Below are 455,892 nucleotides of genomic sequence, written 5' to 3'. Positions count from 1 at the left end.
CGATTTGGGCAGGTGCCCAGCAGAAATCCTGAATCGGATGAATCCTTTGGGCGTATCTGCTCACTCCACATCTGAGCTTTGCGGCAAGGCGCATTGACAGTGAGGGTGCCGCTTGATAGCGGCCTCTCTCCCGTCAACGCCGAGCCCAATTTCCCATGTCCCAGGCGCAAGAATCCTACTTCATCGGTGTCGATACCGGCGGTACCTATACCGATGCCGCCGTCATCGCCGCCGCCGACCATCGTGTCATCGCGTCGGCCAAGGCGATCACCACCAAGGGCGATCTTGCCATCGGTGTCACCGAGGCCATCACCCGGGCGGTGGCCAGCCTGCCGCAGGGCCTTAAACCGGAAGACATCTCGCTGGTCTCGGTCTCCACCACGCTCGCCACCAATGCGGTGGTCGAGGGGCATGGCAGCGCGGTCGGCGTCATCCTGGCGGGCTTCGATGCTCCGATGGTCGAGCGGACCGGCATCGCGAAAGCCTTTCCGGGCATGCCGGTGGAGATGATCGCCGGCGGCCATGACCACAATGGCGATGAGAAAATCGCCCTCGATGTCGCCGGGCTCGACGCGGTCCTGGCGCGGATCGGCAGCAAATGCGACGCGTTCGCCGTCGCCGCCGCCTTCGCGGTGCGCAATCCGGCGCATGAGCACAAGATCCGCGAGGTCATCACGGCCAGGACGGGCAAACCGGCGACGCTCTCGACCGAGCTCTCGTCCTCGCTCGACGCGCCGCGCCGGGCGCTCACCGCCGCGCTCAATGCCCGGCTCATTTCGCGCATCTCGCTCCTCATCGAGGCGGTGGGCCGCGCCATGGCCTCACTCAAGATCGTCTGCCCGCTGATGATCGTGAAGGGCGATGGCACGTTGGCGCTCGCCGAGACAGTGGCGATGCGGCCGATCGAGACGGTGCTGTCGGGGCCGGCGGCGAGCCTCGTCGGCGCCCGCTGGCTGTCGGGCTTGAGCGATTTCATCATGTCCGACATGGGCGGCACCACCACCGATCTCGGCGTTCTCAAGGACGGACGGCCCAGGGTCACCGAGGAGGGGGCGGAAGTCGGTGGCTGGCGCACCATGGTCAAGGCCATCGACGTGCGCACCATCGGGCTCGGTGGCGATTCCGAGGTCCATTTCGAGGCGAGCGGTGCGCTCACCATCGGACCGCAGCGCATCGTGCCGGTGTCGCTGATCGCGCATCGTTTCCCGGAAGTGCTGACCATGCTCGACAGCGATCTCGCCGATACGGAAGGCGGCTCGATGCATGGCCGGTTCGTGGTGCGGCCCTTCGGCGCCACGGGGCCGCTCGCGACGGCCGATCTGTCGGCGCGCGAGAAGGAGATCCTCGATCTCGTCACCGACCGGCCGAAGCCCGTCCGCAAGGTGGCGGTGTCGTCCGGCGCGCAACGCGCCTTGGCGGCGCTCAAGCGCAAGGGGCTCATCCAGATCTGCGGCTTCACGCCGTCGGATGCGGCGCATGTGCTCGATCTTCAGGACAACTGGTCGCGGCCCGCGGCGGAGAAGGCGGCGCGGCTCCTAGTGCGCTTCCGCGAGATGAAGATGCCGTCGCCCGAGCGGGTCAGGAGCTTCTGCGAGGAAGTGTGGTCGGATGTGGTGCGCCTCACCGGCCGCGTCATTCTCGACACGGCGCTCGGCCAGAAGACCGGCGGCGACGCCTTGCTCGACGCCGTCTGCTCGGGACGCGGCGGCATCGGCCTGGCCCGGATCGGATGCAGTCCGTCGGTGCCGGTGGTGGCGGTCGGCGGGCCGGTGAAGATCTATTACGGCGAGGTCGGCCGGCGTCTTTCGGCCGAGATCGTCTTCTCCGAATTCTGCGACGTCGCCAATGCGGTGGGCGCGGCGACCGGCGTGGTGTCGCGCGCCGTGACGGTTACGCTCGAAGGCGACGGCAGCGGGCTTTTCCGCCTGCATGGACCGGAGGGCACAAAGAGCCTCACCTCGGGCGCGCAAGCCCTGGCGCAAGGCGAAGCCCTGGCGCGCCAGGCGGCGCTCGCCGCCGTAGCACTGATGGGGGCGGGGCAGGCCGAGGTGAAAGTGAGCATCACCAAGAGCTATCTGCCGGACGCCGTCGACGACAACGGCCTGCTGAAGGCTGACATCACGGCGGAAGCCATCGGACGGCCGGACACGCGCTGAGCGCGTTTCCGGCTCGGAACTTTTCTATCGCCCGTCCGTTAGGCTCTGCAAGTAGGAGGCCCTCCTGGCCGCCGCCAGGGGGCATGCACCTTCTGGTGGAAATGGGGCGCGCATGCCGGAAGACGAAATCGAAGTCGAAACCGAACGGGTCCGCTCAGGGATAACGCTGCACCGGATGCGCTTCGTCCTGGGTTTCGGACTGCTTGGCGCCCTGGCTGCCCTGATGATCGCCTGGGCCGTTTTCTGAGCCCGTCGACCGCACCTCACTTTACAGAATCGCTTTTCTGATATCTCTGGCGTGCTCAAGGGGGCGCCAATAAGAATTTGGGGAAACACATGACGGGCGCGGCGCGCAAATTTTTCATCCTGGCACTGCTTTATGCCATTGGCGGCATGCTGCTGGGACTTTACATGGGCTTGTCCCAGGATCACAGCCAGATGCCGGTCCACGCCCATGCGATGGTGCTGGGCTGGCTGATGTCAGGCTTCTTCGCTTTCTTCTATCACTTCTTTCCGGAGATCGGCCGGTCGCGGCTGGCGAATGTGCATTTCTGGCTGACCACGGCAAGCGGCCTCATCCTGCTGGTATCGCTGTTCTTCGTCTTGTCGGGCAATATCGGGCTCGAACCGGTGACGGGTATCTCTTCCATGGCGTTCTTCGCCTGCTTCCTGCTCTTTGCGTGGATCGCCCGGCCGGTCTTCAGCCGCGCTGCCTGACGATCCACTCTTGCGCGCTCCCCGTTGGACTGGCAACTAAGTTCACCAGTTCAACAGGGGCACGCGATGGCCGAATTCTTCACGCTTGAGAATCTGATGACGCTTCTGGTGCTGACGGCGCTGGAAACGGTGTTGGGTTTTGACAACCTTCTGTACATATCGATCGAGGCCAAGAAGGTTCCGCCCGACAGACAGAAATATGTGCGCCGGGTCGGCATCGTGCTGGCCATCGCCTTGCGCATCGTGCTGCTCTTCGTCGTTCTCAAGCTCATCAGCGCCTTCCAGGACCCGCTGTTCAGCTTCGATCTCTCGCCCGTGGCGGCGGGCTCGGTCAACGGCCACAGTATCATCGTGCTGCTCGGCGGACTGTTCCTGCTCTATACGGCACTCAAGGAGATCTTTCACATGCTGGCCGCGCCACAATTCGGCCATGGCGAAGGGACCCGGCGCGCCATGCGCAGCGTCGCCTCTGCAATGGTGTGGATCCTGATCATGAACATCGTCTTCTCCTTCGACACGGTGCTGTCGGCGGTGGCGCTCACCGATAATTTCTGGGTGATGGCGCTGGCAATCGTCATTTCGGGCGTGCTGATGGTGGTGATGGCAGAGCAGGTGGCGACCTTCCTCGCCCGCAACCGCATGTATGAGGTGCTCGGCCTCTTCGTGCTGCTGCTGGTCGGGGTCATGCTGATGTCGGAAGGCGGCCATCTGGCGCATCTCGCCTTCTTCGGCTACCCGATCGAACCGATGGCCAAGAGCACCTTCTATTTCGTGGTGATCGCGCTCGTCATCGTCGACATCATCCAGGGCCGCTACCAGAAGAGGCTCCTGGCGGAGAAGGGGGATCATTAGCGCGCATCCCCGCGCTACGCGCCGCTCAGAGCCCTTTGTGCGAAATCGGCAAGCTCCCGGTTGAAGCGCGGAGAATCCTCCAGAAAGGGAGCATGTCCGGCATCGGCGTACCAGGAGGCAGCACAGTTTCCGCAGGTCTCGAGGATGTGCTCGCCCATGGCCGGGAGGATAATCGTATCGCGTTGGCCGTGGGTCATGAGGACAGGTTTGCTGAAGGCGCTCAGTACGTCGTCGGAATCGATCTCGCGCGTGACAAGAGCTCCCCTGACCTTCGGCGGCACCACGATGTTCCAGCATAAGGCGTTCTCAAATTCCTCGTGCGGCAGCGGGCGCGCCGTGCATTCACGGACGAAGGAGCGAATGGCCTCGATATTCGCGGGGAAGTCTTCGGCCGTCGCACCCGGGACGTGATCCAGGAAACCCGGCCCGATGAGGACACCGAAAGCGGCAGAATTGAGCGTCACGGCCGCGCTCACAAAGTTTATCCCGGCCACGCTGTCCTGGCCGTGGGCGCGGAGATAGTCGCAGATTATGAAGCCGGCATAGGACCAGCCGACAAGAAGCGGACGACCGAGATGAAGCTGGTCAATGATCGCCTGGATGTCGTCCGCCCATAAGCGGGCCTCGGTGTAGCTTTCGCGGCCTGGAGGCATTTCCGACATGCCGTGGCCGCGAAGGTCGAAACCCACCAGGCGAAACCTGTCGGCGAGCCCGCTCTCATATTGCCGGTGCCAGCACAGCTGGCTTTGCGACCATCCGTGTATGAACAATATCGCGGGGGCATCGGCCTTGCCCCATTCGCGCACATGCAATCTGACACCGTCGCCGCCGGTCACCGTGTGAGTTTTCATCGTGCTTCTCCCATCTTGAACCGCGCCGATGCTCTCTGACCCGCATTGGAAATGGTGTTTGAATGGGTGTTGGAAGTAAGCCGATGAGGCGTTGGAGTTTCGCCGTCAGATCCGGGGGCCGCTGCCGTTGATGAAGGACCTGACCTCACCGAGAAATTCGGCAAAGGCCGGCTCGTCGCCGAGGAGAATATGATTGGCGCTGTCGAGGTCGACAAAACGAGCGCCAGGTATGCCGGCCGCGAGCGCTTTGCCCTGTTCGAAGGGGACCGCCGCATCATGCCTGGCATGCAGGACAAGGGTCGGAACGCTCACCTTTGCGAGGATGGCCGATACATCCATGTCGCCAAAGGCATGGTGAATCCGACTGGCGTTGACAGGCGAGGCGGTCTCCTTCTGCAATTCATTGAACCAGGACATCTGATCGCGGTTCGCTCCCGGGATGAAGGTCTCGGTGAACAGCTGTCGAAAGGCGGGATTGTCCTTGCCCCAACCTTCGCGGATCAAGGTGGTCATGGCTTCATGGGTGTCTGTCTCATGGAGATCGCCGCGCTTGCGCCAGCCCCTGGCATAGCCGCCATAGAGGACGAGGCGGGATACCCTCTCGGGATGGCGGACGGCATAGGCCACCGAAACCGCGCAGCTTTGCGAGACACCAAGCAGCGGGAACACTTCGAGACCGCTGGCATCGGCGACACTCTCAAGATCGGAAACCATCGCGGCAAGGGACAGGTCATCGGCACTCCAATCGGACAAGCCATTGCCGCGCTCATCATAGCGGATCAGCGTGTTCCGCGCCGAAAGAGAATCGATCCAGTGCCGCCATACCGGGCTTTCCCATTCGTATTGCAGATGCGACATCCAATGCGCCGCGCGCAGAACAGGGGGACCGCTTCCGGACACCGCATAGGCAATCCGGACGCCGTCCGGGCTGCGGCAGTAGCGAATCTCCTGGGAGCGCTCGGCGCGTCCCGGCTCCTCGTCCAGGCTGGTCGCTTCCTGACGAGCGGCGGCGGCAAGGGAATGCGTCTGCGACGACAGCTGCCGATTGGTCGGGTCCATGGACTGCAGCAGGTGAGCATAGGGAAGAGCCCTTTCAGGCTCTCCCTGAAGCAGCTCGACCAGCACCTGCAGTATGAGGGATCTGGTGCGCTCCAGCGCATCGTCGTGAAATGTGCGCCAGGCCTCGAAGACGGGACAGCGCGGCAACTCGAGGCCTTCGAGGAAGCGGCCGCGGAAGCCGGCGGCCAGTTTTTCCAGATCGGGCGTGCCGAGAGAGCGCAGATCCTTCGCGGTCAAACGCGCAATATGTAGCAAATCGACGTCAATTCCGCCGGCATCCAGAAGCACGGTATCCCGGTCGGTCCGCAGAGGAGTTTCATCGGCGTCATCCTCGATGCAACGCCGCAGCTTCGAGAGGCTCCATCGCAGCGAAGCCCTGGGATCGTCGGGCGCCTGCCAGAACATCTGGCACAAATAATCGCGCCGTTGCCGACGGTTCACCACCGCCAGATAGGCAAACAAGGCACGTGTCTTCCTCGACGGCGGCAGCGCGATTTCCCGCCCATCCCGCAACACCACCAATTCTCCAAGCACCTTGACCTGCAATGGCGCCTTCATGTGAAACGACCGATCTGCTGAAAACAGTCTACCTCAGGCGAGGGCAGGCTGCCATCTTGAGGCCCGCTGTTCGGAGCGGGTTCACCCTGGTGCACGGCCTATTTGCATGCGCCGGTCGCATCGGCTAGAAGCCGCGTCGACAAATTCATTTCATCGGTAAACGGAACCCCTGATGGCGCGTCAGTTCATCTATCATATGCACGGCCTTTCCAAAGCCTATGCGGGCGGCAAGAAGGTCCTCGACAATGTGAACCTGTCCTTCTACCCGGACGCCAAGATCGGCGTGCTCGGGCCCAACGGCTCGGGCAAATCGACGCTTCTGCGCGTCATGGCGGGGCTCGACACCGAATTCACCGGCGAAGCCTGGGTCGCCGAAGGCGCCACCGTCGGCTATCTCCAGCAGGAGCCCGAGCTCGACCCGCAGCTCAATGTGCTCGGCAATGTCATGGAAGGCGTCGCCGCCAAGAAGGCGATCCTCGACGAATACAACGCGCTGATGGCGGATTACTCCGATGAGAACGCCGAGAAGGCCGCGGCACTGCAGGACAAGATCGACGCCCAGAATCTGTGGGACCTCGAAAGCCAGGTCGAGCAGGCGATGGACGCCATGCGCTGCCCGCCGGGCGATGTCATGATCGACAATCTGTCGGGCGGCGAACGCCGCCGCGTGGCGCTGACCAAGCTGCTTCTCGCCAAGCCCGATCTGTTGCTGCTCGACGAGCCGACCAACCATCTCGACGCCGAAAGCGTCAACTGGCTCGAGCATCATTTGCGCGACTATCCGGGCGCCATCCTGATCGTCACCCATGACCGCTACTTCCTCGACAATGTGACGGGCTGGATCCTCGAGCTCGACCGCGGCCGTGGCATTCCCTATGAAGGCAATTACTCGGCCTATCTCGGCCAGAAGGCCAAGCGCTTCGCGCAAGAAGCGCGCGAGGACGCGGCGCGCCAGAAGGTGCTCGAGCGCGAGCAGGCCTGGATCGCCTCCTCGCCCAAGGCGCGGCAGGCCAAGTCCAAGGCCCGATTCAAGGCCTATGACGAACTCGTCACCGCGAACGAGAACCGGCTCAAATCGACGACAGCGCAGATCATCATTCCGCCCGGCGAACGTCTCGGCAGCACGGTCATCGACATCCAGGGCCTGAACAAGGCCTATGGCGACCGGCTCCTCATCGACGATCTCAATTTCAAGCTGCCACCGGGCGGCATCGTCGGCGTGATCGGTCCAAACGGCGCCGGCAAGACCACCTTGTTCCGCATGCTGACCGGCCAGGAACAGCCCGATTCCGGCACGATCAAGATCGGCGAGAGCGTTCAGCTCGGCTATGTCGACCAGAGCCGCGACGCGCTTAATCCGAACAAGACCGTGTGGGAAGAGATCTCGGGCGGCAACGACATCATCTATCTCGGCAAGCGCGAGATGAATTCACGCGCCTATACCGGCGCCTTTAACTTCAAGGGCGGTGATCAGCAGCAGAAGGTCGGCACGCTTTCTGGCGGCCAGCGCAACCGCGTGCATCTGGCCAAGATGCTCAAATCGGGCGCCAATGTGCTGCTCCTCGACGAGCCGACCAACGATCTCGACACCGAAACGCTGGCCGCACTCGAAGAGGCGCTGGAGGATTTCGCCGGCTGCGCCGTCATCATCAGCCATGACCGCATGTTCCTCGACCGGCTCGCCACCCATATGCTGGCCTTCGAGGGCGACAGTCATGTCGAGTGGTTCGAGGGCAACTTCCAGGATTATGAGGAAGACAAGAAGCGCCGCCTCGGCGAGGATTCGGTGATGCCGAAGCGCATCAAATACAAGCAGTTCACGCGCTGAAATTTAAAGACCGCCCGTTCCGTTTCGGTGGAACGGGCGGCTCTAGATCAATACCTCCCGTGCCACGCCGCGGCAGTCCATCTCGAATTCGAGATCGACGACCGGCGGGCGCGTGTAGTGCCAGGTAAGCCCCGAGCCGGCCGCACCGCGGGCGACGATCTCATCGGCGAGGAAGGGATGGAGATCGTGGATGGTGTAGGCCTGGACCGCGCTGGTCTCCCGCCAGGAAGCGCCAAGGCGCGACAGCCGGCGCTCCATCTCGCCCAGAACGAAGCGCGCCTTCTCCCGCATCGCTTCGGGACTGATATCGCCCAGTCGAATGGTGTGATCGCGATAATTCGCCTTGCCTTCGACCGACTCGCCGCTGCCGGCGACGACGAAGCCCGGCCGCTCCGCGGGACGCTCGACGGTGAAAGTGAACGCATAAAATGACGGCGTGGCCGGCGGATCGATGATCGGGCAGACATTGGTGCGCGCGACCGGATTGGTCTCGCCGTCGGAAATCCCCCAACGCTGCAAGGTTTCGACATAGAGACGGTTGAAGGCGCGGAATCCCGCTTCGTCGAAGGGGGCCGGCGAGCGCAGCTCGCAGGCGCAGAAGGAGGTGAGGGGCCTTCCCTCCTTCCCGAGGAACGCCTCGATCCGCTCGAAGCCTTCGGCCAAGGGCAGAATTTCGCGAAGGCGCACGCGGACGAGGTCGAAGCCCGGGGCGGCGATCACGCCCGCCGAATACTGGAACACGCCTGGAATGTAACGATAGCCGCCGGGCGCAAAGAGCGTGGTGGCCTGTGGCTGGTCCGGCTTGTTCATCGGGCTCTCCTGAAAGCGGTGAGGAAGGCGGCGAGATTATCGCCGAGCATCGGGGTGAGATAGCCGCCTTCCTGAATGAGAACGGTCGGCAGGCCGAGCGCGGCGATCATCCGCGCCATCTGCATGAAGCCTTCCGTCGTGACGGCACCGCCGTTGAGCGGGTCGGCCTCATGGGCATCGAGGCCCAGGGCCAAAACGAGGGCGCCCGGCTTGAAGTCGGCGATGCGCTTCGCCGCCCGCTCAAGGGCTTCGATCCACACCTTGTCGCCGCTCTTCACCGGGACCGGCAGATTGAGATTGAAGCCTTCGCCGGCCGCGTCGCCCTGCTGCTCGGCATAGCCATAGAAGAAGGGGTAATAGGCGGCGGGATCGGCATGCACCGACAAGGTCAGCACATCGGCGCGGTCATAAAAGATCGACTGGGTGCCGTTGCCGTGATGGACGTCAATGTCGAGAATGGCCACCCGCTCATGCCCTCGGCGCAGATACTGGGCAGCGATCGCGGAATTGTTGAGATAGCAGAAGCCGCCGGAGCGCTCGCCATAGGCGTGATGGCCGGGAGGCCGGCAGAGCGCATAGGCGGCATCGGCGCCGGAAGAGACGAGCTCGGCCGCGGTGAGCGCGCTCATGGCGGACATGCTCACCGTCCGCCATGTCTGCGCCGTGACCGCCCCGGCGAAATCCATGATGTGCCAGCCGGCGCGGCCCAAAATATGCGAGGGATAGGCGGACGGCGCCTCGACCGGCCGGATGCTCGGCATGATCTCCGGAAAAGCGCCCGGAAGCTTCATCCATTCGGCATGGCCGTTTTCGAGGAAGTCGAGATAGCGGCGCGGGTGGACGCCCTCGAAATGGCTCGCCTCGAAGAGGTCCGGCGCCTTGGGCTCGAGTTCCGCCTTTAGGGCGCCCGCCATCAGGCGGCGCACCCTTTCGGGGCTCTCGGGATAGTCGACCAGCGCGCCATGACGCAGATAACGGGTGGGGGCATGCTCGTTCTGTATTTCGCTGAAGACGACTTTCATTCGGTCCTGTCCAATCGACTCATTCTTGCAAAGGCAAGACATCGCCTGATGACAGGCTTCCGCACAAGAGAACATCTTCCTGTCCGGGCGTCATCCGGGCGCGACTGGACTGTACGGATTTGTGTGAACTGGCAATTCCGGACGGTCCAGTTCGGCGTTAAACCCCGTCAAAATCGAGGAGCTCGCCATGTATATCCCGCCGGCCTTTCGCGCGGACGATCCACAGATGCTGCATGAGCTGATGCGCGCCGCGCGGCTCAGCAATCTGGTGACCGCGACGGCGCAGGGTCCGATCGCCACGCCCTTACCGTTGCTGCTCGTCGCGGATGAGGGCGAGCAGGGCGTTCTCTACGGGCATGTGGCCAGGGCCAATGCGCAATGGAAGACAACGGTCATCGGCGAGGCGCTGGCGATCTTCATGGGGCCGGATGCCTATGTGACACCTTCCTGGTACGCCTCCAAGACCGAGAACGGCAAGGTCGTGCCTACCTGGAACTATGCCGCGGTTCACGCCTATGGGCCGGTCGAATTCTTCGAGGACGAAACACGCCTGCTCGACGTGGTCAGGCGCATCACCAACTTGCACGAAGGGACGCGTGCCGAACCCTGGCAGGTCAGCGATGCGCCGGAAACCTATATCAGGTCGCAGCTGCGTGGCATTGTCGGGCTGCGCCTGCCGATTACCCGTATCGAGGGCAAACAGAAGATGAGCCAGAACCGCAACGCCGCGGATCGCGCCGGTGTCGCCAAGGGCCTCGCCGAAAGCGAAAGGCCGATGGACCGGCTGGTTGCCGGTCTGATCCCCACCGAAAGTCCCTGATTTAGGCGGCGCGCGCGTCGACCCGGCTCTTTTCCTTGGCGAAGGGGCTGAGACCCAGCCACTTCTGCATGGAGCGGGCGATCGCCGGATCGCCGGCGAGGTCGAGCGCACCGGCTTCCGCTTCCTTCTCGACTGTCGAAAGCCCCATCCAGATCGCCGTCATGGCATGCAGCGAGCCGGTGACCGCGAGATCGACTTCATGGCCCGGATCGATCAGGCAGAGATCGACGGTGCCTTGATCGATGACAAGCCACCAATGACGGCGAGCCGTTTCGAGCTCGGGATACTCGAAATGTATGGTGCAGCGCTTCTCCGGCAACGGGGTGGGATCGAGATGCCGGCGCATGTCCCACATCAGCAATGACGGATCCAGATTCTTGAGGGACAGGCTCGACTCCACCCAGCGCTGTCCCCATGCTCCAAGCGACATGACCAGTGGGCGCAGATCCTCGCCCGCACTGGTCAGCACATAATCGACGCCGCCCGACACCTTCGATGGGCGTGTGTAGATGATGCCCGCTTTCTTAAGTTCTTTCAGTCGCTTGGACAGAAGGGTAGGCGACATGCGCGGGACCCCGCGGCGGATATCGTTGAACCTTGTGCTGCCGCACAGCACCTCGCGCAGAACCAGTGCCGTCCACCTTGTGCAAAAAACTTCCGCCGCCATCGCGACCGGACAGAACTGTCCGTAACTGCCTTGCTCCACTTCAACTCTCCTGTGGCCAGGCCCTCGGCGGCGGAAGCTACGCCAAAGGCTCGGGGCGAGTCTAGTACAGTTTTGCAAGTGCCTGAGAGGCGAACGCCGGCATTTCGCGGCGATATCAGTACAGATCCGTGACTGGAACGACAGGCCCGAACGGTGGGATGATGGGACATGGGCGCACCCATCCAATGGAGGCCGACATGACCCTGTCGCACAATGTTCACCCCCTGAAACCCGCCGATCTCGCGCAGACCGCCGAAAGCCTTGGCCAGCGCTTCGCCGCGGCGGCGGACCAGGACGAGGACCGCTTCGTCGCGGAGAATTTCAAGGCACTCAAGGAGGCGGGGCTTGTCCAGGCCGGCGTGCCCCGTGAGCTGGGCGGCGGCGGCGCCACCGTCGCGGAGCTTGCCGAGATGCTGCGGGTGCTTGCGCATCACTGCGGGTCCACCGCGCTCGCCTTCTCCATGCACACGCATCAGGTCGCCATCCCGGCCTGGCGCTTCACGCATCAGAAGGTCGCCGCGGTCGAACCCTTGCTCAAGCGCGTCGCCAATGAACGCATTATCCTTCTGTCGAGCGGCGGATCGGACTGGATCGCGGGCTCGGGCAAGGCGGAGAAAGTCGAGGGCGGCTATCGCATCACCGCACGCAAGATCTTCACCTCGGCGGCACCTGTCGGTGATCTTCTGATGACCAGCGCCGTCGATCAAGAGCGGAACGAAGTCCTGCATTTCGGCGTTCCGATGAACTCGCCCAATGTGAAGGTGCTCGACACCTGGCGCACGCTCGGCATGCGCGGCACCGGCTCGCATGACGTGATGATCGACGGCCATGTCGTTCCCGACGCCGCCATCGCGGTGAAACGCAAGGCGGGCGAATGGCACCCGCTGTTCCAGATCATCGGCACCATCGCCTTTCCGCTGGTCTATTCCGTCTATCTCGGTGTCGCCGAAAGCGCCCGCGATATCGCGGTCGGTCTTGCCAAGAAGCGGCGGCCCGACGGTCATGTCCTGGCGCTTGTCGGGCAGATGGACACGGCCTTGCGGGCCGCACAGTTGGCCCGGCGCTCGATGCTGGAGGTGGTTGCGCGCAACGCTCCCTCGGCCGAGACGATCAATGACGTGATGATCGGGCGCCAGCTCGTCGGACAGAACGCAATCCGCGCGGTCGAGCTCGCGATGGAAGCGGCGGGGGGCGCCGGCTTCTATCGCGCGCATGGGCTCGAGCGGCGCTTCCGCGATATTCAAGCTGCGCGCTACCATCCTTTGCAAAGTGGTCCGCAGGCGGAATATGCCGGCGCCATGGCGCTCGGTCTGCCGACCGACAAGATATTCTGAAGCCGCCCGCCTGGAGAGGAGGTATCATCGCCGATATGTGGAGGCGCGGGCTTCCGCCCGCGCAGTTCTTTTCCTTTGTGTGACCTCGCGGCTTTTTCCGGGCGCTTTGGTCATGCCATAAGCGGTCATGGCTGACTGGTCCCCGACGCAATATCTCAAATTCGCCGATGAGCGCACGCGCGCGGCGCGCGATCTCCTGGCGCAGGTCCCGCTCGATCGCGCCGGTAAAGTCTTCGACCTCGGCTGCGGGCCGGGCAATTCGACGGCGCTGCTGATCGAGCGGTTCACCGATGCGGAAGTGACAGGTGTCGATTCATCACCCGACATGCTGGCCAAGGCGCGCGAGGCCCTTCCGCAGGCGCGCTTCATCGCCGGCGATCTCAGCGACTGGCAACCGGAGGAGGGGACTGATCTTCTCTTCGCCAATGCGCTCTTCCAATGGGTGCCGCACCATCTGAAAGTCGTGCAGCGTCTCCTCACCGCGCTGCCGAAGGGCGGCGTGCTCGCCATCCAGATGCCCGACAATCTCATGGAGCCCTCACATGTGGCGATGCGCGAGGTTGCCGCCTCTGGTCCCTGGGCCGCCAAGCTCAAGCATGACGGGCGTGAAGCGCTGCCTCAGGCTTCGACCTATTATGACGCGCTCAAGCCCCATGCGATACGCGTCGACATCTGGCACACGATCTACAATCACCCGATCGACGGCGCTAAAGGCATCGTCGAATGGGTGAAAGGCACGGGCCTGAGGCCCTTTATCGATCCCTTGGACGAGAATGAGCGCCGGGGCTATCTCGCCGCCTATGAGGCGCGCATCGCCAAGGCCTATCCGCTGATGCGCGACGGCAAGGCGCTGTTGCGCTTTCCGCGTCTGTTCATCCTGTGCGTGAAGTAATATCGCAGGCGCGGCAGTGACCGCCGTCGCTTGCAGCTAGAGCAAATCCCGCCAAGGGTGAAGACTTTGGCGACAAGTATTTGCTCCAAGATATTGATCTGGCGCGAATCCTTTTCGGCGAAGTGATTCCACTTCGCCGGGATGCGCGCTAATCCTCTTCCTTCGGCACCCAACGCTTGAAATCACGCAGATGATGATCGGGCTTGGCGCCCTTGATGTCGCCGGGCCTGGCGAGCGCGAAGGTGCGACGGCGCAGCTCCATCACCAGTTCGCGGCGGTCCTCGATATGAGCGATTTCGCCGAAGGGGGAGGGAGCGCCCACGCGCAAGGTGAGGCGGGTGCCGATGCGCCGCGCCGTCTCGCGGAAGACGAGCGAGGCCCGCAGCGTGTCGCTGACGTGGCTGGTGAGTTGGAACAGGCGGCTGTTCTGGCCGACGAAGAAGACGGGCACGATAGTGGCGCGCGAGGTGCGGATGAGCTTGGCGGTGAAGGGCGCCCAGGGCAGCTCGACCGCCGGCCCCTTATGCGGGCGCTCGCTGGTCGAAACACCACCGCCCGGAAATATTCCGATGGCATGGCCAGCACGCAGCCAGGACTGCGCCTCGAGCCTGGATCGCACATTGGTCTCGCGGGCTTCCCTCGTGCCGGCGAAATCGACGGGCAGGAGACTGTCGCGCGCTTCCGGGATCCGGCATAGCACCGAATTGGCGAGCACCTTGGTGTCGGGCCTGACCAGCAGCGAGGCCCAGGCGAGAGTGATGCCGTCCAGCACGCCGTAAGGATGATTGGCGATGAAGACAACCGGACCTTGCGCTGGGCAGAGATCAAGCGTGGCGCGGTCGATATCGATGGTGATCTTCAGGAGTCGCAAGGCGGCGCCGAAGAAGCTCTCGTCCGGCTGCCGCCCGACATTGCGGCCGTCATAGAGTTTCTTGAGCTTGGACTGCCCCCCGATCTTCTCGATCGCCTGGATGACGGTGCGCTGAAGGAGCGGCTGGTCGGCGGTCGAATAGGTGAACCTGACCGGCCCCTCACCACTGGACTGGTTCTTCTGCCTCTTGCCGCGCCTGTCTGTCATGTGCCGTAACCCCGCGCCAATTTCAAACGCCCATGCACCACAAGCAAGTGACATTTCCGGCGGGACAGTGGAAAATCCGGCCCGCGAAGACAGAACAGGGGAGTTCGCATGTATAGACTATATGGGCGCCCGGGCTCGGGCTCGGTGGTGGTCGAGGCGGTGCTTGAAGCGGCGGGGGGCGCCTTACGAGGTGGAGCTTGTCGAGCGCGCGAAAGAAGGACGCGTCCCGGAAGCTCTCGCTCACGTCAATCCACTCGGGCAGGTGCCGGCGCTGACGCTTCCCGACGGAACGATCATGACCGAGTCGGCGGCGATCGCGCTCTATCTGGCCGACAAGTATCCCCAGGCCGAACTGGCGCCGGCGCCGAACGCGCCCGAGCGCGCCGCCTATTTGCGGTGGCTCGTCTATCTCGCCGCCAATATCTACATGACGGATCTGCGCGCCTATTATCCCGACCGCTACACGTCCGACCAGAATGGCGGCAAGTACGTGAAAGCGGCGGCTCTCGCCCGTATGGCGCGTGAGTGGGAAGTCTATGCCGAGGCGCTTGACGACAAGCCCTTTATCCTCGGCGACAGAATGTGCGTCGCCGATGTCTATGCCGCCATGCTGGCGACCTGGAACCTGGACGTTCCGGCTTTCTTCAAGAAACATCCCAATGTGCGCGCCATGTATGACCGCGTGGTGGCACATCCCGCCATCGCCCGGGCCTGGGGACGCAATGAAATGGAAGACTGGAAGAACTAGGGCATCGGCCTATCCGAGAACCGCGGGCATGGTTGGGTCAAGCCCGACCACAAGCGTCTCGGGCCGATGCCCTTTTGATTCTGCGCATCGCTTATCCGAGAACCGCGCACACTTCTCGGGCCGATGCTCATGCCGCTTCGGCGTGCTCTCCGAGACCGACCACCCGGCAGATCGCATAAACGAGATCGGCCCGGTTCAGCGTGTAGAAGTGGAAGCTGTTGACGCCCTCGCGGCGCAGGAAATCGACCTGTTCGGCCGCCACCATGGCGGCCACCAGATTGCGCGTCTCGGGATCGGCATCGAGGCCATGGAAGCGCTGGCCCAAAGCGGGCGGCAGGAAGGCGCCGCATTTGGCGGCGAATTCCTTCACCCGGGCGAAGTTGGTGATCGGCAGGATGCCGGGCACCAGCTCGATATCGATGCCGCGGGCGAAGACGCGGTCGCGAAAGCGCAGGAAGGCGGCATTGTTGAAAAAGAACTGCGACAGCGCGCGGCGAGCGCCTTGCTCGGCCTTGTCGGCGAGGAAGGCAAGATCTTCCTCGATGGACACCGCTTCGGGGTGCTTCTCGGGATAGGCCGCGACCGAGATCTCGAAAGGCGCGATTTCGCGGATGCCGCGCACGAGATCGGCGGCGTTGCGATAGCCCTGTGGATGCGGCACGAAGCGGCCGCCGACACCACCCGGCGGATCGCCGCGCAAGGCGACGATGTGACGTATGCCGGCATCCCAATAGCCGCGCACGACCTTGTCGACGTCTTCACGAGGCGCGCCGACGCATGTCAGATGGGCGGCGGGAATGAGGGAGGTGCGCTCGCGGATCGCGTTCACCGTGCCGAGGGTGCGCTCCTGCGTCGTGCCACCGGCGCCATAGGTCACCGAGACGAAGAGCGGTTTCATCTCCTCGAGCTTGTTGATGACCTTCCAGAAGCTCTCGGAGGCCTCGGGCTTGGGCGGGAAGAATTCGAATGAGACTTTCAATTCAGGCTTACTCATCACGCCAGATTTCCTTCCACGCGGGTATTTACAGTCTGTTTTGTGTTGACGACATTGTCGGCGCGGCGTTCGGCGAGCCACAGCGAAACGGTGAGGCCGGCCGAGCCATTGCCCTTGGGCGGCGCCAGCGTCCGTTCCCTGACCAACTGCAGATCGGCGCGCCTCAGCCATGAAGCCATGACATCGGAGGCAATGCCGAGGCGGCGATGCGCATGCTGGTCGCGCAGATGCTCGAGATCATGCGGGGCGAAATCGACGATGAGCAGGCGTCCGCCCGGTTTGAGCACGCGTGCCGCTTCGGTGAGCGCGCGGCCAGGATCATCGAGATAATGCAGCACCTGGTGGATTGTCACGAAGTCGGCGGCGGCATTAGGAAACGGCAGGGCGTAGATGTCGCCCTGGCGCACCTGCGCTTGACGAAGGCTGGCAGCCTCCAGATTGGCGCGCGCCACACCCAGCATCTCGCGGCTCTGATCGATGCCGATGGCCTGGGCGGCGCGGTCGGCGAAGAGCGACAGAATGCGGCCGGTACCGGTGCCGAGATCGAGGAAGCTGCCAAGAGCACCCATCCCGGCTATGTCGAGCATGGCGGCTTCGACATCGGATTCGCTGACATGGAGCGAGCGCAGTCTCTCCCAGTTAGCGGCATTGGTGCGGAAATAGCTGGCGGCGGCCTCGGCGCGCTGGCGGCGGATCTCCTGGAGCCTGGCAATGTCGCTGATCAGGACAGGATCAGTGCCGGGCAGGAGGTCGACAATGGCGCGGGCGAGGGCGGCGCCGGGTGGCTCGTCGCTCAGGCGGAAGAGGACCCAACTGCCTTCCTTGTATCTGGACAAAAGTCCCGCTTCGGTCATCAGCTTGAGATGACGGCTGACGCGCGGCTGGCTCTGGCCGAGAATCTGGGTCAGTTCGCTGACATTGAACTCGCCATGCGATAGGACGAAAAGCAGCCTCAGCCGAGTCGTCTCGGCGATCGCCCGCATGCCAGCTAAGAGTTCGTCCATAGGTTGTTCCATTGATATGCTCACATAAACATATCTTTATGTCAAAATCAATGTTAGGGTGGCGTTAACCTAAAAAAGGCCTTAGTCACCCGTAAGGTGAAATAATCGGTCACGAATTTTCTAGACGTTGTTCGGGGAAAATGCGCTAAGGTGCATTTGTAGGGAGTCTTAATGAGCCGGGCGGAAGTCACTGGAATGAGCGTACATATGCGACGCATGATGGCATGCGTAGGCTGCGCCGCGCTATTCGCTTTGACCGCCGATACGGCCTTTGCTGAACGCCGGACGGACAAATCCGCATTCAAAGGGACTATCCTCTCAGTAAAGCCCGCCGACCCGCGCAAGAAAAAGCCGCACGCCTTCAAACCCAGGCTTGATGAGCGCGTGATCATCGAACCCGCAGCGGCCGTGCCGGGTGTCGATGTCGTCGATGGCGTGAAAGTTCCCAGCGATCTCAATGAAACCGGCGACCCGCAGGTCCCGGGCGATCTCGTCGCGGTGCAGCCCGATCCGTTCGAAGGCGTCAATCGCGTGGTGTTCGGCTTCAACCAGGTCGTCGACCGTCTGATTCTCGAGCCTACGGCGCGCATCTATCGCGCCGTCGTCCCGCCGCCGGTGCGGCGCGGGGTAAACAATGTGCTCACCAATCTGGCGAGCCCGATCACGCTCGCCAATGACGTGCTGCAAGGCAATCCGGAAGCGGCGGCGAACACCATGAAACGCTTCATGGTCAACAGTACGCTGGGGCTCGGCGGACTGTTCGATCATGCGACAGGGCTCGGCGAGCCGCTGCATCGCGAAGACTTCGGCCAGACGCTTGGAACCTGGGGCGTGGGTCCCGGGCCTTACATCGTGCTGCCGGTCCTCGGACCCGCCAATCCGCGCGATATCGGCGGCGTCGTGGTCGACACGGCGATCAATCCGATGACATGGATTCTCTACGATTCGCCTTGGTGGCAGCGATCGCTTCCCGTTGCGGCAGAGATCATAACCGGACGCGAGGCGCTTCTCGACGATTATGACAATCTGCGCAAAAATTCGCCCGATTTATACGCCAGCGTACGCGACCTCTATGCGCAGAAGCGGCAATCCGAGATCGCCAACGAAACCGCCGGATTTGGTTCGGCAAGCGGTGTTTCCAGTTTGCCACCGTCAACGGTTCCGCAAACCCTCAACCCCTATTGAGGATTCTCCACGATGAGTGACATTGTCCGGCCTCTTAGCCGTCGCCTTTTCATGTCTCTGGGCCTTTCCGCGGCCTTGGTTCCCTCGCTCACCTACGCGGCCTCGCCGGCAGAGAGCTATGTCTCATCAGTCGGCAATGGCGTGATCGCGGCGGCACGAGCGAATTCCGTCAGCCAGTTCCGCTCGCTGCTCAGATCAAACGCGGATATTGCGGCCATCGCGATCTACTCGCTGGGGCCCTATCGCAAGAGCCTCACCAACGACGTGAAGGCGGAGTATTACAGCCTGGTCGAGAATTACATCGCCAGAGTCTTTCAGCAGAACGCCAAGAAGCTCGCGGGTCAGAGCCTCGAGGTCAAGGGCGCCAAGGATGCCGGCGACAGCGTATTGGTGAGGAGCATTCTCAATATGGGAGGCGGCGGCGTCATGCCCGTAACCTGGCGCCTCGTGAAGCGCGGCGGCGGATTCCGGATCTTTGACGTGAATGTCGATGGCATCTGGCTGGCCTCGACCCAGAAGACGAATTTCGTTGCGGTCCTGAAGAAGAACAACGGCAACATGTCGGCGCTGCTCAACTATCTCAAGCAATAGCCGTCACAGGATCCTCATCAAGTCTCAGCTTGCGCACACCCCGTCATCTCTGGCAGGACTCCCGCTACGAGAGGGCTGGCATCAATTGATGGAACAAGGATGAGTTCGACACGATTCAGCCGACGCGGATTCCTGGGACTTTCGGCCCTGCTTCTCACGACCGCGCTCGCCGGGCGTCAGGCTTACGCCCTCACGCCGGTCGAGCAATATGTGACCAGCGTGGGCACCAGCGTCATCAAGCTTGCCAATAGCGGCGCCGGCAAAGCGGCTCTGCGGCAGCGTTTCTCGTCCCTCATCAACCAGCACACCAATGTGCGCTCGGTCGGGCTCGTGGCGCTTGGGCCTTACCGCAAGGACCTGCCGCCCACCATGGCGGGCGAATTCGTGAAGCTGGTCTCGTTCTATATGGCCGCTTTCTTCGTCTATTATATCGACGAGTTCCAGGGCTCCGATATCGAGATCGAGTCCTCCGCGAAACAGGGCAATAGCACGATCGTCCACTCCGTGGTGCGTTTCACGAATGGCTCGACGAGCCAGATCCGCTGGCGTATTCTTGGCGCCGGTCAGATCAGCGATATTAATGTGCGCGGGGTGTGGCTGTCACTGCAGCTGAAGAAGCGCTTCACCGACGTGCTGAAACGCTCAAAGGGCGATTTCAACGCATTGTTCGACGAGTTGAAGAGTGCCGAAGGCTGGTAAGGGCCACAGTTGACGACCCGCCGTCCGTTCCATTAGGTCTTGTGGTTCGAAGGCAAATCAGGACGAAACATGTTTAGAGTTCCGAAAGACGGGGCGTCGAGCCTGTCACGGCGCGCCTTCATCAAGGCCGGCGCCGCTCTGATGGCCGTTGGCTTGGGCGGCGAGGCGGCCCTCGCCGGAGACAAGGATCATCCTTCCGTCGCCTTCATGCGCAAGGTCGGCAAGGACCTGCTCGAGGCGCACCGGCAGGGAACCGTCCTCAGCTTCCTTAACGTCATTCAGCGTTATGCCGATGTGCCGCAGATCGCGCTCTATTCGCTGGGCCAATACAAGGCCAGCCTCGGCGCCGCGCAGCGGCCGCGCTACTTCCGCGGCGTGGCGGTGTTCATGTCGCGTTATTTCGCCGATCAGTCGCGCGAATATCCGGTCGCCAAATATGAGGTGGGCGACGCGACCACCGACGGCAAGGACGTGCTGGTGTCGAGCCGGATATTCCTGATGTCGGGTCAGGTCTACACCGTCACCTGGCGAGTGGTGTGGCGAGACAAGGGCTACAAGGTTGCCGACGCCAAGGTGCTCGGCTTCTCGATGGTCTACATGCAGCGCGGCATCTTCACCTCCTATCTCTCAAAGCGAAAGGGTGACCTGGTCCAGCTCATGGCGGCGCTCGAGGGTTAGCCCCTGCGCCGGGTTCCAGGATCTAAGGTTCCATTAATCTTAAAATTCTAACGTCCGGAGCGGGTCGGTGCGTTCCGGGAGTTGGCCATGCGTTTCCACAAGCTCGCCGGACTGGGCATCAGCACGGCCATACTCGCCACGCTCGCGGCCTGCGGCGACGCCTCTCAGCAATTCACCACCGTAGGCCTTGTCGCGCCGCCCATCCACTGCCTTACCGATCCGCGCATCCTCGGCGAGGCCGAGAAACTCGATCCGATCGATGAGGGAAATGGCTGCCAGGTGCCCAACCCCTGGCGGATGTATTCTGTCGCCGGCGTTCAATTCAGCCAGCCGGCCACACTCAATTGCAGCGTCACCCAGCCCTTGCACGACTGGATGAACGGCACGGTCCAGCCGGCGGCCCAGTCAGCCTTCGGCGCGCGAATAACGGGGATCACGGTGGTGGCGTCCTATTCCTGCCGGGCGCGCAACAACAAGCGGGGGGCGCGCATGAGCGAGCACGGCTTCGGCAATGCCATCGACATATCAGGCTTCACGCTTGCCGACGGGCGCAAGATCACGGTGAAACAGGGCTGGGGCGGCGCGGGCGGCGAACGTACGTTCCTGCGCCAGATCCGGCGGGATGCCTGCGGCGAGTTCATGACGGTACTGGGGCCGGGCTCAGACCGCTCTCACGGTGATCACTTCCATCTCGACCTCGCCAACCGGCGCAGTGGCCAGACATATTGTCATTAGATCGCCGAGAGGCCTCGTGGAATCACTTCGGCGCTCTATCTCTCTGATTTTGCGCGTCGGCCAATCCGAGAGCCGGGTCGGCCCGACTACGAGCTTCTCGGGCCGATGCTCCAGACGAAGGCAGGGCAGTCTATTCGACGACGCCGGGCTTCTCGGTGTTCACATAGCGGAAGCTCGCCGGGTCGAAGAACGGCGTGTCCTGGCCCAGCCATACATAGGCGAGCAGCGCCTTGTCGATGACGACGAAATACTGGATCGCGTCATTGGTCGTGCCGTAATCGCCGCAGGCGGAAAACACCTCCCCGGTGGCGAGCAGATCCTCCATATAGGCGACATTGGGCTCATAATTGTAGGTGCCGGAGGCGAAGTCGAGATGGACGACGCAACGGCCAATCTCCTTGTTGTCGATCGACGGCGCCGCGATCTTGTGGATCAGCACGGAGGGTCTCTCGGTGCCGACCGGCCAGAAGCGGGCGACCGGACCGCCATGGTCGCCGCCCCAAGACTGGATGAGTTCCTCACGCTCGTTGAGCGCGTAGATCACCTTGGGCAGTTCCTTGCCGGTGCAGGCCTGATAGCGGAAACTCAGTTGCTGATTGGGCTTGCCGCGAATGAAGACGGTCTGGTCCTTCCATTCACAGCCCGGCAGAAGGACCGCGCCTGAGTCGGTGCCGGTCTGCGCTGCGGCGGTGAGCGGCATCAGAAGGAGGGGGGCCGCGCAGAGCCATTTCACAAAAGACATCACGGCAACTCCTGAGTCATTTCATGGGCTTAGGGCGCCGGGCGTTCTGATAGAATCACTTTGGCGCTGTAACTTCTTGTTTGCGCATCCGAAAACCGCTTCGCATGGGCAAGCCCGAGCACAAGCTTTTCGGTCCGATGCGATGGCCTGGGTATTTCTGATATCGAATCAGCCCTATTTGAGAACCTTTGTATAGGCCTCGAGAAATTCGTCCGAATCACGGGGACAGCCGCCGCCTTCGTCCGGCGGATCAACATAGCGGTCGAGATTCTGTCCAAGCCAGCGCACCTGGCCCGGCACGATGCCGAGGTCGCCGGACTTAGAGAACAGGCACAAAGCGATAAGCCGGCCGGCGTCCGATATCGCCAGCGCCGCATTGTTGCCGGCGCAATTATGCGCCTCGCAGACCGCCGCGATGAGGGCATCTTCCTGCCGGGTGATGGGCGTGCCGACATCGAGATTATCGATCCATTCGGCGGTACCGGCGCCGGCGGCATTGTCCAGGGCCTCGATCACCTTGGGATGCTCGAAGAAGGAATAGCCGCCGACTACGTCAAAAGGGTACTTCCCGGCATAGGCTTTCAGATCCTCGGCTGATGCGGGAAGGTCGGCCGCATAGGCAACGCCGGCGGTCGAGATAAGGCAAAGAAGGCTGGCAAGCTTTGGGAGCTTCATGAAAATTGGCCGGTCATTTGGGTAGGAAAGCACTCTAACCGCCCGAATGTGGCATCGCCGCGGCTCTGCCGGCTTTTCACACAACTCCTTGTCATGACGCAACTGTTTGCTTGTTCCCGCATGGGAAGGGCGGCCATAATCATGATCACGAACATGTCAGGCCGGGTCAGCCTAAAGTGATCGTAATCGAAATCTCACGCCTAGCGCACGAACGGCAAGGAAAACCGGCACCTATCTTTGCCGATCACGCGCCAGCCCCGCCCGAACAGGAGAAAATGTCCAGCATGCCGCATGATACGCCGCTCATTGCCACGATCGTCATCGGCCTGGGCCTCGCCTTCGTCTTCGGCGCCATCGCCAACCGGTTCAAAGTCCCGCCGCTGGTGGGCTATCTCGTCGCCGGCGTCGTGGTGGGGCCGTTCACGCCGGGCTTCGTTGCCGACCAGTCGCTGGCGCCACAACTGGCCGAAATTGGCGTCATCCTGCTCATGTTCGGCGTCGGGCTGCATTTCTCGCTCAAGGATCTTCTGTCGGTGAGAGCGATCGCCGTGCCGGGGGCGGTCGTCCAGATCGCCATCGCCACCCTGATGGGCTACGGCATCGCCTGGTGGCTTGGCTGGACGCCGGCGGCGGGCCTCGTCTTCGGGCTCGCTCTGTCGGTCGCCAGCACGGTCGTACTGCTGCGCGCGCTGCAGGAGCGCCGCATCCTCGAGAGCGAGCGCGGCCGCATTGCCGTAGGCTGGCTGATCGTCGAGGATCTGGCGATGGTACTGGCGCTGGTGCTGCTGCCGGCGCTCGCGCAGTTCCTACAGGTCAAGGGCACCGATACGCCGCCGGTCGAGCCGCTCGCCGAATATGTCGGCCTCGGCCTCTCAGGCGTGCTCCTCGTTACCTTCATCAAGGTGGCCGTATTCGTGGCCCTGATGCTGATCGTCGGACGCAAGCTCATTCCCTGGCTCCTGCATTACGTCGCCCATACGGGCTCGCGGGAATTGTTCCGGCTCGCGGTCCTGGCGATCGCGCTGGGCGTGGCTTTCGGCGCCGCCAAGCTGTTCGGCGTGTCGCTCGCGCTCGGCGCCTTCTTCGCCGGCATGGTCTTGAGCGGATCACAGCTCAGCCACCGCGCGGCAGAGGAGTCTCTCCCCTTGCGCGATGCCTTCGCCGTGCTGTTCTTCGTCTCGGCCGGCATGCTGTTCGATCCGATGAGCCTCATCCGCGACCCGCTGCCCCTCATCGCCACCTTGTTCGTGATCCTGATCGGCAAGTCGCTCGCCGCCTTCCTGATCGTGCGCGCCTTCCGCCATCCGACATCGACAGCGCTCACCATCTCGGCGAGCCTCGCCCAGATCGGCGAGTTCTCCTTCATCCTGGCGGATGTCGGCCTGGGGCTGGGCCTCATTCCGAAAGAGGCGCGCGACCTGATCCTCGCCGGAGCGATCCTGTCGATCCTGCTCAATCCCCTGGCTTTCGCCGCCGTCGATCTGGTGAAAGCGAAGATCGAGCGGAAATCCCCCGGAGAGGCAGCGGCCAGCGCGGTGGTCGAGGACGACCTGCCCACGACCACGCTCAGCGATCATGTCGTGCTGGCGGGATATGGGCGGGTCGGCGGCCTCGTCGCCCAGGCGCTGGCGGAGGAGGGCAGGCCCTTTCTCGTCATCGAGGATGCGAGCGCGCGGGTCCAGGCGCTCAGGGAGCGTCACATAGAGGTCATCCCGGCGCATGCGGCGAAAGCCGAAACGCTCACCGCCGCCAACATCGCCGGCGCGCGCCTAGCCATCCTCGCCATTCCCAACGGTTTCGAGGCGGGCCGCGTGGTGGAACTCGCCCGCGCCGTCAATCCCGGACTGCGCATCATCGCGCGCGCCCATTCGGACGAGGAGGTGGATTACCTGACCAAGCTCGGGGCCGACACGGTGATCATGGGGGAGCGTGAAATCGCCCGCGGCATGATCGCGGCGCTGGGCGAGCCGGCCAAGCCGGAGGCGCCCAGTCCGATGATGCCGGACGCCGCCTGATTTGCATTTTGGAGCGAGGCGGACTATCTCTCAGTCCATGGAACAGGAAATCATCACCCCCAAGGCCCCGCCCGCCCCAATCTCCCATTCCATGGGCATTTTTCACAGCTTCCTATCGGCGGCAGGGGTGGTGCTTTTATCGATAACCAAGCTCGGGGCCGCCTTGGCCGCGGTGATCTGGGCGGTGTCGCAGCTCCTTGGCCTGCCGGATATGGTCATGTATGCGCTCATGGCGCTCGGCGTCATCCCGGTCATCTGGGCGACCCTCTGGGTCGCTGGCCGCGCCTGGCATGTCGAGCAACTGCTCGAGACCGGCCGCGATGTCGATCGTCCGGTATTCGAGGCCTTGTACTACTGGAAGAAGCACTGACATCTCCGTCGGTGACCGGTTTTACCCTTTCGCCCCGCCTCGCGGCCGACAGCGTCTTCATCGTCGACTGGCCGCTCTGCCAACTGCGTCTGATGGATGATCTGCGCTTCCCCTGGCTCATTCTGGTGCCGCGGCGCGACGGCCTCGAGGAGTGGACCGAACTCACGCCTGAAGAGGCGCATCAACTGTCGGATGAGATCGCGCGCGCCGGACAGGCGCTGAATCAGATGTTCAAACCGACCAAGATCAATGTCGGAGCGCTCGGCAATATCGTGCGCCAGATGCATGTGCATGTCATCGCGCGTTTCGAGACGGATGCAGCGTGGCCGGGGCCGGTCTGGGGCCAGGGGACGCGTCTACCCTATGAAGGTGCTCGGCGCGAGCAACTGCGCGGCGAACTTCTAACGCGACTGGGTAGATGATATCTCTAGTCTAGCGCCGGACGCTCTCACGGAATCGGTCCGGCGCTTCAGCTTGCACATCGGATTGTCCGAATACCGCTTGGCATGGTCGGGTCGAGCCCGACCACAGTTTTTCGGTCCGATGCTCTGGGCTGGGGCTCCGGCGCCATCGCTTCTCTTTTTGGCCCTCAGGTCTGGGGCGCCTCCTGCATGGCCAATGCGGCTGGTGGCTCCGGTTCCGCTTCATGTTTCGGTCCCACGAGAAAGAGCCCGGCGGCGGTCAACCCCAGCGCCGCCCAGATCCAGCCATTGAGGCTCTCGCCCAGGAGGACGACGCTCCAGCCGATCCCGGCCATGGTGGTGAAATAGGCAGACTGGCTGGTGAAGACCGAGCCGAGATTGGTGATGAGCTGGAGAAACAGGACATTGGCGGATAGCGAAGCCGCGGCGATCAGGACAATGGTCAGCTCCAATGCTCCGGGCGCGGCGGTTGGGTAGATCATCTGGCCGGTCGAGAGCGCAATTGGCAGGAGGATGGCGGCGGCTACGAGCTGCATGATGCCGACTATCGTGATTGTCGCGATATGTTCCGGCCGCTTCGCTGCCAGCATGATGCCTTCGGCGGCATAGCAGGCCGGTATCAAGAGGGCGACGACCGTCCACAGCAGCGCGCTGGCGCTGGCCCCTGTGAACTTGTCGTAGAGAATGACGAGCACGCCGAGAAGGCCCAGAAGCAGGCCGGCAAATCGCGACAGGCTTGGCTGCTCGATCCGCATGAAGGCGGCGAAGGCGAAGGCGAGGAAGCCTTCCAGCACGACGATGATGGAAATAATGCTGGCCTCGATCTTGCCGGCGACGAAGAACAGGAGCGATTCGCTGACTGCGGCACCCAGAAGCGCATAGGCAATGAAATAGCCCCAGGGTATCTCACGCGGCTTCGGCATGGTCCCCTTGGCGACCGACCACCCTACACAGCAAAGGCCGCTCAGCAGGCTGACCCAGAAGGCCATCCCAAAGGGATGGGCTTCCAGCCCCGAAGCCATGCGCGAAAGTGGCGCGACCAGGCCCCAGATGAGGCCGAGCAGGATCAGCCCGAAACCGCCGCGCAAGGTCTTGATGGACTGCCTGAGGCGCCGCTCGCGCTCATAGACTTTCTGTGCGGCGTCGGAGAATACGCGCGCAAGATCACCCAGCGCGTCGCGCCGCTCGGAAATCTCCCGGAGTCCGAGCTTGGAAGGATTGTAATTGCCAACTTTCAGGATCTGCGCCGCTCGCGCCAGCTTCTGCACCTGCTTCAGGTAGTCCACCTCCGCATCGCGCACATACTTCTTCTGAAGAAGCGTATTGACGCGCGCCCGGAAGATCACCGGATCGAAATTCTTGGGCAAGAAGTCTTCAGCCCCAAGCTCAATTGCCTTAACCGCGCTCTCCGTGTCGTCGAGCGAGGAAATCACGATCACCGGAATGTCCTTGAGCGCCGGATCTCCTTTCATGGCCTTGAGCACCTCGAAACCATCCATCTCCGGCATGACGATGTCGAGGAGCACGGCATCCACCGGGTGGCTTCGCATATGGTCGAGCGCCTCGGCGCCGCTTGCCACCGAATGACACTGATGACCGAGGGCGGTTGCCGCGCCAGCGAGCTTGAGCCTCAAGGTCCGCGTATCGTCGACAACCAGTATCCGCCCCGTCCTTCTCATGTGGTTTCCCCGTTCAATTCTCTGCCGATATAGGCGGCGAGCTCCTCCTTGAGCGTGAGGCAGCCGCGGGCGATCAGCTGCGAACTTTCCATCGCATCGACCAGCGCACCATGCTTGCTGCCAAACTCGATGGCCGCGCAAAGTTCCGCGAATTCCGCATCGCCGAAATCCCGCGCGCTGGATTTGATCGTATGGGCGGCGCGGCCGAGCAGGTCGAGCCGACCGTCACGCGCGGCGGCGAGGACCGCCTCCGCCAGTGGCTCGGCCTCGTCGATGAAACTCTGCAGAATCTCCGCCAGCACTGTCTCGTCACCGCCGATGAGTTCCTTCATGCGTTCGAGTGCCCGGGGCGAGATGCTCATAAGGTCCTCCCATTTCCCCGCCGCGCGACACGCGCCCGCCAGCTCGTGCGCAGAGCGCCGACGAGCTCGGCAAGCTCAATGGGCTTGCTCACATAATTGTCCATGCCCGCCTTGAGATAGGTCTCGCGATCACCCGCGATGGCGTTCGCGGTGAGGGCGACGAAATAGGGCTGCGCAACCTCCGAGTGGAGACTGCGGATGACCTTCATCGCCTCGATGCCGTCCATCTCCGGCATCTCGATATCCATGAGAATCGTGTCGAACGACGCCGTGGCGCTCATGTCGACGGCTTCCCGGCCGCTCACTGCAAGTTGCGGTGAATAACCCAGCTTCTTGAGCAGCGCCGAGCAGAATTTGCGGTTTGTCGGATGGTCGTCGACCACGAGGATGCTGAGGGGGCATTCTTTGGCGAGCTTGCCGTCGAGTTCGACCGCCGGCTTGGCGCCAGCTGGCGGAGCAACCTTCGGCACGGCATGGATTGAGGCGGTGATCGACTGCAGCAATGCCGACGGTTTGATCGGCTTGTTCAGTATATCGGCGAAGAGCTTGGCGCCCGCCATCTGCATGATCTGGGCACGGCTCATATGCAGCGAGCTGAACAGGATGAGTGGCAGCGACCGGCAACTGGCGAGATCACGGATCCGCTTTGCCACATCGATGCCAGTCAGATGCGGCATCTGCATATCGAGGATGATTACATCGGGCGGCTTAGCGCCGCGCAGGAAGGAGAGCGCTTGCTCTCCGTCGGCCACAAGAGTCGGCGTCATGCCGAACGACTTTGCATGGAGTTCGAGAACACGCCGATTGGTGGCGTTGTCGTCAACGATGAGAACGTGCTTTCCTCTCACGTTCTCGGTGTCGAAGGAGGCCGTACCTTCTTCAGCCCATTCCACCTTGATCGTGAACTCGAACACAGTTCCACGGCCGGCCTCGGAGGTGACGGAGATATCGCCGCCCAGCATCTCGACAAGCCGCTTGGAAATGGCGAGACCGAGGCCGGTTCCTCCATAGCGGCGCGAAGTCGAGTTATCGACCTGGCTGAATGACCGGAACAGCGTCCCGACGCGGTCTTGCGGGATGCCGATTCCGCTATCGGCGACGCTAAAGCGCACAAAATCGCTGTTCGCGCTTTGGCGCCTCACTTTCAGGAAAACCTCGCCCTTCTCCGTGAACTTGACGGCGTTGTTGAGAAGATTGAGCAGGACCTGGCGCAGCCTCGTCGGATCGGACACCACATGGCGCGGCAATTCCGGGTCCATCCAGTAGATGAGCTCGAGATTCTTCTCCGCGGCGCGCGATGAGACGAGGTCGAGAGATTCCTCCACGCATTGGTCGAGATGAAATGGGATCGCTTCAATATCGAGCCGCCCTGCCTCGATCTTCGAGAAGTCGAGAATGTCGTTGATGATCGAGAGCAGGCCCGCCGCGCTGCGCGCGATCGTATCGCAATATTCGGACTGTTCGGCATCGAGTTTCGTCGCGGAAAGCAGATGTGTCATGCCAATGATGCCGTTCATCGGTGTCCGGATCTCATGGCTCATGGTCGCCAGGAACGTGCTCTTCGTCGCATTCGCCGCTTCGGCGAACTCCTTCGCGGCAATGAGCGACTTTTCGAGATCGCGCAGCTTTTCCACGTCATTGGTGGTGATCTTGAGCAGTCTCTGTGTCTCGTCATACAGTCGAGACCTTTCCAGCGCCACGCTGGCGGCACTCGCGATGGTGGTCAGCAGCCCGATGTCGGATTCGACAAAGGCGTTTTCGCGATCGAGATTCTGCAGCGAGATCACGCCTCGGCACTTACCTTCAAAGACCAGTGGCACAAAAAGGCAGCACTTCGGGGGCTCGCCCTGGCGCACCGCGGGGTTCCCATATTTCTTTCGTGCGTTTTCCAGGTCGCCTGCAAGCAGCAACGGCTCGCCGGTTATCATCACATGCTTTCGATATCCGGCCAAAGGCATGGGGTCGTCGGGAAAGCGGATACCGCGCTCGATTGTGTAGGGGAAGTGCAGGACTTGTTCCTGCTCGTCGAACAGTCCGATATCGAGCACATGGGTATCGAAGACCTCATGGATCTTTTCGCCGATGACGGTATAGATTTCTTCAGCCTTCAATCCCGAGGCGAGCGCTTCCTGTAGTCCCTTGACATAAGCCAGCTCACCATTCCGCGCCTCGGTTTCCCGTAAGAGCTTTTTCGTCTCGTCGAAGAGCCGAGCATTCTCGAGACTCACACCTATGCTTGTGCTCAAGATCTGGAGAAGTCTCAGATGGTGCTCGTTGAACGCGTTCTTCTGATAGGACTGGACGCTGATCACACCGAGTGTCTTTTCATTCACGATGAGCGGGACGCCCATGTAGGATTCCGTATCGTCGGTTTCGTTCATGACGATTGAGCCGACCGAATCCTCGGACGACCCATAGAGAAGCGGCTGAGATGTCCGTATGATCTGGGATGTGAGTCCCTCGCCAAAGGGGAATGACTCGAAAGTCTGGTAGTCCTTGTAGAAGGAGTACGGGGTATGGATCATTCCCGATCGCTCGTCGTACAGCAGGATTTCCGTGACTTCCGCAGCGAATATTTCGCGCACTTTGTCTCCCGCGGTGCGGGTGAGTTCGGCGACGCTTAGCGATCCCGTCAACGCCTCGCTGAGGCTCACCAGGCTGGCAAGTTCCTGGGCGCGCTTATCCTTGGCTTTCAGCAGCTGGTCGGACTCTGCCAATGCTTCCCTCAGGCGCATTTCCTGGTCCCGCAGCGATATCTCGGCATTCTTCAGTTCAGAAATGTCCTTCACACCTGCAAAGATGCGAGACCAGTCAGCCGCGTAGCCACTGGTCACTCGGAAAGTCTCTATGAGGTGGAGCACTTTTCCCGATGGGGTGACATCGACATTCTCAATCTCGGCGTAGGACTCACCTGACATGAAGCGCTGGATGCAGAGCGGGTACATGTGAAAGTTGGCCTGGGGAGCCGATTTGAAATAGTCAATGAGTTCGAGCGTGGACGACAGACCGTAAACCCTGGCTGCCGCTTCGTTGATGTGAACCCATTCGATGAGCTGGGGGATCCTTGCAACTTCATCAGGATGAGTGGCGAAGTAGGAGACGATGTCCGTTACGCCTTCGGCTGCCAGCCTGTCGACATAGCGCTTGAGTTTCGACCAATCTTCAGCGAACAGAGGGTGGGGACTTGCCTCGAACAGTTCGCGAAAACACTGTTCCCGATCCTGCAGTTCGGGCGGTTGCAGTGGAGCAGGGTCGTGGGAGGGCGAGCCGTCTGTTCCCATCAGCTATGACCTTTGCCTTCGCTGCGCGCAGGAAAGCGCCCTGACGTGCAAGATCCCGCAAGTTTCCTGCATCTGCTCACATCGATTTCCTTCGCCTCGCCGGCCGGGGATTATTAGCCAGACACACGTTAAAGTTGCAGTATCAAGGGCTCGTGGCGTGTCGGGTGGATTGTAGGTGATCCCGCGTCAGAGCAGCGCTTGCCAAGCCGGGAGGGGCGTCTTGCCCAGCGTTAATTTTGAATTAGGATCGCGTTAGGGCGACAAAATTCGGATATGAAATGCCGCACGAAAATTCCCGGGCAAAATTCAAACTGCTTCTATTTGGGGGATTTCGCATCCAAGATGCCGAGGGCCGACCGCTCGAGCTGACGGGTCGGAAAGGCCCGGCGATCATAGCCTATCTGGCCCGATGCCCCGGAATGACCGCCACGCGGGAGAAGGTGGCCGATCTCCTATGGAGCGACAGCGACAGCGAACATTCTCGAAATAGCCTGCGGCAGACTTTGAGCGTTCTGCGCCAGGATCTGTCGTCTTTGGGCGCCGCCATCCTGCACAGCAACAAGGACACTATCGGCCTGAGCGCAATCGACACCGATGCGGCTATCCTGGAAATGTCGCCGTCGGTCCGTTCGGGAAGCCAGCTCGAGGAGGCGACCTCCGTCTATACCGGGCCCTTTCTGGATGGCTTCTTCGCGGGCAGCAGCACCTTCGAGGATTGGGCTGCCGTCGAGCGCGAGAAACTTCTCGTTATCGCCATAGGCTCTCTCGAAAAACTGGCCCGGTTGGTGGATGTGGAAAAGGGGCTGGCCATCGCCCTGCGCCTTCTGGCTCTGGATCCGACCCGCGAAGCATCATACCGGCTGAAAATGGAGCTTCTCGCTTTGAGCGGCCAGCGCGACCGGGCCGTCCGCACTTTCGAATCCTGCCGTGTCATGCTGCAAAAGGAGTTCGGGGTCGACGTAAGCCCTGAGACAAGAAGGCTGTGGCAGTCCTTGCTGGTTGGCCCGGACCCCCAACTTCTCTCATCGGCGCCAATGCAGATGAGCAGCGCGGCCGATGCCGCCAGCTGGAAGAAGCCATCCGTCGGGGTTCTGGGCTTCGTGAACCTCACCGCCGAGCGCGGCGAGACCTATTTTGCCAAAGGACTGGTCCAGGACATCGCGACTGCGCTTTCGCAGCAGCGCGATTACGCGATCGTGACCGAGCTTCCGACATTCACCACAGAGACGGGGAGCCTGGATGTCCGCCGCATCGCCACGACCTACAATGTGCAATATCTGTTGAATGGCAGCGTGCAGCGTGTCGCTGACGATCTCAGGGTCAATGTCCAGCTCATCGACACGGCGAACGGGCAAAATGTCTGGGCCGAGCGTTTCGACGGGCGAGTACAGGAAGGCCTTGAGTTCCAGGACCGGATCGCGCAGTCGGTCATGGTCGCCCTCGGTATAGAATTGCAGCTGACCAGCTGGAAAGTGCGCGACAAGAGCCCGCCCGGCAGCCCGGAGGTGCGGCGCCTGATCAATCAGGCGCTCACGAAATACTACGAGATGACCAAGGCATCCCTGCAAGCCGCCATGCGCCTGGCCGAACAGGCTCTGACTATCGATCCAGACAATCCCCGTGCCATGCGAACCTTGTCGATCGCTATCTCGGTCGGTCCGGCTTTCGGCGCGTTGCCCAACATGCGGGAGCATACCGACAGAGCCATTTCGCTTGCCGAGAGCGCCGCCAAGGCGGTGCCGGATGATGAGATTGCGCGTTGCTTCTTGGCTTACGCCCTTTCAAGCACGGGACGCATCGAGGAGGCCGTTGTGGAATTGCGCCATGCGATCGCCCTCAATCCCAATTATGCACATGCTCATGGCGACCTCGCCATTCTCTACGCTCTCCAGGGGCAGACCGAAGATGCCTTGCACCAAACGAACGAATCCATCAGGCTTGGCCCTCTCGGCTCGACCGAATTTTGGCGGCATCACAGCATTGTCGTCGCCAAATTCGGCAACGGAGACGATCGTGAGGCCCTGGAAGCCGCACGCAAGGTGGTGCGCACAAGACAAGGCTTCATCCCCGGGGCGCTTTACTGGGCGGCGGCGGCAATGGCGACGGGCAATGACGAGGAAGCCTCACGAGCCGTTCATCACTGTCTTTCCCAGATTCCGGAGCTCAGCCTCGCCAATGTGTCGCCGGGATATGTCCCGCGCTATGCCAGCGACAAGAATCATCAGAAATTCCTGACCATGCTGTCACGCGCCGGCCTTCCGGAATCATAGGAGATGAGATCAATCTGAAGTGATCGACATCCGGTTGCGTCACGAGGCGCTGTCGCAGGCCTTGGCGATCTGGCGCTCGACCGCCTTGCGGATCTTGTCTTCGAAATCGCCATTCTTGGCGATGAGCTTGCCGATCTCACCATGTGGCTCGACCTTGAAATCGGTCACGGCACAATCCTTGTTAGCGACCTCGACCATCACGTCAAAGCTCTCATCCACGCTGATCTGGACCTTCTCGTCCTCGTCAGTCTGGCAGGCGACATAGACGGTCGCCTCGATCTTGCGGCTGGAATCGGAGGTGCAATAGTCGAGCTTCTCGACACGCACCGTCTTGGTCTGGTCGATCTTGACCTTGACCTTGAACAGGCCGGCATCGACCTTCTGCTTAAGGCCCTTGCACAGCTTTGCCTTCTCGATCAGCGGTTTGACGACCTCGGAGACAGCGGCACTGTCGGGTCCGCCGCAGGCGAATTCACTGGCCGCCATGGCGGGCCAGGAAACCGTGTACAGACCCAAGGCCAAGGCGCCGGCGGCAATAACTGCAAGTTTCATGAGACCATCCCTGTCACAAGGCGAGACTCGCCGTCAATTGCGGGGAAATTCAGACCGCCTGTAACGAAGCGTTTCAGCTGGTCATGCGTCATATGCCCCCGCTGGCGCTTGCCGCCGAATCCACTATGCTGCGCCGCGATATGTCCATCTGGTCCCGCATCAGCCTCACAATTACGGCCATCGGCGATTCGATTTCGGCTTTCCTCGCGAAGATCACTGCGCCGCGTCCGAGCCCCGAAATGTCGATCGCCTTCACCATCGGCGTCATCGCGCTCGGGGCAAAGATGGCGAAGGCCGACGGTGTGGTCACGGGCGCTGAGATCGCCGCCTTCAAGCAGGTCTTCCGGGTGCCCGACCGCGAGCTCTCGGGTGTGGCGCGTGTGTTCAATCTCGCCAAGCAGGATGTCGCGGGATATGACGCCTATGCGCGGCAATTGGCGCGGCTCTTCGCCAACCGCCCGCAAGTTCTGGAAGACGTGATCGACAGCCTGTTCCATATCGCCAAGGCCGACGGCGCTGTGCATGAGCGCGAGCTCGCCTTTCTCGCCAGCGTGGCAGAGATATTCGGCTTCAGCGAGCGTGATTTCGCCCGCATCAAAGCGCGTCATCTCCCGCCCGCCAAAGACGACCCCTATGTCATACTGGGCATCGAGGCCTTCGCCAGCGACGACGAGCTGCGCAAGCACTATCGCAAGCTGGTGCGCGACAACCATCCCGACAAGCATATCGCCGCCGGCGTGCCGGCCGAGATGATCGAAGTCGCGACCGAGCGACTGGCGCGGATCAATGCCGCCTATGAATCGGTCGCCAGGGAGCGCGGCCTGTGAAGGGATCGGCGCTCCGCCACCGTGTCATGCCATCGCCCAATGTCGAGCCGCGTCAGGATGGCAAGACAGTCCGCATCCTGCTTCTGCACTATACCGGCATGGACGACGCGGAGCGGGCCTGCGCCTGGCTGTGCGATCCGATCTCAAAAGTATCCTGCCACTATCTCGTCGATGCAGAGGGCCGCATCACGCAAATGGTCGACGAGGACCTGCGTGCCTGGCACGCCGGCCAGTCGATCTGGAAGGGGGAACACGATATCAATTCCTGTTCGATCGGCATCGAGATCCACAATCCGGGGCATGACAACGGCTATCCGGATTTCCCGCCGGCGCAGCAGGCGGCGGTCGGCGCGCTCGGCCTCGACATCGTCCGCCGGCACCGGATCGCGCCCGAGCACGTGCTCGCCCATTCCGACGTGGCGCCGCGGCGCAAGATCGATCCGGGCGAGAAATTCGACTGGAGGGACCTGCACGAGCAGGGGCTCGGCCACTGGGTGGCGCCACATCCTCTCGGCGGCGGGCAGTTCTTTCAAATGGGCGACAGCGGCGATGCCGTCGAGGCGCTGCAGGCGATGCTGGCGCTCTATGGCTATGGGATCGACATCACCGGCGAATTCGATGCCGATACGAAGGCCGTGGTCGGCGCCTTCCAGCGGCATTTCCGCCCTGAGCGCGTCGACGGCATCGCCGACCGATCGACGATCGAGACCCTGCGCCGTCTCATCGACGCCTTGCCGGACAGCACCTGATCGCGTTCAGCTCTTGCCGCAGGCGCGGACCAGGCTTTCGAAATCGGCGCCCTCGAGCGGATATATGTTCTCTTCCGAATCGGTGCGGACCTGGAAACGATCGACCTTGCGCAGATCGGCGAAAAGCGGGTCATCGGCAAGAATCGCCGCCTCGGCGCTGATCGTGCCCGACATCTCGTTAGGCGCGGTGATGGCTTGATAGGGGAAATCCTTGCCGCCCACCGTGATGGTGAGCGTCACCTTCTGATCGGGCTCCAGATCATCGCCCGCCTCGGGAACGAAAATACGAATCTCGCCCGACCGCAAAGTGCAGCCGAAGCTCACCCCGGTATCCTCAGTTTCGGGAACGCCAAAGACGAGATAGGCATCCTCGTCTCCGGTGTCGAATAGCCATTCCCGTTCCTGAGCCCATGCCTGGCCGGCAGCGCAGATCATTAGCCCGGCCAGCAGATAACGCGTCAACATCTCGCCCTCTCCGGATGACAATCACCTGTGGGCCGGTCAAGCCCGAAGCGGCAGAGGTGATCGCAAATCTCCATTTCAGCACGTGATCGAACGGCACTCCCGTTTCTTGATCACGGCCAGTCCCGGCTGGAATCATAGCCGAGTTGCGAGGCAGCGATAAGCCCGTTCAGTTCTTGAAGGGAGGCTGAATTCCCGTTCCGGCGACGCCGGTCAGCTTGGTGATCACCCAGGCGACGGCGAGGATCGCCAGCGAAATGACGGCCCAGATGATGATGGCGGCGATCTCGCCGACATTCTGCAGGAGCAGCACAACCCAGTTGAGCAATTCGACGGTCTCGGCGGTGCCCCCGACCTTATCGGCATTGTTGGCGGCAAAGCCGGTGAGCGCGTTGATCAGCCAGTAACCGACTGCGGCGACCGCGCTCCACAGGCCGACGCAGAGCCAGGCGATGATCCACACGATATTCTTCACACTCTTCTCTCCCGTTCCAAATGCTCGAGCAGCAGTTTCAGGTTTCGCGTATTCGACTTAAAGAATAAGTCGAAAATATCCCCCGCCACCGGGATGGCGCCGAGGCCGGTATCGATGGCGACATTGCCGATCATGCGCGCAACGACACGCGGCGGCGCGCCGAAGCGCACGGCCTCCATGAGTGCGTAGGCCGAAATGCCAAGCGCCAGGACGTCGCCCGCGCCCGGAATGAAGCCGAGCACAGAATCGGCGCCGAAACGGATCCTTGTACCCGGAATCCGCAGAGCCGTATCCATGACGCGGGCGAGGCTCCTTAGCCGCGCCAGGCGGCGGGCATGATCGTCAAGGCCGAAGTCGGCGGCCGTGGCGGCAAAGGTCGTCATCTTTCTCCTGGTCCCCGTCCTGATCGCGCTCGGGAGACGGGCCATAGATGGTGAAGCCGCCCGCCGATTCAATCAGCTTTAAGCGTTGACGTGCGGGCCTTGGGCTTCTACCTCTCGCATCGCCAGCTGGCCGGATGGCCGCCGGGGAGGCCGCGAGGCCTTCCGGGAGGAAAGTCCGGGCTCCATGGAAATACGGTGCCGGGTAACGCCCGGCGGGGGTGACCCCAGGGATAGTGCCACAGAGAACAGACCGCTTCAGATCAGTCCGAAGCAAGGGTGAAACGGTGCGGCAAGAGCGCACCGCGCGGCCGGCAACGGGCGCGGCACGGTAAACCCCACCGGGAGCAAGACCGAATAGGGGCGGCATGGGCTTCGGCCCAGGGGCATTTTCAACCCGCCGCCCGGGTTGGTCGCGCGAAGCGCATGGCAACATGCGCTCCAGATGAATGGTCATCCAGCGTCCGCGAGGATGCGGACAGAACCCGGCTTATAGGCCAGCTGGCACTATTCCACTCAGCCTGCGGCAAATTGTATGGCTACGTTACGGCAGCCATACAAGCGCTCCTCATTTGCCGCCTTGTTGCTATTTTGGCCAAATGCTGGGTCCATAACGTCGCAGGCCGTGCCTGACGCCCGCGTGAAATCGTCACCTTGTCTGGATTCAGTGTCCGGGTATCTGTATGGGCAGTGTCCATACTTGATGGACCAATGTGTCTTTTTCTCAATTGGGTGCGGTAATGCATGGAACGGTCGGGCTCGAAAGCCGGGCGCAAGCCAGTCAGGGCTATGAAGCCATTCCGGGCTATAATGAACAGATCGTTCGCTGGTTCACGCTGGCGACCGTCGTGTGGGCGCTGGTCGGCCTCGCGGCCGGCCTCTTCATCGCTCTCCAGCTTACTTTTCCGTCGCTCAATTTCGGCGAATACGGCACCTTCGGCCGGCTGCGCCCCGTGCACATATCGGGCGTCGTCTTCGCCTTCGCCGGCAACGCGCTGTTCGCGACATCCCTTTATATCGTGCAGCGGACCTGCCAGGTTGGCCTGTGGGGCGGCCGCCAGGCCTCGATACTGGTGTTCTTCGGCTATCAGTTGTTCCTCGTCCTGGCGCTGACCGGTTATCCGCTCGGCATCACACAGAGCAAGGAATATGCGGAGCCGGAGTGGTACGCAGACCTGTTGCTGCTCGCCGTCTGGCTTGTCTATCTCGCGATCTTTACCGGAACGCTCGTGCGGCGGCGCGAACCGCATATCTATGTGGCCAACTGGTTCTTCCTCGCCTTCATCATCACCGTCGCCGTCCTTCATATCGTGAACAACCTGGCGATCCCGGTCTCGTTCGCCGGCACAAAGAGCTACTCCTATTTCGCCGGCGTGCAGGATGCGCTCATCCAGTGGTGGTACGGCCACAACATGATCGGCTTCTTCCTGACCGCCGGCTTCATCGGAATGATGTACTATTTCGTTCCCAAGCAGGCGGGGCGGCCGATTTATTCCTACCGTCTGTCGATCGTCCACTTCTGGGCGCTGATCTTCCTCTATATCTGGGCCGGGCCGCACCATCTCCATTACAGCGCCTTGCCGGACTGGGCGCAGACGCTCGGCATGGCCTTCTCGATCATGCTGTGGATGCCGTCCTGGGGCGGCATGATCAACGGCATCATGACGCTGTCGGGCGCCTGGGGGAAACTGCGCACCGATCCCATTCTGCGGTTCCTGGTCGTCGCGGTCGCCTTCTACGGCATGGCAACCTTCGAAGGACCGCTGATGTCGATTCGCTCGGTGAATGCGCTCAGCCATTACACGGACTGGACAGTCGGTCATGTCCATTCGGGCGCGCTCGGCTGGGTCGCCTTCATGGTCTTCGGCGCGGTCTACTATCTCGTTCCACGCCTGTGGCGCGCTCCCTTGTGGTCGCATCGCCTTGTCGAGTGGCATTTCTGGATCGCGACGGTGGCGATCGTCCTCTACATCAGCGCGTTGTGGGTGGCGGGCATCGCTCAAGGACTGATGTGGCGCGCCTATGACCAGTTCGGCTTCCTGCAGTATTCCTTCGCCGACAGCGTCGCGATGCTGCACCCCTATTATCTGGTCCGTGCGCTTGGCGGCCTCCTCTATCTAATCGGCGCGGTACTGATGGCGATCAACGTCTTCATGACGATCCGCCGGTCGAAGTCCAAGGAAAGCCAGACCCGAAACAGCGAGCGGCTGAGCCAGCCCGCGTTCCAAAACTAAAGATCACAGGTCAATCATGGCGACGAACAACGAAAAGAAACTCACGCACGGCACGATCGAACGGTCGACGACGCTGCTCTTCGTGCTTTGCTTTCTCGTCATCGCGATCGGCGGGCTCGTCGAGGTCGTACCGCTGTTTCGTCTCGAAGAGACGATCACGCCGGTTAAGGGAGTCAGGCCTTATTCGCCGCTCGAGCAACTCGGCCGCAACATCTATACGCGCGAAGGCTGCTACACCTGTCACAGCCAGCAGATCAGGCCGTTCCGGGACGAAGTGGAGCGCTACGGCCATTACTCGATCGCCGCGGAAAGCATGTATGACCATCCGTTCCTGTGGGGATCGAAGCGCACAGGCCCCGATCTGGCGCGCGTCGGCGGCAAATATTCGAATGCCTGGCATGTCGCCCATCTCGTCAATCCGCGCGACGTGGTGCCGGTGTCGATCATGCCGTCCTATGCGTTCCTTCTGGACCGCGAACTGAAGTTTGACGACATATCCGATAATCTGCGCGCGCTGCGCAATGCCGGCGTTCCTTATGACAGCAAGGCGGTCGTCGAAGCGGCCAATGACGTGCGCGCGCAGGCCACGGGCGAGAATGCCGATGCCGTGCTGGCGCGCTATCCCGGCGCCAAGATCGGCGACTTCGACGGCAAGCCCGATCGCATCACCGAGATGGATGCGCTCGTCGCCTACATGCAGATGCTGGGGACGCTGGTCGACTTCTCCGATGTCCGTCTGGACGAGCAGAAGGAGTAGGTCATGTCGCAATCCATCATCACAACTCTCCTCAATGGCTGGCTGGTGGCGGCATTCATCCTGTTCGTCGTCATCCTGTGGCGAACATTCCGACCGGCGGCCCGGTCGGAGATGGAACGCAATGCCCGCATCCCCTTCGAACGGGAAGGAGACGAGTCATGAGCGCCCCTGATCGCGATCCGCTGACCGGACAGGTGACGACCGGACATGAATGGGACGGCATCCAGGAGCTGAGGACACCTATTCCGAACTGGTGGATCGTCACCTTCGTCGTGACCTGGGTCATTTCGGTTGGCTATCTGGCGCTCTATCCCTCTTTCGCCACCAGCAAAAGCTATGCGCCCGGCCTGCTTGGCTGGTCGAGTTCCAAGGAGCTCAAGGAGGCGACGGATCAGGCGCTCGAGGCGCAATCGATCTGGCGCCAGAAGCTGCTGACGGTACCGCTCGATCAGATCGAGAGCGATGACGAGCTGCGCCGCTTCGCGGTCGCCGGTGGCCAGGCCGCGTTCAACGAAAACTGTGCCGCCTGTCACGGGGTCGGCGCCGGCGGACAGATCGGGGAATTCCCGGCGCTCGTCGACGACGACTGGCTGTGGGGCGGCAAGATCACCGACATCCACAAGACGATCACGCACGGCGTGCGCAGCGACAACCCGCAAGCGCATCAAGGCGACATGCCCGCTTTCGGCGACATGCTGACGAACGCGGAAATCGCCGCAGTCGCGGATCATGTGCTGAGCCTGGCGGATCGTTCGCAGAATGCGCTGCGCGCCAGCATGCCCGGGGCGGCGATCTTCGCGGAGAACTGCGCCTCCTGTCACGGCGCGCAGGGTGATGGAAATCGCGAGCTGGGCGCGCCCAGGCTCGACGACGCCATCTGGCTTTACGGGAACAGCCGCGAGGAAGTGATCCGCCAGATCACCAGCCCGAGGATGGGGCAGATGCCCGCCTGGGAAAACCGGCTCGACGAAGCCACGATCCGGATGCTCGCTGTCTATGTCCACACTCTGGGCGGAGGAGAACGCTGATGACCATGACGCTGGTCGACACCGTTTCGCGGCGCCGGCCGGCGCGCTTGCCGGTGCCTCAGAAGGTCAGCGGTAGATACCGGACGATAAAGACGGTTCTCGCCACTCTGTTGCTGACTTTGTTCTTCGTCACGCCGTGGCTGCGCTGGGACAGGGGACCGCTCCTGCCGGATCAGGCTGTCCTCTTCGACCTGCCGGGACGCCGGCTGTTTCTCCTCGGCCTCGAATTCTGGCCACAGGATCTGCCGATCGCGGTGGGTATCCTCATCTTCGCCGCCTTCGGCCTCTTCGGCACGACCTTGCTCGCCGGCCGGGTGTGGTGCGGCTTCGCCTGTCCACAGACAGTTTGGACCGATCTGTTCTTCGGCGTCAGCCGCCTATGCGAGCGGTTGCTCGGACGCGGCACGCTCATCTCGACCGTCGCGAAGACGGCGATATGGATCGTCATCGGCGTGCTGACCGGTTTCGGCTTCGCCGCCTACTTCAATGATGCGCCGACGCTGCCGGGCGCTTTCCTCAGCGGGACAGCTCCGATCGCGGCCTATGTCACCATGGGGCTGCTGACGATGACCACCTGGCTGCTCGCGGCGTATGCCAGGGAACGCGTCTGTCTCCATATGTGTCCCTGGCCGCGCTTCCAGGCAGCTCTTTTGGACAAGGACAGCCTGGTCGTCACGTATCAGCGCTGGCGGGGCGAGCCCCGGGGCAAGAAAAAGCTCCCGCTTCGCCCCGAGCTCAAGGACCTGTCCACGCTCATTCGCGAAGCGACATCCTTCGACAACGCGCGCGGCGACTGCATCGATTGCCAGCGCTGCGTGAATGTCTGCCCGACCGGCGTCGACATCCGCGACGGCCTGCAGATGGGATGCATCGGCTGCGGGCTGTGCATCGATGCCTGTGACGACGTGATGGCCAAGATCGAGCGCACGAGTGGCCTCATCCGCTTCGATGTGGAAGGCTCGGAAAGGGCGGGATCCGTCAAGGCAGGGGCGCTGCGGCTGCTGCGCGCCAAATCCGTTCTCTACGCCTCCTTGTGCCTCGCGGCGCTCGGCGGCATCGTCTTCGGCATCGTCTCGATGAGCGGTATCCAGCTCGACGTGGAGCCGCAGCGCAATCCGCCCTTCGTCCAGTTGTCGGACGGATCGGTGCGCAACGACTTCAGCCTCAGGCTGGCACATCGTCTGGGGAGGCTGGAGCGTGTGCAGATCTCGAGCGAGGGTTTGCCCGGCGCCAGCCTGCGGCTCGCCTCGGCGGAGACATCGGACAGAGTTCTCGTCGCCGATCTCGTTGGAACCCGGCAGCTCAGTGACCGGCTCTTCATCACGGCGCCGGCGGGACATGCGCCGCAAGGCCGCGCCGCGATCCGTGTCGTGTTCGCCGACCCCGACACAGGGGCGGAGCTCGGCGCGGTCGACACTTATTTCTGGGGTCCGGCGCAATGAGCGAGAAGCGGAAGGATCTGTGGATTCCAGCCTGCTTCGTTCTCTTTTTCGTGGGACTGGCCGGGCTCGAAGCGTGGTTCGTCCTGCTGGCCAACCGCACCTTCAGCGGCCTGGTAACCGACAATGCCTATGCGGTGGGGCTGAAATACGATGATGTCCTGGCGCAGCGCGAGGCCGAGCGCGAGCTCGGCTGGTCGACCAATCTGAACTTCGTTCAGCAAGGCGGGCTCGTGGGCCGGCTCACTCTCGCCGTGACCGACCGGGACGGCATTCCGCTGGACACCCCGAATGTGCGAGCCACCGCCGAGCGCATGACGCGCTTTCCGCAAATCCAAACCGTCAACTTCCTGCGCCAGAAGGCCGGCATCTATGTCGCGGACCTGAAGGTTCCACTCGCCGGGCGCTGGTTCGTGCGGCTCAGGGTGGAGCAGGCCGGGCGCTCGGTGCATGCGATCAAGGAGGTCGATGTCCTGCCATGAGCGCCGGGGTGAGCGTGGCCACGCCTTTCCCAGATATGTCGCCAACCGCGGGCATGCTGACGGCATTCGTCGAGTCTGACAGGCGGAAGCATCATCTCAGCCTGCTGGTCGAGGGCGTGCATTGCGCCAACTGCATCCGCAGGATCGAGACCCGCCTCAAGCAGGATCCGAAGGTCACGAGTGCGCGCGTCAATCTCTCCCTGCGCCGGCTCAGCGTCGACTGGACCGGCGATGCGGATCATGCCGAGAAGATCGGAGAGGCCGTCAGTTCGCTGGGTTATGGAATAGCGCCCTTCGAGCCCGGGATGCTCAGCGCCAGCGACACGCGGATGGGCAGGGAGCTGCTGCGCTGCCTGGCCATCGCCGGTTTCGCCTCGTCGAATGTGATGATGCTCGCCTGGGCGGTGTGGGCGGGACAGGTCGACGGGATGGCGACGAACACGCAGGCCCTGTTCAACTGGCTGTCGGCGCTCGTCGCCGTGCCGGCCCTTGCGATCGCGGGGCGGCCTTTCTTCCGTTCGGCCTTCGCCGCACTGAAAGCGCGCCGCACCAATATCGACGTCCCGATCGTGGCCGCCCTTCTCCTGGCAACGATCATGAGCCTGGTCGAATTGATCAGACAGGGGCCGGATGTCTATTTCGACAGCGTCGCCACGCTGCTCTTCGTTCTTCTGATCGGTCGCTATCTGGATCTCCGGGTCAGAGCACGGTCGCGAGAGGCGATCGAAAGACTGGTCATGCTGCAGGCGCGGCATGCCACGGTGGTCGATGCCGATGGCCGCGCCTCGGTGGTGCCGGCAGCGTCTGTCGAGCCCGGCATGTCGGTGCTCGTCGCGCCCGGCGAAACCGTGCCCGTGGACGGCCGCATCACGCAAGGAGAGGCGTCCGTCGATACGGTCGCGGTGACCGGAGAATCACTGCCGATCGAGCTGCGCGCCGGCGATGAAGTGCTCGCCGGCTCGATCGTGATGACGACGCCTCTTCATATCGTGGCAAGCCGGACAGCCGCGACGAGCCATCTGGCCGACATCCTGCGTCTCGTCGAGCAGGCGCAATTGCGAAAAGGGCAGGCCGGGAATCTCGCCGATAAAGTCGCCGCATTCTGGACTCCAGCTGTGCATGTCGTGGCGCTTGCCACCTTCTTCGGCTGGTGGCTGATCGCGGGCGCCGGTCCGGCCACGGCTCTGGTTTATGCGGTCTGCGTGCTCATCATCGCCTGTCCCTGCGCAATTGGCATAGCGGGTCCGGTGGTACAGGTCGCCGCCACCGGTGGATTGCTGAAACGCGGCGTGCTGATCAAGTCCGGCGACGCACTCGAGCGGCTGGCCGCTATCGACGGCGTTGCGTTCGACAAGACAGGGACGCTGACGATGGGCCGGCCCGAGCTCATCGAGGCGCCACTGGATGCCGAGACGAGGGCACTCGCGGCCTCGCTCGTGGCGCAGAGCAAACATCCCTTCGCGCGGGCGCTCGCGCGGCGACTGGGCGCGGCGCCGACGCTTGCGGGGACGATCGAGGTTCCGGGCGCTGGACTCAGCGCCGAGGTGGATGGGACGACCGTCCGGCTCGGCAGTGCCGCCTTCTGCGGCCTCGACATCGTGGCGCAGGACGCCGCCAGCGAAGTCTGGCTCGCGGTGCCTGGGCGCCCCCCGGCGCGCTTCGTGCTGGCGGATGCCGTCAGACCGGAGGCACGAGACACTGTCGCCTATTTCGAGAATGCCGGAATCGAGACCACTATACTCTCCGGCGACCGGGCGCCGGCGGTCGCGCACTGCGCGGCGGAAGTCGGCATCCGGGCGCATAGCGGCAAATTGAAACCGGCAGACAAGGCGACGGTTCTGGCCAGCTGGGTGGCTGAAGGCCGGAAGATCCTCATGGTCGGTGATGGTCTGAACGACGCGCCGGCGCTGGCGCAGGCGCATGTGTCGGCAAGCTTCGGCCACGGCGTTGCCGCCACGCAGGCGACGGCCGACATCGTGCTGCCGGCCAACCGCCTGTCAGCCATCATGCTGGCGCATCGGACCGCCCGCCGCGCCGTGATGATCATCCGGCAGAATCTTGGCTTTGCCGCGCTCTACAATGTCGTGCTGATCCCGGTGGCCGTCCTGGGATTTGCCACGCCGCTGATCGCGGCCGCCGCGATGTCGGCGAGCTCAATCGCGGTCACGCTCAATGCGCTGCGCGCCCGCCCGCCGGCGGAAGGAGGCGTCACATGAGTCCGCTGCTCTTCCTCATTCCCATCGCCCTGGCGCTCGGCGGTCTCGGCCTTGTCGCGTTTCTGTGGACGCTTCGCGACGGCCAATATGAGGACCTCGACGGCGCGGCTGAACGCATCTTTCTCGACGACGACGATCCACAACGATTTCACGAACGACAACAGGATGTATCTCATGACAATGAGAAGTAATACTTTCAGCCTGCTTCTGACCGCAGCGATGGCGCCGGTCTTCGGCTGGCTCTATGCGGGCGGATGGGGCGCGGTGCTGGCTCTTTTGGCCTGGCTCGTGTTCTATGTGCTGCCGCGTACGACCGGGGTACGGTTGCTGGGTTTCCTCTACAGCGAGTTCTTTACGGAGAAACAGTTGCCTCTGACGATGATCAACATCACTATGGCGATCATCCTCGGGACGTTGCTGTTCGGCATGGATGTGGCCCTTTACGCGGCCCTGGTCGGTGTGCCGGTCGTCGTGCTGACCTTGACTGTCGTGGCGCTCGAGCCCGATGAGGAGGCAAAGGGCGAAGCGATCCCGGTCACCACCGAAAGCAAGACGACCCGGCGAGACTAGAGCGCCGGCCGTTCTGATAGAAGCGCTCCGGCGCTCTATCTCGCTAATTGGAGCATCGGATTTACCCGAAAACCGCTTCGCACTTTTCGGTCCGATGCTTCTATGCTGTCACGCTGACGGCGTGCCGGTTCATCCAGCGCACGCCGTCGGCGATCCCGCCAAAGGGATAGAGGTGGTAGAGAATAGCGCCGACATCGCGCTTCTCCATCCCGTGCAAAAGCCGTTCGAAGAAGCGCTCCGGTCCGACGCGATGGACGAGCTGCGCGAGCGAGAAACCATAGCGACGCGCGATGCCGGCGGATGCCGCAACGCCGAACTGCCGGGCGAAGCGCAGGAGCTTGCCGACATCGGTGGGGCCCGGCACGCCGATCCTCACCGGAGTATCGAAGCCTTCGTGGCGCAATTGCTCGATCCATCTCAAGACGGTGTCGGCATCGAAACCGAATTGGGTTGTAATCTCGACCGAGCAGCCGGCGTCCGCGAGAAAGCTGAGCTTCCATTTGAGGGCTTCCCAGAGCGCGGCATCGGCGATCCTGGGATGGCCCTCGGGATAGGCGACGATGCCGACATGACGAATGCCATGACGCTCGATCACGCCGCTTCTCAGGAGCTCGAGGGAATCTGGATAAGGCCCGGCAGGACTCGCCGGATCGCCGCCGACGAGGAGAAATCGCTTCGGCCTGACCTCTATGATCAGCTCACTGACAAGAGTGTCGAGATCCTGCTGCGACAAGAGCCGCCGCGATGAAATGATCGGCACCGGCTCGAAGCCGCAAGCACGGATCACGCGAGCCGCCGTGATCCTCTGCGCATGCGTTTCATTTCCGAGAAAGGCAATATTGACCGGTGTCCCCGCAGGTATATCGGCCTGCGATGCCTCGAGCTGAGCGATGTCCTTGCCGGTCACCTCCAGCGCGTAGGGGGCCGCTGGGCCGCGATGCTGCTCTTCCATCGGCGGGCCATACATGGTAGCCTAATTGTATGTCAATAAACCATACATAAAAAATGAGGGAGTGAAATGTGGCGACCGCGACTGACTGACAGCGCCCGGATGAAATATCTGGGGATTGTCGAAGCGCTCGAGGCCGATGTCCGATCGGGCCGAATTGCGCGAGGGGAAAGGCTGCCGCCGCAGCGCGCCATCGCCGATGCGCTCGATGTGGATCTCACCACCGTGACGCGCGCTTTCAATGAAGCGCGCCGACGCGGCCTGGTCGAGGCGCAGGCCGGGCGCGGCACCTTCATTACCGAAAGGCTCGCGGGCAGCGCGCCCGTCGAGCATTTCCGGCCGCTGATCGATCTGAGCATGAATATTCCCCCCCAGCCTGCGGCTGCCAATCTGCGCAAAGCCTTCCCGCAGGGAATCGCCGAGCTCTTGGGGAGCAACCGCGGCATGCTGAGCCTGCATTATCACGAGAGCACCGGCACGGAGCCCGACCGCCATGCCGCGGCGAACTGGCTGGCGCAGCGGCTCGACGGCGTGGCCGCGGAGCGCGTTGTCGTCGCGGGGGGCGCGCAGAGCGCGCTCTTCGCCATCTGCGAGTTGCTGCTCGGCCGTGGCGATGTGGTGGTCGCGGGAGAAATGACTTATCCGGGGCTTAAGGCAATCGCCATTCAGAAGGGGCTCATGCTGGAGCCTCTCGCCATGGACGGGCAGGGCATACTGCCCGATGCCTTCGAAAAGGCCTGCCGGGAGAAATCGCCCAAGGCGCTCTATCTCATACCGAGCATCGACAACCCGACGACGGCGACCATGCCGGAGGATCGGCGGCGCAAGATCGCGGCGCTGGCGCAGCAGCATGGCGTGGCGATCATCGAGGACGATCCATATGCACCGCTGCGGCCGGAGCGGATCGTCACCATGGCGGCGCTTGCCGGCGCGATCACCTGGCATATCGCGACACTGTCGAAATGCGCTACCCCCGCCTTGCGCGTCGCTTATGTGGTGGCGCCCAACGCGACCAAGGCGCTGCGGCTCGCTGGGGTGCTCCGAGCGACAATCCTGATGGCGCCGCCTTTGATGTCGGCGCTGGCGAGCCGCTGGATCGCCGACGGCACGCTCGACGAGATCATCCGGGCGATCCGCGCCGAGAATGTCGAGCGCCAGAAACTCGCGGCCGCGATCCTCGGAGATGCGGCATACGCTGCCGATCCGTATGGGCACCACCTCTGGCTGCGCCTCGCCGGCCAATGGCATGCCGCGGACTTCGCCGAGCATGCCGACCGGGCCGGCGTCTCGATCGTGCCGAGCTCGGTGTTCTCGGTCGCGGCCCATCCCACCGAGGCGGTCAGGCTGTCGCTGGGAATCGCGCCGGACCGGGGAGCCCTCGAAGACGGCCTCAGCCAGCTTGCCAGCCTCCTGTCGCAGCCCTCGGTCGCGGCGCGCACGATGGTCTAGATCACGATGAGTTTGGATTGGATCAATCCAAACTCATAGACGTGATCGATTCAAATTTTCTAGCGCGGGATTCTCGCGAAAAACCGGTGCCCACTTTTTCGCACCCCGCGCTATGCTAGCGATCTCTCGCGCTTGCGCGCCTCGGCCGATTGAACGCCGCGTCACAGTGCCGGAGCGGATCCCTGCCAGCGTCGCCACGGAGGTCTATTCTCTGTGGCTAAGTCCGCTCAGCGAAACGATTTGTTAAGGCGCCACGGAGCATTGTCGGAATCTCATTAGTAATCTGTTCACCGTACCGAAAATGGCTTCGCCCTTGCCCAGCGCAGATGCCCGGCACAAGCCGGTGATGCTCGCGGAAGTGCTGTCGGCGCTCGCGCCGCGCGACGGCGGCATCTATGTCGACGGCACCTTCGGTGCCGGCGGCTATACGCGTGGGCTTCTCACCGCCGCCGACTGCAGGGTCCTCGCCATCGACCGAGACCCCGACGCGATCACCGGCGGGACGGCGCTGGTCGCCGCCTTCCCAGAACGGCTGACGCTGGTCGAAGGCCACTTCAGCGATATGGAAAACCTTGCGGAACGCTTCGGCATCACAATGATCGACGGCGCCACCCTCGATATCGGCGTCTCCTCGATGCAGATCGATCAGGCGGCGCGCGGCTTCTCCTTCGCCAAGGACGGTCCCCTCGACATGCGGATGAGCCAGTCCGGTCTCTCGGCGGCGGATATCGTGAATGCGGCCGAAGCGGGCCAGCTGACCCGTATCATCGGCGTGCTCGGCGAGGAGCGCAAAGCCCGCGCCATCGCCCATGCCATCGTCAAAGCGCGCAGCGAAGCGCCGATCCGCACTACCCAGGAGCTGGTGCGCGCCATCGAGCGCGCCACCGGGCGTCAGCGCCCGCAGGACCGCATTCATCCGGCCACGCGCACCTTCCAGGCCTTGCGCATCTATGTAAACAGGGAGCTCGAGGAGCTCGGCCTCGCGCTGGCGGCGGCCGAACGACTGCTCAAGCCCGGCGGGCGCCTGGCGGTCGTCACCTTCCATTCGCTGGAAGACCGGATCGTCAAGCGCTTCTTCGCCGAGCGCAGCGGCAAGACGCCTTCGTCCTCACGCCACATGCCGGGGCGTGAAGCGGGGGAAGAAGCGCGTTTCATTCCCGTCTTCCGGGGGCATCAGGAAGCGAGCGTGGCCGAGACGGCGGACAATCCGCGCGCCCGCTCGGCAAAGTTGCGCGCCGGCGAGCGCACCTCGGCGCCAGCACTGGCTCTCAATCTCGAAGATATCGCGGTTCCATCGGTCGAAGGGCGGCGCAACTGATGCTCAGAGCATTCAATGCATGTCTGGTCGTGGCGGTCCTCGTCTCCGCCTATGTGCTCTATTCACTGGAGCATTCCATTCGCGGCATCGAGCGGCAGATCGCGCGCTCGAACGCCGCCATCGCCAACGAGAAGGAGACGATCGGGCTTCTCAATGCCGAATGGTCGAGCCTGATCAGGCCGGATCGCCTGCAGCGGCTCGCCGAGCAATATCTCGAGCTGAAGCGCATATCGCCCGATCAATTCGTGAAGATCAACGAGCTCGCGACGCGCATTCCCGACGAACCTCCGGTCAAGCTGGAGGAGCAGGGCAAGGACGCGATCGGCGACATTCTAAAGGCGATGGAGTGAGGCGTGATGCTGTTTTCAATGCGCCAGGACGGAAGCCTCGCCGGACGCAATCGTCTGCGGCTGGTGAACTTCGGATTCGTCATGTTCTTCGTGGCGATCGCCTCGCAACTCGCCAATCTCACTTTGTGGCAGCAGCGCCCCGAGAAGCCGGTCATCGAATATAGCGAGCGGGTGCCGCGGCCCGACATCGTCGATCGCAATGGCGTGGTTCTGGCAACCGATGTTTCCGTATTCTCGCTCTATGCCGATCCGCGCAAGATCCTCGATGTCGACGAGGCGGTCGAACTCTTGACCGCCACCGTGCCGAGCTTCGATGCCAAGTCGCTGCGCCAGAAGCTGTCGCAGCCCAACCGTGCGTTCATGTGGCTCAAGCGCGAAGTGAGTCCGTCGGAGCGCGAGGCCATCCACAATCTCGGCATTCCCGGACTTGGCTTCCGGGCCGAAACCAAACGCGTCTATCCGATGGGCCGGCTGGCCAGCCATGTGCTGGGCTATGTCGATCTCGATTCCAAGGGCATCGCCGGCATCGAGAAATTCCTCGACGATCAGGGCGCGCTCTATACCGCCTCGCTCGGCGAGGACAATACGCGCGCCATGCCGGCGGTGCTCTCGATCGACATCCGCGTCCAGCACGCGTTGGCCGACGAGCTCGCCAAGGGCATCGCCAAGTTCCGCGCCCTGGCGGGCGGCGCCATCGTTCTCGATATGCGCAGCGGCGAAGTGCTGGGCCTGGTGTCACTGCCCGATTTCAATCCCAATCAGGAAAACAAGAATTTCACCTTCGACCAGGCCAACCGGATGACGAGCGGCGTCTTCGAGCTGGGTTCGGTCATCAAGGCGGTGTCCTTCGCCATGGCGCTGGACTATGGCACTGCTACCCTCGCGAGCCAGTTCGATGCCCGCGCGCCGCTGGTCATCGGGCGTGCCGCCATCCACGACTTCCAGCCGACAAGGCGGATTCTGACGCTGCCCGAGGTCTTCACCAACTCCTCCAATATCGGCACGGCTCGCATGGTGCTCGCCGTCGATCAGGAACGGCACCAGGCATTCCTGCGCCGGGTCGGACTGATGGATCGGCTCGTGACGGAGCTACCGGAAAACGCCAAGCCGATCCTGCCCAAGCGCTGGGGCAGACTGGTCCAGGCGACCGTCGCCTTTGGCCACGGTTTTGCCGTACAGCCCCTGCAAGGAGCCCAGGTGGTAGCGGGTTTGCTCAATGGCGGAAATATGCTTCCGGTGACGTTCCTCAAGCGCGACGCAGCTGATGCGCAGGCGCTGGCGAAGCGCGTGGTGAAGCCCGAAACCAGCGAGAAGCTGCGCTATCTGTTCAGGCTCAACGGGCTCGAAGGCAGTGCGCGCAGCGCCAACGCCAAAGCCCCCGGCTACCGTATCGGCGGCAAGACGGGCACGGCCGAGAAGGTCGTCAACGGACGCTACGACAAGACCAAGAACCTTACCGTTTTCACGGGCGCCTTTCCGATGGATAACCCGCAATATGTCGTCATGGTGATGATGGACGAGCCGCAGGCAACCCCCGAGACCTACGGCTTCTCGACCTCGGGCTGGAACGCGGTGCCCACCGCCGGCAACATCATCGCCCGCATCGCGCCGTTGCTCGGCGTCGAGCCGGAGCTCACCGATGCCGAGCGCAAGGAGATCGCCAAGCAGCAGGCGAAAGCGTTGAAGGAAGGCAGGACCTGAAATGAGCGTGCCTCTCTCGCGCCTCCTCGCCGACGATGCCGCGCTGCCGCAGGGCGCCAAGGACGCGGCGATCTCCGGTCTCACCGCCGACAGCCGGCAGGTGAAGCCGGGCTTCCTCTTCGCCGCCTTGCCAGGCACGAAGGTCGACGGCGCCCAGTTCATTCCGCAGGCCGTCGCGGCCGGCGCGGCAGCGGTGGTCGTTGGCCAGACGGTCACGGCGCCGGCGGCGAATTCGATCCTGATCAAGTCAGCCAACCCACATCAGCTCTTCGCGCGTATCGCGTCGCGCTTCGCCGGCAGCCAGCCCGATATCGTCGTCGCCGTCACTGGCACCAATGGCAAGACCTCGGTCGCGGCCTTCGTGCGACAGATCTGGCAGTCGATGGGATTTCGCGCCGCGAGCATCGGCACAGTCGGCATCGTCGGACCGGCGGGCGAGGAATATCTCGCCCATACGACGCCCGATCCGGTCAAGCTGCATCACACGCTGGCGGGTCTCGCCCAGGATCACGTCACCCATCTCGCCATGGAAGCGTCGAGCCACGGGCTTGCGCAGTTCCGGCTCGACGGAGTCCGGCTGGCGGCCGGCGGCTTCACCAATCTGACTCGCGACCATCTCGATTATCACGCGACCTACGAAGAATATTTCGCCGCAAAAATGCGACTGTTCTCGGAGTTGCTGCCTGAGGGCGCGCCCGCGGTGGTCAACGCCGATGTGGAGATCGCCCAGGATGTGCTGGGGCGCGCCAAGGCGCACGGCCTCACCGTCTTCACAGTTGGCGAGAAGGGGCATGATCTCAAGCTGGTCTCCTGCATGCTCGACGGCTTCGGCCAGCGCCTGGTACTGGCGACGGCGAGCGGGCAGCACGAAGTCTACCTGCCGCTGGTCGGCGATTTCCAGGTGTCCAACGCGCTCGTCGCCGCCGGCCTCGTCATCGCCACGGGGGGCGAGGAGGCCCTCGTCCTGCATGCCCTCGAATCGCTCAAGGGCGCCAAGGGCCGGCTCGATCTGGTGGCGCATTCCGCCAAGGGCGCCCCGATCTTCGTCGACTATGCCCATACGCCCGATGCGCTGGAGAAGGCGATACTGGCGCTGCGGCCCTATGTTAAGCGCAGGCTCGCCGTCGTATTCGGCGCCGGCGGCGACCGGGACAAGGGCAAACGCCCGCAAATGGGCGCCATCGCGGCGAAGTTCGCCGACATTGCCTATGTGACCGACGATAATCCGCGCTCGGAGGATCCGGCCATCATCCGCGCGGCGGTGATGGCGGCTTGCCCGGGCGGGATAGAAATCGGCGACCGGGCGCTTGCCCTCAGGACGGCGATCGAAGCGCTGGAAGAGGGGGACATCCTTCTCGTCGCCGGCAAGGGGCATGAACTCGGCCAGACGATCAGCGGCAAAGTGCTGCCTTTCAGCGACCATGATGCGGTGAAGGCGGCGGTAGGCGGGCAGGATTACCATGGCTGAACGGCCGCTGTGGACCATTGATGAGCTGATCGCCGCCGCGGGTGGGACCTTGCGCGGCACGGTCTCGATGCCGCTCACCGGCGTCTCGATCGACAGCCGGAGCGTGGCTCAGGGCGACATCTTCGCTGCGATCAAAGGCGACCGGGTCGATGGCCATGACTATGCCGAGAACGCGCTCAACTCGGGCGCCGGGCTCGCCATCGTGTCACGCCCGACAGAGGCCATGGCGGCGGCGGGTCCACTTCTCATCGTCGACGACGTGCTGAAGGCGCTCGAGAAGATCGGGCTCGCGGCCAGGGCCCGCTCGAAGGCGCAGATCATCGCCGTGACCGGCAGCGTCGGCAAGACCAGCACCAAGGAGATGCTCAGGCTTGCGCTCTCGGCTTCTGGCTATACGCATGCCTCGGTCGCGTCGTTCAACAATCATTGGGGCGTGCCGCTCACGCTGGCGCGCATGCCGGCCGACACCGCCTATGGCGTGTTCGAGATCGGCATGAACCATCCGGGCGAGATCACGCCGCTGGTCAAGATGGTGCGCCCGCATATCGCGGTCATCACCACCGTGGTCGCCGTTCACCTCGGCTATTTCTCGTCCGTCGCCGAGATCGCCGATGCCAAGGCGGAGATCTTTCTGGGTGTCGAGCCCGGCGGCCATGCGGTGCTCAATCGCGACAATGAATTCTTCGACCGCCTGAGCGCCGCGGCACGCTCGACCGGTGTCGCCAATATCGTGAGCTTCGGGCGGGATGCAGCCTCGGATGTCTATCTCGAAAGATCGGTGCTGCACGCCGACTGCTCGTGCATCACGGCGACAATCCAGGGCGAACCGGTGATTTACAAGCTCGGCATGCCGGGCGAGCATATGGTGCTCAACAGCCTTGCGGCGCTGGCCGCGGTCAAACTCGCCGGCGCCGATCTCGCGCGGGCGAGCCTGGCGCTCGCTGCGGCGCAACCCGCCAAGGGACGTGGCGTGCAGATGACACTCAGGGCACCCGGCGGCACCATCCTTCTCATCGACGAGAGCTACAACGCAAATCCGGTGTCGGTGCGCGCCGCGCTGACGCTGTTGAAGCGGGCGGAGCCGGGCAAGAACGGCCGCCGCGTCGCCGTGCTCGGCGACATGCTGGAGCTCGGCGAACGGGGGGCGGAACTCCATGGCGAGCTCGCCGATGCCGTAGACGAGGCCAAGGTCGATGTCCTATATGCCACCGGGCCCCTCATGGCCCACCTCTGGAACAAGACCCCGCCGCACCGGCGTGGGGCCTATGCCGACAAATCGGACGGTCTTGCGGCCACGCTGCTCGGAGGGCTGAAGGCCGGCGATGTCGTGATGATCAAGGGATCCCTTGGCATGCGCATGGGACCGCTGGTCGAGGCCATCAGAGGGCAGTTCCAAGCCGATCACGATGCCCTTGGATTGAAGGAATCCAAGGGCATAAACGTGATCGACCATCATAATAAGGAGCGGGGTTCTCGCGAAAAACCGGCATCCACTTTTTCGCACCCCGCTCCGCCCGACAAGGACGGCCGCTAATGCTCTATCATTTGCTCGTCAGCCTCACCGACGAAGTCTCTGTGCTGAACGTGTTTCGCTACCAGACGACGCGGACTGGCGCGGCCATCCTGACGGCGCTGCTGTTCATCTGGCTGTTCGGCCCGACGATCATCTCGCTGCTCAAGATCAAGCAGGGCAGGGGCCAGCCGATCCGCAGCGACGGTCCGCAGCGCCATATCATCGAGAAGCAGGGCACGCCGACGATGGGCGGCCTGATGATTCTGTCCGGTATCTTCGTGTCGACATTACTGTGGGCGGACCTCACCAATTTTTATGTCTGGGCGGTGCTGTTCGTCACTCTCGGCTTCGGCGCCATCGGCTTCTATGACGACTTCCTCAAAGTCACCAAGTCGTCGACGCATGGGTTCTCGGGCAAGATCCGCCTCCTTATCGAAGTCGTAATCGCCGCGGTGGCGGTCGGCATCTTCATGGGCATCGGCGACAAGACGATATCGAGCGCGCTCGCGGTGCCGTTTTTCAAGGACGTGCTCATCCAGTTCGGCGTCCTCTTCCTGGCCGTCGGCGTATTCATCATCGTCGGCGCCGGCAATGCGGTGAACATCACCGACGGGCTCGACGGTCTCGCCATCGTCCCGGTTATGATCGCCGCCGGCAGCTATGGCCTCATCGCCTATCTGGTCGGCAACGCCGTGTTCGCCGAATATCTGCAGCTCCACAATGTGAAGGGAACCGGCGAGCTGGCGGTGCTGTGCGGCGCCATCGTCGGCGCGGGGCTGGGCTTCCTGTGGTTCAACGCGCCGCCCGCCATGATCTTCATGGGCGATACGGGCTCGCTGTCGCTCGGCGGAGCGTTGGGCGCCACCGCCGTCGCGGTCAAGCACGAGATCGTGCTCGCCATCATCGGCGGCCTGTTCGTGCTCGAGACCGCTTCGGTCATCGTCCAGGTGGCGTCCTTCAAGCTCACCGGCAAGCGCGTCTTCGCCATGGCACCCCTGCATCATCATTTCGAGCAGAAGGGCTGGAAAGAGCCGACCATCGTCATCCGCTTCTGGATCATCGCCTTCGTGCTGGCGCTGATCGGGCTCTCGACCCTAAAGCTGCGGTAGGTCGCCGATGTTTCCCGCCAAGACATTCGCAGGCAGGAAGGTCGGGGTCTTCGGCCTCGCCCGATCCGGCACGGCCTGCGCCGAAGCCCTGCGGCTGGGCGGCGCTGAAGTCCATGCCTGGGACGACCAGGCGCAATCGGTCGAAAAGGCTAAGCTGGACGGGCTGCCGGTCGGCGATCTCAAGGCGATCGACTTCACCACGCTCGACTCCCTGGTGCTGAGCCCCGGCGTGCCGTTGACTCATCCGAAGCCGCACTGGACGGTGGAGAAGGCGAAGGCGGCCGGCATTGAGATCATCGGCGATACCGAAGTCTTCCAGCGCGAGCTTGCCGGTACTGGCGCCAAGCTCGTCGCGATCACCGGCACCAACGGCAAGTCGACGACGACGGCGCTCACCGGTCATCTTTTCCAATCGGCCGGCCGCGACGTCGATGTCGGCGGCAATATCGGCAAAGCGGTGTTCCTGCTGCGCCAGCCGGTCAGGGACCGCGTCTATGTGCTGGAGCTCTCGTCTTTTCAGATCGACCTGATGCCGAGCCTCAGGCCCGATGCCGGCATCCTCATCAACATCACGCCCGATCATCTCGACCGGCATGGCACGATCGAGAACTATGTCGAGGTCAAGGCGCGGATGTTCGCCCATCAGGGGGCAGGCGACACGGCCATCATCGGTGTCGATGAGAGCTGGGGCGCGGACATCGTGAAGACGATCAGCGCCGGCGCCCATATCGTCCCGGTTTCGGTCGAGCGCGCGCTCGCGGAAGGCCTGTCGGCACCCGACGGCATATTGTCGGAACGCCGCGACGGCAAGGAGACCGCCACGCTCGATCTGAGGCAATTGCCGGCACTCAAGGGTCGGCACAATTGGCAAAACGCCGCCATGGCCTTTGCGGCGGGGCGCGCTCTCGGACTCTCGCTCGATGAAATCCGCAAAGGCCTGATGAGCTTCTCGGGGCTTGCTCATCGCATGCAGGAGATCGGCCGCCTCGACGATATCGCCTTCATCAATGACTCGAAGGCGACCAATGCCGATGCGGCGGCCAAGGCGCTGGCTGCCTTCGACGACATCTACTGGATCGCCGGCGGCATCGCCAAGGCCGGAGGCATTGCGCCGCTCAGCCAGTTCTTTCCCAAGATCAAGCGCGCCTATCTGATCGGCGAGGCGGCTGACGAGTTCGCCCGCACGATCGGCGACAAGGCGCCCTTCATCAAGACCGGCACGCTCGACAAGGCGGTCGAGGCGGCGGCACGCGACGCGGCGAGGGACGGCAACGAAGGTGCGGTCGTGCTGCTGTCGCCGGCCTGCGCGTCCTTCGACCATTATCCGAATTTCGAAGTGAGGGGGGATGCCTTCAGCAAAGCGGTCGCCGCGCTGCCGGGCATCCGGATGACCGCAAAGGGGAACGGACATGCTGATAAGCCGCAGTGACCGGGGGCTCTTCGCTTCCTGGTGGTTTACCGTCGACCGGTTGCTCCTGAGCGCCGTGCTGCTGCTCATGGCGGCGGGCGTGCTGATCAGCATGGCGGCGAGCCCGCCGGTGGCTGCCCGACTCGGCCTCGACGCCTTCCACTTCTTCAAGAACCAGCTCTTTTATCTGGGCATCGCGGTCGTCATCCTGACCGCCACCAGCCTGCTCGAGCCCCTGCAGGCGCGCCGCGCCGCCTTCCTCGTCTTTTTCGGCTCACTGGCGCTGATGGTCGTGGCACTGTTCTACGGCCCAGAGATCAAGGGCGCCAATCGCTGGATCGATATCGGGCCCATCGGCCTGCAGCCCTCGGAGCTGGCGAAGCCCGGCTTCATCGTCATCGTGGCATGGTTCCTCGCCGAACAGACACGCAAGCCGAGCATGCCGGGCCTGCCGATCGCTCTCCTTCTGTGCGGCGCCTTTGTCGGGCTGCTCATCCTGCAGCCGGATTTCGGCCAATCGGCGCTGATCGTCATCACCTTCACCGCGCTCCTGCTCATCTACGGCATTCCCTGGGTTCTGGTCTTCGGCATCAGCGCCCTCGCCGTCGTGGGGGTGTTCCTCGCCTATGAAGCCATCCCGCATGTCGCCTCGCGCATCGACCGTTTCCTCGATCCGGAGAAGGGCGACACGTTCCAGGTCGACACGGCCACACAGGCCTTCCAGAATGGCGGCCTGTTCGGCGCCGGCCCCGGTGGCGGCGAGGCGAAGCAAATCCTGCCCGACGCCCATACCGACTTCACCTTCGCAGTGGTGGGCGAGGAATTCGGCTTCCTCGCCTGCATGGGCCTGATCTTCCTCTTCGCCTTCATCGTCATCCGCATACTGAGCCGCGCCAAGGCGGAGCCCGATCCGTTCGCGGCGCTGTCGATGAGCGGCCTCGCTATCATCTTCGGTCTGCAAGCCGTCATCAATATGGGCGTGAATGTCTCGCTCCTCCCGGCCAAGGGCATGACGTTGCCCTTCATCTCCTATGGCGGCTCCTCGCTGATCGGCATGTCCTTCGCCATGGGGCTGGTGCTGGCCTTCGCGCGTTCGCGCACCCTCGCCGTCCAGAGCGATCCAGCCTGGCGGGCGGTGACGGCTTGAGCGAGCGCATGAGTTCGCGGCTCGTCGTTCTCGCCGCCGGCGGCACGGGGGGCCATCTCTTTCCCGCCCAGGCGCTCGCCGAGGCGCTGGTACGGCGTGGCTATGCCATCCATCTGATGACGGATGAGCGGGTGCGCGACTACGGCCGCGCTTTCCCGGCGCTCGAGACGCATCTGGTGCCCGCGGCGACCATCTCGCCGGGCAAACCGCATCTGCTGCTGGGACAGGCGCTGCGGCTTTACAAAGGCTACCAGACGGCGCGCGGCATTCTCCAGCGCCTCAAGCCTGCGGCCGTCGCGGGCTTTGGCGGCTATCCGTCCTTTCCGCCGGTCATTGCCGCCTCGCGGCTCAAGATTCCGTCCTGTATTCACGACCAGAATGCGGTCATGGGCCGGGCCAACCGCGTACTGTCGCGCTTCGCCGATGCGGTGGCCTCGTCCTTTCCGGCACTCGGGCGGCTGCCGGAAGCCTGTAAAGACAAGCTGCGTTATACCGGCAATCCGGTGCGCGGAATCGTGCTCGAAAAGAAGGCGCAGCCTTATCGATCGGCGGCCGCCGACGAGCCCTTCAATCTCCTCGTCTTCGGCGGCAGCCAGGGGGCACGCTTCTTCGCCGACTTCATGCCCGAGGTGGCCAAGCGCCTGCCGAAGGCGGTGCTGCGTCATCTCAAGATCGTCCAGCAGTGCCGGCCCGAGGATATCGAGCGCGTGAAGGCCGCCTATGCGGAGCTTGACATCGCCTTCGAGCTCGCCTCCTTCTTCGCCGACATGCCGCAGCGCTTTGCCGACGCGCAGCTCATCATCTGCCGGTCGGGGGCCTCCACCATCGCCGAGCTCGGCGTCATCGGCAGGCCCGCGGTCATGGTGCCGCTGCCGCATGCCCTCGACAACGACCAGCTCCATAATGCGGAATTTTTCGCCGGAAAGGGTGGCGGCTGGGTGCGTCCGCAGGCCGAGCTGGAACCGCAAGAATTCGCTGCATTCCTGACGCGGCTCAGGTATCAAGACGCCGAACTGGCCGGGGCGGCCCACGCTGCCCTGGAGCAAGGCATGCCGGACGCCGCCGAGCGCCTCGCCGATCTGGTCGAGGATCTGGCCGCCCGCGCAACCATGGAGAATAAACTGAAATGAAACTTCCGCGCGAAGTCGGACCGATCCATTTCATCGGGATTGGCGGCATCGGCATGAGCGGCATCGCCGAAGTGATGGCGACGCTCGGCTACAAGGTGCAAGGCTCCGATCTCTCCGACAACTACAACACGGCCAGGCTGCGCAAGAACGGTATCGCGGTGTCGATCGGGCATGACGCCGCCAATTTGGGCGATGCGCAAGTGGTAGTGGTGTCCTCGGCGGTGAAGCCGGAGAATCCTGAGCTCGCCGAAGCGCGCCGCCGCTTCCTGCCGATCGTGCGGCGCGCCGAGATGTTGGCCGAGTTGATGCGCTTCAAATCCTGCGTCGCGGTCGGCGGAACGCATGGCAAGACAACGACGACCTCGCTCGTCGCGGCCTTGCTCGATTCCGGCGGCCTCGACCCGACCGTTATCAATGGCGGCATCATCAACGCCTACGGCACCAATGCGCGCCTCGGCAAGGGCGACTGGATGGTGGTCGAGTCGGACGAATCCGACGGCACCTTCGTAAAGCTGCCGGCCGACGTGGTGATCGTCACCAACATCGATCCCGAGCATCTCGATCACTATGGCTCCTTCGACAAGGCCAAGGAGGCGTTCCTCGCTTTCGTCGAGAACATCCCGTTCTACGGTTTCGCCGTGATGTGCATCGACCATCCGGAAGTCCAGGCGCTGATCGGGCGGGTGCGCGACCGGCGCATCGTCACCTACGGGCGCAGCCCTCAGGCCGATGTGCGCCTCCTCGACACGTTTTACAGCAATGGCGAGATGAAGTTCTCGGTCAGGGTGACGGACCGGCGCAATTCATCCACCCACGACGTCAACGAGCTCAGCCTCTCGATGCCGGGCGATCACAATGCGCTCAACGCCACGGCCGCTTTCGCGGTGGCGCGCGAGCTCGGCATCGCGGATGAGAAGATCCGCGCAGGTTTCAAGAGCTTCGCCGGCGTCAAGCGCCGCTTCACCCGCACCGGCGAGCACAATGGTGTGGCGGTGTTCGACGATTATGGCCATCACCCGGTCGAGATCGCCGCGGTGCTGCGCGCGGCGCGCGGCGTCACGCAAGGCAAAGTTGTCGCTGTAATGCAACCGCACCGCTATACGAGACTTTCCTCGCTATTCGCGGATTTCTGCTCTTCCTTCAACGACGCCGATACGGTCGTCGTGGCACCGGTCTATTCGGCGGGCGAGGCGCCGATCGAAGGGGCCTCGCATGACGCGCTGGCTGAGGGCCTGCGGTCGCGCGGCCATCGCAGCGTGCACAAGATCGACGCGCCGGAGGAACTGGCGGCTCTGATGAAGACGCTGGTGAAGCCCGGCGACATCATCGTCTGCCTTGGCGCCGGTACCATCACGCAATGGGCCTATGCTTTGCCGCAGCAACTCGCCAGCCTCGACGGCAAGACCGGAGCGGCATGATGGCATTGAATGGGGAAAAGCTGCTGGCCCGGCTGCCGAAGCCGCGCGGCAGGATCGAAGCCAATGCGCCGCTCGCCGATCTGACCTGGTTTCGCGTCGGCGGGCCGGCGGAGGTGCTGTTCACCCCGGCGGATGAAGCCGATCTCGCGGAGATGCTCAAGGGGACGCCGGAGGATATTCCGGTTTATGTGATCGGTGTCGGCTCCAACCTCCTGGTACGCGACGGCGGGGTGCCCGGCATGGTCATCCGACTCGGGAAGGGTTTTGGCGAGGTGACGGTCGAGCCCGGACACCGGATCAGAACCGGGACCGCGGTTCCTGACGTAAGGGTCGCCCGTTTCGCCCTCGATCATAGTATCGGAGGATTAACCTTTCTGAGAGGTATACCCGGCACGATTGGCGGCGCGCTTCGGATGAATGGTGGCGCCTATGGTCGCGAGACCAAGGACGTTCTTCTCGAGGCCAGAGCCGTAGACCGGAGGGGATCGCTTCACGTGCTGTCGAATACCGACATGCAGTATACGTACCGTCATTGCGGTGCGCCGGAGGACTTCATCTTCACGCAAGCCCTTCTTCAGGGCGAAGCGGGAGACAAGGAGGACATTGCGCGCGCCATGAACGATGTGACGGAGCGGCGCGAGGCGACGCAGCCGATCAAGAGCCGTACCGGCGGGTCGACCTTCAAGAACCCGCCCGGCCACAAATCGTGGCAGCTGATCGATCAGGCGGGTCTCAGGGGCTTCAGCATCGGGCCCGCCAAGGTCTCCGAGCTGCATTGCAATTTTCTCATCAACGAGGGCGGCGCCACGGCGGCGCAGATCGAAGAACTCGGCGAGACCATCAGGCAGCGCGTGAAGAAGACATCCGGCATCGAGCTCGATTGGGAAATCAAGCGCATCGGCATTCCGGCGGAGGGCGCCTGATGCCTATACGCGATCCGAAATACACCCATGTCGCGGTCCTGATGGGCGGCTGGTCGGCCGAGCGCGAAGTGAGCCTGTCGACCGGCGAAGGCTGCGCCGATGCGCTGCGCCGCTCGGGCTTCCAGGTGACGCCGATCGATGTGAAACGCAACATCGCGGAAGTCCTGGCCGATCTGCGCCCTGACGTCGCCTTCAATGCGCTGCATGGAAAGTGGGGCGAGGATGGCTGCATGTCGGCGATCCTCGAGACGATGGAAATCCCCTATACGCATTCGGGCGTGCGCGCCTCGGCCATCGCGATGGACAAGGTGAGGTCCAAGATCCTCTTCACCGCCGCCGGCATTCCGGTCGCGGAGGGCCGCATCGTCGATCTCGAAGTGGCCGCCACGCAGCATCCTCTGCCTTTGCCCTATGTGCTCAAACCGCAGGCGCAAGGTTCGAGCGTCGGGGTCCATATCGTCGATCACAGCTCCAACGGTCCGGCTGCGATTGTCCTCGAGGAGCGTGAGCTGTTCGGCGATCAGGTCCTGGCGGAACGATTCATTCCAGGCAAGGAGCTTACTTGTGCGGTGATGGGCGATGTCGCGCTCGGCGTCATCGACATCCTGCCGGCCGTCGGATTCTATGACTACAAGGCGAAATATGCGCCGGGAGGTTCGGTTCATGTGTTGCCGGCAGACATTCCACGCGAAGTCTATCGCAAAGTGCAGCAATATGCGCTGGCCGCCCATCAGGCCCTGGGATGCAGAGGCGTGAGCCGCGCGGATTTCCGCTACGACGACACGCCGGGCGGCGACGGCGAACTGATCCTCCTCGAAGTCAACACCCAGCCGGGAATGACGGGCACTTCTCTGGTGCCGGAACTCGCGGCGCACGCTGGACACTCCTACGAGGATCTGGTGACCTGGATGGTCAATGACGCCTCGGTGAACAGATGAAGCTCGCACAAGACATCCGCCGTCGCGCGTTCCAGTTCTTCCGTCGGCTGCCGCCCGCTGGACCGAGCCGCAGGACGCGCTTCGTCGCCAGGGCAGGGGCGTGCGCGCTGCTGTTCGGGTCGATCATCCATGGCCTCGTGATCGGCGGCCATCTCGATTATGATGGAAGCCCGTGGCGCAAGCTTCCTGGTCAGTTGGCGAGCTCGCTCGGCTTCGCCGCTGACGATATCCGGATAACCGGCCTCGTGCACCAGGAGCCGGAAACGCTGCTCTCCGCGCTCGGCGTGCAGCCAGGCGGCTCGCTCGTCGGCTTCGATGCGACGCGGGCGCGCTCCCTGCTTGAAAATCTCGACTGGGTCGCCTCGGCGCGGGTGATGCGCAAATATCCCAACCGGCTCGACATCGTCGTCACCGAGCGCCAGCCCTTCGTCATCTGGCAGCGCGATGGGGTGCATTACGTGATCGACCAGACCGGCACGGCGATGAGCACGCTCGATCCAAGGCGATTGTCCTCGCTGCTGCTCGTCACCGGCGAAGGCGCCCATCGCGCCGCCGCCGAACTGGTGGGCCAGCTCTCGGCTGTGCCGCAAGTAAAGGCGCGTGTCACCGCCGCCGCCCGCGTCGGGGAGAGGCGTTGGACACTCTATCTCGATAATGGAATGACCGTGGCTCTGCCTGAAAAGGATCCAGCGCTTGCGCTCGAGACGCTCGCCGCGCTCGACCGCAACCAGAAGCTGCTGAGCAAGGGTGTCAAGTCGATCGATCTCAGACTGGCGCATCAAGTGGTCGTCGAACTGCCGGATCCGGTCGAACCGGAAAAAGATATTAAGAAGTTCAAGGTAAGTCAGCAGCAGTAGCGTTGTCCGTGCTTTGGGAAGGGATTTTGCATGACCGTCATTGAGTTGCCCGTCAAAGGAGATGCAAAGCCCCCGATCGCGAGCAAGGGCAGCATCGTCGCCGCTCTCGATGTCGGCAGCACCAAGTTCAGCTGCCTGATCGGCGAAGTGGTCAGCCAGAACCGGCGCACCGCGGACGGCAAAGAAGCTTCGGCGCTGCGCGTGTTGGGCTTCGGCTGCCAGGCCTCGCGCGGCACCCGCAACGGCGCCATCGTCGATCTCGATCAGGCCGAGCGCGCCATAAGGCTCGCGGTCGATGCCGCCGAGAAGATGGCGAAGCGCACGATCACATCCGTTTACGTGAATGTGGCGGGCGGCAGGCCGCAATCCAATTCCTATTCCGCGTCGGTCGCGACCGAGACCGGTCAGGTCACCCCACGCGATATCGAAACGGCGACGCGCTCCGCCCTCGCGCAAGGCCACCAACCTGGCCGGCGCACGCTCCATACCGCGCCGGCGCAGTATAATCTCGATGACGCGCGCGGCATCACTGAGCCCGCCGGCATGTTCGGCACGACGCTCACCGCTGAAGTCAATGTCGTTTCGGCCGAGCCCGCCGCGCTGCGCAACCTGGCGTTGGTGATCGAGCGCTGCCATCTTTCTGTCGCCGACTATGTCGTCGCGCCCTATGCAGCGGCGCGCTCCGTCCTCGCCGAGGACGAAATCAAGCTCGGCGTAACACTTCTCGACATGGGTGGGGCGACCACCGGTGTCGCCTCCTTCCATGACGGGCACCTGGTCTTTGCCGATGTCATCCCCGTCGGCGGCATGCATATCACCCACGACATCGCCCGCGGGCTCTCGACCACGATCGCCCATGCCGAACGCATGAAGACCCTGTGGGGCAGCGCCATGTCGACGGTCGTGGATGACCGCGAGACCGTGGCGGTACCGCTGCTCGGCGAGCGCGGCGTCGACACGATCTATCATGCGCCGAAATCGATGCTGACCGGCATCATCCGGCCGCGCCTGGAAGAGATCCTCGAAATGGTGCGCGAGCGCCTCGACCGGGCGAGCTTCGCCAAACTCGCGGGGTCGCGCGTGGTGCTGACCGGGGGCGGGAGCGAGCTCACCGGGGTACGCGAGATCGCCGCCCAGTGGCTCAACCGGCAGATCCGGCTGGGAGCGCCGCTGCCTGTGGCCGGCATGCCGGAGGCGGCACGCTCGCCCGCTTTCGCCACCGTCTACGGTCTGCTCAATTACGCGCTCAGGCCCGATATCCACCATGCCGCGGGCGTCGCGCGCCAGGCGATGAAGGATGCCGAAGCGGGCTATCTGCGTCGCGTCGGCAAGTGGATCGCCGACAGTTTCTGAACGTAACTCCGAGCGTCCGAGCGAGCCGCGCGCCTGCGCTGGCTCGCTCGTGCATTTTTGGAGGCCATATCCAATATATTTCAAAGGCTTATGAGGCTTTCCTCATAAGGAGATTCAACTCCATCGGGCGGTTTCGCGGCGAATGGTCAAGGAAATACCTTCCCTGTGCCCCGATCTGAGTCAGTTTTGATTCAAATAAACATGCGCTGGTTAGCGTTTGTTAACCATTTGTTATTGAATGGGTAAGAAAGATTCCTATCGGGGAAAACTCACTTCCAGGTGCTTCAAATGACGATAAATCTCACTGTGCCGAGCTTGGCCGAACTTAAACCACGCATCACCGTATTCGGCGTGGGCGGCGCCGGCGGGAATGCCGTCAACAACATGATCGAGAGCCGCCTCGAAGGGGTCGAATTCGTCGTCGCCAATACCGACGCGCAGGCTCTCACACAGAATGTCGCGGAAAGACGCATCCAGATGGGCACCGCCCTGACGCAGGGCCTGGGTGCGGGCTCGCAGCCGCAGATCGGCGCGGCCGCCGCGGAAGAAGCGCTGCCGGAGATCCTGGACCATCTGGCCGGCGCTCATATGTGTTTCATCACCGCCGGCATGGGCGGCGGCACCGGCACCGGTGCGGCGCCGGTCATCGCGCGGGCGGCGAAAGAGCAGGGCATCCTCACCGTCGGCGTGGTGACGAAACCCTTCCATTTCGAAGGCGTACGCCGGATGCAGACGGCGGAGCGCGGCATCGAGCTCCTCGCCAAGAACGTCGATACGCTGATCGTCATCCCCAACCAGAACTTATTCCGCGTCGCCAATGAGAAGACCACCTTCGCGGCCGCCTTCGCCATGGCCGACCAGGTGCTCTATTCGGGCGTTGCCTCGATCACCGAACTGATGACCAAGGAAGGCCTCATCAATCTCGACTTCGCCGACGTCCGCGCCATCATGAGCGAAATGGGCAAGGCGATGATGGGCACCGGCGAAGCCTCCGGCGAGAAGCGCGCCATCGAGGCGGCCGAAGCGGCGATCTCCAATCCGCTGCTCGACGATGTGTCGATGCGCGGCGCCCGCGGCCTGCTGATCTCGATCACCGGCGGACCTGACCTGACCCTCTACGAAGTCGACGAGGCGGCCACCCGCATCCGTGAGGAAGTGGATTCGGAAGCCAACATCATCCTCGGCGCCACTTTCGACGACTCTCTCGAAGGCACGATGCGTGTCTCGGTCGTGGCGACCGGGCTTGCGATCGAACAGGCCGAGCATATGGGCGATGAGACGGTCCAGGAGCAGGAAGCCCCCGCCCGTCCTGTCTTCGGTTATACGGGCAAGCAGCCCATCCCGGTGAAGAAGCCGACGCCGATCCAGATGACGCCCGCCGCCCCGATGCCGCATGTCAAGCGCGCGGCTCCGGCGCCGCAGCCCCACGCGCAGCCGATGCAGCAGCATCCGGAAGCGGAAGAGGAGCATGAGCCTGCCGACGTCGAGACGATGCAGCACGCCGTGCATCAGGCGCGCGCCCAGCAGACTGCTCCCCGCATGCCGCTGGTCGAGGATTTCCCGCCCATCGCGCAGCGTCAGATTGCGGCGCAGCAGAACCGCATCGAGAACATTGCCGAGCATGCCGCCAAGAAGAAGCGCGGCCTGTTCGAGCGTCTGGCCGGCGTCGGCCTTTCGCGCAAGGGCGACATGCCGGTGAGCGAACCTGATCCGCGGTCGCGCCAGGAGCCGCGCATGCAGCCCGAGTCGCAACGGCCGCAGGTTGCGCAGATGCCGGTGACCAACGCCGCGCAACCCGCCTATGACGATGATCAGCTTGAGATTCCGGCCTTCCTGCGCCGCCAGGCGAACTAGTTGATAGGCTTAAGTTACTACAGCAGCTAGAAAAAAGCCCGGCGGTCACACTTCCGCCGGGTTTTTTGCATCTAACTGAGAGGGGCCGCTGGAATCCTGGATCGTGGAGGGGTACAAGGCGGCCTCATCTGACATCTCAAGCGGGAATTCAACGGTTGACTCTTCTGTCCAGGACTGGTGATCGGCTTGCCGCGGGGCTGCGCTTTGGTTCCGTGATTGCCGTCGCACTGGTGCTCAGCGCCTGTTCCAGCATGTCCAATCTGCTGGACAGCGGATCATCGTCCTCGACGCAGGCAGCTTCCTCCGGCTCGGGCGACGGCATTGCGCCCGACATGGCAGCCGCAGAGCAGACCGAGCCCGTCGGCCCTCTTTATAACAAGGGCCTCGAGCAGATGCAGTCGGGCGAATATCGCACCGCGGCCAAGACCTTCGCCGAGGTCGAACGCCAGCACCCCTATTCGGCCTGGGCCACCAAGGCGCAATTGATGCAGGCCTATGCGCAGTATCAGCGCAACGCCTATGACGAGGCGATCAACGCGGCGCAGCGCTTCCTCACCTTGCATCCCGGCCACAAGGATGCGGCCTATGCGTATTATCTGATCGCGCTCAGCAATTATGAGCAGATCATCGACGTCCGGCGCGACCAGACCAACACCCAGAAGGCGCTCGCCTCGCTCGAGGAAGTGGTCCAGCGCTATCCCGGCACCGCCTATGCGCAAGATGCCGCCGCCAAGGCGACGCTGGCGCGCGACCACCTGGCGGGCAAGGAAATGGAAGTCGGCCGCTATTACCTGAAGAAGGGCTCCTATCTCGCCGGCATCAACCGCTTCAAGCGCGTGATCACCGAATATCAAAACACTTCGCATACGCCGGAGGCGCTCTATCGGCTGACCGAAGGCTATCTGGCGCTCGGCATCCAGTCGGAAGCGCAGACCGCCGCGGCCGTGCTCGGCTATAACTATCCCAACAGCCAGTGGTATCAGGACGCTTATGCACTCCTGAAGAACGACGGCATCCTGCCGGCCGAGAACAAGGAATCCTGGATCAGCAAGGCGCTGAACACGGTCAACCCGTTCTAGTGTGCTGAACGCGAAGTTCCTGATATCAGCGGCTTGCACCGACAGGAACTTCGCGTTCAAAAGCACACTAGAATCATTAGGTTTTCTAGTGTCCTTCCGAATCCGAAATTCGCTCGGAAGGTCCCGCTGGCTGTGGCGAACTTCGGATTCGGGACACTAGAGTGCCGGAGTGAGGGCCCTATTCGTCCTCTCGCAGACTCAGCTATAAGGGCGCCATGCTGACGGCGCTCTCCATCCGCGATATCGTGCTCATCGAAAAGCTCGACCTCACGCTCGAGCGCGGGCTCACCGTACTCACCGGCGAGACGGGGGCCGGCAAATCCATCCTTCTCGACGCTCTGGGCCTGGCACTTGGTGCGCGCGGTGACAGCAGCCTGGTGCGCAATGGCGCCGAGAAGGGCGTCGTGACCGCGGCCTTCTCTCTGCCCAAGGCGCATGCCGCCTTCGGCCTCCTCGAAGCGCAGGATATCGAGGCCGATGGCGAGCTCGTCATCCGCCGCATCCAGAATGCCGACGGTCCGAGCCGCGCCAGCGTGAACGACCAGCCGATCAGCCTCAATCTCCTGCGCCAGATCGCCGGCACGCTGACCGAGATCCATGGCCAGCACGATGACCGGGCCCTGGTCAATTCCGCCAATCACCGGCGGCTGCTCGACGCCTTTGGCGGGCTCGAAGCCGAAGCCGAGAAAGTGCGCGATCTGTGGGAAACGTTGAGCGCCGCCGAGACAAAGCTCGCCGAACACAGGGCGCTGCTTGCGCGTTCCGAGGCCGAGCGGGACTATCTGACCCACGCCGCCGACGAGTTGCGCAAGCTCGATCCGCAGCCGGAAGAGGAAACCCTGCTCTCCGACAAGCGCCAGCTGATGATGAATGCCGAGCAGTTCGCGAGCGCGCTCAGCGACGCGGAAGACGCTCTGAATGGCGACGGCGCCGTCGAAGCGCGTCTCAACGCAGCCCTGCGCAAGCTCGAACGGCGCAAGGACCAGGCACAGGGTCGGCTCGACCGCATCTGCGAGGCGCTCGACCGGGTGCTTCAGGAAATGGGCGAGGCGCATCGCGCCTCGGCGGAGGCTCTGCGCTCCTTCGCCTTCGATCCGCGCGAACTTGAGCAGTCGGAAGAAAGGCTCTTCGCGCTCAGAGCCGCGGCGCGCAAATACAAATGCACCGTCGATGCCTTGGCGAGCGTGCGCGAGAAGATGGAAGGCGATCTGCAGGCGATCGCCGATGGCGGCGCCGAGCTGGCGCGGCTCGAAGCAGCGTTCAAGGCGCATGGCGATGCTTTCGACGAGGCGGCGGCCAAGCTGAGCGACAAGCGCAAGAAGATCGCGCGCAAGCTCGACGACGCGGTGGTGAAGGAACTGGCGCCCTTGAAGCTCGCCAAAGCGCGCTTCGAGACGCGCGTCGAGGCCGATCGCGGCCGCGGCGGCAGTCATGGCTTCGACAAGGTGGAATTCCTGGTTGCCGCCAATCCGGGCACGCCTCTGTCGCCTTTGATGAAGGTCGCATCGGGCGGCGAGCTTGCGCGCTTCATGCTGGCGCTCAAGGTGATCCTGGCGGCAAAGGGATCGGCGCCTACTCTGGTCTTCGACGAGATCGACACCGGTGTCGGCGGCGCCGTCGCCGATGCGATCGGGGTGAGGCTGGCGCGTCTCGCCAAGGGCCTGCAGGTCCTGGCGGTGACGCATTCGCCGCAAGTCGCCGCCCAGGCCGGCCAGCATATGCTGATCAGCAAGATGGAAGAGGTCGGCAAGAAGCGCATGGTCACGCGCGTCCAGGAACTCGGCGCCGCGAGCCGGCGTGAGGAGATTGCCCGTATGCTGTCCGGCGCCAAGGTGACAGAAGAGGCCCGCGCCCAGGCCGACCAGCTCCTGCGCGCCAGTTCCTGATCAAAACCGGGTGTTCGCGTCGCTATTAGAAAGTACTCGCTGAATCCATATCAGTAGTGCTTCCCAAATCTGCAGCATGATTGGTGGGGAGCGCTTTGGAACATTACGACATGCAGTCGCGATGTCTCGGACACAGGATAGCCACCATGATGTGCATTGATTCATCAAGGACAACCATCCTGGCTGTTCACAGTAGAGGAGATTCTTTGATGTGCGATTATAGTCTGCATCACGTCGCCTCTCGTCCCGCAAAGGTCGGCGACAAGCTGGTAACGTCCGCATTCGACAGCTCGGTCACGCATGGCTTCTGCGCCGTGGGCGAACCCGGCATTGCCGTATGTCTTCGTCCGGGTACGGAACTTGCTTTTGAAAATGACGTGGAGAGCAATCAGGGCACGCTCGGCGGGCTCGGCATGGAGATCGGAGAGCTCGGCGGCAGCGTCGCCCGGTTCACCCAGATCAATATGGACCAGCCTGCCGCCTATCACGACGCGCTGGAGTTTCCGAACGGCAAGATCGTGCTCGTGACCCGCCTCAGGAAGGGACAGGTCGGAACCGTGCTGCAATTGCCTCCGGTCGGCGAGGCAGTGAAGAAGGACGAGGCGGTCACCACACCCGAATTCATCGGCTGAGGACCGCGACTATCAATCCGAGAGGACACGCCTGTTGGCGTCCCCGGCGGGCGGGAACCGGTGCTTACAGATTCAACTGGTAGCTGACCGGGATCCAGCGAAAGGTGTCCTTCACGCGCTCGACAAAGCCAAGTCCGGGGAAGGGCATGTGATAGCCGGCGACGAGAAGTCGCTCGTCAGCCGCGAAAGCGAGCAGATGCCGGCGCGTGCCCGCGGCCTTTTCCTTGTCGTCATCGACAGTCGCCTGCCAGTCCGGCCGCTGCAGCGACACGATGTAGTGCAGACAGGTATCGGACCAGATCAGCAGTTGCTTTCCCTCACTTGCGATGCGCCAGGCGAGGAGGCCGGGTGAATGCCCGGCGGCATCGATCGCCGATATACCGGGAAGGATCTCATCACCCGGATTCACGAATGTTGCACTGTCCGCAAGGGGCGCGCAGCTGCGCATGAAGAGTTCGCGATCGGCGCGCCGCGCCTGCCGCACGTTTTCGCCGCGCACCCAGAAATCGAACTCGGCGGCACCGAACACATAGCGCGCACGGGGAAAGACAAGTGATGCACCGGCTCGCAGGCCACCAATATGATCGGGGTGGCCATGTGTGAGGACGACAATGTCGACAACTCCCGGAGCGACGCCGATCCTGGCGAGGCTCGGGAGAAGCGCGCTTTCCGGCGCGCCGAGGCCGGTGTCGAACAGGATCTTCGCCGCACCCGTATCGATGAAGATCGGGATGAAGGGATGCTCAAAACGGTCCGGATCGATGAAATTCGTCACCGCCAGCTCACGCACATGCGCGTCGGGTTCGCCCAAGGCGAAGCTCGCGGCAAGGCCGCCGCGGATATCCGTCGCATCCAGCAGGGCGGCGATCCGGAAGGCGCCGAAATCGAAGCTGTAGACGTCAGGGCGCAAAAGCATGGGCCGTACTATGTCGTGACGTTAAGGCAAAGCCAAGACAGCATCTTGTGCTCCGGGCGCGCGCATGTATGAACGCTCCGAATGCGAGGGGAGCACATGAAAGCGATTATCGATACGGATCCGGGCGTCGACGATGCGATGGCGATCTTCTTCGCCGCCGCCTGTCCCGAGATCGAGCTTATCGGGCTGACTTCCGTTTACGGCAATGTTCCGGTCGAGATGGGCACGCGCAACGCGCTGCACCTGGTCGAGATGATCGGCCGCCCCATTCCGGTCGCGCAAGGAATGGGCAGGCCCTTCCGCGGCGGACCGTGGGAGCCGGTCTTCTGGATACATGGCGAGCAGGGTTTCGGCGCGCTGCCGGCACCCCGTCCGAGGGGGACGCGCGATCGACAGCCACGCGGTCGATTTCCTCATCGATCAGGCGAAACGCCATAAGGGGGAACTGGTGGTGTTTCCGATCGGGCCACTCACCAATATCGCCGCGGCGATCGAGCGCGATCCCGAATTCGCGAAGAATGTAGCGAAGATCGTCGTCATGGGTGGCGTCGTTCATGCGCGCGGAAATGTGACGCCCTTCGCCGAAGCAAATATCTACAACGATCCGGATGCGGCGCAGATCGTGCTCAGTTCGGGTGCCGAGACCGTGCTGGTGGGCCTTGACGTCACCGACCGCACGTCGCTCACGAAAGACGATTTCGCCGCGCTCGCCGAGCGCTCGCCGAAATTCGGCGGCTTCCTGGCGGCGATCTCGGATCTCTATATCGACGTCTATCTGGGGCGTGGGGCGAGAGGCTGCAGCCTGCATGATCCGGCGACCGTCATCGCGGCGCTGCGGCCCGATCTCTTCCGCATGGAGGAGGGCGATGTCGAGGTCGTGCTCACCGGTGAGCGGCTCGGCCAGACACTGCTCGCGCCGCGCAACGGGCAGAAGACCCGCGTATGCGTCGAGGCCCAGTATGATCGCGTCGTGGACGTGTTCCTCGACGGGATCGCGCGTCTTGGTTGATCAGGACGTCTCGCCGATTTGCATCGACCCGGCGATGAGATGCGAGGGATTGCCTGACACCTTCCACCCGTCGAGCACCTCGAAGGCGCGCCGGGCGAGCTCGCGCAGCGGCAGAGCGTAGGTGGTGAGACGTGCGCTGCCGTTCAGCGCCTCGCGAATGCCGTCGAAGCCGACGATCGCCACATCCTCCGGTACCCGCAGGCGGCATTCGGCGGCGGCGCGCAGAGCGGCGAGCGCCTGCTCGTCGGTGGTGGCGAAGATCGCCCGCGGCCGTTGCGGGGCTGAGAGCAGAGGGCGCAATTCACTCTCCGCCCGCAATCTTTCGAAAGGCACGCGATGCAACCTGCCTTCGATGGCAAGGCCCGCCTCCGTCATCGCCTGCCGCCAGCCGCGCTCGCGCCGGCCGGAAGGACCGAAATCGTCCGGGCCTGCGACGCAGTGGATATTCTCGTAGCCTTGCGCGATCAGATGATGGGTCGCGGCGATGCCGCCACCCGCATCGTCGAAAAGAACGCTGGGATCGCTGACGCCCGATGGCGCGGAATGGACATAGATGCGCGGGCAGTCATCGAGGCTCTCGGCATGTCCGGTGATGCTGGTGACGAAGATGCCGCGCGGGCGCAGGTCGGCGAAGGCGTGCTCGTAGTCGAGCTCGACCGTCGGGTCATAGGCAGTGTTGCCGATCAAGGTGAGGAAGCCGCGCGACTTGCCTTCGCGCTCGAATTCGCGCGCCAGTTCGCTGAAGAAGGCGTTCGAGAAATCGGGCACGAGAAGGCCGACGAGATTGGAACGCCCCGCCATCAGCGCGCTCGCCAGCGGGTTGCGCCGATAGCCGAGCCGGGCGATGGCGTCCGCGACGCGCGCCTTGGTCTGGGGAGCGACGGCGCGCGGGCCGTCATTCAGCACATAGCTCACCACCGCCGTCGAGGTGCCGGCCAGCCGGGCGACGTCGGCGAGGGTGGGGCGGCGGGCGCCTTCTGCCATCGTCAGCCGCCTTTTGCTTGTTCACAGCACATCGGAAAACACCGGCGATACATTGACATTGCGATAAGCTAAGCGCTTAGATAAGGAATAACCCAGCCTTGCCGGCGGGGTCAATGGCGGGTTCGGGGATCAGGGGGCATGACGCAATTGGCGACGGGCAGCGATGTCGAGATCGGGCGAGCCCAGATCGAATGGGTGAGCCGGCATTCGCCGGTACTCAACGGGTTGGTCCGCGAAACCCTGGCCGACGGCGCCCTGAAAGGCGCACGGATCGCGGTCGTCGTGCATCTCGAAGCCAAGACGGCCTTCCTCGCCACCGTGCTCGCCGATGCCGGAGCCGAGGTCGTCGTCGCCGGCAGCAATCCGCGCACGACGAAAGGCCCGGTGGTCGAGGCGCTGAAAGCGCGCGGCCTCGCGGTCGTCTCGGCGCCAGATGGCGATCATGCGAGCTGGGAGCGCGAGCTTCTCGCCGCCGCCGACTGGGGACCGCATTATATCATCGATGACGGCGCCGAGCTCACCATGCGGATGGGCAGGTTCCGTCCTGAGCTCTATGCGCGTCTCAAGGGCGTCTCCGAGGAGACGACGACGGGCACGGCGAGACTGCATGCGCTCCGGGCGGCGGGGAAGCTGCCTTTCGCGGCGCTCACCGCCAATGACGCGCGCAGCAAGCATCTGTTCGACAACCGCTACGCGACGGGACAAACGACGCTGCAGGCAATCCTGCGGCTCACCAACCGGCAGATCGCCGGCGCCCGTGTCGCGGTGATCGGGTATGGCTATGTCGGTCGCGGCATCGCGCTTTATGCCAAGGCGATGGGCGCCCATACACGCGTCGTCGAGGCCGATCCGGTCCGCGCGCTCGAGGCTCATATGGACGGCCACAAGGTCGGCACGGCCGCCGATATGCTGCCGGGGGCGAGCATGGTGATCGCCGCGACGGGCGGCATGCGCGCCATCGGCGCCAGCGAATTCGCCCATCTCGACCATGATGTCATCCTCGCCAATGCCGGCCACCACGATCTCGAAATCGATGTCGAGGCGCTGGCGGGCCTGACGAATGACCGGCGCGAGACCCGGCCCCAGATCACGACATTCCGCGTGGCGTCGCGCGACCTGCATGTGCTGTCGGGTGGTGCCCTGGTCAACATCGCCGGCGGCAGTGGCCATCCGGTCGAGATCATGGACCTCACTTTCGCGGTGCAGGGGCTGGGCGCGCATCATCTGGTCACAGCCGGCCTGGCACCCGGCGTCCATATCATTCCGAAAGCGCTCGATGACGCGATTGCGGCGGCGAAGCTCAAGAGCATGGGCATCAGCCTGAGCGCGGCGCGCCGCGAGCAGGAAGACGACATCGCGCAGTGGATAGAGGGAATGCCGACGCCATGACAGTCAATCTCGCGCAAGAAGGCGCCGAGCGCATCGCCTGGGCCGGCCGCGGCATGCCGGTGCTCGCCGCGATCGCCCGCCGTCTCGTCGAGTCCGGCCGGGTCCGTGGCAAGCGGATCGGTGTTTCCCTGGTGCTCGAACCGAAGACGGCCAATCTCGCTTTGGCGTTCAAACGCGCCGGCGCCGAGGTGAGTGTCTATTGTGGCGGCAGCTCGACGGAGGCCCGCGTGGTGCAGGCGCTAGAAGCGCAAGGCATCGCGGTTTTCGCGGAGGCCGGCGCCACGGCGGCGCGCGATCTGGAACTCGCCCGCGCCTTTCTCAAGACCAGGCCCGATATTCTGATCGATGACGGCGCCAGTCTCATCCGGCTCGCGCATCGCGAATTCCCCGATCTCGTCTCATCGATGCTGGGGGCGGCCGAAGAAACCACCAGCGGCGTGCGTCCGCTGCGCGCGATGCATGAGGAGGGGGCGCTGCGCATTCCCGTCATCGCGGTCAATGATTCGCGGATGAAATATCTCTTCGACAATGTGTACGGGACAGGGCAATCCTGCGTGATGGCGTTTCTCGACATCACGAATCTCCAGCTTGCCGGGCGCGAGGTGCTGGTGATCGGCTATGGCTGGGTTGGCAAGGGTGTTGCGGCGCACGCGGCGGCGCTGGGTGCGCGCGTGACCGTCGCCGAGCTCGATCCGGTCAAGGCCCTGCAGGCGATCCATGATGGCCATGCGGTAAAGAGCGTCGAGCTCGCCGCGCCCGCGACCGAAGTGGTCTTCGCCTCGACCGGCATCGCCGGCGTGGTGACGGAAGCACATCTGCACAAGCTGCCGGACGGCGCTTTCCTGTGCACCGCGGGTGGCGGCGACTTCGAGCTGCCCATGGATTATCTGCGTTTCCTCGGGACGGCCAAGGACGTGCGCCAAGGGGTCACCGAATACACGCTGCCCGGCGGCGCCCGTATCCGCGTGATGGCGGACGGCCATTGCATCAACTGCTCGGGCGGCGAAGGCAATCCGATCGAGGTCATGGACCTGTCGCTGTCGCTGCAGGCGATCGCGGTCGAGGAACTGGCGGGCGATGCGTCGCGCAAGGCTCCCGGGCTCTATCCGATCTCGGAAGCGGCGGAGCGTGACGTGGCGCTGATCAGGCTCGGCCATGAAGGCGGCGTGATCGAACCGATGACGGAACAATTGGCAACGGCAATACGGAGCTGGTGATTATGACGATGGGTGGTGTTTCGACGTGGCTGCGCAAGGGCGTTTCGGGCGTGGCGCTCGCGACGGCATTGTTCGCGCTTTCCGCCTGTGGCGAGGAGCCGGCGGCGACCGACAAGCTGAAGACGGGGCCGATCCCCGAGTCAAAGACGGAGCTCACCGTCTGGTCGTTCCTGCCCGGCAACTACGAGAAGGGGGCGGAGGCCTATAACGCAATTGCCGCCGACTTCCAGAAGGCCCATCCGCAAGTCACGGTCACGGTCATCGACATGCCGTACGGCACCTATTTCGACCAGGTGCGCAATGCGGTCGTGGCGCAGAGCGGACCCGATGTCATCACCATGTACGGCTCGGCGCAGGCCTACAGCTACAAGAACGGGCTCTATCCGCTGCAGGACGCGATCGACGCGACTCTTCGCCCGCAGATCAAATATCTCGACGAGAATTACTCGGCCGACGGCAATCTCTATATCCTGCCGACCGGCTCCTATGGCTATGTCATGCTGGTCAACCGCGCCATGTTCGCGCAGGCCGGGATCGATCCGGCGGCGGGGCTCGCCAGCTGGAACGCGATGCTCGCCACCTGCAAGGCGCTGACCGAGAAGGGCATCCAGCCGATGGCCTCGGGCTGGAAGGACGGTTATCTGTTCGAGACCTATCTCTATATGATCACCAGCCAGATGATGGACAAGGCGGCGCTCGGCAAGTGGGTCAAGGGCGAGCTCAAGCTCGACGACAAGCTGTTCACCGATGCCGTCAACTACATCATGGACATGAAGAATGCCGGCTGCTTTGGCGACGACAAGGCGCTGGGCCGCAACATGTTCGACGACACGACGGTTCAATATGCCTCGGGTGGTGCCGCCATATTGGTCAACGGCACGATGAGCAGCGCCATGCGGCTGCTCGGCGACCAGCCGGAAACGATGGCGATGGCACTGCCGCAGGTACCGGCCTCCAAGCATAAGAATCTGGTCGATGCGGGCGCCGAAGCCGGCTGGAGCGTCACCAAGTGGACGAAGAGCCCGGAAGCCTCGGCCGCCTTCGTCAATTTCATCGCCAGCAAGGAAACGCAGGAGAAATTGTGGGGCATCATCGGTGTGCCGCCCAATATTACCGGCTTCCAGGCGCAGGCGCAGAACGACATGCAGGCCGCCTATATGGCACTGCTCGCCAATCCTGAGAACCACACGGGCTTCGCCGCCTTCCCGCTGCCGGTGCTGGCGGTGATGGAGCGCAATGCGGCGCCTCTTATGGGCGGCACGATGACCGTCCAGCAGTTCATGGAGAGCGCGCAGGCGGCCTTCGCGAAGACGAACTGAAATATGTCCTTTGCCTATCAACCGGCGGTTTCGCGCTTCGAGATTTTCCCTTCTCCCGCTTGCGGGAGAAGCTGGCGCGAAGCGCCGGATGAGGGTGTTCTCTCCGCAACACGAGTGATCGTTATGGAGTCGGATATCTTGAGACAGACACCCTCACCCACCCTGTCGGGCACCCTCTCCCGCAAGCGGGAGAGGGGGAAATTTCGGATAGGGCTCGCCGCCTCTTTGATTGAAGAAGATATGCGCGCGTGAAAGCTGAACCATGCAGGCGGTGAAGAGGAGAGGTTGGCGGCGCGCGCTGGATGGAGGGCTGGTGCTTCTCCTGCCGGCGATCGTGCTCGAAACGCTCGTCCTCTTCCTGCCTCTCGGCTATGTGGCCTTCCGCTCGCTCTATGACTGGCAGCCGGGCAGCGTCTCGACCTTCATCGGATTGAAGAATTACGACGTCCTGTTCGCCGATCCGGAGTTCTGGCAAGTGGCCGGCAACCAGCTTTTCTATCTGCTGGGCCTGCCGCTCTGGGTGGCAGCCCCGCTCGTCGTCGCCTTCGCGCTGCGCGAGGGCGTGTGGCGGCCGGGGCTCTTCCGCTCCATCTATTTCCTGCCCGCGGTGATGTCGCCGGCCATTGTCGGCCTCGTCTTTCGCACACTGCTTGCCACCGACGGGCCGGTGAATGCGACGCTTGAGACGTCGGGGCTCGGCTTCCTCGCCCATCCCTGGCTGACCAATGTCGACTATGTGAAGCCGGTCATCATCTTCGTCGTCCTGTGGGCGGGTTTCGGGGTCGGCGTGCTCATCTTCTCGGCGGCCTTCGCCGCCGTGCCGCAGAATATCTTCGAGGCGGCGCGGCTCGACGGCGCCCGTTTCTGGAGCGAGTTCTGGCATATTGCGGTGCCGAGCGTGCGCGGCACCGTGTTCCTGTGGGCGATGTTCCAGATCGTCTGCATCTTCCTGTTCATGTTCGGCTGGATCTATGTGCTGACCGGCGGCGGGCCCGGCCTCGCCAGCGCCACCATGGATTTTTCCATCTATCAGCAGTTCATGCGCTTCGGCTTCTATGGCACGGCGGCGGCGCAATCGATCGCGCTGGTCGGCGCGATCATCCTGTTTCCCGCCATCGGCTTCGCGGTACGCGCGCTCGTCGAAACCTTCTTCAAGAGGGCGCCGAAGTGAAAGCGGGAACCACGAGCAAATTTCGCACCGCGATCATGGCGGCGATCAGTCTCGCCTTCATCCTGCCTCTGCTGTTCCTCGTCGCCACCGCGATCCGTACCCGCCAGGACTACATCATGGCGCCCGGCGGACTGCCGCGATCCTTCACCCTCGACAATATCGTTACCGCCTGGACGCAGGCCAATCTCGGCCAGGCGCTGATCGTCTCGCTCATCGTTGCGGTGATCGCCTGCATCGTCTGCGCCTCGACGGCGCTGGCCGGCGCTTTCTGGTTCCGCATCCATCATGGCCGAGCGGCGCGCGGTCTCAATCTCCTGCTCATCGCCGGCTACGCCATTCCGATGGTGGCCTGGCTTATCCCGGTCTTCGTCATGCTGGCGAGCGCCCGGCTCGTCAATAATATCGTGGTGGCCGGCATCATCGCCGGCGTGGCGAGCCTGCCCTTCGCCATCTATCTCATCCACACCTTCTTCCGCCAGGCGCTGACGACGGAGCTGCTCGAGGCCGCCGCCCTCGACGGCGCCCGGGTGCTGAAGATCTTCTGGTATATCGCGGTGCCGATGTCGCGCCCGGCGCTGGCCTCGATCGTGGCGCTCGTCTTCGTGTGGACTTTCGGCGATCTTCTCATGGCCGCGACGCTGCTGCAGGGCAATCCGCAGGTCTACACGCTCACGCTGGCGGCGACGACACTGTCGACGCGTGAGGATGTCAATCTGCAAGGCCAGGCGGCGGCGGCACTCGTCTCGCTCATTCCGGTGCTGCTGGTGTTCATGGTGGCGCAGCGCTCGCTCGCCGCCGGATTCGGAGCCGGCAGTGGCAAATAGGATCTATGGCGCGGACTGGGTGGTGCCGGTCGCCTCAGAGCCGTTGCGCGACGCGGTGGTGGCAGTCGAGGGGAGCCGCATTGCCTGGCTCGGGCCTGAGGCGAAATTGCCGCCGCAGTTCCGCGCCGTCGATATCGATTGGACGGACGGTGTCATCACGCCCGGCCTCGTCAATGCTCATACGCATCTGCAATATAGCGGTTTTAATGCTCTGGGCCGTGGGCAATATCGCGGCTTCGAGGACTGGAGCGTCGCATTCGAAGCGCTCTATGACCGGGAAACTTGGGAATGGGGGCGGGCGGCGGCGCAGGGCGCCAAGCTCGGCCTCGCCACCGGCACGACAGTGTTTTCGGAAATCATCACCAGCGATGAAGCGCGCGGCGCCATTGCCGCCGCACAGGCGAGCGGTATCGAATATCTGGAAGTCATCGCCGAGACGACACGGTCATGGACGAATGGCGGGCGCGAAGAGCTGATCAAATGGCTCGGTGACAAGGCGACGATCACGACCGGGATCTCTCCGCACGCGCCCTATAATCTCGATCCCTGTGTCGTCTCAGACCTTGTCGAACTCGCCAGATCGCGCGGCATAAGGTTGCACACGCATCTGGGGGAATCGGCGCTCGAGGAGGCGTTCTATCTCACCGGTGATCCGGCGGTGCTGTTCATCTATGGCGATCTTCGCGATGAATATCATCTGGTGCGCCAGAAGGGCTCGGGTCTCAAGACCGCCGCCTATGCCGACAGCGTAGGCCTGCTGGGCGAATGCACGCACATTGCGCATGGCGTCTATTTCGACAAGTGCCAACGTGATCTGCTGCGCCAGCGGAAGACGCGGGTGGCCCTCTGTCCACGCTCCAATGCGGTGATCGGTCTCGCCGAGGCACCGGTCGCCGCCTATCTCAGCGAAGGCCACGATATCGCGGTAGGCACCGATTCACTGGCCTCGGCGCCGTCGCTCGATCTGATGGCGGATGTGAAAGCCTTGGCGGAGATCGCCCGCAAGCAAGGCTATCGTGAAGGCGATCTATGGACGCGGCTAGTGCAGGCGGCGACCTCGGGCGGCGCCCGGGCGCTCGGCATGGCGAAGCGGGGCTATGGCGCGCTGATTGAAGGTGGTCCGGCCGATCTGGCGATCTTCGCGATCGACGTCACGGGCGATGAGGTCGAGCGCGCACTGGTCGAGCAGGGAGAGGGGCGGTGCGTGCTCACCGTGGCGCAAGGCCGCGTGGTGCATGACGGTCGCGACAAAGCAAGTGAGATAGAGAGACATGTCCGATCTCAAGATCAGCAAGCTCCATAAACGCTTCGGCACCGTCGATGTCCTGAAGGACATCAATCTCGACATCAGATCGGGCGAATTCGTCGTGTTCGTCGGTCCGTCGGGCTGCGGCAAGTCGACCTTGCTGCGCTGCATATCAGGGCTCGAGGCGGCCACCGAAGGCACGATCGAGATCGACGGTGCGGTCATCGACGATGTCGAGCCGGCGCAGCGCGGCATCGCCATGGTATTCCAGAACTACGCGCTCTATCCGCATATGGATGTGTTCGGCAACATGGCCTTCTCGCTGAGGATGCAGCGCCTTGCCAAGGACGAGATCAGGCGCAAGGTCGAGGCGGCGGCGGAGAAGCTGCAGCTCACGCCCTATCTCGACCGCCTGCCGGCGCAGCTGTCGGGCGGCCAGCGCCAGCGTGTCGCCATAGGCCGCGCCATCGTGCGCGATCCCAAGGTATTCCTGTTCGACGAGCCGCTTTCCAATCTCGATGCGGCGCTCAGGGTGCGCATGCGCATGGAGATCGCCCAGCTCAAGATGCAGCTTCCCAACACGACGATGATCTATGTGACGCATGACCAAGTCGAGGCGATGACCATGGCCGAGCGCATCGTCGTGCTGAAGGACGGCCGCGTCGAGCAGGTGGGAACGCCCATGGAGCTCTATGAGCGTCCGCAATCGCAATTCGTGGCGGGTTTCATCGGCTCGCCGCGCATGAACTTCTTCACGGGCAAGCTCGCGCAGGCGTTCAAGGCGCACACCGTCGGGGTGAGGGCCGAGCATCTCGATATCGTTTCGGCGGACGGCATCTGGGCGGGCAAGGTGGTCTATGCGGAGAATCTCGGCGCCGATACTTTTATTTATGTGGATATCGGCGCGGAGGCGCCGATGGTGCTGCGCCAGCCCGGCAAGGCCGTCCATGACGCCGGTGCCGAGGTGAGGCTCGCGCCGAAGTCGAATGAATTCCATCTGTTCGACGCGGACGGCAAACCGCTTCCGAAATAGCAGGAATAACAATCAGATAGACTGAAAATGCATCAGGAAACTGCGATAGGCCTTGTCAGATTGACTCTTAAGATATATCTTAATATGCAATCTTAGTAACTATCGAAGGATATATCTCATGTTTGGACGTCATCATGAACATCAGGGCGGCCACGGCCGCCACCACGATTGCGCGCCCGTCGGGCGCTGGGGCAGGGGCAGGCCTGCCGGCGATGATGAAGGCTTCGGGCGCGGCGGCTTTTTCGGCGGCCGCGGTGCCCGCATGTTCGGCCACGGCGATCTGCGACTCGTCCTCCTGGCCTTGATCGCCGAGAAGCCGCGCCACGGCTATGAACTCATCCGCGCCATCGAGGAGAAATTCGGCGGCAACTACGCCCCGAGCCCAGGCGCGGTCTATCCGACACTGACGCTGCTCGAGGAGCAGGATTACATCGTGACGGAAAGCCAGAGCGGCACCAAGAAGCTCTATCAGGCGACCGAAGCGGGCCGACAGTTCCTGGAGGAGAACAGCGTCCCGCTCAAGGGCATCCAGGCACGCATGGATCTCGCCGCCCAGGCCTTCGCTATGCATTCGACGCCGGAATCGGTGCGCGAAGCGATGCGGACGCTGAAGCAGTCGCTCCATATGCGGCGCGGTCCGTGGACCACGGAGGAGGCGGAACGGGTGCGCAAGCTCATCGAGGCGACGGCGCGCCAGATCGTCGGCGGGCCGGAGAATTGATCCTGACAGGTTAAGGGGCTCGTCCGGCTATCCTGGAACAAGTCATTTCCGCCAAAGCCTTCAACTTTGGCGGGATTTGTTCTATTCGCCTTCGGAAGGAAACGAGCCGCCGAACCATGACCCCTGCCGCCAAGAAGACCGTCGACAAGCTCACCCAGAAGGAAGCCGCCAGCGAATTGCAGCGGCTTGCCGCCGAGATCGCGCATCACGATGAGCGCTATCACGGTGAGGACGCGCCGGAGATTTCCGACGCCGATTACGACGCGCTGCGCCTGCGCAATGAGGCGATCGAGGCGCGCTTTCCTGAACTCATACGCGACGACTCGCCTTCGCAGCGGGTAGGGGCGGCGCCACAGGCTAAATTCGGCAAGGTCCGGCACCGCGTGCCGATGCTCTCCCTCGGCAACGGTTTCTCGGATGAAGATGTGGTGGAGTTCCTCGGTCGCATCCGCCGCTTCCTCAATCTCGCCGAGGACGCGCCCATCGATGTGACGGCCGAGCCCAAGATCGACGGCCTGTCGCTGTCGCTGCGCTACGAGAAGGGCAAGCTCGTCCAGGGCGCCACACGCGGCGACGGTTCGGAAGGCGAGAATGTCACCCTCAATGTCCGCACCGTGAAGGACATCCCCAATCACATCACGGCCAAGGACGTCCCGGACGTGCTCGAGGTCAGGGGCGAAATCTATATGTCCCACAAGGACTTCGCCCGGATGAATGAGAAACAGATTCAAGCCGGCGAAAAGGTCTTCGCCAATCCGCGCAATGCCGCGGCAGGCTCGCTGCGCCAGCTCGATCCGGCTATTACCGCAAGCCGGCCCTTGCGCTTCTTCGCCTACACTTGGGGCGAGGTGTCGAAACTGCCGGGCGTTACGCAATGGGACGTCATCCAGGCCTTCAAGCGCTGGGGCTTCCCGGTCAATCCGCTGATGAAGCTCTGCCATTCGGCCAACGAGTTGCTGGCGCAGTATCACCAGATCGAGGCCGACCGGGCCAATCTCGGCTACGACATCGACGGCGTCGTCTACAAGGTGAACCGGCTCGACTGGCAGCAAAGGCTGGGCTTCGTCAGCCGGGCGCCGCGCTGGGGTCTCGCGCATAAATTCACCGCCGAAAAGGCGATGACGATCCTCGAAGGCATCGACATCCAGGTCGGCCGCACCGGCGCCATGACGCCGGTGGCGAGGCTCAAGCCCGTCACCGTCGGCGGCGTCGTCGTCGCCAATGCGACGCTTCACAATGAGGATGAGATCCAGCGCAAGGACATCCGCATCGGCGACACGGTGATCGTGCAGCGCGCCGGTGACGTCATTCCGCAGATCCTTGGCTTCGTCGAGGACAAGCGGCCCAAAAGCGCCAAGCCGTACGAATTCCCGACCACCTGTCCGGTCTGCGGCAGCCACGCGGTGCGCGAGGTCAATGAGAAGACCGGCAAGGTCGACGCGGTCCGGCGCTGCACCGGCGGCCTCATCTGTGCTGCCCAGCGCGCCGAGCGCCTGAAGCACTTCGTATCGCGCAACGCCTTCGATATCGAGGGCATGGGCGACAAGGTGATCGAGGAGTTCCTTTCGCTCGGCTTCATCGCGTCGCCGCCCGACATCTTCACGCTGGAAGAGCGCAAGGTGAAGGTCGCGGAGCTCGAAGGCTGGGGTGAAACGAGTGCGCGCAACCTCTTCGTCGCGATCAATGCGCGGCGCGAGATCGGGCTCGACCGCTTCATCTTCGCGCTCGGCATACCCCATATCGGCGAAACCAATGCGAGACTTCTGGCGCGCGCCTATGGAACGGCGGAGGCGCTGCGCGAAGCCATGCGCGCGGCCGCCAAGGGCAAGGAAGAGGAGGCCTATCAGGAGCTTCTGTCGCATGAAGGCATCGGCCCCATCGTCGCCGAAGCGGTCGTCGACTTCTTCGGTGAGCCGCATAATGTCGAGGTCTTCGACAGACTGCTGGCACAGGTGAGCGCGGCGCCGCTCGAAGCGGTGCGGCAGAGCCCGGTCTCCGGCAAGACCGTCGTCTTCACCGGCGCTCTCGAAAAGATGACGCGCGAGGAGGCCAAGGCCATGGCGGAACGGCTCGGCGCCAAGGTGGCGGGCTCGGTATCGAAGAAAACCGATCTTCTGGTCGCCGGTCCCGGCGCCGGTTCGAAGCTCAAGGACGCGCAGAAGCACGGCGTCGAGGTGATCGATGAGGACGAGTGGTTCCGCCGCGTCGGCGGTTAGCTCTTTTTCCCGGCCTGCCTTCGCAGCCATGTGGTGAAGGCCCGGATCGCGGGTGACGACAGCTCGCGTTGCGGGCGCACCAGCCAGTGTGCGAGCCTGTCGTCGACTCTCACGGTGAAAGGCTGGACCAAGCTTCCTTGTTCGAGATGCGCCTCGGCAAGCCGCGCCGGTACCAGGGCAATGCCCTCGCCGGCGACCGCCGCCTGTAACAGCAATAGGCTCGAGGCGAGCCGTGGTCCTCGCGTCGCCCAATCCGGTCTTGCGAGCCCAAGGGCTTCGGTGAAGTCGGCCCAGGAGATCGCCGTGACTTCATCGTGCAACAGCGTGGCCCGTTTGATGTCCGCCGGGGTTTGCAAGCGCGCCGCGATCCGCGGCGCTGCGACAACGATCACGGAGTCTTCCATCAGCTTCTCGGCCCTGACGCCCGGCCAGTTGCCCCGGCCCGTCCTGATCGCCATGTCGATGCCGGAATGGGCGCCGGGCTCGATGAGAGACTGGCTCTCCGACACCCAGATTTCGAAGGCAGGATGGCGGGCGCGGAAATTCGGCAGACGCGGAAGCAGCCATAACGACGCGAAGGAGGCGGTGGTGTTGATCCTGACCATGCGCAATCTGGCGCTGCCGCGGCCCGTAGTCTGAGCCGCGTGGGCGATAAGGATGAAAGCCCGGTTCGCCGCATCGGCAAAGTGTTTGCCTGCTTCGGTCGGCACAAGCCGTCCACCACGTCCGCGCGCGAGAAGCGAAGTGCCCAGATGATCCTCGAGCGAGCGCACGCGCCGGCTCACCGCGCCATGGGTGAGTCCCAGTTCCTTCGCTGCGGCGACGGTCGACCCGAGCCGGACAACCGCCTCGAACATCCGCACCGCTTCGAGCGGCGGCAGTTTTGGCACTGACAGGGTGTGACGTGCGCTCACAGGCCGGCACGATAATGCGCTGGCGCGGCCAAGGCAATCGACCCAACACTCCGATGGCCAAACAGGAGATCGAAATATGCCGACTGTCGCCGTCATCAACGGATCGCTGCGCCAGGCCTCGCTCAACGGCCGGTTGGCTCGGGCGCTGGCGCTGATCGCCAAGCCGGGGCTGGATCTGCTGACGGCCAGGATCGGCGATTTGCCCCTCTACAATCAGGATATGGAAACCGAACTGCCGGCCGCCGTCGTGCGGTTCAAGCAAGAGATCGCGGCAGCCGATGCGGTGCTCTTCGTCACCCCGGAACATAACCGCTCCATTCCCGCTGCCCTGAAGAATGCGATCGACTGGGGAACGCGGCCCTATGGCACCAGCGTGTGGCTCGACAAGCCGGGCGCCGTCATCGGCACGTCCGGCGGCGCGGTCGGAACCGCCGTGGCGCAGACGCATCTGCGCGGCGTGCTCACCTCGCTCGGCGTCGCCCTGATGGGTCGGCCCGAGGCCTATATTGTCTTCAAGGAGGGCCTGTTGGATGACGCCGACAATGTGACTGACGCTAGGGCGCATAAGGCACTCAGCACCTATGTCGAGGCCCTGACCAGATGGATCACACGTCTCACCTGAAATGGTTCAGAGCAATTTTCTTCAAGCGGCCATCGGCCGGAATGCTATATTTGAGCCATGCTGCAGATTTCGCCGCGCGACTCCGTCGGTCCCGAGAGCCTCTCTCCGGAAGACGAGACCTATTTCTGGCGGGTGTCGCGGCATGGCGATCTCGACTGCTTCACCGCCACCTTCCGCAAGCATGTCTTCCCGCCCCATACGCATGAGACCTATGTGATCGGCGTGACGCTCGATGGCGTGCATTCCTACATGCATAAGGGCGTCAAGGTTCGCTGCGAGGCGGGCACGATCTGCTTCATAAATCCGGACGAGGTGCATGACGGTTCGCCCGACACCTACGGCTATTCCTACCGAATGACCTATCCAAGCCCCGACTTCCTCGGCGCAATGCTGCGCGAGGCGACGGGGCGATCCGTCGGCACGCCGCGCTTCCGCATGCCGGGCGCGCGTGATCCGGAACTGGCCCAGATGTTCTGCGCCGCGCATCGCGCCCTTGAAAGCAACGACCAGCCGCTCTTCGCCGACGAGAAGCTCATCGCGTTCTACTTGGCGGCAGTCGAGCGCTATGGCGGCGGCCTGCCGTCGATCATCGCCGCGGGTGAGGAACCGGACGCCATCGTGCGCACCAAAGACTATCTGATGGCGCGTATTTCCGAAGCCACCGACTTCCAGGCACTCGCCGCCCATGTGGGTCTGAGCGCCTGGCATCTGATCCGCATTTTCCGCAAGGCGACCGGGCTGACACCGCATGCCTGGCTCATCGACCGGCGCGTGCACCTTGCGCGCGAATTGCTCAGGGCAGGCGAAAGTCCCAGCCATATCGCGCTCCAATGCGGCTTCGCCGACCAGGCGCATATGACGCGAAGCTTCAAGGCGAGGCTCGGCGTGACGCCCGGCCAGTATCGCGCTCTCCTCAACTGATCATCGCATTCGGCGCGCAAAATCCTTCAAGACGGCTATGGCCGCGATTGCTAGAGAGGCGCTCCCTCGGGAGTAGAATATGAGCAAGGCCGCCAGCGAATTCAGACAAGGCGTCATCGACATCCTGCCGGTAATCGCCGCCGCCAGCGTGATCGGCCTTCTCTGGGGGACGCTCGCCGCGAGCAAAGGCCTGTCGCCGCTCGAGACCGGCCTGATGAGCGTCAGCGTTTTCGCCGGCGCTTCACAATTCATCGCCATCGAATTGTGGCGCGACCCGGCGCCGTGGTTCTTCCTGAGCATGACGGTGTTCATCGTGAATATCCGGCATGTGCTGATGAGCGCCTCGCTGTCGCGCCATATGGGGCTTGTTCCACCCGGCTGGCAGGCCGCACTGCTCTATATGATGGCGGACGAGAACTGGGCCTTTTCGGAACGGCGCGCTCTCACCCAGCCTTTGACCATGGCCTACTATCTGGGCCTTGGGGTGCCGATGGTCGTGACCTGGACGGTGACGAGCGTCATCGGCGCGCTGGCCGGCGCCTGGCTCAAGGACCCGGCGGCTTACGGATTCGATTTCGCTTTCTCCGCCTTGTTCATCGGCATTCTGGCGGGCTTCTGGAAAGGGCCTAGGACCGGCGCCGTGCTCGCGGCAAGCGCCGTTGCCGCCGCCCTGGCCAAGCTCACCATTCCGGGCGCCTGGTATATCGTTCTGGGCGGCCTTGCCGGCGTTGCTGTCGCCGTGCTGCTGCATGCCGAGGAAGAGGAGGCCAGGGCTACGTCATGACCCTCCATCTTTCCACCCTCATCGCCATCATCGGCATGGCGCTCGCCACTTATGCGACGCGTGTCGCGGGCCTCTTCCTGATGCGCCATGTGACCGTCAAAGGCCGCACCAAGGCGGCATTCGACGCGCTGCCGCCAGCGATCCTGATGGCGGTCATCGCGCCCAACATCATCGCCACCGGCGTCGCCGAGACGATCGCGGCGGCGATCACGGCGGCGGCCGCCTTCCTCAGGCTGCCGATGATCGTGACCATCCTCGTCGGCATGGCGAGCGTCGTGCTGCTGCGGATGATCTTCTGATAAGTTAACGGCATTGCCGTTCCAGCGGGCGGGAACTTGTTCCCGTGCCCGGCGTTAAGGTGGCAATGGACAAACAGCAAATCCTGGCGCTTGGAACCATTGTCGCCATGATGGCGCTGTTCGCCTGGGGCAGGCTCCGCTATGACCTGGTCGCCATCGTCTCCCTCATCGCCGCCTTTTTCGTCGGCATCGTGCCGGCGGAGAAGGCTTTCACCGGATTCTCCAGCGACATCGTCGTCATCGTGGCGAGCGCGCTCATCCTGAGTGCGGCCGTCTCGCGCTCGGGCATTGTCGAGCTGGCGATGAGCCACGCCACTTTCGACTTGTCGAAGCCGCGCGCCCAGATCGTGACGCTGACATCGTGCATCGCGATCCTGTCGGCCTTCGTGAAGAATATCGGCACGCTGGCGATGTTCCTGCCGATCGCCTTCAAATTCGCCCGGCGCACCGGCACCTCGCCCTCAGTGCTGCTGATGCCGATGTCCTTCGCCTCTCTGCTCGGCGGACTGATCACGCTGGTTGGCACCTCGCCCAACATCATCGTCTCGCAGGCGCGTGAGAAGTTGCTCGGCGAACCCTTCCGCATGTTCGACTTCGCGCCTGTCGGCATCGGCCTGACGGCGGCCGGCATTGTGTTTCTGGCCTTCGGCTATCGCCTGCTGCCGAGCGGGCGGCGCGCCACCGCCTCGATCGAAGCCGCCTTCAATCTCGACGCCTATGCGACCGAGGCCACCGTACCGGAAGATTCGCCGCTGGTCGGCCAGCCGATCGCCGAGCTCGAGAAACAGGCTGAAGACGAGATCGATGTCGCGGTGCTGATCCGCGGCGGGCTCAATAAGTCCAAACCCGGCAAGGCGACCAAGATTCGCGCCGGCGACGCGCTCATCCTGCATGGCGAGCCGGCCGCTCTGGAAAGGGCGGTGGCGGTGGGCAAGCTCGTGCTGGTGCGCCAGGACAAGACGCCGGCCAAGGAAGCGGCCAGCGACGAGATCGGGGTGATGGAAGCGGTGGTCGGCGCGGAATCGCCGCTGGTCGGGCGCACCATATCGCAGAACCAGCTCTTCAACCGATACGAACTCAATCTTCTGGCGGTCAGTCGGCGCGGCAGCCGGATCACGCACCGGCTCAAATCCGTTCGCCTCAGAGCGGGCGATGCGATCGTGCTGCAAGGCAATATGCGCTTCATGCCGGAAACGCTGGGCGAGCTTGCTCTTCTGCCCCTGGCGGAGCGGCCGCTGGGGCTTGGACGGACGAGAAATACCTATCTGCCGATCGCTATCCTCGCCGCCGCGATGCTGGCGGTGGCGATCGGTCTGATGCCCGTGGCGATCGGCTTTTTCATCGCCGCCGCACTCGTCGTGCTCGCCGGCTGCATCACGCTGCGCGAGGCCTATAATGCCATCGACTGGCCGATCCTGGTGATGCTGGGCGCTCTCATCCCGGTGAGCGATGCGGCGCAGTCGACGGGCCTCACCGACACTATCGCCCATCTCGTGTCGCTGCTCGCCGATTTCCTTCCGCCATGGGGTTATGTGGCGATCATGCTTCTCATCGCCATGTGCGTGACGCCCTTCCTCAATAATGCGGCGACGGTGCTGATCCTGGCGCCGATCGCGGTGTCACTGGCGACGTCGCTCAAGATGAACCCCGATCCCCTGCTGATGGCAGTGGCGATCGGGGCGGGGTGCGATTTCCTGACCCCCATCGGCCATCAATGCAATACGCTGGTAATGGGGCCGGGCGGCTATCGCTTCGGCGATTACTGGCGCCTCGGCCTGCCACTCTCCTTCATCGTGCTTCTGGCCGGCGTGCCTCTGATCCTCATATTCTGGCCGCTGTAGCGGCGCGGGAGAGAGAACTCCCGCGCCGGCAGCGTCTCCGGCTCACGCATCCGGTGTTTCGGCCCAGCCTTTGCGGGTGCCGCGATGCAGGACGTCGTCGCCATCGACAATGTCACCGGCGGCGATCTCGGGCTGCTTCTGCAGCGCTTTGTAGAGTGGGGTGAAGTCAGGCGAGGTCGCCTTGAACAGCTCCTCGAAGCTCCTGATCACGAAATAGGTGTTCTGGAAGGTGTCGATCCGGTAGCGGGTACGCATCACCCGCATGAGGTCGAAGCGCACGCGGTTGGGGCTGTCGCTCTCGAGCGCGTAGATCGACTCAGCTTTCGACGACATGATGCCGGCACCGTAGATGCGCATGCCCTTCTTCGTTTCCATCAGGCCGAACTCGACCGTGTACCAATAGAGCCGCGCCAGATTGGGCAGCGCGCCGAGCTTCAGCGCCTTGACGCCACCCTTGCCATATTCGGCGACGAAATCGGCCATCACCGGATTCATCAGGAGAGGCACATGGCCATAGAGGTCGTGAAAGACATCGGGCACTTCGAGGTAATCCATCTGCTCGGGCTTCCTGATCCACCAGGTGGCGGGGAAGCGGCGATTGGCGAGATGGTCGAAGAACACATCGTCGGGCACGAGACCCGGTACGGCGACGACCGACCAGCCGGTCGCCTTGCCGAGAACCTCGCTGAGCTTCCTGAAATCGGGAATGCCGTCGGCGGCCACGCCGAGGCCGGAAAGGCCATCGAGATATTCATCGCAGGCGCGGCCTTTGAGGATCTCGGCCTGGCGGCGGAACAGTGTCCGCCATGTATCGTGGTCCTGATCGGTGTAGCTGGCGACGGGCTGGTCGATGGTAAAGTCAGCCCGCACATCCTCTTTCTTCAAGGCTGTCATGGCATGCACTCCTTCTAGCGCCGATACGGCGGAGCGCCATGATAGCGCGAATCGGGGGCGCCGGCACCGCGGCGCTTGACGGCGGCGGTCTTTTCGTCCAAAACCAAATCTTTATAAAACCATTTGGTTATAGAATGACGCCGTCCAGCCATCTCGATGCCGCGTTCTCGGCCTTGGCCGACCCGACCAGGCGGGCCATTCTCGCCCGGCTCGCCCTGGGCGAGGCCTCGGTCATGGAACTCGCGGAGCCGTTCTCCATGAGCCAGCCGGCGGTCTCCAAGCATCTCAAGGTGCTGGAGCAGGCGGGCCTCATCTCGCGCGGCCGCGATGCGCAGAGGCGGCCCTGCCGGATCGAAGGCAGGGCGTTCGCCGAAATGGAGGAGTGGCTCGAGAACTACCGCCGCTTCTGGGAAGGCCAGTTCCGGCAACTCGACGCCCTGCTGGACGAACTCAAGGCGGCGAAGAAAAAAGCAAGGGCGGCAACGCCCGGAGCCAAAGGAAAGCGTAAATGATGTCCAAGTCCGGAGGAATGCCGAAATGAATGCCGCTACACCCAGAACCACGGTCGGCCTTAAAGTGTCGGCCCCCGGCGCCCGCGAGATATTGCTCACACGATTGTTCGATGCGCCGCGCGATCTCGTCTTCGACGCCTTCACCAAGCCCGAGCTCATCAAGCGCTGGATGTTCGGGCCCGAAGGCTGGTCGCTGCCGGTCTGCGACCTCGAGCTTAAGGCCGGCGGCAAGATGCACTATGTTTGGAAACACAAGGACGGCAACAGCATGGGCATGCGCGGCGCGTTCCGCGAGATCAAGCGGCCCTCGCGCATCGTCCATACCGAGATCTTCGACGAGGACTGGACCGGCGGCGAGACGCTGGTCACTACGCTCTTCACCGAGAAGGACGGCAAAACTCTGGTCGAGCAGACGATCCTCTATTCTTCGCGCGCGGCACGCGACGCGGTGCTCAAGTCGCCGATGGAGGACGGCGCCGCGCAAGGCTACAACCGGCTGGACAAGTTTCTGGCCGGCCAGGCGGACAGGCGCGGCGCGGCCTGAGCGAACGACACACTTCTAGTGTGCTGAACGCGAAGTTCCTGATATCAGGCGGCTTGCACCGACAGGAACTTCGCGTTCAAAAGCACACTAGGATCATTAGGTTTTCTAGTGTCCTTCCGAATCCGAAGTTCGCTCGGAAGGTCCCGCTGGCTGTGGCGAACTTCGGATTCGGGACATTAGCGGAGATACGTCATGCAGAAAATCAGGCCGTTCCTGTGGTACGACAACCAGGCCGAGGAGGCGGCGAAGTTCTACGCCTCAATCTTCAGGAATTCGAAGATCGGCAAGTCCGTGCCGGGGCCGGAGGGGAGGGTTCTCACCATCGAATTCGAGCTCGAAGGCACGCAATTCGTTGCGCTCAATGGCGGGCCGCATTTCAAGTTCAGCGAGGCGATCTCACTCACCGTCGATTGCACGTCGCAAGGCGAGGTCGATGAATTATGGGAGAAGCTGTCGGAGGGCGGCTCCCAGGGGCAATGCGGCTGGCTCAAGGATAAATACGGCCTTTCCTGGCAGATCGTTCCGAGAGTGCTGGTCGAGCTTCTCACCCATCCAGATCCCGCGACATCGCAGCGCGTGATGCAGGCGATGATGCAAATGTCCAGGATCGACATCGCCACGCTCAGGGAAGCCGCGGCCGCGTAATCTGGCCGGCTTGATTGTGTGATACGGCAAATCTACCATGCTGCCGTTCTCGCCGGCCCTTCGGCCGCGGAACGGGGATGGCGAGATGAAACCGATGCTTGAGGCGGGTCTCAAGGCGACCTTCGAACGGCAAGGTTATGCCGGGCCGTATCGATTCTTGACCGATGCCGAATGCCGCCTGTTGCAACGCTATGTCCGCAGCGGCGAACTGGCCGCACCGGCCGTCTGGGGCAAAGGCCTCGCGGTGCGCGATCAACTCCTCTACGGCCTCGCGACGAAGCCCGAGCTTCTGGTGGCGCTGGCACAGCTTCTGGGCCAGCATGTCTATCTCTGGGGTGCCCAGGTCATCGCGAAAGAGCCGGGGGAGGTGCATCCCTGGCATACCGACATCGAGACCAGCCATCCCGGCGGCCGCTTCGTCTCAGTCTGGATCGGACTCGAAAACACCTCGGCACAGTCGGCGCTTCAGCATATCGGCGGCTCGCACCGGATCGGCAAGCCGCTGCAGCAGGTCGCGCATGAAAAACAAGTCGCCCGCCCGGACCGCACCGCCGAGCGGGCGCTCGCCTGGGCGCGCGAGACGATCGCGGATGCCGAGCTGTCGACGGCCGATGTGCGGGACGGAGACGCCGTACTGTTCGACGGACGCATCTGGCACGGCTCGCTCAATGCCGGGAGCAGACCCAGGCGCGCCTTGCTGCTGCAGTTTGCGGCGGGCCATCATCAGGTGCGCATCCCGGACCTCGCCAAAACGATGAATTGGCCGTTCGCCTACAGGCCGGAGCTGCCGCCGGCGATTACGGTTCTCGGCCGGGCACGCGGATATCGCAATCTCGTCGAGCCGCCGCGCGACAAGGCGCTCGACCAGCCGGTGATCGCCGGGCTCGATGCGCCGGCCGGTGACGGAGCATGGATAGCGCAGCCGCTCATGGCGGGCAGGACGGCCGCGGTGGGGCATCTCGGTGCGCATTACTCTCTGCTGCAGCCCGGGCACTCGCCGCATCCCCCGCATGCGCATGTCGAGGAGGAGATCCTGGTCGTCATCGACGGCGAGGCCGAGATCGTCCTGCCCGAAACCAGGATGATCCGACGCCTGCCGTCCACCGGCTGAAGCCCGGCGACTTCGCCTATTATCCGGCCTATCGCTGGCATACGATCCGCAATGCGAGCGACAAGCCGATCGTCTATCTCATGTATAAATGGCGGGGCGCCTCACTCGGGCTCCCGAAACATGCGGCGGCGGGCGTTTTCTCCGACACCGGCGAGTGCGCGGCCTCCGACAAGTCCTTTCAAACGCGGCTCGTCTTCGAGGGAGGAACGCATTTCCTCAAGAAGCTGCACGCCCATCGCAGCGTGCTCCAGCCGGGCGGCGGCTACGCGCCGCATGCAGATCCCTATGACGTGCTGATCGCGCTCTTCGAGGGGACGGTCCAGACGATGGGACGAACGGTGACGGCGCCGGCATTCCTCTATCATCCCGCCGGATCCCTGCATGGCATCCGCGCGCTCAGCGAATCGCCGGCGCGCTATCTGGTGGTCGAGATGCACGGTGCCGAGCCACGCGACGATCGCGGCCGCAGAAGGATCCAAGCGGAGTGGTCCATGGTGGGCGCCTCCACCGCGCGGATCAGTGCGGACTGGACGGTGCGGCGGTTCCCTTAAACCGGCGCGCAGGCCTGCTTCAGCCAGGCAAGCTCCGCGCCTTCGAGGAAGGCGCCGATCTCGCGCTCGACGCGGGCATGATAGGCGTTGAGCCAGTCACGCTCCTCAGGTGCCAGGACGCCTGGCTCGATCAAGCGGCGGTCGATCGGGCAGAGCGTCAAGGTCTCAAAGGACATCATCGGGCGCTCGCCGCCAGGGATCGCTTCCGGCTCGCGCACGAGAATGAGATTCTCGATGCGGATGCCATACTGGCCTTCCTTGTAATAGCCGGGCTCGTTGGAGAGGATCATGCCGGGCTCGAGCGGGGTGCGGTCGGATTTGTTGATGCGGGCAGGGCCCTCATGGACGGAGAGATAGCTGCCGACGCCATGGCCGGTGCCGTGATCGAAATCGAGGCCCGCCATCCATTGCGGCTGGCGCGCCAGCACGTCGAGCTGGCTGCCGCAGGTGCCTTTGGGAAAGCGGATGCGCGACAGAGCGATCATGCCCTTGAGCACGCGGGTGAAACGGTCCTTCATCTCGGCCGTCGGCGTGCCGACGATGACGGTGCGGGTGATGTCGGTCGTGCCGTCCTGGTATTGCGCACCGGAGTCGATGAGATAGATCTCGCCGTCTTTCAGCGGCAAGGCGGTTGCCCTTGAGACGCGGTAATGCGGGATGGCCGCATTGGGGCCGACGCCGGAGATCGAATCGAAGGAGAGGTCCTTGAGCATGCCGCCCTCGGCACGGAACTCGGCGAGCTTCTGGGCGACGGTGACTTCATCCTGGCCGCCCTTGGGTGCGGCCGCGTCGAGCCAACAGAGGAAACGCGTCACGGCGACTCCGTCGCGCTTCTGAGCGGCGCGCGCGCCTTCCTGCTCGATGGCGTTCTTGCGCGCCTTGGGCAACACGCAAGGGTCCTTACCGTGGACGATCTCGGCACCGGAAGCCGCCAGTACGGCGCGGATGCGCTCCGGTGTCCAGTCGGGATCGATCTGGACGCGGGCTTTCTCGCGGCCGAGGCTCGCCAGCGAGGCCTCGATGTCCTGGGGAGCCTTGAGACGCACGATGCTCTTCAGATGCGCCGTCACATCCTCCGGCAATTTGGCGGTGTCGATGAAGAGCTCAGCTTCGCCCTTGCGGTGCAGGATGGCATAGCTCAGAACCACTGGCGTGTAGGCGACATCGCCGCCGCGGATATTGAAGGCCCAGGCGACCGAGTCAGGCTGGGTCAGCACCACCGCATCAGCGCCGGCCTTCTCCAGACTCTTCGCCACATCGTCGAGTTTGTCCCTGGCGCTCTTGCCCGAGAACTGCGTCGGCTGGACGGAGACCGGCTTCATCGGACGCTTGGGCTGTTCGGCCCAGATCGCGTCGATGGGATTGCCGTCGACGGGCTGGAGCTTGGCACCGGCCTTGGCCGCCGCCTTCTCGAAGCGGGAGATCTGATCGGCGGTCAGCAACCATGGATCGTAACCCAGGATCTCACCAGGCTTCAGTTCCTTTTCCAGCCATTCCGCCGGCGGCTCCTCGACCAGATGGCGGGGCGTGAAAATCGCGGTATCGACCTGCTGGCGCACCTGTATCGTATAGCGGCCGTCGACGAAGATGGCGGCGCGATCAGACATCAGGATGGCGAGGCCCCAGGAGCCGGCAAAGCCGGTGAGCCAGCGCAGCCGCTCGGCATAGGGCGCCACATATTCACCCTGGAACTCGTCCTGGCGGGGGATGATGAAGCCGTCGAGCTGGCGGCGCTGGAGTTCCTCGCGCAAGCGCGTCACGCGCTCGCGCGAGAGGTGACCTTCGGAGACGTCGTCGAATGATTGGAACATGGCCCATATAGAGCATATCCTCCCGTAGTTGAGAAGTTGGCGATGCGATCGCTTCAGACATGACGCAACCTCGCCGTGAGACACCCAGAGGACTGCACCGCCTTAAAAGAGCTGCGAGGCCGTTTCCTTCCGCACGGCAATCCTGTAGAGCGAGGAGACGGGGCGTAAGTTCACGTTGGGACGGCGGCAGCCATGAAGACCAGACCACCGGTCGACCAGGACCTCTTGGCGGTCATCGGCCCTGATGCGATCATCGAGGCCAAGCGGCGGCTGGCGATGCTCGACGCCATCGCCTATGCGGCAACGCGCATGATGGCGGGCGATTGGCGTGACCATGTCCAGGACTTCCTGAAGCGGCTGGGGCACGCCACGCAGATGAGCCGGGTGACCATGTTCGAAGTCCATCCCGGACCCGATGGCCACAGGGTGCAGTCGTGCCGGCACGACTGGGCCGATAAGGGGCTTTCCCCGCTCAGCAGCGACCCCCGCTACAGCAACATGCCGCTCTCCGACGACGACGATCCCGAGCATTTGGGCGAGTGGGCCGAGAAGCGCGAGCGAGGCGAGATCGTCCAGGCGAAGTTCAGCGAGACGACCGGCTATACGCGCCAGGTCTTCATCGAGCATCACACCTTGTCCTTCATCTCCGTGCCGATCATGGTGGGACGAAAATGGTGGGGGTTCCTCGGCTTCGACGATTGCAAGGAGGAGCGCGGCTGGAGCTCGGAAGAGATCCATGTGCTGCGCACCGCGGCCGCACTCATCGCCGGCGCCGTCGAGCGCGAGCAGGCGGACGAGAAGATCAGACTCTCGGAAGAACGCTATGCGCTGGCGGCGCGCGGCGCCCATGACGGGCTGTTCGACTGGGACGTGAAATCGGGCAGCATCTTCCTCTCGCCGCGCCTGCACGAAGTGCTGGGGCTCGCACCCGCCAGCCTCTCCGGCAACATCGACGAATTGATCAGGCTGTTCGTGAAAGCCGACGGCGATTTCCTGCGCGCCACCTTCCGGCACAAATTCGAGCGCCGCGAGGAGACGTTCGACATCGAATGCCGCTATGAGCCGAAGCCAGACGCCACGCAATGGATCGTGATGCGCGGCCTCATCGTCTATGGCGCGGAAGGGCCCCGGCGGGTGGTCGGCGCGCTGCGCGACATCACGCGGCAAATGGAGGTACAAAAGCGCCTGAGCGATGCCGAGCGTAAGCGGGCCAATCTGGCGCGTTACTTCTCGCCCAACATGGTGGATGGGCTGATGCAGACAGGCGGCCGGCTCGACGAAGCGCGCACCCAGCGCGTGGCCGTGCTGTTCGCCGATATCTGGGGTTACACCACGATCAGCGCGGCGATGCCGCCGATGCAGGTCATGGCGCTGCTGCGCGAGCTGCTGCGCATGTTCGAGAAGGCGATCTTCGCGCATGGCGGAACGCTCGACAAGTTCCTGGGCGATGGCCTCATGGCGACCTTCGGCACGCCCAAGGCAGGACCCCGCGATGCCGCCAATGCGCTGGCCTGCGCCGCGGCGATGGCGGAAGCGATCGCGCGCTGGAATGCGAAACGGCGCGCCAACGGTCTGCAGCCGATGCATCTCGGCATCGGGCTCCATCACGGCGATGTGGTGCTCGGCGACATCGGCAGCGAGCGGCGCATGGAATTCGCCGTCATCGGCGACACCGTCAATGTGGCGAGCCGCATCCAGGAGATGACGCGGGCACTGAATATCGCGGTGCTGGCGAGCGACGCGGTGATCCGGGCGGCACGCCAGGAAGCCGGCGAGGACGCGGTGCGCGAATACGGCGACAGCGGCGAGCACGAACTGCGCGGCCGCACCGGCAAGATCAGGTTGTGGAGCCGGGCGGCCGAGAGGTAGGGACGCTCTCTCGACTTTCCCCTTCTCCCACGCTGCACGGGGGAGAAGGGAAAGTGTGAAACGCGCTCGCTACTTCTTCACGATGCGGCCTTCGACCGCCGGAGAAATCGTCTTGTGCGCGCTGACATAAACCATCACGTCATTGGCCATCAATTTCGCGTCGCGCACGGTGAGCAGGGGCTTCGCCTCGCGGAACACCGAATAGCCGTCGCCGCCATTGGCCATGAAATCATTGGTGGCGAGTGTGTATTTCGCATTGACGTCGAGCGGCTTGCCGGCGACCTCGACCGAGACGACGCGCTGGCCCTTGGGCTTCGCCGCGTCATAGACGACCTTCATCCCCGAAACCTGCGGGAAGCGACCGCCATTGTCCTCGATCTCGCTGAAGCCGTTCTCGAGCGCCGATAGGATCGTGGCGCCGGTGACCTGCAGTTTCATGGTGCGATTGCCGAAAGGCAGCTCGGTCAGGACGTCCTTGCGGGTGATGGCATGGCCGGCCGGATACTCCTTGTTGCCGCGCAGGCCGCCGCCATTGGTGATGGCGACATCGGCGTCGACCGCCTTGCGCAGCGAATCGGCGACGAGATTCCCCATCGCGGCTTCCGCGCTCCTGACCGTGGCGCGGCGGCTGTCGAGCGGCGTGGTCGTGGTGCCGATGGCGACATCGAGCTCCTTGGCCAGCATCGCGGCGAGTTCGTCGCTCTTGGCCTTGGTCTCGGGATCTGGTGTCACGTCCTTGGTGTCGATCACCCGGAAGCTCGGGTGCCATTTGACGACGCGTTTGCCGTCCTTCTCCGAAATGTCGAAGGTGATGTCGGCGATGCTGACGTAATCCGCCTGCTCATAGGATTCCATCGCGGCGACGCGACCGTCATAGTTGATGAGCAGGTCCTGGTCATGGCCGGTCATGATGAGGTCGATGAGGCGGCTCTCGACCATGGCGCGGTCCTCGCCGCGGCCCGAATGGGTGAGCGCCACGACGAAGTCGGCGCCCGCCTCGCGCAATTCCTTGGCCTTGGCGAGGCCGGTTTCCAGCGCGTCGGCGATCTTGAGATTGCCTGGACTCGAGGCATGGGCGCTTTCATCCGAGGTAAGCCCCACGATACCGATTTTAAGGGGGCCACGTTCGATCATCAGCGTGTCGGAGAAATTGGGGAGGAGCTTGCCATCGGGATCGCGGAGATTGGCGGCAAGGAGCGGAAACTTGGCCTCGGCCATGCGCTTCAGGAACACTTCCGGACCAAAGTCATATTCGTGATTGCCGGGAGTGAAGGCATCGGGCGGGGCGAGATTGGTGAGCATGATCGTGTGCTCGCCCTTGTCGAGGCCGGAAAGCAGGGAGGGGGAGATCATGTCGCCGGCATGGCCATAGACGACATGGCTGCCCTTGGCGCGTTCTGCCTTCACGACCGCATTGAGGCGGGCAAAACCGCCGCGCTCGCCTGAGCCTTCGAATTTGTCGATGTCATTGGTCTGAATGAAGGAGACGGTGACCTGCTCGGCGAAAGCCTGGGCCGAAAGAAAGAAGGCAAAGGCAGCGAAAACGGCAAGTCTGTGGAAGGCTCTCATAACGGAAGGCTCCAGACACACATGGTTGCGGGAGCGCCATTGGAAAGCATCTGTCCGCCTCACGCAAGGGTAAGGAAATAGTGCCGAAAGGTAATGGTGCGATGCAAAAAGACATCGCCTGAGTTTATGCGCTGTCAGCATGGCGTTTCTGCCCGTTCCTCGCGTTTTCTCTCCCATGCTGGCATTAAAGCGCTAATAGGGGCCGCTTTTCGATTGTGTCTGAACTGTGTTGGAATTGCGGTAAATATAGCAATTTCAATGTGATAAGATAAAGTCGACTAACTTGACGTGGTTGATTAATGATATGTGAACGATGATATGAGTTTATTGCATGTCTCGCATGCTGACCGGCCCTCTGGTGCAACGCAAGCGGGTCCTCATATAAGGTCCGTGCTTGTGCAATGCACAACAACATTAGTTAACACCACATCGGGTGCGATTGCCGAAGGGCCGTTGGTCCGGTGTGACGAAACAGGAGCTAGAAATGAACACGACGACTTTCAACCGCGAAACCAGCCGTAACGGCACTCGCATGATCCCCGATTTCCTGACCCGCGTTTCGAGCCGCGTCGTCAACTACGTGTCGCGCAGCCGCGCCGAGCGCCAGCTGCAGGCCCTGGACGACCGTCTCCTGGCCGATATCGGCATGCGCCGTTCGGAAATCCACCGGATGGTCTGGGGTAACTAAGGTTTCCGGCGCAGGTCCGAAGGACGTGCGCCAAGCCAGTTCCCGGCCGCTGCCTGCGGCACTGCCCAATTGACGCCCGCGACGGAAACGCCGCGGGCTTTTGCTTTTCAGGCGCCGATTTCTTTCCGAAAGGCTATTCGGGATCCGGTTTGTCTGAAAACCAGCGTCGCCCAATTGCCGAGCCTGATCGGGCTCTCGGGGATGAGGCCGCGATTGCGATAGGCGGCGCGCACCGCTTGTTCCTGATCGAGGGTGAGGCCGGACAGAATCAGGCTGCCGCCGGGCGCCAGGCTCGCGGCCAAGTCACCCGCCAGCGCTATCAGCGGCCGCGCCAGAATATTCGCGAAAATCAGATCATAGGGTGCTGAAGCGGCGATCCGCCGGTGCTTGAGGCCGGGCGCCGTGATCGCCGCAAGCAAGGGGCCGGCGCCGTTATTACGGGCATTGGCAAGGGTCACATCGACGGCGATGGGATCGATGTCGCTGGCGGTGACGGCGCGGCGCAAAGCCAGCGCGGCGGCAATCGCCAAAACCCCGGTGCCGCAGCCGACGTCGAGGATCCGCCTCGGGGCGCCGCGCTTCAACAGGTGGTCGAGCGCCAGGAGGCAGCCGGAGGTCGTGCCGTGATGGCCGGTGCCGAAGGCCGTACCGGCATCGATTTCGAGCGAGATGCCGCCCGCACGCCGGCGCTCGCGGTCATGCGAGCCATAGAGGAAGAATCGCCCGGCGACGACCGGCGCCAGGCCCTCGAGCGAGCGCCGCACCCAGTCGACATCGGGCAGGGCGTCGATGGAGAAGGCCTCCTCCAGCCCCAGATGGGGTTTCAGCATCGCGCCGGCGGCGCGGGCTTCCTTCTCTTCAGTGAAATAGGCTACGACATTCCAGAGCTTCGCCGCCTCGTCGGTCTCGTTGAGGGTGACGGCCGGCGGCGCCTCGTCCAGATTCTCGAGGAACGCCGCGAGCTCCACCGCGCGATCTTCCCGCAGATCGCCGATGGTGAGGGTGAACTCCATGCGACCCGCTATTCCGCCGCTTCGCGGGCGAGGAAGCCGCCTGACTGGCGGCGCCACAAATCGGCATAGAGGCCGCCTCTGCGCAGGAGCTCGTCATGCGAGCCTTCCTCAACGACGCGACCCTTGTCCATGACGACGAGCCGGTCCATGGCGGCGATGGTGGACAGCCGGTGGGCGACGGCAATGACGCTCTTGCCCTCCATGAGGCTGTAAAGGCTCTCCTGGATAGCCGCCTCGATTTCCGAGATCGAGCGCGCTCGTCGCCTCGTCGAGAATCAGGATCGGCGCGTTCTTGAGCAGAACGCGGGCAATAGCGACACGCTGGCGCTGGCCGCCCGACAGTTTCACGCCGCGTTCGCCGACATGGGCGTCATAGGAGCGCCGGCCCTTGGGATCGACGAGCTGCGGGATGAACTCATCGGCATGCGCCCGCTTGGCTGCTTCAACGATTTCCTCCATCGAGGCGTCGGGGCGGCCATAGGATATATTGTCCTTGACCGAGCGGTGCAGCAGCGAAGTGTCCTGGGTCACCATGCCGATCTGCTCACGCAGGCTCTCCTGGGTGACCCTGGCGATGTCCTGACCGTCGATGAGAATGCGGCCTTGGCGCAGGTCGTAGAAACGCAGCAGCAAGTTGACAAGCGTCGACTTACCGGCGCCGGAGCGGCCGACCAGTCCCACCTTTTCGCCGGGGGCTATGGTCAAAGTGAGGTTGTCGATGACCCCGCTCTTCTCGCGATCGGACGACTTGCCGTAGTTGAAGCCGATACTCTCGAACTTGATCTCACCCTTGGTCACGATGAGCGGCTGCGCATCCGGGACATCGACGAGGCTGCGTTCGCGCGCAATGGTCTCGATGCCGTCCTGGACGGTGCCGATATCCTCGAACAGACCCGCCACTTCCCACAGGATCCAATGCGCCATGCCCTGCATGCGCAGTACCAGGCCGACGGTGAAGGCGAGCGCGCCCGTCGTCACCGCGTTGAGCGACCACAGCCAGATGGTGAGTGCGCCCGTCGAGAAGAGGAGGAGGGCGTTCAATATATTGAGCGCCACTGTCATGCGCGTGGTGGTGCGCAGCGAACTATAGACGGTGTCGAGCATGTGGCGCAGGCCATCGCGAGCGTAGAGATCCTCGCGGTCGGCATGGGCGAAGAGCTTGACGGTCGAGATATTCGTGTAGCTGTCGACGATGCGGCCGGTGACCATGGAGCGCGCATCGGCCTGCGCTTTCGACAATTTGCCGAGCAGCGGCACGAAATGACGCATGACCAGGAGATAGCCGACGAACCAGAGGACGAGCGGCACCGCAAGGCGCCAGTCGCTCGCCGCGAACATGACGACGGCGCCGGTAAAATAGACGCCGACATAGACCAGCACCTCGGTGATCTTCATCACCGTGTCGCGGGTGCCCAGCGCCGCCTGCATGACCTTGGTGGCGATGCGGCCCGCGAAGTCGTTCTGGAAGAAGTCGACGCTCTGGCGCAACACATAGCGATGCGCCAGCCAGCGGATACGCATAGCGAAGTTGCCGATGAGCCCCTGATGGACGACCGCCTCATACCAGAATTTGAGGATCGGCAGGACGAGCAGCACCAGCACCGACATGATGATGAGGCGGGTGCCGTGCACGTCCCAGAAAGTCGCGCGATCGGCGTTGTTGAGCCAATCGACGAGATTGCCGAGGAAGGAGAACAGCGCCACCTCGATCAGGGCGACCGCAGAGGCTAGGCCCGAGCAAACGAGGATCATCGGCCAGAATGGCCGCGTATAATGCCAGATGAAGCCCCACAGGGTACTGCCGGGCTGGGTCGGTTTCACAGACGGAAACGTATCGGTCCGGCTTTCCAGCCAGCTGAAAATACGCTCGAACACGGTTTTTGCTCCAAAGATGGAACGCTTCGCCTTTTGGGCTCCAGAAGCGTTCGGGCGGAAAGAGCTGCGACTCTCCCGAAAATCTTGGCCGTCTTATAGCGGAGCAAATTTGAAGAGGGAAGCGGGGGCCGGCGTGATCAAGTGATCGTCACGTCAAGAAACTCCGCCGCGCGGTGCGGCGGAGTTCCTTGTGGTAAATCCAAACAGACGCGTTACGGGTTGGTCGTGCCCTGGCCGGTGGTGCCGCCTTGCGGCGCGGGTGTTGCCGGCGCGGCCGGCTGCTCAGGGGCCGGAGCCGGAGCCGGAGCCGGAGCCGGAGCGGTGCTCTGGGGCTGCGTCGTCGTGTTGCCCTCAGGCTGGCTTGGCGTCGCCGGTTGCTCAGGAGTCACGGGGGCCGCCGGCGGTGTCGCGGGCTGCTCCGTCGTGGTATTTGTCGTGGGCGCAGGCGTATTGGAGCTGCCTCCCCACATGAAGAAGGCTGCGATCAGCGCCAGAACGACCAAGCCGCCGATGATCCACCCCGTGCTGCTGCTCGAGCCGCGACGGATTTCCGTATTATAGGTGACAGTCGGATCGACTTTTGGATCTGTCTTCGCGCGATACTGAGGGTTGGTATCCATTCTTGTCTCCCATCAAATGGATGATGCCTGTCAACGTGCGGCAAGGACTAAAGTTCCCAAATAGGTGAATTTAAAAGATCATATACTTCAGATAGTTAGGATGATTTTATCGATGTGCCGACACTTCGGAATGGGGCTCCGCCGACAATTGCGTGTCTGGCCCCCTGGCACACATGCTAACGAGGGGCCGCCATGGCCTCCCTACCGCGCATCGTCCCGCTCGTCGTCGCCTCAGCGCTGTTCATGGAGAATACAGATTCGACGGTGATCGCAACCGCGCTGCCGGCCATCGCCGCTGATCTGCATGTAGATCCGGTCATCCTGAAGCTCGCTTTCACCACCTCCTCCTGGCGTTGACCGTCTTCATTCCGGTCAGCGGCTGGTGCGCCGACCGGTTCGGCGCCCGCAACGTGTTTCGCGCCGCCATGACCGTCTTCACCGTGGGATCGATCGCCTGCGGTCTCTCGACTTCGCTCGAAGGCCTCATCGCGGCCAGGGCTCTGCAGGGCCTTGGTGGCGCCATGATGGTTCCGGTCGGGCGGCTGATCATTCTGAGGACAGTATCGAAGAGCGAGATGGTGAATGCGCTGGCGTTGCTCACCATTCCGGCGCTGCTCGGGCCGATCCTCGGCCCGCCGATCGGCGGCTTCATCACCACTTATTTCCACTGGCGCTGGATCTTCTTCATCAATATTCCCTTCGGGCTTCTCGGGCTGGTGCTGGCAACACTCTATATGCCGGATATCCGCGAGGAGGGGGTGCCGCCGCTCGACGCCAAAGGCTTCCTCCTGTCGGGTTTCGGGCTGTCGGCCCTGGTCTTCGGCGCGACGGTGTTCGGCCGCGACGTGCTGCCGGCGCATGGCGCGGAGATACTGATGGTCGTCGGCGCCATATTGACGGCAATTTATGTGCGGCATGCCAGGCGCACCGCCAATCCTATCCTCGACCTCAAGCTTCTCAACGTCGCGACCTTCCGGTCGGGCGTCATGGGCGGCAGCCTGTTCCGGATCGGCATCGGCGCCATTCCGTTTCTCCTGCCCTTGATGCTGCAGCTCGGCTTCAAGCTGACGCCATTCCAGTCGGGCAGCCTGACTTGCGCGGCGGCACTCGGCGCGCTCACCATGAAGTTCACCGCGGCGCGCATATTGAAGCGCTTCGGCTTTCGCAGCGTCCTCATCTGCAACGCGCTGATCAGCACGGTCTTCCTCGCCGCGCAGGGCCTGTTTACGCCGCAAACCCCGCATCTCCTGATCCTGGCGGTGCTGCTGGCCGGCGGCTTCTTCCGTTCCCTGCAGTTCACCTCCCTCAACGCGCTCTCCTATTCGGATATCCCGCCGCGTGAGATGGGCAAGGCGACGAGCTTCTATAGCGTGGCACAGCAGCTCTCGCTCGCGACCGGCGTCGTCTGCGCCGCCTCGGTGCTGGAAATCGCGCAATATCTGAGAGGTGATCTGACATTGACCGTGGAGGACTTCTCCTTCGCCTTCTTCACCGTGGCGATGATCAGCGTGCTCTCGGTGTTCTCGCATCTGAAACTCGCCAAGGATGCCGGTGCCGAGGTGTCGGGCAAAGCCGTGCTGGTCGAGAAATGAAACCCAGGCTCTTCATCATCACTGGTGCGATGGCGGCCGGCAAGTCGACCGTTGCTCAGCTCCTGGCCGAGAGCCTGCCGAAGTCCGTGCATCTGCGCGGTGATGTGTTCCGTCGCATGATTGTCACAGGCCGCGCCGAAATGGGACCGGTGCTCTCGGAGGAAGCCCTGTCGCAGCTCGCTCTGCGCCATCGGCTCGCCGGCGATGTGGCGCGTGCCTATCACGATGCCGGCTTCACCGTCGTCTATCAGGACATCCTGATCGGTGCGGCGCTGAGCCAGGCGGCGGAACGGCTCGCCGATCTCGATCCGACGATCATCGTGCTCAATCCCGGCGCCGAAACGCTGGCGAGGCGCGGGGCGGGTCGCTCCAAGCCGGGCTACAGCGACGGCTTTCCGCCGAACATCCTGGCCAATGCGCTTGAGCGGGAGACGCCACGGCTCGGCCTGTGGCTCGATACATCTCAAATGACCGCCGAAGAGGTGGTGGAGCGGATCCTCCGGTCCTAATCGAGTCGCTTCCGCAAACAGGCGATGCGCTCGACCTCGCTGAAGCCGTAAGCCTGGTGGGCGCCGAGGCTCGCCTCGTTCTCGATCTGCGTGTCGCTGGCCATCTCGGTAAAGCCGTTGGTCCTGGCCCAGTCTTCCGCTGCGGCGATGAGCAGGCGGCCTACATTCCGCCGGCGGGCACCTTGCGCCACATAGAGTCCCTCGACATAGGGAACCGGCGACGAGACGCAGCCCTCGGCATAGTTGCGCAAGGAGAGTTCGACAAAACCTACGTGACTGCCGTCTTGGGCGATGAAGGCGGCGGCGATCATCGGATCGCCGGCGAAATAGCCCTCGACATCGGTGAGAAGGGAAGGATCCTCGCCATAAAGGGCCGCCCGCATATCGCGCCAGGCGGCCTTGTCCTCAGGACGCGCGGGCCTGACGATGATATCCGCCATCAGGCCAGCTCGATGAAGGAATCGAGAACGCGCTTCTCGCCCGCCTTGTCGAAATCGATGGTGAGCTTGTTGCCGTCGACATGGCTGACGCGGCCATAGCCGAACTTCTGATGGAAGACTCTGGCGCCGCGGGCGATGTTCTTGCCCTCGGTCTCGCGCGCCACCAGCTGGCCCTCGATGATATGTGGCGACGATCGCATGGCCTCGCCCTTGGCGTAGGCGCGCTGGGCGCGCTGCCAGCCCGGCGTGTCGTAAGTGTTGGAGAAGGGCGTGGTGCGCTCCTCGAAGCGGCTCGTCCCATAGGAGCCGATGCCATAGCCGCCATAGGAATTGGCCATCGGCGCCACTTCGACATGCGCTTCCGGCAATTCGTCGATGAAGCGCGAGGGCAGGCTCGACTGCCAGAGATTGTGGACGCGGCGGTTCTGGGCGAAGGAAATGGTGGCGCGGCGCTTGGCGCGGGTGATGCCGACATAGGCCAGTCGGCGTTCCTCCTCGAGGCCGGCGCGGCCATTCTCGTCTAGCGAGCGCTGATGCGGGAAGAGGCCTTCCTCCCAGCCGGGCAGGAAGACCGTGCCGAATTCGAGGCCCTTGGCGGAGTGCAAGGTCATGATGTTGACCTTGTCCTCGCTGTTGTTGGCATCGGTGTCCATCACCAGCGCGATATGCTCGAGGAAGCCTGCCATGGTTTCGAACTCGCCCATAGAGCGGACAAGCTCTTTCAGGTTCTCGAGGCGGCCTTGCGCTTCCGGGCTCTTGTCGTTCTGCCACATGGTCGTGTAGCCGGACTCATCGAGTATGATCTCGGCAAGCTCGGTATGAGGCAGGCCCTGCAGCGTCTGGCGCCAGCGCGCGAAGGACTCGAGCAGCGTGCGCAAAGAGGTGCGCGTCTTGGCCGGCAACTCGTCGGTCTGGCTCAGAACTTCAGCGGCGCGGTAGAGCGAGACGCCGTCCTTGCGGGCATGCTCGTGCATGCGCTTGACGGACGTGTCACCGATACCGCGCTTCGGCACGTTGATAATGCGCTCGAAGGCGAGATCGTTGTCGGGCGAGGCCGTGATCTTGAAATAAGCGAGTGCATCGCGCACTTCCTGGCGCTCATAGAAGCGCGGACCGCCGACGACGCGATAGGGGACGCCCAATGTGATGAAGCGGTCTTCGAAAGCGCGCATCTGGAATGAGGCGCGCACCAGGATCGCCATGTCGTTGAGCTTCTCGCCCTTGCGCTGCAATTGCTCGATATCTTCGCCGATGGCGCGGGCTTCCTCATCGCCGTCCCAGTGCGAGCGCAAAGCGATCTGGTCGCCGTCGTCGCGCTCGCTCCTGAGCGTCTTGCCGAGGCGGCTCTCATTCTTGGCGATGAGGCCCGACGCGGCGCCGAGAATCTGCGGTGTCGAGCGGTAATTGCGCTCGAGCCTGATCACCTTGGCGCCGGGGAAATCCTTCTCAAAGCGCAGAATATTGTCGACCTCGGCGCCCCGCCAGCCATAGATCGACTGGTCGTCGTCGCCGACGCAGCAGATATTCCTGTGGCCCTGGGCGAGCAGCCTCAGCCACAGATATTGGGCGACATTGGTGTCCTGATACTCGTCGACCAGCATGTATTTGAAGCGGCGCTGATACTCCTTCAGGACGTCCGGATGGTCTTGGAATATATGCAGAACTTCAAGAAGAAGGTCGCCGAAATCGACGGCGTTCACGACCCGGAGCCTGGCCTGGTATTCGGCATAGAGCTCGGCGCCACGGCCATTGCCATAGGCATGGGCCTCGCCGGCGGGCACCTTGGCCGGGAGCAGGCCGCGATTCTTCCAGTTGTCGATGAGCGAAGCCAGCTGGCGGGCGGGCCAGCGCTTCTCGTCGATGCCGGAGGCCTCGATGATCTGCTTCAGAAGGCGGATCTGGTCGTCCGTATCGAGGATCGAGAAGCCGGATTTGAGACCGGCGAGTTCGGCATGGGAGCGCAGGATCTTGACGCCTATGGCGTGGAAGGTGCCGAGCCAGGTCATGCCCTCGACCACGCCGCCGATCAGATGGCCAATGCGCTCGCGCATCTCGCGCGCGGCCTTGTTGGTGAAGGTCACGCACAGGATCTGGCCCGGCCAGGCCCGGCCGGTGGCCAGGATATGGGCGAGCCTGGTGGTCAGGACACGGGTCTTGCCCGTGCCGGCACCCGCCAGCACCAAAAGAGGCCCGTCGGTTGTCTCGACCGCCGCGCGCTGTTCCGGATTGAGGCCTTTGAGATAGGGGGGCTCGGCCCCCGCCAGGGCGCGCGCCGACAAACCGCCGGGCCTCTGGGGCGGCGGGACTTCCTCGAAATCACCTAGATCAATGGGACGCGACGTCATGTTTAAAGGGTGCGAATCCTGAAGTTTCGCACCCTTATATAGCAACTCCGCGCTGGATCACGATGCGTTTGGACTGGGCTTGAATCGGTTGATTTTAGCCGCATCGGCCGATGCGCGCTAATGCAGGCAATTCGCCTTCTTGTCCTTGATATCCGCGAGGGCGGTCTGGACGCTGCGCCAGGCCTCGGCGGTGCGCTCGGCGCCGTATTTCACGCAAATGCGCTCATGGACCCGGGCCTCTTCACTCGCCTTCACGCCATGAATGACGAGAAGCTGGCGGGCGAATTCGATAATCGTTGCGTCCTGCATTTGCCGACCTCCCTTGTTTTGCGGTTGACGAGCGACTTATGGCTGGAGAATGAGACGATATTATTGCAGTGGCGGGGCACAACTGGATTTTTTGTTTCCGGCCAAACCGGTTTCGAAATGCCAACGGCGCGCAACCTGACTGGCGCGCCGACGCGCTTCGTTGACGAGCCGATGATCAGCTCACATGTGGCGACTGAATAGTCGTCAATGCAGACTGGATGCGACGCCAATTGGCGGCCGCCTCACTGTCGCCTTTCGCTTCGCAGGCATTGGCGCGCTGAGCGGCTTCCAGCACGGCCCTTTCGCCGCGCACTTCGTGGAGCTGACGGGCATAATCCAGGATTTCGAGAGCTTGCATGTGGGTGCTTCTCCGTATGTTGCGCCGTCCCTGGACGATGCAAAGGATCATGCGGAAATGCGCGCATAATGTGGCAGGGCCACTATTTTCTCGGGATGCCGATGCGATGGCCTATCTGCGGCGGCAACGGCAGTGCAGCATGGGCCTCACGCATCGCCTTGATGTTGGCGAGCACGTCAGGCGGGAACGGAGCCGACCTGCGGGTCGTCATGTCGACATGGATGATGATGAGCTCGCTGGTCGCGGCGATGAAGCCTTCACCGGCATGACGCATCTGCTCGAAATAATGAATGCGCTTGGCGTCATAATCGAGGAACTGGACATCGACGGTGACAGAATCACCGGCATGCAACTCGCGCAGGTAGGTGACATGCGCCTCGAGCGTGAAGAAGGAGCAGCTGGCCCGCTTCACATAAGCGGCACCGAGGCCGATGGCGTCGAAAACCTCGTCGCCTGCCCGGTCAAACAGCACATTGTAATAGGCCATGTTGAAATGGCCGTTATAGTCGGTCCATTCCGGCTCGATCTTGTGGGCGGAGCTTACGAAAGGGGCAGGGAAGGCCATCGTCTTTTCCGTGAATCCTGACTAAATGTCCCAGGTGGGCGCGGAACCGATAGCAGACACCCAGGACGGATGACAGATGATTAGGCGGAACAGTTCAGCCCAGGCGGTGGCCGAGATCAAAGCGATACTGGGCGACCGGCTCTCGACCGCCCAGGCGGTGCGCGAGCAGCATGGCAAGGACCAGACCTGGACGCCGGGCGCGCCGCCCGACGCGGTCGCGTTCGTCAAATCCACCGAAGAGGTGCAGCGCATCGTCTCGATCTGCGGCAATTACGAGACGCCGGTCATAGCCTTCGGCACCGGCACCTCGCTCGAAGGTCATTTCACCGCCCCGTTTGGCGGTATCTCGGTCGACCTGTCGGCCATGAACAGGGTGCTTGAAGTCAATGTCGAGGACCTCGATGCCCGGGTCGAGGCAGGGGTGACGCGCAAGGCGCTCAATACGCATCTGCGCGACCAGGGGTTGTTCTTCCCGATCGATCCCGGGGCCGATGCCAGCATCGGCGGCATGGCGGCGACACGGGCCTCCGGCACCAATGCGGTGCGCTACGGCACGATGCGGGAGAATGTCCTCAATCTCACCGCCGTCATGGCCAATGGCGAACTTGTCAGGACCGCCAGGCGGGCCAAGAAGTCGTCGGCCGGCTATGATCTCACCCGCCTCCTGGTGGGCTCGGAGGGGACACTCGGCATCATCACGGAAGTAGGGGTGAAGCTCTATGGCATCCCCGAATCGATCGCCGCCGGCGTGTGTCCGTTCCCCTCGATCGACGCCGCCTGCCGGGCGGTGATCCAGACCATTCAGCTCGGCATACCGGTGGCGCGCATCGAGCTCGTCGACGAGGAGCATGTGAAGGCCTTCAACGCCTATTCCAAGATCGACCTCAAAGTGGCGCCGACTTTGTTCCTCGAATTCCACGGCACCGAAGCCGGTACTCAGGAACAATCGCTGCTGTTCGCAGGTATCGCCGAGGAAATGGGCGGCGGGCCGTTCTCCTGGGCTACGAAGGAAGAGGATCGCCAGCGTCTCTGGCAGGCGCGCCATGACGCCTTCTGGGCCACCAAGGCGCTCGTGCCGGGCAAGGAGGCCTTCGCCACCGATGTGTGCGTGCCGATCTCCAGGCTCGCCGAATGCGTGAACGAGACCCAGGCCGATCTCAAGGCCAACGGGCTCTATGGTCCTATCGTCGGCCATGTCGGTGACGGCAATTTCCATGTGGTGCTCTATTGCGACCGCGCCGACGCCGAGGAGGTGGCGCGGGTGAAGGGCTTCTATGAGCGGCTCATCAAACGGGCGATCGCCATGGAGGGCACATCGACCGGGGAGCACGGGGTGGGCCGCGGCAAGATGGCCTTTCTCGAATTGGAGCATGGGGCCGAGGGCGTGGCCCTGATGCGGCAGATCAAGCAGGCGCTCGATCCCAAGAATATCCTTAACCCGGGCAAGATAGTCGCCTTATGATCGCCGTGTCCGTCTGCCATCCATAGCGGCAGCGACAGGTTGGACCGATATCGGTATGAAGCTCTGGAAATCGCCCGTTCTCTATTTCGGGATCGCCCTCGTTCTGGCGGTGGCGGCGGCCTTTGTCGCGCCCTTCGTTATCGACTGGGGCAGCTACCGGGTGGCGATCGAGAACTACGGCGGCAAGGTGACTGGCCGCCAGGTGAGGGTGGCGGGCGATATTTCCGGCCGGCTGTTTCCCTGGCCCAAGCTCACCCTCCACGATGTCAAAGTGGCCAATCCGCCTGGCGCCTCCGTCCCTGATTTCATCACGGCCGAGGAAGTGGATGTCCGCATGACGCTGGCCGGCCTCATCGGCGGCGAGATCCGGGTCGAGACAATCGATGTCATACGTCCGGTCATCGCCTTCGAGCGCCTCGCCACGGGTGAGGGCAACTGGCACCTCAAATCGCAGGCGCCAGCGAGCGAACTGCGACTCCTCGACCGGATCAGGCTCGATCAAATCACCGTGAGCGACGGCGTCGTGCATGTGATCGACAACCGGCGGGCCGGTCGGGCGACCATCACCAGAGTCAATGCGACGCTGGCGGCCCAGAATTTCGCGGGGCCGTGGCGCCTGCGCGGGGTCGCCGCCTATCACGAACGGCCGATCGACATCGCAGTCAATACCGGCGCCTGGACGCCCGACACGCCATTCAAATTCGGGTTCCGCATTGGCTCCGGCGACGGCTCGGGCCTCGTCTATCAGTTCGACGGCGCCAATGACGGTAGTCATGTGACCGGTGGCCTGCGCGTCCAGCCGGCGGCAAGCGTCGATGGGCGCAGCGACGCCGAGGGCCAACTGAGGCCGATGGAGATGACGGCGCAGGTAACGTCCGATTTCGACACGGTGGCGCTCGACAAGATCGAAATCTCGCCGCGCGACGGCAACACCGAGAGCGCCAATCTCCTCACCGGCAGCGCCGAGATCGCGCTCGGCACTAATGTGGCGCTGAAAGCCGATCTCAGAGCGACCCGCTTCGATCTTGACCAGGTTGCCGGCGCCAAGGCGAAGAGTCTGGTCCGCGAGGGCGGTGGCCTGGCACTGCTCGAAAACGCACTCGGGCTGATGCCGGACAATGTCGAAGTCGACGCCACGCTCGGCGTGACCTCGCTCGTGGTCGGCGGCGAGGCACTGGACAATGCGAGGCTCGCTTTCACGGCGAACCAGGAGGCGATCAGGATCGAGGAGCTGTCCGCCGGCATGCCCGGTCAAGCACGTGGGCTCTTCACCGGAACTTTCGTGGTGACCGACACCGGCCCGCAGCTTGCCGGCGACCTCGCCGGCGAGGCGGGAAGTCTGCGCGATTTCATATCCTGGGTTTGGCCCGAAGGGCGTGGCGAGATCGCCGAATTCTGGACCGGCAGCCGCGGCCGCTTCAAGCTGCAGACGCGCTTCGATGCGACATATGGGCAGCTCAGGCTGCAGGACCTCAACTATCAGATCGATGAATCGCAAGGCAAAGGCGCGCTCACGATCGGATTCGGCGAGCGTGCCGTAGTCGACATCAGGCTGGATGCGAGCGCCCTGGACATCGACAGCTTCGTGCCCAATGGCCTGGCAAGCGGCGGCTGGCTCGGTACCGCCGGCCTCCTGACACAATGGGCGGCCAGCCATGACCTGCGCCTGACGCTGCAATCGGGTGCCACCGCGCTCAATGGCGTCGATGCCCGCGACGTCATCGTCGACATCGCGGCTATTGACGGAAAAATTGATCTCAAGACCGTCGAGATCGGCAATGTCGGGGAGGCGCGGCTCGATATCACCGGTCTCCTGACACCGACGGCGAACGGCTATCAAGGTTCGATCGCCGCGGGCGTCACGGCGGAAGATCCGCGCAGCCTGCTGCAGCTTCTCGGGCTGCATCCGAAGAATGAAAGTCCGATCTGGGCCGAGGCGCTGGGCAAGACCAATCTCAACATCACGACCGATCTCAAGCCCGACGAAGAGGGACAGTCCGCGAATGTCCGGGTCATCGGCAAGACCGGCGATCTCGATATCGAGGCAACGCTGGCGGCAGCCGGCGAGGGCAATCTGCTGGCGGGGGAGATCAGCGCCGATTTCACATTGCGCAGCGCCAGCGGCGCCGGGCTGCTCAAGCTCTCCGGCATGCGGCCGGTGACGGTTCCCGAAGGGGCGGCCAAGCTTTCGGGAACGCTGACGGGATCGCTCGCCAACGGGCTCGTCGCCGATATCAAGGCCGATGCCTTTGGCGCCAAGGGCCAGTTCCAAGGCAAGTTTCTGCGCAACAACAATGTGCTGACAGGCACCGGCCGCGCCGGGCTCTTCGCCGAGCGGCCGGCCTCCCTGTTCCAGGCGGCGGGCGTCGCCGACTATGTCGGCGGCGCGCTGTCGGTCGAATCGAATGTTGAAGTGGCCTTGCCGCGCGTCGTCCTGCCGGACGTGCGAGGCTTCGTCGCGGGCGCGCCGCTGTCCGGCTCGGTGACCTTCGACGGCGGCAACCGCCTCAAGGGCGAGTTCTCGACCGGCCCGGTTTCCTTCGCCCGGCTCTTCGGCCTCGTCTTCATGCCATGGGACGGCCGACCTCTCGATATCGAACTGCCTTTCGCGCCCGCGGCGCCGCGTGGCCTCATCGGCGAATTGTGGATCAAGCCGGAAGCACTCGAGATCGCCGACGGCCTGACGGTGAACGAGACCCAGATCGGTATCAGCGCCAGCGCCGATGAGGTGCGTCTCGCCGCTTTCGGCAAGGGCTATCTCGGCGGCGATGTGGCGATCGAGATCGGCGCCAAGCCGCAAGGCGGCGGAAAGGCCATCGACGGCCGCCTGGTGATCCCTGTCGATCTCGGCCGCAGTCTCAGTGATGCGTCCGGAAAGCCGGTGGCAGAGGGGCGTGCCAAATTATCGGTGCAAGTCGCGGGCAACGGCCGTACCCCGGGCGCGGTCCTGGCCAGCCTCTCAGGGTCCGGCAGCTACGACATCGAAGGGCTGAAAGTCATCAATATCGATCCCGGGCGTTTCGTCGAGATGGCGCGCGCGGCGACGACCGGGGAGGAGCTCAAGGCCGCCTTCACCGCGCTGTCGAGCGGCGGCGTGCTCGACTTCGGAAATGTCAGCGGCATTATCAAGATTGCCGACGGCGCAGTGACGATGCCGGCATTCGCGCGCAGTTCGGCGATCGAGGAGACGAGCCTGCAGCCCAGGATCGATCTCGCCGACGGGCGGCTCGATGCCGCCATGCAGGTCAAGCTCAGGACGCTCGAGGACGAGCCGCAATTCGCCGTCACCTTTAGCGGTAGGCCCGATGCGCTCGGGCGCTTCGTTGATGTTGCCGCGCTCGAATCCAAGCTCGGCTTCAAGGTGGTTGAGCGCACGCTGAAGGAGCTGGAGAAGCTGCAGGCCGAGCAGAAGAAGCTCCTCGAGGAGGAGGAAGCGCAGCGGCGCGAGGACGAGGCGAAGCTCGAAGCCTATTATGATCATCGCCGCGAGATGCAGCGCCGGCTGAAGGAACTGCGCGTCCATCGCGAGATTCAGGCGCGCCAGCCCATCGTCATCGAGGAGCAACCGGCACATGATCCGGATGCGGCCCAGGCAGCCGAGCCGCCGGCCAATGCCGCCGCGCCCGTACTGCCCGCCGAGCCGGCACCCCGGGTCGAGCCGGTACTGCCCGCGGAATCAGCGCCCCGCGTCGAGCAGTCGCCACCTGCCGGCGATGGTGCACAGGCCGCGAGCGATGCGACCGACATGCAGCCGCTGCAGCCCGAGACGGCGGATGGCAGCATATTCGGACCGCCGCCGCCCAAGCCGGAGGTGAAGAAACCGCAGCCGAAGAAGCCGAGGCCCGTGAAGGCGCAGGCGCGTGATCCCGGTGCGCCGCTCGTCCTGGTGCCGCCGCAGAAGCGGGCAGAGGAGCCGCCGAAGGAGGAGCCGTCCTTCTTCGATCGCCTGTTCGGGCGCAGACCCTAAGCAGCGCTGTTGCACTCCTGCAATATTCGCGCGGAAGCGGGCGGTGCCGTTTGGCACTTGACGATGCCGCGGTGCCAGTGTGATCATGCCTCGCCAACAAACATGTTAGGAAGCAACGGCCGCGAGCCAAGGCGGCACACTCGATTTCCAATTTAGTTCAAAAGATCGGCTCAATCAGGGAGGAAGTTCATGGAACGTCGCTTACTGCTTAAGGCTGCATCAGCGCTGGCGCTTGCCGGCACGCTCGGGCTCGCCGCAGGCGAGGTCCAGGCTCAGGATGGCAAGAAATACACCATCGCGCTCATACCGGGTCTCACCACCGACGCCTTCTACATCACGATGCGTAAGGGCGCCCAGGCCGCAGCCGACGCGCTGGGCGTCGAGCTCCTTTTCCAGGGCGGGCCTGAATTCAATCCGGTGGTACAGGTGCCGGTCCTCGATGCCGTCATCGCGCGCCAGCCTTCCGCCATCCTGATCGCGCCGACCGATACGACCCAGCTCGTGCAGCCTTTGCGCAAAGCGCATGATGCCGGCATTCCGGTCATCACGGTCGACACCTTCATCGGCAACGGCAAATACCAGACCGGTGCCGGCGATGCCGATTTCCCGCTCTCCTATATCGCCTCCGACAATGTGCTCGGCGGGCGCATGGCGGCCCGCGCGCTCGCAACGGCGATCGGTGGGGAGGGCAAGGTCTATGTGTCCAACGTCAAGCCCGGCATCTCGACGACAGATCAGCGCGAGGAGGGGTTCAAGGCCGAGATGGCCGAGAATTTCCCGAAAGTGACAGTGCTCGAGACGCAGTTCAACGAGAATGACGCCAACAAGGCAGCGAGCCAGCTACAGGCCGTCTTCGCCCGCAATAGCGACCTGAAGGGTGTGTTCGGCGCCAATCTGTTCTCGGCGCTGGGGGCGGGCAATGGCGTGCAGCAGGCGGGCCAGACCGGCGTCATCCGGGTGGTGGCCTTCGACGCGCCGACGTCGATCGTCGACAATATCTCGACTGGCCTCGTCGATGTGGCGATCGCCCAGCATCCGGCCGAGATCGGCTACTACGGCGTGGTGTCAGCCTATGCGCATTTGACCGGCCAATCCATTCCGGTCGCGATCGGCACCGGCTTCACGGTGATCGACAAGACCAATGTGAAGGATCCGAATGTCGCTAAATACATCTATTCCGACTGACGCCCGAACTCCCGGACATAGAGCCTTTCCCGTTTTTATCGAACCAGGGGATTCGATCAAAGCGGGGCAAAAAGGCTCGATTACATATATCTGGAGCGCTTCCTTATCACGAAAGTCGAGCAACTTTCGCGGGAAGCTCTCTAGTCCGGGAGCCTTTCCCTTTGCTCGGAATGGATGACGTGACACGATGACAACGACCGAAAGCAGCACTGCGCATGTGAAGCCGCCGGCCGATCATGCCGAGCGCGCGAAGAGCCTGCTGCAGCGCATTGCCGACCTGCGCGCCTGGCTGTTCCTCCTGGCGCTGATCGCCGCCTTCGAGACCTGGGCCCGCACCGATTTCGGCGGGACCTTCATCCTCAATCCGTTCAACCTGCAATCGATCGCGGTCTTCGCGGTGGCGCCGTTGCTGCTCGCCACGGGTCAGACCTTCGTGATCATCTCGGGCGGCATCGATCTGTCGCTGGGCTTCGTCATGGGCCTCGCCGCGGTGGTCGCCGCCCATGTCATCAACGCCACGACCGCCGCCATGGGCCTGCCGACCGCGGTGCTCCTCGGCTTCATCGCCGCCGTCCTCATCGCCTGCGTGCCCGGGCTCATCAACGGCCTCCTGGTGTCGCGACTCCGGGTGCCGCCCTTCATCGGCACGCTCGGCATGTTCGGCGTGGCGCGCGGCGTCGCCTTCCTGCTGGCCGGCGGCACCACCGTGCCGGTGAACAATTCCTTCTTCGCGCTCATCGGCAATGGCCGCTTCTTCGGCGTGCCCTATATCGTGATCATCACCGCAATCTTCGTACTGCTCATGCACTACGTGTTGAGCCAGACGAAATTCGGCCAGCATAATTACGCGATCGGCGCCAATGTGCAGGCGGCGCGGCGCGCCGGCATCGACATCAAGTCGCATCTCCTGCGCCTCTATATCCTGTCGGCCGCCTGTGCCGGGCTGGCGGGGGTGCTTTATTCGGCGCGCTTCAATGCCGGCGCCGCGCAAGCGGGCGAACCACTGCTGCTCGATTGCGTGGCGGCGGTGGTGATCGGCGGCGCCAGCCTGTTCGGTGGCTCGGGCACGATCTTCGGCACAGTGGCGGGCGCCCTGGTGATCGCGGTCATCCAGTACGGCCTCGTCTTCGTCAATGTCGAGCCGTTCTGGCAGTTCATCAGTGTTGGTGTCGTCATCATCATCTCGGTGCTCATCGACCAGGCGCAGCGCCGCTTCAGCGGAGGGCGCCAGGATGAGTGAGGTTTCCGCGCCCATCCTCGAAGTGAGGCATCTGTCCAAGCATTTCGGTGCGGTTCGGGCGCTCAGCGATTTCTCGATGGCGGTGCGCGCCGGCGAGGTGGTGGCGCTTGCCGGCGACAATGGCGCCGGCAAGTCGACGCTGATCAAGGCGCTGTCGGGCGTCTATCAGCCGTCGGCCGGAGAAATCTTCCTCAATGGCGCACCGATCCATTTCACGACACCGCAAGAGGCGCGCGACAAGGGCATAGAGACGATCTATCAGGATCTGGCGCTCGCCGATAACCTGTCGATCGGCGCCAATATCTTCCTGGGCCGCGAGCCGATGCGCAAAGCCTTCGGCTTCCTCCCCGTTCTCGATCGCCGCAGGATGGCGGAAGCGGCGCGCGAGACGATGGCGCTGCTCGACTTCCATGTGTCGCGCCTCGATGCGCCGGTCAGCAATTTCTCCGGCGGTCAGCGCCAGGCGGTGGCGATCGGGCGCGCGGTCTACTGGAATGCGCGCATCCTGATCATGGACGAGCCGACGGCGGCGCTAGGCGTGCCCGAACAGCGCAAGGTCCTTTCCCTCATCCATCAGCTCAAGGCGCAAGGGCGCGGCGTGATTTTCATCTCGCATAATCTGCAGGATATATTCGCCGTGTCCGACCGCATCATCGTGCTGCGCCGCGGCGTCACCGCCGGCGAAAGGCGGATCGCCGAGACCAGCCATGACGAAGTGGTGAAGCTGATGATCGGCGGTTAGGGCTGTTCTGGCCTTTGCATCAGGCGGTTCAGCACCCAGACACGCAACGCGCTCGACAAATTGCGATCGCCACGTGTGCGGTCGATTTCGCCGACCAAGGCGGCCAAGGATTTATGCTCAGCCTGGGCGGCGGCCTTGAGCACGGTCCAGAATTCAGGCTCGAGCGAGAGCGAGGTGCGATGTCCCGCGATGGTGAGCGAGCGCTTGAAGTCCCTGGGCATCAGCTCTCGCGCTTGTGACCGTCAATATGACGCTGAGCGCGATCGTCCTCGGCTTCTTCACGTTCGCGCTCCGCCTTGGTGCGGCTGAAGCGGCGGCGGTTCTCCGCCGCTTTCTGCTCCTCTTCGGCGCGCGCCAGACGCTTGCGGTGGCGCTTGAGATTGACGATCTCGCTCATGCCCGCCTCATTTGGGGCCGATCATATCCTCCGGCCGCACGATGCGGTCGAATTCCTGGGCCGTCACATATTTGAGGCGCAACGCTTCCTCGCGCAAGGTAGTGCCGCGCTTGTGGGCGGTCTTGGCGATCTCGGCGGCCTTGTCATAGCCGATCTTGGGGGCGAGCGCGGTCACCAGCATCAAGGAGCGGTCGAGCGCCGCCTTGATATTGTCTTCGCGGGCCTCGATCCCTGTGACGCAGTGATCGGTGAAGCTCACCGCCGCGTCGGCGAGGAGGCGGACCGATTGCAGGAAATTATAGGCCATGACGGGATTGAACACATTGAGCTCGAAATGGCCCTGGCTGCCCGCGAAGGTGATGGTGGCGTTGTTGCCGAAGACCTGGGTGCACACCATGGTCAGGGCCTCGCACTGGGTGGGGTTGACCTTGCCCGGCATGATCGAGGAACCGGGCTCGTTCTCGGGGAGAGACAATTCGCCGAGGCCGGAGCGCGGCCCTGAGCCCAGGAAACGGATGTCATTGGCAATCTTGAACAACGAGGCGGCTACAGTGTTGATGGCGCCGTGGCTCATCACCATCGCGTCGTGGGCGGCGAGCGCCTCGAACTTGTTGGGAGCGGTGGTGAAGGGCAGCCCGGTGATGGCGGCGATACGCTTGGCGACCTTCTTGTCGAAGCCCTTGGGCGCGTTGAGGCCGGTGCCGACCGCGGTGCCACCCTGGGCGAGCTCCATCAGCGCCGGCATGGTCTCGACGATACGGGTGAGGCCGTTCTGGACCTGCGTCGCGTAGCCGGAGAACTCCTGGCCCAGCGTGAGCGGGGTGGCGTCCTGCGTATGGGTGCGGCCGATCTTGATGATCTTGGCCCACTGCTTCGACTTCTTGGCGAGCGCTCGGTGCAGGTGATGCAGCGCGGGCAGGAGATCGTGGTGGATCTGCTCGGCGCAAGCGATATGCATGGCGGTCGGATAGGTGTCGTTGGACGACTGGCTCATATTGACATGGTCGTTCGGGTGCACTGGCGACTTCGAGCCCATGACGCCGCCCATCATCTCGATGGCCCGGTTGGAGATCACCTCATTGGCGTTCATGTTGGACTGGGTGCCGGAGCCGGTCTGCCAGACGGCGAGCGGGAAATGGTCGTCGAGCTTGCCGTCGATCACTTCCTGGGCGGCGGCGACGATGGCCTTGCCGACCTTGCGGTCGAGCTTGCCGAGCGACATGTTCACTTCCGCGGCGGCCATCTTGACGATGCCCAATGCCCGGATCACCGGTTTCGGTTGCTTTTCCCAGCCAATCTTGAAATTGCCGAGCGAGCGTTCCGCCTGCGCCCCCCAATAGCGGTCGGCCTCGACCTGGATGGGGCCAAAAGTATCGGTTTCAGTGCGGGTCTTGGTCATCTGGTCCTGCCTTGGTGGAATTTGGGTGCCTCTACGAGCGCCCCGATAAGGTAAGTCGGGCGCGGTCTAGCATGGCAGGGCGGTGGCTGCTAGATCGAAGGGCATGAGCCGTTCCGGTCATTCCAAAGATCCGGCGCAGAGCGGGAATCCAGACCTCGCGGGCGGCGCCAATGTCGATAGTCTGAACGAGGCCCGACGGAAATGGCAGCCTGGGCAAAGGCCCGCCGACGCCAGACGCTTCCGCTTCCTTGATGGATCTTAGCCAATCCGGTCTTGCGTATGATGAACGGCTTGAGGCCGCATCAGACGCAGATGGCGAGATTGCACTCCACCAGATTGGTGGAGTGATCAGTCCTTATTCTCGGCGACACGAGGTGCTTGACATCGTGGGCCAGACGGCAGGATTTTGGAAATATCAAGTTCAGGAGTTGCGTTCGGACGTCAACTCCTGAACTCCGATAAAAGGATCAACCGAATGGCTCTCGGCCTCCGAATAATTCGTGAAATCGTGCAAGCTTTGCTGCGCGTGTGGAACAAGAAGGATGAGGGTAATCTCCTCGAGAATGCCGCACAAACCAGCACGGCATCTGGCGATGGAAGTGCGCTTGCAGGCGATGGAGCAGCGAGTCAATCGCCTGGAACTCCATCACCGCTGGCGAATGTACAGACCATTCCTGGCCGGCCATTGAATGCGGCCGGATTGCGTGACGTTGAGCGCGCAACACAATTGGTCTTTGGCGGAACGGCGACGCATCAACGCCCCGAGAATACAAACAAGGGACTAAGTGATCCCGGAGTTCACATCGATATGGCCAAGAAAGCTCCGCACCCGGAGAAGCAGTTGCCGGAAATTCGCTGCAGAACGTCCGGCGAAGTCAATTGGCAAAGGCGGCCAGCAACAAGTCCGCCGGCGGGTGTCGCCACGTAAAATTACGCAAGGCGGGCAGGTTGTCCGGATTCGAAAAATGGTTCAACCCAAACTCATCGTGATTTAGCGAGGATAACGCCGCGCCAGCCAGGCCATTACGGCAAAGGAGGCAAGGCCGAAGAAAAGACCGACGAGAAGGCCGTTCTTCGGGCCTACCTGGTCGAGGACGATGGCGAAAAGCGTGGGTGCGATCGCGTTCAGGAATAGTTGCGGCATGGTGAGCGTGCCGATGACAAGGCCGTAACCCTGATGGCCGAAGAGGCTCAGTGGGATGATGCCCTTGATGATCGACATCAGCCCGTTGGACATGCCGTAGAGCAGGGCGAAGGCGAGCGCCGCCCACAGTACGAAGCCGCCGCCGGCGAACAGAGCGAGCGCCAGGGGCAGCAGGCCCACGGCGATGAGGCCCAGGGTCATGGTCTTCACATAGTGACCGGCGAGGATGTCGCCGATGCGGCTCGCGACCTGCGAGGGTCCGACGAGGGCGGCGAGCGTCACCGCGGTCGCGGCGCTGAAGCCCAGCCCCTCGAAAATCGGCAGCACATGCGCCGATATCGAGGAGAAGACGATGCTGTTCAAGGCGAGCACCAGTGCGAAGGCGATCATGGCCGTGCGCCGGTCATTGCCGGTGAGGATCGGGTGAGCGGGTAGGGGTGGCGGCGTCGTTTCGGCCGCGATCTCGCGCTCATTGCCGCGGCCCAGCACCCACAAGTGCAGCGGCAGGCAGATGAGGAGATGCAGGAGGGCATAGACCAGAAACGTGTTCCGCCAGCCGATCTCCTGCGACAGATAATGCGACACCGGCCAGAAGACGGTCGAGGCAAGGCCGCCGAACAAGGTGAGATAGGAGATGGCGCGGCGCGACTTTTGGCGCGCGACCTGGGCAAGGGAAGGAAACGCCGCGTCATAGAGGACGAGGCGCATGGCGGGGCCGAGGACCAGCCAGCCCAGCACATAGATCCAGGGCTCGGTAGCGAAGGAGAGGATGAGGCAGCCCAAGGCGGCGAAGCATGAGCCGATCGCCATCACACGCCTGCCGCCAAAATCGTCGATGGCGCGGCCGGCGGCGCGCGAGATGATGCCGCTGATCAGAAGTGCCGCCGAGAAGGCGCCGAAGATGAGAAGCTTGGACCAGCCGCGATCGGCGGCGATGTCGAGCGAAAGCGCGCCCAGGGCATAATAGGTGGTGCCCCAGCCGATGATCTGGGTGATGCCCAGAGCGGTGATGACGCGCCACAGAGGCATTGTGATTAAAGCCGATCCTTCCAGATCGGGTTGCTCCAGGCGCGTTTGCCGGCCTGATCGATGATGGCGACCCGGAACCATGGGCTCCCTTTGGTGAGAAGCCAGCCTTTCTCGAGCTTTTTCAGATCGAGCGTGGCCTCGGTGATGGATCGTCCCAGGCGCTGAACGGTTCGAGAATGACCGCAGACAACGGCGATGGTGTCGACGGGCGATGTGGCGACGTGAAGCTCCGAGCCTTCGAGGGAGATATCCTGGATGAGCGGCCCCTGGCTCGAATAGTAATGGCCGTGCTTCAGGGCGGCGAGCAGCAGATCGGGGTCGTTCGCCTCTGCCTTCACCTGCACCCAGCCGCCGAAATGATCGGGGTAGCGGAAATGCGCGTCATCCGTGGCGAAGGCGGTCAGCCGTTTGCCTTCGGTGAGGAGCTGATCGAGCAGGTAAAAGCCGTCGCCGCGGTCGCATTCGATGGCGCAGCCGTGATTGTAGATCTCGACCGCGTGGGCGACGTCGATAGCGCGGCCGTCCTCGATGGTGAGCTGCGACCAAGCGGGGTGCGCGATGCCGATGAAGGCGCCGGCCTCGGCGGCACGTCGCGCCACCTGGATACCGGTTTCTTCCGGTGCACAAGGAGCAAAATCGAGCGGCAGGCCCGCCGCCACGATATGCCAAAGCTCGCCCGCCGAGGTTTCGGGCGCGTGCAGTTCCGAACCAATGATGGTGGTGAAGTCGTTGGAGCGAAAGTTGCGCGTATCGGCGATCGGCCAGTCGAAATGACCGAGGAAGTGATCCGACAGCATCATGAAGTCGTAGCCGGCGTCCTTGTAGGCCTGGACGACCGCGGCGGGTTCGAGCACGCCGTCGGACAAGGTGGAATGGGTGTGGAGATTGCCCCGCCAGAACCGGCCGGGCAGAGAGAAGGGCGGGAGAGCGGTCATGAAGCGCCTCTGAAATGAGGCATTCTCGCTATCCCATTCGAAGGCCAGGCTCAATATGCATTGTCGGCGGGCTCCCCATGCGTGGGGCGATTGACGCGTTTCCCCTACAGGTTCGACAGGGCCGCGGCGGTCCGCAGCAGGACGGGGGCAAGCTCGCCCCTCATGCGCTCGACGGTCCAGTCGCGCGTCGTCATGGACATGTTGACGCCGCCGATGGAGCGGCCTTCGGCATTGAGGATCGGTGCCGCGATGGTCAGTTCGCCGGGCAGGCATTCCTCTTTGGCTATGGCGTAGCCGGTTTGCCGGGCCTCGGCGATACGCTCCAGGATCGTCGCGCGATCGCAGATGGTGTGCGCCGTGAAGGGCACGAGGATCGAACGGTCGAGCAGGTCGGCCACTTCTTCATCGGTGCGTCCGGACAGGATTGCGCGGCCACTCGCGGTGCAGAAAGCCGGCACGCGCTCGCCCACAATGGGGCTGAGCAGGCGGGCCCGCCGCGCCGGTATGCGTACGACATACATCACGTCGGTGGCGATCAGCCGGCTCAGATTGACTGCCTGGCGGGTCTCCTCGTGCAGGTTCACCAGATAGGGCCCGGCGGACTGGATGAGCCGATCCGACCGCATATAGGCGACCGACCAGTCGAGCACCCGGGCGGAAGGCGAGTAGCGCTTCGTGCGCTCATCCTTTTCGAGATAGCCGAGCTTCATCAGCGTGTGGGTAAAACGCTGCGCCGCGCTCTTGTCGAGCTGCGCCAGCCGGCAGATCTCGGTCAAGCTCAACGCCGTCTCGCCGCCAGTGAAACAGTCGAGGATTTTGAGGCCCTTTTCGAGTGAACCGACGAAGAGCGGATCGGCCTTGCGCGTCGAAGCGGAGACCAGAGCTGGCGCGGCCGGGGCCGGCGGCGATAGATCCTTCGGGCGCTGTCGGGCACTACCCATCCTGGCAACTCGTCGTTTTATATCCGGCAAACGGGGCTTGTCAGCCTCACATGCCTCAATTATTGTTTTATAATATAAGGTATTTTACTGCAATACACGTTGCACCCGCTGACGCGAAGTGTCCGGGAAAAAGGGGCGATGACATGTGGGAAGAGCGCGCTGCGGACGAGATCAAGGAAGTCGCGATCGGCAAGCACCGCATCGTGACCTATTCCTTCGGCAGCGGCGAGGAGGGGGTTCTTCTCCTCAATGGCGGGCCCGGCCTTCCCTGCGACTACCTGCGCGAAGCCCACTCGATCCTCGCCGACCGGGGCTTTCGCGTCGTCGCTTTCGATCAACTCGGTACCGGAAAATCGGACCGCCCCGATGATCCCTCCTTGTGGACGATCGCCCGCTATGTCGATGAGGTCGAAACCGTCCGCACCGCGCTCAAGCTCGGCAAGGTGCATCTCCTCGGCCATTCATGGGGCGGCTGGCTCGCCATTGAATATGCCCTGCATCACGGCGACAAGCTGAAGAGCCTGCTGCTCGAGGACACGGTCGCCGACATGCCGCATCTGGTCAGCGAGCTCGAGAGGCTGCGCGGCGCGCTGGGGCCCGAGACCGTCGCCATGATGCAGCGCCACGAAGCGCAGGGTACGATCAAGCATCCGGAATACGAGGCCGCGATCACGTTGCTCAACTACCGGCATGTCTGCCGGCTCGAGGAATGGCCGGCACCGGTGCAGCGCTCGCTCGGTGACTGGAATATGGGGCCCTATGTGACCATGCAGGGGCCGAACGAATTCCTCTATACCGGCAATCTGAAGGACTGGAATCGCGTCCCTGACCTCCATTCCATCTCCGTGCCGGTGCTGATCACGGTCGGCCAGCATGACGAGCTGACGCCCGCCTGCGCCTTGCGGATGAAGCAGCATCTGCCGCAGGCTGAGCTCAAGGTTTTTCCCAACTCGTCGCATATGCCATTCTACGAGGAACCGCAGGCCTATTATCCGGTTCTGTTCGAATTCCTCGATCGGCACCGTAATTGATCCCCGAGGAAAACGATGCACCGCTACCGCTTCGTGCTCTTCCGCCCGCTGCAGCTCATTCCGGTGCTGCTCGGCATCAGTCTGCTGAGCTTCGTCCTCGTCAAATCCATACCGGGCGATCCGGTCCGCTTCCTGCTCGGCACCAAGGCGACGCCAGAGGCGGTGGCGCGGATCAGGGCGCTCTACGGCCTCGATGAGCCGCTGCTGACCCAGTATATCTACTATCTCAAGAATCTCGCTTATGGCGAAATGGGCCAGTCCATCCTCTACAAGGTCCCGGTCCTGTCGCTGATCGGCGACCGCATGGTGCCAACCCTGCTTCTGATATTGGGCAGCGTGCTGCTGACCCTGCTCATCGCGGTGCCGCTCGCCAGCCTCGCGGCGCTCAAGCGTGACAGCGCCATCGATCATCTGATCCGCGGCTTCACCACGCTGGGTCTCGGATTTCCCGCCTTCTGGCTCGGCATCATGCTCATCATCCTGCTCAGCGTCGAGCTGAAGCTGTTCCCCGTATCGGGCTTCGGCGACACTTTCGGCGAGCGGCTTCATCACATGATCCTGCCTTGCCTGACCGTGGCGCTGGCGCTTTCCGCGGTGGCGACGCGCAACCTGCGCGCCAGCATGATCGCCGAGCTCGCCTCCGATCACGTGGTCGCCGCGCGCGCCAAGGGGTTGCCCGCGGACTGGGTATTCCGTCGCCATGTGGTGCCCAATTCGATCATCCCGACGGTCAACCTGCTCGCCATCAATATCGGCTGGCTGATCGGCGGCAGCGTCGTGGTCGAAACCGTGTTCTCGCTGCCCGGCATGGGCCAGCTTCTGGTGCGCGCGATCTTCAGCCGCGACTACATGGTGGTGCAGGGCGTCACGCTCGTCTTCGCCTGCGCGACCGTCGTGGTGAACTTCATCGCCGATCTGATTACGGTCAAGGTCGATCCGAGGGTGAAGCTGTGAGCCGGCTGGCGCTTTCCTTGCTCAAGCCGGGGCGCGGCCTGTCGCTCGCCGAAGCCACCGGATTCACGCTGACCTTCTGGGCCGGAGTCCTCGTCGTCGGCGGCTGGGTGGCCGTGGCGCTGCTCGCGCCCTGGATCGCGCCCTATGATCCGATCATGCATAATCTGCCGGAGAAGCTGCAGGGACCGAGCCTGGCCCATCTCCTTGGAACCGACAATTTCGGCCGCGATCTCCTGTCGCGGGTGATCTATGGCGCCCGCATCGATCTGCAAATGGGCGTCATCGGCGTGATCTTCCCATTCATGATCGGGACGGTCGTGGGCGCTATCGCCGGATATTCGGGGCGATGGGTGGATGCCGCCCTGATGCGGTTGATCGATATCGTGCTCGCCTTTCCCTTTCTCGTCCTGATGCTGGCGATTATCGCCTTCCTCAAGCCAGGTCTGGTCAGCTTCTATATCGCCATAACGCTGGTCGGCTGGGTTTCCTATGCGCGACTGGTGCGGGTTCAGGTGCTCGTGCTCAAGAACAGCGATTTCGTGGTGGCGGCGCGCTCGCTGGGCTTCGGGCCGCTGCGCATCCTGTTCCGGCATGTGCTGCCGAACTGCATTGCCGGATCGGTCGTCTTCGCCATGTCGGACGTGGTGCTGGTGGTGCTATCGGGTTCGGCCATTTCCTATCTCGGCCTTGGAATCCAACCGCCGACCGCGGAATGGGGCGTGATGATCGCCGAGGGACAGAACTTCATCTCAACCGCGTGGTGGATCACCACCTTCCCGGGGCTCGCGATCGTCACGATGGCCTTCGGCTTCAGCCTTCTGGCGGACGGTCTCGCCGCCCGCTTCGGATTGCGCCAGTCATGACCCTGCTTTCTGTCCGCAACCTTGCCATCGCGCTCGGCCAGACCCGGCTCGTCGAGGATGTCGATCTCGATCTGGAGCAGGGGCAGGTGCTCGGGCTCGTCGGCGAAAGCGGATCGGGCAAGAGCCTGACTTGTCAGGCCTTGATGAGGCTCCTGCCACCCGAGCTTCATGTCGCCTCGGGCGAGATCATTCTCAACGGGCGGGACCTCTCAAGGGCGAGCGAAGCCGACATGCGCCAGGTGCGCGGCACCGAGATCGGCATGATCTTCCAGAATCCGAGCTCACGCCTCGATCCGGTGATGACCATCGGCGAGCAGATCACCGAGAGCATACGCTATCACGAAGGCGCCAGCCGGAGCATCAGCCGGGCGCGTGCCATCGAGCTTCTGCGCCAAGTGGGCATTCCCGACGCCGGAAGCCGACTGGACAGTTACCCCCATGAATTCTCGGGCGGCATGCGCCAACGGGTCATGATCGCCATGGCGCTGGCCTGCCGCCCCAAGGTCCTGATCGCCGATGAGCCGACGACGGCGCTCGACGTCACCGTCCAGGCGCAGGTCCTGCGCCTGCTGCTCGACCTGCGCGACCGTCTCGGCCTCGCCATCCTGCTCGTCACCCATAATCTGGGCGTCGTCGCGCAGACCTGCGACTGGGTCTATGTCATGTATGCCGGCCGGGTGATGGAGCGCGGCCCCAAGCGCGCAGTGCTGCGCGAGCCCGCACATCCCTATACGGAGGCGCTCCTCAGATGCCAGCCGGGCGCCGCCCGGCCAGCCGGTCCGCTTCCGGCCATTCCGGGCCAGGCGCCGCCCGCCGGCGCCTTTCCAGCAGGCTGCCGGTTTCATCCGCGCTGTCCGCGCGCCGAGCCGGCGTGCCACGAAAGCCTGCCGGTGCTGCAGGCGGTGGCGCCGCAGCGCCTCACCGCCTGTCCTCTCGCGGAAGCCTGGAGGGCCGCATCATGAGCGCGGCCACGCCTTTGCTCGCTGTAAGCGATCTCAGGGTCAGCTATCGGGTCGCCGGTCTCGACCTGCCGGCGCTCGGCTTCAAAGCGCGCCATGTCCAGGCAGTCAACGGGGTGAGCCTCGCCATCGATGCGGGCGACACGTTGGGCATCGTGGGGGAGTCGGGATGCGGGAAGAGCACGCTCGCCCGCGCCATACTCGGATTGACCCAGGTCGAGAGCGGCGAGGTTCGCTATGACGGCGCGCTCATAACCCCGCGCGAGCGACTGTCGCTGGCGCGGCTGCGCGGCCAAGTGGCGATGATCTTCCAGGATCCCTATGCCTCGCTCAATCCCCGCATGCCCGTGGGCGAAGCGCTGGCGGAGGTGCTGCGGGTCCATCGCAAAGTCGAGCCTCAGGCTATCGAAGCGCGGGTCGCGGACCTGCTGCGCCTCGTCGGCCTGTCGCCCCAGATGGCGCAGCGGCGGCCTCATCAGCTGAGCGGGGGACAATGTCAGCGCGCCGGAATCGCCCGCGCACTCGCCATCGAGCCTCGTCTCATCATCGCCGATGAATGCGTCGCCGCACTCGACGTCTCGATCCAGGCGCAGATCCTCAATCTCCTGCTCGAACTGCAGCAGAGTATGAAGCTCGCCCTCATCTTCATCTCGCATGATCTGGGCGTGGTCCGCCATTTATGCCGGCGGATCGCCATCATGTATCTGGGGCAGGTGGTCGAGGAGGGTCTGACCGAGGAAGTCTTCGCTGCCCCGCGGCATCCATATACGCGGGCGCTGCTCGCGGCGGTGCCCGATACCAATCCCGACCACCAGTTGGCGCCGCAGACGCTGCGCGGCGATCCGCCCAGTCCGCTCGATCTGCCGACCGGATGTGCGTTCCATCCCCGCTGCCCGCATTGCGAGGACATCTGCGCCAGTGGCACCAGGCCGACGCTGCGGGCGGCGCGGATGGGCCAAGTAGCCTGCCATTTCGATTTTTGACTGCAACCAGGGAGAGAAACATGAAAGCAAAATTCAAGTATGGCGCAATCTTCGCCGGGGCGCTCAGCGTGTTCGCCGGGGATATCGCAACCGCCCATGCTGAAGGCGTGCTGACCATCGGGCGGCGCGAGGACGGCACCACGATGGATCCGATCAAGACCGCCCAGAACGTCGATTTCTGGGTGTTCTCCAACATGTATGACGTGCTGGTGCGGGTCGACAAGACCGGCACGAAGCTCGAGCCGGGCCTCGCCGAGAGCTGGACGATCTCCGACGACAAGCTCACCTACACGTTCAAGATGCGTGATGCCAAATTCTCGGACGGCTCACCGATTACCGCCGCCGATGCGGCCTTCACCATCAAGCGCATCCGCGATCACAAGGAATCGCTCTGGGGCGCCACTTATTCGGTGGTCAAGGATGCGGTCGCCACCGACGACAAAACGCTCGTCGTCACCTTGAACCAGCCTACGGCACCTTTCCTCGCCACCCTCGCGATGCCCGGCATCTCGATCCTTCCGGAGAAGGCGGTGAGCGCCGACGAGGCGGGCTTCGCCGAGCATCCGGTTTCCTCGGGCGCCTTCATCATGAAGGAGTGGCGGCGCGGCGAGAAGGTGGTGCTGGAGAAGAACCCGAATTTCTGGGAAGCCAACCGCGTCTCCCTCGACGGGGTCGAGTGGCTCTCCATTCCGGATGACAATACCCGCGTGCTGAAATTGCAGGCCGGCGAAATCGACTGCGCCATCTTCCTGCCGTTCTCGCGCATCTCCGAACTGAAGAAGGACACGACGCTGCAGGTGCTGCTCGATCCCTCGACGCGCGAGGATCATCTCCTGATCAATCACGAGCGCGGCGCGCTCGCCAAGAAGGAAGTGCGCGAGGCGCTCGATCTCGCCATCGACGAGCAGTCGATCGTCGACACGGTCACTTTCGGTGTGGGCACGGTGGCCAATTCCTACATTCCGGCCGGCACCTTGTATTACTATGCCGACAACCTTCGCCGCCCCCACGATCCCGAGAAGGCCAAGGCCATGCTCAAGGAAGCGGGCGCGGAAGGGCTGACGCTGCAATACAATGTCGAGGCCGGCAACGAGGTGGACGAGCAGATCGCCGTTCTCATCCAGCAGCAGGTGGCCGCCGCCGGCATCACCATGAACATCCAGAAGATCGATGCGAGCGCCGGCTGGAACGAGCTCGTCGCCGGCAACTACGATGTCGCCGTCAACTACTGGACCAACGACATCATCGATCCCGACCAGAAAACGACCTTCGTTCTGGGGCATGACTCCAATCTGAACTACATGACCCGCTACAAGAACGATAAGGTCAAGGAACTGGTGGAGAAAGCCAGAATCGAGTTCGACCCGGCGAAGCGGGAACAGATGTATATCGAGCTCCAGAAGATGGCGAAAGCCGACGTCAACTGGATCGATCTCTATTACAGCCCGTACCGCAATGCCTGCCGGGCGGGGATCGAAGCCTTCTATCAGAATCCGCTGGGACGTTTCTTCCTCGAGGATACGAAGAAGAAGTAGATTCGCGGTCCGGGAGCGTCAGCGCGGCGCTCCCGGCTTCAGAATTCCAGTCTTACACGCTCATCTGCATGCCGAGTTCGACGACGCGCTCGGGCGGTATGCGGAAGAACTCGATGGCGCGCGCCGACTGGTTGGCGAGCATGATGAAGAGCCGCTGCTGCCAGAAGGGCATTTTTGCGCGCGGCGAGGTTCGGATGGCGCGGCGGCCGAGGAAATAAGAGGCCTGGCGCGGATCGATCGAGAGGCCGTAGGGTTCGCACATGCGCAAGGCCGCCGGGACGTCCGGCTGCTCCATATAGCCGTAGCGTGCCTCGACCAGGAAGGCGCCGAGCGGCAATTTCTTCACCGCCACGCGATCGCCGAGCTGCACGCGCGGCACTTCCATTGTCTCTACTGATACAAAGACCAGAATGTCGTGCAGCACGCGATTGTGCTTGAGATTGTGCATGAGCGCGCTCGGCGCGTAGACGGGGTCGGTCTGCAGAAAGACGGCGGCGCCAGCCACACGGGTGGGCGGGCGGCGCTCCAAAGAGGCAAGAAGTCCCTCGAGCTCGACGCTGTCGCGCCGCAGCTTCTCGGCGAGGAGGGAGCGGCCGCGCAGCCAGGTCAGCATCGTCACGATGATGGTGAGGCCGATCAGCACCGGCACGTAGCCACCGGCAATGAGCTTGGTGCTGTTGGCGGCGAAGAAGACAAGTTCGATGCCAAGGATGACGCCCAGGACGGGTAGCACGATCGCCGGTGGGAAATGCCGGGCGTGCCAGAAAACGATGAGGGCAAGCGCCGTGTCGATGATCATCGAAATGTTGACGGCGATGCCATAGGCGGAAGCGAGACTGGCGGAGGAGCCGAAGAGCAGCACCAGAAGGACGACGCCGGCGAAGACCAGCCAGTTGATCTGGCCGATATAGATCTGACCCTGCTCGGTGTCGCTGGTATGGGTGATGTTCATGCGCGGCAGGAGGCCGAGCGAGATGGCCTGCTGAGCGATGGAGAAGGCGCCGGTGATGACGGCCTGGCTTGCGATGACGGTTACCAGTGTGGCGAGAACGACCAGCGGAATCAGGCCCCAGGACGGCGCCATCAGGAAGAAGGGATTGGACACGGCATCGGGATTGGCATGCACGAAGGCGCCCTGGCCCAGATAGTTCAGGATCAGCGCCGGGAGCACGATGAAGCCCCAGGCGAGGCGGATGGGGATGCGGCCGAAATGGCCGAGATCGGCATAGAGAGCCTCGCCGCCGGTCACCGCCAGGAAGACGCCGGCGAAAATGATGAGGCCCATGCCGGGATCGGAGATCACGAGCTTGGCGGCATGGATCGGGTTGAGGGCCATGAAGATGGCCGGATCGTCACCAATATGGAGGAGGCCCAGCACGGCGATGGTCACGAACCACAAGGTGGTGATCGGCGCGAAGAGCGAAGCGACATTGCCGGTGCCGCGAAACTGGAAGGCGAACAAGGTGGCGAGAATGACGAGGGTGATCGGCACCACGTAGCTGCCGAAGGCCGGGTTGACGACGGCCAGCCCTTCGACGGCCGACAAAACCGAAATCGCGGGCGTGATCATCGCATCGCCGAAGAAGAAGGCGGCGCCGACGACACCCAGGATCAGAACAAATCTGCGCCGCTGGCGCAGCGCCTGCTCGGCGAGAACGACAAGGGTAAGTATGCCGCCTTCGCCCTTGTTGTCGGCGCGCATCAGGATCAATACATATTTGACGGTGACGATGAGGATGAGCGCCCAGATGAGGAGCGACACGACCGCCACGACATCCGCATGCACATTACCGCCGGCGTTGGCGATATGGGCGAGCGATTCCCGCATGGCATAGAGCGGGCTGGTGCCGATATCGCCGAACACCACACCGATGCTGGCGAAAGCAAGCTTCAGCTTGCGGCGAAGTTCCGTCCGCGAGCCCTCGTCGCCGGCCGGCGCCGATTGAAGATCACTCATGCTCTGTTGTCACCGACTTGGTTACTCCGCCGTCACGACGGAGCGGCATTCAGCAGGAAGGCCCGTAATCGTCAAGGGCTTGGGCGGCTTGGGCGGCTTGGCATTGGGCTTGGCGGGCTTGGGCGGCTTCCAGGGAGCGTCGCTGTACCAATAGGCCAGTTCCTCGCCGCAACCGGTGCCGTCCTTGGGATTCGGTGCCCATTGGTCCTTGCAGCCGCCATTGGGGCAGTGGATGCGGATGTGGAAATGGTAGTTGTGGCCGTAATAGGGGCGCACCTTGGCGAGCCAGGACCGGTCGCCCGTGGCCCAGCGGCAGAGTTCGCGCTTGATCGGCGGATGCACGAAGATGCGTGCCACTTCCGGGTAGGAGGCGGCGCGCTTGATGAGGCGGGCATGCGCCTCGGTCCACACGCTGTAGTCCATCTCCTTGCGGTCCTTGACCACCAGCTTGGGGCTGATCTTCTCGCGCTCGTCGCGCGTCAAGGTGCGGTTGGGCATCTGCATCAGCCAGATATCGGCGTCGAGGCCGATCTGGTGGCTGGCATGACCGGTCAGCATGGGGCCGCCGCGCGGTTGCGAGATGTCGCCGACCAGGAGGCCGTTCCAGCCGTCCTTCTCGCGCGCATCATCAGCGAGCCGCTCGAGCAGGGCGATGAGCTTCGGATGCCCCCAATTGCGGTTGCGCGACAGGCGCATGACCTGCCAGGCCGGACCGTTCACCGGGAGGGCCTCGGCGCCGGCGAGACAGCCCTTGGCGTAGGTGCCGATGGCGCGCGGGGCCAGATTGGCGGGTGTCCTCTGGGCGCCGAAGAGCTTCTTGGCCGGGATCTCGTTGATGGCGTTGTTGGCGATGGCCGCAAGCGTCGCCGCATCTTTGCTCTGGGCCAAGGTAGGCATGGAGGGAGCGAGGATGAGGAGAAAAAGAGCGACCAGCCTCAGCACGATGTCACTTCTTTCTGAACGAATCGAGGGAAACGACACGGCCCGTCTCGGCGGGTTCCGCCGGTTCGGCGCCAGCGACGGCGTCGCCGGCCACGCCACCGGGCTCGGCGGCGGGGGCGGGCTGAGCCGGCATTTCGGTGTCCTTGAGCTGGGGTTCCATCTTCACGGTCTCGAATTGCAGGCCGAACTGGACATAGGGATCGAGGAAACCCTTGATGGCATTGAAGGGAACGACGAGCTTCTCCGGAATATTGTCGAAAGAAAGTTCGACCTCGAACTCGTCGTCGCGTACTTGCAGGCTCCAGTACTGGTGCTGCAGCACGATGGTCATCTCGCGCGGGTATTTCTTGTCGAGTCGCTCGGACAGGCGCACACCCGGATAACGGGTGTCGAAGGCGATGTAGAAATGATGTTCGCCCGGCAGCCCCGTCTTCATGATCTTGCGCAGCGATGCACGCACAACCCCCCTGAGCGCTTCCTGCGCCAGGAGGTCGTAGCGCATCAGATCTTCAGCCATAGTCCAGTCCCCGAGGCAAATCGATTCACTGCTATCATATACTCGGCTGGGCCGGATGAAGTCATTAAATTGAAGGGAAGTGCAGGCTTCTGTTGCCAGGTGCCTGCGAACCCCGCCTTAGCCGGCTAAGGCCAAGGACTTTGATTTCGGCTTACGCGCTGCATTAAGCAGCGAGAGCGGCCGGAGCATAGTTGTCATTGGCAACTATAAAGTGGCCCGTTACGTCGGAGCCATCTCGAGCAAAAGCTCACCCTTTACGCCCTCGTCGATCCTATTTCGCCCCCATCAGAGGCCGCGATCCGTCGCGGTCTCTGGTGGAGGCGCCGGGTACCGCCCCCGGGTCCGATGGGTTTATTACGATGGCCATTTATCGCCATAGCCGCCCTTGCGGGAGGCATGGTCAATATAGGCGAGCGGGCGGCGGATGAAAAGGGGAGGGCACGGGTATTACTTGGAGCTCAGGCCGCTTTGACCGCAATCCACCGCAAAAACGCCATGAATAGGAACCCAACTGGCGACGCCGCCCTATGCGGCCTTAACCCCGACCACAGTCAATTCAGGCCGGTACGGCCTGTTAATGACGAGGGTGGCCGGAATCCTGAACAGTGCGTGACGTTCTCTTGCCACGATCACGCGCCAGTCACGGGGGATAGACCATGAGTTCCGACTACTCTGCCGATATCCGCAAATATACCGCCCAGGTCGATGCCAAGGCGGTGGACGCGATTGTCAAGTTCTGCGGCATCGCGCTCAAGGGCGCCGATTCCAAGTGGGTCTCGATCAGCGACGATGCCGAGGTGCAGCGCGTGGTCAACGGATTCTGCGCCAAGAAGCTCGGCCTCGATGCCAGCACGGCAGAGGCGGCGATCAGGGCCGTCGGCGAAAAGATGAAGGCCGACCGGACCAAGCACCGCGTCACGGTCTATTATCTGGTAGCTGAACATACCGGCACGCTGGGTAAACTCGCCTAGTTCTACCTTATTGACTGTTCCCGTTGAGATCGGGGGGCGGAATCGGCTAGGTTCGGCTCATGCAGCAATATCTCGACCTCATGCGCCATGTGCGCGATCACGGCGCGCGCAAGGATGACCGCACCGGCACCGGCACCTTGTCGGTTCTGGGCTACCAGATGCGGTTCGATCTCGCTGCCGGCTTTCCCGTGCTCACGACGAAGAAGCTGCATCTGCGTTCGATCATCCATGAGCTGCTGTGGTTCCTGCGCGGCGACACCAACATCAAATACCTGCGCGACAACGGTGTCACCATCTGGGACGAATGGGCCGACAAGGACGGCAATCTCGGCCCCGTCTATGGGGCGCAATGGCGCTCCTGGCCGGCGCTCGACGGCACCACGATCGACCAGATCGCCGACGTCATCAACCGCATCCGCAAAAACCCGGATTCCCGGCGCCTCATCGTGACGGCGTGGAATCCCGCTGATGTCGACAGGATGGCGCTGCCGCCCTGCCACTGCCTGTTCCAGTTCTATGTCGCCAATGGCCGGCTGTCCTGCCAGCTCTATCAGCGTTCCGCCGATATCTTTATCGGCGTGCCGTTCAACATCGCCTCCTATGCGCTCCTCACCCACATGGTTGCGCATGTGACCGGCCTGAAAGCCGGCGAGTTCGTGCACACGCTGGGCGATGCCCATCTCTATCTCAATCATCTCGACCAGGCCAATGAGCAGCTTGCGCGCCTGCCGCTGCCGCTGCCGCGCCTCGTCATCAAGCGCGACGTGAGGTCCATCGACGATTTCCGCTTTGAGGATTTCGAGATCGTCGGCTACCAGTCGCACCCGCATATCGCGGCACCGGTCGCGGTGTAGACGCCCATGACGCTCATCGGTGACGATTTCCGCGCGAGCCTCAGCCACGCGCTCTACCGACCGTTCAATCCGCTTGGGCTGTTGCCGTCCATCGGCATCTTTATCGGGCTTCTGCTGGTCAACCAGGTCGTCCTTGTTCCGCTCTTCGGCGCGGGTATTCTCCTACTGACCTCGGGCCAGACAGGGGATAACGGAGACTGGCTGCGCGCGGTGTTGCTGGCGATCCTTCCGGCCGGCCTGGTGACCGCCGGAATCGCCTGGATTGCGGTGCGTCGGCAAGGTGCTGATCCGGGCCGGGTACTGGCGCTGCGTCTGCCCGATCTCGGCCTTCTCGGCTGGGCCGCGGCTGTTGGCGGCTTCTTCGTCAGCATCAACGCGCTGTTCCTGCTTCTTGCCACACTGTTCGGGTTCGATCTCAATTCGTCCGGCCTGGTGGAGAAGGGCACCATGCAGTTCGGCCATGACCCGCTCTTCTTCCTGATCGCCGGCGGCCTCGTCATCGGCGCGCCGCTCGCGGAAGAACTGATCTTCCGCGGGCAGATTTTCGCCGCCCTGGCGCTGACACCGCTCGGCACAAGCGGCGCTTCGCTCCTCACGTCCGCCTTGTGGGCGGTGACGCATGCGTTCACCCAGCCGCTCCATGTCGTCGGCCTCCTGTTCCTGATGGGCCTGCTTCTAAGCTGGCTTCTGGTGCGCTTCGGCAGCCTGTGGGTGACGATCGCCTGCCACGCGGTATGGAACGCGATGTCGGCGGTGGCGCTCTATTCCATGGCATCGCAATGACAATCGAAATCCGACCGATCAGACCCGGCGAAGGGCCGGCGCTTCTGGTGCTGACACGGGCACTGGCGGAAGCGCATGACTATCTCGACAAGTACACGGCGACCGCGGAGGACCTCGAGCGCGCGCTTTTCGCGCCTGATCCGATCGTCGGCTGCCTCATCGCCTTCTGCGAGGGCGAACCGGCGGGCTGCGCCTTCTGGCATCGGAGTTTCACCACCGCGCGCGGGCGCGAGATCATGTATCTCGAGGATCTTTCGGTGCTGCCCGCTTATCAGCGGCGCGGCATCGGGCGGGCCTTGCTGCAAAAGCTCGCGGTCGAGGCGCGGCAGCGCGGCTTTCCCAGCATCTACTGGCTCACCATGGGCTGGAACGCCAAGGCGCAGGGGCTCTATGACCAGACGGGCGCCGTTCACGACGAGGGGATGCGCTATTACCGCTTGGCGGACGAGGCGCTGATCCGGTTCGCCGAGGCAAGGCCGTGACGCGTCCACGCATCGCCTTCGTGGTGGCGGTTGCGCGCAACGGCGTCATTGGGCGCAAGGGCGTGCTGCCCTGGCGCATCTCCTCCGATCTCAAGCGCTTCAAGCAGATCACCATGGGCAAACCGGTGATCATGGGGCGAAAGACCTGGGAGAGCCTGCCCAAGCGACCCCTGACCGGGCGGCTCAATATCGTGATCACCCGGCATCGCGATTATTCGGCAGCCGGCGCCTTCGTCGTCGCGAGCGTCGATGCGGCGCTGGCTGAGGCGCGGCGAGCGCAACCCGAAGAGATCTGCGTCATTGGCGGCAGCGAGATATTCGGCGCCTTCCTGCCCATGGCGGACCGGCTTTATCTGACCGAGGTTGAACTCGAGCCCGAAGGTGACGCGATCTTTCCGCCGCTCGATTTCGCGCAATGGCAGGAGACGTCGCGTGAGACGCATGTGCGAGCCGAAGGCGATGATGCGGGCTTCGTCCTGCGCGTGCTTGACCGGAAGCGCTAAGCCCCGCATCATTGAATGATGGTTCAATATCCGACTAATCCCGACATCGTCGTCATCGGGGCGGGGGCTGCCGGCGTCGGCGCCGGACGTGCTCTGGCCAAGACCGGCATTCCTTTCCTCATCATCGAAGCCAAGGACCGCATCGGCGGGCGCGCCTTCAGCGAAGCGACGAGCCTCGGCCATCTGTGGGACCATGGCTGCCACTGGTTCCACTCGGCGGACAAGAATGTGTTGCGCCAACTCGCCGAGGAGATCGGCCACAAATACCTGAAGAAGCCGCGCGAAGGGGTCATGAAGGCTTTCATGAACGGCGAATGGAAGGCCGAGCAGCAACACGAGGAATATGTCTGGGGCATGTTGGGCGAGGTGGCCGCCACCGGGCGTGCCGGCAAAGATGTGCCGGCGGCGAGCCTGCTCGACCCGCAGCATCCCTGGTATCCGATGGCGCGGCACTGGCTCAGCCTCATGTATTCGGCTGAGCCCGAGGAGATATCTACGCGTGATGCAGGGAGCTATGAGGACACCGGCCTCAACCTCGCGGTCGAGGACGGATATGGCGCGCTGATCGCCAGGCTCGCCGAAGGATTACCCATTGCAACGAGGGTCGCGGCGCGCAAAGTGACGGCGCGGGGAGAGGGCGTCACGGTCGAGACGGATCAGGGCACGATCACCGCCAAGGCCGCCATCGTGGCGGTACCGGCGCGCATGCTGGAGACGGGTAAGCTCGTCCTTGCAGATATGCCCGCCGACATCGCCCAGGCACTGCAGGACGTGCCCATGGGGTACTATGAAAAAGTCGCCATCGCCTTTGACGGAAAAGTGTTCGAGGGCTTCGACATGCCGTATGTCGAAATCTTTGATCCGGTGGCGCCGACGACGCACCCCCTCAATTTCGAGCTGCATCCCTTCAGAAGGCCGATCGCCATTACCCATATCGGCGGACAGTTCGCCCGCGAAATGGAGCGCGAGGGGGAGGCCGGAATGGTCGATTTCGCGCTGGCGGCGCTTGTGCGCGCCTTCGGCTCGGACTTAAGAAAAAGAGTCAAGAAAGCCACCGCAACCCATTGGTCTTCCGACATTTTTATCAATGGGGCATATTCCTGCGCCAAGCCCGGCCGGGGCCTCTCGCGCCGCAATTTTGCAAATCCCATCGCCGAGCGTATCTTCCTCGCCGGCGAGCATGTGCATCCCTCGTTCCATGCGACCGCGCATGGCGCCTTCGAGACTGGCCTTCTTGCCGCGGCTAAAGCAACAGCGGCCGCCGCCAAGGGTGCTGCGGGCGGGAAACAGACCGCTTGCGCATGAATTTGCGCATTGGACTCCGTCGCTCCAAATTCCTATATGAGCGCGACGCATAACGACAAGGGTGAGATTCAATGCCGTGGAACAAGGATGGCGGTGGCGGGGGCAATAAAGGCCCTTGGGGACAAGGTCCCTGGGGACAGGGGCCTGGAGGCCCCTCCGGCGGTAATCGCGGCCCCACGCCACCTGACCTCGACGAGCTGATCCGCAAGGGTCAGGACAGTCTCAAGAACATCCTGCCCGGTGGCGCCGGTGGGCGCGGCACCTGGGTGATCTTCGTTCTCGCCCTTCTGGCGCTCGTCGCCTTCAACAGCGTCTATCAGGTACAGGCGGATGAACGCGGCGTTGTGCTCCGGCTCGGCAGCTATACCCGCACCGTCAATCCGGGCCTCCATTTCGCCATCTGGCCGGTCGAGACGCTCGAAACCGTACAGGTCGAATCCGAACGCCAGACCTCGATCGGCGCCGTCGCCAATGAAGGGCTGATGCTGGCCGGCGATCAGAACCTGGTCGATATCCGCTTCACGGTTCTGTGGAAGATCAAGAATCCGGAAGAATATCTCTTCAATGTGAGCGACCAGGAGAAGCTGGTGAGAGTCGTGGCCGAGAGCGCCATGCGCGAAATCGTCGGCCGCACGCCGGCCGAGGAAGTGCGCACCACCGGCCGTCTCGCCGCCCAGGACCAGGTCATGGGCATCAGCCAGACCACGCTCGACAGCTATGGCGCCGGCATTCTCATCACCGGCCTCAAGCTCGAAAAGGCCGACCCGCCGGCGGAAGTGCTCGACGCTTTTGAAGAAGTGCAGCGCGCCGAGCAGGATCTCGCCCGCTCTATCAACGAAGCTGACCAATACGCCAATCAGCGCCGTCGCCTCGTCGAAGGTGAAGCCGCCAAGCTGGTCGAGGACGCCAAGGGTTACAAGGCCCGTGTGACGCTCGAAGCCCAGGGTGAAGCGCAGCGCTTCCTCAGCGTTTATGAAGAGTATGCCAAGGCGCAGGACGTGACGCGCAAGCGCATGTTCCTCGAAACGATGGAGGGCATCCTCTCCAAATCGAACAAGGTGATCATCGAAGGCGACGGTCAGGGCGTGGTTCCCTATCTGCCGCTGCCGGAAATCCAGAAACGCCAAAACAGCACGACGACGCCGGCGCAAGGAGCGAGCCAATGAACTTCTTCAAATCCTTCGGCGTCGTCATCGTCGTCATCCTGGCGCTGGTCGTCTGGTCTTCCACGTTCATCGTCGATCAGCGCAAGAAAGCGCTGGTGCTGCGCTTCGGCGAGATCAACCGCATCGTCGAGAAGCCGGGGCTCTATTTCAAGGTCCCGTTCGCAGACGAAGTGGTGCCGATCGAAAACCGCATGATCCTGTGGACGAGCGACAATATGAGCGTCCAGGTGGTGGACGGCCGGCGCTATCTCGTCGACGCCGTCACCATGGCGCGCGTCGTCAATGCGCAGCGCTTCCGCGAGACCGTGGGCGCCGACCTGACGCGCGCCTGGGACCGCATCCGCACCCGTCTCGATGCCGCCCTGCGCCAGACCTACGGCAAGCGCACCTTCGATGCGGCACTGTCCAAGGACCGCGCCGTGATGATGCGCGAGATCCGCGATCAGGTACGCGCCGAAGCGCTCAATAACGGCATCGAGATCGTCGATGTCCGCATCGTGCGCACCGATCTCATGGACGAGGTGCTGAAGAACACCTATGAGCGGATGAGCTCGGAACGCATCGCCGAGGCCAAGGACCTGCGCGGCCGCGGTGAGGCGCGCAAGATCGAGATCATGGCTCAGGCCGACCGCGCCTATACGGAGAAGCTGGCCGACGCCCAGCGCCAGTCGGAGGTCATCCGCGGCGAGGGCGAAGGGGAACGCAACCGCATCTTCGCCGATGCCTTCCAGAAGGATCCGGAATTCTTCGACTTCTACCGGTCGATGCAGGCCTATACGAACAGCCTGTCGGACCCGGGCACCACCATGGTGCTGAAGCCGGATTCGGATTTCTTCAAATATCTCGGCATGGATAAGGCCAAGCCGGCAACGCCCTAGCTGCTGGACATCATGAGCGATTTCATCACGGCCCTCGGTCTCGTCTTCGTGATCGAGGGCCTTCTTTCTGCCTTTGTTCCGGGCCATCTGAAGGCGGTGATCGCGTTGATGCAGAACACTTCCGACGATAGCTTGAGACTGGGTGGGCTCATCGCTGCGGCCTTCGGCGTGGGCCTGGTCTGGCTGGCGAGGTCGGTACTTGGATCATGAAATCGTGATCCAGCCAGCGCTTGCAGGCACAAGGCAATGGACGCTTACTCACCTGACGATGTGATGACGGAGATCTAAGGTTATGAATGGAACGGTGAAACGGGTTCTGGCCGCGGCGGTGGCTGCGCCTCTGGCGTTCGCTGCCTTTGACGGTTTCGTGCCGCAGGTGCCGGCACAAGCCCAACAAATTCAACAGCTTCCGACCGTCGCAGATCTCGCTGAGAAGCTCTCGCCGGCGGTCGTCTCGATCGCCACGACACAGAAGGTGGCGGGCGGCGTGCAATTGCAGATCCCCGAGCTGCCTCCCGATGTTCCTTTCCGCGACATGTTCGAGGATTTCTTCAAGCGCCAGCGCCCGGGCGGGAAGCCGGAACCCCGTACCGTCAATTCGCAAGGCTCAGGCTTCGTGATCGACGCCTCGGGTCTCATCGTCACCAACAACCATGTGATCGAGCAGTCGGAAGATATCAGCATCATTCTCAATGACGGCACCAATCTCAAGGCGGAGCTGGTCGGGCGCGATGCCAAGACCGATATCGCAGTGCTCCGGGTCAAGCCTGACAAGCCGCTCACCGCGGTGAGCTTCGGCGATTCCGACAAGCTCCGGGTCGGCGACTGGGTGCTCGCCATCGGCAATCCCTTTGGACTCGGCGGCTCGGTGTCGCTCGGCATCGTCTCGGCGCGCAACCGTGACATCAATGCCGGCCCCTATGACGATTTCATCCAGACCGACGCCGCCATCAACAAGGGCAATTCCGGAGGACCGCTGTTCAACCTCAATGGCGACGTCGTGGGTGTGAACACCGCCATCTATTCGCCCTCCGGCGGCTCGGTCGGCATCGGCTTCTCGGTTCCTTCCGCCACCGTCAAGGGCGTCGTCGACCAGTTGGTCAAATATGGCGAGACGCGGCGCGGCTGGCTCGGCGTGCGCATCCAGTCGCTTACCGACGATCTCGCTGAAGGCCTCGATCTCGGCAAGACACAAGGCGCCCTGGTGGCGGAAGTGACGCCGACCGGGCCCGCCGAGAAGGCCGGCCTCAAACCGCGCGACGTGATCACCGAATTCGACGGCAAACCCATTCACGAGATGAAAGACCTGCCACGGGTCGTCGCTGACACGCCGATCGGGAAGAAGGTCGTGGTCAAGGTGATGCGCGGGGGCAAGCCGGTCGAGCTTTCGGCCGAGGTCGGTCGCCTCGAGGATGGCGAGAAGGTCATCGCCGCCGCCAATCCGGAAGCGGGTGCGTCGGCGGATACGGCCGACACGCTCGGCATGAAGCTCTCCATCATCACCGACGAGCAGCGCCAGCGCTTCAAGATCGATGAGGGCCTGGAGGGCGCCATCGTCACCGAGGTCGACCCCAACGGGCCGGCGGCAGAGAAGCGCATCGAGCCGGGCGACGTCATCACCGAAGCGGGTCAGAAGTCAGTCAAGACTCCGGGAGACGTGACGGCGCGCGTCAAGGACGCCGAGGGCGCTTCGAAGAAATCGGTGCTGCTGTTCATCGCCAAGGGCGGCAAGCAGAGCGAAATGCGCTTCATCGCGGTCCGGATCAAGAACGACTGAGGCGGCCCAGTTCATAACTCGAAACGAAGAGAGCGCCGAAGCGGCGCTCTCTTTGCTTATTGATTGTATTGTTCCGCAGCTTCAGCTCGTCCCACTCTTCAGGCGGGCGTTGCACAGGCTGTAATAGCCGCCGCCCTTCTGGATCCACTTCAGGCCACCCAACGCGTTGTTGTCCTTGTTGGCGTAGTATTGCTGGAGACAGGTATGCATGCGGGCCTTGCCTTCCGGCTCGCTTGAGTATTTGGAGGAGACGGCACGCGGGAATTTGACACCGCTTGGCGCAGCGATCGCCGGCGTTTCGGGTTCGTTGGTGTAGTTGGCCTCGCTCTCCGCCGGCACCGTCTCGTCATCAGCCGCCCCAGCACCGCATTTGGCCTTGCGGAAGTCGTTCCACTTGAGCCCGCCCAGCGAGCCCGACTCCTTGGCGGATTGATACTTGGCGCTGCAATCCTTCATCGACAGGCCGCCGCCTGAACTGGTGGAGGCCTTGGTGGCCTTGGGCGCCTCGAATGCCGCAGATGCGCCGGGCCCGCATTCGGCCTTGCGGTAGTCGTTCCACTTCATCCCATTGAGCGCATCGGCTGCCTTGGCGGCCTGATATTTCGCACTGCATTGCTGGGAGGTGAGGCCCTTGGCCGTCTCATCTTGCGAAGCCGCGGCCTTCTTGGTCTTTGCCGTGGTCGTCTCGATTCCGGCGGAAGCGCCCGGACCGCATTCGGCCTTGCGGAAGTCGTTCCACTTCATATCGCCGAGAGTGCCGGCCTCCTTGGCCGCCTGATATTTGGCGCCGCACTGCTTGGAGGTCAGGCCCTTGGCCGCATCGTCGCCCGCCGCCGCCTTCTTGGCCTTCGCCTTGGTGCTCTCGGTCCCGGCGGAAGCGCCCGGACCGCATTCGGCCTTGCGGAAGTCGTTCCATTTCATATCGCCGAGGGTTCCAGCCTCCTTGGCAGCTTGATATTTCGCGCCGCACTGCTTGGATGTCAGACCCTTGGCCGCATCGTCGGCCGGGGCAGCCGTGCTCTTCGTCTTGGCCGCCGCATCCTCTGCCGTCGCATCAGGGCCACATTGGGCCTTACGGAACTCGTTCCAGTTCAAGCCTTTGAGCGTGCCGGCCTCCTTGGCCGCCTGGTACTTCACGCCGCATTCCTTGGTGGTGAGGGCGCTTGCAGGCGCTACCGCGAAAACAATCGCGGCCAAGCCAATGCATGCCAGCGCAGGCAAACGGATCACGTTCATGGAGACCTCCATTCACGCCGTCCGCACCGATTATGCACTCTAGCAAAGCCGTGACGATGAAAAAAGCGCGTCCGTCGGGTCTACGAGGTAAATTCCGCCGAGATGTAGCCCTGAAGATACAAAAGGGCGGTGAGATCGCCGTAATTGACGCGCACCGGTACCTGCTCCTGGACCTTGGGTTTGGCATGGAGCGCCACGCCAAGGCCGGCCTTGCGCAGCATCGGGATGTCGTTGGCGCCGTCACCCACGGCAAGCGCGTCTTCGGGCGTAATTTCGAGCTTGGCGGTGATGTCGTCGAGGGCCGATACCTTGGCATCCTGGCCGAGGATCGGCTCACGCACGCCGCCGGTGAGGCGGCCATCGGCAATCAGCAGCTCATTGGCGCGGTGTTCATCGAATCCAAGCTCTCGCGCAACGTAATGCGTGAACTGGACGAAGCCGCCGGAGACGAGGGCGGCATAGGCGCCATTGGCCTTCATCGTGGCAAGGAGAGTCCTGCCGCCGGAGGTAAACGAGATGCGCTCCTTCAGGACCTTTGCGATGGCGGTTTCCGGCAGGTCTTTCATCAGTGCGAGGCGCGCCTTGAGCGCCGCCTCGAAATCGAGCTCGCCCCGCATGGCGCTGGCCGTGATGTCCTTGATGCGCGCGCCAACGCCGGCCAGTGCCCCCAGTTCGTCAATGCACTCCTGGCCGATCATGGTCGAATCCATGTCGGCGATCAGCAGCCGCTTGCGGCGGTTCTCCGCTGGAACCACGGCGACATCGACGGGAAGGTCCCGCACCAGCTGTTGGAGTTCGGCGTCAAGTCCCGGAGCCGTTGCGGTGCTCACGGTAGCTTGAAGCGCTTCCCCCGGCACAGCCACTGGGGTTGCATCGACGTCAGATCGCCGAGCGCCGTGGCGATCCTCGCGCTGATTGCGCTGGAGCCCGGGGCTGCTATGAGAATGACAACGGAGTCCATCCACCCATGTCCTTGGAAAAGCGAGCGGTGCTTATCGCAGGAGCGACTGCCAGCGGCAAGTCGGCACTAGCGATCGCGCTCGCCCACGAGCGCGGCGGCGTCGTAGTCAATGCCGACGCGATGCAGGTCTATCGCGAATTGCGCATCCTGACGGCCAGACCGAGCGCCGAGGACGAGGCGCAGGTGCCGCACCGGCTTTACGGGCATGTGTCCGGCCAGACGGCCTATTCGGTGGCGCGCTGGCTCGCCGATGCGACGGCCGAGCTCGAAGCGGTGTGGCGGTCGGGCCGTGTTCCCATCGTCACCGGCGGGACCGGGCTCTATTTCAAGGCCCTCGAGCAGGGCCTCGCCGATATCCCGCTGATCCCGCCCGACATCACGCAAAAATGGCGGGAGGCCAAGGGCGACCTGCATGCCGAACTCGCCAAGCGTGACGAGGGGGCGGCGGCCCGGCTCAACCCCAATGACCGGCAGCGCATCATCCGGGCGCTCGAGGTTTTCGAGGGCACGGGCAAGCCGCTCGACCACTGGCAGCGAGCGGCCCAGTCCGAGGCCCTGCTGGCCGGGGTGTCGGTCGAGCGGATATTGCTAAATCCCGACCGCAAGGCTCTTTATGCCAGAGCGGATGAACGCTTCGCCCGGATGGTTAAGGAGGGGGCTGTCGAGGAGGTGAAGGCACTGCTGGCCCTGGGGCTTGATCCGAAATTGCCGGTGATGAAAGCCATCGGGGTCAAGGAACTGGCAGCCTGGCTGTCGGGCTGGCGGGGGCTCGACGATGCCATCGCAGCCGGCCAGACCGCCACCAGGCAGTATATCAAGCGCCAGCTCACCTGGTGGCGCCACCAGATGCCCGGCTGGGAGGAGAGACGCGCTTGACGTTTGCCGCCAAGGCCACTACAAGGCTCGCCATGTACCAATCTCTCGTTCTTATCGTAGGAATGCGCGTCGCCGGGGCAGCCTAAGCTGCCACGATACTGGCTGACGCGCAAAAGGCTCCCTCGGGGGCCTTTTTTATTGCCCGCGATGGAACGACAGCGAGACGAGGACAAGGAAGGAAGTAAGACGATGGCTGGCCGAAGCGATGAGCAGATGACAGGCGCCGAGATCATTCTGAAGGCGTTGGCGGATCAGGGGGTCGAACATGTGTTCGGCTATCCGGGCGGGGCGGTTCTCCCGATCTATGACGAGATCTTCCAGCAGGACAAGGTGAAGCACATTCTGGTGCGCCACGAGCAGGGCGCCACCCATGCGGCGGAAGGCTATGCCCGCTCCACCGGCAAGCCCGGCGTCGTCCTCGTCACGTCCGGCCCCGGCGCCACCAACGCGGTCACCGGCCTCACCGACGCGCTCATGGACTCGATCCCGCTGGTCTGCATCACCGGCCAGGTGCCGACCCATCTCATCGGCAATGACGCCTTCCAGGAATGCGACACGGTCGGCATCACCAGGCCCTGCACCAAGCACAATTATCTCGTGAAGAACGTCAACGACCTGGCGCGCATCCTGCACGAGGCCTTCTACGTCGCGACCAACGGCCGGCCCGGCCCGGTCGTCGTCGACGTGCCGAAGGACGTCCAGTTCGCCAAGGGCACCTATGTCGGGCCGGGCAACATCCAGCATAAGACCTACCGTCCGCGCGTGAAACCGGACCAGAATGCGGTTCGGGCGGCGGTCGATCTGATCGCGAGCGCAAAGAGACCGATCTTCTATACCGGGGGCGGCGTCATCAATTCGGGGCCGACGGCTTCGAAGCTGTTGCGCGAATTCGTCAAGATGACGGGTTTTCCGGTTACCTCGACCTTGATGGGCCTCGGCGCCTTCCCGGCCTCCGACAAGCACTGGGTGGGCATGCTCGGCATGCACGGCACCTACGAAGCCAATATGGCGATGCATGGCTGCGACGTGATGATCAATATCGGCGCGCGCTTCGATGACCGCATCACCGGCCGTGTCGATGCCTTCTCGCCCCATTCGCGCAAGATCCATGTCGATATCGATCCCTCGTCGGTGAACAAGAATGTCCGCGTCGATCTGCCTGTCATCGGCGACTGCGCCCATGTGCTGGAAGACTTCATCAGGGTGTGGAAGGCCCGGCAGCACCAGGTCGACAAGCCGGCGGTCGCTCAATGGTGGAAGCAGATCGATCAGTGGCGTTCGCGCGACAGCCTCAAATACAAGCCGCGCAAGGACGTCATCATGCCGCAATATGCGATCGAGCGGCTCTATGCGCTGACCCGCGACAAGGATGTCTATATCACCACCGAGGTCGGCCAGCATCAGATGTGGGCGGCGCAGTTCTTCAAATTCGAGGAGCCGAACCGCTGGATGACCTCGGGCGGCCTCGGCACGATGGGCTACGGGCTGCCGGCGACGATCGGCGTGCAGATGGCGCATCCCAAGAGCCTCGTCGTCGACATTGCCGGCGACGCCTCGGTGCTGATGACGATGCAGGAGATATCGACGGCGGTGCAGTACCGCCTGCCGGTCAAGATCTTCATCCTCAACAATCAGTATATGGGCATGGTCAGGCAGTGGCAGCAGCTCCTCCACGGCAACCGCCTGTCGGAAAGCTATTCGGAAGCGCTGCCCGATTTCGTCAAGCTGGCCGAGGCCTATGGCGCGGTGGGCATCCGGGCCGAGAAGCCGGCTGAACTCGACGGTGCAATCAAGGCGATGATCGAGGTCGATCGGCCGGTGATCTTCGACTGCCGCGTCGCCAGCCTCGCCAATTGCTTCCCGATGATTCCCTCGGGCAAGGCGCATAACGAGATGCTGCTCGGCGAAGACGTGCCGGATGAGGAAATCGAGAAGGCGATTGGCGCCGAAGGCAAGGTCCTGGTTTAAGGAACGACGACAATGAACATGCAATCACAACCGGCCTCGGCCTATTTCCTCGACGATCGCAAGCGTGCGGTCGAGACGCATACGCTGTGCGTGGTGGTCGATAACGAACCTGGCGTATTGGCGCGGGTCATCGGCCTGTTTTCGGGGCGCGGCTACAATATCGACTCGCTCACTGTCTCAGAGACCGAGCATGACGCGCATGTGTCGCGCATCACCATCGTGACCTCGGGCACCAGCAATGTGATCGAACAGATCAAGGCGCAGCTCGAGCGCATGGTGCCGGTTCACTCGGTCGCCGACCTCACTGTGCAGGGCAATGCCATCGAGCGCGAGCTGGCGCTCATCAAGGTGGCGGGCAAGGGCGAGAAGCGCATGGAAGCGCTCCGGCTCGCCGACGCCTTCCGCGCCCATGTCATCGACGCGACGACGGAGAGTTTCGTCTTCGAGCTCACCGGCAAGACCAGCAAGGTCGATCAGTTCATCTCGCTGATGCAGCCGCTCGGCCTCGTGGAAGTGTCGCGCACCGGCATCGCCGCCATTTCGCGCGGCCCGGAGGCGATGAAGATCTGACGAAAGCGGCCGCAAGAGCGTTACCTCTTGCGGCCATGACGCCCGGTTTTACTTGAGGACGTTGGTCCAGACCTTGTCGATCAGCTTCTGGGATTGGGCGTCGCAGGCCCAGGAGAAGATGATCTTGGCGTCGGCCGGCGCGTTGATCTCGGGCGCCGTGCGCATCTCCTCGGTGAGCGAGGCTTCCATGCCCTTGATGCCCGCCGCATAGCCGGTGAAATTCGCCTGCAGGGCCATGTTCTCCGGCGCCATCATGAAATTGATGAATTTCTTGGCGTTCTCGACATTGCCGGCGGTCGTCGGGATCATCATGTTGTCCATCCAGCCGATGACGCCTTCCTTCGGATAGGCATAGGCGACGATCTTGCCGGACTTGGCTCCCTCTGTGCGGCCCTTCAGGGCATAGCCGTTCCAGTGTGCACTGATCACGCTGTCGCCGTTGATCAGGCGGTCATTCATCCCCTCCGAGCTGTAGGTGTTGACGGCCGGCTTCTGTTCGAGAAGCAGGTCCTGCACCTTCTGCATCTGGGCGGGATCGGGATTGCAGAATTTCTGGCCGAGATAGAGATGCGCCAGATTGACGATTTCTTCCGGCGTCTTGAACACGCTCACGCGGCCGGCCGCTTTCCCGGACGGCTTGAAATACTCGCCAAGGGACTCGAGTTTCTTGCCATAGAGGTCCTCGCGATAGGCGACCGAGGTGGTACCCCATTGGAAGGGTGCGGTGTATTCCTGGTTCTTGTCCCACTCGGGGCTCTTCCAGCGGTCCTCGACATTGGCGAAGTTGGGCAGCGATTTCACGTCGTATTTCTGGACCAGCTTCTCGTCGATGAAGATGGGCACGAAGTTGTTCGAGGGAATGATCACGTCATAGCCGGTGGCGCCGGCCTTCAGCTTGGCGAGCAAGGTCTCGTTCGAATCATAGGTGTCGATGGTGACCTTGATCCCGGTCTCCGCCTCGAATTTCTTGATGGCCTCGGGCGAGGTATAGTCCGTCCAGTTGTAGAGAAAGAGCTTCTCCTGTGACCAGGCAGCGCTCGGCGACAATGCCAGCACCGCCGCGATCGCGGATGCGACGAGCAGTCTCATTGGGTTTCCTCCTTTGATTTGTTGTCAGTTTTTAGTTGTCGGCCGCCTCGCGCCTGCGGGTGACGAGCCAGTAGAGCGTCACCAGCAGGACGGAAGCCAAGAGCAACAGGGATGAAACGGCATTGACCTCGGGCGTAACGCCCTGGCGGATCATGCTGTAGATATAGACGGGCAAGGTGGTTGAGCCGGCGCCGGCGACCATCATGGTGATGATGAAGTCGTCGATCGAGATGACGAAGCTCAGCATCGCGCCGGCGACGATGCCGGGCATCAGGATGGGCAAGGTGACATATCGGAAGGTGGCCCAGTCGGTGCCGTAGAGATCGGCGGAGGCCTGTTCGAGCGTCGTGTCCATGCCTTCGAGCCTGGCCCGGATGGGCATGAAGGCAAAGGGAATGCAAAAGGTGACATGGGCGATGATGACATTGCCGAGGCCCAGCGACAGGCCCGTGCCGGCGAAGACGATCAGCATGGCGACGGCGGTTACGATCTCGGGCACCATGAGCGGCAAGGAGATCAAGACGAGGCTGGCGCCGCGCCCGCGGAAGGGGCCACCACGCGTCATCACCAGTGCGGCGAGCGTGGCGATCACCGTCGCCAGGGCGGTCGCGACGGTCGCCACGACGAGGGAATTCAATGCGGCGCGCTGGATATCGGCATTGGCGAAGGCCTTGGTATACCAGTCGAGACTGAATCCCGACCAGACCATCACCAGCGAGCCGGCATTGAAGGAATAAAGAACGAGAATGGCGATCGGGAGATAGAGAAAGGCCATGAAGCCATAGGCGGCAGGTCTGAGACCGGGCACTTCGCCGGCGTTGCGGAATTGGGCAGGCGCGCGCGCTTCAGGCATGGGCGAGGGCTCCCGCATGCGATCCGGCCCGGCGCGCGGCTTGCGCATACCAGAGAAGACAGAGGATGACGAAAGCGAGCAGGATCATCGCCACCGCGGCGCCGAAAGGCCAGTTGCGCGCCGTGGCGAACTGGAACTGCACCAGGCTGCCGAGCATCAATTTCTTGCCGCCGCCCAGGAGGTCAGGCTGGATGAAGGCGCCCAGACAGGGAATGAAGACGAGGATCGAGCCCGCGACGATGCCGGGTCTCGCCAGCGGGATGATCACGCGCCGGAAGGTTTCGAAGGTCGAGGAGTAGAGGTCGGAGGAGGCTTCGACGAGCCGGAAGTCGAGCTTCTCCAGGCTGGCATAGATCGGCAGCACCATGATCGGGATGAAGGCATAGATGAGGCCGATGACGATCGCGAAATCTGTGTACATGAGACCCAGCGTGTCGTCTTCGCCCAGCAATCCCAGCCAGCGGAACGGCATTTCGACCGTGCCATTGCGGCCGAGAACGATGATCCAGGCGAAAGTGCGCACCAGCTGATTGGTCCAGAAGGGAATGGTGATCAGATAGATCCAGATGCTGCGGTGCTGGGCGGGCTGGCGGACGATGAAATAGGCGACCGGGAAGCCGACTATCAGGCAGAGTATGGTCGCCAGGATCGCGAGGCCGAGCGAGCGCAGGATGATGATCAGATAGCCCGGATTGAAGACGAGATTGTCGGCAAGGTCGCGCTCGAACAGGAACTGAAGATAGGCTTCCGGCGAGAAACGCCAGACGACGCCACCGAAAGGATTGGATTCGAGGAAGGAATAGAGCGCCATAACGGCGACCGGCACCAGCATGAAGAGGCCGATGACGAAAAGCGCCGGGGCGAGGCCGATCAACCTCCTCAGTGCCGCGGCTGTCGGCGTCACGGTCATCCGACCAGCATCCTTAGGGCATCAGTGCCGATGGCGAGAGAGACGCGGTCGCCGGCCATGTGGCGCACGCCGCCATCGTCGCGGCTGCGCCCGGCCACCATCAGAGGCGCGTCCTCACCGATATCGACCTGAAAGAAGGTCGATTGCCCGAGATATTCCGTGGTCATGATCCTGCCCGGAAGGCCTTCGCCCTCTGGTGAACCGATCCGCACCTTTTCAGGACGCAGGAACAAGGTCACCTTGTCGCCGGGCGTGCCTCCGGCTGCGACCGCAACCGTGAAGGGAAGGCCGCCGGCTGACCGGCAGGTAGCGACGCCGGCGGCGACGCCTGCGATCTCGGCGGCGATGAAGTTGGCGTCGCCGATGAAGGAGGCGACGAAGCGGTTGACGGGATATTCGTAGATTTCCGACGGCGTGCCGACCTGTTGGACCTCGCCGTCCGACATGACGGCGATGCGGTCGCTCATCGACAGCGCTTCCTCCTGGTCGTGGGTGACGAAGACGAAGGTGATGCCGGTGGCGCGCTGGAGCTGCTTGAGCTCGGCGCGCATGGCTTGTCTGAGCTTCAGGTCGAGAGCGGAAAGGGGCTCATCGAGGAGCAGGACCTTGGGATGCGGGGCCAAGGCGCGGGCGAGGGCGACACGCTGCTGCTGGCCGCCGGACAATTGCGTCGGCCGGCGCTCGGCGAATTTCTCCATCTTGACCAGTTGCAGCATGCGGGCGACCGTCTCGGATATCTCCTGGGGCGGCCGGCGCAGGCGCTGCGGCCCATACGCCACGTTCTCGGCGACCGTCATATGCGGGAACAGCGCATAGTGCTGAAACACCGTGTTGACCGAGCGCCGGTTCGCGGGAAGCCCGGCGATATTCTCGCCATAGAGCGCCACTGTGCCGTCGCTGACTGCCTCGAAGCCCGCGAGGATGCGGAGCAGCGTGGTCTTCCCGCAGCCCGAAGGGCCCAGCAAGGTGAAGAACTCATTGTCGCGAATGGAAAGCGAAACGTCTTTCAGCGCCAAAACGCTCGCCTGGCCCTGGCCGAAGCGCTTGACGACGCCCGAGACGTCGATCGCCGTCTTGCACTCAGTTGCCGATTTCGTGCTCATCGCCTCCGCAAAATCCCGCTGCCGGTGCAGCATCAAAGAAATCCATCCTTCTTGAGATCATCCATCGTGGCCTTGATGCTCTGGCGCAGGATGCCGCCGATCTCCTCGATCTGCGCGACCTCCAGTGTCAGCGGTGGTGACAGGATATTGAGATGGCCGAGCGGGCGGACGATCAAGCCGCGCTTCTGGCAGTTCTGCGCGATCCTCTTGCCGACATTCGCTTCTGCTGGAAGCAGCGCCTTGGTCGCCTTGTCGGCGACATTCTCGATGCACATCATGAAATGGCTGCCGCGCACCTCGCCGACGAGATCGAGATCCTCAAGCTTTCTGAGCGCTTTCTCGAAGACGGGGCCGGTCTTGCGCACGCGCTCGCAGATCTTCTCGCGCTCGATGATCTCGATGTTCTTGAGACCGGCGGCGCAGGCGGCGGGATGGCAGCTATAGGTGAAGCCATGGAAGAAAGCGGCACCCGGCCGGCTGATGACATCGAATATCTCGTCCGAAATGATGGTCGCGGAGAGCGGCTGATAGCCTGAGGATATGCCCTTGGCGGCGGAAATGATGTCCGGCTCGATTCCGAACTTGTCGAAGGATGCGAACATGTGGCCGAGGCGGCCGAAGGCGGTGACCACCTCGTCGGCGATATAGAAGATCCCATATTTGCGGCACAAATCGTAGGTGCGCTTGTGATAGCCCTCGGGCGGCACGATCACGCCGCCCGCGCCCATGATCGGCTCGGCGATGAAGGCCGCGACATTGTCGGGGCCGAGTTTCAGGATCGCGTCTTCCATTTCATTGACCAGGAAGTCGAGGAAGCCTTCCTCGCTGACGCCCTCGGGACGGCGATAGCTGTGCGGGGCTGAGAGATAGTGCACGAGATCGGTGGCTCCGTCCCAGCCCGCCTGATAGACGGGGCCGGTCAGCGCGATCGTGAGGTGGGTGCTGCCGTGATAGGCGTTCTGGCGCGACAGGATCTTCTTGCGGTAGGGCTTGCCGATCCGGTTGAAATAGTGATGGACGAGGCGCACGGCGGAATCGTTTGCCACCGATCCGCCAGTCCCGAAGAAGACGTGGTTCAGCTTGCCGGGCGCCAGCTGGGCGAGCTTGGCGGCGAGCGCCGAGGCCGGCTTGTTGGTCAGGTTGTTGAAGGCCGAATAGAAGGGCAGCTCGCGCAGCTGCTTGACGATGGCCTCAATGATCTCCTCGCGCCCATAGCCGACATTCACGCACCACAGGCCGCCGATCCCGTCGTAAAAGCGGTTGCCCTCGGCATCCATCACATGGACGCCGTCCGATCCCGCCATCACGGTGCAGCCTTCCTCCTTGTTGGCGGCAAGGCTCGAGAAGGGATGGATGAGATGGGCGCGATCCTGCTCCCAGGCTTCCTGTGCGGAGCTCTCGTAATTGGTGGTCAAGGTCATTTCCGGCTTCACCTGAACTGTTGCGGTCTTGAGAAGGTATATATGGGGGGAGACCAACGCGAGTCCGCCGTTGAACTTTGCGTTATTCACCCGTCCGCAGCCGCGCAAGCGGATGGACTGCGGGAAAGCTCTAGGGCATGCTCGGCGCCAGCTTGAATCCCCCTTTTGGGGTAACGCGGACGGGAGGAGGGCTCGTATGGGGAGGCTCGGGATAACCGACGCGGGAGCTGCGGCATCGGCGCTCGGCCAGATTGCCGGAGCGCTGGGCACGCCGAGGTTCCATCGCGGGCTCCTCGATGTCGTTCGTGATGTGTATCCGAGCGACTTTGCCCAGGTCTATCAGATCGAGCGCGACGGACGCGCCGTCTGCATCGACCCTTGCGACACGCCGCAAAAGCATTGTGAATCCTACGTGCACCAGTTCAGCCGGTATTGTCCGCTGTCGCGCCACTGGCAGAGAACCGGCAGGCCGGGCGTCGTGACCATGAACGAGGTGCGCAACCGCGACTGCGACTTCGGCAACTACTTCGCCGAATTCTACGATCCGATCGGCCTCGTCGACGAAATCGGCGTCCTCCTGCCGTCACCTGGGCGGCGCACGGTCGCGCTCTTCATGGAAAGATCGATGCGCTTCTCGGACGAGGCGCCGGATGTCCTGCGCCGGCTCTATTCCGGCTTCGCCCGGCTGCACCGGACCAACAATCAGCTCTTGTTCAGGGGGGCTGTGACACGCACGGCGCGCGGCCTCCAGACCAACGCCGTTTGCATCTTCGACCGAAGCGGCGAGATCGTGTTTGCCAATCGCGAATGGCGTCAGGCCTGCCGGCGTGACGGCGCTCTCGCCCGCCAAGCCGGATCCGACTTCAGCGAGGACAACCGGAGCGTCGACCTCGATGACGGAACGCTGCTCGCCAGTCGCCTGGATGAATGGTTCCCCATCGCTCCGGGCGGCCGGCTATGCGTACTCAGCTATTCCAGCCTGCGCGCCAGCCTGCCGGCGCTCAAGACCTCGTTCCTTGCCGGCTATGTCAGCAAGCGTGAGCATGAGATCATCTGCGCCATCCTCGAAGGGCATCCCACCAAGGCGATCGCCGACCGGCTCGGCTGCGCGCCGCAGACCGTAAAGGCGCACAAGAAGCGTATTTACCGCCGGCTCGACATCACAACCGAGCGCGAGATATTCCTCATGTTTCTCGATCATCTGCAGGGCCGCAGTCCCGTGCTGCATGCTGACAAGGAATGATCACCCAAAAGTGGTCTGAGAAAATCGCCGAAAAGCGGACATTTTTGCCCATCCACTCGATTGATAGGGTCAGGCTGTCTTCGACCAGCCGAGGTGTGCCTTGTCTACCAACCTGTCCGTCAATGTGAATGCCATCGCCTTTCTCCGCAACCGGCGCAATCTGCCCTGGCCGAGCGTCGAAGGCCTGGGACGGATCGCGCTGCAGGCCGGCGCCTATGGGCTGACCGTGCATCCAAGACCGGACGAGCGGCATATCCGAAGGAGCGATGTCGGGATCCTCAATGACATGATCCGTACGGAGTTTCCGGGCCGCGAATTCAATATCGAAGGCAATCCCGATGCGGATTTCGTGAAGCTGGTCAGGGCGGCGAAGCCCGACCAGGTGACCCTGGTGCCGGACGATATCGGCCAGGTGACCTCCGATCACGGCTGGGATATCGCCTCCCACCGGAGCTTTCTCACCGACGTCATCGGCACGCTTAAATCCCAAGGCATGCGGGTCTCGATCTTCATCGATGCCGAGCCGGAACTCGCTTTTCAGGCCAAGGAGGTGGGGGCCGATCGCGTCGAGATCTATACCGGTCCTTATGGCGGTGCTTTCGAGCCTCTCGCCATGGAGCGGGAGTTCCGCAAAGTGGTGGCGACCGGCAAGGCGGCGGATAAGGCCCGCGTCGGCCTCAATGCCGGCCATGACCTGACGCGGGAAAATCTGCCGCGGCTGGTGGCGGCGCTGCCCAATCTGCGGGAGGTTTCGATCGGCCATGCGATCACGGCGGATGCGCTGGTCTTCGGCATGGCGGAAACCGTGCGGCTGTTCCGTGTGGCCTGCGGAAATTTGAGGAGCGAAGCGGCGTGACGGCAAGCCTGATCACCTTGGTGACCATCGGACTGGTTCAGCTTCTGGCGGTCATCAGCCCAGGGCCGAGCTTCCTCATCACCGCGCAGACCGCCGTGGCGCGTTCGCGCCTCGACGGCATCAAGATCGCCTTCGGCCTCGGCGCCGGCACCGTCGTGTGGGCGAGTGCCGCGTTGCTTGGCCTCAATGCGCTGTTCCGGCTGCATCACTGGCTGTTCGTCGGCATGAAGGTGGCGGGCGCCTTGTTCCTCCTGTGGATCGCCTATCAGATCTTCCGGCATGCCGACGCGCCCATCGAAATGGGCGAGGGCAATGGCGAAGCCATGCGGCGAAATCCGTTCGTGAGAGGATTTCTCACCCAGATCTCGAACCCCAAGGTTGCCGTCTTCTTCGGCTCGATCTTCGTGGCGATGCTGCCGCAGGACGTGCCGACGTGGATGATGCCGGCGTTGCTCGCCATCGTAACGACCAATGAGATCGTCTGGTATGTGCTGGTCGCGCTGTGCTTCGGCTCGGCACCCGTGCGGCGCTTTTATATCGGCGCCAAGAAGTGGATCGACCGGGTGACCGGCCTGTTCCTGGGCGCTTTGAGCCTCAGGATCCTCTGGCAGGCGCGCGACGTCGCCTGATCTCCCCTGGCGCCGGCAAGCCGGGTTCCCGTGGTGGCGCGGGGACTTGCGCGGATCGTCTCGGGGACCTGGGCCGCCGGCAATAGCCGAGTCATTTGAATCGGTTGCGGATGCCGGTTAAGGCCGCTTCTCAGGCTGACCATAGGGTCGGAAGCCCCCTGCGGAGGCATGTGGCCAATGCATCGAACAGGCTTGCCTTTGGGGCACCGATCTCTATTGTGCGCCCCGGTTTTGCGAGCTTTCCGGCTCGTAGTCATTCACCAGCGAGGGAAGTCTCATGCGCGTTTATTATGACCGGGATGCCGACGTTAATCTGATCAAGGGCAAGAAGGTCGTCATTGTGGGCTATGGCAGCCAGGGCCGGGCCCATGCCCTCAATCTCAAGGATTCGGGCGCCAAAAACCTCGCGGTGGCGCTGCGCAAGGGCTCGGAGACCGCCAAGAAGGCGGAAGCCGACGGCATCCAGGTCATGACGGTGGCCGAGGCCGCCAAATGGGCCGATCTCATGATGATGGCGACGCCGGACGAGCTCCAGGCCGACATCTGGAAGGACGAGATCGCCCCCAATATCCGCGACGGCGCGGCGATCGCCTTCGCCCACGGCCTCAACATCCATTTCAACCTGATCGAGCCCAAGAAGACCATCGACGTTTTGATGATCGCACCGAAGGGCCCCGGCCACACGGTGCGCGGCGAATATCAGAAGGGCGGCGGCGTGCCCTGCCTCATCGCCATCCATCAGGACGCCTCGGGCAACGCTCATGACCTGTCGCTGTCCTATGCCTGCGCCATCGGTGGCGGCCGCTCGGGCATCATCGAGACGACCTTCAAGGAAGAATGCGAGACCGACCTCTTCGGCGAGCAGGTGGTTCTGTGCGGTGGCCTGGTCGAACTCATCCGGGCCGGCTTCGAGACGCTGGTGGAAGCCGGCTACGCGCCGGAAATGGCCTATTTCGAATGCCTGCACGAAGTGAAGCTGATCGTCGACCTCATCTATGAGGGCGGCATCGCCAACATGAACTACTCGATCTCCAACACCGCCGAATGGGGCGAGTACCAGACCGGTCCGCGCATCATCACGGACGAGACGAAGCAGGAAATGCGCCGCGTGCTGAAGGACATCCAGACCGGTCGCTTCACCTCGGAATGGATCCGCGAATGCAAGGCCGGCCAGCCGAGCTTCAAGGCCATCCGCCGCGTCAATGATGCGCATCCGATCGAGGAAGTTGGTGAAAAACTCCGCGCGATGATGCCGTGGATCGCCAAGAACAAGCTCGTCGACAAGACGCGGAACTGACTCATGACGAGCGCGCCGCTGTCCATAAGGCCGGCGGCGCGCCTCGACATCGATACCCTGACCGATCTCGCGATGCGCTCGAAGGCCTCGCATGGCTATGACGCGGCCTTCATGGAGGAGTGCCGCGCGGAACTCACCATCCATGAGCGGACGTTGAACGAGCGCGACATCTGGGTGGCGGAGGCGCAAGGCCGGATCCTTGGCTTCTTCGGCCTCGAATTCCCGCAGGACGGCGTCTCGGAGGTCAATCCGATCTTCGTCGAGCCCGATCTCCAGCAGGGCGGTGTGGGCCGGGCTCTCTGGGGCAAGCTCGAGGAGCGGGCGCGTTTCGCCGGCGCCCGCGCCATCGGCCTAGATTCCGATCCCAACGCCGTCGGCTTCTATGAAAAGATGGGGTGCCGCGTGATCGGCTCGTCGCCATCGAATTCGATCCCCGGCCGCATGCTGCCGCGCATGGAGAAGCCGCTGGATCCGGCTCCCGGGACACAAGCTGAAAGCGGAGGCACCGCGGATTAGGCCCGGGCGTCGCCATCGTCATTTCGGCGCCGGCGCGACCTTGCCCTTGGTCCGCTTTCATCACAAAGTGCACGAGGCCCGCCAATCCTTCAGCGCATGTCCCACGGGAGCTCCGCATGACCATCAGTGACGATCTCAAGCAGCTCGCTCTTCAAGAGGAAGTTCTGCGCTTCGCATCCTTCGACGAGAACGCCGCCTGGGAGCTCGGACTCAAATTCCGCGATCTGGCCGAAACACGCAACCTGCCCATCGTTGTGGATATCCGCCTCGGCACGCGGCAGCTCTTCCACACAGCACTCCCCGGAAGCACGCCCGACAATCCTGAATGGGTGCGGCGCAAGAGCAACGTGGTCCTGCGCTATTTCAAGAGCTCCTACCGGGTCGGGCGCGAACTGGCCGCCAAGGAGGACTCGCTCGATCTGCATCGCGGCGTCTCGCCCATGGATTTCGCTCCGCATGGCGGCAGCTTTCCCATCCATGTCGAGGACACCGGCGTCATCGGCGCCATCACCGTTTCGGGATTGCCGCAGCGCGACGATCACAATCTGGTGGTCGAGGTCCTGGCCACGTTCCTGCACAAGCCATTGGACGGGCTTGTACTCGGCGCCGAGTAGCTGCTGACAGGCGTTGTCAGCATCCGGGTCTAGTTTTTCCTTCTCAGGATCAGGGAGGAGCTGCGATGACCCGAGTAGGGTTTGAAACAAGATCGGTCCGCATGGAGCGGAAATGCCTGCTGACGGTGCAGGCGCCGGCCGATGACGTTGACAGGATCATGGCGGCGGTGACCCGGGTGACGCCGCTTAGCATGGGCAAATATGACAGCAACGCCTATCAATCGGGCGCCGGCATCGAGCGGTATCGCCCACTTAAGGGTGCTGCCGCCGGCCCCGAAAACGACGTTCGCAAGCGGCCCGGCGTCGTCGAAGTCTCCTTCGAGCTCGCCGATGAGCGGGACTTGGTGGAAGAGGTGATCGAAGCGATCTTCGAATGCCACTCCTATCAGGAGCCGGTGATCCGGATTTCTTCCATCCTTACGAGCCGCTCCAAGGGCCTCGACGACAGCGCCAATCCCCATCGCTGGTGGAATACGGGCGGGGATTGGAAGAAAAGCGCATGATCTTTTCGGAAAACCAATTCGCACTTTTCCGGGGCATGCTCTAACTCGACGACACAGGAGGTTTCTCCTTCGCCAGCTCGCTGGTGCGGGCGGCGAGATCGCGCATGTCGTCGCCCAATTGCTCGAGCGCGAAGCGCAACGTGAAGAGGCGCGCCGCTTCCTCGCGGGGAGGCCGCTGCGGGGCATCTGTCAACCTTTCCACCGCCTGCGCAAAAGCTCGGGTGCTCGCCTGATAGGTATCGAGAGCCGGGGCCTTCGTGCGGGCGATAAGGCTTGCGGATATGCCGCGCAGGAGCGCGCTGGCATCCTGGTGCGCCGCCGCCAGAGAGGGGCCCAGCTCGGCGAGGATCGCCGCGGGTAAGGGTTTCGCCGCGGCGCGGCCCACCATGACCAGGTCGTGGCGGACCCGATAGAGGGTGCGCACCACGGGCTCAGGATCGGGATCGTCGCTCACCCGCATCCGCCGTTCGCGCGCGGCTTCCTCGGCGGCGGTTTCGGTCTGCTTGAGCGCGGCACGGATCCTGGCATGGAGCGGCGGCACGCTCTGGCGGCCCTGGTCGCGGGTGAGGCCATCCATGAGCCTTTCCATGAGATCGGCATTGAGGGCCGCGACGCGCGCCGCCGCCTCGCGCAACTGGCCGTGGGCGCGGGGCGGCAGGAACACGAAGGTGACGGCCAACGCCACGATATTGCCAATGATGATCTCGAGGACGCGATCGGCCGCCGAGATCAATGGATCGGAAGCGGGCCCATAGATCGGCAGCATCACGATGAGGGCGGTGACCGGCGCCACCCGGAAGATCGCATTCACCGCGGCGAGGAAGGCGAGCGGCAGGATGGCGAGCGCGATGGCGACGGCGAGGCCAATATCGCTCGCATGGGGAATGGCGATGGCGACAAGCGCGCCATAGAAGGCGCCGGCCAGCGTTCCCCATAGCCGGTCAAGGGCGGCCTTGAGCGAGCCGCCGACGCTGGTCTGGACGACCAGCAGCGCGGTGATGACGGCCCACCAGCCCTGCGGCAGGCCGAAGAGCTTCACAACCGTGAAAGCCAGGACGACGGCGATGACCACCCGCAAGGCATGGCGCATCTCGGCGACATGCCGGCGGAAGAAGACGAGAGGGTTGCCGAGCTTCACCTCTTCAGCTCGATGATGTCGAATTTCGATTCATATTTGGGCAACGGGAATTCGAGCCGCACGCGCCTGTCGCCCGCACGAATCGCATAAGCGACCTCGTCCCGATCGGGATCGGTACCGTAATGGCGCGGCTTTTCATCGGCATAATGGAACGCGCCGATATAGGTCAGTCTCGTATCGCTCTCAGTATAGAAGGCGCCGGATGTTCGTTGCGAGCCGGTGAGCTTCTCCAGCCGCCAGCCCGAGCCGTCGTCCGTAACTCGGCATTTGAACCAGCCGTAGATGGTGAGCGCCGGCCTGCCACCGAGCTTCACGGTCCGGCATTGCCAGGTGCCCGTCATGTCGTACGACCCTGAGAATGACAGCGGCTTGCCAGCGAGGATCGCATCGAGCGTCGCGATGTCATTGGGCGTGCCGCCATTCTTCGCCTCCGCGATTGCCTCGGCGCGAGCCTTCTCAAAGGCAGCGAGACGAGTCTTGTCGCCTGCGGTCATGAGCTTGTCGATCTTCCCTTCGGCACCGGCCGCTGTGGCCGAGGCGAACAAGGCGAGGACAATCAAGCCGGTGCGGGTGACGGGATTAGACAATGTAATAAGCCTCCGAGTCGATGGGAGGCCGATGCTAGAGGCCGTGACCGACCGCAGCAAGGAAAACGCCTTTGCACCCGAGGACTAGTATTCGCTGCGCGGCTGCGGCTGGCCGGTGATGAAGCCAGTGCCATCCAGATGATAGATGTCGGGGCGGAAGTGGATACGGCCATCTTCGGTGGCCCAGGCGGTCAGATACATGATCCGGAGATCCGGTCCACTCTTCACCGGCTTGTCGAGGCGTTCGCCCGACTGGGCGATGTTTTCGATCATGCCGGGATCGAAGCCGTCCTGGCCGGAGAGGATCCAGTCGACCAGAACCTCGACGCGGTCGACGCGGATGCAGCCGGAGCTCAAATAGCGGGCGTTCTGGCCGAACAGCTCGCGCGTGGGCGTGTCATGCAGATAGACCGCGTATTTGTTGGGGAAGTTGATCTTGACCGTCGCCATGGCGTTCTGGTCGCCCGGATCCTGACGGAACAGGAAAAGGTTGCTCGGCGTCGTCTGCCAATCGACGGAGTTGGGATCAATCTCGCGGCCGCTCGCTTTTTCGATGACGCGGATCTGCATCTTGCGCAGCACGTCGGGGTCCTTGGCAAGTTTGGGCAGGAGATCGCGCCGCACGATGGAATCGGGCGCCGTCCAATAGGGATTGAAATTGATGTCGCTGATCCGGCTCATCAGCACGGGCGAGGGGCGGTCGATCTTGCCGGCGACGATGTTGTGGCGCGAATAGACGGCGCCGAAATTCACCGCCTCGAGCTGGGCCGAGGGAATGTTGACCAGGATGTAGCGAGGACCCAGCTTGGCCGAATAGGCGGCGACGCGCGGCTGGTTGATCTGCAATTGGCGCAGGCGGGCAGCGGCCGGAATGTTGAATTCGGCAAGGCTGCGGTCATCGACCTTTCCGGTCGGTGCGAGGCCGTGATTGGACTGGAAGGCCTTTACTGCATTGCGGACCTCGACCGAGAACTTCTCCGGCTCGTCGACCTCCAGGCTCCGGGGCGGGAGGTAGCCTTCCGCCACCAGCCTCTGCCGCAGCAGGGCCACCCCGGGGCTGTAATCGCCCTTTTCGAGATTGCGCTCGCGCAGCGTCGGCCAGCCACCAGTGCGCGTGATGTGGTCATACATGGCGATTGCCGCGTCCATCGCATGGGGCGACGTCGGCGTGATCAGAGCGGCCTGGGACTGTCCGTCCAGGATCTCCGTCTGGGTGGCGAGCTTGCCGGTCGGCGCCTGGCGCGTCAGCGAGCTGATGGAGCCGGTATAGTCGTTGGACTGGGCATAAGTGGGTGCCGCAAGGCCAGCGGAAAGCAATAGAGCGAAGGCGGTAGTCAGCCGTGTCATGGTCGCTATAGTCCCCGGAGTCTGTCCCCACGAGACTCGGATATCTTGGTAAACCGAGGCTTAATGGTTTCGGAAGCCGGCACGTGGCCAATCCGGACGCCGTCAGTGCCCCTGCAATTCCACCGGCTCCATCATGAATTTCCGCAGTCTGTTGCAGATAGTTACTAAAAAATCCCTTTATTTATAATATATTACAAAAAGTTGTAGCGGAAGTGACACAATTTTCCGTAGTATCTTCCCCCGGGGCAGCTTCCATTTCGAGAAGAGCGCAAAACGGCTCACGAAACGGAAGCTACAGGACGGGAGGATGTGTATGAATAAAATCACGTTGCTGAGCGCGACGGCTCTGGTCATGTCGGGTCCGGGCGCTCTTGTGGCCGAGACTGTTCCGCCGGCGCCAGTATCCAGCTGGACCGGCCTGCATATCGGCATCGGCGGCGGTGCCGGCTACAACACCTATGACGCTGAATCGCTTTTCGATGTCGATGCGTGGAACGCAGTCGTTCCCGACTTCATCGACATCGAATCCGATGAAGACAAGTTCTATGGCTTCGGAACCGTGGAGATCGGCGCCGATTATCAGTTCGACGGCACCGCCATCGTCGTCGGTATCCTCGCCAGCTATGACTTCAACGGAAAGTCGGAGGTCGACTCCTCGTTGAATTCGGCGGCCGAAGACGGGTACATTACAGCCGAAATTCAGTCCGAGCTGGAAGACAGTTGGTTCGTTGGCGGCCGCGCCGGCTTTGTCGTCAACGGCGCATCGCTCCTCTACGGTTTGGGCGGCTATAGCTGGACCAAGGCGAAGGCGAAATCACATCTCGGCTTTGACTTCAACGGAGCCGGAGACGATTTTGCCGAGATCGATGAGGATGAATCGGTCGATGGATGGACATTGGGGGTAGGGCTCGAGCAATTGCTGACCGACAGTATCTCGCTCAAGCTCGAATATCGTCATGACTTCCTCGATTCTATCAAATGGAACGGCGCGCCGTTCGACCCTGAATGGGGAGGCGTCGATCCGGATAACAACGCGTCGGGAAAAGTGGATTTTTCCCGCGATACATTGCGCGCTGTCGTGTCGTGGCGGTTCGGCATGTCAGGGCCGTGATGCTCAAGCACCTGACGCTTGTTCATAATCCTGAGCTGTTTTCCGTTGGCGACTACACGACAATCGCCGAGGAAATCAGAGCGAGATGCGACGACATCAAGGTCTTCATCTATCCCGATGCTCCCTTGGTCCGACCGCGAGCCAATCTTACAGCGCATCCGCTCATGACATTCTGCCCGTCCGTGCTGCAGCACTTCAAGGCGCCGCGCGGACGCGTCTTCTGCGGTCAAAGCATCGGTAAGGACGAGCAGCTCCGTCTCCTGGCCAAGGGCGGCGTGCGCGTGCCGCGCTGGGTCTATTCACGCCCCAATCTGCGGCTCTCCGAATATGACTGGGGGCCATATGTCATCGTCAAGCCCATCCGGTTTGGATATGCCACGAAGGGGCAGGGCATAGAGCTCGCCAGGACCGACCAATACAAGCATGTGTCGCCCGCCATGATGACCCTGCAAGGGCGGACGGCATCGAACATGATCGTTCAGCAGTTCATCGACAGCGGCGAATATGCCGAGGATTACCGGGTCGTGACGATTTTCGGCAGCGTGCTCTATGCCTTGCGGCGCAAGTCAATGATCAGGCTCAGGCGGCCGGACGGCGACGTCACGAGAACGACCGAAGGCGTCGTCTCCAACGCATCCGCCGGGGGCGGCAGAGACGTCACGTTCTGTCACGACAAGGACATTCTCGCCTTCGCGAGCGCCTGCTATCGCGCCATACCGCAAGTTCCCTTTCAGGCTGTCGATATAAGGCGGGAAGCCAAAGGCGGGCGCCTGTACTGCTTCGAGATCAATCCGGGCGGACATACGTGGAATTTCTCCTCGGCGCGCACACAAAGAGTTCCCACGATCGAGGGCATTCGACGTGAGGATCAGTTCGGTGCCTGGGCCATAGCGGCCGACACCCTCATCGAGAAGACGCGCCTGTTCGCGAGCTAGGGCACCGAGAGCGCGATCATTTCGCGCCGGAAGGGCGTTTCCAATATGTCGCGCGGCTTGCCGTCGAACTCTTCGGCGAAGCGCCGCCCGGCATAGACGGCATGAGCAATCGCCGCCGGCACCCAGGCATCGCCGATCGCCGTCGCGTGAGCGCCGCGCTCCTTCAGCTCACGGTAGAGCGCGTCATCGGCCTTGCGCGAGGTGACAAGGACAACCGATCCCGCCGTGTGCCGGCGCTCCTTGCCGGTATAGATGCAGGAGGTGATGAGGCCTTGCCCTGTGACCTCTGATAAGGCCTCGCCGGCGATGATCGTGACGCCCAACTCGAGCAGGCGGCGCTGAATGAGTTTCTGCTCCATGGTGTTGACGGTGTAGGCGGCGGCGATGGAGGCCGGGGTGACATAGGTCACCTTGATGCCCTCCTTCACGAGCAGTTCGGCGAGAACGCTGGCCATGTAATAGTGGTCGTCATCGAAAACGATCGCTTCCCTGGCTTTCGGGCGCCGGCCGGACAAAAGATCGTCCGGGGTCAGGACATCCGCAGCACCATCGACGGCGACCGGCAGATGCTGGTGATGGCCGGCGCCGTCGCGCCGCCACAGGGCGCCGGTGGCGCAGACGATAAAATCGGCGCCGAATTCGAGCGCCGTGTCGGGATTGAGGTCGCTGTCCAGGTAGAGATCGACATTGGCCATCTTGCCGATCTGCAGGAGGCGCCAGTCGCGCACGCGGCCCCAGGCGGCAAGGCCCGGCAACCGGCATTCGCGCGCCACGCGGCCGCCGGCCTCGTGGGCCCTGTCGGCGATGGTCACGTGATAGCCGCGCTGGCCGAGGGCGCGTCCCGCCTCGAGACCCGCAGGACCGGCTCCGATCACGAGCACCCGCGCTTCGCTCGCTTTGGCGCGGATACGCTCGGGATGCCAGCCCTTTCGCCATTCCTCGCCCATGGACGGGTTCTGGGTGCAGCGCAGAGGCGTCTTGGTGTAGTCGCCGGTGACGCAGATATTGCAGCCGATGCATTCGCGGATGTCGTCGACACGGCCTTCCTCGATCTTCTTCGGCAGATAGGGATCGGCGATCGAGGGTCTCGCTGCCCCGATCATGTCCATGATGCCCTGGCGGATGACACGCACCATTGCGTCGGGCGAGGTATAGCGGCCCACACCGACGACCGGCTTTGTGGTGAGCTTCTTGACCCCTTTGATATAGGGCTCCTGAAAACCTTCCTCGGAGAAGCGCGAGGTCTGCGAATCCTTGGGCCACGCCGAGAGCGACAGGTCCCAGAGATCGGGAAGCTCGGCCATCATGGCGATGGCGTCCTCGACCTCCTGAGGCTCGAGACCATCGCTTCCCAGGAACTCGCTCATGGCGATGCGGACTGGTACCGCGCAGCTGTCGCCGACGGCCTCCTTGGTGTCCTCGATCACTTCGCGCAGCAGGCGGGCGCGGTTGGCGAGCGAGCCGCCATATTCATCGACGCGATCATTGGTGGCGCGGGAGAGGAATTGCTGGAAGATTCCGAGGCCATGGCCGGCATAGACATAGATGAGATCGTAGCCGGCCTTCTTGCCGCGCAAGGCTGCGGCGCGATGGATGCGGCGCAGGTCCTTGATGTCCTGCTTGTCCATGGCGCGCGCATGGACGGGATCGAAATGATAGGTCGAGGTGTTCATCGCCATCGGCGCCATGGGCGCCTCGCGCGAATAGAGATTGGCGGCCGTGTATCCCGAATGGCACAACTCCAGGCCGGCGAGGGACTGGTGCTCGTGGATCTTCTCTGCAATGCGGGCGAGGGTAGGGATGTCCTGATCGTCCCAATTGCGCAGCTCGACATAGGGGGCCACATCGCTCATCGGATGGACCTCCACCATCTCGGTACAAACCACGGCCCAGCCGCCTTCGGCTTTCATGCCGCGCATGGCGGCAAGCGCCGAGGCATCGCGATAGCCCATGCCGTTACAATGCGGCACCTGATAGAAGCGGTTGCGCGCCGTGACGGGGCCGATGCGAATGGGCTCGAAGAGGATGTCGTAGCGGGGATCGCGGGTCATGTGGGTCCTGCCGATGCGGGGGCATCTGTGTACCAATCGTGAGCCAATTGCGCCAGTGGAGGGGCTATGCGAAGACTGGCCGCATGTCACTCACGCCTATCCCGATCACAGCGCTCGATCTTCACCTTCAGTCCGGATCATGGTCCTTCGCCGAAGCCGAGAAGGATCGCATCACCGAGCATTGGCGCAAGCTTGCCGATGCCAATCCCCGCATATGGAACGGCGACGTGCTGATCTGCGCCGAAGCGAAGATCGTCGACAAGACGCTTGCCGCCCGCTTCCTCAAGACCGACTATGCGAGCTTCATCGCCTGGCGCGACTGGGGATGGCCCGACAAGACGGTCAACAACTGCTTTGGCTCGGCGATCGTTCAGTCTGCCGATGGCGCCTTGCTCTATGGCCGCATGGCCGGACACACGCTCAATCGCGGAAAGATCTATCCGCCCGGTGGCTCGCTCGAGATGAAGGATGTCGGCGCCGACGGCCGTGTCGATGTGTTGGGATCGCTCGTCCGGGAACTCGACGAGGAAACCGGCCTCAAGGCTGCCGATGCCGAAAGGGGCGAGCTTCTCGCCGTGTTCGACGGGCCCCGTCTGTCGGTGGCGCAGGTCTTCCGTTTCGGAAGTTCCGCGCAAGCGCTGGCCGAGACGGTGAGGCACTATCTCCGCAACGGCCACGACGACGAGCTGAGCGACATCGAGATCATCAGCTCATCCTCACAAATCGATTCAACGATGCCGGGTTATGCTGTTGCAATTGCACAATATTTGATCACCCGCGAAAATGAGGCGAGTGCCCTGCGAAAGTAGGATTGCGCTTGACCGGCGAGCCCTGGGAGAACACTCTCAGAGATAATCACATCAGCGGGAGGAACCACCATGAATCGATTTTCACGCCGCGACCTGTTTGCCCTGATGGGCGGCGCCGCTATGGTGCCGTTGCTGGGCAGCGTCGAGGGCCGCGCGGCGACACGCTACATCGTCATCGGCACGGGCGGCACGGGCGGCGTGTTCTATCCCTATGGCGGCGGCCTCGCCAAGCTGCTTTCGGAGAAGCTGCCGGAAACGCAGGCCACGGCCGAAGTGACGGGCGGCTCGGTGGACAATGTGAAGCTCCTCGCCAAGGGCGATGCGGAAATCGGCTTTGCGACCGTCGATTCCGCATTCGACGGCTTCAAGGGGCAGGACGCCTATCAGGATGTCGGTCCGCAGAAGATTGCGACGCTTGCGGTGCTCTATCCGAGCGTGTTCCACACTGTCGCTTCGAAGGCGAGCGGCATCAAGACCGTCGCCGACATCAAAGGCAAGCGCGCCTCCGTGGGGTCGTCCGGTTCCTCGACCGAATCCATCGCCGATCGCGTGATGGCGGCGGCGGGGCTCGATCCTATGAAGGACGTCACGCGCGACAATCTCGGCGTGGCGGAGTCGGTCAATGCGCTGAAAGACGGCAAGATCGACGTTTTCTTCTGGATCGGCGGCGTGCCGACGCCGGCCGTCAAGGACCTCGTCTCGACCAATGCGGCGGATGTGACCTTCATCAACACCGGCGACCATGCCGGCCAGCTCAACGAGAAATATCCAGGCGTCTATCTGTCCTCGACGCTCAAGAAGGGCGTCTATGAAGGACTTGCCGAAGACCTTCCGGTGCTCGGCGTCGACAATGTGCTGCTGGTGCCGGAAGCGCTCGATGGCGGGATGGTCAAGGAGATCCTGGCCGCAATTTTCGACAATCTTGCCGATGTGGCCGAGATCCATCCGGTGGCCAAGCGCCTGAAGCTCGAGACGGCGGCGCCCAAGACGGCTGTCCCCTATCATCCGGCGGCGGTCGAATTCTACAAGAGCCGAGGTGTGACGGCCGGCTGAGGCGCGACGGGTGCCTGAGGCCGACGTCGACCAGGACAAGCTCGATCAGCTTGCGCTCGACAGCGAGTCGGGACGGACGCGTCGTTTGTCCGGCTGGCAGTCCTGGCTTGCCGCCGGCCTGTGTGCCGGGCTCTCGCTCTATGCGCTCTACTGGACGCAATTCGCGATCAACACCTCGATCTACCGCGCCACCTTCGTCGGCATCGTACTCGCCGCGGCGTTCCTCATCTATCCGCTGTTCCCGAAAGGCGAGGGACGCCATATCCGGATCGTCGACTGGCTCCTGATCGCGCTCACCTTTGCCTCGATCACCTATCTCGTCACGCATCTCGAGGCGACGAAGATGCGCGCCACGTCGCCGCTCGAGATCGAGGTCTGGCTGGGCGGCATCCTTATGCTGCTGGTGCTCGAAGCGACGCGGCGCGCCACCGGCTGGGCCTTGCCGCTGATCGCCATCGGCTTCCTCGTCTATGCCTATTTCGGGCGTTACATGCCCGAGCCCTTCAATCACCGCGGCTTCTCGATTTCGCGCATCGTCGGGCAGAACTATCTGACTCTCGAAGGCCTGTTCTCGACGCCGACCGACGTGGCGGCGACCTTCATCATCATCTTCTCGCTCTATGGCGCGGTGCTCGACCGTGGTGGGGCGGGCCGGTTCTTCATCGACTGGGCCTTCGCGCTGTTCGGCAAGAAGCCGGCGCCGGCGGCTCCCGGGCGCGCGGTCGTGGCGTCCGGCTTCCTGCTCGGCACCGTCTCCGGCTCGGGCGTGGCGACGACGGTGACGCTCGCCTCACTGTCCTGGCCGATGCTGAAGCGCTCGGGCTACAATCCGGCGACCGCCGGCGGGCTCACCGCCGCCGCCGGCATCGGCGCCACGCTGTCGCCGCCGACGCTGGGCGCGGCCGCCTTCATCATCGCCGAATATCTCGACATCAGCTATCTCGATGTACTGGTGATGGCGACCATCCCGACGGTGCTCTACTATCTCTGCTGCTGGCTGATGGTGGAGGCCGATGCGCGACGGCTCAATGTCAAGCCGGTGAAGACCAGCGATCAGTCGCTGTGGCGGCTCACCTCGAGCCAGGGCTATCACTTCCTCTCGCTCGCGGCGATCGCCGTGCTGCTCATCTATGGCCTGAGCGCCTTCATGGCGGTGTTCTGGTCGATCGTCGTCGCGGTGATCCTGAGCCTGATCCGCTCCGAACAGCGCCTCCTCACAATGCCCGGCGCCGCCGCCGCCGCTGTGCTGGCGCTTTTTCTCTATCTCGCGGGCATGCGCCTGTCGGTCGCGGCCTTCCTCGGCCTCATTGCGGGCGGCATCGTCAGCATCGCGCTCTACTACTGGGAAAAGCGGCAAGGCAGAGCGCCGGACGCGGCGACCGAGAGACTGATCGCGGCTTTGGTCGAGGGCGGCAAGGGCTGTGTCGGTATCGCCGCCACCTGCGCCACCGCCGGCATCATCGTTTCGATCATCAATCTCACCGGCCTCGGGCTGAAGCTGTCGGGGCAGATCGTCGAACTGGGCGGCGGCAGCCTGGCGGTCACCATCCTGCTCGCGGCCTTCGCCATGTGGATCCTGGGCACGGCAATTCCGGTCACCGCCTCCTATATCATCGCGGCCGTCATCCTGGTGCCGGGGCTCGTGTCGCTCGATGTGCCGGCGCCGGCGGCGCATATGTTCATGTTCTATTATGCGGTGCTGGCGGATGTCTCTCCACCCACCGCGCTGGCGCCCTTCGCCGCCTCCGCCATCTGCGGCGGCTCGCCCTTCCGCACCATGATGCAGGCCTGGAAATACACGCTGCCGGCATTCGTGGTGCCGGTGATGTTCTGTCTGTCGCCCGATGGCATGGGCCTGCTGCTGTCGGGAAGCGTCACGCAGATCGTCATGATCACGCTGACGTCGGCACTGGCGCTGGCCGGTTTCTCCATCGGCGCGGCGGGCTGGATCTCAGGCCCGGCGCATGTGATGGAGCGCCTGGGGGCGGTTGCCGGCGGCATCGCGCTGATGGTGCCGGACACGCGGTGGCAGATCGCCGGCGCCATCCTCGTTGCCGCCGTCGCGTCCGTTCACATATGGCGCTATCGGCGACTCGCGCCAGCGTAAGATTTTAGTCCGGCGCGTTCCTGCTCACGCGCCGATTTGTCCGGGTACAATACTCTTCTTGCGGCGTCGAAAAACACGGCTTACCAATTCGCGCCATGGACCTCAAATTCAACACGCTCGATGTCTTCACCAACCGGCGCTTCGGCGGCAATCCGCTGGCGGTCGTTCACGATGCCGATCATCTGACGACGGAGCAAATGCAGACGATCACCCGCGAGTTCAATCTCTCGGAGACAATCTTCGTGATGAAGCCCCGCGATCCCGGCAATACGGCGCGCGTGCGCATCTTTTTCCCTGGCGGCGAAATGCCCTTCGCCGGCCATCCGACGCTGGGCTGCGCCATTCTCCTCGCCGAGATGAAAAACAAGCCCGGCTGCTCCTTCGAGACCGAGATCAGGCTCGAAGAGGAGGCGGGACTGGTGCCGGTCAAGGTCACCCGCATCGGCGACGTGCCGCATGGCATGTTCAAGGCGCCGGTGGTGCCGATCAAAGTCGGCGACGGCCCGGACAAGAAAATCATCGCGGCGGCGCTCGGTCTCGCGCCTGAGGAGATCGGCTTCGAGAGCCATGCGCCCATTCTCCTCAAGGGCGGCCCGACCTTCTTCTTCGTGCCGGTGCCGACGCGCGACGCGGTCGTCAGAGCGCGGCCCTGCGAGCCGGCCTGGAGCGCCTTGATGAAAGCCTGCAACGCGCCCGAGGCCTTCGTCGATGCGGCCTATGTCTATACCAGGGGCGGGGATGGCAAGGACGCTTCCTTCCGCTCGCGCATGTTCGCGCCGGGAGGCGGCATTCCGGAAGATCCGGCGACCGGCTCCGCCACGGCGCTTCTCGCCCGGCAGATCCTAATCGCCGACAAGCTCAAGGACGGCACGCATCGTTTCGTCATCGAGCAGGGCTACGAGATGAAGCGCCCGAGCGACCTCGTGCTGGAAGCAGATGTGAAAGCCGGCGATCTGACCCAGGTGCGGGTCGGCGGGCAGGCAGTGCGCGTCTCGGCGGGCGTCATCACCCTCTGACGACCCGGGGGAGATACAGCGATTTGCAGGGATTTGCAGGGAATTTTCGCAAAATAATAATCTGAGCGCAGAGATATCAAGGGTTTAGCGCTCCGATCGCCACCGAAGCAGGGAATTTCTCTGAAATACTGAGTTTCCCTTTCTCTCGGCCACGAGCCGACGATCCTGATATTCACCAACTAAGCCCACATCTACAAGGGCAATGCGTGCCGCGCCCGCGACGGCGTTCCTTCGTGGAAACGCGTTTGACTGGTGAACGCGCAAGTCTCAGTCGATGTTCAGCATCGCCTTGGCCTCGGCCGAGATGTCGATGCTTTCCTGATCATTGCCGGCGGCGCAAAGCTGTGCCGCCTGTTTCGCCATATCCTTGATCTGGTCGCGCTCGTCGCTCGATATCTGCGCGGAGGACAGCGCCGTCTCGACCTTTTTGACCTCGTCATCGCAGGGCTTGGAAAAAGCCGGCACCGAGGTGGCCGCCAGCAAAGCAAGGGCGAGAAGAAACAGCTTCATGGCGAGCGATCCCCTGATCGATTGTTATGCGATGAGATTGGCGGAGAACTGTGACGGAACTTTGCACCGTCCAGTTCTAAAACAAAAGGCCCGGGCAAAAGGCGGCCCGGGCCCGCGCTCGGATATCGGTGCCGGCTTACTGGCCGAGAATCTTCAGCGCCGCGTTGAGGTCCGCTTCGGAGGTCGCATGGTCGCCCGCCTCATGGGCGGCCTTGCCCTTGTTATAGAGGTCCATCACCTGCGCCTTCTGGGCGTCATCGAGCTGGGCCGTCTTCATGGCCTCGTCGATTTTGTTCATGAGGGTGGGGCACTGGTTGGCGAAAGCCGGTGTCGCGAAGGCCAGGAATGAAGCAAAAATCAGGGCTTTTTTCATGGGATCCTCCTTTGCCCGGCCAATCCGGGCTACTCTCCCATAGTCGCTACGCTGGGAGGGGAACGGCTATTCCCGGGTTGCGGAGGAGTTGCGCTTGCGCTATCTACGGGCCCGACATGGCTTATGCATCGACCCAGACCCTTGCCCCGACCGGCTGCCTTCGCGCCGGATTGGCCGGTCTTGGCCTCCTCCTTAGATGCCCCTGAATTCCGGCAGCCCTGTCACGGGCGGGTCTTCAGGGGATGTCGATTTCCAAACTAGATCTTAAGGCCGCAGGCCGGATAATTCCGGCGCCATGACAGGACAAGTCCCATGAATTCCGACCAAGTCGTCATTTTCGACACCACCTTGCGCGACGGCGAACAATCGCCCGGCGCCACCATGACCCATGACGAGAAGCTGGAGGTCGCCGAGCTCCTCGACGAGATGGGCGTCGACATCATCGAGGCGGGCTTCCCGATCGCCTCCGAAGGCGATTTCGAGGCTGTGACCGCCATCTCCAAGCGCACCAAGAATGCGGTGATCGCCGGTCTGGCGCGGGCCATCAACAAGGATATCGACCGCTGCGGCGAAGCGGTGAAGCATGCCCGCCGCCCGCGCATCCACACCTTCGTGTCGACGTCGCCGATCCATCTCGCGCATCAGATGAAGAAGAGCCAGGAAGAGGTGCTGGACATCATCTCGGCGACTGTAACGAGAGCCCGCAATCTCGTCGACAATGTCGAATGGTCGGCGATGGATGCGACGCGCACGCCCATCGACTATCTCTGCCGCTGTGTCGAGACCGCGATCAAGGCCGGCGCCACGACGATCAATCTGCCGGATACGGTGGGCTATGCGACGCCCGACGAATATCAGAAGATGTTCGAGGAAGTCCGGGCGCGGGTGCCCAATGCCGGGAAGGCGGTGTTCTCCGTCCATTGCCATAACGATCTGGGCCTCGCGGTCGCCAATTCACTCGCCGGACTGCATGGCGGGGCGCGCCAGATCGAATGCACCATCAACGGCATCGGCGAGCGCGCCGGCAATGCGGCGCTCGAGGAAGTGGTGATGGCGATCAAGACGCGCGGCGACGTAATGCCCTATCGCACCCAGATCGAAAGCACGATGCTGAACCGCGTGTCGAAGCTCGTCGCGGCCGTGACGTCCTTCCCGGTGCAATACAACAAGGCGATCGTCGGGCGGAACGCCTTCGCACATGAATCGGGCATCCATCAGGACGGCATGCTGAAGAACGCCCAGACCTATGAGATCATGACGCCAGCCTCGGTCGGCGTGACCAAGACCTCGCTGGTGATGGGCAAGCATTCCGGCCGGCATGCCTTCAAGGAGAAGCTGAAGGAGCTAGGCTATGAACTGGGCGAGAACCAGCTCGAGGACGCCTTTGCGCGCTTCAAGGCGCTCGCCGACCGCAAGAAGCATGTCTATGACGAGGATATCGAGGCCCTGGTCGACGACGAGATCGCGCAGCAGCATGAGCGCATCAAGGTTCTGTCGCTGACCGTGATCGCCGGCACGATGGGCCCGCAGACGGCGACGCTGACCCTCGACATCGACGGCCATCACGTGACCAAGCAGGCGACCGGCAATGGTCCTGTGGATGCGATCTTCAACGCCATCAAGGCGCTGGTGCCGCATGAGGTGAAGCTGGCGCTCTACCAGGTGCATGCGGTGACCGAAGGCACCGACGCACAGGCGGAAGTGTCGATCAGGCTCGAGGACGAGACGGGCAAGCAGGTGACCGCCAAGGGTGCCGATCCCGACACGCTCGTCGCCTCGGCGAAGGCCTATGTGTCGGCCCTCAACAAGCTCAAGATCAAGCAGGCCAAGGGCCAGCTCGAGGGCGTCGATCTCCAGCGCGATGCGCGACGGGGGCCGTAAGGCGATAACCCGTCATGGCCGGGCTTGACCCGGCCATTCTGTTTTTACGTCGCCACGGGCTCCTCCCTTCGTCATGACCGGGCTTGACCCGGCCATCCAATCTCGCCGCCATGCAACTGTTTGACGGATAGGCTGGATGGCCGCCTCAAGGGCGGCCATGACGAGTTGGGGGAGTGGGCATGGCAGGGCTTGACCCGGCCATCCAGTCTCGCCGCCACGCAACTGTTTGACGGATAGGCTGGATGGCCGCCTCAAGGGCGGCCATGACGAGCGGAAACATTACCCTGATCCGTCATGGCCGGGCTTGACCCGGCCATCCAGTCGTGCCGCCACGCAACTGTTTGACGGATAGGCTGGATGGCCGCCTCAAGGGCGGCCATGACGAGTTGGGGGAGTGGACATGGCCCGGTTCGACCAGGCTATTCTGTTTATATATCGCCACGTGCCTCCCCCGTTCGTGGCGGCCGGGCTTGACCCCGGAATTCGGTTTTAAAGGCGCCACGGGTTCCCCCCTTCGTCATGGCCGGGCTTGACCCGGCCATCCAGTCGTGCCGAACATAGGCGCATGAGAGAAGGCCACGTCTACATCATGGCCAACAGGCGCAATGGCACGATTAATATCGGCGTCACGAGCAATCTCTCTGGCCGTGTCTATGAGCACAAGGAAGGCCGCGGCAGCGGCTTTACCCGCAAATACGGACTGAAGATGCTGGTCTGGTACGAGACATATCCTTCGATCGCCGATGCTATCCAGCGCGAGACATCGCTCAAGCGGTGGCCGCGCAAGTGGAAGCTTGATCTCATTGAGAAGATGAATCCCGAATGGGAAGATCTCTATTTGAGCTTCTGAGCAGCGGAGACACTGGATGGCCGGGTCAAGCCCGGCCATGACGAGGTGGGGAGGGTGCTGGATGGCCGGGTCAAGCCCGGCCATGACGAGGTGGGGGAGGCGGCGTGGCGACCTAGCAACTGGATGGTTGGGTCAGGCCCGACCATGACGAGGTGAGGGCAGATGGCCGGCTCATGCCCGGCCATCACGAGGTGGGGGAGGGTGCTGGATGGCCGGGTCGAGCCCGGCCATGACGGGTCGGGAGGAGCGGACGTGGCCGGGTCAAGCCCGGCCATGACGAGTTGTGAAGGGAGCGCTCGTCACATCGGCAGATTTAGCTTGCCGAGGCCAATGAACTGCGTCTCGCCGGAATGATCGTCGACGCCGTCATTGTCGGTGATGATGTAAGCATCGCCCGCCGCATCGACGGCGAAGCTCTCCACCTTGTCGAGCACGAAGCCCTTGGGCGCATCGAGATCGGGCAGGAGGTCGCGCAGTTCCTTCTTGGCGACGACCGACAGCGCGCCGCCGAGCGGGGCAGGGGTGACGCCCTCAAGGCTTACGAAAACGAGTTTCTTGATCCTGGCGTCGCGGCCGACCTGGTTGTCGCGCTCGATCACCACGAGGCCGCCCGGCACCGCGGTAATCTCGGAGAGGCCGACCCAGCCCTTCTCCGTCTTGTCGAGGGGATAATGAACCGCTCCCCAGCTCTTGTCGGCCGGCTTGTACGCCAGAAGCTTGGTGAAACCCTTGGGATCGTCCTGCCATTCGCGCTGCACGGCGAGCCAGATCGTCTCATCGGCACCTGAGCCGGTGACTGCCACGCCCTCGAAGCCGAAGCGGGTGGCCCCTTGGGCGAGAGCGTCGGGGATGGCGATCTCATCGACGATTGCGCCCTTGGCATCGGTCTTGATCAGCATGGACTGGGTCTTGTCCTTTTCGCGTTCGGGATTGCCCTCGGACGCGAGCCAGAAGCCGCCATCGGCGGAAAGGGCGATGCCTTCGAGATCGAGCAGCTTCGCCGGCTCGCCGCCCTTGCTGACGGTGAGGGCGCCCGTGATCACCGCCGGCTTCGTCGACGCGTCGATGGTGAGGATGCGGCCCTGCTTGAAGGCGCTGTCGGTGACCGCATGGAGCTTGCCCGGCTCCCTGGCATCGGCGATCGTGCCGGATATCGCCGCCCAGGGCAGCGGCAGGCCGTTGGCGTCATCGGCTGAGACGAGCGTCGGATAGCTGGCTTCGCCCTCGCGCCGCTCATAGATCGTCACGACGGAGCCGATGAGTCCGTCCTCGCGCAGATCGGTCTCGGACGCCGTGACGAAGAGCTTTCGCTCCGGTAGGGCAAGAAGGCCTTCCGGGCCGATGCCGCCGGGCAGTGCCTGCAGCCAGGTCGGGGCCGAGCCTGTGCCTTCGTCCTTATAGACGCCCACCAGCGAGCCGCGCTCCGAGCCGATGAAGATCAGGCGGTCGTTGCCGAAGGTCGCCACTTCGGCGCCTTCCGGCTCGACACCCTTCTTGTTGCGTTTCTCGGGGTAATGGCCGAGCCGCACCAGCTGATGCTCGAAAGCGACGCCGCTTTCATAATCGACGGTGCCGTCCTTCTTGAAGATGGTGAAGCCGCGGCTGCCGCTATCGAGATCGCCTTCATTGGCGGTGACGAAGCGCTCATCGTCGATCCAATGCACTGCGTCGGGCTCGCGCGGAACGGCCTCCTTCCTGCCATCGAGCGAAATGACGCCGTCCTTCTCGGTGTCTATATTGCTCAGATCAACCGTGCCGGCGCTGAAATGAGCAGTGACCTTGCCGCTAACCAGATCGGCGATGACGATGTGGTTGTTCTCCTGGAGGCTCAGCACCACTTCGTTCCTGCCGTTGATGTCGACGAATTCGGGCTCGGGATCTTGCGGAGCGATCTTGGCGAGCCCCGAGACATCGATCACTGTCTTGGCGGCGCAGTCGACGGAGCCGTCTTCATTTACGGCGAAGCTGATGAGCGTACCGCCGGGAAGCTGGGGAATGGCACCCTCATTCACTTCTTCGTCGCGCTCATTCTCGATGGCGATGGCAAGGACCTTGCCGTCGGCGCTTTTGGCGAGCGAATCGGGCTGGCCACCGAGATCGCAGGTCAACGCGACTTCCTTCCTGGCGAGGTCGACGATGGCGAGATGGCCGGAGGGTTCGGCCTTGGACTTCGAGGTGACGACACCGACCAGCGCGGTGTTGCCGACAATGACGGTCGAGGTCGGCTCACCCTTGAGCGCAACGGTGCCGGCGGGCTTGGGGGTGGAAGCGTCGGCGATGTCGATAATGCCGATGCGCTCGCCCGGGCTGTCGGTATAGACAAGGGTCTTGCCGTCAGCCGTCGCGGTGATGATCTCGGCGACGGTCGATTTGGCCGGATCGGCGCCCTGAGGCAGGTTGTCGACCACATGGAAGGTGGCGATGCGGTTGAAGACCTCGGTGGCATTGGACGCGAGGGCCGTGCCTGACAGCAGGGCGGCGGCCAGCGTGGTCTTGATGATCGGTCGAAGCATATTGGTCCCCGTAGGATGATGTGCCGTTGGAATCGTCGGTGAGATTTAGAGGCGGGCTGAATGACGTTCAGATGACGATCGGGAAGGGCGGTCCCCATGGGACAAAAATCTTCGCCGGCCTTCCGTCATATTAGCTGGACACTGCGGAATCGCTTTGCTAGTTAGGCGCCCGCGGGACGGCCTCAGCGCCGCTCCGGCACTTCCTTGATGGGACGGGCGCATAGCTCAGGTGGTAGAGCAGCTGACTCTTAATCAGCGGGTCGTAGGTTCGAGTCCTACTGCGCCCACCAAGGATTTCAAGATGTTACCTAAAACTCAATTTTAGCTTCGGCTTCCGGGGTTACAAATGGGTGACAAAACACTCTCCGGGCCAGCTGAGTAACAAGAAAGCCGAAACGAAACAGAAGACGGAACGCCCGCTGGGGCGGCGCAGCGTGTCGCGAGCCTTGTCTCGCAATCTGGACAAGCTGAAGCTCGAAAAATTTACCCCCCACGATCTGCGCCGTACCGTACTGCTGCGTCTCAGATGGCGGCGCTCGGCATCGACAGAGTTGTTACCGGTAAGGTGCTCAATCATGCCAGCCTGGACCGGGATACAATAACCGGTTCGGTCTATGACCGGCATGGGTATGACGATGAAAAGCGCCGGGCGCTTGAGCGTTGGGCTGAACATCTTGCCGAAATCGTTGAAGCTGGCACGAAAGCACAAAAAGGTGATTAGCCTGCGCTGAAGACAATGCCGCCACGCACTTGACACTTCATCGCCTGAGCACCCACCCCCGGGGGACCCCCCTCTATTGGATTTGGTACCATCCGGAACTGTGATCAATAATCGCCGCGTTCGGTCTGCATTTTTATCGGCCATCCCTCATAGGTTTCACGACAGATGCTATGGCCGAAACAGTTGGCGCAAATTGCGAACCGAAATCGGGCCAATATCGGTAGCAGCGGGCGGGTTGCCGGAGACGTTCGGCGTCAGCCCCAAGACTATTCGCATAGACCACAAGATGGACAACTTCAGAGACGCCTTCGCGAGGTATGGCCCCAATAGGTCCGTCACACCGTCACAAGTCAATGAAATCAAGGGGATTCAGTTTGTTGGCGCCGTCACACCCGGGAGCGTTGTGTCGGATCAAACGGGGCCGAAAGTCAACGATTATCGGTCTTGCGACGGTGTGACGGCACGCAACGGCCAAGACGAGCAGCAGACCGATGATTGGCTGGAGATGCCGTATTTTCTTCGCCGGCCATCCATCAGAACGGTGGCCATCTAAAGGGCTGGGCCGTTGGACCATTTTCTGGCATTCGTTTCTGCTGGAGCGGCGGCCAGGACTAACTTCATCATTAATCTCACAGAGCGAGCGCATAGCCGATAGTCTCGCCAATCCCAAATGCTAGCCTCCGATCTTTTTCTGCCGATCGATTGAGGTGCACTCGAGAAAATTTGCCTAACAATCGACCCGCACAACCACGATCGTCGGTTCCTGTCTTCGCATTTGGAGAAACTGAATGACATCCGCATGGCGGGCTTCCTTCTGACACGGCAGGCGTCCGCGGGTAGATGAAGCACAGCCACCTGTCGCTCGTGAAGACGGAAGAGGAGCAGGGGAATAGGGACCGTAGGGTCCCTATGCTGATTGGGAGGGCGCGTCGACCGGGCACGAAATCTGCGCTCATAAATCTGGAAGATCGGACGAATATCGATATTGCCGGTCCTCAATGAGCACGCCGGCATTCTTCACGCCGATTTGTGCTCCGAGGTGGCACAATCTCCGAAGATGGCCGGGGCGGCGGGATGAGTTTCCGGCGGTCCACCCGGTAGCCGTATGGAACTACCCCTCCCATCCACAGCCCTTTCTTCTTGGATGCTGCAATCTTGTCCCGGATCCTCTCTCCCGTGACCTCCCGCTCGAACTGGGCAAAGGAGAGAAGGATATTGAGTGTGAGCCTTCCCATCGAACTGGTAGTGTTGAAGCTCTGGGTCACAGAGACGAAGGACACATCGTTCGCATCGAATTCGACTAATTTCGCAAAATCGGCCAGTGACCGGGTCAGCCGGTCCACCTTGTAGACCACGATGACATCGAGCTTCTTCTGCCGGACATCCTCCAGAAGGCTGTGAAGGGCGGGACGATCCATGGAGCGAAGCCTCCGTCGTCATATTGGTCCTTAAGGCAGGTCCAGCCCTCATGGGCTTGACTCTTGATGTAGGCCTCGGAGGCTTCCCTCTGAGCATCGAGCGAGTTGAACTCTTGCTCCAGCCCCTGATCCGTCGAGACGCGAGTGTAGATGGCACAGCGAACAGTTTTTGAAGGCTTCATGGGACCGCCCTCTCATCCTTGCGGTCAAGCCCGAAAAACCTCTGACCATTCCAGTGGGTGCCAGTGATTGCCTTTGCCACCGCTGACAGGCTGGCGAATATCTTGCCGTTCCAGGCATAGCCCTCCTCCAGCACCATCACCCGTTGCTGGACACCCTCATATTCCCTGATCAGTACACTCCCTGGTTTGAGGCGCCGCTCATCCGGATAAGGAATCTTTGGCTGCCGCCCCTGATCCAGATCGACGGCAACCCGGTCGAGGAGCCCGACGGCCTTTTTCGGCAGATCACCGAACTGCTGGACCTGCAGCCGGTAGGCCAGAAGTCGTGCCAACAGGAACTTGGGCAGTCCCTCCACTGGCGAGCCGCCCAGATGGTTCCTCCATACCGCCTGCAACTCAGTTATCGACATCTCCGGCAAGCGCGCGAAATCAACGCTCACCACTTTCGCCGCACTCACTGGTCACCTCCCGCAATGACGTAGCGCCGAGGCTTCCCCTCCTTCTGGCTGCTCTTGATCTGGAGTCCCCGCTTCTTCTTCAGGGTGCCAGACATAAAAGCCGCGGACGCTATGTGCCTGCCAACCGGTCGCCTTCGACAGCTCTGCGATAGTTGCACCTGTGTTGCGTTGCAACAGATTGATGATCTTCCCTGCCTTGGTGGATGCTACGGCGTTCTTCGAACTTTTCGGGATCTTTGTCACGGGCGGTTCTCCTCTTCCGAGAGCCACCTGGCCCCTCACCACCCAGAGCCCGCAATCATGGCGGGCCGTTCACTTGTCCCACGAAATCTAGAACCGAAGCTTCAACAAGCAACGCTCGATTTCCGAGCGAAGTCCAGTCCTTTGCCACGCATGTAAGCGATCCGCGTGTCGATCGTCCCCGACGGGCTCTCGGCTCCGAAAGGCGCATTAACCTTACCAGGCGCGTTACTCGCCGCGGCCCGACCTGCTGGACGGTGGGTGGGCGCCGCCGCCGGTTAAGAAGGCCATGTGAAATTACAACAAGCAAATTTCCGTCCGAACTGGAGGCTCACATGACCTCACCGACCAGCACACTATCATACAAAGGGGTTATTCCACGTTCGAGTATTGGTCGCGCCTAAGCCTTTCGGGTGATGCCGCCTTACCGAAAAGCCAGGCTGCAGTCGCCCACTCATTGCACTTCAATAGCACTGCCGGGCTCTCTGATAAGGCCGATTCTATCGCAGTTCGACAGGGCATTAGGGAGTTCGGCACCAGCGAGGAATCGATCGAGCGCGCCGGTGAGCCGAACTAGTAAAAATGGATTGATTGTTAAGAGCTTGCTTGGTTCAGACTCTTGCGCGAACAGGCCAATGCCGCAGCCCAAATTTCAAAGAACGGAGTTATTTCCGACCAAACACACTTTTCGTGGAGATAGTGTGTGACAAAGCAAGGACAAAAAGCCCGGTGGGTTGCGGTTTCTGGGGGGTTTGACCCAGTTCACGTTGGTCACATCCGGCTTTTTAGGCGTGCACGTAATCTTGGCGATAAATTGCTCGTTATTCTCAACAACGATAATTGGCTTCGCGGAAAAAAAGGCTACGTGTTTATGCCAGAAAAGGAGCGCAAGGAACTTTTGCTTGCACTCTCATGTGTTGATCGCGTCGTGATGACTTCACATCATGAAAATGACCCGGATCGAAGTGTCGTTCGAGAACTGAAAAAACTAAGGCCTGCGCTGTTTGTAAATGGTGGCGACCGGAAGAAGGATAACACGCCCGAGCGGGAGATCTGTCGAAAGCTCAGCATAGAGACCGTGTTTGGCGTTGGCGGCGGGAAGGTGCAGTCGAGTTCATGGCTCGTCAAGAAGGTCAAAGAGCGATCAAAGGTGTAATATGCAAGAGCGTCAGCACGTGTTCTTTGACCTCGATGGAACTCTTACTGAGAGCCGAACGCCAATAACCGCACGAATGACGGAGCTCCTTCATTCATTAATTGAGATCGCCGATGTTGGTGTTATTTCGGGCGCAGTGCGGCGGCAAATGCTCGCCCAGATTCCGTGGCTGAGCAAGTATCCAGTTTACGTCATGCCCCAGAGTGGCAATGAGACATATTTTAATGACACGCTGATGTGGCGAAATGAACTTGATGAGGAGGCGCTTACACTCATTCTGGCGCATATTGCGAGGATACGCTCCGGCGCGTCATACAAACGAACAGTTTCCGGTTATGCACTTGACGAGAATGATATTGTCGAACTCCGCGGAGGACAGGTATCGTTTAGCATGATTGGACATAATGCGCTGCTTTCCCGGAAGATTTCGTTTGATCCCGCTGCATCGATCCGGAGAGCTTTGCTAAAGGAATTTCCATTTGAGAGCGAGCTTGCGGAAGTGAACATTGGAGGCACAACGAATCTTGATTACACAAGAAAGGGATGGAACAAAGCGGGCAACGTCACGCGACTGACGACAGAGCTTGGCTGGTGTCTCAATCGGTGCATGTACATAGGTGATCGACTGCATGAAGGCGGAAATGATTACGTTATGGTTCCGATAATGGAATGCCAAAATGTGAGCGGACCGACTGAGACTGCCCATACCATTGAACGAATTCTAGGTAATGAGTTTCCTATATATTGTCTCTGAAACCGCCAACGCGGCCATTTGGTGGGGCAAGATAACTTCGCGGCGTGCATGCGTGAAGATAAGGCGGTTTCGCTGGTCACCGACACTGATCTGAAACAATGGGATACCAAGCTCACCAACTAGCGGGCCGAAGGTGGTTTAAAAGATCGCCAAGTCGTCCGTGATCTATCCGCAGCTGATTGACAACATTGAGTGATCGGGCTTTGGAGATTTGGGTTGTGCTGGAAAAAAGAAATGGCCCTCTATTTGCATTAGAGAAAAGCAAAAAAGGAGGGGCAGTATTGGGTGACTTACCTCCATCACCAACGCCCCTAATTGGGCAAATAGAGATCGAGACCTGCGAGATACCGGAGGTAAGGTTCATTCGGCCGATGCAGCACCGGGACTCGCGAGGCTACTTTTCTGAGGCCTACAATAAACGGGCTTTCGCTGCCGCTGGTATAAAGGACGAGTTCGTCCAGGATAATCAGTCCTTCTCGGACCAAGCCGGCACCATTCGCGGCTTTCATTTTCAAAAGCTGCCTCATGCACAGGCAAAGCTCGTGCGGGTCATAGCGGGCCGTATCATGGATTACGCTCTTGATTTGCGCCGATACTCGCCAAGTTACGGGCACTGCGTTGTTCGGGAACTTTCGGCAGAAGATCTTTCGCAGATGTATATCCCGGTTGGCTTTGCTCACGCGTTCTGCACGCTCGAGCCTAAGACGCAAGTTATCTACAAGGTAACGTCATTCTACGCGCCCCATGCGGAAGCGGGAGTCATCTGGTCCGATCCTGATCTTCATATTCATTGGCCGGTGCCGCGGTCCCGCATCATCTGCTCTGGGAAGGACGCGCAGCTCCCAAAATTGCGGGATCTCGATAGTGCGTTCTAATGGCGCCCATGAAACATCCTCGGGGAGGGGCATTGCGAACGAGGAGGCCCCGATGCGCGTCATCGTAACCGGCGGCGCAGGCTTCATCGGTTCGGCTCTGTGCCGATATCTGATTGGCGATCGGAAATTCGAGGTCACCAACGTCGACAAACTGACTTATGCTGCCAACCTTAACTCCTTGGCTTCGATCGCCGGGAATCGTAACTATCGCTTCATCAGAGGGGATATTTGTGACCGGACCCTCATGGATGCGGTGATTTACGAGACCAAGCCCGACGCGATTCTCCATCTGGCCGCCGAGAGCCACGTGGATCGCTCGATCACTGGCTCTGCGGATTTCATAAAGACCAATATCGTAGGGACCCATACACTCTTGGAGGCAGCGCGATGCTATTGGGAAAGGCTCGCCGGTGAAGTGAGGGATCGGTTCCGTTTCCTCCATGTCTCGACTGACGAAGTCTATGGCACACTTTCGCCGGGAGCATATTTCCTCGAGACCACTCCACGAGATCCCAGGTCACCCTATTCTGCGAGCAAAGCTGCCTCCGATCATTTGGTTCGAGCTTGGCATGAGACCTACGGACTTCCTGTCCTTATCACAAATTCCTCGAATAACTATGGGCCATATCACTTTCCGGAAAAGCTCATCCCGCTTGTGCTTTTAAACGCGCTTGAGGAGAAGCCGATTCCCGTCTATGGCGACGGCCAACAGGTCCGCGACTGGCTATATGTTGATGATCATGTGAGAGCGTTGATGCTTGTGCTGGAGCGCGGCAATCCCGGCCAAACTTATAATATTGGTGGGCGTGCACCCCTATGCAATCTCGACGTCGTGCACCGCATTTGCGATCTCCTTGATGCCCGTCGACCGACTGGTGTTTCACGACGGCAGTTGATTACATATGTTGCGGATCGGCCAGGACATGATCGGCGTTATGCCGTCGACCCAACGAAACTTGAGACAGAACTCGGGTGGTGCGCAATAGAGACTTTCGATAGGGGCCTTGCAAAGACAATTGATTGGTATCTTGCCAATGGAGCCTGGTGGCGACCGCTTCGTGAAAAGGTTTATTCGGGTCAGCGCCTTGGCCTTCTTACTAAGCAAAACGAGAAAGTGAATGCGCGCGGAGAAGAGAGGGTTGGTTGACGGCGGCCTGATACTTGTTGCCGGCCGCAATGGGCAGGTCGCACTTGAACTTGCGCGCGCCCTCCGAGCTACCGGCCATCAATATCTAGCTTTCGGGCGTGAGAAGCTTGATATCGCGGATACCGATGCCGTTAACCGCGCAGTGCAGTCTCTCAAGCCAGTCCTTGTGATAAATGCCGCTGCCTATACCGCCGTCGACAAGGCTGAGAATGATAAGCATGCAGCACGCGCCATTAATGCATTGGGCGCAGAGCGCCTTGCGGCGGCAGCGCACCGTGTTAGCGCGCCGATTATCCATCTGTCGACCGATTATGTGTTCGATGGCAATCAATCAACATCATACGTTGAAAGTGATCCGCCAAATCCGCTCAGCGTCTATGGATCTACAAAACTCGAAGGCGAACGGTTGGTGGCGAATGCCAATCCGCGCCATATCATCCTACGAACTGCATGGATCTTTAGCCCCCATGGTCAAAACTTCGTCAAAACCATGCTTAGGCTCGGTGCCGAGCGCGAGGAGATCAGAATCGTTGCCGATCAGAGAGGCGCGCCGACATCTGCCGCCGACCTTGCGGATGCCATCGTCTACCTTTCTAATGCAGTCTTGGAAGACAAGAAAGTGCCCGAACAGTTTGGAACGTTTCACATCACCAACGATGGCAATACAACGTGGCATGGGTTTGCATGCGCCATTATGGATGGTGCGCGCTTGCGCGGAGCTAGGGCTGCACGCGTCGAGCCGATAGCTACCGCGGATTTTCCAATCCGTGCGCGTCGCCCTCCAAATTCAACTCTCAACACGACTAAGATCTCTCGCACCTATGGGATTGAGCTCCAGAGTTGGCGGAGTGCGCTCGAGATTTGCCTCGATACGCTAGTGGGATTGCCAGACTTTAGTGACCGGATGAAGGTTGTAGGAGTATGAAGGGCATCATACTGGCTGGTGGCAGCGGAACGCGTCTCTATCCACTCACCTTCGCTGTGTCGAAGCAATTGCTGCCGCTTTATGACAAGCCTATGATTTACTACCCGCTTTCGGTGCTCATGTTGGCGGGTATTCGCGATATTCTCGTCATCACGACACCGCATGATCAGCCGCTATTCCAAGCGCTGCTCGGGACTGGCAGTCACCTGGGTCTTTCAATCTCATACGCCGTGCAGCCCAAACCGGACGGATTAGCGCAGGCATTCATCATCGGGGCCAGCTTTATCGGACGGGACCGTTGCGCAATGGTACTCGGTGACAACATTTTCTACGGCCATGGTCTACCAGAGCTGATGCAGCAAGCATTGGCAAAGGAAGATGGCGCCAGTATCTTCGCCTATGAAGTATCAGATCCTGAACGCTATGGTATTGTGCAGTTCGATGCATCAGGCCGCGCTTCCTCGATCGAAGAGAAACCGTCAACGCCAAAGTCAAATTATGCGGTAACGGGGCTTTACTTTTATGACAACGAGATCGTCCAGATCGCGCGTGGTATCAGACCTTCGGCTCGCGGTGAGCTCGAAATCACGAGTATTAATCAACACTATCTCGAACTCGGCAAGTTGAATGTGATACGCATGGGTCGTGGCTTCGCATGGCTCGACACTGGCACCTTCGACTCGCTCCTCGCGGCTGGCGAATTCGTCGCCACTTTGGAGCGTCGACAAAATCTCAAAGTCTCCTGTCCAGAGGAAATCGCCTTGCGAATGGGCTTTACGACCTATGTTGAGATGGAGCCGTGGCTGAGCCGCTTGGGTAACTCAAGTTATGCGGCATATGTCAGAAAGGTCGCGAGCAATCTGGTCGGCGACAATCCTCAAACATTGTGAGCGGGAAGTGGCTCAAGTGACGTGGGAGTTGACTGCTAATACCTGCACATTGCCGAGCGTTAACTGAAGGCTACGAGACGCTAAACGAAATAAGCTAGGCCGCTCCAAAATCCCATCAAACTCAAGCAGACGGCGATTCAAAGGTGCAGGCGAAAGTCGAAATTGCTCACGGTGCTATGTCTCCAGCGGCATAATAGTCGCTCTCGATAAGACTATTAGACCTTCGTAGCACTTGAAATCCTACATTGTTGTGACAGTAATCTGCCACGCGTCCAAGCTAGGAATAGGTGCGGGAATGTCTGGGGACAAGAACGTGGTGTGGAATTTGATGATGCGGAAATGGGCTTCTGCTTGCGAAGAATATGCGTCTGCGGACTCTGTCCAAGGCTCCAAACGACCAATCGGTTTGAAGAGAGCCTTTTCCAATTTAATGGATGTGAGAGACGAGTTGAATATCGTCACGCTGAACGGGAAGAATATTCGTGATGCGGGCGAACCGTTCGTTGTTGGCGTAATTGATAGAACTCGTCGCCGCTAAAGAGTATAGTGAAGTTAGGCTTCTTCGCTTTCCTGAATTTCGTGTGCTATGTACGCAACCTCAGTTCGATTTTTCGCTCGTAGCTTCTTCATGATGTTGCGTACGTGAATTTTTACTGTGCTTTCATGTAGATTGAGTTCGTACGCTATTGTCTTGTTGGCCTTCCCCTTGCGCAGAGCTTCAAGCACATCGGCTTGTCTGTCAGTGAACAGTTTGTCTCCGGACCTGTTTAATCCCATGCGCCTAGTTTTGTCGCCGATCAGGCTTCCTGCGGGAGCATAGGTGCCTCCAGCTCTAACCAATCGTAACGCCTCAATGGCGATTGCCAAAGAGACACTTGTGGGAATATAGCCACGAACGCCTCGCTGAAGTGCGTCGACGATCTGACTGGGCTCCTCTGCATCCGCCAGCACGATGATAGGCAAGTGGTTGGCGAAACGTCGAAGAATGGCGAGTTCGCGCTCAATAGAATCCGGATCTCTTGACTTACCGCCAATTGAGAGGACAACGACACCGCCTGGCGCATCTCCCATCACCTCCGTCCAGCGCTTTGCACTTGGAAAAGACACGACCGAAGGCCCCAACGCAGATACAAGACATCGCGTCAGGCAATCGCGCAGCAACTCCCGCTTTTCAATGACGATTATGTTAGAATTAATAGCGACGCTTGGTTCAGCGCCGCCCTGCGTTTCATTCAAAGTGATTGTCCCCGAAGGGATATTCGCTTTGAGGGTTGAATTGGCGATAGATTCCAAAATGATGCCCTCCCATTGACGACAGCCAATCGGAGGTCATTTTCGGCAAGAGGATCCCTCTAAGCCGAGAGAGCTCTCTGGCCATCAATCTGAGGAATTGTCGTCAAACCGCCCGTTCGGGTTAATTCTTTTTCGGTCTTACTGGATGCTATTTTTGGATCGAGTCTCACCCATTTTGATGTACGCAAGGTCCTCTTTAAGGTACGCTAGGTAATCTTTAATCTACGTTAGGTAATCTTTAATGTACGCTAGGTCATCGTTGGAACCTCTGCTGTGACGACCGTCACAATTTAGTACATTAAATTAAAAATCAATTAAATGAACTCGCGAAGTGGTGCATAAGCTCGGATCGACGTCGGTTGCAGAAGCGCCGGTAATCAGGAAAGTGATTCCTGGCGTATCCGGTATATTGCCCCTCTTGCCGCAAGACGTCTCAGCGCAACTGTTCGCGAACGCAGCTTCCCGCTATCTCAAAGCCGATGAGGCGCTGTTTCGTGCCGGAGACGCCGGCAACGGTTGCTACGTGCTCAACCAGGGCCTGCTCAAAGTCGTCATAAGCTCGCCGCAGGGAGCGGAACGGATCCTGGCCATCCTCGGCCCAGGCACGGTCGCCGGTGAGCTCAGCGTGATCGACGGGAGACCCCGATCGGCGTCGGTGTTCGCGATCAAGGACTGCGACTTAAGTTTCATCAGCAAGGCGGCCTTCGAGAAATGCGCGCAACAGCATCCTGAAATCTACCGGTATCTGGTAGTGGTACTCGCGGGGCGCCTGCGGGAGACCAGCGACGCCGTGGCTGCCGACAGTTTTCTGACGGTCAAATCCCGCCTGGCGCGCGCGCTGCTCGAGCTCGCGAAGTTTGTCGGCGATGAGGAGGCGCATGGACGCATCGTGATCCGCCACAAGATTAGCCAGAGTGATCTCGCGGCGATGGTCGGGATCGCGCGTGAAAATTTGAGTCGGGCTCTGAGCGATTTGAGAGGGTGCAAGCTGGTTACGCGGTCGATGGGCTACTATTGTCTCAACGATATCGCGGCGCTCAAACGCGCCGCGCTCTACACATTGGCGCTTTTGAGCCTCATCAGAATCGACACGTGGGGTGGATTCCTGAATTTGATCCAGTAGCGGGTAACGGTCCGTTGGGCCCTGCGCCCATGGCAGTCAGTGTTGCGCGTCAGTTTCCGTTGATTCAGGAAGCTCCCGCCGAGCGAGCTCGAAATCACGAGTATTAATGAACAAGTGCCAAGTAGCACAGAAATGATAAGCGCCAATACGGATACTCAACTGCTCCTGTTTCTTAACTCCTTCCTTGGAAGTAATGACTTATACAATAGACTTCTGTGGGATGCTATTGGTGGTAATGCGCTAGTCAGGGGATTTCCGATATTCTTTCCTCTAATTGCGCTGTGGTTTTCCGGCGATTGCAAAAAACGACGCGGTCGGATGCTGGCCGGGCTGCTTGCAACCTCTATAGCGACCTTGGTGACGGTTTGGTTGCAGCATCACTTTACGCCCCACATACGCCCGCTTTTGGACCCGGCGCTGCATTTGCATATTGCCGATCCACAATGGGCCGGGGTTTTTGACCGTCAAGGGTCGTTTCCCAGCGACTCTTGCACCCTGTATTTTTCACTGGCCGCAATAATCTTCTCAGAAAATCGGTTGGTCGGATGCTTTTGCTTTATTTGGGTGCTGGTGATGGTCGGAGTTCCTCGCGTTGTTTTTGGATGGCACTATCCAAGCGACATCGCTGGATCATTGGTTTTAGGGCCGGGATGTGTCTATTTGTGTACCAAAATTCTAAATTTTGGGACGCTATTTGACCGCGTGCTAAAGTTATTTGAGGGACGCATGTATATTGTGCATGCGCTCTTATTCGTTTTTTTGGCAGACGCCTACAATCTGTTCTTGGGATTGCAACTATTCAGTAAATTACTTTTGCGGTTATGACCTGCCGCTAAATAGTATGGTGAAGCTAGGCTTCTTCGCTTTCCTGAATTTCGTTTGCTATGTACGCAACCTCAGTTCGATTTTTCGCTCGTAGCTTCTTCATGATGTTGCGTACGTGAATTTTTACTGTGCTTTCATGTAGATTGAGTTCGTACGCTATTGTCTTGTTGGCCTTCCCCTTGCGCAGAGCTTCAAGCACATCGGCTTGTCTGTCAGTGAACGGGTTGTCTCCGGACCTGTTTAATCCCATGCGCCTAGTTTTGTCGCCGATTAGACTTCCTGCGGGAGCATAGGTGCCTCCAGCTCTAACCAATCGTAACGCCTCAATGGCGATTGCCAAAGAGACACTTGTGGGAATATAGCCACGAACGCCTCGCTGAAGTGCATCGACGATCTGACTGGGCTCCTCCGCATCCGCCAGCACGATGATAGGCAAGTGGTTGGCGAAACGTCGAAGAATGGCGAGTTCGCGCTCGATAGAATCCGGAGCTCTTGACTTACCGCCAATTGAGAGGACAACGACACCGCCTGGCGTATCTCCCATCACCTCCGTCCAGTGCTTTACACTTGGAAAAGACACGACCGAAGGCCCCAACGCAGATACAAGACATCGCGTCAGGCAATCGCGCAGCAACTCCCGCTTTTCAATGACGATTATGTTAGAATTAATAGCGACGCTTGGTTCAGCGCCGCCCTGCGTTTCATTCAAAGTGAATATCCCCGAAGGGATCACTCCTTGAGACAATACACTCATAACCACTAACCCACCCGCCGTAGGAGAATTAGTTGAAACGCTTAGCACCTAAAAAGGTGGATCACAATTAAGCTTACTTCGCGTCATATATACTTCCTAAGTATTAGGGTTGTCATAAAAGGATAATGGCTGGAAGACCTAGGAAGGCGCGAATACACCGCATTCCGGGGTGGACAAGTATCAAGAAAACCTGAATTTTGGACTAATGTCGGCACAGCCTGCCAGTCGCAATCCGTCGTGTTTTGAGTTTACGGCTTTCACGTGCGCCATTCATCATCGGTGGCACATGGCGGGATGGGCGGAAGCATGAATATAACATCCCACAGGAACGAACCGTGAGTAGCTCCGACCTTCGTTTCTATTGGTCGTTGATGTGGCGCCGGGTTCACTACGTGATGGGCATTACCTTGCTCGTCTCAATCGTTGGCATTGTATTCGCATGGTCCTTGCCGCCAGTTTACCGCGCCACTAGCAGGTTGATCATCGAGACAGCTCAGATGCCGGAGCAATTGGCTCGTTCCACGGTCTCCGTCTCCGGAATCGAGCAGATGCAAATCATCGAACAAAAGATAATGACGAATGAAAACCTGCTCAATCTCGCGAGAAAATTCAATGTGTATGAGTCTAAAAACGGGCATTTGGAGTCAGACATCGTAGAGGACATGGCTGCGCGGGTGATATTTGCTCAGATACGTTTGGAAGTTCCGCCAAACAGCGCATTGGCAGGTTTTTCCATATCTTTTGAAGCGGAAGAACCTGGTGTTGCAGCGGACGTTGCTCAAGCAATCACGACCCAGATTCTCGACGAAAATACAAAGCGCCGAGTAGACAGTGCCGACGATACTCTTCGGTTCTTTGAAGGAAGTGTCAAGAACCTCGATGGCGAGCTTAATCTATTGGAAGGTGAGCTCCTGACCTTCAAGAAGGCGAACAAAGATGCTCTGCCCGATAGCCTGGCATACCGCCGCAACGAACAAGCACGCCAGCAGGAGCGGCTCGCGCAATTAGAGCGTGAAGAGGCGAGCCTACGTGACCGACGTTCTGGCCTCGTCAGGATATACGATGGCACCGAAGCGGTCGTCGGCATCAATCAGTCGCTTACGCCGGAAGGAGAGATGTTGCAGCAGTTGCGTCGGACGCTAGCCGAGAAGCAGGGGATTTATGCTGACGAGAACCCAAATATGTCAGCGCTGCGATCTCAGATCGAGCACCTTGAAGAAACGGTCGCATCTCAGCGAGCAGGGAGAAAAAACGCGGTCGGAAACAAACGCTATTCGGAACTCGACATACAATTGGCCGAAATCGATGCGCGCCTTACTTCTATCAAGCAGGAAAGGTCCGATATCGCGGCAGTTCTTAAAGATCTGAAGCAAACGATTCTTGCGACACCCGAAAATGAAATTGTCCTGACCTCGCTGGAGCGACGTCACAAAAATATCCAAACACAGTATGATTCAGCAATTGCGAGATTGGCGGAAGCGACAACAGGAAAGCAAATCGAGCAACGTTTCAAGGGAGAGCGAATATCAATAATTGAAATGGCAACACCGCCCGACAAACCCGTTCCCTCTAAACGATTGAAGATTGCGGCCGGTGCTGTTGCTGTAGGAATCATCCTCGGTTTCGGCTTTGTGTTGCTCTTGGAACTCCTCAATAGGACAATTCGGCGACCTACGGATTTGGTCAACTACCTGGAAATAAGGCCCTTCGCTACTATCCAGTATATCGCGTCTAGGAGCGAGGTAATCGCGCGCAGGCTGGCAGTCGGCACGATTCTATTTGCCGCGCTCATGGTTCCCCTCAGTGCTTTCGTTATTTACTACCAATTCGAGCCGATCGGTTCGTTCGTCGAAGGGATCTTCAGCCGTATGGCCCAAGCTAGTCATGAGCAAAATGGTTGAACGAATGCAGGTCATTGTGGGCAAACAGGATTTCGTATCGTCGATTTCAAACACTGTCGACGCAACCGACGCGACTCGGGATTGCCCCGGAGCTTGGTCAGATATGACTTGGCTAAAAATAGACCCTAAGCGCATGCAAAAGCACAGAATCATCAGCTTCAGTCGCTCGCATTCCGCAAGTGCGAGCATTGATATGCTTCGAACGAATATTTGGCATGCTTTTCAGTGTCATAAATGGACTACGATCGCAGTATGCTCACCAGCCCCCAATTGTGGAAAATCGACGCTTTGCGTCAACCTGGCGTTCAGCTTCTCACGCTTGAGTGAGTGTCGGACAGTGCTGATCGATCTGGATCTCCGCCGTCCTCAAATTGGGCGTATACTCGGACTAAAAGAATTGGATCCAATCGAAAAGTTTCTTAAGGGGGAGAGCTGCATAGAGCGTTCCTTTGCGCGATGTGAACCAAGCTCCGCCGAAGGGAAGCTGGCAGTCGCGACTGCAAACGGTGAGATCAACACCTGTGCTGAGCTATTGCAAAGCGAGTCGGCAAAGCGCGCAATTGGCCGCCTAAAACAAGAGCTCCAGCCACACGTGGTCCTGGTTGATCTGCCGCCTATGCTGTCTAACGACGACGCACTTTCGTTTCTATCCAACGTTGATTGTGCGCTCCTGATTGTCGCTGCTGAGGAAACACAGATTGCGCAAATAGACGTGTGTGAGAGGGAATTGGCGGGCAAGACAAACTTCTTGGGAGTCGTTCTTAATAAGTGTCGATATTCACCGGAAGCATATGGGTATTACTAGTCGAGCAAAGAGTTTCAACATCCGCTTGAGAATGGCCATGGTTGCGACTTTATATCTAAAGTGTTTACTAGTGCTTGCGTTAGTGTGCGGAAGCTCGGCATCAGCGAGCGCTGATAGCTATCAACTCGCGCCGTACACCAAGCTCCGGTTAACCGTCTTGCAGTGGAATCCCATCAAAGGTGAGTACTTTCGCTGGGATGCTATTGACGGCGAGTATACGGTCTCGCAGGACGGTGCTATTTCCGTTCCGCTTGTCGGGTCCGTCCATACCGCGAATCTCGATGGAGAAAAGTTGCAACGGGAGCTAGCAACGCGCGTTCGTACAAACCTTGCACTGTTAACCCCCCCCAATGTCACAGTTGAAATCGTTGAATATCCGCCCGTTTACATTGTTGGGTCGGTTGCCGCCCCGGGAGAATATAGATTTCGGCCCGGCTTAACAGTGTTACAGGCTCTAGCATTGGCAGGCGGAAAGTTCCGACCTCGCCAATTGGAGGTAAACGATGGCAACGTGACATTGCTCGGTGAAATGCAGGGAATCCAGTTTGACGTCGCGCGCGCGAAGGCTCGAATAGCCCGTTTGCAAGCAGAACTCTCGGGTGCCAAGGATATAGTCTTTCCGGATGAATTGACGCCAAGCGAAGAGGATAGGAGAATAACCGAGATCGTCGCGACCGAGCGCGCGATCTTCTCGGCGCGCGAAAACGCAAAAAGGCGACAGCTGGCTACGCTGACCGAACTTAAAGAATTCCTGAGCGCGGAAATCGAAATGTTAGAAGAAAGAGCGAAGGGCGAGGATCGGGGTATTAAACTTGTTGAGGAGCAATTAGACCGCGTTAGTGGTCTTGTCGAAAAGGGGTTTTCGACAACTGCCCGCGAGTCCGACCTGGAATTGATTTTGACGAGCATGCGCTCTAGCCGCTTAGATCGCCAGACTGCAATCTTGCGCGCCCGCCAAGGCCTATCAGAAGCGGCGCGGAGCGCCGACGGAGTGCGGGATGAACGACTCACCGCAGTCGCCACGGAACTTCAGGAAGCTAAAGCCAACCTTGAACATCTCAAATCTCGCGAACTCGTCTTGCGAAGTACTTTTGGCGGCGATCGCGAGGCTAATTCTGCAGATGAGCCGCGGATGACCTACACCATTGTTAGAAAATCCGGGGGACATTCAACAGAGCTCGATGTTTCTGAATCCACTCAGGTCGATCCAAATGATGTGGTGAAAGTGGAGCAGGATGTAGGAACACGAGAAGGCGGCAAGAGTCCTAATCAACAAATTCCCAGTGACTAGGTTGAGCCCATGGTGGAATTGCCCCGCCTTACCATCGTAATTCCGCATTTGAATGAGCCGGAAGATCTGGGCCGCTGTCTTCAGTCGCTCGATGTACAGAGGCGCGATCTCATACCGTTTGAGGTTGTCGTTGTTGACAATGGCTCGAGTCAATCTCCTTGCACGGTTTGTTCGAGCTTTCAGAATATTCGCCTGGAACACGAAAGCACTCCGGGACCTGGTCCTGCGAGAAGTAGAGGAGCAATTCTCGCTCGCGCAGGCATCGTTGCGTTTATAGATGCGGACTGCATCGCCGATACCGGTTGGGTTCGCGGAATTGTGGAGTATTTTGATCGAAATATGGATGTCGATATTATTGCCGGCGACATTGCCATATTGCGCAATGGTGGGTGCGGAGTGTCGGCAGTCGAAGTTTATGAGAGTGTCTTTAGCTACCGCGTGCATCTATTTGTTGAGCGCGATCACTATGCCGCTACTGGCAACATGGCGGTTAGAACCGAAGTATTTCGAAAAGTCGGCCCCTTTGGCGGTATCACAATTGCGGAAGATAGAGATTGGGGGCGTAGAGCGACTGCCATGGGGTTTCGGCTTTCATATGTTCCTGAGATCCGAATATTTACACCGCCCTGTAAAACCTTCGATGAGCTTACGAGAAGGTGGGACAGAGCAATTGCTCACGATTTTCAGGACTTTCACCTCAAGGGCGGCGGAACTCTTCGATGGGCTTTGCGCAGCGCGTTTGTTGCTGTTTCCCCGGTGATTTCAATCCAAGAGATTATTCAATCCAACGTGATTTCAGGACTTCAAGAACGGTTCCTAGCTTTTTCATGCTTAGTTCGTATCAGGCTCTATCGAGCCAGGAGGATGCTCGCACTGCCATTTCGGCGGAATCCTCAGGCATTGGCCACAAGCTGGAACCGTCAACAGCTCGGAGACGACCTCAAATGACCGCTCCGTGCAAGCGGGCTCCAATGCCGCAACCTTCTATTTCTATTGTCATTGTAACCTATAACAGCGAAGCAGTGCTGCCCGGCCTCCTCGAGTCGCTCCCTGCCGCCTTAGACGGGCTGGCTAAGGTCTCAATCTACATCGTGGACAACAATTCGAGAGACGGGAGCGCCGAGGTCGCTTCAAAGCATGCCCTGGATCCAATTCTTGTGCAGATGGGGCGGAATGCGGGTTATGCGGCTGGCATCAACGCGGCAATCGAGAAGCTGGATGCAGACGCCCATCTCCTCGTCCTCAATCCTGACATCCGCCTGCAAAAGGGTTCAGTTAAAGTATTGCTTTCCCGATTGAATGATCCAGGCGTTGGAGTCGTTGTGCCGCGCATCCTGTCCGAGGACGGTACGACGGCCTGGTCACTGCGGCGTGAGCCTTCAATCCTCACCGCGTGGCTGGACGGACTATTGGGGGGGACACTCGCCGCCTGGGCGGGCATCGGAGAGATGATCGGCAAGAAGCCACGTTACGACCGCGGCGGAGCAATTGAGTGGGCGACGGGCGCGATTTTGATGATCTCGGCGAAGGCACTCCATGAGACTGGAAAGTGGGACGAGTCGTTCTTTCTTTACAGTGAGGAAGTGGATTACATGCGGCGTATACGTGATCGTGGACTTGCAATCCAATATGTTCCGGAGGCATGCGCTTTACATATCGGCAGGGACTACACTCAGAATCCCCGACTATCTGCCCTGATGAGCGCCAATCGTATTCGCTATTATCGACGCTACCACGGCGTGTTCGCAGCGGCCATGTTCCAGCTAGGCGTAATTGTCGCTGAGCTCATACGCTCAACAATGAGCGCTAGTCATCGTGCGGCATTAGCTGCTGCTCTGATGCCCGAAACAACTGCGAGAAGGATGATTGAACAGCAAAGGGCTACATAAATAAGGGCTCTCCCTCCATGTTTACAGCCCGACGCCTGGTTCCGTGGCGCTTTACAATTTCGTCCAGGAATTTTCGGACGAGGCGCTCTCGCCACATTCGCTCGAGTTTGTTCAGGAGCAACTGACATGCAGAATCTTCGATTTCTAGTGACTGGCGCGGCGGGTTTCCTGGGAACCCGCCTGTGCGAGCGTTTGTTGAGCGAGGGTATCGAAGTGCACGCCACCTCACGCGCACGCCAGACGAGCCGCAATCACTTGCTTCGCTGGTGGCAGACCGACCTCCTCGAATACAGCAGTGTCCAGCGGCTCTTCGACGAGATTCGTCCCGACATTGTCATCCATCTGGCGGGGCAGGTCACCGCTGCGCCGGATTTGTCGCTCGTATTGCCGATGTTTCACAGCCAGTTGGGCGGAACGCTGAATGTTCTGGTTGCATCCACGAAGAGCGGCTGCCGGCGGGTGATAGCCACGGGCTCGTCGACCGAGCCTGCCCTGGATGACGCAGCGCCGACCCCAGGCTCGCCATACGCCGCCGCTAAATGGGCGGCCACCGGCTATGCGGGAATGTTTCATGCGCTCTACCAGACGCCGGTCGTCGTCGTGCGGCCGTTCATGACCTATGGTCCCGGTCAGCACGGAACGAAGGTCGTTCCCTACGTGATCAATTCGCTGCTGCAGGGAAATACGCCTTTGTTGTCGAGTTGCGTTTGGGAGGTCGATTGGGTGTTCGTCGACGATATTGTCGCTGCGTTCCTGTTGGCGGCGACGCGCGCGGGCATTGACGGCTGCTCCATTGATCTGGGTTCGGGGACGTTGACCTCCATACGCGACGTTGTGAGGTCGATCGTTCAACTGACGAACGCCCAAATCGATCCCCAATTCGGCGCTTTGCCGGATCGGCCGGGCCAGCGAACGCGCATCGCGGATACCGAATACGCGCGAGCGACACTCGGCTGGAGCGCCGTCACTTCGTTGGACGATGGCCTGGCGGCAACAGTCCAATGGTATCGGAGCCAACTCGAAGAGAACCGAGAAGTTGAAGCCCCTGGCCATTCCTATGCCACCGAACGTGTGGCTGGTACACAAGAAGTGCGATTGCTCGGTAGGGGCGCGTGTTCCTGAGACTGAAGTGCGGGGGACCAAAATTTTACTCGACTTATCGAGAGAAGGCACGAGAGGAAGCGCATGAGATTTATTGCGACTAAATTCCTCGATGCGCACCTAATTCAGCTAGAGCCCCAACGGGATGTGCGCGGCTACTTTGCAAGGACGTTCTGCGCTGAAGAGTTCGCCAACCATGGTCTTGAATCGAATTTCGTTCAACACAGTACGTCATTCTCTGCAAGCAAGGGTACGCTGCGGGGGATGCACTATCAGGAGGCGCCATACAGCGAAGTCAAACTGGTTCGCTGCCTAAGAGGCGCGATCTGGGATGTTATCGTCGATATCAGATCCGCCTCACCTACCTATGGCTGTTGGCAAGGATTTGAACTTTCGGCGTCAAGCGGAAGCGCGCTCTATATTCCAAAGGGATTCGCGCATGGCTTCCAGGCTCTCAGCGATGACGTCGAAGTAGGGTACCTCATATCCGCGCCATACTCGCCCTCGGCTGCCCGCGGCATTCGCTATGATGATCCGACGGTGGGCATTCAATGGCCCATTGCCGTGTCGGTTATCTCAGAAAAGGATCGGACATGGCCCGGGCTTGTCCATCGCCCGCCGGAGCAGCGCCAGCAATCACACTGAATGAAGGGCTTGCTTGCCCGAAGGTCGAACTATAGCTCGGCCTTGAAAGCTCCACCCGATGGCATCTCCGATAGAAGCCCGTGCTCATGAAGGGCACTGGCCGCACGGCTTATGCTCGAAAATGGAAGGCCTGCGTGTTCGGCAATGTCAAGCAGCGAGTGTTTGCCGTCCGATAGATTGAGCACCCAGAGCATCGCCATGCGATCGGGAGGGGCCTCGTCACCGCCAATCTTGGTGTAGAGGCCACGTTTCCCCAATTGTGGCTCACCGTATGGCGATGTGTTCTGGAAAAACGCGTTAGCCTCGATCAATTCAATTATCTCGCTGATCATCTCATAGGATGTGCCGAGATGGCTTGCACCGATAGAGCTCAGATTGTCATTGGATGTGTGATACTCCGGAATGGAAGCATAGGCGCTTCGCTGGAAGAGCCCAACGGGGAGATTGAAGCCCGGCGAACAAAATTGACGCTCATCGTAACCGTATGGCGAAAAACTGATGATTTTCGGGTCCAGACCAGAATGGCAAAGGACATGCGCGACCGCGCGATCGATCTCGGTATCGCCGCGACGGCTCTTCTTGTAGGTAGGACCGCCGCCGTCACCAACCATCGCCAAGACCAGCCCGTACTTGATGCGATCCACATGCTCCCGATTATTTGCGAGCCAGGCGATTGCGCCGATGGCTCCTGGAGCCAACAGGAAGCGGTAAGTGAACCGGGTTTTTCGATCCATCAACTGCTTGGCCAATTGCGTTGTGAGGGCCACGCCGGAACAATTGTCATTCGCAAGGGATGGATGACATATGTGCGAAGAGATCAGAAATTCATCGGCCAATTCGCCCTTGTGGACATACTCTCCGTAAGTGAGAAAGCCCTCTTTGTGGTCCGAGTCGATATGAACGTCGTAAGTATCGTCTTGCAGGCTCAGCATGCGATTGTGAGAGAGACAGAAGCCCCAGTCGTCATGATAGTAGGATGTCCGGTATGGGATGGCATCCGGCTGATCTGGGAGTGTGTGAAGGTGGCTCCTCAGCTCGCTGAGGGTCATTCGCCGGCGTACCGGAACGCTATAGTTCACGATATGCAGATTGGATTCGGCGAAGTCGACTACCTTGTTACCTGAAGAATCCTTGATATAGGCATCGCGAATGGTCCATTCGCGCGGAACCACCCAATCGAAAACACGCGTGCCCGTCGCAAGTTCATGCACCTCAAACGGCACATTCTCGCGTAACAGTCGCAGGGTCTCTCGAACTCCATCCCCGGTAATGCTGCGGCAGATAGGAAAAATTCGCGCGGCAAGGTCGTAAATCTGAGATCCGACTTGACCCCGGTTCAATGTGTGTGGCTGAGGCATGAAAAGTTAACTGTCCGCCATCACAAACCGCCTATTCCACTAAATAAATCGAGCACCTTTAGGATGTTGCCAGTAAACAACAGACGGTTGTACACTAGATGGGTCCATTCCCAAGGCGCTCGGCAACCATGGTGCCGACGGCAATGAGCATGCAGGCAAGCCAGAGCACGACCATGCAGAAGGCGAAGCGTTCCAACATGAGGCCCTCCTTATGACCAAGGCGACCGGAGAAGCCGAGAACCGCGAAATAAATGGACTTCCTCCGATCCATCCTGGCTATGCCCGGCGTCCCCGTCACAGTTGAACGTTGAATTGCGTGATCGATGACTTGTCGTTAAGCCCCCTCGTGAAGCCTCACGCCGGCGCAATCCAGTTCCTGACGATCCCCACTTTCCGTCTCGCCTGAACTTTGCATTCGTGTCGAATCCGGCCCGCGCCCAGTATGACGTAGTTGGGGATCAAGGACGCCGTCACTAATTAGCCTTCTAATATGGGCTATCCGCTGGTACCGCTCACCTTCAAACTCAGCGAGAGTTAGCCCAGAGGACTTGTAGGTTTGGTAGAGTTGTTCTGCACCTTTCCGGGCATCCCACCTCGGCTGAAATTTGGGCATGTCACGCCGGATCTTCTCAAAACTAACCCGATAGGAACGTTTATCGGGTCCGGCACCGGGTGCGAACTCAATATCGCAATGGGGAACGACCTTGGAAACGATCTCGGCAAGCTCGGAAATTCGATAATTATGAGCGGTTTGTCCTACATTGTAGGCCTGGTTGCATACAATATCCTCGGGAGCCGAAAGTGCTGCGATGAAGGCGCGCGATATGTCTTCGATGTGAACTATCGGCCTCCACGGCGTGCCGTCAGATTTGAGATGTATTTTCCCGGTCGTAAACGCCCATGCGACGAGATTGTTGAGAACGATGTCGAAGCGCAGGCGCGGCGAAACGCCATAAGCCGTCGCCGGGCGCAAATAGACAGGGCAGAAGCCATTCCCGGCCAAGGCGGAAATGTCCCGCTCGGATGCGACCTTCGACATGCCATAGGGTGTCAGAGGATTGAGTGGTGCGTCCTCGTCAATAAGAGCGTCGGACGAGCATCCATAATTGCTACAGGACGAGGCATAGAGGAAGCGAGGAACCCGCGCTGACCTGGAAGCCTCCGCCAGCCGCACGCTGGCAAGGTGATTTATGTCGTCTGTCAGCTCGGGGTCGAGATCTCCCAACGGATCATTTGACAGCGCCGCCAAATGGATCACCGCGTCAAAACCCGAGAGGTCGGCCTTCCGTACCTCACGAATGTCTTTGAAAATGCGTGGGATTGGAGTGATCGCGCCACCGGGAGTATAAGTGCAACGACTAAACAAATCGCTGTCAAAGCCGACAACTTCATGCCCTTCGTTCAGCAACATCGGAGTCAGTACGGTTCCGATATAACCCAAATGTCCTGTCATCAAAACACGCACGGCCGTCCTCCAATCGCTCGATCAGGTGATCAAATTTTATAGCAAGAGAGGTAACATTGGAACTAGTCAATGAGAGGCAAGGCAGTTCTGCGTCATATAGACCAAAAGGCGTAGTTCAATCCTCCCAATGCACCGGTTATCAAACCGCCCTCAAGGTAATATTGTTCCATCATGGAGACCGGCGAGGTGCTTCGATGAAGTATGCAATAATCGCGCTGTTGTCTGTTTTACTCTTCGCATCCGGCTCGGCTGAGGCATCCTCAGCTACGGTATCTACGGTATCCAAGCCAACCAGGATAAGCCGGGGCGCGCCAGCTCCGATTGCTGGTGTCGGGTTACCGTACATAGCCTTAGCTGGGGTATATTGGGTATTTCGACGTCGCAGACGATTGGCAGCTGAGGCAGAGGAGAACGCCCGCGAAAAGGCGTAGGAAGACTTGTCAGTCCTTATATGCGCAGGCGTATCAACCACACCTTAAGAGGCGACGCGACGTCGTTATCGCGGGTTACGCTGAATCGTAACCGATTTTTTGTCGGTTTGTGGCTCGTCGGCTTCATCAATGGAAGCCTGGTTTATCTTGTTACGGGTCTTCGCGAGAATTCAGCCCTCTACAACGTCCTTAACACGTTTGAAATCAGTGCAATAGTTTGGGTTAGTATTGCTGTTGGCTGCGCTTACTTGTTCAAGCAGTCGGAATCCAAAAATTCGCGACGAGATGTAGGTCTTGCAATTGCGATTAGTTTCGCATTTCTCATTCCGATCACAGCGCTCAGCTGGGTCGCCGTCTCCGTGCTGTCGGCTTACCTGATAGTTACGTCCCCCGGAGATTCATACGCCAAACGCGGAGCATGGATACTGTTTACTGTGACTGTACCAATGTTCTGGAGCCGCGTTATCTTCTCAGTTCTTAGCGAGCATATTCTGCAGTTTGATGCAATCCTAGTTTCCAACCTACTGGATACTGAACGAGCTGGAAATGCCGTCGCATTTGCTGATGGCTCGGGCTATTTGTGGATAGCACCGGGCTGTTCCTCGCTGATGAATGTGTCGCTTGCCGTTCTTTGTGGAACAGTGTTTAGCCAAATGTGGCCACGGAAGAGGCCTTTACAGAGTATTTCGTTGGTTGCTTTCGCTGCCGCAGCCGTCGTCATGATCAACGCGGTGCGACTTGCCCTCATAGGAACTTATCCTCAGTATTTCGAGACTTTACACGGCTCGGTCGGAGCAACGGTAACAGACTTGCTAACACTGATTGCACTTGTCAGCATTTGTTCGTTCGGAGTGCGAAATGAGCTCAAGGCAAAGTAGTGGCACTCTTTTCGCAATGCTGTTGCTGTTGCTATCGAGCCTTATGATGAAGATTCCAATCATCGCGAGCAACTCCCAGTGGGATATCAATGAAGTTACGCGCCGTATAGAGATATTCCTACAAGGGAACGGCTTTCGAACGGTGCACGCGGCGTCCGACGAAGATATGTTTATAATTTCAGCGGCTGCTGGCGACTGTGAACTCTCTATCGCATCGCTCTCACTACAAGGGTGGCATCGCCATGTCATACGCAATTTGACTCCGATTGATTATAGCCTTCGCTTTCTGTTCGATGGAAAGCTCTACCTGGAACAACCTCTGCTACTCACTCGAAGCTACGACTACTGGAGCCGGCTTTCAGGTTTCATAAGTGAAGGTAACCGTTCACACCGTCTTTATGGCATTGTCGCTTCATCAGAATGTTCGCTGGACAAGATCAACTGGCATGATCTCAGCAATCGATATGCGGCTGGGCTTTTACCAATTTCCTAGCCGGCACTGAGAACTGGTGATGTGCTGCCACAATACATTACGGTGAATGACAGCGCCGGAACTTCATGTGATCCAAGTCTATGTTGAGGAGAGATAGAATGAAACTCCAGAGACAAATTCCGCAAAGCCCCTTGCGTAACGGCGATATTGTCGAAGTGCGATCCGCATCTGAGATTGTCGGCACGCTTGACGTGCTTGGGACAGTCGATGGTATGCCGTTTATGCCCGAAATGGCATCTTATGTGGGACAACGCTTCAGAGTAAGTCGCCGTGTCGAGAAGATTTGCGATACCATCGCCGCGACTGGCAGTCGTCGTATGCGCGACACTCTCTATCTCGAAGATCTTCGATGCAACGGATCGCAGCACGGCGGCTGTCAAGCCGGCTGTCGAATATACTGGAAGGAAGAATGGCTTCGGAGGGTTGACGGCTTTGATAAACCCAGTGGCACCCGGGGAAACCCGGAAAAGCTGCAGACAATCGCAGAGAGGGGCACGCGGCCAGGGGAGAAACAGGGCGATACTCAAATCTGGCGCTGCCAGGCCACGGAGGCGTTCAGGGCTTCGGAACCCTTGAAGACCTCCGACTTACGTCAGTATTGGCGAGAGATGACAAATGGCAATTTTAATCCAGTTCGTCTGACGGGCATTTTGATCAGAGGCCTGTTTATGGAGCTTGCCAGCCGTTTCGGATGGCTCAGGCCGACGCCCTTTCGAGGACCGGGGAAACAACAAGGAAGTTCCTGCGACCTTGAACAAGTAAGACCTGGCGACTTGGTGCGAGTTCGCACTCCCGCGGAAATCGCGGCTACATTGGATGGAGAGGGACTCAACCGCGGGCTTTCCTTCGATCGGGAGATGTTGCCTTTTTGCGGCAGGGTTTTGCGTGTGAAAGACAAGGTTCGCCGGATCATCGACGACAAAACGGGCCGAATGCTGACAATTCCGAAGGATTGCGTCATTCTTGAAGGTGCTGTTTGCTCGGGAGAGCGAAGCGTCGGCCGCTGGCTTTGTCCGCGTGAGATACACGCATACTGGCGTGAATCCTGGCTTCAGAAGGCAGAGAAAGCCGATTGAGCTTTGTGAACGATCTGATGCTTAGCGGTTGAAAGAGAACTGCGCCCCGTTCGGATGACTTCCTTTATGAGAAATCGTCTCAGTGCGGACCTGAACCGTCGCAATTGGGGCGCCGGTGGATCAGTTTCCGCAACCAGGCTAGACAGATCACGGTAAAGTCCCAAAGGTGTCGATCTAAGTCGCTCGCCATGAATGGGGTTCAATCGGCGACGGATCGCCTTTGGATCCAATATAGGTTTGTAGGATCGCGTGCGATTTGCGAGGGGAGCCGCAAGATGAATGATGGGAGCCAGAAGTGCCAGTTCAGCGCAGAGCAGCCAATCGGATCTCTCACAAGGACCGTGCCGGCGCGTATGTAACAAAATGTCCCGGCGGTAGGTTCCATAAACCGGGTCATATTTTCCATCACCAGCGTGGAAAAACCAAAGCATACGCTCGAACCGACATGCAGCATCCCTTGATGTGGGAAACTCTCCTTGATAGTTTTCCCGCCGTTTCGATCCTTCGGATGTGTGAATGGTGAATCCCGTGGTGACGCCGACGGCGTCGGAGCGAGCTCGAAGCGCTCCGATGCATGCTGTGATGCAACCCGGTTCCATCCAATCGTCGTGGCTGATCCAGCGAAAGAATTGCCCCCGGGCCAGGAGCAGTACGCGATTCATGTTTTCCAGAATTCCAATGTCGGCGTCATTGAAATGCAGTTTGAGGCGTGAATCGTCTTGTGCCAATCGCTTCAGAATATCGCGTGTCGCATCCGAGGATGCATTGTCGCTAACGATAATTTCGTAGTCGGCAAAGTCCTGGGACAGGATGGAGTGTATGCACCGCTCGATCGAGTCCTGACCATTCCGAACTGGCAGTCCGATTGACAGTACTGGCGCGTCCTTGCGCTCCGAGGGGTCGTCGCATTGAATGCAATTGCCAAATGCCGGCATCATCTCTTAGGCCCTCGAGGTTGCTTTCAATGACCTGAAAATGTCGAGATAAGTCGCCTTCTGATCCAATATGATCAAGAGCACAAAGGCGTAAATGAACGCCATTGCGCCGCCGCAAGCCGCCAGTCGTAGAAACACCGAGTGAAAGGGCGCAATGTATGGGACGGCCAAATACACCAGCATAGCCGAAGAAAGGCTTGCGAGCCCTGGCCGGCACAATGCAGCGAACAGGTCGGCCGGCGGAATGAAAGTTTTGTGACAACACCACAGGATATGGGGCACGACCCACAGAGCCATCGCGGTCGAGAATGCAAACGCGACACCCGCAGGACCATATGGAAGACCCATGAGACAAGCGACAAGAACGAGAGGAGCTATCGCGAGGGCGAGCTTTAGACTGCGGACCTGTAAACCAATCGATTGCAGGAACCAGCCGGTAGGATTGATGATCCCGAATACCAGAATCGTGGGGGCCAGAAGACGGAACAGCAGCACCGCATCATTCCACTTTGCTCCGAGCACGAAAAGGATAATATCGTTCGCGAACAAGAGGCAGAATATGGTAATCGGCATCGTCAGCGCATTTATCAATGAATACCCTTTGAGAAAGTACGCTCGAAACCGGGCGGGATCGGTCTGAAGGCGAGATAATGCGGCGAACGCAACGCCGCCAAGCGCCGAGTTGATTGACGATGTTGGGATGTCGATGAGCTGAAATGCTCTGCCATACAGTCCTAAGGCATCGGCCCCCCAAAAGCGACCTAGAAGAGCCTTATCGAGATTGTAGCCGAGATAGATGATTAGGTTGTTCATCGTAATCGTACCACCAAATCGCAACAGCCTGCCAGTCTCGACCGAAGTTCTTGGCTTGAATGGTGTCCATCCGGCGGTTGCCCATAGGCATGCGGTCGTGGTGACACGAACGGCCAGTGTCGCACCTACCAACGCCCAATAGCCGAGACCAGCAAGCGCCATGCCTATTCCAATCGCGACGGCCCCCACCTGCGCGATCGTTTCAATTACGGCCAATGAAACATAACGAAGGTCACGTTGGAGGAGCGCAAGATGCTGAACGCCCGCACTGCTGATGATAAATCCACTAGCCAAGGCCGCCGTAATCCAGAGCAATCGTGGCTCCTCATAGAATGCCGCAAGACAGGGCGCACTCGCCAGGCACAGTAAGCTTAGCAGCGCTCCCACGACAAGATTGATCCAGAACAATGTGGAGACCTCTTCTGCGCTAATCGAGGCTTGTTGAACGGTCGCAGCGGACAATCCAGCGGTCGAAAACAGTTCAAATATGCCGGTTACAACCGTAACCATGGCGACCAGGCCAAAGTCCTGAGGGGCAAGCAGGCGCGCCATGATCGCCAGAAAGACAAGGCGAATGAGGAGGGCAATTGACTGTCCAAGCAGCTTTGCGATGCTGCCGCGGATCACCTTTGTCTTTAATTCGTCCAGCGCAGCCTCCTGAAAGCGTCGCATCCTCCAGCTTCTTCGGTCGCTTGCCGGTCAGCTTCCACAAGTGTCGATGCTTGATGCAGTGAAGGAAAGTGCTCAGCAATGGATGAATGCCTACGCAATTATGCGGCGGGCTAAGCCTTTTGGAGGATACCGCCCTCCCAACGAACGATGGAATCGAACCGCAAAGTTACGCGACATCAACTCCCTCAGATCCTAGTCTTTGGATCTGGCTGTTGTCGGAGATGATGGATCAACTGCCGCCGGCTATGCAGGCGACGTCTTGGAGGGTATGCCGATGAGGGCGGAGACACTACCCGGTTCAACAGCTGTATCGGAGAATCCGCGCTCTGCGCGCTGCCGCATCTGTGGCGCAAGTCTTCAAACAACCGTCGTCAATCTGGGAATGTCGCCGCTCTGCGAGAGCTTCCTAAAGGCTGACCAATTGAACCAAATGGAGCCGTATTTTCCGCTGCACGTTCTCGTATGCGACAGGTGTTTCCTCGTACAACTTCAAGAGTACGTCAGTCCGGAGTCAATATTCAGCGAGTATGCCTATTTCTCATCATACTCGACCTCTTGGGTAGAGCACGCACGGGCATACTGTTGCATGATCCAGGAGCGACTGGGCCTCAACTCGAAGAGTCAGGTCGTCGAGCTTGCAAGCAACGATGGTTATCTGCTTCAGCACTTCCTGCCTCTCAATATTCCAGTCCTTGGCATCGAACCCGCCGCCAACGTTGCTAAAGTGGCTTCCGCCAAGGGAATTTCAACAATAGTGGATTTCTTTGGCCTGACGCTCGCAAGACGTCTCGTTGACGAAGGGCGGTCTGCAGACCTCGTGGTTGCCAATAATGTGCTGGCTCAAGTGCCCGACCTCAACGACTTCATAGCGGGCGTTGCTCATCTGCTTGCACCCGACGGTGCTGTGACAATCGAAGTCCCGCATCTTGCACGGCTCCTTGAGGAAACCCAGTTCGATACGATCTATCATGAACATTTTTCGTACTTCTCGTTAATCACGCTCGTCCACTTGGCGAAACAGCATGGATTGCGCGTGTTTGATGTTGAGCGACTGTCTACGCATGGCGGATCGATCCGTGTCTATTTGACGCGTGTCAGTTCGCGACACGAGACGAGTCCTTCGGTGGACGCGCTGCTTTCGTACGAAAGACGTATGGAATTGGGCAAGGTCGCAACGTATTCCGCTTTCGCGCCGCGAGTCCAGCAGCTCAAGCGTGATCTCCTGTCGCTGCTGATCGGGTGCAAAAATGAAGGAGCTAGAATCTGCGGGTACGGCGCGCCAGGCAAAGGAAACACGCTGCTAAACTACTGCGGTATCGGAACGGAGTTCATTGAATTCACGGTCGACCGAAATCCCTACAAACATGGGCGCTATACACCGGGTATGCACATTCCCATTCGGCCGATCGCAGCTATCGATACGGCGCGCCCGGACTATCTCATTATTTTGCCATGGAACTTGCGGGCTGAGATCATTAGGCAAATGCGACATGTGGGAAGTTGGGGCTGCAAATTCATATTGCCGATACCCCGTCCGCGCATTGTGGACCCAGGAGCGCTGTCATGAAGGTGGTGTTGTTCTGTGGTGGACTTGGAACCCGAATTCGCGACTATTCAGAAAACGTACCCAAACCGCTGGTGCCGATCGGCCATCATCCGATCCTTTGGCATGTGATGCAGTACTACAGTCATCACGGGCACCGCGACTTTGTCCTCTGTCTTGGATACAAGGCGAATGCGATTAAGGGATACTTTCGAAACGCCCAGCATTCCATGTACAGCGACTGTCTTATCTCGGATTTTGGAAGGAGCGTTAAGGTCATCGGGGAGACGCCGCCAGACTGGCAAATATCGCTCATCGATACCGGGGTTTGGCGAAATATCGGTGAACGCCTCGTTGCCGTGAAGGATCATGTGAAGAACGAGGAGTACTTTTTGGCGAATTACAGCGATGGACTAACTGATGTTCCTTTGGACGAAATGTTCCATGCTTTCAGAAAGAGCGGAAAAGTCGGCTGCTTCCTGGCGGTGCGCCCGCCGTTCAATTTTCATCTTGCGGAGTTTGATGAGCAGGGCGCGGTTTCGCGGTTTCGCACCAGCCAACAATGTGACATCTGGATCAATGGCGGATTCTTCATTCTGCGAAACGATATCTTCGACTACATTCAGGAAGGCGAGGAGCTTGTCGTCGAGCCATTCAATCGGCTGATAAAAAGCAATCAGCTCATGGCGTATCGCTATGAGGGATTTTGGCGAGCGATGGACAACCTGAAGGATAGGCAGATACTCGAGGAGCTTGTGGAACGCGGGGAGATGCCGTGGCAGCCGGCGGCCCGGAAGTTGATGATAGCGGAGTAGGTCGTGCTCCAGCTGCATCTTCCAGCTCCTGGGACCCAGCTTTCCTTGCTTTGTCTTGGCGCTCACTCGGACGATATTGAGATCGGGATTGGCGCCACCGTTCTTGGCCTTATTGCACAAGGGATAAATCTCAAGGTCTATTGGTGCGTTTTGAGCGGATCTGAGCGCCGTGCCGTCGAGGCCGAAGCGTCGGCAAAGGAGTTGTTGCTGCCGCTAGATGGCGCGACCGTAGAGATACTCCAGTTTCGCGATGGCCATTTCCCGGAGTCCGGAATCGAGCTGAAGGCCTGGTTCGAGTCAATCAAGGTGAAGGTGAACCCTGATCTGATCTTCACGCACCGCCGCGACGATGCTCACCAGGATCATCGAGAAGTTTGCAGGTTAACTTGGAATACCTTCCGCGATCACTGCATACTTGAATACGAGATTCCCAAATGGGATGGAGATATAGGTCAGCCAAACTTGTACGTCCCAGCGACTCGTCAAACCCTTGAGCAGAAAATCGATCTGCTGCTCAAACATTTTGGCAGCCAAAGATCGAAGCACTGGTTTGATGCGGAAACCTTCCGAGCATTGGCGCGGCTTCGCGGGTTAGAGTGCCGGGCGCCTGAAGGTTACGCGGAAGCATTTTTCGCGCGCAAACTTGTCTTGGCCTGAATGATGAAAAGAATCAGCACAAACTTCAAGTGGAGGCGCCGCGCGCTTCTCTCGGCGTTGACTGGGATGGGCGTCGTGTTGCTCGGTGTCGGCCCGCGGTCGGGATTGACGAATGACGCCAGTACGCCACCGTGGGGAAAATTGACTCAAGTCGACGGCGGCGTTGACTATTACCAGAGGTTTGCCAATCCGCTACCCGTGGGCCCGACGTTTTTCCCGATCGGAGTTTGGTTTGAGAGTGTTGTTGATTCCCTATCGGCGGTAAACAAGGATGTGGGTGTCAATATTTTTGTGGTCGTCACGGCGGATAGCCGTTTAGAGATAATCAAGAATAGCGGCATGTTCGCCATTCTTCAGCAGTCGGAGTTCGCTGGCAATGAATCCGCGCTTGCCAACTCGAGCGTAGTGGGATGGGAACTCCATGACGAGATCGACATGCAAGTTGACATATCGGAGGTTGATGCCCGACTGCAGAACATTCGTGGCCGTCTGCCTGAGGATGGCCGATTGAGATATAATAATTATGGGAAAGGGGTCGTATTCTGGCTGAACGATGATGATGCCGCTCGCCTGGTCAACAGTTATCAGGACATCGTGTCTGCGGATACCTATTGGTTCACAGATCCGGATATAGCGGGAGCTTGGCAGGGGGGAAAGCTGCTTAATAATGGTCGACCGCTGACAGAAAGCCAAACACGCCGAGCGGCGAATTACGGGTACACAGTCGATCGGCTGCGAGGGCTTGATGACATGGATGGAACGCGACGTCCGGTCTGGTCATTTGTTGAACTGGGGTGGCCGTCCGACGTCGAGCCGGAGAAGGGCGGTCGGGCTATTAAACCCGCGGAGATGAACGCCGCCGTCTGGCACAGTATAATCGCCGGCGCGCGCGGGATTATATATTTCAACCATAGCTTTGGCGGGCCATATCTTTCGCAGCACCTATTGCGTGATCCGAACTACCTGGACATCAGAGCTGCGGTAAGAGACACGAATGCCCGGATTGCTCAACTAGCGCCCGTTCTAAACGCGCCATTTGTACTCGACTATGCGAAATGCGATGCTGGCATTCGATCGATGGCGAAGTACTATGACGGTCGGTACTACATCTTTAGCGGGAATACCGAGAATGAGACTCGTGAAGCATCATGCACAGTCGCAGGCCCGGCAAACGGCGTCGCGAAGCTCATAGGTGAAGATCGCTCGGTGCAGATCGTCAATGGAACTTTCACAGACAAATTTGAAGACGGCAATACTATTCATATTTACCAAATCGAGCCATAAATCCGTCGTTTGGTTTGAGCCTGTCATCCTTTGGCAATATGTAGTCCACGCCGTGGAGCGTGAATATTTGCTTCAGTTGCGCCGATACTCCGGTGAAACTGATCGTACCATTGCGCGCCGCGAGGCTCTTGCGCACCATTAACAAGAAGCCCAGAAATCGGGCATCAATTTGCTGTGTATCCCGCAAGTCGACGATCAAGTGACGACTCTTGGAAATGGCTTCGCGGAAATGAACCTTGGCTCTTGCTACGCTTTCAGCGGTTGCATCGCCTGAAAGATGAACAACCGCTGATGTGTCTGGTATCATAAAACTCGTTTGCAAGTCGAAAGGAGCCACCCGCGTGCGGATAGTTTGTAGCAGCGCGAGAGGGATCACTTTAGTCAGGAACAGCCTGAGCAGCATCAAACCGTCATAGAGGTACCGTCGCCAAAGATGCGGTTCTTCTTTGATGCGCCATAGCCACTCAAGACCCAAACGACGGAATAGTACAGGTGCGCGTCTGACGGCACATGCTTGAAAGTTTAGCGTGGCTCCAAAATGGGAGCGAACAGGTATGCTTATGCGCATGTGATTACGATATAGCCATTCTTGCCCCTTTTTGGCACCAAGCGACACAAGGAGTAAGTCGGCCTGGCTTGCGTTGATCTGCAATATAGTAGCTTCACAACTCATCGCTTCTACGGAGATGAAGCCCGGATTTATATGCCCTACACACTTAAGCCGCGTCGACTCGAGGTTGAGTCTTATCGCAGCCTGCGCGGCAATATCCTCACCGCCACCAAAGAAGAACACCTTAAGTGGCCGAGTCTTTGGCTTGAATTTTTTAATCGCCTCAAAAATATCCGACCCGGATACCCTGAAACGGATTGGAAGCTTCAACAGACGGGCGATCCAGATAATTGGAGCACCATCAGCGGTGCATAAATCACTCGAAAGCAAGGTCTCTCTGAATTCTGGACTTTTGCGGCTGGTAGCAATGAAATTAACATTTGGCGTCGAGAGAAAATAAGGACGTCTGAGGCGTGCGGCGCTATCTAGTGCATTCAGGACCTCATCCATGCCGATGGCGTCGATGGGAATACCAAGGATGGCATAGACTTCTCTATCTAGATCATCTCGCGGCGATTGGCTTAAGATCCGGACGTGGTCGTAAAGTGGTAGCTGGCGGATCATACGTCGCCTGGCGCGAACCACAGCAAATGGATATCCACAGCAATCGGCCTACCAACCTGTTCCATGGATAACAACTCCGATCGTCTTGATTAAGATCGATGTATCAACGATCAACGACATCGTGCTCGCGTATTTGGTGTCGAAATAGGCTCTGCTGACAAATGAGCTTTCATTGCGCGCACTGATCTGCCAAAGCCCCGTAAGTCCGGGGCGCAAAGCGAAATATGCGCTCCCAGGGTATATTGACTGCTGCTCAGGCAACATGGGACGCGGACCCACTAGGCTCATATCGCCAATGAGGACGTTCCATAATTGCGGCAACTCGTCAGCTGAGGTGCGGCGGAGAATTCGACCCAAGCGAGTAATGCGGGGGTCTGATTTAAGTTTCTGGGTCGTATTCCACTCGTCTCGAGCGGCGGGACTCGCTGCCAAAATTTCTTCAAGCCGCTGATCTGCGCCGGAGACCATTGTTCGCAGCTTCCAGAACGTGAAGAGCCGTCCGTTGCGGCCCACGCGTTCTTGGTGGAAGAAGGGCTCTTCGCCGTCAAATCGAATTAGAATTGCGAGCAACGCGACGAGCGGTAGCGTTATCGGTGCGCTCACAAGGACGATAAAAATATCTATCACGCGCTTGAGGATCAAATAGGATCGTCGAATCTGCCGAGATCCTGCATCACTCTCACTTGATGAGAACTCTGAAAAAAAATGTAGTGAGGTATCCTTGGGGGGTGAGGTATCCGTGGGGAGAGAAGCCATGATGAGGCACCGCCCAGTAAGTTGCCTTTGGAAGATTGAACGGCAAATGCCCGAAAGTTGCAGCCTAGCCATTTGGGAAAACGGTTCACCCGAAAGGAGTAGAATAGTGAACGTTTGGAGGGGCTGACTCCCAATGTATGAAGTAGGTGTGAAAGTCCGCCTCTGGCGCTGAGGTGGCTCGCCCTACATTGCGCGTCCGAGGGTTGCTCGCGGGCTGAGCCGATCCTCATGACGGGAGGACGAACTGTGGTGGATAGTAGGGATCGGGAAGGATTTTCGGAATCTGTCGCGAAGCTGAGGGACGCCATTGCGATTTGCGATGCGGGTCGAGACGGAGAGGTTCACACCTCCGGTGATGTCATTGCCGCGGCTATTGGCATGCGCCGGTTTATCCAACGGATCGCCATGCCGCCGAGATCACCTGCATCGAGTGTGACGGAACCGGGATCTAGACCTATCTTCCGCCGGAGAACAAGCAGACCAGGTGTGTGACGTGCAAGGGCACAGGGAAGGCGCTGATCTCGATTTGATCCAAAGCGGACAGGAAAAAAGATGGGGTCCTCCCTCCAGCCCTAACCGCGCAGACCAGCCTAAGAAGATAGGCACGGCTGACAAAGTGGTACAATACCCTGATGTAATATTCCATGCGGCGTGCTTGTTCGCCTTCGGACGCGGAATGACGCCGTGGCTGATCAGGTATCGTTCGGCCTGGTGGAAATAAAGCGCTCGCTCATCGAGCTCATCGAACCGCGATAATCGATTTGGGAAGGCCGAAAACAAGTTCTCTTAGGATTTGCGAAGAAGGGAAATAGTCCCCTGTGAACTATCTCCAACTTATTGATTGATTTGATTGATCATTGAGGCTGTGGATTTCGATTTTGCAGGGAACTGGCGGCTTGGCGCCCCAGGATACGCGCCGGGTGATCGTCGACACGACGGTCGAGCCGAAGAACGTGATGTTCCCGACCGATGCCAAGCTGCTGCAGCGGGCGCGCGAGAAGTTGGTGCGGCTGGCCCGGAAGGTGGGCCTCGAGCTGCGCCAGAGCTATACAAGAGTGGGCAAGCTGGCGCTGATCAAGCATCAGCGCTACGCCCACGCCAAGCAGTTCAAGCGGGCCGGCAAGGCGCTGCGCAAGCTCAAGACCTATCTGGGGCGCACCATTCGCGACATTGGCCGGCAGATTGCTGGCGAGGACGAGCTCCAGAACATCTTCCGCAGGCCGCTTCACCTGGCCAACCGGGTTATCGAGCAGCGGCAGAACCAGCGCGGGAAGAAGGTCTACAGCCTGCATGCCCCTGAAGTGGAATGCATCGGCAAGGGCAAGGCGCATCAGCCCTACGAGTTCGGCGTCAAGGTGTCGGTCGCCACCACGCTCAAGCGATCGAGGGGCGGCCAGTTCGCTCTGCATGCCAAGGCGCTGCCCGGCAATCCCTATGACGGCCACACCCTGGCCGAGATCATTCCTGAAATGGAGAAGAGCATCGGCAATGGCATCGAGCGCCTTCTCGCCGATGCCGGATACCGGGGCCACAATGCGCCGCTCTCCCACAGGTTCAGAGTCTTCACGTCAGGCCAGAAGCGCCGGATGACGCCCTCAATCAAGCGCGAGATGAAGCGGCGTGCCGCCGTCGAACCGGTCATCGGCCACATCAAGAACGAACATCGCATGGGCCGTAACTATCTCGCCGGAACACGAGGCGACGCCATCAGCGCCATCCTCGCCGCCGCCGGCTACAACTTCAGCCTCCTGCTCAACTGGCTGAGGATGATTGTGCGCCTGTTCGTGATCTTGCTTATCGGCACAAACAGGCCGCTCCCAACCTAAAAAGCAGGTTGTTAACGGTCGACTATCTCGCAATCGGAGTAAGCTAAGCTGTCCGCTCGGCAGCGGACATCTCCCACAGGTCCTGGGAGGGAAGCCCCGTCGATAAGATACCGACCCGGGCGGGGCTTTGTCATTGGCGAATTGGTCCCACAGCGTTGTGATCTGTTTACGCCGCCTACGGACTCCCGCTAGGCTGGTGGTGTCCGCCCCGCCAAACCCCCCAGAGGGGCCGACACCCGAACCTGACCCCGCCCTTGGCCCTCACGCTAAGGCGGGGTTTTCCATCCACCAAGGTCGCATATTCGTCCGCCGCGATTCGAGAGTACGCTGAGCCGTCCGCCTCGCAAGGCGACGCAAGGCGGACTACTCTCCCCCTGCGAGGGAAGCCCCACTCCGCCGGGCGGGGCTTTTTCATTAGTGCGAGCTGGCGTTGTGATCTTCTTAAACAATCAAATTGCGCGCACTTTATGCTGCGTGCGGATTCCCGCTAGGGTGATGGTGTCTGCCTCGCCATGCCCCCGGAGGGGCCGACAACCCCGCCCTGGCCGCCCTAGCCTTGGCGGGGTTATTTAGCACCCGACGGCCCGCACCCTCACCGTCACGCCGCCAATTGCGGACCGATATTGCCCACCCTCGACGAGCTTACACCCGGGGACAGCAAAGGTTGACTATGCGCCTAGCCTGACGAGGCCGGTTAAGTGAACAATGGGGTGTGATAATTCCGCCCGGCGCGCCCGCCAGAACTGTTTTCAGGAGCCCTCTATGCTCTACACCCCCTCGCGGGCGTTTCGCGTTTCTGGCGACCGCTCCGCGTCGAACCTATCGGAGTATTGGCATCCGCCTTGATGCGACCGGCCAGGAGCTCGTTGTATTCATCCTGGCTCGGGCGGGCGAAAGCTTTATGGGTCATTTCGCGGTTCTCCGATTGGCGTGGGGGTAGTTCACAGCCATCCAAGTGTCAGCGGCGTCAAGGCTGTGGAATTCTACCTCCGCGAGGCACTGGGTGCCTCTCCAGAGCGAAAGGCAAACTATTGTGTTGCCTTCGTGCTCGCGGATGGTGTCAACCTTGTAGGCTAGGCCGGTGGCGTAGATGGTCATTTTCGCAGCTCCAGCACCTCAAGCTAGTGCGTCCGCTCTGCGGCGTGACAGCGGCATTCGACCACCAAACTAACTATAGGGCAATATATCGTCCGATATCGAGAGCGCCTCGAAACTAGCAAACAGCATCAACTATTCCGGCCAGCGCCTCGTCACATTCCCTGCCTACCATCAGTGGTATGTCGCATCCTCCTGCGCTTGCTTCCAAAGCTGGGAGGCGCGATCGCGCAGGGCGACCGCGAGTTCCGCGAGCAGCTCAACCCGTTTCACTCTAGCGCCCGGCGCGCCCGCCAGATCATCACCGCAACGCGGTACGCCGCTAGCACCCCTCGGACCCCGGCTCGGCGTCTTTTCAGAAGGCCGCAAAAATAGCGCCTATGACGATGAGAAGACACAGGGTGAACATGAAGATGTCCTTTATCTTCAGGTTCGCGAGCCAGCCCTGGCCGTCCTCGGACTCGCCAAGCTAGCCTAAGCCCGTCCAGAAGCGCACAGGGGGAGGAAGGAACCGACAGTGAAGCCAGTGAGTGCCGCGGGACGCGACCTCTTGCTGCTTCTCAACAGGGGACGAGCGCCGCGCGACTATCCGTGCCCCCTATCAGTCCGTCCCGAGGTGGGCGGGGCACGGCCACTTTCTCTTGAGAGCCCTCAAAGCAACGGAAGCAGCTGAGCTTGCTTCTGGTTGTACCCTCAACTCCTTCAAGACAACTTTTCGGAGCTTCTCCACCTTAGCTTTTGGAGGGAGGCAGATCGCCATTTTTTGCGTGGCAATCATCGAAGCCTCATTTGCTGTATCAACAACTGCGGCAAGATAGGACGCACAGCGAGGGCTTGACCGACTGCACTCGGTATAAAGCTTGTCGCCATTCCACATGCTCTTCGCTGCAGCGGCTGGTGCCAGCGTCAGACACACGGGCACCCCAAAAGCGGCGACTGTCCTAACCCACGACATTGAGATGCCCCCGTGCGACAGAGTTCCACCGAAGGAGCATCGACGCAAACGCATAGCCTTTTGGCGCAAACGCACAGAGAGTCCGTGGCCCTCAATTTTTTCTACCGCCGAAGGTCCCTATTTCGGCATATAGCATTGCGAACTGAGCGAGGAGTTTGCTGTAAGCAACCTCCCGTATCGGCAGATGGAGTTCTGATCCATCCTCTAAGACAAAACGGATTTGCGTTGGTCGTCCGCCCGATGAAAGCGCCAAGCCTAAATAGCCTACAACAGCAGGCATCACGAGCGGACCATCGCCAGATTGTTGAACGCGCATTGCCATCGTTCTCTCATACTGGTGGCGACATTCGACCAGCAAAAAACCTACGCGGCAATATATCTTTCGATATCGAGCATTGAGCTGGCGCCCGTCTTGTCCAAGAACTCGGAGAAAGCCCCGAACGGCTTCAGCGCCTCTCGAATCCGCGCATTCATTTTGGGTCATCGGCATCCTGCTCTCCTTTGTTTGGGCCAGGGGAATTTGCGTTTCAATCCGTCGTTCTTCTTCGCGATATTGTCGGCCTTCTGCATGCGGAGCCGGTCCTCGGTGTGGGTCTTAATCCTGTAGCAGGATGGACACAGCACGGCGCAATTCTCGAGAGTGGGTTCGCCGCCGAGCCCGTCCGGCAGAATGTGATCGTATTCAGGACGCCGCCCGGCGAAGGGAAGGCCGCACTGCTCGCAGTTGTCGCCTGCGCGCGCCTTCGCGGCCTTCTTCACCGATAGCGAAAAACTCTCGCCTCACTTGACCAGCCTGGGGCCTGGTCTCTTGTAGGCGGCGAGCGACTCTTCGTATTTGTCCTCGGCAGCCTCAAGATCGCGGATCACCGAGTTGTAGGCGATGTCCAGATCGACCCGCTGCTCGACGGTGTAGCCGGACGAGTCCACAAGGCGCAGATCGTTGTAACGGGTGGCCAGCTCCTCGAAGCGCTGGCGCAGTCCGATCAATTGTTCCCTCGTCGTCAAGCTGCCTTCCTTTCCTTCATGAAGCCCAGCGGGTCGAAGCCGAACTGCTCGGCCAGGGCCTGCTGCGCCCGCTCGAAGTAGAGCTTGAACGTCGCCGCATCCATCGCGGTTAAGGCGGTGCTGTCGACCTTCGACTTGAAGCCGTAGGACAGCCCGTTTTTGTTCAGGATGAGGTCGATGACCTCGGCGACTTCCGCCAGATCCTCATAGGCATATGCGGTGCGATCGCCGGTGCGCCGGCTGTCGAACGCCGCCATACGGCCCTTCACGATCGGCTTGATCTCGGACTTGGCGCGGGCGATGGCCTCGTTGTATTCGCGCCTCGCCTCGGACGCCTCCCAGCGCTCCTGCAGCGCCATCAGGCGCTCGAGCGTCTCGATGCCGGCGCCGCGCTCGATGGCGCGGCTTATCATCGCCATGGGCGCCAGGACGGTGGCGGCCGCGACAGCGCGGGGCGCGGCGTCGATCGGCTGCAGCATACTCACTTCGGACATGAGGTCTCTCCCTGTTGAATGGTTGATTTCGGAAGGGCTGCGCGGAACACCGCCGTTCCCTTGTCATAAGCTTCGGCGTAGGACGCCCCCTCACACAACGCCGCACGGAAGGCTTGCAGGGTCGCTTCATCAGCCGCGCGAAGTGCGTCGGCTTTGGCGCGCCAGTCAGGATCCGGCTTGTGCAGGAGGTCGAGGGCCTTATGGCCTTCACAGGTGAAGGGCATCACGCGTCCTCCCACGCGGCGTCACGGTGTGCTGCCCCATAAATCAGCGCGGCGCATGCAGGCTGTAGCCGCAGGAGTGGAACGGAGAATGGCCTGTCGATCTTTCACCGCAACCGGCTGATATGCGTCTCGACGACGCTTGTCTTAGGATCGAAATGGAAGTCCCAGACGCGCTCAAGAAGCATGGTCCGCGTAAGCACACGGCCCTCATTCCGCATCAGCAGTTCCAGTAGCGAAAACTCGCGCGGCTGCAGGTCGATGGGCACTCCGCCACGGGTCACGGTACGCTTAACGATGTCAAATTCCAGGTCGGCAGTCTTGAGTATCGTTTTCTGTTCTTGCAACGGTGGGCGCCTGCCGAGCGCGTTAGCGCGTGCCAGCAGCTCGGTGAAGGCGAATGGCTTCACCAACTAATCATCTCCGCCTCCTTCGAGCCCGTCCCCCCGATCGTCAACCCCCCAATCGCCGTCAGAACGAGTACCGGAACCTTCACACCCGCGGCACGCACCGCCTTGACGAGCGATAATCCGTCCAAGTCCGTCAGCATGCGGTCGACGACGAAAACGTCGTAATCCTCGTGAGTTGCCTGCACCAAGGCGTGCTTGCCGCTGACGATAACATCGCACACATGGCCTGCCCCTACAAAGCCCTTCGCGACGTAGGCGGGCGGTCTTCTTGTCGTCCTCGATAGGTAGAATGCGCATGCGCACATCGAATGCACGAACACGCTGTTCGAGATCGACCGCGACCGCCTCACCTGCTCCTGCGGGACGGCTACGATGGATATTATGCTCAATCTCATTGCCCCGCGGCATGGTCGCAAAATGGCGATGCGTGCGGCGACACAGTATCAGCATGACCGCATTCGTGATGCCAGCGAACAGCAGCGCGGTGACCGGATCGAGGTTCTGGCACACCTTCCGAGCAAGCTTCGCCTGCGATCCAATTATGGAATCTCATATCGAAGATCCCTTGCCCATTGCCGATGTCGCTCTGTCCAAAAACATTGGTCACAGGCAGCTCGAAAGGTTATTTGCAAAGCAAACGCAAACAACGCCTCTTAGTTACTATATGGGGAGTTTCGCGATCGATGGCCCAACGGCTTCTTCGAAGAGGAACTCTTCTGATGTTCTACGGGTATGCGGTAGATCCTGCGGCTGTCTCTGCGGACTGGCAAACGTGCCGGTATCTCGCGGAGAAGCTCGGCTTCGACCGCGGGAGGCTTCGTTCGCTATTTCGCAAGGCGTGGCTTCCGCTGGCGATTGAGGCGGCCGATAACCTGCCCGATATGCAAAAGAAGAGAGTCATCGAAATGCTTAAGACGCTCAAGGACGAAGCGTCAATGCGCAGCGGCCAAAGCTACGATCCCGCGCTTTGGTGATTGGCTTACCAATGCCATGGCACAGAATGGCATCGAGCCCTTTAGGCCAACCATTATCGCGCCACAGTCGAGCATTGCCGCATCTACCGTCCATGGGGCCATTACCAGGACGTGGACATTTCCGAACGCTACCGAGTCAAGCGAATCGTGGTGAAGCAGGGTAGCAAGCTTCCACTGCAGAAGCACTTCCACCGTTCCGAACATTGGGTCGTGATCGAGACGGATGGGAACAAATGAGTGCTTGTGAGCCTGATCTTTTAGGGTTACCGTCCGGTCGGCGACAGAGGAACCACTTAAGATTGGAAAATCTGGAGGGTACCATGGCGCTTCGTGAGATTGACGGCGGGCCGAATTATTTTGCTCAATTCTCCAACTCGCTTCCGACCGATCCGAGCTTTTTCCCGATCAGTGCGTGGCTTGAGGGCGTCCAGACTCAGAACGACGTAGCTCTCGATAAGGCCGCGGGGCTCAACCTCTACACTGGCATTACCGCTAACAGCAATTTTTCGCTGGTTCAGAGCAACGGCATGTATGTCATTGCCCAGCAGGACGAATTGGGAACGAATCAGACCGTCATCAACAGTCCTGCAACCGCCGGCTGGCTGCTGTACGATGAGATCGACATGCAGCTGGGGCCGGGGCAGGGCTACACGATGCTGGATAACATCATTGCCTCGCTGCCGAACGACGGACGCTTCACTTACAACAACTTCGGCAAGGGCGTCCTATTCTGGGAAACGGATGCCGAAGCCGCACGGTTCGTCAACAGCGTAGATGTCGTGTCAGCGGACGCCTACTGGTTTACCGATCCGAATATTGACGCTGGATCAGAAGGCGGAAGTTTGCTCAATAACGGTCAGTCGCTAACGGTCGCGCAGACCCAGCTTGCGGCAAACTACGGCTATACCATCGACCGCTTGCGCGAATTGGATGCTACCGACGGCGTGATTCATCCTGTCTGGGGTTTCGTGGAGGTGGGTTGGCCGTGGACCGAGACGGCGGCGCAGGGGGCCCGGCAAATCCTGCCGGGCGAAATCAAGGCAGCGGTGTGGCACGAGATCATCGCCGGGGCGCGCGGCATCATCTATTTCAACCACAGCTTCGGCGGCCCGGAGCAAACCCAAAATGTCCTGCGCGATCCGTACTATGCCGCGCAACTTGCCGCCGTTACGCAAACCGATGCGTTGATCAAGCAGTTGGCGCCCGTTCTGAACTCGCCGTTCGATGACGGTTTTGTCACGGTCAACTCATCCGTGCGGGCAATGGCAAAATACTACGGTGGCGAGCATTATGTATTTGCTGGCAGCACGGTCAATGGTGCCGATACGGGTACGGACACCTTCACGCTAGCTGGCGTTACCAGCGGCACTGCCGTGGTTATCGGAGAAAACCGCACTATAGCTATTACGAACGGGCAGTTCTCCGACAACTTTGCCGACGGCAACGCGATCCACATTTATCAGATTAGCACGTCCGTCGGGGGAGTGCTTGCGGGCTCAATTTCGATCAACGACGTCACGATAAGCGAGGGCAACAGCGGGACGAAGGTGGCGACCTTCACGGTCACCCGCAGCGGCGGCACGGCGGCATTCGATGTGAACTACGCTACCTCCAACGGAAGCGCCACTGTTGCTGACGGCGACTATGTCGCGGCCTCCAACGTACTGCATTTCGGGGCCAACCAGAACACGCAGACGATTTCAGTCACGATCAACGGCGACACCAAGGTGGAGGGGGACGAAACCTTCAACGTCGGTCTGACTAATGCAACCAACGGCGCGACCATCAGTGACAATCAAGGTGTCGGCACCATCACCAATGATGATAGCACGTCAACCCCGAACGACGCGCCGACCGACATTCGGTGGAATGGCGTTGCACCGGGCATCTCGGCGCTACCGGCCGCGGGGGCCGTGATTGCCAATCTGGCTACGGCAGACCCCGACAGCTCATCCTGGACATACTCGCTGCAGCAAGGAAGCAGCGTGGGTTTTGCGGTGACCGCGGCGGGTGTCGTTACGCGCACGGGCTCAGCGATGGCCACGAACACGACCTATACGCTCATTGTGAGGTCGACGGATTCGTCGGGCGCCTTCCGAGACGAGACTTTCAATATCAGAACGAACGGGGATACCAGCACGAACCTCGCTGCTTTCGCCACCGCCAATGACGACATTGTCTATGGCGACGATGGTAATGACACACTGGCCGGCAGCGCCGGCAATGACACGCTGTTCGGTCAGGATGAGAACGATATGCTCGACGGCGGCGCCGGCGATGACCTGCTGAACGGCGGTGTCGGCGACTCGGACACGGCGAGCTACGCCAGTGCAAGTGGCGGGGTTACGGTATCCCTGGCTCTAGCCGGGCAGCAGAACACCATCGGCGCCGGCCTCGACACTCTCGTCAGCATGGAAAATCTCACGGGCAGCGGATTCGCCGATACGCTGACGGGTGACGGCAACGCCAACGTGCTGATCGGCGGGGGTGGCAACGACGCCGTGAATGGTGGCGGCGGGACCGACACGGCGGCCTTTGCCGGGGGTTTTGCGAATTACAGCTTCTCGCTGAATGGAAGTGGGAATGTCATCGTTATCGACACGAGGGCCGGCAGCCCGGATGGGGCTGACACGCTGAACAGCATTGAGCAGGTCCAGTTCAACGGCCAGACTCTCGCCTTGAGAGCTGGAACCAATACCGGGTCCACTATGACGTTCAATTCGGGCGCCGATCTGATGCTCGGCTTCCGCGGCAACGACACTCTGAACTCAGGCGACGGCGACGACGTGCTCATTGGCGGTGCCGGCAAAGACGCGCTGAACGGTGGCAACGGCAATGACACCGCTGCCTTCTCAGGTCCGATTGCGAACTACCGCTTCTCGTTGAATGGAGCCGGGAACCTAGTCGTTACCGACAACCGCTCCCGCAGCCCGGATGGGGCGGATACACTGACCGGCATTGAGATGGTGCAATTCGGCGCTCAGGGGCTGAATTTGCAGATCGGAAACAACAGTGGCAGTACCCACACCGGAGGAACTGGCGCTGATCTGCTGCTCGGCTTCGGCGGCAACGACACGCTCGACGGCGACGGCGGAGCCGACATTCTGTTTGGCGGTCTCGGCAACGATGTTTTCGACTTCAACGCTATCGGCGACTCGGGGGTCGGGGCAGCTTCGCGCGACGTCATTCTTGACTTTGTCAGTGGAGCGGATGACCTGAATTTCAACGCGATCGATGCGAATACCGCAGTTACTGGCAATCAGGACTTCACTCTGACCGCTGGTGGCGGGACAGGAGCCTTCACCGGCGCCGGGCAAATACGCCATGTCCAGATCGATACCGACGGGGACAGCGTACTGGACTCCACCTTGATCCAGGGCAACGTGAATTCCGGCCTAATCGCCGACTTCGAGATCCTGTTGCAGAACTACACCGGCCCTATCGCAGGAGGAGATTTCTTTTTCTAGTTGAAGGTGGAAAAGAACATGCGGTTCAAGGGTTGCCGCCTTTGTGCATGTTTTGGCTTTACCGGATATGCACGCCTTTCCGAGAGTTGCGGCTAGTGCATCGGGCGGTCAATTGGGCCCGTAGCCTGATGCTGCGAAGTAGTTAGAGCATTCTTCCGACGGTCGACTGATGCATTGAACGTCAGCCGGTGAGGAGGGAGCCGACGCCTTTACGACAAGCGGCAAACGCATTCCGGCGGACGTCCAAGGGCGTTCGAGATTTTGCTGAAATCATTGCGGCGACGTCGTCTGGCCTGACCGCGCGTGCAAATGCAGCGATGCCAGCGCCTGATAGTGGGGTGTCATCCCAATAGGACAAACACAGTGTCTCGCTCGAGACAAAGCGCTTGGCTACGTCGCCCGCCAGTTCATCCACATACACTCCATATAGTGTCGACTCGGAAAAATGCAGCTGTCGCGCTATGGCACTCGCCCAATGGCTCCCCGTGATCGACGACACTCGATCAAGCATCTGTCTGACAATTGCCGGGTTCCAGGCAACCAGAGAGGATATATAGTCGGCAAACGGCAGTGGTTTCTGATCCAACCCCAATAGATCGCGGGCTACTCTATGCCACGTTCCATGGCGCGGAAGCCGCGCGTCGATCGCTTCCGGAAGACGATAGAAACGAACGGTGCCGTCGCGCACGAACGCCTCGACCCCTGTGGGGCGCAGGAACTCGACGTCGGAATCTGCAAGAATGATGACGTCATCCTTCGACTCTGTTGCTACTGCAAGTTTGATCAGTTGCTGCATAATCCATCCCCGTATTGGCGGGAATGGGCGTGTCAAATTGACAGTGTAGTTACCGAATGGCATACGCACAAATGATGCTGGCAAACATTCGGCTCTGCAGCGAATATGCGTGCGCTGGTTGGAGAGCGCTCGAAAGATCTGAATATCACTCGGACGAACCACGATGTGATGTTCAACCGTGCTGGGGAAGAAATCCAAGATTGATCGGTTGAGATTGGCGCACAGGTCAAAGTCTGGCGCGAAACTGGGAGTCAGAATGGTCACTTGCGACACGGGCTTCCCCCCAGAAACTTGTTCAGGGAATAATACTCTACTCGAGTTGGAGACGGCATAGGAAGGTCAAACGGTCAGTTCGCGAGCAAAAAAGGAGTAAGAACATCGCTGAAACGCATCTGGTCGCCGTCCCATTTTATCTGGCATAATATCTTTAACCGCGCTGAATTCAATTTTGAGAATTGTCAGATGTAGCGGAAGAATATGAAGTTCACTGCGACCAGATTTCCCGATGTACACATAATTCGTCCCCTGTGAATTATCTCCAACTTATTGATTGATTTGATTGATCATTGAGGCTGTGGATTTCGATTTTGCAGGGAACTGGCGGCTTGGCGCCCCAGGATACGCGCCGGGTGATCGTCGACACGACGGTCGAGCCGAAGAACGTGACGTTCCCAACCGATGCCAAGTTCCTTCAGCGGGCGCGCGAGAGGTTGGTGCGGCTGGCCCGGAAGGTGGGTCTCGAGCTGCGCCAAAGCTACACGAGGGTGGGCAAGCTGGCGCTGATCAAGCATCAGCGCTACGCCCACGCCAAGCAGTTCAAGCGGGCCGGCAAGGCACTGCGCACGCTCAAGACCTATCTGGGGCGCACCATTCGCGACATTAGCCGGCAGATTGCTGGCGAAGACGAGCTCCAGAACATCTTCTGCAGGCGGCTTCACCTGGCCAACCGGATTATCGAGCAGCGGCAGAACCAGAACGCTGGTGATGTATGTTACGCACGTTCTAGAGCGGGTCTCTAGATTTCTTGGACCTCACAACTGAAGTCAACGCGATGTCACATCGAAGTCTGCCGAGATGTAAGTAAGTAGATCAACGAGAAAGTGCAAAGTCAAGAAGACCAAATCCTATGTTCTCGCGCTGTTCATACTACTTATTTGTTGGGTTCACGCGAAAAAGGTAAGTCAGATCAACTTCCCAAGTAACTGCTGGCAAGACTAGTCTACCTCATAAGGGCATACTCGCCTACACGATGGTCGGCCGCGTCGGTACACAGTCACGCAATGCGTATTGGAAGACTAAGGACGTCCAATGGAGGCGGAGCGTCTAAGAGTTCGAAAAGACAACTCGCTTTTGAGAAAACGTGAACCGATTCCGTTCACGCGAGAGTCCAACTATTCGACCCCTGTGCGACCGCCAGACAACGACGAACTGCCCGGAGAGAAAAAGGGACTTCCGTGGCCTGTCTTATTGTTTCTTGTAACATTGGTGGTTCCCTGGATCCTGCCTATCGGACCGCTACGGCTATCGGCATACCGGATCGTCCTGGTGGTGATGGTCTTGCCATGCCTCTTCATGTGGCTAACAGGAAAGGTGGGACGAATTAGGTTAACCGACATTGTAGTGTTGTCTTTTTGTGTATGGGTTTTTCTCAGCCTCATCATGGTCAATGGCCTTTCGAGTTCCATCGAGCCATCAGGAATAATGTTCATTGAAACGTTCGGCAGCTACCTGTTGGCGCGGTGTTACATTCGCGGGCCAGACGATTTCTACAATACGGTTCGAGCGTTGTTTTTGACTAATTTATTCCTTTTCCCGTTCTCGCTGATTGAGTTTGTCTTGGGCTACAACATTCTGCACGACATGTTTTCCGCGATCTTGCCTACATTCAACTATCCTCCCATGGCCGCCCGATTGGGTTTGAGCAGAGTGCAATCCGTCTTTGACCATCCGATTCTGTTTGGAATCTTCACCGGAAGCACGCTTGCCCTGGTCCATTTGGTTCTTGGTCATGGAGACAACATCGCGCGAAGGTTCACTAGAACTGCGATAGTTGGGACTTTAGCAATGATGTCATTGTCTGGCGGACCGATCCAGGCGCTGGCCGCTCAAGTATTTATAATAGCGTGGGACAGCGCGTTGAAGTTTCTCAAGAGCAGGTGGCAAATATTTCTCAGCCTATTGGCACTGGCAACAATAGCAACCGAAATTCTAGCTAAGAGATCGTTGCTCGAAATTATGATCGCGACCTTCACATTCGATCCCCTCTCATATTGGTTTCGCAGGCTGATATGGTCATATGGATGGGCGTCGGTCTTGAACCACCCATTCTTTGGCGTTGGGTTGGAAAGGTGGGAGCGTCCTGACTGGATGCCTCCGAGCATAGATAATATATGGCTCTACTACGCGGTCCACCACGGCTTGCCGGCTGCCGGCCTATTATTGCTCGCAGTTGCTTTTGCCATCTGGGCAGCTTGCTCGGCAAAAGCACTCGATTCTCGACTCTGCGCCTATCGAATGGGGTTCATCGCGACGTTAATGGCCTTCTTTCTTACCGGCTGGACAGTTCATTATTGGGGGGCTGCGCATTGCCTCTTTCTATTCCTGATGGGGAGTGGCGCGTGGATGCTTGAACGGAAGGCTAATACTGGAATTGAACTGAAGACTGATACCATCAAGAGAATTCCGAGCAGCCATCAGCGACCCTCACCGCATAGAAATGCGTTCACTCGGCGAATCTTGTCCGAGACCAAACTGCAGATATCGAGAAAGGAACTGCCAGTACTCAATCCGAAGGGGAAAGTAGCTGACCTGCTCCCCTGAAATGTCCCTGGTTTGAGGTTAGTCTGTTCTCTGGAAAGGAGGCGGACGATGAAGAAGAGCAGGTTCACCGACGAACGGATCATTTCGATCCTGAAAGAACATCCTGCAGGCGCGTCGCTGACGTTGGATCCTCTTCAGCGCAATCGATCCAGTCACACAGGTCGGTGGGCAGCTGAAGTACCGAGCATCGGAATTGTTTGACAGTGACTTTGAAGAACATTACGGCATGCTCTCGTCGAGTAACTAAAATGCGCATGCTCAACTCGCGGGACGTTCCGTCCACCATTGCGGCAATTTTACCTTGTGGGGTAATCGTTTGGCGCAGAACAATCCGTTGCTCTTCAGATGTAAATGGCGCTCGCCAAGTCGTGCCAAGGCGGCTTCGACAAGCCGCGGCTCGAGCAGGATGCGAGCCGTATCGCGATAGCGATCAAGCAGCTTTGCCATGCGCAAGAGCTCAAGCGCCGAATTCACGCTGCCGGGAGCGACAAACCGCAATTTAACCGTCAACTTACCAGGCTGGCCGACAATGCGCTTGTCCTTCACTTCGTCAAGCGCCCGCATGGTTGCGCGGGCAGCAGCGCTGCCACCCTCGAGCCCACGCTTGGTGATCTGTAAAAGGAAAGCTTCCGCTGCGGTGACGCACCGCTCGGCTCCGGCCTCGCGGACGGTTACCATTTGACCAAGAATCGCCTCATAGGGGGCTTGCCGATGACGGCCCTTTGGCCGACCGCGAGGATTGCCGCTCTGACCTTTCCGAAAACCCGTCGACCGTGGGGGATTGCGATAGCCGATCGTGGTGTCGTCAGGAAGGTCGTCCCGATCCTGCTCGGTCATCAATCCACACCCTCTGGCAGCTTAAGTGTTCCGTCATCATGCGTACAGCGACGGATCTCCTCGATATCTTTCTTTTTCAACGCCGTCGCACCGCGTCGGCGCCGGAGGGCGGCCTTGACCGCCCAGCTTTCCAGCCGAAGCGGCGGACGATTGTCTGCGTTGTGTGGGTGCAGCTCCGGCACCTCGCGGGCGATACCAAGCAGCACAAGGCCTGATCGGCTTCAACACTGCTATATCGTTTGGCTCCCAACCGACCGGGGAATGTCCCGAGGCTGTCCAGACATATTCGTTGCTCATTAAAGTCTTTTCAGCGAGTTCTAAAACACCTCTGGCGCATGTAACGCGATCAGCATCGTCTCAGACCAAGGCCACGACTATCGGGATCGAGACGACCGGTGGGCCAGCCACAACCTTGATCTGCCTAAGTGCACTGACGTTAACCATTATATCGATGTGCATATATCGTGCGATATATTGACGCGAATCAAAAACTGGACAAGCCTAAAGTTAGCGAAGTGGAAAGCATGATGACTACTTCTGGTAGGGATGATAATCGCGCGACCCCGCTGCAAGAGTCCGACGAGGGCTACGAAGTGGCACGCCGCGCGGTGCTGCAGAAGATCGCGCGCTTCGCTTACGCTGCGCCGGCGTTAGCCTTGCTGGCCCAGCCAAAGCGGGCGCAGGCGGAGTATGGCGGCGGCGGCCGCAATGACGGCGGCGGCGGCAATGACCGCGGCGGCGGATCTGGCGGCTAAGGTTTCGATACTTAAGGAGCAGTCCGCCCGGTTAGAGACGCGGAGCGGTCTTGCAAGATATGCACGGCTTTGTCGAGCAGTCTGACGGCATGCCTCAATCCTCTTTGCTCGTCCCCCGCGTCACGATCTTGATCATGTCGGCCGGCGCCGGCCGCTGGAGCTTTTAAGGCGCCCGCCGGACCGGTAGGCAATCCGTAGCCCGACGGGCTAGATGGCCATGTCGCACTTCATGGCCATCTTCATAATGCGGGTGCTTGTAAATGGTTCCGGGCGTCGAGTTGAGCGCGAAGCCAGTCGGTGCTTAGGGTTTGGGGGTAAGCTTGCCGACGGGCCCCGTGGTGGGAGCGCTGCAGGATTCAGGCCCGGCAACCTAGAATTTTGCACATCGCTCGCCGCGCGCCAATGTCATAATTAAACGCGCCTCTGAATAATCGGATGCTATGGAACCCATGCTCGCCCTCATCATGATTTGCGGAAACTTAATCTCCCCGCACTGCCAAGTCACGGTGGTTGAGACCACCCAATCCGCCTGTGCGCAGTGGCTGCTTGTTCTGGAGGAGAAAGAAGCCCGACCAGCTAGTGACATAAGGGTATACTGCTTTCCATTGCTCCCAGAAAAACACTAGTCATATCGTCCTCGCCGCGAAAGCGAACACTCGATTCTCCCGCTAATCCTCCTTGCTAGTCCCGTGCGCCACGATCTTGATCATGTCCGCCGGCGCCGGCCGCTGGAGCTCGAGCGTTTCTTCGACTGATCCATTCAGCCAGATGTACCAGGACTGTTCATCCGCCAAAATCACTGGAACTGCCTTGGGGTGGATCGGCTCGACGACCTCTGTCATCAGAAACGAATAGAGCAGGTGCTCTCCCTCGATCGGCGCTTTCTTTGTGCCTCGCGTGCCGGTCCACGGCCGCCAGATGCCGGCGAAAGCCATGGGCGGCCGATTGTCGTTCTTCGCAACCCACACCATGTCCTTTTTCTTCGGGATCGGATCGGGCTCCGGGGCATATTTGGAAAAACTGGTGAAGGGCACTAGCTATTAGGTTTTTCCTATTATCTGCTTGCCCCCCGAGCGTGACCTCAAGAGGGACGCACCCTCACACTAATCTCCGCAAGGGTGCCCAGCACGACAGCAAAGGTTATTTTGCAGGATGCCAAATGCCATTTGCCTACCCATTGTGAGTATGCAGCCTAGTACCTGTGACTTATTGATGCGATCAATCATCAGACAATATAATTATCAGACAATAAAGCCTAGAGATAGCGAAGGCAAAAGCAAGATGACTACCTCCGGCAGGGATGAAGATCGCACGACGCCGCAGCAAGAGTCCGGCGATGACCACGAAGCGTCACGCCGCGCGGTGCTGAAGAAGATCGGGCGCTTCGCTTACGCGGCGCCGGCGCTAGCCTTGCTAGCCCAGCCAAAGCGGGCGCAGGCGGAGTATGGCGGCGGCGGCGGCGGCAGTGACGGCCGCGGCGGATCTGGCGGCTAAGGTTTCGATACTTAAGGAGCGGTCGCCGTAGTTACCACGGCAACCTTTATTCTTGCACCGGGCATCCGCGGCGATCTGCTTCATGGTCGTCTCGAGCGGCCATTTCTTGAGCAACTCATCCACATCCATCAGCCGCTTATGGCCGCAGCCTAAGCACTCCAGCACCATGTTGAAATTAAAAAGCTTGACCTGCGCGAGCGTGACCTCATCCTGTGCGCATCTGATCTCGCGAGGGCGGCGTACTGCGGAAATCGCTTTCTGCGTGCAACCAGGATCACGCAGATGGCGATGACCGCCTCGCTTTCGGTCATGGGCTCCAGATGGGCCAGGGGATCGTCTAGCGGAGCATCATTCACGGCGGGAAAGCCGGACCAGCACACCGTCATCCTAAGTCGGTCTCCGTTCAAACAGGTGTATTCACCAGCCCTCCATGCCCAACGTGGCCTTTCTAATCATGTCGCGAAATTTCCACATCTCCCTGACGAACCAATTCGCTCTTTCCTCACTTGTAAGCGTTGCGGGAGACGATGGCGTTGCCTTCAGCTGTCCGAGGGCCGTCGATCCTTTTGGTTTTCCTCTGTGTGCGTAGTAAGGCACGGCGCACCCATTTCGTTTAGCACGTCGAGGCGATATGCTACCTTAGATACTTGAATCGTAAAAAGCTGGTTATCCCCATGAAACGGATGGCAAGCCTTATCGTCCTGTAGCCGGGCTTATGCTCCTGTTGCCGTCCTTAGTGGGCGTGGCAGCTTCATGTGGGCCTGCTCCCGACGCAAGCAGTGAGTTCCGGACCGCCTCGCTCGAGGAAGCTGGGCTGGACCCAACTATTCTATGCTCGCTCGACGAACGGCTGAATGCGCGTCCAGAAGCCAACGTACACGCGGTGGTCGTGTTGTGGAACGGTCGGCTTGTGTTTGAGACTTATCGGAAGGGGGACGGCTGGAAGTGGGGCACCCAGCTTCGCGAGGTCAGTTACTCGCCATCGAGGATCCACGACACGCGGTCAGTCAGCAAAAGCGTCGTCTCCTTGTTGCTAGGGGTCGCGCTGGACCGCAAGCTGATTGCATACGTCGATGAGCACGTCTTCACCTACTTTCCTGAATACGGAGATATCAAGACGCCCGAAAAGGATGTGATGACGCTCCGAGACTTATTGACCATGTCGGCCGGTCTCCGCGCGAACGAAGATGTGGATTGGTACAGTCCCATCGCGTGACGCACGTCGCCAATGTCGTCGCCGCCGGCGATTGGGTGGTTGCCATTTTTCCCCGCTTCTTTGAGCAGATTGCCGACTGGGCCATTCGCAGAACACAGCATTATACCATCCCGTCGACGATCAGCACACTCAGCCATGTGGCTCGTCGACCAAGTGCTCGATGGTGGTTCTTGAGGGCCGCCGTATCAGTTCAAATCGCGCCAATCACTCTTCCGATATGAGCATTGCTTTCACTCGCCGCTAAGGTCATGTGAACTGGGCGCGGCAAAGAAGGCGTTCGAGGCGGGCGGCGAAAAAGGCTCGCGTCTGGCTGCCGTATTGAGGGCCGTAAGTGTTCCTTTAGCCAGCAGGATACTTCACTGCTGGCGATCGGCAGCCTCAGCACGCCAACACCGTCGCCGGAGAACCGTGAGCCTGTTTTGATTCGCGATCTGGGCGATGTAGCGTTCGTCGCCAACGTCCCATGGTGACGCCCGCCATGATCGCGTGAGGCGGCGGAACCGCCGGCCAGGCCGCGCAGATGTGCGAGATCACCCTGAATGGGGCGTGATCGATGTCCGCTAAAGCCTCGATAGCGGTCATATTCCGCAGCGCAACAAAACGACGTGGTAGGCCAGAAGACCTGAGTACACCCTGCCACCGGCGGCGGTTTTGACGTTCGTCATTGCATCTGACTAACATAGCGGCCAGCATCGCTATTTAGGAGGCATAGTTCACTTCAAATAGGGATGGCGAAAATGGTGAATACCTGTCTGACCATCAATTTGTCAGTGGCTTTCGACGAGGCCGAGTTAAATGCCCTGGAATATCTGCGCTTAAGGAGACGCCTCGCCAGTCAAGCAGAAACCGTTAAGGAGCTCATACGGTGCGGCTTGCGAGAAGAGGCATTTGAGGCGTTTGATATTGTTGGTCCTCGATAAGGCAAAAACCTTGTGCAGCGCCGGCGCTTACCCCCCTTGAAATTTCGGCGTCGGCGCCTCAACACAAGAACCTTCCTTACGCTCCCTGCGACTTGAGCGACGGCACCTTGCTCCAGTGAATTGCCCGCTAATGGGATGGTCGGCCGTGCTCCTGCCCTGCCAGCGAGTGAAGCTGGCGAAGGGGCGCGAAATACGAGGAGCACGCCATGCCCGAGATAGCTCCTAGTGCGGTCGCCGTAGTCGGCATCGATATTGGTAAGGACCCCTTCCATATTGTCGGCCTCGATCGGCAGGGCGCAATTGTGCTGCGCCAGTGGTGGTCGCGTGGTCAGATGGAAGCCCGCCCAGGCCGTGCGCGCAATCTTGTTGGCGAGCGCGATCGCGGCCGTCTTTGGAAGCTTGAGTGTTGCGTTAGTTCCGACGGCTCACCGAACCAGCCACGGATGCACCTCCAGCGAGACTAACCAGCGGTATCACCGACAAGCCAAGCAATGGTAAATTGGAGGACGTGGCCGGTAGAAGAACCAGTCCGGCGGCAAAGCTGACCGCAAGGCAGAGCAGTGCCCCAGTGGACGGCCAGAGGCCGATGCACGCGACGGCTACGAGGACACCCACTATTGCAGCAGCGGCTGGAATCCGTGCATCCTCCTGATCGGACAATATTCGACACGGAACCTCCTGGTAACCCGCATCGGCAGCACGCTGGACGGATGAGCCGTCTACTCTTCCACGCATGTCCGCCGCGATCTCGGCCTTGGTCAGCGCAAACGAGTAAATACGGACGTCGTCTATGGAGCCCACGAACTCGAAGCCTGGATCGCCCCCACGCCCGACGTAGACTGCCGACCGGGAACTGTGTTGCTCACCTGTCACCGAGCCGAGCAAGAATCCGTTATCCAGTTTCCCGTTCAAATACACGTCGAGTGTACGCGCATCTGCGTCGTAGACGCCGGCCACGTGGTACCAGGTACCGAGAACCAGAGGAGTAGCTCCGTAACGAGCCATAAGGTCTCCGCAGGCACTCGTGAGTTTGAAGCCGATCGTGCGCGGGCCTCTATCAATAGTCGTATCCAACTGGTAGCCGAAGCCGCGGTGACGTTGTGACACAATCGCGGCGTCGTCATGGGGGAAGGCAGTTGAGTTTATCCACGCGCTGATTGTCATACTTCTGACGAGCCGAAGCGCGGAGGACTGACCGAAGTCGAGATAATCATTCTTGCCGTCGAGGCTGACGGCACCGCCTAGCACACCGCCCATTCGCCCCGGTTCGTTCTTGAACGTGCCGTGCAGGCCATGCCCAGAGGAATCCATCGCGATCCGGCCACTACCCTCGTCCAACTTCCAGTAGGCTTCGAGCGTCCCCGGAAGCCTCACGCCTCTAGCACTGGGGGCCTCGCCTGAGGTCGCCCATACACCGCCAGCCACGGCAAAAGCCAGCACGGCCGCAGCCAGCCCTCTCGGTCTGTTGACCTTCACCACAGGCGACCGAACCTCCCAGCGCTTACTGATTGCCACCCCGAGAATGGCTCCGATCACATTCGAAACAACATCGATAGCCGATGGGTCGCGGTGCACCATCATGAACTGGCTGGCTTCGGCAAATGTCGAGAGCAAGAATGCCGCTCCGACTGCCCGTAAGAAACCCAGTTCGGCGAGCACAATGCCGACGGGAAGGAACCCCGCAATGTTCTCTAGGACGTCATCGACCTCAACGCTGGAGCCCAGCGGTGCGATGCCCCACGGCCGCAACTCGATTGGAATCGCAGTTGCCGCCAAAACCAGTACAATGACCGGCCATTTCAGGGTGATTCCCTCTGCGGGGCGAGAACCGTTCCAATTCATGGGGATCCTAAATTCGCTACACGCACGTATCAGATTATAAGGTTCTACCGACCTGATCCAAGTCGCCGGCGACCTCATCGGCCCTGACGGAATGAAGGCCATCATCTACATTCTTGATCGAGCTCGTTTCGATCATATGGTGCCCACCGCATCCTTGGCGGCTTCTCGGGATAACAATCATCCATCAGATCGCCCACCGAGCCTGCAGGAAAGCTTGCTGGAGCGCCGGCTGATCACGGTGTCCATGTCATACCGGGAACGCTCAAGCGTCCCGGCGAATTTCGGATCAGTCTGACCGGCAGTAGCGAGACGATCGAAGCCATTCTGCCCGCCTTCGAGGCATTGGCCATGTCCTAGCGCCGATCTCGCTCAGGCACTGCGGCTTCTCGCCGCTGGGGTGCACTCGCTAACGCCGCCCGGACACCCCGAATGTCCGAGTCGGGTCATTTGCGACCGGATCGGGCCTTCACTAATACTGGCCATGTCCACTATCCCTCGAAAGCGGAATAATTCCTAACGGCTCCTCCGGCCCCTATGCTTCGCCATGGAGGGAAACCGCAACCATGGTGCGCACCGCCAATCATACGCCAGAATGACTCGAGGATTCGCAGCGCGAGTCAATGGCGGCGATATTGCGGTTCCACCACAGGGGAAGGGATCGGAGCTAATGCCCGCCAGCGCCAATCCTAGAGCCTTATGGCCTATCCCGTCACCGCAATTTGGGTTCTCGCCAGCCACGAGGACCTTCCTCTCAGTTGGATAGAACACCTCAACCCTGACGCCGGTTTCGCCAGTCTCGTGTCGGTTGTCGCCGCGAAGGTTGCCAATCCCGAAACCAAGGCCGCGCTTTTGACGACGGCGAAAGTGATCGACCAACACATCGAAAAGGGCATCGACAACACTGAGGCCGACCTCGTGGAGTTGTCCAACTTCCCCGACTTCGATGTAACGACTAGCGCCCGAACGCCATGACCCTCACCGTCACGCGGCCGACCGTGATCGTCTTGCCCGGCGCGCGCCAGACCCGCTGCGCAAACTCCTGCACGTTGAGTACCTTCTGGGCCCTCGGGATAGATGACCACTACTTGCGCGGCGCGGTGCCCATTCCAGTGGCGGATCATGATCGTATCGTGGAAATCTAGGCACGGGCCGAATTTACTTCTTAGGCATGGTAGGCGGGTCAATTGTAATGTACGGCGTTTTCGGTTCCTCATGAGAGGCTAGGGGAACCGGCTTACCAGCATCGCCAAGAGAGATGAGATATCGATAGAGAGAGCGAAGGTCGTCTTCCTTGATCGCACGCACGTTGTACCAAGGCATTGGAGGTAGAGTTTCGTGAAGATCGGCCATGTCTTGAACGAAACCATCTTCATCCCGGATAAATGCAAATAATCTGAGGTTGGGGGCATAGGCCACACCCAAACGACTCTGCCAACCAATCGACGCATCACCCTTCATTGCTTTGGTTGGATCAATCTTGCCTCCCGCCTCGCGATACCCTTGGGTATGGCAATCGTGGCAACCGCCAATGACGGAAATATAAAGTCCTTGCTCCACCGACACTTTTTCTTGCCCAGAGGCGGCGCCAGAAAGCGCTATCGCGGCTAAAACACTAAGCGTGTTACGCGCGGCTCTCGCAGCCATTGTCCTCGACCTTTACCTTGGTCAAAACCCGCTCTTTGCGGATCGCTTCTAGCGCCGGCTCAAGCTCGGCCTCGCGGTCCCCGTCTTTCTTGCCTGTCGCCATGGCCGCACTGTGCTCAAATCGACGCCGTCTGCCAAGCGGGTTATGCGCCCCAGGGTCCAATAGTCGCCGCCTGCTGATTGCCTATGCTGAAGTGTCCGCTCGACAAGCCCCAGGGCGGACGCCCGAACCTGACCCCGCTCTTGGCCCTCCCGCCAAGACGGGGTTTTCTGGTGGTAGCCCCAAGTCCAATATCCAGACGCCGCAATCGGAGATACGTTATGCCGTCCGCTCGGCAGGCGCGCATTACGACACACCTCAAGCTCATTCGTGACTTAAATCGTCGTTGACCGGGCCTCGTTCAGTTTTATGAAAGGGAAGCCTGTCATCTATACTTCTTCGCTCGGTGTTGAACGTGGGCGCTGCGGTTCCCCGATTTCGTGTGAAAACAAGAGCGAGCTCGCCGTGTATGCGTGTACTCTTGATGATCTGACGAAGGTGGTTCCGACCATGCATGTCAGGGCAGACGAACAATTACCGTGGATTGAAAATATGGGCCGTTTGCCGTGCTACGATGGCAAACGCGACATACCTGTGAGTATAGTCCCAAGGTGAAAAGCTGAACATGTAACCTTGCATCAAGATTGGGCACGGAATTGCCGGATCGGTCCTCATGAGCGACGTTGTCACGGATGCCTCGGCGGGCGGGCGGAGACGGGGTCTGATTGCCGTTATCACTAGCGTAACAATTGTCGGGATCATGATCAGCGCCGTGGCGCCACTGCTGTCGCTCAATCTTGAGCAACGCGGCGTTAGCGCAGGGTGGAACGGCCTATTGGCGGCCATGCCGCCTCTCGCCACTCTGATATTCGGCGTTTTCATGCCGATGGTTATCCGGCGCATTGGCGCGGCACCCTCCATCTATTTGGGCGCGGGCATCAGCGCAACGGCGTTGCTGCTGTTCCCTATGTTCCAGCAGCTCCCAGCCTGGTTCGCTCTCCGTTTTGTAATGGGAGTTGGAATGGGGATCGTCTGGGTGGTGAGCGAGGCGTGGGTCAACGCGCTTGCTCCAGAAAACAATCGCGGCGCAGTAATGGGCATCTACGTAACGGTGCTTTGTGTGGGGCTGGCCAGCGGGCCTCTTATTTTGGGGTTGATTGGAAGTGAGGGCGCTCTTCCCTTCGTTGCTACTGCGATCATCCTCGCCATAGCCTTGTTGCCGATCCCTCTCGCCAGCGGCAGCGGTGGTGCGCCTTCATTTCACGATCCGGAAATCATCCCGTTGACGAGCGCAATACGCCATGCGCCCGTGATCATGATTGCGGGTCTGTTGAATGGCGCGATCTGGACGACTCAGCTAGCGTTGCTGCCGGTTTACGGTGTTCGGGCCGGCTTGCCGGAAAGCCGAGCTTTGATCCTGCTCACCGCCTTCATATTCGGGAGTGCTGTATTTCAATTGCCAATCGGAAGGCTACTGGACAGATGGAGCGGACGCAGTGTGCTGGTTCTGTGCGGCGCGATTCAGTGCCTTGGAGCGATTGTACTGCCACTAGTTGTCCACGACAGCGTGCTCGTTTGGCTTTGGCTATTGATTTGGGGTGGATTTCTTGCAGGCCTCTACACGACGGAACTCACGATGATTGGCCGCAGCTTCGCGACAAAGGAGCTGCCGGGAGCAACCACCGTCTTCAACATGGCCTTCAATTTCGGCGCGCTTTCTGGTCCCGCACTTGCTGGAGTCGCAATGCAAATCTGGGATCCGCACGGGATGCTTGTGGTGATCGGGGCAGCAGGGGCTGGAGTCGCGATCATGTCTATGAGCTTCGCCGACGCCAAGCAGCCTGTTCGGTTGGATTGAGTGGCCGCAGTAGTTCGCGAGGAGCTGACACTCCTCAGGCGTCAGTATGGTATCACTCTGGAAGGCCCGCGCCGCGAAAACCTTCGGTATATCGTGCCCCATCGTCCGGCCGACGAAATGGCGGCATCGTGTTTCCAAGATTGGAGAGCCGAAGGCTTGGAAACAATTGCTGGAGGCGCACCCTGGCTTTCTGGGCCTCCGCAGTCCGCCCGGCCAACGCATTACTCGCTGCCGCCGTGCGTATAGCAGCCGCGAAAGTTGGTTGATCTCGTAAGGACCTATCCTCCCAAACGCCGGCATCATCATATCGGCCGGCGCAGAAATGACCAAGGGCTGTATAGTCTACCGGGATGACATGCGGCTCGGCGGCAATTCATAGTCTAATTCAGTTTCTAACACCTTCCTGCAAGGCGGGATCCACAACGCCTGAGTACTTCTCGATCCTTCTGTCAGCCAAATGAACCAAGCGTACCCAGTGGCGGTCGACGCTCTCTGATCAAGCCTGCCTTTGACCATAGGTACCCGTTCAACAAACTGAGCGAAAATTGCCGGAGGGGTCGGTTTGAATAGACGTTCGTATCGTCCGCGGCTTTCCATAAAAACGGTTCTGGCGAGGATTGCCACACCACGTCGAGCGACAGGTAAAGCGCGGGCCACGAATTCTTCTGCCAAATTGAACGGGGGATTGGTAATGACCCAGTCAAAGGAGCCGACTTCAAGCGGCATCTTCAAAAAGTCCGCGACGGTTCCGTAACCGTATGGATAGATATCCGATGCGGCTGTTTCCTTGAAGAACTCGCTCAACACCTTATCCATGTGACCAGCGCCACATGCCGGCTCGAGGCAGGTCATGGCACCCGTCGCCAAGGGAGCTTTCAGAACGTGCGTAAGCAACGCTCGGGTAGCCCAGGGAGGCGTCGGAAAGTCGTCGCGGCTATCCCTTGCCTCGGAACGCTGAGCCATAACCGCATGTGATGTATTTTGCATCTCGAGTCCCTACGAATGCCGTGCCGCCACCTCGGTCTCAGCAGTGGCCTTGTTGGGGTTCCGGCCTTGCGGATTTTACCATGTGGTTCATCTGTTGGCTCGGTCCTTCGGGTCAAATGTCGCGCCGGCACATCGCTGCGAGAATTCGGATTTGCCGCTTGGTCTCGGCATTTCGCTTTCGCTCCGCAATCGCCGCCTTGCTCCGCCGGCCGTGCTTCGTGCTCGCGCACCAGATGCGCTCGATACCTTGCGCTGTCCTTGGGCCGCTGGATTTGTCGCCGTGGATGCCAGTGGCCGCTCCGTATCGCTGACTGACGGCATAATTCTGGCCGCTTACGTCTCTTGGCGCCACAGCGCTTAATAGGCCACTGCATTTCGTGCCTGGAATCCATCTCAGGCGGCCAATCACAACTACATCGCTGCACGGACTCATGAAAGGCTACCCGTGCGTGGTTGCTGTCCAATCGTCTTCTAACAGGAGCCAGGTTGGCGCAATTTTCTCAAGGTGATCGATAAGCGCGTGCATGACCGGGCGGATGCATTCGCGGTAATAGTGTCTCGCTTCCTTGTGCATCCGGCCCAACATCGCCCGCGCCCCAGCCACTTTAGAACCCCCTGCAGAATAAATGGCACCGTATTCTCAGTCGACTTTGATGCTTTTGTGTCTCAGCCGGAGATATATTAACATAGGGTGCCCCGAGATTTCCATTAGCGAGTACCCACAAAACACTGTTGGGCGGGCCTCTGGCTGAGGCATTAGCTTGATGAACAAGCCCATGAAAGCGGACGGACGCGCAAATATTGAGCGATGGAAATTCGGTCCTGATTGGCCGGGACGCCGCTGTAGCGCGCGGACCCGATCTGGCAAACAATGTCAAAAACCGGCACTAAAGGGTAAAAAGCGATGCCAGCTCCACGGTGGTAAGAGCACCGGAGCGCCAACAGGCGCAAATAACGGCAACTGGAAGCATGGCCAATTCACGAAGGAAGTGCTGCAACGTCAGCATCGGGACAGAGCTGTTCTTCAGTTGCTGAGGACGATGTGGCCGCTGATAGCGAAACTGCAAGGCGGCACAGCGACGACTGCGGACGTTAGGAATTTGAGGCGCCTGGAGGCTATCTTCGACAACTATGAGTAACGAATAGCGACTATCGCGAATTCTTGCGTATTGTGACGCAGTTTTGATACCGCCGCGGGAGCCCTTCCTCACTTCCAGAAATGATTACCTGGCTTCAGGAAGGCTAGAGAACCGGACGCTCACTTTTGAGTCCATATCCAGCGGCGGTGGCCTCCGGGTGAGCCTCTGGCTTGTTGGGCAATGGGAATATATCATGCCGCTAGCCAATGGCGGCGACGACACAATCGAGAACGTTGTGTGTTTATGTCCACCACATCATCGGTAAATCCACTTAGGGCTCAAAGCTGCGGAACTGACTGTTCAACTACAGGCCATCAGGCGACTTTGAGAGCGCTTTAAGCGCCCCCGTTTGATTGCAGTAATGCTACCGTCGCTGAAGCTGGATGCCCATTCCACCATACGGGAGTGGAAGAACACCAATGATAAACAACGAAGACTTGCATTTCACCCTACCGCGTAATTCCCGGGTTAACTGCTGAATTGTGATCTCGGACATCTAATCCGTGGCAACCTGAGCACCTGAACCTGGGTGGATGGACTGAGGGAGACCCGCTTTGCCGCAGTTGTAGTCGGGTTATAGGCAAAGCTTCGCCTGTTTCGACGAAGCTTCGAGACTTCGTCGAAACAGGCGAAGCTTGGTCATCAGGCTACTGCCTGAACCTCGGAGCCATGTCTTCGGTCGACCTTTCACCTTAGCAAAACCCTATCACGGGGAGGCCGGGGTCAGGCTGTCGGCCTTTCTTTGCTGCTTCATGCCTTGCGGCATCTGACGCGGGACCATCAGGACGCAAAAGTGGCTACACCCTGACTGCCCGAAGGTTGGCGCGAGCCAGAGCCCTCTCCTGCCTCTCTTCGCCGCCTTCGAGGCTTAAGTGAATAAAGGCTTCTCTCTTCGCTGGTGCCCTCCAGCTTGTTTCCGGTAGTCCTCAATTATCCGCTGATCAAAGTCGGATGAGGGCCGGCACCCATAGGGGGCGGGCTATGAAATACGCACGCTTGCTGAAGGTGATTGAGCCATATCACGGCTCCTTACCCATTCAGTGATTTCAGATTGATGCCAGCCCACAATATTGGGGCCCAGCTTCCGACGCCGTGGGAAGAGACCGGACTGCTCCCATCGCCATAGTGTCGAGGCTGACACGCCAATGGCCTTCAGAACTTGGGGCAGACGGAGAAAAGCGTGATCGCCTGCCGACATCATTCCCGTTTGAATGTTCATGGCAACAATCTAAGTTCATCAGTCATGCATTGCAAGCCGTTGCCAAAGGGCACCCTGCCACGAATAAGTGTCGAACATGACGCTCTTTTACCTTAAACGACGCTTGATTGCGCTTTGTCTACAAAAGCAACTTTATTGCTTTTTTCAGGGCATCGTGATCGAGAAAGGATGTCAGACTTTCGCGTGGCTGAATTTATCCGGTGGCCGACTTTGCCAGCTCGATGATGTTGCCATTCTGCTCACCGCCAAGCCGTTCGACGAGACTACCATACGCAGTCATTGCAGACTTCCGATCGGCTAGATATTCGCCTCGCTGATAGACCGCCGCCACCCCCCGGACCGCACCGGACACGTGATTGAGGATGCGATCCACCACAACCGGGCTCACAGACAGGCTTTCGGTCAAGATAGTGGCAAAGGTTCTCCGCAGGTCATGCAGGGTCCATCCGCTCAATCCACTGGCTGTATCCAAGCGGCGCTTCATCTTGCTGAATCCGCTGACAGGCGTTTCTCCCGTCGTGCTGAACAAGAACGGACAGTCGTTTAAACGTGGCAGCGCAGCAAGCACCTCAAGCGCCGACGAGGATAAATGCACCACATGCGGCCTTCCGTTCTTTGTTCGGTTCGCGGGAAGATTCCATATGGCACCGTCCCGATCGATCTCCCTCCATTCGGCACCAGCAACCTCTTCGAGACGTTGACCCGTCACGATGAGCAACTGCAGCATCGGGCCGAAAGGATAGGCCATGCCCTGAGCTACCTTCCACACTGATTGCAGCTCCTCAAGCTTGAGGACCCGATCCCGGCTCTTTTCCCTTGTGGGCGCTTTGATGCCTGCTGTTGGCGACATCGCGATCAAGTCTCGCGATACACACCAGTTGAACATCCGCCGGAGATAGGCGAGGACGCGATTGGCTTGGACGGCGGCACCGCTTCCGACAATCCTGTCGAGCACACGGCTGACATCTCCACGCCTTATCTCCGTTATGTCGCGGTTGCGCCAATATGGCAGAACATGCAGTTTTAAAGCCCTCTCCACGTCCTGCCGAGACCTGTTCTTCGCTTGATCTCCCGCCAGCCAGCTCTTCATGACCTCAACAAAGCAGAGGCTGTCCGCCTTCACCGGCACATTACCCTGGGAGAGGCTGGCAAGCACCGGTGCTGCCAGCTGGCGAGCCTTTGCCAGTGGCACCTCGGGGTATCTGCCGAGTGAGACGCGGATCATCCGCCCTTTCGCCCGCCGCATGGCAAACCAAGTCTTGAGACCGGAAGGAGCAACGCGGAGCCCCAGCCCTCGCATGCCAGCATCGAACACATCATACCGCTCCGCAGCCGGTTTCAGGCTACGGAGACGAGCGTCATTTAGGGCCTTTTCATTCAGTCTCGGCATATTTGCCACCGTCCACGGGTTACAAATGGGTTACATAATAAGATTGCAGCGCGTGAAATGCAATGACTGTGGATGGAGCCCGATATCACCGTTTAAACAGCATCCTATAGCGCTGCAGCCACAATCCTGAGACGAAGGGAAATCCGCCGAGAAGCTAGACCGTCCGACTCTTAATCAGCGGGTCCAAGGTTCGAATCCTTGTGCGCCCACCAAGGAAATCAAAGGCTTAAGGCCTTTATCGATAAGAACGTGAAGAGAGCATGCGCGGCGGTGTCCGCGCTCGCGTTCTTGCGCGAGACGTCTTCCGAAATCAGCAGGCACGTGACCGGCCATGAGGTGTACTTGCCGCTTGGCCAGGCCCATGGGACAACTCTCTCAATGAGAGGGGCGCGCACGATATGTCGAAACTTCTGTCAGCTGGTGTCCTCGGTGTCTTGGCCTTATCCGGCTCGCCGAACCTTTCCGCTCAAACACCCGACCAGGATCGAGAGAGAGAACGATCCTATCTTAAGGCGCTGGCAATTGAGGTGCGCGAGCTCGAGGAATGTCAGTTCGTTTTACTGGTCAAAGACAGTTCGGCACAACGTGATCAGATTATGGAACGGCTTTCGGCCAGCTATGACCAAAAGTCTGAAGCGCTTACAAATGCGATAGAGGGATTCATAACGAAGTACGCTACCGTACAGGGAAGCACTGCGCCCCGCAGGCACGACGAATCGCTCGCTTCGTTTCGCTACCGCATTTGGAGCTTTTCCCTTCGTGCAGGAAACGCGAAATATCGCAAGACCCTTACCGTTGCCGCGTGCAGCGCAATGGTTTCATTGTTATAGTCGATCCTGTTGCGTGCGATGATCAGGCGGCATCCGCCTGGTTGATCATCGCCTCGATGTTGTTGCCGTCCGGATCGAGAACGAAACAGGCAAAATAATTGGGCGTGTATTGCGGGCGCGGACCCGGTGCGCCGTTGTCGCGGGCGCCGGCGGCGAGCGCCGCCGCATGGAAATCCCGGACATGGGCCTTGCTCCCGAGACGGAAGGCGACATGGATATGGGGCAGAGGGGCCGACGTCTCGGCCTGCATGATCTCGAACAGTCCATCCCCGATATCGAAGGCCCAGAAGCGGCCTTCATCGCCAAAGGCGATCTTGTAGCCCAAGGGAGCGAAAGCCTGCTCGTAGAATTGCTTGCTCCTGGCAATATTGCTGACAGCAAATGTCACGTGGTCGATCACGCCCGAATCTCCAAATTTGCGCTCACTCCTGTAGCGCTCAAATCGAATCCCTACACGGATTCGGAACCGGGCTCGGGCTCAAAAGTCGCGTTCATTCGACGGAAGCCGGGTGGTCTGATAGGCTCGGCTGGCATGGCGATGGCGCGCCCCATCATTGCTCTGAGCCTCATGGCCGTCGCTTTCCGTATCGCGACAGCAGCGGAGGATCTTGCCCTGCCACCCTTCGCCTGGCCGGTCGTGGGGGTGGTGGTCGATGACGATGATGGCCGGCCCAGTCCGTCCCGCGCCGTCGGCATCGACATATTGGTGCCGAAGGGAACCGAGGTGCGGGCCAGCCTCGCAGGCACGATCATCTATGCGGGCAGGACGCTCAATACTTATGGCAATCTCGTCCTCATCCGTCATGAGGGCGGCTGGGTCACAGCCTATGGCCATAATGCCGAGCTCTTCGTCAATCGCGGCGATGAGGTACAGACGGGAGATGTCATCGCCAAGAGCGGCAATACCGGCTTCACTGCCGTTCCGGAACTCTATTTCGAAATCAGGAAGGGGCCCAATCCCGTGAATCCGTCGCGGTATCTGTCGCTCCTGAAGCCCCAACCCGTGGAGGACCCGTGAAAGTCAGCTCAATCCTGTTTACCGACGATGGGGATGTGCCCAACCATCCGCGCTGGCCGATGATCATCTATCAGGGTGTGATTGACGCCAGGGAGATGGACGTGGCCTCGGCCTTCGAAACACTGTTCGCGCGTCATGGCTGGGGAAATGGTTGGCGCAACGGCATCTTCGCCTTTCCGCACTACCATTCCAATGCGCATGAGGTGCTGGGCATAGCCGCGGGCGAAGCTGTTGTCCGCTTTGGCGGTGTTTCGGGACGGGAACTCAAAGTAGCGAAGGGCGATGCGGTGCTGCTGCCCGCCGGCACCGGCCATCAGCGCCTGTCAGCGAGCGCCGACCTCCTGGTGATCGGCGCCTATCCGCCAGGTCCCCGATGTGATCTCAAGCGTGCGGGCGAAAGTGAGAAGGCCCTGATCCGCGAGCGGATCCGCCACGTGGAGAAGCCCGGAAGTGATCCTCTTGCGGGAAACGCCGGACCTCTCATCTCCCTGTGGGAGGCTTAAAACGGGAGAAACGCCGTAACGGCACTCTGTATGAGGCCAGCGCCACAGTCTTCTTGGGGCCACGTCAAGAAAAGAGCTCTGTGTTCATAAACTGTTTTCGCAAAAGCCCACTTCTGTTCAAGACGCCGGAACATTCGTTCCGGGTCTATTTCGCATGAAGTCTGGCGATCTCACGGGCGGCAATCTCTTCGATCTGGCGACGGTCGACCCCGATATCGCGGAGCTGACGATCGGTCAGGCTCTCAAGCTCGCGGACGGCGGTGAAATGCATGATGCGATCATGGATATGGCCGTAAAGGCGGCCGAGAAGGACAGCGACGGAAACTCCCGAGCTTTGACGGATCGGATGGCTGGAACTGTTCGACATGACTAAACCTTTCGAGAGTAATTCAAGGAATATTTGATATTCGAAAAATAGGATGTTGTAGTTACTTAAACAAACGAGTAGTTTTCATCTTATCTATTAGAGAATTTTGAAGATGGTGCGCTTCATTCCCGGAACCGGATCGCTCAGGGCCTTCGAGGCTGCCGGACGGCATCTCAGCTTCACCCGTGCGGCGGAGGAGCTGCATGTGACGCCGGCCGCGATCAGTCATCAGATCAAGGAATTCGAGGACCAACTCGAACTGCGTCTCCTCGAGCGGACGAGCCGCAGAATGCGCCTCACGCCGGCGGGAGAGGTCCTCCACGCCGCCGTGACGGAAGCGCTGGCGGGCCTCACCCGCGCGGTGGGGCAAGCGCAACGAAACAAAGATGGCGCCGCCCTCAGGGTCACCGCCTCGACATCGATCGCCGCCAGGTGGATGGTGCCGCGTCTCGACGACTTCATGAAATCGATGCCGGGCGTTGACGTCCGGCTGGATGTGTCCGACCGGGTGCGCGACTTCGGCCGCGACGGCGTCGATGTGGCCATCCGCTTCGGCAATGGCAGCTATCCCGGGCACCGGGCCGACCGGCTGTTCGACAACACGATCTTCCCGGTCTGCAGCCCGGCGCTGCTCAAGACGAAAAAGCCGCTGCAGCACCCGCGCGACCTGCTGCAGCACCGCCTCATCCATGTCGAATGGAGCGCGCCCGGCGTGATGTGGCCCAATTGGCGGATGTGGATGCTGGCGGCCGGGGTCAGCGACTATCAGGAAACGCCCGGGCTGCGGCTCGACAGTTCGGCGCTCGCGCTGCAGGCAGCGATCGAAGGGCAGGGCGTCGCCCTGGGTGATTCCTCGCTGGTTTCCGATGACCTGGCGGCCGGGCGGCTGGTGCAGCCTTTCGCGCTGACGATCAAGGGTCCGCCGCAATTCGCCTATTATATCATCTCGCCGGTTGAGACGCAGAACGATCCGCTGGTGCGCGCCTTCCGCGAGTGGATCCTGAAGGAAGCGGCGCGCACCCCTCTTGTGCAATGAGGTGGCGCGGAGTAGCCACGCCCGCCGGGGTGTCAGACTGAGTTGTACAATCCGCCGTCAACGAGAATGCTCTGGCCGGTGATGTAGCCGGCCTGCGCCGAGCACAGGAAGGCGCAGACCTCGCCGATCTCATGGGCCTCGCCGAAGCGCCGTGCCGGCACGGTGGCCTTGCGCTGGGCGGCCATGTCGTCCTCGCTCCTGCCCTGCATCCTGGCCATGCGGCCGGTCGAGTTGCGCAGGCGGTCAGTGTTGAACATGCCGGGCAGCACGTGGTTTACGGTGATGTTGTGCGCCGCTAATTCGCGTGCCGGTCCCGCCATGAAGGCGGTGAGACCGGCGCGGGCGCCGGAAGAAAGGTCGAGGCCCAGTATTGGCATTTTGACCGAGACGGAGGTGATGTTGACGATGCGCCCGAACCCTTTGCGGGTCATCGCCGGCACGACGCGCTGGATGAGCTCGATGGGCGTCACCATGTTCTGGACGACGCCGGCGAGGAGGGCGTCGCGGTCGAGCTCGCGGAAGTCCTTGAGCGGCGGACCGCCATTGTTGTTGATGAGGATATCGGGCTCGGGACAGGCCGCAAGAAGCGCGTCCTGCCCAGCCTTGGTTCCGACATCGGCAGCGATTGCCGTGACCTTGACGCCCGTCGCCTTGGCGATCTCGTCACGGGTCGCCGCCAGCGCCGCTTCGTCGCGGCCGTTGATGATAAGGGCGACGCCTTCGCGCGCCAGTGACATTGCGCAGGCTTTGCCGAGGCCGCGGCTCGACGCGCAGACAATGGCCGTGCGGCCCTTCAGTCCAAGATCCATCCCGTGCTCCCAATAAAAAACCCGGCTTGATAGAGCCGGGTTCTCGCATGGTGCTGTCTCTGGTTCAATCAGGATTGCGTTTTACGCTCACTCATGAAGCGCTCGAACTCCTCACGGTCGCGCGCCTCGCGCAGGCGCTTGAGGTAATCGGCGAATTCGGCCTGCTCGGCTTCCAGGCGCTGCAGCGTCTCGGCCTTGTAGGCGTCGAAGGCGGCGTTGCCCGACCCTTTGTGGAAGGTCGGTCCGCGCCGTCCAAAGGCTTCACGCAGCTTCTGCGCGCCTTCATCGGCAAGCCGGTCAACCGGACCGGCCCAGAGTGTGTAACCCAAAGCGGCCAGGCCCAAAGGCCACCACACGATGAAACCCGCGACGACGGCAAGGATGCTCAAAGGCGTCCAGCGGCCGCAGCGCGATTGTGACGAAGTCATAGGCTGTCCTCCAATCCAATTGCGTCAGCTGATATGGGAATGGCGGCGCCGCGTTCAAGGACGAGCTAGTGTCCCGAATCCGAAGTTCGCCACAGCCAGCCGGACCTTCCGAGCGAACTTTGGATTCGGAAGGACACTAGAAACCCAATGATTCTAGTGCGCTTTTGAACGCGAAGTTCCTGTCGGTGCTAGCCGCCTGATATCAGGAACTTCGCGTTCAGCGCACTAGTGGCGCGATGGAGCGGAATCCGGTAATTGGGTCCCACCATGCAGCAAATTCCTACCATCGATAACGTCACGGAGGCGCGCGAGCGGCTCAAGGGCTACGCTTTCGTCACCCCCTTGCTTGAATCACCCGCCCTCAACGCGCGCGTCAAGGGCAGGGTGCTGATCAAGGCGGAATGCCTGCAGCGCACCGGCTCGTTCAAGTTCCGTGGTGCCTGGAACTGCATATCGCGGTTGACGCAAGGCACCGCCAAGGGCGGCGTGGTCGCCTATTCCTCCGGCAATCACGCGCAAGGTGTCGCCGCCGCGGCGGCCCTCATGAAGCTTCCGGCTCTGATCGTGATGCCCGCCGATACGCCCGACATCAAGAAGGCCAATACGCGCGCCTATGGCGCCGAGGTCGTGACCTATGACCGCGAGCGCGAGAGCCGCGAGGAGATCGCCAGCCGCATCGCCGAGGAACGCGGCGCCGTCATCGTGCCGCCCTTCGAGCATCCGCAGATCATCGCCGGACAGGGCACCGCCGGGCTCGAGCTCGTGGAGCAGGCCCAGGAGCGCGGCGCCACCCTCGATGCCGTGCTCGTTCCGGCAAGCGGCGGCGGGCTCGCCGCCGGCATCGCGCTCGCCGTCAAGGCGAAGTCGCCCGCGACGACTATCCACTGCGTCGAGCCTGAAGGCTTCGACGATCATGCCCGCTCCCTGATCAGCGGCAGGCGCGAGCGCAACGACAGGGCGTCGGGATCCATATGCGATGCGCTGCTGTCGCCGATGCCCGGCGAGCTCACTTTCTCGATCAACAAGAGCCATCTGACCTCGGGCCTCGTCGTGAGCGAGGCTGAGGTGAAACGCGCCATGGCCTTCGCGTTCCAGCATCTCAAGATCGTCATCGAGCCGGGCGGGGCGGTGGGGTTGGCCGCGCTGCTCGCCGGCAGAATCGCCGCAGAAGGGCGCAGCATCGCCGTCATCGCCTCAGGCGGCAATGTCGATCCGGCCTTCTATGCGGATGTTCTCACAGGGCGATGATTGCAGCCTAGAGCACCGGGCGTTCTCATGGAATCGGCCCGGCGCTCTATCTATTTGATTTTGCGCATCGGCTTTTCCGAAAACCGCACGCACTTTTCGGGCCGATGCTCTAAGCCGGGATCAGGCCTTTCCCGCGGCTTTGCGCCTTTTGCCGTTCTCCATCATCGAGCGTAGCGCCGTGACGTGATTGGGATTCTCGCTCGAGCAGACGCCGAGAACCAAGGCATCGGCCTCACCGACCTTGGTGTAGGCATGTCCCATGGTGCTGTCGATATAGATGCCCTCTCCCTTGCGCAGGCGGACTGGCTCATAGAATTCGGTGTGGACCCTGATCTCGCCCTCAAGGACGAAGATGAACTCTTCGCCCGAATGCGAGAATAACGGACCGAATTCCTCCAGCGTCTGCATCTTGATCCGGGTCAGGATCGGAATCATGCGCTTGTTGGAGAGCTCGCTGCACAGATAATCGTAGTCGTAGTTGGCCGTGCGCAGCATCAGGCCATCATTGCGCCGGGCGACGGCGCGCCGTGCCGTGGGCTTGGCGTCCTGCTGCGGCGCGATGAGCTCCGCGAGCGTCATTTTCAAGCCTTCCGCCACTTGCAGCATTTTATCGTAAGTGAGGGAGAGCTTGTTGCGCTCGACTTTCGACAGGGTCGCGACCGAAACGCCGGTCATCCGGCTGACATCCTGCAATGTCCAGTCATGCCGGCGGCGCAATTCGGCGAGGCGAAGGCCAATGACCGATTTGCTGTCGATCTCGGAAGATACGTCAGTAATACTGTCTATTTTTCTCATACGAAATGAACCTTGACCAACGAAAACTTTTTAGATCAGATGCGCCTCTCCGGCAATGCGGAGAGGAGCACCAGGGATGAATTTCGACGTGGCGGTCATCGGCGCGGGTATCGCCGGCGTCTCGGCGGCCGCGCAGATCGGCCAAAGCCGATCGGTGATCCTGCTTGAACGTGAATCCCAACCCGGCTACCACACGTCGGGCCGCTCGGCCGCTATGTTCTCGGAAACCTACGGCAACGCGACGGTGCGGGCTTTGTCCATCGCCAGTCGGTCTTTCCTGGAGAACCCGCGGGCCGGTTTCGCGGCCAGCCCGATCCTTACGCCACGCGGCGCCATGCATGTCGGCACCCGTGCCGATATCGAGCTCCTCGACCGCTTTCATGAGACTGCGCATGGAATGGTGCGGTCAGTGCGGCGCCTCACAAGCGCGCAAGTGCTGCAGCTGGTGCCGGTTCTGAAGGCGGATCAGGTCGCTGGCGGCGTATTCGAGCCGGAGGCCAGGGATATCGATACAAATGAGCTGTTGCAGGGCTATCTGCGCCAGTTCCGTGCCGGGGGCGGGCAGGTACTGCTCAATGCCGAGGTGCGCGGTCTCAGCAAGATAAGCCGGGGATGGTCCATCGATACGCCGCTGGGGACGATCGACGCTGAGATCATCGTCAATGCCGCCGGCTCCTGGGCGGATGAAATCGCGCGGCTGGCGGGGGCCCGGCCGGTAGGGCTCGTGCCGAAGCGGCGCACCGCCTTTACCTTCCGGCCCGACACGGAGATGCCGTTCTCCTCATGGCCGCTGGTGATAGGCGCGCGCGAGGATCTTTATTTCAAGCCCGACGCGGGCAATCTGCTCGTCTCTCCGGCCGATGAGACGCCGAGCAGCGCCACCGATGCGCAGCCTGAGGAAATCGACGTGGCCATCGCCGCTGACAGACTTATGACAGCCACGACGCTGGAGGTTCGCCATATCGCCCATCGCTGGGCGGGCCTGCGCACCTTCAGTGTGGACAAAACGCCCGTATCGGGCTTCGATCCCAAGGTGGCCAACTTCATGTGGCTCGCGGGGCAGGGCGGCTATGGCTTCCAGACGGCACCGGCCATGGCGGCACTGGCGGCGGCTATCGTGACGGGACAACCGGTACCGCCACGGCTCCACGAATTGGGGATCAGCGAAAAGACGCTGAGCCCAGCCCGCTTTCCCGACGAAGAAGTTTGAAATTGGCAGAATAGCTGAATGACGAAAAGAAACAGGGAGGATGACAATGCCAAAATACCGGACAATCTTGATGATGGGCGCCGCTTTCGGCCTGTCCTTGGGGATTCTCGCAGCCGACGTTCAAGCTGCTGAAATCAAGCGCGGCGGAACGATCACCGTCGCACGCTCGGATGAGGCGCTTACGCTCGACCCGTTCGTTCCGTCCGACAACGGATCGATCTACAATATCACCCAGATCTGCGAGTCGCTCATTTCCGCGGACGCCACCGGCGCCGGTCTCGAGCCCGGTCTCGCCGAATCCTGGACAAGCGCGCCGGACGGGCTGTCGATCGAGCTGAAGCTGCGCGACGGTGTCAAATTCAGCAACGGCAATCCGCTCACGGTCGAGGATGTCATATTCTCATTGAACAAGGTGGCCGATCCCAAAGGATCGTTCGGCTTCATCTTCGATCCCGTCAAATCGATAGAAAAGGCCGGCGACAATGTCGTTCGGCTGACGTTCAAGCAGCCTTATGCGGCGCTCGATTCCGCCCTGTCGCTTTTCGCGGCCTCGATCGTCTCAAAAGCGGATTACGAGAAGGATCCGACGGCTTTCGGCAGCAAGCCGGTCTGCACCGGCCCATTCACGGTGGAAAGCTATGAGCGTGGCACGCAAGCGGTGTTGGCGGCCAACCCGCACTATTGGCGCATGGGCGTCGACGGGAAACCGCTGCCCTATGTGGACAAGGCCATCCTCAAATATGTACCGGAAAGCAATTCCCGCGTGCTCGGTCTGCAGAATGGCGATTTCGACGTCGCCCTCGCCGTACCGCTCAATCAAGCGGAAGCGGTCAAGGCGATGGAGGGCGTAGTCCTCGAGGTCATACCCTCCTTCCGGCTCGACTATGTCTATCTCAACCACGCCAAGAAACCTCTCGATGACAAGCGGATCCGGCTGGCCCTCAATTATGCAGCCAACCGCGATGCGATCATGAAGGCGGTGTATTTCGGCTATGGCGAGATCCCGAATTCCTACATGCCCAAAGTGACGTTCTGGTCGGACAAGGTCGCGAAGATTCCCTTCGATATCGAAAAGGCCAAGCAACTGGTCCAGGAGGCGGGCTATGACGGCACGCCGATCCAGGTGATGGTCGATACCGGTGACGCCCCCTTCCGCGCCATCGCCACGATCCTGCAGCAGGGATGGAAACAGGCCGGCCTCAATGTCGACATCGTCGAGTTCGATGTCGGTACGGCCTTCTCGATGACCCAGAAGGGCGATTACCAGGCCTATGTCAGCTACATCACGTCCGATATCAACGACGATGACGAACTGGCGAGCATCCAGGCCGACGGCACCGGTGCCACCGCATCGTTCTTCTCCAACTACAAGAACGACGAAGTCACCAAGCTTCTGGCGGAGGCACGTCAGACCTCTGATAAAGCCAAGCGCGCGGAGCTCTATGGCAAAGTGCAGGAGATCGTCTACAACGACGGATACAGTGTTCCGGTCAATTTCCGTCCCTATGTGAACGGTCATCGCGACTATGTCCAGAACTGGCGGAACCTGTCGACGGGCTGGTGGTGGCTGCGCGACGTGTGGCTGAACAAGTAAGCACTGTGCGCCGGCGCTCGCGCGTTTAGCGGGAGCGCCCGTCACCGGATATGAGCATTCTCACCTATATCGTCTCCCGCTTCCTGCATGCCGTTCCGGTCATGCTGGGTGTGACGATCTGCGTCTTCCTGACGATACATCTGGTACCTGGCGATCCCATCCGGATCATGATGCACGGACGCATCAGCGACGCCGAGGTTGCGGCGATCTATCAGGAACTCGGCATGGATCGTCCGCTGCTGATCCAATATGCCGACTTTCTCCGCCACGCGGTGGCCGGCGATCTGGGTATGAGCCTGATCCAGAAGGCACCGGTGACGACGTTGGTCATCGAGAAGTTGTGGCCGACCTTGGCGCTGCTCAGCTTCAGCGCCGTGCTGTCGATCCTGATCGCCGTTCCTCTGGGGCTAGTCGCCGCCTTCTACCGCAACCGCTGGCCCGACCAGCTGATCCGGCTCGGCAGCATTGTCGGATTTGCCCTGCCTTCCTACTGGCTTGGTCTGCTCCTCATCCTCTGTTTCGGGCTTTGGCTCGGCTGGTTCCCGATCTCCGGCATCGGCAAGGGGCCGCTTCAGATGCTGTACCATCTGTTCCTGCCGTCATTGACGATTGCCCTGTTTCTCGGGCCCGTATTGGTGCAGTCCCTGCGTGCCGCCATGCTCGACGTGCTGACCTCGGAATTCATCGAAGTCGCCCGCGCCAAAGGTCTCTCGGAATGGCGGATACTGACGAAGCATGTGCTCCGCAACGCTCTCATTCCCGTCATCACGGTGCTCGCCGCCAATATCAGCTGGCTCCTGAGCGGCGCGGTGATCGTCGAATATGTCTTCGGCCTCCCCGGACTTGGTTCTCTCCTGGTCCGCTCGGTAGGGTATCGCGATTATCCGCTGATCCAGGGATTGTCGCTGATCTTCGCCGTGCTGGTCGTCATCGTCAACCTGATCGCCGATCTGAGCTACATGCTCGTCGATCGCCGCGTATTGAAGGCCTGAACGATGAGAGATGCCGAGCTTCATTCCTCTCCGTCGGTTCTGCCGGTCATCGGCCGTGAAATCCGCTCCTGGAGTCCGTCTCTGAAGGTCGGCGCCGCGCTCATGCTGGTAATCACGCTGGCCGCCGTGTTCGCCCCTCTGATCGCGCCTTTCGATCCGACAGAGCAGGACTACAACGCCATCCTGTTGCCGCCAAATCTCACCCATTTCTTCGGCACCGACAATCTCGGCCGGGATATCTTCTCGCGTGTGATCTACGGCGCGCGCATTGATCTTGTGATCGGCTTCATCACGACCTACGTCCCGATGACCTACGGCGTCGTCATCGGCGCTTATGCCGGTTACATGGGAGGCCGCATCGACAGCGTGCTTATGCGCATCATCGATGTGGCCATGGCTTTTCCGTTCCTTGTCCTGATCATCGTCATTCTCGCGATCCTCGGGCCGGGCGTGCAGAATATCTATATCGCCATCTTCATCGTGGCCTGGACGATGTATGCGCGGCTGGCACGGGCCGAGATGATGGTGGAGCGCACCAAGGACTATATGATCGCCGCGCGCGTTCTCGGATTTCCGCGCAGCCGCGTCATATTCCGCCATGGGTTGCCCAATGTGATCAATTCCTCGATCGTTTTCTCGGCCTCGGATTTCGTGCTCAATATCGTTCTCGTTTCGGGATTGAGCTTCATCGGTCTGGGCATCCAGCCGCCGGAGCCGGAATGGGGGGCATTGATCGCCGAAGGACGCGATTTCATCCGCCAAGCCTGGTGGATCGCGACATTTCCCGGACTTGCCATTGTCGTGACCGGAACGGCGCTGGCGCTCATCGGTGACGGACTGGCGCGTCGGCTGGGTGCGCGCCACCATACGACGGTATAAACATGGGAGCGCCGGATCTTCTTTCAGTCAGCAATCTGGACGTCGTCTTCGCGTCGTCACACGGACGCGTGGTCGCCAATAATCGGGTTTCCCTGAGGCTCGCGGCTGGAGAGACTCTGGGCGTCGTGGGTGAATCCGGCAGCGGCAAGTCGGTTCTCTGCCGCGCCCTTCTGGGGCTTCTTCCTTCACCGCCCGCGGCGGTCAGCGCCGAACACCTCGAGTTCGACGGCCGCGATCTCATGAGCCTCGACCCGACGCAACTGCGGGCTATTCGCGGGCAGGAGATCGCCATGATCTTCCAGAACCCGATGAGCAGCCTCAACCCGGTCTGGCCGATCGGCGACCAGATAACGGAAGGCCTGCGCGTCCATCGCGAGTTCGGGCGCAACGAAGCGCGGCAAGCGGCGATCGCGGCCTTGCGGCGCGTCGGAATCCCCAGCCCGGAGATCCGTGTCGACGACTATCCCTATCAATGGTCCGGCGGCATGGCGCAACGCGCCGTCATCGCCATGGCGATGATCGGTGGTCCAAAGCTGCTGCTCGCCGACGAGCCGACCACCGCGCTGGACGTTACCATCCAGGATCAAATTCTCTCACTGCTCATGCAGCTGCAGCGCGAGACGGGTATGGCGATCATCCTTGTCTCGCATGACATGAGCGTCATCTCCGAAACCTGCGACCGTGTTGCCGTCATGTATGCGGGCAGCATCGTCGAAACGGGACGTACCGCCGATATCTTCAGAAGCCCGGCGCATCCTTACACGGTCGGCCTGTTGAATTCGATTCCGCATGTCAGGGGCAAGACGGAAAAACTGGCCACGATCCCAGGCCAGCCGCCGGACCTTGCGCGGCTGGGGGCGGGATGTCCGTTCGTCGAGCGCTGCGCGGTCGCAAGCGCCGAATGCCGGACACGCAGCATCGCCCTTGCTGCCATCGGCCCCGATCACCACACGGCGTGCCATTTTCCCGAGCGTGCAGCTGAACTCATCCGGGAGCCGGTACCTTGACGCGTCCTCCTCTTCTGCGGATCGACGACTTGATGGTGGAGTTCACCAAGCCCAAATCCATCGCGGCTATGCTGACCGGCCGACCGGCGCGGGCGGTCCGAGCCGTCGACGGCGTGTCGCTGGACGTCATGCCGGGTGAGACGCTCGGGCTCGTTGGAGAAAGCGGGAGCGGAAAATCAACGGTTGGGCGGGCCATTCTGGGACTCAACAAGCCGGTCAGGGGAAAGATCGAATTCGAAGGTGCCTCCGTCGCGAGCCGGCCGGACATCCATCGCCACCTGCAAATGGTCTTCCAGGATCCTTATTCGTCGCTCAATCCGCGCATCAGGATAGGTGCCGCCATTGCTGAGGTCTTGCACTTTCACCGGATTGTGCCGGCACAGGACATTGACGGCGAAGTGCGGCGGCTCCTGTCGGTGGTCGGGTTGTCGGCGAGCATGGCCGACCGGCGGCCACGCGAACTGAGCGGCGGCCAACGCCAGCGTGCGGGCCTGGCGCGGGCCCTCGCGATGCGTCCGGTCTTTCTCATCCTGGATGAACCGGTGGCGGCTCTCGACGTATCAATTCAGGCGCAGATCCTCAATCTACTCACCGAGCTTCGCCACGAGCTTGGCTTGACCATGCTGTTCATTGCCCATGAGCTCGGTGTGGTGCGTCATATGTCCGACCGCATCGCCGTCATGTATCTGGGCAAGATCATGGAGATCGGGCCCGCCGATGCGATATTCGAGACCCCTCGGCATCCCTATACCCGCGCGCTTCTGAGCGCGGTTCCCAAGATGGAGCTGGTGAAGCGCCAGCGTCCGCCGGTGACACAGGGGGACATTCCAAGCCCCTTGAATATTCCTTCCGGCTGCCGGTTCAGGACGCGCTGCCTCATGGCACGGGACATCTGCGGGACCGAACCGCCGGAAGTCACCATCGCACCCGGACATGTCTCGCGTTGCCATTTCGCGGCAAGCCTGACCGAAGCAGGCATAACTCTCCCACAAACCACACCGTCTCCCATCAACACGAAAGGATAAGACAATGAGCGCGCTCGAAGCCCGCATCCAGAAGATCCTCGATGACCATGTTGCGCGCGGCGTGGTCGGTATGTCGCTGGCGCTTGGCCTGCCGGGCAAGGAGATCGCGCTCTATCAGAGCGGCGTGGCGGACAAATTCAAGCGCACGCCCATGCGGGGCGATCATCTGTTCCGGATCGCCAGCTGCACCAAGACGTTCATCGCGACCGGACTGCATCTGCTTGTCGAGGACGGCAAGGTCTCTCTCGACGAACCGATCACGCGCTGGTTTCCCGATATGCCCAAGGCGGCGCAGATGCCGGTGCGGATTCTGTTGAACCACCGCAGCGGCCTGCCCGATTTCGAGACATCCATGCCGATGATCTCCGATAAGATCTGGACCGCCGAGGAGATTGTGGAATTCTCCTTCAAGCACGGCACGCAGAAGGAGCCGTGGCACGGCATGGAGTACTCCAATACGGGCTATGTTCTGGCCGGCATGATCATCGCGCATGAGACGGGCAAGCCCTATTCAGAGCATCTTAGAAGCAGGATATTCACGCCGTTGGGGATGAAGGACACCTGGGTGGGAACGCATGAGCAGTTCCCGATTGCGCGTGAGGCGCGCGGCTACATGCACAGCGACGACGACGAGAAGCCGCAATGGGATGTCAGCGGCGCCGGCGACCCGGTCGACGGCGTGTGGGACGCCACCGAATGGTTCCCGCTATCGGGCGCCAATGGCGCCGGCGACATGGTTTCGACGCCGCGCGATATCGTCACTTTCCTGAACGCTCTGTTCGACGGGCGCGTCTTGAAGGCGAAGCAATTGGCCGAAATGGTGGACAACATCAAGCCGGCGTCATTCCCCGGTTCAAATGTCGTCGCCAACGGGCACGGTGTGCTGATCATGCGCTACGGCGATATCGACGTCACAGGCCATCTCGGCCAGATTCCGGGTCATACCAGCATCATGGGGCGCGACCGGAAGAATGGCGCGACCATCATGCTGATCCAGAATTCGGGGGCAGGGGATTTTGAATCCTTCTACCTGAAAGGGATCAATGAGCCGGCCGGTAAAATATTCGCCGCCATACGGGAGGCGACCGGCGCTAACCCGTAAGCGGAATGTCCAGCGGATCGTCCTTGCCGCGGCGGATCACCACGATGCGCGGTCTTTCCCTCGACACGGGCGGTTCGGCCTGCGCCGCCGGAGCGGCTTCAGCAGCCGGTTCGATCGTCACGGGCGACACTGGCGGTGTCGGCGCGAACAGATCCTCATCGCGCGAGAAATAGGGCATCTGACTTGACGCGACCGTCTCGCCTGGGGTTTCGGCGCCGGTCAGGGTCTCGTCTATCTGGCTCAGGAGCCCCATGGCCTTGGCGATACGTTCGCTCAAGACCTCCTGCGACCAGGAAAGGGTTTCGAGCGAGCGGGCATTGGCTTCCACCGCCTCGACATGTTCCTCGTCGGTGGTCGAAGCCTTCAATCCTCCGGCAATGACGCGCAGGCTCATCGAGCGCTTGGCGATCTCGTTGCTCGCTGACCTGGCATCGGCGGCAATGCGATCATACAAGGCGCCGTCGGCCGGCAGATAGCCGCCATCGGGAAGGAGGTCGTTGTGGCTGGAGGCGATCTCGGAGCGGGCAGCCTTGATGGTGGAGGCGAGCCGGTCGATGTCCGGCAAGGGACGCTCGGGCTTGACGGCGTTCTCCGACGCAACGTTTTCCAGCTTCCTGAGGGCGTCGAGCAGCATCATCGTATCGGCGGCGCGGTTGCGCCTGGCATATTCCGCCAGGAACCACCGGCCGCGCGCCGATTCCATCACCGCGCTTTCGAGAGCCTCATACTGCTCATGCGGAAAAACAACCGCGCCAGATCCCTGACCGGGCGAACTCATTCCGTACTCCCGCTACTCACACACACACCGAGCCCAGAGCCAATTATTCTGGAAACTGGTTAGCGTTTGGTTTAGAGGCTGGATTTCCTTTCTCCCACGGCGCCATGCAGCCTCAGGCCCTCAATTTCCGCCTCTGCTTCTTTATGTCCTTCCTGTTCCTGGGATTGGGCGTGCAGCTGCCGTTCCTGCCCCTTTGGCTCGCCGATCGCGGCCTCACCACCGCCGAAATCGCCGCCGTGCTTTCCGGCCAGATCGTCATCCGCATGTTCGGGGCGCCGCTCGGCACCTTCCTCGCCGACCGCTATGACCGGCCGATCGTGCTCGTGCGGATAGGCGCGCTTCTCTGCGCGGCGAGCTATCTGCTGATGAGCTTCATGACCGATTTCGCGACGATCTTCCCGGTGGCGGTGCTGGCCTCCGTCTTCCTGTCGCCGGTCGGCCCGATCGCCGAGAATTTCGCCATCGTCGAAAGCGCCAAGGCCGGTCTCGATTACGGGCGGCAAAGGCTCTGGGCCTCGGTGAGCTTCTTTATCGGCACGATAGTCGCTGGGTTCGCGCTCGAATGGATGGCGACCGGCCAGGCGGTGCTGCTCATCGCGGTCAGCTATGCGGCACTCGCCGCCGCGGGTTTAGTCCTGCCCGATCGTCGACCGCAGAAGGCTGCCGCGTCCGAAACACCCGCCGCCATGGTCAAGCCCGCCGACATATTGCAGCTGTTCCGCCGGCGGGGCTTCGTCATTTTCCTCCTCGCCGTCAGCATCGCGCAAGCGAGCCATGCGCTCCTCTATGGCTTCGGCTCGCTCCATTGGGAACAGCTCGGCCACTCCAAGGCGGTGATCGGCATCTTGTGGGGCATCGGGGTAGCGGCGGAAGTGGTGTTCTTCTTCTTCTCGGGCCGCCTGGTGCCGCGTTTCGCCCCGACCGTGCTCATCCTTCTCGGCTGCCTTGCCGGGATTCTGCGCTGGACGATCACCGCCTTCGACCCGGCGCTCTGGCTGCTCCTGCCGCTGCAGGCGCTGCACGCCTTGAGCTTCGCGCTCACCCATTTCGGGACGATGCGCTTTCTTCTGCTTTATATGCCGGGGCACTTACGCAATTCGGCGCAAGGGCTTTACGCCGCCTGTTCGGGCGGCCTCTTCATGGTGCTGGCGACAGTGGCGGCGGGGCCGCTCTTCGAGGCCTTTGCCGGCCGTGCCTATCTGGCGATGGCGGCGATGTCGGTGGCGGCCTCGGCGCTGGCTTTCGCGCTTCTGCGCATCACCCCCACAGAGACGGCGGCGGCGGGCTCATCAGGCTCCCCGCGAAATTGATGCCGGGCGTACGGTCGCTCTTCAACAACAGCGGCCCATCCAGATCGACGAAATCCGCGAACTGCGCGAGCAGCATCGCCGGCGCCATGGCGAGCGAGGTCGCCAGCATGCAGCCGACCATGATCTTGAGATCGCTATCACGGGCGGCGCGCGCCAGCTCGAGAGCACCGGTCAGGCCGCCGGTCTTGTCGAGCTTGATATTGAGGGCGTCATACTTGCCAATCAGCTTGTGGACGCCGGCGGCGTCATGGGCGGATTCATCGGCGCAGATCACCACCTTGCGGTCGATGCCGCGCAACGCGTCGTCGGCCGCGGCGGGCAAGGGCTGCTCGACGAGCTCGATGCCGGCCCTGGCGCAGGCCTCCAGCAAACGCGGCAGCACCGCTTCGTTCCAGCCTTCATTGGCGTCAACGATCAGGCGCGCCTTGGGCGCGGCCTGGCGGATGGCGTCGATACGCTCCTCATCGCCCTCGCGGCCAAGCTTGAGCTTGAGAAGAGGGCGGTCGGCGGCATTGGCCGCCGCTCTCGCCATCGCCTCCGGCGTGTCGAGGCTCAGCGTATAGGCGGTGATGACGGGCAGAGGCTCGGAAATCCCGGCGAGCCGCCAGACGGGCGTGCCGGCGCGTTTGGCTTCCAGATCCCACAAGGCGCAGTCGAGCGCATTGCGCGCCGCCTTAGGCGCGACGTGACGGGCGATATCCCGGCGCTCGAGACCGCCTTCGATGGCGGCGCGCGCCGCTTCGAGGGCGGCCAGCACCTGCGGGACGGTCTCCTCGTAGCGCGGATAGGGAACGCATTCGCCGTGCCCGGTGATGCCGTCTTCGCTGATGGCGACGGTGACGACATCAGCGGCGGTCTTCGAACCGCGCGAGATGGTGAAGGAGCCGGCGATCGGCCAGCTCTCATGAGCGATCTTGACCTGGCGGGCCATCAGGCGTGGTAGCGCTTCTGGAGGAGATCGACGATCGGGCCGGTGCCGGTGCGGATCGGGTCGACGCAGGGAAGCCCATGCTCCTTGGCCGTGCGCTCGAGGAGGGTCAGCGCGTCCGCCTCGGACAGATTCTCGGTATTGATGGCGATGCCGGCGCAGGCGATTCTGGGATTGGTCAGGCGACCGTCGAGAAGGGTGCGCTCGATGACATCGGCGATCGAGGGCAGGGGATGGTCGACGCCGCGCATCCTGGTGCGGGTCGGCTCGTGGCAGACGACGAAGGCGTCGGGCTGGGCGCCGTGGAGAAGGCCCAAAGTCACGCCGGCGAAGGAGGGGTGGAACAGCGAGCCCTGGCCTTCGACGACATCCCAATGGTCGGGGTCGTTGGCCGGGCTCAGCCATTCGGCGGCGCCAGCGATGAAGTCGGCGATCACGGCGTCGATGGCGACGCCGCGCCCGGAGATCAGCACGCCGGTCTGGCCGGTGGCGCGGAAATCGGATTTCATGCCGCGGGCGCGCATTTCCTTGTCGATGGCGAGGGTGGTGTATTTCTTGCCGACCGAGCAGTCGGTGCCGACCGCGAGCAGGCGCAGGCCCGGCCGCTTGGTGCCCTTGCCGGTGGCGAAGGTCATGTCGGTGTAGCGGACATCGTGGAGCTTCCGGCCATTGCGCCGGGCGGCCTCCGCGATTTCCGGTATCGAACCCAGGCGCTTGTGGAGGCCGGTCGCGACATCGAGCCCCTGATCGAGCGCCTCGACGATACGGCTCACCCAGTGTTCGGGCAGCACACCGCCGGCATTGGCGACGCCGACGACCATCGTCCTGGCGCCCTTTGCCGCGGCTTCGGCGATCGTCATGTCGGCGAGGCCGCAATCGGCCTTGCAGCCGTCGAGGCGCATCTGACCGACGCACCAATCGGGGCGCCAGTCGACAACGCCTTGCGCGGTCTTGGCCGCAAGCTGGTCCTTCACATCTCCCAGGAACAGGAGATAGGGCTTGGCAATATCCATATTCGCTACCTGTTATTGCGGGCTGATGCGCCCTGAGGCTTGTGCCAGCAGCAGGTAGAGCTTTCCCGATTCCGATGCAAGACAGGCGTCGACCAACTGGTCGCCCTGCGGCGTTTCCGCCAGGGCATCGAGCAGGCGCTCGAACAACCGCACATAAGCATCGACCCGGCCGCGCACCAGCTTTTCGCTCTTGTAGCCCTTCTCGACAAGTTTGGAGAGGCGCCCGCCGCGATCGGCCAGCAAATTCTGGGTGAAGATGTCGTCTTCACCCGAGGCATAGCGCTTCTCAAGGTCGCGCGGCAGGTTGCCCTCGACCGCCTCGGCGATATCTCTGGAGGCCGCGTGGAGCTTGCGCACCAGAGTCTCGGCCTCGCGGGTCACCGCGCGCGAGAGCGGTGGCGCCTTGGCTTTACGCTCGGTGCCATTGGCCGGACGGGGTTCGTCCTCGACCCGGCCCCGCAGGGGGGCCTGGGGCTGGTCTGTGCTCCGCGCTATCTCTTTCTTCTGGGCGCCAGGAGTCCGCGGGGGAGCGTCGGACTTGGCGCCTTCTATTTTCCCGCGCCAGACCCCCTGCCGGACGGCTTGTAGATTCCCGGCCCCGAGAGATCGAGCGCGCTCGACTGCCGCTTCACCACATCGGCGAGGGCATTGAGGGCCTGGATCTGGTCGGCCACCACCTGCCGCATGGCGTCGGCATTGGCGCGCGTCTCGTCGGGCAGATCGAAGATGGCGCGCTTCAGCTCGTTGCGGGCATATTCGATATCCTTGACCACCTGCTGTGCAGTGACGCGCATTTCCTGCGCGGTGTGCTGGAAGCCGGAAGCGGTCTCGGCCATCATCTGGTTCATGGAGCCGATGGCGCGCTCATGCTGCTCGCGCATGACGCGGGCGGCATTGGCGACCTGCATGTCGGAGGAGGCCTCGAGCTTGCGGATCTCCTTCTCCAGATTGCCGGCGACCACCGTCGTGTTCTCGGAGATGAGCTTGCCGACCTCAGCGGAGCGGCGCTCGGCGGCTCCCAAGGACTGCTCGATGAGGCCCATATAGTTCCGCATCATCGCGTCGACATCCTGAGCGCGCTTGCTCAGCGTATCGATGAGGCTGCCCAGCGAGTTTTCGCGGCTGCTGAGCATGCGCTCCATGTCGATATTGAACTTGTCGACCGATTGCTGCACCACGCCCGAGACGTCCTCGAGGCGCTCGGAGATGCGGCTGCCGGCTGTTTCGAGCTTGCCGGTAAGCTGCATGCTGATGCCTTCGAGGCGTTCGTCGATGGCGGTCGCCGTGGTGGCGAGCTGGTTGGCGAGGAAGGCGTTCGCCGTCTCCAGGTGCTTGGAGAACTTGCCGCCGGCCTCCTCGAGCTTCTTGGTCGAGCCTCCGGAGCTGCGTTCGAAGTCGCGGGCGGCCCGGTCAATGTGATCGACGAGAAGGCCGGTCTGCTGTTCGAACTGGCCGGACATCTGCATCGTCGTCTGGCCGAGGCTTTCCGAGAAGGCGTCAGACGCCTTGCCGAGATTGGTGATGATGCTGGTGCTGGCGCTGTCGAGCGTCTGGGCGAAGGAGAGGCTGGCGCCCTCCATGCGGCCCGACACGTCGGTGGTGATCTTGTCGAGAAGATCGGTGGCCACGTCGAAGCGCTCGCCCAGATCGCGCACGGTGTTGTCGATGCGCGAGAACATCGTGTTGCCGGCGCGGTCGAGACGGCCAGCCACATCGGATGCCGTCACCTCCAGGCGCTCGGTCATCGACGAGCGCGTCGTGTCGAGCTGCTCGAAGATGCGGGACGCGGTGTCCTCGAGCTGCCTGGTCATCACCGTCGAGGTTGAACTCAACTGGCTGCCAATGCGCCCGGAAGCGTTGTCGAGCTGCGAGAAGAGCTGCGAGGAGGTGCTTTCGAGCTGCGTCGTCAGGCGCTCGGAGGTGTCCGAGAGCTGTGATCCCAACTCGTCCGAGGTGCGGTTCAATTGCGAGAACAATTGCGCCGCGGTGCTTTCGAGCTGCGTCGTCAGGCGGCCCGAGGTTTCGTCGAGCTGCGAGGTGAGCAGCGTCGAGGTGTCGCGCAGGTCCTTGGCGAGATCGCCGGCCACACGGCCGACGCTCGAGGTTACGAGGGTAGCCGTACCGCTGATGTGATCGGTGATGCGGCTCGTCGTCTCTTCGAGCTGGGCGGTGAGCTGGCCCGAGGTATTCTCGAGACGGCCGAAGAGCTGCTGGGTCGTGCGCTCGAGCTGCGAGGTGAGGTCGCCTGAGGAGCGCTCCAGCCGGCCGAACAGGGACTGAGTGGTCTGTTCGAGCCTGCCGGTCATCTGCGTGGAAGCGTTCTCGAGAAGGTTGAAGACGTCGTCGCGGGCGCGCGCGACGTTTTCCACGAAGTCGCCGGAGACGCCGATGAGCTTCTCGGTGACGATGCCGCCCACGCCCTCGATGTTCTGCGAAACGGCTATCCCTGAATCCTGCATCTGCCGGGTGACGATCTCGGAGGTCTCGCGGATGTGCGACGTGATCGCCTGGCCGGTCGAGGCCACGAGCTCGGTGACCGCCGAGCCGGTGGACTGGAGATCGGAGGTGATGCTGGTGGCGGTATCGCGCAAACGCGCATAGACGCCGTTGGTGGTCTCGTCGATCTTGCCGGTGATGACCGTCGCGGTGGCGCCCATATGGCCGAAGAGCCGCTCGGCCGCCTCCTCGATGCGATTCTCCATCGCCTGTGACGAGTCGCCGATGACGCCGGCGAGCCGGGTGGCGGATTCGTCGAGCTTCGAAGTGACGAGGCTGGTCTGGTCGCCCAGCACATTGAAGAAGCGGGTGGTGGTGTCCTCGACCTTGGCGGTGATCTCAGTGCCCGCCATATTGAGCTGGTCGAGGATTCCGGCCGCCGCCTGATCCATGCTGGAGACGAGCTGCGAGCTCGACATGTTGAGATGGCCGACGACGCGGCCCGATGTCTCGTCGACGCGGCCGATCAGCTGGTTGCCGGCCGTTGCGATCGTCGATGCGGCGAGATTGGTCGAAGCGCTGAGGCGCTCGACCATGGCGTTGCTGTTCTCCTCGATGCCGACATGGATCGCCTGCGCGGTCTCGTCGAGCTTGGCGAAGAGGCGACCCGTCGTTTCGTCGAGCCGGCCGGTGATGTGCATGCCGGCATCGTCGACATAGGCCGCCAGGCCGTTCCTCGTGCGGTCGACGTGATCGACATAGTTCTTGAGAGCGGTTTCGAGGCCCTCGGCCAGTCCGGTGCGGCCCGTCTCGATCGCACCGATCAGCTTGGAGCTGGACGTGGCGATGGTCGAGGCAGCATGCGCGGTGGACGCGGCGAGGCGTTCCGCCAGGGTGTTGCTGTTGTCCTCGATGCCGACCTGGATGGCGCGGGCGGCCTCGTCGAGCTTGGTGAACAGGCGACCGGTCGAATCGTCCACCCGAGTGGCGATCTCGCTGCCAGCCTCGTCGACATAGGCGGTGAGGCCGGTGCGGGCGCGCTCAACCTGGTCGACATAGTTCTTGATGACGCTTTCGAGCCCGTCGGTCATGCCGGCGCGGCTGGTCTCGACCAGCCTGACCAACTGGGCGCTGGACAGGCTGATGGCTTCGGCGGCGGCGCTGGTCGAAGCATTGAGGCGCTCCACCATGGTGGAGCCGTTTTCCTCGATGCCGACATGGATGGCGCGCGCGGCCTCGTCGAGCTTGGTGAAGAGGCGGCCGGTGGAATCGTCTACCCGGTTGGCGATCTCGCCGCCGGCCTCGTCGACATAGGAGGCGAGGTCGGTGCGCGCGCGTTCCACCTGCTCGATATAGTTCTTGATGGTGCTTTCGAGGCCGTCGGTCATGCCCGTGCGGCTCGTCTCGACCAGGTTGACGAGCTTGGCGCTCGCCGCGCTGATGGCCTCGGCGGCGGCGCTGGTCGAAGCGTTGAGGCGCTCGACCATGACGTTGCTGTTGTCCTCGATGCCGACATGGATGGCGCGGGCGGTCTCGTCGAGCTTGGTGAAGAGGCGGCCGGTGGAATCATCCACGCGGGTGGCGATATCGCCGCCGGCCTCATCGACATAGGCGGCGAGGTCGGCGCGCGCGCGTTCGACCTGATCGACGTAGTTCTTGATGATGTTTTCGAGCCCGTCGGTCATGCCGGCGCGGCTGCTCTCGACCAGCTTGACCAACTGGGCGCTGGACAGGCCGATGGCTTCGGCGGCGGCGCTGGTCGAGGAGGTAAGCTGTGTGACCATTGCGTTGCCGCTGTCTTCGATGCCCATGTGGATGGCACGGGCGGCCTCGTCGAGCTTGGTGAAGAGGCGGCCGGTGGAATCGTCCACGCGGTTGGCGATATCGCCGCCGGCCTCGTCGACATAGGAGGCGAGGTCCATGCGGGCCCGTTCGACCTGACCGATATAGTTCTTGATGATGCTTTCGAGCCCGTCGGTCATGCCGGTCCGACTGGTCTCGACCAGGCTGACGAGCTTGGCGCTCGCCGCGCTGATGGCCTCGGCGGCAGAGCTGGTCGAGGTGCTGAGGCGCTCGACCATGACGTTGCTGTTGTCCTCGATGCCGACATTGATGGCGCGCGAAGCGTCATCGAGCTTGGCGAAGAGGCGGCCGGTGGAGTCGTCGACCCGGTTGGCGATCTCGCTGCCGGCCTGCTCGACATAGGCGGCCAGTCCGGTACGGGCGTTTTCGACCTGATCGATATAGTTCTTGATGATGCCCTCGAAGCCGTCGGTCATGCCGGCGCGGCTGCTCTCGACTAGGCTGACGAGCTTGGCGCTCGCCGCGCTGATGGATTGGGCGGCGGCATTGGTGGAGGCGTTGAGGCGTTCCACCATGACGTTGCTGTTATCCTCGATGCCGACATGAATGGCGCGTGTGGCGTCATCGAGCTTGCTGAACAGGCGGCCGGTCGAATCGTCGACGCGAGCGGCGATCTCGCCGCCGGCCTGCTCGACATAAGCAGCCAGGCTGGCGCGGGCGCTCTCCACCTGCTCGACATAATTCTTGATGATGCCTTCGAGGCCATCCGTCATGCCGGTGCGGCTGGTCTCGACCAGGTTGACGAGCTTGGCGCTCGACTGGGTTATGGCGCTGGAGGCGGCATCGGTCGACTGCGTCAAGCGGTCGACCAGCGTGTTGCCGTTCTCCTCGAGGCCGTCATGGATGGCGCGGGCGGTTTCATCGAGCTTGGTGAAGAGGCGGCTGGTCGATTCCTCGACACGGCCGGCGACCTGGTCGCCGGCCTGTTCGACGAAGGTGGCGAGGCCGGTGCGCGCCTGGTCGATCTGCTCGACATAGTTCTTGATAACGCCTTCCAACCCATCGGTCATGCCGGCGCGGCTCGACTCGATCTGCTGCGAGACGTTGACCCCGGACTTCTCGATCTGGTCGGCAACTTCCTGCGACGTTGCCTTGAGGTGATATACGATGTTGCCGCTGGCCGACTGGAGCAGTTCGGTGAGCTGGGTGCCGGCGGTGCGGATCTGGTCGCTCGACGTGGCGGTCGCCTGGTCGATCGTGTGCGAGAGCTGGGTGTTGATGCTGGTGAGTTCGCCGATGCTGGAGCGCAGAAGATCGACGACATTCGACTCCATGCCCTGGATGCGCATGCCGAAATTGCTCGATTCGGCATTGAGCGAACCCGTCGCATTGGCGAGGATGCCGATCTGCTCGGTCAGGTGCTCGGAGAATTTACGCAGCTCGGTGACGAAGATGCTGGAGGAACGCTCCATATGGGCGGCTTGCCCCGAGATCTCCGATCCGGCGACCGAAGCGCGCGAGGCGACTTCATCGATGGTGCGGGCAAGTTCCACCGTCGTCGATTTCAGCCCATGTTCCAGATGGGAGAGGGTGGATTGGGCGTTGGAGATGATCGTGTCCAGATTCTGGGTATTGGATTCAAGCCGCGCCAGAACCGGATTGGTCTCGGTGCCGATGACCACGCCCGCCTGCTGAAGGGCGGCGCGCTGGTTCTCGAGGCCGGCGACGAGGGTGCGGATACGCTCCTCATTGCCGCCGAAAGCGCGCTCGATGGCGGCGATCTCCTTGTGGACGATGCCTTCGAGCTCGGAAGCACGCTGCACGGCATGCTCGACGCCGCCGACCAGGATGTCGACTTCCGAGCGTACGGCCTGGGCGATGGAAGCAAGCCCGTCGGCGGCAATGTCCTGCGGCCGGACGAGGCGCATGGCCGTATGAACCAGTACTTCAGATACCTGTCGCAACTGCTGGGCCCGCCGGACCAGCCAGCAGGTCGTCCAGACCAGCGCCAAGGGCAGAATCCCGGCGGCGATGGCGATCATCGACTGGGGCATGTTCGCCGTCGAGAAGGGGTTCGGCTTCTCGAAGACCGCCGGGCTGAAGCTCCAGAACCACAGGAATATCCAGGGCAGCGACAGCGCGAAGGCCACGTAGAAGGGGGCCCATGAGGGGCGGCGGCGGAGACTGGCGATCATCGCCGCTGAAGCCGGCTCATTTTCATTGGCGGGGCGGCCGCGCAACGGTGCTTCACGGCTGGCGCCCTGATCGGCCTCGCGCCGACCATTGTCACCACCACGCTCGCGACCTTGCTGACGCCGCTGCGAACGGCGCGTATCATTCGGATTGTTTACCATAACTGTACCCGCACAACTTCCCTGTTATGTCGACGGAACTTGCGTTTCCGCCCGACCCCAGTCCCACCCGGTTGGCCGTCCCATCCGCGCGCCGAATGCCCATCCGCGCGCAGTGGATCACGAACATCGCCCGGTTCTCCGGACGGGCCCGTCTAGACCTCTCATATTAGCTCATCGGGAGTCCCGCTTGAACCATCTTAACCTTGTCAAAGCGGCTAAATAAAGTTTTGGTTAAAATTGTGGTTCGCTTTGAATCAAAATAGAAAATCCGAATTTAAGTGGACATCTTTACTGCCGGGTGGCCTAAAGTAATCTCCATACTCCTAACGGTGAGGGTAAGAAATTGTTAACCACTGGACGAGCCCGGATGAGCGATGGCACCGAAGCCGGGGCGCCCGACCCGGCTATCTTCGACCGGGACCATCTGCGCCAGTATACGAGCGGCGAGGAGGCCCTGGAACGTGAGCTGATCGGCCTGTTTCTGGGGCAGCTGGCGCCGATGCGGACGCAGCTCGACGCCACGGCCTCGGCGCAGGACTGGAAATTCGCCTCCCATAGCCTCAAAGGCGCAGCCCGCTCGATCGGGGCGCCGCAGATCGCCGCCCTGGCGGAAAAGCTCGAGAGCTTCGGCCCGGGCGAGGCGGCGCAGGGCAGGGGTGAGGTGCTCGCGGAGCTTGACGAAGCCATGGCGGTCTTCGCGGCAGAGGTGGAAAAGCTCCTCATAGATCACGATCACTCAGGCCGATCGGCCTGAGTGATAAACGTGATCGGAATCTTATATTTAGCGCGTGATCGGACGGAAAACCGGTTGCCACTTTTCCTGATCACGCGCGACGCATGGGGCCCTTCCTTGTGTTCGACGCCCCGATCCCTTAAAGAGGCCGCGCACTGATATTCGCGTAAAGGCCTCGAATGGCGAAGATCACTTTCATCCAGCATAATGGCACCGAACAGACCGTCGACGGGCAGACCGGCATGACCGTCATGGAGACGGCAGTCAAGAACATGGTGCCGGGAATCGATGCCGATTGCGGCGGTGCCTGCGCCTGCGCGACGTGCCATGTCTATGTCGAGCCGGACTGGCTCGAAAAGACGGGCCCGCGCAATCCGATGGAAGAGGACATGCTCGATTTCGCCTTCGATGTCCGCGATGAAAGCCGGCTGTCCTGTCAGATCAAGGTGTCGGATGCGCTGGACGGTCTCAGGGTCAAGGTGCCTGAGAAGCAATTCTAGATAAAATTTGGAGTCTGGTTATGAGCGAAGGGGTGATTTCCACCGATGCTGTGATTGTGGGGGGAGGCCCTTGCGGTCTGTTCGCGATATTCGAGCTCGGACTCCTCGATATAAAATGCCATGTGGTGGACATCCTCGACCGGCCGGGCGGCCAGTGCGCCGAGCTCTATCCGGAGAAGCCGATCTATGACATTCCGGCGCTGCCGATCGTCACCGGATCGGAGCTGACGCATCGGCTGCTTGAGCAGGCCAAGCCCTTCAAGCCGGAATATCACTTCAACCAGATGGTCACCGAGCTCACGAAGCTCGATGACGGCAGGTTCGAGCTCAAGACCGATGGTGGCATTATTTTTCACGCCAAGGTGGTAGTGATCGCGGCAGGCGGCGGCTCGTTCCAGCCGAAAAAGCCGCCGATTCCCGGCATCGACGCCTATGAGGGCCAGTCGGTGTTCTATTCCGTCAAGAAGATGGAAGCCTTGCGCGGGCGCGACATCCTCATCGTCGGCGGCGGCGATTCCGCACTCGACTGGACGCTCAACCTGCAGCCCATCGCCAATAGCCTGACGTTGCTGCACCGGCGCGACGATTTCCGCGCCGCGCCCGACAGCGTGAAGAAGATGCGCGAGCTGGTGGCGGCCGGCAAAATGCAGTTCAAACTTGGCCAGGTGACCGGACTCACCGGCGAAAATGGCGTGCTCGCCTCGGCGCAGGTGAAAGGCGCGGATGGCAATTTCGACATCGTCACCAATGCGATGCTGCCGTTCTTCGGCCTCACCATGAAGCTGGGCCCTGTCGCCGACTGGGGAATCAATCTTCATGAAAACCTGATCCCCGTCGACACGGCGAAGTTCGAGACCTCGACGCCCGGCATCTTCGCCATCGGCGACATCAATAGCTATCCGGGCAAGCTCAAGCTGATCCTGTCGGGCTTCCACGAGGCGGCGCTGATGGCGCAGGAAGCGTTCCACCATATCCATCCGGGCGAGCGCCTGCTGTTCCAGTACACGACCTCGAGCTCGAGCCTGCAGAAGAAGCTGGGCGTGGCGTAGCCGGCCCCGCCGGAAAGCTCACTTATCCTGAGGGACGCCTTGAGGCTCTTCGGGAGCGGCTGCGCGCCACGTCTCCTCGCTCGCGCGGCTGATACCGCGGGTCTTGCGGCGGCGCAGCAGGGCCAATTCTTCCTTGCGGTTTGGACGGCCGAGCATCTTGCGGAAGACATCGCGCTGCTCATGCACCGAGGCGATGGCGAGGCCCATGGCGACGCCGGCTTCGACCAGCACGGATTCACCCAGCTGCAGTGAGGCCTCGATGGTCTCAGGGACCGCCTCCGTCACGCCATAGCCATAGAGCTTTACCGCATGGCGGTCGTCGCGGGCGCGGGCGATGATCTTGACGTCGGCGCGCTCGGCACGGGCGGCGATGGTGACGTCCTCCACCTTTTTCGGCTGATCCATGGTGACCGCGATGACCTGGATATCCGCGATGTTGCAGCGTCTCAGGAATTCCGGGCGCGCCGCGTCGCCGTAATAAATGGGCTTGCCCAGCTTGCGCTCGCCCGCCACGACGGCTGGATCGCTGTCGACGGCGATATAAGGAATCTTGTGCTCCTCGAGCATCGCGCCGATGAGGCGGCCGACGCGGCCGAATCCGGCAATGATGACGCGCGCCTCGGTGCCTTCGGGCGGCGCCTCCATGGGTATCTTCGGGGCTGCCTCCAGTATCCTCTTCGCCAGAGGACGGCTCAGGTAATTGAGGAGGGGGATCGATGCCATTGAAAGCGACACGATGATAAGCAGCGCGTCGCTGACGATCTGGGTGACGACGCCGCCCGCCAGCGCGACCGCCATGACGACGAACGCGAACTCACCCCCGGGTCCCATGAGCAAGGCGGTCTCAAGGCGCGCGTGACGCTCGATCGAGAACAGGCCGGCGATGATCCAGACAATGACGGCCTTTATGACGATAAGCGCCACCGCCGACAGAATGAAGACGAGAGGATAGCCGTAGATCTGGGTGAGGTCGATATTCATGCCGACCAGCAGAAAGAAGACGCCGAGGAGGAGACCCTTGAAAGGCTCGATGATCGCCTCGATCTCGCGGCGGAATTCGGTCTCGGCGAGGAGGAGGCCGGCCAGGAAGGCGCCGAGCGCCATCGAGAGGCCGGCGAGGCTCGCCGCATAGCCCGCTCCCACCGCGATCAGCAATGTCGTCGCCATGAACAGATCACCGCTGTGGGTAGCTGCCACCAGCCGCAGCAGCGGACGCATCAGGAAGCGCCCGATCACGATGATGATGGTGATGGCGATCAGCGCCTGGGCAATGGCGGTGAGGATGTCGGCGAAAGTAAAGCTGGTCTGGTCGGCGCCCAGCACATTGACGAGCAGAAGAATCGGAATAACAGCCAGGTCCTGGAAGAGCAGGACGGAGAAGCTGGCCCGCCCGGTATGGGTGGCGAACCTCTTTTCGTCGGAGAGGAGCTGCATGACCATGGCGGTGGAGGAGAGCGACAGAACCGAGCCCACGATCAGAGCCCCGGCGGGCTCGAGGCCGAGCCACAGGCCGATGAAGGTGAGCACGATCGTGGTCACCAGCATTTGCAGGCCGCCAAGGCCGAAAACCAGCCGGCGCATGGTGAGGAGGCGCTCGAAGGACAGCTCGATGCCGATGAGGAACAGGAGGAAGACCACACCGAGCTCTGCCAGCTGGGCGAATTGCTCCGATTCGGTGAAGACGAAATTGGCGAGCCAGGGATAGGTATGAGCGAGCTCGCCCAGCATATGGGGGCCGATCAGGGTGCCGACGATCAGGAAGCCGAGGATCGAGCTCATGCCGAGCTTGCGGAAGATCGGGATGACGACGCCCGCGGTGCCGAGGAAAATCAGGGCTTCCTTATATGCGCTCGGATCGAGGGGTGTTGCCATTCTGCTCCCAGATCATGATGAGTTTGCATTGAGTCAATCCAAACTCATTAACGTGATCGATTCTTACATATTAGCGCCGGATTCTCGCGAAAAACCGGTGCCCACTTTTCCGCATCCCGCGCTAAAGCGTGATGGCTTTAGGATGAGTCGCCATCACGCTTTATCTTCTTGTTTGCGCATGATCTTACCGGAAAACCGCTTCGCACTTTTCCGGATCATGCTCTAGGACTTGCTCATATCCGCCACTGTGTGCGAAGCCTCGCGCCGTGCAAAGAAGAATCGAGGAGCCCGATGACGTCCCATCATGCGACCCCTTCCGGCAAAACCCGTGCCCGCGCCCTCAAGCTTCCCTTTCCGGGGGAGCCCGGCGAGAACAACGCCATCACCGACGTGGCGGGTGTCGAGGTGGGCGTGACGACGCTCATCACCGGGGAGGGCAAGCTCGTGGTCGGCCAGGGGCCGGTGCGCACCGGCGTCACCGCGATCCTGCCGCGCGGCCATCACGGCGTGCAGATCCCATGCGCCGCCGCCTCCTATTCGCTCAACGGCAATGGCGAGATGACCGGCACGATCTGGATCGAGGAGTCGGGCGAATTGCAGACGCCGATCACCATCACCAACACGAATTCCTGCGGCATCGCGCGTGACGCGACCAGCCAATGGCTGTTCCGCAAAGCCGGCTATGTGCAGGATTGGGGACTGCCTGTCGCGGCCGAGACCTTTGATGGCGACCTCAATGATATCAATGGCTTCCATGTGAAGGCTGAGCATGTGATTCAAGCGCTGGACAGCGCAAGGGGCGGCCCCGTCGAGCAGGGCAGCGTCGGCGGCGGCACCGGCATGATCTGCTACGACTTCAAGGGCGGCAACGGCACGGCGTCGCGGGTGGTGAAGGTGGCGGGCCGCTCCTACACGGTCGGCGCGCTGGTGCAGTCGAATTTCGGGACGCGTCGCGAATGCACAATCCTCGGCGTGCCGGTCGGCCAACATCTGTCGGGCCGAGAATTGCGCGGCAAGCCGGCCGGCTCCATCATCGTGATCATCGCGACCGATGCGCCGCTCGAGGCGCATCAGCTCAAGAGACTGGCGCGGCGCATGCCGATCGGTCTGGCCCGCACCGGCGGCATCGGCCATAACAGTTCGGGCGATATCTTCCTCGCTTTCTCGACCGCGAATGAAGAGGCCTTCGCCGCACCGAGCGGCCAGCTGCGTCGCATGGAAGCGGTCGCGACCGGCGATATCGATCCGCTCTTCGAGGCGACGATCGAGGCGACCGAAGAGGCCATCATCGACAGCATGATCGCCAATCAGACGATGGTCGGGCGCGACGGCAACACGTCCGTCGCGTTGCCGCATGACCGGTTGATCGACATCATGAAGAAATTCGGCAGGATGTAACTACCCTCGGGCGACATCTTTATTTGCGCATCGGCTGGTCCGAAAACTACTGGATGGCCGGGTCAAGCCCGGCCACAAGCTTTCGGGCCGATGCTCTTGTTCGCGCATCGGCTTGTCCGAAAGGTCTGCAACCTTTCGGGCCGATGCGTCTACTTCTTCTGCTCGACATGGCCGCCGAATTCGTAGCGCATGGCGGAGAGGAGCTTCTCCGCAAAGGTGTGGTCGCGGCGCGAGCGGAAGCGCGCATAGAGCGCGGTCGAGAGTACATCGGCGGGCACAGCTTCCTCAATCGCCGCCTCGACTGTCCAGCGGCCTTCGCCTGAATCGGCGACCGAGCCGGTGAAGCTTTTGAGATCGCTGTCCTTGGCGAGAGCGATGGCGGACAGGTCGAGCAGCCAGGACGAGATCACGCTGCCGCGCCGCCAGACCTCGGCGAGGTCGGCCAGATCGAGTGTGAAGCGCTGGTCGGGCGGCAGCGCGTCGCTCGATTTGTTGCGCAGGATGTCGAAACCCTCGGCATAGGCCTGCATGAGCCCGTATTCGATGCCGTTGTGGATCATCTTGGCGAAATGGCCGGAGCCGGCAGGACCGCAATGGACATAGCCATGCTCGGCGCGCGGATCGCGGCCCTCGCGCCCAGGCGTGCGCTCGATCGTGCCGATCCCCGGCGCCAGGCAGGCGAAAATCGGGTCGAGATGGGTGACGACCTTCGCGTCACCGCCGATCATCAGGCAATAGCCACGCTCGAGACCCCAGACACCACCCGAGGTGCCGACATCGACATAATTGATGCCGTTCTGGCCCAGCGTCTTCGCCCGCCGGATATCGTCCTTGTAGAAGCTGTTGCCGCCATCGATGAGGATATCGCCTTTCTGCATCTCGGCGGCGACCTCGGTCAGCATCTTCTCGGTGATCTCACCCGCCGGCAGCATGAGCCACACGGCTCGCGGGCTGGAGAGCTTTGACAACATGTCGGCCGAATCCCTGGCCGTCACGGCGCCGGCCGCCGCGACATCCTTGACGGCATCGGGGTTGCGGTCGAGCACCACGCATTTGTGTCCGCCCTTCATCAGGCGGCGCGCGATATTGCCGCCCATCCGTCCAAGACCGATTATTCCGATATCCATGTCTGCTTCCTCAAAAAAATCGTGAAGGAGGTATCACGCCACAGCATCCAACGTGAGAATGGCGCGAGCGTTGGTGATCTGGTCCTCATTTATGATGTGATCGCTTCCAGGGTAAAGCCGTGTGGTCACCGCGGCGCCGTATTTGTCCAGGTGTTCGGCTGTATCGAGGACGCGCTTGGCGGGTATGAAGGGATCCTTCTCGCTGCAGCCAAGGAAGACGCGGGTTCCTTCGAAGGAGCCGCGATCGTCGCGCAGCATCGGATCGGGACCGATGAGTCCGCCGCTGAAGCCGAGAATGCCGCCATAGTACCGTGGATGGCGCGCCGCATATTCGAGGCTGAGGCAGGCGCCCTGCGAAAAGCCGGCGAGCACGATCTTCTCCGGGCCGAAGCCCAGTTTCCCGACCGATCGGTAGATGGAGCCCAGGCGATCGAGTGAGCGCGTGAGATAGGGCTCGTTGGTGATAAGGGGGGGCCAGGAACGCGCCCGGATACCAGCTACCAGTATCGGCGTCGGGAGCGAGGAAACACACTCCGTCCATGGCAAGACGCTCGGCAAGCGGCAGGATGGCCGGTCCATTGGCATGGCGGCCATGAATGAGAAGGACGACCTTGACGGCATCCGCAAGGGGAGTGCCAGCGACATGCAGGCGGTGCGCTCTTATGAGAGGGGCCGCTTCGGATCGATTGATGGTCATTGCAGTGGCTTCAATCGGGACTCGATCGAAGCGCGGCGCGCTTCAAGGAAAGGCGGCAGCGACAGGCGCTCACCCAGACTTTCCAGGGGCTCGTCGACGGCGAAGCCAGGACCATCGGTGGCGATCTCGAACAGAATGCCATTGGGCTCGCGGAAATAGAGCGAGCGGAAATAATAGCGTTCGACCTCGCCGCTTGACGGCAGCTTGAAACTCGCCAGCCGCTCCGTCCATCGATGCAGCATCTCGACGGTAGGCGTGCGGAAGGCGACGTGATGAACGCCGCCGGCACCCTGTCCGGCGGCCGGCAGATGCGGTTCGACCGCGACATGGAGCTCGGCGGCAGGACCGCCGGGACCCATGGCGAAGACATAGGTCGCGCTGTCGCCCTTGCCCGATGGATGGCTGCGCAGTTCCTTCATATTGAGGACCTGAGTGAGGATAGCTGCGGTCGGCTTGAGATCCGGCACCGACAAGGTGATTGGCCCGAGGCCGCGGATCTGATGCTCCTGCGGAATGGAACTGCCGGTCCAGGGATTGCTGTCGCCCGATCCCTCGTCATTGACGAGGCGCAGGCGCTGACCCTCCGGGTCCTCGAAATCGAATGAAGTGTGGCCGGTCATCTCGGCGACCTCGCCGGGCTTGACGCCGGCGGCGCGCAAGTGATCACGCCACCAGGAGAGGCTCGCCTCGCTTCCGACCCGCAACGCGGTACGCGCGATGCTGTGTGTTCCCCGCCTTTCCCGTCCGACCGGCCAGTCAAAAAAGGTGACGTCGCTGCCGGGACTGGCTTTGCCATCGGCATAGAAGAGATGATAGGCGCTGGTATCGTCCTGGTTGACCGTCTTCTTCACCAGACGCAGTCCCAGGACCTTGGTGTAAAAGTGCAGATTGCCGGAGGCATCGGCGGTGATGGCGGTCAGATGATGGATGCCGCCCAGTTGATCGGCCATGAGATCCTCCTAGATGCGATTCAGCGGTACTTTCAGGTAGACATTGCCGTCCGGATCGGGGGGCGGGGAAGTGGCCGGCATTCATATTCACCTGGATCGAGGGAATGATGAGGCGAGGCGCGCCCAGCTTCTTGTCGCGCGCGGTGCGCATGGCGACGAATTCATCCTCGCTCACGCCGTCGCGGATATGGACATTGCCGGCGCGCTCGGCGGCGACGGTGGTTTCCCAGGCGAAGAAATCCCGCCCTGGCGCCTTGTAGTCATGGCAAAGGAACAAACGCGTCTCCGGCGGGAGCGACAGCACTTTCTGAATAGATCGGTAGAGCTCGCGCGCATCGCCGCCCGGGAAGTCGGCGCGCGCCGTGCCGAAGTCCGGCATGAACAGCGTATCGCCGATGAAGGCGGCGTCGCCGATCACGTAGGTCATGCAGGCCGGCGTGTGGCCGGGCGTGTGCATCGCATAGGCTTCGATCGATCCGATCCGGAAACGGTCGCCGCTCTGGAAAAGATGGTCGAACTGGCTGCCGTCGCGCTGGAACTCGGTGCCGGCATTGAAGATCTTGCCGAAGGTGTCCTGGACGATCCTGATCTTCTCGCCGATACCGAGCCGGCCGCCGAGCCTTTCCTGGATATAGGGGGCGGCGGAGAGGTGATCCGCATGGACATGGGTCTCGAGGATCCAGTCGAGAGTGAGGCCATGCTGGCGCACATGATCGATGACCTTGTCGGCGGATTCGAAGGAAGTGCGGCCCGCCGAGAGATCATAATCGAGCACCGAATCGATGATCGCGCATATGCGGGTAGCGGGATCGCTCACGACATAGCTCACCGTATTGGTGGCCTCGTCGAAGAAAGCTTGAACATCCGGATGGCTCGCCATAGTCACCTCCTGTCCCTTCAGCAACGACAACATTGTGACGAAGCTGCGACCGGATTCCAGAGCGCCGGGCGTTCTGATGGAATCGCCTTGGCGCTCTATCTCCTTGTCTTGCGCATCGGATTATCCGAAAGCCGCTTCACACCTTTCGGTCCGATGCTCCAGGACATGATAAACCGGAAATCCGTCAGGCGCGACGGGGGCGGAGCATGGCGAGAAGGCGTCCGTCGATCAAGGCGAGGCCAAAGGCGATGGTGATCATGCCGATCACATGATGCAGATCCAGGCTTTCGCCCAGAAACATGATGCCGAGCAGGATGGCGCTCGCCGGAACGAGGAAAGTAACCAGCACTATATTGGTGGCGCCGGCGCGCTTCAGGATGGTGAAATAGAGAATATAGGCGAGAGACGTGCACAAAATCGCCAAGCCGGCAATCGCGAGCCAGGCCTGCAGCGGCGGAAATCCGAGCCGCCAGGGCGCATCGATGACCAGCATCAACGGCAGGAGAATCAGGGACGAGCCGGCGGTTTGGCCGGCCGCGGTGATGAGGGGCGGGGTCTGCGCGAACCGGCGGCCGTAGACGCTCGCGAAGCCATAGGAGACGGCGGCGCCGACGATGGCGAGCTGCGAGAGGAGGGAGCCTCCTTGCGCCGCCAGAATATCCGTCCCCATCATGGCGCCGACGCCGGAAAGCCCGATCAGCGCGCCGAGCAGGCGGTTCCAGGACAGTTTCTCATCAGTGGTGAGCCGGTTGGCGGTGAGGACGGTGAAGAACGGCGTTGTAGCGTTCAGAATTGCGGCGAGGCCCGAAGCGACCTCATGCTGCCCCCAGACGATGAGACTGAAGGGAATGGCGTTGTTGATCAATCCCATGATAAGGAAGGAACGCCACAATCCGGCGTGCTGGCGCGACAGGAGGCCCATGGCCCAGGCACACAGCCAGAGACCCAGGCTGCCGAGACTCACCCTAAGGAAGACAATTGTGAAGACCGGCAGATCCTCGAGCGCCACGGCATAGAAAAAGAACGATCCTCCCCAGACGATGCTGAGGAGGATGAGCATGGCCCATTCGGCGGGGCCCATCGTGCGATTGATCATGGGAGTGGCCTAACCGGAGTTCCCCAGTCAGGCCACCCGATTCAAGCCATGACGGCGGGTTTATTTGGAAAGGAACATATTGCGGGCCAGGCTGTCCCGGATGATGCCGAAGGCGGTGGCCAGTTGCTCGTTCGTGTCGACATCAAAGTAGTATTTTTCACGCGGTTGGCCCTCCGCAACTTCCTTGTCCATATTCTCGGACGCGCAGCCCTTCAGGCGATTCTCGGTCTGCTGATCCGACAGGTCGAAGGAAACGGTGACGACCCGGATGCCGGCTGCCTTCATCCGCCTGCACTGTTCCTCGAGATTAGTCTCCGCCTGGGCGACGGAAAGAACATTGTTGGGGCCGTTGCCGGGGCTCGTCTGCTGACCGTCGGTCAAGAGCACCACCGCCTTCAGGGTCTCTTCGGCGTTCTGGGGGGCGGCATAGGGAGCATTCGGCGTCAGCAGATGCCAGGCGGTTTCCATGCCGAGCGCGATATGCGTGTTCCCGTAAGGGGTCATCGACTTGATCTGAGCGACAGTTCCCGCATGGTTGAGCGACAGGGGCCGGACATTCAGGTTCTTCGAGGAGAAATAGCTGCAGCTGGTGGTGAAGAACTTGGTGGAATTCTCCTTCGTACTGGTGTTCGGCGTGTCAGCGCTCAGATTATAGGGATAGTTGCGATCGTCGATGCAATAGGTCGACGCCGTCGTGCCGGTCTTGCCGTAATAGAAGTTGTTCGGCATGGTGACGCGCACGGCGTGCGAGAAAGGAACGAGGCCGAACTCGACGTCCTTGTTGGTCTGGTTCTGCGACAGGTTGTCGACCAGCTTGGCCGCCTCGTCGCGCATCGTCACATATTTGCGCTTGCCGCCGATATACTCGTCCATCGAGCTCGAATAATCCATAACAAGGACAATCTGGCCCTTATGGTGATCGGAGAAAACCGGCAGCGATACCGTGCTGGAAATGACGGCGTCTCCGGGCGTACTGGCAGCCATGGTCTGAGCTGAAGCACCGCCATCGCCACCACCACCGCCACCGCCGACGGGAGCGTTGCTGAGGGTGCCGATCGGCATCTCCTCGTATCCGGCGATGCGCGTCAGCGTCGTCGGCATGTTCCCGCTCACCGTCATGGTCAGGGTGTTGTTGGCGGTGTCGACCGACACGTCCGTGGCCAGATTCAGATGAGCGAGGTATGGTGTCTGCGTCATGCTCTTGTCGAAATAGGCATTGGCAACCGCCGCGTAATTGTTGTTGCCGGTCGCATAGGCGGCCGCTCCCGCGAGAGCCGCGGCATCGGTGGCCGCCTGCACCTCGACCTGTGCAGTGGACTGCCTGCTGCTGTCGATAGCGATGCCGGCGATGAAGACGAGCGGAATGGCCGACAAGGCGACGATGGGCGCAACGCTGCCTTTGTCGCCGGCGCGGAACCGGCGCAGGGCAGCGCCTGTCTTAAGCCATGTGCTGAAGCTTGCCTTATGCATGTTCGTGCGATCCATGGTTCACAGGGATTGAAGGATGGCCATGGCCGTGTCGCTGTAAGCGGCACAGAAGGCCGGCGTGTCGGTGCCGATATCCCGGGCGATCTCGTCGAAGATGCTGTTGATCGTGTCGGTGGACGTGTCGGTGTCGGTGACCCGAACTTCGATCATGTCCTGGAGGCGCGCCAGCTGCGTTTCCTCAACGGAAAGCTCGCATTTGCGCACGGCGATCAACACTTTGTAGTAGGTCGACAGTGTTTCGGCCTGTGCCGGCGCGGCGGCGCCCATAAAGGCAAATACCGTGGCGGCCTGAGCCGTGGTGACAATGCTACTCAATATCCTGCGTGACATTTCGAAGCCGTCCCTTTGGATAAAACCTAACATCGAGTGACTGGGCAACCTAGAGATGGGGTCTGATCCAGGGCTTAATGGAATTGCTCAAATTGTTTCCATCTCCCGACCTGATTTTTCAGCGTGGATTTATCCTTAACCAATTCTTCATGGCGCACACCGAGTCGCAACGCGCAGCTTAGAGATTGGTTAATGATGCCGCCGCATTTCAGAGGATAACGCAGAGACGCAACGCATCGTAGATTGCCGCATGGATGTTGCGCGACGCCACCGCGTCACCAATTCGGAAGAGCTGAAAGCGGCCGTCGGGATTGGCGCGCTTTGTCTGTGGGCCGCCTGATACGAGCGCTTCGTAGTCCATCTCGCCGCGATTGACCGAATCCTCCTTCAGGTCAAAGTAGAGATCGGCCAGCGGAGACGTGGCATTCTCCACCACCACCTGATCGACGAGGCGGCTGGCGCAATCGGCTTCCGTATAGGGGCTCCACAGCACAGCGGCGATCTTATTGCCCTGGCGCTTCAAGGAACGCAGCCGCGTCATGGTGGTGATGCGAACCTGCTTCGCAGTGAACGACTTCATATATGGAACGAGATTGAGGCCGCCCATCTCGGGCGCGAAGAAGCGCTCCGGGCTTAAGATCTCGAGCGCCGAGCCCGATTCCGCGATGAACTCGGCGGCGGCCATGCCGGGATGAGCACCGTTGTCGTCGAAGAGCAGCACGTCCTCTGCCGGTTTCACGTCGCCCGACAATATGTCCCAGCTCGAGACAGCAAGGTCCGCTCCTTCCTCAATGGAGGTGTTCTGCGGCAGGCCGCCGGTCGCCACGATCACCACATCGGCTCCGAGCGCGCGCAGATCGGAAGCTTCGACGAGATGGTTCAACTTGAGCGTGACGCCGAGGCGCTCGCATTGCTCGGCCCGCCAGTCGGCGATGCCGATCAATTCGCGCCGGCGCTTGGCCTGGGCGGCAAGCCTGATCTGACCGCCGGGATTGCCGGAAGCCTCGAACAGGATCACCTCGTGGCCGCGTTCGGCCGAGACGCGCGCCGCCTCGAGCCCAGCTGGGCCGGCACCGACGATGACGATCTTGCGGCGCGGGCCCTGGCTCCTGGCGATGACATGCGGCATCCGGTCTTCGCGCCCGGTCGCCGGATTGTGGATGCACAGCGCCTCGTGGCCTTCATAGATGCGGTCGAGACAATAGGTGGCGCCGACGCAGGGCCGGATATCGCCCTCGCGGCCTTCGGCGATCTTGCGCGCGATATGCGGATCGGCGATATGGGCGCGCGTCATGCCGACCATGTCGAGCTTACCTTCGGCGACGGCATGGCGGGCGGTCGCGACGTCGTTGATGCGGGCGGCATGGAAGACCGGGAATCTAGTCGCCGAGCGCACCTCGCCGGCGAAATCGAGATGTGGCGACGCCTGCATGCCGGCGACCGGGATCACCTTGGCCAAGGGCGCGTCATGCTCGATATGGCCGCGGATGATATTGAGGAAGTCGACAAGGCCGGACTCCCTGAGCTTGTGGCAGATGGCGAGGCCGTCCTGCTTGGAAAGCCCCTTGTCCCAATCCTCATCGGCGACGAGCCGACAGCCGACGATGAAATCGGAGCCCACCGCTTTGCGCATCGCCTCGAGGACGCGCATGGTGAAGCGCAGGCGGTTGTCGAGCGAGCCATTATACTCGTCATCGCGCTGGTTCGTCGCCGGCGACCAGAAGCTGTCCATGAGATGGCCGTAGCATTCGAATTCGAAACCATCGAGGCCCGCCGCCTGCATGCGCTGGGCCGCCGAGGCATAGTCGGCGACGATGCGCTCGATATCCCAGTCCTCCATTTCCTTCGGGAATGCGCGATGGGCGGGCTCGCGCACCGGGGAGGCGGACAGGACGGGAAGCCAGTCGGCCTTGTTCCAGTTGGTGCGACGTCCGAGATGGGTGAGCTGGATCATGACGGCCGCGCCATGCTCGTGACACTCATCGGCGAGCTTGGCGAGCCACGGCACGATCTCGTCCTTGTAAGCGAGAAGATTGCCGAAGGCGGGCGGTGAATCGCGCGAGACGACGGCCGAGCCCGCCGTCATGGTCAGTGCGATGCCGCCTCTCGCCTTCTCCACGTGATAAAGCCGGTAGCGATCCTTCGGCATGCCGTCTTCATGGTAGTTCGGCTCATGCGCGGTCGACATAATCCGGTTGCGGAGCGTCAGATGCTTGATCGTGTAAGGCTGGAGGAGGGGGTCGTTGGCGCGCAGAAGGGTGGCTGGCATGTCGCGTCGGCTCGGCTTGACTGGTTGACTAAGTCAAGTCTGTCACGTGCCGCGTGGCGGTTCCAGTCTATTGCGATCAGGCGGAGAACAGGCGGGTAAATCGAGCTCGGATCGCGGCGGGGGCGTTGAAATAGAGACGCCGAATGAGCGGCCGGAGCAGCGATAGATAGCCATGGCCGTAAATCGCCCCGGCGAGCGAGAGTGGCGTGTGGAAGTCATAGACCTCGACGCGGCCGTTGCTCCAGGATTGCTTGTGGGGGTCGCCCGGAACCATCAGGTCGAAACAACGCATGCCGTCGCGAATGGCCTGGCGCTGCGACAGATCCATATGAAGACGCGCCGGGGACGCGTCGGTCAGGGAAGTATCATGCGCGGTGATGAAACCATAATGCGTCGTGCCGCAGCGAAGGCCTATCTCCCAGGAGATCGGGCGGTTGCCGGCCTTGAGACAGGAGGTGACGAGCGAGATGGCGCCGCCGGTCATGCCGGATAGTTCGCGCAGGAAAGGTTCGAGCAAAGCGCACATCAAGGGCTGGCTGTAGAGACCGCGCTCCGCCAGCCAGCGTCGCTTATGGGTGATAGCCTCCGCGATGGCGCGATCCATCAGGCTCCCGGGCGGCAGTGTCCCGAATTCGACCGGTCCCATGGCCTCGAGGGATTTCCGGATCTTGCCGCGCCGCTTGCGCTGCTCGCGGCTGTAGCGCCTGTCATAGTCGGCCTCGGTCGGATAGGCGGCGAGGTCAAGAAATGGCGCCTCACCGGTTTCGCCGGCGCGGTGGAAATGGTCGCGCAGAAACGGGAGGACCGCGGCGTCGGCGCGCACGTGGCGCAGGCGCAGGCTGTCGATGCCGTTGACCCTGCGCAGCAGCTCAACGGCCCCCCGACACCAGGGCCCGGCGTCGATTCCGGGCGCAACCACGATGTCGCCATATTGAGCGAAGGGGTCGGACAGCCAGCGCAGGAGCGTGAAGGGTCCTTTGCGCACTTTCATGAGGGGCCACAGGAAGACGAGGGCGCCATCCTGATAGCCAGTGACGACGCAGGGCTCGATGCCATGTTCCGGCTTGGCATAGTGGCGTGACCAGGCCAGACACCAATCCGCGCTCTGGAACACGTTGTGGGAGAGGGCTGCTTTCGCATGCAGGCGACGCCAGTCCTCGGCAAGCCCTTCGATCGCGGGCATATCCGCCGCAAGCGAGATTTGACCCTTCAGCGGAATAACCGGGGCCAACGGGGACGGGCGGTCGATGGCCACATCCTGGGCGAAGGCCGTAAGCCCAGTTTCCCTCTGAGGTTGCATGCGAATCCTGACCTGTTGTGCGAGACGCGCACAGTCGCAGCAAATCACTGCAACTTGATTGCCAGGATGCCATCGAACATTAAAAAAAGTTTAGACAGGAACTCCTTTGGGTAAAAAAGGCGGTCCGGGCACCGGAATGTGCCGAAACGGACCGCCCTGTCGCCGTCACTTATTGCTGTTTTGAGCTATCGTCATCATCCTTGCGGTCTTTCCGGTCCCCGTCACGGCGCTTGAGTTCCATGCCTTTGCGGCGGTCGTCCTTGCTGATCACCCCGTCGCCATTGCGATCCCGATTTGCGACAAAACGGGATAGCGGCTCCTTGTATTCCTCAAGGGTCACTACGGCGTCACCGTTGGGATCGAGCTTCTGGAACGCGCGGACCATTTCGACCCGGTGGGCTTCCATCCACAGCGCCTCGAATTCCTGGAGGCTCAGCGTGCCATTTTTGTCGACGTCGAACTTGGCAAACCACTCAGCCCGGTTGGTATCGATCTCCTCCTGACTCACCTTACCGTCCTTATTGGCGTCGTAGCGTTCCATGAAGTTCCTCATCATACCGCCATTGCCATGGCGGCCACGCCACCCGTCGCCGCCTTCATCGGCCGAAGCGATATTGGAAAGGGCGCCGGCGCCAATAGCGGTTATCGCGAGGGCGGCGAGAGCGAGCATCGCTTTGCTGGGCATTCTGATTGATCTCCTGAGTTGCGGGATGGACTCAAGACGAATGGACATCGGCCGTTCCGTCGCCGAATACTCCGATCACAAACAGTTCATTCAATCGGTCTGACGATCGTGATCCAAAGCGTGATGGCTTCGGGACGAGCAGCCCTCGCGCTTTATCTTTTTGTTTGCGCATGGTCTTTTTCGGAAAACCGCTTCGCATGGTCGGGTCAAGCCCGACCACAAGCTTTCCGGATCATGCTCGCGCGGGATGCGAAAAAGTGGGCACCGGTTTTTCGCTAGAATCCCGCGCTAACATATAAGAAGCGATCACGTTTATGAGTTTGGATTGATTCAATCCAAACTCATCGTGATCTAGTGCGTAAGTTCCCGCATGGCCTTGTCGAGTCCATCGAGCGTCAACGGAAACATGCGGCCCGTGAAGAGGCGGCGGATGAGATCGGTCGAAGCCGAATAGCCCCAGTGCTTCTCCGGCGAGGGATTGAGCCAGATCACCTTGGGATAGATGTGGGCTACCCGCTGCAGCCACGTCATGCCGGGCTCATCATTGTAATGTTCGACCGAGCCGCCGGGATGAGTGAGCTCGTAAGGCGACATGGCGGCATCGCCAATGAAGATTACTTTGTAATCCGACGGGTAAGTATGCAGCACCTGCCAGGTATCCAGCGGATCGTCATGGCGGCGGCGGTTGCTGCGCCATACCCGCTCGTAGAGGCAGTTGTGGAAGTAGAAATACTCCATGTGCTTGAACTCGGCGCGCGCCGCCGAGAACAGCTCCTCGCACAGGCGGATGAACGGGTCCATCGAGCCGCCGACATCGAAGAACAGAAGCACCTTCACCGTATTGCGGCGCTCCGGCACGAGTTTGAGATCGAGATAGCCTTTATTGGCGGTCGAGCGAATCGTGCCGTCGAGATCGAGCTCCTCGGGCGCACCCTCGCGCGCGAATTTGCGCAGGCGTCGGAGCGCCATCTTGATGTTGCGCGTGCCGAGCTCGACCGTGTCGTCGAGATCCTTGTATTCGCGGCGGTCCCACACCTTGACGGCGCGGTTGTTGCGATTTGTGTCCTGGCCGATGCGCACGCCTTCGGGATTGTAGCCGTAGGCGCCGAAAGGCGACGTACCGGCGGTGCCGATCCACTTATTGCCGCCCTGATGGCGGCCTTTCTGCTCGGCGAGGCGCTTCTTCAGTTCCTCCATGATCCGGTCCCAGCCGCCCAGGGCCTCGATGAGTTTCTTCTCCTCTTCGGTCAGGAACTTCTCAGTCAACTTGCGCAGCCATTCCTCCGGGATCTCGGCGAGGAGCGCATCGGCCGAAGCTTCGAGGCCCTTGAAGACGTGGCCGAAGACGCGGTCGAACTTGTCCAGATTGCGCTCGTCCTTCACCAGAGCGGCGCGCGACAAATAATAAAAGTCCTCGACCGCAAAGCGGGCAAGCCCCGCATCCATTGCTTCCATGAGAGTGAGATATTCCTTGAGCGTGACGGGCACGCCGGAAGCTTTGAGCTCATGGAAGAAAGTCAAAAACATGGTTCGTGGCTAATACAGGGTCTCTAATTCGATATGCTTGCCTCGAATGCTCAGAGAAGGACTTCGTGGAGCCGGCTTCACAGTCTGGTCGAGGCCCACCGATTTTACCAGGCGCGTGAAGACAGGATCGAATTTCAACGATACGCCGTCTACGAAGAGAGGGCCGTCCATCAATTTCGCCTTTTCCTGCACTTCAATCAAAGCCGGAAAGCCGGGTCTTGCGAGATAGGCAGTGCGGCTATCCTCCATGGATTTCAGGCTGTTGAGATGCAGGAGCCAGCCCGATCGGGATATCGAGCCCAGAAACCCGTTGAGGTCCAAGACGTCGATAGCCAGATGGTGTAGCCCGGGCCCCCGTTTTTGCAAGGCTCTCCGGTAGGAACCAGTATCTCTCGCCTCCATCAGGAGGAGCGCGTTTCGTTCATTGCCTTGAACGTAGATTTCCCGAGTTTCCGGGAAGACCTCTTCTTCTCCGATCTCAAACCCGATCTGCCGAAAATGATCGGCAGCCTTGAGAATGGAAGGAACAAGAACGGCGACGTGGCTGGGCGAGCAAATCATAGACAATCCCTAGTACCATATCCCCATGCGGTGCCAGTGAATGCGCGGATTGCGGATCGGCGGGACGAGTGACGGGCCGGGCACGGGCCGGGTGGCGGTGAGTGCTATCTGCGTGTCGGGCTCGCCGGCGAGTGCCAGAAGCCGCGCCACTCTGTCCGCAGTCACAGGATGGGTGCGGAGCAGCGACGGATTAGGCACGCGCCCGGCCGGGAACAAGCCTTCCCAGACGCGACCCTGCCGGCGCTCCAGAGTCTCGAGCGCGGAAGCAAGGCCGGCCGGATCGCCGGTCAAGGCGGCGCCGTCCAGATCGGCGTCATATTCGCGGGTGCGCGACAGACCGAGCTGAAGGAGGCCGCCCAATGTGGGCGCGAAGATCAGGAGCAGGAGTCCGATCCAGGGGATATCGATCCCGGCACCGAAGAGCGCCGGTATGCCGATCAGGCCAAGGATGGACATCGAGCTGGTGATGCGCGTCAATACATCCGCAAGCGCCATCACCCGGAGATCGCCCGATTTGATATGCGAGGTCTCATGGGCGAGGATGCCGGCGAGCTGGCGCATGGTCATCGCGCGGATCAGGCCGTCGGTGACGGCGATCGCCGAATCCTGCGGCGTGCCGACGGCGAAGGCGTTGAGCATCTTGCTCGGCACGTAATAGAGCTGCGGGATTGACGGCAGGTCGGCGCGCCGCGCCAGCTCGCGCACCACATGATGGATGTCGGGCAGTTCGTCCGGCGACAGAGCGCGCGCCTTGTAGAGACCTAGCACCATCTTCGGCGACACGCGTCCCATCGTCCACAGACCGAAAGCGCCGAGGATCGCTGCCCAGACAAGGCCGGTCGGGCCGAGCACCGTCCAGGCGATGGCGGCGACCAGGAGAGCCGATCCGCCGACCAGAATGACCGTGTGCAACGCGTTGCGTAGATCGTGGCTGCGCTGCATCGCAAGGTTAAGACGTGGGCGTGGCATTGTCTTTGTCTTTGGGCTCACCGCCAAAGTTCAACAGTTCGCGGGCCAGGCTCGTCAGCGTCTCCTTGGCCTCGGCCTCCTGCGGAATGGGGCGGCAGACATCGCGGGCGGCGAGGCCGATACGCGCGGTGAGGATACCATTGACCGCGCCTTCGCCAAAACGCGCCGACAGGCGGCCGATCAGGCCCTTGCCGACGACATGCTGAATGAGGTTGTCGGACAGTGCAAGGCCGCCGGTGACCGCCAGATGACCGATGACCATGCGGGCGAGCTTGAGGGTGGCGAGTGTCGAGGGGCGACCGCCATAAAGCGTGGCGATCTCGCGCAGCATGCGCAAATTCTGGGCGGCGACGAAGAGAATATCGAAGGCCGCGGCCGGCGTCACCGCCGTGAGCAGGGTCACGCGGCGGCTGCGGCGGGCGATGATGCGATGCGTCTCGGCGTCGAACCCGCTCACCAGATCGCGATCGGCGAGCCGGATGCGGTCCTTGGCGTCCATGACGTCGCTCTCATGCTCGGCGAGAACCTTCAGACCCCAGGAAGCATCGTGCCGGCCGCGATAGACGGATCTGAGCGCCGCGATCACGCGCTTCGCCGCTTCGTCATCGTCGTGATTGAGGGCGCGCGCCGCATCGGCCTGGACATGCTCGATGCGGTTGAGGCGCAGCAGGCCCCAGATCTCACGGATGATGATGGCGAGCACAGCGAGCGCGGCCACGCCGGCAAGGCCGGCGCCGAGCCAGCCCAGATAGACGGAGCGTTGGAAGAGCTGCTCGATGAGGTTGGAGGCCGAAAGCCCGGCCCAGAGCACGAACAGTCCGAACAGCGCCGAGATGAGGAGCGAGCCCCATTTCAGGCCGCGCGAGGAGGGCAGCGGCGCGGGCGGCACCACGACCAGTTCCTGGCCGCCTGGGTCCTCATCGAACTTGATCTTGCCATGAATGGCGCGCGGCGCCCGGCGCACCTTTTCGGGGCGCGGAGCGGGATCGATGCGGAAGGCCTGCGGCCTGCGGTGATCGTCACTCATCTAAAGCGATCTCCCAACAGGAATTCGAGCGTGCGATCGAGGCGAATATGAGGAAAGCTCTTGCCTACTGTCAAAGGCGGGCGGAATTTTACGAAACGCAGCGCGCCTTCGAGACCACCGCGCAAGGCCTCCTCGGGATTGGCCGGCAGATCGCCGGGGAAGATCGCCACTTCGGTCTCGCCCTCGAATGTTTCCTTGCCGATCGTCTCACCTTTTTGCGGGATGCCGACGATGCAGGCGAGGTCCTCGCCCTTCTGGCGCAGCGTCGCCTCACGCGTGGCGCGTATGGCGGCGAGCGCCGCGATGTCGATACCGGCTCCCGAATACTCGGCGCGCGCTGCGGCGTCCTTCACGATGAGCTCCAGGATCGCCTCGAGGCGGTCGTGGCTCGAATGATGAATGAGATCGGCCTTGGCGGCAGCGAAAACGATGCGGTCGATGCGGCGACCGACGAGCGCCGATGTCCAGCTGTTGGCGCCCTGGCGAAATGCCGCGAGCACATCGATGAGGGCTTTCTGCAGATCGCGCATGGCATCGGCGCCGGCATTGAGCGCGGTCAAGGCGTCGACGAGGATGATCTGGCGATCGAGGCGGGCGAAATGGCCGAAGAAGAACGGCTTCACCACCTTTGCCACATAGGAGTCGTAGCGCCGTGCCATCAATGCGCCGAGCGAGCCGCGCGGGAAGGCGGCGTCGGGCGTCACATCGAGCGGCGAGAAAGTGAGAAGGGGCGAGCCCGCGAGATCGCCCGGCATCAGGAAACGGCCCGGCGGCAGTGACGACAGGGAGACGTCGCTGCCGCGACCGCGGGCAAGATAGGAGGTGAAGAGCTCCGCCGCCTTCTGGGCCTGCCGCTCCTCGGCGGGCTTCGAAGGATCGAGCGCCGACAGCAGGCCATGCCAATCATGCGCCAATGCGAGCCGCGGCGGCAGCCGGCTCGAAGCCACGGTATGTGCCGACCATTCCTGATAGGTGAGACCGAGCAAAGGCAGATCGAGCAGCCATTCGCCGGGATAATCGACGATGTCGATATGGAGACGGTCGCGGCCGAGATTGCGGGCCACGAAGCCTTGCGGCGTGTAATCGAGAGTGAGGCGCAGCTGGCTGATGCGGCGGGTGCTTTCCGGCCAGCGCCGCTCATCGGCGGTCAAGGCCGCGAGATGGTCTTCATAGGCGAAGCGCGGCAGGTCGTCGTCGGGCTGCGGCTCGAGATAGGCGCGGGTGATGCGGCCCTGCGCCTGCGCATCGAAAAGGGGAAGCCGTGTCTGGTTGAGGAGCGCGTGGACGAACGCGGTGATGAAGACAGTCTTGCCGGCGCGCGCGAGGCCGGTGACGCCGAGGCGCAAAGTGGGCGTGGCGAGACCCGACGCAAAGTCCTTGAGGCCGCCCGCCGCGATGCGCGCGCTGTCGATGAGGGAAGTCCGTTTCAATGCGTCATGGTCCAGATTTGCCCCATAGTTGGGGGCATGAGCCGCCGGACGCAAGGGCTAAGTTGTTGCTTCCTTTACGAGATCGCGCGGCCGGACGAAGGCGGAAAGCGTGCCCTTACCGTCCTCGATATCCTTCCATTCCTTTGCGTCGAAGCTGATTTCGACCAAAGCGCCGGTCGGATATTTCTCGGCAAGGCGTTTGCGCAATTTGGCGTCGCCCTTGCCGACGAGGCGCTGGGCGAGGCGCTCGATCGAAGGATTGTGGCCGACAACGAGGACCGTCTTGGCGCTGTCGGCCTTGGCGCGCACGGTGTCGAGAATGCGCCCGCCATTGCCGAAGTCATAGAGCCCGTCCTCCATCAGAAGACGGGGCGCGCTGCGCAGCTGGGCGGAAGCCAGCTTCCATGTCTCGCGGGCCCGGCGTGCCGGCGAGCAGAGGACCAGATCGGGATTGAGTTTATGCTCGCGCATGAAGCGGCCGATCAACGGCGCGGATTTCTGACCGCGTGTATTGAGCGGGCGGTCGTGATCGTCGAGGCCGGGATCGGTCCAGCTCGATTTGGCGTGCCTAAGCAGAAGGAGGCGAAGCATGGCGGGACGAAGTATAGCGCCTTTGTGACAGGTGAGCGACAGCGATCAGGATAGCGCGGGATGCGAAAAAGTGGACACCGGTTTTTCGCGACAATCCCGCGCTTACTAAAGGAGTCGATCTAGGGCGCCGATGACGCGCAGCACCTCGTAGCAGGCCCCGAAAGAATGATAGTCGGTCTTGCCGGCGGGGCTCTTGATGTCGCTCAGCTTGCGGCCGTCCGGCGCCAGGATGCGATACCAGCAGCCAAAATCGTGATCGACGAAGTGACGCCAGCTATAGGCCCATAGCCGGTCGTAATCCTGCCAATAGCGTTCCTTCCCGGTCCTGACCGCCAGGGCCGCGGCGGCGGCCAAGGTCTCGCACTGCACCCAGTGATATTTGTCGAGATCATAGAGACGATCATCCGGACCGTAGCTGTAATGCATTCCGCCATGCGCGATGTCGGTGCTCTTTGCCAAGGCCGTTTCATAGAGATGCATCGCCGTCGGCAGCATCCAGTCCTGTGCGCGATGGCGTTCCAACACCATCAAGAGCTTCGTCCATTCGGTCATGTGGCCCGGTTGATAGCCGTAGGGGCGGAAGAGATGGCGCGGATTGTCCTTGTTGTATTCCCAGTCGACCGACCACGTCTTGTCATAATGCTCCCACACGACGCCCTGCGCCTGGCGTGGAAGCTCGGCGCAGATGCGTCTGGCCAGCGTCTCGGCCCGGTCGAGATATTTGACATCACCCGTCGCTTCATAGGCGGCAAGCATGGCCTCGGTCATATGCATATTGGCGTTCTGGCCGCGATAGGGAGAGACCGTCTTCCAATCGCGGCTGATCTCGTCCTTGTAGAGCTGGTGTTCCTCTTCCCAGAAGCGCTGCTCGATAAGGGCAAAGGTCTCCTCGACCTTGTCGCGCTTGCCTGCGATCCCTGCCTTCAGTCCCATCGCATAAGCGAGAAGTACGAAGGCGTGGCCATAGCAATGCTTGGTCGCGTCATTGGGGCTGCGGCGCGTCATGGTCCAGAAATAGCCGCCATGATCGGGGTCGCGATGCGCCTCGCTCAGATAGTCGAGGCCATGCGCGGCGGCCGCCTTGAAATCGGCGCGGCCGAAAAGTCCGGCGGCGAGCGAGAAGTTGAAGATGAAGCGGGTGGTCGAGACGATATGCTGGTTCACCCGGTCGGTGATGAAGCCGTCATCGCGGTATTCGTTGTAGTAACCGCCATCCACCTGGTTGAGGCAGATCGGATAATAGAAATCCATGATCTCGCGCATATGGGCGAGCAGGAAGTCAGGTGAGCGGAAATCGGGGAGGGGCGTCATCGCGCGGTCTCCCCGATGCTCACTTGCCGATATCGGCGAGCGAGAAAGGCGTTGTCTGATAGACCTCGTTGATCCAGTTGCCGAACAGGAGGTGAGCGTGGCTGCGCCAGCGGTTCTCCGGCACGGCATGGGGATCGTTGCCCGGATAATAGTTCTTCGGCAGCTCGATCGGCTTGTTGGCCTTCACGTCGCGCCAATATTCCTCGCCGAGCGAGGCCGAGTCATATTCGACATGGTTGAACATGTAGAGCGAGCGACAGGCCTTGTCCTCGATCATGCAGAGGCCGGCCTCGTCCGACTCCATCAGTATTTCGAGGCCGCTGTCCTTCGGGATGTCGGCGCGGCGGTTCTCGGTCCAGCGCGAGACCGGAATCGAGAAATCATCGGAGAAACCGCGCAAATAGGGCGACGCCGGTTTCAGGTTCTTATGGCGGTAGACGCCGAAGCGCTTCTGCCCCAAAGCGTGCTTGGGCACGCCGTGGAAATGATAGAGGCCGGCCTGGGCACCCCAGCAGATATGGAAGCTCGAATGGACATTGGTCTGCGTCCAGTCGAAGATGCGCCGCAGCTCGTCCCAATAGGTGACGTCGGTGAATTCGAGAAGCTCGATGGGCGCGCCGGTAATGATGAAGCCGTCGAACTTCTCCGTCTTCACATCCTCCCAGTCGCGGTAGAAAGCGAGGATATGGTCGTTGGGCGTGTTCTTCGGCACGTGATGCGTCATCTTGATGAGCGTCATCTCGACCTGCAGCGGCGTGGCGCCGACCAGACGGGCGAATTGCGTCTCGGTCTTGATCTTGTTCGGCATGAGATTGAGCAGGCCGATGCGCAAGGCGCGGATGTCCTGGCGGGCGGCGGTCTCCTCGCTCATCACCATGACACCCTCTTGCTCGAGGGTGGCGCGGGCCGGCAGGTCGTTCGGGATCTTGATGGGCATGGTCAGTGCTTGTCGATCGCGTGCGACACGAGATCGAGGAAGTCCTCTTCTGTCTTCACTTTGGGTACGTCTTCCATCTTCACCGTGTAGCCGAAATTGCGGGCGATGGCCTGGTAGAGCGGAATGCGGTGATGGAGCAGCTGCTCGAAGCCCCAGACGGCGAAACCGTCGGGATCGACCTCGCAATCCTCGCCTATCGAATTGATATTCTTGTACTCGGCCCACTTCTCGTCGAGGAAACGCGGCTGGTAATACATGGGCTTGGGCGCCTTGCGGAAACGCTCGACCAGCATGCGGGCATGCGCCGGGGTGCCTTCGATATAGAGAAGGAGTGTATTGTCGGCGAGGCACTGCAGGACCGGATCGCTGAAATCCTCAGGGTCCACCACCTCGCACAGGCTGCCGCCCGAGTCGCAGACGAAGTGGCTGTATCCATAGATCTCGCGCGAGCGCTCGATGAAGGAAGGCACGTCCTTGAGCGCGTGGATCTCGCCTTCGCGGTGCTGGGCCTGGCGCTTCTTGTATTCGGCGAAGTCGATGCCGCCCCTTTCGGGGTTGCCGGGCTTGCCGAGATAGGTCGAGAGCGGCTCCAGATTCTGGAAGGTGATGTTGGAGGATATGTAGATCGAATCCGATCGCAGGAGGTCGCGCAGGAAGGGGACCTTCATCGCCTCGCGCTTGAAATTGTCGACGATATGCTCTCCCATGTAGCGGGTGCCGATCCGGTAATCGACCGAATAATGGAACCAGTCGCGGTCCTGCAGGAGATCGGCAAGCGTCGTCTTGCCGACGCCGGACATGCCGAAGACGGTCACGGCCTTGTTCGGCCAACTCCGGAACTCCCTGCTGGTCTTGAAACGCATCGGTCACCCTCTAGAGCCATTCCCGACGGGAAGGACTCGAATACATATGGTCTGGAGCGCTTCCTTATCGCCAAAGTCGAGCAACTCTGGCGGGAAGCGCTCTAGCGCGTGATCAGGAAAAGTGGCTACCGGTTTTCCGTCCGATCACGCGCCAAAACTAAAGATTGCGATCACGTACATCACTTCAGGCCGACCCGGCCTGAAGTGATCGTGATCCAAGTGGAAGCGGTCTCAATAGCTTAAGGGAGGGGGCGGGAGCAACGGCTCTCGCAACAGGGCGGAATTGCGTAATATGACGGGGAAGCCGAAGATTCGGGGGGGACCATGACGCAGAGATCCGCCGAGACCTGGTATGAGGCGACAGCGCCTGGCCGCGAGGCTCAGGCCGCGCCGCGCGGCGTCATTGCCGCCGATGTCTGCGTCATCGGGGGCGGGCTGGCCGGCCTCACCACCGCCATGGAGGTGCAGCGGCGCGGCCGGATCGCCGTCCTGCTCGAGGCCAAGCGCATCGCCTGGGGCGCTTCCGGGCGCAATGGCGGCTTCGTCGGCAACGGCTTCGCGCTCGGCGTCGAGGAGATCATCGAGCGGGTGGGTCTGCGGAACGCCCAGGCGCTCTACCGGCTTTCGGCGCATGGCACCGAATATGTCCGGCGCGAAGTGGCGCGCCTCGACCAGACCATCCGTATGGGCGACGGGATCATGGTGGCGCAGCGCACCGATGATCCCTTGGGCGCGCGCCGCCGTCTCGACATGATGCTGCGCGATTTCAGTGAGGGACTCGAGCTCCTGTCGACCGAGCAGACCCGCATGCTGCTCCAGTCGGAGCGCTACTTCCAGAGCCTCAAGAACCCACACAGCTTTCTCATCCATCCGATACGCTATGCGCGGGCTTTCGCCGACGATGCGCAACATAGCGGCGTCATGATCCATGAGAACTCACCGGCGCTCGAGGTGCGCAAGGCGAAGGGCGGTTTCGTCGTGCGGACCGCCCATGCCGAGATCCATGCTCCCCATGTCGTCCATTGCGTGTCCTCCCTCGATAGGCGGATCAACCGGACCATTGGCCGCGCTGTCCTGCCGATCGCCACCTATGTGGCGGTGACCGAGCCCTTGGAGCAGGACGCGATCCGCACGCGCTGCGGTGTCGGCGACATGCGCCGCGCCGGCGACTATTACCGGCTCATTTCCGACAAACGGCTTCTGTGGGGCGGGCGCATCACCACCCGGGTCAGCGAGCCGGCGCGTCTGGCGGAAATGCTGAAACGCGACATGCTGTCGGTCTTCCCGCAGCTCGGCGATCCCAGGATCGATTATGCCTGGTCCGGCCTCATGGGCTATGCGTTGCACAAGATGCCGCTGATCGGACGCGCCGTCGACGGGCAATGGTTCGCCACCGCCTTCGGCGGTCATGGTCTGAACACCACCGCCATGGCGGGGATCCTGATGGCACGCGCCATCGCCGATCGCGACGACGAATATCGCCGGTTCGCGCCTTTCGCGCCCAAATGGGCGGGCGGACCATTCGGGCGCATCGGCGTCCAGGCGAGCTATTGGCATATGCAATTGCGCGACGCGCTCGACGAGCGGGCCGACCGCAAGAAGCGCGCGATGCGCGAGTGAGGAGGCGAACATGGCCGCGAGCGAGGAGTGGATTGACATTGGTTCGGCGAGCGAGCTTGGACAACAGACGCTTAAGCCCATCGAGGCGGGCGCGGTCAAGATCGCGCTCTCCTGCGTCAATGGCGCCTTCGGCGCCGTGCACAATGCCTGCAACCATGTCGGCGGGCCGCTGGGCGAAGGTGCGCTCGACGGCGACTATATCGTCTGCCCGTGGCATCAATGGAAATTCCACCGGGTGAGCGGGCTGGGCGAGCCCGGTTTCGAGGAAGACCGCGTGCCGGCCTTTCCGGTGAAGGTCGAGAATGGCCGCGTGCTTCTGCAGCTCAAGCCGACGAAGCGCCAGAAGAAGCCGCATGAGCCGCATCCCCTGGCGCGGCCGATCCGGCGCGCCGATGGGCCGATCCGTGTCGCCGGCATCTCGACCACGGCCATGGACAAGGGAGCACCGCGCTATTCGGGCTCGGACGATCTTCTCGGGATTGCGCTCAAGGGGGCCGAGGCGCAGGGCTGCGAGACGCAGCTCATCAAGCTCAACGATCTCAAATTCCGCGCCTGCGAGGGCTATTATTCGAAAGCGGCGCATGCCTGCACCTGGCCGTGCTCAATCACCCAGATGCGCCCCAAGGATGAGCTCACGCCCGTCTACGAGGCGCTGGTCCATTGGGCCGATGCGGTGATCATCGCGACCCCGATCCGCTGGGGGCAGGCGAGCTCGCTCTATTTCCGCATGGCGGAGCGTATGAACTGCATCCAGAACCAGGTCACCACGCATAATCGCGTGCTGATCCGCAACAAGGTGGCGTCCTTCATCATCGTCGGCGGCCAGGACAATGTACAGGGCGTCGCCGGCCAGATGCTCGGCTTCTTCGCCGAGCTCGGCTTCCACTTTCCACAATTTCCCTATATCGCGCATTCGCGCGGCTGGGCGGCGGAGGACATGGAGCGCAATGTCGCTGAAGTCCGCACGTCGGAGGAACTGCACAAGGGGGCGGCCGATCTCGCGGAGCGCACCGTGGCCCTGGCGCGCAGGCTGCTCGACACCGAACCCGCCGAACGGATCGTGCGGGGCGGGCGCAAGGCGCATGCTTTGGATTAGAACCGCAATTTCCCTGCTCGGTCGAGCAGGGAAATTGCGCGTTTCGCGTCAGGTGGCGAATTTCAAGCCGATGATGCCGGCTACGATGACAGCGATGCTGATCAGTCTCGCTAGAGCATTTTCATAGTTGATGGCGATAGCCAGCGGCGCGGATATAGTTTTCGCACTCTTTCGGTGTGAAGGTGTTGAGAGTGCGGGCGATAGCCTGGATGAGGGTTTCGAGAGTACGGGCAGCTTCCTTTCGCAGGTGTGATTTGAACTTGGCGATTGCCTGCTCGATGGGGTTGAGATCGGGTGAGTAAGGGGGCAGGTAACGCAGAGCAGCACCGGCGGCTTCGATCGCATCCTTGATGCCGGGAACCTTGTGGCTGGCGAGATTGTCCATGATGACGATGTCGCCGGTTGAGAGTGTGGGCGCAAGGATCTGTTCGACATAGGCGCGGAAGCACTCGCCATCCATCGGACCATCGAAGACGGCAGGTGCGGTGATACCGTCGCATCTGAGAGCGGCGACGAAGGTTATCGTTTTCCAATGTCCCCACGGGACTTTGCACAGCAGGCGCTGTCCGCGGGGAGCGCGGCCATAGCGGCGTGCCATGTTAGTTTGAGCGCCGGTCTCATCGATGAAGACAAGGCGCGCCGCGTTTAGATCGCTCTGAGCCTCGTGCCAGGCTCGGCGCGCTTCGGCGATGTCTTCGCGCTCCTGCTCGGTGGCGCGTTGTGTCTTTTTTTGAGCGGCAGCTTCAACTGCTTGAGAGCATTCCAAAGGCAACCAACACTGACCTCGATACCATGCTCAGCCAGTAAGAAGGTCCGGATCTCCGCTAGCGTGGCATCACAGTTCTCACTCACATGCTGGCGTAGAACTTCATGATGGCCCTTGAGCTTGGGCTGGGGACCACCAGCCCACGGCAGCGCTGTCGTCATTCCGCTGGTCCGACGCCGGATCAGAATCTTATAGACGTAGGACACATCGACATGAAACAGCTCAGCCACCGCGCCGGGCTTCAGCCCGCCGTCAACCGCCGCCAACACGCGATCACGTAAATCCTGGGAATAGGGCTTGCCCATGGGGTCCTCGTGCCGAATCAACCACAAGAACAAGGAATCAGAAAACCCTCCCCCTGAGAATCCCCCAGATTCCATCAATCACGAAAACGCTCTAGGTTGGCTGAATCGCCAAACAGATAAATGCCCAGCACGGCGGTACCGACGGCCCCGACGCCGGTCCATATCGCATAGGCGGTGCCGACGGGCAGTGTCTTGAGTGCCAGCCCCAGGAACGCGAAGCTGACGATGATGCACGAGACAGTCAGCACAGTTGGAATAGGCTTGGTGAAGCCTTCCGTGTATTTGAGCCCGATCGCCCAGCCGATCTCGAGCACACCGGCAATGAAAAGATAAATCCAGGCCATGTGAAACCTCTGCTTCTCTGCAGGGGTCGTCCCATGCACATAATTTTGGAAAGGCGAGGCCGTCCTCGCGCCGGCTATATAGGTAAACAGCGCTGCCAGATCAAGCGCGCCAGAACGGTTTCTTGATCTCGTTCAAGGCTTCCTCGAGACTGAGACCGATATCCTTGACGAGGTAGTCGCCAAGCTCGATCTGCCGCCCGAGATCACGACGGTAGCGGCGGCGGGCGATCCATGCGCCCATCGTGTTCTGCATCTTACCCTCCTGTTTCCGCGAGTCTTTCACCACCTCCAGATAGTTCCGCTTTAAAGTGAATTCAAAGCAAGCTATCTGGGGGTAAGGCCCAGGAAAACTAAGGCTTACCATCATGCGCCTGCCATCCCTCAATGCCTTGCGCGCCTTCGAGGCGGCGGCGCGTCACCAGAGCTTCGCGCGCGCCGCCGCTGAGCTCCACGTCACCGAGGGCGCGGTCAGCCGCCATGTCAAGCTGCTCGAGGAGGAGCTCGGCCTGCCGCTCTTCATCCGCCGGCCGCGCCAGGTCGAGCTCACCGAGCATGGCCGCAAATTGCTCCCGACCCTGACGCGTGCCTTCAAGTCAATCGCCCAGGGCTTCGCCGATGTCGCGGCCGAGGCCCCGAAGCTCAGGCTCCTGAGCCAGCCGAGCTTCTCCATCCGCTGGCTGATCCCGAGACTCGATCGCTTCCGGGCCAGCCATCCCGGAATCACGGTCAATATCACGACCGGCCTCTATGAATGGCCGGAGGCGATCGGCGGCGGCTATGATCTCGTCTTCGGCTGCGGCCCGGATTGTCCCGAGGGCTTCGAGGCGATGTTCGTCGTACCCGCCACGATGACGCCGGTGTGTTCGCCGCGCCTGCTCAAGGGCCGCAGCATCGGCGCACCCGGCGATCTCGCAGGCTTCAATCTGCTCCACACCACGCCTGACCGCCGCGACTGGAAGATCTGGCTGGAGGAGTTTTCGGTGGGCGATGTCGATGCGATGAGCGGCGAGACCTTCCCGGTCCTCGATATGGCGATCCAGGCTGCGGTAATGGGGCAGGGCGTCGCCATGGGCGAGCTCACCTTGCTCGGCCATGAGATGGCGAGCGGCGAGCTCGTCTGTCCGCTTCCCGATATGGCGCTGCGCCGCGCCTCCGAGGACTATTACGTCTATGGTCCTGCAGTGCGCTGGAACAAGCCGCGGGTGCAAGCGTTCCGGAAATGGCTCGAAGCGACAGCGAAGGATTAGAGCGTGATGCGTTTAGTTCGGCCTATCACCCTCACCCTGAGGTGGCCGCGAAGCGGCCCTCGAAGGGTCGCTTCATCCTGATGGATGCTTCGAGGCTCTCCCGGCAAAGCCGGGAGCGCACCTCAGCATGAGGGTGCTTTGAGAAAGGCGATTCCTTCTAAGCTCACCACGCGCTAACTCTTCGCACCCGCGGCCGCGAGGAGCTTTGCGATGTCGCGATAACCCATCTTCTCGGCATGCTTGAGCGGCGTGACGCCGTCCTTGTCGGCGAGATTCACATCGGCGCCGGCCTCGATGAGGAGCTTGACGATCTCGACATGCGTAGGTCCCCCATCCGAGAGGATGATGGCCTCGAGCAGCGCCGTCCAGCCGAGGCGGTTGACATGATCGATGGCGACACCCGCCTTGATCAGCTCACGGATGACCTCGATGTGGCCGCGTTCGGCGGCGGGGATGAGGCCGGTGCCGCCGAAGCGGTTGACGCTCTTGAGGTCGGCGCCCGCCTTGAGGGTCATGCGCAGGATCTCGATTTGGCCGGCGGCCGAGGCATAGAGATAGGGCGAATCCTGGATATTGTCCTTGGCGTTCACATCGGCGCCGGCGGCGATGAGCGCGCGCGTGGCATCGATCGCATTGGCATGGGTGGCGGCGAGAAGGGCGGTGCGCTCGGCCTGGTCGCGGGCATCGACGCGCGCCCCCGCTTTGAGAAGGGCCTCGATGCGCGCCACGTCGTTTTTGGCGGCGGCCTGGTGGAGTTCGGGTTCGGATGCCATTGATATAGCCGTCATTGTTGTTGCGAATATCAGCAGGGTAAAAAGCCGCGTGACGGCTCGGAATACGCGCATGGGATCTTGCTCCTTCGCGCCGGCACTGTGAGCAAGATTGTGGCGATAAACGATATCTGCGTAGGCCCGGTCAAGTGATTGTGATCTGATAGTCAGTTTCCGAGTTCATCTTCCCTCGCGTCTCGCCATGAAGGCCAGCTTCTCGAACAGCGACACGTCCTGCTCGTTCTTCAGAAGCGCGCCATGGAGAGGCGGGATCAACTTGCGCGGGTCGCGCTCGCGCAGGGTCTCAGGCGTCACATCCTCATTGAGGAGAAGCTTGATCCAGTCGAGCAGCTCGGAGGTCGACGGCTTCTTCTTGAGGCCGGGTACGTCGCGGATGTCGTAGAAGATGTTGAGCGCCTCATGGACGAGCTTGCCCTTGAGGCCGGGGAAATGCACATCGACAATGGCCTGCATCGTCTCGCGCTCGGGGAATTTGATGTAGTGAAAGAAGCAGCGACGCAGGAAGGCGTCAGGCAATTCCTTCTCGTTGTTCGATGTGATGATGACGATAGGGCGTTGCTGGGCGAGAATAGTCTCGCCCGTCTCGTAGACGAAGAATTCCATGCGATCGAGCTCCTGGAGGAGATCGTTGGGGAATTCGATATCGGCCTTGTCGATCTCGTCGATGAGAAGCACCGGTCGCGGCTGGTGGGTGAAGGCATCCCAGAGTTTCCCGCGCTTGATGTAGTTGTGGATGTCATGGACGCGCTCGTCGCCCAGCTGCGAATCGCGCAGGCGACCCACCGCGTCATATTCATAGAGCCCCTGCTGCGCCTTGGTCGTCGACTTGATGTGCCATTCGATGAGGGGGATCTGCAGCGCTTTGGCGACTTCCCGGGCCAGCACCGTCTTGCCGGTGCCGGGCTCGCCCTTGACGAGGAGGGGGCGCTCCAGGACGATCGCCGCGTTCACCGCCATGGTCAGATCGCCGGTCGCGACATAGTCCTTGGTGCCTTCGAAGCGCATGGAACTCCCTTTATCCGCCGCGGAAGGTCATAGATCACGATGAGTTTGGATTGAGTCAATCCAAACTCATAAACGTGATCGATTTTTATATGTTAGCGCGGGATTCTCGCGAAAAACCGGTGCCCACTTTTTCGCATCCCGCGCTGACGCCTCGCTCCCGCATCTGCAAAGGCACGGTCTTTGCAAGGGTGTCACAATATTCGGGCAAATGGCCCGAATTGGGAAAAAGCGTTCCGAATCATGGTGATGGAACGGTGGGAATTGGCGTGTGATCAGCCCCTCTTTGGCTATTGTCGAAGCAGGCCCGGATCGCTATAAGCCCGCCGCACCAAGCAATGCAGTCGATCTTGTGAGGCCGGAGATGGCGGTTGAAGTCGAAGAAGACTACAAACCAAGAGAAGACGAACCGTTCATGAACGAACGGCAGCGGGAATACTTTCGGGTCAAGCTGCTCAACTGGAAAGAGGATATCCTGAAGGAAAGCCGCGAGACGCTGGCGCATCTGCAGGATGACAATAATATCCTCCCGGATCTGGCCGACCGGGCCTCGACCGAGACCGATCGCTCCCTGGAACTCAGGACCCGCGACCGTCAGCGCAAGCTCATCTCCAAGATCGACGCGGCGCTGAAGCGCATCGAAGACGGCACCTATGGATATTGCGAGGAAACCGGCGAACCGATCAGCCTGCGCCGGCTCGACGCCCGCCCTATCGCCACCTTGTCGATCGAGGCGCAAGAACGCCATGAGCGGCGCGAGCGGGTCTATCGCGATGATTGATTGCGGGCGGCGATCCGCGTAGTTTGCCCGGTATGAGCTGCAGGCAATTCGCCCGACACGGCTATCATCACGGAAACCTCAAGGAGGCGCTGATCGCGGCGGCACGCCGGCTCATCGCCGAACATGGGCCGCAGGGCTTCACCCTCAACGAGGCCTCGCGCACCGCAGGCGTCAGCCCCAGCGCCCCCTACCGCCATTTTCGGGACCGCCATGCCCTCATCGAGGCGACCGCCGAGGAGGGCTTCAAGCTGTTCCGCGAGAGGCTGCTCGCCGCCACCGAGGGCGTCTCATCGCCCTATGAGGCGCTCGCGCGCATGGGGTCGGCCTATTATACTTTCGCGCTGGAGGAGCCTGGTTTCTATCAGGCGATGTTCTCTTCCGGCCTGCCGGCGGTCGGCGCTTCGGTGACGGAAGCGGGTGAGCGGGCCTTCGCCGTGCTCGAGGACGCGGTGCGCCGCCTGGGTGCCAGGGAACATCAGGTGCGCGAGCTCACCATCAAGATCTGGGCGCTCACTCACGGCATGACCGGCCTCATCACGTCATCGGCCATTTCGTCCGAGGAGGCGGGCCGGCTCGCCTGCAGCGCCGTCGAGGCGCTGCTCAAGGATGGCGGCATCGCCGTGCCGGCGCGGACGGTTGATCCGGCGCCCGCGCGCGCCGATAGCTCACCCGTTTCATGAGCAGAGGGCGGCAAGTGCCGCCATAGGCTCAATAATCCCAGACCCTTATTTTTCTTGCCTCACTTCGTAACGTCAGTCCAGATCGCCGTATAAAGCTTCTGGATCTCGGGCGGGCAGGTGTGCATGAAAGTGCCGCCGCTCGCGAATTTGGCCGGTATGTCGACTTCCGGGGCGCCGATCATGTCGGCCGGCATATAGGCTTCCGATCCCTTGATGCCATTGCCATAGCGCGCGAAGGCCGAAATCATCGCGGCATTCTCGGGCGCCATGATGAAATTCTGGAAGAGCTTGGCGTTTTCGGGATTCTTCGCGTCCTTGAGCACCGAGACATTGTCCATCCAGATCGGATAGCCTTCCTTCGGATAGCCATAGACCAGCTTGTCATTCTGCAGGCGCGCGCGGAATGACCAGCCGTTCCAGTTGACGCCGGCCGCTATGTCTTCCTTCGCGTATTTCTCGGCATTGGCATAATCCATCGAAATCCAATAGGGCTTGGCCGCGATCAGCTTGTCGCGGACCTTCTTGAGGATCTCCTTGTCGCTGGTGCAGGGCTCGCCGCCGACATAACCACCGCCAGATGCATGACATCCATCATCTCGGGCACGACATTGACCTTGCCCCGGAGTTCCTCGGGCGGATCCATGAATATCGCCGAGGTATTGGGATCGCCCTTGTAATACTTGGTGTTGACGAGGACGCCGGTCGTCCCCCATTGCCACGGCACGGTGTAGTGGCGACCGGGATCGAAATAGACATCGACCCAGCGCGGGTCCATGTTCTTGAAATTCGGCATCTGGTCGGGGCGGGTTTCAAGCAGCAGCCCCTCCTTGATCCAGATCGGAATGAACTGCGCAGAGGGCACCACAATGTCAAAGCCGTGCCCGCCGACGCGAATCTTGGCGAGCGCGGTATCGTTCGAATCATAGTCGGTGACCGTGACCTTGACGTTGTAGGTCTGTTCGAACTTCTTGATGAGTTCGGGATTGGTGTAGTCGCCCCAATTGTAGATATTGAGCTCGCCATCGGCCAAGGCCGAACTCCACGACGCCATCAGCCCGAGGCCGAAGACGCAGGCCCTCGAAATCCACTTCATGATGCTTCCTCCATGTCAGCCCTTACGGGCTCTTGTTTTGAAACTTACCCCCATTCACTCATAAATAATAAGGCCGTCGGGCCTCTTGCGCCCGACAGCCGCTGCACGCGTATCTTGGCCCGACGGGTTAGACCCGGTCGTCGGGGCCGTAGTCACGGTCCGGATTGCGCAATTGCGGGTCACCGCGCTCGACGGTGCGCAGCACCGGACGCTTTTCGCCGAAGACCGGCGGACGCGGCGCGGCACGCATTGTGACCGGGTCCTCGACCGGGGCCCGCGGCGCGCTGCGACCGGCATCGGCGCGCAGCGGCGGGCGGGCGAAGCCCTCGTCGTAGTCGCGGTCGAAGGCCAGGGGAATCCCGGACTCGATCACCACTTCCTGGGCGCCGCCAATGAGCACGAGATGCTCAACATCGTCGCGGCGCACAAGAACGAGGCGACGGTCCTTATCGATCTCATAATACTCGCTGATGCCAAGTCTGGCGCCTTTGCCGCCGCGCACGCGACCGCCCAAAGCGCGGATGACGACGAACAGCAGCACGAGTACCGCAAGCACGATCAGAGCCCCCACGATATAGCTCCAATATGCCGTCCAGAATTCCATTTACGCCTCCTGCTAGAAACGCCGTGGCGGTATCCTATCATGAATGATGGGGGCAGGGGCCAGCGAATATTCGCCCTGTACTTAAGGCCTGCGGCTTCGGATTCCCGAATGATTCAAATCGCCTATACTGAGACGATTCGCGGGATGGGGAAGTTGCGGCGACGATGACTGACGCCGGAAGCAAGCAGACGGAGGTCAAGGCCGGGCCAATGGGCGCCACCCGCAAGGGCTGGCCGCTTTTGTCGTTGTTCCTGGCCATCCTCCTGGCCGTGGCCTGCGCCGCTATCGCCTGGAAACTGAGGGCAAGCGTGCCGGCCTGGCTGCTGGTCGCGGGCGCCGTCTTGGCCTTTCTCGGGCTCGTGGTGCTCTTCGGCTATCTCGCCGGCATCGTCCATATCGGCCCCTCCGACCGCAACCAGGCCTTTTTCAATGGCTTGGTAGACGCGCTGGGCGATGCGTGCGTCGTTACCGATCAACGTGGCCGCGCCGTTTATGGCAATGCCGCCTATCTGAAGTTCGTCTCGGCGGCGGGCCTTACCCGCCTCGTCGGCATCGAGAATCTCTATGCCGGCTATCCCGACCTTGCCCAGAATATCTACCGCCTGTCGCAATCGGTACGGGAAAAGCGGGCGGCCAGCGAGGAGATCCGCCTGAATGCCGGTTCCTCCGCCCCAGGCGCCAAGCCCGACCGGCCGGTCTGGATCAGGATCAGCGTCGCGCCCATCGAGGCGCCGGGCAGCCCCGGCCACGCGCTGTGGCGTCATCAGGATATCAGCGCCGACCGCGCCAAGCAGGAAGCGGCTTTCACGCATCTCCAGTATATCATCAACTATCTCGATCAGGCGCCGGCCGGCTTCTTCTCGGCCGATGCGGAAGGCCGCATAGCCTATATCAACGCCACGCTGGCCGAGTGGCTTGGGCTCGATCTCGAAGCGACGACCGGCGGTGCCTTGACCCTCAAGGATGTCGTGTCGGAAGCCGGCGAGAAGCTCCTGACCCGCATCGCGCCCTCGGGCCAGGCGACGCTCACGGAAGCCTTTGACATTGACCTTATCGCGCGCGACGGGAGGAGCGTCCCGGCGCGTATCATCCACCGCACCGGTCATGACCAGGACGGAAGGCTGCAGCCGTCGCGCAGCCTGGTCCTGCCGCAGCCGCCCAAGGGAGCGGAAGCGGGCGCCAGCCAGCTGTCCGACGCGCGGCTGTCACGCTTCTTCAATACTGCTCCCATCGGCATCGCCGAGCTCGACAGCCGCGGCATCATCCGCAACGCCAATCTCGCCTTTCTGGCGCTCTCGCCCGAGGCCAAGCGCGGTGCCGCGCTCGAGAGCCTGGTGGCGCCGGCGCAAATCGGCCTGGTGAAGGAGGCGCTCTCGGCCGTCGGCGGGGTGGGGCCCAAATCCACCCATGTGGACGTATCGGTGATCAGCGATCCGCCGCGCTCCGTGCAGTTCATGATCGCGAGCCACAGCGAGGCGGAGGCGAGCTTCCTCGTCTTCGCGCTCGATATGACGGAGAACAAGTCGCTCGAAGTGCAGGTGGCGCAGGGCCAGAAGATGCAGGCGATCGGCCAGCTCGCCGGCGGCGTCGCGCACGACTTCAACAACGTGCTCACCGCCATCATCGGCTTCTCGGATCTGCTGCTCGCCAAGCACCGGCCGACCGATCCGGCCTTCGCGGACATCATGAACATCAAGCAGAATGCCAACCGCGCCGCCAATCTGGTGCGCCAGCTGCTGGCCTTCTCGCGGCGCCAGACCTTGCGTCCTGATGTACTCTCCCTCACCGACGTGATCGCCGATCTCGGCAATCTGCTCGGCCGGCTATTGGGCGAGAAGGTCGAGCTCAAGGTGGTGCACGGGCGCGATCTCGGCATGGTCAAGGTCGACGTGAACCAGTTCGAGCAGGTGATCATCAATCTCGCCGTCAATGCGCGCGATGCGATGCCCAATGGCGGCACGCTGACGGTGCGCACGTCGAATGCGGCGGTCAGCGCGCTGCAAACAGGCGGTCTGGCGCTGCCGCCGGGCGACTATGTGGTATGCGAGGTTCAAGACACCGGCACCGGGATCCCCAAGGAAATCGTCGACAAGATCTGGGAGCCGTTCTTCTCCACCAAGGATGTCGGCAAGGGCACCGGGCTTGGGCTCTCGACCGTCTATGGCATCATCAAGCAGACGGGCGGTTTCATCTTCTGCGACAGCGTGGTGGGCAAGGGCACCGTCTTCCGCATCTATCTGCCGCGCCATTATCCGCTGGCCGCCGCCGTCGAAGAGACGCGCGAGGAGAAGCCCGAGGCCAAGCGGGCCGACCATACCGGCAAGGGCACGGTGCTCCTGGTCGAGGACGAGGATGCGGTGCGCGCCTTCGCCTCGCGGGCACTCGCCTCACGCGGCTATACGGTGCTCGAGGCCGCATCGGGCGAGGAGGCGCTGGCCATCGTCGCCGAGAAGGGCGGTGAGATCAGTCTCGTCATCTCCGACGTGGTGATGCCTGAGATGGACGGGCCGACGCTGCTCAAGGAATTGCGCAAGCGCGGCGTCATGATCAAGATCATCTTCATATCGGGCTATGCCGAGGATGCCTTCGAGAAGAACCTCGAAGGCGAGGAAGATTTCGCTTTCCTGCCCAAGCCTTTCTCGCTTAAGCAGCTTGCCGAAGCGGTCAAGACGGTGATGGGGAGCTAGGGTTTTTCACATGTTCAAGCCATTGCGCGCTTTGGCGCAGGATCTCGACATCGGAGCCGTAACGGCGCAGGCGCTGGTCGAAACCGCGCTGGCGCGCATTCAGGATCCTTCCGGCGAAGGCGCCCGGGCCTTTCTCAGCGTCGATGGCGCCGCGGCGCTCGAGCAGGCGCAATTCTATGACCGGCAGCGCAAGGCAGGCCGGCCGGTGCCGCCCTTCGCCGGCATTCCGATCGGCGTCAAGGACCTGTTCGACCTCAAAGGACAGGTGACGCGGGCGGGCTCGGCGGTGCTCAACAATGCCCCGCAGGCGAAGGCGGACGCTCCCGCGATCTCCCGCCTCAAGGCGCAGGGCTTCATCGCCGTCGGGCGCAACAACATGACAGAGTTCGCCTATTCGGGCGTCGGCCTCAACCCGCATTACGGCACGCCGCGCTCACCCTATGACCGCAAGACCGGGCGCATTCCGGGCGGCTCGTCCTCGGGGGCGGGCGTCGCCGTCGCCGACGGCATGGTGCCGCTCGCCATCGGCACGGATACCGGTGGGTCGTGCCGCATTCCCGCTTCCTATAACGGCGTCGTCGGCTACAAGCCCTCGACCGGGCGTATCCCGACAGACGGCGCCTATCCCTTGTCTAAGACGCTCGACAGCATCGGGCCCTTGGCGCGCACGGTCGACTGCTGTGCGCTCGCCGATGCGGCCCTTGCCGGTGATTGGGACGGTCATATCGCGACGCCCAGGCATGAATTGCGTTTCGCTTTGCCGCGCAGCTATTTCGCCGACACGATCGACGAGACGGTCACGGCCGACTTCGCGCGCGCGGTGGCCGATCTGCGCAGGGCCGGCATCCTGATCGAGGAAGTGACGCTGGATGAACTGGCGCAACTGCCGGCGCTCAACGCCAAGGGCGGCATATCCGCCGTCGAGGCCATCCTGCATCACCGCGCCCAGATCGCCGAAGTGGGGGCGGGCTACGATCAGCGGGTGCGCCGGCGCATCGAATCGGGCGCGCAGATCTCGGCGCCCGATTATGTCGAGATCCTCACCATGCGGCGGCAGCTCATCGGCCGGTTCAACCGGGCGATGACCGGCTTCGACGCGCTGGTGATGCCGACCACCTGCAATGTGGCGCCGCCGATCTCGGCGCTCGAGCGCGACGAGGAGTATCTGCGCCTCAATTTCCTGTCCTTGCGCAACACCTTCACCGGCAACTTCCTCGACTGCTGCGGCATCTCTCTGCCGATGCACCGGGAGGGCGAGGCGCCGACCGGCTTCATGCTGATGGCGCCGCATGGTCAGGACCAGCAGATCTTCGCCGCGGCGCGCGCGGTGGAGAAGGTGCTGGCGGGGCGGGGATAGCACCAGGCCGCCGTTACTCCCGCGGTCTCGGCAACTCGACGCGCACGACGAAGCCTTGGGCGTCGTTGATCAGCCTGATATCGCCGCCATGGCCGAGGATCACATCGCGCGCGATGGTCAGCCCCAGGCCCGTACCGCCGGTCTGGCGATTGCGCGAGGCTTCGAGCCGTTGGAAGGGGGCGAAAGCGCGCTCGGCCTGGTCGGCCGGTATGCCGGGCCCGTTGTCGCGGACGTCGATGATGAGGGAGGCCGTCGTGTCGGTGAGCGACAGCTTGACTTCTCCGCCATATTTGCAGCCATTGTCGATGAGGTTGGTGAATGCCCGTTTCAGTGCCACCGGGCGACAGGATAGTTGCGCGTGATCGGGCCCCTCATAGGCCACCTTGTGTCCGTCATCGCTGAAATTATCGGATATGCTGATGAGAAGGCTCGCGACATCGACGACGCTGTGGGGCTCGCGGTGGATGTCGTCGCTCATGAAGGCGAGCGAGGTTGAAACCATCGTCTCCATGTCGGAAATGTCGGAGAGGATCTGGGTGCGCTGGGCCTTGTCCTTCACGCATTCGGCATAAAGCCTGAGCCTGGTCAGGGGCGTGCGCAGGTCGTGCGAGATGGCGGCAAGCATCTGCATGCGCTCGTCGACGAATTTCTTGAGGCGCGCCTGCATCTCGTTGAAGGTGCCGGCGATCGCCGCATATTCCGGCAGCTTCATGCCGCTGATCGGAGTCATCTCGCGCTCGCGGCCGAGCCGCTCCGCCGCGGCGGCGAGCTGGGTGACAGGCTTGACGATACTGCGCGCCATCCAGATCGAAAAGGCGGCGACGAAGAAGAGCGTGCCGACGAGACCCAATATGTTGCGCAAATAATGCAGGGACGAAACGCCGGTTTCGTTCGGGCCGATCAGGAGCCAGCTGCCGTCGCGAAGACGCAGTCCGATGCGCAGATCCGCGACGACGAGGCTGTCGCGCGAGATGAGAGTCTCGGTGTCCATGGCGGTCGGGATTTCGGTGATGACCGCGACATTGGTTTTGACCGCCTGCTCCTTGAAGTCCTCGGTCTTGACGAGGATGTCAGCGGCTGGAAGGCCGAGCTTGCCCACCAGCGCGCTCTTCACCTCGCGCTCGAGCCGCGTCGGGTCGTCCTGCGCATAATCGGGCGCAACGCCCGTCAGGTCGAATGTCAGCCACCGGGTCAGTCCCGAGCCGGTGAGGGCGGCGAAGCGGTCGCCCGCGGGCACCGCCTCGGCGATATTCCTGGCATCCCGGCTGGCCTCAGCCAGCCAGGCCTGGTCGACAATCAGATAGCCGGGCGGCGGAAACACATAGAAGAGCAGGGTCTCGAGGCTCTGCACCGCGACCGTCGTGGCGACGATGAGGATCGCAAGCCTGGGCGCCAGCCTGAGCCTGGACCAGAGGGGCAGCTTCATGGCGTCACGGGGGCGCCGGCGGCGGTGACGGCCGCGGTGAAGAAATAGCCGCCATTGCGCACCGTCTTGATGAGGGTCGGTGCATTCGGATCGCCCTCGATCTTGCGGCGCAGCCGGCTCACCTGGACATCGATGCTGCGGTCGAAGGCGAGGCTGACGCGGCCGCGCGCCAGATCGAGCAACTGGTCGCGGTTGAGGACGCGCTGCGGGTGTTCGACAAAGGCGACCAGGAGATCGAACTCGCCGGTGGTCAGCTCGGTAAGCGCGCCCTGCGGCGAGAGAAGCGAGCGGCGGCTGGTGTCGAGCGTCCAGCCGGCAAACTGATAGACGGCGCTGGCGAGACGCTGCGTGGCCAGTGGCTGGCCGTTGGCGCGGCGCAGCAAAGCGCGGATGCGGGCCAAGAGCTCGCGCGGATTGAACGGCTTCGTCACATAGTCGTCGGCGCCGAGCTCGAGGCCGACGATGCGGTCGGTCTCGCTGTTGCGCGCGGTCAGCAGGATGAGGGGCATGGCGCTGGTGTTGCGAAGTTTTCGGCACAAAGTGAAGCCGTCCTCGCCCGGCATCATCACATCGAGCACGATGACGTCGAAGCGGCCGGCTTCCATGGTCCTGAACATGTGTTCGCCGTCCGACGCCTGGGTCACCCGCATGCCGTGTTCGCCGAGGAAGCGCGCCAGCATGGTGCGAATCTGCTGATCGTCATCGACAATCAGAATGTGAGGCTTGGTCTGCTTTATCATGGCGCGCACCAGCTCATGAGAGCGCGGCGCGACGCCCGCTTGGTAATGTTCTGCAACATAACGAAACCCGCTCGAAACTCTCTCGTCAGGATTGCCCGCTAGACAGGCGCTACCGTTGTTCACAAGGAGCGTCCATGCCTTCCCGCATCGCCTGCAAGAAATCCCTGGCTCCAGCTGTTACCATAAATTGGCTCATAATCATGGCAAGCGCGGCGGGAATTGTAACGGGCGCCACAAATGTTCGGGCCGCGGAGGGGGCTGACACCGCGTCAAATCCGAGCAAATGGAGCGTCGTGATCGGCGGAGGCGCCGGCTATGGGCCCGATTACGAAGGCTCGGACGATTATGAATTTCAGCCTTTTCCCTTCGCCTCCATCGTGTATGACAATTTCGTCTTCATCGAAGGCACATCTGTTGGCCTGAATCTGTTGAACTATGACGGACTGGCAGCTGGGCCGCTCGCGCGCTATGGCGGCGGACGCGATGAGGACGACAACAACGCGCTGGACGGGCTGGGCGATATCGATGGCGCGATCGAGCTTGGCGGCTTCCTCAAATACGAGCTCGGCATCTGGTCGGCGGCGCTGACCGTGACCCAGGATGTCGGCGGTGGCCATGAGGGCATGGTGGCCGAGATGGCGACCGGGGTGGCGGTACCGCTTTCGGAAACGCTGAGTTCGAGCGTCGAGGCCTCGGCCAGTTGGGCGGACAGCACCTATATGGACAGTTATTTCGGCGTTTCGCGCACGCAATCGGCGAAGAGCGGGCATAGTCGTTACGCGGCCGACTCCGGTTTCAAGGATGTCGGCATCGCGCTCGGGCTCAATTACATGATCAGCGAGGCGGTCGGCGTTTCCGGGCTCGTCCAGTATACGCGTCTGGTGGGTGATGCCGCCGACAGCCCGATCGTCGAGGACAAGGGCTCGGCCGACCAGTTCTTCACCGGAATGTTCCTCACCTACCGCTTCCGGTAAGGCCATTTCAGACTAGCGTGCTGAAACGCGAAGTTCGTGATATCAGGCGGCTGCACCGACAGGAACTTCGCGTTCAAAAGCACACTAGAATCATTAGGTTTTCTAGTGTCCTTCCGAATCCGAAGTTCGCTCGGAAGGTCCTGCTGGCTGTGGCGAACTTCGGATTCGGGACACTAGCTTGCGCCAACCTGTCTAAATTTTAACTTGACCCTTGCGAATCATATTTGTTTGGGGCAGTGTTTCAATCTGCGCACAGGTGGGATCCGGGGGCGACACTACAGCGGCGACAGGTGATGACCTGCGCCGGGGAGCGGTACTACTCGTGACGCAAGAGCGGCAATCGCAGGATTGCCGCTTTTTGCGTTCTTGGGTGAAACAACCCGGGATGAAACATCCCGTGGTGAATCATCCCGTGTTCTATTGCTGTCCTGGCAAGGCGGGGTGGTATAAAGCGAAAGCAACTGCCGCCTGAAGCGAAGAAAATTCCTATTTGCCGTGCGACGCGAAAGCGTGTCGAAAGAAATCTTACCTCGCCAGCACAGGAGGAAGAGATGTTCCTGAAGACCATCGCGGAAGAGGAGGCGACCGGCCAGGTCGCCGAGATCTATGAAAAGCAGAAGGCGCAGAACGGCTTCGTGATGGAAGCCTCGAAGTGCTTCACGGCACGGCCGGACCTGCTGCCGATCTATACCGCCTTCATCGACAAGGTGCGGGGCGGCTTCTCGCTCGGCATGCGGGAATGGCGGCTCATCACGCTCATCGCCGCCAAGGAAGTGCCGTCCACCTACTGCTCCTATGTCTACAGCAAGCTCCTGATCGACGATTTGGGTTCGAAGGAGAATGTGCTGGCGGCGCAGCGCGACTTCCGCTCCGCCGGCCTCTCGCCCAAGGACGTCGAGATGCTGGCCTATGCCCGCAAGGTCGCGCGCAACGCTTCCGACATCGGCCAGGCCGACATCGACCGGTTGCGCCAGACGGGCTTCAGCGACCAGCAGATCTGCGACATCGCGCTGTGCGCGGCGTTCCGCTGCTTCGTGGCGCGTTTCTTCGATGCGACGGGGGCGGGGCCCGAAGCGGTGTTCTTCGACAGCGACGAGGAATTCCCGCGCCGCGATGACGGTGGGGCGGCGGTATTGACGAGGGATTACGGTGATGGGGTGGACTGGACTACACGCCTTGAGCGAGACATGCTAATCTCGATTGCAGTGGCGCGCGTTGGCGATGCCTCTTGAGGCGGCGCTAGAAGCGATCCGCAAAGAGATTTGGAAACCCGGGCAGACATTGCCCAAGCTGCGCCATGCAATCGCGCTGATCCTGCGAGGGTTGAAACGCTAAGGTGCGCCAATGAAGAGCGCTTTCATCATCGCCGGACTGATTGGCGCAACATTGATTTTGGTGGTCCACCCTGCAAGTGCCAGGATTTGTGGCTGCACCTCCCACCTTGGTGTGTGGAGCTGCTATTCTTCAGTGATGTGGTGCTCAGATCAATGCCGAGATACATACAAGTTTTATTCTGATCGAGCGTCATGCGTCAAAGGCCGCCCCCAGTCCAAGAAGCCCGCTCAAAAAGCGACCCGGACCAAGAAAAAACCTGAGTAAGTTGAACGCGCGGTCGAGGCGGTCGTCGACGCGCCGGATGGCACGAGCGTCACGAACTTGCAGGAACTGGCCGAGAAGGCCTGGCGGTAGGTGAACAAGACGGGTCACCCTCGGCGGGGTGACGGTGCGGGTGCGAAGCTTTGGTCGCCGCTGAGCCGTCAGGAACGGCGCATCTTGTTTGAGTAAAGTGGAAGGTTGAAGCTAGCACGACTGTAGGCGAGGATCTTCATCACGCGAAGGAGACAGTCTAGCGGCGCGGGGACCGGATCATCTCCTGGGGGATTTCGGTGACAGTGCATTCAATTGGAGATTTCGGTGACAGTGCATTCAATTGCCAATTACGCCGTATCGGCGCGGCCGAGACCGAAACTCCGGACATCTATTAAGTGCACTGTCACCGAAACCGTGACCAATGTCCGCGACATGTGGCGGACTTTACGCCTTTCTATGCGTCCCCCGGCCAACGTTTGAAAGCCAGGATCCACAGAAAGAGGAGTGCTACAAAGGGGATGAGCACGAGAATGGCAAACGGCGCCGGGATGCCAGCGCGAGGGAGGATCTTCCAGAATGGAACAACTATGACTGCGACGACTATAAAAACAAGAAGCCAATGCCAAATGCTTAGTTGTTCCACTGCTCTCTCCCTAATTACCGATGGTTGTGTTGATTGTGCAATAATGCCTACCGTCGCGGCATTTCCCGCTGCTGTCAAGTTAGTCGACGAATGAGAAAGAGGGGCATTGTTTCGCTAAATGGCGATTGGTATTTCGGTATTTCGTATTTCGGTGACAGTGCATTCAACTACGCCGTTTCGGCTCGCCGAACTATTGAATGCACTGTCACCGAAACCTGTCACCGAAACTCCGAAACTCCCGAACTATTGAATGCACTGTCACCGAAACTCCCTGTCACCGAAACTCCATATTGAATGCATTGTCATTGAAACTCCACGACGAATGAGAAAGAGGGGCTTTGTATTTCGGTGACAGTGCATTTAATTGGCGTGTTGTAGTTTTGATGCAGTACGCTTCAATTGACCGTATTTCGGTGACAGTGCATTTAATTGATGTGTTGTAGTTTTCGTATTTCGGTGACAGTGCATTTAATTGGCGTGTTGTAGTTTTGATGCAGTACGCTTCAATTGACCGGTGTGCATTACCGAGTTTAGTCTGCGATCCATGGCCCGCCTCGCCCGTGTCGTCGTCCCCGGTTTGCCGCACCATGTGACTCAGCGCGGCAATGGCCGCCAGCAAACCTTCTTCGGCGATGCGGATTACGCGCTCTATCGCGATTTCCTGGCCGAAAGCCTGAAAGCCGCTTGCGTCGCCTGCTGGGCATGGGTGCTGATGCCCAACCATGTTCATCTGATCCTGGCGCCCTCCGATGAGGACGGCTTGCGGCGTGCGCTGGCGCCTGTTCATCGGCGCCACGCCGGAGTCATCCACTCCAGACGCAAACGCAGCGGCCATTTCTGGCAGGGCCGCTTCGGCTGCGCCGTGATGGACGAGGACCATCTTGCGGCGGCGCTCGTCTATGTGATGCTCAATCCGGTCAGGGCGCGGCTTGCGGGGCGGGCGCAAGACTGGCGGTGGTCGAGTGCGCGCGCCTATTTAAGATGCGCCGCGGACGGACTCACGCAGACGCGGCCGGTGCTGGAGCGATTTCCCGATATGGGTGAAATGCTGAAGCGGGAAGCGGATGCGGACGCCATGATCAGGCTTAGGACCGCTGAGACAATCGGGCGGCCCCTGGGCGATCCAGCCTTCCTCCGGCGGATCGAGCGTAGGACAGGGCGAGATCTCATGCCTGGCAAACGTGGGCCAAAGTCGAAGCAGCGCACTGGCGATTAAGTGCACTGTCACCGAAATCCCATGTCACCGAAATCCAGGCGATTAAGTGCACTGTCACCGAAATCCTTTGTTTCGCTAAATGGCGATTGGTGTTTCGGTATTTCGTATTTCGGTGACAGTGCATTCAACTACGCCGTTTCGCGTATTTCGGTGACAGTGCATTCAACTACGCCGTTTCGGCTCGCCGAACTATTGAATGCACTGTCACCGAAACCTCCAAGAGGAAGAATCTCTTTGGTCAGACTTCGTTTCTACGATGAAGACGTGCCTTTGTTCGCGGTACTGAAAGCCGACTCTGCGGAAATGGAGAAAGCGGTGCTGATAACGACCGCTTGGCCAGCTTAGATACTCGGTGCAGATTTACAATAGCGGCGGTCACCTGACAGTTGCTGCTTATTGAGCGTGGGCTGGTCAGCATGAGAGCGCGGGCCTTCTAACCTCTGCCCACAAGGGGCAATTCGGTGGCAATTCGGTGACAGTGCATTCAACTACGCCGGTTCGGTGCGCCGAACTATTGAATGCACTGTCACCGAAACTCACGTTCTGTGATGGGCCGCACGTCTTTGAATTGGCTTTGAGCGGCAAGCGCCCATTACTCGATAAACATGCTCAAAGGGCGATCATAGTTCCGTTTCCAACTGCAACAACAATGGAATTGGAAGTCAGTACTATCGGCACTTCTCATGTATTGAACAGAACTTTCGACAAAAACTCGATATTTGTTGAGTTCGTTCCCGGCACAAGAGGAAGAATCTCTTTGGTCAGACTTCGTTTCTACGATGAAGACGTGCCTTTGTTCGCGGTACTGAAAGCCGACTCTGCGGAAATGGAGAAAGCGGTGCTGATAACGACCGCTTGGCCAGCTTAGATACTCGGTGCAGATTTACAATAGCGGTGGTCACCTGACAGTTGCTGCTTATTGAGCGTGGGCTGGTCAGCATGAGAGCGCGGGCCTTCTAACCTCTGCCCACAAGGGGCAATTCGGTGGCAATTCGGTGACAGTGCATTCAACTACGCCGGTTCGGTGCGCCGAACTATTGAATGCACTGTCACCGAAACTCGAACTATTGAATGCACTGTCACCGAAACTCCTGTCACCGAAACTCACGAAGCCATGGCGCGGCACGCGGGTCTGCGGCACTTGAAGGCAAGCAGGTTGCCGCCCCCCACCGTAAGCGCGGTCTATGGCTCGACCCAGGAGCCGCGGCGCAGATGTCTCAGGACTCTCGAGATGGATCAGATTTGTGCGGCGCGTCGCTCCGGGGGCGGCAAGCCCTTCGATAGTTCAACCCAGCGCAGGTGGAACCCGATATACGAAGGATCGACATGTCGTCACGTAAATTAGCGCTGAATGGCCGCCTCACGGGCGGCCATAACGAATGGGCAAGCGGCCACTCTCAACACGAGAATGGCTACTTCCCCGCCTTGACCGCTTCCTCGCGGATCTGGCTCAGCGTGCGGGCAGGGGTGATCGCCTCGGGATCGACGATGCAGTGCAGGATCGCAGGCTTGCCCGACTGGACGGCACGCTCGAAGGCCGGCGCGAAGTCTTCCGTCGTCTCGACCCGCTCGCCATGGCCGCCGAAGGCCTTGGCATAAGCGGCGAAGTCGGGGTTCTTCAACACGGTGGCCGAGACGCGGCCCGGATATTCGCGTTCCTGATGCATGCGGATGGTGCCGTACATCGAGTTGTCGAGCACGATCACGATGAGCGGAATGCCATATTGCACGGCGGTGGCGAATTCCTGGCCGTTCATCATGAAGCAGCCGTCGCCGGCGAAAGCGACGACGGGGCTGTCGGGGCACTGGCGCTTCGCCATCACGGCGGCGGGCACGCCATAACCCATCGAGCCCGAGGTCGGCGCCACTTGCGTGCCGAGCTTGCGGAAGCGGTAGTAGCGATGCACCCAGATGGCGTAATTGCCGGCGCCGTTGGTGATGATCGCCTCAGCGGGCAGGCGCTCGCGCAGCCACTTCATCGCCTCGCCATACTGGAATTTGCCGGGAAGCTTCGCCGGCTTGTCGGTCCAGTCGAGGAAGTCCTGGTGGGCCTGACGCGTGGCTTCCGCCCATGGGCGGTCATTGGGTTGCGCCAGATCGGCCAGCGCCGCGCAGAACGCGTTGGGCGAGGCCTGGATGGCGAGGGCGGGCTGATAGACGCGGCCCAGCTCCTCCGCCCCCGGATGAATATGGACGAGGGTCTGGCGCGGATTGGGGATGTCGATGAGCGAGTAGGAGGAGGACGGCATTTCCGACATGCGGGCGCCCAGGAGCACCAGGAGATCGGCCTCCTTGACGCGCGCCGCCAGCCTGGGGTTCGGCCCGATGCCGACATCGCCGACATAATTGGGATGATCGGACGGGAAAAGATGGGCGCGGCGGAAGGAGGTGGTGATGCCGACGCCGAACTTCTCTGCAAAGCCGATGAGCGATTTCTGCGCCTCGGCACTCCAGCGCGAGCCGCCGAGGATGAAGAGCGGCTTCTTCGCGTCGCGCAGCAAGTTGGCAAAGCGGCTCATGTCCTGCGGCGCCGGCGCGGATTCTGCCGGTATCACCTTGGGGGCGTCGGCGACGTCCGCCATCTCGACCAGCACGTCTTCCGGAAGGGCGATGACGACCGGGCCCGGGCGGCCCTGGCAGGCGACGCGGAAGGCGCGCGCCACCAGCTCCGGCAGGCGGGCGGCGCTGTCCACTTCCACCACCCATTTCGCCATCGAGCCGAAGAAAGCCTTGTAGTCGACTTCCTGGAAGGCCTCGCGCTCGCGCATGGCGCGCTCGACCTGGCCGATGAACAGGATCATCGGGGTCGAATCCTGGGCGGCGATATGGATGCCGTGACTGGCATTGGTGGCGCCGGGGCCGCGGGTGACGAAGCAGATGCCGGGCCTGCCGGTGAGCTTGCCATAGGCTTCCGCCATCATCGCGGCACCACCCTCGTTGCGGCAGACCAGCACGTCGATGCTCGCGTCGTGCAAGGCATCGAGCACGGCCAGATAGCTTTCGCCCGGCACGCAGGCGAGCCGTTCGACGCCCTGAACCAGCAACTGGTCGACCAGGATCTGGCCGCCGCTTCTCTTCGTCATGTCAGTTTCCCCGGCAATCTCTTTGATTTGCGCATCGGATTTATCCGAAAACCGCTGCGCACTTTTCGGTCCGATGCTTTAGATATCAAACTTCACGCCCTGCGCCAGAGGCAGCGCATGGCCGAAATTGATGGCGCTGGTGACGCGCCGCATATAGGCCTTCCAGGCGTCGGAGCCGGATTCGCGGCCGCCGCCGGTTTCCTTCTCGCCGCCAAAGGCGCCGCCGATTTCGGCGCCGGAGGAGCCCATATTCACATTCGCCAGGCCGCAATCGGAGCCCGACGCCGAGAGGAAGCGCTCGGATTCACGCAGATCCGTGGTGAAGATCGCCGAGGACAGGCCCTGCGGCACGCCATTATGGAGAGCCAGCGCCTCGTCGAAATTCTCATAGCGCATCACATAGAGAATGGGCGCGAAGGTCTCGGCGAGGACAGGGCCGGTCTGGGCCGGCATCTCGACCAGTGCGGGGGCGACATAATAGGCATCGTCGCCGCCCGGGCCTTTCACGCGCTTGCCGCCATGCACTTTGCCGCCGGCGGCGGCAGCCGCCGCGAGCGCTTTCTGCATCGCATCGTAGCTGCGCCTGTCGATGAGCGGGCCGACGAGGGTGGAGGCCTGCATCGGATTGCCGATCGCCACCGTTTCATAGACCTTCTTCAGGCGCGGCACGAAACTGTCATAGACGCTCGCCTGCACGATGATGCGGCGCAGCGACGTGCAGCGCTGGCCGGCGGTGCCGATGGCGGCGAAAGCCGTGGCGCGCAGAGCGAGATCGAGATCGGCCGACGGACAGAGGATGGCGGCGTTGTTGCCGCCGAGCTCCAGAATGGCGCGGCCGAAGCGGCGGGCGAGGCGCTCGCCGACGATGCGGCCCATGCCGGTAGAGCCGGTGGCCGAAACCAGGGGCACGCGCGGGTCATCGACCAGCGCTTCGCCGACATCGCGCCCGCCAATGAGCAGGGTAACGAGATCGGCCGGGACATTGTCCATCCGCGCGGCGGCGCGGCGGAACAGGGCCACCGTGGCCATGGCGGTCAGCGGCGTCTTCTCGGACGGCTTCCAGATCACCGGATTGCCACAGACCAAAGCGAGAGCCGCGTTCCAGGACCAGACCGCGACGGGGAAATTGAAGGCAGTGATGACGCCGGTGGGGCCAAGCGGATGCCACTGCTCCATGAGGCGGTGATCGGCGCGCTCACTCACCATGGTGAGGCCGTAGAGCTGGCGCGACAGGCCGACGGCGAAATCGCAGATGTCGATCATCTCCTGCACTTCGCCCAAGCCCTCGGACAGGATCTTGCCGGTCTCGATGGTGACGAGGCGGCCCAGGCCTTCCTTGGCGGCGCGCAGCTCATTGCCGAGCTGGCGGATCAACTCGCCGCGCACCGGGGCAGGGACGAGGCGCCATGTGCGGAAGGCTTCCGCCGAACGGCCGATCGCCGCCTTGGCTTCCGCCGCATCGGCGAAGCGGACGCGGGCGATGACTTCGCCCGTAATCGGCGAGTGGATTTCGGTATTGCCGGCGGTGAGGCTATCGGCAGGCAGACCCAGTTCGGCAAAGAAGGCCGCGACATCGCGGCTGAGGGAAGTCGGGGCTTCAGGCTTGTTCATCATGCGCTCCAAGTGACCGGCGCTTCTTCTAGAGCAAGAGCGGTGGAGCGGAAAGTGCGCTGCGGTCTCAGGATGCTCTCATGCGCAAAAGTCATAAGGTGGGGCGGCGCCCGCGAGGGTTGTTCGGTTCCGAATCGGGACTGCACGTAAAAGTGCACGGCGAGGCGGGTACCACCTGTTTGGCTCCCTGTCTCTCTGTTCGCTTTATGTTTCTTACTGCGATGGCGAGGCTCCACCGGCGTTCGCCAGATGTTTTTTGGGCGCGTGCCGGGAGTATTTCTGGAACTAAATTCGTCAGGAAGCACTGTTTTGTTCCCTTCTGTTCTTTTTCAGTTCCGGTCCCCCCCCAACGCTGCTCTATAAAAATCAATGATTTAATGTCGTGGGCGGTTCAACTTACCGCTTGCCATGAGAACAAAAAAAGTACATAGTGAAGACATCGCCGCTGACCGAGACTCATTTGCACCGGCGTAACCCTTGTGAAATAAGGAGCGCGACGATGGGGCAGGCAAATCTTAAGGTAGTCGAGAATACAGGTATGGATAAGAGCAAGGCTCTGGATGCGGCGTTGAGCCAGATCGAACGCGCTTTCGGCAAGGGTTCGATCATGAAGCTGGGCGCCACCCAGTCGCTCGATATCGCGGCGATCTCGACGGGCTCGCTTGGCCTCGATATCGCGCTTGGCATCGGCGGCCTGCCCAAGGGCCGCGTCATCGAAATCTACGGGCCTGAATCATCGGGCAAGACCACGCTCGCGCTGCAGACGGTGGCCGAGGCCCAGAAGAAGGGCGGCATCTGCGCCTTCGTCGACGCCGAACATGCGCTCGATCCGGTCTATGCTCGCAAGCTCGGCGTCAATGTCGACGATCTCCTGATTTCGCAGCCCGATACTGGCGAGCAGGCGCTCGAAATCGCCGACACGCTGGTGCGTTCCGGCGCCATCGACGTGCTGGTCGTCGATTCGGTCGCGGCCCTGACGCCGCGCGCCGAACTCGAGGGCGAAATGGGCGATTCTCTGCCGGGCCTTCAGGCCCGCCTGATGAGCCAGGCGCTGCGCAAGCTCACCGCCTCGATCTCGAAATCGAACTGCATGGTCGTCTTCATCAACCAGATCCGCATGAAGATCGGCGTCATGTTCGGCTCGCCGGAAACCACCACCGGCGGCAATGCGCTCAAATTCTACGCTTCCGTGCGCCTCGATATCCGCCGCATCGGCGCCATCAAGGAGCGTGAGGAAGTGGTCGGCAACCAGACCCGCGTCAAGGTGGTCAAGAACAAGGTGGCGCCGCCCTTCAAACAGGTCGAATTCGACATCATGTATGGCGAAGGCATCTCCAAGGTCGGCGAACTCGTCGATCTCGGCGTCACCGCCGGCATCGTCGAGAAGTCCGGCTCCTGGTACTCCTATAATGGCGAGCGCATCGGGCAGGGGCGTGAGAATGCCAAGACCTTCCTCAAGCAGAATCCCGACGTGGCCAATGCCATCGAGCAGGCGATCCGGGCCAATGCCGGCCTGATCGCGGCCAAGATCACCAACACCTCGGCTGAGGACGCCGACTGAGCTCACGGCGCCTTCAAATCAAGATTTCCGGCCTCCCCTCACATCCCCCAGGCCGGCTACTGGTGTGAGCCTCACACCGATGGCGTCCTCCTTGCCCCGGGAGGGCGCCTTTTCGGCGTGATCGGCCCGTCAAAATGCGGCCCGAGAGGCCATGTCTTTATAGACATCACCACGCGCAATCCTTAAAACAGCGCACCCCGATTTCAACTTTGGACCCATCTCATGACCGGCCTCGCGCAGATCCGCTCCACCTTCCTCGACTTCTTCCGGAAGCAGGGTCATGAGGTCGTGGCCTCCTCTCCACTCGTGCCGCGCAACGATCCGACATTGATGTTCGCCAATTCGGGCATGGTGCAGTTCAAGAACGTGTTCACCGGGGCGGAGAAACGCCCCTACAGACGCGCCACCACCGCGCAGAAATGCGTGCGTGCCGGCGGCAAGCACAACGACCTCGACAATGTCGGCTATACCGCGCGCCATCACACCTTCTTCGAGATGCTCGGCAATTTCTCCTTCGGCGATTACTTCAAGCCGGAGGCCATCGAATGGGCCTGGACGCTCGTCACCAAGGATTATGCCCTACCCAAGGACAGGTTGACCGTCACCGTTTATTCGGAGGACGACGACGCCTTCGATCTCTGGAAGAAGATCGCCGGCCTTCCCGAAAGCCGCATCATCCGCATCCCGACCTCGGACAATTTCTGGGCCATGGGCGACACCGGCCCGTGCGGACCGTGCTCGGAAATCTTCTTCGACCATGGCGACAAGATCGCGGGCGGCCCTCCGGGCTCGGCAGATGCCGATGGTGACCGCTTCATCGAGATATGGAATCTCGTCTTCATGCAGTTCGAGCAGGTGACGAAGGATGAGCGCATCACGCTGCCGAGACCCTCGATCGACACCGGCATGGGGCTCGAGCGTATCTCGGCGGTGCTGCAGGGTACGCATGACAATTACGAGACCGACCTGTTCCGCTCGCTGATCGCGACGATCGTGGAAGAAACGAATGTGCCGGCGGACGACAAATACAAGGCGTCGAACCGGGTGATCGCCGATCATTTGCGCGCGTCGTCCTTTCTCATCGCCGACGGCGTGCTGCCCTCCAATGAGGGCCGCGGCTACGTGCTGCGCCGCATCATGCGCCGCGCCATGCGCCATGCCGAGCTTCTGGGCGTCAAGGAACCGCTGATGTGGAAGCTCGTGCCCGCATTGGTGCGCGAGATGGGCGGCGCCTATCCCGAACTCGGGCGCGCCGAGGCGCTGATCGAGGAGACGCTCAAGCTCGAGGAGACGCGCTTCCGCAAGACGCTGGAACGGGGCCTGCGCATCCTCGATGACGAGTCGGCGTCTCTCGGCAAGGGCCACGTCTTTTCTGGCGAAACGGCCTTCAAGCTCTATGACACCTACGGCTTCCCGCTCGATCTCACGCAGGATGCGCTCAAGCCACGCGGCATCGCTGTCGATGTCGAGGCTTTCGACAAGGCGATGCAGAAGCAGCGCGAGGATGCGCGCCAGGCCTGGAAGGGCTCGGGCGAGGCCAAGACCGACACGATCTGGTTCGATATCCGCGAGCGCGTCGGGGCGAGCGAATTCCTCGGCTATGACACCGAGCAGGCGGAAGGCGTCGTTCAGACCGTCGTCACCGAGGGCAAGGAAGTGCCGGAGCTCAAGGCGGGAGCCAAGGGCGCGATCGTCCTCAATCAGACTCCGTTCTATGGTGAATCGGGCGGCCAGACCGGCGATCACGGTGTGATCCGCTCAGGCAGCGGCGCGCTGTTCCGCGTCACCGACACGCAGAAGCGCGTCGGCGATCTCCTGGTCCATCAGGGCGTGGTCGAGAAGGGCGCCTTCAAGCCCGGCGATGCGGTCGAGCTCGATGTCGATCATGTGCGCCGCTCCGGCAACCGCCAGCATCATTCGGCGACACATCTCCTGCATGAGGCGCTGCGCGAGACGCTCGGCTCGCATGTGGCGCAGAAGGGCTCGCTCGTCGAGCCCGATCGCCTGCGCTTCGACTTCTCGCACAACAAGGCGTTGAGCGCCGAAGAAATCGCCGCCGTCGAGGCGATGGCGAATGCGATCGTGCTGCAGAACGATCCGGTGACGACGCGGCTGATGAGCGTCGATGAGGCGATTGCCGAAGGCGCCATGGCGCTGTTCGGCGAGAAATATGGCGATGAGGTGCGTGTCGTGTCGATGGGTGTGCGGCCCGAAGGCAACCGGCGCATCTATTCGCTCGAACTGTGCGGCGGCACGCATGCGGTGCGCACCGGCGATATCGGCCTCATCAAGGTCGTCTCGGAAAGCGCCTCTGCGGCGGGCGTGCGCCGTGTCGAGGCGCTCGCCGGCGAAGCGGCCAAACGCTATCTCGACACCCAGGATAAGCGCGTCCACGCGGCGGCCTCGGTGCTGCGCGTGACGCCCGCCGATGTCGTGCCGCGCATCGAGGCGCTGCTCGATGAGCGCAAGCGGCTCGAGCGCGAGCTCGCCGAGGCCAAGAAACAGCTGGCGCTCGGCGGCGGATCGGCCAAGGGCGATGACGGCATCACCGAAGCGGGCGGCGTCAAGCTGATGGCGCGGGTGATCAAGGGTATTAACCCGAAGGACATGAAGGGCCTCGTCGATGACGGCAAGGCCAAGCTCGGGTCGGGCGTCGTGGCTCTGGTCGGTCTCAACGACGAGGGCAGAGCGGGCATCATCGTGGGCGTCACCGAGGATCTGATCAAGCGCTTCAACGCGGTCGACCTCGTGCGCATCGGCTCGGAAGTGCTGGGCGGCAAGGGCGGCGGCGGACGGCCGGACATGGCGCAGGCCGGCGGTCCCGATGCGTCCAAGGCCGAAGCGGCATTGCAGGCCATCAAGGACGCCGTCGCGGCCTGATCCATTTGAATGTATAGTCCTTTCCGCCGCGCTCCCGAGATCGCGGCCGAAAGGAAGCGTCGGATGGCGTCGGTCTCCGCCCGCCGCAGGGCGTATGAGATCATCGAGCCTGGGATCAAGCGCGACAGGCCGGCGCTATGGTTCGAACGCGCCTCGATCCTGATCATCCTGGCAAGTGTCGCGGTGGCTGTCGCCTCGACCGTCGAGGGGCTCGATCTTGGAATTCTCCGCGACCTGTATGCCGGCGAGTTCGCTTTCGGCCTGTTCTTTCTCGGCGAGTATGCGGCGCGCCTGTGGACGGCGCCCGAGCATCCGGTCTTCGGCGGCGAGAATGGTCGCGGTGTTGCGGCCTTCATGCTCAGCCCGCTGATGCTGCTGGATGCCGCCGGTCTCGTTCCGCTGTTCCTGCTGGTGGTCAGGCCGCATGCCCTGGCGCCGATCCTGATCTTCCAGGTGCTGCGCTTCTTCCGCCTGGCCCGCTATTCGCCGGCGCTCGCCACCGTCGGCAGGGTGCTTTCGAGCGAGTGGCGGCCGCTGATGGCGGCGGGCCTTATCGGGCTCGGCCTCCTGCTCGTCGCCGCGACCGGCATGTATCTGATCGAGCATGACGTGCAGCCCGTGAATTTCGGCAGCATTCCGGCCGCCATGTACTGGGCAGTCGTCACCGTCGTCACGGTAGGCTATGGCGATGTGGTTCCAATAACTCCGCTCGGCAAGCTGTTCACCGGCTTCGTTATGCTGGGCGGGCTCGTCTTCTTCGCGCTGCCGGTCGCCATCATCGCCACCGGCTTCCTGGCCGAGATCCGCCGGCGCGATTTCATCGTCAATTACGGCATGGTGGCGCGCGTTCCGGCCTTTGCCGGGCTCGACGGCGCGGCGCTGGCCGAACTCGTCAGCCTGCTCAGGGCGCGCAAGTTTCCACCCAATACGATCATCATCCGCAAGGGCGAAGAGGGCGACAGCATGTATTTCATCGCCACCGGCGAGGTCGAGGTCGTGCTGCCGCATCAAACCGTGATACTGGAGGAGGGCGACTTCTTTGGAGAAGTCGCCGTGCTCGGGCGGGTCAAGCGGACGGCGACCGTGATCGCGCGCCGGACTTGCGAGCTTCTCGTTCTCGACGCCGCCGACGTGATCAAGTTCATGGAGCAGAATCCGCGCGTCGAGACCGCACTGCGCGCGGCGATGAACGCGCGGCAACCCGCTCAGCAAAGCACACCGGCTTAGAGCGCCGAACGCTCTCATAGAATCGGGCCGGCGCTCTAACTCTTTGATATGCGCATCGGACTATCCGAAAACCGCTACTCATGGTCAGGTCAAGCCCGACCACAAGCTTTTCGGTCCGATGCTCTAATCCAGCGGCAGCGCCGTCGTCTCCTTGATCTTCTCCATCACGAAACTCGCCGAGACATCGGTGAGCGCGATGCGGGCTATGAGGCGCTTGTAAAGCTGGTCATAGCCGGCGATGTCGCTGACCACCGCCTGGAGCAGATAGTCGGTCTCGCCGGTGGTACGGTAGACGCCGATGATTTCCGGGAAATCGCGCACCGCACGGGAGAATTTCTCGAGCCATTTTTCCTCATGCTGGGCGGTGCGGATGGCGATGAAGGCGGTCAGGCCGAGGCCGAGCTTTCCCGCATCGAGCAGCGCCACGCGGCCCTTGATGACACCCGTCTCCTCGAGCTGCTTCACCCTGCGCCAGCAGGCATTGCGCGACAGATGGATGCGCTCGGCCAGCGCATCGACGGTGAGGGTAGCATCATTCTGCAGCTCGGCGAGGATGGCGCGATCGGTTTTGTCCAGCATTGTGGGATACTATCCCAAATTTTGCCTCTTCGGCAATCATAATTGGGACGAATTCCCGCAGATCTCGTGTGAATATTGGGCAATTCACCTATTCGCCCAAAGGGTCATCCATGATCATCCAGCGCTTCTTTCTCAGCCATCCGCACAAGGTCGGTGAAAGCTATTTCGAGCATATGCTGTTCGCGCTGAAATTCAGCGGCCGGCTGTTCAGGGCCTCAGCGGCGGCCTTCCTGCATGCCTTCGTGCCGTCTCTATGCGAGACGACGGCTTCGCGCTCGATCATGGACATGCATGCGGAGATCGCGGCCCGGCGCGCCCAGATGGCGAAGGCGGACAGCCATCCGATCAGCGCTCCGGCGGCCAGAGCAAATCCCGCCAAAGTCGAAGACTTTGGCGAAAAGGATTTGCTCCAACATACTTAATTGGCGCGCTTCCTTTTCGGCGCAGTGGTCTGACTTCGCCGGGAAGCGCGCTCAGTATCATGGTCAGGGTGCTGTAAGCTCCTGAGCTTCGCCATATCCTGAGGACTGCGGTAGTCCTCGGTCGCCTGGCGCGGCAGCGCGCTCAGGGATTTGAACCACGACAGTTCCGCCTCGACGCCCGACTGTTCGGTCGGGGGTGCCAGTTCCGGGGCGTCGAGTGATCCGATGGCGATTTCGTAAACGGGATCGCCGTCTTCCTTCATGTGGAGCGGCGTACCGCATTGGGCGCAGAAGCCGCGCGCCACGATGGCCGAGGAGCGGAATTCCGACGGCTGGCCGCGGCTCCAGGTGAGTTGTGCCACAGGCACGGACACCAAAGCTGCGCCCCAGCTTCCGAAGGCCTTCTGGCACATGCGGCAATGGCAGATGCCGGCCCGGCCCAAGGGACCTTCTATGCGGTAGCGCACCGCGCCGCATTGGCAGCCACCTGTGAAGACCGGTCGAGCCATGTTCGTCTCCCTTGCCGGATTACTCACTTATCAAAATGGCCTGCCAACTTTCGTCAGCAGGCCCTCGATCTTATGGCGCATAGCCTCTTCCGAAAAGTCTGCAACTTTTCGGGGCTATGATTTCCTTACGCATCGGCCGATCCGAAAAGTCTGCAACTTTTCGGGCCGATACTTAGTCAGGCCATCGCCTTCTGCAGCGCCTTGTCGACGGCGTCGATGAAGCCCTCGGTCGAGAGCCATGCCTGATCGGGGCCGACCAGAACCGCGAGGTCCTTGGTCATCTTGCCTTCCTCGATGGTCGCCACCGTCACCTTTTCCAGCGTGTCGGCGAATTTTCTGAGCGCCTCGTTGTTGTCGAGCTTGGCGCGATGGGCGAGGCCACGGCTCCAGGCGAATATCGAGGCCGTCGAATTGGTCGAGGTCTGCTTGCCCTGCTGGTGCAGGCGATAATGACGCGTCACCGTGCCGTGGGCGGCTTCAGCCTCAACCGTCTTGCCGTCCGGCGTCATCAGCACCGAGGTCATCAGGCCAAGCGAGCCGAAGCCTTGCGCCACGGTGTCGGACTGCACGTCGCCGTCATAGTTCTTGCACGCCCAGACATAGCCGCCGGTCCACTTCAGCGCCGAGGCCACCATGTCGTCGATCAGGCGGTGCTCGTAGAAGATCTTGCGCTTCTCGAACTCGGCTTTGAACTCGCTGTCATAGACTTCCTGGAAGATGTCCTTGAAGCGGCCGTCATAGACCTTGAGGATGGTGTTCTTGGTCGAGAGATAGACCGGATAGTTGCGGTTGAGGCCGTAATTCAAGGACGCGCGGGCGAATTCCTTGATCGACTCGTCGAGATTGTACATCGCCATAGCGACGCCGGATCCCGGCGCCGAGAAGACCTCATGCTCGATGGTCTTGCCATCCTCGCCGACGAATTTGATCGTGAGCTTGCCCTTGCCCGGAAACTTGAAATCGGTGGCGCGGTACTGATCGCCGAAGGCATGACGGCCGACGATGATCGGCTGGGTCCAGCCCGGCACCAGGCGCGGCACGTTGGAGCAGATGATCGGCTCGCGGAAGATGACGCCGCCCAGGATGTTGCGGATCGTGCCGTTGGGCGACTTCCACATCTGCTGCAGATTGAATTCCTTCACGCGCCCTTCGTCCGGCGTGATGGTGGCGCATTTGACGCCGACGCCATGCTTCTTGATGGCGTGGGCGGCGTCGATGGTGACCTGGTCCTTGGTCTTGTCGCGATTCTCGACGGAGAGATCGTAATATTCGAGCGGAACATCGAGATAGGGGTGGATCAGCTTCGTCTTGATGAGATCCCAGATGATGCGCGTCATTTCATCGCCATCCAGCTCGACCACCGGATTTGCGACCTTTATCTTTGCCATGGAGCCAGCCTCACACTGCGTTTCTGAAGAAGCGTGCCTATAGCAAGCAGGTGGCGCTTGAGCAAACCCCGCAGATCACACAAGCGGGGTGGCCGTTTCCTGCGCGGCGGCGCGGGTCAGCGCGGCCAGGAAGGCGGCCTGGGCCGGGCTCAGGGGACGTCCGGCGGCATGGGTCAGGAAATGGCCGGCGGCAGATTGCAGTTCGAAGTCCGACAGCCGCACCAAGGTTTTTCGGCGGAGAGCCGCATCGATCAGCGGGCGGGAGCCCAGGAGAATGCCGGCGCCGGCCTCGGCGGCACTCATGGCGGCAATGAAACTGTCGAAGCGGTAGCGCGCCACGCCGCGCGGCGGCTCGCCGGCCAGCGCGAACCAGTCGGGCCACATTTCGCGCGCGCCGCGCACTGTCAGCAGAGGCAGGCGCCGCCAGATGTCGGCCGCCTGTTTCGCGCGAGCCTTCAGCGCGCCGGGTGCCGCCACCGGTGTCAGCCTCTCGCTGGTGAGGCGATAGGCGGTGCGCCCAGGCCAGTCGCTGAGGCCGAAGCGGATATCGAAAGCCGCGTCGGTCGCCTCATAGGCGTCGGGCAGGTGCATGGTGGTGATGTCAATGCCCAGCCCATCCGTTTCGCGCTCGAGCAAAGGCAGGCGGGGGGCGAGCCATAAAGCAGCGAAGGAAATGGGCGAGAGGATCGTCATCGTCTGCCGGCTGCGCCGGCCGAACAGCTCCTGGGTGCTGCGGCCAAGGCTGGCAAAGGCCTGCTGGATATGGGGAAGATAGGCAGCGCCCTCCGCCGTCAGGGCGACGCCGCGCTGGCGGCGATGGAACAGCCTGGCGCCGAGGCGGCCTTCCAGCGCCTTGATCTGCTGGCTGACGGCGGCCTGGGTGAGGCCGAGTTCCTGGGAGGCGAGCGTGAAGCTCGCATGGCGGGCGGCGGCCTCGAAGGCTTTCAGCCAGATCAGCGGCGGGGAAAGCTCACCTTGCTCTGTCATAATTTTTCTTTAGCCAAAGCCGGAAATTCCATTGTTTGAATATTGGCAAAGGCGGGCTCAGGATGCAAGCAGGCCCATCCTTCCAGGACTTCGATATGCCGCTCAAAAACGCAACCCTCATCGACGGCGGCAAGGCCGTCGGGCTCGACTGGACATCCGGCGAATATGCCCGCTTTCATGCATTATGGCTGCGCGACAATGCGCCGGACGGTGCCACGCGCAGCGCTACCAACGGGCAGCGCCTGATCACCTTGCTCGATATTCCGGTGGAGACGAAGATCACCGCGGCCGAAATTTCCGCCGGAGGCGATCTGACGCTCACCTTCGCACCCGAAGGCAAGGCCGTCACTTATTCGGCGACGTGGCTCGCTGCTCATATCTATGACCGCAGGCCGGAGCAGAAAGCGGGCTGGCTTGCGCCTGAGATCGAGACCTGGGACGGGCGCTTGCAAGCCCGCATGCCGGTCGTCGGACATGAGGAGAGCCAGGCGGATCGCGCCGCCTTCGGCCAGTGGCTCGCAGGTGTTCGGCGCTACGGCTTCGGCCTGATGACCGGCGTGCCGCGGGCGAGCGGCGCGCTGATCGATGTCGCAAGGATGTTCGGCTATGTGCGCGAGACGAATTATGGCCAATGGTTCGAGGTGCGCGCCGAGGTCAATCCTAACAATCTCGCTTACACAAATCTTGGCCTGCAAGCCCATACCGACAATCCCTATCGCGATCCCGTACCGACGCTGCAGTTGCTCGCCTGCCTCGAGAACACGGTCGACGGCGGCGACTCGGTGGTGGTGGACGGATTCCGCGCGGCGCTGCGGCTCAGCGATGAGGATCCGAAAGGCTTCGCGCTCCTCACCCGTCATAGCGCGCGTTTCGAATATGCGGGATCGGCCGGCGTCAGGCTAAGGGCCAAGCGGCCGATGATCGAGCTCGGCCCCGACGGCGAATTGATCGCCATCCGCTTCAACAACCGTTCGGCCGCGGCCTTCACCGACATTCCCTATGACGACATGGCGGGCTTCTACGCCGCCTATCGCCGCTTCGCCGAGATCATCGAGGATCCGGCGATGGAAGTGACCTTCAAGCTCAAGCCCGGCGAGCTCTTCATCGTCGACAACACCCGCGTGCTGCATGCGCGCAAATCCTTCTCGAGTTCCGGCACGCGCTGGCTCCAGGGCTGCTATGCCGACAAGGACGGTTTGCTGTCGACGCTCGCCGCGATCGAGCATGAGCAGAAGGAGGCGGCATGAAAAGCGATCTCGCCGTCGACCGATCCACCATCGTCGCCTTCATCGCCGACATCTTCGAAAGGCGCGGTGCCGAGTCCTATCTGGGCGAGCCCGTCACCATGTCGCAGCATATGCTGCAGGGGGCGGTGCTGGCCGAGCGGGAAGGGGCTGGCGACGAGCTCGTCGCGGCCGCACTCCTGCATGACATCGGCCACTATACCAGCGAGTTCGGGCCTTACTCGCCAGACGATACCGAGGACAATCATCATGATGAGGCGGGGGCCAAGGTGCTCGAGCATTTCTTCCCGCCGGTGATCACCGAATGCGTGCGCCTGCATGTGGCGGCCAAGCGCTATCTCTGCGCCACCGATGAGACCTATTACGGCAAGCTCAGCCCGGCCTCGCGCCATACGCTCGAACTGCAGGGCGGTGCGATGAGCGCAGCGGAGGTGGCGGAATTCCGGCGCAATCCGTTTTACCAGGAAGCCGTGCGCGTCCGGCTGTGGGACGAGGGCGGCAAGGATCCCGATATGGCGACGCCGCCCTTCCGGCATTATGTGCCGGTGCTGCAGCGCGTGGTGGACAGGTATGCGGCGGGGCACGAGGCTTAAACCAATTTTCCCCCTCTCCCGCGCTTGAGCGGGAGAGGGTGGCCGAAGGCCGGGTGAGGGCACTTCAAGTCAGAGCGTCAACCTCCGGTTTCGTGGAAAGAACACCCTCATCCGCCCTTCGGGCACCTTCTCCCGCAAGCGGGAGAAGGGAAATGACGGCATCTGCTGGCGCCGAAGCCTACAGCCAATTCCCCATCAGGATGAAGGCCGACCAGAAATAGGGATGCTGGAAGCCGGGCTCGTCGGCGAGGGTATCGGCGATCGGCGTCTCGATCGTCTCGCTGGCGGAGCGCGAGGCGGTGACCTGCGTCGTGGGTTTGAGCTCGCCCTTCAGCATGGCGATCTGCGCCTTGCGCAAGGAGGTCGCCTTGTCGGCGCCCAGCGCCAGGAAGTTCTTGTAGAAGTCCGCCATCAGCAGCGAGGTCGAGCTGTCGGCGATCGGCCACAGGGTCGCCAATACCGAGGAGGCGCCGCGCTTCTGCACGACGGAGGCGAAGCTTTCGATCTCGGCTCCCGTCTGGTCGACCCCGCCCGCCGTCTCGCAGGCGGACAAGGTGAGCAAATCGAGATCGGTCAGCCGGAAGCGCTCGTCCTTGCGGAACTCGTCGAGGGAAAGGCGGCGTCCGTCGCCCAAAAGCAACACCGAATTGCTGGCATCGCCCGGCACCAGGCGGAAATGGCTCGCGACATGCAGATAGAGCGGCTTGGCTTTAAGTGCTTCGCCCATCGACTCGCTGTTGAAGCCCTCATCCATCAAGGGCTTGCCGGCGAGATAACCTTTGGTGTCGGCGCCGTCGAATACCGTCTCGAGCTCCTCGGCCACGCCGGGCAAGGCGGAGAAACCTTCATGCGGCTTGGTCACGCCAAATCCCGCCGCCTTGCCGCGCTCGCGCGGCAGTGCCTCATAGCGCGTATTGGCGGCGGTGGTGGACAGGGCGACGGCATAGTCCTCGACCAGATAGCGCTCGCCCGAATGGAGCGCCGCCAAGGGCACGTAGCGCAGCACGCCGCTCAGGTTGAACATCAGCACCTCGGCGCGCGCCGCTTTGAGTTCGGGTGCTACGGGCTTCACCAGGATATCGTAGAGACGCTGCAGATGCTGGCGCGCCTCAGGATCGCGGCCGGCGGTAGCGCTCCGGGCCTTGAAGACGAGGAAGGCCATTTCCTTGCGCCCGACCGGCACTTCCTTGTGGATGCCGGTGCGCTCGGTGGTGAGAAAGATATGGAGCGCGTCATCGAGGCTCGCGATCTGAAGCTCGACGGCGCGACCCTTCATACCCTTGAGACGCTCCTGCGTGGCGTCGACAAGGTCGAGATCGAGTCGGTTGACCTCGCGCTCGATGTCGCGATTGGCGTTCTCGACTTCGGCGAGAAGATCATCGATCACCGTCTGCTGCCGGCGGAATTGATCGGCGAGCGACTGCTCGAGTGTCGAGACGAGATGCTCTTCGTCCTTGCTCAAGCCCAGCTCGGCCTGCTTTTTCTTCAACGCCTCGATCTCCTCGGCAGCGCTGATCGGCGCTTCCACCAGCTCCATGATCTTGGCCGACAGATCGGCCTCGGTCGGGGTGAGGGCGGCACGGCCGTCGAGATTCGCGTCCTTGCTGTCGCGGCGGACGAAGTCGAACAGTTCCTGCTGTTTGATGAGGTCGAGAACCTGCTGGGCCTCCTGCAGACGGCCGGCGCCGATCAGCATGTTGGCGAGATATTCATAGAGCTCGCGGTACCGGCCGGCGAGCGCCCGGGTCAGTTCCTCCGGCAGGTTGCGGTTCTGCGAGCGGATCTCCTGATTGATGTTCACCGCCATTTTGGCGAAGGCGATGGCCGCGGTCATATCGCCCTGCTGCTTGAGCACAATGGACAGAGACCAGTAGCTCTGGCGCAGATCTTCGGGATCGGCCTGCTTGTTGACATTGCGGATGCGCAACGCCCGGAAGCCGTATCTCAAGGCTTCGGAATTGAGGTCGATGCGGGCGCTGGCACTGGCGAGGTCGGCATAGACATCGGCGATGCGCCGGTGATTGGGGCCGAAGATGTTCTCATAGATAGAGGCCGCCTTGAACAAGGGCGCCCGCGCCTCGGCGAACTTTCCGCTCTCGCGATAAAGCCCGCCGAGGCGGTGATAGGCGGAGGCCACGCGGTTGTGGTTCTCGCCATAGAGCGCGGCATAATGGGCGATCGATAGCGTCTGGACCTCGACCGCCTGGTCGAGACAGTCGGCGCGCACGAGAGCGACGCTGACATCGTCGAGCACTTCGGGAATGCGGCGCCGCGTCTTCGCCTCGTTGCCGAGATAGATGCGCAGCGCCGCGCCCAGATCGGTCAACGCATCGGCGCTGCGGCCCATGCCGCGATTGATGGTGCCGGCGAAATGCAGCGCCAGCGCATTGCTGCGATGGTCGGGACCCAGCTTCTCGCGGGCGAGCGCCACGGCCTCTTTGGCGAAGGCCAGCGCCGTCTCGCGATTGCCGATGCGCGCATGAACACTCGAGGTGTCGATCAGGAGCTCGACCAGCCGGCTGGTCTCGGCCGGCAGATTCGCCTCATAGACCTTACGCGCGGTGGCGAAGGCGGCAAGGGCCGGCTCGAACTGCGTCATGTTGAGGTCGATCTTGCCGATATTGTGCAAGGCGAGCGCGACCTTGGGATGGTCGGAGCCGAGGGCCTCCTCGAAGGTATTGCGGGCGGCGTTGTACATGGCGAGCGCGCTGAGACGATCGCCCTTGTTGGTGTAGGTTTGGGCGAGCTCCATCTGGATGTCGGCGAGCTCGGCGCGCTTCTTGCCCACCGCGGCGTCGGCTATGCGCATCGCCGCCTCGAGCGCCGTGACGGAGTCCTCGTATTTCGCGGCGTCGCGATAATCGCGCGCCAGGAGGCGATAGGCCTGAGCAGTGCGGGGGGCCTTTTCGCCAAATTTCGTGATCGTGTCGGCCAGCCGCTTCCTGGACGCCGCGATCTTGTCCTCCTTGCGCGAGGCAGCGGCGGCGCGATCCGGCGTACCGGACACCGTCGCCTGGGGTGCCGGCGGCAAGGCTTTGTCCGAGTCGCCGGCCGCCTCACTATAGATACGCATGGCGTCGGGGCAGGCGAGCTTCGCGGCGTCAGCCTCGGGCGCCGGCGGGGCTGTCGTCTCGGCGGACGGCGCTGTCTCCGCTGCTTCCAGACTTTGCGCCCGCGCCGGCGCGCCCGCAGCGAGCAGCGCCGCGACGAAAATGATCACTACTGGAAGGTGCATAAAGTCCCGCTAACAGCCCGAGATGTTAATATTCAAAGCCTATTTGACCCAACATCTTGACGCAAGGTCTTGTTGGTATTTTGACAGGCCCGTGGGCAAGGCGCATCGTCGCCGACAATGACCGCCGCCGAATCTCCCGAATCCCCGTCCTCTCCACCTTCGCAAGCCTCCGTATTCCGCCATCGCGGATTTCTCTATTACTGGCTGGCGCGTCTGCTGGTGAGCTTCGCCACGCAGATCATCTCCGTCGCCGTCGGCTGGCAGGTCTATGACCTGACCCGCAACCCCCTCGATCTGGGGCTCGTCGGTTTGGTGCAGTTCCTGCCATCGCTGCTGCTCGTGCTGGTGACCGGCGCCGTGGCGGACCGCCATAATCGTCGCGCCATCATGGCCATCTGCCTGGCGCTCGAAGCGGCGATTTGCGCCGGGCTCATCGTCTTCACCTGGAGCCGGAGTGCTGAGGTGTGGCCGGTCTTCGCGCTGCTTGCCGTCTTCGGCGTGGCGCGCGCCTTCATGGGACCGGCCTCGCAATCGCTCGTGCCAAATCTTGTCCCGCAAAAGGAGCTCTCGACAGCCATCGCCTGGAATTCCTCCTCATGGCAGATCGCCACCATCACCGGGCCGGTGGCGGGCGGGCTGCTCTACGGGCTTTCGGAATATGCCGCCTATGGCGCGGCGCTCACTCTGCTCGCGACGGGAGCCGTCCTCGTCGGGCTGATGCCCAAGCCGGTCCAGCTCCGGTCGGAGCAGGCCAGGAGTCTCGCCACGCTGTTCGCCGGCTTCCGCTATGTGTGGTCGGAGAAGGTGGTGCTGGGCGCCATCTCGCTCGATCTCTTCGCGGTTCTTCTCGGCGGGGCCATGGCGCTCCTGCCGGTCTATGCCCGCGACATTCTCGATGCCGGGCCCTGGGGGCTCGGCCTGCTGCGCGCCGCTCCCGGCTTCGGCGCGCTCATCGTCGCCGCCTGGCTCACGCGCAACACCATCCGCGATCATGCCGGGCTCATCATGTTCATCTTCGTCGCGGGCTTCGGCTTCTTCACCATGGTCTTCGGCGCTTCGACGACCGTCTGGCTGTCGGTGCTGGCCTTGGCGCTGGCGGGCGCCTGCGACATGATCAGCGTGTATGTGCGTGAGACACTCATCCAGCTGTGGACACCCGACGACGTGCGCGGACGCGTCAATGCGGTGAACATGGTTTTCATCGGCGCCTCGAACGAGCTCGGCGAGTTTCGTGCCGGCATCTCGGCGTTCCTGTTCGGCGCTGTGCCGGCCGTCGTCTTCGGCGGGGCAGGAACGATTGCCGTGGCGTTGCTCTGGGCGATGTGGTTTCCACAATTGCGACAGGTGCGCAGACTCGACAGAGGAAGGTAACACAAAGCCACAGTGACAAAGGCACGCGCGACAGTTATGGTGTTGTCACGGAGCGGCGATTGCATCAGCTTGTTCGGAAATGAATTAAAGTCTGAGAGCTTGCGCAATGGATAGTTTCGATCCGGTCTTGCTGGCGCGCTGGCAGTTCGCCTTCACGGTCAGCTTCCACATCGTGTTCCCTTCCTTCTCGATCGGGCTCGCAAGCTACCTCGCGGTTCTCGAGGGCCTGTGGCTGGCGACGGGACGCACCACCTATCTGACGCTGTTCAATTACTGGAAGAAGATCTTCGCCGTCGCCTTCGGCATGGGGGTCGTCTCGGGGTTGGTGATGGCCTACCAATTTGGCACGAATTGGAGCGTCTTCTCGGACAAGGCCGGCCCGATCATCGGTCCCCTGATGGGTTATGAGGTGCTGACCGCCTTCTTCCTCGAAGCGGGATTCCTCGGTGTCATGCTGTTCGGCCTGAACAAGGTGGGACGCAGCCTGCATTATATCGCGACCCTCATGGTCGCGATCGGCACTTTCATTTCGGCCTTTTGGATTCTCTCGGCGAACAGCTGGATGCAGACGCCTGTGGGCTACACGATCAATGCCGTCGGCCAGTTCGCGCCCACCGACTGGTGGGCCATCGTCTTCAATCCGTCCTTTCCCTATCGTCTCGTCCACATGGTGATCGCGGCCTATCTCACCACGGCGCTCGTCGTCGGCGGGGTCGGCGCCTGGCATCTCCTGCGCGACAGGCTCAATGACGGCTCGCGCGTGATGTTCTCGATGGCGATGTGGATGCTGGCGATCGTCGCGCCGATCCAGATCCTCGCCGGCGACCTGCACGGCCTCAACACGCTCGAGCATCAGCCGGCTAAGATCGCCGCGATGGAGGGGCATTTCGAGACGCGCGCCGGAGCGCCGCTCATCCTGTTCGGCTGGCCCGACATGGAGGCCGAGAAGACGCTCTACGAAATCGCCATCCCGAAGCTCGGCAGCCTTATTCTCAAACACGAATGGGACGGCGTGGTGAAGGGGCTCAAGGATTGGCCCAAGGAGGACCGGCCCAATGCGACGATCGTCTTCTGGTCGTTTCGCATCATGGTGGGATTGGGCTTCCTTATGCTCGGCCTCGGCCTATGGTCGTTGTGGGGACGCTACCGCAAGCGGCTCTATGAGATGAAGGGTCTTCATGTCGCCTCGGTGCTGATGGGGCCGCTGGGCTTCGTCGCCGTGCTCGCCGGATGGGTGACGACGGAAGTGGGGCGGCAGCCCTACACTGTCTACGGTGTGCTGCGCACCGCCGATTCGGCAGCACCCATCGCCGCCCAAGCCGTGGCCGCTTCGCTCATCGCCTTCGTCGTCGTCTATTTCTTCGTCTTCGGGGCAGGGGTGTTCTATTTGCTGCGCCTGATGAGCAAGCCGCCCCATGAGAACGAGCCGGACAGCCCGAGCGACGCGCATCTGCGCGCCGCGGGCATCGTGCCGGCGCCGGCGCTTGAAACCGTCGGCGAACTTGCCACGTATCCGGAGGACCGCCGATGATGCTCGACCTCGCTTTCATCTGGGCCGCCATCATCGCCTTCGCCGTCCTCGCTTATGTGATGATGGACGGATTCGACCTCGGTATCGGCATATTGTTCCCCTTCTACAAATCGGAAGCCGACCGCGACCGCATGATGAATTCGGTGGCACCCGTCTGGGACGGAAACGAGACCTGGCTGGTGTTGGGCGGCGGCGGCCTGTTCGCGGTGTTTCCGCTCGCCTATGCCGCCATCATGCCGGCGCTTTACGCGCCGATCATCATCATGCTACTGGCGCTCGTCTTTCGCGGCGTCGCCTTCGAGTATCGCTGGCGCACGCGGCGCGGCAAGTTCCTCTGGGACTGGGCCTTCGCTCTCGGTTCGCTCGCCGCCACCTTCACGCAAGGCATAGCGCTCGGCACCATCGTGCAGGGCATTCCCATCGTCGACCGCGCCTATGCCGGCGGCTGGTGGACATGGCTCACTCCCTTCAGCTTCTTCACCGGCCTCGCTCTGGTGGTGGGCTATGCGCTGCTCGGCGCCACCTGGCTCATCCTCAAGACCGACGAGCAGCTGCAGGAGCGCAGTTATCGGTTCGCAATGATCCTCGGGCCGGCCACACTCATCCTCATCGGGCTGGTCAGCCTGTGGACGCCCTTCCTCGAGCCGCTCTACATGGAGCGCTGGTTCTCGTGGCCGCGCATGCTCTACACCATCCCGGTGCCGCTGCTGGTGGCGCTCGCCGCCTATCTTCTGATCAGAGGATTGGTCAGGCGTGAGGAGTATACGCCGTTCCTCGCTTCGCTGGCGCTCTTCCTCCTGTCCTTCATCGGGCTCGGCGTCAGCTTCTACCCCTATATGGTGCCGCCGACGCTCACCATCTGGGACGCGGCCGGGCCGGAGGAAAGCTTGTCATTCCTGCTGGTGGGAGCGGTGGTGCTGGTGCCTATCATCCTGGCCTATACCGCCTATTCCTACTGGGTATTCCGCGGCAAGGTCGGCAGCGAGGGCTATCATTGAAAGCAGACCAGCCCGAGCCTCCGTGGCGCTACCGGCTCCTCTGGTTCGTCCTGCTCTGGGTCGCCGGCATCCTGGCGGTCGGCGCGGCCGCCATGATCATCCGGCTCTTCTTGGGGCTATGATTAGAGCGCCAGGGCGCTCTAATCCTTTGATTCACGCATCGGATCAGCCGAAAACCGCTTTGCACTTTTCGGTCCGATGCGGTAGCCGCTTTCTTGCCATCGGGCGCCGTTCCCGCCATAAGGACGGCCGCGTTACAAAATACTCGATTGGTCATCATGGCGAATTCTCTGAAACTGGGTGTGGCAGGCCTCGGAACGGTCGGAACGGGGCTACTGGACCTCCTGGCGAAACATGGCCCGCTTGTCGCGCGCCGGGCCGGACGTCCGATCGAGATCACCGCGGTCTCGGCCCGCGACAAGGCCAAGGATCGCGGCCATGACCTGAGTCGGCTTGCCTGGTTCGATGATCCCGTGGCGCTCGCCCGTTCCGAAAAGATCGATGTATTCGTCGAGTTGATGGGCGGCGAAGGCGACCCGGCTAAGGCCGCGGTCACCGCGGCACTTCAGGCTGGCAAGCCGGTGGTCACCGCCAACAAGGCGCTGCTCGCCCATCATGGCGCCGGCCTGGCGAAGATCGCCGACGAAAAGGCGATCGCCCTCAATTTCGAGGCGTCGGTCGCGGGCGGCATCCCGATCGTCAAGACGATGCGCGAGGCGCTGGCCGGCAACCAGGCCGCCAAGGTGTTCGGCATCCTCAACGGTACCTGCAACTACATCCTGACCAAGATGGCCCAGGAGGGCCGCAGCTTCGCCGATGTTCTGAAGGAGGCGCAGGAGCTCGGCTATGCCGAGGCCGATCCGACCTTCGATATCGGCGGCTTCGACACGGCGCACAAGCTCGCCATCCTGACGTCGCTCGCATTCGGCACGGAAGTGAATGTCGCCGCGATCGAGATCGAGGGCATCGAGGCGCTGACGCTTGCCGATATCCGCAACGCCGACGAGATGGGCTTCAAGATCAAGCTTCTGGGCGTTGCGGTGGCCAGCGCCGAGGGTCTGGAGCAGCGTGTGCATCCCACACTCGTGCCCAAGGGATCGCCCGTCGCCGACACCGACGGTGTCTTCAACGCCGTCGTGGTGCACAATGATTTTGCCGGCGATCTCATGCTCGAGGGCCGTGGTGCTGGCTCGCATCCTACCGCTTCCGCCGTGCTCGCCGACATTGTCGACATTGCGCGCGGCAACCTGCGTCCGGCATTCGGCGTGCCGGCCAAGGAGTTGCGCAAATACAAGGCGGCGCCCAAGCGCGCCCATGAGGGCGGCTATTACGTAGCGCTCGAGCTCTATGACAAGCCAGGCGCCGTGGCGGCGATCGCCAAGGTTCTGGCGGACGAGAAGATCTCGATCGAGAGCATCGTGCAACGCGCCCCCGCCAAGGAGGGGGCCATCGCATCATTCATGCTCGTCACACATAAGACACTCGATTCGTCCATGCGACAGGCCTTGAGCCGGATCGAAAGAGATGGCCATGTCGCCTCGAAGCCCCGCACCATCCGTATCGAACGGCTCTGAACACCTGGAGGAACACTGATGCTCAACCGCATGCTCACCATCGAGATCGCCCGTGTCACCGAAGCGGCGGCCATTGCCGCGGCGCATTGGCGGGGGAGGGGCGATGAGAAGCTGGCGGACCAGGCGGCGGTCGATGCCATGCGCAAGGCGCTCAACGCGATCGTCGAGATGGACGGTCTCGTGGTGATCGGCGAAGGCGAGCGCGACGAAGCGCCAATGCTCTATATCGGTGAGCATGTCGGCGGCGGCAAAAGCTGGCGCATCGACATCGCCCTCGATCCGCTCGAAGGCACGACGCTGTGCGCCAAGGCGATGCCGAATTCGATCGCCTGCGTCGCCATGGCAGAGGGTGGCAGCCTCCTGCACGCGCCCGACACCTATATGGACAAGATCGCCATCGGCGGCGGCTATGCGGAAGACACCGTCGATCTCGACCTTACGCCGCAGGAGAATATCGCCCGCCTCGCCAAGGCGAAGGGCGTGCCGGCGGCCCAGATCACCGCCTGCATCCTCGACCGGCCGCGGCATGAGAAGATCATCGCCGGTGTGCGCGAGACCGGCGCCTCGGTGCGTCTCATCAGCGACGGCGACGTCGCGGGCGTCATCCACACGGCCGATCCCGAGGAAACCGGCATCGACATCTATATGGGTATCGGCGGGGCGCCGGAGGGCGTTCTGGCGGCAGCGGCCTTGCGTTGCATCGGCGGCCAGATGCAGGGCCGGCTCGTGACCTCGAGCGCCGAGCAGAAGGAACGCGCCCGCAAGATGGGCATCACCGACTTCAACAAGAAGTTCTCGCTCAACGAGATGGCGTCGGGCGACGTCATGTTCGCGGCGACCGGCGTCACCGACGGATCGCTCCTGCGCGGCGTGCGCTTCGAGCGCGAGCATGTGACGACCGAGACGGTGGTGATGCGCTCGGCGACCGGCACGGTGCGCTGGATCAAGAACCGCCGCCGCGCCGACGCGGGGGAGTGAGCGCTTTTCTATTTAGTCATCCCGGCGAAAGCCGGGACCCATAAAATTCCAACATGCGGGCAGCGCTGCCCCGCATGAGTCTATTCAATGGATCCCGGCTTTCGCCGGGATGACGATGTAAATCACACCGGCAGATCCAGCACCTCATTGGTGCTGAAACCCATGGCGGCGTAGGCGGCGAGGCTTTCGCTGCCGCGCCCGCGCGCCGAGGTGAGGAAAACGGTGCCGTGGGCGGCGCCGTTCATCCGGGCGCCATTGGACTTCGCGCCGCGCAGGAGATCGCTGACGCGCCTGGCTATGGCCGGAGCGGGGTCGATATAGGTCACGGGCCAGGGGGCTACGGCGCGAATTTCTTCCAGCAAGAGCGGGTAATGCGTGCAGCCCAGCACGACGACATCGGTCACCTTGTGGTCGCGCCTCCTGAAGACCGGCGCGATCTCGTGTTTCAGTTCCTCCGGATCGAAGCTCTGGCCTTTCAGCTTCGCCTCGGCGATCTCGGCCAGCCGCCTGGCGCCATGCAGGAACACCTTGCAGTGAAAGGCATAGGTGTGGATCAGCGACTTCGTATATTCGCGGTTGACGGTGCCGGGGGTCGCCAGGACGCCGATAAGTCCGGACTTCGTCTGCTCGGCGGCCGGCTTGATGGCGGGAACCGTGCCGACGAAGGGGACCGTGTAGCGTTCGCGCAAGGCGGCGAGCGCAAGAGTGCTGGCGGTGTTGCAGGCGATGACGACGAGATCGGGTCGCGTCTCGTCGATCAACTTGCCGATGACCGCGACGATGCGCTTGACGAGTTGCGGCTCGTCCCAGGCGCCATAGGGGAAGGCGGCATTGTCGGCGGCGTAGATCAGGGTCGCGCCGGGCTCGGCCTGACGCACCGCCGAGGCGACGGTGAGCCCGCCCATGCCGCTGTCGAAGAGGAGGATGCAAGGCGCCGTCATTCTTCCGTCTTGCCTTTCCGTTTCACATGCGCGCGGGTGAGCGATGCCACCATGCCGCGCAACGAGCGCACTTCCTGCTCGGTGAGCTCGGCGCGGGCGAACAGATTGCGCATGTTGCGGATCATTCCTGGCTTTTTCTCGGCGGTCTTGAAAAAGCCCGCCGCATCCAATTCACTCTCAATATGGTGAAAGAATCCATAAAGCTCGTCCTTGGTGGCGGGACGGGTGTCGGGCGTCACGAGCCCGGGGCCTTCCAGAGCGGGAAGCTCGGGCGTCGCCTGGCCGAGCGAGGTGGCTTCGTGCTTGTACCATTCATAGCCGACGAGGAGCACCGCCTGGGCGATATTGAGGGAGGCGAAGGCCGGATTGACGGGGGCGGTGATGATCATATCGGCGAGCGAGACCTCGTCATTGTTGAGACCCCAGCGCTCGCGCCCGAAGAGCAGCGCCAGCTTCTCGTCGCGGCCGATTCTCTGGCGCATGTCGCTTCCCGCCTGTTCCGGCGTCATCACCTCCTTGATCATGCCGCGCGGCCGGGCCGTCGTGGCATAGACATAGGTCAGGTCCTTGAGCGCGTCTTCGAGCGTCGCGTGGATCGTCGCCTTTTCGATGATCCAGTCGGCGCCGGAGGCGGCTTTGAGCGCCCGCTCATTGGGCCAGCCGTCGCGCGGGTCGACGATCCGCAGCTCATGGAGCCCGAAATTAGCCATGGCGCGGGCGGCTGTGCCTATGTTTTCACCAAGCTGGGGATTGACCAGAACGACCGCCGGTGCCGCTCCCAGGGGTGAAATACGCGTCTTGTGGGTGCCTGCCATGGGCTTCGCTTAACCTATCTGAGTTAGAAAAATGCCAGCTTCTTCCGGTGCCGATCTGTGATTGCGTGATTTGGATTTTGCGTCAATATTGGATTCCGTGTCCCCGAGGTATGCATGAACGACGGTAAGAGCACGCAGACCGATTTCCGCCTCGCCGATCCGGCGCAATTCGCCCGGAACATGGCGAAAGTGTTCGAGCAGGCGGCGCAGATCGCCCGCCATCTGGCGGAGACGCCGCCCAATCCGCAAGCGGCTTTCGAGGCCCAGGTCACGCCAGCCGAGCAGGTCATGAAGACGCTGGGCGCCGTCGCCCAATCCTATGCGTCCGATCCGCAGAAGCTGATGGAGGCCCAGATGAAGCTCTGGGCGAGTTACGGCGAGCTGTGGCAGTCCGCCTGGCGCAAGGTGCTGGGTGAGGAGGTGGGGCCGGTCGCCAGCCCGGAGCGCGGCGACAAGCGCTTCACCGACAAGGACTGGCAGCAGAACACGATCTTCGATTTCCTCAAGCAGTTTTATCTGCTCTCGGCGCGCTGGGCCGGCGACCTGGTCAAAGACGCCGAAGGGATCGACGATCATACGCGGCACAAGGCGCGCTTCTATGTCGACCAGATCGCCAATGCGGTCTCGCCGTCCAATTTCGCGTTCACCAACCCGGAAGTGCTGCGCACGACGCTGGCGCGCAACGGCGCCAATCTGATCGAGGGGCTCAAGAATCTCGAAGCCGATCTCAAGGCCGGCAATGGGCGTCTGCGCATCAAGCAGACCGACATGTCCGCCTTCGAGCTCGGCAAGAACGTGGCGACGACGCCGGGCAAAGTCGTTTTCCAGAACGACACGTTCCAGCTCATCCAATACTCGCCGGCGACCGAGCGCGTGTTCGATATCCCGCTGCTCATCGTGCCGCCCTGGATCAACAAATATTACATCCTCGATCTCAACCCGAAGAAGTCCTTCGTGCGCTGGGCGAGCGAGCAGGGGCTGACCGTCTTCGTCGTGTCCTGGGTCAATCCGGACGAGAAGCACGGCCACAAGACCTTTGCCGACTATATGCGCGATGGCTTCCTCACGGCGCTCGACAAGGTGCTCGAGGCGACGGCGGCGCCCAAGGCGAATGTCATCGGCTATTGCGTCGGTGGCTCCCTGGTCGCGGCCTCGCTCGGCTATCTGGCGGCCAAGCGCGATGACCGTGTCAATTCGGTCACCTTCCTCACCACGCAGGTCGATTTCGAGAAGGCGGGCGACCTGCGCGTCTTCGTCGACCAGGAGCAGATCGAGTGGGCGGAAGGGCGGATGAAGGACAGGGGCTATCTTGCCGGCCGCCATGTCGCCGACGCCTTCAACATGCTGCGGTCGAACGATCTGATCTGGTCCTATGTCGTCAACAACTACATGCTCGGCAAGGAGCCGATGCCGTTCGACCTTCTGTACTGGAACAGCGATTCGACCCGCATGCCGGCCGGCGTGCACAGCCAGTATCTGCGCGAATGCTATCTGAACAACCGCATGGCGAAGGCGCAGATGACGCTCGACGGTGTTCGCATCGATCTCAAGAAGATCAAGCTGCCGACCTATAATCTGGCGGCGCGCGAGGATCATATCGCGCCACTGCCCTCGGTGTTCCGCCTTGCTGAGAATTTCGGCGGCGAGACCCGCCTCGTGGTGGCGGGCTCCGGCCATATCGCCGGCGTCGTCAATCCGCCCGATGCGCAGAAATATCAGTACTGGACCAACGAAAAGGGTGCGGCGACCCTGGAGGAGTGGCTGAAGGGCGCCACCGAGCATCCGGGCTCCTGGTGGCCCGACTGGCTCGCCTGGATCACACCCCGATCCGGCAAGAAGGTGAAGGCCCGGCTTCCGGGTACCGGGAAGCTCAAGGCGATCGAGGATGCTCCCGGTAGCTATGTGCTTGTAAAGGCTGAGTAGTTCCGGGCCTTCTGGACATTTGACAAGCTCGTGCCGTTGGATTACACGCTGCCCCAGCGCGGGGCCGCATATGGCCTCGCGTTCTTGCTTGCCTGCGGACCTGGTTTTCCACGCGGAACGAGGGTCCTGTCGGCCGGGTGACCGGCAGAAGGAGGGCTCGCTCAATAACCCGGCGGCTTTCGGTCGCCACCATATTATTTCGAGACTTTGGAGCTACGAAATGACTAAACGCGTGCAAGCCAAGCACAAACTCGATCGCCGCATGGGGCAGAACATCTGGGGCCGCCCCAAGAGCCCGATCAACAAGCGTGAATACGGCCCCGGCCAGCACGGCCAGCGCCGCAAGGGCAAGATCTCCGACTTCGGCATGCAGCTGCGCGCCAAGCAGAAGCTCAAGGGCTACTACGCGAATATCTCCGAGCGCCAGTTCTTCGGCATCTATTCGGAAGCCGCGCGCATGACCGGCGACACCTCGCAGAATCTCATCGGCCTGCTCGAGCGTCGCCTCGACGCCATCGTCTATCGCGCCAAGTTCGTGCCCACCATGTTTGCCGCCCGCCAGTTCGTGAGCCACGGCCATGTCAAGGTGAACGGCCGCCGCGTCACCATCCCCAGCATGCGCATCAAGGCGGGCGACGTGATCGAAGTGCGCCAGAAGTCGAAGGAACTGCCGATCCTCCTCGAAGCGGTCCAGCTCGCCGAGCGCGACGTGCCGGATTATGTCGAGACCGATCACAAGGGCATGACCGCCAAGCTGACGCGCGTCCCGAGCCTCTCCGATGTTCCTTATCCGGTGCAGATGGAGCCGAACCTGGTCGTCGAATATTATTCGCGCTGACCGGTTCTCATATCGAATTTCAGAACGGCGGGAATTTTCCCGCCGTTTTTGTTTTGGGCAGTGGCACTCTCACCACAGTTTCCCTTCTCCCGCAGGCGGGAGAAGGGGAATGGCGCGCCGCTCCTCAGATCTGCTTCACCAGAAGCAGCGCCGTGTCGCCGTCGATGATGAGGCCCTTGCCGGCGCCGCTCTTCAGAAACGCGTGCGCGGCGCGCAGCTTGCTTTGTCCGGCGATGAGGCCCACCGCGTTGGCCTTGCGCAATTCGCCGAGGCCCAGCGCCAAGGTGCGCTGATTGAGCGGGTGATCGACGGCGTGGCCGTCATCATCAAAGAAGATGCCGTTGGTGTCGCCAACCGCGCCGGCGGCGCGTAATTCCACGACTTCCTCGGCGGTCAGCATCTTCTGGCGCCTGAGCAGCGAGTCCTCGGTCAGCTCGCCGATCGAAATGTAAGCGACGCTCGCCGAGCGCCCGAGCTGGAGCGCCTGCTGCACCGAGCGCTGTGCCAGCAGCACTTTGCGGTCCTCGACGCTGTCGGCGATGAACGGCACCGGCAGGACGAAGCCTTCGCCACCGGTGGCGCGCGCGAAAGCATGCACCACCTCGAAGGGGTTGTAGGCGGAATTGGCGGTGAGCGAGCCCATCACGCTGATGAAGCGGGCACGCGGCGCGCGGACTCCTGCCAGCTGCAAGGTCATCTGCTGCAAGGTGCGGCCCCAGCCGGTGCCAATGACGGCGTCCTCACGCTCGGCGAGATGGCTGCGCAGATGCGCCGCGGCGGCCGCACCCACGGCGCGGAAGGCGAAGTCCTTGAGGATGTCGCGCGCTTCCCCGCCGTTGCGGTCGAAACCCAGAGCCGGGGTGCAGATGCAGAAGTCGAGTCCGAATTTGTCGCGGATCGCGTCCTCGACCGGCAGGAGGCCGACATTGGTGGGGTTGATGGTGATGCTGACGACACCGGTTTCGCGCGCATCCTGCAACAGCTTGTTCACGCGGGCGCGGGTTATGCCTAAACGCTTTGCCGCCGCCTCCTGATTGAGGCCGCCGACATAATAGAGCCAGGCGGCGCGCGCGATCAGCATCTCGTCTTCCAGGGCGTCGTCTCGGTGCTGCGGCACGTCGGTTCCTCGCGTTTTTACTGTTTGGACCGAATTGGGGCGATTCGATCCAGTCCAACCTTCCGTGAAGGTCGGCCAAGTGCGTCGAAATTACAAATGTATTTTGAGTTGACATTTGTATTTCACTTCTTAACCTCAACAATGCGGAACGGAAATTTCCCGGCCGCATGCAGTAGCCATTTCCCGATGGGAGGAAATTTTGGACATGAAGATCCGGTTTGCCGGAATGATCACGGCTGCCCTCATGGCGGCCGCCACAGCAGTGCCTGCCAACGCTTTGGACGTCGCCTGGGTGCACTCCAATGCCGCGGCGCAGTCGGAGCAGCGTGTGAAGGCCGGTTTTGACGCCTGGCTGGCGGAGACCAAGAAGAGCGACTGGAAGGTCAATGTGCTCGACAGCGGCGGCTCGGGTGAGCAGACCGCCACCAATATCCAGGACGCGGCCAGCCGCGGCGTCAGCGCGATCATCATCACCATGGCGGACCTGCGCGCCTCACGCGCCGCGCTCGACGCGGCCCGTGCCGCCAAGATCCCGGTCTTCGCGGTCGATTCGGGCTATGTGGACGGGGTCCTTGTCGACGTCACGACCAATAACTGGGCCATGTCGGCCGACGTTTCGCCCTATCTGCTCGACCAGCTCGGCGGCAAGGGCAACATCATCTTCCTGCGCATGGCAGAGCATCATGGGACGCGTAAGCGCGGCGACGTGATGGCCGATGTGCTCAAGGAATATCCGGATGTGAAGGTGCTCGCCGAACACAATATCGACTACACCGCCTTCTTCGAGGACACCTCGAAGTCGATGGAAGACTATTCCGCCCGCTTCGGCAAGGACATCAACGCCGTCTGGGCGCCGTGGGACGAGCCGGCGCAGGCCGCGATCAACTCCCTCAAGGCGGCGGGCCTCACCGACGTCAAGGTCATCGGCATCGACGGTCATCCCAATGCGATCGCCGAAGTCTGCAAGCCGGACAGCATGATGATCGCCACCGTCGCTCAGCCCTTCGAAGGCATGGGCAAGACGCTCGGTGAATGGATCGAAGCCATCGTCGTCAACGGCAAGTCTTCGGACGAGGTCATCCCGGCTAAGACCGTCTATATGGACGCGCCGCTGGTGACCAAGCGCAACTGCCAGGAATTCCTCAAGTAAGCAGCTGATCGAGGGCGGCGCTGTCGTAACGGCGCCGCTCCTTCTCCTTTTTCAATCAAGGCCCGCCATGGATACGTGCCTCACCGACATCACCATGCAATTCCCCGGCACGCGGGCGCTCGACAGCGTCAGCGTCACTTTCCGGAACGATGAAGTGCATGGGCTCATCGGCGAAAACGGGGCAGGGAAATCCACCCTGGTCAATGTCCTTGGCGGCAGCCTGCAGCCGACATCGGGCCGCATCGCGATCGCCGACACACAGGTGAAGCTTAGGAGCCCGCGCGACGCGCTGCTGCGCGGCATCGCCCATGTCAGCCAGGAAGGCAGCCTGGTCCATGGCCTGAGCGGGGCCGAGAATATCCTGCTGGGCGCCGAGCCTCGCACCGCCGGCGTCATCGCCGCGGGACGCCTCAAGGCGGAAGCCGAGACCCTCGTGCGGCGCTGGTTTCCGCAAGTTTCCATCGATCTCGGCGCACCCGTCGGCGACCTGCCGATGGCCGACCGCAAGGTGATCGAGATCGTGCGCGCTTTGCGCGGCGACGTCCGGCTTCTCATTCTCGACGAACCCACCGCCACATTGCCGGCACGCGAGAAGGAACAACTGTGGACCATCATCCGCAGCCTTCCCAAGCAGGGCGTCGGCGTGATCCTGATCAGTCACTTCCTCTCCGAGATCAAGGCGCTTTCAGACTGCATCACCGTGCTGCGTGACGGCCGCCATGTGGTGACGGAGAAGGCCGAGCGCCTGAGCGAGAGCCAGCTCGTCGATCTGATGCTGCGCCGCTCGGGCAACGACAAGCCCAAGGACCAGGCGGCCGACAGTCGGGCGCTGGGGGACGTGGCCATGCAAATCGCGGGCTGGCGGGCGGGCCGCATCCTGGCGCCGCAATTCCAGATCCGCGCCGGCGAGATCGTCGGCCTGATCGGCCTCACGGGGTCGGGACATTTCGGTTTCGCGCGTTCCCTCTACAATCCCGCCGGCGTCAAGTTCGAACGCTGCGAAGTCGGCGGCAAGGCCGTCGATATCCATAAGACCCTCACCATGCGCGATGCCGGCGTGGCGCTCGTGCCCGATCATCGCATGGAGAATGCCCTGATCGGCGAATGGGATCTGCGCGAGAACCTGGCGATGGTACATCCCCAGCATGCGGTTGTTGCGGCAGGCGTCCTGTCGCGCCGGCGCGAAGAGGCCGAGTCCCAACGCATCATGCGCCTGATGAATGTGAAGGCGCATTCCTCAGCGCAACTCCTCCAGACGCTGTCGGGGGGCAACAAGCAGAAGATCTCCATCGGCAAGTGGCTCTATGGCGCCGAGGATCGTTACAAGGTCATGATCTTCATCGAGCCGACCGAAGGCGTCGATATCGGCGCCAAGGCCGAGATCTATGCCGAGATGCGCCGCCTGGCCGGGCGGGGCGTCGCCATCATCATCGCGTCCTCCGATCTCATCGAGATCGAGACCATGGCCGACCGCGTCATACCGTTCGTCGATCAGACGGCGCGCGCCGAGCTGGGCCGCCCGCAATTTTCAGAAAGTGCTTTCATCACCGCTATGTCAGGAGTTGCCGCATGACCACCGCAAGCACCGGAACCGCACCTTCCCGGGACCTTGTGTTCGGTTTCCTGCGCAAGGATCACATCCTGCGCTACAGCACGCTCGTCGTTCTGGCACTCATGTTCATCATTTTTTCGGCGACCGTGGACCGATTTCTGCAGCCGCAGAACCTGCTCAATATCGCGCAGCAGATCTCCATCCTGACGATCGTCGGCGTCGGCCTGACCTTCGGCTTCGCGGCGCGCGAGATAGATCTGTCGGTGGGCTTCGCGGTCGGACTCGCCGGCATATTGGTGCCCTTGCTGCTGACGAACGACGTGGCGCTGCCGCTGGCGCTGCTCGCCGGTATAGGGGCGGGCCTCGTGATCGGCCTCGTCAATGCCGGGCTCGTCACCCTCATAGGTATTCCGTCTCTCATCGCGACCTTGGCCACGGCCTCGATTCTTTTCGGCATCAGCTTCCTGCTCACCGGCGGGCGGGCCATTTATGGCGGGTTGCCCGATGCCTATCTATGGCTGGGCCAGGGCCGCATCGGCGGCTTCCCGGTGCTGGCGCTTCTCATGTTGCTCGCGGTCGCGGTGGCCTGGTTCGTGATGGAGCGCACCGTGTTCGGCCGCTACATCTACGCGGTCGGCGGTAACCGCAAAGCGGCGGAGCTCTCGGGCATCAATGTCCGGCTCTACCGCATTGCGGCACTCGTCGTCTGCTCGGTGTTCGCCGCCGTTGCCGGCATGCTGCTCGCTTCGCGTCTCGGCTCCGGCCAGCCCAATGCCGGCGAGCGTTATCTTCTCGACGGATTGGCCACCGTATTCATCGGCATGACGATGCTGCGCCCCGGTACGGCGACGGTGGTCGGCACCTTCTTCGGCGCCTTGTTCATCGGCATCATCAACAACGGTCTCAATCTCCTCGGCATGGACACGTATATCCAGTCCATCGTCAAGGGCGTCATCATCCTGACTGCGGTGGCGATCGTGTCGCGCACGACAAAACTCAATCTTCTCTAATTTCCGGAGCATTTCATGAGCAAGCCAAATGCGGCTGGCACTCCCGGCACGAAGTCGAATTCCGACCTCCTGGGCTTCTACCGCACCATGCGCCGCGTGCGCATATTCGAGGAGCGCGTCGGCGAATTGTTCGTACGCGGACAGACGGCGGGTTCGATGCTGCATCTCTCGATCGGAGAGGAAAGTGCCGCAGTCGGTATCACCGCCGCGATGAAGCCGCAGGACACCTTCACCACCCATCATCGTGGTCACGGCATCTTCCTGGCGCGCGGTGCGGATCCCAAGCGGATGATGGCGGAGATCGGCGGCAAGGAAGCCGGCTATTGCCACGGCAAGGGCGGCTCGATGCATATCGCCGATATGAGCCTCGGGCATCTGGGCGCCAATGCCATTGTCGGCGGCGGCATTCCGGCCGTCGTCGGCGCCGGCCTTTCGGCGCGCCACAAGCGCAACAACGCGGTGTCGATCGCCTTCTTCGGCGACGGCGCCACCGGGCAGGGCGTCCTCTATGAAAGCATGAACATGGCGGCGCTGTGGGGGCTGCCGGTCGTCTTCGCCTGCATCAACAACCAGTATGGCATGGGCACGCGCATCGACCAGGCGACCGCCAACACCAAGCTGCACGAGCGCGCCATCGCCTTTGGCCTCAATGGCGAAAGCGTGGACGGGCTCGATGTGGAGGAGGTGGCGGAGGCGGCGCGCCGGCTCGTCGATGCGGCGCGCGCCGGCAAGCCCGGCTTCCTGGCGGTGTCCTGCTATCGTTTCTACGGCCATGCGCGCAAGGACAAGTCGCCTTATCGCGATGCCGCCGAGGAGGAAGCGGGAAGGCAGCGCGATCCGGTCGCCTTCACGCGTGCCCGCCTCATCGAGCGCGGACTTGCGCGTGAAGCGGAGCTCGATGTTCTCGATGCCGAGATCGGCGCCGAAATGGACGCCACCATCGATTTCACCATCGCCCAGAAGGAGCCGCAGCTCGCTTCGATGTTCCGCGATGTCTTCGATCCTTCTGAGCCGGAGCCTGAACCGGTCCGCACCCGCCTCAACCGCGTGCTCGCAACGGAGTAGAAAATGCCTGAATTGACTTACCGCGACGCGTTGCGCAAGGCGCTGGCCGATGCCATGACGGACAATCCCGATGTTGTCCTCATCGGAGAAGAAGTGGGCCGCTATGGTGGCGCCTATGGCGTGACCAAGGACCTGATCAAGGAATTCGGCCCCGAGCGCGTAATCGACACCCCGATCTCCGAGCCGTCGATCGTCGGCGCGGCGGTCGGCGCGGCGATGACTGGTCTTCGGCCGGTGGCCGAGCTCATGTATGTCGACTTCCTCGGCATGACGATGGACCAGCTGGCCAACCAGGCCGCCAAGATCCGCTATATGTTCGGTGGCCAGATCGGCGTGCCGATGGTGCTGAGGACGCAAGGCGGCACCGGCCGCTCGGCGGGCGCCCAGCATTCGCAGAGCCTCGAAGCCTATGTGATGCACACGCCGGGTCTGCGCCTGGCCATGCCGGCGACGGTGGCCGATGCCTATCATCTGCTGCGCCAGGCGCTGACCAAGCCCGATCCCGTGGTCTTCATCGAGCACAAGGCGCTCTACACGATGAAGGAGGAAGTGGATCTCAGTGCCGAGCCGTTGCCCTGGGGCAAGGCGGCGGTCAGGCGCGAAGGCAAGGACCTGGTGATCGTCACCTATTCGCGTCAACTCCACTATGCGCTGGAAGCCGCCAAGACCTTGTCGGCGAAGGGCATCGAGGCGACGGTCATCGACCTCAGGACGCTCAATCCGCTGGATTTCGACACGATCCGTGAGCATGTCGAGCGCGTCGGCCGCGCCATGGTGGTTTCGGAAGGCGTCATGACCGCCGGTGTGGCGGCCGAACTCGCGGCGCGCATCTCGGAAGAGTGCTTCGACTTCCTGGAGGATCCGGTCGTCCGGGTGGCGGGCGAGGATATCCCGATCTCGGTCTCGCCCGGCCTCGAGAGCGGTTCCGTTCCCGGACCGCGGCTCATCGCCGAAACAGCGGAACGGTTGCTGGCATGACGAAGCGCACACTGACCATGCCGCGCCTCGGCGAGACGATGGACGAGGGGACCATCGTCGGCTGGCTGGTGGCGCCGGGACAGAAATTTCAACGTGGCGCCGCGATCCTCGAGATCGAGACCGACAAGACAGTGGTCGAATTTCCGGCCCTTGGCGACGGCACGATGGAAAAGACCCTGGTTTCATCCGGTGATCGCGTGACTGTCGGCGCGCCGATCGCCGAGGTCACCGTGACGGCGTCCGAAGATTGGGAGAGCGAGGTGGCCGGGGGGCCAGCTCCCGCCAATGCGGACGCCGGCACGGCGATCCTCGCCATGCCGCGCCTGGGCGAAACGATGACGGAAGGCGTCATCATCCGCTGGCTGGTGGCGGAAGGCGCCGACTACGCGCGCGGCGACGCCATTCTCGAGATCGAGACCGACAAGACGGCGGCGGAAGTCCCGGCGCTGTCCGACGGCAAGCTGGTGAAGATCCTCGCGGCGGAAGGCACACGCCAGCCTGTCGGCGCGCCGATCGCCGAGGTGATCGGCGAGGTCGAGGCGCCCGTAAGCGCTGCCGCCGCGCCTGTGGAAACCGCGTCCGCACCGCTGCCCAAGGCACACGCCGCCGTGTCGTCCGATGGCCGCCGGCGCGCCACGCCGCTTGCCCGGCGCCTGGCGCGCAGCGCAGGTATTTCTCTCGACCATATTTCGGGAAGCGGTCGGCGCGGGCGCATTGAGCGGCGCGACGTCGAAAGCGCCATCCAGGCGACAGCCAGCCCGTCATCGGCGCGCATCGCCTTCGACAAGCTCGGCGATAGGGGCGAGACCTTCCTGCTGATCCACGGCTTCGCCGGCGACCGCAGCAGCTGGGTCGCGACCGCGAGCGGCATTGCGCGGGCCGGCCACACGGCGATCGTGCCGGATCTGCCGGCGCATGGTGTGAGCAAAGCCGAAGCGGCGAGCCTCGATGATCTCGTCGCGGCGATGAGCGATTTCGCGGCAAGCCTGCCGGGAGCGCTGCATCTCGTCGGCCATTCGCTGGGCGGCGCCGTCGCGACGGGCCTCGCCTCGCGCCTCGGCGCCAAGGTGAAGAGTCTGACCTTGATCGCACCGGCCGGCACGGGCCGCGAGATCGACAGCGGTTTCATCCTCGGCATGGCGGCGGCGACGACGGCTGGTGAGGTCGCGCATCTCCTGCGCCTCTTGGGCCCCAAGGCCGATGGCCTGTCGGATGCAGCGGTCACCGTGATGGCGGCGCAACTGGCGCAGGGCCGGCTCAAGGCCCTGGCGCAGGCGCTGGTCGGGCCCGCGGGCCAGAAGATCGACATCCTTCGCGCCCTCGCCAAGCTCGCCGACGAGCTGCCGGTGCGTGCGCTGATCGGCACCGAGGACCGCACCATCCCGGCCGCGCAGGCCCTCAATCTGCCGCCTTCGGTCGCGGTGCATTTCCTTGCCGCAGGCCATATGCCGCATTGGGATCTGCCGCGCGAAACCCTTTCGCTCATCACAGGAGTTGTCCATGGCTGATTCCAAGCAGGCGCTCACCGCCGTCAAATCCCGTCTCGGCGCATTCGCCAAGGCCAGCCCCGGCGTGATGAAAGGCGTTGCCGAGATCAACCGCGCCGCCACGGCGCCCGGCCAGTTCGATGCCGCGCAAAAGGAATTGATGGCGGTGGCGATATCTGTGGCGAAAGGCTGCGAGGACTGCATCCTCTATCACCTGGATGCCGCAAGCGGCATGGCGCCGGCGAGGCGGCTCTTATCGAGGCGCTCGAGGTCGCGGTCGAGATGGGCGGCGGTCCGGCGGTGATGTATGCCGGCAAGGCGCTGGAGGCGTTCCGCAGCCCGGCGTGATATCCGGCAGGAGCGTTTGGGAAAGGGAGGATCGAATGGCCTATTATCTGACCGCCGATGGCGGGACCGAAAGCCTCAGGGCCCGGATATATGACCTGAAAGGCACCTGTCTCGGCTCGAAAGCGGTACCCTACGAGACGCATTTCTCTCCCGGCGCCCGCGCCGAGCAGAATCCGGAAGACTGGTGGCGGGCGCTGATCGCGGCGACGCGCGGCGCCATCGCCGAAGCCCGGATCGATGCCGGCCAGATCGAGGCCATGGCCTTCGCCACCACCTCCTGTACCGTCGTGGCGCTGGACAAGCACGGACGAGCGCTGAGGCCCGCTCTCCTGTGGATGGATGTGCGCGCCAACGCGGAAGCCGATGCGGTGCTCGCCACCGGCGATGCGCGCCTCGCCCTCAATGGCGCCGGCAAGGGGCCGGTCTCCGCCGAATGGATGATCCCCAAGGCGTTGTGGCTCAAGCGCAACGAGCCGGCCGCCTTCGCCGCCGCCGAAACCATCTGCGAATATCAGGACTTCCTCAATCTCAGGCTGACGGGCGAGCGCTGCGCCTCGCTCGACAATGCCGGATTGCGCTGGCACTATTCGAGCCGCGACGGCGGCTTCGCGCGTGGCATATTGAGCAAGCTCGGCCTGTCGGAACTCGAAGCAAAATGGCCGCAGCGGGTCATCGCGCCTGGGCAAGTTGTGGGCACGCTGACACTGGCGGCGGCGGCCGAACTGGGCCTCAGCTCCAAGGTGAAAGTGGTGCAGGGCGGCGCCGATGCGCTGATCGGCATGATCGGCCTGGGTGTCGCCAAGCCGGGCCAGCTGGCCTTGATCACCGGCTCGTCGCATCTGCAATTCGGCGTCACCGAAGCACCGATCCATGCGCCGGGCGTGTGGGGCGCCTATCCCGACATCGTCTATCCAGGACGCTGGATCGTCGAAGGCGGCCAGACCTCGACCGGGTCGATCATCAACTGGCTCAAGCGCCTCACCGGCGGCACGCTAGACCTCGCCGAGATGAACCGCAAGGCGGCGACGCTCGAGCCGGGCTCCGAAGGTCTCATCGTGCAGGACCATTTCCAGGGCAACCGCACGCCCTATACCGATCCCTTGTCGCGCGGCGCCATTGTCGGCCTGACGCTGGCGCATGAGCCGCATCACATCTTCCGTGCCATCATGGAAGGCATCGGCTTCGGCACCCGCGCCATCCTCGATGCCTTCAAGGCCGGGGGCTATAGCAGCACCGAGATCACCGCCGGCGGCGGCGCTACGGCCTCGCCCCTGTGGATTCAGATTCATGCCGACACGGCCGGCCTGCCGGTGCGCATCCCGGCCTCGCCGGACGCGCCCTCGACGGGCTCGGCCGTGCTCGCGGCGCATGGCGCGGGGCGCTTCGCCACGATCGATGAAGGCATCGCCGCGATGGTGCGGCCCGGCACGACGGTCGAGCCCAGGGCCCGCGAAGCGAAGCTCTATGACGAGATCTACCAGCGGTACAAGGCGCTCTATCCGGCGCTCAAATCCGTGCTTGGCTAACTCAGGGGAGACATAGAATGGCTGGTGAGAAGGGGCGCGTCGCGCTGGTGACGGGAGCGAGCCGGGGTATCGGGCGCGCCATCGCGCTGGGCCTGGCCAAGCGGGGTTATGATCTCGCGCTCAACGACATTGCGCGCCAGGCCAAGGAGCTCGATGATGTTGCCGCATCGGCGCGCGCGTCCGGCCGCCGGGCCGTCGCCCTCAACGCGGATGTGTCGGTGAAGGCCGAAGTGCAGGCCATGGTGGACATGGCGGTGGCGGAACTGGGCGCCATCCACGCCGTCGTCAACAATGCCGGCATCCTCATCGCATCACCGGTCGAAACATTGGCCGAGGCGCATTGGGACAGCGTCATGGATGTGAATGCCAAGGGCACGTTCCTGGTCATCCAGGCGGTCCTGCCGGTGATGAAAAAGCAGGGCTATGGGCGCATCTGCAACATCGCTTCCATCGGCGGCAAGCATGGCGCGCCGGAGCAGGCGCATTATTCGGCGTCGAAAGCGGCGGTGATGGGCTTCACCCGGGTGCTGGCGCAGGAGCTGGGGCCCATCGGCATCACCGCCAATTGCGTGTGCCCTGGCATCATCCTGACCGATATGGGCAGGGTCAATCTCGACGATCCGAATATCCGCGGCGCCTGGGCGGCCAAGACGGCGATGGCACGCATCGGCGATCCGGAAGACGTCGTGGGGCCGGTCGCCTTCTTCTGCTCGGACGACAGCGCCTTCGTGACCGGCCAGACGCTCAATGTCGATGGCGGGATCGTTTTTTCCTGAGGTTCTCCGGTCGTCATGGCCGGGCATCGACCCGGCCATCCAGACAGGACTTCACACAGCTGTCGGATGGATGGGCTGGATAGCCGCCTCAAGGGCGGCCATGAGGAGTTGGGGGGAAGCGATGGAGACGGCCGTCATGCGGATCGGCGGTCCCAAGGATATCATGGGGTCGGCCGCCTTCATCTGCTCTCTCCACTCGTCATAGCCGGGCTTTGACCCGGCCATCCAGACTAGCCGGCGTACGGCTGTTGCATGGATGGACTGGATGGCCGCCTCCATGGCCGGGTTAAACCCGGCCATCCGGGCGGCCATGACGAGTTAGGGGGAAGCGATGGAGACCGCCGTCATGCCGATCGGCGGTCCCAAGGATATCGTGAGGTCGGCCGCCTTCATCTGCTCTCTCCACTCGTCATGGCCGGGCTTTTGACCCGGCCATCCAGACCCGACGTCGTAGCGCTGTCGCATGGATGGACTGGATGGCCGCCTCCATGGCCGGGTTAAACCCGGCCATCCGGGCGGCCATGACGAGTTAGGGGGAGGCGATGGAGACCGCCGTCATCCTGATCGGCGGTCCCAAGCATATCGTGGAGTCGGCCGCCTTCATCTGCTCTCTCCGCTCGTCATGGCCGGGCTTTGACCCGGCCATCCAGACTCTACGTTGTAGCGCTGTTGCATGGATGGGCTGGATGGCCGCCTCGAGGGCGGCCACGACGAATTGGGTAGTCAGGCGGCGCAGCCTTTGCGGCTTGAAGACGCGCTCGGTACTGGCCGGATATTTCTTGAGCATCGCCACCGGGCGAACCGGGCGCTTGACCAGTTCGCCACCGCAATTGGGGCAGATGCCGTGGAGCTTATCGTCCGCGCAAGTCGCACAGAAAGTGCATTCGAAGGTGCAGATGCGCGCATCTTCCGCCTCAGGCGGCAGATCCTTGTCACAACATTCGCAATTGGGCCTGAGAGCCAGCATGAGTTATCTCCGCGTTTCGACGCGACCAGTTTGCACCCTTTTAACTGGAAGTCACGAGGGTGACTGAGGCTCCGCCGGAGGACGGGGTCAGTTCGTAGCGAAACAGTAGAACAGGCCATCACCGCCGGTGCTCTTGAAGGCCTCCATACTGCAGCCACCCCGCGTCGGGTGCGACATGTTCCATGACTTTGCTTGCGCGGAGTCGTTCAAACCCATGCGGTCCGAGTGGCCGACGATCGCAGCCCCCTCGGCCCCGCCCATCGTCCAGTTGCCGCATGTCTCGGGCGCCGCCGTGCCGTCTGCCTTGGAGCCGGTCAGCATGTCGTGACGGTTCGGGTTGTCGCCGCGTCCATTGATGACATTGCCTTTCTCATCCAACGCTGTCTGCTTGGTCAGATTGTTCTTGTCGCTGTGGAGAGAGGCGACGTCGTCGGCGATCTTCACGCCTTTGGCGTTGAACCATGGGCCGCTGCCGATGCGATCTCTGGCATTCACGGTATCAGTGGACAGATAGGCTTTCCAGGTCTTCCCCGCCGGGGCGCCCGCCGCCGCCGCGAGGCTCGCGCAATAGGCGTCGGCACCAGCCAGTCCGCCAAGATCGCCGCCCTTGCCAGGGTTGACGCTTGTCACGAAGAAACTCATCGAATTGTCCTGCGCGGCGACACCCGTTGCCGCGTAGACGATCAGCAATCCGGCAAGTCCAGCAATCCTTGTCATGAGCATTCTCCCGGTTGCGCGTCCCGAGATCACGTTAGCGCGGTGGGCGCGCCGGCAAAATCAAACTCATGTGAGAATGCGATGGGGCTTAATGCAGCCGCCATTCGCTGCCGATGTAACGCAACTCCGCCGGGCCGACGATTGATGAATGCGCGATCCGGACCTCGCAGAGGGGGCCGTCGAGATTATGAGCCCAGAAATCGAGGAATTTGATGAGACGCGGGAAACGCGGCGCCTGGTCGTAGTCCTGCCAGAGGAAGAGCTGCAGGATCTCGCGGTGATCGGGGAGGCGGTACATGATTTCCGCGGTCGTCAGCGACCAGCCACGCAACTGACCTTCGAAGGCTCTGTCGATCATCGCCAATCCTCCTGGATTCGCAGTGCCGAACTAAATTCTGTTGCGACGGTGATCCTAGGTCAAGATGGTGAAGATTAATTTAATTTTCGGATTTCAATAAGTTAGCAGCCGAACTTGAAGAGTGCTGCTAGAGCGCTTCCCGCGAAAGTTGCTCGACTTTCGCGATAAGGAAGCAGTGTGAATACCTCCTGTCAGACCTTTCGGACACGGTGCCCGAACTGGGCGACGGCGACGCCGCCGAGAATGAGAAGGCCGCCCAGGACGGTCGTGAGCATCACCGGCTCACCGAGCAGGAGAGCGCCGGCGAAGACTGCGATGACCGGGATCAGATAGAGGAAGGCGCCCGAGGTGGCGGCGCTGACCCGGGCCGTCCCATAAGTCCAGGTGAACATGGCGATGAAGGTCGAGAAGCCGGCAAGGTAGGCGAGCTCCAGCCAGTGCCGCGTCGTCATGGCGCGCACCGTGTCGAGCGTGCCCGGCGTGGCGAAAGCGAGCATCGGCAGCGTCGCGATGAGAAGGCTCATGGCCGTCATCGACAAGGTGCCATAGCGCTGAAACAACACCTTGCCCGGAACCGAATAGAAAGCCCAGGCGGCGCAGGCGGTGACCAGCAGCAGCGCGCCGATGGCATAGGATTGGGTTTCGGGGCCGGCGGCGAGATCCTTCCACAGCAGCAGCACGGTGCCGGCAATAGCGAGGAGGAATCCGAAGATGATATGGATGGTCAGTCTCTCGCCCAACAGCACCGCCGCAAGAAGGGCAATGAACAGAGGCTGTGTCGCATAAAGAAGGCCGCCAATGCCGGCGGGCACGCTGGCGAAGCCATAGACCGACGCCACGCTGTAGATGAAGATCCCGATGCAGGAGATGACGAGCAGGCGCGGCCAGTCGGCGCGCGCGATCCGCCATCCGCCGGTCGCGACCAGGATGAGGATGCAGGTCAGCGCGATTGGCGTGTAGCGGATCACCAGAGCATCGGCGGGGCCGAGGCCCACCGAAAGCGAGCGCAGGAAGACCGGTGTAATCCCCCAGACGAGGACGGTAAAAAGCAACGCGGCGATCGGCTTGAACTGCGCCATCGTCAGGCCGCCGTCGCCTTGCGGCAGACCCAGATGCCGGCAAGGATCGCGGCACCGCTCGCCAGCATCGGCAGGGTCAAGGGCTCGGAGAAAAGCATCCAGGCGACGACCGCGGCGACCGCCGTCTGCATCAGCCCCATCATCGAGGAGAAGGAGGTCGGCAGATGGGCGAGCGCGAAGGTCATGAGCCCCTGGCCGCCGGCATGGCTGATGACGGCGAGACCCAGGAGTACGAGCCAGCCATTGAGGGAGCCGGACAGCATGGTCGGGCTCATGGCCAAGGCGAAGGGCGCCATCGCCAAGGCCGAGATCAGCGTCGTGTAGAACATGATCGTGCCGGTCGAGCTGTTCTGGCGGACGCTGGCGATCAGAAGGAGATAGATGGCGAAGAACGAGGCGGCGAGCAGAGCGAAGATGCCGCCCAGGAGCCGGTTGGGCGGCGCCACCTGGGCGCCCGTCTTCTGCAGCGCGAGGAAGGTGACGCCGGCCAGTGCCACCGCGAGGCCCAACACGAAGAGGGGCTTGAGCCTTTCGCCGAAAAGGAACACCGAGGCGACGGAGACAATGATCGGCACGGTGCTGGAGAGCAACGTCGCTTCCAGGATGGTGGTCTGGGCGATGGCCAGATGCCAGAAGGCGATATCGGCGGCGAAAGCGAGACCGGCGAGCAAGAGGCGCCAGCGGTGCCTGGGCGCCATGCGGGAAAGGGGCTCGAGCCTGCCACCCGTCAGGAGGACCGCGAGCCAGATGGCGGGGACGGCAAAGGCCAGGCGATAGAAGCCGGAAGCCAGTGGCGCCAGGTCAGACAGACGGGCGAAATTGGGCGAAAAGCCGACCGCCACGCCGGCGCCGAGCAGGGCCAGGAAAGCAAGTGTCGAGGCCGACGAAGTGGTGGTCGAAGATGTGATGGACATGGGCCGGGCAATGAGTTGCCCGAAGCCTCAAGTCACGTCAATTGGCGGCGAGCGCGGGATGCGAAAAAGTGGGCACCGGTTTTTCGCAATAATCCCGCGCCAATATAGTAAAATCGATCACGTTTATGGGGTTGGATCGATGCAATCCAAGCTCATCGTGATCTACGGGCCAGCCATGCGTCAGGCGGCGGTCTTCTCGGCGAGAAGCGTCTTGAGCTCGCCCGACTGGAACATCTCGGTGACGATATCGCAGCCGCCGATGAATTCGCCCTTCACATAAAGCTGCGGGATGGTCGGCCAGTTGGAATAGTCCTTGATGCCCTGGCGCAACTCGCCCGATTCGAGAACATTGATGCCTTTATAGTCGGCGCCCAGATGGTCGAGGATCTGCACGACGCGGCCCGAAAAGCCGCACATCGGCGCGTCCGGTGTGCCCTTCATGAACAGCACCACGCCGTTCGATTTCAGTTCGCTATCAATCCAGGTCTTGATGTCGGTCATTTTTCGCTCGCTCTCTGAGATATTCTCTACGTTCTTCGTGCCGGTCCTCGTCGGACTTTTCAGTCAACCAGACGCCGGCATGCTGTAGTCCGTTGTGCGGGTCGAAACGGGATTCATGCAGGTGATGACCCAGATCGGGTTGCCACCTGTAAGCTGTGTTCTGTTCACCCGTCTTACCCGCCCTTTGGACATTCCGTTTGACCAGCCGATCGGTCAGCGTCTTGACGACATAGAGCGCCGCAATGACCAGGACCGCACCGATCAAAATGGTAGTCGGCATCCCTTGCTTCAATCCTCCGGTGCGCTGGTCTGCAGCGCCAAAGCATGCAGCTCGCCGCCCATTCTACCCTTGAGCGCGGCATAAATCATCTGATGCTGCTGGACGCGCGACTTGCCCTTGAAGGAGGAGGAGACGACATTGGCGGCATAGTGGTCGCCGTCACCGGCAAGGTCGCGGATCTCCACCTGCGCATCCGGAAGAGCTTCCTTGATGAGCCGCTCGATCTCGGACGCGTTCATGGCCATGCTTCAGGTCTCCAGTTTCTCTTTTTCGCATCCGCTTATCCGAAAAGTCTGCAACTTTTTGGGCGGATGCTTTTAGGCTGCCTTGGCGCTCATGTAGGCAGGGAACCAGCCTTCATGCGCTTTGCTCAGGTCGTCCAAGGATATAGAAGCAGCCCCCTCGACAATCAATCCAGCGGCGTCCGTCACCATGCCGATGCGGATGACATCGACGCCTTTCACATGGGCCTGGGTAATGATCTTGGCCGCTTCCTTGGCCGGGCAGGTCACCACATAGCGCGCCTGGTCCTCGGCGAAGAGGGCGACGTGATCGAGCCGGCTGACCGAAGCCCCCAAGGTCTTGGACGCGAGCGCCATCTCGATCAAAGCGGAAGCGAGACCACCGTCGGAAATGTCATGTACGGCAGTGACTTGGCCCGATCTGATGAGAGATCGAATCAAGTCACCATGACGTTTCTCGCGGTCGAGATCGACGGGCGGCGGACTGCCTTCCTCGCGGCCCAGCACCTCACGCAGGAAGATCGACTGGCCGAGATGATCGCCATGGCCGCCGACGAGCAGGATAGCGTCCCCATCCGCCTTGAACGCGAGCGTCGCCATCTTGGTGAGATCGGGCAGGAGGCCGACGCCGCCTATGGTGGGAGTGGGCAGGATCGCCTGGCCGTTGGTCTCGTTGTAGAGAGACACGTTGCCGGAGACTACGGGGAAGTCGAGCGCCCGGCAGGCGTCACCGATGCCCTCGATGGCCTTCACGAAGGTGCCCATGATCTCGGGCCGCTCCGGATTGCCAAAATTGAGATTGTCAGTCACCGCGATCGGGTCGGCGCCGACCGCCGTCAGGTTGCGCCAGCATTCCGCCACGGCCTGCTTGCCGCCCTCATAAGGATCGGCCTCGACATAGCGTGGCGTCACATCGGTCGAGACGGCGAGGCCTTTGGGCGTGCCGTCCAGGCGGATGACGCCGGCATCGCCGCCTGGGATCTGCGCCGAATTCGACTGGATCAGATGGTCATACTGCTCCCACACCCAGCGGCGCGACGACATGTCGGGCGAGGAGAGGATCTTCAGGATCGCTGCCTTGAGGTCGTTCGGTGCCGGTACGTCCTCGGCCTTGAGGAAGGGCCTGAGCTTGGGCGCCACCCAGGGGCGGTCATATTCGGGCGCCTCATCGCCGAGCTCCTTGATCGGCAGGTCGGCCTTCACTTCGCCCTGGTGCTTGATGACGAAGCGCAGCGTGTCGGTGGTCTTGCCAACAATGGCGAAGTCGAGACCCCATTTGCGGAAGATCGCCTCGGCCTCTTGTTCCTTCTCGGGGCGCAGCACCATCAGCATGCGCTCCTGCGATTCCGACAGCATCATCTCATAGGCGGTCATGCCATCCTCGCGGCAGGGCACCTTGTCGAGATCGAGCTCGATGCCGAGATCGCCTTTGGCCCCCATCTCGACCGCCGAGCAGGTGAGGCCGGCGGCACCCATGTCCTGAATGGCGATGACGGCGCCCGAGGCCATGAGCTCGAGGCAAGCCTCGAGCAGGCATTTCTCCGTGAACGGATCACCGACCTGGACGGTGGGGCGCTTCTCTTCCGCCTTGTCGTCGAATTCGGCCGACGCCATGGTGGCGCCATGGATGCCGTCACGCCCGGTCTTGGCGCCGAGATAGACGACGGGAAGGCCGACGCCCTCGGCTTTGGAATAGAATATCTTGCCGGCATCGGCCAGGCCGACCGCCATCGCGTTGACCAGGATGTTGCCGTTGTAGCGCGGGTGGAAATTCACCTCGCCGCCCAGCGTCGGCACGCCGAAGGAATTGCCATAGCCGCCAATGCCCGCGACGACGCCGGAGACGAGATGGCGGGTCTTGGGATGATCGGGACTGCCGAAGCGCAGCGCGTTGAGGGCGGCGACGGGACGTGCCCCCATGGTGAAGACGTCGCGCAGGATGCCGCCCACACCGGTGGCCGCACCCTGATAGGGTTCGATGAAGGAGGGGTGGTTGTGGCTCTCCATCTTGAAGACGACGGCCTGGCCGTCGCCGATATCGACCACGCCGGCATTCTCGCCCGGGCCCTGGATGACCTTCGGGCCCTTGGTCGGCAGCGTCTTCAGCCACTTCTTCGAGGACTTGTAGGAGCAGTGCTCGTTCCACATGGCGGAAACGATGCCAAGCTCGGTGATGGTCGGATCGCGGCCGATGAGCTTGCGGAAGCGCTCATATTCGTCGGGCTTGAGCCCATGCTGGGCAACGAGTTCAGGGGTGATCTTGATATCGTTGGGAATCATGGTTTTCGCTGGAACCGATGCGGAGAAAAAGGTGCTTTAGCGGGCTTGGGCGGGGATAACAACACGCGAAAAAGCACAAATGAATCGGGCGGGTTTACGTTGCGAATCCGGCCTGGGCCGCCTGGGCGAGAAGTGTGGCCGGGCCGGACAGCAAGCCAGGAAGCGTCAAAAACCGTCGAACGTCCGCCTCATGGACTATGATCCGACGGCACGCTTGAAGGCCTCTGTCGCCGAGATACGCTGCCACCATTGCTGGACGCGCGGAAACTCCTTCACAACCTCCCTGCCTTCCGGCGCCTCCAGAAAATAACCGAAAACCGGGGCGGCGTGGAAATCGGCGAGCGTCGGTGCCTCGCCGGCAAGAAAGGCCTGACACCCCATGAGATAATGCAGCGCCTTGAAATAGATGCGCGCCTTGGGCAGGGCCGCCGCGATCAGCGCCTCGTCGGTGGGCTTGCCGTCCTTCGGATTAGAGATACGCTCGACATAGACGTCCCAGACGAGCGGCTGATAGGCGTAGGAATCCGTCATCGACATGATCTGGGTCATGCGGGCGCGGTTCTCGGCCTGAGCCGGCTGCAAGGGAGGTCCCAGAAAGGCCTCGTCGACATAGCGGTTGATGGCCGCCGTCTCATAAAGAATGAAGTCGCCGTGGCGGAGTGCCGGTATGCGGCCGAAGGGATGGATCTCACGATAGGCGTCGAGATCCTCGGATTTCGAGAATATATCGACGGGGACAAGGTCGTAGGAAACGCCCTTGCTCTCAAGCGCCATCAGGACGGCGCGCACATAGACGCTGTAGCGGGCGCCGTAGACGGTGACGTCGACGCTCACGCCGCGAGCAGGCTCTCGAAGAGGGGGCGGCAATCGCTGTTGCCGTGCAGCGGCTCGATCATATTCTCCGGATGCGGCATCATGCCGATGACATTGCCTTGCTCGTTGGTGATGCCGGCGATGTCGTTCATGGCGCCATTGGGGTTGGTGCCCTCGGCATAACGGAAGACTATGCGGTTCTCGCCCTCGAGCGCCTTCAGGGTCTCGTCATCGCAGATGTAATTGCCTTCGCCATGGGCGATGGGGCAGCGCACCACGTCACCCTTCTTCATGCGGTTGGTGAAGAAGGTGTCGGTATTCTCCACTTTAAGCTTCACTTCGCGGCAGACGAATTTGAGACCGGAATTGCGCAACAACGCGCCGGGCAGGAGGCCCGCCTCGGTGATGATCTGAAAACCGTTGCACACACCCAGAACCTTCAGGCCCTTGGCGGCCTTGGCGCGGACATCGTTCATGATCGGCGAGCGCGCCGCGATGGCGCCGCAGCGCAGATAGTCGCCATAAGAGAAGCCGCCCGGCACGGCGACGAGGTCGACCTTGGGCAAGGTCGTCTCGGTGTGCCAGACGATGACCGGCTTGTGGCCGGTGACAGCTTCCAGCGCGCGCGCCATATCGCGTTCGCGGTTGATTCCGGGAAAAAGGACGACGGCGGATTTCATGGCGGTTTCGGATCCTGAACTGCAAGGGCGCTCAATAGCGAGATTCCAGTCGATACAAAAGTCCCTCGGTGCGTTTGCTTCTATTTACATATGATGGTATGTAAGTGTAATGACGCATATCAACATTCGCGATCTGCAGAAGATGTCCGGCGAGAAAATTCAAGCCCTGGCGGGACCGACCGCGGTGAAGTCGGGTGCCCGGACTGTGGGCCTGTTGATCCCTCTTAAGGCGGCCGATCCTGATCGGCTGGCTGCTATCCTGGCGCGTGCCGAGGAACTGGCCAAGGGACGCGATCCTGCCGCCGACGATCTGGCGCTGGCGCAGTTCGGTAACGTCGATCCCACGAACTGGTCCGTCGAGGCCGTGCGCGCTCTCCAAGCGGAGTGGCTGAAGAAGCCATGAGAGCGCCTTCAGCGACGCTTGTTCTGGACGCAACCATATTGATTTCGGCCGCATATGGGAGAAGCTCCGGCGCGATCATCGCGGCGCAGCGCGCCGCCATCCTCATCACGACAGACCGGGTCGTTCATGAAGCGCGCCGGCGAATCGAGCTCGGAATGAAGCGGCCGGACCTGTTGGCCATCATCGATGCCCTTGCAGAGCAGATTACAATCGTGCCGGTGGCGGCGCTAAACTCGTTCATTGAGCGGAGCGAGACCGCCCTGCGCGACGCCGCCCCGAGCCGAAATGGATCGACGAGAGACGCGCATGTGCTGGCCCTGGCCTGGCATGCCGATGCCGATATCTGGACGACGGATCGCGATTTCGCCGGCGCCGGGGTCGCCACCTGGTCGACGCCCAATCTGATGCGCGGGCTGGCCGAGGTCACCAAAGATGGCTGACCCGCCGGCGGGCCGCATAGAAAATCTGTTGAAATAGGCCCGTTGATCGTTTTCGCGCCGGCCGCTCATGGCACAATTGATCCAGGAAGATCACGTCGAATGGCGAAGCGAAAAGCGTGCCGGACTCTGGAGGTGACCCTGTCCGCGGAAGAGAAGGCGACCGTCGCGGCCGCGTGCGAATACATAATCACCGAACTTTTCAAGCCGCGCTATCTGCGTGAAATCCGACCTACTGAATTTAACTACCCCGTCGATATCTTCGGAAGATGGCGGGGCGACAAATACAGCTTCATCACCCGCTACCGATCCGGCTTTCCCCACAATACCGGGGAGGAATTCGATGCCGCCTTCACGCGTCTTGACTACGCCGGAGGAGGCGCGGGAGAGCGTAGGTTCGACATAATGTGGCATAGGCATACAGGAACATGGTGGCGACTGCACAGCGCGGTCACCCTCGAGAAGGCTTTGCACCTGATTAAGACAGAAGGACTACTGCACCCGCTATGAAAGCTCGCAAGATCGTTGGCTTCGATATCGATGCCTTGCGCAGGCATGTGGGGGAGAAAACTTTCGCGCGCGGTGAAGCCTATCATCGCGACGGCAGGGTCGTACTTCTCAGCCTCGAGCCGGAACACGTCCTGGCGCAGGTCGAGGGCAGCGAGGACTATCAGGTTGAACACCATGGGCGCGGCAAGACATTCGGCGGCGAGTGCTCATGTCCCTTTTTTGAGGATTCTGGAACGTGCAAGCACATGGTCGCGGTGATCCTGGCGGTCAATGAGACCGGCGGCGACGGGAAGGCCGACAGTGTCGGCGCCCTTTCGCGAATTCGCGATAATCTGAGGAAAAAGAATGTCGATGTTCTGGCCGAGATGATCGTCAAGATGGCGGCGCAGAATCCCATGCTTTTCCGGGAACTCGATCTTGCGGCGGCGGCCGCCTTGCCAGGCGACGGCAAGGAGCTCGAAGGGCGTCTTAAGAAGGTGATCGACAATGCGACACGCACTCGCGATTACGTCGACTACCGCGCGGCCCAGGGGTGGGCGGCCGGCGTGAGCACGGCTCTGGATTCCGTCGCGTCTCTGTTGCAGGGTGGCCAAGCCGACGTCGCCCTCAAATTGGCCGAGCATGCGATCGATCGTATCGAGGGGGCCATCGGCGGTATCGATGATTCCGACGGCCACTGCGGGGCGCTGATGGAGCAGGCGCGCGATATTCATCTGGAAGCTGCGCGCGTGGCAAAGCCAGATCCGTTGAAGCTTGCCCGCAATCTTTTTGCCCGCGAAACGGAATCTGAATACGAGACGTTCTATCGCGCCGCCGATCTATACGCAGACATATTGGGTAAAACGGGGCGCGCCGAATATCGTCGCCTGGCCAACGCCGCGTGGGAAAAGCTCCCGCCGCGTTCGGGGCGGAGCCGGCAGCGAGGCGAGCCTCAACCCGACTACAATACGCTTATGGGCATCCTGGATGCCTTCGCCGAAGGTGACGGCGACACGCAAGCCCGCATCGCCCTGCGCGAAAAGGATCTGTCCTCGCAGTGGGACTACCTCAACCTGGCCGAATTTTGTCTCGCGCATGGGCGAAAGGAAGAGGCTCTTCGCAGGGCCGAGGAGGGGCTGTGGATCTTCGAGGACGAAGAACCGGATGAACGTCTCGTCATCTTCACCCGAAAGCTGTTGGAAAAGGCAGGACGCAAGGACGACATGCAAGCGCTTCTGCAGCGGGCCTTCGAGAAGGCGCCCAGCCTTGAACTCTATAAGCAATTGGTCAAAGTCGGGGGCGCCGCCACGCAGCAGAGCGCCGTGATGTTCTTGGAGACCCGCGCAACCAGCGGCCGGCGGGGCTTCTGGCATCCAGCGAGCCTTCTCATCGACATTCTGATGCATGAGAAGTCATTCGACGCAGCCTGGGCGGCTGTGCGCAAGTATGGCGCATCTGCCTATGCGGAAGATGATCTCGCACGGAAGAGCGAGAAGTCGCACCCCCGCGAGGCGCTGGCGGTCTATGCCAAGCGTGTCGAAGAACTCGTCAATGCAGGCGGCAATCCTGCCTATGAGCAAGCGGCCAAACTCATCGCCCGCATGACTTCCTTGCAGGGCGCCAGCGAGCAAGCGGCGTATGTCGCAGGCCTCAGGCAGCGCTTCGAGCGTAAACGCAATTTCATGAAGCTGCTCGGCTGAAAATCAGGGAATTTTGATCCCGTGATGGTGGTTTCGCCGCGGACCATTGCTGTTGTAAGCTGCGATGGAGGTGCAGAAGCGGCCAGGCTCGTTGCCGACGGCTGCAAGCTTGGACTCGAAAAGGAAGCGCTCGTCAAGGCACTCTATGAAACAGAACCCGGGAGGAACACCCACGCAACTCTCAGGCCTTGGTGGAAAAGCGTGACTACCCTCAGCCCAGGCAGCGTGATTCAAATCTGCTACTCTCGCGCCTCGCCCAACGAGGCCGAATTGGTCACCGGGGCGGAAAAGGTGGCCGTCGTTATCCTGGGCTTCCTTCTTGGCGCCCTGGTCCTCGCATGCCTTATCGCCGTCATCACGTATGAGGGAGATGAGCAGGCGACATCCGGCTAGGCCGCCGAGCGCAACGGATCGTGGCGAGTTACGCCAGCTCGATCTCGTAGTTCTCGATTACGGTGTTGGCGAGAAGCTTGCGGCAGATGTCGTCGAGCTCGGCCTTGGCTTTCGCCTTGTCGGTGTTCTTGAGGTCGATCTCGAAATACTTGCCTTGGCGCACATGCTCGATGCCGGAGAAGCCGAGGGAGCCGAGCGCCCCCTCGATGGCCTTGCCCTGCGGATCGAGCACGCCGTTCTTCAGTGTAACCTTGATCTTGGCTTTCATTGTTCCTCGCGGAAATAGTCTGCTGCCTCGCCCCATCCGGCGCACCGCGTCACCTTCCCCGTGAACGGGGAAGGAGAAGGGTGTTCAGTCGCTCTTCACGAGCTGCGGACGGGAGCGTTCGGGCTCGGCGAGCTCCGGCATGATGCCGAGGCGCTTGGCCACTTCCTGATAGGCTTCGACGAGGCCGCCCATGTCACGGCGGAAACGGTCCTTGTCGAGCTTGTCCTGGGTCTTGATGTCCCACAGACGGCAGGAATCGGGGCTGATCTCGTCGGCGAGCACGACGCGCATCATGTCGTTCTCATAGAGACGGCCGAATTCGACCTTGAAGTCGACGAGCTTGATGCCGATGCCGAGGAAGAGGCCGGACATGAAGTCGTTGATGCGGATGGCGAGATGCATCATGTCGTCGATCTCCTGGGGCGTCGCCCAGTTGAACGCGGTGATGTGCTCCTCGGAAACCATCGGATCGTTGAGCTCGTCCTTCTTGTAGTAGAACTCGATGATCGAGCGGGGAAGGGCGGTGCCTTCCTCGATGCCGAGGCGCTTGGAGAGGGAACCGGCGGCGACATTGCGCACCACGACCTCGAGCGGGATGATCTCGACCTCGCGGACAAGCTGCTCGCGCATATTGAGGCGCTTGAGGAAATGAGTGGGCAGGCCCAGTTCGTTGAGCCGCGTGAAGATCATCTCGGAAATGCGATTGTTGAGCACACCCTTGCCGTCGATGACGGCTTTCTTTTGGGCATTGAAGGCGGTCGCGTCGTCCTTGTAGTGAACGATAAGGGTTCCGGGCTCAGGCCCTTCATACAGGATCTTCGCCTTGCCCTCATAAATGCGGGTGCGCCTGGTGTTCATATTCACAATCCTCATCCAGAAAACCCTTGATACCCTCGCAAATTACGTCCGCAAGGGGTCCTTACGCCACCAATATCGAGAAGTTATGCGACTCATAAGCTTGCCGCCATGGCCCAAACATAATGCCTGGGGGTGCGCTGCACAATGGACCTAGCCCGGGAGGGCCGGATAATCAAGCGCGGTTGATTTGGGGCCGGCCAGCCGCTATCTCATCTCCCTGAGCGTAGATTTGCACATAATCCTAGTGGAGAGCTGGAATGACGATATTCGACAAGCGCGAGGAAGGTTTCGAGCGGAAGTTCGCCCTTGACGAGGAAATGAGGTTCCGGGCCGTGGCGCGGCGCAACAGGATGCTTGGCGTGTGGGCGGCAGAAAAATTGGGCCTTTCGGGCAGCGAAGCCGACGCCTATGTCAAAGCGGTGGTCGCTTCCGATTTCGAGGAAGCGGGCGATCACGACGTCTTCCGCAAGGTCCGCAAGGATTTCGACGATAAGGGCGTGGACCAGTCCGATCACCAGATCCGCCGCACCATGGACGAGCTGCTCGGCAAGGCTGTCCAACAGCTTCAGTCGGAAGGCTGAGGATTCGCGATGGGCACCGACCTCAGGAGCAGGCTCGCCAAACCGGAACCCTTCTATTTTTCATGGATGACGTTCCCGGGCGCAATTGTCGCAGGGCAGATGGCGCGGCTACCCTATGAGGCGGTGTGCATCGACATGCAGCACGGCCTCGCCGGCTTCACTGACGTGGCCTCCATGTCGCCGGCGATCACGGCCAGCGGCAAGCCGCTGATCCTGCGCATTCTGTGGAACGATCCGGGCCTTGTCGGGCAGGCGCTCGACGCCGGCGCCACGGTCGTGATCGCGCCGATGGTCAACACCAGAGCCCAGGCCGAGGCTCTGGTGAAGGCGGCGAAATATGCGCCCGCCGGCATGCGGAGCTGGGGCGGCTATGCCGCGGTTCAGGCGGCGGGCACGGTGCCGGCCGAATATCTGAAGGAAGCCAACAGCCGCACCATGATCTTCGCCATGATCGAGACCGAGGAAGCGCTCGGCAATCTCGACGCGATCGCGGCGACGCCCGGCCTCGACGGGCTGTTCGTCGGGCCCAATGACCTGTCGATCTCGCTCGGCTTCGGCCTCGGCAAGGATCTCAAGGTCCCCAAGCTCGAAGCCGCGATCAAGGCTATCGCGGCGGCCGCCAAGAAGAACAAGCTTGTTCCGGGCGCCTTCGGCGGTTCGCCGGAGGCTTGCGCCTTCTTCGCCGGCCATGGCTTCAGATTCATTGCCGCCGCCACCGATGTCGGCCTCCTGACGGCGGGCGCCAAGGCCATGCAGGACCAGCTGGCGAAAGTTTGACGCTTCGCCCAACATTGCCCAAAATCCGGTCTGGAGAAACAGGCTATGGACCAGAGAGCTTCCCTTTCAGCGCAGCGCGATGAGGTCCTCGACCGCATCGTCGACATCTGCCTGAGCGCCGGCCCGATCGACGCGCAGACCGACAAGTATTTCACCAATACCTCGCGCATCGTGAATGCGAATGGCGATGCGGAAGTGACCTTCGCGGTGTTCATGCGCCGGCGCGTGGTGGCCGCCCTCGAGCCGACCATCCGCCTCATCAACCGCCTGGCGCCCGGCACCAAGGTGAAACGCTTCTTCAACGAAGGCGATCTCGTGCCTTCGGAGATGAAGATGATGGAAATCACGGGCTCCATGGCGAAGCTCTCGGAAATCGAGACGCTGCTCTTGCAGAAGACCGGCTTTCCCTGCGTGTCGGCGAACAACGCGTATGAGATGTGCCGCGCCATTCCGACGGCCGGCTTCATGGACATGCATGCGCGCCATGCGAGCGGCGCCGAGATGAATATCCTCGCCGCCTATGGCGCGGCGGTGGGCAGCGAAGCGGCGAAGCGCGCCGACCCGAAGGTGAAGGGATTCATCGGCTCCTCGCAGGATTTGACGGCACCGCTGTTCGGCGCCGATCAGGGCATGGGCACCATGCCGCATGCGCTGGTCGGCTATACCGGCGGCGATGTGCTCGAAGCGATGAAGCTCTTCAACGCCACGATACCGGGCGCCAAGACGCTCACCGCCCTCGTCGATTATACGGGCGAGGAGATCACCGACGCACTGCGCTGCGCCAAGTGGTTCTATCGGGAAGCGAAGCTCGATAAGCAGGGCAAGACTTTCGGTGTCAGAATTGACACGCATGGCGGGCGCTTCGCCGAAGGGCTCGATTACGAGAAATCGGTCGAGCGGGTCGGACAGTGGCTCGGCGTGTCGGGCGAATATAATATCGTCGAGCAGATTCTGGGCGGACGCGCCTTTCAGCTCGACCCTGGGAATATCCTGGTCGACAAGGTGCGCCGCATTTTGTTCGGCAAAGGGGTGTCGGTCGCCTCGATCATCCATGCGCGCCTGGCGCTGGATGAGGCCGGCTATCGCGACGCCCAGATCGTCGGCTCCTCCGGCTTCGACCCGCAGAAATGCCAGGTCATGGGGGCGGCCAAGGCGCCGCTCGATATCGTCGGCACGGGAAGCTTCCTGCCGGCGACCCTGTCGGAGACCTATGCCACCGCCGACATCATCGCCTATGACGGGGTGCGGCGGGTCAAAGTGGGGCGCGAATTCCTGTTCGATTGAGCCGCCCCGCCTCGCTTTTAAACATATTTCCGCAAATTCAATGCGTTCCAGCTGGAAAACAGCTAGGAATAATCACGCCGAATTGAAGGGCGGGCCCATTGCCGGGCCGAAGTGAGTCATGCTTTTCTGACAGTGGCTGAGTTTGTTGAGGGCTTGATCATGCGTATGCGTAACGGAGTACTCCGGGCGGCCGCATCCGTCGCCGCTGCCGGCCTGCTGAGCCTCCTGGTCATGACGTCGTCCGCTGCGGCGAATGTCGCTGTACGGATCGATATTTCCAGCCAGACGATGTCCGTCACCGTCAATGGCTGGCCCTATGCGAGCTGGCGGGTGTCCACCGCCCGTTCAGGCTACTGGACACCGCGCGGATCGTTCCGTCCGTATCTCCTGAAACGCATGCATTATTCGCGCAAATACGACAATTCACCCATGCCGCATTCGGTCTTCTTCCGCGGCGGCTATGCCATCCACGGCACCGGCTATGTGCGCTCGCTGGGGCGGCCCGCCTCGCATGGCTGCATAAGGTTGGCGCCCGGAAACGCCGCCAGACTCTACAGCCTGATACGCCAGTATGGCATGGACGACACGCGGATCGTCATCACCAATTGATCAGGTCAGGCGCACTCTCAGTCCTTGAAGAGAACGTCGCGGTCGTTGGAGTATTTCACCAATAACGGGATGCTGGCGCCGCCGATGGCGGGGCCGAGGTGGCCGAAGGCGCCTTCGAGCACCGAGAAGGGCTGCGGCCGGCCGGCAAGGCTTCGGGCCAGCTTGCGCCGCGTCGCTTTGGCGATCTCCTTGCGCACCTCTTTTGGCATGGCGCCGTCGATGACGACATTGTCGATATCGAGCAAGGCGACGGCATTCATCACGACATGAGCAAGGCCGCCGGAGGCGGCTTCGATCCAGTCCTGCAAGGGGGGGCCCAGATCACCCCAATCGTCGGGCGACGACCAGATGCGTCCGTCATCGGCGCCGTTCAGCCGGTCGGCGAGAGCTCGCAAGGAGGCGAGGCGCGACAAGGGCACTGTGGGTTCGTTGCCATGACCCGCAGCGGGGACGGGCATGTCGCCGAGCGCGCCCGCGAGCTTGTTGCGGCCGGGATGCAGATGATGGTCGAGCGCCAGGCCGCCGCCGACGCAATGGCCGATATAGGCATGGAGGAAATCGGCCAAGAAAGCACCGGCGCCGAACATCAGTTCGGCGGCGACCGCCATGGTGCCGTCATTGTGCAGAAAGACCGGCCAGTCGAAGACGCGGTCGAGTTCGGCCCGAATGTCGATCTTCCGCCACGCCTGGATACGGGGCTGAGGCAGGACGGCGTCCTCGCCAAGGCTGCCGGGATGAAAGGGCGAGGCGATGCCGAGGCCCGCAATGCGCTCCTCCAAGACGGAGGGATGCGCCGCCCGCAGGCGCTCGATGGCACTCCGAGCGAAGGCCATCACGTCTTCCGGACCAGGGTGGACGAACTCGGCGCGCTCGAAGGCCACCACTTCGCCGGTGAAATTGATGAGGGCGACATCGGCGCTGTGGTGGTCGATCTTGAGGCCGAATGAGAAGGCCGCGTCGGGATTAAGGGCGTAGGGGACGGAGGGCTGGCCGAGCTTGCCGCGCATGGGCTCCAGCCGGCGCAGCAGGCCCGCTTCGGCGGCGCGGTTCACGATGGTGGTGATGGTCTGGGGGGCGAGACCGGTAAGGCGCGTCAGGTCGGTCTTGGCGAGCTGGCCATGCCGGCGCACCAGCGTAACCACGAGGCGCTCGTTGTAGATCCGGCTTTCGGCCTGGGTGGTCCCGCCGCTACGGCCTGAGCCGATCTTCTCGACGCTGAAGAAACTGGTGCCTGTCACCGATAAAACCTCTGGGTGGGGTGTAGCAATGCTGATCCATTGCGGCAATTCAATTAATACTTCCAGTGGAAGAAATTAGTTGACGGATGTAGGGCGGATGGCGTTCAAATAGGTGGTCAGGGAAGGGAGAGGCGCCGTGACGCAAGCCAGGACCGTGATGTGTTTCGGGGATTCGAACACCTATGGCGCCATCCCGACGCTGGCGCGCACCGGCCGGCACCGTTTTGCCCCCGACCGGCGCTGGCCCGGCGTGATGCGCAAAGCCCTGGGAAATGGCTGGGAGATCATCGAAGAAGGCCATCCCGGACGCACCACCGTACATGAGGACCCGATCGAGGGCCTGCACAAGAGCGGCATCAAGGCGCTGCCGGTCCTGCTCGAGACCCATATGCCGCTCGACGTGATTGTGCTGGCGCTCGGCACCAATGACCTTAAGCACAGATTCTCTTTGACGCCCAATGATGTAGCCGATTCAATTGAGGTTCTGGTTCGCCTCATTCAGCGTAGCGAGGCGGGTGATGGCGGAGTTGCACCCAAGGTGCTCGTCGTGGCCCCGCCGCCATTGCTCGAGGTCGACTGGTTCGGCCAGATGTTTCTGGGGGGCGCCGAGAAATCGAGGCAGCTGGGCCGGCTCTTCCGCGAGACCGCCAAACGTTCGGGCGCCGCCTTCTTCGATGCCGGCACGGTCATCGAATCGAGCGCTGTCGACGGCATCCACTTCGACAGCGATGCGCATCGCATCCTCGGCACCGAGATCGCCAAGGCCGTTCAAGCGCTGGCGCTCTGAAGTTTTTCATTAGACGCGAAGCAATACCCAAGGGAGGACTGATCATGCTGAGAAGAAAAGTGCTTCTGACGACGCTCGGCGCAACGGCCTTGCTGGCGCTCGGTCTGCCGGTTGCATCGGCGCAAGAGGGGCCGGCAGGCATCACCATCCAGACCGTCTTCAAGCCCTTTGATCCTAAGGCGCCCGCCTGCAGTGCGCCGCCGGGCCTCGCTAAGGTGCTCGCCTTCGCCCAGGACAATGAGCGCGAATTCATGCAGGGCGTCGATCAGGGCCTCGCCAAGGCGGCCAAGGACCGTGGCCTCGAATATCGCCGCGCGCTCGCCAACAACGATGCCGCCAAGGGCGTGGAGCAGGTGCAGCTCTTCCTCGCCTCCAAGATCGGCGGACTTATCGCGGCACCCGTCGATCCCGCCTCGATGAGCCACAGCCTGCAGGAACTCATCTGGTCGGGCGCCTATGTCGGCACCATCGTGCCGCCGCCCGCCACCTCGCTCCTCAACGCTCCGCAATATGAGACCGGCAAGGTGCTGGCGGAAGCGGCCGCCGCCTATATCAAGGACAAGCTCGGCGGCAAGGCCAATGTCGTCATCCTCTCGCATGACAGCATGGAGTTCCTGGCGCCGCGCTTCGCCGCGATGCGCGACGTGATGAAGACCTTGCCGGATGTGAAGATCGTCGCCGACATCTCGCCGAGCCCGGTCAACAAGGAAGGCGGCTTCGCGACGATGAGCACCATCCTGCAGGCGCATCCCGATGTCGATGTGGTGCTGGGCGCCGACACGGTGGTGCTGGGGGCGCTCGCCGCGCTCGAAGCCGCCGGCAAGGCGCGGCCCGACCAGTTCCTGGGGGGAATCGACGGTGAGCCCGAGGCGGTGGCGGAAATCAAGAAAGGCGACGGCCCCTACAAGGCGAGCATCAGTCTTGCCTCGCCGGTCTTCGCCTATGCGATGGGCCAGCACGCCGCCGACTGGCTCGAGGGCAAGAGCATCCCGCAGGCGATGGACATCCTGCCGGTGGCGCTGACCGCCGACTTCCTGCCGCAGTACCAAGCCGACGTTGCCGACCCGGCTTCGGTCTACAACGATGCGAAAAAGCGCGACATCTATCTCAGGATGTATGGCAATATCTGCTATGACACGCGCGACCAGTATGTGAATTTCCCCTGGTCGTCGGAAGCCAAGTAGCTTCATGACCACGGAGAATGCCGAAACGGCCTGGACCGGGACGCAGGAGGGAGGGACCTCCTTCCTGCGGCTCGGCATCAAGGCGCCGGGCGAGGCCTCAGGCCGCATCGGGCTGGCGCTGGTGGCGCTCGGTCTGATCGTCCTTTTCTCGGCTCTCAACGCGGCCTTCTTCAGTGTGGACAATTTCGTCGTCATCGGGGTCAATTCCACCTCGATCCTGATCGCCGTGCTCGGCACCTCGGCACTCCTCATCGCCGGCTATGTCGATCTCTCGATCGGCAGCATGGTGGCGCTCATCGGCATCATCGTCGCCAAGGTGGCGGTGCTGACGGGAAGCGCAACACTCGCGATCATCGTGGGACTTGGCCTCGGCTTCCTGCTTGGGCTCGTCAATGGCGTCCTGGTGCGCAAGCTCAGCATCTCGCCGCTCATCGTGACGCTGGCGATGCTGGCGCTTTATGGCGGGCTCGCTTTCGTGGTCAGCAGCACCGCCGTCTACGGCTTTCCGTCAGCGCTGCTCGAACTGGGGCGCGGCAAGATCCTCGGCGTCCAGTTCACGGTGCTCATCGCGCTCTGCGTCTTCATCATCGGCGCTTTCATCCTGACCAGCACGGTGATCGGCTTGCGCATCTATGCGATCGGCGGCGATCCGCGCGCCGCCGAGCTGTGCGGCATTCCGGTCGGCAAGACCGTGGTCGGCCTCTATGCCGTCAACGGCCTCCTCATCGGCCTCGTCGCGGTGCTGATCGCCGGCCGGCTCGGCAGCATCACGCCGACCATCGGCGTGCGCTTCGAGCTCGATGTGCTGACCGCCGCGATCCTCGGCGGCGTCGCCTTCTCGGGCGGCGCCGGACGGCCGCTCGGAATCGCCATCGGCGTCGCGACGATCGGCATCCTCAATGCCGGGCTGATCTTCGTCGGCCTGCAATCCTGGTGGCAGTCGATCGCGGTGGGATCCATGCTGCTCCTGGCGCTGACCGCCGACCAGCTGGCGATTGGCATGCGGCGCAAGCGGGCAAGCGCCGCCCCCCATTCCTTCAGCGTGGCCGACACCGGCGCCGCGCCGGCACCGGCCACGACCCGACAAGCAAAGACGATGGATGACGGCGGCCCGATCTTCGCGATCGATGGCGCGCGCAAATCATTCGGCGCCGTGACCGCGCTCGAGGAAGCAAGCTTCACGGTCCACAAGGGGGAGATCGTCTGCCTGCTCGGCGACAATGGGGCCGGCAAATCAACAGTCGTGAAGATTATCTCGGGCGCGCTTCAACCTGATGCCGGCGCGATGCGGCTCCAAGGGCGGCCGGCCGCCTTCCGCAGCCCGCAAGATGCGCGCGCCGCGGGGCTCGAGACGGTCTATCAGGACCTGGCGCTTTGTCCCAATCTCAGCGTCGCCCACAACATGATCCTCGGGCGCGAGGAGACGCGGCGCTGGCTCGGCTTGCTGCCGGTGCGCGACGACCGCAAGGCGGCCGAGCAATGCCGCGAGCGGCTGGCGGCGCTGGGTGTGACGCTTCGGGATGAGGATGTTCTGGTGCGCTCGCTCTCGGGCGGGCAGCGGCAGTCGATCGCCATCGCGCGCTCGCTCGGCGCGCATGTGAAGCTCATCTGTCTCGACGAACCGACGGCAGCGCTCGGCGTCAAGCAGACGGCGCAGGTGATCAATCTGATCCGCTCGATCGCGGCGCAGGGCACCGGCGTCATCCTGGTCACACATGATCTGGCGACGGTGAGGGCGCTCGCCGATCGCATCGTGGTCTTGAGCCTCGGGCGCGTCGCCTATGACGGCCCGGTCAGGGACCTCAGCGCCGACCAGCTGTGGAGCCTGATGGCGCGCGGCACGCTGAGCTAGCTAGCGCCGCTCACGCGTCAGCCGAACACCCGCTTGAAGATCGTGTCGACATGCTTGGTGTGATAGCCGAGGTCGAAGAGCTCGGCGAGCTCGGACGTGGAGAGCTTGGCGGTCACGTCCTTGTCAGCCTGCAGAAGAGTGAGAAAATCGCCGTCGCCGCGCCAGACCGGCATGGCGTTGCGCTGAACGGCGGCATAAGCTTCCTCGCGCGCCATGCCTCTTTGCGTGAGCGCCAGCATCACACGCTGCGAATGGATGAGACCGCCGAGCCGGTCGAGGTTCTTGCGCATGTTTTCCGGGTAGACGACCAGCTTGTCGATGAGGCCGGTGAGGCGGCGCAAGGCGAAATCGAGATGAACGGTGGCGTCGGGCGCGATGCCACGCTCGACCGAGGAATGCGAGATATCGCGCTCATGCCAGAGCGCCACATTCTCGAGCGCCGGGATGGCGGCCGAACGCACGAGGCGGGCGAGCCCGGTGAGATTTTCCGAGAGGACCGGGTTGCGCTTATGCGGCATGGCGGAGGATCCCTTCTGGCCGGGCGAGAAGAACTCCTCGGCTTCCAGGACTTCGGTGCGCTGCAGATGGCGTACTTCGGTGGCGAGCCTCTCGACCGAACTTGCGATCACCGCCAGCACGGAGAAAAACATCGCATGGCGGTCGCGCGGGATGACCTGGGTCGAAACCGGCTCGGGCGTCAGCCCCATCTTCCTGGCGACATGCTCCTCGACGCGCGGATCGATATTGGCGAAGGTGCCGACGGCGCCTGAGATGGCGCAGGTCGCCACTTCCATGCGGGCGAAGGCCAGGCGCTCCTTGGCGCGCATGAATTCGGCATAGGCGAAAGCGAGCTTAACGCCGAAGGTGGTGGGCTCGGCATGGATGCCGTGGCTGCGCCCGATTGTGACGGTGTTCTTATGCTCTTTGGCGCGACGCTCGAGCGCCGTGAGAAGGTCATCGAGATCGGCGAGCAGAATGTCGGCGGCGCGGCAGAGCTGGACATTGAGGCAGGTGTCGAGAACGTCGGAAGAGGTCATGCCCTGGTGCACGAAACGGGCGTCAGGCCCGACGATCTCGGACAGATGGGTCAGGAAGGCGATGACATCGTGCTTGGTCTCGCGCTCGATCTCATCGATCCGGGCGACGTCGAAGACGGCGTCCTTGGCCTTGGCCCAGATGGTGGCGGCCGCCTCTTTGGGAATGATGCCGAGCTCGGCCATGGCGTCCGCCGCATGGGCCTCGATCTCGAACCAGATGCGGAAGCGGGTCTGGGGCTCCCAGATGGCAGCCATTTCGGGACGGGTATAACGCGGAATCATGGGCGGGCTCGTTTCGATTTGAGACCCGCGCGGTCTATCAAATCGAGGGGGCGAGGGCGAGGAAAAATCCGGCCCGGGGTGAAAGCCTCCCAAGACGGCCGAAATCCCATGGTGCTGGGTGATTTCACCCGGGAAACGGCCGGACGCGAAGTCAGCGTATAGAATTTCCGTATTCCTTCCAAGGTTTCGCCATCGGCATCCGTCAAAGCTTCAGACACATGCGTGCGAGCGACCTCGATCTTGTCCGGCTTGCCCAGGACGGCGACCGCGCCGCGTTCCGGCATTTGCTGGAGCGGCATTACGATCTGCTGTTCCGGGTGGCTTATCGATTCCTTGGCAGCCGGGCCGAGGCCGAGGACGCCGCCCAGGAGATGGCCATGGCGCTGGCGCGCAAGATCGGCAGTTTCGGCGGCCGGAGCCGGTTTACGACCTGGCTCTATCAACTCGCCCTCAATCACTGCCGCGATCATATAAGGCGGCGGCAGACGCTCGGGCGCATGGAGGCCGCCTTTGTCGAGGTCGACGCGCAGCGGGGCGCCGACTGGGCCGACAGCGACCGGCGCCTCCAATGGCTCTATCAGGCGATCGACCGGCTGCCGCCCGATCTCAAGGAAACGGCTTTGCTGGTGCTGGCCGAGGATATGACACATGCCCAGGCAGGGGAGGTGCTCGGGATCAAGGAAACCACCGTGTCCTGGCGCATGCATGAAGTGCGCAAGCGCCTCGCGGTGCTGGCGAGGACGGAAGAATGACCGACGACTTCGACCATCTCAAAGCCCCATTCCGCGCCGAGGCGCCGAGGTCCGATCCGACCGCCAAGTCAGTGGGCATCGATGCGGCGATGGCCGCCTATGATGAAATTTTCTCGAAGGCCTCCCAAGGAAAGGCCGCTCAGCCCCGTCTCATCATGCGGGTGAGGGGTTTCCTCTTCGGGAGCACAAAGATGCATGGATTGAGATTGAGCCATGGCCTGATGGCCGGTGCGAGCCTCGCGGTGATCACGCTGGTCGCGGTGAATAGCGGCCTGCTGCGCGAGCGGCCTGAACTGACGTTCACCCCGGCGCTGGAACAGAATGCCGGCCAGATGCCTGAACCCGCGACAGCAGAGCCAAGGCAGAGGACGGACGCGCTGGCGCGAAAGGAATTGAAGGCCGCGGCGAAACCCGTGCCGGCGCCCACAAGCGGGCTGGCCTTCACCATGTCGGAGTCCGAGGGTGTCGCCGACATGGCCGCGCCCTATCTGCAGAGTGCGCCGACGACCCTCGCCAAGAGCGATGACCGGCTCCAGAGCCATTACCAGGACCACGGCCGCGACAAGTTCAGCGACATCAAGACCAATCCGGTCAAGATCACCAAGGACGAGCCGGTCTCGACATTTTCGATCGATGTCGACACCTCGTCCTATAGTTTCGTGCGTGCCGAGTTGAACCAGAATGTGCTGCCGCAGAAGGATGCGGTGCGCGTCGAGGAGATGATCAATTACTTCCCCTATGACTATGCGGGGCCGGTCGACAAGGCTGTGCCGTTCAAGGCGAATGTCTCGCTCTTCCCGACGCCGTGGAACCCGGATACAAGGCTCATGCATATCGGCATCAAGGGCTTCGCGCTCAACGGCCAGGAGAAGCCGAAATCCAACCTGGTCCTCCTGGTCGACACGTCGGGCTCGATGGAAGAGCCCAACAAGCTGCCGCTCCTGCAGAATGCGCTCAAGATGCTGGTCGACACGCTGGGGCCTGAGGACACGGTCTCGATCGTCACCTATGCCGGCAGCGCCGGCACGGTGCTCGAGCCCACCAAGGCGAAGGACAAGGCGAAGATCATCGGTGCGCTCGACCGGCTGATGGCGGGAGGTTCGACCGCGGGCGCCGAAGGCATCCGCCAGGCCTATCAGCTCGCCGAGCAGAGCTTCGACCAGACCGGCATCAACCGCGTGATCCTTGCCACCGACGGTGATTTCAATGTCGGCATCACCGACCCCGAGGAACTCAAGAGTTTCGTCGAGCGCAAGCGCGAGACAGGGGTCACTTTGTCGGTGCTGGGCTTCGGGCGCGGCAACTACAATGACGAGATGATGCAGACGCTGGCGCAGAACGGCAATGGCAACGCCGCCTATATCGACACGCTCAACGAGGCGCGCAAGGTGCTGGTCGATGAAGTGAGTTCCACGCTCTTCACCATCGCGCAGGACGTCAAGATCCAGGTCGAGTTCAATCCCGACACCGTCTCGGAATACAGGCTCATCGGTTATGAGACGCGTATGCTGCAGCGCGAGGACTTCAACAACGACAAGGTCGATGCCGGTGATATCGGCTCCGGCCACACGGTGACAGCGATCTACGAGATCACGCCTAAGGACTCGAAGGCCAAACTCAATGACGAATTGCGCTATGGCGCGAGTGAGAACGCGGCCAAGGCAGGCTCGGACGAGTATGGTTTCGTCAAGATCCGCTACAAGCTGCCCGGTGAAAAAGACTCGAAACTCATCACCGAGCCGGTGAAGATCGATGCCGCGGCTACGAGCGTCGAGGCGGCGCCGCAGGAGGCGCGTTTCGCGGCCGCCATTGCCGCCTTCGGGCAACTGCTGCGTGGCGGGCAATATACAAAGTCATTCAGCTATGACGATGTGATCGCGCTGGCTCAAGGCGCCAAGGGCAAGGACGAGTTCGGCTATCGCGCCGAATTCATCAATCTCGTGCGCCTCGCCAAGACGGCGCAGGGCCTGGAGCCGCTGAAACAGTAATGGCCCGATGGGCTCTCCTGCGCTAAACGGTCTTCTCTAGCGCGGGAGAGCCTTCATGATTCATCACATGTGCCGGCAATGCGGGGTCCAGTATGCGGCGAGCGCCGCGCCGCCGGCCTCATGCCCCATTTGCGAAGACGGGCGGCAGTATGTGCGCTGGACGGGGCAGGACTGGACGACGATGGAAGAGCTCGCCCGCGAGCGCAAGGTCGTGATCAAGGACGAGGATGGCGTGCTGAGTATCGGTGTCGAGCCGAGTTTCGCCATCGGACAGCGCGCGCTTCTCGCCGAAACGCCGGACGGCAATGTGCTGTGGGATTGCATCAGTCTCGTCACCGACGAGGCGGTAGCGGCGCTCAGCGAGCGCGGCCCCATCAAGGCGATCGGGATATCGCATCCGCATTATTATTCGGTGATCGTCGAATGGAGCAGGGCGCTCGGAAATATCCCCATCTATATTCATGAAGGTGACCGGCAATGGGTGATGCGGCCCGATCCGGCGATCGTCTTCTGGTCAGGCGAGACCCGACAGATCCTGCCCGATGTGACGCTGATCCGCTGCGGCGGGCATTTCGAAGGCGGATCGGTCTGTCATTGGAAGCGCCGGGACAAGCCCAATGTGCTGCTCGCCGGAGACATCCTGCAGGTCGTGATGGATCGCAAGCATGTGAGCTTCATGTACTCCTATCCCAATCTCTGGCCGCTCAATGCGCGCGCCGTGAAGCACATCGCCGCGGCGCTCGAGCCTTTCGACTATGGGCAGGTCTACAGCGCCTTTTGGAATATGCGCATCCTGGATGACGGCAAGGGGGCGGTGGCCCGCTCGGTCGAGCGCTATATCAAGGCCATCGCGGATTAGGGCAGCGCGAAAGGCACCGCGATGTGGCGCCGGTTCACACCCTCGAAGCCCGGCGTGTAGACGCCGATCAAGGCAACTTGACGCGCAATGCCTGAAACGGGCCGATAGGTGACGACGTCCGAGATGTCGTAATCGCGCGGGCAATAGCGGGAGGAGGGGATGGACATGTCCTTGTGGACCTCCTTTTCCGCGCCCGACTCGTTGTCCTTGATCGTGAGCTTGAATCCCATCTGCTTGCCGTCTTCCGCGTAGCAGCTTTCGGGTGCCGCGAACGGCACCAGATCGAGCTTCAGCGTGTAGCGGTCGCCCTTCTGGTTCGTCCGGCTCTGATAGAAGGGATCGAATTCGATGCGGTGGCGATCGGCGACAGCTTGCGTCGGCAGTTGCGCCGCGAGCATTTCGCCGGGCTCGGTGGTCTTGAGCTTGCCCAGGAGGGATGATGCCGCCTTGGCGGCGCTGGCGCGCGCGGCCGAAACAGGTGCCGCCTCGTCCTCCAGGCGCTGGCGGAAGGGCGATCCCTTGACCCATTGATTGGCATCGAGATCGACCACGAATATTTCCGCATAAGGAAAGCCCGAGCCATCTTGGACGCCATACTGCTCGAAGGCGAAATAGCGGCCATCCGGTGAAAAACCTATAACGGCGCGCTCGGCATTGTCGGCGGCGCTCGCCATGGTCGCGGTCGTCAGAAGAAACAAGAGGGCTGCGGGCAATCGCATGGCTGACCTTCAGAAAGCGCGGAAGGTGATGATGGTGTAGGTGTCCTTGATGCCTTTGATCTTGTGCAGCTTCTCGTTCACGAAGTGGCCGATGTCAGCTTCGGGCTCGAGATAGAACTTCGCCAGAAGATCGTAATTGCCTGATGTTGAATAGATTTCGGATGCGATCTCGGCATCGGCGATAGCAGTTGCCACGTGGTAAGCTTTGCCCAGCTCACACTTGATCTGAACGAAATAGGCCTTCATCGGCACCTCCCTTGAATCTCGGAACGATCCTTCCTGCCGTTTGTTGTCCTGGTCAAGATACCTTTTAGCAGCCGGAGACGATCCCTATGTGTTCGCCATAGGAAGTGTCGAAGGTCGAGTCAGGAGTATCTATCGTGTTGAACATCAAGGCCATTGCTGTCGCCGGTGCCCTTGCGGCGGGGACGGTTTTCATGGCCCCGGCCGCAAGTCATGCGATGCCCGTTGCGCCGGTGAAAATTCAAACCGCGCAGGACGCCAGTGTCGTCGAGGTCAATCATAAGAAGAACTGGCGCAAGGATCGCCGTAATTGGCGCGGTGATCGTTCACGCTGGCGCGGCGATCGTTCACGCTGGCGCGAGAGCAGAAACTGGCGGCGTTATCGCTACTATGACCGGTACTACGATCCCTATTACTATGGACCGCGCTATGGCTATAACGGTCCGGGATATTGGGGCGGCGGCCCCGGCATAGGGCTGCAGTTCAGGATCGATTGACGAGAACTCGAGAGACCGGCATCCCATCCGTGCCGGTCCCTTGTCGGCTTCAGCCGGCCGCTTGAGTGCCTCTACCGGTTCAGCTCAGCGTCCTCGAAATATTTGCCGTCCGACCATCTGTACCAGACATATTTCGGGTTCTTGAGGTCGCCTTTCTCATTCATGGAAATGTCGCCAAGGACCGTGTTCAGCGTGTTTCCAGCGCGCAGCCATCCGGCGATCTTCCTGTTGTCGGTGACGCCGCCGACCGCGATGGCGGCCTGGCGATAGGCTTGAACCGCCGCATAGGCATAGAGGGTGGCGCCTTCGGGCACATAGCCTGTGTCGGCGAACCTGCCGATCACGTCTCTGGCGGCGGGCAGGCGCTGAGGATCGGCCGGGAAGGTCATGATGGTGCCGTCGGCGGCCGGACCCGCGGCCGATAAGAACTCGCCGGCGACGAGCGTATCGCCGGCGACAATCTGAGCCGGCGATCCGGCCTCGCGCAGCCGGCGGACGATGAGCCCGGCATCGGCGGGAGCGCCGCCGATATAGACGACATCGATCGCCGCGCCTGTGAGGCGCGCGACAAGAGCGCCGAAATCCGTCCCGCTGGGAGCATAGTGCTCGCTCAGAGCTTCCTTGACGCCGGCGGCGGCGAGCGTCCGTCGAAGCGCGTCCGCCATGCCCTTGCCATAGGTGGAGCCGTCATCGAGAACGGCGATCTTCTTGTCCCGGTAGGCCGTTGCCAGGAAGCTACCGGCGTAGACGCCCTGGCCGTCGTCGCGGCCGCTGACGCGGGCGACGTTCCAGCCGCCTTCATCGGTGAATTTGGGATTGGTCGCGGCCGGCGATATTTCCAGAATGCCGTTCTGCTCGTAAATCCTGGCGGCGGCGATCGAGGCATTCGAGCAGAAATGGCCGGCGACGAATTTGACGCCCTTGGCGGCGAGTTCGGTGGCCACAGTGACCGCACGCTGCGCATCGCAGCCGTCGTCGACCACTTCGAGAGTCAGCATTTCGCCATTGATGCCACCCGCGGCATTGATGTCGGCAACCGCCATTTCAGTGCCATGCCGCAACTGCTCGCCAAACATCGCATACTGGCCCTGCATCGGGCCTGCCGTGGCGATGGCGATTTCGGCCGACGCCATTCCGGCCGGCAAGCACGCCAATACAGCGAAGCACAGCAATCTGCGGCTCATCCGGTAACTCTGTGAGAGAGAATCTTCGAGCCGATGGTGGTCCAACCGGACCGGCAAAGCAATACGCCCGCGCAGACGAGCTGCGCGGGCGCCTGATGAACGCTGATTACTTATTCAGTTCGGCATCTTCAGCATATTTGCCGTCATGCCACTTGTACCAGACATATTTGGCGTCCTTGATGTCGCCTTTCTCGTTCAGAGAGAGGTCACCCAGGACCGTCTTCAGCGGGTTACCGGCGCGCAGCCACGCGGCGATCTTTTTGTTGTCGTCAGCTCCACCCGCCGCCGCGACGGCCTGCTGATAGGCCTGGACCGCTGCATAGGTGTAGAGCGTATAGCCTTCCGGATTGTATCCTGCCGCCTTGAACTTCTCGACGACCGCCTTGGCCGAGTCGAACTTCTGCGGATCGGGAGCGAAGGTCATGATCGTGCCTTCGCCGGCCGGGCCGGTGATGGTCCAGAACTCGTCGGTCACGAAAGCGTCGCCCGAGATCATGAGTGCCTGCGAACCCTGTTCACGCAGCTGGCGGAGAATAAGACCGCCTTCCGTGTGATAGCCGCCGACATAGACGACGTCGATCGCCGCTTCCTTAAGCTTGGAGACGAGCGCGGTGTAGTCCTTTTCACCGGCCGTGTAGGATTCGTTCATGGTTTCCTTGCCGCCGGCGGCGTTCAACGCCTTGCGGGTTTCGTCCGCCAGGCCTTTGCCATAGGCCGTCTTGTCGTCGATGATGGCGATCTTCTTGTCCTTGTAGTTCTTGGCGAGGAAGTTGCCGGCAACAATGCCCTGGGCATCGTCACGGCCGCAGACGCGCGCCACGTTCCAGCCGCCGTCATCGGTGAACTTCGGGTTTGTCGAGGCTGGCGAAATCTGCAGGATGCCTTCCTCTTCATAAACCTTGGACGCCGGGATCGAAGAGCCGGAGCAGAAATGGCCGGCGATAAACTTAACGCCCTTCGAGGCCATCTGGTTGGCAACGGCAACAGCCTGTTTCGGATCGCAGGCGTCGTCGCCCACTTCGAGAACCACTTTTTCGCCATTGATGCCGCCAGCCGCATTGAGATCGGCGACCGCCATTTCGGCGCCCTTCTTCATCTGCTCGCCGAAAGCCGCATACTGGCCGGTAATCGGGCCAACCACGGCGATCGTGATATCGGCCCAGGCCGTGGTGGCGGCGAGGGCCGTCGCGAAGCCTACGGCTATGCCCGATAGTACAAACTTCTTCATCTGTTTCTCCCTTGGGGTAATGACCTTGATCGGTCTTTCGGGGGTTGCACACCCCTTGAGCCTATCTTTGCTCAAAAGGGTGCGATTGGAAAGGGCCATGCTCTTTGGCATTTTCCCTTGGTCCAAACTCATGGAGCTCCCTTAGCCCTCCAGCCAAAGGGGCCCGAACGCTCATAAAGCCAGGGATACTGGCTTACCATCTGGCCGACGCGAGTAAGCCGGTAGCCAAGGCTCGCCGCGGCGACGAGGACCAGCGTATCGGTGATGAAATAATGGAGGCTCAGGAGGTTGCCGTTGAACAATGCATAATGGAAGAAGCGCAACGCCAGGCCGAGCGGGATCATGTAGAGAACGGCAAACAGCCAGGGCCGCCATTTGGTCGCCAATGCGCGGCCGGAGAGAAAGGCAGCGCCGCCGCCGATCACTACCGTCATGATGAAGAAAATCCAGGGACTGTTGTCCTCAACGAAGAGAGACATTCTCCAATTCCTCAATGGGCGCCGCCTTCGAGATAGGCAGCGCGGATCTCCGGGCTGGCGAGCAGGTCGCTGCCGGTGCCCGACATGGTAATGCGGCCGTTCACCATCACATAGGCGCGGTGGGCGAGCCGCAAGGCGTGGAACGCATTCTGTTCAACCAGAAAGACGGTCAGACCCTGGCTGGCATTCAAATCGCGAATGACCTGGAAGATCTGTTTCACGATGAGCGGCGCCAGGCCAAGCGAAGGTTCATCGAGGAGCAGGAGCCGCGGGCGCGCCATCAAGGCACGTGCGATCGCCAGCATCTGCTGCTCGCCGCCGGAAAGCGTGCCGCCGCGCTGGCCCTGGCGCTTCTCGAGGATGGGAAAAGTCTTGAAGGCGCGGGCGAGATCCTCGTCGAAGTGTTTGGGATCGCTGACGGCCGCACCCATCTGCAGATTCTCCAGAACCGTCATGCGTGGGAAGATGCGCCGGCCCTCGGGCGACTGCGCGATGCCGCGGCGGACGATCTCGTGGGTCGGACTTTGGGTGATGTCGTCGCCGCCGAAATTGATCGATCCCGACCGGCAGCGCGGCGTTCCGCAAATGGTCATCATCAGGGTCGATTTGCCGGCGCCGTTCGATCCGATGAGGGTGACGATCTCGCCTTCATTGACATCGAGGTCGATGCCCCGGAGCGCCTGGATCTTGCCGTAGAAGGTCTCGACGCCGCGGATGGTGAGGAGGGGCTTCGTCATCAATGGCGCCCCTTCTCGCCGGAGGTCGGCGTATTCTCGGCCCGCACGATCGCCTCGGTGATGAGTTTTTCGGCGATGGGCGGGGCTTCCTCCTCATCGACGCCCAGATAGGCGGCGATAACCGCCGGATTGGTCCTCACTTCGGCAGGGGTGCCGTCGGCGATCTTCTGGCCGTAATCGAGCACCACGACATGGTCGGAAATCTCCATGACCACCTTCATGTCATGCTCGATCAGGAGTATGCCGATGCCCTGGTCCTTGCGGATGGACAGAAGCAGCTTGTTGAGATCGTCGGATTCGCGCGGATTGAGGCCGGCGGCCGGCTCGTCGAGGCACAGGAGCTTGGGCTCGGTGCACATGGCGCGCGCGATCTCGAGGCGGCGCTGCGCGCCATAGGGCAGATCCCCCGCCGGATCATCGGCGCGGTCGATGAGATGGATCTTCTCCAGCCAGTATTTGGATTTCTCGACCGCTTCCTTTTCGGCCCGGCGATAGCCGCCAATTCCGAGAATGCCGGCGACGGTAAAGCCCGATGCCCGCATCAATGTGTTGTGCTGGGCGACGACGAGATTCTCGAGCACCGTCATGCCGGCGAACAGGCGGATGTTCTGGAAGGTGCGCGCCACCTTGGCGAACTGCGATATGCGGAAATCATCCATGCGTTCGAGGATGAACTCCTTGCCGTCCTCGTGACGCATGACGATCATGCCTTCGGTCGGCTTGTAGAAGCCTGTCAGGCAATTGAAGACGGTGGTCTTGCCGGCGCCGTTGGGGCCGATCAAGGCGGTGATGTCGTTGCGCCCAACGGAGAAGGAGAGATCGTCGATGGCGACCAAGCCGCCAAAGCGCATGGTTATATGATCCACGCTCAACACGGGATTGGTATTCCAACTCGCCATTTCAGCCATGCCCCTGCGCGACGAGGTCAGAGGAAACCGCCTTCTTCTCTTTGAGGTAGATGGATGGATCGCGCCTGGTGATGAGGCCGCGCGGTCGCCAGCGCATGATCAGCACCATGGCGATGCCGACCGCCAGCATGCGGTATTGAGTGGGATCGAAGCCCTCCGGCATGATGGCTTTCAGGAAAGCCATTTCGCGGAACAGCTCGAAGGCGCCGATCACCACGATGGCGGCAATGACGACGCCGATCTGCGAGCCCAGGCCGCCGAGCACGACGATGGCGAGGATGATGGCCGATTCCATGAAGACGAAGGATTCAGGCGATACGAAACCCTGCCTGGTGGCGAAGAAGGATCCGGCGAAGCCGCCGAACATCGCGCCCATCGCAAAGGCGGTGAGCTTGGTGTTGGTCGTGTTGATGCCGAGCGAGCGGCAGGCTATCTCATCCTCGCGCAAGGCCTCCCAGGCACGACCGATCGGCAGCTTGCGCAAGCGCATCGTCACGAAGTTGGTGATGAGCGCCATGACAAGAATGACGTAGTAGAGGAAGATGATGCGCTGCAGAGGCGTATAGGTCAGGCCGAAGGTCGCGGCAAAACCCTTATCGTCATTGGTGAAGGGGATGCCGAAAAAGCTTGGCCGGGGAATGTCGGTGATGCCGTTGGGGCCGCCGGTGAAGGTATACCAGTTGACCAGAATGACGCGGATGATCTCGCCGAAGGCGAGGGTGACGATAGCCAGATAGTCACCGCGGAGCCGCAAGACCGGAAAGCCGAGGATCAGGCCCCAGCAGGCGGCGAGGAGGCCTGCGATCGGCAGGACCAGCCAGAAGGTCCATGGCGTGATGGCGTCGCCAAACCACAAAGGAAAGTAAACGGTGGCAAGCAATGCGTATGAATAAGCGCCGACGGCATAGAAGGCGACGTAACCCAGGTCGAGGAGGCCCGCCAGGCCGACGACGATATTCAGACCCCAGCCCAGCATGATGTAGGTCAGCATCAGGATCCCCAGGTCGACGATGCGACGGTCGACGCCGGGGATGAAAGGCAGGACGAGGGCCACGCCCAGAAGCGCGATACCGACATATTTGCCGAGGGGTTCAATCGTCTGAACGAAGCTGGATTGGACGCCTTTGGCTTCCGCGCTCTCATTGGCGCCGGAAACCAGTAGCCAGATGCCCGACAGGAGCGCGAAAATGCCGAAGGCGATGAGCCAGGCGGGCAGGCTCGGATGGATCCGGGCCAGCAGGCCCAAGGGCGCGTCCGTGTTGAACACGCCGATGAGAGACGCCACCACGCCAACGACGATCGCTCCCAATCCCCAGCCCTTGACATGCTGCGGCGTTACCCAGGCAGGCCGGTTCCAGACCAGGAGATGAAGCGCGAGGCGCCCGACGGTGATGATGGCGACAAGGACAAAGACTATCCAGGGGCGATATTCGAGGACGAGGCCGCCTTGCGGGGCGCTGGCATTCATGCCGACAATCGGACCGATGATCGCCAGCGCGATCAAAGCGGTAAGTGCGGTATCGATGAGAATGCGCCGATAATCGGGGCTGGCTGGTGTTTGCTGCTTGGCTGCCTTCACAGCACTTTGTCCCTTTTGCGTTTCTACGGGGTGCGTAGGCGCCATGGTCAGACTTTCTCCACTTCCGGTTTGCCCAGAAGCCCCTGCGGCAGGAAGATGAGCACTACCGCGAGCATCGCGAAAGCGGCGACATCCTTGTATTCGACCGAGAAATAGGCCGACCAGAATACTTCGATGAGGCCGATGACGAGGCCGCCCAGCATGGCGCCGGGGATCGAGCCGATGCCGCCGAGGACCGCCGCGGTGAAGGCCTTAACGCCGGCGAGGAAGCCGATATAGAAGTCGATCACGCCATAGCGCAGGAAGAACATCAGGCCGGCCACCGCAGCGAGCGAGGCGCCCATGATGAAAGTGATGGAGATCGTCTTATTGACATCGATGCCGAGCAGCGACGCCATCTTCATATCCTGCTCACAGGAGCGCTGAGCACGCCCGAGCGAGGTACGGGTGATGAGTGCCGTGAAGAGCGCCATCAAAGCGAGTGTGGTCACGATGATGATGATCTGCATGGTGGACAGGCGGACCACGAATTCGCCTTGCTGGGTGGTGCGGTGCATCAGTTCCACGCCACCGCTGATCAAGGGCTGCATCGGCTTGGGCCGGCCGCCCTGGGCAATGCGGACGAACTCCTGGAGGACGATCGACATGCCGATGGCGGAAATGAGCGGCGCTAGGCGGAAAGACCCTCTGAGTGGCCGGTAGGCGACGCGCTCGACCGTCCAGTTATAGGCCGAGGCCAGAATCATGGCGATGACCAGGACTAGGATCAGCGCCAGAAGGAGGAGGGCGAAGCTCGCCGAGGCGGTCAGGCCGATGGCCAGGATGGCAATCAGGGAAATAAACGCCCCGACCATGAAAATGTCGCCATGGGCGAAATTGATCATGCCGATAATGCCATAGACCATTGTATAGCCGATGGCGATCAGCCCGTAGATCGAGCCGAGCGTAATGCCGTTTATGAGCTGCTCGAGGAAATATTCCATGAGCCCCCCTGCTGCCGTTTCTCACCCATTGTCTTTTCTCTTCTTAAGGCCCAGCTTCTAGGTGGCTGGACTCCCGTTCCTTAAACGTATCATTTTGGAAACACAAGCCGTTGCTCGATACCTGACCAAAAGTCTAAGATTCGCCTCTCAGGTGCCGAAACATTTCGTAACGAAATAGTAGCTCGCAAATCTGTCAGGAGTGGCTATTTCGTAAGTTTATATCATTTACATTCAGCTTCAAACGGCCTATCTAAACGCCCCATGTTGCGCCGCATCATATATCTTTTTCTCGTTCTGATTGTCTTCGGCGGACTTGCCGGGGCGATCGCCTATTATGCCTTTGATTTCAAGCCGAAGATGATCGCCGGCTTCATCATGAGCGCGCCCAAGCCGGTGGAAACCGTGTCGGCCGAAGCGGCGCGCCAGGACCAGTGGGAACCGGAAGTTACAGCGATCGGCTCCCTGACGGCGATCAACGGAATCGAGGTGGCGCCGCAGGTCGGCGGCATCGTCAAGGAGCTCTATTTCGATTCGGGCGACCTGGTGAAAAAGGGCCAGAAGCTCTTCCAACTCGACACCGACACGGAACAGGCCGATCTCAAGAATTTTCGTGTGCAACTCGGCAATGCCCAGGTTGAGCTCGACCGGCAGCAGGCGCTGCTGGACAAGGGCTTCGCGTCTAAGTCGGTCTTCGATACGGCGAAGGTCCTGCGCGACCGGATGCAGGCCGAGATCGAGCGCACCGAAGCCCTGATCGCCCAGAAGTCGATCTATGCGCCGTGGGACGGCAGGCTGGGCCTGCGCGACGTCGCGGCCGGCAAATATGTCGCGCCCGGCCAGAACATGATCTGGCTGCAGAGCGTCGATCCGATCTATGTCGATTTCACCGTGACCGAAAGCGAGTTCGGCCGCATCAAGATCGGCCAGAAGGTGAAAGCGAAGTTCGCCGCTTATCAGAACGACACGTTCAACGGCGAGGTGTCGACGACCGACGCCCGGGTCTCGGCCGAGAGCCGCATGATCACGGTGCGGGGCAAACTCGAGAATCCCGACGGGCGCCTGGTGCCCGGCATGTATGCCGATGTGAAGGTGATCGTCGGTGAGCCGGCCCCGGTGGTGACGATCCCGCAGTCGGCGGTGACATATTCGCTCTATGGCGACAGCGTCTTCGCCGTGGTGAAGGCGAAGGAGGCGGATCCCAATGCGAAGGAGCCCGATCTCGAGATCGAGCGGCGCTTCATCAAGCTGGGCATGGTGCGTGACGGCAGAGTGAATGTGGTCGATGGTGTGAAGCCCGGAGATCAGATCGTGATCGCCGGCCAGAACAAGATCGACCAGGGTTCGAAGGTTCGAATCGACAACTCGATCGCGCTCAACCTGACGGTTGACCGCAACACGCAATAACGGGGGCGCCCCATGAGTTTCACCGACATCTTCGTTCGCCGGCCCGTGCTGGCGTCGGTGGTGAGCCTTCTCATCCTGCTGGTCGGCGCGAATGCGGTGTGGAACCTGCCGGTGCGGCAGTTCCCGAAGGTCGAAGACACGACGATCACCATCACGACGGCCTATCCGGGCGCCAATGCCGACCAGATCAAGGGCTTCATCACAACCCCTATCCAACAGGCGGTGGCCTCGACCGAGGGCATCGATACGCTGAAATCGACATCGGCGCAGAATGTCTCGACCATCACGATGAAGCTGAAGCTCAACGCCGATGGCGACCGGGCACTGGCTGACGTTCTGTCCAAGGTGAACGAAGTCAAGAGCGTGCTGCCGGATGAATCGAAGGATCCGGTGGTGACCCGCACCACGGGCACGCCCTATGCGCTCATGTATATCGGCTTCAGCTCGGAAACGATGGCGCCGGCGCAGATCAGCGACTATCTCGACCGGGTGATCAGGCCGCAGATCCAGGCCATCAACGGTGTCGCCGAAGCGGAGATCCTCGGCGGCTCGACATTCGCCATGCGCGTCTGGCTCAACCCCGACAAAATGGCGGCACTCGGCATTACGCCTCTCGACGTCAATACCGCGCTCGCCCAGAACAACTTCACCACCGCCGCCGGCAGCGTGAAGGGCGACTTCACCCAGCAGAACATCAACGCCAAGACGTCGCTCGAGACGCCCGAGCAGTTCCTGCAACTCGTCGTGGCGGTGAAGGACGGTACGATCATCCGCCTGGGGCAGATCGCCACCGTCGACCTGGGGCCCCAGAATTTCGATTCGACCTCGTCCTTCGACGGGCTGAAGGCGGTGTTCCTGGGCATCACCACGACGCCGGACGCCAATCCGCTGTCGGTGATCTCGCAGGTCCGCGAGGAATTCCCGAAGCTGCAGGCACAGCTGCCGCCGCAGCTCAAGGCCAGCATCGCCTATGACGCGACCGAGTTCATCAATGCCTCGATCTGGGAAGTGAGCAAGACGCTCCTCGAGGCGACGCTCATCGTCATCGTCGTCATCTTCCTGTTCCTCGGCAATTTGCGCTCGACGCTGATTCCGGTCATCACCATCCCGCTGTCGCTGGTCGGCGTCGCCATCTTCCTCCTGGCGCTCGGCTATTCGATCAACCTGCTGACGCTGCTCGCTTTCGTGCTCGCCATCGGCCTCGTCGTCGACGACGCCATCGTGGTCGTGGAAAACATCCACCGTCATATCGAGGATGGGATGACGCCGTTCCAGAGCGCGCTTGCAGGTGCCCGCGAGATCGCCGGCCCGGTCGTCACCATGACGCTGACGCTGGCGGCGGTCTATGCGCCGATCGGCTTCACTTCCGGCCTCACCGGCGCCTTGTTTCGCGAATTCGCTTTCACGCTCGCCGGCGCCGTCATCATATCCGGCGTCATCGCGCTAACGCTCTCGCCCATGATGTGCTCGAAGATCTTCAAGCAGCATGAGGAGGAGGGCCGGTTCGGCCGCTTCATCGAGCGCGTTTTCGGCGGGCTGCGCCGCTTCTATTCGCGCCGCCTCGACGGCGCCATCAAGCAGCGGCCGGTCTTCGCGGTCATGGTCGTGCTCATCATCGCGCTGTCAGGTGTGCTCTATACCGCGATCAACAAAGAACTCGCGCCGGCAGAAGACCAAGGCGTCGTGTTCTCCTTCGTGAACGCGCCCGAGCATACCAATCTCGATTATCTGCAGACCTATGCGGACCGGGTGACGCAGATATTCATGGATGTCCCTGAGCGGCAGAACGTGTTCACCATCGTCGGCATGGGATCGGTGCACGCCTCGTTCGTCGGCCTCATCACGAAGCCATGGGAGCAGCGCGAGCGCTCCGACACGATGATACTCGGTGAATTGCAGGGCAAGCTCGGCGGTATTCCCGGGGTCAAGACCTTCGCCACCGCGCCGCCGGCTATCCCGATCGGCGCCGGCGAAATGCCGGTCGAATTCGTGATCAAGTCGCCGGGCGACTATACCAAGGTCGCCGAGGTGCTCGACAAGATCGAAGCCGAGGCGAAGAAAAGCGGTCTGTTCATCTTCACCAACACCGATCTCAGATTCGAGACTCCGCAGGCCGAGCTCATCATCGACAAGGACAAGGCCAACCAGCTCGGCATCCGCATGAGCGATGTCGGCGCCACCCTGGCCGTTCTGCTCGGCGGCAACAATGTCAACCGCATCAACATCCAGGGGCGATCCTATGAAGTGATCGCCCAAGTGCCTCGGGCGTTCCGCGGCTCGGCCGAGCGACTGCTCGATTACCGGGTGCGCACCACCTCGGGCGACATGGTGCCTCTCTCTTCCTTCATCTCGCTCGACCAGACGGTACAGCCCAACAGCCTTGCGACGTTTCAACAGCTGAACTCGGCGACTTTCCAGGGCGCACCTTTCCCCGGCCGCACCGTCGGCGAGGCGGTGGCGTTTCTGCAGCAGAAGGCGGCCGAGCATTTCCCGCAAGGCATGACCTACGACTTCCAGGGTGAAAGCCGGCAGTTCGTGACCGAGGGCAACACGCTCGCTTACACCTTCCTGTTCGCGCTGATCGTCATCTACCTGGTTCTCGCCGCCCAGTTCGAAAGCTTCCGCGACCCGTTCATCATCCTGATCGGCCTGCCGGCCTCGATGTTCGGCGCCTTGTTCTTCCTGTTCATATTGGGCGAGGTCAACGGCGCGACGCAGGGCCAGCTTGGGATCAATCTCGGCTCCGGCACGATCAACATCTATACCCAGATCGGCCTCGTGACGCTGATCGGCCTCATCTCGAAGCACTGGTGGTCGGGTGCGCTGCAAGCCTCAGGAAGAGCTGAGGCTACGGCGAGAGTTCTCGGCCATCAAAGGAAGTATACGACCGCCTGAAACCATTGGCGATACTGCGCCATGGTGGTGATGAAAAATGTTACTCCTCAATCTTGCTGGCGCCATTGCTCTGAAAAACAAAAATTCGACCGCATCGACACTAAGTCAAATATATGAAAGCGCGGCAATCAGCACGATATTAAAAAACGCGTTATCACGGTGCCGCCAGTGGTCTTACGCCCTCTATCTGAACGGCAACGTTACAGGAGCAATGGCTTTGCGGTGGTATCGGCCTGTGGAGCTGCCGAGATCGTCACTCAGGCTAAACAGCGTTACCTATTCATGGAGGCCAGACGGCAAGCCGAGAAACGTGTTATGACAATGATGTAGGCAAAAGGTTCACCACCAGGATCAAACAACTTTCCTGCAGAAGCCGAAATCTGAGCTCGCTACTGTAAGCGCGGTGTGCCTCTCGAGTGCAGTGACCGCGTGAATCACGATCTGGCAGGTCAGAAACCTATCAAATGCTAGTGCGTTTGAGGAATGAAGTTGCCGGATCAGCATCCTTTGCAGCCTAACAAGCAATATATTTTCAACTGCCATTTTGGGATGCATGAAGCCGACATACTGTGCACTGAAATGCCTCCCATCATTTTGAGACGAGGCTGAAAATGAAATGCTGTATCACAACATACCAGATAATATTACTCTGTATGGGTGGATCTGGCTGAAACTGTAAAAGGGCGGCTTCCGAACCTTGCCGATCCGTCTTGGACACTTCGCCGACGGTCTGTTCGTGGTGAAAGCCCGGGATGACAATGTCGATATTCTGGGCGCTAAGCTCGTTGCCGTCGACGGACGCCCGGTCGAGGGATTGCTGGTCGAGCTCAGGAACTTCATCGGCGGCGCAGACACCCTGTTCGCCAATCATGTGCCACGTCTCCTCGTGTCGCCCGAACTGCTGAATGCGGCGGGGCTGGGCGACAACCCGGCCATGAGTCGCCTGCGCCTGCGTCTTGCGGACGGGACAGAGGTCGAACGCACTTTGTCCGGCGGCAAGCCGGAGGCGCCGCCGCGAAAGAACTATTGGCCGGTACGTGACCTCAGTCCGATTCCGATCGCCACCAATGATGACGGCTGGCCGCATGTCCTCAGCCGCTGGCGAGTGCCGGCCTATCTCTCACGACCCGACCAGGCCTATTGGCATGAGATACCGGCCGGCAGCGGGTTTCTGTACATGCAGCTGAATCGCATCAAGAACGCCTGGCCTGAGCCTCTCGCCACCTATCTGGATGGCGTGCTCGGGGAGATCAAGACGAAAGGCGTCAAGGACGTCGTGGTCGATCTGCGCTTCAATCGGAGCGGCAATTACGTGCTGGCGGCGGATTTTACCCGCAGGCTTGCCAGGACGGTGCCCGAGGACGGCCGCATCTTCATCCTCTCCGGGACCAACACTTATGCTGCCGGCATCGCCATGCTGGCTCGGCTCAAATACTTCGCGGGCGCGCGCGGGCTCCAGATCGGCGGCCCCCCGGGCGATCGCGGACAATTCTGGGCGGATGGAGGCCGCACGGTGCTGCCCAACTCGAAAATACCCGTGCGCTACGCCACTGCTTTTCATGACTGGGAGAAGGGCTGCGGCCTTTCCGATATCGGGCATTGTTTCTTGTTCAACTACGCCTATGGCGTAGCTCCCGGTTCGCTCGATCCGCAAGTAGAGGCGCCGCTAACCTTCGCAGACTACCTGGCGGCGCGCGACCCGGCGATGGAAGAAGTACAGAGGCGGATCGCTATGCCGTAAGGCGGCCCAGTCCTTCGCTGAAACGGGCTAGGGCCTTCTCGAGTTCCACTTCGCCGGTGGCGAAGGAGAGCCTGATGCAGTTGGGATCGCCGAAAGCCGAACCCGGCACGGTCGCTACGCCATGCTCATCGAGGAGCCAGTCGCAGAGCACGTCGACACTGTCCATCACGTGATTGCCGACCTTGCGGCCGAGGAAGGCGCCGACATTGGGGAAGGCATAGAACGTTGCGGGAATGGGAGCGAGCTTCAGGCCCGGAATCGCGGAAAGCGCCTTGACCACCATGTCGCGGCGCGTCTCGTAGCGTTGCCGCATCTTCTCGACATCGTCGCGCGGCGCCGACAGTGCGGAGAGCGCGGCATGCTGTACGAAGGAATTGGCCCCGGCGGTAAGGCCGCTCTGGAGCCTGGCCATGGCGACAGCGAGCGGGGCGGGGCCTGCCGAATAGCCGAGCCGCCAGCCCGTCATGGCGAAGCTCTTGGAAAAGCCGTTTACCGTGACCGTACGTTCGCGCATGCCGGGCAGGCTCGCAAAGGACGTCATCTTGCCGTCGAACAGAATGTATTCGTAGATCTCGTCCGAGAGCACCATCAGGCGGGGATGGCCTTTGACGACCTCGGCCAGAGCGTCGAGCTCGGCCCGGCTCCATACCGCGCCGGTCGGATTGCTGGGCGAATTCAGCATCAGGAGCTTCGTCTTGTCGGTCAGCGCCGCGGCGATGCGGGCGGGCGGCGCCTTGAAATTCTCCTCGACGCCGGCCTTGAGGATGACGGGCACACCGCCCGCCAGGCGCACCGTGATCTCGTAGGAGACCCAATAGGGCGACAGGAGAATCACTTCGTCGCCCGGCTCGATCAAGGCGAGCACGGCATTGGCGATCGCCTGCTTGGCGCCATTGGCGATGACAATCTCGTTGGCGGCGTAATCGACCCCGTTTTCGTCCTTGAGCTTCCTCGCCAGCGCCTGGCGCAGTTCGGGTATGCCGGCGACCGGCGAATAATGGGTGAGGCCCTTGCGCATGGCCTCGGTAGCTGCCGTCTGGATAAAAGCGGGCGTGTCGAAATCGGGCTCGCCGATTGTCAGGCTGGCGATATCCTGGCCTTTCGCCCGGAGCTCCCGGGCGCGTTGCGACATGCGCACGATGGCGCCCTCATCTGATTGGGCGGCGCGGCGGGCGAGCAGGGAGGAGACGTCGAATGGGGCCATGGTGGGCGCTCTATGCCACGGCACCGGAAAGAGGTCGAGGAGCCTCGCAAAAATGTCACAGTCTGCCCTTAGGGCCGGTTCGACTAGAGTGCCGGGCGGTCTCACGGAATCACCTCGGCGCTCTATCTCTTTGATTTTGCGCATCGGCCTGTCCGAGGACCGCACGCATGGTCGGGTCAAGCCCGACCACGAGCTTCTCGGGCCGATGCTCTAAATCGGTGTTTCTACTGAACCTCATTCCTGTACATAGAGGGCGAATACCCCTATATGCGCAGGCCTTCCCCGACATCCGGAACCGCCATGAAACTTACTGCGCCTGTGCTTGTTTGTGTGTCCGTCCTGCTCGCGGCCTGCTCCAGCAAGTCGAGCAATATCGATATCAACTCCGGCGGGCCGCGCAGCGTCCAGACGCAGTCACGCTCGGAGCCGATTTTCTACAACGGCAAGCATTACGCGCTGAACTACAGCTACAATGACGCCATGAAGGTCTTCGACATGAAAGTGTCAGGGACGACGACGCCGATGAAGCCCGACAGCCAGAAGGATGCGGTCAATATCGCTTCGTCCTCGCTCGGCTATTTCGCTTGTCCCGACGGTCAGAGAGGTCGCCTCGTCGGCGAGCCCAAATTCAACGGCGGCGTCTGGGCCCTGCAGGCGCGCTGCGGCTGAGCAAGTGCCCCGTAGTGCCGGGGATCCAGAGCTTCAGCCCAGGATGTTCCGATCGATCCAGTCACGGGTGCGGAAGTAGCGCCCAATCCACGGCACGAACCACGTATTGCCGTGATAGAGCGGGTGGGTGGGGAATTCCTCCTGATCGAAGGCGCAGATGCGGTTGACCCGACCGGCGATCTTGCGGCCGGTCTGGAAGCCCAGATAGCTGAGCATGGCGATGCCGGAGCCGTTGCAGCCGAGCGCGTAATGGAGATTGTCGAGCCTGCCCATATGCGGCATCTCGTCGAGCGTGAAGGCGACATTGCCGGTCCAGGCATGGGTGATGCGCGTACCTTTGAGCTGCGGATACCGGTCGAGCATGAAGCGGTAGAGGATGGGCGCCGTCTCGACCGGATCGGTCTGGCCGAATTTGGCGCGGCCGCCGAAAATGAGGCGCCTGCCGTCCGGCGACATGCGGAAATAGGTGAGCACGCGGCGTGTATCGGCGAAGGAACGGTTCTTCGGCGACAACGAGGCCGCGATATCGGGCGGCAGTTCCTCGGTGGCGATGATATAGGAACCCACCGGGACCAGGCGGCGCTTGAACTGCGGTGTTACATTGCCGGTATAAGCATTGGTGGCGATCACGACGTCGCCGGCCTTGACCGGGCCGCGTGGCGTCTCGACGGTCCATCCCGACGCCGATTGCACCAGACCCGTGACCGGCGTCTTCGCCGCGACCGGAATACTCCGCTTGCGGATCAAGTTGAGAAGGCCCTTGTAGTAAAGGGCAGGATGGATATGGGCAGCACGCTCGACCACCATGCCGCCCCGGTAATAGTCCGAGCCGATTTCCTCGCGCTGACGTTCTCGCGGCACGATATAGGCGCCTGATTGCGCGTCGGCATTGAGAGCCTGAACTTTCTTCTCCATGGCGCGGTAATGCGATTGGCACCAGGCGCCGAGGAAATATCCGGCTTTGGTCCAATGGCAGGCGATCTTCTCGCGCGTGATCAAGGTTTCGACATGGGCAAAGGCGTCGGCGGCGTCGTTGAGAAAGGGGACGGCCTCTTCGGCGCTCAATGGCCTGGCGACATAACGCTTTGAGACATTGACGCCGCCCGACACCATGCCGCCGTTGCGCGTCGAGGCGCCGAAACCCGGTTCGTTGGCATCGAGCACCAGGCAGTCAAGGCCTGCTTCATTGAGGGCGAGGGCGGCGGACAACCCGGCATAGCCGGCGCCGATGATGGCAACGCGGGTTTCCTTTGGCAGGTCGATGGGCGCCTGGGCTTCCGGCGCATAGGTCTCCCACCAGAAGGGGCGCGGCTTGAATTCGGGATGAAATATCTGTGATGGCATGGGGCTCACACGCGGCAGAAGGGGCGCCGACTATAACACTGGCTGTTTCCCAGTTCCAAATCAGCCACTTAAGGAAATGCGGGCGTATTCGACGTTAGTTGAATGACGCGGCAAGTTGCCTCACCCGTGTTTCTCCTGCACACTCCCCCACCAAACGCCCAAGCATAAGCAGGCGTCACCCGAGGAGGAACCCCATGCCCAAATCCCATATGTCCAAATCGCGCCGTCAATTCCTGGCGACCGGCACCGCCGCAACGGTCGCCGGAGCGGCCGCTCTGTCGATGCCCAATGTCGTCCGTGCCCAGGAAGCCGTTGTGTTCAAATTCCAGAGCACCTGGCCATCGAAGGACATCTTCCATGAATATGCGCAGGACTATGTGAGCCGCGTCAATGAGATGTCGGGCGGCCGCCTCAAGCTCGAACTGCTGCCGGCAGGCGCCGTCGCCAAGGCCTTCGAGCTGCAGGATGCGGTCATCGCCGGCACGCTCGATGGCGGTCATGGCGTGTGCGCCTATTGGTACGGCAAGCACAAGGCCTACTCGCTGTTCGGTACACCGCCGGCCTGGGGCTGGCGCGCCAATCAGATGGTCGGTTGGATGAAATATGGCGGCGGCCAGGCGCTCTATGAAGAACTCGTTCAGCAGGTACTTGGCCTCAATCTGGTCGGCTTCCTCACCGGGCCTATGCCGACCCAGCCGCTCGGCTGGTTCAAGAAGCCGGTCGAGAAGCCGGAAGACCTCGCCGGTCTGAAATACCGCACCGTCGGTCTCTCCGCCGACCTGTTCAAGGAAATGGGCGCGGCGGTAACCATTCTGGGCGGCGGTGAAATCGTGCCGGCGATGGATCGCGGCCTGCTCGAGGCGGCGGAGTTCAACAACCCTTCCTCCGACCGCGTTCTCGGCTTCCCGGATGTCAGCAAGGACTACATGTTGCAGTCCTATCATCAGGCGGCGGAATGCTTCGAGATCATGTTCAACAAGGCGAAATTTGACGCGCTGCCGGCGGATCTGCAGGCGATTCTCAAATACGGCGCGGAATCGGCCTCGGCCGATATGTCGTGGAAAGCCATGGACCGCTATTCCAAGGATCTCGAGGCGATGAAGGCGCACCAGGGCGTGAAAGTGCACCGCACGCCCGACGCCGTGCTGCAGGCGCAACTCGCCGCCTGGGATAAGGTGATCGCGGCGCAGTCGCAGGAGCCATTCTTCGCCAAGGTGGTCGAGTCGCAAAAGGCCTGGGCGAAGCGGGTCATCTCCCTCCAGTTCGACATGGAAGTCGACCAGAAGACCGCCTACGATCATTTCTTCAGCGCGTGAGTTTCAGCCGCATTGTGCTCTCGCCCGGGATACGGGCGAGAGCCTGACTGAAAGGGGAGATGTGTGCTGATCTTTTACCGCGTGACGGCGCCATGAAGCATCAGCGCCTGCCGCTCTTGCTTTTCGGGGGAGGCGTCGTCCTCATCCTGGTGGCGATCTTCTGGTCCCTTTATGCCTATGGCCAGGTCGGCGGCCTGGTGGCGGGTAAGGGCCTCAGACCCAGCCAGGTCTTTCTCTGCCTGTTCGGACCCTTCGAGCGCTGCGTGCCGCTGGCGGCCGCTCATGCCGAGCGCGGCACCTTGGCCTATTCGCCCTGGCTCTTCTGGCTGGGAACCATCGCGATCCTGGCGAGCTTCGCGCTCAACCTCGCCAAGCGCTCGGCCGACGAGGGGTGGGGACCGCGCCTGCAGCGTGTCCTCATCCCGGTCGACCAGGTCTCGACCTTCGTCGGCAAGCTCTTTGCCTGGTCCATCGTCATTCTCACCCTGGCGGTGAGCTACGAGGTGTTTTCCCGCTACGTGCTGAGATCGCCGACGACCTGGGCCTATGACGCGAGCTATATCCTCTATGGGGCGCTGTTCATCATGGCGGGCGCCTATGCGCTGTCGCGCAACGCGCATGTACGCGGCGACTTCCTCTATCGCACCTGGTCGCCTCGGCGCCAGGCGCTGATGGATCTGGTGCTCTATATCCTGTTCTTCTTCCCCGGTATTATCGCTTTCATCTTCGCAGGGTACGGTTTCGCGGCGCAGTCCTGGATGACGCATGAGCATTCGGCCTACAGCCCGGACGGCCTACCGGTCTATCAGTACAAGACGCTGATCCCGGCGACCGGCGTGCTGCTGCTGCTGCAAGGCTTCGTCGAGGTGGTGCGCTGCATCTTCTGCCTGAGGCGCGGCGAGTGGCCGCAAAGGCTGCATGACGTCGAGGAGCTGGAGAAAGTCATCCTCGCCCAGCATGCCGAACCCACCACCGCAGCCGGAGGCCGCCCGTGACCGACCCGCAACTGGGCGTGCTGATGCTCGTCCTCTTCATTTTCCTGATCATGCTGGGCTTCCCGATCGCCTTCACCCTGATGGCGATGGGCGTCGGCTTCGCCTTCCTCGCCTATGACGGCAATATCGATACGGTGGCGGCGCTGCTGGTCCAGCGCACCTGGTCGGTGATGACCAATGACGTGCTGATCTCGGTGCCGCTCTTCGTCTTTATGGGGTACATCGTCGAGCGCGCCAATATCCTCGACCGCCTGTTCCGATCCATCCAGCTCGCCTCAGGCGCGTTGCCGGGTTCGCTCGCCATCGCCACGCTCGCCACTTGCGCGCTGTTCGCCACCGCAACCGGCATCGTCGGCGCGGTGGTGACGCTGATGGGGCTGCTCGCCTTTCCGGCCATGCTGCGCCAGGGTTATGACGTGAAGCTTTCGGCCGGCGTCGTCTGCGCCGGCGGCTGCCTCGGAATCCTCATCCCGCCCTCGATCATGCTCATCCTCTATGGCGCGACGGCCGGCGTGTCGCCGGTGCAGCTCTATGCCGGCGCTTTCTTTCCCGGCCTGATGCTTGCCGGGCTATACATGGTCTATGTGATGATCCGGGTGCTGATCAATCCGTCGCTGGCGCCGCCCATGCCCAAGGCGGAGCGTGATGTTCCTTATGCGACCATTCTGTATCAGCTTGTCACATCCTTCCTGCCGCTGGCGCTTCTGATCCTAGCGGTCCTGGGCGCCATCCTGTTCGGGCTCGCCACACCTTCCGAAGCCGCCGCTATCGGCGCTTTGGGGGGCGCTCGTGCTTGCCGCCGCATATCGCTCGCTCAATTACGAGATGCTGCGCGAGTCGGTCTATCTGACGGCCAGAACCTCGGCCATGGTCGGCTGGCTGTTCGTCGGTTCCTTCATGTTCTCGGCCGTCTTTGCGGCGCTGGGCGGCGACGGCGTGATCAAGGATTTCGTGGTCGGGCTCGATCTCTCGCCGTTCACTTTCCTGATTGTCAGCCAGATCATCATCTTCATTCTCGGCTGGCCGCTCGAATGGACCGAGATCATCGTCATCTTCGTACCGATCTTCCTGCCGCTGCTCGAGCATTTCGGCATCGATCCGTTGTTCTTCGGTCTCCTGATCGCGCTCAATATCCAGACGTCGTTCCTGTCGCCGCCCGTCGCCATGGCGCCTTTCTATCTGAAGGGTGTCGCGCCGAAGCATGTAAACATCAACGACATCTTCAGAGGCGTGATGCCCTTCATCGTCATCGTGCTGATCGCCATGGTGCTGCTCTACACATTCCCGGAGATCGGGCTGTGGCTGCCGCGCCAGCTCTACGGGCACTGAGCATTCGGGAGCTAGCTTCCCGGCCAGCGGTAGATGACATCGCCGATGCCGATGGGCTCGAATATCTCATGCGTCACGGCGATGAAGCCGTGACGCTCATAGAGGCGGCGGGCCCCATAATTCTGCTGGGCGCAGTGCAGCTCGATGCCTTGCGGATAGAGCGCCTTGGCGAGATCGAGACAGGCCGAGCCCATTCCGGCGCCCTGCCAATGCGGAGCGATGAAAAGCTTGTCGATGAAAGCCGGCTTGAGGGTGAGGATTCCCGCCACCACGCCCGAGATTTCCGGCACGAAGCAGCGCTGGCCTTCGGCGACGGTTTCGAGAAGGCGCTGGCGCGATACGGAAACCGGATGATTGTAGCCGAAATAGGCATAGGCCTGGCGGCAGGCGGCATTTGCGGCCTCGGCCGCCGCGTCATGGTCGCGCGGTTCATAGGGCCTGATGCGGAACAGATGGGCAGCGCGCATATGGTGAGCTATAGAGCCGCCACTTAATCAGGACCAGCAGGCTGCAATGAAAAAGTTCATCCTGGGCATCGTCTATGCGCTGATCGCCCTTGTCGTCGTCTTCATGGGCGGCGCCTATGTGCTGCCGGGCGAGGCGGTGGTCGAGCGCCAGATCACCATCGCGGCACCACCCGACAAGGTCTTCGCCATCGTCGGCGATCTCAAGCGGTTCAAGGAGTTCTCCCCCTGGGCCGAGATCGATCCGGGGCTTCATTACAGCTTCGAAGGGCCCGAAACCGGCATCGGCCAGAAGATGTCCTGGACCTCCGACAACCCGCAGCTCGGCAGCGGATCGCAGACGGTGGTCGACTATCAGCCGAACAAGCGCTTCGCTACGACGCTCGATTTTGGCGGGAGGGGTAGTGCGATCGCCTATCTGGATTTCGTGCCGGTTGCCAATGACACGCGGGTCACCTGGGGGCTCAAGACGCTGCTGCGCAATCCGCTCGAGCGCTGGATGGGACTTCTCTATGACCGCACGTTCGGGCCCGACAACGCCGAGGGCCTCGCCAAGCTGAAGGCGTTAGCCGAAAAATAAAACGCAGCCCGACCGTTCTCCGGACCGGACCGCGCCTCCTGTCGCCTTGCACTTGCCCCCTTGACTACGGGAGAGGCGTGTAAGGAGTTTCAATACCAAGCTCCAAAACTAAAGGGTCCGGGAAAGGGCCCGTTAAGGATTGGCTTTGTCGCTATTTTGGGCGATCAGTTCGGTACGCGGCCCGCGCTCCAGAAAGGTGTTGAGCGCGATGTAGGAGCGGGTGCCGCGCACCCCCGGAATGTCATAGACCCGCTTCAGAAGCTGCTCGAGAGCGCCGGTGCCCTCGCAGCGAACCTTCAGGATCATGCAGCTGTCGCCGGCGACGGAATGAAGTTCTTCCACCCGCGGATCCTCGCCCATGGCCAGCATCTCAGGCGTCTTGCCCCAGCCTTCGGTCGTGACATGGACGAATGCGAGGAGGGGGCAGCCGATGGCCTCGCCGTCGATCTCGATGGTGGTGCGGCGGATGGCGCCTTCCTTCTTGAGCTTCTTGACGCGCTCGTAGACGGAGGGGGCGGATAGACCTAGCCTTTCGCCCAGGTCGCGATAAGCGATCGAGGCGTCCTCGGCCATGATGGCTAACAGCTTTCGGTCGATGGCGTCCATGGGCGGGTTATCCCTGAATGAGGTTCGGTAGACAAAAATAGCCGTTTCTAGCGTTCTCCATAACATGATATGGAGATAATTGGAATTCATCTATCAAGGTTAGACGCCATGACCGCCGTCGCCAGCACTCCCTCCGCGCAGAACCATCTGCTGATCCTGATGTCTGGTATCGCCGCGGTCGGCATCCAGGCGCTGATGCTGTCGCCCATGTTGCCCGATATCGGGTGGTCGCTTGCCGCCGGTCCGGTCGAGATCGGCATCGCCTCGGGCGCCTATGGTGTCGGCGTGGCCCTGGCCGCCCTCCTGGCAGCGCCGCGGCTCGGCCAGTGGCCCAAGCGCCAGGCGATCCAGATCGCCTTTGCCGTCATCGCCGCCGGGCTGACGCTGTGCGCCCTCGCCCGCGACTGGCGGATGCTGGTAGCCGGGCAGTTCGTCACCGGCCTCGCGGCCGGCGTGATTATCCCCGGCACCTATGCGCTCACCGCCGATTTGACCCCGGACCACATGCGCTCGCGCGCCATGGGGCGGGTAATCTTCGGCTGGTCGGTGGCCATGGTGGCGGGCGTGCCGATCGCGGCCATCCTGTCGGATCTTATCGACTGGCGCGGCACCTTCATCGCAGTCGCGGCGATCTCAGCCGTCATGATCTTCGGCATCGGGCTATTGCCGAAAGCCGAAGCTACCGCCGCCTCGCGTCCCGTTCCTTATCGCCAGGCGCTGGCGGTGAAGGGCATGCCGCTGGCGCTCATCGCCACCTTCGTCTTCATGATCGGCTTCTACCAAACTTATACGTTCCTCGGCGATCATGCGCGCCAGTTGCACCATGCCGGTGCCTGGCTTGGCGGGATCATCGCCGCTTCCTATGGCATCGGCTTCGGCCTCGCCGTGTTTTTCGACGGCTTTATCGACCGGGTGGGACCGGCGCGGCTGATGGCGACGGCGTTGTTCGTCGTCGGCATCAACTACATTGTGCTGCCCTTCGCGACGCTGAATTTGTGGACGGCGATCACCTATCCGCTGATTTGGGGATTGGTGCAGCATGTCGGCATGAATGTGCTCGTCTCCTATATTGGCGCCACTCCAGCGGCGGAGCGGTCGACGGCGATGGGGCTCTTTTCGTTCATCACCTATGTGGCGGTAGGGCTTGGCGGCGGTCTCTATGGCAGCGTCTATGCCACCTATGGTTTCTTCGCCACGAGCTTCGCGGCGACGGCGAGCCTGTGGGCGGGGGCGGTGTTGGTGCTGCTGTTCCTGCCGAAATCCACCAGTCGGACCTGATCTTCAAATATTGCTGCAACAAGCGATACGCTTCCGCTTCTGCGTGAGGCGAAATCCGACATCGCCGTGCCGGAATCCGGACTGACTTTATGCGGCATTCAGGCAGTATGCTGAATAACCGTTCAATCAGTTCGAAGTTCGCCGACGCAACACCGGCAGGGAGGGAAGGAATGGTGAGGGGGATGATCAGGATCATTCTGTGCTGTCTGGGACTTATGCTTCCGGCGATCGCGGCCCAGGCGCAGCAAAGCGTGCCGCTCAAGGTCATGAGCTTCAATATCTGGTATGGCGGCGAGCAGTCGGATTTCGGCGCGGTGATCAGGGCGATCAAGGCGGCCGATCCCGACATCATCGGCCTCCAGGAGCCGGACGGCAATATCGAGAAGATCGCCGAGCTCGCCGGTTATGGCTATGTCGATACGCGCCGCCACATCATCAGCCGCTATCCGATCTTCGATTCAGGCTCTGGTGCTGCGCCCGATTCCTCAGGCCTCGTCTATTCGCTCAACGGCGTTGCGCCCGACACGGTGCATGCCTGGGTCATGGTCAGGCCCGGCAAGGCGGTGGCGGTGGCCAATCTTCATCTGACCAGCGATCCCTATGGGCCCGAGGCGGTGCGCGACGGCAAGACGCTCGAAGAGGTGCTCAAGATCGAAACCGAGACGCGCGTGCCGGAAGCGCAACCGATCGCCGATGCACTCGGCAAGCTCGCCAAAACCGGAGTGCCGGTGTTCCTCACCGGAGATTTCAACTCACCGTCGTATCTCGACTGGACGGCGGAGGCCGCCAAGGCGCGAAAGGAGATCAAATACCCGGTCGAATGGCCGGCATCGAAGCTCTTCGCCGATGCGGGCCTCACGGATTCCTATCGGACGGTCAATCCGGATCCGGTGAAGACTCCGGGCCTCACCTGGACGGTGGGTTATCCGCAACCCTATATCCGTCCGACCGAGACGCACGACCGCATCGACATGATCTGGTCGGCAAATGCCAAGCCGGTCGCGAGCGTGCTCGGCGGCGAGAAGGGCAATCCCGATGTCGGGGTCGTGGTCGATCCGTGGCCGTCGGATCATCGCGCGGTGATCTCCACCTTCGAGGTGACGCCGGTCGATGCGCCGGCACTCATCACCGTCGAGCCCCGGCCGGTGATCGCAGGCGAGGACTTCCGCTTGCGCGTCAACATGCCGGACAAGGCCGACTGGAGCGCCATCGTCATGGTGCGTGACGGCAATCCCGCGACCGATGCGCTTACCGGTGTCGCCAATGTCGGCTTCTGGGACCGCCCCTCGATCAAGCTGACATTGCCCGGCTGGAACGATGGTGGCGAGTTCACCGCCGTGCTGCTCGACGCGCAGGGCAAGGAGCTGGCGCGTTCGCTGTTCACGATGAAGACGAAGGATGCCCAGACGGAGCTGGCGACGGACAAGGAAGTCTATAGACCGGGTGAGCCGATCAAGATCAGCTTCACCGACGCGCCCGGTTATAAATATGACTGGATCGCATTGTACGGGCGCGGGCAGGGCGATGCGAATGCGTACAACTATCTGACCTATATCTACACCAATGCCCGCTTCAACGGCTCCGTGATGCTGGACGAGAATGCGCTGACCGAGCCGCTGACGCCTGGCGAATATGAGCTGCGCCTGATGAAGGACGATCACTATGCCGTCCAGGCGGAGGCGTTCTTCAAGGTGGAGTAGAACGAAGCTGCCTATTGCATCATCCCCTCTCCCCGTTGGGGGCGAGGGTAAAGACGCTACGCGCCGAGCTCGATGAGCACGATCTCCGGCGGCATGCCGAAACGCACCGGCAGGATGCTGCAGCCGAGGCCGCCCGAGACGATGAGATGACGATCGTCCTCGACGACGTGGCCATAGGCGAAGCGGTTGCCATAGGCAGACGGCACCACTGGAGAATAGCCGAGGAGACGCACCTGGCCGCCATGGGTGTGACCGGCAAGCGTGAGCGAAACGCGCTTCGGCACTTTGGTGAAGCCGTCGGGCTCGTGGATCATGAGGATGACCGGTGCGTCGTCGGTCACCTTGGCGAGCGTGCCGTCGAGATCGTCGAGGCCGATGAAGCGGTTGCGTCCTGCGATGAAGGCGATCTGGTCGGCCAGCCCCAAGAGCCAGAATGCCCGGCCATTGTGCTCGAGGCGGACGCCGTCATTCTCATAGACGGGAATGCCCGCCGCCTTGAGTGTCTCGCCATAGAGACTGGGGCCGGCGCGCCGCTTCTGCGCCGCCCTGTCGTCCCACCAGTCGTGATTGCCGAGAATGGCATGCCGGCCGAGCGGTGCCGCGAGCCCGGCGCAGACGGAGGCCGTATCCTTGATCGGGACCCCGCTGGTGACCAGGCGATGGCCGGCGGCGTAGTCGCCGAGCATCAGGATGAGATCGGGGTTGAGGGCATTGGTCGCCGCGACGATGCGCTCGACCCGCGCGAGGCTCATATAGGGATTGCCAGCATGGATGTCGGCGAGCGCGGCGATGCGCAGCTTGAAGTCAGCGGGCCAGCCGGGCGGCGTCAGCTTGTATTGCTGCACGCGCAGAAGGAAGCCCGGCTCGATGCCGAAGGCATAGCCGGTCATCGCCGCGCCCGACAGAGCGAGACCGCCCAGCCATTTGAAGAACGTCCGGCGGTTCATGATGTCGCGCTTGGATGACGGGAACAGCCCATGATCATCACGCTGTAGTGGCCGCATAGCGGCCCGCGAAGGGTGGCAAGCGGCAAGTCCTTTGTTCCTTGATCATGCTTCGAGGCTCCCCCGGCTCGAGGCCGGGGAAGCACCTCAGCATGTGAGTATCGCAATTGCAACAGCCATGCGCTATCTGCCTTTCCAGACCGGCTTGCGCTTCTCGGCGAAGGCGCGCGCACCTTCCATCTGATCCTCGCTGGAGTAGAGCGCATCGACCGTCTTGAGCTTGCGCTTGGTGACGAGGTCGAAAGCCTCCTTGACGCTGAGACGCTCGGTCTCGCGCACCACTTCCTTGATGGCCGCGAAGACGAGCGGCGGGCCCTCGGCTAGCATCGCGGCGACTTCGCGTGCGCGGATCATCAGATTGGGCTGGGTCACAATCTCGTTCACGATGCCCCACTGCCTGGCTTCGTGGGCATCCATGCGCCGACCCGTGAAGAGAAGCTCCATCGCCACATGGTAGGGAATGCGGCGTGGCAATTTTATGGTGGCGGCATCGGCGAGCGTGCCCGAATTAATTTCTGGTAATGCGAAAGTCGCGTGATCGGCGGCAATGATGACGTCGGCCGAGATCATGATCTCGAAGCCGCCGCCAAAGGCGATGCCGTTCACCGCGGCGACCACCGGCTTGTTGAGGCCGGGCAGCTCCTGCAGGCCGCCGAAGCCGCCGATGCCAAAATCGGCATCGGGCGCCTCACCTTCGGCCGCCGCTTTCAGATCCCAGCCGGGGCAGAAGAATTTCTCGCCCGATCCGGTGAGGATCGCGACGCGCAGTTCCGGATCGTCACGGAACTTGGCGAAAGTCTCTCCCATGATGCGGCTCGTCGGCGCGTCGATGGCATTGGCCTTGGGACGGTTGATGGTGACTTCGAGGACCTTGCCGCGGCGTTCGACAACGAGTGGTGACGACATGAGCTAACCTTTACGCATTCTGATGAGGGCATCGACCGCCACGGCACCTTGACCTTGTGGCAGGACGAGCAGGGGATTGACATCGAGCTCCTCTATAAGGCCTCGATGCGCCTCGGCAAAGTCTGCAATCGCCGTGACCGCCTTCATCACGCCTTCCTGATCGCCGGTTCTGTTACGGAAACCTTCGATGAGCTTCCATACTTTCAATGACTTGAGCGCGCGCTCGATCTCCATGCGCGAGGCCGGCAGAATGAGCGTTGCCGAATCTTTGAGCAGCTCGGTCAGGATTCCACCGGCGCCGAGCACCAAAGCGAGACCGAATTGCGGATCGGATTTGAGGCCGACGATCAATTCCGCCACCGCGCCCGTCACCATGCGCTCGACGATAACCTCATCGGCGAGCTTAGCCATGCGCGCCGCTGCGGCGGCGACCTCATCCGCGCTCTTCAGATTGAGCGCCACACCACCTGCCTCCGTCTTATGCGCGATCGCGGCGGAAGAGACCTTGAGCGTCACCGGATAACCGAGCGTCTCCGCCGCCTTCACCGCGTCCCCCGTCTTGCAGACGATGCCCTCCGGCACGTCGAGGCCATACGCCTTCAGCCTTTGCTTGGCGTCGTGTTCGGTGAGTGTCGCCAGATCGCCGCCGCGCTCGGCCATCGCGACGAAGGCCGGCGGCTTGTCGCGTCGCGCCCAGTTGCGGCCGATGAAGGCAGCGGCTTCGAAAGCGGTCAAGGCATCGTCGAGCCCCATCATCGGGGCGACGCCGGCCGCCGCCATTTCCTCGGCGAGCGGCAGCGGCAGGCATTCGGGCAGGCTCGCCACCATCGCGGCGCGAGCTTTGGTCGTCCTGGCGGCGCTTCGCAGCGCGCGCGCCGTGGTGAGCCAGCCATCGGGCTTCATCGCCGGGTTGGTCGGAATGTCGAGGATGAGCATCGACACGTCGAAGCCGCTCGAAAGTACGGCGGAGAAGGTCGCGGTGAGCTTGTCTTCCTGGTTCCAGATGAAGGTGTGGTAATCGAGTGGATTGTCGATGGACACATACTCATTGAGCGTCGCCGCGACTTTCGGCTTGCTGCAGGAATCGAATTCCGGGAAGCGTACATCTCTGCCCATCGCCATATCAGCGATGAGTGCCGCTTCACCGCCCGAGCAGCTCATCGAGACGAGACGGTTGTCCTTGAGCGGGCCGCCATTATGGAGAAATTTGAGCGTCTCGACGAAAGCCGTCACCGAGGTCATGCGGGCGACGCCAAAACGCTCGAAGAGCGCGTCATAGAGCGTGTCGGCGCCGGCGAGCGAGGATGTGTGGCTCATCGCCACCTTGGCGCCTTGCTCGGAGCGCCCGGTCTTCAGCGCCACCACGGGCTTGCGGTTCCGGCGGGCCGTCTCGGCCGCTTTGGCGAAAGCCGCAATGTCCTTCAGGCCCTCGATATGGAGGCCGATGGCCGTGATGCGCTCGTCTTCAGCCAGAGCCTCGAGCATGCGGGCGATATCGATATCGGCCTGGTTGCCGATGGCGAAGACGGCGGCGACGGGGAGTGCGCGGCGCGTCATGGTGAAGTTGCAGGCGATGTTGCCCGACTGGGTAATGATGGCGACGCCGCTTTCGAGATGTGCCAGGCCGTGCTCGTCGGGCCACAATGCCGCATTGGCCAGAGCGTTGACGAAGCCATAGCAATTGGGGCCCATCAACGGCATGCCATTGCCGGCCTCGAGAAGCTGGCGCTGCAGTTCCTTGCCGGTGTCGCCGGTCTCGGAGAAGCCTGAAGCATAGATGACGGCGCCGCCGCAACCGATCCTGCTCAGATGGCGGACGATGTCGATGGTGGGCTCGCGCTTGACCGCGATGAAGGCCGCGTCCGGTATCCCGTCGATCTCCTCGACTGAACGGATGCAGGCAATGCCACCCAGCTGCTCGCGCTTGGGATGGACGGCCCAGATCCTGCCGGTGAATCCCAGAGCGAGGGTGCGCTTGATCGCGACATCGCATTCATGGCCGCCGATGAAGACGATGGATGTGGGCGAGAGGAGGCGGGTGAGGGATGTGGTCATGGTTTTCTTCTCTAGTGGATAGACCACCCGACCCCCACCCCGTCCCTTCGGGCCGACCCTCCCCGCAAGGGGGAGGGTGAGCGCTGGTCGCGAGTGGGGGCGAGCAGCTCCTCCGTTCCGTTATCCGCCAAGCGGTCTGAGCAGCGACCGCGATATGATATGGCGTTGAATCTCGCTGGTGCCTTCCCAGATGCGTTCGATGCGGGCGTCGCGCCAAATGCGCTCGAGCGGCAGTTCTTCCATCACGCCCATGCCGCCATGGATCTGGATGGCCTCATCGGCGACCATGGCCAGCATCTCGGTGGCCTTGAGCTTGGCCATCGCCATGTCCATGTCCTCGACGATGCCCTGGTCGTATTTCCAGGCGGCTTCAAGGGTGAGGAGCCAGGCCGCCTTGAATTCGAGCGCCATGTCGGCGAGCTTGAAGGACACGCCCTGGAACTTGCCGATCTGCTGGCCGAACTGGACGCGGTCGACCGCCCATTGCTTGGCGTGGTCGAGGGCGCGCTCGGCGCGGCCGATGCAGGTGGCGGCGACCTGGAGACGGGTGGCGCCGAGCCAGGAATTGGCGACCTCGAAGCCTTTGTGAACTTCACCCAGCACTGCCGTTTTGGGCAGGCGGCAATCGGTGAATTCGAGGATGCAGTTCTGGTAGCCGCGATGCGAGACATTGCGATAGCCGTCGCGCACCACGAAACCCGGATGGCCCTTGTCGACGAGGAAGGCGGTGATCAGCTTCTTCTTGCCGCGCGGCGTGTCCTCTTCGCCGGAGGCCGCGAACAGGATGACGAAATCGGCGACATCGGCGTGGCTGATGAAATGCTTGACGCCGTTGACGACGAAATCATCGCCTTGCCGGACGGCCGAGCATTTCATGCCGCGCACGTCGGAACCCGCACCAGGCTCAGTCATGGCGAGACAGTCGGACTTCTCGCCGCGCACCGCCGGGAGCAGATATTTCTCGCGCTGCTCGCCCTCGCACGCCATCAGGATATTGGACGGGCGCGCCACGCAGTTCCAATGCAGCGCGTAATTGGCGCGGCCGAGCTCACGCTCATACATGACCCAGGTCTGGGTATCGAGGCCGGCGCCGCCGGCTTCCGCCGGCATGTTGGCGGCATAGAGGCCGGCTTCGATCGCCTTGGCTTTGAGTTCCTCATAGAGGTCGCGGCGCAGCTCGCCGGTGCGCTCCACTTCCGCCTCATGCGGGAAGAGCTCGTTCTCGACGAAATCGCGCGTGGTCTTGACGATCATGCGCTGTTCTTCGGAGAGGGCGAAATCCATGGAGGTCAGCTCCCTATGTGGAAGGTTTCGGAATGACCGTCGACCGAGATCGCCTGGCCGGTCACCATTTTGGCGGCGGGCGAGGCCAGGAAGAGGCACATGTCGGCGATCTCCTCCGGCTTGACGAAGCGCTTGATCGACTGCGCCTGGACATAGTCCTTGTAGACGACGTCGAAGGCGACGCCGCGGCTGTCGGCCTCGGCTTTGATGACGCGTTCCATGCGCGGGCCCTCGACCGAGCCTGGGCATATCGCATTGGCGCGCACATCATAGGGGCCAAGCTCGACGGCAAGCGACTTGGTGAAGCCGATCACCGCCCATTTGGCCGCGGCATAGGGGGTGCGCAGGCCATAGCCATAGAGGCCAGCGGTCGAGGAAATGTTGATGATGGAGCCTGCGCGTTGGTCTTTCATCACCGGCGCGGCGCGTCTGGCGCAGAGAAACTGCGCGTCGAGGCAGACGCTCATACATTCGCGCCAGTCGTCGAGCTTGAGCTCCTCGACATAGCCGGTCGGGCCCTTGATGCCGGCATTGTTGACCAGCACGTCGAGGCCGTCCAAATCGTCAAGCGCCTCGTCGAACCACTGGTCGACTGCTTCCTCGTCGGTGATATCGAGATGGGTGGCGGCGATCTGCGGGTATTTGTCCGTGGCTTCGCCCAGAGCCCGCTCGTCGACATCACAGATATGCACCTTGGCGCCATTGTCGGCGAAAGCCTTGGCGATGGCCCAGCCGATGCCGGAGCCGCCGGCCGTGATCATCACGCGCTGCAGCATGCGTCTCTCCCAGGATTGTCAGCGTTTCTTCTTGGCAGGCTTCTTCTTCGCCGTCGCCTTATTCTTCGGCGCCGGCTTCGGCTTGCCCTTCTTGGGCATGCTCATCACCCGGCCGAGCTCAGGCGGGGCTTTGAGCTTCTTATGCACAGACCAGACGGCCGAAAGCGCCTCATAGATATCCGCGCGCATCGGCGAGACCTTGCCGGCCTTCTGATCGACATGGAGCTGCATGATCTCGTTGGTGGCGACGAGCTCACCCGTCTTGCCATGCAGCATGCGGTGGAAGAGATGCATGCGCTTTTCATCAAGGCCGACAAGCCGGGTCTCGATGGTGAAGGGCTCGCCCGCTTTCATCTCGCGATAGTAATTGAGATGCGTTTCGGCGGTGAAGAAGGTGAGCCCCGACGCACGATAGGCCTCGTCATCGCCGGTATAGCGGAAGAAGGCGTCGAGACCGTCGCCGAAGGCCACCAGATAATAGGCGTCCTGCATGTGGTTGTTATAATCGACCCAGGAGGTCATGACGGTGCCGTGGTGCAAGGCGAGGGGACCGTCGATCTTGGCTCCCTTCTTCCAGCGCTCGAGGGCCTTGAGGCGGCGCTCTTCCTCGCGCGCCAGCACGAGGCCGGCGCCGACCTTGTGCTGCTTGAAAAGATGCATCATGTCGACGAGGACGTCGTTGCGTTTGGCCTCGATCTCGGCAACGGTCTGGCCTTGCGCCTGCGCCTCGCAGCCTTCGACGAGCCGCTTCTCCAGCGCATCATTCCACTTCGGATATTTGAGATCGGTCCAGGGCAGATCGAGCGTCGGGTCGAACTGACTGATAAAGGCGCGCATGCCGCCAGGGCCGCCGGCCGCGTGATAGGTGAGGAAGGAGCCCATGAAGGCCCAGCGCATGCCGGCCGAATAGACGATCGAGTCATCGATATCGGCAGTGGTGCCAATGTCCTTGTCGAGGACATGCAGCGCCTCGCGCCACAGCGCTTCCTGCAGGCGGTCGCAGATATAGCCGTCGATCTCCTTCTTGAGCCGCAGCACATGCATGCCGATGGCTTCGAAATATTTGCCGGCGCGGTCCATCGCGTCGGATGAGGTCTTGTCGCCCGGCACCGTTTCGACGAGGGGCAGCAGATAGACCGGGTTGAAGGGATGGGCGATGATCACACGCTCAGGGCGGGCGCATTCGGACTGAAGCCGCGAGGGCAGGAAGCCCGAGGAGGACGACGCGATGATCACGTCAGGCCGCGCGTGGGAGTCGAGGTCCCTGAAGAGCTTGATCTTGAGCTCCTCGCGCTCGGGTGCGGCTTCATGGATGAAGTCCGCTTTTGACGCCATCTCCCTGAGATCTGTGGTGAAACTGAGCTTGCCCTTCTTCAACTTGGGGGTGTTGAGGAGGCGGATCATCGACGGCCAGGCGACGTCGATGGCAGCTTTGAGCTTGGCCTCGGCTTCCGGCACGACGTCATAGGCGATGACGTCATAACCCCTGATGAGCAGGCGCGCGGCCCAGCCGGCGCCGATGAGGCCGGTTCCCGCTATGCCGACGGTCTTGATGGACATGGGTGTTTCCTCTCTGATTTTTGGAAGACACCCTCATCCGGCCTTCGGCCACCTTCTCCCGCAAGCGGGAGAAGGGGAGGTTGGGAGAGGGCGCCTCGCTCTCTTGAGTTCTAGCGCTTCTTCAGCTTCAGGATGTCGCGCGCTTCGTCGGGACTCGCGACCTTGGAGCCGAGGACCTCGATGATCTTGACGGCGCGCTCGGTGAGGGTGCCGTTCGAGGCATAGACGCCTTTTTCGAGATAGAGATTGTCCTCGAGGCCGACGCGCACATGGCCGCCGAGCAGGATCGCCTGCGCCACCATCGGGAACTGGTTGCGGCCGATGCCGAAAGCGGCCCAGATGGCGTTCTTCGGCAATTCGCCGACCTGATAGGCCATGGTCTGCGTATTCACAGGCGCGCCCCACGGAATGCCCAGGCAGAGCTGGAAGAGCGGCGGATCCTCGACGAGGCCCTCGGCGACGAGCTGCTTGGCGAACCACAGATTGCCGGAGTCGAAAATCTCCATCTCGGGCTTTACGCCATAGGACTGGATGAGCTTCGCCTGCTCGCGCAACTGCGCCGGCGTCTGCACGACGATGGTGTTGCCGTCGCCGAAATTGAGCGTGCCGCAATCGAGCGTGCAGATCTCCGGGCGCAGCTCCTTCACATGGAGCAGGCGCTCGGCGGGGCCGACGAGATCGGTGTTGGCTTCGTTGAACTGGCGCGGCGTCTCGCCGGGACCGATCTCGACATCGCCGCCCATGCCGGCGGTGAGGTTGATGATGACGGTCTTGTTCTTGGCGCGGATGCGCTCGACCACTTCGGCATAAAGCTCGACATTGCGGGCACCCTTGCCCGTCTTCACATTGCGCACATGGCAGTGGACGATGGCGGCGCCGGCATCGGCGGCTTCGAGCGCCGCATTGGCGATCTGCTCAGGGGTTACCGGAATGGCCGGGTGCTTGCCGACCGTGTCGCCGGCACCGGTCACGGCGCAAGTGATGATAACTTTGGGGTTCATTTTGTGTCCTCCCTGGGAATAAGGTCGGCAGGAGAGTAGGGTCGGAAATCTCAGCTGATTTGACTTTTTCCGCCATTGGCTTGATAATTATCGCCTGATATGGCCCGCGATATCGCCTTCCTGCTCATCCCGCGCTTCTCGATGATCGCGCTGTTCTCGGCGCTGGAACCCTTGCGCGTGGCGAACCGCTTCGCCGGAGAGGCGTTCGCCTGGCGCTTCGTGTCGATGGACGGTGAGGCCGTTGTCGCCTCCAACGGCATTCCGGTGTCGGTCTCGGCAAGCCTCGAAGAGATCGGCCGGCCGGATGTGGTCTTCGCCTGCGCCTCCTATGAGCACGAGGCCGGCATGGTGCGCCCGGTGCTCAATGAACTGCGCCGGCTCGCCCGTAATGGGGCGCTCCTGGGCGCCGTCGATACGGGCGCTTTCCTGCTTGCCGGCGCGGGCGTCCTCGACGGGTATCGCGCCACCTGCCACTGGGAGACGCTGCCGGCTTTCCGCGAAAGCTATCCCGGGATCGATGTGGCGGAAGAGACCTATGTGCTCGATCGCGGCCGCATGACCGCCTCGGGCGGTGCCGCCGCGCTCGATATGATGCTCGACTGGCTGGGCTCGATCGAAAGTGAAGCGCTGGCGCAGAAGGTCGCCGACACGCTTGTCCATACCAGGCATCTCAATCATCCGGGCGAGGCGAGGGTGCCGGTCGGTTCGCGTTATCGGCTAGACGATCCGCGGCTCGTCAAGGCGATCCGCCTCATGGAAGAGCATGTCGAGGACAAGGTGACTTTGAAGGATGTGGCGGCCGCCACCGGTCTCTCCGACCGCCAGCTCGAGCGCCTGTTCCATAAGTATCTGCAGATGACCCCGGTCGGCTTCTATCGGCAATTGCGGCTCGACCGGGCGCAGCGCCTCTTGACCTATTCGCGCTTGAGCGTGCGCGATGTGGCGCTCGCCACCGGCTTTTCGACCCTGGCGGAATTTTCCCGCGCGTTCAAGCAGCGCTATGGCCGCCCGCCGAGCCATGCACGTATGAGCATCGCATGATGCGGTTGTGGCAAAGGGGTATGATCGCGCTCGCCCGCTCAAGTGCGGTCAAGGATTTCATGCAAAACCGGCGCGGCATGAGGAAGCTCGCGGAGCGTTTCGTGGCAGGCTCCGATGCGGCGGCGGCGGTCGACACCGCGCTGCAGCTCCTGGATAAGAAAAACATCCGCACATCGTTCTACTATCTCGGCGAATATGTCGACCGGCTGGAGCTGGTGCAGGAGAATGTCGACCAGAAGCTCGCCATCGCCGGCCGGCTCACCGACGAGGCGCTCGATGTGCATGTGTCCGTCGATCCGACGCAGATCGGGCTGCAGACCGATCCGGACCAGGTGGGGCCGCGCGCCCGCACCATCGGCCGCGCCATCACGAGAGCGTCCGCCGGCAAACCCGGACTCCATTGCCTCATGCTCGACATGGAGGATGCCAGCGTCGTCGATTTCACCCTGGCGCTCCATGACGATCTGAGGCGCCTCGAGCTGCCCGCGGCGATCACGCTCCAGGCCTATTTGCGACGCACCGAACGTGATGTCGAAAGGCTGATCGCCGCCGGCGCCAAGGTGCGCCTCGTCAAAGGCGCCTTTGTCGGCAGCAGGGAGGTGGCCTTCACCAGCGAGGCCGAGATCAAGGCCAACTACCGCAAGCTCGTCGGGTTGATGCTGAGCGCGCAAGCGCGCGCGAGCGGCTTCTATCCCATCATCGCCACCCATGACGACCGCATTCAGGCCGAGGCGATTGCACTCGCCCGCAAGAATGGCTGGCCGCAGGGCGCCTACGAGTTCGAGATGCTGCTCGGTGTGCGCAGCGACGTCGCCGAGGCGCTGGCGCGGCAAGGCGAGCGGGTGCGTCTCTATGTGCCGTTCGGGTGCGACTGGTGGCCTTATGCGATCAGGCGGATCGGGGAGAATCCGGCCAATGGGATGCTGCTCGCGCGATCTCTCTTATCGCGCCGGTAAGGCCGCCTGCCATTCCTTGATCCAGTCGAGCGGCCAGATCAGCATGATGATATTGAGGGTGAGATTGTCGCGGATCATGAAGCCGGTGAACAATTCGAAGAAGATGGCGAGCGCCACCGTGACCCAGACCGGCGCGCGCCAGGCCAGGAAGAAGCCCGCCACCATCGCCAGGATATCGCTCACCGAGTTGATGACGCTGTCGCCATAGTAATCGAGCGAGACGGTGGCCTCGCGGTAGCGGTTGATGATGAAGTCGCTGTTCTCGGTGATCTCCCAGGCGCCCTCGACGAGGATGGCGAGACACAGGCGCAGGCCCAGAGGCCAGCGCCGGCCGATGAGCCAGAACAGGCCATAGAAGATGAAGCCGTGGATGAGATGGGACGGCGTGTACCAGTCGGTGAGGTGCTGGGAATTTTCCGAGCTCATCACCACGCCATGCCAGAGCTTGACATAGCCGCATTTGCAGATGGGCTCGCGGCCCATGGCGAGGAGAATGATGGCGCAGACGACGATGAGGGCCGCGGCGGCCAGCCAATAGACGGTCTGGCTTCGTGCCGTCGTCGTGGTAGCCGTCTCCGTCATGCGATTCGAGCCCTGTCCCGATGATGGGCAGAGGCTGTAGTCGACTATGCCGTGAAAGTCACGGCCACAGGTTGTGGCCGTGACCGGTCTGGGATCAGCCGCGGGTCGGCAATGTCTGGAAGATCATCTTGCCCGGCTGCCGGCTGACGCCCTTGGCGGCGCCGGTATTCTGGTATTTCACGCCTTCGACGACTTTCGCCTCGACGATATTGTAGGTGGCGACATGACTGCGCGCGAGCTGAGGCGCCACACCTTGGCTGAGCTTAGGGATGGACTGGGCGCCCGGGCCCGCGAGGGCCTGTCCGGCGGAAAACAGGGAAAATACAGCGAAGATCGTAAAAATCCTCATGAAGAGTGCTCCGGATCCTTGAACGTTTCGTGGTGTTGTCTCAACGCTGCCGATCTTGCCCGGATCCGGCTGAATCGGGTTTGAAAGCTCTATTCACAGGAGGTTCACGCGTCCGCGCCGGGGGCCTCGACCAGCAGGCAGCCGCCGATCTTCCAGGAGCCGTCGGGCTGGCGCTCCATGGCGTAGAGCGCCGTCCAGGCCTTGCCGTTGGCGTCGATGATGGTGACATGCTGGGTGGGCTGTCCGCCCATCTCATTGCCGATCCGGCCGAAGGCATAAGACTGCCGGCGATAGACCGGCGCGTAGCCCTGCCTGACCATCGACATGAAGATCTCAGGCGTCGGGAAGAGGCGCTGGATGGAAGGGGCGGCGAAGCCATAGGCGGCGGCGCCGTCGTCGGCGTTGAAGGCGTTGAGCTGGCCGGTGATGATGCGCTGGAATTCCGCTGCTTCAGCTTCCGATACGCCTTGTGCGGAAAGGGGCAGACAGGCGGCGAGAAAAGCGAGAAGGCCGAACAGGGGGGCGAGCAGTCTGCGGGTCATGGCATATCTCCCTCCAGGGTCTACGCAATTCCGACCCCTGGGGTTGCAGGCGCGCTATCATGGCATGAAAAGCCCGTCGCAGCACGAGTTAGTACTTTGGTCTCAATTGGTGGTCGCTTGACCGTCATGGCCGCCCGGCGCAAGCTCGGCGGTGGCGAAGACAAGGGATCGGTCCCCGATAACAAACCAATTGGGACGGCGCGATCCCTCCTGGGAGGAAGTATCGATGTCTGCGATCTCCATGAAAGTGAATGGGAAAGCTGTGTGCGGCACGGTCGAGGCGCGCACGCTTCTGGTTGAGTTCCTGCGCGAGAATCTGGGCCTGACGGGGACCCATGTCGGCTGCGACACGAGCCAATGCGGCGCCTGCGTGGTGCATGTGAACGGCAAGGCGATCAAGTCCTGCACGGCGCTGGCCGTCGCCTGCGACGGCGCCGAGGTGACGACGGTCGAGGGCCTCGCCAAGAACGGCAAGCTGCATCCGATGCAGGAGGCGTTCCACGAGCATCACGGTCTGCAATGCGGCTTCTGCACGCCCGGCATGCTGATGGCCGCCGTCGATCTGGTCAAACGCAAGGGCAAGAAGCTCGACGAGGCGACGATCCGTCATGAGCTCGAAGGCAATATCTGCCGCTGCACCGGCTACCACAATATCGTCAAGGCCATCCAGGCCGGCGCCGAGAATATGTAACGCAGAGCGGATCAGGAGGACACATCATGAGTGACACCGGAATCGGCGCTCGCGTGAAGCGCAAGGAAGATCGTCGTTTCATCACCGGCAAGGGCCAATATACCGACGACATCAATCTGAAGGATCAGACCTACGCCTATTTCGTGCGCAGCCCGCATGCGCATGCGACGATCAAATCGATCAAGGTGCCGAAATGGAAGCCGGAGGAGGGCGTCGTCGCGGTGTTCACCGGCGAGGACGTCGCCGAGGACAAGATCGGCGGCCTCATCTGCGGCTGGATGATCCATTCGAAGGACGGCGCGCCGATGAAAGCGGGCCCGCATCCGATACTGGCGCAGGGCAAGGTGCGTTATGTCGGCGACCATGTCGCCGTCGTCATCGCCGAAAGCAAGGATCAGGCGAAGGCTGCCGCCGCCAAGATCAATGTCACCTATGGCGTGCTGCCGCATGTCGTCGATGTTGCCAAGGCAACAAAGTCGAAGGCTCAGATCCACGATGTGGCCCCTGACAACACTGTCTTCGAATGGTCGCTCGGCGACAAGGCGTCGACCGAGGCCGCGTTCCAGCGCGCCCATCACGTGACCAAGCTCGACATTGTCAACAACCGGCTCATCCCCAATGCGATGGAGCCGCGAGCCGCCATCGGCTCCTATGACTCGGGCAGCGACCACTACACGCTCTATACGACCAGCCAGAACCCGCATGTGGCGCGCCTCGTGATCTCGGCCTTCCACGGGCTTGCACCGGAACACAAGCTGCGCGTTATCGCGCCGGATGTGGGCGGCGGTTTCGGATCGAAGATCTTCATCTATGCCGAGGAAGTCGTCTGCGTCTGGGCGTCGAAGCGCATCGGCGGGCGGCCGATCAAATGGACCGCCGAGCGCACCGAAAGCTTTCTCGCCGATGCACATGGGCGCGATCACGTGACCCAGGCAGAGCTGGCGATGGACGAGCAGGGCCACATTCTGGGCCTCAGATGCCACACTATCGCGGGCATGGGCGCCTATCTGTCGACCTTCGCCTCCTGCGTGCCGACCTATCTCTATGCGACGCTGCTCTCCGGACAATATGCGATTCCGGCGATCTATGCCGAGGTGGACGCGGTCTACACCAATACGGCACCCGTCGATGCCTATCGCGGTGCCGGCCGGCCGGAAGCGACCTATGTGGTCGAGCGCATCGTCGAGACGGCGGCGCGCGAGATGAAGATCGATCCGGCGGAATTCCGCCGGCGCAACTTCGTCAAATCCTTCCCGCATCAGACGCCGGTCATCATGACCTATGACGCGGGCGACTATGACGCCTCGCTGCGGAAGGCGCTGGAGATCGCCGATTACGCGGGCTTCCAGGCGCGCAAGGCGGCGGCAGCCAAGAAGGGCAAATTGCGCGGCATCGGCTTCGCCAACTACATCGAAGCCTGCGGCATTGCTCCCTCTGCGGCGGTCGGTTCGCTCGGCGCCGGCGTGGGTCTGTGGGAATCGGCTGAAGTCCGGGTCAATCCGGTCGGCACGGTCGAAGTCCTCACCGGTTCACACAGCCACGGCCAGGGTCACGAAACGACCTTCGCCCAGCTCGTGTCGGACCGGCTCGGCGTCGACATCAACTCGGTTGCGATCGTTCATGGCGACACCGACAAGGTGCAGTTCGGCATGGGCACCTATGGCTCGCGCTCGGGTGCTGTCGGCATGACGGCGATTTCCAAGGCGCTCGACAAGGTCGAAGCCAAAGCGAGGAAGGTCGCCGCTCATGTGATGGAAGCGGCGGAAGGCGATATCGAATTCAAGAACGGAAGCTTCTCCGTCAAGGGAACCGACAAGAAGATGGCTTTCGGCGAGGTGGCGCTCGCCGCTTACGTGGCGCATAAGTTCCCGACCTCGGAAATCGAGCCGGGCCTCAAGGAAAGCGCCTTCCACGACCCGAGCAACTTCACCTTCCCGGCCGGATGCCATATCTGCGAGGTCGAGATCGACAGCGATACCGGTGTCACCGAGATCGTGAACTGGACGGCGGTCGATGACTTCGGCACCATCATCAATCCGATGATTGTCGAAGGCCAGGTGCATGGCGGCATCACCCAAGGCATCGGCCAGGCGCTTACCGAGGGCTGCGTCTATGACAGCGACTCGGGCCAGCTCCTCACCGGTTCCTACATGGATTACTGCATGCCGCGCGCCAAGGATGTCCCATCCTTCAAGCTCGGCTTCACCGAAACCAAATGTCCGTCCAACCCACTCGGTATGAAAGGGTGCGGCGAGGCGGGCGCCATTGCGGCACCGGCGGCGGTGATGAATGCGATGACCAACGCGCTCGACGTCAAGGATCTTCCGATGCCGGCAAGTCCGCACATAGTGTGGAAGCAGTTGCAGGCGACGAAGATGGCAGCGGAATAAGGGAGGCGACCCATGGAAAATTTCAATTATCACCGGCCCACGAAACCCGCTGATGCCGTCAAGGCGATGAAAAAAGCCAAGGACGGCAAGTTCCTGTCGGGCGGCATGACGCTGCTGCCGACCATGAAGCAGGGACTGGCCGCACCCACCGACATCATCGATCTCGGCGGTCTCAACAATTCCGGTGTCGAGGTTGCCGGCGCCAAAGTGGTGGTCAAGGCCGGCACCGTGCATGCCGATGTCGCGGCCGACAAGGAGCTCAAGAAGGCCATACCGGCGCTGGCGCGGCTCGCCGGCGGCATCGGCGACCCGCATGTGCGTCATCGCGGCACGATCGGCGGCTCGATCGCCAACAATGATCCGGCGGCGGATTATCCGGCGGCGGTCGTCGGCCTCAATGCCACGGTCGTGACCTCGTCACGCAAGATCGCCGGCGACAAGTTCTTTACCGACATATTCACGACGGCGCTCAAGGATGATGAGATCGTCACGGCGGTCGAATTCCCGGTGCCGAAACGGGCGGCCTATGTGAAGTTCCCCAACCCGGCCTCGCTCTATGCGATGGTGGGCGTCATAGTGGCCGAGCTCAAGGACGGCTCGGTGCGCGTGGCGGTGACGGGGGCAGGGCCCAAGGTGTTCCGCGTGCCGGAGATGGAGAAGGCCTTGGAAGCAAAGTTCTCGGCCGACGCCATTGCCGGCATCAAGGTCAGCCCGCGCGGTCTCAACAACGACCTGCATGCCTCGCCCGAATACCGCGCCCATCTCGTCAATGTGCTGGCGCGCCGCGCGGTGGCGGCGGCGAAGTAGTGCCCTTTGACGCTTTTGCGAATAGCGGGGCCCGTATGTATAGACATGCGGGCCCCTTTACTTTGAAGGATCATCATGCCGAAACCGCTTCCCACCTCGATCGACGCCACGGCGGCGCTGCTGGGGGCCGAGAATTACATCGCCGACCGGGCGCTCGGCACCGTGGTGTTTCTCGCCCTTCGCATGGGCCGGCCACTCTTTCTCGAAGGGGAGGCGGGTGTCGGCAAGACCGAGATCGCCAAGGTGCTTGCCGAGGCGCTCGGTCGACGGCTCATCCGGCTGCAGTGCTATGAAGGCCTCGATGTCAATGCAGCCGTCTATGAGTGGAATTATTCAGCCCAGATGATCGAGATCAGGCTCGCGGAAGCAGCCGGCGATCTCGACCGCGACCGATTGGGCCATGACATCTTCTCGGAGAAATTCCTCACCAAGCGGCCGCTGCTGCAGGCGCTCGAGGCGCCGAAAGGGGCAGCTCCGGTCCTTCTGATCGACGAGCTCGACCGCACGGATGAGGCTTTCGAGGCCTTCCTGCTGGAAGTCCTGTCCGACTTCCAGGTAACGATCCCGGAGCTTGGCACGGTGAAAGCGGAAGAACCGCCGATCGTCGTCATCACCTCCAACCGTACCCGCGAAGTGCATGACGCGCTGAAGCGGCGCTGTCTCTATCACTGGGTCGGCTATCCCGATGCCGAGCGCGAGATCGCCATCATCAAGGCGCGCCGTCCCGAAGCCTCGCAGATACTGGCGCGCGAGGTGGTGGGCTTCGTCCAGGCGCTCCGCGGTGGTGATCTCTACAAGGCGCCGGGCGTCGCCGAGACGCTCGACTGGGTCTCGGCGCTGCATGAGCTCGACGCCGTGGCGCTCGATCCCCAGACCGTCAATGACACGCTGGGCGTGCTGCTCAAATACCAGGACGACATCGTGCGCATGGAAGGATCGGAGGCCAAGCGCATTCTCGATCAGATCAAGGCCGAGATCGCCACCATGGCGCGGGGCTGATGGCCCGGCCTCCGCTATTGCCGGGGAGTGCTGCGCCTTCCGGCCGGCTCGCCTTCAACATCATGCATTTCGCGCGCGTGCTGCGCGAGGCGGGGTTGCCGGTGGGACCCGGCCATGTCATCGACGCGCTCGATGCGGCCGCGATCGGCACGCTCAGCTCGCGCGAGGATTTCTATTGGACGCTGCATGCCGTCTTCGTGAAACGGCGGGAGCATAAGGAGATCTTCGATCAGGCTTTCCATGTCTTCTGGAAGAAGCCCAAGATGCTGGAGCAGCTCATGCAGCTGATGTTCCAGCAGATCACCAGGCCTGCCGACGAGAAGGCGAAGAAAGCCGGCTTCCGGCGCCTGGCGGAGGCGATGTTCGACAAGGTCGAGAGCGACAGCCGGCGCGAGGAAAAGCCGGGTTCGCTCGATTTCGACGCGACCTTCTCGCATTCGGCAATGGAAGTGCTGCGGCGGAAGGACTTCGAGCAGATGACGGTGAGCGAGCAGGCGCAAGCGCGGCAGGCCATCGCCCGCCTGCGCATTCACCGGCTCGAAATCCCGACCCGTCGCTACCGGCCCTTCCACAGCGGTAAGCGGGTGGATTTGCGGCGCACGCTGAAGGGCTCGCTCAGGGCCGGCGGCCATTTCATCGATCTCGCCCGGCGCGAGCGGCAATGGCGCGAGCCGCCGCTGGTGGTGCTGTGCGACATATCGGGGTCGTGCTCGAATTACAGCCGCATGTTCCTGCATTTCCTGCATGGGCTGATGAATGACCGCGAGCGGGTTTCGGTCTTCCTGTTCGGCACCAGGCTCACCAATATCTCGCGCGAGCTGAAGCGCCGCGATGTCGATGAGGCGATGGCGAAAGTCTCCTCGGCGGTCAGGGACTGGTCGGGCGGCACGCGCATCGGAAGTGCTCTGAAGGAATTCAATTATAAATGGGCGCGGCGGGTTTTGACGCAGGGCGCCCATGTGCTGTTGATGACCGACGGCCTCGACCGCGAGGATGTTTCGCTGCTCGAGACCGAGATGGCAAGGTTGCGCCGCTCGGCGCGGCGCATCATCTGGCTCAACCCGCTGTTGCGGTATCAGGGCTTCGAGGCGCGCGCGGCTGGCATTCGCGCCATGATGCCCTATATCGATGAGTTCAGGCCGGTCCATTCGCTCGACAGCCTTGCCGATCTGGCGGCCGCGCTTGCGGCGCCAAGGCGGGCGGAGCATGATCCCAGGACATGGCTCAAGGCAGGCTAGGAGGTTCAAATGGCAGGCTCCGATCCCACCGTGCTCGATCAGGCGGCGCAGTGGCTGAAAGACGGACGGCAAGTGGCGCTCGCCACCGTCATCGAGACCTGGGGCTCGGCGCCACAGCCGGTCGGCAGCCAGCTTGTCATTGACGCGGACGGCAATTTTATCGGCTCGGTATCGGGTGGCTGCGTCGAAGGCGCGGTGGTCACCGAGGCGATCGACATCATCGCCTCGGGCAAGCCCAAGACGCTCGCTTTCGGTGTGGCGGATGAGACGGCGTGGCAGGTCGGCCTCGCCTGCGGCGGCAAGATTCGTGTTTATGTGGAACCGCTCGGCGCATGAACTTCGATACTCTCGAGCAGGTCCTGGAGGCCAGGGCCCAGCGCAAGGCCGTGGCGCTGGTTACCGAGCTGGCCACCGGCGCGCAACGCGTGGTGACCCGCGATCATGCGGCCGACGATATTCTCGCCCATATTCTGGACGAGGCTTTCCGCTTCGACCGCAGCGGGGTGCACAAGGTTCCGGAAGGCGAGTTCTTCGTCCATATCCATAATCCGGCGCTGCGCCTCGTCATCATCGGCGCCGTCCATATCGCGCAGGCCGTGATCCCGATCGCCAAGGCGGCGGGCTATGACGTAGTGGTGGTCGATCCACGCGGCGCTTTCGCCACCGGCGCCCGGTTTCCCGACATCATGCTCCATGCCGAATGGCCGGACGAAATCCTGCCGAAGCTTGGTCTCGACCAGCGTACCGGCATCCTGGCGCTGACTCATGATCCGAAAATCGACGACCCCTCCCTGCATCTGGCACTCAAATCGAAGGTCTTCTATATCGGCGCCCTTGGATCGAAGAAGAACCAGGCGGCGCGCGCCCAGCGTCTCGCGGGCGCCGGCTTCTCCGAGGCCGATATCGCCCGCATCCATGGTCCCATTGGCCTTGCTATTGGCGCTCAAGGCGCGCCGGAGATCGCCATTTCGATCATGGCCGAGCTCACGCGCGTGCTGAGACTGGGGAGCTAAGATGCCGTGGGTTGGCCGGATATCGCGCAAATACCTCGCCCCGCGTAGCGGGGAGAGGAAGGGGCCCATTGCGAAGCAATGGGAAGGTGAGGGGCCTCTCGCGAGCTTACTGGAACATGCCCCTCACCCTCCCGCCGCTGCGCGGCGGGTCCCTCCCTCTCCCCGTTTCACGGGGCGAGGGTTTACGGTGACGGGCTCGCGATGAAGTTCGGCGAAATACCGGTGACGGATGCAACCGGCGCCATTCTGGCGCATTCGGTCAAGCATAAGACCGGCATGTTCAAGAAGGGCCGTGTGCTGACCCCGGCCGATGTCGCGCTGCTCGAGGAAAGCGGCGTCGTCCAGGTCTTCGCGGCGCGGCTGTCGGATGACGACGTGCCGGAGGACAAGGCGGCGGAGACCGTGGCCAAGGCAATTGCCGGCGACGGCACGACCGTGCAGGCGCCCTTCACCGGGCGCGCCAATCTGCATGCGCATCGCCGCGGACTCGTGGTCATCGACGGCGATCGCGTGCGGGCCTTCAACCGGGTGCATGAGAATCTGACGCTCGCCACCTCGGCCCCCTTCGAGATCGTCGAGGAGCGGCAGCTGGTGGCGACGGTGAAGGTCATTCCCTTCGCGGTGCCGCGCGACATGCTGGAAGACGGGCTGTCGGTCATCGGCTCGGATCCGCTCATCCGCGTCGAAGGCTTCAAACATCGCAAAGCCGGCCTCGTCATCACCAGACTTCCGCAGACCAAGCCGACGATCGTCGCCAAATCCGAAGAGGCGATCCGCGAGCGCATCGCGGCGCTCGACGGCGAGCTCGTCGACGTGATGGTGGTCGATCATGCCGTGGCGCCGGTCAGCGATGCGGTGTCGGCGCTGCACGGCAAGGGCCTCAATCCGATCCTGATCTTCGGCGCGTCGGCGATCGTCGATCGGGGCGATGTCATCCCCGCCGCCCTCCAACAGGCGCAAGGCGAGGTCGTGCATCTCGGCATGCCGGTCGATCCAGGCAATCTCATGATGTTCGGGAGACTCGAAGGGGCTTCGGTAATCGGCGTTCCCACCTGCGCGCGCTCGCCCAAGCTCAATGGTTTCGACTGGGTGCTGGCGCGGCTCATGGCGGGTCTGCATGTCTCCGGCCAGGACATCATGGACATGGGAGCCGGGGGGATTACTCAAGGAAATTCCGACGCGCCCGGCGCCGCGAGAAGGCGGGGAGGCGAAGCCGCAAAGGGCACCGAACATCGCTGGGCTGATCCTCGCGGCCGGCCGCTCAACCCGCATGGGCGCCAATAAGCTCCTCGCTAGGATCGATGACCGCGCGATGATCCGCATGACGGTGGAAGCCATGCTGGCCTCCGCGGCCAGGCCGGTGATCGTCGTCACCGGTCATGAGCGCGAGCGCGTCGAGGCGGCGCTGACCGGTCTCGATGTGCATTTCGTCCACAATCCGGCCTATGCTTCGGGCCTCGCCAGCTCGCTCAAGGCAGGGCTGGCCGATATGCCGGGCGATGCCGATGGCGTGGTTGTGGGGCTGGGCGACATGCCGCTGGTGGCGGGCCGCCATATCAATCGGCTCATCGCCGCCTTCAGCCCGGCGGAGAAACGCTCCATCATCGTGCCCGTCCATGCCGGCGAGCGTGGCAATCCGGTGCTCTGGAGCCGCGCCTATTTCGCCGAGATGCTGGCGCTCGACGGCGACCGCGGCGCCAAGGGCCTCATGGAGGCGCATGAGGACCATATCGCTGAAGTCCAGGTGAGATCCGATGTGGTGCTCGCCGATTTCGACACGCCGGAAGCGCTGGCCCGGCTCAAGACCTCTCCACAATAGAAAGTATAGAGAATGATCGAATTGCCTTTCGCGCGCGCGGAGTATGATGTGCGGCTGAAAAAGATCAGGACCGAGATGGCAAGGCGCGGTCTCGATCTGCTGATCGTCAACGACGTCGCCAATCAGCATTACATCACTGCCTATGACGGCTGGTCGTTCTACACGCCGCAAGTGGTTCTGGTGCCGATCGAGGTTGCCGAGCCCGTGTGGATCGGCCGCGCCATGGACGCGGCCGGCGGGCTGCTCAGCGCCTGGATGAAGCCTGAGAATGTGGTCGGCTTTCCGGAGGACCATGTGCAGCGCGCCGACCGCCATCCGATGGACTGGATCGCCCAATGGATCACCGCCAAGGGTTGGGGCAACCGCCGCATCGGCATCGAACTTGAAGCTTATTACTACTCGCCCAAGGCCCATGCGCGGCTCACGGCGGGACTTCCCAATGCGAAATTCCACGACGCCGATCTGCTGGTGAACTGGATTCGCGCGGTGAAGTCGAAATCCGAGATCGACTATCTGCGCAAGGCGTCGTTCCTGGCCGAGGCCGCCGTCGCCAAGGCGTATGAGGTGATTGCGCCCGGCGTGCGCGAATGCGACGCCATCGCCCAGATCCAGGCCGCGCAAGTGGCCGGAAGCCCCGATTTTGCCGGCGACATCACGGCGCTGCCGCCGACCATCCTGGCCGGCGAGAATGCGTCGGCGCCGCATGTCATGTGGAGCGACCGCCGCTTCGGCGCCAATGAGACCATCGCGCTGGAGCTGGCCGGCGTCTGCCGGCGTTATACGGCGGGCCTCGCCCGCACCATGCAGCTGGGCAAAACGCCGCAACCGGTGGCCGATACGGCGAAGGCCGTGCTCGAGGGCATGGACGCGGTCCTGGCGGCGACGAAGCCCGGCATTCTCGCCGAAGAGGTTGAAGCGGCCTGGCGCAAGGTGATCCATCGCCATGGCCTCAAGAAGGAATCGCGTATCGGCTATTCGATCGGTGTTGCCTATCCCCCCGATTGGGGCGAGCATACGATCAGCCTTCGTCCAGGCGACAAGACGGTCCTGGAGCCGGGCAATGTCGTGCATTGCATTCTCGGCATGTGGATGGATGGCTGGGGCATCGAGGTGAGCGAGACCATCCATGTCACCGATCATGGCAACGAGACGCTGACCAATTTCCCGAGGGAGATCCATGTCAAAGCGTGAGCAGGAGATGGCGGCGGACATTCTCGATCGGATGATCGAGATCCGCCGCCATCTGCACCGACATCCGGAACTGTCGAACGAGGAAGCGAAGACACAGGCCTATCTGAAAGACGCGCTCGAGAAGGAAGGCCTTGCCGGCATCCGCGAAGTGGCAGGCTATGGCCTCGCCGTCGACATTGTCGGCGAGGCAGCACCCTCCAACCGCAAGGTGGCGATCAGGGCCGATATAGACGCGCTGCCGATCCTGGAAGAGTCGGGCGTCGATTTCGCCTCCCGCAATCCGGGCGTGATGCATGCCTGCGGGCATGACGCGCATGCGGCGATGGTCTTCGCCACCGCGGCGCATCTGCACCGCACGCGCGGCAGCTTCGGCGGCACGGTCAGGATCATCTTCCAGCCGGCCGAGGAGGCCGAGCCTCTGGGCGGCCGGCGCGTGGTCGAGGAGGGGTTGCTCGACGATGTCGACGGCGCCATCGGCATTCATGTCGATCCCTATACGGAGACAGGCAAGATCGCGGTCGGAAGCGGACCCTACACGCTCGCCTGCGATATTTTCGATGCGACGGTCACCGGTTCCTCCGCCCATGCGGCGAAGCCGTCGGAGGGCGTCGATGCGATCGCCGCCGCCGCCGCGATGGTTTCGGAAGTGCAGAAGATCGTGGCGCGCGAAATCGACCCTTATGATCCGCTGGTTATCTCGGTGACGGGGATCGAGGGGGGCGGCGCCTATAATGTCATCGCCGATAAGGTGCGGCTCAAAGGCACGATCCGCAGCGGTAACGAGGCAACGCGCGCCAAGGCCTGGAAGCGCCTGCGCGAGATCCTGAACGGCGTGGCGCAGTCACACCAGGCCAAGGTCGAGCTCGACATCAAGCGCGGCGAACCGCCGGTGGTGAACGACAAGGAGCTCACCCAGATCGTCAGCGACAGCGCCGCCAGGCATTTCGGCGCGGAGAATGTGCTGAACGCGCCCGGCTGGACGGCGGCTGACGATTTCGGCTTCTATAGCGAGAAACGCCCGTCGGTCTATTTCCGCCTCGGCATCCGCAATGAAGCGATGGCGGCTGTCTATCCGCTGCATCATCCGAAGTTCCGGGTCGACGAGGCGGCGCTGCCGGTGGGCGCCATGACGCTGGTGGCGGCGGCGCAGCGTTTCCTGGCGAGGGACAAGCGGGACTGAGTGCCACTTGCCTATCTAAACCGGTCGGTCTAGAGTTGAAAGGACGGTTTAGACAGGAGGTATTCATGGCCGCTCTCGTTCCCCCCTTCACGCGCGAAACCGCGACCGCCAAGGTTCGCATGGCCGAGAACGGCTGGAACAGCCGGGATCCGGCGCGCGTGGCGCTCGTCTATACGGAAGACAGCCAGTGGCGGAACCGCGCCGAATTCCCGGTGGGACGCGCGCAGATCGTCGAGTTCCTCACTCGCAAATGGGCGCGCGAGCTCGACTACCGGCTGATCAAGGAGCTGTGGACCTTCGGCGGCAACCGCATTGCGGTGCGCTTCGCCTATGAATGGCATGATGACAGTGGCCATTGGTTCCGCTCCTACGGTAACGAGAACTGGGAGTTCGCCGAGGTCAGGCCTGATGCAGCGCCGCTTCGCCTCGATCAACGACCTGCCGATCAAGGAGAACGAGCGCAAATTCCATTGGGCGCTCGGCCGGCGGCCCGACGATCATCCCGGCCTTTCCGATCTCGGGCTTTGAGATGCGCGAAGTCTTCGAAAGGGACGATGTAATTCCGCTCGTCGCCGAAGTGTTCCGCGAGCTTGGCTATGAAGGCGCATCACTCAGCGTCATCACTCAGCGCACCACGCTCTCGAAAGGCAGCCTCTATCACTTCTTTCCGGGCGGCAAAGAGGAGATGGCGGCGGAAATCCTCGCCCATGTGGACGCCTGGTTCGTCGAGGAAGTCTTCAAGCCGCTCGAGGAGGGCGATCCGGAACAGGCGATTGCCCGGATGTGGAAATCCGTCGACAGCTATTTCCAGTCCGGCCGCCGCATCTGCCTTATCGGCGCCTTTGCGCTGGACGAGACGCGCGACCGTTTCGCCGGTGTGATCCGCAACTACTTCAAGCGCTGGGTCGCGGCGCTTGAGAGCGCGCTGAAGCGCTGTGGCCGAGAGGCGCGGCAGGCGAGAGCGGACGCTGAGGAAACGGTGAGCGGCATACAGGGAGCACTGACCTTGGCGCGCGCGCTGAACGACAAGGCCGTCTTCGGCCGCAGCTTGCGCCGGCTGCAGCAGCGCCTCGCTGTTCCTCTTCCGGTACCTTGAGGATGAACGTCTCATCGGTTCGACGATTTGTTGCTCGGCGTAGCAGATTGGCACAGTCTAACATTGTGCTTGCCAGCAAATCCGGCAAAGGCGCAAGCTGCGATGGCTTTGACGTAATCCCAAGGGAGAGCCTCAATGCCTATCAACTTCATCACCAACGATCCCAACGCCCCCGGCGCCAGTGTGAAGACCATCACGCCAACGCCTGACCGGCCGGCGACCAAGATGAGTTTCAATGTCACATCGCTTCCGGCGATGGCGGTCTACCCGCCCAATACGGTGAATTTCGTCGCCTGGCAGGCGCGCGAAGCGGCGCTGCGCGCCCTCATCACTTTCGAGAAGATTGCGGGGCGGCTGGTCGGCTGGACCGGCAAGGCGACGAAGAAAAAGCTCAAGCTGAATCCCGATCTCGGCGAAGATCTCAATGCCTATTACGATCAGGAGAGCGTGTCGTTCTTCGACTACAAGATCGGCAGCAAGATCCTCTATTCGGGGGCAAGCACGGATGTGGTGGCACATGAGGTCGGCCATGGCATTCTGGATTCGCTCAGGCCCGATCTGTGGAACGTCAACATGATGGAGGTCGCGGCCTTCCATGAGGGCTTCGGCGACTGCGTCGCCGTCATGACCGCGCTCTCCGACAGGCCGACCCGGGTCGCCGTGCTCAAGAAGAATGGCAAGCTCACCAAGGCGAATTTCGCCGAAGCCACCGCGGAGCAACTTTCCTGGGGCATCCGCAAGGTCGCGGGTCCAACCCACAATGCGTCGAAACCGCGGCACGCCCTCAACAAGTTCAAATGGGCCTTCCCCTCGAGCCTGCCGATGAACGGCAAGCCGGAGGTTCTCATCAATGAGGTCCATAGTTTCGGCCAGCTCACCAGCGGCTGTTATTTCGAGCTCATCGGCGAGATCTTCCGGGCCGGGCCGAGCAGCCAGTCGCGTTTATGGTCGGCCTGCCAGAAGGCGACCAAGCTGCTGGCGCTCGCTGTCAAATCCGCGCCGGTCAAGCCGCGCTTCCTGGAATCGGTCGGGCGCGCGATGATCCTCGCCGATCGCCAGCAAGGCACCAGCTCCGACGGGACGGGACTGAACGAAGCCCATATCCGCACGGCCTTCGATCGGCACGGCATCACGCTCGGTGTTTCGAGCTTCCTGGCGCCGCGCGCGGCCCTCGGCGGCCGAGCCGGCGCCCTGTCGACACCGGGCAAGAGCACGCTTCGTTCGATCCTCGATGCCGGTCCGAATGCGACGCTGGCGACACGGCCCTTCGCGCTCGGCAGGCCGGGCAGCACCGAGGTGACCGGCTACCGCGCCGTCGATCTCAGCGGCCTGTCGGCAGGTCTGAAGAATGTCAAAGCCTATACGCCGCAAGTGGCGATCGTCGGTCATGCCGCCGGCGCGACCGCCGTTCTGGGGTCGGTCGAATCAAGCGTCTCGGTCGAGGAAGAGGTGCGCGACTATGTCGCCACTCTTGTGCAGCGCAAGCTCATCGATTTCGAAGGGCCGTCGCGCGAGAGCGCCAAGCGCGGAAAAGCCAGAAAGGCGGCCGGTTTCGTATCCTCGTCAAAGCGTCCGACCCATGTGGTGCGGCGGCGCGGCAAGGAGGCGGTGCTGGAGCGGCTGCGCTTCGGCTGCCGCTGTCACCTTTGTTCTGAACTAGAAGAATGATTTGCGCTTCTCGATAAGGCGGCCGGCCTTCTGGCCTTTCTTCTTGAGCAGCAGATGAGTCTGGCCGGGCTCGAGAGGCGCGTCGGGGTCGTCGGTCTCTTTGACCTGGCCGTGGGCGCGAAGCGACTCGAGAAGGCGCTTCTCCTCAGCCGAATCTGCCGGCTTTGCGGATTTGGGGCGCGACGGCGCGCTCTTCTTGCTCATGATGTCTCTCCGAACCGATCGACTTCACCAGAGCAATATATAGGCACGATAGCCGGCGTGCCAATGGATCGATGATAGTCGTCGGGCGCCATGCCGCAAATGCATTGGTGGAATGGCGATCTTCCGGGCTAAAAGCGCCCGGCATAATCGACCGGGATCTCGAGATGACGGAACAAAAGATCGGCTGGAGCGCGCTGCTCTCCGGCAGCAATGGCATACGTTCGCTGGCCCTGGCCGGCGGCGTCGCTTTGCATGCGATCAATGTCTATATCGCGACGACGATCCTGCCGTCCGTCGTCGCCGAGATCGGCGGGCTCGATTATTATGCATGGAACACCACGCTCTTCATCGTCGCCTCGATCATCGGGTCGGTTCTGTCGGCGAATCTGCTCGCGGTGTCGGGCCCGCGCGGCGCCTATGTCGTGGCGGCAGGACTGTTCGGCCTCGGCACCTTCATCTGCGCGCTGGCACCCAGCATGCCCATTCTGCTGCTCGGGCGCTTCGTCCAGGGCCTTGGCGGCGGTCTTCTCTTCGCGCTCGCCTATGCGATGATCCGGCTCGTCTTTCCGCAGGCTCTCTGGCCGCGCGCGATGGCTGTCGTCTCCGGCATGTGGGGAGTGGCGACGCTCGCCGGTCCCGCCATCGGTGGCACTTTTGCCGAACTCGGCAGCTGGCGCATGGCCTTTTGGGCGGTGCTGCCGACGACCGGGCTTTTTGCCGCTTTGGCCTTCGCCATCCTGCCTGGAAGAAGTCCGGATACGGATGAAAAGCCGGGGCTGGCCGTGCCGCAACTGGCGCTTCTGATCCTCGCGGTGTTCGTCGTCTCGCTCGGCAGCGTCAATCCGAAGCTGGTCTGGAATATTGCCGGCATCGCGGCCGCGCTTTTCCTTGTCGCAATCCTTGTTCTCATCGAGGGCAGGGCCGAGACGCGCCTTCTGCCGCGCGGCGCCTTCCGTCTTTCAAGTCCGCTTTGCATGCTGTTCGTCACTATTTCGGTGCTGGCCATAGCGGTGACCGTGAGCGAGATGTTCATCCCGCTCTTCCTGCAGGTGCTGCATGCGCAGACGCCGCTGATCGCCGGCTATCTCTCCGTCCTCATGTCGGTGGGCTGGACCATGGGATCGATCATGAGTTCGAGCAATCAGGGCCGGCGCGCCGAGAAGGCGGTGCGGCTGGCGCCCGTCGTCGCTTTGTCCGGCATGATCCTCCTGGCGCTGCTCATGCCCGGCGGCAGCCAGGGAGAATGGCTGGTGCTGGGGCCACTCTCCGCCGCCTTCATATTGGTTGGCGCCGGGGTAGGTATCAGCTGGCCACATCTTTTGACGCGCATCCTGCAAGCGGCCCCGCCGGGCGAGCAGGATCTTGCTTCCGCCTCGATCACCACGGTGCAGCTCTTCGCCACCGCCTTGGGCTCAGCGCTCGCTGGCATGGTCGTCAATCTCGCCGGGCTTACCGATCCGGGCGGCCATGCCGGCACGCAGAACGCCGCCTTCTGGCTCTTCGCCGTCTTTGCGATAGCGCCATTGATCGGCGTCTTCTCCGCCGCACGCGCCCTTGGCAAAGACGAGCGCAGATAGATATTGCGTCGGTTTCTTCGAGCGCGGTACGTTGGGTAAGAATTATCTCGAATTCTCTTATTTTTGGGACGTACCTGGGACTTGGAGATCAAAAAGCTCCGCCGGCTCTGTCAATAAAGAATATTGGTCACACCGAAGCCAAGGTATCCATGATGTCGGGTCAGGCCGGTTGGATGAGATGGTTGCCAGGGCTTCATACTCTGCGTCGGTATGAGGCGGCGTGGCTGCGCAATGACTTCGTGGCCGGGCTGGTCCTGGCGACAATGCTGGTACCTGTGGGGATCGCCTATGCGGTAGCTTCGGGCCTGCCGGGCATAAATGGTCTCTACGCCACGATCATACCCTTGCTGGTCTACGCATTGCTCGGCCCCAGCCGGATTCTGGTCCTCGGACCGGACTCGTCCCTGGCTCCGATCATTCTTGCCGTGGTGCTGGCGCAGTCGGCCGGCGATCCGCAACGCGCCGTGGCGCTGGGGGCGACGATGGCGGTCGTTTCCGGAATCGTGTGCATCATGGCCGGCGTCGCGCGCCTGGGCTTCGTAACCGAACTTCTCTCCAAGCCGATCCGCTACGGCTATATGAACGGAATTGCGCTCACGGTTCTGATCAGCCAGCTGCCCAAGCTTCTCGGTTTCTCGATCGAGAGCGATGGGCCGTTGCGAAATCTTTGGGCGATCGCCACGGCGGTCCTCAACGGAAAGATAAACTGGACGGCTTTCGCGGTGGGGGCAGGCACACTGGCGATCATCCTGCTTCTCAAACGCAGGAAGGTCGTGCCAGCCATCCTGATCGCTGTCGTCGTCGCGACCGCCGTGGTGGGATTGCTCGATCTTGGGACACGCGCCGGTGTGTCCGTCCTCGGTCCGTTGCCGCGGGGGTTGCCGGCATTCGACGTTCCGTGGATCACCACTGCAGATATCGTTCCCGTCCTGATTGGAGGCTTCGCGGTCGCTCTGGTCTCCTTCGCCGACACCAGCGTGCTGTCGCGCAGCTATGCGGCACGGATGGGAGACAAGGTCGACCCCAACCAGGAGATGGTGGGCCTCGGCGCCGCCAATCTGGCCGCCGGTTTCTTTCAAGGTTTCCCGATCAGCAGCAGCTCCTCGCGCACGCCGGTCGCGGAGGCTGCAGGCGCCCGCACCCAGATGACGGGCGTGATCGGTGCGCTGGTCGTCGTGCTCCTGCTGCTGGCGGCGCCGAACCTGCTCGAGCATCTCCCGAACAGCGCCTTGGCGGCGGTCGTGATCGCCGCCGCCATCGGGCTGTTCGAATTCGCCGATCTGCGCCGCATCTATCGCATCCAGCCATGGGAGTTCTGGCTCTCCATCGTCTGCACGATAGGGGTTGCGGTATTCGGCGCGATCCCAGGCATAGGCCTGGCGATCGTGATCGCGGTCATCGAGTTCCTCTGGGACGGCTGGCGCCCGCATTCGGCCGTTCTGGGACATGCCGAGGGCGTCGAGGGCTATCATGACATCACACGCTATCCCGATGCGCAGCGCATACCCGGCCTCGTCCTGTTCCGGTGGGACGCCCCCTTGTTCTTCGCCAATGCGGAGCTTTTCAAGGAGCGCGTGCTGGCCGCGGCGGCTGCCTCGCCGACGCCGGCACGGTGGCTGGTCGTCGCGGCGGAACCGGTGACCAGCGTCGATGTCACCGCGGCCGACGCGCTGGCCGAACTGAACAGCAGCTTGCGCGAAATGGGGATCGAGTTGCGCTTCGCCGAGCTGAAAGACCCCGTGAAGGACAAGCTCAAGAGATTTGGCCTGTTCGCGCAATTCGGAGAAGAGTTCTTCGTTCCAACGATCGAAGCCGCGGTCCGCAGATATACGAAGGAGCATGTCGCACCTTGATGGCGAAGGCAGCCGTCGCTCAAGCCGGTGTCAGATGCCAGTGACGCTTCGAGGCGCCGAGCAGGAGCTGCGTCTCGACATTGCGTGCGCCGGGCAAGGTGCCGATCACGTCGGTCAGGAAGGCAAAGATATCATCATTGTGAGGCAGCACCGCCGTGGCGAAGAGGGGCGTGTCGCCTGTGGTGGCGATGAGATAGCGCACAGCGGGGTGAGCCGCGAGCGTGTCGGCCGTCTGGCGCAGCGATGACCTGTCGCTGTCGAGCCACATCATCAGCTCCACGTCGAAACCGAGCAGCGACGGCTCGACGACAGTGCGGAAGTGGAGAATGCCGCGTTCGAGGAGGGCGTCCATGCGGCGCTTCGCCGTTGAGGGGCTGGTATTGGCTGCGGCGGCGAGCTCCAGCACCGACATCCGGCCGTTCCCGCGCAGGGCGCCAAGGATCGCTGATTCCTGGACATCGAGCTTACCGTGATCTCCCGCCTCGGTGCCTTTGGACGCCGGGAGCATGGACTCTTTCCTGATCTCGGCGGCCGCCCTCGCATCGAGTATGCCCGGGTCCCAGGCATAGGCGCCCGTGAAGCTCCGCAGGATGATCCGGCTCGCATGCTGCAGCACGCCATCGATCGTCGCGAGCCGTTGCTCGATGAAAGACATGAGTTCTTCACGGCCCGGTGCGACCGCCTCGACCAGACAGGCGGACGGGCCGGTGAGGAGGCCGACGAAGCGTACTTGCGGATCCTTTGCGATCGTCCTCGCCACTTTCGCCGCCGTGCCGGGTTTGCAGGCAAGGCGAATCGAGGCGGACAGGCTGCGGCTACCGCGCGGTTCCTCGGTCATGCCCACCACGGTGACCAGCCCGGACGCGAGCAAACGCTGGGCACGCCGCGCCACGGTCGATTCCGAGACGCCAAGAGCTCGCGCGATGAGCTCCCAAGGTGCCCGGGGGCTGATATGCAGCGCCGCCACGATGGCTCGCTCAACACTGTCCAGCTGTGCGGTTGCCGTCATGACACCTTCTCCCAACAGAGTCGTCCCTGCTGGACTCCTCCATAATTGTGATGATATATGCAGGATATCGTCAAAAATATCAACATTATGCAAGATTTCAGCAGTCAGGGGGCGGCAATGGAGACTTCGGCCACACAACGGGCGCAGGGCGCGGAACAGACGGGCCGGATCAAGCCGATCCTCGCCGGCGGTATCGGCAATCTGGTCGAGTGGTTCGACTGGTCCGCTTACGCCTTCCTGGCGCCGATATTCGCGCAGCAGTTCTTCCCGAGCTCGAGTCCAACCGCAAGCCTGCTTTCCACATTGCTCGTCTTCGCGGTGGGATTCTTCATGCGACCGCTGGGGGCGGCGATCATCGGGTCGTATTCCGACCGCTTCGGACGCAGCAACGCGCTGGCCTTGACCATCTTCCTGATGTCGGCCGGTGCTCTGATCATCGGGCTCACGCCCAATGCCGAGGCGATCGGCATCCTGGCGCCGATCATGCTTGTCTTTGCCCGGCTGCTCCAAGGCTTCTCCGCCGGCGGCGAATTCGGCTCCTCGGCCACCTTCATGGTGGAGTATGCGCCGCCCAACAGACGCGCTTTCGTCGGATCCTTTCAGCAGGTATCGGTGGTGGGCGGCACGCTGCTCGCCTCCGCCATGGCGGCGCTGCTGACGAGCGTGCTGAGCGCCGAGGACATGGCCTCCTATGGCTGGCGCATACCCTTCATCATCGGCGCCGTGCTCGGCGTGGTCGGGCTGTGGCTGCGCCGCTCGATCGCCGAGCCTGAGAGCTATGCGGCCGCCAAGGCGCAAGGACGTCAAGTCCGCACGCCGCTGCTGGAGGCGATCAAGCGGCATCCGCGCGCCATGCTCAGGGTAGTGCTGGTGACTGTCGCGCCGACCGTCGTCTATTATATGTGGATCATCTATCTGCCGACCTTCGCGCGCAGCACCGTCGAGGCGAGTCTCAGCGATGCGCTCAAGGCCAATACGATCGCGCTCGCGGCGCTTCTGTTCCTGCTGCCGCTCGGCGGTCTGCTGTCGGACTGGATCGGGCGGCGCGCCACCATGTTCATGGCGGCGGCGGGCTTCGCGCTCCTGACCTGGCCGCTGCTCACCAGCATGACGGGCTCCTTCGAGTCGATCCTGTTCGTGCAGCTTGCCGGCATCGCCCTTTATGCGCTGTTCGGGGCCAATTCCTGCGCCATCATGGTGGAGCAGTTCCCCGCCGAAGTGCGCACGGCGGGCGTCTCGCTGCCCTATGCACTGGCCGTCGCCGTGTTCGGCGGCACCGCGCCCTATCTCAGCCAGTGGCTGAACAGCCAGGGATCGGGGCACCTGTTCCTCGTCTATGTCATAGCGATCAACGTCATCGGCATGATCGTCTATCTCACGATGCCCGAAACCAAAGACAAACCTCTCAACTGAAATACACTCGAAGGAGTCCGGGACGATGACGAACCAGTCCAGCGCCAAGGATATTGCCGATGCCGTCGCCGCGAGATTGAGCGGCAACGATCTCCTTGAGCTCACAGCCGCCATCTCGCGCGAGGTGCGCCTGAGCGGCAGCGCCGAGGAGGCGCGCAGCTTCGAGACCATCAAGGCCATGCTCGATGCAGCTGGATTGCGCACCAGGCTCATGCATCATGAGGGCTATGTCAGTCTGCCGCTCAAGGCACGGATCGTGGTGGGAAGTGAAGAGCTTCCCGCCATCACCCATTCGCTCTCGGCCGCGACGCCGCCCGCCGGCATCCAGGCTCGCCCGGCCGATATCGGCTGGAACGCGCCCGGCCCGGACGCGGCGGAGGCCGTGCTCATCTGCGACGGCATTGCGATGCATGGGCTGGTTTCGCGCAATGAACGGGCAGGGGCCGCCGCGCAGATCTTCATCTGCGGCGAGCTCACGCATGAGATGTGTGTGTCGGCCGTGTGGGGATCACCGGCGCCGGAAGATTTCGCGAAATTGCCGCGCACGCCCGTCGTCTCGGTCACGCAGGAGGTGGGCGAGCGGTTGCGCAGCCTGATTGCCAAGGGTGCGAAGACCATCACCGTGCATGCCGAGGTCGACACCGGCTGGCGCCGCCTGCCGCTGCTCATCGCCGATCTCTGCCCGCCGGGGATCGACGGCCTCGATCAATCCTCCGCGCCCTATATCCTGTTTTCCGGGCATCTCGATTCCTGGCATCTCGGCGCCATGGACAACGGCTCGGCCAATGCCGTCATGGTCGGCGTCGCGCGCGAGCTCGCGAAACATCGGCCGGCGATGCGCCGCAGCCTGCGGCTCGCCTTCTGGTCCGGGCATTCGCATGGACGCTATGCCGGGTCGGCCTGGTATGCGGACGAGTTTCATCACGATCTGTCGACGCGCTGCATTGCGCATGTGAATATCGATTCAGTCGGCGGTCAGGGTGCCACGGTGTTGACCGATGCGGTGGCCATGCCGTCCACTCTCGATTGCGGCGCCCGTGCCATCGCGACGGAATCCGGACAGACCTTCGTCGGCAGCCGGGTGGTGCGCGCCGGTGATCAGTCTTTCGTGCAGCTTGGCGTTCCTTCGCTGTTCATGGCTCTGTCCGAACAGCCGCCCTCGGACACTCTGACATCGCGCGCATTCGGCGGACTCGTGGCCGGCAGCCGCACGGGCGGTCTCGGCTGGTGGTGGCATACGGTCGCCGATACGCTGGACAAGCTCGATGCCGAACTGCTCGAACGTGACGGCCGCATCTATGGACGCACCCTGGCGGACCTCACTTGCGCCGCCGTGGCGCCGTTGCGGCCCGACAGGCAGGCCGAAGCCTTTGTCACGGAACTGCGCGCGCTGGCGGAGCTCTGCACGCCGTGGTTCGACCTCTCTGGAACGATCACGCTGGCCGAAGCCGCATCGCGCGCGCTCACGGCGCTCGAAGCAGACAGACGACGCAAGCCGGACGAATCCGATGACGAATTGCGGAAAACGAGTGACGCCATGCGGCCGCTGATCGAGCTCGCTTATGCGGGCTCAGGCGTCTACGCACATGATGCCGCCATACCTCTTCCGGCCATTCCGCAGCTGGCGCTGGCGCGCGATCTCGGCAAGCTCGATGAAGCACAGCGGGCCTCGGCGCTCGTGACGCTGCGGCGCCGGCGCAACTATATCGACGACCGGCTGCGCGCCGTTGTGCGGAGCGCGGCAGCGACCCGAAAGACCGCGTGATGCGACTGATCTATGTCTATCCCGGACCGCTGTCGGCGACCGATGGGGGAGGCGGTGAATTGCAGCGGCGCGCGGCGATCCTGCGCGGCTGGGCGGCTCCGGACGTCGAGATCGATGTCGTCGACACCACGGAGCCGGGGCGTGCGCCTGAGGGACCAGTTTCCTTCGAGACGGCCTATGAGGGACATCTGCTGGTCAGGCCGACGGCGCGCGCGCTGGTGGCCGCCGAAGCGGACGGCTATGACGGAGCTATTCTTGGCTGTTTCGGCGATCCCGGCCTCGATGGCCTGCGCGAGCGCCTGTGCCGGTTGCCGCTCATCGGGCCGGGGGCAAGCGCATGCCATGTGGCCGCGATGCTGGGCGACAGATTCGGCATCATCACGACCTCGCCGCTTTTTGTGAATCCGGCACGGCGCTTGGTGGCAGCCCTTGGCTTGCGCGACCGTCTGGCCGGCGTGGAGTTGGTCGGCAAGGAGCCGCGGGCGCTTGCCCATGATGCGGGGGACACACTGGCGCGGATCGTGGGCGCAGCCGACTGGTTGCGTCGGGCAGGTGCCGACACGCTTGTGCTCGGCTGCATGACCATGGGGTTCCTCGATCTTGGCGAGGAGTTGCAGGAACGAACCGGCCTGCCTGTGGTCAATCCGGTCCGGACCGCCTTGCATGCGGCCGAACTTATGGTGCGCAGCCGCCTGCGGCCGAGCAAAGATGCCTTCCCGACCCCCAAGGGCATGATCTACTGATTTTCGGGCGACCCGTCAGATCAGCTTCAAACCGCGGAAGCTGGCATGACCATTGCGGCCGACGATGATGTGGTCATGCACCCTGATGGCGAGCTTGTCGCCGGCGTCGATGAGCTTTCGCGTCATGTCGATATCGGCGATGGAGGGGGTCGTGTCGCCCGATGGGTGATTGTGGACCAGGATGATGGCGCTCGCCGACAGCTCGAGCGCACGATTCATCACCTCGCGCGGATAGACCGGCGTGTGGTCGACGGTGCCTTCGCCCTGCACCTCGTCGGCGATCAGGCCGTTCTTCTTGTCGAGGAACAGGATGCGGAACTGCTCGCGCTCGGCGAAGGCCATGGCGGCGCGGCAGTAATCGATGACGGCGTTCCACGAGGCCAGCAGCGTGCGCCGGTTGATCTCACCCTTGGTGACGCGTTTGGATGCGGCATGGACAATCATCAGCTCGGTCACCACCGCTTCGCCGACACCCGGCACTTCCTTCAGCCGCTCAGGAGTGGCGGCGACGACCTCAGCGAAGCTGCCGAAGCGGGCGATGAGTGCCTTGGCGAGCGGTTTCACATCCTGGCGGGAAATCGCGCGGAATAGAACGAGCTCGAGCAGCTCGTAATCGGGCAGGGCCTCGCCGCCGCCCAAGCGGAAGCGCTCGCGCAGGCGCTCGCGGTGTCCCAGATGATGGGGCTTCGCGTCATCTTCCGACAGGCCCCGTTTCATCTTGTCTCAGTTTTGCGCGGAGGGTGGGTAGTCGAGTCCCTTGGGCGACAGGGTGAATATTTCGCAGCCGGTCTCGGTGACGCCGATCGTGTGCTCGAACTGCGCCGAAAGCGAGCGGTCGCGGGTGACCGCCGTCCAGCCGTCGCTCAGGATCTTCACATGCGGGCGGCCGAGATTGATCATCGGCTCGATGGTGAAGAACATGCCTGGCTTGAGTGCCACGCCTTCGCCGGCGCGGCCATAATGCAGGATATTGGGATGATCGTGGAACTGGCGGCCGAGGCCGTGGCCGCAGAAATCGCGCACCACCGCGCAACGCTCGCCTTCGGCATAGGCCTGGATGGCATGGCCGATATCGCCGGTCTTGTTGCCGGGCTTCACCGCGCCGATGCCGCGCATCAGACTCTCGAAGGTGACTTCCATCAGGCGCTCGGCCTTGCGGTTCACTTCGCCCACCCGGTACATGCGGCTCGCATCGCCATGCCAGCCTTCGACGATCAGCGTCACGTCGATATTGACGATGTCGCCCTCGCGCAGTGCCTTATCATTGGGAATGCCGTGGCAGACGACATGGTTGATCGAAGTGCAGATGGATTTGGGGAAGCCGCGATAATTGAGCGAGGCGGGTACCGCCTTGTTGTCGCGGGCGAATTCGGCGATCGCCCGGTCGAGCGTCTCGGTGGCGACACCCGGCTTGACGAGGGGAACGAGGAGATCGAGGGCCTCGGCGGTCAGCCGGCCGGCCTTGCGCATGGCGGCGAAGCCTTCCGGGCCATGCAGCTTGATCTGGCCGGTGCGGCCTTCGGTGCCTTCTTGGGCGGTAACATAGGTCATGACGGCATTACATAATGAGGAATATCAGGCTCGGCAAGTCACAGGCTTACGCAAGGTCTGAGCGGCTTTGTCCAAGCGATGTGAGAAGTCCTTGATTTCAAGCGGTGTTTCCGCCGGAGGCGGCCAGAAGGATGTTCGCTTCGTTGGCGGCACTCGCGGGCATTTCGGCGACGAACCGGCGCTGATGCATGACGGCGATGCGGTCGGCCACGGCCACAAGCTCCTCGATCTCGGAGGAAATGACGATGATGGCGACACCGGTGGACGCAAGGCGGCGCAGCATTTCGTGAATTTCGGTCTTGGCGCCGATATCGACACCGCGCGTTGGCTCATCGCAGATCAGCATTTTCGGCGCCGTGAGCAGAGCGCGCGCCATCAGCACCTTCTGCTGGTTGCCGCCGCTCAGCTTGACGATCGGCGTGTCGAGGCTCGCGGCGACGAGTTGCAGGCGCTGCAGCATATGGCCGGCAAGTTCGCGCTCCCTGGTTCTGTCGCGGAAGGGCCCGCGCCGCAAGGCGGGCAAGGCGGCGGCGGTCGCATTGGCGATGATGTTGAGGCCCGAGAAGATGCCATCACGCTTGCGATCTTCGGTGAGATAGACAATGCCATGGCCTATGGCTCTGCCCGGTGAGGAAAGATCGAATTTGCGACCATCCTGTTCGACCGCAACAACGGCGGTGTCGCGGTGTTTTCCGCTGAGAGCGCGGGCGAAGGTGGTTCGCCCGGCGCCAACCAGTCCGGCCAGCCCCACGATCTCGCCAGCCTGAAGCGTAAGCCCGCTTTCCTTCTTGTCAGCGCGATAGGTGATGCGGAATGCGGGGCCCGTGGCCACTGCGGTGTCCCGGCTCATACGGGTAAAGGCGCCACTGCGCCCGATCATCAGTTCGATAAGCTCGGGCAGCGCCAGGCCCTTCACCGGCCGGGTCGCGACCTTCCGGCCATCCCGCAAGACGCTGACGCGGTCCGCGATGGCCAGCACCTCGCGCAAGTGATGCGAGACGTAGAGCACCAGCATGCCTTGCGATTTGAGATGGCGGATGATGGTGAAGAGATTGTCCTGCTCGGCGAGCGAGAGAACCGCGGTCGGCTCGTCGAGGATCAGGATGCGCGCTGACAGCGACAAAGCGCGCGCGATCTCGACGAGTTGCTGCTCGGCGACGCTCAATGCGCCGACCTCGGCCTCGGGGTCGAGCTTGAGGCTGAACCGATCGAGGAGGGAGCTTGTATCGTCCAGCAAGCGCCGCCGGTCGATAAGGCCCAGGGCACCGCGTGGCTCGCGCCCGAGAAAGATATTGCGGGCGACCGAAAGCTGCGGGACGAGGCTGAATTCCTGATAGACGGTGGCGATGCCCGAGTCCTGTGCCGCGGCGGGATTGGCGAATTTGACCGCCTGTCCGCCGATGAGGATCTCGCCTTCGCTCGGCGATTGCGCACCGGCGATCAGATGCATGAGCGTGGATTTGCCGGCGCCATTGGCGCCGACAAGGGCGTGGACTTCCCCGGCATCGGCGGAAAGATCCACGCCGGCCAGGGCCACGACGCCGGGAAAGCGCTTGGTGAGGCCCTTGACCGTCAGCAGTGATGCCGCGGTTCCGCCCATTATTGCTTCGGCAGGAAGTCCGCCGGCAACTCGCTCGCCCACCAGTCGTCGGGCGCTTTTTCGTCGGCATATTTGCCGATATCGGCAGGTGCTATGTAGACCGAAGGCACGGCTGTGCCGCGGGTGACGCTGGTGCCTTTCAGGATATCGACGCCGATCTTCACCGCTTCCTGTCCGGCCCGCGTCGGGAAGGTGACGGCTCCGCCTTGCTGATGCTTGGCGACCCATTTCAGCCAGCCATTATATTCATCGCCCGGCGACATGATCACTTCGCTGAGGCGTCCGGCTTCGTCGAAGGCTTCGGCGACGCCGATCGACATCTGGCCGGCGGGCGAGAAGACGCCATCGATCTTGGGGAAGCGCTGCAGCAGATTCTCCGTGATCTGCTTCGCCTTGGCGCGGTTCCAGTCGCCATATTCCGTGCTGACGAGCTCGACATCGGGGAATTCCTTGAGCACGGTCTGCAACGCATCGAGCTGGTCGACCGCCGCCGTCGTGCCGGCGATCGGCAGCATGGCGACGATCTTGCCCTTGCCGCCGAGATCGGCCATCAGCCGGCGCGCCACCATCTCGCCGAGCTGCCATTGGCTGATATAGGCGTTGGAGATCGTTCCCGGATTGTCAGTGAAGCCGCCGCCCGCCTGCACCGTCGGGATGCCCGCCGCGACCGCCCGCTTCAGCACTTCGGCGATGGCATTGTCGTCGACCGGCCAGTAGATGAGCAGGCTGATATTCTGGCGCAGCAGGTCCTCGATATCGGCGACCTGCTTGGCGGGATTGAAAGCGGCGTCGGTCACGATCACTTCGGTGATCTCGGGATGCTTCGAGGCCTCCCAGCGCACATGCTGAAGCGCGAAGACCACCCAGGAGTTGGACAGATAGCCGGCCGATACTCCGATCTTGTACGGGCCGTCCTTCTTGAACCTTGTGGTGTCAACCGCTTCGGCGGCCTTCGCCGTCTGCGCCTTGTCGGTGGACTGGTCGGCCAGGACAGGCACGCTCACGAAGCCGAGCGCGGCAAGCGTGCTCAAAGCGAGGAATGGACGTCGGGCAATCTTCATATTCCTTCTCCCTTGTTTGTGGTTCTACGCGCTTCTGGCATTCAGCCCGCCATGCACCGCCGAGGCGAGGATGATGATGACGCCCATCACCACGAGCTGCATGTGGTAGGGCAGGCCGCTGATATTCACGAGGTTGAAGGCGATCACGAGGACGAGGACACCGGCGACCGTGCCGGCGATGCCGCCACGACCGCCCTCGAATGTGGTGCCGCCCAGGACGATGGCCGCCAGCACCTGGAATTCGAGCCCCTGTCCGGACAGCGTGTTCGACACGCCGGAGCGGGCGAGCAGGGCAATGCCGGCCAAGGCGCCGAAGAATCCCGACAGCGCGTAAGCGAGAACGATGGTGCGCGCGACCGGAAGCCCCGAAAGTCGGGCGGCGCCGCGGTTGCTGCCAATGAGATAGATCCTCCGTCCGAAGAGTGTGGTGTTCTGGACGATCAGACCGATCGCGGCGAGGCCGAGAAAGGCGAGCGCCAGGACCGGCACACTGCCGAACAGCCGGTGGTTGAAGAATTCCCGGAAGCCGGGTGCCACGATGCCCCGCGCGGTGCCGCCCGAATAGATCTGAGTGAGGCCAAGCACGGCGATGCCGGTGCCGAGCGTCAGGATGAAGGGCGAGACGCGGGTGAAGGCGGCGGCGAGTCCATTCAGCGTTCCAATGAGGGTGCCGGCGGCGCAGGCGGTGACGAGCGCCCAGGGCAGATTGCCGGCATCGCCATTCATCTGCACGGCGCAAAGCACGGAGGTGAGCGAGATAACCGCGCCGATCGAGAGGTCGACGCCGCCGAGGATCATAACGAAGGTGACGCCGATTGCGGCGATGCCGATAGGGGCGACCTGGCGCAGGACGTTGAAGAGATAAGAAGGTTCGAGAAATGCCTCGGAGACCAGGATGGCGAGGCCGTAGACGAGGAGCAGGACGGCGAAGATGGCGTAGCGCGCGGCGAAGTGCCGGACGGCGTCACCGCGGCTGGCAGAGAGCGCCATCATGCCTCGACCCGCCGCGGCTGGTTGAGGAGAATGGCGGCGACGACGATCATGCCCTTGATGAACATCTGCACGAAGGCCGAGACCGCGAGCAGATTGAGTACATTGGAGATGAGGGCGAGGGCGAGAACGCCACCGATTGAACGCACGACGCTGCCGCGGCCGCCGGCGAGCGCGGTGCCGCCCAGAACAACAGCCACGATGGAATCAAGCTCGAGGCCGCTGCCGGCCAACGGATAGCCGGTGCCCAGGCGGCCGGCGAGGAGCAGGCCCGCAAGGGCGGCAAAGGCACCGGAGATGACGAAAGAGAACAGTCGCACCGCCGCGACATTGACGCCGGCGCGCCGGGCGCTCTCGGCATTTCCACCGGCCGCCACGAGATGATAGCCAAAGCGCGAATGAGCAAAGACAGTCTGGGCCAAGACAGTCAGGAGCAGCAGCAGGACAGCCGAGATCGGGATGCCGGCAATGTCGTCATTGGCGAGCGCTTGCAGGACGGGCGAGGCCTGTCCGACGCTTCTGTCGGTGATGGTGAAGATGACGCCCTGCAGGATCGACAGCATGCCGAAGGTCAGGATCAGGGGATGCAGGTTGAGGCGGTTGACGAGAGTGCCGTTGACCATGCCGATGGCGGCGCCAAGGACGAGCATCAAGGGCACAACCGCTAGGGTCAGCGACGGGTCACCGCCCAGGATGAGGCAGGCGAGCACCACCACGAGCCCGGCGATCATGCCGACGCTCAGATCGATCATCCCGGCGGCGATCACGAAGGTCTGGCCGATGGCGAGGAGGCCGAGCACGCTCGACTGGCGCAGAATGTTGGCCAGATTGGCCGGATCGCGGAAGGGCGGTAGAGCGATGGCCGCGGCAAGGCCCGCGGCGAGCAGCAGAACCCAGATGCCGATCGCCTCCAGGCCCGTTCGTGCAAGCTTGGGAGCTAGAGCCATGACAGTGCCGTGTCCGTGTCGGCGACCCAGCCGAACTTCGATGCGAAATTCTTGAGCGTCGCGGCGTGGAGATCGGAAGCATAGGAAGAGACCGCATCGGCGACGATCGTCGTACGGTAGTCGTGATGAAAGGCCTCGCGGGCGGTCTCTTCGACGCAAATCTGAGTGACGGTGCCGGTCACCAGCAGCGACTGCACGCCTTGCGCGCGCAGCCGCTGGTCGAGATCGGTGTCGTGGAAGGCACCATAGCCATATTTGTCGATGACGGTCTCGCCGTCTCCGGGGGCAAGCTCGTCGATCACCGCGCTGCAGTCACGCAGGCCTTCGATATCGGCATAGGCGCGCTGGTGTCCCCTCCAGCAGGCTTTGACGTCCGGCCAGCATTGCGGCGACCAAAACCACATCAGGCACTCTTCCTCGCGTGTGAGGAAGCGGGTGAAGATCACCGGCCTGGCGCGAGCCCGGAATGCCTCGATGAGGCGCCGGATGGGCGCGATGGTGGCGCGTGAATCGGGGACCTCGAGGGGCGCGGCCTGACGGACGAAATCATTCTGCATGTCGATGACGAGGAGCGCTGGAGCGCGCAGGCGCTCGCTCGGCGGGACATGTCCTGCGTGGACCACCGGCACGGCCAATTTCTCCTCCCCAGTTTTTCCGGTGGTCGGCCTCCGGGTTTTTTCATGGGCCGACCTTGCCTGCGCAGCATGCTGTAGGTTAAAACGAGAGTCAATCACATCCAACTGTTTGGTTGAGAAATGACCGAAACTCAGACCGCCAGCAAGCCGCGCCGCCGCAAGGAAGCGCTCGGCATCACCTCGCGCGAGACGCTGCTTGCCGCAGCCAAGGAAGCCTTCGCAGCGCGTGGGCTCGAAGGCGCCAGGGTGGACGACATCGCGCGTCGCGCCGGGATCAACAAGCAGCTGGTTTACCACTATTTCGGCAACAAGGACGGGCTCTACACGGCGGTGCTCGAGGACATCTATCGCGAGATCCGCGAACGCGAGCAGGAGCTGCATCTGACCAGTTTCCCCGCCGAGGAGGCGATGCGCCGGCTGGTCGAGTTTTCCTTTGACTATCTGGCGCAACATCCGGAATTTGTTGCGCTTATCGCAGATGAGAACGCGCATGCCGGGCGTCATCTGCAAGGCTCGGCGCAAGTCGAGGAGATGAACCGTCCGATCATCGATCTGCTGCGCGAGACGCTCGCCAGGGGCATCGCCGAGGGCATCTTCCGCAAAGGGCTCGATCCTCTCCACATCTATCTGTCGATCGCCGGGATGGCGTTCTTCTACTTCGCCAACGTCCACACCCTAAGTCGTATCTTCAATCGCCCTCTCGGCGCCGAAGGGGCGATCGCGGAGCGGCGTGCGCATATTGTCGATTTTGTGCTGAACGCCATCCGGGCGCGCTGACCGAAGCAATCTCAAGCTTGACATTCCTACCTCTCGCAAACAAAATCAACTAACTGGTTGATACGTTAGATATCTCAGGACAAAGCGAATGAACGAAAGCAGGCCGAGGCCGCGGACCGATATTCCCAGTGCGATCAAGGATGTGGAGGAGCTTGAGGAGGTCTTGTCGCGGCCTGATGACGATGTCATCGCCGATCTCAGGCAACTCGATGGCGACATTCTCGTGCTTGGCGCCAGCGGGAAGATGGGGCCGACGCTCGCGCGCATGGCGCGCCGCGCCGCGCCCGACAAGACGGTCTATGCCGTCGCGCGCTTCACCGACGCTTCCGTTCAGTCCTCTCTCGCGGCCCAGGGCATCGAGACCATCAAAGCCGATCTCCTCGAACCGGATGCCATGAAGGGGATACCGAAGGCGAAGAATGTCGTACTGATGACGGGCTTCAAATTCGGTGCGATGCAGGCGCCGGCGCGCACCTGGGCAACGAACACGCTGCTCGCCGCGCAGGTCGCGGGGGCGCTCCGGGACTGCCGGCTGGTCGCTTTCTCGACCGGTTGCGTCTATCCCTTCGTGCCCGCCACCGGCGGCGGCGCCGGTGAGGACGCGCCGCTGACGCCGCCCGGTGAGTATGCCAATAGCTGTGTCGGGCGCGAACGCGTGATCGAGTGGCAGTGCGAGCGCAATAACATCGCCGGGCGGCTTTTCCGCCTGAATTATGCGATCGATCTGCGCTATGGCGTTCTGCACGATGTCGCCGTCAAGGTCCGCGACGGCAAGCCTATCGACGTCACCACCGGCTATGTCAATGTGATCTGGCAGGGCGACGCCAATGCGATGGCGCTACGCGCGCTCGCGCAGGCGCAGACACCGATCGCGCCCCTCAATGTCACCGGGCCCGAACTCGTCGCGGCGCGCTGGCTGGCCGAGCGTTTCGGTGAGCGGCTAGGCAAGAAGCCCGATGTCGTCGGTGAAGAGGCGCCGACGGCATGGCTCAACAATGCCGCCGAAGCCTTCCGACTTTTCGGCTATCCCAAGGTGCCGCTGCTGCAGATGGTAGACTGGGTGGCCGATTGGGTCAGCCGTGCCATGCCGAGCCTCACCAAGCCGACGGGCTTCGAGGTCCGCGATGGAGCCTATTGAAACGGAAGGCGACCGGCGGATCGTTCCTCTCGCCGGCGGCGACATTGCCGATGCCGTGAAGCTCAGCGCCGAAGCCGGCTGGAACCAGGTCGCCGCCGACTGGGCGATGATGCTCGATCTCGGCAAGGCTTTCGGCATCAAGGATGACGGGCGGCTGGTCGCCAGTGGTCTGGCGCTGCCGCATCCGCCGCATTTCGGCTGGATCAGCATGGTGCTGGTGACGAAGACGCACCGCCATCGCGGGCTCGCCACCGCGTTGCTCGGGCATCTGATCGCCTATCTTGAAGGTCGTGATCTGACTCCCATGCTTGATGCCACGCCGCAAGGACGCGCCGTTTATCTGCGGCTCGGCTTCCACGATGTCGAGCCGATCTCGCGCTGGCGCGGAGCGGGCGGTGGCGCCGGCTCTCTATCGGCCGAGGCGGCCATCGGCATCGACGACATCAAGCGTCCCGATCTCGCCGCCTTCGGCGCCGACCGGTCCGCCATCCTGGCGGATCTCCTGGGGCGGCCGCGGTCGCTGGCGCTTCGCCGTGACGACGCGTTTCTGCTGTCGCGTAGAGGACGCACGGCGACGCAGATCGGCCCGATCGTGGCGCCGACCGCGAAGCAGGCGGCCGGCCTTCTCGATGAGGCGATCGCCGCTGTCGACGGGCCGGTGCTCATCGACGTGCCTGATCGGGAGACGATCCTGCGCGCGACGCTCGCGCATCACGGCTTCACCGTCGAACGCGGTTTCAGCCGCATGGCGCTTGGGCGCCGCGAAGCCTTTGGCGATCCGGCCCGGATGCGGGCCATCGCTGGTCCCGAACTCGGTTGAGGAAAAATCAAATGAACTGGCAAGAGATTCCGGCCGCACTTCTGGACAGTTTTCGCGACGGGATGGTCATTCCCGCTCATCCTTTGGCGCTCGACCAGCATCGCCGGCTCGACCCGCGCCGCCAGAAGGCGCTGACGCGCTATTACATCGATGCCGGCGCCGGCGGCATCGCGGTGGGCGTGCATACGACCCAGTTCGCGATACGCGAGGTCGGACTCTATCGCCCGGTGCTCGAGCTCGCCGCCGAGACCGCCGCCGCGCGGAGCGGACGCCCGCTTCTGAAGGTCGCCGGCGCCGTCGGCCGCACGGCGCAGGCGCTGGAGGAAACACGCCTGGCGCGGGCGCTCGGCTATCATGCCGTGCTGCTCGGTCTCGCGGCGCTCAAAGGGGCGAGCGAGGACGAACTCGTCGAGCATTGCGCGGCCATCGCCCGGGAAATGCCGGTCGTCGGCTTCTATCTGCAGACGGCGGTCGGTGGCATGCCGCTGTCGGAAAGCTTCTGGGAGCGTTTCGCGCGCATCGAGAATGTCATCGGCATCAAGGTGGCGCCCTTCAACCGTTATGCGACGCTGGATGTGGTGAAAGGCATCGCCGCCGCCCAGGCGTTGCGGCGCGTTGCGCTCTATACGGGCAATGACGATCACATCGTGCTCGACCTCATCCTGCCGTTCCGCACCGAGGCCGGCGAGGCGCGGTTTTCCGGCGGCCTACTCGGCCATTGGTGCGTGTGGACGCGCGCCGCCGTCGAGCTGCTCGCCAAATGCAAGGCCGCGCGGCGCGCGCCAGCGGTCGCCAAGGAGCTCCTGGCCCTCGACAGTGCCGTCACCGACAGCAACGCCGCTTTCTTCGATGCGGCGAATGATTTCCATGGCGTCATCGCCGGATGTCATGAGGTGCTGCGGCGCCAGGGCCTTCTTGCCGGGCGCTGGTGCATCGATCCCCATGAGGATCTGAGTCCGGGGCAGGCGGAAGCGATCGACCGGGTCTATCGGCTCTATCCCGAACTCAACGACGATGCCTTCGTCGCGGCCAATCTGGAGCGCTGGCTCGCCGATTAGCGAGTGTCGACGGCTAGAGCTTTGACAGCGCCACGGCGCGATGGCAGAGCTATCGCATCATGGCACAGCAAGCTCCCACCGCCGCCGTCCTCCTGATCGGAGACGAGATCCTTTCCGGCCGCACCAAGGATAAAAATCTGGGCTTCATCGCCGACTATCTGACGGTGCTCGGCATCGACCTCAAGGAGGCGCGCGTCGTCCCCGACATCGAGGATGAAATCGTGCAGGCGGTGAATGCGCTCCGGCATCGCTACACTTATGTCTTCACCACCGGTGGCATCGGTCCCACCCATGACGACATAACCGCCGATGCGGTGGCGAAGGCCTTCGGGGTTGCCATCGATCATCATCCGGAGGCGGTCGAGATCCTGCTTGCCCATTTCAAGACGATCGGGCGCGAGCCGAACGAAGCGCGCCTGCGCATGGCGCGGACGCCCACGGGCGCCAGCCTCATCGCCAATCCGGTGTCGAAGGCGCCGGGCTTCCAGATCGGCAATGTTTTCGTGATGGCCGGCATCCCAAAGGTCATGAATGCGATGATGGAGGAAGTAGCGCCCAGGCTCGAGCGCGGCGCGCCCGTTATCTCGCAGACCATCACGATCCAGGGCGGCGAGGGCGATGTGGCGAAACCCCTGAAGGAGATTCAGGACCGATTCCCGCAGGTCGTTATCGGCTCCTATCCGTTCGAGAGCCCGCAGGGCTTCGCCACCAATCTGGTGCTGCGCTCGCGTGACCAGGCGGCGCTGGCCACTGCGATGAACGAGGTGCGCCAGATGGCGGTCGAACTCACGAAGAACGGGAAGGTGCGAGGCTGGTCGTGATCTCAGCCTGAGGCGTAATCGGCCCGGAGACGGGCCTGAGACTATCCTCGAAAATATCGGCGGTGTGCTCCCAGGTGAAGCCACGCGCCGCTTCGTGCACATTGTCGCGGTCGAGAGTGAGGGCGCGCAATATCGCGAGCTTCAGGTGCTTGTCGAGCGCCCCGGTGACGCCGTCCTTCACCACGTCGACCGGGCTCGGCACATCGAAGGCGGCAACCGGCGTGCCTGACGCCATGGCTTCGAGCATCACGAGGCCAAATGTGTCGGTGAGGCTCGGAAAGACGAAGACGTCGGCCGAAGCCATAAAACGCGCCAATTCCCGGTCGAAGCGGAAGCCGAGAAAGACGGCATCGGGGAAACGCCTCTCGAGCTCACGCCGCTGCGGCCCGTCACCGACGATAAGCTTGGTGCCGGGGAGGTCGAGCTTGAGAAAAGCTTCAATGTTCTTTTCGGGCGCCAGCCGGCCGGCATGCAGCATGATGGGGCGGGGATAATCGAGCCTTGCGCGCTTGCCCGGCTGGAACAGCATGTGATCGACGCCGCGCGTCCATATTTTGAGATTTCCGAAGCCGCGCCGCTCGAGGTCCTGGGCGATGCTGCGCGTGGGCACGAGCACGCACCGGCTGGCCTTGTGGAAATCGCGCAATATGGACCAGGAGGCCGGAACGAGACCGGGGATCGGCAGGCGCAGGGCCAGGTAATCGGCGAAGCGGGTATGGAAGCCCGAGGTGAAGGGGATGTTCGCGCGGCGGCAGAAGCTCCGGGCCGCCCAGCCGAGTGGGCCCTCCGTGGCGATATAGATCGCATCTGGTGCCAGGGCCTCGATCTCGCGGCCGAGTGCGCCAGCTCCGGTCAGCGCCAGCCGGATCTCGGGATAGTAGGGCATCGGCACGGTGCGCCGGCCTTCGGGCGAGAGCACATGCACCACATGGCCGCGCCTTTCGAGCTCGGCCGAGACCGCCCGCAAGGTGCGCACGACGCCGTTAACCTGCGGGGACCAGGCGTCCGTTACGATGGCTATCCGCATGTGCGCTCTCCAGCAGCAAAGCGTCGCGCAGCTTCGCCCATTCGATGATCTCGAACCGGCCGTCGTGATGCTCGATGAGGGCGGTGCAGCTTTCGACCCAGTCGCCGTCATTGAGATAGTGGATGTCGCCGATCATGCGGTCGTCGGGCGTGTGGATATGGCCGCAGATGACGCCTTGCGCGCCGCGATGGCGGGCCTCGCGCACCACGGCGTCTTCGAAATGCGAGATGAATTCGACCGCCTTCTTGACCTTGAGCTTGAGATAGGCGGAGAGCGACCAGTAGGGCAGGCGGAACAGGCGGCGGCCGCGATTGACGAGGGCATTGAACAGCATCGAAATCTCGTAGGCGCGATCACCGAGGCGCGCGAGCCATGGCGCGTAGCGCACCACGCCATCATATTTATCGCCATGCAGCACCAGGTAACGCTTGCCATTGGCGGCATGGTGGATGGCGTCCTCCAGCACCGCGACGCGGCCCATGCGCAAATTCCTGAAATCGCGGAACTTGTCGTCGTGGTTGCCGGGTATATAGATGACCTTGGTGCCTTTGCGGGCCTTGCGCAGGATCTTCTGAATCAGGTCATTATGGAGTTGATCCCAGAACCAGGCCTTTTCCAGGGCCCAGTTGTCGACCAGGTCGCCCACTATATAGAGCCAGTCGGACTCGGTGACCCGCAGGAAATCCAGCAGTAAACGTGTCTGTGCCCGCTTCGTCCCCATATGGATGTCGGAGATGAAGATGGCGCGATAGCGGGTCGTGGGTCTCGAATGTGCGTTCATGGCCAGGCTGCCCGGTTATGGCGCCCTTAGGCCTGACTCCCGTGAAGGTATCATGACGGCCGATTGCGCCGGCCGGGACGGCGCGGCATAAGACGGAAAAACGCGGAGTTCGTCATGGACGAAAAGTGGCAGAAGAGTTTTCCGGTCTCGTGGGACCAGTTCCACCGGGACGCGCGGGCCCTGGCCTGGCGGCTGCATGGGGAAGGGCCGTTCTCGGCGGTGGTGGCGATCACCAGGGGCGGGCTCGTGCCGGCGGCCGTGGTGGCGCGCGAGCTCGGCATCAGGGTCATCGAGACGGTCTGCGTCGCCTCCTATGATTATGAGAAGCAGGGCGAGCTGCAGGTCCTGAAGGCGGTCGGCGACAGTATCGCCGGCAGCGACGGCGGCAGGCATGTTCTGATCGTCGACGACCTGGTCGATACCGGGGCCACCGCCAGGGCGGTGCGGGCCATGCTGCCCAACGCGCATTTCGCCACCGTCTATGCCAAGCCCGAAGGACGTCCCCTGGTCGATACTTTCGTCACCGAGGTGAGCCAGGACACCTGGATCTATCTGCCCTGGGACATGGGGCTTGCCTTCACACCGCCCATTCGCGATGGCGCCAAGGTCTGAGCGGCGGTAAGGCCGCCTTTCGTCGACGCAACTCCAAGCTCGTCGGACATCGCCTGAGCTGTCTGCTCGCCGGCACATCAGGCATTGGCTTCTTGTTAAAGTTGCAAAAGCGTCAAATGGCGCTCTCTTCAGTTGTGCGCGGCCGTGTTGGGAGAAAGATACGAACGTGCATTTCGCCACCGTCTACGCCAAGAGCCGGAAGGAGATGTGGCAGTTTTGTCACATTGCAGAATAAAAACACTTTTGACGAGGAGGAAGCTATTGAGTCTTGCGCCAGTCGCCGGTTTAATGTGTGAAACGGACAAATAGGGGACTGGCATGTTCAAGAAAACGCTTCTGGCTGGTGTGGCT

At 61.9% G+C, this 455,892-nt stretch carries 427 protein-coding genes, 1 tRNA gene, 2 other RNA genes and 13 pseudogenes (1 of these 443 only partly in view); 259 read left to right on the top strand and 184 right to left on the bottom strand.

Annotation, left to right across the window (positions count from 1 at the left end; genetic code table 11):
- Positions 1-155: 155 nt before the first annotated feature.
- The 4 genes from G5V57_RS32470 to G5V57_RS32460 all read left to right on the top strand — a co-directional run bounded on the left by G5V57_RS32470 (position 156) and on the right by G5V57_RS32460 (position 3,725).
- A complete protein-coding gene (locus G5V57_RS32470; RefSeq protein ID WP_165173174.1) occupies positions 156-2,156 on the top strand; it encodes a hydantoinase/oxoprolinase family protein in 2,001 nt (666 codons plus the stop codon).
- A gap of 112 nt (positions 2,157-2,268) precedes the next feature.
- Positions 2,269-2,403, top strand: coding sequence for a hypothetical protein (locus G5V57_RS34980; protein ID WP_256378631.1), 135 nt, complete (start codon positions 2,269-2,271; stop codon positions 2,401-2,403).
- A gap of 89 nt (positions 2,404-2,492) precedes the next feature.
- The gene (locus G5V57_RS32465; RefSeq protein ID WP_165173172.1) at positions 2,493-2,873 is read left to right on the top strand and encodes a cbb3-type cytochrome c oxidase subunit I; all 381 of its coding nucleotides are present in this window, start codon (positions 2,493-2,495) and stop codon (positions 2,871-2,873) included.
- Positions 2,874-2,939: 66 nt separating this feature from the next.
- Positions 2,940-3,725, top strand: a complete 786-nt coding sequence (locus tag G5V57_RS32460) for a TerC family protein (RefSeq protein ID WP_165173170.1) — start codon at positions 2,940-2,942, stop codon at positions 3,723-3,725.
- Between the two features lie 14 nt (positions 3,726-3,739).
- On the opposite strand, the gene G5V57_RS32455 is transcribed toward G5V57_RS32460, so the two are convergent.
- A complete protein-coding gene (locus tag G5V57_RS32455; protein WP_165173168.1) occupies positions 3,740-4,576 on the bottom strand; it encodes an alpha/beta fold hydrolase in 837 nt (278 codons plus the stop codon).
- A 105-nt stretch (positions 4,577-4,681) separates the two neighbouring features.
- The gene (locus tag G5V57_RS34695; RefSeq protein WP_246737452.1) at positions 4,682-6,193 is read right to left on the bottom strand and encodes an alpha/beta fold hydrolase; all 1,512 of its coding nucleotides are present in this window, start codon (positions 6,191-6,193) and stop codon (positions 4,682-4,684) included.
- Between the two features lie 172 nt (positions 6,194-6,365).
- Here G5V57_RS34695 and ettA point away from each other — a divergent pair, with 172 nt between their 5' ends.
- Positions 6,366-8,021, top strand: a complete 1,656-nt coding sequence (gene ettA / locus G5V57_RS32445; protein WP_165173166.1) for an energy-dependent translational throttle protein EttA — start codon at positions 6,366-6,368, stop codon at positions 8,019-8,021.
- Positions 8,022-8,063: 42 nt separating this feature from the next.
- Here the strand turns inward: ettA and G5V57_RS32440 are convergent, their stop codons facing one another.
- Positions 8,064-8,831 carry a hypothetical protein gene (locus G5V57_RS32440; RefSeq protein WP_165173164.1) on the bottom strand — a complete coding sequence of 256 codons (768 nt, stop codon included), beginning with the start codon at positions 8,829-8,831 and terminating at the stop codon, positions 8,064-8,066.
- Positions 8,828-9,853: a histone deacetylase family protein gene (locus G5V57_RS32435; RefSeq protein ID WP_165173162.1), complete on the bottom strand. Its 1,026-nt coding sequence runs from the start codon at positions 9,851-9,853 to the stop codon at positions 8,828-8,830. Before G5V57_RS32435 ends, G5V57_RS32440 begins: the two co-directional genes overlap by 4 nt.
- A gap of 187 nt (positions 9,854-10,040) precedes the next feature.
- Between G5V57_RS32435 and G5V57_RS32430 the strand changes: the two genes are divergently transcribed.
- Positions 10,041-10,673, top strand: a complete 633-nt coding sequence (locus G5V57_RS32430) for an FMN-binding negative transcriptional regulator (RefSeq protein ID WP_165173160.1) — start codon at positions 10,041-10,043, stop codon at positions 10,671-10,673.
- A gap of 1 nt (position 10,674) precedes the next feature.
- Here G5V57_RS32430 and G5V57_RS32425 read toward each other — a convergent pair whose 3' ends face one another.
- Entirely contained in the window at positions 10,675-11,340 is a 666-nt protein-coding gene (locus G5V57_RS32425) for a helix-turn-helix domain-containing protein (protein WP_165174367.1), read from the bottom strand.
- A gap of 236 nt (positions 11,341-11,576) precedes the next feature.
- Here G5V57_RS32425 and G5V57_RS32420 point away from each other — a divergent pair, with 236 nt between their 5' ends.
- Positions 11,577-12,713 (top strand): acyl-CoA dehydrogenase family protein, encoded by a 1,137-nt coding sequence (locus G5V57_RS32420; RefSeq protein WP_246737451.1) that lies wholly within the window; start codon positions 11,577-11,579, stop codon positions 12,711-12,713.
- Between the two features lie 127 nt (positions 12,714-12,840).
- Positions 12,841-13,605 carry a trans-aconitate 2-methyltransferase gene (tam, locus tag G5V57_RS32415; RefSeq protein ID WP_165173158.1) on the top strand — a complete coding sequence of 255 codons (765 nt, stop codon included), beginning with the start codon at positions 12,841-12,843 and terminating at the stop codon, positions 13,603-13,605.
- 148 nt (positions 13,606-13,753) lie between these two features.
- Here tam and G5V57_RS32410 read toward each other — a convergent pair whose 3' ends face one another.
- The gene (locus G5V57_RS32410) at positions 13,754-14,683 is read right to left on the bottom strand and encodes a lysophospholipid acyltransferase family protein (RefSeq protein ID WP_165173156.1); all 930 of its coding nucleotides are present in this window, start codon (positions 14,681-14,683) and stop codon (positions 13,754-13,756) included.
- 163 nt (positions 14,684-14,846) lie between these two features.
- Between G5V57_RS32410 and G5V57_RS32405 the strand changes: the two genes are divergently transcribed.
- Positions 14,847-15,431, top strand: a complete 585-nt coding sequence (locus G5V57_RS32405) for a glutathione S-transferase family protein (protein WP_165173154.1) — start codon at positions 14,847-14,849, stop codon at positions 15,429-15,431.
- Positions 15,432-15,558: 127 nt separating this feature from the next.
- On the opposite strand, the gene metF is transcribed toward G5V57_RS32405, so the two are convergent.
- Together metF and G5V57_RS32395 are read right to left on the bottom strand one after the other, a co-directional pair.
- The gene (gene metF, locus G5V57_RS32400) at positions 15,559-16,425 is read right to left on the bottom strand and encodes a methylenetetrahydrofolate reductase [NAD(P)H] (protein ID WP_165173152.1); all 867 of its coding nucleotides are present in this window, start codon (positions 16,423-16,425) and stop codon (positions 15,559-15,561) included.
- A complete protein-coding gene (locus G5V57_RS32395; RefSeq protein ID WP_246737450.1) occupies positions 16,425-17,429 on the bottom strand; it encodes a metalloregulator ArsR/SmtB family transcription factor in 1,005 nt (334 codons plus the stop codon). Before G5V57_RS32395 ends, metF begins: the two co-directional genes overlap by 1 nt.
- Before the next feature lie 384 nt (positions 17,430-17,813).
- On the opposite strand from G5V57_RS32395, the gene G5V57_RS32390 reads away from it, so the two are divergent.
- The 5 genes from G5V57_RS32390 (at position 17,814) to G5V57_RS32370 (ending at position 21,317) form a co-directional block, all read left to right on the top strand.
- A complete protein-coding gene (locus tag G5V57_RS32390) occupies positions 17,814-18,614 on the top strand; it encodes a VacJ family lipoprotein (RefSeq protein WP_165173148.1) in 801 nt (266 codons plus the stop codon).
- Between the two features lie 12 nt (positions 18,615-18,626).
- On the top strand, positions 18,627-19,205 hold the full coding sequence (locus tag G5V57_RS32385; protein ID WP_165173146.1) for a phospholipid-binding protein MlaC: 579 nt from the start codon (positions 18,627-18,629) through the stop codon (positions 19,203-19,205).
- Positions 19,206-19,304: 99 nt separating this feature from the next.
- Entirely contained in the window at positions 19,305-19,904 is a 600-nt protein-coding gene (locus G5V57_RS32380; protein WP_165173144.1) for an ABC transporter substrate-binding protein, read from the top strand.
- 69 nt (positions 19,905-19,973) lie between these two features.
- Positions 19,974-20,582: an ABC transporter substrate-binding protein gene (locus tag G5V57_RS32375; RefSeq protein WP_165173142.1), complete on the top strand. Its 609-nt coding sequence runs from the start codon at positions 19,974-19,976 to the stop codon at positions 20,580-20,582.
- Between the two features lie 87 nt (positions 20,583-20,669).
- Positions 20,670-21,317 carry an extensin family protein gene (locus G5V57_RS32370; protein ID WP_165173140.1) on the top strand — a complete coding sequence of 216 codons (648 nt, stop codon included), beginning with the start codon at positions 20,670-20,672 and terminating at the stop codon, positions 21,315-21,317.
- 130 nt (positions 21,318-21,447) lie between these two features.
- On the opposite strand, the gene G5V57_RS32365 is transcribed toward G5V57_RS32370, so the two are convergent.
- Entirely contained in the window at positions 21,448-22,059 is a 612-nt protein-coding gene (locus G5V57_RS32365) for a hypothetical protein (protein WP_165173138.1), read from the bottom strand.
- A gap of 174 nt (positions 22,060-22,233) precedes the next feature.
- Positions 22,234-22,734: a hypothetical protein gene (locus tag G5V57_RS32360; protein ID WP_165173136.1), complete on the bottom strand. Its 501-nt coding sequence runs from the start codon at positions 22,732-22,734 to the stop codon at positions 22,234-22,236.
- Positions 22,735-23,018: 284 nt separating this feature from the next.
- On the opposite strand from G5V57_RS32360, the gene ybaL reads away from it, so the two are divergent.
- Genes ybaL through G5V57_RS32345 form a run of 3 tightly spaced genes read left to right on the top strand, consistent with a single transcriptional unit; the run spans position 23,019 to position 25,541 of the window.
- Positions 23,019-24,749: a YbaL family putative K(+) efflux transporter gene (gene ybaL, locus G5V57_RS32355; RefSeq protein WP_165174365.1), complete on the top strand. Its 1,731-nt coding sequence runs from the start codon at positions 23,019-23,021 to the stop codon at positions 24,747-24,749.
- 37 nt (positions 24,750-24,786) lie between these two features.
- Entirely contained in the window at positions 24,787-25,119 is a 333-nt protein-coding gene (locus tag G5V57_RS32350) for a hypothetical protein (RefSeq protein ID WP_165173134.1), read from the top strand.
- A gap of 11 nt (positions 25,120-25,130) precedes the next feature.
- Positions 25,131-25,541 carry an HIT domain-containing protein gene (locus G5V57_RS32345; RefSeq protein WP_165173132.1) on the top strand — a complete coding sequence of 137 codons (411 nt, stop codon included), beginning with the start codon at positions 25,131-25,133 and terminating at the stop codon, positions 25,539-25,541.
- Positions 25,542-25,708: 167 nt separating this feature from the next.
- Here the strand turns inward: G5V57_RS32345 and G5V57_RS32340 are convergent, their stop codons facing one another.
- The 3 genes from G5V57_RS32340 to G5V57_RS32330 are packed head-to-tail and all read right to left on the bottom strand — an operon-like array spanning position 25,709 to position 30,863.
- On the bottom strand, positions 25,709-27,220 hold the full coding sequence (locus tag G5V57_RS32340) for a response regulator (RefSeq protein ID WP_165173130.1): 1,512 nt from the start codon (positions 27,218-27,220) through the stop codon (positions 25,709-25,711).
- A complete protein-coding gene (locus G5V57_RS32335; RefSeq protein WP_165173128.1) occupies positions 27,217-27,582 on the bottom strand; it encodes an Hpt domain-containing protein in 366 nt (121 codons plus the stop codon). Before G5V57_RS32335 ends, G5V57_RS32340 begins: the two co-directional genes overlap by 4 nt.
- Positions 27,579-30,863 carry a response regulator gene (locus G5V57_RS32330; protein WP_165173126.1) on the bottom strand — a complete coding sequence of 1,095 codons (3,285 nt, stop codon included), beginning with the start codon at positions 30,861-30,863 and terminating at the stop codon, positions 27,579-27,581. The genes G5V57_RS32335 and G5V57_RS32330 overlap by 4 nt, the downstream gene beginning before the upstream one ends.
- Before the next feature lie 419 nt (positions 30,864-31,282).
- On the opposite strand from G5V57_RS32330, the gene G5V57_RS32325 reads away from it, so the two are divergent.
- Entirely contained in the window at positions 31,283-33,133 is a 1,851-nt protein-coding gene (locus G5V57_RS32325; protein WP_371744693.1) for a BTAD domain-containing putative transcriptional regulator, read from the top strand.
- A 39-nt stretch (positions 33,134-33,172) separates the two neighbouring features.
- Here the strand turns inward: G5V57_RS32325 and G5V57_RS32320 are convergent, their stop codons facing one another.
- Entirely contained in the window at positions 33,173-33,685 is a 513-nt protein-coding gene (locus G5V57_RS32320) for a hypothetical protein (protein WP_165173122.1), read from the bottom strand.
- Positions 33,686-33,768: 83 nt separating this feature from the next.
- On the opposite strand from G5V57_RS32320, the gene G5V57_RS32315 reads away from it, so the two are divergent.
- Both G5V57_RS32315 and G5V57_RS32310 read left to right on the top strand, forming a co-directional pair.
- A complete protein-coding gene (locus tag G5V57_RS32315) occupies positions 33,769-34,512 on the top strand; it encodes a molecular chaperone DjiA (RefSeq protein ID WP_246737449.1) in 744 nt (247 codons plus the stop codon).
- A 26-nt stretch (positions 34,513-34,538) separates the two neighbouring features.
- Positions 34,539-35,261: an N-acetylmuramoyl-L-alanine amidase gene (locus G5V57_RS32310; protein WP_165174363.1), complete on the top strand. Its 723-nt coding sequence runs from the start codon at positions 34,539-34,541 to the stop codon at positions 35,259-35,261.
- A 6-nt stretch (positions 35,262-35,267) separates the two neighbouring features.
- Here G5V57_RS32310 and G5V57_RS32305 read toward each other — a convergent pair whose 3' ends face one another.
- The 3 genes from G5V57_RS32305 to G5V57_RS32295 form a co-directional block, all read right to left on the bottom strand.
- Positions 35,268-35,726 carry a hypothetical protein gene (locus tag G5V57_RS32305; protein ID WP_165173120.1) on the bottom strand — a complete coding sequence of 153 codons (459 nt, stop codon included), beginning with the start codon at positions 35,724-35,726 and terminating at the stop codon, positions 35,268-35,270.
- A 166-nt stretch (positions 35,727-35,892) separates the two neighbouring features.
- Positions 35,893-36,198: a hypothetical protein gene (locus G5V57_RS32300; protein ID WP_165173118.1), complete on the bottom strand. Its 306-nt coding sequence runs from the start codon at positions 36,196-36,198 to the stop codon at positions 35,893-35,895.
- Positions 36,195-36,581 (bottom strand): DUF4112 domain-containing protein, encoded by a 387-nt coding sequence (locus G5V57_RS32295; RefSeq protein WP_165173116.1) that lies wholly within the window; start codon positions 36,579-36,581, stop codon positions 36,195-36,197. The genes G5V57_RS32300 and G5V57_RS32295 overlap by 4 nt, the downstream gene beginning before the upstream one ends.
- Positions 36,582-36,703: 122 nt before the next feature.
- On the opposite strand from G5V57_RS32295, the gene rnpB reads away from it, so the two are divergent.
- From rnpB to G5V57_RS32245, 10 genes are all read left to right on the top strand, one after another.
- An RNA gene (gene rnpB / locus G5V57_RS32290) (RNase P RNA component class A) lies at positions 36,704-37,087 on the top strand.
- 231 nt (positions 37,088-37,318) lie between these two features.
- Positions 37,319-38,812: a cytochrome-c oxidase, cbb3-type subunit I gene (gene ccoN, locus G5V57_RS32285; protein WP_165173114.1), complete on the top strand. Its 1,494-nt coding sequence runs from the start codon at positions 37,319-37,321 to the stop codon at positions 38,810-38,812.
- A 16-nt stretch (positions 38,813-38,828) separates the two neighbouring features.
- The gene (gene ccoO / locus G5V57_RS32280) at positions 38,829-39,569 is read left to right on the top strand and encodes a cytochrome-c oxidase, cbb3-type subunit II (protein ID WP_165173112.1); all 741 of its coding nucleotides are present in this window, start codon (positions 38,829-38,831) and stop codon (positions 39,567-39,569) included.
- Between the two features lie 3 nt (positions 39,570-39,572).
- On the top strand, positions 39,573-39,731 hold the full coding sequence (locus G5V57_RS32275) for a cbb3-type cytochrome c oxidase subunit 3 (protein WP_165173110.1): 159 nt from the start codon (positions 39,573-39,575) through the stop codon (positions 39,729-39,731).
- Positions 39,728-40,597 carry a cytochrome-c oxidase, cbb3-type subunit III gene (gene ccoP / locus G5V57_RS32270; protein ID WP_165173108.1) on the top strand — a complete coding sequence of 290 codons (870 nt, stop codon included), beginning with the start codon at positions 39,728-39,730 and terminating at the stop codon, positions 40,595-40,597. The genes G5V57_RS32275 and ccoP overlap by 4 nt, the downstream gene beginning before the upstream one ends.
- Positions 40,597-42,039: a cytochrome c oxidase accessory protein CcoG gene (gene ccoG, locus G5V57_RS32265; protein ID WP_165173106.1), complete on the top strand. Its 1,443-nt coding sequence runs from the start codon at positions 40,597-40,599 to the stop codon at positions 42,037-42,039. The genes ccoP and ccoG overlap by 1 nt, the downstream gene beginning before the upstream one ends.
- Positions 42,036-42,518 (top strand): FixH family protein, encoded by a 483-nt coding sequence (locus tag G5V57_RS32260; protein ID WP_165173104.1) that lies wholly within the window; start codon positions 42,036-42,038, stop codon positions 42,516-42,518. Before ccoG ends, G5V57_RS32260 begins: the two co-directional genes overlap by 4 nt.
- Positions 42,515-44,734 carry a cation-translocating P-type ATPase gene (locus G5V57_RS32255; protein WP_165173102.1) on the top strand — a complete coding sequence of 740 codons (2,220 nt, stop codon included), beginning with the start codon at positions 42,515-42,517 and terminating at the stop codon, positions 44,732-44,734. Before G5V57_RS32260 ends, G5V57_RS32255 begins: the two co-directional genes overlap by 4 nt.
- Complete coding sequence (gene ccoS / locus G5V57_RS32250; protein WP_165173100.1) at positions 44,731-44,925, top strand: cbb3-type cytochrome oxidase assembly protein CcoS; 195 nt, start codon at positions 44,731-44,733, stop codon at positions 44,923-44,925. The genes G5V57_RS32255 and ccoS overlap by 4 nt, the downstream gene beginning before the upstream one ends.
- The gene (locus G5V57_RS32245; RefSeq protein WP_165173090.1) at positions 44,909-45,304 is read left to right on the top strand and encodes a hypothetical protein; all 396 of its coding nucleotides are present in this window, start codon (positions 44,909-44,911) and stop codon (positions 45,302-45,304) included. The genes ccoS and G5V57_RS32245 overlap by 17 nt, the downstream gene beginning before the upstream one ends.
- 100 nt (positions 45,305-45,404) lie before the next feature.
- Here the strand turns inward: G5V57_RS32245 and G5V57_RS32240 are convergent, their stop codons facing one another.
- Entirely contained in the window at positions 45,405-46,271 is an 867-nt protein-coding gene (locus tag G5V57_RS32240; RefSeq protein ID WP_206530138.1) for a methylenetetrahydrofolate reductase, read from the bottom strand.
- Between the two features lie 51 nt (positions 46,272-46,322).
- Between G5V57_RS32240 and G5V57_RS32235 the strand changes: the two genes are divergently transcribed.
- From G5V57_RS32235 to G5V57_RS32145, 19 genes are all read left to right on the top strand, one after another.
- On the top strand, positions 46,323-47,702 hold the full coding sequence (locus G5V57_RS32235; protein ID WP_165173088.1) for a PLP-dependent aminotransferase family protein: 1,380 nt from the start codon (positions 46,323-46,325) through the stop codon (positions 47,700-47,702).
- 301 nt (positions 47,703-48,003) lie between these two features.
- Positions 48,004-49,020 (top strand): 16S rRNA (cytosine(1402)-N(4))-methyltransferase RsmH, encoded by a 1,017-nt coding sequence (gene rsmH / locus G5V57_RS32230; protein ID WP_165173086.1) that lies wholly within the window; start codon positions 48,004-48,006, stop codon positions 49,018-49,020.
- Positions 49,020-49,370: a cell division protein FtsL gene (locus G5V57_RS32225; protein WP_165173084.1), complete on the top strand. Its 351-nt coding sequence runs from the start codon at positions 49,020-49,022 to the stop codon at positions 49,368-49,370. The genes rsmH and G5V57_RS32225 overlap by 1 nt, the downstream gene beginning before the upstream one ends.
- A 6-nt stretch (positions 49,371-49,376) precedes the next feature.
- Positions 49,377-51,071: a penicillin-binding protein 2 gene (locus G5V57_RS32220; RefSeq protein ID WP_246737753.1), complete on the top strand. Its 1,695-nt coding sequence runs from the start codon at positions 49,377-49,379 to the stop codon at positions 51,069-51,071.
- Position 51,072: 1 nt separating this feature from the next.
- The gene (locus G5V57_RS32215; protein WP_165173082.1) at positions 51,073-52,539 is read left to right on the top strand and encodes a UDP-N-acetylmuramoyl-L-alanyl-D-glutamate--2,6-diaminopimelate ligase; all 1,467 of its coding nucleotides are present in this window, start codon (positions 51,073-51,075) and stop codon (positions 52,537-52,539) included.
- Complete coding sequence (locus G5V57_RS32210) at positions 52,532-54,073, top strand: UDP-N-acetylmuramoylalanyl-D-glutamyl-2,6-diaminopimelate--D-alanyl-D-alanine ligase (RefSeq protein WP_165173081.1); 1,542 nt, start codon at positions 52,532-52,534, stop codon at positions 54,071-54,073. Before G5V57_RS32215 ends, G5V57_RS32210 begins: the two co-directional genes overlap by 8 nt.
- Positions 54,073-55,161: a phospho-N-acetylmuramoyl-pentapeptide-transferase gene (gene mraY, locus G5V57_RS32205; RefSeq protein WP_165173080.1), complete on the top strand. Its 1,089-nt coding sequence runs from the start codon at positions 54,073-54,075 to the stop codon at positions 55,159-55,161. Before G5V57_RS32210 ends, mraY begins: the two co-directional genes overlap by 1 nt.
- 7 nt (positions 55,162-55,168) lie before the next feature.
- Positions 55,169-56,590: a UDP-N-acetylmuramoyl-L-alanine--D-glutamate ligase gene (murD, locus tag G5V57_RS32200; protein WP_165173079.1), complete on the top strand. Its 1,422-nt coding sequence runs from the start codon at positions 55,169-55,171 to the stop codon at positions 56,588-56,590.
- Positions 56,574-57,716 carry a putative lipid II flippase FtsW gene (ftsW, locus tag G5V57_RS32195; protein ID WP_371744845.1) on the top strand — a complete coding sequence of 381 codons (1,143 nt, stop codon included), beginning with the start codon at positions 56,574-56,576 and terminating at the stop codon, positions 57,714-57,716. Before murD ends, ftsW begins: the two co-directional genes overlap by 17 nt.
- A gap of 8 nt (positions 57,717-57,724) precedes the next feature.
- Positions 57,725-58,846 (top strand): undecaprenyldiphospho-muramoylpentapeptide beta-N-acetylglucosaminyltransferase, encoded by a 1,122-nt coding sequence (gene murG, locus G5V57_RS32190; RefSeq protein ID WP_165173077.1) that lies wholly within the window; start codon positions 57,725-57,727, stop codon positions 58,844-58,846.
- Positions 58,843-60,264: a UDP-N-acetylmuramate--L-alanine ligase gene (murC, locus tag G5V57_RS32185; protein WP_165173076.1), complete on the top strand. Its 1,422-nt coding sequence runs from the start codon at positions 58,843-58,845 to the stop codon at positions 60,262-60,264. The genes murG and murC overlap by 4 nt, the downstream gene beginning before the upstream one ends.
- Positions 60,261-61,187, top strand: coding sequence for a UDP-N-acetylmuramate dehydrogenase (gene murB, locus G5V57_RS32180; RefSeq protein ID WP_165173074.1), 927 nt, complete (start codon positions 60,261-60,263; stop codon positions 61,185-61,187). The genes murC and murB overlap by 4 nt, the downstream gene beginning before the upstream one ends.
- Complete coding sequence (locus tag G5V57_RS32175; protein ID WP_165173072.1) at positions 61,187-62,125, top strand: D-alanine--D-alanine ligase; 939 nt, start codon at positions 61,187-61,189, stop codon at positions 62,123-62,125. The genes murB and G5V57_RS32175 overlap by 1 nt, the downstream gene beginning before the upstream one ends.
- Positions 62,122-62,982, top strand: coding sequence for a cell division protein FtsQ/DivIB (locus tag G5V57_RS32170; protein ID WP_165173070.1), 861 nt, complete (start codon positions 62,122-62,124; stop codon positions 62,980-62,982). Before G5V57_RS32175 ends, G5V57_RS32170 begins: the two co-directional genes overlap by 4 nt.
- Before the next feature lie 30 nt (positions 62,983-63,012).
- Complete coding sequence (gene ftsA, locus G5V57_RS32165) at positions 63,013-64,335, top strand: cell division protein FtsA (RefSeq protein WP_165173068.1); 1,323 nt, start codon at positions 63,013-63,015, stop codon at positions 64,333-64,335.
- A gap of 288 nt (positions 64,336-64,623) precedes the next feature.
- Positions 64,624-66,189 carry a cell division protein FtsZ gene (gene ftsZ, locus G5V57_RS32160; protein WP_165173066.1) on the top strand — a complete coding sequence of 522 codons (1,566 nt, stop codon included), beginning with the start codon at positions 64,624-64,626 and terminating at the stop codon, positions 66,187-66,189.
- A 155-nt stretch (positions 66,190-66,344) separates the two neighbouring features.
- A complete protein-coding gene (locus G5V57_RS32155) occupies positions 66,345-67,268 on the top strand; it encodes an outer membrane protein assembly factor BamD (protein ID WP_246737448.1) in 924 nt (307 codons plus the stop codon).
- A 215-nt stretch (positions 67,269-67,483) separates the two neighbouring features.
- Positions 67,484-69,154, top strand: coding sequence for a DNA repair protein RecN (gene recN, locus G5V57_RS32150; RefSeq protein WP_165173064.1), 1,671 nt, complete (start codon positions 67,484-67,486; stop codon positions 69,152-69,154).
- A gap of 209 nt (positions 69,155-69,363) precedes the next feature.
- Positions 69,364-69,786, top strand: a complete 423-nt coding sequence (locus tag G5V57_RS32145) for a hypothetical protein (RefSeq protein ID WP_165173062.1) — start codon at positions 69,364-69,366, stop codon at positions 69,784-69,786.
- A 64-nt stretch (positions 69,787-69,850) separates the two neighbouring features.
- Here the strand turns inward: G5V57_RS32145 and G5V57_RS32140 are convergent, their stop codons facing one another.
- Positions 69,851-70,702, bottom strand: a complete 852-nt coding sequence (locus G5V57_RS32140; protein ID WP_165173060.1) for an MBL fold metallo-hydrolase — start codon at positions 70,700-70,702, stop codon at positions 69,851-69,853.
- A gap of 96 nt (positions 70,703-70,798) precedes the next feature.
- Here G5V57_RS32140 and G5V57_RS34975 point away from each other — a divergent pair, with 96 nt between their 5' ends.
- Together G5V57_RS34975 and G5V57_RS32135 are read left to right on the top strand one after the other, a co-directional pair.
- Positions 70,799-71,140 (top strand): nucleoside hydrolase, encoded by a 342-nt coding sequence (locus G5V57_RS34975; RefSeq protein WP_206530137.1) that lies wholly within the window; start codon positions 70,799-70,801, stop codon positions 71,138-71,140.
- Complete coding sequence (locus G5V57_RS32135) at positions 71,037-71,711, top strand: nucleoside hydrolase (RefSeq protein WP_206530136.1); 675 nt, start codon at positions 71,037-71,039, stop codon at positions 71,709-71,711. The genes G5V57_RS34975 and G5V57_RS32135 overlap by 104 nt, the downstream gene beginning before the upstream one ends.
- Here the strand turns inward: G5V57_RS32135 and G5V57_RS32130 are convergent, their stop codons facing one another.
- A complete protein-coding gene (locus G5V57_RS32130; RefSeq protein WP_206530135.1) occupies positions 71,712-72,695 on the bottom strand; it encodes a LacI family DNA-binding transcriptional regulator in 984 nt (327 codons plus the stop codon).
- 138 nt (positions 72,696-72,833) lie between these two features.
- On the opposite strand from G5V57_RS32130, the gene G5V57_RS32125 reads away from it, so the two are divergent.
- From G5V57_RS32125 to ligA, 10 genes are all read left to right on the top strand, one after another.
- Positions 72,834-74,084, top strand: coding sequence for an adenosylhomocysteinase (locus tag G5V57_RS32125; protein ID WP_165173058.1), 1,251 nt, complete (start codon positions 72,834-72,836; stop codon positions 74,082-74,084).
- Entirely contained in the window at positions 74,081-75,301 is a 1,221-nt protein-coding gene (locus tag G5V57_RS32120; RefSeq protein WP_165173056.1) for an adenosylhomocysteinase, read from the top strand. Before G5V57_RS32125 ends, G5V57_RS32120 begins: the two co-directional genes overlap by 4 nt.
- 2 nt (positions 75,302-75,303) lie before the next feature.
- Positions 75,304-76,620, top strand: coding sequence for an ABC transporter substrate-binding protein (locus G5V57_RS32115; protein WP_165173054.1), 1,317 nt, complete (start codon positions 75,304-75,306; stop codon positions 76,618-76,620).
- Between the two features lie 3 nt (positions 76,621-76,623).
- A complete protein-coding gene (locus G5V57_RS32110; RefSeq protein ID WP_165173052.1) occupies positions 76,624-76,872 on the top strand; it encodes a hypothetical protein in 249 nt (82 codons plus the stop codon).
- A gap of 10 nt (positions 76,873-76,882) precedes the next feature.
- Positions 76,883-77,791: a carbohydrate ABC transporter permease gene (locus tag G5V57_RS32105; protein WP_165173050.1), complete on the top strand. Its 909-nt coding sequence runs from the start codon at positions 76,883-76,885 to the stop codon at positions 77,789-77,791.
- Complete coding sequence (locus G5V57_RS32100) at positions 77,788-78,615, top strand: carbohydrate ABC transporter permease (RefSeq protein WP_165173048.1); 828 nt, start codon at positions 77,788-77,790, stop codon at positions 78,613-78,615. The genes G5V57_RS32105 and G5V57_RS32100 overlap by 4 nt, the downstream gene beginning before the upstream one ends.
- Positions 78,605-79,918 carry an amidohydrolase family protein gene (locus tag G5V57_RS32095; protein ID WP_165173046.1) on the top strand — a complete coding sequence of 438 codons (1,314 nt, stop codon included), beginning with the start codon at positions 78,605-78,607 and terminating at the stop codon, positions 79,916-79,918. The genes G5V57_RS32100 and G5V57_RS32095 overlap by 11 nt, the downstream gene beginning before the upstream one ends.
- Positions 79,887-80,894, top strand: coding sequence for an ABC transporter ATP-binding protein (locus G5V57_RS32090; protein ID WP_165173036.1), 1,008 nt, complete (start codon positions 79,887-79,889; stop codon positions 80,892-80,894). The genes G5V57_RS32095 and G5V57_RS32090 overlap by 32 nt, the downstream gene beginning before the upstream one ends.
- A 118-nt stretch (positions 80,895-81,012) precedes the next feature.
- The gene (locus G5V57_RS32085) at positions 81,013-81,615 is read left to right on the top strand and encodes a PadR family transcriptional regulator (RefSeq protein ID WP_165173034.1); all 603 of its coding nucleotides are present in this window, start codon (positions 81,013-81,015) and stop codon (positions 81,613-81,615) included.
- A gap of 116 nt (positions 81,616-81,731) precedes the next feature.
- The gene (ligA, locus tag G5V57_RS32080) at positions 81,732-83,831 is read left to right on the top strand and encodes an NAD-dependent DNA ligase LigA (protein ID WP_165173032.1); all 2,100 of its coding nucleotides are present in this window, start codon (positions 81,732-81,734) and stop codon (positions 83,829-83,831) included.
- On the opposite strand, the gene G5V57_RS32075 is transcribed toward ligA, so the two are convergent.
- Entirely contained in the window at positions 83,828-84,745 is a 918-nt protein-coding gene (locus G5V57_RS32075; protein ID WP_165173030.1) for a LysR substrate-binding domain-containing protein, read from the bottom strand. The genes ligA and G5V57_RS32075 overlap by 4 nt on opposite strands.
- Positions 84,746-84,821: 76 nt before the next feature.
- Here G5V57_RS32075 and G5V57_RS32070 point away from each other — a divergent pair, with 76 nt between their 5' ends.
- The 5 genes from G5V57_RS32070 to G5V57_RS32050 all read left to right on the top strand — a co-directional run bounded on the left by G5V57_RS32070 (position 84,822) and on the right by G5V57_RS32050 (position 89,212).
- A complete protein-coding gene (locus G5V57_RS32070) occupies positions 84,822-85,367 on the top strand; it encodes an NADPH-dependent FMN reductase (RefSeq protein ID WP_165173028.1) in 546 nt (181 codons plus the stop codon).
- A gap of 57 nt (positions 85,368-85,424) precedes the next feature.
- Positions 85,425-86,288 (top strand): AraC family transcriptional regulator, encoded by an 864-nt coding sequence (locus tag G5V57_RS32065; protein ID WP_165173026.1) that lies wholly within the window; start codon positions 85,425-85,427, stop codon positions 86,286-86,288.
- Between the two features lie 79 nt (positions 86,289-86,367).
- Complete coding sequence (locus G5V57_RS32060) at positions 86,368-87,072, top strand: AzlC family ABC transporter permease (protein ID WP_165173024.1); 705 nt, start codon at positions 86,368-86,370, stop codon at positions 87,070-87,072.
- Positions 87,069-87,371, top strand: a complete 303-nt coding sequence (locus tag G5V57_RS32055) for an AzlD family protein (RefSeq protein WP_165173022.1) — start codon at positions 87,069-87,071, stop codon at positions 87,369-87,371. The genes G5V57_RS32060 and G5V57_RS32055 overlap by 4 nt, the downstream gene beginning before the upstream one ends.
- Before the next feature lie 65 nt (positions 87,372-87,436).
- Complete coding sequence (locus tag G5V57_RS32050; protein WP_165173020.1) at positions 87,437-89,212, top strand: SLC13 family permease; 1,776 nt, start codon at positions 87,437-87,439, stop codon at positions 89,210-89,212.
- A 42-nt stretch (positions 89,213-89,254) separates the two neighbouring features.
- Here G5V57_RS32050 and phhA read toward each other — a convergent pair whose 3' ends face one another.
- Positions 89,255-90,106: a phenylalanine 4-monooxygenase gene (gene phhA, locus G5V57_RS32045; protein ID WP_165173018.1), complete on the bottom strand. Its 852-nt coding sequence runs from the start codon at positions 90,104-90,106 to the stop codon at positions 89,255-89,257.
- A 134-nt stretch (positions 90,107-90,240) separates the two neighbouring features.
- Between phhA and G5V57_RS32040 the strand changes: the two genes are divergently transcribed.
- From G5V57_RS32040 to G5V57_RS34030, 5 genes are all read left to right on the top strand, one after another.
- Entirely contained in the window at positions 90,241-90,618 is a 378-nt protein-coding gene (locus G5V57_RS32040) for a metalloregulator ArsR/SmtB family transcription factor (protein ID WP_165173016.1), read from the top strand.
- A gap of 25 nt (positions 90,619-90,643) precedes the next feature.
- Positions 90,644-91,162: an SRPBCC family protein gene (locus tag G5V57_RS32035; RefSeq protein ID WP_165173014.1), complete on the top strand. Its 519-nt coding sequence runs from the start codon at positions 90,644-90,646 to the stop codon at positions 91,160-91,162.
- A gap of 192 nt (positions 91,163-91,354) precedes the next feature.
- Positions 91,355-91,807 (top strand): VOC family protein, encoded by a 453-nt coding sequence (locus tag G5V57_RS32030; RefSeq protein WP_165173012.1) that lies wholly within the window; start codon positions 91,355-91,357, stop codon positions 91,805-91,807.
- An 85-nt stretch (positions 91,808-91,892) separates the two neighbouring features.
- Positions 91,893-92,918, top strand: a complete 1,026-nt coding sequence (locus G5V57_RS32025) for a phytanoyl-CoA dioxygenase family protein (protein WP_165173010.1) — start codon at positions 91,893-91,895, stop codon at positions 92,916-92,918.
- Between the two features lie 80 nt (positions 92,919-92,998).
- Positions 92,999-93,469 (top strand): cupin domain-containing protein, encoded by a 471-nt coding sequence (locus G5V57_RS34030; protein ID WP_206530352.1) that lies wholly within the window; start codon positions 92,999-93,001, stop codon positions 93,467-93,469.
- Here the strand turns inward: G5V57_RS34030 and G5V57_RS32015 are convergent.
- On the bottom strand, positions 93,466-95,280 hold the full coding sequence (locus tag G5V57_RS32015; protein ID WP_165173006.1) for an aminopeptidase P family protein: 1,815 nt from the start codon (positions 95,278-95,280) through the stop codon (positions 93,466-93,468). The two genes, G5V57_RS34030 and G5V57_RS32015, sit on opposite strands and share 4 nt — an antisense overlap.
- A gap of 192 nt (positions 95,281-95,472) precedes the next feature.
- Between G5V57_RS32015 and G5V57_RS32010 the strand changes: the two genes are divergently transcribed.
- Positions 95,473-97,149 (top strand): adenylate/guanylate cyclase domain-containing protein, encoded by a 1,677-nt coding sequence (locus G5V57_RS32010; protein ID WP_165173004.1) that lies wholly within the window; start codon positions 95,473-95,475, stop codon positions 97,147-97,149.
- Positions 97,150-97,218: 69 nt separating this feature from the next.
- Here G5V57_RS32010 and G5V57_RS32005 read toward each other — a convergent pair whose 3' ends face one another.
- Complete coding sequence (locus tag G5V57_RS32005) at positions 97,219-98,718, bottom strand: bifunctional UDP-sugar hydrolase/5'-nucleotidase (RefSeq protein ID WP_165172994.1); 1,500 nt, start codon at positions 98,716-98,718, stop codon at positions 97,219-97,221.
- A 484-nt stretch (positions 98,719-99,202) separates the two neighbouring features.
- On the opposite strand from G5V57_RS32005, the gene G5V57_RS32000 reads away from it, so the two are divergent.
- Positions 99,203-99,406, top strand: coding sequence for a DUF1127 domain-containing protein (locus G5V57_RS32000; RefSeq protein ID WP_246737447.1), 204 nt, complete (start codon positions 99,203-99,205; stop codon positions 99,404-99,406).
- 107 nt (positions 99,407-99,513) lie between these two features.
- Here the strand turns inward: G5V57_RS32000 and G5V57_RS31995 are convergent, their stop codons facing one another.
- The 3 genes and pseudogenes from G5V57_RS31995 to G5V57_RS31985 all read right to left on the bottom strand — a co-directional run bounded on the left by G5V57_RS31995 (position 99,514) and on the right by G5V57_RS31985 (position 102,914).
- Positions 99,514-100,419 (bottom strand): 50S ribosomal protein L11 methyltransferase, encoded by a 906-nt coding sequence (locus G5V57_RS31995; protein WP_165172992.1) that lies wholly within the window; start codon positions 100,417-100,419, stop codon positions 99,514-99,516.
- An 8-nt stretch (positions 100,420-100,427) separates the two neighbouring features.
- Positions 100,428-102,282, bottom strand: a pseudogene (locus G5V57_RS31990) (ABC transporter ATP-binding protein).
- A gap of 224 nt (positions 102,283-102,506) precedes the next feature.
- Positions 102,507-102,914 (bottom strand): hypothetical protein, encoded by a 408-nt coding sequence (locus tag G5V57_RS31985; protein WP_206530134.1) that lies wholly within the window; start codon positions 102,912-102,914, stop codon positions 102,507-102,509.
- Between the two features lie 192 nt (positions 102,915-103,106).
- Between G5V57_RS31985 and G5V57_RS31980 the strand changes: the two are divergent.
- Together G5V57_RS31980 and G5V57_RS31975 are read left to right on the top strand one after the other, a co-directional pair.
- Positions 103,107-104,506, top strand: a pseudogene (locus G5V57_RS31980) (MFS transporter).
- Positions 104,503-105,015: an AAA family ATPase gene (locus G5V57_RS31975; protein WP_165172990.1), complete on the top strand. Its 513-nt coding sequence runs from the start codon at positions 104,503-104,505 to the stop codon at positions 105,013-105,015. Before G5V57_RS31980 ends, G5V57_RS31975 begins: the two are co-directional and overlap by 4 nt.
- Here G5V57_RS31975 and G5V57_RS31970 read toward each other — a convergent pair.
- The 5 genes from G5V57_RS31970 to G5V57_RS31950 all read right to left on the bottom strand — a co-directional run bounded on the left by G5V57_RS31970 (position 105,012) and on the right by G5V57_RS31950 (position 109,032).
- Positions 105,012-105,455 carry a GNAT family N-acetyltransferase gene (locus G5V57_RS31970; RefSeq protein ID WP_165172988.1) on the bottom strand — a complete coding sequence of 148 codons (444 nt, stop codon included), beginning with the start codon at positions 105,453-105,455 and terminating at the stop codon, positions 105,012-105,014. The two genes, G5V57_RS31975 and G5V57_RS31970, sit on opposite strands and share 4 nt — an antisense overlap.
- The gene (locus G5V57_RS31965; RefSeq protein ID WP_165172986.1) at positions 105,455-107,800 is read right to left on the bottom strand and encodes an ATP-dependent helicase; all 2,346 of its coding nucleotides are present in this window, start codon (positions 107,798-107,800) and stop codon (positions 105,455-105,457) included. The genes G5V57_RS31970 and G5V57_RS31965 overlap by 1 nt, the downstream gene beginning before the upstream one ends.
- Before the next feature lie 117 nt (positions 107,801-107,917).
- A complete protein-coding gene (locus G5V57_RS31960; protein WP_165172984.1) occupies positions 107,918-108,109 on the bottom strand; it encodes a hypothetical protein in 192 nt (63 codons plus the stop codon).
- Between the two features lie 175 nt (positions 108,110-108,284).
- Positions 108,285-108,467 (bottom strand): hypothetical protein, encoded by a 183-nt coding sequence (locus tag G5V57_RS31955; protein WP_165172982.1) that lies wholly within the window; start codon positions 108,465-108,467, stop codon positions 108,285-108,287.
- Between the two features lie 82 nt (positions 108,468-108,549).
- Positions 108,550-109,032 carry a thioesterase family protein gene (locus G5V57_RS31950; RefSeq protein ID WP_165172980.1) on the bottom strand — a complete coding sequence of 161 codons (483 nt, stop codon included), beginning with the start codon at positions 109,030-109,032 and terminating at the stop codon, positions 108,550-108,552.
- A gap of 76 nt (positions 109,033-109,108) precedes the next feature.
- Here G5V57_RS31950 and G5V57_RS31945 point away from each other — a divergent pair, with 76 nt between their 5' ends.
- The 5 genes from G5V57_RS31945 (at position 109,109) to G5V57_RS31925 (ending at position 117,628) form a co-directional block, all read left to right on the top strand.
- On the top strand, positions 109,109-110,494 hold the full coding sequence (locus G5V57_RS31945; protein ID WP_165172978.1) for an FAD-binding oxidoreductase: 1,386 nt from the start codon (positions 109,109-109,111) through the stop codon (positions 110,492-110,494).
- 55 nt (positions 110,495-110,549) lie between these two features.
- Complete coding sequence (locus tag G5V57_RS31940; protein ID WP_165172976.1) at positions 110,550-114,461, top strand: AsmA family protein; 3,912 nt, start codon at positions 110,550-110,552, stop codon at positions 114,459-114,461.
- A 189-nt stretch (positions 114,462-114,650) separates the two neighbouring features.
- Positions 114,651-115,646, top strand: a complete 996-nt coding sequence (locus G5V57_RS31935) for an ABC transporter substrate-binding protein (protein ID WP_165172974.1) — start codon at positions 114,651-114,653, stop codon at positions 115,644-115,646.
- Positions 115,647-115,833: 187 nt separating this feature from the next.
- On the top strand, positions 115,834-116,886 hold the full coding sequence (locus G5V57_RS31930) for a ribose ABC transporter (protein WP_165172972.1): 1,053 nt from the start codon (positions 115,834-115,836) through the stop codon (positions 116,884-116,886).
- The gene (locus G5V57_RS31925) at positions 116,879-117,628 is read left to right on the top strand and encodes an ATP-binding cassette domain-containing protein (protein ID WP_165172970.1); all 750 of its coding nucleotides are present in this window, start codon (positions 116,879-116,881) and stop codon (positions 117,626-117,628) included. Before G5V57_RS31930 ends, G5V57_RS31925 begins: the two co-directional genes overlap by 8 nt.
- Here G5V57_RS31925 and G5V57_RS31920 read toward each other — a convergent pair.
- The 3 genes from G5V57_RS31920 to fumC are packed head-to-tail and all read right to left on the bottom strand — an operon-like array spanning position 117,625 to position 119,424.
- Entirely contained in the window at positions 117,625-117,849 is a 225-nt protein-coding gene (locus G5V57_RS31920) for a ribbon-helix-helix domain-containing protein (protein WP_165172968.1), read from the bottom strand. The genes G5V57_RS31925 and G5V57_RS31920 overlap by 4 nt on opposite strands.
- Positions 117,849-118,025: a DUF4169 family protein gene (locus G5V57_RS31915; RefSeq protein WP_165172966.1), complete on the bottom strand. Its 177-nt coding sequence runs from the start codon at positions 118,023-118,025 to the stop codon at positions 117,849-117,851. The genes G5V57_RS31920 and G5V57_RS31915 overlap by 1 nt, the downstream gene beginning before the upstream one ends.
- Positions 118,026-118,032: 7 nt before the next feature.
- Positions 118,033-119,424 carry a class II fumarate hydratase gene (fumC, locus tag G5V57_RS31910; protein WP_165172964.1) on the bottom strand — a complete coding sequence of 464 codons (1,392 nt, stop codon included), beginning with the start codon at positions 119,422-119,424 and terminating at the stop codon, positions 118,033-118,035.
- Positions 119,425-119,899: 475 nt separating this feature from the next.
- On the opposite strand from fumC, the gene G5V57_RS31905 reads away from it, so the two are divergent.
- Positions 119,900-120,352, top strand: a complete 453-nt coding sequence (locus tag G5V57_RS31905; RefSeq protein ID WP_165172962.1) for a hypothetical protein — start codon at positions 119,900-119,902, stop codon at positions 120,350-120,352.
- 63 nt (positions 120,353-120,415) lie between these two features.
- Here G5V57_RS31905 and G5V57_RS31900 read toward each other — a convergent pair whose 3' ends face one another.
- From G5V57_RS31900 to G5V57_RS31890, 3 genes are all read right to left on the bottom strand, one after another.
- A complete protein-coding gene (locus tag G5V57_RS31900; RefSeq protein ID WP_165172960.1) occupies positions 120,416-121,597 on the bottom strand; it encodes an MFS transporter in 1,182 nt (393 codons plus the stop codon).
- 5 nt (positions 121,598-121,602) lie between these two features.
- On the bottom strand, positions 121,603-122,532 hold the full coding sequence (locus tag G5V57_RS31895) for a CehA/McbA family metallohydrolase (protein ID WP_165172958.1): 930 nt from the start codon (positions 122,530-122,532) through the stop codon (positions 121,603-121,605).
- Between the two features lie 104 nt (positions 122,533-122,636).
- Positions 122,637-123,473 (bottom strand): IclR family transcriptional regulator, encoded by an 837-nt coding sequence (locus G5V57_RS31890; protein ID WP_165172956.1) that lies wholly within the window; start codon positions 123,471-123,473, stop codon positions 122,637-122,639.
- A 143-nt stretch (positions 123,474-123,616) separates the two neighbouring features.
- On the opposite strand from G5V57_RS31890, the gene G5V57_RS31885 reads away from it, so the two are divergent.
- The 6 genes from G5V57_RS31885 to G5V57_RS31860 are packed head-to-tail and all read left to right on the top strand — an operon-like array spanning position 123,617 to position 129,798.
- Positions 123,617-124,504 (top strand): proline iminopeptidase-family hydrolase, encoded by an 888-nt coding sequence (locus tag G5V57_RS31885; RefSeq protein ID WP_165172954.1) that lies wholly within the window; start codon positions 123,617-123,619, stop codon positions 124,502-124,504.
- Between the two features lie 15 nt (positions 124,505-124,519).
- The gene (locus G5V57_RS31880) at positions 124,520-125,458 is read left to right on the top strand and encodes an ABC transporter permease (RefSeq protein WP_165172952.1); all 939 of its coding nucleotides are present in this window, start codon (positions 124,520-124,522) and stop codon (positions 125,456-125,458) included.
- A gap of 17 nt (positions 125,459-125,475) precedes the next feature.
- Positions 125,476-126,321: an ABC transporter permease gene (locus G5V57_RS31875; RefSeq protein WP_371744844.1), complete on the top strand. Its 846-nt coding sequence runs from the start codon at positions 125,476-125,478 to the stop codon at positions 126,319-126,321.
- Positions 126,318-127,283, top strand: coding sequence for an ABC transporter ATP-binding protein (locus G5V57_RS31870; protein WP_165172950.1), 966 nt, complete (start codon positions 126,318-126,320; stop codon positions 127,281-127,283). Before G5V57_RS31875 ends, G5V57_RS31870 begins: the two co-directional genes overlap by 4 nt.
- Entirely contained in the window at positions 127,280-128,263 is a 984-nt protein-coding gene (locus G5V57_RS31865; RefSeq protein ID WP_165172948.1) for an ABC transporter ATP-binding protein, read from the top strand. The genes G5V57_RS31870 and G5V57_RS31865 overlap by 4 nt, the downstream gene beginning before the upstream one ends.
- Before the next feature lie 20 nt (positions 128,264-128,283).
- On the top strand, positions 128,284-129,798 hold the full coding sequence (locus G5V57_RS31860) for an ABC transporter substrate-binding protein (RefSeq protein WP_165172936.1): 1,515 nt from the start codon (positions 128,284-128,286) through the stop codon (positions 129,796-129,798).
- A 52-nt stretch (positions 129,799-129,850) separates the two neighbouring features.
- Here the strand turns inward: G5V57_RS31860 and G5V57_RS31855 are convergent, their stop codons facing one another.
- The 4 genes from G5V57_RS31855 to ssrA all read right to left on the bottom strand — a co-directional run bounded on the left by G5V57_RS31855 (position 129,851) and on the right by ssrA (position 133,649).
- A complete protein-coding gene (locus tag G5V57_RS31855) occupies positions 129,851-131,755 on the bottom strand; it encodes a potassium transporter Kup (RefSeq protein WP_165172934.1) in 1,905 nt (634 codons plus the stop codon).
- Positions 131,756-131,776: 21 nt separating this feature from the next.
- The gene (gene mepA, locus G5V57_RS31850) at positions 131,777-132,700 is read right to left on the bottom strand and encodes a penicillin-insensitive murein endopeptidase (protein WP_246737751.1); all 924 of its coding nucleotides are present in this window, start codon (positions 132,698-132,700) and stop codon (positions 131,777-131,779) included.
- 1 nt (position 132,701) lies between these two features.
- Complete coding sequence (locus G5V57_RS31845; RefSeq protein WP_165172932.1) at positions 132,702-133,214, bottom strand: SspB family protein; 513 nt, start codon at positions 133,212-133,214, stop codon at positions 132,702-132,704.
- A gap of 78 nt (positions 133,215-133,292) precedes the next feature.
- Positions 133,293-133,649: a transfer-messenger RNA gene (gene ssrA / locus G5V57_RS31840) on the bottom strand.
- A gap of 221 nt (positions 133,650-133,870) precedes the next feature.
- Here ssrA and G5V57_RS31835 point away from each other — a divergent pair.
- The 10 genes from G5V57_RS31835 to G5V57_RS31790 all read left to right on the top strand — a co-directional run bounded on the left by G5V57_RS31835 (position 133,871) and on the right by G5V57_RS31790 (position 141,933).
- A complete protein-coding gene (locus tag G5V57_RS31835) occupies positions 133,871-134,185 on the top strand; it encodes a DUF2853 family protein (protein ID WP_165172930.1) in 315 nt (104 codons plus the stop codon).
- 59 nt (positions 134,186-134,244) lie between these two features.
- Complete coding sequence (locus tag G5V57_RS31830) at positions 134,245-135,039, top strand: thymidylate synthase (RefSeq protein WP_165172928.1); 795 nt, start codon at positions 134,245-134,247, stop codon at positions 135,037-135,039.
- 6 nt (positions 135,040-135,045) lie between these two features.
- Complete coding sequence (locus G5V57_RS31825; protein WP_165172926.1) at positions 135,046-135,822, top strand: CPBP family intramembrane glutamic endopeptidase; 777 nt, start codon at positions 135,046-135,048, stop codon at positions 135,820-135,822.
- A complete protein-coding gene (locus G5V57_RS31820) occupies positions 135,819-136,304 on the top strand; it encodes a GNAT family N-acetyltransferase (protein ID WP_165172924.1) in 486 nt (161 codons plus the stop codon). Before G5V57_RS31825 ends, G5V57_RS31820 begins: the two co-directional genes overlap by 4 nt.
- A complete protein-coding gene (locus G5V57_RS31815) occupies positions 136,301-136,807 on the top strand; it encodes a dihydrofolate reductase (RefSeq protein WP_165172922.1) in 507 nt (168 codons plus the stop codon). Before G5V57_RS31820 ends, G5V57_RS31815 begins: the two co-directional genes overlap by 4 nt.
- 15 nt (positions 136,808-136,822) lie before the next feature.
- A complete protein-coding gene (locus G5V57_RS31810) occupies positions 136,823-138,112 on the top strand; it encodes an NAD(P)/FAD-dependent oxidoreductase (protein WP_165172920.1) in 1,290 nt (429 codons plus the stop codon).
- 71 nt (positions 138,113-138,183) lie between these two features.
- Positions 138,184-139,278: an FtsH protease activity modulator HflK gene (hflK, locus tag G5V57_RS31805; protein WP_165172918.1), complete on the top strand. Its 1,095-nt coding sequence runs from the start codon at positions 138,184-138,186 to the stop codon at positions 139,276-139,278.
- Positions 139,275-140,156: a protease modulator HflC gene (hflC, locus tag G5V57_RS31800; RefSeq protein ID WP_165172916.1), complete on the top strand. Its 882-nt coding sequence runs from the start codon at positions 139,275-139,277 to the stop codon at positions 140,154-140,156. Before hflK ends, hflC begins: the two co-directional genes overlap by 4 nt.
- A 12-nt stretch (positions 140,157-140,168) precedes the next feature.
- Positions 140,169-140,366 (top strand): DUF2065 domain-containing protein, encoded by a 198-nt coding sequence (locus tag G5V57_RS31795; protein WP_165172914.1) that lies wholly within the window; start codon positions 140,169-140,171, stop codon positions 140,364-140,366.
- Positions 140,367-140,460: 94 nt separating this feature from the next.
- On the top strand, positions 140,461-141,933 hold the full coding sequence (locus G5V57_RS31790; RefSeq protein WP_246737446.1) for a DegQ family serine endoprotease: 1,473 nt from the start codon (positions 140,461-140,463) through the stop codon (positions 141,931-141,933).
- Positions 141,934-142,014: 81 nt separating this feature from the next.
- Here the strand turns inward: G5V57_RS31790 and G5V57_RS34690 are convergent, their stop codons facing one another.
- A complete protein-coding gene (locus tag G5V57_RS34690; protein WP_246737750.1) occupies positions 142,015-142,677 on the bottom strand; it encodes a hypothetical protein in 663 nt (220 codons plus the stop codon).
- Between the two features lie 572 nt (positions 142,678-143,249).
- Positions 143,250-143,999, bottom strand: coding sequence for a phosphoserine phosphatase SerB (serB, locus tag G5V57_RS31780; protein ID WP_246737445.1), 750 nt, complete (start codon positions 143,997-143,999; stop codon positions 143,250-143,252).
- A 158-nt stretch (positions 144,000-144,157) separates the two neighbouring features.
- Here serB and miaA point away from each other — a divergent pair, with 158 nt between their 5' ends.
- From miaA to ilvN, 3 genes are all read left to right on the top strand, one after another.
- Complete coding sequence (gene miaA, locus G5V57_RS31775; protein ID WP_246737444.1) at positions 144,158-145,006, top strand: tRNA (adenosine(37)-N6)-dimethylallyltransferase MiaA; 849 nt, start codon at positions 144,158-144,160, stop codon at positions 145,004-145,006.
- A 189-nt stretch (positions 145,007-145,195) separates the two neighbouring features.
- Positions 145,196-146,974, top strand: a complete 1,779-nt coding sequence (locus G5V57_RS31770) for an acetolactate synthase 3 large subunit (RefSeq protein WP_165172904.1) — start codon at positions 145,196-145,198, stop codon at positions 146,972-146,974.
- Between the two features lie 12 nt (positions 146,975-146,986).
- Entirely contained in the window at positions 146,987-147,544 is a 558-nt protein-coding gene (ilvN, locus tag G5V57_RS31765) for an acetolactate synthase small subunit (RefSeq protein WP_165172902.1), read from the top strand.
- Positions 147,545-147,592: 48 nt separating this feature from the next.
- Here the strand turns inward: ilvN and G5V57_RS31760 are convergent, their stop codons facing one another.
- The 5 genes from G5V57_RS31760 to G5V57_RS31740 are packed head-to-tail and all read right to left on the bottom strand — an operon-like array spanning position 147,593 to position 152,920.
- On the bottom strand, positions 147,593-148,633 hold the full coding sequence (locus G5V57_RS31760) for an extracellular solute-binding protein (RefSeq protein WP_165172891.1): 1,041 nt from the start codon (positions 148,631-148,633) through the stop codon (positions 147,593-147,595).
- A gap of 31 nt (positions 148,634-148,664) precedes the next feature.
- Positions 148,665-149,486 (bottom strand): ABC transporter permease, encoded by an 822-nt coding sequence (locus G5V57_RS31755; RefSeq protein ID WP_165172889.1) that lies wholly within the window; start codon positions 149,484-149,486, stop codon positions 148,665-148,667.
- Complete coding sequence (locus tag G5V57_RS31750; protein WP_165172887.1) at positions 149,479-150,396, bottom strand: ABC transporter permease; 918 nt, start codon at positions 150,394-150,396, stop codon at positions 149,479-149,481. The genes G5V57_RS31755 and G5V57_RS31750 overlap by 8 nt, the downstream gene beginning before the upstream one ends.
- Positions 150,393-151,499, bottom strand: coding sequence for an ABC transporter ATP-binding protein (locus tag G5V57_RS31745; protein ID WP_165172885.1), 1,107 nt, complete (start codon positions 151,497-151,499; stop codon positions 150,393-150,395). Before G5V57_RS31745 ends, G5V57_RS31750 begins: the two co-directional genes overlap by 4 nt.
- Positions 151,500-151,531: 32 nt before the next feature.
- Positions 151,532-152,920, bottom strand: coding sequence for an aminotransferase (locus G5V57_RS31740; protein ID WP_165172883.1), 1,389 nt, complete (start codon positions 152,918-152,920; stop codon positions 151,532-151,534).
- 196 nt (positions 152,921-153,116) lie between these two features.
- Between G5V57_RS31740 and G5V57_RS31735 the strand changes: the two genes are divergently transcribed.
- The 7 genes from G5V57_RS31735 to G5V57_RS31705 all read left to right on the top strand — a co-directional run bounded on the left by G5V57_RS31735 (position 153,117) and on the right by G5V57_RS31705 (position 158,578).
- Positions 153,117-154,163: a helix-turn-helix transcriptional regulator gene (locus G5V57_RS31735; protein WP_246737443.1), complete on the top strand. Its 1,047-nt coding sequence runs from the start codon at positions 153,117-153,119 to the stop codon at positions 154,161-154,163.
- A 100-nt stretch (positions 154,164-154,263) separates the two neighbouring features.
- Positions 154,264-155,019 (top strand): pyridoxine 5'-phosphate synthase, encoded by a 756-nt coding sequence (locus G5V57_RS31730; RefSeq protein WP_165172881.1) that lies wholly within the window; start codon positions 154,264-154,266, stop codon positions 155,017-155,019.
- Entirely contained in the window at positions 155,016-155,648 is a 633-nt protein-coding gene (locus tag G5V57_RS31725; RefSeq protein ID WP_206530133.1) for a LysE family translocator, read from the top strand. Before G5V57_RS31730 ends, G5V57_RS31725 begins: the two co-directional genes overlap by 4 nt.
- Positions 155,649-155,925: 277 nt before the next feature.
- Positions 155,926-156,945, top strand: a complete 1,020-nt coding sequence (gene ilvC / locus G5V57_RS31720) for a ketol-acid reductoisomerase (RefSeq protein ID WP_165172879.1) — start codon at positions 155,926-155,928, stop codon at positions 156,943-156,945.
- A 3-nt stretch (positions 156,946-156,948) separates the two neighbouring features.
- Positions 156,949-157,461, top strand: a complete 513-nt coding sequence (locus tag G5V57_RS31715) for a GNAT family N-acetyltransferase (protein WP_165172877.1) — start codon at positions 156,949-156,951, stop codon at positions 157,459-157,461.
- Positions 157,462-157,577: 116 nt separating this feature from the next.
- Positions 157,578-158,075: a heme-degrading domain-containing protein gene (locus tag G5V57_RS31710; protein WP_165172875.1), complete on the top strand. Its 498-nt coding sequence runs from the start codon at positions 157,578-157,580 to the stop codon at positions 158,073-158,075.
- A gap of 65 nt (positions 158,076-158,140) precedes the next feature.
- Positions 158,141-158,578, top strand: a complete 438-nt coding sequence (locus tag G5V57_RS31705) for a hypothetical protein (protein WP_165172873.1) — start codon at positions 158,141-158,143, stop codon at positions 158,576-158,578.
- Between the two features lie 40 nt (positions 158,579-158,618).
- Here the strand turns inward: G5V57_RS31705 and G5V57_RS31700 are convergent, their stop codons facing one another.
- The 3 genes from G5V57_RS31700 to G5V57_RS31690 all read right to left on the bottom strand — a co-directional run bounded on the left by G5V57_RS31700 (position 158,619) and on the right by G5V57_RS31690 (position 161,650).
- Positions 158,619-159,716 carry an aromatic acid exporter family protein gene (locus G5V57_RS31700; RefSeq protein ID WP_165172871.1) on the bottom strand — a complete coding sequence of 366 codons (1,098 nt, stop codon included), beginning with the start codon at positions 159,714-159,716 and terminating at the stop codon, positions 158,619-158,621.
- On the bottom strand, positions 159,713-160,303 hold the full coding sequence (locus G5V57_RS31695; RefSeq protein ID WP_246737442.1) for a DUF4893 domain-containing protein: 591 nt from the start codon (positions 160,301-160,303) through the stop codon (positions 159,713-159,715). Before G5V57_RS31695 ends, G5V57_RS31700 begins: the two co-directional genes overlap by 4 nt.
- 84 nt (positions 160,304-160,387) lie before the next feature.
- Positions 160,388-161,650: a murein L,D-transpeptidase gene (locus tag G5V57_RS31690; protein ID WP_165172868.1), complete on the bottom strand. Its 1,263-nt coding sequence runs from the start codon at positions 161,648-161,650 to the stop codon at positions 160,388-160,390.
- Between the two features lie 313 nt (positions 161,651-161,963).
- On the opposite strand from G5V57_RS31690, the gene G5V57_RS31685 reads away from it, so the two are divergent.
- Both G5V57_RS31685 and G5V57_RS31680 read left to right on the top strand, forming a co-directional pair.
- A complete protein-coding gene (locus G5V57_RS31685) occupies positions 161,964-162,761 on the top strand; it encodes an outer membrane protein (protein ID WP_165172866.1) in 798 nt (265 codons plus the stop codon).
- Positions 162,761-163,696 carry a RimK family alpha-L-glutamate ligase gene (locus G5V57_RS31680; RefSeq protein WP_165172864.1) on the top strand — a complete coding sequence of 312 codons (936 nt, stop codon included), beginning with the start codon at positions 162,761-162,763 and terminating at the stop codon, positions 163,694-163,696. Before G5V57_RS31685 ends, G5V57_RS31680 begins: the two co-directional genes overlap by 1 nt.
- Here the strand turns inward: G5V57_RS31680 and G5V57_RS31675 are convergent.
- Positions 163,693-165,747 carry an NAD(P)-binding protein gene (locus G5V57_RS31675; RefSeq protein ID WP_165172862.1) on the bottom strand — a complete coding sequence of 685 codons (2,055 nt, stop codon included), beginning with the start codon at positions 165,745-165,747 and terminating at the stop codon, positions 163,693-163,695. The two genes, G5V57_RS31680 and G5V57_RS31675, sit on opposite strands and share 4 nt — an antisense overlap.
- A gap of 83 nt (positions 165,748-165,830) precedes the next feature.
- Here G5V57_RS31675 and G5V57_RS31670 point away from each other — a divergent pair, with 83 nt between their 5' ends.
- From G5V57_RS31670 to G5V57_RS31655, 4 genes are all read left to right on the top strand, one after another.
- Positions 165,831-166,556 carry an NUDIX hydrolase gene (locus G5V57_RS31670; RefSeq protein ID WP_165172860.1) on the top strand — a complete coding sequence of 242 codons (726 nt, stop codon included), beginning with the start codon at positions 165,831-165,833 and terminating at the stop codon, positions 166,554-166,556.
- A 69-nt stretch (positions 166,557-166,625) separates the two neighbouring features.
- Complete coding sequence (locus tag G5V57_RS31665) at positions 166,626-167,609, top strand: TAXI family TRAP transporter solute-binding subunit (RefSeq protein WP_165172858.1); 984 nt, start codon at positions 166,626-166,628, stop codon at positions 167,607-167,609.
- Positions 167,610-167,619: 10 nt separating this feature from the next.
- Positions 167,620-169,716, top strand: a complete 2,097-nt coding sequence (locus tag G5V57_RS31660) for a TRAP transporter fused permease subunit (RefSeq protein WP_165172856.1) — start codon at positions 167,620-167,622, stop codon at positions 169,714-169,716.
- 95 nt (positions 169,717-169,811) lie between these two features.
- On the top strand, positions 169,812-170,732 hold the full coding sequence (locus G5V57_RS31655) for a PhzF family phenazine biosynthesis protein (protein WP_165172854.1): 921 nt from the start codon (positions 169,812-169,814) through the stop codon (positions 170,730-170,732).
- Between the two features lie 267 nt (positions 170,733-170,999).
- Here the strand turns inward: G5V57_RS31655 and G5V57_RS31650 are convergent, their stop codons facing one another.
- Together G5V57_RS31650 and G5V57_RS31645 are read right to left on the bottom strand one after the other, a co-directional pair.
- Entirely contained in the window at positions 171,000-171,242 is a 243-nt protein-coding gene (locus tag G5V57_RS31650) for a hypothetical protein (protein ID WP_165172852.1), read from the bottom strand.
- Between the two features lie 136 nt (positions 171,243-171,378).
- Positions 171,379-171,615 carry a hypothetical protein gene (locus G5V57_RS31645; protein ID WP_165172850.1) on the bottom strand — a complete coding sequence of 79 codons (237 nt, stop codon included), beginning with the start codon at positions 171,613-171,615 and terminating at the stop codon, positions 171,379-171,381.
- A 312-nt stretch (positions 171,616-171,927) separates the two neighbouring features.
- On the opposite strand from G5V57_RS31645, the gene G5V57_RS31640 reads away from it, so the two are divergent.
- Both G5V57_RS31640 and G5V57_RS31635 read left to right on the top strand, forming a co-directional pair.
- Complete coding sequence (locus G5V57_RS31640) at positions 171,928-173,496, top strand: 2-isopropylmalate synthase (protein ID WP_165172848.1); 1,569 nt, start codon at positions 171,928-171,930, stop codon at positions 173,494-173,496.
- 565 nt (positions 173,497-174,061) lie between these two features.
- On the top strand, positions 174,062-174,346 hold the full coding sequence (locus G5V57_RS31635; protein WP_165172846.1) for a GIY-YIG nuclease family protein: 285 nt from the start codon (positions 174,062-174,064) through the stop codon (positions 174,344-174,346).
- Between the two features lie 299 nt (positions 174,347-174,645).
- Here G5V57_RS31635 and G5V57_RS31630 read toward each other — a convergent pair whose 3' ends face one another.
- Entirely contained in the window at positions 174,646-176,859 is a 2,214-nt protein-coding gene (locus G5V57_RS31630; protein WP_165172844.1) for an esterase-like activity of phytase family protein, read from the bottom strand.
- Positions 176,860-177,073: 214 nt separating this feature from the next.
- Here G5V57_RS31630 and G5V57_RS31625 point away from each other — a divergent pair.
- Positions 177,074-177,149: transfer RNA gene (locus G5V57_RS31625), tRNA-Lys, on the top strand.
- A gap of 236 nt (positions 177,150-177,385) precedes the next feature.
- Positions 177,386-177,580, top strand: a complete 195-nt coding sequence (locus tag G5V57_RS31620; protein WP_165172843.1) for a hypothetical protein — start codon at positions 177,386-177,388, stop codon at positions 177,578-177,580.
- 1,076 nt (positions 177,581-178,656) lie between these two features.
- Here G5V57_RS31620 and G5V57_RS31615 read toward each other — a convergent pair.
- The 3 genes and pseudogenes from G5V57_RS31615 to G5V57_RS31605 form a co-directional block, all read right to left on the bottom strand.
- Positions 178,657-179,180 (bottom strand): annotated as a pseudogene (locus G5V57_RS31615) (recombinase family protein); the annotation flags it as partial.
- Positions 179,177-179,638, bottom strand: a complete 462-nt coding sequence (locus G5V57_RS31610; RefSeq protein ID WP_246737441.1) for a DUF2924 domain-containing protein — start codon at positions 179,636-179,638, stop codon at positions 179,177-179,179. The pseudogene G5V57_RS31615 and the gene G5V57_RS31610, both read right to left, overlap by 4 nt.
- A gap of 3 nt (positions 179,639-179,641) precedes the next feature.
- A complete protein-coding gene (locus tag G5V57_RS31605) occupies positions 179,642-179,881 on the bottom strand; it encodes a DUF3489 domain-containing protein (RefSeq protein WP_206530132.1) in 240 nt (79 codons plus the stop codon).
- A gap of 700 nt (positions 179,882-180,581) precedes the next feature.
- Between G5V57_RS31605 and G5V57_RS31600 the strand changes: the two genes are divergently transcribed.
- The 7 genes from G5V57_RS31600 (at position 180,582) to G5V57_RS31570 (ending at position 186,163) form a co-directional block, all read left to right on the top strand.
- On the top strand, positions 180,582-181,034 hold the full coding sequence (locus G5V57_RS31600; RefSeq protein ID WP_165172842.1) for an adenylyltransferase/cytidyltransferase family protein: 453 nt from the start codon (positions 180,582-180,584) through the stop codon (positions 181,032-181,034).
- Between the two features lies 1 nt (position 181,035).
- Positions 181,036-181,788: an HAD-IIB family hydrolase gene (locus G5V57_RS31595; protein WP_165172841.1), complete on the top strand. Its 753-nt coding sequence runs from the start codon at positions 181,036-181,038 to the stop codon at positions 181,786-181,788.
- A 218-nt stretch (positions 181,789-182,006) separates the two neighbouring features.
- Positions 182,007-182,663, top strand: coding sequence for a dTDP-4-dehydrorhamnose 3,5-epimerase (rfbC, locus tag G5V57_RS31590; RefSeq protein WP_246737440.1), 657 nt, complete (start codon positions 182,007-182,009; stop codon positions 182,661-182,663).
- Between the two features lie 52 nt (positions 182,664-182,715).
- Entirely contained in the window at positions 182,716-183,810 is a 1,095-nt protein-coding gene (rfbB, locus tag G5V57_RS31585) for a dTDP-glucose 4,6-dehydratase (protein ID WP_165172840.1), read from the top strand.
- Entirely contained in the window at positions 183,782-184,735 is a 954-nt protein-coding gene (gene rfbD / locus G5V57_RS31580) for a dTDP-4-dehydrorhamnose reductase (RefSeq protein WP_165172839.1), read from the top strand. The genes rfbB and rfbD overlap by 29 nt, the downstream gene beginning before the upstream one ends.
- Positions 184,732-185,625: a glucose-1-phosphate thymidylyltransferase RfbA gene (gene rfbA / locus G5V57_RS31575; RefSeq protein ID WP_165172838.1), complete on the top strand. Its 894-nt coding sequence runs from the start codon at positions 184,732-184,734 to the stop codon at positions 185,623-185,625. The genes rfbD and rfbA overlap by 4 nt, the downstream gene beginning before the upstream one ends.
- A gap of 295 nt (positions 185,626-185,920) precedes the next feature.
- Positions 185,921-186,163: a hypothetical protein gene (locus G5V57_RS31570; protein WP_165172837.1), complete on the top strand. Its 243-nt coding sequence runs from the start codon at positions 185,921-185,923 to the stop codon at positions 186,161-186,163.
- A gap of 14 nt (positions 186,164-186,177) precedes the next feature.
- Here the strand turns inward: G5V57_RS31570 and G5V57_RS31565 are convergent, their stop codons facing one another.
- Positions 186,178-186,918 carry a response regulator transcription factor gene (locus tag G5V57_RS31565; RefSeq protein WP_246737439.1) on the bottom strand — a complete coding sequence of 247 codons (741 nt, stop codon included), beginning with the start codon at positions 186,916-186,918 and terminating at the stop codon, positions 186,178-186,180.
- Between the two features lie 331 nt (positions 186,919-187,249).
- Between G5V57_RS31565 and G5V57_RS31560 the strand changes: the two genes are divergently transcribed.
- A complete protein-coding gene (locus G5V57_RS31560) occupies positions 187,250-188,041 on the top strand; it encodes a Crp/Fnr family transcriptional regulator (protein WP_165172836.1) in 792 nt (263 codons plus the stop codon).
- 132 nt (positions 188,042-188,173) lie between these two features.
- Entirely contained in the window at positions 188,174-188,866 is a 693-nt protein-coding gene (locus G5V57_RS31555) for a phosphatase PAP2 family protein (RefSeq protein WP_165172834.1), read from the top strand.
- 25 nt (positions 188,867-188,891) lie between these two features.
- Here the strand turns inward: G5V57_RS31555 and G5V57_RS35485 are convergent, their stop codons facing one another.
- A complete protein-coding gene (locus tag G5V57_RS35485) occupies positions 188,892-189,575 on the bottom strand; it encodes a LuxR C-terminal-related transcriptional regulator (protein ID WP_371744692.1) in 684 nt (227 codons plus the stop codon).
- A 380-nt stretch (positions 189,576-189,955) separates the two neighbouring features.
- On the opposite strand from G5V57_RS35485, the gene G5V57_RS31545 reads away from it, so the two are divergent.
- From G5V57_RS31545 to rfbC (G5V57_RS31515), 7 genes are all read left to right on the top strand, one after another.
- Positions 189,956-191,521, top strand: coding sequence for a lipopolysaccharide biosynthesis protein (locus G5V57_RS31545; RefSeq protein WP_165172830.1), 1,566 nt, complete (start codon positions 189,956-189,958; stop codon positions 191,519-191,521).
- Complete coding sequence (locus G5V57_RS31540; RefSeq protein ID WP_165172828.1) at positions 191,505-192,326, top strand: CpsD/CapB family tyrosine-protein kinase; 822 nt, start codon at positions 191,505-191,507, stop codon at positions 192,324-192,326. The genes G5V57_RS31545 and G5V57_RS31540 overlap by 17 nt, the downstream gene beginning before the upstream one ends.
- A 37-nt stretch (positions 192,327-192,363) precedes the next feature.
- Positions 192,364-193,617: a polysaccharide biosynthesis/export family protein gene (locus G5V57_RS31535; protein ID WP_165172826.1), complete on the top strand. Its 1,254-nt coding sequence runs from the start codon at positions 192,364-192,366 to the stop codon at positions 193,615-193,617.
- Between the two features lie 9 nt (positions 193,618-193,626).
- A complete protein-coding gene (locus G5V57_RS31530) occupies positions 193,627-194,565 on the top strand; it encodes a glycosyltransferase family 2 protein (protein ID WP_165172824.1) in 939 nt (312 codons plus the stop codon).
- 23 nt (positions 194,566-194,588) lie between these two features.
- The gene (locus G5V57_RS31525; protein WP_165172822.1) at positions 194,589-195,506 is read left to right on the top strand and encodes a glycosyltransferase family 2 protein; all 918 of its coding nucleotides are present in this window, start codon (positions 194,589-194,591) and stop codon (positions 195,504-195,506) included.
- A 126-nt stretch (positions 195,507-195,632) separates the two neighbouring features.
- Positions 195,633-196,628 carry an NAD(P)-dependent oxidoreductase gene (locus G5V57_RS31520; RefSeq protein WP_165172820.1) on the top strand — a complete coding sequence of 332 codons (996 nt, stop codon included), beginning with the start codon at positions 195,633-195,635 and terminating at the stop codon, positions 196,626-196,628.
- A 63-nt stretch (positions 196,629-196,691) separates the two neighbouring features.
- Complete coding sequence (rfbC, locus tag G5V57_RS31515; protein WP_165172817.1) at positions 196,692-197,252, top strand: dTDP-4-dehydrorhamnose 3,5-epimerase; 561 nt, start codon at positions 196,692-196,694, stop codon at positions 197,250-197,252.
- A gap of 29 nt (positions 197,253-197,281) precedes the next feature.
- On the opposite strand, the gene G5V57_RS31510 is transcribed toward rfbC (G5V57_RS31515), so the two are convergent.
- Both G5V57_RS31510 and G5V57_RS31505 read right to left on the bottom strand, forming a co-directional pair.
- Positions 197,282-198,610, bottom strand: coding sequence for a DUF4910 domain-containing protein (locus G5V57_RS31510; RefSeq protein ID WP_165172815.1), 1,329 nt, complete (start codon positions 198,608-198,610; stop codon positions 197,282-197,284).
- Between the two features lie 334 nt (positions 198,611-198,944).
- On the bottom strand, positions 198,945-200,075 hold the full coding sequence (locus G5V57_RS31505) for an NAD(P)-dependent oxidoreductase (RefSeq protein ID WP_165172813.1): 1,131 nt from the start codon (positions 200,073-200,075) through the stop codon (positions 198,945-198,947).
- A gap of 451 nt (positions 200,076-200,526) precedes the next feature.
- On the opposite strand from G5V57_RS31505, the gene G5V57_RS31500 reads away from it, so the two are divergent.
- The 3 genes from G5V57_RS31500 (at position 200,527) to G5V57_RS31490 (ending at position 202,953) form a co-directional block, all read left to right on the top strand.
- Positions 200,527-201,384, top strand: coding sequence for an archaeosortase/exosortase family protein (locus tag G5V57_RS31500; RefSeq protein WP_165172811.1), 858 nt, complete (start codon positions 200,527-200,529; stop codon positions 201,382-201,384).
- The gene (locus G5V57_RS31495) at positions 201,365-201,877 is read left to right on the top strand and encodes a hypothetical protein (protein ID WP_165172809.1); all 513 of its coding nucleotides are present in this window, start codon (positions 201,365-201,367) and stop codon (positions 201,875-201,877) included. The genes G5V57_RS31500 and G5V57_RS31495 overlap by 20 nt, the downstream gene beginning before the upstream one ends.
- A 98-nt stretch (positions 201,878-201,975) precedes the next feature.
- Positions 201,976-202,953, top strand: coding sequence for a hypothetical protein (locus G5V57_RS31490; protein ID WP_165172807.1), 978 nt, complete (start codon positions 201,976-201,978; stop codon positions 202,951-202,953).
- Here the strand turns inward: G5V57_RS31490 and G5V57_RS31485 are convergent.
- Both G5V57_RS31485 and G5V57_RS31480 read right to left on the bottom strand, forming a co-directional pair.
- The gene (locus tag G5V57_RS31485; protein ID WP_165172805.1) at positions 202,929-203,891 is read right to left on the bottom strand and encodes a glycosyltransferase family A protein; all 963 of its coding nucleotides are present in this window, start codon (positions 203,889-203,891) and stop codon (positions 202,929-202,931) included. The genes G5V57_RS31490 and G5V57_RS31485 overlap by 25 nt on opposite strands.
- Before the next feature lie 3 nt (positions 203,892-203,894).
- Positions 203,895-205,373: a lipopolysaccharide biosynthesis protein gene (locus G5V57_RS31480; protein ID WP_165172803.1), complete on the bottom strand. Its 1,479-nt coding sequence runs from the start codon at positions 205,371-205,373 to the stop codon at positions 203,895-203,897.
- A 274-nt stretch (positions 205,374-205,647) separates the two neighbouring features.
- Between G5V57_RS31480 and G5V57_RS31475 the strand changes: the two genes are divergently transcribed.
- Genes G5V57_RS31475 through G5V57_RS31460 form a run of 4 tightly spaced genes read left to right on the top strand, consistent with a single transcriptional unit; the run spans position 205,648 to position 209,672 of the window.
- A complete protein-coding gene (locus G5V57_RS31475; RefSeq protein ID WP_165172801.1) occupies positions 205,648-206,940 on the top strand; it encodes a class I SAM-dependent methyltransferase in 1,293 nt (430 codons plus the stop codon).
- A complete protein-coding gene (locus G5V57_RS31470; RefSeq protein WP_165172799.1) occupies positions 206,937-207,731 on the top strand; it encodes a sugar phosphate nucleotidyltransferase in 795 nt (264 codons plus the stop codon). Before G5V57_RS31475 ends, G5V57_RS31470 begins: the two co-directional genes overlap by 4 nt.
- Before the next feature lie 3 nt (positions 207,732-207,734).
- The gene (locus tag G5V57_RS31465) at positions 207,735-208,388 is read left to right on the top strand and encodes a PIG-L deacetylase family protein (RefSeq protein ID WP_246737438.1); all 654 of its coding nucleotides are present in this window, start codon (positions 207,735-207,737) and stop codon (positions 208,386-208,388) included.
- Positions 208,389-209,672, top strand: a complete 1,284-nt coding sequence (locus tag G5V57_RS31460) for a hypothetical protein (protein ID WP_165172798.1) — start codon at positions 208,389-208,391, stop codon at positions 209,670-209,672.
- Here G5V57_RS31460 and G5V57_RS31455 read toward each other — a convergent pair.
- Both G5V57_RS31455 and G5V57_RS31450 read right to left on the bottom strand, forming a co-directional pair.
- Positions 209,644-210,846 carry a WecB/TagA/CpsF family glycosyltransferase gene (locus tag G5V57_RS31455; RefSeq protein ID WP_165172797.1) on the bottom strand — a complete coding sequence of 401 codons (1,203 nt, stop codon included), beginning with the start codon at positions 210,844-210,846 and terminating at the stop codon, positions 209,644-209,646. The genes G5V57_RS31460 and G5V57_RS31455 overlap by 29 nt on opposite strands.
- Positions 210,847-210,894: 48 nt before the next feature.
- A complete protein-coding gene (locus tag G5V57_RS31450; protein WP_246737437.1) occupies positions 210,895-211,602 on the bottom strand; it encodes a sugar transferase in 708 nt (235 codons plus the stop codon).
- Positions 211,603-212,471: 869 nt separating this feature from the next.
- On the opposite strand from G5V57_RS31450, the pseudogene G5V57_RS31445 reads away from it, so the two are divergent.
- Positions 212,472-213,428 (top strand): annotated as a pseudogene (locus tag G5V57_RS31445) (IS5 family transposase); the annotation flags it as partial.
- Between the two features lie 906 nt (positions 213,429-214,334).
- Here G5V57_RS31445 and G5V57_RS31440 read toward each other — a convergent pair.
- The 8 genes and pseudogenes from G5V57_RS31440 to G5V57_RS31405 form a co-directional block, all read right to left on the bottom strand.
- Positions 214,335-214,526, bottom strand: a complete 192-nt coding sequence (locus tag G5V57_RS31440) for a hypothetical protein (RefSeq protein WP_165172795.1) — start codon at positions 214,524-214,526, stop codon at positions 214,335-214,337.
- A gap of 598 nt (positions 214,527-215,124) precedes the next feature.
- Positions 215,125-215,400, bottom strand: coding sequence for a Rap1a/Tai family immunity protein (locus tag G5V57_RS35480; protein ID WP_165172794.1), 276 nt, complete (start codon positions 215,398-215,400; stop codon positions 215,125-215,127).
- A 169-nt stretch (positions 215,401-215,569) separates the two neighbouring features.
- On the bottom strand, positions 215,570-215,968 hold the full coding sequence (locus G5V57_RS31430) for a hypothetical protein (protein ID WP_165172793.1): 399 nt from the start codon (positions 215,966-215,968) through the stop codon (positions 215,570-215,572).
- Positions 215,959-216,237 (bottom strand): HNH endonuclease, encoded by a 279-nt coding sequence (locus G5V57_RS35475; RefSeq protein WP_165172792.1) that lies wholly within the window; start codon positions 216,235-216,237, stop codon positions 215,959-215,961. The genes G5V57_RS31430 and G5V57_RS35475 overlap by 10 nt, the downstream gene beginning before the upstream one ends.
- 21 nt (positions 216,238-216,258) lie before the next feature.
- Positions 216,259-216,483 (bottom strand): hypothetical protein, encoded by a 225-nt coding sequence (locus G5V57_RS31420; RefSeq protein WP_165172791.1) that lies wholly within the window; start codon positions 216,481-216,483, stop codon positions 216,259-216,261.
- A complete protein-coding gene (locus tag G5V57_RS31415; protein ID WP_165172789.1) occupies positions 216,480-216,977 on the bottom strand; it encodes a hypothetical protein in 498 nt (165 codons plus the stop codon). Before G5V57_RS31415 ends, G5V57_RS31420 begins: the two co-directional genes overlap by 4 nt.
- Entirely contained in the window at positions 216,965-217,204 is a 240-nt protein-coding gene (locus G5V57_RS31410; RefSeq protein WP_165172787.1) for a hypothetical protein, read from the bottom strand. The genes G5V57_RS31415 and G5V57_RS31410 overlap by 13 nt, the downstream gene beginning before the upstream one ends.
- Positions 217,205-217,244: 40 nt before the next feature.
- Positions 217,245-217,905, bottom strand: a pseudogene (locus G5V57_RS31405) (response regulator transcription factor).
- A 422-nt stretch (positions 217,906-218,327) separates the two neighbouring features.
- Here G5V57_RS31405 and G5V57_RS31400 point away from each other — a divergent pair.
- From G5V57_RS31400 to G5V57_RS31390, 3 genes and pseudogenes are all read left to right on the top strand, one after another.
- A complete protein-coding gene (locus G5V57_RS31400; protein WP_165172785.1) occupies positions 218,328-218,582 on the top strand; it encodes a hypothetical protein in 255 nt (84 codons plus the stop codon).
- A gap of 66 nt (positions 218,583-218,648) precedes the next feature.
- Positions 218,649-218,798, top strand: a pseudogene (gene cpsB / locus G5V57_RS31395) (mannose-1-phosphate guanylyltransferase/mannose-6-phosphate isomerase); the annotation flags it as partial.
- A gap of 104 nt (positions 218,799-218,902) precedes the next feature.
- Positions 218,903-222,049 carry a Calx-beta domain-containing protein gene (locus G5V57_RS31390; RefSeq protein WP_165172783.1) on the top strand — a complete coding sequence of 1,049 codons (3,147 nt, stop codon included), beginning with the start codon at positions 218,903-218,905 and terminating at the stop codon, positions 222,047-222,049.
- Positions 222,050-222,230: 181 nt separating this feature from the next.
- Here the strand turns inward: G5V57_RS31390 and G5V57_RS31385 are convergent, their stop codons facing one another.
- On the bottom strand, positions 222,231-223,118 hold the full coding sequence (locus tag G5V57_RS31385; protein WP_165172781.1) for a DUF6492 family protein: 888 nt from the start codon (positions 223,116-223,118) through the stop codon (positions 222,231-222,233).
- 305 nt (positions 223,119-223,423) lie between these two features.
- On the opposite strand from G5V57_RS31385, the pseudogene G5V57_RS31380 reads away from it, so the two are divergent.
- The 3 genes and pseudogenes from G5V57_RS31380 to G5V57_RS31370 all read left to right on the top strand — a co-directional run.
- Positions 223,424-223,819 (top strand): annotated as a pseudogene (locus G5V57_RS31380) (IS5/IS1182 family transposase); the annotation flags it as partial.
- Between the two features lie 334 nt (positions 223,820-224,153).
- Positions 224,154-225,665, top strand: coding sequence for an O-antigen ligase (locus G5V57_RS31375; protein ID WP_165172779.1), 1,512 nt, complete (start codon positions 224,154-224,156; stop codon positions 225,663-225,665).
- A 48-nt stretch (positions 225,666-225,713) separates the two neighbouring features.
- Positions 225,714-225,866, top strand: a complete 153-nt coding sequence (locus tag G5V57_RS31370) for a hypothetical protein (protein ID WP_165172777.1) — start codon at positions 225,714-225,716, stop codon at positions 225,864-225,866.
- Between the two features lie 57 nt (positions 225,867-225,923).
- On the opposite strand, the gene G5V57_RS31365 is transcribed toward G5V57_RS31370, so the two are convergent.
- Both G5V57_RS31365 and G5V57_RS31360 read right to left on the bottom strand, forming a co-directional pair.
- Positions 225,924-226,502 (bottom strand): DUF5681 domain-containing protein, encoded by a 579-nt coding sequence (locus G5V57_RS31365; RefSeq protein ID WP_165172775.1) that lies wholly within the window; start codon positions 226,500-226,502, stop codon positions 225,924-225,926.
- Positions 226,502-226,708, bottom strand: a complete 207-nt coding sequence (locus G5V57_RS31360) for a hypothetical protein (RefSeq protein ID WP_165172773.1) — start codon at positions 226,706-226,708, stop codon at positions 226,502-226,504. The genes G5V57_RS31365 and G5V57_RS31360 overlap by 1 nt, the downstream gene beginning before the upstream one ends.
- A gap of 318 nt (positions 226,709-227,026) precedes the next feature.
- On the opposite strand from G5V57_RS31360, the gene G5V57_RS31355 reads away from it, so the two are divergent.
- Entirely contained in the window at positions 227,027-227,257 is a 231-nt protein-coding gene (locus G5V57_RS31355; RefSeq protein WP_165165512.1) for a hypothetical protein, read from the top strand.
- 668 nt (positions 227,258-227,925) lie between these two features.
- On the opposite strand, the gene G5V57_RS31350 is transcribed toward G5V57_RS31355, so the two are convergent.
- On the bottom strand, positions 227,926-228,228 hold the full coding sequence (locus G5V57_RS31350) for an SOS response-associated peptidase family protein (RefSeq protein ID WP_165172771.1): 303 nt from the start codon (positions 228,226-228,228) through the stop codon (positions 227,926-227,928).
- Positions 228,229-228,538: 310 nt separating this feature from the next.
- On the opposite strand from G5V57_RS31350, the gene G5V57_RS31345 reads away from it, so the two are divergent.
- From G5V57_RS31345 to G5V57_RS34680, 3 genes and pseudogenes are all read left to right on the top strand, one after another.
- Positions 228,539-228,751 (top strand): hypothetical protein, encoded by a 213-nt coding sequence (locus tag G5V57_RS31345; RefSeq protein ID WP_165172769.1) that lies wholly within the window; start codon positions 228,539-228,541, stop codon positions 228,749-228,751.
- Between the two features lie 715 nt (positions 228,752-229,466).
- Positions 229,467-229,967 carry a serine hydrolase gene (locus G5V57_RS31340; protein ID WP_165172767.1) on the top strand — a complete coding sequence of 167 codons (501 nt, stop codon included), beginning with the start codon at positions 229,467-229,469 and terminating at the stop codon, positions 229,965-229,967.
- Between the two features lie 1,126 nt (positions 229,968-231,093).
- A pseudogene (locus G5V57_RS34680) lies at positions 231,094-231,231 on the top strand (IS110 family transposase); the annotation flags it as partial.
- Positions 231,232-231,298: 67 nt separating this feature from the next.
- Here G5V57_RS34680 and G5V57_RS31335 read toward each other — a convergent pair.
- Positions 231,299-232,729: a LamG-like jellyroll fold domain-containing protein gene (locus G5V57_RS31335; protein WP_165172765.1), complete on the bottom strand. Its 1,431-nt coding sequence runs from the start codon at positions 232,727-232,729 to the stop codon at positions 231,299-231,301.
- A 696-nt stretch (positions 232,730-233,425) separates the two neighbouring features.
- Here G5V57_RS31335 and G5V57_RS31330 point away from each other — a divergent pair.
- On the top strand, positions 233,426-233,701 hold the full coding sequence (locus G5V57_RS31330; RefSeq protein WP_165172763.1) for a hypothetical protein: 276 nt from the start codon (positions 233,426-233,428) through the stop codon (positions 233,699-233,701).
- A 183-nt stretch (positions 233,702-233,884) separates the two neighbouring features.
- Here the strand turns inward: G5V57_RS31330 and G5V57_RS31325 are convergent, their stop codons facing one another.
- Positions 233,885-234,373: a cytochrome C gene (locus G5V57_RS31325; RefSeq protein WP_165172761.1), complete on the bottom strand. Its 489-nt coding sequence runs from the start codon at positions 234,371-234,373 to the stop codon at positions 233,885-233,887.
- Positions 234,351-234,476 (bottom strand): hypothetical protein, encoded by a 126-nt coding sequence (locus G5V57_RS34970; RefSeq protein ID WP_256378627.1) that lies wholly within the window; start codon positions 234,474-234,476, stop codon positions 234,351-234,353. The genes G5V57_RS31325 and G5V57_RS34970 overlap by 23 nt, the downstream gene beginning before the upstream one ends.
- A 610-nt stretch (positions 234,477-235,086) precedes the next feature.
- Here G5V57_RS34970 and G5V57_RS31320 point away from each other — a divergent pair.
- Complete coding sequence (locus G5V57_RS31320) at positions 235,087-236,271, top strand: MFS transporter (protein WP_256378626.1); 1,185 nt, start codon at positions 235,087-235,089, stop codon at positions 236,269-236,271.
- Between the two features lie 342 nt (positions 236,272-236,613).
- Here the strand turns inward: G5V57_RS31320 and G5V57_RS31315 are convergent, their stop codons facing one another.
- Entirely contained in the window at positions 236,614-237,087 is a 474-nt protein-coding gene (locus tag G5V57_RS31315; protein WP_246737436.1) for a class I SAM-dependent methyltransferase, read from the bottom strand.
- Positions 237,088-238,022: 935 nt separating this feature from the next.
- Between G5V57_RS31315 and G5V57_RS35005 the strand changes: the two genes are divergently transcribed.
- Positions 238,023-238,397, top strand: coding sequence for an HGGxSTG domain-containing protein (locus tag G5V57_RS35005; RefSeq protein ID WP_371744691.1), 375 nt, complete (start codon positions 238,023-238,025; stop codon positions 238,395-238,397).
- Positions 238,398-239,376: 979 nt separating this feature from the next.
- Here the strand turns inward: G5V57_RS35005 and G5V57_RS35470 are convergent.
- A complete protein-coding gene (locus G5V57_RS35470) occupies positions 239,377-239,595 on the bottom strand; it encodes an AlpA family transcriptional regulator (protein ID WP_165174347.1) in 219 nt (72 codons plus the stop codon).
- Between the two features lie 214 nt (positions 239,596-239,809).
- Complete coding sequence (locus tag G5V57_RS31305; RefSeq protein WP_165172755.1) at positions 239,810-241,006, bottom strand: site-specific integrase; 1,197 nt, start codon at positions 241,004-241,006, stop codon at positions 239,810-239,812.
- 398 nt (positions 241,007-241,404) lie between these two features.
- Between G5V57_RS31305 and G5V57_RS31300 the strand changes: the two genes are divergently transcribed.
- Entirely contained in the window at positions 241,405-241,836 is a 432-nt protein-coding gene (locus G5V57_RS31300; RefSeq protein ID WP_165172753.1) for a hypothetical protein, read from the top strand.
- A gap of 22 nt (positions 241,837-241,858) precedes the next feature.
- Here the strand turns inward: G5V57_RS31300 and G5V57_RS31295 are convergent, their stop codons facing one another.
- Positions 241,859-242,236 carry a VOC family protein gene (locus tag G5V57_RS31295; protein ID WP_165172751.1) on the bottom strand — a complete coding sequence of 126 codons (378 nt, stop codon included), beginning with the start codon at positions 242,234-242,236 and terminating at the stop codon, positions 241,859-241,861.
- A 132-nt stretch (positions 242,237-242,368) separates the two neighbouring features.
- On the opposite strand from G5V57_RS31295, the gene G5V57_RS31290 reads away from it, so the two are divergent.
- Entirely contained in the window at positions 242,369-242,854 is a 486-nt protein-coding gene (locus tag G5V57_RS31290; protein WP_165172749.1) for a murein hydrolase activator EnvC, read from the top strand.
- Complete coding sequence (locus G5V57_RS31285) at positions 242,851-243,357, top strand: cupin domain-containing protein (RefSeq protein ID WP_246737435.1); 507 nt, start codon at positions 242,851-242,853, stop codon at positions 243,355-243,357. Before G5V57_RS31290 ends, G5V57_RS31285 begins: the two co-directional genes overlap by 4 nt.
- Positions 243,358-243,502: 145 nt before the next feature.
- Here the strand turns inward: G5V57_RS31285 and G5V57_RS35465 are convergent, their stop codons facing one another.
- Positions 243,503-243,628, bottom strand: a complete 126-nt coding sequence (locus G5V57_RS35465) for a DUF1127 domain-containing protein (protein WP_371744843.1) — start codon at positions 243,626-243,628, stop codon at positions 243,503-243,505.
- A 208-nt stretch (positions 243,629-243,836) separates the two neighbouring features.
- Here G5V57_RS35465 and gcvA point away from each other — a divergent pair, with 208 nt between their 5' ends.
- Positions 243,837-244,760: a transcriptional regulator GcvA gene (gene gcvA / locus G5V57_RS31275; protein WP_165172745.1), complete on the top strand. Its 924-nt coding sequence runs from the start codon at positions 243,837-243,839 to the stop codon at positions 244,758-244,760.
- Positions 244,761-244,792: 32 nt separating this feature from the next.
- On the opposite strand, the gene G5V57_RS31270 is transcribed toward gcvA, so the two are convergent.
- Both G5V57_RS31270 and G5V57_RS31265 read right to left on the bottom strand, forming a co-directional pair.
- Positions 244,793-245,569 carry an SDR family oxidoreductase gene (locus G5V57_RS31270; RefSeq protein WP_165172743.1) on the bottom strand — a complete coding sequence of 259 codons (777 nt, stop codon included), beginning with the start codon at positions 245,567-245,569 and terminating at the stop codon, positions 244,793-244,795.
- 68 nt (positions 245,570-245,637) lie between these two features.
- Entirely contained in the window at positions 245,638-245,997 is a 360-nt protein-coding gene (locus tag G5V57_RS31265) for a DUF2852 domain-containing protein (RefSeq protein ID WP_165172741.1), read from the bottom strand.
- A 267-nt stretch (positions 245,998-246,264) separates the two neighbouring features.
- Between G5V57_RS31265 and G5V57_RS31260 the strand changes: the two genes are divergently transcribed.
- Positions 246,265-247,245 (top strand): threonine/serine dehydratase, encoded by a 981-nt coding sequence (locus tag G5V57_RS31260; RefSeq protein ID WP_165172739.1) that lies wholly within the window; start codon positions 246,265-246,267, stop codon positions 247,243-247,245.
- Between the two features lie 120 nt (positions 247,246-247,365).
- Here the strand turns inward: G5V57_RS31260 and G5V57_RS31255 are convergent, their stop codons facing one another.
- Positions 247,366-248,040, bottom strand: coding sequence for a helix-turn-helix domain-containing protein (locus G5V57_RS31255; RefSeq protein WP_165172737.1), 675 nt, complete (start codon positions 248,038-248,040; stop codon positions 247,366-247,368).
- Positions 248,041-248,116: 76 nt separating this feature from the next.
- Between G5V57_RS31255 and G5V57_RS31250 the strand changes: the two genes are divergently transcribed.
- The 7 genes from G5V57_RS31250 to G5V57_RS31220 are packed head-to-tail and all read left to right on the top strand — an operon-like array spanning position 248,117 to position 255,849.
- The gene (locus tag G5V57_RS31250; RefSeq protein WP_165172735.1) at positions 248,117-249,250 is read left to right on the top strand and encodes an FAD-binding oxidoreductase; all 1,134 of its coding nucleotides are present in this window, start codon (positions 248,117-248,119) and stop codon (positions 249,248-249,250) included.
- Between the two features lie 46 nt (positions 249,251-249,296).
- Positions 249,297-250,844 carry an ABC transporter substrate-binding protein gene (locus tag G5V57_RS31245; RefSeq protein WP_165172733.1) on the top strand — a complete coding sequence of 516 codons (1,548 nt, stop codon included), beginning with the start codon at positions 249,297-249,299 and terminating at the stop codon, positions 250,842-250,844.
- A gap of 50 nt (positions 250,845-250,894) precedes the next feature.
- The gene (locus G5V57_RS31240) at positions 250,895-251,836 is read left to right on the top strand and encodes an ABC transporter permease (protein ID WP_165172731.1); all 942 of its coding nucleotides are present in this window, start codon (positions 250,895-250,897) and stop codon (positions 251,834-251,836) included.
- Positions 251,837-251,839: 3 nt separating this feature from the next.
- Complete coding sequence (locus tag G5V57_RS31235) at positions 251,840-252,715, top strand: ABC transporter permease (protein ID WP_246737433.1); 876 nt, start codon at positions 251,840-251,842, stop codon at positions 252,713-252,715.
- Positions 252,716-252,717: 2 nt separating this feature from the next.
- A complete protein-coding gene (locus G5V57_RS31230) occupies positions 252,718-253,722 on the top strand; it encodes an ABC transporter ATP-binding protein (protein WP_165172729.1) in 1,005 nt (334 codons plus the stop codon).
- Positions 253,723-253,754: 32 nt separating this feature from the next.
- Complete coding sequence (locus tag G5V57_RS31225; protein WP_165174344.1) at positions 253,755-254,747, top strand: ABC transporter ATP-binding protein; 993 nt, start codon at positions 253,755-253,757, stop codon at positions 254,745-254,747.
- Between the two features lie 4 nt (positions 254,748-254,751).
- Positions 254,752-255,849, top strand: coding sequence for a serine hydrolase (locus G5V57_RS31220; RefSeq protein WP_165172727.1), 1,098 nt, complete (start codon positions 254,752-254,754; stop codon positions 255,847-255,849).
- On the opposite strand, the gene G5V57_RS31215 is transcribed toward G5V57_RS31220, so the two are convergent.
- Positions 255,839-256,627: a hypothetical protein gene (locus G5V57_RS31215; RefSeq protein ID WP_165172725.1), complete on the bottom strand. Its 789-nt coding sequence runs from the start codon at positions 256,625-256,627 to the stop codon at positions 255,839-255,841. The genes G5V57_RS31220 and G5V57_RS31215 overlap by 11 nt on opposite strands.
- A gap of 104 nt (positions 256,628-256,731) precedes the next feature.
- Here G5V57_RS31215 and G5V57_RS31210 point away from each other — a divergent pair, with 104 nt between their 5' ends.
- Positions 256,732-257,937, top strand: coding sequence for an MFS transporter (locus tag G5V57_RS31210; RefSeq protein ID WP_165172723.1), 1,206 nt, complete (start codon positions 256,732-256,734; stop codon positions 257,935-257,937).
- Here G5V57_RS31210 and dgcA read toward each other — a convergent pair.
- The 4 genes from dgcA to G5V57_RS31190 all read right to left on the bottom strand — a co-directional run bounded on the left by dgcA (position 257,885) and on the right by G5V57_RS31190 (position 266,471).
- Positions 257,885-258,868, bottom strand: coding sequence for an N-acetyl-D-Glu racemase DgcA (gene dgcA / locus G5V57_RS31205; RefSeq protein WP_165172721.1), 984 nt, complete (start codon positions 258,866-258,868; stop codon positions 257,885-257,887). The genes G5V57_RS31210 and dgcA overlap by 53 nt on opposite strands.
- A complete protein-coding gene (gene dgcN / locus G5V57_RS31200) occupies positions 258,868-259,878 on the bottom strand; it encodes an N-acetyltransferase DgcN (RefSeq protein WP_165172719.1) in 1,011 nt (336 codons plus the stop codon). The genes dgcA and dgcN overlap by 1 nt, the downstream gene beginning before the upstream one ends.
- A gap of 12 nt (positions 259,879-259,890) precedes the next feature.
- On the bottom strand, positions 259,891-260,235 hold the full coding sequence (locus G5V57_RS31195) for a hypothetical protein (RefSeq protein WP_165172717.1): 345 nt from the start codon (positions 260,233-260,235) through the stop codon (positions 259,891-259,893).
- Positions 260,236-260,426: 191 nt separating this feature from the next.
- A complete protein-coding gene (locus G5V57_RS31190) occupies positions 260,427-266,471 on the bottom strand; it encodes a hypothetical protein (RefSeq protein WP_165172715.1) in 6,045 nt (2,014 codons plus the stop codon).
- Between the two features lie 367 nt (positions 266,472-266,838).
- Between G5V57_RS31190 and G5V57_RS31185 the strand changes: the two genes are divergently transcribed.
- The 3 genes from G5V57_RS31185 (at position 266,839) to G5V57_RS31175 (ending at position 268,753) form a co-directional block, all read left to right on the top strand.
- Positions 266,839-267,225 carry an Hpt domain-containing protein gene (locus G5V57_RS31185; RefSeq protein WP_165172713.1) on the top strand — a complete coding sequence of 129 codons (387 nt, stop codon included), beginning with the start codon at positions 266,839-266,841 and terminating at the stop codon, positions 267,223-267,225.
- Between the two features lie 158 nt (positions 267,226-267,383).
- Positions 267,384-267,704, top strand: a complete 321-nt coding sequence (locus tag G5V57_RS31180) for a 2Fe-2S iron-sulfur cluster-binding protein (protein WP_165172711.1) — start codon at positions 267,384-267,386, stop codon at positions 267,702-267,704.
- 20 nt (positions 267,705-267,724) lie between these two features.
- Positions 267,725-268,753 carry an NAD(P)/FAD-dependent oxidoreductase gene (locus G5V57_RS31175; protein ID WP_165172709.1) on the top strand — a complete coding sequence of 343 codons (1,029 nt, stop codon included), beginning with the start codon at positions 267,725-267,727 and terminating at the stop codon, positions 268,751-268,753.
- 18 nt (positions 268,754-268,771) lie between these two features.
- Here the strand turns inward: G5V57_RS31175 and G5V57_RS31170 are convergent, their stop codons facing one another.
- Complete coding sequence (locus tag G5V57_RS31170) at positions 268,772-270,625, bottom strand: cation:proton antiporter (protein ID WP_165172707.1); 1,854 nt, start codon at positions 270,623-270,625, stop codon at positions 268,772-268,774.
- A 291-nt stretch (positions 270,626-270,916) separates the two neighbouring features.
- Between G5V57_RS31170 and G5V57_RS31165 the strand changes: the two genes are divergently transcribed.
- The gene (locus G5V57_RS31165) at positions 270,917-272,023 is read left to right on the top strand and encodes a P1 family peptidase (RefSeq protein ID WP_165172705.1); all 1,107 of its coding nucleotides are present in this window, start codon (positions 270,917-270,919) and stop codon (positions 272,021-272,023) included.
- Between the two features lie 149 nt (positions 272,024-272,172).
- Here G5V57_RS31165 and gnd read toward each other — a convergent pair whose 3' ends face one another.
- The 19 genes and pseudogenes from gnd to G5V57_RS31070 form a co-directional block, all read right to left on the bottom strand.
- Entirely contained in the window at positions 272,173-273,150 is a 978-nt protein-coding gene (gene gnd / locus G5V57_RS31160) for a phosphogluconate dehydrogenase (NAD(+)-dependent, decarboxylating) (RefSeq protein ID WP_165172703.1), read from the bottom strand.
- Positions 273,151-273,183: 33 nt separating this feature from the next.
- Complete coding sequence (locus G5V57_RS31155) at positions 273,184-273,795, bottom strand: alpha/beta hydrolase (protein WP_206530128.1); 612 nt, start codon at positions 273,793-273,795, stop codon at positions 273,184-273,186.
- Between the two features lie 48 nt (positions 273,796-273,843).
- A complete protein-coding gene (locus tag G5V57_RS31150; RefSeq protein WP_165172701.1) occupies positions 273,844-274,797 on the bottom strand; it encodes a ring-cleaving dioxygenase in 954 nt (317 codons plus the stop codon).
- A 9-nt stretch (positions 274,798-274,806) separates the two neighbouring features.
- Positions 274,807-275,710 (bottom strand): annotated as a pseudogene (locus G5V57_RS31145) (MBL fold metallo-hydrolase).
- Between the two features lie 151 nt (positions 275,711-275,861).
- Positions 275,862-276,773 carry a DMT family transporter gene (locus G5V57_RS31140; protein WP_165172699.1) on the bottom strand — a complete coding sequence of 304 codons (912 nt, stop codon included), beginning with the start codon at positions 276,771-276,773 and terminating at the stop codon, positions 275,862-275,864.
- A gap of 60 nt (positions 276,774-276,833) precedes the next feature.
- Positions 276,834-278,243, bottom strand: a complete 1,410-nt coding sequence (locus G5V57_RS31135) for a vWA domain-containing protein (protein WP_165172697.1) — start codon at positions 278,241-278,243, stop codon at positions 276,834-276,836.
- A gap of 18 nt (positions 278,244-278,261) precedes the next feature.
- Positions 278,262-278,591, bottom strand: coding sequence for a hypothetical protein (locus tag G5V57_RS31130; protein WP_165172695.1), 330 nt, complete (start codon positions 278,589-278,591; stop codon positions 278,262-278,264).
- 208 nt (positions 278,592-278,799) lie between these two features.
- On the bottom strand, positions 278,800-280,845 hold the full coding sequence (locus G5V57_RS31125; protein ID WP_165174343.1) for an NADH:flavin oxidoreductase: 2,046 nt from the start codon (positions 280,843-280,845) through the stop codon (positions 278,800-278,802).
- A 91-nt stretch (positions 280,846-280,936) separates the two neighbouring features.
- Positions 280,937-282,160 carry a GNAT family N-acetyltransferase gene (locus G5V57_RS31120; RefSeq protein ID WP_165172693.1) on the bottom strand — a complete coding sequence of 408 codons (1,224 nt, stop codon included), beginning with the start codon at positions 282,158-282,160 and terminating at the stop codon, positions 280,937-280,939.
- A 169-nt stretch (positions 282,161-282,329) separates the two neighbouring features.
- A complete protein-coding gene (locus tag G5V57_RS31115) occupies positions 282,330-282,845 on the bottom strand; it encodes an EF-hand domain-containing protein (protein WP_165172691.1) in 516 nt (171 codons plus the stop codon).
- Positions 282,846-283,196: 351 nt separating this feature from the next.
- Positions 283,197-284,372, bottom strand: a complete 1,176-nt coding sequence (locus G5V57_RS31110; protein WP_165172689.1) for a VWA domain-containing protein — start codon at positions 284,370-284,372, stop codon at positions 283,197-283,199.
- 9 nt (positions 284,373-284,381) lie between these two features.
- The gene (locus tag G5V57_RS31105) at positions 284,382-284,933 is read right to left on the bottom strand and encodes a VOC family protein (protein ID WP_165172687.1); all 552 of its coding nucleotides are present in this window, start codon (positions 284,931-284,933) and stop codon (positions 284,382-284,384) included.
- A gap of 9 nt (positions 284,934-284,942) precedes the next feature.
- Positions 284,943-285,902: a zinc metalloprotease HtpX gene (locus G5V57_RS31100; RefSeq protein ID WP_165172685.1), complete on the bottom strand. Its 960-nt coding sequence runs from the start codon at positions 285,900-285,902 to the stop codon at positions 284,943-284,945.
- On the bottom strand, positions 285,883-286,929 hold the full coding sequence (locus G5V57_RS31095) for a YcjF family protein (protein WP_165172675.1): 1,047 nt from the start codon (positions 286,927-286,929) through the stop codon (positions 285,883-285,885). The genes G5V57_RS31100 and G5V57_RS31095 overlap by 20 nt, the downstream gene beginning before the upstream one ends.
- Positions 286,926-288,359 (bottom strand): YcjX family protein, encoded by a 1,434-nt coding sequence (locus tag G5V57_RS31090; RefSeq protein WP_165172673.1) that lies wholly within the window; start codon positions 288,357-288,359, stop codon positions 286,926-286,928. The genes G5V57_RS31095 and G5V57_RS31090 overlap by 4 nt, the downstream gene beginning before the upstream one ends.
- Before the next feature lie 57 nt (positions 288,360-288,416).
- Entirely contained in the window at positions 288,417-288,950 is a 534-nt protein-coding gene (locus tag G5V57_RS31085) for a histidine phosphatase family protein (RefSeq protein WP_165172671.1), read from the bottom strand.
- Positions 288,951-289,055: 105 nt separating this feature from the next.
- The gene (locus tag G5V57_RS31080; RefSeq protein WP_165172669.1) at positions 289,056-290,261 is read right to left on the bottom strand and encodes an AGE family epimerase/isomerase; all 1,206 of its coding nucleotides are present in this window, start codon (positions 290,259-290,261) and stop codon (positions 289,056-289,058) included.
- A gap of 19 nt (positions 290,262-290,280) precedes the next feature.
- On the bottom strand, positions 290,281-291,198 hold the full coding sequence (metA, locus tag G5V57_RS31075; protein WP_165172667.1) for a homoserine O-succinyltransferase: 918 nt from the start codon (positions 291,196-291,198) through the stop codon (positions 290,281-290,283).
- Positions 291,199-291,200: 2 nt separating this feature from the next.
- Positions 291,201-292,061: an ATPase gene (locus tag G5V57_RS31070; protein ID WP_165172665.1), complete on the bottom strand. Its 861-nt coding sequence runs from the start codon at positions 292,059-292,061 to the stop codon at positions 291,201-291,203.
- Between the two features lie 324 nt (positions 292,062-292,385).
- Here G5V57_RS31070 and G5V57_RS31065 point away from each other — a divergent pair, with 324 nt between their 5' ends.
- Both G5V57_RS31065 and G5V57_RS31060 read left to right on the top strand, forming a co-directional pair.
- Complete coding sequence (locus G5V57_RS31065) at positions 292,386-293,681, top strand: FAD-binding oxidoreductase (RefSeq protein WP_165172663.1); 1,296 nt, start codon at positions 292,386-292,388, stop codon at positions 293,679-293,681.
- 10 nt (positions 293,682-293,691) lie between these two features.
- On the top strand, positions 293,692-294,777 hold the full coding sequence (locus tag G5V57_RS31060; protein WP_165172661.1) for a Rieske 2Fe-2S domain-containing protein: 1,086 nt from the start codon (positions 293,692-293,694) through the stop codon (positions 294,775-294,777).
- A gap of 121 nt (positions 294,778-294,898) precedes the next feature.
- Here the strand turns inward: G5V57_RS31060 and G5V57_RS31055 are convergent.
- The 3 genes from G5V57_RS31055 to G5V57_RS31045 all read right to left on the bottom strand — a co-directional run bounded on the left by G5V57_RS31055 (position 294,899) and on the right by G5V57_RS31045 (position 296,445).
- Positions 294,899-295,848 (bottom strand): IS630 family transposase gene (locus G5V57_RS31055; RefSeq protein ID WP_165174269.1). Its coding sequence is split into 2 segments (ribosomal slippage): positions 294,899-295,512 and positions 295,512-295,848, totalling 951 coding nucleotides; the frame shifts between segments, so codons are not numbered across the junction.
- 74 nt (positions 295,849-295,922) lie between these two features.
- Positions 295,923-296,192: a multidrug efflux SMR transporter gene (locus G5V57_RS31050; RefSeq protein WP_165172648.1), complete on the bottom strand. Its 270-nt coding sequence runs from the start codon at positions 296,190-296,192 to the stop codon at positions 295,923-295,925.
- Positions 296,193-296,292: 100 nt separating this feature from the next.
- The gene (locus tag G5V57_RS31045) at positions 296,293-296,445 is read right to left on the bottom strand and encodes a hypothetical protein (RefSeq protein ID WP_165172646.1); all 153 of its coding nucleotides are present in this window, start codon (positions 296,443-296,445) and stop codon (positions 296,293-296,295) included.
- 112 nt (positions 296,446-296,557) lie between these two features.
- On the opposite strand from G5V57_RS31045, the gene G5V57_RS31040 reads away from it, so the two are divergent.
- Positions 296,558-297,439, top strand: coding sequence for a LysR substrate-binding domain-containing protein (locus G5V57_RS31040; protein ID WP_165172644.1), 882 nt, complete (start codon positions 296,558-296,560; stop codon positions 297,437-297,439).
- A gap of 173 nt (positions 297,440-297,612) precedes the next feature.
- Here G5V57_RS31040 and G5V57_RS31035 read toward each other — a convergent pair whose 3' ends face one another.
- Complete coding sequence (locus G5V57_RS31035) at positions 297,613-298,212, bottom strand: ankyrin repeat domain-containing protein (protein WP_246737432.1); 600 nt, start codon at positions 298,210-298,212, stop codon at positions 297,613-297,615.
- Positions 298,213-298,389: 177 nt separating this feature from the next.
- Complete coding sequence (locus G5V57_RS31030; protein WP_165172640.1) at positions 298,390-299,235, bottom strand: MoxR family ATPase; 846 nt, start codon at positions 299,233-299,235, stop codon at positions 298,390-298,392.
- A 361-nt stretch (positions 299,236-299,596) separates the two neighbouring features.
- On the opposite strand from G5V57_RS31030, the gene dksA reads away from it, so the two are divergent.
- Together dksA and G5V57_RS31020 are read left to right on the top strand one after the other, a co-directional pair.
- Positions 299,597-300,013 (top strand): RNA polymerase-binding protein DksA, encoded by a 417-nt coding sequence (dksA, locus tag G5V57_RS31025; protein WP_165172638.1) that lies wholly within the window; start codon positions 299,597-299,599, stop codon positions 300,011-300,013.
- A gap of 32 nt (positions 300,014-300,045) precedes the next feature.
- On the top strand, positions 300,046-300,693 hold the full coding sequence (locus G5V57_RS31020; protein ID WP_165172627.1) for a TetR/AcrR family transcriptional regulator: 648 nt from the start codon (positions 300,046-300,048) through the stop codon (positions 300,691-300,693).
- Positions 300,694-300,752: 59 nt separating this feature from the next.
- Here G5V57_RS31020 and G5V57_RS31015 read toward each other — a convergent pair.
- Both G5V57_RS31015 and G5V57_RS31010 read right to left on the bottom strand, forming a co-directional pair.
- Positions 300,753-301,786, bottom strand: a pseudogene (locus tag G5V57_RS31015) (extracellular solute-binding protein).
- A 127-nt stretch (positions 301,787-301,913) separates the two neighbouring features.
- Complete coding sequence (locus G5V57_RS31010) at positions 301,914-302,390, bottom strand: flagellar biosynthetic protein FliO (RefSeq protein ID WP_165172625.1); 477 nt, start codon at positions 302,388-302,390, stop codon at positions 301,914-301,916.
- Between the two features lie 164 nt (positions 302,391-302,554).
- Here G5V57_RS31010 and cckA point away from each other — a divergent pair, with 164 nt between their 5' ends.
- Entirely contained in the window at positions 302,555-305,077 is a 2,523-nt protein-coding gene (cckA, locus tag G5V57_RS31005; protein WP_206530126.1) for a cell cycle histidine kinase CckA, read from the top strand.
- A gap of 10 nt (positions 305,078-305,087) precedes the next feature.
- Positions 305,088-306,434: an amidase gene (locus G5V57_RS31000; RefSeq protein ID WP_165172623.1), complete on the top strand. Its 1,347-nt coding sequence runs from the start codon at positions 305,088-305,090 to the stop codon at positions 306,432-306,434.
- 13 nt (positions 306,435-306,447) lie between these two features.
- On the opposite strand, the gene G5V57_RS30995 is transcribed toward G5V57_RS31000, so the two are convergent.
- Both G5V57_RS30995 and G5V57_RS30990 read right to left on the bottom strand, forming a co-directional pair.
- Positions 306,448-307,860, bottom strand: coding sequence for a cell wall metabolism sensor histidine kinase WalK (locus G5V57_RS30995; RefSeq protein WP_165172621.1), 1,413 nt, complete (start codon positions 307,858-307,860; stop codon positions 306,448-306,450).
- Entirely contained in the window at positions 307,857-308,600 is a 744-nt protein-coding gene (locus G5V57_RS30990; RefSeq protein ID WP_165172619.1) for a response regulator, read from the bottom strand. The genes G5V57_RS30995 and G5V57_RS30990 overlap by 4 nt, the downstream gene beginning before the upstream one ends.
- A 293-nt stretch (positions 308,601-308,893) precedes the next feature.
- Between G5V57_RS30990 and G5V57_RS30985 the strand changes: the two genes are divergently transcribed.
- The 4 genes from G5V57_RS30985 to G5V57_RS30970 all read left to right on the top strand — a co-directional run bounded on the left by G5V57_RS30985 (position 308,894) and on the right by G5V57_RS30970 (position 313,891).
- Entirely contained in the window at positions 308,894-309,574 is a 681-nt protein-coding gene (locus G5V57_RS30985) for a MipA/OmpV family protein (RefSeq protein ID WP_165172618.1), read from the top strand.
- 551 nt (positions 309,575-310,125) lie between these two features.
- Positions 310,126-310,806, top strand: a complete 681-nt coding sequence (locus tag G5V57_RS30980) for a carboxymuconolactone decarboxylase family protein (RefSeq protein ID WP_246737431.1) — start codon at positions 310,126-310,128, stop codon at positions 310,804-310,806.
- Positions 310,807-312,351: 1,545 nt separating this feature from the next.
- On the top strand, positions 312,352-313,023 hold the full coding sequence (locus tag G5V57_RS30975; RefSeq protein ID WP_165172617.1) for a transposase: 672 nt from the start codon (positions 312,352-312,354) through the stop codon (positions 313,021-313,023).
- A 574-nt stretch (positions 313,024-313,597) separates the two neighbouring features.
- Complete coding sequence (locus G5V57_RS30970) at positions 313,598-313,891, top strand: hypothetical protein (RefSeq protein WP_165172616.1); 294 nt, start codon at positions 313,598-313,600, stop codon at positions 313,889-313,891.
- Between the two features lie 544 nt (positions 313,892-314,435).
- On the opposite strand, the gene G5V57_RS30965 is transcribed toward G5V57_RS30970, so the two are convergent.
- Together G5V57_RS30965 and G5V57_RS30960 are read right to left on the bottom strand one after the other, a co-directional pair.
- Positions 314,436-316,106 (bottom strand): thiamine pyrophosphate-binding protein, encoded by a 1,671-nt coding sequence (locus tag G5V57_RS30965; RefSeq protein WP_165172615.1) that lies wholly within the window; start codon positions 316,104-316,106, stop codon positions 314,436-314,438.
- A 78-nt stretch (positions 316,107-316,184) separates the two neighbouring features.
- On the bottom strand, positions 316,185-317,717 hold the full coding sequence (locus tag G5V57_RS30960) for an aldehyde dehydrogenase family protein (RefSeq protein ID WP_165174341.1): 1,533 nt from the start codon (positions 317,715-317,717) through the stop codon (positions 316,185-316,187).
- A gap of 499 nt (positions 317,718-318,216) precedes the next feature.
- Between G5V57_RS30960 and recA the strand changes: the two genes are divergently transcribed.
- The 3 genes from recA (at position 318,217) to G5V57_RS30945 (ending at position 323,385) form a co-directional block, all read left to right on the top strand.
- The gene (recA, locus tag G5V57_RS30955) at positions 318,217-319,278 is read left to right on the top strand and encodes a recombinase RecA (RefSeq protein WP_165172614.1); all 1,062 of its coding nucleotides are present in this window, start codon (positions 318,217-318,219) and stop codon (positions 319,276-319,278) included.
- Between the two features lie 222 nt (positions 319,279-319,500).
- Positions 319,501-322,158, top strand: coding sequence for an alanine--tRNA ligase (alaS, locus tag G5V57_RS30950; RefSeq protein ID WP_165172613.1), 2,658 nt, complete (start codon positions 319,501-319,503; stop codon positions 322,156-322,158).
- Positions 322,159-322,221: 63 nt separating this feature from the next.
- Positions 322,222-323,385: a cyclic nucleotide-gated ion channel gene (locus G5V57_RS30945; protein WP_165172612.1), complete on the top strand. Its 1,164-nt coding sequence runs from the start codon at positions 322,222-322,224 to the stop codon at positions 323,383-323,385.
- Between the two features lie 123 nt (positions 323,386-323,508).
- Here the strand turns inward: G5V57_RS30945 and G5V57_RS30940 are convergent, their stop codons facing one another.
- On the bottom strand, positions 323,509-323,964 hold the full coding sequence (locus G5V57_RS30940) for an Lrp/AsnC family transcriptional regulator (protein WP_165172611.1): 456 nt from the start codon (positions 323,962-323,964) through the stop codon (positions 323,509-323,511).
- A gap of 110 nt (positions 323,965-324,074) precedes the next feature.
- Between G5V57_RS30940 and G5V57_RS34025 the strand changes: the two genes are divergently transcribed.
- On the top strand, positions 324,075-324,386 hold the full coding sequence (locus G5V57_RS34025) for a DUF6356 family protein (protein ID WP_206530351.1): 312 nt from the start codon (positions 324,075-324,077) through the stop codon (positions 324,384-324,386).
- Here G5V57_RS34025 and G5V57_RS30930 read toward each other — a convergent pair.
- The 3 genes from G5V57_RS30930 to G5V57_RS30920 all read right to left on the bottom strand — a co-directional run bounded on the left by G5V57_RS30930 (position 324,383) and on the right by G5V57_RS30920 (position 327,270).
- Positions 324,383-324,895, bottom strand: coding sequence for a GFA family protein (locus G5V57_RS30930; RefSeq protein ID WP_165172610.1), 513 nt, complete (start codon positions 324,893-324,895; stop codon positions 324,383-324,385). The two genes, G5V57_RS34025 and G5V57_RS30930, sit on opposite strands and share 4 nt — an antisense overlap.
- Positions 324,896-325,071: 176 nt before the next feature.
- On the bottom strand, positions 325,072-326,283 hold the full coding sequence (locus G5V57_RS30925) for an NADP-dependent isocitrate dehydrogenase (RefSeq protein WP_165172608.1): 1,212 nt from the start codon (positions 326,281-326,283) through the stop codon (positions 325,072-325,074).
- 75 nt (positions 326,284-326,358) lie between these two features.
- Positions 326,359-327,270: a LysR family transcriptional regulator gene (locus G5V57_RS30920; RefSeq protein ID WP_165172606.1), complete on the bottom strand. Its 912-nt coding sequence runs from the start codon at positions 327,268-327,270 to the stop codon at positions 326,359-326,361.
- Between the two features lie 95 nt (positions 327,271-327,365).
- Here G5V57_RS30920 and G5V57_RS30915 point away from each other — a divergent pair, with 95 nt between their 5' ends.
- Entirely contained in the window at positions 327,366-328,517 is a 1,152-nt protein-coding gene (locus G5V57_RS30915) for a gamma-butyrobetaine dioxygenase (RefSeq protein WP_165174340.1), read from the top strand.
- Positions 328,514-329,107, top strand: coding sequence for an HD domain-containing protein (locus G5V57_RS30910; RefSeq protein ID WP_165172604.1), 594 nt, complete (start codon positions 328,514-328,516; stop codon positions 329,105-329,107). The genes G5V57_RS30915 and G5V57_RS30910 overlap by 4 nt, the downstream gene beginning before the upstream one ends.
- 178 nt (positions 329,108-329,285) lie before the next feature.
- Here G5V57_RS30910 and G5V57_RS30905 read toward each other — a convergent pair whose 3' ends face one another.
- Complete coding sequence (locus tag G5V57_RS30905; RefSeq protein ID WP_165172602.1) at positions 329,286-332,342, bottom strand: CHAT domain-containing protein; 3,057 nt, start codon at positions 332,340-332,342, stop codon at positions 329,286-329,288.
- Between the two features lie 117 nt (positions 332,343-332,459).
- Here G5V57_RS30905 and G5V57_RS30900 point away from each other — a divergent pair, with 117 nt between their 5' ends.
- The 6 genes from G5V57_RS30900 to glpX all read left to right on the top strand — a co-directional run bounded on the left by G5V57_RS30900 (position 332,460) and on the right by glpX (position 338,794).
- Entirely contained in the window at positions 332,460-333,713 is a 1,254-nt protein-coding gene (locus tag G5V57_RS30900; protein ID WP_165172600.1) for an MFS transporter, read from the top strand.
- Between the two features lie 106 nt (positions 333,714-333,819).
- Positions 333,820-335,244 (top strand): cytochrome ubiquinol oxidase subunit I, encoded by a 1,425-nt coding sequence (locus tag G5V57_RS30895; RefSeq protein ID WP_165172598.1) that lies wholly within the window; start codon positions 333,820-333,822, stop codon positions 335,242-335,244.
- Positions 335,241-336,242 (top strand): cytochrome d ubiquinol oxidase subunit II, encoded by a 1,002-nt coding sequence (gene cydB / locus G5V57_RS30890; protein ID WP_165172596.1) that lies wholly within the window; start codon positions 335,241-335,243, stop codon positions 336,240-336,242. Before G5V57_RS30895 ends, cydB begins: the two co-directional genes overlap by 4 nt.
- Positions 336,239-336,364, top strand: a complete 126-nt coding sequence (locus tag G5V57_RS30885; RefSeq protein WP_165172594.1) for a DUF2474 family protein — start codon at positions 336,239-336,241, stop codon at positions 336,362-336,364. The genes cydB and G5V57_RS30885 overlap by 4 nt, the downstream gene beginning before the upstream one ends.
- Before the next feature lie 156 nt (positions 336,365-336,520).
- The gene (locus G5V57_RS30880) at positions 336,521-337,816 is read left to right on the top strand and encodes a homoserine dehydrogenase (protein WP_165172592.1); all 1,296 of its coding nucleotides are present in this window, start codon (positions 336,521-336,523) and stop codon (positions 337,814-337,816) included.
- An 18-nt stretch (positions 337,817-337,834) separates the two neighbouring features.
- A complete protein-coding gene (glpX, locus tag G5V57_RS30875; protein ID WP_165172590.1) occupies positions 337,835-338,794 on the top strand; it encodes a class II fructose-bisphosphatase in 960 nt (319 codons plus the stop codon).
- 122 nt (positions 338,795-338,916) lie between these two features.
- Here glpX and murI read toward each other — a convergent pair whose 3' ends face one another.
- Both murI and G5V57_RS30865 read right to left on the bottom strand, forming a co-directional pair.
- Positions 338,917-339,735 carry a glutamate racemase gene (gene murI / locus G5V57_RS30870; protein WP_165172588.1) on the bottom strand — a complete coding sequence of 273 codons (819 nt, stop codon included), beginning with the start codon at positions 339,733-339,735 and terminating at the stop codon, positions 338,917-338,919.
- Positions 339,732-340,550, bottom strand: coding sequence for an RNA methyltransferase (locus G5V57_RS30865; protein ID WP_165172586.1), 819 nt, complete (start codon positions 340,548-340,550; stop codon positions 339,732-339,734). Before G5V57_RS30865 ends, murI begins: the two co-directional genes overlap by 4 nt.
- A gap of 114 nt (positions 340,551-340,664) precedes the next feature.
- Between G5V57_RS30865 and G5V57_RS30860 the strand changes: the two genes are divergently transcribed.
- Together G5V57_RS30860 and rpsD are read left to right on the top strand one after the other, a co-directional pair.
- Positions 340,665-342,473 (top strand): alpha/beta hydrolase, encoded by a 1,809-nt coding sequence (locus G5V57_RS30860; RefSeq protein WP_165172584.1) that lies wholly within the window; start codon positions 340,665-340,667, stop codon positions 342,471-342,473.
- A gap of 220 nt (positions 342,474-342,693) precedes the next feature.
- Positions 342,694-343,311 (top strand): 30S ribosomal protein S4, encoded by a 618-nt coding sequence (gene rpsD, locus G5V57_RS30855; protein WP_165172582.1) that lies wholly within the window; start codon positions 342,694-342,696, stop codon positions 343,309-343,311.
- Positions 343,312-343,435: 124 nt separating this feature from the next.
- On the opposite strand, the gene G5V57_RS30850 is transcribed toward rpsD, so the two are convergent.
- The gene (locus tag G5V57_RS30850) at positions 343,436-344,428 is read right to left on the bottom strand and encodes a sugar-binding transcriptional regulator (protein WP_246737428.1); all 993 of its coding nucleotides are present in this window, start codon (positions 344,426-344,428) and stop codon (positions 343,436-343,438) included.
- 205 nt (positions 344,429-344,633) lie between these two features.
- Between G5V57_RS30850 and G5V57_RS30845 the strand changes: the two genes are divergently transcribed.
- The 9 genes from G5V57_RS30845 to G5V57_RS30805 all read left to right on the top strand — a co-directional run bounded on the left by G5V57_RS30845 (position 344,634) and on the right by G5V57_RS30805 (position 354,320).
- A complete protein-coding gene (locus G5V57_RS30845; protein WP_165172571.1) occupies positions 344,634-345,578 on the top strand; it encodes a substrate-binding domain-containing protein in 945 nt (314 codons plus the stop codon).
- Positions 345,579-345,645: 67 nt separating this feature from the next.
- Complete coding sequence (locus tag G5V57_RS30840; RefSeq protein ID WP_165172569.1) at positions 345,646-347,151, top strand: sugar ABC transporter ATP-binding protein; 1,506 nt, start codon at positions 345,646-345,648, stop codon at positions 347,149-347,151.
- The gene (locus G5V57_RS30835) at positions 347,148-348,140 is read left to right on the top strand and encodes an ABC transporter permease (protein ID WP_165172567.1); all 993 of its coding nucleotides are present in this window, start codon (positions 347,148-347,150) and stop codon (positions 348,138-348,140) included. Before G5V57_RS30840 ends, G5V57_RS30835 begins: the two co-directional genes overlap by 4 nt.
- Positions 348,141-348,155: 15 nt before the next feature.
- Positions 348,156-349,205, top strand: a complete 1,050-nt coding sequence (locus tag G5V57_RS30830; protein WP_246737427.1) for a thiamine pyrophosphate-dependent dehydrogenase E1 component subunit alpha — start codon at positions 348,156-348,158, stop codon at positions 349,203-349,205.
- A gap of 3 nt (positions 349,206-349,208) precedes the next feature.
- Positions 349,209-350,183 (top strand): alpha-ketoacid dehydrogenase subunit beta, encoded by a 975-nt coding sequence (locus G5V57_RS30825; RefSeq protein ID WP_165172565.1) that lies wholly within the window; start codon positions 349,209-349,211, stop codon positions 350,181-350,183.
- Positions 350,180-351,691 (top strand): acetoin dehydrogenase dihydrolipoyllysine-residue acetyltransferase subunit, encoded by a 1,512-nt coding sequence (locus G5V57_RS30820; protein ID WP_165172563.1) that lies wholly within the window; start codon positions 350,180-350,182, stop codon positions 351,689-351,691. The genes G5V57_RS30825 and G5V57_RS30820 overlap by 4 nt, the downstream gene beginning before the upstream one ends.
- Positions 351,684-351,974 (top strand): carboxymuconolactone decarboxylase family protein, encoded by a 291-nt coding sequence (locus G5V57_RS30815; protein WP_246737426.1) that lies wholly within the window; start codon positions 351,684-351,686, stop codon positions 351,972-351,974. The genes G5V57_RS30820 and G5V57_RS30815 overlap by 8 nt, the downstream gene beginning before the upstream one ends.
- Before the next feature lie 79 nt (positions 351,975-352,053).
- Positions 352,054-353,544, top strand: coding sequence for a ribulokinase (locus G5V57_RS30810; protein WP_165172561.1), 1,491 nt, complete (start codon positions 352,054-352,056; stop codon positions 353,542-353,544).
- Between the two features lie 17 nt (positions 353,545-353,561).
- Positions 353,562-354,320: an SDR family NAD(P)-dependent oxidoreductase gene (locus G5V57_RS30805; RefSeq protein ID WP_165172559.1), complete on the top strand. Its 759-nt coding sequence runs from the start codon at positions 353,562-353,564 to the stop codon at positions 354,318-354,320.
- Between the two features lie 51 nt (positions 354,321-354,371).
- Here G5V57_RS30805 and G5V57_RS30800 read toward each other — a convergent pair whose 3' ends face one another.
- The 12 genes and pseudogenes from G5V57_RS30800 to purQ form a co-directional block, all read right to left on the bottom strand.
- On the bottom strand, positions 354,372-354,620 hold the full coding sequence (locus G5V57_RS30800; protein WP_165172557.1) for a hypothetical protein: 249 nt from the start codon (positions 354,618-354,620) through the stop codon (positions 354,372-354,374).
- A 439-nt stretch (positions 354,621-355,059) separates the two neighbouring features.
- Positions 355,060-355,287, bottom strand: a pseudogene (locus tag G5V57_RS30795) (DUF1272 domain-containing protein); the annotation flags it as partial.
- A gap of 87 nt (positions 355,288-355,374) precedes the next feature.
- Entirely contained in the window at positions 355,375-356,004 is a 630-nt protein-coding gene (locus tag G5V57_RS30790; protein ID WP_165172555.1) for a hypothetical protein, read from the bottom strand.
- A gap of 88 nt (positions 356,005-356,092) precedes the next feature.
- Complete coding sequence (locus G5V57_RS30785) at positions 356,093-356,362, bottom strand: usg protein (RefSeq protein ID WP_165172553.1); 270 nt, start codon at positions 356,360-356,362, stop codon at positions 356,093-356,095.
- A 191-nt stretch (positions 356,363-356,553) separates the two neighbouring features.
- Positions 356,554-357,441 (bottom strand): DMT family transporter, encoded by an 888-nt coding sequence (locus G5V57_RS30780; protein WP_165172551.1) that lies wholly within the window; start codon positions 357,439-357,441, stop codon positions 356,554-356,556.
- A 2-nt stretch (positions 357,442-357,443) separates the two neighbouring features.
- The gene (locus G5V57_RS30775) at positions 357,444-358,355 is read right to left on the bottom strand and encodes a DMT family transporter (protein WP_165172549.1); all 912 of its coding nucleotides are present in this window, start codon (positions 358,353-358,355) and stop codon (positions 357,444-357,446) included.
- A 180-nt stretch (positions 358,356-358,535) separates the two neighbouring features.
- Positions 358,536-358,856, bottom strand: coding sequence for a Grx4 family monothiol glutaredoxin (gene grxD / locus G5V57_RS30770; RefSeq protein ID WP_165172547.1), 321 nt, complete (start codon positions 358,854-358,856; stop codon positions 358,536-358,538).
- The gene (locus G5V57_RS30765) at positions 358,831-359,136 is read right to left on the bottom strand and encodes a hypothetical protein (RefSeq protein WP_165172545.1); all 306 of its coding nucleotides are present in this window, start codon (positions 359,134-359,136) and stop codon (positions 358,831-358,833) included. Before G5V57_RS30765 ends, grxD begins: the two co-directional genes overlap by 26 nt.
- Positions 359,137-359,144: 8 nt before the next feature.
- Positions 359,145-359,381, bottom strand: a complete 237-nt coding sequence (locus tag G5V57_RS30760) for a BolA family protein (RefSeq protein WP_165172543.1) — start codon at positions 359,379-359,381, stop codon at positions 359,145-359,147.
- A gap of 72 nt (positions 359,382-359,453) precedes the next feature.
- Positions 359,454-361,658 carry a phosphoribosylformylglycinamidine synthase subunit PurL gene (purL, locus tag G5V57_RS30755; protein WP_165172542.1) on the bottom strand — a complete coding sequence of 735 codons (2,205 nt, stop codon included), beginning with the start codon at positions 361,656-361,658 and terminating at the stop codon, positions 359,454-359,456.
- 195 nt (positions 361,659-361,853) lie between these two features.
- Complete coding sequence (locus tag G5V57_RS30750) at positions 361,854-362,492, bottom strand: glutathione S-transferase family protein (RefSeq protein WP_165172541.1); 639 nt, start codon at positions 362,490-362,492, stop codon at positions 361,854-361,856.
- Complete coding sequence (purQ, locus tag G5V57_RS30745) at positions 362,489-363,151, bottom strand: phosphoribosylformylglycinamidine synthase subunit PurQ (protein WP_165172540.1); 663 nt, start codon at positions 363,149-363,151, stop codon at positions 362,489-362,491. The genes G5V57_RS30750 and purQ overlap by 4 nt, the downstream gene beginning before the upstream one ends.
- Positions 363,152-363,260: 109 nt before the next feature.
- Between purQ and G5V57_RS30740 the strand changes: the two genes are divergently transcribed.
- From G5V57_RS30740 to G5V57_RS30720, 5 genes are all read left to right on the top strand, one after another.
- Positions 363,261-363,554: a hypothetical protein gene (locus tag G5V57_RS30740; protein ID WP_165172539.1), complete on the top strand. Its 294-nt coding sequence runs from the start codon at positions 363,261-363,263 to the stop codon at positions 363,552-363,554.
- On the top strand, positions 363,551-363,994 hold the full coding sequence (locus G5V57_RS30735; protein WP_165172538.1) for a PIN domain-containing protein: 444 nt from the start codon (positions 363,551-363,553) through the stop codon (positions 363,992-363,994). The genes G5V57_RS30740 and G5V57_RS30735 overlap by 4 nt, the downstream gene beginning before the upstream one ends.
- A gap of 99 nt (positions 363,995-364,093) precedes the next feature.
- Positions 364,094-364,501, top strand: coding sequence for a hypothetical protein (locus G5V57_RS30730; protein ID WP_165172537.1), 408 nt, complete (start codon positions 364,094-364,096; stop codon positions 364,499-364,501).
- Positions 364,498-366,180, top strand: a complete 1,683-nt coding sequence (locus G5V57_RS30725) for an SWIM zinc finger domain-containing protein (RefSeq protein WP_246737425.1) — start codon at positions 364,498-364,500, stop codon at positions 366,178-366,180. Before G5V57_RS30730 ends, G5V57_RS30725 begins: the two co-directional genes overlap by 4 nt.
- Positions 366,181-366,204: 24 nt before the next feature.
- A complete protein-coding gene (locus G5V57_RS30720; RefSeq protein ID WP_165172536.1) occupies positions 366,205-366,573 on the top strand; it encodes a hypothetical protein in 369 nt (122 codons plus the stop codon).
- Between the two features lie 28 nt (positions 366,574-366,601).
- On the opposite strand, the gene purS is transcribed toward G5V57_RS30720, so the two are convergent.
- Both purS and purC read right to left on the bottom strand, forming a co-directional pair.
- Positions 366,602-366,841 carry a phosphoribosylformylglycinamidine synthase subunit PurS gene (gene purS, locus G5V57_RS30715; RefSeq protein WP_137856943.1) on the bottom strand — a complete coding sequence of 80 codons (240 nt, stop codon included), beginning with the start codon at positions 366,839-366,841 and terminating at the stop codon, positions 366,602-366,604.
- Between the two features lie 84 nt (positions 366,842-366,925).
- Positions 366,926-367,699 carry a phosphoribosylaminoimidazolesuccinocarboxamide synthase gene (gene purC / locus G5V57_RS30710; protein ID WP_206530125.1) on the bottom strand — a complete coding sequence of 258 codons (774 nt, stop codon included), beginning with the start codon at positions 367,697-367,699 and terminating at the stop codon, positions 366,926-366,928.
- Between the two features lie 257 nt (positions 367,700-367,956).
- Here purC and G5V57_RS30705 point away from each other — a divergent pair, with 257 nt between their 5' ends.
- The 4 genes from G5V57_RS30705 (at position 367,957) to G5V57_RS30690 (ending at position 370,950) form a co-directional block, all read left to right on the top strand.
- Positions 367,957-368,280: a DUF1476 domain-containing protein gene (locus tag G5V57_RS30705; RefSeq protein WP_165172534.1), complete on the top strand. Its 324-nt coding sequence runs from the start codon at positions 367,957-367,959 to the stop codon at positions 368,278-368,280.
- A 9-nt stretch (positions 368,281-368,289) separates the two neighbouring features.
- Positions 368,290-369,057, top strand: a complete 768-nt coding sequence (locus G5V57_RS30700; protein ID WP_165172532.1) for an HpcH/HpaI aldolase/citrate lyase family protein — start codon at positions 368,290-368,292, stop codon at positions 369,055-369,057.
- A 45-nt stretch (positions 369,058-369,102) separates the two neighbouring features.
- The gene (locus tag G5V57_RS30695) at positions 369,103-370,341 is read left to right on the top strand and encodes a hypothetical protein (RefSeq protein WP_165172530.1); all 1,239 of its coding nucleotides are present in this window, start codon (positions 369,103-369,105) and stop codon (positions 370,339-370,341) included.
- A gap of 165 nt (positions 370,342-370,506) precedes the next feature.
- Positions 370,507-370,950 (top strand): L,D-transpeptidase, encoded by a 444-nt coding sequence (locus G5V57_RS30690; RefSeq protein ID WP_165174336.1) that lies wholly within the window; start codon positions 370,507-370,509, stop codon positions 370,948-370,950.
- 17 nt (positions 370,951-370,967) lie between these two features.
- Here G5V57_RS30690 and G5V57_RS30685 read toward each other — a convergent pair whose 3' ends face one another.
- Positions 370,968-372,188, bottom strand: a complete 1,221-nt coding sequence (locus G5V57_RS30685) for an ROK family transcriptional regulator (RefSeq protein WP_165172528.1) — start codon at positions 372,186-372,188, stop codon at positions 370,968-370,970.
- Between the two features lie 136 nt (positions 372,189-372,324).
- On the opposite strand from G5V57_RS30685, the gene G5V57_RS30680 reads away from it, so the two are divergent.
- The 3 genes from G5V57_RS30680 to G5V57_RS30670 are packed head-to-tail and all read left to right on the top strand — an operon-like array spanning position 372,325 to position 376,011.
- Entirely contained in the window at positions 372,325-372,975 is a 651-nt protein-coding gene (locus tag G5V57_RS30680) for an SGNH/GDSL hydrolase family protein (protein WP_206530124.1), read from the top strand.
- 44 nt (positions 372,976-373,019) lie between these two features.
- Positions 373,020-374,159: a sugar ABC transporter substrate-binding protein gene (locus G5V57_RS30675; protein WP_165172526.1), complete on the top strand. Its 1,140-nt coding sequence runs from the start codon at positions 373,020-373,022 to the stop codon at positions 374,157-374,159.
- A gap of 4 nt (positions 374,160-374,163) precedes the next feature.
- Entirely contained in the window at positions 374,164-376,011 is a 1,848-nt protein-coding gene (locus G5V57_RS30670) for an ATP-binding cassette domain-containing protein (RefSeq protein WP_165172524.1), read from the top strand.
- Positions 376,012-376,028: 17 nt separating this feature from the next.
- Here the strand turns inward: G5V57_RS30670 and purB are convergent, their stop codons facing one another.
- Entirely contained in the window at positions 376,029-377,330 is a 1,302-nt protein-coding gene (purB, locus tag G5V57_RS30665; RefSeq protein WP_165172514.1) for an adenylosuccinate lyase, read from the bottom strand.
- Between the two features lie 218 nt (positions 377,331-377,548).
- Between purB and G5V57_RS30660 the strand changes: the two genes are divergently transcribed.
- From G5V57_RS30660 to G5V57_RS30650, 3 genes are read left to right on the top strand one after another with little or no spacing between them, the layout of a single operon-like run.
- Positions 377,549-378,082: an RNA polymerase sigma factor gene (locus G5V57_RS30660; protein WP_165172512.1), complete on the top strand. Its 534-nt coding sequence runs from the start codon at positions 377,549-377,551 to the stop codon at positions 378,080-378,082.
- Complete coding sequence (locus tag G5V57_RS30655) at positions 378,079-380,070, top strand: VWA domain-containing protein (protein WP_165172510.1); 1,992 nt, start codon at positions 378,079-378,081, stop codon at positions 380,068-380,070. The genes G5V57_RS30660 and G5V57_RS30655 overlap by 4 nt, the downstream gene beginning before the upstream one ends.
- 55 nt (positions 380,071-380,125) lie before the next feature.
- Positions 380,126-380,929 carry an MBL fold metallo-hydrolase gene (locus G5V57_RS30650; protein WP_165172508.1) on the top strand — a complete coding sequence of 268 codons (804 nt, stop codon included), beginning with the start codon at positions 380,126-380,128 and terminating at the stop codon, positions 380,927-380,929.
- Here the strand turns inward: G5V57_RS30650 and G5V57_RS30645 are convergent.
- Together G5V57_RS30645 and G5V57_RS30640 are read right to left on the bottom strand one after the other, a co-directional pair.
- A complete protein-coding gene (locus tag G5V57_RS30645; protein WP_165172506.1) occupies positions 380,926-381,648 on the bottom strand; it encodes a DUF2259 domain-containing protein in 723 nt (240 codons plus the stop codon). The two genes, G5V57_RS30650 and G5V57_RS30645, sit on opposite strands and share 4 nt — an antisense overlap.
- 9 nt (positions 381,649-381,657) lie before the next feature.
- Positions 381,658-381,894, bottom strand: coding sequence for an Lrp/AsnC ligand binding domain-containing protein (locus tag G5V57_RS30640; protein WP_165172504.1), 237 nt, complete (start codon positions 381,892-381,894; stop codon positions 381,658-381,660).
- A gap of 134 nt (positions 381,895-382,028) precedes the next feature.
- Between G5V57_RS30640 and G5V57_RS30635 the strand changes: the two genes are divergently transcribed.
- Positions 382,029-382,388 (top strand): hypothetical protein, encoded by a 360-nt coding sequence (locus G5V57_RS30635; protein ID WP_165172502.1) that lies wholly within the window; start codon positions 382,029-382,031, stop codon positions 382,386-382,388.
- Between the two features lie 71 nt (positions 382,389-382,459).
- On the opposite strand, the gene G5V57_RS30630 is transcribed toward G5V57_RS30635, so the two are convergent.
- From G5V57_RS30630 to G5V57_RS30600, 7 genes are all read right to left on the bottom strand, one after another.
- Entirely contained in the window at positions 382,460-383,572 is a 1,113-nt protein-coding gene (locus tag G5V57_RS30630) for a branched-chain amino acid ABC transporter substrate-binding protein (RefSeq protein WP_165172500.1), read from the bottom strand.
- A 106-nt stretch (positions 383,573-383,678) separates the two neighbouring features.
- Positions 383,679-384,800, bottom strand: coding sequence for a branched-chain amino acid ABC transporter substrate-binding protein (locus G5V57_RS30625; protein ID WP_165172498.1), 1,122 nt, complete (start codon positions 384,798-384,800; stop codon positions 383,679-383,681).
- 128 nt (positions 384,801-384,928) lie between these two features.
- Positions 384,929-385,279: a DUF6867 family protein gene (locus tag G5V57_RS30620; RefSeq protein ID WP_165172496.1), complete on the bottom strand. Its 351-nt coding sequence runs from the start codon at positions 385,277-385,279 to the stop codon at positions 384,929-384,931.
- 11 nt (positions 385,280-385,290) lie between these two features.
- Positions 385,291-386,016 (bottom strand): ABC transporter ATP-binding protein, encoded by a 726-nt coding sequence (locus tag G5V57_RS30615; RefSeq protein ID WP_165172494.1) that lies wholly within the window; start codon positions 386,014-386,016, stop codon positions 385,291-385,293.
- Complete coding sequence (locus tag G5V57_RS30610) at positions 386,016-386,867, bottom strand: ABC transporter ATP-binding protein (protein ID WP_305849376.1); 852 nt, start codon at positions 386,865-386,867, stop codon at positions 386,016-386,018. Before G5V57_RS30610 ends, G5V57_RS30615 begins: the two co-directional genes overlap by 1 nt.
- A 49-nt stretch (positions 386,868-386,916) precedes the next feature.
- Positions 386,917-388,548, bottom strand: coding sequence for a high-affinity branched-chain amino acid ABC transporter permease LivM (livM, locus tag G5V57_RS30605; RefSeq protein ID WP_165172490.1), 1,632 nt, complete (start codon positions 388,546-388,548; stop codon positions 386,917-386,919).
- Positions 388,549-388,550: 2 nt separating this feature from the next.
- Positions 388,551-389,486, bottom strand: coding sequence for a branched-chain amino acid ABC transporter permease LivH (locus tag G5V57_RS30600; RefSeq protein ID WP_165172488.1), 936 nt, complete (start codon positions 389,484-389,486; stop codon positions 388,551-388,553).
- A 261-nt stretch (positions 389,487-389,747) separates the two neighbouring features.
- Between G5V57_RS30600 and G5V57_RS30595 the strand changes: the two genes are divergently transcribed.
- The 3 genes from G5V57_RS30595 to G5V57_RS30585 all read left to right on the top strand — a co-directional run bounded on the left by G5V57_RS30595 (position 389,748) and on the right by G5V57_RS30585 (position 395,526).
- Positions 389,748-390,890 carry an efflux RND transporter periplasmic adaptor subunit gene (locus tag G5V57_RS30595; RefSeq protein ID WP_165172486.1) on the top strand — a complete coding sequence of 381 codons (1,143 nt, stop codon included), beginning with the start codon at positions 389,748-389,750 and terminating at the stop codon, positions 390,888-390,890.
- Positions 390,891-390,902: 12 nt separating this feature from the next.
- Entirely contained in the window at positions 390,903-393,785 is a 2,883-nt protein-coding gene (locus G5V57_RS30590) for an efflux RND transporter permease subunit (protein ID WP_165172484.1), read from the top strand.
- Positions 393,786-394,482: 697 nt separating this feature from the next.
- On the top strand, positions 394,483-395,526 hold the full coding sequence (locus tag G5V57_RS30585) for a hypothetical protein (RefSeq protein ID WP_165172482.1): 1,044 nt from the start codon (positions 394,483-394,485) through the stop codon (positions 395,524-395,526).
- On the opposite strand, the gene G5V57_RS30580 is transcribed toward G5V57_RS30585, so the two are convergent.
- The gene (locus G5V57_RS30580) at positions 395,516-396,730 is read right to left on the bottom strand and encodes a pyridoxal phosphate-dependent aminotransferase (RefSeq protein ID WP_165172480.1); all 1,215 of its coding nucleotides are present in this window, start codon (positions 396,728-396,730) and stop codon (positions 395,516-395,518) included. The two genes, G5V57_RS30585 and G5V57_RS30580, sit on opposite strands and share 11 nt — an antisense overlap.
- A 300-nt stretch (positions 396,731-397,030) precedes the next feature.
- Between G5V57_RS30580 and G5V57_RS30575 the strand changes: the two genes are divergently transcribed.
- Positions 397,031-397,399 (top strand): hypothetical protein, encoded by a 369-nt coding sequence (locus G5V57_RS30575; RefSeq protein WP_165172478.1) that lies wholly within the window; start codon positions 397,031-397,033, stop codon positions 397,397-397,399.
- Between the two features lie 33 nt (positions 397,400-397,432).
- Here G5V57_RS30575 and G5V57_RS30570 read toward each other — a convergent pair whose 3' ends face one another.
- The gene (locus G5V57_RS30570; RefSeq protein WP_165172476.1) at positions 397,433-398,743 is read right to left on the bottom strand and encodes an FAD-binding oxidoreductase; all 1,311 of its coding nucleotides are present in this window, start codon (positions 398,741-398,743) and stop codon (positions 397,433-397,435) included.
- Positions 398,744-398,937: 194 nt separating this feature from the next.
- Here G5V57_RS30570 and G5V57_RS30565 point away from each other — a divergent pair, with 194 nt between their 5' ends.
- The 3 genes and pseudogenes from G5V57_RS30565 to G5V57_RS30555 all read left to right on the top strand — a co-directional run bounded on the left by G5V57_RS30565 (position 398,938) and on the right by G5V57_RS30555 (position 402,383).
- Positions 398,938-400,059, top strand: coding sequence for a TRAP transporter substrate-binding protein (locus tag G5V57_RS30565; RefSeq protein WP_165172474.1), 1,122 nt, complete (start codon positions 398,938-398,940; stop codon positions 400,057-400,059).
- A 92-nt stretch (positions 400,060-400,151) separates the two neighbouring features.
- A complete protein-coding gene (locus G5V57_RS30560) occupies positions 400,152-401,054 on the top strand; it encodes a TRAP transporter small permease subunit (RefSeq protein ID WP_246737424.1) in 903 nt (300 codons plus the stop codon).
- Positions 401,051-402,383 (top strand): annotated as a pseudogene (locus G5V57_RS30555) (TRAP transporter large permease subunit). Before G5V57_RS30560 ends, G5V57_RS30555 begins: the two are co-directional and overlap by 4 nt.
- Before the next feature lie 11 nt (positions 402,384-402,394).
- On the opposite strand, the gene G5V57_RS30550 reads toward G5V57_RS30555, so the two are convergent.
- A complete protein-coding gene (locus G5V57_RS30550) occupies positions 402,395-402,850 on the bottom strand; it encodes a GNAT family N-acetyltransferase (RefSeq protein WP_165172472.1) in 456 nt (151 codons plus the stop codon).
- A gap of 46 nt (positions 402,851-402,896) precedes the next feature.
- On the opposite strand from G5V57_RS30550, the gene G5V57_RS30545 reads away from it, so the two are divergent.
- The gene (locus G5V57_RS30545) at positions 402,897-403,427 is read left to right on the top strand and encodes an SRPBCC family protein (protein ID WP_165172470.1); all 531 of its coding nucleotides are present in this window, start codon (positions 402,897-402,899) and stop codon (positions 403,425-403,427) included.
- A 132-nt stretch (positions 403,428-403,559) separates the two neighbouring features.
- Here G5V57_RS30545 and G5V57_RS30540 read toward each other — a convergent pair whose 3' ends face one another.
- A complete protein-coding gene (locus tag G5V57_RS30540; RefSeq protein WP_165172468.1) occupies positions 403,560-404,033 on the bottom strand; it encodes an Lrp/AsnC family transcriptional regulator in 474 nt (157 codons plus the stop codon).
- 108 nt (positions 404,034-404,141) lie between these two features.
- On the opposite strand from G5V57_RS30540, the gene G5V57_RS30535 reads away from it, so the two are divergent.
- Both G5V57_RS30535 and G5V57_RS30530 read left to right on the top strand, forming a co-directional pair.
- Positions 404,142-405,311, top strand: a complete 1,170-nt coding sequence (locus G5V57_RS30535; RefSeq protein ID WP_165172466.1) for an MFS transporter — start codon at positions 404,142-404,144, stop codon at positions 405,309-405,311.
- A 182-nt stretch (positions 405,312-405,493) separates the two neighbouring features.
- Positions 405,494-407,011, top strand: a complete 1,518-nt coding sequence (locus G5V57_RS30530; RefSeq protein ID WP_165172464.1) for an endonuclease/exonuclease/phosphatase family protein — start codon at positions 405,494-405,496, stop codon at positions 407,009-407,011.
- A gap of 56 nt (positions 407,012-407,067) precedes the next feature.
- Here the strand turns inward: G5V57_RS30530 and G5V57_RS30525 are convergent, their stop codons facing one another.
- The 7 genes from G5V57_RS30525 to G5V57_RS30495 form a co-directional block, all read right to left on the bottom strand.
- On the bottom strand, positions 407,068-407,961 hold the full coding sequence (locus G5V57_RS30525) for a metallophosphoesterase (protein ID WP_165174333.1): 894 nt from the start codon (positions 407,959-407,961) through the stop codon (positions 407,068-407,070).
- A gap of 177 nt (positions 407,962-408,138) precedes the next feature.
- Positions 408,139-408,921 carry a carnitinyl-CoA dehydratase gene (locus G5V57_RS30520; RefSeq protein ID WP_165172462.1) on the bottom strand — a complete coding sequence of 261 codons (783 nt, stop codon included), beginning with the start codon at positions 408,919-408,921 and terminating at the stop codon, positions 408,139-408,141.
- Between the two features lie 3 nt (positions 408,922-408,924).
- Positions 408,925-410,976, bottom strand: a complete 2,052-nt coding sequence (locus tag G5V57_RS30515) for an acetate--CoA ligase family protein (RefSeq protein ID WP_165172460.1) — start codon at positions 410,974-410,976, stop codon at positions 408,925-408,927.
- A 120-nt stretch (positions 410,977-411,096) separates the two neighbouring features.
- Positions 411,097-412,260, bottom strand: coding sequence for an acyl-CoA dehydrogenase family protein (locus tag G5V57_RS30510; protein WP_165172458.1), 1,164 nt, complete (start codon positions 412,258-412,260; stop codon positions 411,097-411,099).
- A 5-nt stretch (positions 412,261-412,265) separates the two neighbouring features.
- Positions 412,266-413,036 (bottom strand): SDR family oxidoreductase, encoded by a 771-nt coding sequence (locus tag G5V57_RS30505; protein ID WP_246737423.1) that lies wholly within the window; start codon positions 413,034-413,036, stop codon positions 412,266-412,268.
- An 18-nt stretch (positions 413,037-413,054) separates the two neighbouring features.
- On the bottom strand, positions 413,055-414,596 hold the full coding sequence (locus tag G5V57_RS30500; RefSeq protein ID WP_165172456.1) for a 3-hydroxyacyl-CoA dehydrogenase NAD-binding domain-containing protein: 1,542 nt from the start codon (positions 414,594-414,596) through the stop codon (positions 413,055-413,057).
- A 110-nt stretch (positions 414,597-414,706) separates the two neighbouring features.
- Positions 414,707-415,597 (bottom strand): 3-keto-5-aminohexanoate cleavage protein, encoded by an 891-nt coding sequence (locus G5V57_RS30495; RefSeq protein ID WP_165172454.1) that lies wholly within the window; start codon positions 415,595-415,597, stop codon positions 414,707-414,709.
- Between the two features lie 99 nt (positions 415,598-415,696).
- Here G5V57_RS30495 and G5V57_RS30490 point away from each other — a divergent pair, with 99 nt between their 5' ends.
- Positions 415,697-416,638, top strand: coding sequence for a GlxA family transcriptional regulator (locus G5V57_RS30490; RefSeq protein ID WP_165172452.1), 942 nt, complete (start codon positions 415,697-415,699; stop codon positions 416,636-416,638).
- Positions 416,639-416,658: 20 nt separating this feature from the next.
- A complete protein-coding gene (locus G5V57_RS30485; RefSeq protein ID WP_165172450.1) occupies positions 416,659-417,594 on the top strand; it encodes a proline dehydrogenase family protein in 936 nt (311 codons plus the stop codon).
- Here G5V57_RS30485 and G5V57_RS30480 read toward each other — a convergent pair.
- The 3 genes from G5V57_RS30480 to G5V57_RS30470 all read right to left on the bottom strand — a co-directional run bounded on the left by G5V57_RS30480 (position 417,580) and on the right by G5V57_RS30470 (position 419,067).
- Positions 417,580-418,176 carry a DUF2585 domain-containing protein gene (locus G5V57_RS30480; protein ID WP_165172448.1) on the bottom strand — a complete coding sequence of 199 codons (597 nt, stop codon included), beginning with the start codon at positions 418,174-418,176 and terminating at the stop codon, positions 417,580-417,582. The genes G5V57_RS30485 and G5V57_RS30480 overlap by 15 nt on opposite strands.
- Before the next feature lie 94 nt (positions 418,177-418,270).
- Entirely contained in the window at positions 418,271-418,525 is a 255-nt protein-coding gene (locus G5V57_RS30475) for a hypothetical protein (protein WP_165172446.1), read from the bottom strand.
- Between the two features lie 104 nt (positions 418,526-418,629).
- Entirely contained in the window at positions 418,630-419,067 is a 438-nt protein-coding gene (locus G5V57_RS30470) for a DUF4864 domain-containing protein (protein WP_165172444.1), read from the bottom strand.
- Between the two features lie 226 nt (positions 419,068-419,293).
- Here G5V57_RS30470 and G5V57_RS30465 point away from each other — a divergent pair, with 226 nt between their 5' ends.
- The 14 genes and pseudogenes from G5V57_RS30465 to G5V57_RS30405 all read left to right on the top strand — a co-directional run bounded on the left by G5V57_RS30465 (position 419,294) and on the right by G5V57_RS30405 (position 433,159).
- Positions 419,294-419,758 carry a (2Fe-2S)-binding protein gene (locus tag G5V57_RS30465; RefSeq protein ID WP_165172442.1) on the top strand — a complete coding sequence of 155 codons (465 nt, stop codon included), beginning with the start codon at positions 419,294-419,296 and terminating at the stop codon, positions 419,756-419,758.
- Between the two features lie 26 nt (positions 419,759-419,784).
- Positions 419,785-422,148: a xanthine dehydrogenase family protein molybdopterin-binding subunit gene (locus G5V57_RS30460; RefSeq protein WP_165172440.1), complete on the top strand. Its 2,364-nt coding sequence runs from the start codon at positions 419,785-419,787 to the stop codon at positions 422,146-422,148.
- A gap of 12 nt (positions 422,149-422,160) precedes the next feature.
- On the top strand, positions 422,161-422,955 hold the full coding sequence (locus G5V57_RS30455; protein ID WP_165172438.1) for a xanthine dehydrogenase family protein subunit M: 795 nt from the start codon (positions 422,161-422,163) through the stop codon (positions 422,953-422,955).
- 75 nt (positions 422,956-423,030) lie between these two features.
- Complete coding sequence (locus tag G5V57_RS30450; protein WP_165172436.1) at positions 423,031-423,954, top strand: MoxR family ATPase; 924 nt, start codon at positions 423,031-423,033, stop codon at positions 423,952-423,954.
- Entirely contained in the window at positions 423,954-425,192 is a 1,239-nt protein-coding gene (locus G5V57_RS30445; RefSeq protein ID WP_165172434.1) for a VWA domain-containing protein, read from the top strand. The genes G5V57_RS30450 and G5V57_RS30445 overlap by 1 nt, the downstream gene beginning before the upstream one ends.
- A 9-nt stretch (positions 425,193-425,201) precedes the next feature.
- On the top strand, positions 425,202-425,528 hold the full coding sequence (locus tag G5V57_RS30440; RefSeq protein ID WP_165172432.1) for an XdhC family protein: 327 nt from the start codon (positions 425,202-425,204) through the stop codon (positions 425,526-425,528).
- Positions 425,525-426,205 carry an XdhC family protein gene (locus G5V57_RS30435; RefSeq protein ID WP_165172430.1) on the top strand — a complete coding sequence of 227 codons (681 nt, stop codon included), beginning with the start codon at positions 425,525-425,527 and terminating at the stop codon, positions 426,203-426,205. Before G5V57_RS30440 ends, G5V57_RS30435 begins: the two co-directional genes overlap by 4 nt.
- A 201-nt stretch (positions 426,206-426,406) precedes the next feature.
- On the top strand, positions 426,407-427,489 hold the full coding sequence (locus G5V57_RS30430; protein ID WP_206530123.1) for a molybdopterin-binding protein: 1,083 nt from the start codon (positions 426,407-426,409) through the stop codon (positions 427,487-427,489).
- Positions 427,476-428,024 (top strand): NTP transferase domain-containing protein, encoded by a 549-nt coding sequence (locus G5V57_RS34020; protein ID WP_206530122.1) that lies wholly within the window; start codon positions 427,476-427,478, stop codon positions 428,022-428,024. Before G5V57_RS30430 ends, G5V57_RS34020 begins: the two co-directional genes overlap by 14 nt.
- Before the next feature lie 12 nt (positions 428,025-428,036).
- Positions 428,037-429,215, top strand: a complete 1,179-nt coding sequence (locus G5V57_RS30425; RefSeq protein WP_165172428.1) for a M24 family metallopeptidase — start codon at positions 428,037-428,039, stop codon at positions 429,213-429,215.
- Positions 429,202-430,395, top strand: coding sequence for a M20 family metallopeptidase (locus G5V57_RS30420; protein WP_165172426.1), 1,194 nt, complete (start codon positions 429,202-429,204; stop codon positions 430,393-430,395). The genes G5V57_RS30425 and G5V57_RS30420 overlap by 14 nt, the downstream gene beginning before the upstream one ends.
- Positions 430,396-430,460: 65 nt before the next feature.
- Positions 430,461-430,923: pseudogene (locus G5V57_RS30415) on the top strand (DUF1348 family protein).
- Position 430,924: 1 nt separating this feature from the next.
- The gene (locus tag G5V57_RS30410) at positions 430,925-431,491 is read left to right on the top strand and encodes a TetR/AcrR family transcriptional regulator (protein WP_165172424.1); all 567 of its coding nucleotides are present in this window, start codon (positions 430,925-430,927) and stop codon (positions 431,489-431,491) included.
- Between the two features lie 135 nt (positions 431,492-431,626).
- Entirely contained in the window at positions 431,627-433,159 is a 1,533-nt protein-coding gene (locus tag G5V57_RS30405; protein ID WP_165172422.1) for a M36 family metallopeptidase, read from the top strand.
- Here G5V57_RS30405 and G5V57_RS30400 read toward each other — a convergent pair.
- Entirely contained in the window at positions 433,148-433,363 is a 216-nt protein-coding gene (locus tag G5V57_RS30400) for a hypothetical protein (RefSeq protein ID WP_165172420.1), read from the bottom strand. The genes G5V57_RS30405 and G5V57_RS30400 overlap by 12 nt on opposite strands.
- A gap of 164 nt (positions 433,364-433,527) precedes the next feature.
- Here G5V57_RS30400 and G5V57_RS30395 point away from each other — a divergent pair, with 164 nt between their 5' ends.
- Together G5V57_RS30395 and G5V57_RS30390 are read left to right on the top strand one after the other, a co-directional pair.
- Complete coding sequence (locus tag G5V57_RS30395; RefSeq protein WP_165172418.1) at positions 433,528-434,940, top strand: MFS transporter; 1,413 nt, start codon at positions 433,528-433,530, stop codon at positions 434,938-434,940.
- Positions 434,941-435,092: 152 nt separating this feature from the next.
- Positions 435,093-436,793 (top strand): SulP family inorganic anion transporter, encoded by a 1,701-nt coding sequence (locus G5V57_RS30390; RefSeq protein WP_165174331.1) that lies wholly within the window; start codon positions 435,093-435,095, stop codon positions 436,791-436,793.
- Positions 436,794-436,812: 19 nt separating this feature from the next.
- On the opposite strand, the gene G5V57_RS30385 is transcribed toward G5V57_RS30390, so the two are convergent.
- Complete coding sequence (locus tag G5V57_RS30385) at positions 436,813-437,802, bottom strand: Lrp/AsnC family transcriptional regulator (RefSeq protein WP_165172416.1); 990 nt, start codon at positions 437,800-437,802, stop codon at positions 436,813-436,815.
- A 117-nt stretch (positions 437,803-437,919) separates the two neighbouring features.
- Here G5V57_RS30385 and G5V57_RS30380 point away from each other — a divergent pair, with 117 nt between their 5' ends.
- Genes G5V57_RS30380 through G5V57_RS30370 form a run of 3 tightly spaced genes read left to right on the top strand, consistent with a single transcriptional unit; the run spans position 437,920 to position 441,723 of the window.
- On the top strand, positions 437,920-439,215 hold the full coding sequence (locus tag G5V57_RS30380) for an MFS transporter (protein ID WP_206530121.1): 1,296 nt from the start codon (positions 437,920-437,922) through the stop codon (positions 439,213-439,215).
- A gap of 25 nt (positions 439,216-439,240) precedes the next feature.
- Positions 439,241-440,980, top strand: a complete 1,740-nt coding sequence (locus tag G5V57_RS30375) for a M28 family metallopeptidase (protein ID WP_165172412.1) — start codon at positions 439,241-439,243, stop codon at positions 440,978-440,980.
- Positions 440,980-441,723: an aspartate/glutamate racemase family protein gene (locus tag G5V57_RS30370; RefSeq protein WP_165172410.1), complete on the top strand. Its 744-nt coding sequence runs from the start codon at positions 440,980-440,982 to the stop codon at positions 441,721-441,723. Before G5V57_RS30375 ends, G5V57_RS30370 begins: the two co-directional genes overlap by 1 nt.
- Before the next feature lie 15 nt (positions 441,724-441,738).
- Here the strand turns inward: G5V57_RS30370 and radC are convergent, their stop codons facing one another.
- The 7 genes from radC to G5V57_RS30335 all read right to left on the bottom strand — a co-directional run bounded on the left by radC (position 441,739) and on the right by G5V57_RS30335 (position 448,501).
- A complete protein-coding gene (gene radC, locus G5V57_RS30365; protein WP_165172408.1) occupies positions 441,739-442,440 on the bottom strand; it encodes a DNA repair protein RadC in 702 nt (233 codons plus the stop codon).
- A gap of 6 nt (positions 442,441-442,446) precedes the next feature.
- Positions 442,447-443,274 carry a type I methionyl aminopeptidase gene (gene map / locus G5V57_RS30360; protein ID WP_165172406.1) on the bottom strand — a complete coding sequence of 276 codons (828 nt, stop codon included), beginning with the start codon at positions 443,272-443,274 and terminating at the stop codon, positions 442,447-442,449.
- 97 nt (positions 443,275-443,371) lie between these two features.
- The gene (locus G5V57_RS30355) at positions 443,372-444,874 is read right to left on the bottom strand and encodes a sugar ABC transporter ATP-binding protein (RefSeq protein WP_165172404.1); all 1,503 of its coding nucleotides are present in this window, start codon (positions 444,872-444,874) and stop codon (positions 443,372-443,374) included.
- Positions 444,874-445,935, bottom strand: a complete 1,062-nt coding sequence (locus G5V57_RS30350; RefSeq protein WP_165172402.1) for a substrate-binding domain-containing protein — start codon at positions 445,933-445,935, stop codon at positions 444,874-444,876. Before G5V57_RS30350 ends, G5V57_RS30355 begins: the two co-directional genes overlap by 1 nt.
- A gap of 24 nt (positions 445,936-445,959) precedes the next feature.
- A complete protein-coding gene (locus tag G5V57_RS30345; RefSeq protein ID WP_165172400.1) occupies positions 445,960-446,928 on the bottom strand; it encodes an ABC transporter permease in 969 nt (322 codons plus the stop codon).
- On the bottom strand, positions 446,925-447,872 hold the full coding sequence (locus G5V57_RS30340) for an ABC transporter permease (RefSeq protein ID WP_165172398.1): 948 nt from the start codon (positions 447,870-447,872) through the stop codon (positions 446,925-446,927). The genes G5V57_RS30345 and G5V57_RS30340 overlap by 4 nt, the downstream gene beginning before the upstream one ends.
- Positions 447,863-448,501 carry a cysteine hydrolase family protein gene (locus G5V57_RS30335; RefSeq protein ID WP_165172396.1) on the bottom strand — a complete coding sequence of 213 codons (639 nt, stop codon included), beginning with the start codon at positions 448,499-448,501 and terminating at the stop codon, positions 447,863-447,865. Before G5V57_RS30335 ends, G5V57_RS30340 begins: the two co-directional genes overlap by 10 nt.
- Positions 448,502-448,627: 126 nt before the next feature.
- On the opposite strand from G5V57_RS30335, the gene G5V57_RS30330 reads away from it, so the two are divergent.
- The 5 genes from G5V57_RS30330 (at position 448,628) to G5V57_RS30310 (ending at position 453,121) form a co-directional block, all read left to right on the top strand.
- Complete coding sequence (locus tag G5V57_RS30330) at positions 448,628-449,284, top strand: TetR/AcrR family transcriptional regulator (RefSeq protein ID WP_165172394.1); 657 nt, start codon at positions 448,628-448,630, stop codon at positions 449,282-449,284.
- Positions 449,285-449,372: 88 nt separating this feature from the next.
- Positions 449,373-450,422: an NAD(P)-dependent oxidoreductase gene (locus G5V57_RS30325; RefSeq protein ID WP_165172392.1), complete on the top strand. Its 1,050-nt coding sequence runs from the start codon at positions 449,373-449,375 to the stop codon at positions 450,420-450,422.
- Positions 450,409-451,242 carry a GNAT family N-acetyltransferase gene (locus tag G5V57_RS30320; protein ID WP_165172390.1) on the top strand — a complete coding sequence of 278 codons (834 nt, stop codon included), beginning with the start codon at positions 450,409-450,411 and terminating at the stop codon, positions 451,240-451,242. Before G5V57_RS30325 ends, G5V57_RS30320 begins: the two co-directional genes overlap by 14 nt.
- 11 nt (positions 451,243-451,253) lie before the next feature.
- The gene (locus tag G5V57_RS30315) at positions 451,254-452,300 is read left to right on the top strand and encodes a dihydrodipicolinate synthase family protein (protein WP_165172388.1); all 1,047 of its coding nucleotides are present in this window, start codon (positions 451,254-451,256) and stop codon (positions 452,298-452,300) included.
- A gap of 59 nt (positions 452,301-452,359) precedes the next feature.
- Complete coding sequence (locus G5V57_RS30310; RefSeq protein WP_165172386.1) at positions 452,360-453,121, top strand: competence/damage-inducible protein A; 762 nt, start codon at positions 452,360-452,362, stop codon at positions 453,119-453,121.
- Here the strand turns inward: G5V57_RS30310 and G5V57_RS30305 are convergent.
- Together G5V57_RS30305 and G5V57_RS30300 are read right to left on the bottom strand one after the other, a co-directional pair.
- On the bottom strand, positions 453,087-454,148 hold the full coding sequence (locus G5V57_RS30305; protein ID WP_165172384.1) for a glycosyltransferase family 1 protein: 1,062 nt from the start codon (positions 454,146-454,148) through the stop codon (positions 453,087-453,089). The two genes, G5V57_RS30310 and G5V57_RS30305, sit on opposite strands and share 35 nt — an antisense overlap.
- Complete coding sequence (locus tag G5V57_RS30300; RefSeq protein ID WP_165172382.1) at positions 454,105-454,929, bottom strand: UDP-2,3-diacylglucosamine diphosphatase; 825 nt, start codon at positions 454,927-454,929, stop codon at positions 454,105-454,107. Before G5V57_RS30300 ends, G5V57_RS30305 begins: the two co-directional genes overlap by 44 nt.
- Positions 454,930-455,043: 114 nt before the next feature.
- Here G5V57_RS30300 and gpt point away from each other — a divergent pair, with 114 nt between their 5' ends.
- Both gpt and G5V57_RS30290 read left to right on the top strand, forming a co-directional pair.
- Positions 455,044-455,541: a xanthine phosphoribosyltransferase gene (gpt, locus tag G5V57_RS30295; protein ID WP_165172380.1), complete on the top strand. Its 498-nt coding sequence runs from the start codon at positions 455,044-455,046 to the stop codon at positions 455,539-455,541.
- 318 nt (positions 455,542-455,859) lie between these two features.
- Positions 455,860-455,892 carry the 5' end (the start) of an outer membrane protein gene (locus tag G5V57_RS30290; protein ID WP_165172378.1) on the top strand. 705 nt of this gene lie beyond the right edge of the window, so 33 of the gene's 738 nt are visible here — the first part of the coding sequence; its start codon is at positions 455,860-455,862; its stop codon lies beyond the right edge, outside the window.

Origin of the sequence: Nordella sp. HKS 07, assembly GCF_011046735.1 — a bacterium.
Classification (GTDB): Bacteria; Pseudomonadota; Alphaproteobacteria; order Rhizobiales; family Aestuariivirgaceae; genus Taklimakanibacter.
This window is presented reverse-complemented; position numbering and strand designations above follow the sequence as displayed.

Bases quoted from the DNA above. Each gene is read 5' to 3' on its own strand.
- G5V57_RS31905 (WP_165172962.1), top strand. From the start codon at position 119,900: ATGGCTCTCGGCCTCCGAATAATTCGTGAAATCGTGCAAGCTTTGCTG.
- G5V57_RS31150 (WP_165172701.1), bottom strand. From the start codon at position 274,797: ATGGCCGATCAACTGGGCGGCATCCATCATCTGACCGCCATCACCGCC.
- G5V57_RS31710 (WP_165172875.1), top strand. From the start codon at position 157,578: ATGACCATCAGTGACGATCTCAAGCAGCTCGCTCTTCAAGAGGAAGTT.
- murD (WP_165173079.1), top strand. From the start codon at position 55,169: ATGTTTCCCGCCAAGACATTCGCAGGCAGGAAGGTCGGGGTCTTCGGC.
- G5V57_RS31355 (WP_165165512.1), top strand. From the start codon at position 227,027: ATGATGACTACTTCTGGTAGGGATGATAATCGCGCGACCCCGCTGCAA.
- G5V57_RS32440 (WP_165173164.1), bottom strand. From the start codon at position 8,831: ATGAACAAGCCGGACCAGCCACAGGCCACCACGCTCTTTGCGCCCGGC.
- G5V57_RS30675 (WP_165172526.1), top strand. From the start codon at position 373,020: ATGCTGAGAAGAAAAGTGCTTCTGACGACGCTCGGCGCAACGGCCTTG.
- G5V57_RS30425 (WP_165172428.1), top strand. From the start codon at position 428,037: ATGATCGAATTGCCTTTCGCGCGCGCGGAGTATGATGTGCGGCTGAAA.
- G5V57_RS30765 (WP_165172545.1), bottom strand. From the start codon at position 359,136: ATGCCGACTACCATTTTGATCGGTGCGGTCCTGGTCATTGCGGCGCTC.
- G5V57_RS30700 (WP_165172532.1), top strand. From the start codon at position 368,290: ATGGGCACCGACCTCAGGAGCAGGCTCGCCAAACCGGAACCCTTCTAT.
- purL (WP_165172542.1), bottom strand. From the start codon at position 361,658: ATGATTCCCAACGATATCAAGATCACCCCTGAACTCGTTGCCCAGCAT.
- ettA (WP_165173166.1), top strand. From the start codon at position 6,366: ATGGCGCGTCAGTTCATCTATCATATGCACGGCCTTTCCAAAGCCTAT.
- G5V57_RS31460 (WP_165172798.1), top strand. From the start codon at position 208,389: ATGATGAAAAGAATCAGCACAAACTTCAAGTGGAGGCGCCGCGCGCTT.
- G5V57_RS30535 (WP_165172466.1), top strand. From the start codon at position 404,142: ATGACCGCCGTCGCCAGCACTCCCTCCGCGCAGAACCATCTGCTGATC.
- G5V57_RS32110 (WP_165173052.1), top strand. From the start codon at position 76,624: ATGTCCTTTGCCTATCAACCGGCGGTTTCGCGCTTCGAGATTTTCCCT.
- G5V57_RS31330 (WP_165172763.1), top strand. From the start codon at position 233,426: ATGGCCTATCCCGTCACCGCAATTTGGGTTCTCGCCAGCCACGAGGAC.
- G5V57_RS30940 (WP_165172611.1), bottom strand. From the start codon at position 323,964: ATGCTGGACAAAACCGATCGCGCCATCCTCGCCGAGCTGCAGAATGAT.
- G5V57_RS31260 (WP_165172739.1), top strand. From the start codon at position 246,265: ATGCAGCAAATTCCTACCATCGATAACGTCACGGAGGCGCGCGAGCGG.
- G5V57_RS30670 (WP_165172524.1), top strand. From the start codon at position 374,164: ATGACCACGGAGAATGCCGAAACGGCCTGGACCGGGACGCAGGAGGGA.
- G5V57_RS32140 (WP_165173060.1), bottom strand. From the start codon at position 70,702: ATGCTTTTGCGCCCTGACGTCTACAGCTTCGATTTCGGCGCCTTCCGG.
- G5V57_RS30805 (WP_165172559.1), top strand. From the start codon at position 353,562: ATGGCTGGTGAGAAGGGGCGCGTCGCGCTGGTGACGGGAGCGAGCCGG.
- G5V57_RS30370 (WP_165172410.1), top strand. From the start codon at position 440,980: ATGCGACTGATCTATGTCTATCCCGGACCGCTGTCGGCGACCGATGGG.
- G5V57_RS31825 (WP_165172926.1), top strand. From the start codon at position 135,046: ATGACGCTCATCGGTGACGATTTCCGCGCGAGCCTCAGCCACGCGCTC.
- G5V57_RS30960 (WP_165174341.1), bottom strand. From the start codon at position 317,717: ATGAACAAGCCTGAAGCCCCGACTTCCCTCAGCCGCGATGTCGCGGCC.
- G5V57_RS34970 (WP_256378627.1), bottom strand. From the start codon at position 234,476: ATGGCGACAGGCAAGAAAGACGGGGACCGCGAGGCCGAGCTTGAGCCG.
- G5V57_RS31170 (WP_165172707.1), bottom strand. From the start codon at position 270,625: ATGGCAACACCCCTCGATCCGAGCGCATATAAGGAAGCCCTGATTTTC.
- G5V57_RS31920 (WP_165172968.1), bottom strand. From the start codon at position 117,849: ATGCCCAGGGACTTCAAGCGCTCGCTCACCATCGCGGGACATCGCACC.
- G5V57_RS31085 (WP_165172671.1), bottom strand. From the start codon at position 288,950: ATGCTTCGCCTCCTTCTGCTTAGGCACGCCAAATCGAGCTGGACCGAT.
- G5V57_RS30530 (WP_165172464.1), top strand. From the start codon at position 405,494: ATGATCAGGATCATTCTGTGCTGTCTGGGACTTATGCTTCCGGCGATC.
- G5V57_RS31495 (WP_165172809.1), top strand. From the start codon at position 201,365: ATGAGCTCAAGGCAAAGTAGTGGCACTCTTTTCGCAATGCTGTTGCTG.
- G5V57_RS30945 (WP_165172612.1), top strand. From the start codon at position 322,222: ATGGCGTCGGTCTCCGCCCGCCGCAGGGCGTATGAGATCATCGAGCCT.
- G5V57_RS31555 (WP_165172834.1), top strand. From the start codon at position 188,174: ATGATAAGCGCCAATACGGATACTCAACTGCTCCTGTTTCTTAACTCC.
- G5V57_RS31715 (WP_165172877.1), top strand. From the start codon at position 156,949: ATGACGAGCGCGCCGCTGTCCATAAGGCCGGCGGCGCGCCTCGACATC.
- G5V57_RS32255 (WP_165173102.1), top strand. From the start codon at position 42,515: ATGAGCGCCGGGGTGAGCGTGGCCACGCCTTTCCCAGATATGTCGCCA.
- G5V57_RS30305 (WP_165172384.1), bottom strand. From the start codon at position 454,148: ATGCGGATAGCCATCGTAACGGACGCCTGGTCCCCGCAGGTTAACGGC.
- G5V57_RS34975 (WP_206530137.1), top strand. From the start codon at position 70,799: ATGAAAGCGATTATCGATACGGATCCGGGCGTCGACGATGCGATGGCG.
- G5V57_RS31105 (WP_165172687.1), bottom strand. From the start codon at position 284,933: ATGATTTGCTCGCCCAGCCACGTCGCCGTTCTTGTTCCTTCCATTCTC.
- G5V57_RS32070 (WP_165173028.1), top strand. From the start codon at position 84,822: ATGCCGACTGTCGCCGTCATCAACGGATCGCTGCGCCAGGCCTCGCTC.
- G5V57_RS31915 (WP_165172966.1), bottom strand. From the start codon at position 118,025: ATGAGCGAGATCGTCAATCTCAAGCGCCACCGCAAGCGTCTGGCGCGC.
- G5V57_RS30705 (WP_165172534.1), top strand. From the start codon at position 367,957: ATGACGATATTCGACAAGCGCGAGGAAGGTTTCGAGCGGAAGTTCGCC.
- G5V57_RS31900 (WP_165172960.1), bottom strand. From the start codon at position 121,597: ATGCCTCTGTGGCGCGTCATCACCGCTCTGGGCATCACCCAGATCATC.
- G5V57_RS32025 (WP_165173010.1), top strand. From the start codon at position 91,893: ATGAAACCGATGCTTGAGGCGGGTCTCAAGGCGACCTTCGAACGGCAA.
- G5V57_RS35465 (WP_371744843.1), bottom strand. From the start codon at position 243,628: ATGCATTTCACCGCCGTCCGCGAGCTTGAGAGCCTGACCGATCGTCAG.
- G5V57_RS32235 (WP_165173088.1), top strand. From the start codon at position 46,323: ATGTGGCGACCGCGACTGACTGACAGCGCCCGGATGAAATATCTGGGG.
- G5V57_RS32320 (WP_165173122.1), bottom strand. From the start codon at position 33,685: ATGAAACTTGCAGTTATTGCCGCCGGCGCCTTGGCCTTGGGTCTGTAC.
- G5V57_RS32260 (WP_165173104.1), top strand. From the start codon at position 42,036: ATGAGCGAGAAGCGGAAGGATCTGTGGATTCCAGCCTGCTTCGTTCTC.
- G5V57_RS31480 (WP_165172803.1), bottom strand. From the start codon at position 205,373: ATGCGACGCTTTCAGGAGGCTGCGCTGGACGAATTAAAGACAAAGGTG.
- G5V57_RS31455 (WP_165172797.1), bottom strand. From the start codon at position 210,846: ATGATCCGCCAGCTACCACTTTACGACCACGTCCGGATCTTAAGCCAA.
- G5V57_RS31750 (WP_165172887.1), bottom strand. From the start codon at position 150,396: ATGACCGTGACGCCGACAGCCGCGGCACTGAGGAGGTTGATCGGCCTC.
- G5V57_RS30565 (WP_165172474.1), top strand. From the start codon at position 398,938: ATGCCCAAATCCCATATGTCCAAATCGCGCCGTCAATTCCTGGCGACC.
- G5V57_RS32040 (WP_165173016.1), top strand. From the start codon at position 90,241: ATGACGCCGTCCAGCCATCTCGATGCCGCGTTCTCGGCCTTGGCCGAC.
- G5V57_RS30905 (WP_165172602.1), bottom strand. From the start codon at position 332,342: ATGCACCTTCCAGTAGTGATCATTTTCGTCGCGGCGCTGCTCGCTGCG.
- G5V57_RS31255 (WP_165172737.1), bottom strand. From the start codon at position 248,040: ATGAGAAAAATAGACAGTATTACTGACGTATCTTCCGAGATCGACAGC.
- purC (WP_206530125.1), bottom strand. From the start codon at position 367,699: ATGAACACCAGGCGCACCCGCATTTATGAGGGCAAGGCGAAGATCCTG.
- map (WP_165172406.1), bottom strand. From the start codon at position 443,274: ATGACCTATGTTACCGCCCAAGAAGGCACCGAAGGCCGCACCGGCCAG.
- G5V57_RS32245 (WP_165173090.1), top strand. From the start codon at position 44,909: ATGACAATGAGAAGTAATACTTTCAGCCTGCTTCTGACCGCAGCGATG.
- tam (WP_165173158.1), top strand. From the start codon at position 12,841: ATGGCTGACTGGTCCCCGACGCAATATCTCAAATTCGCCGATGAGCGC.
- G5V57_RS31095 (WP_165172675.1), bottom strand. From the start codon at position 286,929: ATGAGTGACGATCACCGCAGGCCGCAGGCCTTCCGCATCGATCCCGCT.
- G5V57_RS31010 (WP_165172625.1), bottom strand. From the start codon at position 302,390: ATGGAATTCTGGACGGCATATTGGAGCTATATCGTGGGGGCTCTGATC.
- G5V57_RS31370 (WP_165172777.1), top strand. From the start codon at position 225,714: ATGAAGAAGAGCAGGTTCACCGACGAACGGATCATTTCGATCCTGAAA.
- ccoS (WP_165173100.1), top strand. From the start codon at position 44,731: ATGAGTCCGCTGCTCTTCCTCATTCCCATCGCCCTGGCGCTCGGCGGT.
- hflC (WP_165172916.1), top strand. From the start codon at position 139,275: ATGAACTTCTTCAAATCCTTCGGCGTCGTCATCGTCGTCATCCTGGCG.
- rfbB (WP_165172840.1), top strand. From the start codon at position 182,716: ATGCGCGTCATCGTAACCGGCGGCGCAGGCTTCATCGGTTCGGCTCTG.
- G5V57_RS30420 (WP_165172426.1), top strand. From the start codon at position 429,202: ATGTCAAAGCGTGAGCAGGAGATGGCGGCGGACATTCTCGATCGGATG.
- grxD (WP_165172547.1), bottom strand. From the start codon at position 358,856: ATGACCGACATCAAGACCTGGATTGATAGCGAACTGAAATCGAACGGC.
- G5V57_RS32130 (WP_206530135.1), bottom strand. From the start codon at position 72,695: ATGGCAGAAGGCGCCCGCCGCCCCACCCTCGCCGACGTCGCCCGGCTG.
- G5V57_RS31985 (WP_206530134.1), bottom strand. From the start codon at position 102,914: ATGGATACCAACCCTCAGTATCGCGCGAAGACAGATCCAAAAGTCGAT.
- gpt (WP_165172380.1), top strand. From the start codon at position 455,044: ATGGACGAAAAGTGGCAGAAGAGTTTTCCGGTCTCGTGGGACCAGTTC.
- G5V57_RS31220 (WP_165172727.1), top strand. From the start codon at position 254,752: ATGAGCGCGCTCGAAGCCCGCATCCAGAAGATCCTCGATGACCATGTT.
- G5V57_RS30925 (WP_165172608.1), bottom strand. From the start codon at position 326,283: ATGGCAAAGATAAAGGTCGCAAATCCGGTGGTCGAGCTGGATGGCGAT.
- rpsD (WP_165172582.1), top strand. From the start codon at position 342,694: ATGACTAAACGCGTGCAAGCCAAGCACAAACTCGATCGCCGCATGGGG.
- G5V57_RS31595 (WP_165172841.1), top strand. From the start codon at position 181,036: ATGCAAGAGCGTCAGCACGTGTTCTTTGACCTCGATGGAACTCTTACT.
- G5V57_RS30840 (WP_165172569.1), top strand. From the start codon at position 345,646: ATGGATACGTGCCTCACCGACATCACCATGCAATTCCCCGGCACGCGG.
- G5V57_RS31050 (WP_165172648.1), bottom strand. From the start codon at position 296,192: ATGGCCTGGATTTATCTTTTCATTGCCGGTGTGCTCGAGATCGGCTGG.
- G5V57_RS30385 (WP_165172416.1), bottom strand. From the start codon at position 437,802: ATGACGGCAACCGCACAGCTGGACAGTGTTGAGCGAGCCATCGTGGCG.
- G5V57_RS30355 (WP_165172404.1), bottom strand. From the start codon at position 444,874: ATGGGCGGAACCGCGGCATCACTGCTGACGGTCAAGGGCCTCACCAAG.
- G5V57_RS31735 (WP_246737443.1), top strand. From the start codon at position 153,117: ATGGGGAGGCTCGGGATAACCGACGCGGGAGCTGCGGCATCGGCGCTC.
- G5V57_RS31210 (WP_165172723.1), top strand. From the start codon at position 256,732: ATGCAGCCTCAGGCCCTCAATTTCCGCCTCTGCTTCTTTATGTCCTTC.
- G5V57_RS30930 (WP_165172610.1), bottom strand. From the start codon at position 324,895: ATGGCTCGACCGGTCTTCACAGGTGGCTGCCAATGCGGCGCGGTGCGC.
- G5V57_RS31490 (WP_165172807.1), top strand. From the start codon at position 201,976: ATGAAACTCCAGAGACAAATTCCGCAAAGCCCCTTGCGTAACGGCGAT.
- gnd (WP_165172703.1), bottom strand. From the start codon at position 273,150: ATGGATATCGGAATAATCGGTCTTGGACGGATGGGCGGCAATATCGCG.
- G5V57_RS32010 (WP_165173004.1), top strand. From the start codon at position 95,473: ATGAAGACCAGACCACCGGTCGACCAGGACCTCTTGGCGGTCATCGGC.
- G5V57_RS31680 (WP_165172864.1), top strand. From the start codon at position 162,761: ATGCTCAAGCACCTGACGCTTGTTCATAATCCTGAGCTGTTTTCCGTT.
- G5V57_RS31685 (WP_165172866.1), top strand. From the start codon at position 161,964: ATGAATAAAATCACGTTGCTGAGCGCGACGGCTCTGGTCATGTCGGGT.
- G5V57_RS34025 (WP_206530351.1), top strand. From the start codon at position 324,075: ATGATCATCCAGCGCTTCTTTCTCAGCCATCCGCACAAGGTCGGTGAA.
- dgcN (WP_165172719.1), bottom strand. From the start codon at position 259,878: ATGGATATTGCCAAGCCCTATCTCCTGTTCCTGGGAGATGTGAAGGAC.
- G5V57_RS31945 (WP_165172978.1), top strand. From the start codon at position 109,109: ATGATTAGGCGGAACAGTTCAGCCCAGGCGGTGGCCGAGATCAAAGCG.
- G5V57_RS31820 (WP_165172924.1), top strand. From the start codon at position 135,819: ATGACAATCGAAATCCGACCGATCAGACCCGGCGAAGGGCCGGCGCTT.
- G5V57_RS31675 (WP_165172862.1), bottom strand. From the start codon at position 165,747: ATGACCCGCGATCCCCGCTACGACATCCTCTTCGAGCCCATTCGCATC.
- G5V57_RS30495 (WP_165172454.1), bottom strand. From the start codon at position 415,597: ATGAACCCCAAAGTTATCATCACTTGCGCCGTGACCGGTGCCGGCGAC.
- G5V57_RS30560 (WP_246737424.1), top strand. From the start codon at position 400,152: ATGAAGCATCAGCGCCTGCCGCTCTTGCTTTTCGGGGGAGGCGTCGTC.
- G5V57_RS30470 (WP_165172444.1), bottom strand. From the start codon at position 419,067: ATGACCCGCAGACTGCTCGCCCCCCTGTTCGGCCTTCTCGCTTTTCTC.
- G5V57_RS30690 (WP_165174336.1), top strand. From the start codon at position 370,507: ATGCGTAACGGAGTACTCCGGGCGGCCGCATCCGTCGCCGCTGCCGGC.
- G5V57_RS30775 (WP_165172549.1), bottom strand. From the start codon at position 358,355: ATGTCCATCACATCTTCGACCACCACTTCGTCGGCCTCGACACTTGCT.
- phhA (WP_165173018.1), bottom strand. From the start codon at position 90,106: ATGACAGCCTTGAAGAAAGAGGATGTGCGGGCTGACTTTACCATCGAC.
- G5V57_RS31300 (WP_165172753.1), top strand. From the start codon at position 241,405: ATGTCGAAACTTCTGTCAGCTGGTGTCCTCGGTGTCTTGGCCTTATCC.
- cydB (WP_165172596.1), top strand. From the start codon at position 335,241: ATGATGCTCGACCTCGCTTTCATCTGGGCCGCCATCATCGCCTTCGCC.
- rfbD (WP_165172839.1), top strand. From the start codon at position 183,782: ATGCGCGCGGAGAAGAGAGGGTTGGTTGACGGCGGCCTGATACTTGTT.
- G5V57_RS30345 (WP_165172400.1), bottom strand. From the start codon at position 446,928: ATGATGGCGCTCTCTGCCAGCCGCGGTGACGCCGTCCGGCACTTCGCC.
- dksA (WP_165172638.1), top strand. From the start codon at position 299,597: ATGGCGGTTGAAGTCGAAGAAGACTACAAACCAAGAGAAGACGAACCG.
- G5V57_RS31855 (WP_165172934.1), bottom strand. From the start codon at position 131,755: ATGAGTGATCTTCAATCGGCGCCGGCCGGCGACGAGGGCTCGCGGACG.
- dgcA (WP_165172721.1), bottom strand. From the start codon at position 258,868: ATGGCCCGCCAGGTCAAGATCGCTCATGAGAGCTGGCCGATCGCCGGC.
- G5V57_RS31180 (WP_165172711.1), top strand. From the start codon at position 267,384: ATGGCGAAGATCACTTTCATCCAGCATAATGGCACCGAACAGACCGTC.
- G5V57_RS32115 (WP_165173054.1), top strand. From the start codon at position 75,304: ATGACGATGGGTGGTGTTTCGACGTGGCTGCGCAAGGGCGTTTCGGGC.
- G5V57_RS30645 (WP_165172506.1), bottom strand. From the start codon at position 381,648: ATGCGATTGCCCGCAGCCCTCTTGTTTCTTCTGACGACCGCGACCATG.
- G5V57_RS30780 (WP_165172551.1), bottom strand. From the start codon at position 357,441: ATGGCGCAGTTCAAGCCGATCGCCGCGTTGCTTTTTACCGTCCTCGTC.
- G5V57_RS32005 (WP_165172994.1), bottom strand. From the start codon at position 98,718: ATGAGAGCCTTCCACAGACTTGCCGTTTTCGCTGCCTTTGCCTTCTTT.
- G5V57_RS30865 (WP_165172586.1), bottom strand. From the start codon at position 340,550: ATGGCAGGCACCCACAAGACGCGTATTTCACCCCTGGGAGCGGCACCG.
- G5V57_RS31415 (WP_165172789.1), bottom strand. From the start codon at position 216,977: ATGTCCGAAGTGAGTATGCTGCAGCCGATCGACGCCGCGCCCCGCGCT.
- G5V57_RS31845 (WP_165172932.1), bottom strand. From the start codon at position 133,214: ATGGCTGAAGATCTGATGCGCTACGACCTCCTGGCGCAGGAAGCGCTC.
- G5V57_RS32435 (WP_165173162.1), bottom strand. From the start codon at position 9,853: ATGAAAGTCGTCTTCAGCGAAATACAGAACGAGCATGCCCCCACCCGT.
- G5V57_RS32035 (WP_165173014.1), top strand. From the start codon at position 90,644: ATGAATGCCGCTACACCCAGAACCACGGTCGGCCTTAAAGTGTCGGCC.
- G5V57_RS32330 (WP_165173126.1), bottom strand. From the start codon at position 30,863: ATGGGAACAGACGGCTCGCCCTCCCACGACCCTGCTCCACTGCAACCG.
- G5V57_RS31770 (WP_165172904.1), top strand. From the start codon at position 145,196: ATGGCTGGCCGAAGCGATGAGCAGATGACAGGCGCCGAGATCATTCTG.
- murI (WP_165172588.1), bottom strand. From the start codon at position 339,735: ATGACGGCGCCTTGCATCCTCCTCTTCGACAGCGGCATGGGCGGGCTC.
- G5V57_RS31620 (WP_165172843.1), top strand. From the start codon at position 177,386: ATGGCGGCGCTCGGCATCGACAGAGTTGTTACCGGTAAGGTGCTCAAT.
- G5V57_RS32335 (WP_165173128.1), bottom strand. From the start codon at position 27,582: ATGAGCATCTCGCCCCGGGCACTCGAACGCATGAAGGAACTCATCGGC.
- G5V57_RS30375 (WP_165172412.1), top strand. From the start codon at position 439,241: ATGACGAACCAGTCCAGCGCCAAGGATATTGCCGATGCCGTCGCCGCG.
- G5V57_RS30505 (WP_246737423.1), bottom strand. From the start codon at position 413,036: ATGCTGCAGCGCGTGATGATCACGGCCGGCGGCTCCGGCATCGGCTGG.
- G5V57_RS30735 (WP_165172538.1), top strand. From the start codon at position 363,551: ATGAGAGCGCCTTCAGCGACGCTTGTTCTGGACGCAACCATATTGATT.
- G5V57_RS31500 (WP_165172811.1), top strand. From the start codon at position 200,527: ATGCGCAGGCGTATCAACCACACCTTAAGAGGCGACGCGACGTCGTTA.
- livM (WP_165172490.1), bottom strand. From the start codon at position 388,548: ATGGCGCCTACGCACCCCGTAGAAACGCAAAAGGGACAAAGTGCTGTG.
- G5V57_RS31880 (WP_165172952.1), top strand. From the start codon at position 124,520: ATGCACCGCTACCGCTTCGTGCTCTTCCGCCCGCTGCAGCTCATTCCG.
- G5V57_RS31350 (WP_165172771.1), bottom strand. From the start codon at position 228,228: ATGGTGTGGGTTGCGAAGAACGACAATCGGCCGCCCATGGCTTTCGCC.
- G5V57_RS31975 (WP_165172990.1), top strand. From the start codon at position 104,503: ATGAAACCCAGGCTCTTCATCATCACTGGTGCGATGGCGGCCGGCAAG.
- G5V57_RS32240 (WP_206530138.1), bottom strand. From the start codon at position 46,271: ATGTATGGCCCGCCGATGGAAGAGCAGCATCGCGGCCCAGCGGCCCCC.
- G5V57_RS30575 (WP_165172478.1), top strand. From the start codon at position 397,031: ATGAAACTTACTGCGCCTGTGCTTGTTTGTGTGTCCGTCCTGCTCGCG.
- G5V57_RS30730 (WP_165172537.1), top strand. From the start codon at position 364,094: ATGGCGAAGCGAAAAGCGTGCCGGACTCTGGAGGTGACCCTGTCCGCG.
- mraY (WP_165173080.1), top strand. From the start codon at position 54,073: ATGCTCTATCATTTGCTCGTCAGCCTCACCGACGAAGTCTCTGTGCTG.
- G5V57_RS31340 (WP_165172767.1), top strand. From the start codon at position 229,467: ATGCTCCTGTTGCCGTCCTTAGTGGGCGTGGCAGCTTCATGTGGGCCT.
- G5V57_RS30350 (WP_165172402.1), bottom strand. From the start codon at position 445,935: ATGAAGATTGCCCGACGTCCATTCCTCGCTTTGAGCACGCTTGCCGCG.
- G5V57_RS34695 (WP_246737452.1), bottom strand. From the start codon at position 6,193: ATGAAGGCGCCATTGCAGGTCAAGGTGCTTGGAGAATTGGTGGTGTTG.
- G5V57_RS31895 (WP_165172958.1), bottom strand. From the start codon at position 122,532: ATGACCGCTCTCCCGCCCTTCTCTCTGCCCGGCCGGTTCTGGCGGGGC.
- G5V57_RS30620 (WP_165172496.1), bottom strand. From the start codon at position 385,279: ATGTCTCTCTTCGTTGAGGACAACAGTCCCTGGATTTTCTTCATCATG.
- G5V57_RS31315 (WP_246737436.1), bottom strand. From the start codon at position 237,087: ATGGATAAGGTGTTGAGCGAGTTCTTCAAGGAAACAGCCGCATCGGAT.
- G5V57_RS32090 (WP_165173036.1), top strand. From the start codon at position 79,887: ATGTCCGATCTCAAGATCAGCAAGCTCCATAAACGCTTCGGCACCGTC.
- G5V57_RS31870 (WP_165172950.1), top strand. From the start codon at position 126,318: ATGACCCTGCTTTCTGTCCGCAACCTTGCCATCGCGCTCGGCCAGACC.
- G5V57_RS30450 (WP_165172436.1), top strand. From the start codon at position 423,031: ATGCCGAAACCGCTTCCCACCTCGATCGACGCCACGGCGGCGCTGCTG.
- G5V57_RS31060 (WP_165172661.1), top strand. From the start codon at position 293,692: ATGGCCGCGAGCGAGGAGTGGATTGACATTGGTTCGGCGAGCGAGCTT.
- G5V57_RS32000 (WP_246737447.1), top strand. From the start codon at position 99,203: ATGAACACGACGACTTTCAACCGCGAAACCAGCCGTAACGGCACTCGC.
- G5V57_RS30545 (WP_165172470.1), top strand. From the start codon at position 402,897: ATGAAAAAGTTCATCCTGGGCATCGTCTATGCGCTGATCGCCCTTGTC.
- G5V57_RS31320 (WP_256378626.1), top strand. From the start codon at position 235,087: ATGAGCGACGTTGTCACGGATGCCTCGGCGGGCGGGCGGAGACGGGGT.
- ilvN (WP_165172902.1), top strand. From the start codon at position 146,987: ATGAACATGCAATCACAACCGGCCTCGGCCTATTTCCTCGACGATCGC.
- purB (WP_165172514.1), bottom strand. From the start codon at position 377,330: ATGATTCCGCGTTATACCCGTCCCGAAATGGCTGCCATCTGGGAGCCC.
- hflK (WP_165172918.1), top strand. From the start codon at position 138,184: ATGCCGTGGAACAAGGATGGCGGTGGCGGGGGCAATAAAGGCCCTTGG.
- G5V57_RS30315 (WP_165172388.1), top strand. From the start codon at position 451,254: ATGAACTGGCAAGAGATTCCGGCCGCACTTCTGGACAGTTTTCGCGAC.
- G5V57_RS31950 (WP_165172980.1), bottom strand. From the start codon at position 109,032: ATGGCCTTCCCTGCCCCTTTCGTAAGCTCCGCCCACAAGATCGAGCCG.
- G5V57_RS30815 (WP_246737426.1), top strand. From the start codon at position 351,684: ATGGCTGATTCCAAGCAGGCGCTCACCGCCGTCAAATCCCGTCTCGGC.
- G5V57_RS31755 (WP_165172889.1), bottom strand. From the start codon at position 149,486: ATGCCTGAAGCGCGCGCGCCTGCCCAATTCCGCAACGCCGGCGAAGTG.
- G5V57_RS31525 (WP_165172822.1), top strand. From the start codon at position 194,589: ATGCCGCAACCTTCTATTTCTATTGTCATTGTAACCTATAACAGCGAA.
- G5V57_RS32085 (WP_165173034.1), top strand. From the start codon at position 81,013: ATGTTTGGACGTCATCATGAACATCAGGGCGGCCACGGCCGCCACCAC.
- cckA (WP_206530126.1), top strand. From the start codon at position 302,555: ATGACTGACGCCGGAAGCAAGCAGACGGAGGTCAAGGCCGGGCCAATG.
- G5V57_RS30380 (WP_206530121.1), top strand. From the start codon at position 437,920: ATGGAGACTTCGGCCACACAACGGGCGCAGGGCGCGGAACAGACGGGC.
- G5V57_RS31935 (WP_165172974.1), top strand. From the start codon at position 114,651: ATGGAACGTCGCTTACTGCTTAAGGCTGCATCAGCGCTGGCGCTTGCC.
- G5V57_RS31955 (WP_165172982.1), bottom strand. From the start codon at position 108,467: ATGCAAGCTCTCGAAATCCTGGATTATGCCCGTCAGCTCCACGAAGTG.
- G5V57_RS30320 (WP_165172390.1), top strand. From the start codon at position 450,409: ATGGAGCCTATTGAAACGGAAGGCGACCGGCGGATCGTTCCTCTCGCC.
- G5V57_RS31630 (WP_165172844.1), bottom strand. From the start codon at position 176,859: ATGCTTCGACCGATCATCAAGACCACGCTGGCCGCCGCCCTGCTGTCA.
- G5V57_RS31070 (WP_165172665.1), bottom strand. From the start codon at position 292,061: ATGCGTTTCAAGACCAGCAGGGAGTTCCGGAGTTGGCCGAACAAGGCC.
- ftsZ (WP_165173066.1), top strand. From the start codon at position 64,624: ATGACGATAAATCTCACTGTGCCGAGCTTGGCCGAACTTAAACCACGC.
- G5V57_RS32210 (WP_165173081.1), top strand. From the start codon at position 52,532: ATGGCTGAACGGCCGCTGTGGACCATTGATGAGCTGATCGCCGCCGCG.
- G5V57_RS30440 (WP_165172432.1), top strand. From the start codon at position 425,202: ATGGCAGGCTCCGATCCCACCGTGCTCGATCAGGCGGCGCAGTGGCTG.
- G5V57_RS30580 (WP_165172480.1), bottom strand. From the start codon at position 396,730: ATGGCCCCATTCGACGTCTCCTCCCTGCTCGCCCGCCGCGCCGCCCAA.
- G5V57_RS32060 (WP_165173024.1), top strand. From the start codon at position 86,368: ATGAGCAAGGCCGCCAGCGAATTCAGACAAGGCGTCATCGACATCCTG.
- G5V57_RS31440 (WP_165172795.1), bottom strand. From the start codon at position 214,526: ATGACCATCTACGCCACCGGCCTAGCCTACAAGGTTGACACCATCCGC.
- G5V57_RS30650 (WP_165172508.1), top strand. From the start codon at position 380,126: ATGATTCATCACATGTGCCGGCAATGCGGGGTCCAGTATGCGGCGAGC.
- G5V57_RS31570 (WP_165172837.1), top strand. From the start codon at position 185,921: ATGTCTGGGGACAAGAACGTGGTGTGGAATTTGATGATGCGGAAATGG.
- G5V57_RS34690 (WP_246737750.1), bottom strand. From the start codon at position 142,677: ATGAAGTGGAACGACTTCCGCAAGGCCGAATGCGGTCCGGGCGCTTCC.
- G5V57_RS31740 (WP_165172883.1), bottom strand. From the start codon at position 152,920: ATGACCTTGACCACCAATTACGAGAGCTCCGCACAGGAAGCCTGGGAG.
- G5V57_RS31035 (WP_246737432.1), bottom strand. From the start codon at position 298,212: ATGGCATCCGAACCCGAACTCCACCAGGCCGCCGCCAAAAACGACGTG.
- G5V57_RS32030 (WP_165173012.1), top strand. From the start codon at position 91,355: ATGCAGAAAATCAGGCCGTTCCTGTGGTACGACAACCAGGCCGAGGAG.
- G5V57_RS34980 (WP_256378631.1), top strand. From the start codon at position 2,269: ATGCCGGAAGACGAAATCGAAGTCGAAACCGAACGGGTCCGCTCAGGG.
- G5V57_RS30475 (WP_165172446.1), bottom strand. From the start codon at position 418,525: ATGAGGATTTTTACGATCTTCGCTGTATTTTCCCTGTTTTCCGCCGGA.
- metF (WP_165173152.1), bottom strand. From the start codon at position 16,425: ATGAGTAAGCCTGAATTGAAAGTCTCATTCGAATTCTTCCCGCCCAAG.
- G5V57_RS32370 (WP_165173140.1), top strand. From the start codon at position 20,670: ATGCGTTTCCACAAGCTCGCCGGACTGGGCATCAGCACGGCCATACTC.
- G5V57_RS30965 (WP_165172615.1), bottom strand. From the start codon at position 316,106: ATGACGAAGAGAAGCGGCGGCCAGATCCTGGTCGACCAGTTGCTGGTT.
- G5V57_RS30405 (WP_165172422.1), top strand. From the start codon at position 431,627: ATGCCTATCAACTTCATCACCAACGATCCCAACGCCCCCGGCGCCAGT.
- G5V57_RS31250 (WP_165172735.1), top strand. From the start codon at position 248,117: ATGAATTTCGACGTGGCGGTCATCGGCGCGGGTATCGCCGGCGTCTCG.
- G5V57_RS30300 (WP_165172382.1), bottom strand. From the start codon at position 454,929: ATGAACGCACATTCGAGACCCACGACCCGCTATCGCGCCATCTTCATC.
- G5V57_RS31885 (WP_165172954.1), top strand. From the start codon at position 123,617: ATGTGGGAAGAGCGCGCTGCGGACGAGATCAAGGAAGTCGCGATCGGC.
- G5V57_RS30540 (WP_165172468.1), bottom strand. From the start codon at position 404,033: ATGGACGCCATCGACCGAAAGCTGTTAGCCATCATGGCCGAGGACGCC.
- G5V57_RS30910 (WP_165172604.1), top strand. From the start codon at position 328,514: ATGAAAAGCGATCTCGCCGTCGACCGATCCACCATCGTCGCCTTCATC.
- G5V57_RS31860 (WP_165172936.1), top strand. From the start codon at position 128,284: ATGAAAGCAAAATTCAAGTATGGCGCAATCTTCGCCGGGGCGCTCAGC.
- G5V57_RS30720 (WP_165172536.1), top strand. From the start codon at position 366,205: ATGGTGGTTTCGCCGCGGACCATTGCTGTTGTAAGCTGCGATGGAGGT.
- G5V57_RS32295 (WP_165173116.1), bottom strand. From the start codon at position 36,581: ATGACGACCTTTGCCGCCACGGCCGCCGACTTCGGCCTTGACGATCAT.
- G5V57_RS32310 (WP_165174363.1), top strand. From the start codon at position 34,539: ATGCCATCGCCCAATGTCGAGCCGCGTCAGGATGGCAAGACAGTCCGC.
- G5V57_RS32125 (WP_165173058.1), top strand. From the start codon at position 72,834: ATGACGCAATTGGCGACGGGCAGCGATGTCGAGATCGGGCGAGCCCAG.
- G5V57_RS31305 (WP_165172755.1), bottom strand. From the start codon at position 241,006: ATGCCGAGACTGAATGAAAAGGCCCTAAATGACGCTCGTCTCCGTAGC.
- G5V57_RS31635 (WP_165172846.1), top strand. From the start codon at position 174,062: ATGAGAGAAGGCCACGTCTACATCATGGCCAACAGGCGCAATGGCACG.
- G5V57_RS31670 (WP_165172860.1), top strand. From the start codon at position 165,831: ATGTCACTCACGCCTATCCCGATCACAGCGCTCGATCTTCACCTTCAG.
- G5V57_RS31705 (WP_165172873.1), top strand. From the start codon at position 158,141: ATGACCCGAGTAGGGTTTGAAACAAGATCGGTCCGCATGGAGCGGAAA.
- G5V57_RS30800 (WP_165172557.1), bottom strand. From the start codon at position 354,620: ATGGCCGGGTTTAACCCGGCCATGGAGGCGGCCATCCAGTCCATCCAT.
- G5V57_RS31995 (WP_165172992.1), bottom strand. From the start codon at position 100,419: ATGGAGTTCACCCTCACCATCGGCGATCTGCGGGAAGATCGCGCGGTG.
- G5V57_RS30515 (WP_165172460.1), bottom strand. From the start codon at position 410,976: ATGACCACATCCCTCACCCGCCTCCTCTCGCCCACATCCATCGTCTTC.
- G5V57_RS30330 (WP_165172394.1), top strand. From the start codon at position 448,628: ATGACCGAAACTCAGACCGCCAGCAAGCCGCGCCGCCGCAAGGAAGCG.
- G5V57_RS34030 (WP_206530352.1), top strand. From the start codon at position 92,999: ATGTATAAATGGCGGGGCGCCTCACTCGGGCTCCCGAAACATGCGGCG.
- G5V57_RS32395 (WP_246737450.1), bottom strand. From the start codon at position 17,429: ATGGACGAACTCTTAGCTGGCATGCGGGCGATCGCCGAGACGACTCGG.
- G5V57_RS30390 (WP_165174331.1), top strand. From the start codon at position 435,093: ATGTCGGGTCAGGCCGGTTGGATGAGATGGTTGCCAGGGCTTCATACT.
- G5V57_RS30785 (WP_165172553.1), bottom strand. From the start codon at position 356,362: ATGATCGACAGAGCCTTCGAAGGTCAGTTGCGTGGCTGGTCGCTGACG.
- G5V57_RS30820 (WP_165172563.1), top strand. From the start codon at position 350,180: ATGACGAAGCGCACACTGACCATGCCGCGCCTCGGCGAGACGATGGAC.
- fumC (WP_165172964.1), bottom strand. From the start codon at position 119,424: ATGACCAAGACCCGCACTGAAACCGATACTTTTGGCCCCATCCAGGTC.
- G5V57_RS30410 (WP_165172424.1), top strand. From the start codon at position 430,925: ATGCGCGAAGTCTTCGAAAGGGACGATGTAATTCCGCTCGTCGCCGAA.
- G5V57_RS31865 (WP_165172948.1), top strand. From the start codon at position 127,280: ATGAGCGCGGCCACGCCTTTGCTCGCTGTAAGCGATCTCAGGGTCAGC.
- G5V57_RS30625 (WP_165172498.1), bottom strand. From the start codon at position 384,800: ATGAAGAAGTTTGTACTATCGGGCATAGCCGTAGGCTTCGCGACGGCC.
- G5V57_RS32460 (WP_165173170.1), top strand. From the start codon at position 2,940: ATGGCCGAATTCTTCACGCTTGAGAATCTGATGACGCTTCTGGTGCTG.
- G5V57_RS31225 (WP_165174344.1), top strand. From the start codon at position 253,755: ATGGTGGAGTTCACCAAGCCCAAATCCATCGCGGCTATGCTGACCGGC.
- G5V57_RS30860 (WP_165172584.1), top strand. From the start codon at position 340,665: ATGAACGACGGTAAGAGCACGCAGACCGATTTCCGCCTCGCCGATCCG.
- G5V57_RS31510 (WP_165172815.1), bottom strand. From the start codon at position 198,610: ATGCCTCAGCCACACACATTGAACCGGGGTCAAGTCGGATCTCAGATT.
- G5V57_RS30400 (WP_165172420.1), bottom strand. From the start codon at position 433,363: ATGAGCAAGAAGAGCGCGCCGTCGCGCCCCAAATCCGCAAAGCCGGCA.
- G5V57_RS32410 (WP_165173156.1), bottom strand. From the start codon at position 14,683: ATGACAGACAGGCGCGGCAAGAGGCAGAAGAACCAGTCCAGTGGTGAG.
- G5V57_RS31970 (WP_165172988.1), bottom strand. From the start codon at position 105,455: ATGGCGGATATCATCGTCAGGCCCGCGCGTCCTGAGGACAAGGCCGCC.
- G5V57_RS30825 (WP_165172565.1), top strand. From the start codon at position 349,209: ATGCCTGAATTGACTTACCGCGACGCGTTGCGCAAGGCGCTGGCCGAT.
- G5V57_RS30830 (WP_246737427.1), top strand. From the start codon at position 348,156: ATGAGCAAGCCAAATGCGGCTGGCACTCCCGGCACGAAGTCGAATTCC.
- G5V57_RS32340 (WP_165173130.1), bottom strand. From the start codon at position 27,220: ATGAGAAGGACGGGGCGGATACTGGTTGTCGACGATACGCGGACCTTG.
- G5V57_RS30760 (WP_165172543.1), bottom strand. From the start codon at position 359,381: ATGGCCATGAACGCGTCCGAGATCGAGCGGCTCATCAAGGAAGCTCTT.
- G5V57_RS32275 (WP_165173110.1), top strand. From the start codon at position 39,573: ATGTCGCAATCCATCATCACAACTCTCCTCAATGGCTGGCTGGTGGCG.
- G5V57_RS31430 (WP_165172793.1), bottom strand. From the start codon at position 215,968: ATGCCGATGACCCAAAATGAATGCGCGGATTCGAGAGGCGCTGAAGCC.
- G5V57_RS31325 (WP_165172761.1), bottom strand. From the start codon at position 234,373: ATGGCTGCGAGAGCCGCGCGTAACACGCTTAGTGTTTTAGCCGCGATA.
- G5V57_RS30570 (WP_165172476.1), bottom strand. From the start codon at position 398,743: ATGCCATCACAGATATTTCATCCCGAATTCAAGCCGCGCCCCTTCTGG.
- metA (WP_165172667.1), bottom strand. From the start codon at position 291,198: ATGCCCATCAAGATCCCGAACGACCTGCCGGCCCGCGCCACCCTCGAG.
- G5V57_RS30550 (WP_165172472.1), bottom strand. From the start codon at position 402,850: ATGCGCGCTGCCCATCTGTTCCGCATCAGGCCCTATGAACCGCGCGAC.
- G5V57_RS31530 (WP_165172824.1), top strand. From the start codon at position 193,627: ATGGTGGAATTGCCCCGCCTTACCATCGTAATTCCGCATTTGAATGAG.
- G5V57_RS31810 (WP_165172920.1), top strand. From the start codon at position 136,823: ATGATGGTTCAATATCCGACTAATCCCGACATCGTCGTCATCGGGGCG.
- G5V57_RS32365 (WP_165173138.1), bottom strand. From the start codon at position 22,059: ATGTCTTTTGTGAAATGGCTCTGCGCGGCCCCCCTCCTTCTGATGCCG.
- G5V57_RS31540 (WP_165172828.1), top strand. From the start codon at position 191,505: ATGAGCAAAATGGTTGAACGAATGCAGGTCATTGTGGGCAAACAGGAT.
- G5V57_RS31365 (WP_165172775.1), bottom strand. From the start codon at position 226,502: ATGACCGAGCAGGATCGGGACGACCTTCCTGACGACACCACGATCGGC.
- G5V57_RS32360 (WP_165173136.1), bottom strand. From the start codon at position 22,734: ATGAAGCTCCCAAAGCTTGCCAGCCTTCTTTGCCTTATCTCGACCGCC.
- G5V57_RS35005 (WP_371744691.1), top strand. From the start codon at position 238,023: ATGAACAAGCCCATGAAAGCGGACGGACGCGCAAATATTGAGCGATGG.
- G5V57_RS32135 (WP_206530136.1), top strand. From the start codon at position 71,037: ATGGCGAGCAGGGTTTCGGCGCGCTGCCGGCACCCCGTCCGAGGGGGA.
- G5V57_RS30725 (WP_246737425.1), top strand. From the start codon at position 364,498: ATGAAAGCTCGCAAGATCGTTGGCTTCGATATCGATGCCTTGCGCAGG.
- G5V57_RS31930 (WP_165172972.1), top strand. From the start codon at position 115,834: ATGACAACGACCGAAAGCAGCACTGCGCATGTGAAGCCGCCGGCCGAT.
- G5V57_RS31795 (WP_165172914.1), top strand. From the start codon at position 140,169: ATGAGCGATTTCATCACGGCCCTCGGTCTCGTCTTCGTGATCGAGGGC.
- rsmH (WP_165173086.1), top strand. From the start codon at position 48,004: ATGGCTTCGCCCTTGCCCAGCGCAGATGCCCGGCACAAGCCGGTGATG.
- G5V57_RS35470 (WP_165174347.1), bottom strand. From the start codon at position 239,595: ATGTCGGCAGGCGATCACGCTTTTCTCCGTCTGCCCCAAGTTCTGAAG.
- G5V57_RS30600 (WP_165172488.1), bottom strand. From the start codon at position 389,486: ATGGAATATTTCCTCGAGCAGCTCATAAACGGCATTACGCTCGGCTCG.
- G5V57_RS31100 (WP_165172685.1), bottom strand. From the start codon at position 285,902: ATGCCACGCCCACGTCTTAACCTTGCGATGCAGCGCAGCCACGATCTA.
- G5V57_RS30835 (WP_165172567.1), top strand. From the start codon at position 347,148: ATGACCACCGCAAGCACCGGAACCGCACCTTCCCGGGACCTTGTGTTC.
- G5V57_RS31690 (WP_165172868.1), bottom strand. From the start codon at position 161,650: ATGACACGGCTGACTACCGCCTTCGCTCTATTGCTTTCCGCTGGCCTT.
- G5V57_RS31065 (WP_165172663.1), top strand. From the start codon at position 292,386: ATGACGCAGAGATCCGCCGAGACCTGGTATGAGGCGACAGCGCCTGGC.
- G5V57_RS30740 (WP_165172539.1), top strand. From the start codon at position 363,261: ATGACGCATATCAACATTCGCGATCTGCAGAAGATGTCCGGCGAGAAA.
- G5V57_RS31535 (WP_165172826.1), top strand. From the start codon at position 192,364: ATGGTTGCGACTTTATATCTAAAGTGTTTACTAGTGCTTGCGTTAGTG.
- G5V57_RS30325 (WP_165172392.1), top strand. From the start codon at position 449,373: ATGAACGAAAGCAGGCCGAGGCCGCGGACCGATATTCCCAGTGCGATC.
- G5V57_RS30455 (WP_165172438.1), top strand. From the start codon at position 422,161: ATGGAAAATTTCAATTATCACCGGCCCACGAAACCCGCTGATGCCGTC.
- G5V57_RS31245 (WP_165172733.1), top strand. From the start codon at position 249,297: ATGCCAAAATACCGGACAATCTTGATGATGGGCGCCGCTTTCGGCCTG.
- glpX (WP_165172590.1), top strand. From the start codon at position 337,835: ATGCTCAACCGCATGCTCACCATCGAGATCGCCCGTGTCACCGAAGCG.
- G5V57_RS31175 (WP_165172709.1), top strand. From the start codon at position 267,725: ATGAGCGAAGGGGTGATTTCCACCGATGCTGTGATTGTGGGGGGAGGC.
- G5V57_RS32430 (WP_165173160.1), top strand. From the start codon at position 10,041: ATGTATATCCCGCCGGCCTTTCGCGCGGACGATCCACAGATGCTGCAT.
- G5V57_RS31345 (WP_165172769.1), top strand. From the start codon at position 228,539: ATGACTACCTCCGGCAGGGATGAAGATCGCACGACGCCGCAGCAAGAG.
- G5V57_RS31375 (WP_165172779.1), top strand. From the start codon at position 224,154: ATGGAGGCGGAGCGTCTAAGAGTTCGAAAAGACAACTCGCTTTTGAGA.
- G5V57_RS31290 (WP_165172749.1), top strand. From the start codon at position 242,369: ATGGCGATGGCGCGCCCCATCATTGCTCTGAGCCTCATGGCCGTCGCT.
- G5V57_RS32065 (WP_165173026.1), top strand. From the start codon at position 85,425: ATGCTGCAGATTTCGCCGCGCGACTCCGTCGGTCCCGAGAGCCTCTCT.
- G5V57_RS30465 (WP_165172442.1), top strand. From the start codon at position 419,294: ATGTCTGCGATCTCCATGAAAGTGAATGGGAAAGCTGTGTGCGGCACG.
- G5V57_RS32315 (WP_246737449.1), top strand. From the start codon at position 33,769: ATGCGTCATATGCCCCCGCTGGCGCTTGCCGCCGAATCCACTATGCTG.
- alaS (WP_165172613.1), top strand. From the start codon at position 319,501: ATGACCGGCCTCGCGCAGATCCGCTCCACCTTCCTCGACTTCTTCCGG.
- G5V57_RS31830 (WP_165172928.1), top strand. From the start codon at position 134,245: ATGCAGCAATATCTCGACCTCATGCGCCATGTGCGCGATCACGGCGCG.
- G5V57_RS32380 (WP_165173144.1), top strand. From the start codon at position 19,305: ATGAGTTCGACACGATTCAGCCGACGCGGATTCCTGGGACTTTCGGCC.
- G5V57_RS30590 (WP_165172484.1), top strand. From the start codon at position 390,903: ATGAGTTTCACCGACATCTTCGTTCGCCGGCCCGTGCTGGCGTCGGTG.
- G5V57_RS30460 (WP_165172440.1), top strand. From the start codon at position 419,785: ATGAGTGACACCGGAATCGGCGCTCGCGTGAAGCGCAAGGAAGATCGT.
- rfbA (WP_165172838.1), top strand. From the start codon at position 184,732: ATGAAGGGCATCATACTGGCTGGTGGCAGCGGAACGCGTCTCTATCCA.
- G5V57_RS32470 (WP_165173174.1), top strand. From the start codon at position 156: ATGTCCCAGGCGCAAGAATCCTACTTCATCGGTGTCGATACCGGCGGT.
- G5V57_RS31925 (WP_165172970.1), top strand. From the start codon at position 116,879: ATGAGTGAGGTTTCCGCGCCCATCCTCGAAGTGAGGCATCTGTCCAAG.
- G5V57_RS34020 (WP_206530122.1), top strand. From the start codon at position 427,476: ATGGGCGCCAATAAGCTCCTCGCTAGGATCGATGACCGCGCGATGATC.
- purQ (WP_165172540.1), bottom strand. From the start codon at position 363,151: ATGAAATCCGCCGTCGTCCTTTTTCCCGGAATCAACCGCGAACGCGAT.
- G5V57_RS31235 (WP_246737433.1), top strand. From the start codon at position 251,840: ATGAGAGATGCCGAGCTTCATTCCTCTCCGTCGGTTCTGCCGGTCATC.
- G5V57_RS31115 (WP_165172691.1), bottom strand. From the start codon at position 282,845: ATGCCCAGCAAAGCGATGCTCGCTCTCGCCGCCCTCGCGATAACCGCT.
- G5V57_RS30430 (WP_206530123.1), top strand. From the start codon at position 426,407: ATGAAGTTCGGCGAAATACCGGTGACGGATGCAACCGGCGCCATTCTG.
- G5V57_RS31940 (WP_165172976.1), top strand. From the start codon at position 110,550: ATGAAGCTCTGGAAATCGCCCGTTCTCTATTTCGGGATCGCCCTCGTT.
- G5V57_RS30630 (WP_165172500.1), bottom strand. From the start codon at position 383,572: ATGAGCCGCAGATTGCTGTGCTTCGCTGTATTGGCGTGCTTGCCGGCC.
- G5V57_RS32465 (WP_165173172.1), top strand. From the start codon at position 2,493: ATGACGGGCGCGGCGCGCAAATTTTTCATCCTGGCACTGCTTTATGCC.
- murG (WP_165173077.1), top strand. From the start codon at position 57,725: ATGAGTTCGCGGCTCGTCGTTCTCGCCGCCGGCGGCACGGGGGGCCAT.
- G5V57_RS30845 (WP_165172571.1), top strand. From the start codon at position 344,634: ATGAAGATCCGGTTTGCCGGAATGATCACGGCTGCCCTCATGGCGGCC.
- G5V57_RS30975 (WP_165172617.1), top strand. From the start codon at position 312,352: ATGGCCCGCCTCGCCCGTGTCGTCGTCCCCGGTTTGCCGCACCATGTG.
- G5V57_RS32350 (WP_165173134.1), top strand. From the start codon at position 24,787: ATGGAACAGGAAATCATCACCCCCAAGGCCCCGCCCGCCCCAATCTCC.
- G5V57_RS31000 (WP_165172623.1), top strand. From the start codon at position 305,088: ATGTTCAAGCCATTGCGCGCTTTGGCGCAGGATCTCGACATCGGAGCC.
- G5V57_RS31960 (WP_165172984.1), bottom strand. From the start codon at position 108,109: ATGCAGGACGCAACGATTATCGAATTCGCCCGCCAGCTTCTCGTCATT.
- G5V57_RS32225 (WP_165173084.1), top strand. From the start codon at position 49,020: ATGCTCAGAGCATTCAATGCATGTCTGGTCGTGGCGGTCCTCGTCTCC.
- rfbC (WP_165172817.1), top strand. From the start codon at position 196,692: ATGAGATTTATTGCGACTAAATTCCTCGATGCGCACCTAATTCAGCTA.
- G5V57_RS31390 (WP_165172783.1), top strand. From the start codon at position 218,903: ATGGCGCTTCGTGAGATTGACGGCGGGCCGAATTATTTTGCTCAATTC.
- G5V57_RS32305 (WP_165173120.1), bottom strand. From the start codon at position 35,726: ATGTTGACGCGTTATCTGCTGGCCGGGCTAATGATCTGCGCTGCCGGC.
- G5V57_RS31155 (WP_206530128.1), bottom strand. From the start codon at position 273,795: ATGTCGCTGGCACTCCCCTTGCGGATGCCGTCAAGGTCGTCCTTCTCA.
- G5V57_RS30435 (WP_165172430.1), top strand. From the start codon at position 425,525: ATGAACTTCGATACTCTCGAGCAGGTCCTGGAGGCCAGGGCCCAGCGC.
- G5V57_RS30485 (WP_165172450.1), top strand. From the start codon at position 416,659: ATGATCGCGCTCGCCCGCTCAAGTGCGGTCAAGGATTTCATGCAAAAC.
- murB (WP_165173074.1), top strand. From the start codon at position 60,261: ATGATGGCATTGAATGGGGAAAAGCTGCTGGCCCGGCTGCCGAAGCCG.
- G5V57_RS30395 (WP_165172418.1), top strand. From the start codon at position 433,528: ATGACGGAACAAAAGATCGGCTGGAGCGCGCTGCTCTCCGGCAGCAAT.
- G5V57_RS32145 (WP_165173062.1), top strand. From the start codon at position 69,364: ATGTGCGATTATAGTCTGCATCACGTCGCCTCTCGTCCCGCAAAGGTC.
- G5V57_RS31215 (WP_165172725.1), bottom strand. From the start codon at position 256,627: ATGAGTTCGCCCGGTCAGGGATCTGGCGCGGTTGTTTTTCCGCATGAG.
- ccoP (WP_165173108.1), top strand. From the start codon at position 39,728: ATGAGCGCCCCTGATCGCGATCCGCTGACCGGACAGGTGACGACCGGA.
- G5V57_RS32175 (WP_165173072.1), top strand. From the start codon at position 61,187: ATGCCTATACGCGATCCGAAATACACCCATGTCGCGGTCCTGATGGGC.
- G5V57_RS31140 (WP_165172699.1), bottom strand. From the start codon at position 276,773: ATGATCAATCGCACGATGGGCCCCGCCGAATGGGCCATGCTCATCCTC.
- G5V57_RS30900 (WP_165172600.1), top strand. From the start codon at position 332,460: ATGACCGCCGCCGAATCTCCCGAATCCCCGTCCTCTCCACCTTCGCAA.
- G5V57_RS30920 (WP_165172606.1), bottom strand. From the start codon at position 327,270: ATGACAGAGCAAGGTGAGCTTTCCCCGCCGCTGATCTGGCTGAAAGCC.
- G5V57_RS31190 (WP_165172715.1), bottom strand. From the start codon at position 266,471: ATGGTAAACAATCCGAATGATACGCGCCGTTCGCAGCGGCGTCAGCAA.
- radC (WP_165172408.1), bottom strand. From the start codon at position 442,440: ATGAAACGGGGCCTGTCGGAAGATGACGCGAAGCCCCATCATCTGGGA.
- G5V57_RS30480 (WP_165172448.1), bottom strand. From the start codon at position 418,176: ATGACGGAGACGGCTACCACGACGACGGCACGAAGCCAGACCGTCTAT.
- G5V57_RS31890 (WP_165172956.1), bottom strand. From the start codon at position 123,473: ATGGGTAGTGCCCGACAGCGCCCGAAGGATCTATCGCCGCCGGCCCCG.
- G5V57_RS30915 (WP_165174340.1), top strand. From the start codon at position 327,366: ATGCCGCTCAAAAACGCAACCCTCATCGACGGCGGCAAGGCCGTCGGG.
- purS (WP_137856943.1), bottom strand. From the start codon at position 366,841: ATGAAAGCCAAGATCAAGGTTACACTGAAGAACGGCGTGCTCGATCCG.
- G5V57_RS31335 (WP_165172765.1), bottom strand. From the start codon at position 232,729: ATGAATTGGAACGGTTCTCGCCCCGCAGAGGGAATCACCCTGAAATGG.
- G5V57_RS32055 (WP_165173022.1), top strand. From the start codon at position 87,069: ATGACCCTCCATCTTTCCACCCTCATCGCCATCATCGGCATGGCGCTC.
- G5V57_RS31475 (WP_165172801.1), top strand. From the start codon at position 205,648: ATGAGGGCGGAGACACTACCCGGTTCAACAGCTGTATCGGAGAATCCG.
- G5V57_RS31835 (WP_165172930.1), top strand. From the start codon at position 133,871: ATGAGTTCCGACTACTCTGCCGATATCCGCAAATATACCGCCCAGGTC.
- G5V57_RS32385 (WP_165173146.1), top strand. From the start codon at position 18,627: ATGAGTGACATTGTCCGGCCTCTTAGCCGTCGCCTTTTCATGTCTCTG.
- G5V57_RS30445 (WP_165172434.1), top strand. From the start codon at position 423,954: ATGGCCCGGCCTCCGCTATTGCCGGGGAGTGCTGCGCCTTCCGGCCGG.
- G5V57_RS32050 (WP_165173020.1), top strand. From the start codon at position 87,437: ATGGACAAACAGCAAATCCTGGCGCTTGGAACCATTGTCGCCATGATG.
- G5V57_RS30520 (WP_165172462.1), bottom strand. From the start codon at position 408,921: ATGTCGTCACCACTCGTTGTCGAACGCCGCGGCAAGGTCCTCGAAGTC.
- G5V57_RS31645 (WP_165172850.1), bottom strand. From the start codon at position 171,615: ATGAAAAAAGCCCTGATTTTTGCTTCATTCCTGGCCTTCGCGACACCG.
- G5V57_RS30655 (WP_165172510.1), top strand. From the start codon at position 378,079: ATGACCGACGACTTCGACCATCTCAAAGCCCCATTCCGCGCCGAGGCG.
- G5V57_RS30500 (WP_165172456.1), bottom strand. From the start codon at position 414,596: ATGTCCATCAAGACCGTCGGCATAGCGGGAACCGGCCTCATCGGCGCC.
- G5V57_RS30895 (WP_165172598.1), top strand. From the start codon at position 333,820: ATGGATAGTTTCGATCCGGTCTTGCTGGCGCGCTGGCAGTTCGCCTTC.
- G5V57_RS30490 (WP_165172452.1), top strand. From the start codon at position 415,697: ATGGCCCGCGATATCGCCTTCCTGCTCATCCCGCGCTTCTCGATGATC.
- G5V57_RS32425 (WP_165174367.1), bottom strand. From the start codon at position 11,340: ATGGCGGCGGAAGTTTTTTGCACAAGGTGGACGGCACTGGTTCTGCGC.
- G5V57_RS32220 (WP_246737753.1), top strand. From the start codon at position 49,377: ATGCTGTTTTCAATGCGCCAGGACGGAAGCCTCGCCGGACGCAATCGT.
- recA (WP_165172614.1), top strand. From the start codon at position 318,217: ATGGGGCAGGCAAATCTTAAGGTAGTCGAGAATACAGGTATGGATAAG.
- G5V57_RS32120 (WP_165173056.1), top strand. From the start codon at position 74,081: ATGACAGTCAATCTCGCGCAAGAAGGCGCCGAGCGCATCGCCTGGGCC.
- G5V57_RS31270 (WP_165172743.1), bottom strand. From the start codon at position 245,569: ATGGATCTTGGACTGAAGGGCCGCACGGCCATTGTCTGCGCGTCGAGC.
- G5V57_RS31165 (WP_165172705.1), top strand. From the start codon at position 270,917: ATGACGTCCCATCATGCGACCCCTTCCGGCAAAACCCGTGCCCGCGCC.
- G5V57_RS31745 (WP_165172885.1), bottom strand. From the start codon at position 151,499: ATGAGCACGAAATCGGCAACTGAGTGCAAGACGGCGATCGACGTCTCG.
- ccoO (WP_165173112.1), top strand. From the start codon at position 38,829: ATGGCGACGAACAACGAAAAGAAACTCACGCACGGCACGATCGAACGG.
- G5V57_RS31655 (WP_165172854.1), top strand. From the start codon at position 169,812: ATGGACCTCAAATTCAACACGCTCGATGTCTTCACCAACCGGCGCTTC.
- G5V57_RS31450 (WP_246737437.1), bottom strand. From the start codon at position 211,602: ATGGCTTCTCTCCCCACGGATACCTCACCCCCCAAGGATACCTCACTA.
- G5V57_RS31110 (WP_165172689.1), bottom strand. From the start codon at position 284,372: ATGTTTTTGACTTTCTTCCATGAGCTCAAAGCTTCCGGCGTGCCCGTC.
- G5V57_RS31120 (WP_165172693.1), bottom strand. From the start codon at position 282,160: ATGCAACCTCAGAGGGAAACTGGGCTTACGGCCTTCGCCCAGGATGTG.
- ilvC (WP_165172879.1), top strand. From the start codon at position 155,926: ATGCGCGTTTATTATGACCGGGATGCCGACGTTAATCTGATCAAGGGC.
- G5V57_RS32325 (WP_371744693.1), top strand. From the start codon at position 31,283: ATGACCGCCACGCGGGAGAAGGTGGCCGATCTCCTATGGAGCGACAGC.
- G5V57_RS31230 (WP_165172729.1), top strand. From the start codon at position 252,718: ATGGGAGCGCCGGATCTTCTTTCAGTCAGCAATCTGGACGTCGTCTTC.
- G5V57_RS32420 (WP_246737451.1), top strand. From the start codon at position 11,577: ATGACCCTGTCGCACAATGTTCACCCCCTGAAACCCGCCGATCTCGCG.
- G5V57_RS30790 (WP_165172555.1), bottom strand. From the start codon at position 356,004: ATGACAAGGATTGCTGGACTTGCCGGATTGCTGATCGTCTACGCGGCA.
- G5V57_RS31030 (WP_165172640.1), bottom strand. From the start codon at position 299,235: ATGCGCTTCGAAGGCACCAAGGACTATGTCGCGACCGGCGATCTGACC.
- G5V57_RS35480 (WP_165172794.1), bottom strand. From the start codon at position 215,400: ATGTGGAATGGCGACAAGCTTTATACCGAGTGCAGTCGGTCAAGCCCT.
- G5V57_RS30640 (WP_165172504.1), bottom strand. From the start codon at position 381,894: ATGAAGGCCTATTTCGTTCAGATCAAGTGTGAGCTGGGCAAAGCTTAC.
- G5V57_RS31240 (WP_165172731.1), top strand. From the start codon at position 250,895: ATGAGCATTCTCACCTATATCGTCTCCCGCTTCCTGCATGCCGTTCCG.
- G5V57_RS32375 (WP_165173142.1), top strand. From the start codon at position 19,974: ATGTTTAGAGTTCCGAAAGACGGGGCGTCGAGCCTGTCACGGCGCGCC.
- G5V57_RS30695 (WP_165172530.1), top strand. From the start codon at position 369,103: ATGGACCAGAGAGCTTCCCTTTCAGCGCAGCGCGATGAGGTCCTCGAC.
- G5V57_RS31040 (WP_165172644.1), top strand. From the start codon at position 296,558: ATGCGCCTGCCATCCCTCAATGCCTTGCGCGCCTTCGAGGCGGCGGCG.
- G5V57_RS30595 (WP_165172486.1), top strand. From the start codon at position 389,748: ATGTTGCGCCGCATCATATATCTTTTTCTCGTTCTGATTGTCTTCGGC.
- G5V57_RS31135 (WP_165172697.1), bottom strand. From the start codon at position 278,243: ATGCATAAGGCAAGCTTCAGCACATGGCTTAAGACAGGCGCTGCCCTG.
- G5V57_RS31665 (WP_165172858.1), top strand. From the start codon at position 166,626: ATGAATCGATTTTCACGCCGCGACCTGTTTGCCCTGATGGGCGGCGCC.
- G5V57_RS31130 (WP_165172695.1), bottom strand. From the start codon at position 278,591: ATGTCACGCAGGATATTGAGTAGCATTGTCACCACGGCTCAGGCCGCC.
- G5V57_RS30310 (WP_165172386.1), top strand. From the start codon at position 452,360: ATGGCACAGCAAGCTCCCACCGCCGCCGTCCTCCTGATCGGAGACGAG.
- ybaL (WP_165174365.1), top strand. From the start codon at position 23,019: ATGCCGCATGATACGCCGCTCATTGCCACGATCGTCATCGGCCTGGGC.
- G5V57_RS30660 (WP_165172512.1), top strand. From the start codon at position 377,549: ATGCGTGCGAGCGACCTCGATCTTGTCCGGCTTGCCCAGGACGGCGAC.
- ccoG (WP_165173106.1), top strand. From the start codon at position 40,597: ATGACCATGACGCTGGTCGACACCGTTTCGCGGCGCCGGCCGGCGCGC.
- G5V57_RS32170 (WP_165173070.1), top strand. From the start codon at position 62,122: ATGAAGCTCGCACAAGACATCCGCCGTCGCGCGTTCCAGTTCTTCCGT.
- murC (WP_165173076.1), top strand. From the start codon at position 58,843: ATGAAACTTCCGCGCGAAGTCGGACCGATCCATTTCATCGGGATTGGC.
- G5V57_RS31185 (WP_165172713.1), top strand. From the start codon at position 266,839: ATGAGCGATGGCACCGAAGCCGGGGCGCCCGACCCGGCTATCTTCGAC.
- G5V57_RS31020 (WP_165172627.1), top strand. From the start codon at position 300,046: ATGAGCTGCAGGCAATTCGCCCGACACGGCTATCATCACGGAAACCTC.
- G5V57_RS31760 (WP_165172891.1), bottom strand. From the start codon at position 148,633: ATGAGACTGCTCGTCGCATCCGCGATCGCGGCGGTGCTGGCATTGTCG.
- G5V57_RS30880 (WP_165172592.1), top strand. From the start codon at position 336,521: ATGGCGAATTCTCTGAAACTGGGTGTGGCAGGCCTCGGAACGGTCGGA.
- G5V57_RS30610 (WP_305849376.1), bottom strand. From the start codon at position 386,867: ATGCGCTTTGGCGGCTTGGTCGCCATCGACGATCTCTCCTTCTCCGTT.
- G5V57_RS31080 (WP_165172669.1), bottom strand. From the start codon at position 290,261: ATGACGCCCCTCCCCGATTTCCGCTCACCTGACTTCCTGCTCGCCCAT.
- G5V57_RS32455 (WP_165173168.1), bottom strand. From the start codon at position 4,576: ATGAAAACTCACACGGTGACCGGCGGCGACGGTGTCAGATTGCATGTG.
- G5V57_RS30980 (WP_246737431.1), top strand. From the start codon at position 310,126: ATGTTCCTGAAGACCATCGCGGAAGAGGAGGCGACCGGCCAGGTCGCC.
- G5V57_RS32015 (WP_165173006.1), bottom strand. From the start codon at position 95,280: ATGTTCCAATCATTCGACGACGTCTCCGAAGGTCACCTCTCGCGCGAG.
- G5V57_RS31520 (WP_165172820.1), top strand. From the start codon at position 195,633: ATGCAGAATCTTCGATTTCTAGTGACTGGCGCGGCGGGTTTCCTGGGA.
- G5V57_RS31400 (WP_165172785.1), top strand. From the start codon at position 218,328: ATGTTCTACGGGTATGCGGTAGATCCTGCGGCTGTCTCTGCGGACTGG.
- G5V57_RS32215 (WP_165173082.1), top strand. From the start codon at position 51,073: ATGAGCGTGCCTCTCTCGCGCCTCCTCGCCGACGATGCCGCGCTGCCG.
- G5V57_RS30810 (WP_165172561.1), top strand. From the start codon at position 352,054: ATGGCCTATTATCTGACCGCCGATGGCGGGACCGAAAGCCTCAGGGCC.
- G5V57_RS30510 (WP_165172458.1), bottom strand. From the start codon at position 412,260: ATGGATTTCGCCCTCTCCGAAGAACAGCGCATGATCGTCAAGACCACG.
- G5V57_RS31470 (WP_165172799.1), top strand. From the start codon at position 206,937: ATGAAGGTGGTGTTGTTCTGTGGTGGACTTGGAACCCGAATTCGCGAC.
- G5V57_RS31965 (WP_165172986.1), bottom strand. From the start codon at position 107,800: ATGACGTCGCGTCCCATTGATCTAGGTGATTTCGAGGAAGTCCCGCCG.
- ftsA (WP_165173068.1), top strand. From the start codon at position 63,013: ATGACCGTCATTGAGTTGCCCGTCAAAGGAGATGCAAAGCCCCCGATC.
- recN (WP_165173064.1), top strand. From the start codon at position 67,484: ATGCTGACGGCGCTCTCCATCCGCGATATCGTGCTCATCGAAAAGCTC.
- G5V57_RS32105 (WP_165173050.1), top strand. From the start codon at position 76,883: ATGCAGGCGGTGAAGAGGAGAGGTTGGCGGCGCGCGCTGGATGGAGGG.
- gcvA (WP_165172745.1), top strand. From the start codon at position 243,837: ATGGTGCGCTTCATTCCCGGAACCGGATCGCTCAGGGCCTTCGAGGCT.
- ccoN (WP_165173114.1), top strand. From the start codon at position 37,319: ATGCATGGAACGGTCGGGCTCGAAAGCCGGGCGCAAGCCAGTCAGGGC.
- G5V57_RS31485 (WP_165172805.1), bottom strand. From the start codon at position 203,891: ATGATGCCGGCATTTGGCAATTGCATTCAATGCGACGACCCCTCGGAG.
- G5V57_RS30995 (WP_165172621.1), bottom strand. From the start codon at position 307,860: ATGAAGCTGCCCCTCTGGTCCAGGCTCAGGCTGGCGCCCAGGCTTGCG.
- G5V57_RS31045 (WP_165172646.1), bottom strand. From the start codon at position 296,445: ATGCAGAACACGATGGGCGCATGGATCGCCCGCCGCCGCTACCGTCGT.
- ligA (WP_165173032.1), top strand. From the start codon at position 81,732: ATGACCCCTGCCGCCAAGAAGACCGTCGACAAGCTCACCCAGAAGGAA.
- G5V57_RS30340 (WP_165172398.1), bottom strand. From the start codon at position 447,872: ATGGCTCTAGCTCCCAAGCTTGCACGAACGGGCCTGGAGGCGATCGGC.
- G5V57_RS30990 (WP_165172619.1), bottom strand. From the start codon at position 308,600: ATGATAAAGCAGACCAAGCCTCACATTCTGATTGTCGATGACGATCAG.
- G5V57_RS31265 (WP_165172741.1), bottom strand. From the start codon at position 245,997: ATGACTTCGTCACAATCGCGCTGCGGCCGCTGGACGCCTTTGAGCATC.
- G5V57_RS30615 (WP_165172494.1), bottom strand. From the start codon at position 386,016: ATGACGAAGCCCCTCCTCACCATCCGCGGCGTCGAGACCTTCTACGGC.
- G5V57_RS31650 (WP_165172852.1), bottom strand. From the start codon at position 171,242: ATGAAGCTGTTTCTTCTCGCCCTTGCTTTGCTGGCGGCCACCTCGGTG.
- G5V57_RS31640 (WP_165172848.1), top strand. From the start codon at position 171,928: ATGAATTCCGACCAAGTCGTCATTTTCGACACCACCTTGCGCGACGGC.